Genomic DNA, 461373 nt, shown 5'->3' on the forward strand with positions numbered 1-461373 from the left:
TTAAAGCCCAACTTGGTAATGATGCTGGAATTGCAGGGGCAGCTGGTTTAATTAAAACATATGTAATTGACGAGGAGCGTGTTGAATAATGGCAATAGTAGATGTTGTAGTCATACCAGTAGGTACAGAAGGACCAAGCGTGAGTAAATATATTGCAGAAATTCAAACAAAATTGAAAGAGTTCAAAGAAAAAGGTTTAATTGATTATCAATTAACGCCAATGAATACATTAATTGAAGGCGACTTAAAAGATTTGTTTACCGTTGTACAAGCCATTCATGAATTACCTTTTAATAAAGGTGTAGACCGGGTATGTACTAATATAAGAATTGATGACCGTCGTGATAAATCACGTAAAATGAATGACAAATTAACATCAGTTCAAAATCAATTAAATAAAATGAGTGGTGAAAAATAATGCGTATTTCTTCATTGACACTAGGTATTGCAGATACAAATACCTATTTTATTGAAGATGAAAATAATGTTTTACTGGTTGACCCTTCAAGTGATGGAAATAAAATTATTCAAAAATTAAATGAAATTAACAAACCATTAAAAGCTATTATTTTAACACATGCACATTTTGATCATATTGGTGCTTTAGATGAAGTTTTAGAAAAATTTGATGTACCTGTTTACCTTCACTCAGAGGAATTTGATTTTTTCCAAGACCCTAGTAAAAATGGTTCAGCAAAATTTAAACAATATGGATTTAAACCTGTGATAAGTAAAGCTCAACCTCTATCATTAGATGAAGGACCGAATAAAATTGGCGGATTTGAAATTGACGTACTGCATACTCCTGGTCATTCACCAGGAAGTTTGACCTATGTATTTAATGATTTTGCTGTAGTAGGGGATACCTTATTTAACAATGGTATAGGACGTACAGATTTATACCGTGGTGACTATGAAACTTTAGTAGATTCAATTCAAGACAAAATATTTGAGATTGATGGCGATTTGCCATTATATCCTGGACATGGGCCATCTACTACTGTAAATAACGAACAAATGAATCCATATCTTCACGGATAAAATTACAAATTAAAAAAGTAAAAGAAATTTGAACACCTTCTACGTTTATTAATGTAGGAGGTGATTTTTTATGAAAAGACTTTTAGATACAATTCTCACAGATGCAATTTCGAAAAATGTATCTGATATCCATTTTATTCCAATTGAAAAAGAAGTTATAATCAAGTTCAGAATTCACGATGATTTAATTAATTATGACAATATCGAAATTCTGACTTATTCAAAGTTACTTACGTTTATGAAATTTCAAGCAGGGCTCGATGTATCTAATTATCATCAAGCACAAAGTGGTCAGACAACTTTCAAGCATCAAAAACTATATAATTTACGTGTTTCTACTTTACCGTTATCCTTAGGGATTGAGAGTTGTGTAATACGACTTTCACCCCAGTATTTTTATCAAGATACCGATCGTGATGGTCCTAAACACTTCTATCATTTAATGAATAAAAAGCAAGGACTTATTTTATTCACGGGACCAACCGGTTCTGGAAAAAGTACTATGATGTATGAAATGGTTTCTTTTGCTTTAAAAAATTTGCATCTAAATATTATTACTGTTGAAGACCCAGTTGAGAAAAGAATTGCTGGCATTACTCAAATTTCAGTAAATGAGAAAGCAGGTATAGATTATGAAAATTCATTTAAAGCTATATTACGCTGTGATCCCGATATTATACTTATTGGGGAGATAAGAGATGCTCAAATCGCAAAATGTGTTATTCAAGCATCTCTAAGCGGACATCTAGTGCTTTCCACTTTGCATTCAAATGATTGCGAAGGAGCATTATTACGACTCTTGGAAATGGGTATATCTCCACAAGAAGCACAACAATCCATTGCTCTAATTTCAAATCAACGTCTAGTAACTAATCAACATGGAAGTAGAGAACTAGCTTATGAAACGATGTATCAATCTGATATTCAATACTTCTTCAAACATAACCATACAATGCCTAAACATTTTATGAAATTAAGCAAAGTACTAACTCAAATGAGTGAAGAAGGTGTTATATGTGAAGAAGTACTTAAAAAATATACATAACTTTTCTCTATTACCTAATAAAAAGTTAAGCGCAAAGGAACAACTTACGTTATTATATCGCTTAAATATTTTATTGAATCATGGATTTACTTTGATTGAATGTTTTACATTCTTAAATATGCACATACAATACAAACAAAAAGATACAAGTAAAGAAATTATCCAACTTCTTAATCAAGGTGCTACATGTTACTCTATACTCAACTATTTAAAATTTCCTCAAACAATTATCGTACAAATTTATTTTTCAGAAAAATATGGAGTACTAACAGAAAATTTAAATGATGGATTTCATTTTTTAAAAAGAAAAATTGAAAAAAAACAAAAGTTTATTAAAACAATTCAGTACCCATTGATTTTAGTTATGATTTTCATGACTATGTTATTCGGTATTAATCATTTTATACTCCCCGAATTCCAACAAATTTATACCACAATGGATATTCAACTTTCTCCTACCTTAAAATTTTTAAATGATTTTATTCAGCACTTTCCACAAATCATTTTAATATCATTTACTATTTGCTCTTTGTTTTTAATAATTATATATGCAATTTACTACAAACTTTCAATAAGCCAGAGACTAAAATTCATATTAAAAGTACCTATGATAAATACGTATTTCAAGTTATTCAAGACATATCAAATTGCTAATGAATTTTCATTGTTTTTTCAAAATGGTATTATGCTACAGCAAATTTCAAAAATTTATATCAATCAAAGTGTTGATCCTTTTCTTAAATATATAGGTGAATTCACAATTCAAAATATAGAAAATGGATTGAGTCTGCCAGAAATTTTTAAAAAGATAGGCTGTTTTCAAAACGAGCTTATTCAATTCATTGAGCAAGGTGAAAAAAGCGGAAACCTTGAAATAGAACTAAATATTTATGCCCAGATTTTATTAAGTCAAATTGAAGCTAAAATGAATAAACAAATCAAGTTAATTCAACCAATAATATTTTTATTATTAGGATTGCTTATTGTTTCCCTTTATCTAATTATTATGTTGCCTATGTTCGATATGATGCAATCCATTAAATAAATCGAGAGGAATTAAAAATGAAAAGATATTACTTTAAATTGAAAAATAAAAACTTAAAAGCTTTTACATTGTTAGAAATGCTGCTTGTATTATTGGTTATTAGTGTATTATTAATTTTAATTATACCGAATATCGCTAAACAATCTGAACATGTCCAGGCTACAGGTTGTGAGGCACAACAAAAAATGGTGAATAGTCAAATAGAAGCTTATTCACTTAAAAATAATAGAAAACCTGATAGTATTGATGAACTTGTTACACAAGGATATTTAAAAGAAGCTCAAAAGAAGTGTAAATCAGGAGAAAGTATAACAATAAAAAATGGTGAAGCATCAATTAGCTAGAAACTTTTGTGCTTTTACAATGTTAGAAACTTTATTGGTACTTTCTTTGATAAGCTTATTTACTCTATTAAGCATATCATCTCTTAATGGTTCTCAATATTATGATATACACAGTGAGTCAAAAGCGAAGCATCTCGTTTCACAAATTGTTTATTTAAAATCAAAGGCAATTAAGGATCAAAATAGTATTACACTTTTATTTAATCGTGGAAGCAATGAAGTTAAGGTGGTTGAAGATAGAAAAAATGTTACTATTATTCGATTAGAAAATGGAATAATAAAAGATAATCATAATATGAATATTGTTACCATCAATAAAGATGGACAACTAAATCGTTTTGGTTCTATCTATATTAAATTCGATCAAACATTATTCCGATTTATTTTTCATATCGAAAAAGGGAGTTTACGGATTGAAAAGCAAAAAGATTAACGCTTCATTTTTGTTAGATGCACTAACTTCATTCGGCTTAATATTAACTTTAATATTACTATTTTTACCTTTTATTATAAATCAACATCAACAGTATCAAGATGAATTAGATATTGCAGAAATGAATCGAATCCTTCTTATTTCATTAAATCGATTTAATTATAGAGAGCTAAAGGAAGGAGTTGAAATAACAAATTTTACTGTAAAATATAATAATGAAAAAATTTGTGCTATTGAAAAAAGAACTAAAAAAAGTCATTGCATACAAAAACAATAATTTCAAAGCCTTCACGTTAATAGAAATGTTATTTTCTTTTAGTATATTCTGCTTATTACTCAGTTTGATACCCCCTCTATTTCAAACAGTAAATTTACTGAGTAAACAAGTAAATGATGCTTCACCCATAAATTTTGAATTTTTTGCTCAAGATATTACGAGAGAATTTAATGGAATCCCTTTAAAAAATATTACTGTGCAGAGCAATCATCTTATTGTTGAAAACGAAAATGAAATAACTAACTATACTTTTACAAAAGAAAAAATATATAAAACTGTTAATGGTAAAGGAAATATAACTTTACTTCAAAATATTAAATACTTTAAAATCAAAAAAATTAACAATAAATACATTACGGTGGATATAGTTTTAATTGAAGACAATCAAGAATATCACAAAACGCTCATTATTTAGATTTAGCCTCAATGGATATATTTTACCTTTTACTACAATAGTTTTCATATTGATTGTTTTGATAATCACTTCCTATAACATTCAGTTTGGATTAAAATTAAGGACAATACACAATTTAAATATGTATTATACTGAAAAAGTACAAAGTCTTATTAGTAAAGGTGATACACATGAAAAAACAAATCCAAAAGAATGAACCGCTTATTCTTATAGGTTTTATGGGAACTGGAAAATCAACATTAGGCGAATATATTGCTTTTCATGAGAATAAAACTTTTGCAGACCTAGATAAGGTTATTGAAGAAACCGTTGGAAAAAGCATTCCATCAATATTTAAAGACCATGGTGAAAGTAAATTTCGTGAATTAGAAGGTGAATTTTTATGCGAATCATTAGAAAAATACGATATAATATCAACAGGTGGCGGCATTGTTGAAAGTACTTCTGCTATGAATACTTTATCTAATTTAAATAATATTATTTGGTTAGATACAGATATCGAAATTATTTATAATCGAATTAAAAATGATAGCAATCGACCAAACGCTTCAAATAAAGCATTTGATGATTTAAAAAGGTTGTATTTATCAAGACTTTCACGATATAATGAAATCGCATTCAGTAGAATAGATACAAATATCGATATTGATATTTTGTATCAAAATCTGATGAATATTTTAAATGCGAATGATCAGTATTGGAGAGCATAGGTTTTGACTATTGAAAAGCAACTTGCTTTTTAATAAATTGTCAGAATTTATCGCCGAAGGGGCAAGATAATTGTTCGAATCTCTCAGGCAAAAGGATAATACTGTGACGCGTTCCTGAAGGTAACTACAGGGTAGCAATTTTATTTGCTATCCTGTTTTTAATATTTAATCACATATAGGGGGTTGCAAGATGTCAAATGATTTAAAAAAGACACCACTTTATGATCGCTTCGTTGAAAGCAATGCTAAAATTGTTGAATTCGGCGGATGGGCAATGCCAGTTCAATTTTCAAGTATCAAAGAAGAACATAACGCAGTTAGGGAAGTTATGGGAATCTTTGATGTTAGTCATATGGGCGAAGTTTTAATTGAAGGTAAAGACGCTTCTGATTTCATTCAATACATTCTTTCAAATGATACAGATCAACTTACTGATAATAAAGCTCAATATACTGCTTTATGTAATGACAAAGGTGGTATTATTGATGATTTGATTACTTATAAATTAGATAATCAAAAATATTTATTAGTAGTTAATGCAGCTAATACAGAAAAAGACTATAACTGGATTAATTCACATTCAGAAAATTTTGATGTGAAAGTTGAAAATGTATCAGATCAATACGGTCAATTAGCTGTTCAAGGACCTGAAGCACGCGACTATGTGGGCAGTTTAGTTGATGTGGATGTCTCTGAAATGAAACCTTTTGATTTCAAAAAAGACGTTACAATTTTCGGTAAGAATATCATTTTATCTCAATCAGGTTATACTGGCGAAGATGGTTTTGAAATCTATTGTAATTCTGATGATGTCGTTGATATTTGGGATGGTTTATTAGAGAATGAAAATCTTGTACCTGCTGGTTTAGGTGCTCGAGATACATTACGTTTAGAAGCAGGCCTTCCTTTACATGGTCAGGATTTATCAGAGGATATTACACCATATGAGGGTGGAATTGCATTTGCAGCAAAACCGTTAATCGAAGCTGATTTCATTGGTAAAGAAGTTTTAAAAGAACAAAAAGAAAACGGATCAGCAGAACGTACAATCGGATTAGAAATGCTAGATAAAGGTATCCCAAGAACTGGATATGATGTTTTAGATTTAGATGGAAATAAAATAGGTGTTGTAACATCAGGAACACAGTCTCCTGCGACTGGAAAAGGTATTGCCTTGGCAATCATTAATCGCGATGAATTTGAAATGGGTCGAGAAGTACTTGTTCAAATCAGAAAGAGACAAGTTAAAGCTAAGATAGTTAAAAAAAATCAAATTAGTAAATAATTAGTAAAGGGGTGGCAGTGGTGAGTCATCGATATATACCGTTAACTGAAAAAGATAAACAAGAAATGTTGGAAACAATTGGAGCTAACTCCATAGAAGAACTATTTGGAGATGTACCAAAAGAAATTCTGCTTGACAGAGAGTTAGATATTCCGAATGGGGAAGATGAAACAACTCTATTAAAGAGATTAAGCCGTATTGCGAAAAAAAATATTACAAAAGAAGATTATACTTCATTTTTAGGAGCAGGTGTTTATGATCACTATACACCAGCAGTAGTGGACGCAATGATTTCTCGTTCAGAGTTTTATACTGCATATACGCCTTATCAACCAGAAATTTCTCAAGGCGAACTGCAAGCTATTTTTGAGTTTCAAACTTTAATTTGCGAACTTACTGGTATGGATGTAGCAAACTCTTCCATGTATGATGGAATAACTGCTTTTGCTGAAGCTTGTATTTTAGCTTTCAGCCAAACTAAAAAGAACAAAATAGTTGTATCAAAAGGCTTACATTACCAAGCATTACAAGTTCTACATACGTATTCAAAAATCAGAAATGATTATGAAATTGTAGAAGTTGATTTAGATGGAACGGTTACTGATTTAGAGAAATTAGAGGATGCAATTGATGATGAAACAGCTGCAGTTGCTGTACAATACCCTAATTTTTATGGTTCCATAGAAGATTTAGAAAAAATCAAATCATTAATCAAAAATAAAAAGACATTATTTATTGTATATACAAATCCACTTTCACTTGGATTATTAACACCTCCAGGAGACTTTGGCGCTGATATCGTAGTTGGGGACACACAACCATTTGGAATCCCTGCACAATTTGGCGGACCACATTGTGGATTTTTTGCTACAACTAAAAAATTAATGCGTAAAGTACCAGGGCGTTTAGTGGGACAAACTGAAGACGATCATGGAAATCGTGGCTTTGTTTTAACTTTACAAGCAAGAGAACAACATATCCGTCGTGATAAAGCAACTTCTAATATTTGTTCTAACCAGGCTCTTAATGCACTTGCTTCTTCTATTGCAATGTCAGCACTTGGTAAACAAGGCCTTCAAGACATTGCTGTACAAAACTTTGAAAATGCCAATTATGCAAAAAATCAATTTAAAGATGCAGGAATTGAAGTATTACCAGGTACATCTTTCAATGAATTTGTCATTAAACTTGATAAACCAGTCAAAGAAGTAAACGATAAATTATTAGAAGAAGGTATTATTGGCGGTTTTGATTTAAGTGAAGTAAATGAAGAATTTGGCCAAGCAATGTTAATTGCTGTAACTGAATTAAGAACAAAAGATGAAATTGATACTTTTGTAAAGAAAGTAGGTGAAATTAATGGTTAGTAAATCAAGTCCATTAATTTTTGAGCGCTCTAGAGCAGGGAGATATGCATATTCTTTACCTAAAAAGGAAATTGACAATAATGCTGTTGAAGAATTATTAGATGAAAAATTTATTCGTAAAAATAAAGCAGAATTTCCTGAAGTTTCTGAATTAGATTTGGTTAGACATTACACTGAACTTTCAAACAAAAACTTTGGTGTAGATTCAGGTTTCTATCCATTAGGCTCATGTACAATGAAATATAATCCAAAGATTAATGAGAAAGTGGCTCGTATTCCAGGTTTCGCAGAATCTCATCCACTACAAGATGAATCTCAAGTGCAAGGTTCATTGGAAATTATTCATAGCTTGCAAGAAGAATTGAAAGAAATTACTAGTATGGACGAAGTGACATTACAACCAGCTGCAGGTGCACATGGAGAATGGACTGCGCTCATGATTTTCAAAGCTTATCATGAAAAAAATGGTGAAGGTCACCGTAACGAAGTTATTGTTCCTGATTCAGCTCACGGTACCAACCCAGCTTCAGCAGCTTTTGCAGGTTTCAAAGCTGTAACAGTCAAATCAGACGAAAACGGTGAAGTTGACGTTGAAGACTTGAAGCGTTTAGTTAACGAAAATACGGCTGCAATTATGTTAACAAATCCTAATACATTAGGATTTGTTAACATAATATCATGGAAATTGGTAAAATTGTACATGATGCTGGTGGTTTATTGTATTACGATGGAGCTAACTTAAATGCAATTATGGATAAAGTACGACCAGGAGATATGGGGTTTGATGCAGTTCATTTAAACTTGCATAAAACATTCACTGGTCCACATGGTGGTGGCGGACCTGGTTCCGGCCCAGTTGGAGTTAAGAAAGAATTAGCCAGTTTCTTACCAAAACCAATGGTTATAAAAGATGGAGATACGTATCGATATGATAATGATATTGAAAATTCAATCGGCCGCGTTAAACCATTCTATGGTAACTTCGGTATTTACTTACGTGCTTATACTTATATTCGCACAATGGGCAATATTGGACTGAAAGAAGTTTCAGAAGCAGCAGTACTTAATGCAAATTATATTAAAGCCCGTTTAAAAGATGCATTCGAAATCCCTTACTCTCAATACTGTAAACATGAATTCGTATTAAGTGGTTCAAAACAGAAAAAAGAAGGTGTGCGTACGTTAGATATGGCTAAACGTCTTCTTGATTTTGGAGTTCATCCTCCTACAATTTATTTCCCACTTAATGTTGAAGAGGGTATGATGATTGAACCAACAGAAACAGAATCTAAAGAAACATTAGATTACTTCTGTGATGCTATGATTCAAATTGCTAATGAAGCAAAAGAGGACCCAGATAAAGTTCTTGAAGCTCCTCATAATACTATTATCGATAGATTGGATGAAACAAAAGCAGCACGTCATCCAGTATTGAAATTTGATAATCTTCATGAAGAAAAAGAATAAAAGCACTAAACCCCCTGTCTTTTTAAAAATAGGCAGGGGGTTTTATATGCAAAAAAACAGCAATTATCTTTTGAAGATATTGCTGTTAACAGGTTTTGCTGTACATTATTTTTTTGCTTTAACTTTACCAGTCCATTTTTTGTAGCCGCCTTTAAGCATATAGATATCTGTATATCCATTTTTCTTTAAAATTCGAGCAGCTCGATAGCTTGCAACACCGTTAGCATCAACTAGATAAACCGGTTGATCTTTTCGCAAACCTTTGTATCGCTGGCTAAACAAGGTCATTGGAATATTTCTAGCTCCAATAATATGACCATAATCATAATCAACTTTTTCTCTTACATCAATAACTTGAGCTTTACGTAGTCCATTATGAAATTCATCCTGATTCAATTCAGTAACAGCTCTTCGGTTGATAAAAAACTGGATTAACATATATAAAGCGATAATAATTAAAACAGCTAAAATGATAAACCAAAAGTTACTCATTTTGCTTCCTCCCTAATTTACCGATACTATAATTATAAGACTGTTTCATACAATTATCAAAATGTTTTTCTCGAAGAATATAAGTCTTTTTTATTTATATGAGTAATGAATGAATGGATATTAATTTAATATGTTAATATACATACATAACAGTTAATTCAAGGTGATTGGAGATTTTTAAATTGACAGAGACATGGAATTTTATAAATTCAGGCAGCCATGATCCATATTATAATATGGCAATGGACGAAGCATTACTTAATTTCGTTTCACGAGGTGAAATCGATCCTGTAATTCGATTTTACACTTGGAATCCAGCAACATTATCAATTGGTTATTTCCAAAGATTAAAAAGGGAAATAGATATTGATAAAGTAAAAGAAAAAGGCTATGGACTTGTAAGAAGACAAACAGGGGGAAGAGGCGTTCTACATGATAAAGAGCTGACATATAGTGTAATAGTTCCAGAATCTCATCCAAATATGCCTAAAACAGTAACTGAAGCATATAGAGTTATTTCGCAAGGCTTGCTGGAAGGCTTTAAAGAACTTGGCTTCGAAACTTATTTCGCTATTCCAAGAAGTAAAGAAGAACGAGAAAAGTTAAAACAGCCACGTAGCTCTGTTTGTTTTGATGCACCTAGTTGGTATGAGCTGGTCGTGGAAGGGCGAAAAATAGCTGGAAGCGCTCAAACAAGACAAAAAGGAGTTATTTTGCAGCATGGTTCTATATTAAAAGATATAGATGTTGACGACTTGTTTGATATGTTTATTTTTAAAAATGAACGCTTAAAAGATAAAATGAAAACAGCTTTCATTGATAAAGCTGTTGCGATTAATGACATTTCAAACTCAGAAATCACTTTAACACAAATGGAAAAAGCATTTGAAAAAGGGTTCCAAAAAGGATTAAATATCAATTTTAAACCGTTAGTATTAACAGAAGACCAAAAGGCTGAAATAAAAGAATTAGAAGAAAAATACAAATCAGATGAATGGACATATAGAAAGTAAAAACTATAGCTTGCATTGTTTTAATTCAGAACAATGCAAGCTATAGTTTTATCTATTACGCCATTTATATTTCCATCGTGCTTTTTTATACTTTCTTTGATCTTCAGTTAAAAAGAAAAAGAAATATACTAAATATGCAATGCCTGCTAATATTGCTAAGCTAATTATCATTCTTACTAATGAAAACAAAATTGCATCTAAGTTTATAATCAATCCAATCAATGCGATTAGCAAAATCACGTAAAATAATATTTTTTTAATCATAATGTTATGTCACCTCTTTAAAACTATTGCTTCATGATTGAGGATTTTTTACATTTATTTGCGAAAGTTGATTTTGGCCCTGGTTAATTTTTTTCTTATCTTTTTCTGAATAACCGTCCCGTATAGATTTAAATGATTTAACCAAGTTGTTGTTTAAATTTTGGATGTTCTTATCATCCGCTTTATCTGAATCAGACATTTCTCCTTGCTCACGGTCTAATTTGTATTTATCATGAGCACTTTGTATATCTGTTACTATTTTATCCAACTTGCTTACAATTTTCTCATTTCTTTTGTTTTTATTTATTTCTGATTTTATATTATGGTAATCGTTTAGAGTCTGTGTAATCTGTTGATAATATTTTGAAGAAGCTTTAGCAGACTTTGTTTTCAATTCATTTACAGCTGCTTCTTTAGTATTTTTCTTATCAGCTGTTAACGATTTTTCTTTTTCATTTAAATCACTAATTTTTCGATCTAACTCTTGGTTATCTAATTTAAGTTGATGATTCTCTTCTCTAAGCTTGGTTGTTTTATGTTCTAATGGTCCTAAGTTTTGACTCCCGCAACCAGCTAAAAGTATAGATGCTCCAAGCACAGTAGTTAATACTTTTTTCATAATAATCTTCCAATCCATAAGCAATAATTATATTAATATATTATCATATCCTACGTATAGAATCTTATTAAAGCTCCTAAAAATTGAAAATCAATAGACTGAAATTAATAATTCGAAATTCTTAAACATTAATTTATAGTTCAGTACAGGTTTATGATAAACTTTAGTCATAATATAGGAAATATTCATAAATCAAAATTTATCATTAGCCAATACATAGGAGGAATTAAAATGTCAAAAATTGATAAGTTAAATCATCTTTTTTCGGAAAAAGATTTAGATGCCATTGTAGTACTCTCAGATTACAACCGAAGATATTTATCAGGTTTCACTGGTACAAGTGGTGCGTTAATTATTACTCCGAAAAATAATTACTTAGTTACAGATTTCCGATATATTGATCAGGCAACAGATCAAGCTCCAGATTTTAAAATTATTAATCGCTCAAATGGATTAGTACAAGAGGTAATTGAAGTATTAAGACAATTAAATGTCCAAAAAGTTGGATTTGAAGGACATTTAGTAAGCTATGATACTTATATTGAACTAAATCAAGAGGGTATGTCATTCATAAGTATTTCAGACGCTATCGAAGAAATTAGATCTGTAAAAGATCAAGAAGAAATAAATACTATTAAAAAGGCTGCTGAAATAGTAGATAAAACTTATGAATACATCTTATCTATTGCTAAAGTCGGCATGACTGAACAAGAATTAAAAGCTGAATTAGAAAGTAAAATGTTGCGTTTAGGCGCAAGTGGGCCATCCTTTGACACTATTGTGGCTTCAGGTTACCGTGGTGCATTACCACATGGAGTAGCAAGCGATAAAAAGATAGAAGAAGGAGATATGATTACATTAGATTTTGGTGCTTATTATAATGGCTATGTTTCAGATATCACTCGTACATTTGCTATTGGACAACCAGATCCAAAATTATTAGAAATATACAATATTGTATTAGAGGCTCAGCAAACTGCAGTAAACAAAATTAAAGCAGGCATGACTGGAGAAGAAGCTGATGCGATTGCACGTGATATTATTAGCAATTACGGTTATGGTGAATATTTCGGCCATTCAACTGGACACGGTATCGGACTTGAAATACACGAAAAGCCTATGCTTGCTAAGACTGCTAAAACAAAATTAGTTCCAAATAATTGTGTAACTGTAGAACCGGGTATTTATATAGAAGGATTAGGCGGTATAAGAATCGAAGACGATATATTAATTACCAAAAATGGTAATGAAGTCTTTACTAAATGCACAAAAGACCTTATTATTTTATAATGAAAGCGTATATGAGGAGGAAACTGAATGATTTCGGTTAATGATTTTAAAACAGGTTTAACAATTTCAGTAGACAATGGTATTTGGAAAGTTATAGATTTCCAACACGTAAAACCAGGTAAAGGATCAGCATTTGTACGTTCAAAATTACGTAACTTACGTACAGGCGCAATCCAAGAAAAAACTTTCCGCGCTGGAGAAAAAGTAGAACCAGCAATGATTGAAAATCGTCGTATGCAATATTTATATGACGATGGTGACATGCACGTATTTATGGATAACCAAACATTTGAACAAACTGAACTTCCAGGTGATTACCTTGAAAATGAATTAAAATTCTTAAAAGCTAATATGGAAGTCCAAATCCAAACTTATGAAGGCGAAACAATCGGTGTAGAATTACCTAAAACTGTTGAATTAACAGTAACTGAAACAGAACCTGGTATTAAAGGTGATACTGCTACTGGTGCAACTAAATCTGCAACGGTAGAAACTGGATATACTTTAAATGTACCTCTTTTTGTTAACGAAGGAGATGTTCTTGTCATCAATACTGGCGATGGCAGCTATGTTTCAAGAGCTTAATAATCTATTAAATTAATTAACCTTTCTTTGATTAAATATCAGTTTTCAAGCAAGTTGCGAAAAGATTATGTTATAATTTTATTCGCACTTATTATTGATATTTAAGAGAAGAGGGGTTTTTCTTATAATAAAAATCAGTAATAAATATAAAGAGGACTCTGTACATTGTTACATTGATATGCTTGAATTGGGGTTTTCACTCAAGTAAAATGTACAGGAAGAGTAAAAACAATCTGAAGGAGCAGTATTATGAACTTTAAAGAAATTAAAGAGTTAATCGAAATTCTAGATAACTCAAACCTGACTGAAATTAATATTGAAGATAATAAAGGAAGTATTATTAATTTAAAGAAAGAAAAAGAAAGAGAAATTATTACACCTCAGATTTCATCACAACCAGTTCCAACACAAGCTGCACCACCAGCTTCTAACCAACAAGATTTTGTAGAAAATAATAACACATCTTCAGCTTCAAAAGAAGATGCTGGTAAAACTATTAACGCTCCAATGGTTGGAACGTTTTATAAATCACCATCACCTGAAGAAGGTGCATATGTTCAAGTAGGAGATACTGTATCAAATGATACTACGGTTTGTATTTTAGAAGCGATGAAACTGTTTAATGAAATACAAGCTGAAATATCTGGGGAAATCACTGAAATTTTAGTTGAAGACGGACAAATGGTAGAGTATGGCCAACCGTTATTTAAGGTGAAGTAATTATGAAAAAAGTATTAATCGCAAATCGCGGTGAAATTGCTGTAAGAATAATAAGAGCCTGCAAAGACTTAGGTCTACATACAGTTGCAATTTATTCTGAAGGGGATAAAGACGCCCTACATACTCAAATGGCGGATGAAGCATACTGTGTTGGTCCTACTCAATCAAAAGATTCTTATTTAAATATTGCAAACATCTTATCAATTGCTACATCAACTGGTTGTGACGCTGTTCACCCAGGTTATGGTTTTCTCTCAGAAAATGGAGATTTCGCAGAATTATGCGAAGCTTGTCAATTAAAATTTATCGGACCTAATTATGAGTCAATTCAAAAAATGGGAATTAAAGATGTGGCTAAAGAAGAAATGATTAGAGCTAATGTTCCTGTTGTTCCTGGTAGTGAGGGTTTAGTTGAATCAATTGAAGATGCTAAAAAAACTGCAGAGGAAATTGGTTACCCTGTAATAATTAAAGCAACTGCAGGTGGTGGTGGAAAAGGTATTCGTGTAGCAAGAGACGAAAAAGAACTTGAAAACGGATATAAAATGACACAACAAGAAGCTGAAACTGCTTTTGGCAACGGTGGCCTTTATTTAGAAAAGTTTATTGAAAACTTTAGACATATTGAATTCCAAATTATGGGAGATCAATTCGGGAATGTTATTCAATTAGGTGAACGTGATTGCACAATTCAGCGACGAATGCAGAAACTTGTTGAGGAAGCACCTTCTCCTATTTTAACAGCTGAAAAAAGAGCAGAAATGGGTGCTGCATCAATAAGAGCTGCTAAAGCAGTGAATTATGAAAATGCGGGTACTATTGAATATATATATGATTTAGATACTGATGATTTTTATTTTATGGAAATGAATACACGCATACAAGTTGAACACCCAGTAACTGAAATGGTTACAGGTGTCGATTTAGTGAAATTACAGTTATTAGTAGCAATGGGCGAACCGCTACCATTTACACAAGATGATATTACAATAAATGGACATGCAATGGAGTTCCGTATAAATGCAGAAAATCCATATAAAAACTTTATGCCTTCTCCTGGAAAAATTACGCAATATTTGGCACCCGGAGGTTACGGCGTAAGGGTTGAATCTGCTTGTTATACTAACTACACAATCCCTCCATATTACGATTCTATGGTTGCAAAACTAATCATTCATGAACCTACTAGAGAAGAAGCAATTATGGCAGGTATGCGTGCATTAAGCGAATACTTAGTACTTGGTATTGATACCACTATTCCTTTCCATATACGTCTTTTACAGAATGATGTCTTTAGAGGCGGAGAATATAGTACTAAATTCCTTGAGCAAAATAATATTATGAATGAAGAATAGTTTATATGAGGAGGTAATAGCATGGTAAAAGTCTTAGATAATACTCATAAAGATTTAGGTAAAGTTGAAATTTCACCAGAAGTACTTATTTCTATTGCTAGCATTGCGACTTCAGAAATAGATGGATTACATGGACATTTTGCAGAATTAAAAAATGCTTCGCCTGAAAAGTTAAACCGCAAAAATTTAACAAGAGGTATTAAATTAGAAACAAAAGATGATGGTATCTATATAGATGTTTTCTGTGAATTCAAATATGGCATTAATATTTCTAAAACAGCTACGAAAATTCAAGAAACAATTTTCAATTCTTTAAGTACTATGACTACAATTGTACCTAAACAAATCAATATTCATATTACACATATTGAAGTTGAAAATACTAAGAAATAAGAAAAAAGGAGTTACTCTAAATGAGTCGTAAAGAATCAAGAAGCCAAGCATTTCAAGCACTATTTCAACTTGAAATGGAAAATACAGATTTATCTATTGATGAAGCAATCAATTTTATTAAAGATGATTATCCTGATTTAGAATTTGATTTTATTTATTGGTTAGTTTCAGGTGTAAAAGACCATGAGCCAGTGCTAGATGAAAAAATCCAAAACAACTTAAAAGACTGGAAAATTTCTCGCTTACTTAAAACTGATCGAATTATCTTACGTATGGCTGCATTTGAATTAGCTAATAGTGATACTCCTCCAAAAGTTATTATTAACGAAGCTGTCGAACTGGCAAAACAATATAGTGATGATGATCATTATCGTTTTATTAACGGCGTATTAAGCAATTTAAATTAATAAGATTGAGTGATAAAAATGTCCGATTATTTAAGTGTTACCGCATTAACCAAATATATTAAATATAAATTTGATCAAGACCCTCATTTGCAGTCTGTTTTATTAAAGGGCGAGCTTTCAAATTTTAAAAAGCATAGCAGTGGTCATCTTTATTTTAATTTAAAAGATAATAATAGCGTAGTAAACGCAATGATGTTCAAGGCGCAAGCCAATAAGTTAGACTTCAACCCAAAAGAAGGAGACGAAGTACTTATTGAAGCACGAGTTTCTGTTTATGAGCGTCAAGGAAATTATCAAATTTATGTCAATAAGATGCACTTAGATGGTATAGGGAATTTATATCAAAAATTAGAAGCGTTAAAAAAAGAATTAAAAAAACAAGGTCTTTTTGATACTAAACACAAAAAGGAAATACCAAGATTCCCTAAGAAAATTGCAGTACTCACAGCAAGTACTGGCGCAGCAATTAGAGATATCTATTCTACAATTAATAGCAGATACCCTTTAGTAGAACAAATTCAAATAAGTACATTAGTTCAAGGTAAGCAAGCAAAAGATGACATAGTTAATAAAATAAAGTATGCAGATACCTTAGATGCTGATGTAATGATTGTTGGACGTGGCGGCGGTTCAATTGAAGATTTATGGAATTTTAATGAAGAAGAAGTAGTTAGAGCGATTTTCGAAGCAAAAACGCCTGTAATTTCTGCTGTAGGACATGAAACAGATTTTACATTAAGCGATTTTGTCGCAGATGTTAGAGCTGCTACACCAACGCAAGCAGCAGTTATTGCAACACCTGACCAAGTGGAATTAAGTCAATATATTAAGCAGACAGAACTAAATTTATCCAGACATATAATTCAAATAATTAATAATAAGAAAAAACATTTAGAACATGTTGCTTCTTATTATAAATTCAAGCAACCTTCATTATTATATGATCAGCAAATTCAAAAGAAAGATGATTTTGAACGTCAATTAAATCTTTCTATAACTACGAAACTCAATAACGCATTACAAAAAGTGGAATTGCTTACCAACCGTATTAATTTAAAAGATTTAAAACAACAGACCTTGCAAGGCATACAATCAAGATTGCAACTCCACGATTCTCTAAATAAATCAATTATTAATATAATAGACAATTCAAAAAAGAGACTTAGTCAAAGAATTGAAAATTTAAATAGTTTAAGTCCATCTAACACTATGTTACGAGGATATACTATAGTTAATAAAAATGAGCAAGTTATTACAAGTACACAGTCATTAGAAAAAAATGACGAAATTAATTTACAGATGAAAGACGGAACTGTAGATGCAATAGTCAAGAAAGTAAGGTGTAATCATAATGAGTAATAAGCAGACTTTCGAAGAAATGATGGAAGAATTAGAATCTATCGTAAAAAAATTAGATAATGAAGCTGTGTCTTTAGAAGATGCGCTTGATTTATATCAAAAAGGCATGAAATTGTCAGCTTCATGTGATGAAACATTAAAAAATGCCGAAAAAAAAGTGAACCAATTAATGAAAGATAATGATGGAGAAGAAGCTGAGAATACAGATGAATAATTTAATTATAAAACAGATAAACGAACTGCTGTTACAGTCGATTCCATTGTCTCCACTTGATACAAATTTAGAAGAAAGTATGCGTTATTCTCTTGAAGCAGGAGGAAAACGTATACGACCATTATTATTAATTGAAACACTAAAAATGTTGTCTAACAATTCCGATTACAGCAAAGGTTTGCAAACAGCACTCGCATTAGAAATGGTTCACACTTATTCTTTAATACATGATGATCTTCCTGCTATGGATAATGACGATTACCGAAGAGGTAAACTGACAAATCATAAAGTATATGGTGAATGGAAGGCCTTACTAGCTGGCGATGCTCTGCTAACAAAAGCCTTTCACTTAATTAGTACTGATTCTTTATTAGATGCTGAGGCACGTATTAAATTAGTTGAGGGGTTGTCTGATGCAAGTGGACATTTAGGTATGATTGGTGGTCAGACCTTAGATATGGAAAGTGAAAATAAACAAATTCCACTTGAAACTCTCCAGCAAATCCATAAAGAAAAAACTGGTGCTTTATTAACTTATGCAATTATGGCTGCTGTTACTATTGTAAAACCACCAAATGAGATTTCGGATATCCTTAATAACTATAGTGAACACTTAGGTTTGATATTCCAAATTAAAGATGATTTGCTTGATGTGTATGGCGATGAAAAAAACTTAGGAAAACCAGTAGGTAGTGATGAAAAAAATCACAAAAATACTTACGTCACTTTGTTAGGCCAAGTTGAAACTGAAAATAAGCTTGAATATCATGTTAATCAAGCTGAGACTTCTTTAGCACAACTAAAAAAATCTGGTTATGATACAACACAACTAGAAGATTTAACTAAATTATTCTATAAACGAGACCATTAATAATAAATAAGCTGAGACTATTAAGAGCATATTTTTCAAAAATTTAATTATCATTTGGATAAGGATTTTTTGAAAAACTATCGTGAAAATGGTTTCAGCTTATTTTTAGTTATTATAGTCGTTAATAAAGATACAACCATATACAAAAAACAGTTTCCGATAATAGGACTTAAAGTAGCTATTCTTATAAATATTATGATAATATGAATGTATAAATATTCGTAATTTGAGGTGTTAATTAGTGGCTAAAAAATCGGTTAGACATATAAAAATCAGAGAAATAATTTCCACTGAACAAGTTGAAACACAGGATGAATTAGTTAGACGTTTAAATCAATTCGATTTAAATGTAACACAAGCAACAGTATCCAGAGACATTAAGGAATTACAACTTATCAAAGTACCTGCGCCTACAGGTCAATATATTTATAGTTTACCAAATGATCGTAAATATCATCCACTTGAAAAACTAGGGAGATATTTAATGGATTCTTTCGTCAATATTGAAGGAACAGGGAACTTACTTGTATTAAAAACATTACCAGGTAATGCTCAATCCATTGGTGCGATTCTTGACCAAATAGATTGGGAAGAAGTTTTAGGCACAATTTGCGGTGATGATACATGTCTATTAATTTGTCATGACGAAGAATCTGCAAATGCAATAAAAACTCGGATTTTTAATTTGTTATAAGGAAGCGATATACCATGTTACAAACATTAACAATTAAACAATTTGCCATTATTGATGAATTAGAAATTAATTTTGCAGATGGCTTAACAGTTTTAAGCGGAGAAACAGGTGCAGGTAAATCGATTATTATCGATGCTATCGGTCAACTAATTGGTATGCGTGCTTCTTCAGATTTTGTTCGTCATGGTGAAAAGAAATCAACAATAGAGGGTATTTTCGATATTGATGACAATAAATCAGTAATAGAAACTTTAAAAGAATTAGATATTGATATAGATGAGGATTTTCTACTAGTAAAAAGAGAAATCTTCAGTTCTGGAAAAAGCATTTGCAAAGTGAATAATCAAAACGTAACTTTGCATGATTTAAGATTAATTATGCAAGAACTTTTAGATATCCATGGGCAACATGAAACTCAATCACTATTGAAAAAAAAATATCATTTACAGCTATTAGATTCTTATGCAGATGGAAAATATGATCAGTACTTAGAGCAATATCAAGAAACATATCAAACATATAAAGCAAAGCAACATGAATTGAATGAATTAGAGTCTGCTGATCAAGCATTGTTACAACGCTTAGACTTGATGAAATTCCAAGCTGAAGAATTATCAGAAGCCAATTTACAAGACGGTGAAATAGATCAACTTGAGGCTGATATAAAACGCATTCAAAATTCTGAAAATTTAAGTGTTGCTTTAAATGCTGCACATTCTACCTTAACTGATGAACAAGCAATCCCAGATCGACTATATGAATTGAGTCAACAATTGGATACTATAAATGAAATTATTCCAAATGAATTCAAAGAATTAAAAGAGCATGTAGATCAATTTTACTATACTTTAGAAGATGCAAAGCACCAGTTGTATGATGAAATTTCAAACACTGAGTTCGATGAGCAGTATTTAAATGAACTTGAGTCGAGAATGAACCTCTTAAATAACTTAAAAAGAAAGTATGGCAAAGATATTCAAGATTTAATCCAATATCAAGATAAATTAATAAATGAAATTGATAAGATTGAAAATTATGAACAAAATACTGCTAATTTGAAAGAAGAAATTAATCATCTAAAAACAAAATTACTTAGTGACGGTCAATTACTTTCTAAAGAACGACGAAAAGTTGCTAGAGAGCTTAGAGATCATATCGTAGAAGAGATACAAAACTTACAAATGAAAGATGCAAACTTAGAAATTTCATTCAAAACGCTTGATGAACCTAATTCTGAGGGTATTGAAAAGGTAGAGATACTTATTAGTCCCAATAAAGGAGAGCCTTTAAAAAGTTTAGGCAAGATAGCATCAGGCGGTGAATTATCCAGAATTATGTTGGCACTAAAAAGTATTTTTGTTAAATCAAGAGGCCAAACTGCAATTTTATTCGATGAAGTCGATTCAGGAGTTTCAGGAATAGCAGCACAAAAAATGGCGGAAAAAATGAGAGATATTTCCAAATATATACAAGTGATATGTATTTCACATTTACCACAGGTAGCCTCAATGAGCAATCACCATTTATTAATTAGTAAGGCATCCTCAGATGATAGAACAACTACAAATGTTAAAGAACTTACAGGTGATGCTAGAATTGATGAAGTAGCACGTATGATATCAGGCGCTAATGTTACTAAAATTACAAGAGAAAATGCTAAAGAAATGATTGAACAAAATCATTCTGCAATTTAAATTATCGTTTGAGAGGGGTTTAACATATGCAATTCCAAACTTTAGTATCCGATTCTAAATCATTATCTGGAAACATTGGTGTAATGTTTGCCGATGATGAATTAATCATTTCAGCAATTATTAAAATTCTCAAACAAACAAATGCTCATGTAACATTATATGGAATAAAGGATCCAACCGAATTAATACGTTCGTTTAATATAGACGGTGATTTTTTAAATCGCATTCATTTAAGAACTTTTGAAGATAAAGAAAATGTGTATAAAAAATGTGCTGATGATTTAACTAATTCAAGTATAGATGTGTTAATGAAGGGTAATGTTTCTTCAGCAGAAATATTATCTTTCATTTTGCAACATAAATCATTTATTGATGAAAATAATTTTTTAAATCATGTTGCATGTTTTGAAATTCCATCCTACCATAAAATGCTTATGATTAGCGACGTAGCTCTCAATATTTTACCTAGTATTGACGACCGTATAAAAATGATTAAGAATATAGAGAGTTTTTCGAAAGGCATAGGTTATAACCATCTGAATATTGGTTTACTATCATCTGTAGAAAAGCCTACTAATAAGATTCCTTCTTCAATTGATGCAGCTGAAATTTCTATGCACTTCTCTGATGATTCATTTGTAAGTGTAGAAGGACCTTTTGGTTTCGATAATGCAATTGACAAAGAGAGTGCAATTGAGAAAGGACTGGAGTCAGATATCGCTGGAAATCTTGATGCATTAATAGTACCTTATCTTGATGTAGGAAATACTTTATATAAATCACTAACATATTTTGCACATGCTAAAGTTGCAAGTTTAATTTTGGGGGCGACTTTTCCAGTTATATTAACATCACGCTCTGATACAATAGAAAATAAGGTTAACTCAGCGATTCTAGCATTACGAACATTATTATAACTTAATACTTTTATAAGTTCTTCTTCACTTTAGAAGAAGAACTTTTTTTATTGGAAAATAACTATTTGATGGTAACAAGTTATAATAATCTGTCATGATTACTTTAAAAAAACACATTACATAAGGTAGAATATAAAGGGTTAGTTTAATAAGCACTATTAGAATTTTAAAATCATCATAGAATTTAAACTTAAGCAGGTGGATAAATGGCACAAATTCTAGTAATTAATTTAGGAAGTACTTCATCAAAGATAGCTGTTTTTAATAATCAAATTTGTATCGCAGAAGAATTATTACAACATGATATAAGTATTACTCAACTTTCATTATTAGAACAAGAATCATACCGAGTAAAGTCAATAGAGGCGTTTTTGAGTGAAAATAACATCTCTTTAAAAACGCTTAGTGCAATTGCATGTCGTGGTGGATTATTAAAACCTATAGTCGGGGGAACATATTATATCAATCAAAACATGTATAATGATTTACGTAGTTTTAAATATGGAGTACATGCTTCAAACTTGAGTGGCATTATTGGTTTCAAATTATCCCAAAAATTAAAGATCCCTTCTTTTGTAGTCGATCCGGTAGTTGTGGATGAATTAATAGATATTGCGCGTGTAACTGGAATAAAAGATATACAAAGAAAAAGTGTATTTCATGCTTTGAATCAAAAGGCAGTTGCTAGAGAATATGCAATGTCGATAAAAAGGAACTACAATCAAGTTAATGTTATAGTTGCTCATATGGGAGGCGGAATAACTGTAGGTGCTCACAATAATGGGAAAGTAATTGATGTGAATGATGGTTTATTGGGTGAAGGCCCACTGAGTCCAGAACGCGCGGGCAGCCTTCCGAATGATACACTATATAAATGGGCACATCATCAACAATTATTACCAAATCAACTAAATAATATATTAAGCAAAGAGTCTGGTCTTATTGCTTTATGCGGAAGTAACGACTTAAAGCAACTTATCCAAGAATATAACGAAAACCAAAAAATCCGGTTAGCAATTGATGCAATGATTTATCAAACAGCAAAGTTAATTGGCGAACGAGCAGTTACATTAAAAGGATCAATTGATCAAATCATATTAACTGGTGGAATTGCCAAAAGCGATTTTATCACTAAAAAAATAGATGAATATGTTAATTGGATTGCTCCTATAACAGTATATCCAGGTGAAAAAGAGATGGAATCACTTGCAATCAGAGTAGATGATGTTATTAATAAAAAAGAACAAGCAAAAAATTATAGTTAGGAGTTCGATTATGGCAGAAGAACAATATGACCTAGTGATATTGGGAGGCGGAACTGCAGGCTATGTAGCAGGTATTCGCGCATCTCAATTAGGAAAAAAAGTCGCTATAGTAGAAAATCAATTATTAGGAGGAACTTGTTTACATAAAGGCTGCATTCCAACAAAGTCTTTATTAAAATCAGCAGAAGTATTACATACTGTAAAAACATCATCTTTATACGGTATTGATACAGATGAATATTCAATTAATTATAGTAAAATATTAGATAGAAAAGACGAAATTGTAAATCAAATGTATACCGGAATCGAATATCTAATGCAACATAATCATATTGATATATATAATGGGACTGGAAGAATCTTAGGATCTTCAATTTTTTCTCCGAGACCAGGCACTATTTCTGTTGAATATGAAAATGGAGAGTCTGAATTAATTCCAAATGACTACGTGTTAATTGCAACAGGTTCACAACCTGCAGATCTTCCATTTTTAAAATTCAATCATGAGACAATCGTTTCAAGTACTGATCTGCTTAAATTAAAAGAACTACCAAAATCTATTGTAATTGTTGGTGGTGGTGTGATAGGAATGGAATTTGCTTCATTACTCAATGATTTCGGAACGGATGTCACTGTAATCGAAGCTGGTGAAAGTATTTTACCAAATGAAAACAAAAGCGTTGTTAGTAATTTAAAGGACCATTTCGCAAAAAGAGGCATTAAAATTCACGAAAATGTGTTACTTTCTGAAGACAATATCAAAATAAATAATGAATCTATAGAAATTAATAATAAAGAGCTTAACGTGACAGCTGATAAATTGCTTCTAGCAGTTGGTAGAAAACCAAACACTTCAGATATAGGGCTTAATAATACAAAAATCAAATTAGATTCTAAAGGATTTATTGAAGTAAATGAAAATCAACAAACTGCTGAACAGCATATTTTTGCTGCGGGGGATTGTATTGGTAAACTGCAACTTGCACATGCTGGATCAAAAGAAGGGACAGCGGCAGTAGAATTTATGTTTGAAGATGGATCTATTCCAGTCGATTATAATTCTATACCAAGATGTATTTATACTCATCCTGAAATTGCTTCTATCGGAATGACACTTGAAGAAGCAAAAAATGCCGATTTCAAAAAAGCTAGAAGTTTCAAAGTACCCTTTAAAGCTATTGGCAAAGCGGTTATTGAGGATGCAGAACATCACGATGGATTTTGTGAGATTGTAGTAGATCAATCTACAGATTCAGTATTAGGTATGAGTATGATAGGTCCACATGTCACTGAATTAATAAATGAAGTAGCATTATTGCAATTTATGAACGGTTCAACACTTGAGTTAGGATTGACAACACATGCACATCCTTCATTATCTGAAGTGTTAATGGAAGCTGGACTTAAAGCATCAAAACGCTCAGTTCATGCTTAATTTAAGGAGGAAATTATTATGATGGATTATAAATCTGTCGGGTTAACTGAAGAAGATTTAAAATCAATGTATAAATGGATGGATTTAGGCCGTAAATTAGATGAAAGAATGTGGCTATTAAATAGAGCTGGTAAAATTCCTTTTGTTATAAGTTGTCAAGGTCAAGAAGCAGCACAAATTGGTATGGCTTTTGCAATGGAAAAAGGGGACGTCTCAGCACCTTATTACCGAGATTTAGCATTAATTACTTATCTCGGTATTACTCCGACTGAAACAATGATGTCGGCGTTCGGTAAACGTGACGATATCAACTCGGCAGGTAAACAAATGCCTTCTCATTATAGTAAAAAAGAAGTAGATATACTTTCACAAAGTTCGCCAGTTGGGACACAAGTACTTCAAGGTGTAGGAGCAGCACTTGCTTTGAAGATGGATAAAAAACCTAATATTGCAATGGCTACTTTAGGAGAAGGCACTTCAAACCAAGGAGATTTTCACGAAGGGTTGAACTTTGCAGGAGTTCAAAAGCTGCCGTTCATTTGTGTGATAGAAAATAATGAATATGCTATATCTGTTCCAACAAACCTGCAATATGCAGCTGAAAAGTTATCAGATCGTGCGCTTGGTTATGGTATTCATGGGGAAAGAGTCGATGGAAATGATCCTATTGCTATGTACAAAGCAATGCATGATGCGAGAGAAAGAGCACTTAATGGAGAGGGATCAACATTACTAGAAGCTATGTGTACAAGAATGACTGCTCATTCATCTGATGATGATGATAAATACCGAAGTGCCGAAATCCGTGAAGGATTAAAATCACAAGATTGCAATGTTAAATTTAAAGCACATTTATTAGAACTTGGAATTATTGATGAAAACTGGTTAACAGAAATTGAGAAAGAAAACAAAAGCATTGTTCAAAAAGCAACGAAAGAAGCTGAAGCTTCTCCTTATCCAGATCCAAGCGAAACATATACATTTGTTTACGAAGAAGGAGGAGTACAATAATGGCTAAGTTAACTTATTTATCTGCTATTCAACAAGCTATTTACCAAGCAATGGAAAAAGATCCTGATGTTTTTGTATTAGGTGAGGATGTCGGCAAAAAAGGCGGCGTATTTGGAGTAACTTTAGGCTTACAAGAAAAATTTGGTATAGAGCGCGTTATAGACACTCCTTTAGCCGAATCTAATATTGTGGGTACTGCTATCGGTGCTTCAATGCTAGGGAAACGACCTATTGCTGAAATTCAATTTGCTGAATATATTTTGCCAGCAACCAATCAAATAATGAGTGAAGCAGCCAAAACACGATATCGTTCAAATAATGATTGGAATGTTCCATTGACAATCCGAGCTCCATTTGGCGGCGGAATTCATGGTGGTCTATATCACTCACAAAGTATTGAAAGTGTCTTCGCATCAACTCCTGGATTAACAATTGTAATACCTTCAAATCCTTATGATGCAAAAGGTTTACTATTAGCTTCTGTAGAATCTAATGACCCAGTACTTTATTTTGAACATAAAAAAGCCTATCGCTTACTTAAAGAAGAAGTACCTGAAGAATATTATACAGTGCCTTTAGGTAAGGCGGATGTTAAACGCGAAGGTAAAGATTTAACGGTTTTTACTTATGGTTTATGCGTAAATTATTGTTTACAAGTAGCAGATGTATTAGCTGAAGAAGGTATTGATGCAGAAATTGTTGATTTACGTACAGTTTATCCACTTGATAAAGAAACAATAATAGAGCGTGCGAAAAAAACTGGAAAAATCCTACTAGTGACAGAAGACAACTTGGAAGGTAGTATCATGTCGGAAGTATCAGCTATAATAGCTGAAAATTGTTTGTTTGATTTAGATGCACCTATTATGCGACTTGCTGGTCCAAATGTTCCAGCAATGCCTTTTTCTCCTGTTTTAGAAGATGAATTTATGATGAATCCAGATAAAATCAAAGAAAAAATGCTTGAATTAGCGCGCTTTTAATCGCTAGGAGGACTACAAATGGAAATCAAAATGCCTAAATTAGGTGAAAGTGTACATGAAGGAACAATTGAACAATGGCTCGTTGAAGTGGGAGACACAATTGAAGAATATGCACCTATTTGTGAAGTAATTACAGATAAAGTCACAGCAGAGGTTCCATCAACTGAAGCTGGTAAAATTACAAAAATTTTAGTTGAAGCTGGTGAAACAATTAAAATTGGAACACCTATTTGTGAAATAGAATCAGCAAGCGAAAATAATTCTGAAACAAATATTAAAGAAAAACAAGAACACATTAAAAACGATGACGATTCAGATGAAAGTATTGATTCTAAGAAAGACAATAATAATTTGAAATATGAAGACTCCAGCAAACCTTTAAACAATGGTCGTTTTTCTCCGGTAGTTTTCAAATTAGCATCTGAACACCAAATTGATTTAACTCAAGTAAAAGGTACAGGTTTTGAAGGAAGAGTAACAAAAAAAGATATAGAAAAAGTTATTCAAAATCCTGATATGATGCTCGAACAATCAAATGTACAAGACCAAACGCCAATTCAAAAAGCTGACAATCATGATTCAAACATTTCACAACCAAGTGAAACTGATACATTAAATGCCGAGTCTATACCTGTTAATGGAATTAGAAAACAAATCGCCAAAAATATGGTAACAAGTGTAACAGAAATCCCACATGCATGGATGATGATTGAGGCAGATGCAACCAATTTAGTAAAAACACGAAACCATTATAAAAATAAATTCAAAAAAGAAGAAGGTTACAACCTTACTTTCTTTGCATTCTTTGTAAAAGCTGCAGCTGAAGCACTTAAAGAATTCCCTATGCTTAATAGTAGTTGGCAAGGCTCTGAGATTAAGATACACAAAGATATTAATATTTCAATTGCAGTTGCTGTTGAAGATAAATTATTTACACCTGTGATCCATAATGCTGATGAAAAATCTATAAAAGGAATTGCCCGTGAGATTAATACATTAGCTCAAAAAGCAAGAACAAATAAATTAACACAAGCTGATTTGAGCGGTGGAACTTTTACTGTAAATAACACAGGTACATTTGGTTCAGTTTCTTCAATGGGAATAATTAATTATCCGCAAGCAGCTATTCTGCAAGTTGAATCTATCGTGAAAAAACCTGTTGTCATTGATGATATGATAGCAATACGAAGCATGGTCAACCTTTGTATTTCATTAGATCATCGTATACTGGATGGATTACAAGCAGGAAGATTTATGAACTTTATTAAAAATCGTATTGAACAGTATTCAATAGAACATACACATATTTATTAAATCAAATTTCCTATAATAAACAAGCCAGTTGAAGATTACTTAATTAATTAGTAGAATAAAGTATGAACTTTACTAAGAACTGAAAGGTGATATCGATATGGATTTAAACTTCGATTTATATATGAATGATGTTGTAAAGCAAGCACGAAATGAAATTGAAAACGCTGGCTATGAGCAACTAACAACTCCAGAAGAAGTAGATTCAGTATTTAAACAAGACGGAACTACTTTAGTTATGATTAACTCAGTATGTGGATGTGCAGGTGGGATTGCAAGACCTGCAGCAGAACATGCATTACACTATGATAAAATGCCGGATCGATTAGTTTCAGTATTTGCTGGCCAAGACAAAGAAGCAACTCAACAAGCACGTGATTATTTTGGAGGTTATGCACCTTCAAGCCCTTCATTTGCACTTATGAAAGATGGCAAAATCACAGAAATGATTGAACGTCATCAAATTGAAGGCCATGACATTATGGATGTAATAACACAAATCCAAAACTTATTTGAAAAATATTGTGAAGAACGATAAGAGGACTGGCAGATGAAACGTTTGAATCCCTATAAAATAGGATTTAGAACGATTAAAACTGCTGTAGGAATGGCACTGGGAATAATTATTGCCAAATTAATTGGTTTAGATAATTTTTCTTCAAGTGCCATTTTAGTTGTTTTATGTATTAAACACACAAAAGTACATTCCCTACAAGCAATTATTTCACGTTTTGTATCCTGTATTCTCATACTTATATTAGGCTCTATTATTTTCAGTTTACTTGGTCAAAATGCAATTGTATTAGGTCTTATTGTATTACTTTTTATTCCACTCACAGTTATGATAGGAGTACAAGAAGGGATAGTTACAAGTTGCGTTATTCTCTTACATGTATTTAATGCAAAGGTAATTGATTTCCATTTATTTGTAAATGAAGTTTTATTACTTATAGTTGGACTCGGAATAGCATTTTTAATGAATATGATAATGCCAAGTATGGATAATAAATTAGAAGAGTATAAACATAAAATAGAAAAGCAGTTTACTGAAATTTTCTATACATTCAGTAAATCCTGTTTTGATGTAAATTATAGTTTAGAAGTCCCTTTGAAAGAAGTATCTACTGAGATTCAAAAGGCGAAATCTTTTGCTTTCCGTGATGTAAAAAACCATTATGTTCGAAATGAAAATTCTTATTATCACTATTTCGATATGCGTGAAGAACAGTTAGAAATAATAGAACGCATTCAGCAAATATTAAAATCAATGCAATCAGAAGATGTGATTTTACATCGCTTAGGTAAATTATTTGCAGAAATAGCGAAGAATGTTAATAGCAATGACTATACAGCAATGAGGTTATATTCTTTATATGATTTGCATATTGAATTATACGAGCAACCATTACCTGAAAGTAAGGAAACTCTAATAAATCGTGCTAATGAGATACAAATTGTTAACGAATTAGAAAGATATTTACAAGTTAAATCTCAATTCGGATCGTTAAAATTGTATCATGAAGTGTAGTTAAAAAATAAACCCGCACAGATATATTTTTTAATATATCTGTGCGGGTTCTGTTTAGATTAACATAATTACTGCATCAATGGTGCTAAGCTTGAAAGAATAAGCGCAACGATGACTGCAACTAACATTACGATAATAACTATCTTGGAAACTTTACCTTTAAACACTTCTAACTCTCCTCTAGCAATTGCTCTTTTTAAACGTGATTTTCTATATTTTAAACCACATGGAAGGTCTTTGCAATGCTCATGATTTCTCACTATTATATCATAAATCCACTTCATTTTCTGAAACATATAAGTTTTCCGAAATTAAATATTCATATACACTTATACTATAAAGGAAAGGAGCAATCACATGATAAATAAACAACGTTTACTCGATACATTTTTAGAACTTGTACAAATTGATTCAGAAACAGGTCATGAAGAATTAATCCAACCTATTTTAAAAGAGAAATTTGAAAATTTAGGTCTAGCGGTTAAAGAAGACCATGCTAGTGAACAAAATGGGTTAGGTGCTAATAACTTAATATGTACTTTACCTCCATATAATACTAATGATGAACAAATTGATAAGATTTATTTCACAAGCCACATGGATACTGTAATTCCAGGTATTAATGTAAAACCGATTGTAAAAGATGATGGTTATATTTATTCTGATGGCACTACAGTATTAGGTGCAGACGATAAAGCAGGTCTAGCGGCAATTTTCGAATTAATTAGAAGTTTAAAAGAAAATAATATCAGACATGGACAGATTCAGTTTGTTATTACTGTTGGTGAAGAATCTGGTTTATTAGGTGCAAAAGCGTTAAATTCAGATTTATTGGATGCAAAATTCGGTTATGCAGTAGATGCAAGTTCTCCAGTTGGTACAACTGTTTTAGGAGCACCTACACAGATGAAAATAGCTGCAGTCATTCATGGAAAAAAAGCACATGCTAGTACACCAAATAAAGGTGTAAGTGCCATTAACATTGCTGCTAAAGCAGTAAGTAGAATGAAATTAGGTCAAATTGATGATGAAACAACAGCAAATATCGGCAATTTTCACGGTGGTTCAGTAACTAATATCGTTGCAGATGAAGTAACATTACATGCTGAAGCACGTTCTCATTCTAAACAAAAAATTATTGATCAAATTCATCATATGGAAGAAATATTCAAAACAACAGCCGAAGAATACGGATGCACTGCAGATGTAGAAATAGAAGAAAGTTATCAAGGATTCGAAGTTTCTAAAGAAGCTGAAGTTACTCAAATCGCAATTAAAAGTGCTGAAAAATTAGGTCTAAGCGGAAATACAGTCATTTCTGGCGGAGGTTCTGATGGTAATATTATAAACGCTTTAGGTATACCAACTGTAATTCTTGGAATCGGTTATGAAAACATTCATACAACTGAAGAAAAAATGGAGATAAAATCGTTAAATTTATTAGCTGAACAACTTATCGAAATTGTAAAAATTGTAAGTAATTCTAAGTAAGTTCGATTAAGTGAGGAACCCTTTAAATTATGATACAATAAGATAGAAAATTTTTAATAAGAGAGGTAAGTAATATGACGCAACAAATAGGTGTAGTCGGCTTAGCCGTAATGGGTAAAAACTTAGCTTGGAATATTGAATCAAGAGGATATTCAGTATCAGTTTACAATCGTTCAAAAGAAAAAACTGAACAAATGGTTGAAGAATCTAAAGGAAAAAATATTCACCCCACATATTCTTTAGAAGAATTTGTTAACTCTTTAGAACGACCTCGCAAAATTTTATTGATGGTTAAAGCAGGACCTGCAACTGACGCAACTATTGAAGGTTTATTACCATTATTAGATGATGGCGATATTTTAATTGACGGTGGTAATACAAATTACCAAGATACAATCCGTCGTAACAAAGCATTAGCTGAAAGTGGTATTAATTTCATTGGTACTGGTGTTTCCGGCGGAGAGGTTGGTGCGTTAACAGGACCTTCTATCATGCCTGGCGGTCAGAAAGAAGCATATGATAAAGTTTCTGATATCTTAGAAGCTATTTCTGCAAAAGCTGATGACGGTGCTCCTTGCGTAACTTATATCGGACCTGATGGTGCTGGTCATTATGTAAAAATGGTTCACAATGGTATCGAATATGCCGATATGCAATTAATCGCTGAAAGTTATTCTTTGATGAAAGATGCTTTGCATATGTCTCATACTGAAATTGCTAAAACATTTAAAGAATGGAACAAAGGTGAGCTAGATAGTTACTTGATTGAAATTACTGGAGAAATCTTTAATAAATTAGATGAAGATGGTACACCTTTAGTTGAAAAAGTAATGGACAAAGCAGGACAAAAAGGTACAGGAAAATGGACTTCTATCAACGCACTAGAATTGGGAGTTCCATTGACAATTATTACAGAATCAGTATTTGCTCGCTTTATTTCTTCAATGAAAGAAGAGCGTATCGAAGCTTCTAAACATTTAGAAGGACCATCTCCTAAATTTAATGGTAATAAAGAAGAGTTCTTAGAAAAAATTCGCAAAGCATTATATATGAGTAAAATTTGTTCATATGCTCAAGGATTTGCTCAAATGCGTAAAGCAAGTGAAGAGCATAACTGGAACTTACAACTCGGCGACTTAGCAATGATTTGGAGAGCCGGATGTATTATTCGTGCAAGATTCTTACAAAAAATCAAAGATGCATATGATAATAATTCAGAACTTCAAAATTTACTACTTGATCCATATTTCACTGACGTTGTTACAAACTATCAATCAGCACTACGTGATGTTGTAGCTGAAAGTGTTGCAAATGGTATTCCAACTCCTGGTTTTGCAGCAAGCATCAACTATTATGATAGTTATCGTTCAGAAAACTTACCAGCAAACTTAATACAAGCTCAACGTGATTATTTTGGTGCTCACACATATCAACGTAAAGACCAAGAAGGTACATTCCACACTCATTGGGCAGAAGAAAAATAATTATATATAATAAAGAAAGGCACGGTTGAAATTATCAATCGTGCCTTTCTTTTTTACTCATTGTTAACATCTGGATCAATCGGAATCCATAATTGAATTTTAGTGAAAGGGTCTTCAAAAGAAATATTAAAAGGATAAATCTCTACATACAAGCTATTGTGTTCATAAGGTAATGTTAATTGTAACCTTGTTTCAATATAGTGCCATGCTTCGTTAACTGCAAAATCGATTTCACCTTGCAAGTTGAATTTTGCATATTGTCTAGAAGGCAAATATCGACTTTCTAAATGAGCAGGATAACGCTCACTTGGCACACCCGCAAAAATTTCAGCTCCATTATCTAAAGGGCATTTCACAATAAACAACTCATGAGGACTTATATCGTTATATTTTTGTAATTCTTCAATTCTACCATCATTTAACAACTCTTCTATAAAATCTGCTACCACAAATGGATTGCTTAAATCCTCAGTATTAATGAATCGTGCATGTCCTACCAATGTATATGCATCTGAAGTTTCTAAACGATATGTATAGGGAGGACGATCCGTAGTAGAGATTTTTATATATAGTCGCTTTTGCATTTGCAATTCATCTTGTTTTATCTTCGCCTGAATTGGAGAAACTCCATGATAATCACTAAAATCATTAGCAAATTCATTTGTATCTTTATAATGATATTTTTTAGCAATATCCACTAAACGATATGAGCCTTGTATTACATCTTCGGCAGCTTTTGTAAGTTTTCTTGCTTTAGCATATTCACTGGGAGACTGTCCAACAATCATTTTAAATGATTGATCAAGATGCATTGGAGAAAGACCGACGTAATCACTTAAATCTTGCAAATGGAAAGGCTCAATAATTCGATCTTCGATATAAACAATTGCCTGCTGTATTTGCTTGATAACGTCCAAACTGTTCACTCCTAAAACTACCTTAAATTACTATTGTTTTTTATTATACCGTATTTTCCACTATTTTTCCTTTAAAAAAGGGCTAAAGAATAGACAAGTCTGAACTTAAATTTAAGTACAGACTTGTCTATATATTTAACTATTCACTATTTATTGCTAGTTAATGAATATCGTCCCACCAGTGGAAACCATCGCGACTAAGTAGTAATTCACTATCGAGTGGTCCATTTGTTCCAGATTTGTAGTTAGGGAATTCTGGAATAACTTGATCCCACTCTTCTTGAATTGCATCTACAAATTTCCATGTTGATTTTAATTCTTCCCAATGTGTAAAGTTTGTCGCATCACCTTTTAAACAATCAAATAATAAGTTTTCATAAGCATCTACTGTGTTCATTTTATCTTGAGCACTCATAGAATATGAAAGTTGTACAGGTTCTGTTTCGATGCCTTGTACATTTTTCTTAGCATTTAAATGTAAAGAAACACCTTCATTTGGTTGAATATTGATAACAAGTAAATTTGAATCTAAGTGTTTATCTTTTTCATAATATAGGTTCATTGGTACTTCTTTAAATTCAACTACAACTTGGATTGATTTACGTTTCATTCTTTTACCAGTTCTAATGTAAAACGGCACTCCAGCCCAACGGAAATTATCAATCATAACTTTTCCGGATACAAAAGTAGGGGTATCTGAATCATCTGCTACACGTTCTTCTTCTCTATAGCCAATTACAGGTTGACCGTTAATTTCACCCGGACCATATTGACCTCTGACAAAATTAGTTCGTACGTCTTCAGCACCAAGTGGATGCAGAGATTTCAATACTTTTACTTTTTCAGCGCGGATATCAGCACTATTTAAACTAATAGGTGGCTCCATTGCCAATAATGCTACCATTTGCAACATGTGATTTTGCACCATGTCTTTCAATGCGCCACTTGTTTCATAATAACCGCCACGATCTTCAACGCCTAAAACCTCTGAAGAAGTCACCTGAATATTTGAGATATATTTATTATTCCATAATGGTTCGAACATAGCATTCGCAAATCTTAATACTTCAATATTTTGCACCATATCTTTACCTAAGTAATGATCGATACGATAAATTTCTTCTTCTTTAAAAGACTTACGGATTTGTTTATTTAATTTCTCTGCAGATGCTAAATCGCTACCAAATGGTTTTTCAATAACTAGACGTTTAAATCCACGAGTTTTAGTTAATCCTGATGATTTTAAGTAATCTGTTACTACACCAAAGAAATTAGGTGCCATTGCTAAATAGAATAGGCGATTACCTTCTAATCCGAATTCAGAGTCTAATTTATTACTAAATTGCAATAGTTCATCATAACTCTGCTCGTCGCTTACATCGTGCTTAAAGTAAAATACATGTTCCATAAATTGATCAAGGTGTTTTGTATCTTTTACGTGAGCTTGTATTGATGCTTTAACTTGTTTACGAAATTCATCATTAGAATAATCTCGTCGGCCAATACCAATGATTGCTACATGCTGATCTAAATTATCTTGTTGGTATAAGTGGAAAAGAGATGGGAATAGTTTACGATGGCTTAAATCGCCAGTAGCTCCAAATATTGTAATCAAACATGGTATATGCTTTCTTTTTGTACTCAAGATTCAAAACCTCAATTCTAAATAAGTTATGCTATTATTATAGACTATGCGGAAATGTTATAACACATTTTTGCTTAAATTTATGAGTGATTGTAAATCTAATTATATGGTAAACTTACCTATATAGAGAGGAGCGTTGATATGGAAATCACATTTTTCGGCACGGGTGCAGCATTGCCGACCAAAGAACGCAATACACAAGCAATAGCGCTCAACCTTGATCCTTACTCTAACTCTATTTGGCTCTTTGATGCAGGGGAAGGAACGCAACATCAAATATTACATCATTCTATAAAACTTGGTAAAATAAACCACATTTTTATCACACATATGCATGGTGATCATATATATGGATTGCCTGGACTATTAACTAGCCGTTCATTTCAGGGTGGTGAAAATAAACCATTAACTATCGTTGGCCCAAGAGGGATTAAAAATTATGTTGAAACAACGCTTCAAGCTTCACTATCTAGATTGAATTATCCAGTAACTTTTATAGAAATAGATGATCAATTGCATTACCATCATGAAGGGTTTACTGTATCTGCTTATAATTTAAATCATGGTGTCCCATCATTTGGTTATCGAATCGAAGCTCCCACAACATCTGGAAAAATAGATGTTGCTTCATTGCGTGAGATTGGTATGGAACCTGGTCCAAAATATCAAGAGGTTAAAAACTCCGACTCATTTATTTTCAATGATAAGGTTTATCAATCTTCTGACTTCAAAGGAGAGGAAAAAGTAGGACCGAAAATTGCAATTTTTGGAGACACAATGCCTTGTGAAAATGAGCTTAAGCTAGCAGATAACGCTGATTTATTAGTGCATGAAGCTACATATATTGATGGGGATAGATCCTTAGCAGATAGTCACCATCATAGTCATATCAATGACGTTTTACATTTGCTTGAAGCAACTAATTCAAAACAAGCATTATTAAATCATATAAGCAACCGATATAATCTAAGTGATATAGATGTCATTTATGCAGAATTACAAAACCAATATCCAAATCTAAAATTTAAATTTGTAAGAGATTTTGATACTTTTGAAATATGAATACTACCGAAACAGAATTTGTTAAAAATCCTGTTTCGGTAGTTTTATATTATTGTTTATTGGAAAGTTCTTTACTTCTTTTAACTGCTGCGTTGAAACAGTCTTCAAAAATGCCCTCAATATCATGTTTTGATAGTGCATCTAGACCTGCTTGTGTTGTACCGCCTTTGGAAGTAACGTTTTGTCTTAGTTGTTCCATACTCAAATCTGATCTTTCAATCATTTTTCCAGTACCAATAATTAAATTTCTAATTGATTCTTCAACTTCTTCTTTATCTAATCCGAGTCTTACACCAGCATCTACATATTTTTCAAACACGTGATATAAGAAAGCTGGACCGCTTCCAGTTATCGCTGTCACTTGATGCAATGCATCTTCTTGCACTTCCATCTCTGATCCGAATGCATTAACAATATCGACTACTTTCTGGCGGTCAGTTTCTGGATAATTTTTTGAAAAACTTAATCCAGTTACTGAGTGACCTACTTGCGCATTAGTATTAGGCATAATACGTGCAATAGGATTATCATGACCTAACTCTTTCCGGATATACTGAATGGAAATACCTGCCATTATAGAAATAAACTTATTACGGTCAGTAATATAAGGGCGAATACGGTCAGCTAAAGATTCAAAATCATAAGGTTTAGTACCTAAAAATACAAAATCTGCATCTGCTAATAAAGCAGCATCATCATAGCTGTAATTCACTCCCAGCTCATCAGCATACCCCTTAAGTACCGCTTCATTAGAACGATTCGTAATATATATATCGTTAGGGTCAATCACATTTGAATCAATGATGCCTGAAAAAATAGCATGTGCCATGTTGCCTGAACCATAAAATACAATTTTCATTTTTAATTAGCACTCCCTGTATTAGTGTTAAGTTAATTTATATGATAGCACAATTAATGCACATATTTTACACAACAATGTTATTATTTACCTGTTATCCTTATAATCAAACATATTCTTAGCATAATAAAAGGGAGGAATCATGCATTTGATGAAAAATTTAATCGGTAAACACTTTGTGATAACAGGCGGTACAAGCGGACTAGGCTATGCAATAACAAATGCTGTATTAAAAAAAGGCGCCTACGTGACTTTACTCGTTAGAAACATAGATAAATTCAACAAAACGTATTATCCGTATAATGCACATTTATTAAACGCACAAGTATGTAATTTAAATTCTCGTGCAGCTATAAAAAAACTCTGTTTTAAAAAAGAGGCAATTGACGGGTTAATACATAGTGCAGGTTTAGGTTATTTTAAATCCATAGATGCACATGAAGAAAATGAAATGATAGAGACATATGAAATTAATCTTATTAACTTTAACATACTGCTGAAACAACTCGCTCCATACTTTACAAAACATCCATATATCGTAGGCATAAGCAGTTTAGCTGCCTTTTCTACACAAGTACATAGCGGCCATTATGCTGCTAGTAAAGCGGCATTAAATCAAGTATTGAATACGTACCGTCTGGAACATCCGAATTATCAAGTTATGTTAGTCAATACTGGGCCAATACATACACCATTTCATGCGAAAGCAGATCCTACTTTAAAATATACAGCTCAGGTGGATAACATAATGTTAGATCCAGACAAACTTGCTGAAGAGATCATTAATAATATGTTGAAGAATAAATCTGAAGTTAATAGACCTAAATGGTTACATGCACTTCTTAAATTATACCAATTAGCACCAAGAACAATTGAAAAAACATTTCCAGCGTTATTTAACAATAAAAAAGAATGACATCACGTCATTCTTTTTTAAAACTTAATTTAAATGATTAGTATAGTGAAGATCTTTAACTCGCTTGCGTGCTGCTTGGATACGGTTAAAATCTAAATCGATGTTTAAATTATTTACATTTTCTTCGAGTTGTTCCACGCTGCTTGCTCCAGCAATAATAGAGCCTAATACATCTTGTGAACGCAGATAATTAAATGTTAATGCTGTTAGGTTATGTTCAATTTCTTTTAAAGATGCGATTGTACTGCCGAGATCTTGATAATTATAATCAAAAATACCATCTTCAAATTTATCATCTAAAACTTGATTACTTGAGGCTGTCAAAAGTCCTTTGAAAACAGGACCGCGAGCTAGAACTTTTACACCTTTTTTATGTGCAGCTTGAATTAAATCTTCAGGTCGATTATCAATAAGATTAAATTGAGCCATCCATGTATCAATATCACTATGTTCTAAATAGTAATTAATGACATTAGGTCTGATAGAAGAAATACCATATGCACGAATAAGTCCTTCTTTTTTCAATTCATCAAAAGCACTTATCGTTTCATCTAAAGGATCATCAATTGTACCCCCATGTAATTGATATAAATCCAATTCATCCACACCTAAGTTTTTAAGAGATTGTTTGACACTTTCTTTTATGTGTTTTTTAGATGGATCCCAAAATGTTGTTCCATCATCCTTGAGATGATTTCCTACTTTCGTTCCAATCACAATATCGTGTGTATTTTGATATGGTTTTAAAATTTCACCGACTAATTTTTCATTTATCCCTTTATCATACATATCAGCTGTATCAAAATAAGTAATTCCTAATTCAATAGCACGTTCTATAATAGCTTGTGCATGCTTTTTTTTTGTACCTAAACTCATGCACCCTAATCCTAATTCAGATATCTCTAAACCACTCTTTAAAACATTCTTTTGCATGTTGTTACTCCTTTCGATACACTTTAATTGTCTAACAAACCTAGTTTAGCAATAAATCAATATAGTTAAAAGGAACGTGATTATAATGGACTTAACAGAGAAAACACTTAGTAAAAAGAATATATATTCTGGAAAAATCATCGATGTTGATGTAGATGAAGTTTTATTGCCGAATGGTGAAACTTCTAAACGTGAAATCGTTAATCACACTGGAGCTGTAGCAGTGTGCGCACTTACACCTGAAAACAAAGTCGTTTTTGTAAAACAATATCGTAAACCGGTTGAAAAGGTATTACTTGAAATACCTGCTGGGAAATTAGAAGAGGGGGAAGACCCTAAAGAAGCCGCACATCGCGAATTAGAAGAAGAAACAGGCTATATCGCAAAGGATTTAGAATTAATTGCTGATGTTTATACTTCACCAGGATTTGCAAATGAGAAAATATCTATCTATTTCACTGATGAATTAAGCAAAGGAAATGTTCATTTAGACCCAGATGAATTTGTTGAACAAGTTGAGTTGAGTATTGATGAAATCAACGATTTGGTTACAAATTTAAAAATTACAGATGCTAAAACTTTAATCGCGCTTCAGCATCTATTATCAATTTATAATCATTCTAATTAAAGAGTGAGAATGAGTTGCTTTTTTAACAAAATACTGGTAATTTAATAGTTGAGTCATTAAACAAATTAAAATGATTATAATTATTAGTAGAGGAGTGAGGCTTCCGTGGAAGAACGATTAAAATGCGTGAAGCAACAATTACAACAATCATCCTATAAATTAACTCCACAGCGTGAGGCAACATTAAGAGTATTGATTGAAAATGAATCTGATCATCTTAGTGCTGAAGATGTTTACTTAAAAGTGAAAGATAAAGCGCCAGAAATCGGATTAGCAACTGTTTATAGAACGTTGGAGCTACTTGCTGAACTGAAAATCGTTGATAAAATCAACTTTGGTGATGGTGTGTCACGATTTGATTTGAAAAAAGAAGGCGAAAAACATTTCCATCATCATTTAGTTTGTATGGAATGTGGAAAAGTTGAGGAAATTGCTGAAGATTTATTGCCAAAAGTTGAAGAACGCGTAGAAAATGAATTTAACTTTAAAATTTTAGATCATCGTCTTACTTTTCACGGTATTTGCAGCGAATGCCAGCAAAAGAAGAAAGAAGTTTGATATAGTAAGAGGGTGAAAAGTGATGGAAACAAATTATGATGTTGTTATTGAAGAATATTTAAAATTCATTCAAATTGAAAAAGGATTAAGTGCTAATACGATTGGTGCTTATAGAAGAGATTTGAATAAATACAAAGAGTATTTAGTATTAAAAAAGATTAATAATATAGATTTTATTGATCGAGAGATTATTCAACAATGTTTAGGATATTTACATGATGACGGTCATTCCGCAAAATCAATTGCGCGTTTTATTTCAACAGTAAGAAGTTTCCATCAATTTGCGTTGAGAGAACGTTATGCAGCTAAAGATCCTACTGTATTGATTGAAACACCTAAATACGAGCGCCGGTTACCTGACGTATTAGATGTAGAGGACGTTCTTGCTTTACTTGAAACGCCGGATTTATCTAAAAATAACGGTTATCGAGATCGAACAATTCTGGAATTATTATATGCGACAGGTATGCGTGTAACGGAATTGATACATGTTCGTGTAGAAGATGTCAATTTGATTATGGGATTTGTACGGGTTTTCGGTAAGGGTAGCAAAGAACGTATCATCCCTTTAGGCGAAACTGTCATCGATTATTTGAAAAAATACATTGAAACAGTACGTCCTCAATTGTTAAAACAAACAGTAACAGATGTATTATTTTTAAACCTTCATGGTAAACCATTATCAAGACAGGGAATTTGGAAACTTATAAAGCAATATGGTGTTAAAGCAAATATTAAAAAGAAATTAACACCTCACTCACTTCGCCACTCGTTTGCGACACATTTGCTTGAAAATGGTGCTGATTTAAGAGCTGTACAAGAAATGTTAGGACATTCGGATATTTCTACAACTCAACTCTATACACATGTTTCAAAATCACAAATCAGAAAAATGTATAATGAATTCCATCCAAGAGCCTGACTAATTAAAATAATGCACATCCATTCGATATGTGGATGTGCATTATTTTAATTTACGTCTTTTTAATGCGTCATTTCGAGCAAGTTCAACTGCATGGCGATCTCGTAATAAATGATGATCGTAAATATAAGGAGAGTCATTTATTTTCGTCATCAATTGATAATCAGGAAATTTTGATTTCAATTTCTTTTTTGTGGATTCCAATAAAGGTAATTCTATAACTTGGAATGGACAATTTTGAGTTGCTTGTTTTTTTAACTGAGTTAGTAAAGTTAAATATTTTTGAGAGCTTAATCCTAAATTCTCTATATTTTTCAAAATAAGATTTGCTACACGATAAGCACGCTTAAATAGTGTGGATGCACCTTTGCAGTTGCCTCTTCTAAAATGATAACAGCCGGTAGCACATAAAATTAAGCTTACTACTGCATCCTCTTTTGAAAAGAAAGGCTGTTTTTTCCAAGCATCTTCTAAAATGTCATGACATAAAAAGTAATGTTGTTGAGCATGAAATTGATAATAAAATGACAAAAGCGCTTCTTCCAATTTATTCACCTCCTGCTTCTCATTTATTTATTTTCAGCATTCATGTATAATATTTTACTGAATGATATACGCAACATGCAATTAAAGGAGAAAGAGATGTACGAAGTTAAACTAGATGCTTTTAATGGTCCTTTGGATTTATTACTCCATCTAATACATAAGTATGAAATCGATATTTATGATATCCCGATGAAAGCTTTAACAGAACAATATATGAACTATATTCATGCAATGAAAAAACTAGAAATTAATATAGCGAGTGAATATCTAGTAGTGGCTTCTGAATTATTGATGATTAAAAGTAAAATGCTTTTACCACAACATGATACTGAAATGGATGATGAAATAGAGGATCCAAGAGAAGACTTGGTTGGTCGTTTAATAGAGTATCAAAATTATAAAGAATATACAGAATTTCTGAATGAACTTAAAGAACAGCGCGAACAATTTTACAGCAAACATCCTACTGATTTAAGCCATTTAGAATCCATAGAAACTTGGGATGATTCTCAAACAATTGATTTAACAGAATTAATTATGGCTTATCAAAGAATCAAAACAAGAACATCTTTCAACACACCTAAAAGTGTTACAATCCAAAAAGAAACTTTTACGATTGAACAAGCATCTAAACAAGTCACTGAAAAACTTGCAGTTTCTAACTCCATTAACTTTTTTAGTTTGTTTACTTTTAAAGAAAATACAGAGGAAATCGTTACACATTTCTTGGCGATATTAGAAATGTCGAAAACGGGAATCATACAAATTAACCAAGTTAAAGATTTTGCAGACATTAACATTACTAGAGGTGTAAATTATGGCATTGGAGCTTAACGGAATACTTGAAGGGTTATTATATACAGCGGGTGATGAAGGATTGGAAGCTGACCAGCTCACTGATATTTTAGAGATTTCAGAAGAAACCTTAAAAGAAATGGCTGCAACTTATGATTCTCAAGGCTTAGTAATTCAACAATATGGATCTACATATGTTTTAACAACAAAATCAGAAGTTGCACCTTATGTAGAAAAACTGGTAAAAAATCAATCAAATATGAAACTGTCACAAGCTGCAATGGAAGTATTATCAATTATCGCTTATAATCAACCAGTAACCAGAAGCGATATTGAAATAATACGCGGCATTAATTCAGATGGTGCAGCTAAAACATTAATCGCGAGAGGATTAGTTGAAGCAAAAGTTGAAGATAATTCTCGCAGTCAGCAACTTTATACAACACCTTTATTCTTAAATGTTTTTGGTATGACAAATTTGGATGAACTTCCAACTACAGAAGAAGAGGAAGAAGAAATCGAATCATTTTTCAATAATCTGATTAACCAAAAAGGAGATAATAATGAGTAAAGAATTAGAAAGATTACAAAAAAGAATTGCAAATAGCGGTTATACTTCAAGAAGAAAAGCTGAAACTTTAATTGTTGAAGGCAAAGTTAAAGTAAATGGCGAAACTGTAACAGAATTAGGTACAAAAGTTAAACCATCGGACAATGTTGAAGTTGAAGGCGTTAAACTAGAACAAGAAGATAAATTGTATATTTTGTTTTATAAACCAGCTCAAGTTATTACGAGTGTTTCGGATGACAGAGGCAGAACTGTGGTAACAGATTATTTCGATGACTTAGAAACACGTATTTATCCAGTAGGCAGATTAGATTACGACACTTCAGGACTTTTATTGTTAACAAATGATGGTGAGTTCACTAATTTAATGACACATCCGAGATATAAAATTAAGAAAAAGTACGTCGCTAAATTAAAAGGATACTTGATGCGTGATGAAGTGAAAGCACTTGAAAAAGGTATACAATTAGAAGATGGTAAAACACATCCAGCAGAAGTTAAAATTAAAAATCAAAATAAAGAAAAGAATACTACTGTTGTAGAAATCACGATTTCAGAGGGCAGAAACCGCCAAGTACGACGTATGTTCGAACATTTCGGTCATGAAGTATCGAAATTATCTCGTGTGGAACTAGCAGATTTCCTTACACTTAAAGGTTTAAATGCTGGAGAAGGGCGTGTATTGACTCCTCATGAAGTTAAAAAACTTAGAAATTTAGCTGAAAATGGTTAATTAAGTCACTAAGCAATATTCAGTGTGCTTTTTGGCTTTTTTACACATATCATACATGCAAAGAACTCAACAAGTTTCAATTATCTTGTTGATATATGCTTATGATATAATATATATTGAAGTGAAAAATCATTTGTTATAAAGTAGCTGATTAAAATTGGCTGCTAAACAATGATTCAGTCAAATCTTTAAATATCCAATATGAAGAAATTGATATGAGATAAAAAGGTGCAAGAGATTCATGTTACGCATCTTATCTATTTTATAAGTTATATCAATAGAATTGGATACTCATATGGGAGGTAACTATAATTATGACAAAAATACTTGTCGTTGATGATGAAGAAAGAATTCGAAGACTGCTTAAATTATATTTAGAAAGAGAATCTTTTGATATCGAAGAAGCTCAAGACGGCAAAGAAGCATTAGATATGGCATTAAACACTGATTATGCTTGTATCTTATTAGACTTAATGCTTCCCGAATTAGATGGTATTGAAGTTGCAAACCGTTTAAGAGAGTACAAAGATACACCGATTATTATGTTAACAGCAAAAGGTGAAGAAACAAATCGTGTAGAAGGATTCGAATCAGGTGCAGATGATTATATTGTCAAACCTTTTTCTCCACGCGAAGTAGTATTACGAGTTAAAGCTTTGCTTAGACGCACATTAACAGCAACTTCAGAACAAAATGAGCCTCACGCAAGAGACTTAATTGAATTTAAGCACCTTGTCATTGATAATGATGCGCATCGTGTACTTGCTGATGGTACTCAAGTCAACTTAACACCTAAAGAATATGAACTATTAATATTCTTAGCCAAAACACCTAACAAAGTTTTTGATCGCGAACAATTATTAAAAGATGTCTGGCATTATGAATTCTATGGAGACTTGCGTACTGTAGATACTCATGTTAAACGTCTTAGAGAAAAGTTAAACCGTGTATCCTCTGATGCAGCACATATGATTCAAACTGTATGGGGTGTCGGCTATAAATTTGAGGTCAACAATAATGATGAAACGACTCAATAGTGTCGTGATAAAACTGTGGTTAACTATAATTCTTATAGTAACGACAGTTTTAATTTTACTAAGTGCGGCATTAATCACATTTATTCAAAATTATTATACGCAAGATACTGAACAATCCTTAATAAAAGATGCAGAACGAATTAGCATTTTACTAGAAGAATCAGATAATAAGTCATTAGCAATTAAACATAGCAAGGCATTGATTGAAGGTCCTAGCGGTTTAATTATTATGAAAAATAAGAATGATGAATTTTATAATTCTCACTCTAAATTAAAAAATGAAATGATGAATGTTATCACTAAAAACTCGAAATATCAAAAAGTGTTTACTGATAATAAAAAAATATCTCAGCATATTAAATTAAAGGTCGATGGAAAAGTTAGAACATACGTATTGCTCGGCTATCCGACAAAAATTGATGCAAATAACCCCCATGGTGCTGTATTCATATATCAAGATCTTAAGAGTATAGATGATACTAATAATGTCATTACTATCATTATTTTAGTAACAGCTGTAATTTTCTTAATTATTACTACTGTTTTTGCATTCTTTTTATCATCACGTATTACTAAACCGCTTCGCCAATTACGTACTCAAGCCTTAAATCTTTCCGAAGGTGACTATTCACAAGTCAACGATATCAATTCAAAAGATGAAATAGGTGAGTTAGCGCACTCATTCAATATAATGAGCAGCGATATTCAAAGACATATCGATGAAATATCAGCATCTAAGAACATCAGAGACAGCCTTATTAATTCAATGGTAGAAGGCGTATTAGGTATCAATGAAAAAAGAGAAATCATTCTATCAAATGAAATGGCCAAAAAAATGTCAGAACAACTTCGAACAACTAAAAAAGAACAATTTACTGAACAAATGGACCGTACATTTAAAGAAAAAGAAATTCAATTCCAAGATTATGAAGTAAATAACCGATTCTATGTCGTCATCATGAGTTACATCGAACAATTCCAACCTAACCAAAGCGGCGTTGTAGCGATTATTCGAGACATGACCAATGAACATCAGTTGGATCAAATGAAAAAAGACTTTATAGCCAATGTATCACACGAATTGCGCACACCAATTGCTTTATTACAAGGTTACACAGAATCAATAGTGGATGGAGTTGTCTCAGAACCTGATGAAATCAGAGACTCCCTTTCTATCGTTCTTGATGAAACACAACGTTTAAATCGACTTGTGAATGAATTATTAAATGTAGCAAGAATGGATGCAGAAGGCTTATCAGTTAACAAAGAAGTACAACCTATCGATCCATTATTAGAGCGGATGCAAATGAAATATCGACAACAAGCAGAAGATTTACAAATCGATATTAATCTGGCTCCTAATACGGAAGGGCAACTTTGGTATTATGACACAGATAGAATGGAACAAGTTTTAACAAATTTAGTAGATAATGCATCTCGTTATACTTCGCCAGGAGATGCTATTAAAATCAGCACATCAGAATCTGATAAATACGATATTTTGTATGTGACAGATACAGGCAGTGGTATTGCCCCTGAACATATTGATTTAGTATTTGATAGATTTTATAAAGTTGATGCTTCTCGTAAACGCGGTAAAGAAGGAACGGGGTTAGGACTCTTTATTTGTCGTATGATTATTGAAGCTCAAGGTGGAACAATTGATTTAAAAAGCCGTTTAGGAGAAGGTACTACATTTATTATTAAATTGCCTAAACCACCCGAAAATATTTAATACTATTTTTTAAGCAATCGAATTGAATCACTGTGTCTAATCCGATATAATAGATAAGAAAATAAAATAATAATGATATTCATCTTCGGGGTCGGGTGAAAGTCCCAACCGGCAGTAAATTAAGCCTGCGACCTGTATTTATTTTGTAAATATGGCTGATCTAGTGAGATTCTAGAGCCGACAGTATAGTCTGGATGGGAGAAGATGGAGGGTTTATTTGTTGTGCTTAAATTCCTCCTATTCGCGTAAGATGAATGGAAGGAGTATTTATGAATCAGCAAAAAAACAAACGCTTAATCATTATAAGTATGATGAGTGCAATTGCGTTTATTTTGATGTTTATCAAATTTCCGCTGCCATTTTTGCCGCCATACTTAACATTGGATTTCAGTGATGTTCCAGCATTGCTTGCAACATTTCTGTTTGGACCCGTTGCGGGGGTTATTGTAGAACTTATTAAAAATTTGCTTAACTTCCTTTTCAATATGGGTGATCCGATTGGACCCGTTGCAAACTTTGCAGCAGCAGTCAGTTTTTTACTTACTGCATTTTATGTAAGTAAATTAATTAAAGGTAAATTGAACATAGTTATCGGCTTGATTGCAGGTACATTAGTAATGACTTTAATATTGAGTATTTTAAACTACTTTGTATTATTACCTTTATATGGAATGATTATGAATCTTTCAGATGTAGTGAAAAATTTAAAAATAATTATCGTATCAGGTATTATTCCATTTAATATTATAAAAGGAATAGCGGTATCAGCCATTTTCCTTTTACTATATAAACGATTAAAAAAAGCATTGAATTATTAATATTTAAAAGCCCGGAAATTTGAAAATAATTTCCGGGCTTTTAATAAAGAAAGATCAAAACAATCATTTGCTTTGACCTTTTTTATTCAATCTATAATTAGCGAAGAATACTAACTGAATTGACGATTGACTATCATTATTCGAATTTTAAAGCATCTCCATCGAAAGGCTCATCTGCTATTTTAATAGAATCAGTAGGGCAACCTTCTAGAGCATCTTCCATGTCTTCATATAATTCTTTAGGTACTTCAGCAGTACCTTCATTATCATCAAGAATCACGTATGCGATGCCTTCATCATCGTAGTCATAAATATCTGGAGCTGCTGCACCGCAAGCACCACATGCAATACAAGTATCCATATCTACAATCGTATATTTAGCCAATTTTACTTCGCCTCCTTTTACAAAAATGCTACACTAATAACGTAATTTTTATTTTAACATCAGAAATTCTTTTTTCAATACAACAGATTGTTAAGGTGATGATTGATTTGAAAGAAATTATCCAATACATAAAAACACATGCTTATCACTATAAAACTGATAAAAGTCTTTATAATATAATCGTTGGTGCTAAAACACATCAAACTTATTTTGATGCATGTAGCCAACAACTTTTATCATTATATCACAGTCATCCAAATTTAAAATATCCATCATTCGAACGAATATTCAAAGATTCTAATGTATATAATAACAATGTCAGTAAAACATTAAAAGTAACACCGCGTTATACTTTTGAAAGTATTCAACAGACATTTCAGGTGATTCAGTTGTTAACTCAAACCATTTCTAATCATCAGCATCAATCTTTATCATTCATACCTGTATCACAAATTGACAAAGTTCAAAGGAAAGCTAAGAACCTTTATTATGAAATATTAAATAATGATGAAGAAAAATTGTTTAAAGAAGAAATATACACTCTATTTGCATCTATCAATTCCTACAATGAATTATCAATTCTGCATTATTTTTTACAAGGGTATGAAGAAACAATGTATACGAATCAACAGGTGGGAATGATTGAATTAATTTCAGAGGAAGAATTAATAAGATTAAAAATGAATGATTTAGTTGAAATGATGAATCAAATTGAAAACAAGGAAAAATTCAAAATATTACATAAAACAATTATTTTGCCGGAACTTTCGCAAAATGCATTTGAAACTTATCAATACCTTAAAAATGATAAGACTATGAAGGAAATCTCTGTTATTGAAAATGTAAAGGAAAATACAATTGAAGATCATGTGCTCGAACTTTTTATAAAAGGTTATCTTTCTGATTATCATTTGTATATTAATCAAACATTTTATTCTTCATTTAAATCCTTTTATCAAAATAATAAAGAAGAGCGTTTAAAAGTATTTAAGTCAAAGTTTCCAGAACACAGTTATTTCGATATTAAATTAGCTATCGTGCGTTTTTCTAGGGAGGGGTGACCATGTTACAAAAAGCATTACAAGATTGGTTCGGGTTTGATACATTCAATCCTGGCCAAGAAGGAATCATTCAGAGTGTCCTAGATAAGCAAAACACTTTAGGCATTTTACCAACTGGCAGCGGAAAGAGTTTATGCTATCAGCTTCCAACTTATATCAATCAAAAACCTACATTAATTATTTCTCCTTTAATATCTTTAATGGACGATCAAGTCATGCAAATGAAGAAAAAAGGTGAACGCTCTGTTTGTTATGTTCATTCTGGAATGAGTTTAGAAGAAAAGAAGAAAAACCTTAAATTTATAAAAAAAGCAAAATTTATCTTTTTAAGTCCTGAGTTTATTTTAAATCGCGATAATATTAATTATTTACGAGATATAGACTTAGGGTTAATAGTTTTAGATGAAGCACACTGTATTACAGAGTGGGGATATGATTTTAGACCCCATTATGCATTAGTGGGTAAAATTACGAAGCGCTTTCCTAATGCAACTGTCTTGGCTTTAACAGCTACAGCACCAAAACATCTTAAAGAAGATTTGAATGAAGTGGTAGGTACGCAATTTCATGAAATCAAAACGAAAATGGATCGCAGCAATATCTCCTTAACGCATCTCAACTTCGATAACGATAATGATAAAATGATTTGGCTTTTAGAAAATATCAACCATAGCGGACCTACGATTATTTATGTATCCTCTAAGAAAAAATGTCGTGAACTTGCGCAAGAAATATATAAAGCTGGTTTTTTAACTGGTATATATCATGGGGATATGTCCTACCAAGAACGACAAACAGTTCAACAACAATTTATTCAAAATGATATTCCTATAGTAGTGGCAACTAGTGCCTTTGGAATGGGGATTAATAAACCAGACATAAGAACAGTCATACACTTCCATCTTCCCACTAGCCCATCAAGTTATATTCAAGAAATTGGCAGGGCAGGCAGAGATGGTGCTTATAGCCAAGCAATCAGTTTATATCAATCAGATGATGCATTTCTATTAGAAACATTGCTTTTTGCAGACATGATTACAGATGCAGATATTGATGCATATAAAAATGGTATGGCTTTACCTGATGAAAAACAAAGCATTATTGATATTTTACATCTCAGTTATTCTGTTGAAGAAATCCAAAAAATATTCCAACGTTCAGAATATCGTAAAAAAGAAGGTTATATCAGAATGTTAGGTTACAAAAATCTTACAACTTGCAGAAGAGAATATTTGATGTCGTATTTCGGTGAAAGCATACAAAAACCTGAATCATGCTGTGATAATGATGAAATAAATGAAAGGATAGATATCAGAAATCCTAAAAAAGTCACACGAAAAATGGACTATTTAGAAAAACTCAATCAAATTTTCATACAAAATTAAAATACCACATTAGTATACATGTTAATGTGGATAGAACGTAGTTTATTCGTACTCACTAAAAATAGCACTCATTTATTAGGTTATTTTATAACTAGATATCGAGAATCAACCAAACAAATAATTGAACTGGATTAATTATATAAAAAACCTGCTTCAATATTCATCTTTTGTTTGTCGAAGACTATGAGCACAAGTTATAATAATAATACTAAGATTTAGATTTTTAGCTTTCATATTTGGGGTATGAGTACTACATATGAAATACAGTAATTAATTTAAAGAGAAAGGATGATGGCGTTGTCTAATAATAATTTTAAAGACGATTTTGAACGGAATCGTCAATCAATTGATCCTTCCCATACTAACGAAGATCAAAAAACACCAGAAGAATCAGTAGATTCAGCTGATTCAAAAGAGACAAATAATCAAGAGCCTAAAACGGGAGCAACTCATTTTCCTCCAAGAGGGTCACAACGCAGACGTCGTAGAAGAAGAGAGACGGCTACTCACAAACAAGAAGAAGGTAACAAGCAAGAAGAAGTACATACAGATGAAAAACAAAAAGCTGAAGAAAAAAATACTTCTACTAATAAAAACACTTCTAAAGATAAGGGCAGTGACGCAGCAGCTGCAAGTGTTGGTGGTGGCGTTGTTGGAAAAAAACTGGAACAAAATCACAAAAAAGATTCCAATGACAGAAAAAGTAAGGACGACGTTGGAAGTTTAGATGATCGTTCAGCTGTTTCTAATGACAGCAAAGATGGAAAAGATAATCAAAAGAAATCAAATAATACAGGCAAAAAAGCTGCAGCTGCAGGAGCAGCAGGAATAGTAGGCGGAGCTGCTGCTAAACATCAAAAAGATAAAAATGCATCAGCCAATGAATCTGAAAGCAAAACGCCAAAGTCAAAAGAAAATGATAAAGCTGCCAGCACTGCAGCTGGAAGTACAGCTGCAAAAAATGAAAATCCCGATAATAATGATTCAAATGAAGATAACAAAAAAGAATCACCAAATAAAGACAAAAAACACAGCAAGGCTGGTAAAGCCGCTGCTGCGGGTGCTGCAGCAATAGGCGGAGCTGCAGCAGGAAAAGCTGCTAAAGATCATTCTAAAAAAGAAAATAATAAAAAGAATGATAAAAATGAAAGCGAAGATAAAAATAGTGAAAATAAATCCGGAAAAGCTGCAGCTGCGGGTACCGCAGCAGGTGCTGCTGGAGCTGCTAGTGCATCTTCTGCAAATGCCTCAGGTAGTAGCGGCGGTAATGGCGGTAACGGTTCAGGAAATGGTGGCGACCATGGTGACGGCAACGGCCAGGAACCTAAAAAGTCAGGCGGCTTAAAAAAATTATTACCATTGTTATTAGGTTTACTAATCATTGCTGCTATTGCTATTTTCGGTGGCATGGCTTTAACAAACCAAGGCGACCATAAAGACGACAGCGATAATAAAACAGCAGATCACTCTAAAACAAATAAAAATAAAGATGATGCAAAAGATAAATCATCTGCAAGCAAAGATAAAGACAGCAAGTCTAAAGATAATGCAAAAAATTCTCAAGATAACAATGCGCAATCTGATGATACTGCAAACAATGATAATAATAATGAAAATGCAGATTCGAATGATTCAGCAAATCAAAATGATGCTAATAATTCAGATAATGCAAATAATCAAAATGGTTACAATCAAGATCAACAAGGCGTACAAAATCAACAAAATGATCAATATAATCAAAATAACCAAAATCAAAACCAAAATACACAAGCACAACAAGGCGGTCAAACACATACTGTTTATGGTAAAGAAAATCTTTATCGTATCGCAATCCGTTACTACGGAGAAGGCACACAAGCAAATGTGGATAAAATCAAACGTGCAAACGGTTTAAACAGTAATAATATTTCAAATGGCCAACAACTTGTGATTCCTCAATAATATTTAGATACTCTGCAATGAAAACTACATTTCATTGCAGAGTTTTCTTTTTGTAACATCTCTTACTTTTAAATCAGGTAAAACTCTTTCAAATTTAAATATGACTGATATAATATTAGGGGTGAGTGAAGGAGGACAATACGATGCAAACAGTTGAAAGTATTATTATCGGCGGAGGTCCATGCGGACTTAGTGCTGCAATCGAACAAAAGAAAAAAGGAATTGAAACACTAGTAATTGAGAAAGGAAATGTGGTTGAAGCTATTTATAATTATCCAACACATCAAACTTTTTTCTCTTCTAGTGACAAATTAAGTATCGGGGATGTACCTTTTATAGTTGAAGAATATAAACCCCATAGAAATCAAGCGTTAGTCTATTATAGAGAAGTTGTTAAATATCATCAGCTTGATATACACGCGTTTGAAGAGGTCCTCACAGTTAAAAAAATTGGTAAAAGATTTACAATTACAACAACGAAAGATACTTATCAATGTAGATTCCTTACAGTAGCTACTGGCTATTATGGACAACACAATGATTTAGAAGTAGAAGGTGCTAAATTGCCAAAAGTATTCCATTACTTTAAAGAAGCACACCCATATTTCGATCAAAATGTTGTCATAATCGGAGGAAAAAACTCTGCAGTTGATGCAGCGCTTGAATTAGAAAAGGCTGGCGCAAATGTCACAGTTTTATATAGAGGTTCAGATTACTCTTCGGCAATCAAACCTTGGATTCTACCAAATTTTGAATCTCTAGTAAGACATGAAAAAATTGATATGCACTTTAACGCTGAGGTTACCAAAATCGATGAAGAAAGTGTTACTTATACTCAAGATGGCGAAACCTACACAATTCCTAATGACTATGTATTTGCGATGATTGGATATCATCCAGATTATGAATTCTTACAAAATATAGGAATTGATATCAAAACTAATGAATATGGCACTGCACCTGTTTATGATAAAGAAACATATGAAACAAATGTAGAAAATTGCTATATTGCAGGTGTTATTGCTGCAGGTAATGATGCAAATACAATATTTATTGAAAACGGAAAATTCCATGGCGGTATTATTGCTCAAAATATTATTACCAAAAAACAAACGCCTTTAGAATCATAATTAATAAACCAAAAAGCAGTTACCAGACAATTCATTTCATCTGGTAACTGCTTTTTTAAACCTGCGCATCAAAATAGGACTTTAATTGATTTTTATTCAAATGATTACTTATAGCGACCAATAATTTCAATCTCGCTTTTTGACCATTTAATCCGTTTGAGAAGATAACTCCACGTTGTTCTAAATTGTAACCGCCGCCCTCGTAAGCGTAGATAGGGCCAACAATGCCATTAAATGAACGTGAAACAAGTATTACAGGTATCCCTTTATTTAAACATGACATCAATCCTTCAAGTGCTCTTGGAGGCAAGTTTCCTTGACCTAACGCTTCAATTACAATGCCATCTACGTTTTGTTCACTATAGAATTTGAGCACATCACTTTTCATATCCATATATGCTTTAACTATTGGTACATATAACTCTGAATCCACTTGATGTACAATTTCATGGCCGTAAGGACGGTGATGAAATTGTACGCTTGTTTTAGTTAATACACCTAAAGGTCCGTGATTTGGACTTTGAAAAGTATTAGTATTTGAAGTATGGGTTTTAGTAACATTTCTTGCTGTATGTATTTCATCATTAAAGACAACCATTACACCTTTATCAGATGAATCATTATCAGCAGCAACGCGAAGTGCTGAAATAAAATTATATAATCCATCAGAACCAATTTCATTTGATGAACGCATTGCACCAGTAATTACAACAGGTTTCTCTGTTTTTGTTGTTAAATCTAATAGATAGGCCGTTTCTTCCAATGTATCAGTACCATGAGTAATTACAAAACCATCATATTCGTTATTTTCACTTGCTTTTTCTATGATATCCCGTAGTTTTACAACATCTGCAATTGTTATGTGGGGAGAGGGCAAGTTAATTGGATTAATCTCAGTTACATCGGCATATCGACTGATTACATCTTGATGCTTTGAGATCGGATTTTGTTCATTTTCAATTACTTTATTCGTTTCATCTTCAGACATGCTTATTGTCCCACCAGTGTGGATAACTAAGATTTTTTTCATAAACAACGCTCCTATATTTTATATACATATTTATGATAAAATATATAGGATAAAACGACAAGGAAGGTTTTCTAAATATGAATTTAATTAATATAGCAATTGATGGCCCAGCAGCCGCAGGGAAAAGTACAATTGCACGCAGAGTTGCCGAAAGTCATTCAATGATTTATGTTGATACAGGCGCTATGTATCGTGCCATCACATATAAATATTTACAAGAAGATAAGAATGATGATTTTCAAGCTTTAATTGAAGATGTTTCTTTAAAGCTTGTATATGATGAGGATAAAGGTCAACGCGTACTTTTAAATGGGGAAGATATCACTGATTACCTTCGTTCAAATGAAGTTACACAGAACGTTTCATATGTTGCTTCTAAGGAGCCTGTCAGAACTTTTGCTGTAAAAGTCCAACAGCAATTGGCTGCAGAAAAAGGAATTGTGATGGATGGAAGAGATATTGGTACTGTAGTGTTACCTGATGCAGAATTAAAAATTTATATGATAGCTTCTGTAGAAGAACGTGCTGAACGAAGACAAAAAGAGAATGAAGAAAATGGAATTCCTTCCTCTCTAAATGAATTAAAAAAAGAAATCGAAGCACGAGATCATTATGATATGAATAGAGAGATATCTCCGCTTCGAAAAGCGGATGATGCTATAACAGTCAATACAACAGGAAAATCTATCGAACAAGTAACCGATATTATCTCTGATTTGATTGACAAAGTAGAGGCCTAAATATTTTTTTCATTAAATCGGTATAATTATTATTAAAACTGAATATTTGTGGTATATAAGTAAAGAGAATAAATGTACACGGGTACATCATCCAAATATATTTATTACCACAGAGGTTCAAGAAATTTTTACCATAAAAATGAATAGAGTTAAATTTCTTGACAATTCTGTCAGTTTGTAAGATGTTATAATTATGTAGTGTACAAGGAGGCATACAAGATGACTGAAGAATTCAATGAATCAATGATTAATGAAATCAAAGAAGGAGATAAAATCTCTGGACAAGTCCAAAAAGTCGAAGATAAACAAGTGATTGTGGATGTCGACGGTGGCAAATTTAGCGGTATCGTTCCAATTAGTCAATTGTCAACGCATCATATTGACAGCCCTAATGAAGTTGTGAAAGAAGGGGACGCAGTAGAAGCGTATGTGACTAAAGTGGAAGTTGACGAAGAAAATGAATCAGGAGCTTATATCCTTTCAATTCGTCAATTAGAACAAGAGAAGTCTTATGAATATTTACAAGAGAAACAAGATAACAATGAAATTATAGAAGCAAAAGTAACTGAAGTCGTTAAAGGCGGCTTGGTTGTTGATGTAGGACAAAGAGGTTTCGTTCCAGCTTCATTAATTTCTACTGATTTCATTGAAGACTTTTCAAGCTTTGATGGACAAGTACTAGAATTGCGAGTTGAAGAACTTGATCCAGCAAATAATCGCGTCATCCTAAGCCGAAAAGCAGTTGAACAAGAAAGAAATGAAGCTAAAAAAGCTGAATTATTATCATCTCTATCAGAAGGAGATGTAATTGAAGGTACAATTGCTCGTTTAACAAACTTTGGTGCTTTTGTTGATATCGGCGGTGTTGACGGTTTAGTTCATGTATCTGAACTTTCACATGAACATGTTGATAAACCAGAAGACGTTGTATCAGTAGGTGATAAAGTCAATGTAAAAGTGAAATCTGTTGAACAAGATTCAGAACGTATTTCACTTTCTATTAAAGATACTTTACCTAGTCCTTTCGAAAGTATTAAAGGTCAAATTCATGCTGATTCAATTATCGAAGGACGTGTTGTACGTTTAACTGATTTCGGTGCATTCGTCGAAATTGCAGCTGGTGTGCAAGGACTCGTTCACATTTCAGAAATCAGCCGCAAACATATCGGCACTCCAAGTGAAGTACTTGAACCAAATCAAGAAGTCACTGTTAAAGTTTTAAGCATCGATGAAGAAAGCGAACGTATTTCATTATCAATCAAAGCTGCATTACCTGAAGAAGAAGTATTGCAAATTGATGATGATGAATCTCGTGATTATATTGAAAATAACGATGACGATGACAATCCTACTTTAGGTGAAGTATTTGGAGACAAATTAAAAAATCTTAAATTTTAAGATTTGACTTATTAAATCATGCCAAGACTGTAGACAGTGTATATTTATTGTGCACGTCTCAGCCTTGGCTTTTTTGATTTCAATTATTCTTTTGCTTTAAATAGCGCATGTGATAAAATTAATTAGATATATTAAAGAGAGGAAGTTAGCTTATGACTAAACCTGTTGTAGCAATTGTTGGTCGTCCTAATGTGGGGAAATCAACAATTTTCAATAGAATCGTCGGCGAGCGTGTCTCAATTGTTGAAGATACACCTGGTGTAACAAGAGACCGTATTTATTCTAGTGGTGAATGGCTGACACATGATTTTAATGTTATTGATACTGGCGGTATCGAACTAACTGATGCACCATTCCAAACACAGATCAGAGCTCAAGCTGAAATTGCTATTGATGAAGCTGATGTTATAATTTTTATGGTTAATCAAAGAGAAGGATTAACACAAACTGATGAAATGATTGCCCAAATGCTATATAAAACAAATAAACCTGTTGTTTTAGCTGTTAATAAAGTTGATAATCCCGAAATGCGCACAGATATTTACGATTTTTATGCATTAGGATTCGGTGAACCGTTCCCAATTTCAGGTTCTCATGGATTGGGATTAGGTGATTTACTAGATGAAGTAGCGAATAACTTTAAAGACGAAGAAGACGATGATTATGATGAAGATACAATCAAATTATCACTTATTGGTCGACCGAATGTCGGAAAATCGAGTCTAGTAAATGCTATTTTAGGAGAAGACCGTGTTATCGTGTCTAATATCGCAGGTACGACACGTGATGCGATTGACACTGAGTATTCATATGAAGATCAAGACTATGTCTTAATTGATACTGCCGGAATGAGAAAAAAAGGGAAAGTATATGAATCTACGGAAAAATATTCAGTTCTACGTGCACTAAAAGCAATAGAAAGATCTAATGTAGTATTAGTTGTACTTGATGCAGAAGAAGGCATTATAGAGCAAGATAAACGTGTTGCTGGGTATGCACATGAAGAAGGTAAAGCAGTTGTAATTGTAGTAAACAAATGGGATACATTGGATAAAGATAGTAAAACAATGAAAAAATTCGAGGATAAAATTCGTCAAGAATTCCAATTCTTAGATTATGCTCCGATTGCATTTGTATCGGCTAAAGAAAAACAACGTTTACGCACTTTATTCCCACTTATTAAAGAAGCTAGCGAGAATCATAAAAAACGAGTTCAAAGCTCTACACTTAACGAAGTCATTACTGATGCAATTTCAATGAATCCAACACCTACAGATAAGGGCAGAAGACTTAAAGTCTTTTATGCAACACAAGTTGCTGTTGAACCACCAACGTTTGTAGTTTTTGTAAATGATGCAGAACTGATGCATTTCTCATATAAACGTTATTTAGAAAACCAAATTAGAGATGCATTCGGATTTGAAGGAACACCGATTCGCATTATTCCAAGAAAACGAAATTAGTGATTCAAAATTTTGAGAGGATGATTTTATGAGTAAAGTTGCCGTATTTGGTATGGGCAGTTTTGGTACTGCACTTGCCAATGTGCTTGCACAAAACGGTCACGATGTCTTAATGTGGGGTAAAAATAAGCAAAGTATTGATGAAGTGAATCAATACCACAGCAACTCCCGTTATTTAAATGGGGCACAATTAGATAAGTCTATTACAGCAACATCTAATTTAAACGAGGCTATTAACTTTTCAGATACTTATTTAATTGCTTTACCTACAAAAGCTATAAGAGAAGTCATTAAAAATATAGATTCACAACTAGATTCTAAAAAAGTATTCATTCATGTTGCTAAAGGTATTGAAAATGCTACTTTTAAACGTGTTTCTGAAATGATTGAGGATTCACTTTCACCTGAACATAATGGAGGAATCGGAGTCTTATCAGGACCGAGTCATGCTGAAGAAGTAGTAATTCAACAACCAACTACCGTAGCTGCTTCTTCTCCAGATCCTAAAGTCAGCAAACTCATTCAAGATCTTTTTATGAATGATTATTTACGTGTTTATACTAATGATGATTTAGTGGGTGTAGAACTCGGCGGTGCGTTAAAAAATATCATTGCTGTAGCGAGCGGTATTGTCGCTGGTATGGGCTTTGGAGACAATGCTAAAGCCGCTTTAATGACTAGAGGACTTGCAGAAATAAGTCGTTTAGGTGAAGAATTAGGTGCCGATCCAATGACATTTTTAGGATTAGGCGGCATTGGAGATTTAATCGTAACATGTACGTCTACTCATTCGAGAAACTATACACTTGGATATAAAATCGGCCAAGGAAAAACAGTAGATGAAGCACTTTCTGAAATGAATATGGTGGCTGAAGGCTTTTATACAACTGAATCTGTATATCATTTAGCAAAACAAAGAAATATTGATATGCCTATTACTTCAGCACTTTATGGCGTCCTATTTAAACAAGTACCATTGGATGAAAGTTTAAAATTACTAATGGGAAGAGATAAAAAGTCGGAATAAATACTATATTATCTTCCTTTTATAGTATAATTACACAAAGACTGGTAAAAAACCTTATAAATCGCGGTTTTGCGCTTGTAAATGATTGCGATAGCCACAGTACTTGTGTTAAAGTCATAGCATAATGATATAACAATATCATTACCAAACCCTTGGGGAGGTGACTCATAATGAACAAAACAGACTTAATTAACGCTGTAGCAGAACAAGCTGAATTAACAAAAAAAGAAGCTGGTTTAGCAGTTGATGCTGTATTCGAATCAATTCAATCTTCATTATCAAAAGGTGAAAAAGTACAATTGATTGGTTTCGGTAACTTCGAAGTACGCGAACGCGCTGCCCGTAAAGGTCGCAACCCGCAAACTGGTAAAGAAATTGATATTCCAGCTAGTAAAGTTCCAGCATTCAAAGCTGGTAAAGCATTGAAAGATGCAGTTAAATAATGGAATAAATACTTAAAAGAAAAGCCCTCATCGGGGCTTTTCTTTTTATCTTTAAAATTATAGGAAAATACATATACATAATAATCACTTCTTATTTAGAATTACTTTGATTAAAAACCTCAAAAAACCAGAATAAAACCGTCAGATGAACAAAAGTGATTTTATTTTTGTTTATATAATGTTAAGATAATTATTGATTAATAACGTGAGGTGCAGACATGGATTCAACATTAAGTACATTAAAAAACCAAATACAACAAAAACTTAATGGCATACATAGTCATGAACCAATTCATTATAACCATCAATTGGCTCATGTACTTGATGAACAAAACATTCCGATTCAAGCGAAATTGGCATGCCTCGCGATAGATACATCTATGAGTCATCTCGATTCTATTTCTGGCAATAATTTGTCTAAGAATGCAATATTGATTGGTGATTTAATTAGTGCGCATTATTATACACTTACTGCTGAGATTAATGATTCAGACTATCTAGATGCAATGAGCAGTGCGATCATAAAGGTTAATGAATATAAAACTTCTTTGCATTATAAACAACTTGATAAAGAAAAAATCAAAGATGCAATTCTTTATATCGAAACTATATTTCCAATGATTACTATTCAAAATTTCAAACCGCAATCTGATATGAGAGATATGACAGAAAGTTTGATATCATATGCTGCAGAACATCATCCAGCTTATTTAAAATCATATTCAGAAACAGAACTCAATCAAATATTTGAAGAAATGGATAGTAACATTAAACAAAGTAGAGGTAATTAAAATGGCTAAAAATAAAGCAGAAAAAGAGAAAGTCCATAAAGTATTTCAAAATATATCTACAAATTACGATAAATTAAATAACATCATCAGTTTTGAACAGCATAAAGTTTGGCGTAAACGTGTGATGAAATCAATGCAGGTTAAAAAAGGCAGTAAAGCATTAGACGTATGTTGCGGTACAGCCGATTGGACAATTGCATTAAGTAAAGCTGTGGGACCTTCTGGTGAAGTAATCGGTTTAGATTTCAGTGAAAACATGTTGAAAGTTGGGGAAGAAAAAACTAAAAACATGTCTAACATTCAGCTTGTACAAGGAGACGCAATGGATTTACCATTCGATGATAATGAGTTTGATTATGTTACAATCGGTTTCGGATTGCGTAACATCCCAGATTATGTGATTGCGTTAAAAGAAATGAACCGCGTACTTAAACCAGGTGGAATGGCGGTATGTTTAGAAACTAGCCAACCAACAATTCCTGTTTTCAAACAAGGTTATCAACTTTACTTTAAATTCGTGATGCCGATTTTCGGTAAATTATTTGCTAAATCTAAAGAGGAATATGAGTGGTTACAACAATCTGCTTTCAACTTTCCGGATCGCGATGAATTAAAAGCACTCTTCCAACTTGCCGGCTTTAAAAATGTTGAAGTCAAAAGTTTTACTGGTGGGGTAGCAGCAATGCATTTAGGGTATAAGGAAAAAGAAACAGCAAAAGGTGATTAATGTGGATAAGTTGAACATTAATAGAGAAATCAAGAAAATTGAAAAAGAATTGAAAAACACAATAAAAAGCAGTAATCCTATTTTAGAAGAAGCTTCTTTACATTTATTATCATCCGGCGGCAAAAGAGTTCGTCCATCATTCGTTGTTTTAAGTAGTGAATATGGCGTGAACCCTCGTAATGAAGATACCTATAAAATAGCTGTTTCTTTGGAACTTATTCATATGGCTACATTAGTACATGATGATGTCATTGACCGAAGTGATAAAAGAAGAGGTCGTCTCACAATCAGTAAAAAATGGGATCAAGAGACTGCAATTTTAACAGGGAATTATTTATTAGCTCTCGCGCTTAATAATATTTCCTCAATCCAAGATAAAAGAATACATATAATTTTATCGAACGCTATTGTTGATGTTTGCAGAGGTGAATTGTTCCAATTCCAAGATCAATTCAATAGTAATCAAACCATTACTAATTATTTGCGTAGAATTAATCGTAAAACTGCTTTATTGATACAACTTGCTACTGAACTTGGTGCATTATCTGCAAATGCCGATTTAAAAACTGCAAATAAACTCAAACGTATAGGTCATTATATTGGTATGAGTTTCCAAATTGTAGATGATGTTCTCGATTTTACAAGTACAGAAAAGCAGCTTGGCAAACCTGTCGGTAGTGATTTAATGAATGGTCATCTAACATTACCAGTACTGTTGGAAGCGCGAAAAAACCCTCAGTTCAAAGCTATTATTGAATCATTAAGTCCTGATAGTCCAAAAGAAGACTTTGAGTATTGTGTTAACTATATAAAATCTTCAGACAGCATAATGCAGTCAAAAGAAATAAGTAAACAATATCTTAATAAAGCTATAAAAATTTTGGATGAACTGGAAATCAGTCCAGCTTCTTCATGGTTTAAAAAATTAATTAAACGTATGGAATCACGTAACGCTTGATAAATTAAGAAAATAATTATTGAAAGCGTTTCACTAAACTGTTAAAATTATATTGTATTTAATTTAACGCATCAAAATACACAATTATTCAGGAGGATTTGAGAAATGGAAAGAACTTTTCTAATGATTAAACCAGACGGCGTACAACGCAAATTAGTTGGTGAAATCATCACTCGTTTAGAGAAAAAAGGATTAAAACTTGTTGGCGGGAAATTTATGACTGTTTCCAAAGAAAAAGCAGAAACACATTATGGTGAACATGCTGATAAGCCATTCTACGAAGGTTTAGTTTCATTTATTACTTCAGCACCAGTATTTGCTATGGTAGTAGAAGGGGAAAACGTTGTAGAAGTGACAAGAAATATGATTGGTAAAACAAATCCAACTGAAGCAGCACCAGGCACAATCAGAGGTGATTTAGGACTTACTGTAGGTCGAAATGTGATTCATGGATCAGATTCAGTTGAATCTGCTAAAAGAGAAATCAGCCTTTGGTTCGAACCTAATGAACTTAGTGTTTACACTGCAAACGACGAAGAATGGTTATACGAAAATTAATATAAAGCATACATTTAAAAATTCATTTTATCCAAATAAACCAGATTGAAATTTTTTATTTCAATCTGGTTTATTTTTTCACTTAACTTCCATAAAGTTATCAAAAGATTCTAAATTCTTTATCTTTTGTATCGATTTTTTTACTTACTGCTTTTAACCTATGATATGATAAGGGGTATATTTAATATTAGTAACCTAAAATATCGAATGGAGTGAAAGCGTAATGAGATTTTTAACATCGGGAGAATCCCACGGACCTCAGTTAACCGTTATTATAGAAGGTGTTCCTGCTAACTTGAAAATAACTGCGGAAGATATTAATGAGGAAATGTTTAAACGTCAAGGTGGGTATGGACGTGGCAGAAGGATGAAAATTGAAAAAGATGGAGTCGAAATTGTATCCGGCGTTAGAAATGGCTATACGCTTGGTAGTCCAGTTACGATTGTAGTAACGAATGATGATTTCACGCATTGGAGAAACATCATGGGAGTTGCACCGATTTCTGAAGAAGAACAAGAACAAATGAAACGTACCATCTCTAAACCGCGACCTGGTCATGCTGATTTAATAGGCGGTATTAAATATAACCATCGTGATTTAAGGAATGTTTTAGAACGATCATCAGCACGTGAAACAGCTGCACGTGTAGCTGTCGGAGCTGTATGTAAAATTTTGCTAAAACAATTAGGCATAAATGTATTAAGTCGTGTTGTTGAAATCGGCGGCATCAAAGATGATACTGATTATGACTTAGATACTATTAAAAAGCATGAAGATAGTAATGATGTACGTGTTGTAAATGAAGACATAGCACAAGAAATACGTGCTAAAATTGATCAAGCTAAAAAAGACGGCGACTCTTTAGGCGGTGTTGTACAAGTTATTGTGAAAAATATGCCTGTTGGAATCGGAAGTTATGTACACTATGATCGCAAACTCGATGGTAGAATTGCTCAAGGCGTAGTAGGGATTAACGCTTTTAAAGGCGTAAGTTTTGGCGAAGGATTCAAAGCAGCTGAAAAACCAGGAAGCCAAATACAAGATCCTATTCTTTACAATGATGAAGAAGGTTACACTCGCGCTTCAAATCATCTAGGAGGATTAGAAGGTGGTATGAGTAACGGAATGCCTATAGTTGTAAATGGTGTAATGAAACCTATACCAACACTTTATAAACCTTTAGCTTCTGTCGATATTGAAACAAAAGAACCTTTCAAAGCAACTATAGAACGGTCAGATAGTTGTGCAGTACCTGCTGCTAGCATTGTATGTGAACATGCTGTTGCTTTTGAAATTACAAAAACATTATTAGAAGAATTTCAATCTAATTACATGGAACAACTGCAACAACAAGTTGACGAGAGACGATTACGCAATATTGAATTCTAAAAAAGGTGATTTCAAATGGAATTAATGACAACTTATAAAAGTAATAATTATCCAATTATAATTAAAAACAATGCGATTACAGAATTAACAGAATTGCTCAAACCGTATAGAGACGTTGTATTTATTGTTGATAAAAATGTAGAATTTGCACTTCCGGAAAAAATTCAGCAAGCACTATCTTCTACAAGTTCAGAACAGTTTACTCATATTTTAAAAGTAGAAGGAAATGAAACAACTAAAACTTTTGCAGTGTATCAACATATTATTGAAGAACTTTTAGAACAAAGTATTACAAGAAATACTTGTATCATTGCAATTGGTGGTGGCGTTATTGGAGATTTCGCAGGCTTTGTCGCTGCTACTATTTTAAGAGGTGTAGACTTTATTCAAGTCCCTACAACAATTTTAGCTCACGATTCTAGTGTTGGTGGAAAAGTAGGGATTAATACGCCACAAGGGAAAAATTTAGTGGGTGCATTTTATCGACCAACAGCTGTTTTATATGATTTAGACTTTTTAAACACATTACCTTATACAGAAATTTCTAGTGGTTATGCTGAAGTATATAAGCATGCGCTTTTAAACGGTGAAGAGGCTCAATTAGAAATTGAAACTGCTTTTCCTGATAAAAAAGCATTAGAATCTCTTGTAAGTTTAGATAAATTTTTACTTAAAGGTATTCAAACAAAATTAAATATAGTAATAGAAGACGAACATGAACAAGGAAAACGTAAATTTTTAAATTTAGGTCATACATTTGGACATGCGATAGAATATAATCAAAAAATTCCTCATGGTCACGCTGTTATGATTGGCATTTTATATCAATTCATAGTAGCAAATGAATTACTAAATACACAATTCGACATCATGCATTATATCAATTACTTTAAAAATTTAGATTACCCTTTAGAAAAAGTTTTAGATACTAACTTTGAACCATTATTAGCATTAATGTCAAAAGACAAGAAAAATGATAAATCCGGTATTCAGATGGTATTATTAAAAGAAATAGGAAAACCAAAAGTTATTCATGTAAATAACGAAGTACTCGAGAAATCTTTTGCGACGTTACAAAATTACCTAAAGTGAGTGAAATTAATGACTAAGACTGAAACAATTAACCTACGCGGCCCTTTAAAAGGAGAATTTGAAGTTCCAGGGGATAAATCAATGACTCACCGTGCAATTATGCTAAGCTCTTTAGCTCAAGGACAATCTGTAATCACAAAACCGCTTCTAGCCGAAGATTGCTTAAGAACCATGAAAATTTTTGAATTGTTAGGTGTAAATTTTGATATTAAAGATGATAAAGTGTTTGTTGATTCACCAGGGTATCAAAACTTCAAAACACCGCATCAATCATTATATACAGGCAATTCCGGTACAACTACAAGAATAATGGCCGGCTTATTAAGCGGAATAGGCATCCAGTCTGTACTTTCTGGTGATGAATCTATTGGAAAACGTCCAATGAATCGTGTCATAGATCCGTTAAAAGAAATGGGTGCTTCTATAACAGGAATAGAAAATAATTATACACCACTTGTAATAAACCCATCTGACATCCAGGGTATTGATTACAAAATGCCAGTCGCAAGTGCACAAGTAAAAAGTGCTATTTTATTTGCAAGTCTATTTTCTAAGACCGCTTCTACAATAACTGAAATCGGTATTACCAGAAATCACACTGAAACAATGTTTGAACATTACAACATCCCATTAAAAATCAATGGAAACGTAATTCAAACAATTCCAGATGCAATCACATCTATTAAAGTTAAAGATTTCACAGTACCTGGAGATATTTCTTCAGCAGCATTCTTTATAGTTGCTGCGTTGATTACTCCGGGCAGTGATATTACCATCCATAATGTAGGTATGAACTCGACACGTTCGGGTATTATTGATATCGTAAAAGAAATGAAGGGGAATATAGAAATTATTAACCAAACAAATACTTCAGAACCTACTGCATCCATTAGAATTCAGTATACCCCTGATTTACAACCAGCAGAGTTATCAGGAGAACTCATTACACGTGCAATAGATGAAATACCAATAGTCGCACTTTTATGTACACAAGCAAATGGATCAAGTGTCATTAAAGATGCTGAAGAGTTGAAATTCAAAGAAACAAATCGGATTGAAACAACATCAGATGAATTAGGTTTGCTAGGTTTTGAAGTACATCCGACCGATGACGGTTTTATTATTCACCCATCAAAATTCGAACACGCTGCCTCAGTAAGTTCGTATACAGACCATCGTATTGGCATGACACTTGCTATTGCATCTTTATTAAGCGATGAAACTTTAGCAATCAGAAATTTTGATTCAGTTAATACTTCTTTCCCTGAATTCTTGCCTTTATTAAAATCGATTTCACAGAAAGGATAATATTATGGAAGACACAAATAAATTAATCGATGATATTCACCTGCAAAAAATAGATAATCTGGATAGTCGAGTTGAAAAAGCGATTACAACTTCAGATGATGATACTTTATTTTTATTAGGAGAAACATTATATAATTATGGATTAACACCTCAAGGTTTAGAAGTATTCAGAGCATTATATAATAAATTTCCTGATGAAACAGAACTATTAAGTTACTTTATTGAAGGCTTAATTGCTGAAGATAAAACAGATGAAGCTTTAGAATATCTGAGCCAAGCTGACTTATCTACTGAAAGATTAATGCTGGAAGCTGATTTATATCAACAAATCAATATGTTAGAAGTAGCGATTGATAAAATTGAAGAAGCAATTGAACTGGAACCGAATGACCCTGTCTTGCATTTTGCTTTAGCTGAATTAATGTATTTTGATGGTCAATATTTACGTGCTTCAGCAGAGTACGAAACTGTACTTGAAACTGGAGAATACATGGTTAATGGCGTAAATTTATATGCACGTATGGCAGATAGTGCCTTGCAGAGCGGTAACTATGATGATGCGGTTAAACTTTATGAAGAGATTTCAGAACAAGATATAACATCAGAAGATTACATGAAAAAAGCTTTAGCTTACGAAAAAAATGAGTTACTGCAAGAAGCTATTAAAATAATGAGTACATTAATGGATAAAGATCCAGACTTCATGCAAGGTTATTATTATATTCAACAACTTTACTTACAGCAAAAAGATTATAAATCCGCAATTGAAGTAGGTAAAGAAGGCTTACGTTTAAACCAATTTTATAAAGAGCTGATGTTATCTACCGGTAAAATTGAAATCGACCATGGTGATCAACAAGATGGCATCGAGCTGTTATTAAAAGCGCTTGAATTAGATAGTTCTTATCAAGAACCTTTAATCGAATTAAGTAGTTTATACCGCACTCAAGAAAACAATGAAGGTATTATTTCATTGATGCAATTTGCTGATGAAGACGATTTAGATCCAAGATTTATGTGGAACTTAGCATATGCATTAGGGGCAGAAGAAAGAGATAAAGAAGCACAGCATTTCTTCGATATGGCAAAACCAACTTATGAAAATAACCCTGATTTTCTTGGCGACTATTATTTCTTCTTGATTGAAACTGGACAAATTGAACAAGCAAAAGCGTTGTTGCCAAAATTACTAGAATTAGATCCAAATAACGAAGAATGGCAACAAGAAGCAGAACGCCTTCAACTCTATTAAGATGTTGGTGAAGCAAATATGATTGATAAAGAAAGTCTCAATTTAATGAAAAAGAACTTTATTGAATACTTATTATTTCAATACAAATTCAAATCTAGGATTAGCGTATGGTTACTTAATTTAATAAAATCTGATGTTGAACGATTAGATGATATCTATTTTGTAGATCAATCTATACCAAACCATAATACACTTGAAATTTCAGTTGCTGACACTGAGAAAACTGCTATCCAATATTATGACAATCAAATTGATTACAGGAATACAAATGAGATATTCAGACATATCGCTTACGAAAGACCTAAGTTCGATATTAAAATCAATTTGACTAAAAGAGATGTCAGGTTAGATGAAATCCTATTATCACAATTATTGCTTTCACCTGATTATTCTCTGCATCTTCATGATTTATATGCTGTTACTATGACACCGCAGGCTGAATTATCATTGATTAATAGGTTGCAAAATACGATTGATATCAGCTTACAGATACATGACTCTGAATATTTTTATAGATTGTCGCATTTATTAAATACACTAAAAGCAAGATCAATCAATTTTCCAACAAAGGATTGAAATTATGACATTAACAAATTGGTGGAGATGGGCGATTTATTCTCGTCCATTTCTTTTGTTTGCATTAGTTTGTAATATATTAGGAACTATTTATGGTTATATTTGGTATGGTAGTCAATTAAAAACAGCACCATGGTATTTCCAAATTTTCATACCTAATAGTCCTACAGCTTCTTTATTTTTATGTATTGCTTTGATTTTATTATTATTCGGGAAAAATAGTTCTATTATAGAAGCGCTCGCATTTATGACACTCATTAAATATGGTGTCTGGGCTGTAGTCATGAATCTTATACTATTTTATCAATATGATGAAATTTCAATTAACGGGATGATGTTACTGATTTCACATGGTATTATGGCAGCAGAAGCTATTATATTTTATCCAAGATTTAAAATTAGTTTGCTTGGCGGAATCGTATCAATACTGTGGATTTTTCATAATGATTTAATAGATTACGTTTTCATGCAGTTTCCTTTTTATCCATTTATTGATTCTCATCTAGAATTAGTAGCCTATATTGCTTTTATTTTAAGCAGCATTAGTGTATTATTATACTTCTACTTGGGGAAATGGACTCAACACAAATTGTTTGACCAATCTTTACGTTCTCAGTAAAATAATGTTATAAAGGAGTGAGAATTTTGTCTTTCATTAGTCTTATTATTTATTTTGCTATATTAATGATTTTACCGCTTTGGGCACAACACAAAGTTAAATCAACTTATGAAAAATATTCACAAGTTCGTTCTACAAGCGGCAAAACAGGACGAGAAGTGGCTGAAGAAATTTTGCGCGCCAATGGTATAAATGATGTAGAAGTTTTAGAAGGCGAAGGTTTCTTGTCAGACCATTATGATCCATCTAAAAAAGTAATTCGTTTATCTCCTGCGAACTACAGTCGTCCAAGTGTTGCTGGTACTGCTGTAGCAGCACACGAAGTGGGACATGCAATTCAACATCAGCAAGGTTATTTCTTCTTGCGTTTCAGAAATGCTTTATTCCCATTAGCAAATATCGGCAGTAATTTATCATATTTATTAATCATGGCTGGTATCGTTTTGACATCTATGCAGATGGCAATCGGTTCTACAGCATTATGGATTGGTATTTTCTTAATGGCATTTGCTGTTTTATTCTCGATTATTACATTGCCCGTTGAATTCGATGCAAGTAAACGCGCAATGCGAAATATTGAAGAATTGCATATCGTAAACGATAAAGAGTATAAACATGCGCGCAAAGTCTTAACTGCAGCTGCAATGACTTATGTTGCTTCAACAGCAGTAGCTGTAGCAGAATTATTAAGATTTATCTTAATCGCTCGTTCTAGCGATAATTAAAATAGTTAATATAATTGAACCTTGTCGACTATTCGGCAAGGTTTTTTATTGTCTAAAATCCGCTAAAAATGCATAACTAAAAAATATGAGATATACTATAAATAATAGAATTAGGAGATGATTGAAATGAAAACAATGGAAGAAATGCAAAAAGAAGTTGATCAATACATCGGTCAATTTAAAGCAGGATATTTTTCACCTTTAGCTAACTTAGCACGTTTAACAGAAGAAGTTGGCGAATTAGCTAGAGAAATCAATCATGTCTACGGTGAAAAGAAAAAAAAAGATACAGAAGAAGAAAATACCATTAAAGCTGAGTTAGGCGATAATTTATTTGTGTTGTTATGTATCGCAAATTCACTCGATATTGATATGACAGAAAGTTTCAATGAAACAATGGATAAATTCAATACACGTGATAAAAATCGTTTTGAACGCAAGTAATGGTATATAAAGGAGAGTTATTACAAAAATGAAAATAGGAATTACATGTTATCCATCTATGGGAGGTTCAGGCATTATTGCTACTGAACTTGGGATAATTCTCGCTGAACGTGGCCACGATGTACACTTCATCACTTCAAACTTGCCGTTTCGTATCCGTAAACCACTTCCAAATATTACGTTTCATCAAGTTGAGGTTAACCAATATGCTGTATTTCAATATCCACCTTATGATATCAGCCTTAGTACCAAAATAGCTTCAGTTATAAAAGAATATGATTTAGATATCTTACATATGCATTATGCTGTACCACATGCAATATGCGGGATTTTGGGACGTCAAATGTCTGGAAAAGACGTTAAAATTATGACCACATTACATGGTACTGACATAACTGTCCTTGGATATGATCATTCTTTAAAAGATGCTATAAAATTCGGAATAGAAAATAGTGATGTTGTAACAAGTGTTAGTCAATCATTAGCAGAACAGACTAAAAAAATTATTGGTACAAAAAAAGAAATCGAACCCATTTATAATTTTGTACGCGAGATAGATTTCCCGACTAAAAGAAATGATAAATTGAAAGAAATGTATGGGATTGACCCGAATGAAAAAGTTTTAATACATGTCTCTAATTTCAGACAAGTTAAGCGTATTGATACAATCCTAGAAACTTTTAAAAAAGTACATGATCAAATTCCATCTAAATTGCTACTTTTAGGTGATGGACCTGAATTAATGGAAATGAAAAAACTTGCTAAAGATTTAGGAATTCTTGATGCCGTCATGTTTTTAGGTAAGCAAGAATTTGTGAATCAATTTTATCAAATGTCAGATTTAGTTTTGCTTCTCAGTGAAAAAGAAAGTTTTGGATTGACATTGCTTGAAGCAATGAAGACTGGAGTTGTACCTATTGGTTCAACAGCAGGTGGTATAAAAGAAGTCATTAAACATGAAGAAACTGGATTTGTCGTTGATGTTGGTGATAGTGAACAAGCGAGCCAGTATGCTATTCAGTTATTGACGGATGAAAATTTATATCAAAAAATGCGTGAAAATATGTTGCAGGATATTTCAGAACGTTTTAATTCAGATTTAATTGCTGATCAATATGAATATTACTATAAACAAATGCTAGAGGATTAATTATGAATAAAGACTTATTTTTACAAGCCGCTCCAATCTTGCAAGAAATTCAAGATAACGGTTATGAAGCTTATTATGTAGGAGGGGCTGTCCGTGACTATTTAATGGATAGACCAATACATGATATTGATATTACAACAAGTGCATCTCCAGATGAAATAGAAGGTATTTTTACTAATACTATTCCAATTGGTAAAGAACATGGCACAATCAACGTCGTATATAACCATGAAAATTATGAAGTAACAACTTTTAGGGCTGAAGGTGAGTATGAAGATCATCGCAGACCTAGCGAAGTTATTTTTGTCAGAGACTTATACAAAGATGTTGAACGACGTGATTTCACAATTAACGCGATAGCTATGGATAATCAATTTAATATCAAAGATTATTTTAACGGCTATTCTGATATACAAAATAAATTGATAAAAACCGTTGGTAATCCTTATGAACGTTTTAATGAAGATGCTTTGCGTATTTTACGCGGTTTGCGTTTCAAATCACAATTACGCTTTGAGATTGATTCTGATACCTATAAAGCTATGCAAGAAAAAATTGCGGACACTGAATATTTATCAATTGAACGAATCATTATTGAACTACGTAAGTTATTAGAAGGAACTGATGCATCAATTGTATATCCTTTACTTAATGAATTACAATTCTTTAAATATGTGCCATTTTTCAAGTCATTTAATACAAGTGCTATCGAAATAAAAGATCCTATTAAATTAGAGTTGTTAATTGCAATAATGTCATTCAAACAATCTTCAAACATTTCTTTATCCATGCTGAAAATCAGTAATGACAGTAAGAAAAAAATCCAAAAATATATAACGCTTTTTAATAAACTTCCTGATATTAAAACTAAGAAAGCATTAAAGGTATTTGTTTATGACTATGGTATCTCAACACTTTCTTATATACTGGATATGAAAGATACATTAGCAGCTAATCAGATTGAACTCGGACATCCACTTATCTTTAACATCGAATCAATAGATGAAATCAATCAAAATTTAATCATACGTCAGCGTAGTGATATGATGGTTAATGGCAAAGATATTTTAGAGTCCTTAAATCAAAAGGGAGGACCTTGGTTAAAAGATGTACTTCGTAATATTGAATGTGCCATTATCAATCAAGAAATTCCAAATCAAAAAAGTGAAATCATAAATTGGGTGAAAACACATGTCGAAATATAGTCAAGATGTCGTACAAATATTATATGACAATCAACCAGAATTTGTATCAGGGCAAACAATTGCTGAACAATTAAATATTTCTAGAACTTCAGTTAAAAAAATTATTGACCAGTTAAAAGTAGAAGGTTGTGAAATTAATTCTGTAAACCATAAAGGTCACCAACTTAAACAATTGGCTGATATTTGGTATCAGGGAATTGTTGAAAAAATAGTGGATGCACAAGGATTCTTTAAAGAGACTTTTGTATTTCCAACTATTGATTCAACGCAACTTGCGGCTAAACAAAAACTTGTTGGAAATCAAGATAGCCTTCTTATATTGAGTAATGAACAAACAAAAGGGCGCGGACGCTTTAATAGACCATGGGACTCTGCTAAAGGCAAAGGGCTTTGGATGAGTGCAGTATTCCGACCAAATGTTCCGTTTTCAATGATCACGACTTTCAATTTATTTATGGCACTTGCAATCAGAGAAACGATTCAAGAATTTTCTAAAGATGAAGTCGCCGTAAAATGGCCTAATGATATTTATATAGGCGATAAAAAAGTGTGTGGTTTCCTTACAGAAATGTCTGCAAATAGTGATGGTATTGAAGCTGTAATTTGTGGAATAGGTATTAATATGAACCAAGAAGCAAGTGAATTTCCTAATGAGATTGCGCATCGTGCTACGAGTATATTCAATCATTCAGATGAAAAGATAAACCGTTATGAATTTTTGAAACTCTTATTAGAAAATATTAAAAATCGTTATATGCAATTTTTAACAGTTCCGTTTGAGTCCATACGCGAAGAGTATATTGAACACTCAAATATTTGGAACAGAAAATTAAAATTCACAGAAAACGACAAACAATTTCCGGGTAAAGCAGTAGATATAGATAAAGACGGATTTTTACATGTTGAAGATGAACAAGGTGAAAAGCATCGTTTGATGAGTGCAGATATAGATTTATAGAAAGGAGGCGATAATGTGGGTCAAACAACTTATGCCGTGGTAGATTTAGAAACAACGGGTAACCAAAAAGATTATGATGACATTATTCAAATTGGTATCACATTTGTGAAAGGTTTTGAGATTGTTGGTTCTTATCATTCTTTAATAAAGACTGACCTAGAAATACCACCTTTTATACAAGCACTCACTTCTATAGAAGACCAAATGTTGACACAGGCACCTTATTTTAATGAAGTGGCTGAGGAAATATACGAATTAATGAAAGACAGTGTGTTTGTTGCTCACAATGTTGCCTTTGATTTAACCTTTTTAAAAAAAGCTTTTAAAAAAAGTAATATAACTTATCAACCAAGGAAAGTCATTGATACGGTCGAATTATTTAAAATTGCTTTTCCTACAGATAAAAGTTATCAGCTGAGTGAGTTAGCAGAATATCATGATATACCACTGGAAAATGCTCATCGTGCTGATGAAGATGCAGCAACGACAGCTAAGTTAATGATTAAAGCTTTTAATGTTTTATATACATTACCAACAGACACACTCAAACAACTTTTTTATTTAAGCAAAAATTTAAAATATCAGTTACACGATGTTATTTTCGAAATGGTCCGTCAAAGAGGTACAGAGCCATTAGATAACAAATATGAAAAATTTGAACAAATTATTTATAAGAAGCAAGTTGATTTTAAGTCACCTCAAATTGATTTTGAAGGCACAACTGAAGACTTTTATAATCAAGTCATTGATGCATTAGGCTATACTTTCCGTCCACAACAACTTTACTTAGCTGAAACAATATTGGATCAATTGATGCATAGTGAAAAAGCTTTAATTGAAGCACCTTTAGGATCAGGTAAATCCTTAGCCTATCTGATTGCTGCTTTAATGTATAACATTGAAACAAAACAGCATGTCATGATTTCTACTAACACTAAATTATTACAGAACCAACTATTAGAACATGATATACCGACACTTGAGCAAGTTTTAGGTTATCGTATCAATGCTGCAATTATCAAAAGTAGAAGGGATTATATTTCCTTAGGCTTAATCAGTCAAATTTTAAAAGATGAAACTCAAAATTATGATGTATCATTATTAAAAATGGAATTACTTGTTTGGATTACTCAAACGGAAACAGGGGATATTCAAGAGTTGAATCTTAAAGGCGGACAAAAAATGTATTTGGAACAAAAATCAGAGACTTATGTTCCTGTCCGTAACGATATTCACTATTATAATTTCTTAAAAAGAAATGCCCAAAATATTCAAATTGGCATTACCAATCATGCTCATCTAATACATGCATCACAAGAGAACAGTATTTACCAATTGTTTGAAGATTATATTGTTGACGAAGCGCATCGATTACCTGATTATGCATTAGATCAAGTAACAAATGAATTAAGTTACTCCGATATCAAGTATCAGTTAGGGCTTATCGGTAAAACAGAAAACGAAAAATTATTAAAAGCAGTCGATAATTTGGAACAAAAAAGAATCTTAGAACAATTAGATATTCCTCCAATTGATGTTTTCGGATTGAAATCAGCAATCAATGATATCCATGAGTTGAATGAAAATCTATTCACAACAATATTTGATATTATTCATGAATCAGATATACATGATGATGATAATCATAAAATACATTTTGTAAATAATTTCGATACTGCGCCAATTTTAAAAGATATACACGATATCATTCATAAGCTTAATTTAACATTAGAATATTTCAATGGCATGAGTCATAAAACTATAAAATCAGTACGTAAGCATCTTTTATATTTGAATGATCATTTTCGTGCAATTGAGCAAAGCATAAAAGATAATCATACTTGTTTCTTATCAATTAAAAATATGGAACAAAAATCAACGATTACTATTTATGTCAAAGATTATAAAGTTAGAGACATACTAACTCAGCAAATACTTGATAAATTTAAATCACTTACTTTTATTTCAGGTACATTAACCTTTAATCGTTCTTTTGAATCCTTTAAAAATTGGTTTAAAGAGGACGAACATTTTAATACATTTATTATTGATGATGTAGTACAAAATGAAAACAAGGCAACTATTTTTATTCCTGATGATGTCGCTCCATATCATTATAAAGATGTAGAAAAATATGAGCATGCGATAGTAAGTTATATTACAGAATACGTAAATGTGACACAGTCTAAATGCTTAGTTTTGTTTACGAGTTATAAAATGATGTATCATGTGCAAGAATTGCTGAATGAATTACCTGATTTTGAAGATTATATTATTTTATCGCAACAAAATAATAATCAAAATTACAAAATCGCTCAACAATTCAATAGTTTTGATAAATCAATATTATTGGGAACTGGCACATTCTTTGAAGGATTTGACTTTCAAGGCGACGGTATTAAATGTGTAATGATTGCTAAACTTCCATTTATGAATCAAAACAACACAAAATATTGGTTGATGGATTCTGAATTCGTTTCAACTTTTAAAGATTATGTCTTGCCAGATGCCGTTATTCGTTTCCGTCAGGGTCTCGGCCGCTTAATCAGAAATGAAAATGATAGAGGGATTATTGTTTCTTTTGATGATCGACTAATTAAAAGTAACTATCAACACTTTTTCACACAAGCATTAGAGTCATTTAAAAAGGTGAACGGCAATATTCAACGATTTGGAAAAATATTGAAAAAATTAAAAGCGTAGTAAAATTATCAACTAGAAGTAGAACGCTAATTTTGATAAAATAAAGTCGGGTTTAAATTAATTAAAACGTAAAAAATCGATAATATTAACAATTTGATTTATATAAGGTTCTTTTCAAGAACTAAAAATAATACAAATGAAGTATAGGAGTTTGGTTATGAAGACAACAATTAAAGATGCTAAGAACCATATTGGCCAAGAAGTAACAATAGGTGCTTGGCTGCATAATAAACGTTCAAGCGGTAAGATTGCATTCTTACAACTTCGTGATGGCACAGGATTTATGCAAGGTGTCGTTGTAAAATCAGAAGTAGATGAAGATACTTTCGCTACTGCAAAAAATATTACTCAAGAATCTTCACTTTACGTAACAGGTACAATTACTGAAGATAATCGTTCAGATTTAGGTTATGAAATGCAAGTGAAGTCTATTGATGTTATTCAAGAAGCACATGATTATCCAATTACACCTAAAAATCACGGTACTGAATTCTTAATGGACCACCGTCATTTATGGTTACGTTCAAAAAAACAACATGCAGTAATGAAAATTCGTAACGAAATCATTCGTGCAACATACGAATTTTTCCATGAAACTGGTTTCGTTAAAATTGACCCACCAATTTTAACAGCAAGTGCACCTGAAGGTACAAGTGAACTATTCCATACTAAATACTTTGATGAAGATGCTTTCTTATCTCAAAGTGGTCAATTATATCTTGAAGCTGCGGCAATGGCTTATGGAAAAGTATTTTCATTCGGTCCAACTTTCCGTGCTGAAAAATCTAAAACACGCCGTCACTTAATCGAATTCTGGATGATTGAAGGCGAAATGGCATTTTATGAACATGCTGACAGCTTAGAAGTTCAAGAGCAATATGTTACACATGTAGTACAATCAGTACTTAAAAATTGTGAACTTGAATTGAAAATTTTAGATAGAGACACTTCTAAATTAGAAAAAGTAAAAACACCATTCCCACGTATAACTTACGATGATGCTATCGAGTATTTGAAAGAACAAGGATTCGATGACATTGAGTGGGGCGAAGATTTTGGTGCATCACACGAAACAGCAATTGCAAATCATTATGATTTACCTGTTTTCATCACTAATTACCCAACTAAAATCAAACCATTCTATATGCAGCCAAACCCTGAAAATGAGGAAACTGTATTATGTGCAGATTTAATCGCACCTGAAGGTTATGGTGAAATTATTGGTGGTTCAGAACGTATTAATGATTTAGAATTATTAGAAGAACGTATTGAGGAACATCAATTAGATCGCGAAAGTTATAACTATTATTTAGATTTACGTCGTTATGGATCTGTACCGCATAGCGGATTTGGTTTAGGATTAGAGCGAACTGTCGCATGGATTTCTGGTGTTGAACATGTTAGAGAAACAGCACCATTCCCACGTCTATTGAACCGATTATACCCATAATAATAAATAACCAATAGAAAATATATAATGGTCCAGTCAAATGATTCTTCTTCCATTCATTCGACTGGGCCTTTTCAAATAGAAAGGGGAGATAGATTTGGATATTGATTTTTTAAGAAAACGTCCGATGGTTTTTAGAAGAGAATTACTAGATCATTATGCTGAACTTGGACTCACAGAAACTGATTTAGTTATTTTAATGAAACTTATCTATGAAAATGAACATTCCAATAAACAACCCTCAATTCAATATTTATGCCAAGGAACAACAATGAAAGAAAGAGAAGTGACTGGAGTTATTCAACGCTTGATACAGCTTGATTTATTTAATTTAACTGTGCAAAAAGATGAAGAAGGTCGTTTTGCAGAATTTATGGATCTAGATGGATTTTATAATTCTTTTAAAAATGTACTAGAAAAAGAGTCATTAAGACACAAAGAACAATCTGATGAAGAGACTTTTAAGGATCTTTTTCAATTTATAGAACAATCCTTTGGTCGCCCGCTTTCGCCAATAGAAATTGATACGTTGAATCAATGGATAGATGTTGATAATCATGACATATCTGTTATACAAGCTGCAGTGAATGAAGCATTAAGTCAAGAGAAAATTAATTTCAAATACATCGATCGAATATTATTGAATTGGAAAAAGAATAATGTCAAAACAGTCGATGATTCCAAAAAAATCAGCCAACAATATCATACGCCACAAATGAAGCATACTGTAAAAAATATACCTAAATTCGACTGGTTAAATGAGGAGGACTCATAAATGTTAAGCAAAAAGAAAGCATTAAGTATGATTGATGTAATTGCTGATATGTTTCCAGATGCTGAGTGCGAATTAAAACATAATAACCCATTCGAACTTACAATTGCTGTTTTATTATCAGCGCAATGTACGGATGTACTAGTAAATAAAGTAACAACTAACTTATTTAAAAAATATAAAACACCTCAAGATTATATCAATGTGAGTCTCGAAGAACTCGAACAAGATATTCGTTCAATTGGTTTATATCGAAATAAGGCTAAAAATATAAAAAAACTTTGCCATTCATTGATTGATAAATTTGATGGTAAAGTGCCTCATGATCGAGCTGACTTAGAAAGTTTAGCGGGTGTAGGAAGAAAAACAGCAAATGTCGTTATGAGCGTTGCCTTTGGAGAACCTGCTTTAGCTGTTGACACACATGTAGAAAGAGTATCTAAAAGGTTAGGTATTTGTCGTTGGAAAGATAGTGTAAAAGAAGTCGAAAGCAGACTTTGTTCTATAATACCGAAGGATAGATGGACTAAAAGTCATCATCAACTCATTTTCTTCGGGCGTTATCATTGTTTAGCAAGAGCACCTAAATGTGATATTTGTCCTTTATTCGACGAATGCAGAGAAGGGCAAAAGAGATATAAACAAAAAATAAAAAAAGAAGCTGAAAAATCATAGGAGTTGTTTAAAATGATTGCAAAATCAGACTTTGAAAAACGAGAGGAATACCTTGATCAACTCTCAAAAAATAAAAAGCTGACTTCACAAGAAGGAAAAAGTCAGCTTGATGCATATTTTAATTTACTGCAAAGTTATTTTTGCGAAATCAATAATATATCTAATATTGATTTTGATAACATCGACAGTTATCCGATTGTACCGATAAATTTTAAAGAACGTTTTGAATATATTAATGAGCGTTGTCATCATTTCATGGGATATCGACAGATGAAAACCTTAGCTTCTGAACTAATTAAAATGAATGCTGCTTATAAAACGCGACAAGCTCATAAAAAACAATAAAAAGTGCAGTGCTAGAAAATTAATTCTAGCGACTGCACTTTTTTATTATGATGCTTTATCATTGAAAATTGCATTAAGGTTAAAGAATTTAGTTAATGCATTTCCGCTTTGTTGATTATTATTGCCTTGGCTATTATTACCTTGTTGATTATTATTGCCTTGGCTGTTATTACCTTGTTGATTGCTTTGTCCAGAACTATTATTTGAACCACTGTTACTACTGCTGCTGCCACCATTTACAGTACCGTTACTATTAACTTTTCTATTAGTAGTATCGTTGTCTGGGTGTCCAGCTACAGATAAATCTTCTTTGCTTGAACCATCTACAGAAGAAGGTTTTTTGAAGTCTGCACCGTCACGAGGACTAATGTCTGACATTACATCTTCAAGTAAATATTGTGGATATTCTTGTTCACTATGACCAACAAATGAATTTTCACCATATTGTTTTACTTTATTGAAGCCCATCCAAACTGACATTGAATATTTAGGTGTGAAACCATTAATCCAAACATCTTTGGCTGCATCATCAGGTAAGTTGTATTGTTGATATGTTTCACTACCGTAAGTACCTGTACCAGTTTTTGCTGCTAGATTAACACCTGAAACGCCGTGTCCATAAGCAGAACCCCAAGCTTCAAATGTACCTTTTAAGACTTCTGAAAGCATGTAAGCTGTGTAATCATGCATAGCTCTATGATGTTTCCAGTCAAACTCAGTTGTCGCTCCGTCTTGATCAACTACTTTAGTTATTGCATGAGCTTGGTTATATTCACCGCCGTTAGCTAAAGCTGCGAATGCAGATGCTAAATCAGTAGGTGAGAATTCAGAAGCTGAACCACCGAGTACTTCTGATGGACCAATTTCACTTTGATAATTAAGTCCGACTTTCTTAGCAAAGTTCTTAGGTGCATCATCGCCAGCATCTTGTTTAGTCTGTTGCCATGCTTTTAGCGCTGGAATATTGAAACTTTGTCTCAATGCATCATATAGTGTTACAGTACCATGACTCTTTGTATCGTAGTTTCGGAATGTTGTTCCGTCTACCATATATTCAGATTCATCTTGTAGAGCATGATTTGTTGCCCATTGCATATTTTCAATTGCAGGTCCATATGCTAAGAATGGTTTTAATGATGAGCCAGTAGGGTGAGCATCTGTTGCTAAGTTTCTATCGACTACATCTTTAAAGTTTCTGCCGCCTGAAATAGCAACCAGACCACCAGTTTTACTATCTACAATTGTAGAACCAACTTGTTGGTCATCATTTTTATAGTAGTTGCCATTATTGATATGGTCTTGCAATGATTTTTGAACGCTAGAATCCATATTAGTGTAAATTTTAACACCACTGTTCAAGACATCACCTAAATTTTTATCTTTATATTTAGGATGAGCCATCAATTCAGTTTTAACAAAGTTAACATAAGAATCCATTTCCGGATCTTTGTCATCAGCCTTAATCGCACGTTGCTCAGCATTACGCTTCACAAGGTTTTTCTCGATAGGAGTATCTTGAGCTTTTTTCATTTCAGCTTCAGAAATTCTATGATGATAGTGCATTAAGTATAAAACTGTATCTTTACGAGATTCCGCTTCTTTAGGATGATCATATACGTTATACAAGTTTGGTACTTGAGGTAAACCAGCTAAATACGCTTCTTCAGGTAAAGTTAAATCTTTCAAGTCTTTATCGAAGTAGTATTTTGCTGCTGCCTTAACACCATAAACACCATCAGAATAGTAAATTTTGTTCAAATAAATCTGGAAGATATCATCTTTACTATACTCTTGCTCAAGGCGATATGATAAGTACGCTTCTTGTGCTTTACGACCGATTGATTTTTGGTCTGTTAAGAATGAGCGTTTAACAACTTGTTGCGTTAAAGTAGATGCACCTTGTGAACCGAAACCACCGGTAATGTTTTTACCTACAGCCCCAAATAAACGTTTGTAGTCTAATGCGCCATGTTTGTAAAAACGATTATCTTCAGTCGCTAATACTGCATCTTTCATATGCGTTGGAACATCTTTCAAGTCTACATGCGCTCGTCTCTGACCATTATCAAGCGTTTTAACCAAGTCACCGTTCTTATCATATATCTTAGCAGGGATAGGGTCTTGCAATTTCGCATCTGTAAAAGCAGGTGCTTTCCATGCATAATATGCAAACAAAAGGACCCCAATCAACGCTAAAACGATAAAGGCAATAAGTATAAAGCCAATAATCTTGATGATTGTCCTTTTAACACTCTTATTCTGTTTTTTACCGGACTTTCCATTCTTAGAATTGGAAGTCCCTTTTCTTTCCGTCATACGCGGTCCTCACTTTCATCTAATATCAACTTATTAACGGCTTTGAGATAATTCAAACGTGGTTGATACTGATAAGGAATATGGTAACCATTTTTTCTAATTTCTTCAACTGTAATTGATTTCTTTATTTCTTGCTGATATCTTTTCCAAAAATACTCAAATGGCACATATGGTAATAGATACACTTCATCCAAAGTTTTAAAACGTATAAGAAGAAAAGCGATGCCTTTTTGTTCGTGCACTGCTTTCATATGCATGACTTGATGTTCATGTATATTTTGCAAAGGAAAAGAAGTTTTGTTTTTAGTTTCTTTTGCTTCGAAATCAATATAATAGCCATTATAAATGCCATTATAATCAGTTGTAGAAGGTGTTCGGAAATATGCTTCTTTGATGACTGCTTTACTGCGTTTTGGATAAGAAACGTCCACGATTTGGACTGGTGTCGGTTTCTTATGAATAACAGCTTTTCCTATCGAAAGGTAGTAATCATTTGATAATTCTATTTCCTTTTCCAAAGTCATACCGCGACCACCATATTTGATTTTACTCGACTTATGGTCATTTGTGCGTCCAACTTTAGTCTTATTTCTATTAAATGGTTTACCATTTGGATAATTCATTATTTTCACCACACAATAGGTTTGTAAAACCGTAATCATTATACACAACTGACAGGTTTATGCAAACTCCGTGAACATATTTATATACTAAGAATAAAATAAGTTATTTGAAGTTTCTTAACTTATCTAATCATTTATGTATATGTCATTAATTTTAACGTTATTTAGCTTAATACACAAACTAAAGTCCATTATAACAAGGGTTATCCTAAATGACGGATCATATTCATTATGATAAATTAAAGTAGCAGGAGGTAAAAATGATGTATAATATCATTCAACAATTGATCCGATATACACAAATGATGAAAGAACGATATCAAAAAGCACGCGAGGGCGTTCAATATTCATTTCATAACGATGTTGTACCTTTTACTAAGGAAATTGATACGCTAATTGATAAACTGAATAGCAAAGAAGAACATGTCGTTTCTCTTCCTTATATGAATAAAATGAAATACCAAATCCTGATACAAAACCTTGAAACTTTATCTGTTGAATGCCACTATTCTAGTACAAGCAGAAAAATTTTCATGGATAAACTTAAAAGTGTGAAATATGATTTGAATTATATAAAGGAAAGTGAAACAAAATATGGTTAAAACTGCTTATGTAACAGGATATAAATCATATGAGCTTAATATTTTTAAAGAAAATGCGCCAGAAATCAAATATTTAAAAGCATTTATCGAAAATAAACTTAAGTCTTTGATTGAAGAAGGATTGGAATGGGTATTAATACAAGGGCAATTGGGCATTGAAATGTGGACAGCTGAAGTAGTTATTTCACTAAAAGAGGAATATCCGGATTTAAAATTAGGCGTTATTGCGCCCTTTGAAAATCATATTGAACGGTGGAATGAACAAAACCAAATTCAGTACCAAAAAATTATTGAAAAAGCAGATTTTACTGAATCTGTTCACCACGCGCCATATGAAGGGCCTTTTCAATTTAAACAAACTGATCAATTTATGTTGGATCATACGGACATGACAGTTTTGTTATATGATGAAGAACAAGAAGCGAGTCCTAAGTACTTTAAGCGGATGTTAGTTGATTTTGCAGAACAAACAAATTATACTTGTGATATTGTAACATTTGATGAAATTAACGTTTTCATCAATGACTTGCAGTGGTCAGAAGAAGAAAGTTTCGAATGAGGTGGAGAAAAAATGGCAGATGTATCTTTAAAGTTATCAGCAAAAGATATTTATGAAAAAGATTTCGAAAAAACTCTTGCCCGTGGCTATAGAAGGGAAGAGGTAGATGCATTCCTAGATGACATCATTGCAGACTATCAAAAAATGGCAGATTTAGATAGTGAAGTCGTTAAATTAAATGAAGAAAATCACAAATTAAAAAAAGAACTTGAAGAATTGCGTTTACGCGTTGCAACTTCTAGACCACAAGAAAACAAGAATTTCTCATCAAATGCGAGTACGAATAATGTAGACGTTTTAAAACGCATTTCTAATTTAGAAAAAGCAGTATTTGGCAAATAATAACTTGAAAAGACAAGTAATCAAAATCTGAATACTTTATCTATTTAAGATTGCCTTTACCATGCTAGATTAACCGTGTTATAATTTTAAAGTGATATTTCGGGTAATCGCTATAGCGATATAGAGGAAAGTCCATGCTCACACAATCTGAGATTGATTGTAGTGTTCGTGCTTGATGAAACAATAAGTCAAGGCAATATGACGGCAGTGAAATAACCTAAGTTCTTTGAATATGGTTAGAATAGCTTGAAAGTGCCACAGTGACGTAGCTTTTATAGAAATATAAAAGGTGGAACGCGGTAAACCCCTCGAGTGAGCAATCCAAATTTGGTAGGAGCACTTGTTTAGCGGAATTCAACGTATAAACGAGGAAATCACCGTACATAATCGGTATTTCAGACAGATGGTTACCACCGGCGTACCAGTGCATACTAGTGCACGTGAAGAGTACTAAGGTACAGAACATGGCTTACAGAGATATCATTACTAGTTTAGCTCTCCCGCGAAGGAGAGCTTTTTTAATTTGCTTTGAAAAAGCAGAAACATTCCACATAAAATGCGAAAACTCTGCTACAATTGAAAAGTAATTATCATAGAGAAGGAAGGGAAAATGCGTATGTATCAATTATTAGCTGTATGTCCTATGGGGCTTGAATCAGTAGTTTCCAAAGAAGTCAATGAACTTGGTTACGATACTGAAGTCGAAAACGGTAGAATATTCTTTGAAGGTGACGAAACAGCCATTGCGAAAAGTAATCTTTGGTTACGCACATCAGATAGAGTACGATTAGTAATGGGACGCTTCAAAGCAACTACTTTTGAAGAATTATTTGAACAAACAAAAAATATTCCTTGGGAATCAATTATCCCTGTAGACGGCAATTTCCCTGTTCAAGGTCGCAGTGTTAAATCTACGTTGCATAGTGTTCCTGATGTTCAGGCAATTGTTAAAAAAGCAATTGTAGAACGTTTAAAAGAAGCTTATTCACATAAAGGTTGGTTAGATGAAACTGGGCCTAAATATCCTGTTGAAGTTGCAATTCACAAAGATCAAGTATTATTGACGATTGATACTTCTGGATCAGGATTGAATAAACGTGGTTATCGCCTTGCTCAAGGTGAAGCACCTATTAAAGAAACTCTTGCAGCAGCTTTAATTCGTCTAGCGAATTGGAATGGAAATACACCATTAATCGATCCTTTCTGCGGTTCAGGTACTATAGCGATTGAAGCTTGCTTAATTGCACAAAATATTGCACCTGGATTTAATCGCTCATTTGTTTCTGAAACTTGGGATATTATGCCAGAAGGACTTTACGACACTTTACGTGATGAAGCAGACCAACAAGCTGATTATGATAAAGAAGTAGAAGTATATGCATATGATATCGATCCTGAAATGGTTGAAATCGCAAAACGAAATGCAGAGGAAGTTGGATTAGGTGAAGTCATCCATTTTGAAGTGAAAGATGTCAACACGTTAGATATCCATACAGACAAACCTATCGCACTAATAGGAAATCCGCCATATGGTGAACGTATCGGCGATCGTGATGAAGTCGAAGAAATGTATCGTTATTTAGGTAAATTAATGAAAGAACACCCAAACTTATCAGAATACATTTTAACAAGTAATAAAGAATTTGAATTCTTAACACAACGTAAAGCAACAAAACGTAGAAAATTATTCAATGGTTACATTGAATGTACGTATTACCAATACTGGGCAAACAAAAAATAAATACAACTGAATAGGAGGACTACTATTGAACCAAGAATTTAAACGCGGAATATTGTATTCCTTAATAGCATACATTTTATGGGGCACTCTTCCTATTTACTGGTCGTTACTCAACGATATAGGTCCATTTGAAATACTTGCATACAGAATTATCTTATCTATGATTTTCATGGTTGTTTTAATTTATGCAATGGGTAAATATACGCAGTTTATCAACAACATAAAGCTGCTGACTATGAAACAACTTATTGCTTTGACTGCTGCTGGATACATTATAACGATAAATTGGGGTACTTTTATTTGGGCTGTAAACAATAATCATGTTTTACAATCCAGCCTTGGCTATTATATTAATCCATTGGTCAGCATTATTTTGGCTATGATATTCTTAAAAGAACGTTTTACTAAAATGGAATGGTTAGCTATTATTTTTGCTGTTATCGGTGTATTATATATGACCATTAAAATAGGAGAGTTTCCTATCGTTTCAATTATGCTCGCATTATCATTTGGTTTTTATGGATTATTGAAGAAAATTGTACCAATTGATGCACTTAGCAGTATTACGTATGAATGTATTGTAACAACACCAGCTGCTTTAATTTATATCATTTATCTATGGACAACACATCAAACCACAGTCGGCTTCAATATGCCTACTTTCTGGTTATTGTTCTCAGGTGCTATTACTGCAATCCCACTTATCAGTTTTTCTGCAGGTGCTCGCAGAATACCTCTATCTTTAATGGGATTCATCCAATATGTCGGACCTACTTTAATGTTTATCCTGGGAATTTTTGTTTATAAAGAAGCCTTTGATATTAATCAGCTGATTACATTTATTTTCATCTGGGCAGGTATTATAGTCTATTGTATCTCCCAATATGTTCAAATGAAAAAAGATAAAAATCCTGCAACATAATGCATTTAAAGACACTTAAATCTCATCAGTTTTGATGATGGGAAATTAAGTGTCTTTTTGATTTTGTTTAAGAAAGAATATTATCCTTTAGAGTCTGACACTTTTGTTATACAATTAACACAACGTTATTAAAAAAGGGGAACAACATATATGTCTAGTACGAACCAATTAGATATTTTATATAAATTAAAAAAAGAAGTGGAAAAATCTAACCACGAAGATTTAGTACATATTATTAATCAAGTCATCAAGAAAGTATATTTAAATCAATTCACTTTGACTTTTGTAGGTCACTTTTCAGCCGGAAAGTCTACACTGATCAATTTATTATTAGAACAAGAAATTTTACCGAGTTCTCCAGTGCCGACAACAAGTAATACAGCGATTGTATCAGTATCAGACGAAAGTGAAATTATTGCGAACTTAGAGGGTCAAAAATATACAAAACTTAGTGATTATGAAGAGGTCAAACAATTAAACAGACAAAACGGGGATGTTGAATCTGTAGAAATAAAATTCGACTCAAATAAATTTAATAAAGGATTTACTCTACAAGATACTCCTGGAGTTGACTCAAACGTATCATTGCACCAAGCTTCTACAGAACAATTCATGTTCACAAGTAATATCGTATTCTATACAGTTGATTATAATCATGTTCAATCTGCAATGAACTTCCAATTTATGAAACGACTTAATCATGCAGGAATTCCTGTTGTATTTGTAATTAATCAAATTGACAAGCATAATGACGACGAATTATCATTTGCAGAATTCAAACAAAATATTGATAATGCCATTAATGAATGGGACTTGGATATACTAAGAACTTTCTATGTATCTAAGTTTGATTATCCAGAAAACCAAATTGATGAACTATCAGACTTCTTGGTATATCAAGATAATCATCGAGAATCAATGGAAGATTATATTAAACGTATTACAGAATTTATTACTGATGATCAACTTTCATATATACAATCTGAAATGCAAGATATTTTAAGTATCTTAGATATAGAGGAAGCACAATTCGATCAGGCATATCTCAATTTCCAACAAAACCAATCAGTAAGTGAAGAAGCACAATTACTGAATGACCCTGAAAAATTATTAAACTACCTTAAATATCAACGTAAAAAAATTCTAGATAATGCTTATCTTATGCCTCATGAAATGCGAGAAAAAATCAGAGTATATTTAGAAAGCAGGGTAAAAACTTTTAAAGTCGGCGGTCTCTTTAATAAAAAGAAAAAAACTGAAGAAGAACGTCAAGCGCGTTTAGAAGACGTAATGACTGAATTACAGGATCTCGTCAATCAACAAGTGAGACAGCCAATGCGTGAAGATATGTCCTTTTTAACTCGATTTATAAATCGTTCATCTGTTAGTAATGCTATTTTAAATCAACATTATGAGATTCCAGAAACTTTAATTTCTGATTTGTATCAAGAGCAAATGAGTATTAGCAATCAATATGTTTTAAATTTCTGTGATGACGTAGTCAAAGCAATCCATAATTATGTAAAGAAAGATTCTGACCCGCTCTTAAAAGATGCTGTAAAATATGCTGAATCTCAAAACATTGAAGAAGAAGATGAATCTGCTGATTATAGTGAATATGAAAAATATATCAAGTTACGAGAATTACAAGAATCTCTCGAAACACATAACTATCAACATTATTATATTCACTTAGATGACTCTCTAGATAAATTAATTGATCGTACTGAAATTAAATATACAAAAGAAGAATTAGAACAACCTGAGCGAAAAGGAAAAACAAGCAAAAAAATTCAGAACGATGAAGAAGAGAATATTGATCTATCTGTTATCAAACAAGGTATTGATATTATTGAACCCGTGCCACTTTTCCAACAAACAAAAGACGATTTGAATGCAGCAATTGAAAGAATGGATCAACAAATTGTGAAAATAGGAGTTTTTGGTACATTCAGTGCTGGTAAAAGCAGTTTAATAAACGCGTTATTAGGTGATAATTATCTTGTTAGTTCACCAAATCCGACAACAGCTGCTACAACAGAACTTTCTTATGGGGATTCAATTGCGATTACCTTAAAAAAAGAAGAGCAATTATTAGCTGAATTAAATCAACTTGTAGAAACACAACAGTTTCACTTTGATAATTTAAATGATTTTAAAGATACTGATACAACTGCTTTAAAAAATTCGTTAAAAAAGGAACAATTAGCTTTTGTAAATGCAGTTAAATCACAATTAGATTTATACCAAGATATGTTAAAAGATGGTCTTACTCACGATATTAATCAAGATGAAGTTAAAAAATGGAGTGCTGAAGATGCTTATGCAGCATTTGTAGAAACCGTTCATTTAAAATTGCCTATTGATTGGCTTAAAAATAAAATTATCGTGGATTCTTTAGGTTTATATTCAAATAACCAAAGACATTCTAACGAAACAGAAAAGATTTTAACTTCTTCTGACTTAATTTTATACGTCAGCTACTTCAATCATTCGTTTACGGACAATGACAAAGCATTTATTGAATATATGAAAGAAATGAATCAATTAAATGAAAATCAAACATTCAAAATGATTATCAACGCTGTTGATTTAGCTGAATCTCAAAGTGATTTAGAAGCTGTTGAAGATTATGTATCAGATGCTTTAGAACAAGTGAACATGCCTGCAGATATTTATTCTGTTTCTAGCAGACGTTCATTAAAAGAAGGCGATGAAGGCATTGATAAACTTAAAGAAAGCTTAGATTATTTTGCTTCTGTTGAATCTAAAGTTGTATTACAACATCAAATGAAATCACAATTAGAACAAATCTGTAATTCCTTTGCTGAAATGTCTGAGGATTTTCAAAATAATCGCCAAGAAATGGAAAAACGTCAGAATAAAATACAAGAAATTAATAAAAAAGGTGCAATCCCAGAAACAACTTTATCGACTTCTAAACAACATGCTTATAACGAAGTCGAAGATCAGATTTATCATTTAAATGAACGTTTAAAACTTCAACTTTTTGATGAAGTCAGAACTGTATTTAATGCACAAATGACTAAAAATAAAGATTTTGAAGATGAGAAGCGAATCGCAGTAAAAACTTATTTGGAACAAATTCATGCAAGACTTTATATGGAACAGACATTAATTGCTGAGCGAATTAAAAAGTTCTTTAATCAACAATTGGAAGAACAGCTTGCTCCAGTGGTAAAACAATTAAATCAGTTGCATATTTTGATACATCCTCACTTTAATATCGATATGAATAAAGATGAAATCGATACATTACACATAGATTTCGAGCAAATGTATCAATCACTTCCAAAAAAATTATCTAAAAAACGTTTATTACAGCCTAAAGCTCAAAAAGAAATTCAAGAAGACGTTACGATGAATACAGTAGAATTACTGCAAGATGATATCAACCTTTTACGTCAACAATTAGAACAACAAGTGAAGCTGATGGGCCAAACTGCTGAAAAACAAATTAATGCTATTTCAGATGAAATACATCAACAAGCTGACGAATTGCTTAAAGTTAAATTAGATACATCATTAATTAAGCAAATTGATTCAGCTCATGCAGAACTAAAATCAATTTTATAATTTAGAAAGAGGATATTTACATGAGTAATAGAGTATTGCTTGTAGATGGAATGGCGCTTTTATTTCGCCATTTCTATGCTACAAGTATCCATAACCAATATATGAGAAATAGGGAAGGTACACCTACAAACGGTGTGCAAGGATTTATTAGACATATTTTTTCTGCTATCGAAGATATTAATCCTACTCATATTGCTGTATGTTGGGATATGGGTCAACAAACTTTCAGAAACGAAGTGTTTACAGCCTACAAACAACATCGTCCAGCACCACCAGATGAACTTAAGCCACAATTTGATTTAGTTAAACAAATGTCAGAAGCATTAGGTTTTATAAATATAGGTGTGCAAAACTATGAAGCAGATGATGTAATAGGCACTTTAAGCAACAATTTATCAAAAGAGAATAAAATATATATAGTTACTGGAGATAAAGATATTTTGCAATGCATCAATCCAAACGTTCAAGTTTGGTTAACCAAAAAAGGATTTAATATCTATAATCGTTATGATTTAGAGCGTTATCAAGCGGAATATAATTTAAATCCGCTTCAACTTATAGATATTAAAGCTTTTATGGGAGATAGTGCTGATGGCTATCCTGGTGTTAAAGGAATCGGTGAAAAAACTGCATTAAAATTGATTCAACAATATCAATCTGTTGAAAATGTAATTAATCATATTGACGAATTAACACCTGGACAACAAAAGAAAATCATTAGTCATATGGATGATTTAAAATTATCTAAACAACTTGCCGCTATTCATACTGAGGTGCCATTGGATATAGAAGCATTATTTAATAAAATGCAATATCAAGTGGATTATATCAATGCCATGCAAATATGCGATGATCATGATCTAAAAGTTTCAAGTAAATTTATCAATAGAGAATTCATGCCATTCTAAAATAAAAACAGGATTGAACAAAATGTAATAGACATTTTGTTCAATCCTGTTTATTTTAATTGTTGATATAATGCTTGTTGGGCATGGTGATTTGCTTCTTTATTTTGTGCTCGCGGTATCCAATTAATCAAACACAAATCAAATACCTTCATTTTTTTGGCTGCTTCCATTAGATAAGATTTAAACTTTTCATTTTTTGTAAAACCTTTTTCCAGACTATCTACAACAAGTTTTGAATCTGTTGAAACTAGGGCAGTATCAACTTCCTGTTGTTCAGCACACTCTAATGCAAAAATAAATGCTTCCCACTCAGCAGAATGATTATCTGTTGGTGAAATATCTTTCGTATATATTTGATGATTTGATTCCTCAACAATTACGACTGCAATTGATGCAGGACCAGGATTGCCTTTTACAGCAGCATCAAAAAATATCTTAGCCATTTTCATCACCTCAATATTTCACTACATTTTTCAATACCCTCTTATTAATATCCTTCATCTTTTGCTTGGATTTTACCGCTTCTATACATTGATTTTGCAAGATACCCAAAAGGTACATTAAAGATAGTAGCTACAAGTTTCAATAGATAAGTTGTAATGAATATTTCAAAAACTGCATTACCAGGCAGTAAGCCAATAAAAGCAATACAAACAAACAATGCTGTATCAATAATCGAACTCAAAATTGTACTTCCATAAGCTCTTAAAATAAAAGTTCGATCTGATTTAAATACTTTCTTGATTGCATTAAAGATAAACACATCAATATGCTGACCTATTATATATGCAATAATTGAACCTAAAGCAATTCGTGGTACAATATTAAAAATTGTGCTCAAAGCTTTTTGAGACATATCTTCAGGAGCTGGGATAAAGTGCAATGATAATTGCATTAATATAATCATTACTAATGACGATGTGAATCCCATCCAAACAGCTCTTTTTGCTACTTTTCTACCATAAATATCATTTAAAATATCAGTTGCTAAGTATATAGATGCGAACATCACATTACCTAAAGTCGCTGAAATAGCAAATATATCTACTGTTTTTATAACTTGGATATTGGCTATAATTGTCCCCATAGCTACCCATGCTATTAAACCTTGTTTACCGAACAATCTAAACATTGTCACCATTAAAGTAAAGGTTACTAGGAATGCAACAATTCCCATTATTTCATTAAAAAACATATTATTCCTCCTAAATTTTGATAATGCGGGTGTTTAGAAACCGCAAACTCAACTTATATATTCTATTAAATTTGTTTACTTAATGCAATGGCTATTTCGTTAATGATAGTTTCAATAGATGAACTCATTACGCTCTCGTGATATAATGACACTAAAATTAATCGTCTAGAAACTATAATCGTAAAAGTATCAATAAATAAGGGAGTGACGATTATTTTTACTAAATCAGAAAAAAAGGCGCTTGATTCTATTGATGAATTATTGAACACTTACTGCAAAAATTGTGAATTAAAACTATATAATCGAAAAGAACATGGCAAAACATACGCACATCATTTTTGCATATATGAATGTTCAGTCGGAAAACAAATCAAGCAATTTGGCAACGAATTACAATAAATGGAGGGAATATCGATGGAGATCGTTCGTATAGAACCGACACCAAGTCCTAATACTATGAAAGTAGTATTAAATAAACAAAGAGAGGACAATCAATCCTCCACTTACACAGCAGTTAAAGAAGGACAGCCAGAATTTATTAATCATTTATTAGATTTAGAAGGTGTAAAATCAATATTTTATGTTATTGATTTCCTTGCGATAGATAAAACACCAAAAGCAGATTGGGAAGAAGTGCTTCCAAAAATCACTGCTGTTTTAAATGAAGATGCAGGAGCTGGAAAAACAGATGAACCAGTACCAGATGAACATTATGGTGAAATCAAAGCAGAAGTATTAGTTTTTAAAGGGATACCTTATCAAATTAAATTATCCACTACTGAAAAAGAAGAACGAAAACAACTACCTGCTAAATTTGTAGATACAATGTTAGATGCACAAAAAGATGATGATAATGTTGTTTTCATGCGTAAATGGGAAGACTTAGGCACACGCTATGGTGATATTGATGAAGTGATGTCTGAAGTTGAAGAAGAAATCATTGCACTTTATCCAACTGAAAAACTAGATGAATTACTAAAAGAAGCATTACAAACAGAAATTGTTGTACCTTCAACGCAATATAAACATGTGACGCTTGATGAGTTTAATCAAGCTGAGGATTGGAAAGCACAACTTAGAATGTTGAAATCATTTCCAACACCGACAAAAGATGATTATCCGCTTTTAGAAGCTGCATTGAATCATCCGAAAGTACCTATCAGACGTGAAGCAGTTGTGTTAGCTAGTATGGTTGATGATGAATCTGTATTACCATATCTTTATCAAGGATTGAATGATAAAAACCCTGGGGTAAGACGTACAGCTGGAGATGGGTTAAGTGATTTAGGATATAAAGATGCGCTGCCAGAAATGGAAAAAGCATTGGATGATCCGCAAAAAATCGTGCGTTGGCGTGCTGCAATGTTTATTTTTGATGAAGGCGGAGAAGCACAATTACCTGCTTTAAAAGCTCATGAAAATGATGATGCTTACGAAGTGAAATTGCAAATTCAAATGGCTATTTCAAGAATTGAAAATGGTGATGAAGCATTAGGCTCTGTTTGGAAACAAATTGCAAACCGTAATAAATAATTGTAGTATTGGAAATTCAGTTGCATTACAAATATACAAAATTCATGTAAAATAAATTATAATAATTACAAGGAGTTGTTATGCATGAATGCATATGAAGCATATATGAAAGAGTTAGCACAAGGCATGAGAAGTGAATTAACTCAAAACGATTTTGAAAGTTTAGAATCAGCAGATTCTGTAAATGATTATATGAAAAATGTTGGAAAAGACGAAACAACATTCGTAGTCATTAATTCTACTTGCGGATGTGCTGCTGGTTTAGCACGTCCTGCAGCTGTTGCAGTAGCTGAACAAAATGACAAAAAACCTGATCATAAGGTTACTGTATTTGCAGGTCAAGATAAAGAAGCTACACAAGCGATGAGAGAATTTATTCAACAAGTTCCATCCAGCCCTTCATACGCTTTATTCAAAGGTACTGAACTTAAACACTTTATGCCACGTGAGTATATAGAAGGTAGAGATATTCAAGATATCTGCATGGATATTAAAGATATGTTTGACGAAAATTGCTAAGTTATCATATTAATACCATGTAATGGAAAGGGACAAATGACTTACAGAACATCATTTGTCCCTTTTTCTATAAAGATATACATAAAAAGGAGGATGCCAATATGAATAAATTTGACAAAGCATACCACGATTTGTGCAAAGAGATTCTTGAAATCGGAAATGAACGTGACGATCGTACACATACAGGTACAATTTCAAAGTTCGGCCACCAATTACGGTTTGATTTATCTGAAGGATTTCCATTACTTACTACAAAAAAAGTTTCGTTTAAATTATTAGCTACTGAACTCGTTTGGTTCATAAAAGGTGATACTAATATCAAATACTTACTTCAATATAATAATAATATCTGGAATGAGTGGGCATTTGAAAAATATATTCAATCAGAAGATTATACTGGTCCTGATATGACCAATTTTGGTCACCGTGCTTTGCAAGACCTTGAGTTTAATGAACGTTATCAAGAAGAAATGGATAAGTTTAAAAAGAAAATTTTAAATGACGATGCATTCGCTGAAAAACATGGTGACTTAGGTAATGTTTATGGCAAACAATGGCGTGATTGGGTAGGTGCAGATGGAAAGCATTATGATCAACTTGCTACTGTTATTGAGCAAATTAAAAAGCATCCTACTTCACGCAGACATATTGTATCCGCTTGGAACCCATCGGAAATTGACACAATGGCTCTCCCACCATGTCATACAATGTTTCAATTTTATGTACAAGATGGCAAGTTAAGTTGCCAACTTTATCAGAGAAGTGCGGATATTTTCTTAGGAGTTCCTTTTAATATTGCAAGTTATAGTTTGTTAACGCATTTAGTTGCTAAAGAATGTGGTTTAGAAGTGGGAGAATTTGTACATACATTCGGAGACGCTCATATTTATTCAAACCATATAGATGCTATTGAAAAACAACTCTCAAGAGATAGTTATGCTCCACCGCAATTAAAAATCAATACTGATAAATCCATTTTTGAAATTCAATATGAAGATTTGGAAATCGTAAATTATCAATCGCATCCAGGTATTAAAGCACCTATCGCAGTATAATTAAATTAATCAACGAACAGAAAAAACGAAAGGGGATTTTTTAATGACTTTATCAATCCTTGTTGCACATGATCAAAACAGGGTCATTGGAAAAGATAATCAATTACCTTGGCATTTGCCTAATGATTTGAAGCACGTTAAAAAATTATCTACTGGCAATACACTTGTTATGGGTCGAAAAACCTATGAATCTATTGGGAAGCCGCTTCCTAATCGCAGAAATGTCGTATTAACAAGCAATTCTGCTTTTCATCCTGAAGGCGTGGATGTTATTCACGATTTAAATGAAATTTATGATTTGCCAGGACACGTCTTTATTTTTGGAGGACAAACTTTATTTGAAGAATTTATAGATAAAGTGGATGATATGTACATTACTGTTATAGAAGATAAGTTTCAAGGTGATACATTCTTCCCACCTTACACTTTTGAAAATTGGGAAGTAGAATCTGCAGTTAAAGGGGAGTTAGATGACAAAAACACAATTCCACATACTTTTCTGCATTTAGTTCGTAAGAAGCAATAGGAGGGTTTTCAAATGAGTAAAAAAATTGTTACAGATTCCACATCAGATTTACCTCAAGAATTTTTAAAGGAACATGATATACATGTAATTCCTTTGAATCTAACAATAGATGGAAAATCATATATCGATCAAGTAGATGTTTCATCTGAGGAAGTAATTCAACTAATTGAAGATGACATTGACATAAAAACAAGTCAACCTCCTATTGGCAAGTTTATCGAAATGTATGACGAGTTAGGAAAAGATGGTTCTGAAATTATTAGTATCCATATGACTTCGGGATTAAGCGGAACTTATCAAACTGCATACCAAGCTAGCCAAATGACAGATTCAAAAGTAACTGTTATTGATTCTAAATCTATTTCATACGGACTTGGCTTTCAACTTGAGCATATAGTGAAATGGATAAGTGAGGGACATTCAACAGAAGAAATTGTCGAAAAAGTTAAACACTTGCAAAGCAATATTAAAGTATATGTTGTTATCGGACAACTAACACAATTGATAAAAGGCGGACGAATCGGTAGAGCCAAAGGTATGATTGGTAATATTATGCGATTAAAACCTACGGGTACTTTGGAGGATGGTCGAATTAATTTGATGTCTAATCCACGAACACAAAAAGCAAGTTTGCAGTTCATAAAAAAAGATTTAGTCAACTTTTTAGAAAATCATTCTCTTAAAAAAATAGGAATTGCCCATGCTAATGCATTAGATTTTGTTGAAAAATCAAAAGACCAATTTATTAATGAAGATGGTTTGCCTGAATATGAATTGAGTTTTACAACACCTGTAATTTCGACACATACAGGTAAAGGTGCGATTGGTCTTACTTTTTTACGTTCTTAACAAGCAACCATACGCTTTGTTAAAAGCAAACTAATAGAAAAATCTAAATAATCGTGGTAACTTAGGGAATAACTAGAACTCGAATGGAGGTAATTTTTTTGGCATATGCAACATTAGCCGGTGGCTGTTTCTGGTGTATGGTAAAACCATTCACTTCTTATCCAGGTATCAAAAGTGTGGTCTCTGGATATAGCGGTGGTCATGTAGAAAATCCAACTTATGAAGAAGTTTGTTCAAATACAACAGGTCATGTAGAAGCAGTACAAATAGAATATGACCCAGAAGTCACTTCATTTGAAAACATTTTGGACGTTTATTTTAAAACTTTCGATCCTACTGACGACAAAGGACAATTTTTTGATCGTGGTGAAAGTTACGAACCAGTCATTTTTTATCATGATGAAGATCAAAAGAAAGCTGCTTTAGCTAAAATTCAAGAATTGAACGAACAAATGATATTTAATAAACCAGTTATTACTCCAGTTAAACCTTATAAAAACTTCTACCCTGCTGAAGGTTATCACCAAGATTATTATAAAAAGAATCCTATGCACTATGAACAATACCAAAAAGGTTCTGGACGTAAAGACTTTATAGAAAAACATTGGGGGAATCAAGATGCTTAAAAAGAATAAAGATGAATTAAATGATCTTGAATATCTTGTAACTCAAGAAAATGGAACTGAACCTCCTTTCCAAAATGAATATTGGAATCATTTTGAAAAGGGAATTTATGTTGATAAATTATCAGGCAAGCCATTATTCACTTCAGAAGAAAAATTTGAATCTGATTGTGGTTGGCCAAGTTTTTCGAAAGCGTTGAGTGATGACGAAGTGGTAGAACTTGTCGACAAATCATTCGGCATGGTAAGAACTGAAGTACGCTCAGAAGACAGTAATAGCCATTTAGGACATGTATTTAATGACGGTCCAGCTGAAACTGGCGGTTTAAGATATTGTATTAATTCCGCTGCTGTCCAGTTTATTCCTTATGATAAATTAGAAGAACTTGGATACGGCGATTTAATTCCGCATTTCAAGGATCAAGGAGAGAAATAGTTATGTTTAAAAAATTATTCGGTAAAGAAAACCAAGCAGACAAGCATATTGAAATTTATGCTCCGATTACTGGTAAATTTGTAGATATAGAAGATATTCCAGACCCTGTATTCTCACAAAAAATGATGGGCGAAGGATTTGGTATTGAACCGACTGAAGGTGTCGTAGTTTCACCAATCGATGGTAAAGTAGATAACGTTTTTCCTACTAGCCATGCTTTAGGTCTTAAAGCTGATAATGGATTAGAATTATTACTTCATATTGGTTTAGATACAGTTCAATTAAACGGAGAAGGTTTTAAAGTATTGGTTGAAAGCGGCGACACTGTAAATGTGGGTGACCCGCTAGTAGAATTTGACTTGGATTTTATTAATCAAAATGCAAAATCAATTATTTCTCCAGTCATTATTACTAATACTGATCAAACAGAAAATATTGATATTCAAAAAAATGATCATTTAGAAAGAAATGAAACTAAAGTTATTGATGTGACGATGTCATAATGAAAGATTATTCTTTTTATCAATTTGCTTTAACAGTAAGAGGACGCCCAGATGCAAAAGGAAAGCTGGCTGAGCAAATTTTTGATGATTTATCTTTTCCTAAACATGAATCTGATTTCCATTCATTATCAGATTACATTGAAACCGAAGCATCTATAAGTGAACCAATGTCCGTCTTTGACGACTTATACGAAGAATATCAAGAGTGGTTAAAATTTTAATACGTTTAAAAAGGATTGATGTTCGTGCATCAATCCTTTTTATTGTGCTTAAGATAATATTTCTTGATGATTACTATGTATTTGGTAAAATTAATTATCGTTTCATTTACTGAATTGGAGCGTAAAAGAACATATTTCTAGAAAGGAGACTTAAAGTTGGTTCAAAATCAAAATAATGAACAGTCTCAAAACCAAGAACAAAAAGACTTACATAACTCTCCGAAAATATTCAAAATTAAGCGTTGGAAATTTATCATTTTGTTAATAGCTATTATTTTAATAACTGTTATTTTAACAGTATTATCAACAATTGCTATATCACATAAAATGAGCGGATTAGATGCAGATCAACGAAAATCTTTCAAAAAAGTAGAATCTGCGTACGGTACTTTAGCAAATGATTATTACAAACATCAAAATCAAGATAAATTATCAGAAGCTGCTATTGATGGAATGGTTAAAGAATTAAAAGATCCATACTCTCAATATATGACGAAAGACGAAACAAAATCATTCAACGAAGATGTTTCAGGTGATTTTGTAGGAATTGGTGCAGAAATGCAACAACGTAATCATCAAATTAGTGTAACAAGTCCTATGAAGGGTTCTCCTGCAGAAAAAGCCGGTTTAAAACCAAAAGATATTGTGAAGAAAGTTAATGGAAAATCTATTAAAGGAAAATCACTTACAGATGTAGTTAAAATGGTTCGCGGTAAAGAAGGTACAACTGTAACTCTGACTATTGAACGTGCACATCAAGAACATACACTTAAAATCAAGCGAGATAAAATACATGTTAAAAGTGTTGAATATAAAAAAGAAGGGAATGTAGGTATTTTCACCATAAATAAATTCCAAGACAATACAGCAGCTGAATTAAAAACAGGTATTAAAAAAGCACATAGTGAAGGTGTGAAAAAAATTGTTCTCGATCTGAGAAATAATCCTGGCGGCTTATTAAACGAAGCTGTAAAAATGTCGAATATCTTTATTGATAAAAATAAACCTGTAGTAAAATTACAAAAGGGTAATGAAACAGAAGTAGTGCGTGCACCAAGTGATGCTTTAAAAGAAGCTAAAGATATGCAAGTTTCTATTTTAGTTAATGAAGGATCTGCGAGTGCTTCTGAGGTATTCACTGGGGCAATGAAAGATTATGGTAAAGCTAAAATTTATGGTGAAAAAACATTCGGTAAAGGTATCGTACAAACTACTAAAGAATACAAAGACGGATCTTTACTTAAATATACTGAAATGAAATGGTTGACTCCAAAAGGTCACTATATACATGGTAAAGGCATTCAACCTGACGTTAAAATTGCTGCACCTAAATATCAATCATTAAGCATGATTCCCGATGATAAGATTTTAAAAGAAGGTGACAACAATAAAAATGTTAAATCAATTAAAATTGGTTTAAAAGCTTTAGGTTATGATACTGGAGAGGAAAATAATGATTTTGATGGTACTTTAAAATCAGCAATTGAATCTTTCCAAAAAGATAATCAGCTTGAAGTAAATGGTACTTTTGATAAAGAAACGAATCACAAATTCACTGAAAAGTTAGTTGATAAATCTAGTAAAGATGATGAGGTTCTTAAAACTTTATTGAAAAAATTAAAATAAAGAGGCAAACCGTATGATACGTACAGCTACACATAATGATTTAAAATCGATTTCAGATTTAACAGAAGATGCTAAGAAAATTATGCAACAAGATAACAACCCTCAATGGGATGAAAATTACCCTTTGATAGAGCATTTTGAAGAGGATATTGAAAGTCAATCTTTGTTTGTGCTAGAAGAAGAAAGTAACATATACGGCTATATAGTTATCGACCAAAATCAGTCGAAATGGTATGATGAACTTGAATGGCCTATTGATAGAAAAGGCGGTTACGTAATTCATAGATTAGCAGGTTCTCCGGAATATAAAGGAGCAGCAACCGCACTTTTTGATTTCGCTGTAAAACGTGCATTAGATCATGATATTCATGTTCTTTTGACTGATACGTATGCAGTGAATCGTCGCGCACAAAATCTTTTTGAGAAATTCGGTTTTAAAAAAGTAGGCGAAGCTGATTTAGATTATCATCCTTTTGATAAAGAAGAACCTTTTTATGCATATTATAGAATTTTAGAAGAAGAATAGAGGTATAAAAAATGACGAAAATTGCATTTACTGGTGGTGGCACAGTCGGACATGTTTCAGTCAACTTAAGTTTGATTCCGATTGCCCAAGAAAGAGGATACGAAGCTTTCTATGTAGGTTCTAAAAATGGAATTGAAAGAGAGATGATTGAATCGCAACTTCCAGGAATTCAATACTTTCCAATTTCAAGCGGCAAGTTGCGTAGATACATTTCTGTAGAAAATATTAAAGATGTATTTAAAGTATTAAAAGGTGTTTTAGATGCACGTAAAGTATTAAAAAAACAGAAACCAGATCTTCTTTTTTCAAAAGGCGGATTTGTATCTGTGCCTGTAGTAATTGCAGCACGTTCATTAAATATTCCTGTTGTAATTCATGAATCAGATATAACACCAGGTTTAGCGAATAAAATTTCATTGAAATTCGCTAAAAAGATTTACACAACATTTGAAGACACTTTAAAATATTTGCCAAAGGAAAAGGCGGATTTTGTTGGGGCTACTGTACGCGATGACTTAAAAGAAGGAAATCGTACAAACGGCTTCCAACTTACTGGGTTTAATGATGATAAAAAAGTGCTATTAGTAATGGGTGGCAGTTTAGGCAGTAAAAAAATTAATGAATTAATACGTCAAAACTTGGATACTTTATTAAAAGAGTATCAAATCATTCATTTAACAGGCAGAGGTTTATTAGACGAAACAATACAACGCGAAGGATATAAACAATTTGAATTCGTAACTGATGAATTGACAGATTTATTAGCAATCACTGACACAGTTGTCAGCAGAGCAGGTGCGAATGCAATTTATGAATTCTTAACATTAAATATCCCTATGCTGCTTATCCCATTAGGCCTAGATCAGTCACGCGGAGACCAAATTGACAATGCTAAGAACTTCCAAAATAAAGGTTACGCTGAAACATTACCTGAAGATCAAGCGAATACAACTAATTTTATAGAATCGCTGCATAAAATCGAATCTAATAGAAGTGATATTGAAAAACAAATGCATGAATATCACCAATTATTTACCAAAGAAGATTTACTTGATAAAATTCTGAAAGATACTAATCAAAAGGAAACGAGGGAAAGCTAATTGAGCCGAATTAAAAGAATTTCATTAATTTTGGTATTCACTTTAATATTCAGTGTCATTGCTGCTTTCCATCAAAGTAGAATCGGCAACTGGATTGATACCGAAGTCTATGATTTAATTTATGCATCATATAGCGTAATCACAACAAGTATTTTTATGGGAGCAACTTGGGTTGGAGAAGTATTTTCAATGATTTGTCTTTCACTATGTGTTGTCAGTTATTTGTTATTACGTAAAATGAAAATCGATGCATTATTCTTTGCAATTGTGATGGCAGTTTCTAGTATTTCAAATCCAATTATGAAAAATACTTTTGATCGTGAACGCCCATCAAAATTACGCTTAGTTGAAATCGGCGGATATAGTTTCCCAAGCGGTCATGCAATGGGCTCTACTTCGTTTTTCGGAAGTATTATCTTTATTGCATCTCGCTATTTGCATGGAACTCCAAGAGTCATGATGACAGCGTTTTGTATTTTCATGATTGCAATGATTTGTTTATCCCGTATCTATTTAGGTGTACATTATCCAACTGATATTATGGGCGGAATTACTGCTGGACTAATCTGTATCTTGACAGTTTCTGTGTTTTTCAAAGGTAAATTAAAACCTATCCGTTTTTAATTAGAATATAAGAAAGCATTCATGATAAATTCTCAAATGAGAAAACATCATGAATGCTTTTTTCTTAATCAAAAAAACCGATTTTGCATTTACTAGCAAAATCGGTAAGTATGTCACGTTATGTATAACCATAACGTCAGTATTTACGGGCATATATAAAAGGGGATATGAAAATGACCAATACTATAAGAACGAAATTGTGGGGGGATGTCTCATTTGGTATTGATAATCATTTTCAAGTACTATTATACATTATTGATAATGATTGTCAATTAGAAAAGTAACTTTTTTGAATTTTTCTTTTCTGTAAGTTATTTACACAAAAATGAGTATCTTTAATTGCTAACTGTTTATTTTAAATACTTGATCTTAAGTTTATGATAAAATTTATTTTGAGGTGCTGACCATGACAAAAATTTTAATCGTAGAAGATGAACAAAATCTTGCACGTTTTATAGAATTAGAATTGATACATGAAAATTATGAAGTCGATATTGAAAATGATGGAGCAGAAGGATTAAAGACCGCACTTTCTAAAGAGTATGATTTATATTTATTAGATTTAATGCTTCCTCATATGGATGGTTTAGAAATTTGCCGAAAAATTCGTGAAGTTAAATCAACACCTATTATCATTATTACTGCTAAAGGTGATACATATGATAAAGTGGCTGGTTTAGACTACGGTGCTGATGATTATATTGTAAAGCCGTTCGATATTGAAGAATTATTGGCAAGAATTCGTGCTACACTGAGAAGACAGCCTGCCAAAGATACAATTACAATCAAAGGTATTGAGATTGATAAAGCGGCTTTTCGCGTTACAATCGACGGACAAGAACTTGAACTGACAAAAACTGAATATGATTTATTACAATTGCTAACAGAAAACCTTAATCATGTTATGCAGCGAGAACAAATATTAAATCATGTGTGGGGTTATGATAGCGAGGTCGAAACAAATGTTGTCGATGTGTATATTCGATACTTGCGTAATAAATTAAAACCTTTTAATAAAGAGAAAGTAATTGAAACTGTTCGCGGTGTTGGATATGTGATAAGACAATGAAACAACGTAAATTAAAAACACAATGGATGCTTGTCACAACGAGTATTACTTTTCTTATTATATTTATCTTTAGTCTTGTCATCATTTATTTTTTAAGTATTACGTTACGAGATAATGAAATTAATGATGCAGAAAAAAGCGCTGATAATGTATCTTCTTTATTAGCAACAAAATCATTGGAAAATGTTACGCCGCTTGATTTAAATGCTTCATTAGGAAACTTCCAAAAAGTGATGTTATTTGATGAAGAAGGTAAAAAAATAGCCGATACTTCAACGATGAGTGAATATATAAATGATACAAAACAAATAAAACCCTCAAAGTATCATAGTGTTTATGTAGTTCATTTAAAAAACGCTAATTTTTTAATTGTTTCACATCCGATAGATACTGATAAATTCCAAGGATATTCTGTAATTATTCATTCTCTTGCAAGTTATGATAGCGTTATGCATTCACTTGTTATATTATCAGTACTATTTGGTGTTATAGCAATTATTGTGACATCAACAATCAGCTATATATTTTCAGCACAGATTGCTAAGCCGATTGTTATAATGGCCAATAAAATGCGGAAAATCAGAAGAGATGGTTTCCAAGAGAAATTAGAATTACCTACTAATTATGAAGAAACTAATGATTTGATTGATACATTTAATGATATGATGTTACAAATCGAAGAACTCTTTAATCAGCAAACACAATTTGTAGAAGATGCATCTCATGAGTTGCGAACACCTTTACAAATTATACAAGGTCATTTAAATCTAATAAAACGATGGGGTAAAAAAGACCCTGAAATTTTAGAAGAATCCTTAAATATAACGATTGAAGAAATGAATCGTATTACCAAGCTTGTAGAAGAACTATTAATGCTGACTAAAGAATCTACTTATAAAGATGCTAAAGATGTAGAACCAGTCAATGTAAATAATGAAATAAATTCACGGATTAAATCACTTAAACAATTACATCCTGATTATACTTTTACATTCAATCCATCCAATAAACCGATAATCTTAGATATTAATCGTTATCAATTAGAGCAAGTATTATTAATTTTCTTAGATAATGCTATTAAATATGATATACGTGATAAAAAAATTGATATTTCCACTACTTTGAAAAATCGTCAAGCAACCATAGAAATTACAGACCATGGTTCTGGAATACCTAAAGATGAATTAGATTTTATTTTCGATCGATTTTATCGTGTTGATAAATCACGTTCAAGAAAACAAGGTGGAAATGGGTTAGGGTTATCAATTGCTAGCAAAATAGTTAGTTTATATAATGGCTCAATCCAAGTCAAAAGTGAAGTGAATTCTTACACAACTTTTAGTATTACTTTCAACATCTAGTAAACGTGCAACTTATTACCTTAATAATAATTATACTCAATTTGTTTACTTTGAAATTATAGTTTATAAATGTTTATAAAGAGCCGTCATTACGGCTCTTTTTCTATGTGTCATTTAGTTATTCTCTCTTTAATTTGTGAAGATTTAATGATATTATTTATTTGTAAGCGTTTCAATATATTGTGGAGGGAGTAATATGACGAAAGACAAACAGGTAAGTGAAGCACCTGTAAATTTCGGAGCTAACTTAGGGGTTATCATAGATTTATATGATCAATATCTACAAGATCCAACTTCAGTCTCTGAAGATTTACAAATTTTATTTAGTACAATCAATAATGACAACAGAGAGGTGGCTGCGAGTCCTGCATCAAGTTCTAGCGATAGTACAATTAAACAAGTTATGCGTTTAGTTGATAATATCAGACAGTATGGGCACTTGCAGTCAGATATTTATCCGGTCAATCGACCAGAACGTAAGCACGTTCCAAAATTGACAATTGAAGATTTTAATCTTTCTAAAGATGATTTAGAAAAAATTTCTCCAGGAATAGTATCAGATCATTTTTCTGATATTTATGACAACGCATATGAAGCAATTAAACGTATGGAGAAACGTTATAAAGGACCAATTGCTTTTGAATACACACATATCAATAATAATACGGAGCGTACATGGCTCAAACGACGTATTGAAACGCCATATAAAGCAGATTTAAACAAAAACCAAAAAATTAATCTTTTCAAAACATTGGCACATGTAGAAGGATTTGAAAAGTATCTTCATAAAAACTTCGTAGGGGCAAAACGTTTCTCTATTGAAGGTGTAGATACACTTGTACCAATGTTGCAAGAAACATTAAGACGCGCAGCAAAAGAAGAAATCAAAAACATTCAAATTGGTATGGCTCACCGTGGCCGTTTAAATGTGTTAACTCACGTTTTAGAAAAACCATATGAAATGATGATTTCTGAATTTATGCACACAGATCCAATGAAATTTTTACCTGAAGATGGAAGTCTAGAATTGACATCTGGTAATGCTTGGACAAGTGATGTTAAATACCATTTGGGCGGTATCAAAACAACTGATACTTATGGTACAGAACAACGAATTTCACTCGCAAACAACCCAAGTCACTTAGAAATTGTAGCACCTGTTGTATTAGGTAAAACAAGATCTGTTCAAGATGACACTCATGAAGGCGGAAAAGTTCAAACTGATTTCTCAAAATCTATGCCGATTTTAATCCATGGTGATGCAGCATATCCAGGACAAGGTATCAACTTTGAAGCAATGAATTTAGGTAACTTAGATGGATATTCAACTGGGGGCTCATTGCACATTATCACGAATAACCGAATCGGTTTTACAACTGAAGCTAGAGACGGACGTTCTACAACGTACTCTACTGACGTTGCAAAAGGTTATGATATTCCAATCATGCATGTGAATGCTGACAATGTTGAAGCAACTATCGAAGCAATTGATATTGCAATGGATTTCAGAAAAGAATTCAATAAAGATGTTGTTATCGACTTAGTAGGGTACCGTCGTTATGGTCATAATGAAATGGATGAACCGTCAATTACTAACCCGCTTCCTTACCATGCGATTCGCAAACATCCTACTGTTGACAAAATTTATGGTGAACAACTTGTAGATGAAGGTGTTATTTCTAAAGAAGAAATGGAACAAACACTGGACGATGTTCAAAAAGAATTGCGTAATTCGCATGATAAAATTGATAAAAATGACAAAACAACAACAAAAGATATGTCTAAACCTGAAAGTGTTGAAGAACCACTTCAACCAGATAAAAATAATGTATCTTATGATGATCTTAAAACAATTAACGATGCTTTATTAACTTATCCAACTGGCTTTGAAGTATTGAAAAAACTAAACAAAGTTCTTGAAAAACGTAGAGAGCCATTTGAAAAAGAAGACGGCTTAGTAGATTGGGCACAAGCTGAACAATTAGCATTTGCTACAATCATGCAAAATGGCACACCAATCCGTTTAACAGGTCAAGATAGTGAACGTGGTACATTCAGCCACAGACACGCAGTATTGCATAATCCAGACAACGGTGACGAATATGTTCCATTGCAAAATGTTCCGAACCAAAAAGCTTCATTTGATGTACACAACTCACCATTATCTGAAGCTGCAGTAGTAGGTTTTGAATATGGTTATAATGTAGAGAACAAGGGTACTATGAATATTTGGGAAGCACAATATGGTGACTTCGCAAATATGGCACAAATGATGTTCGACAACTTCTTATTCAGCAGTTATGCCAAATGGGGAGAACGTTCAGGATTAACACTATTCCTACCTCATTCTTATGAAGGACAAGGACCTGAACATTCATCAGCACGTCTAGAACGTTTCTTACAACTTTCTGCTGAAAACAACTCTACAGTTGTTAACTTATCAAGCAGTGCCAATTACTATCATTTGTTACGTGCACAAGCAGCAAGCTTAGACACTGATGCTATGCGTCCGTTAGTAGTAATGTCACCAAAAAGCTTATTGAGAAATAAGACTGTTGCAGACACAATCGATAAATTTACAGAAGGTTACTTCAAACCAATCTTGCCTGAAGCACATGATGAGAAAAAAATTAAAAAACTTATTTTGGCTTCTGGTAAAATGTTTATCGACTTAAAAGAACGCTTGCAAAAAGAACCAGATGAATCTATTTTACTTGTAGCAGTAGAAAGATTATATCCGTTCCCTGTTGAAGAGGTTCGTGAAGTCATCAATTCACTTCCTAACCTTGAAACAATTGCTTGGGTTCAAGAAGAACCGCAAAACCAAGGTGCTTGGTCATTTGTATATCCATACTTAAGTGACTTAGCAAGCGATAAATACGAGTTACAATACAGTGGTCGTATTAAACGTTCTGCACCAGCTGAAGGTGACGGCGAAAATCATAAACTTGTTCAAAATTCTATTATTGAAGAGAGTCTTAATAAAAATTAGGGGGAAATAGTATGTCTGAGATTATAGTTCCAGAGTTAGCAGAATCTATTACGGAAGGTACAATTGCTGAGTGGTTAAAAAATCCAGGTGACTCAGTAGATAAAGGTGAAGCAGTTGTTGAATTAGAAACTGACAAAGTAAATGTTGAGGTCGTTTCTGAAGAAGCAGGTATGATTCAAGAATTATTAGCAGAAGCTGGAGATACAGTAGAAGTTGGGCAAGCAATTGCAACAGTTGGGGAAGGCAGCGGAAGCCCATCACAATCATCTTCTGAAGATAAAAAAGAAGACACTTCTTCTAAAGAAGATACTTCAAAATCAGAAGAAAAATCACAACCAGCAGCATCTGAAACTTCTTCTAAAGAAGAAAGCAGTTCAAATAGCGATCAACGCGTAAATGCAACACCTTCAGCACGCAAATATGCACGTGAAAAAGGTATTGATTTAAGCGAAGTTGAAGCTAAAAACTCTGATGTTGTTCGTAAAAATGATATTGATCGCAAGCAACAAGGCGGACAATCAAACCAAGGTAGCCAAGCTGCTAAATCAGAAGCACCTGCTAAAAAACAAAATCAAGAACCTTCAAAACCAGTTGTACGTGAAAAAATGTCACGTCGTAAGCAAACAGCAGCTAAAAAATTATTAGAAGTATCTAATAACACTGCAATGCTTACAACATTCAATGAAGTAGATATGGCAAATGTTATGAATTTACGTAAACGTAAAAAAGAACAATTCATCAAAGACCACGATGGAACAAAATTAGGTTTCATGTCATTCTTCACTAAAGCAGCAGTTGCAGCATTGAAAAAATACCCTGCAGTTAATGCTGAAATTGATGGAGACGAAATGGTTACTAAACAATTCTATGATATTGGTATTGCTGTATCTACTGATAATGGATTAATTGTACCGTTCGTACGTGACTGTGATAAGAAAAACTTTGCTGAAATTGAAAGCTCAATCGCAGACTTAGCTGTTAAAGCACGTGATAATAAATTATCACTTGGTGATTTAATGAATGGTTCATTCACAATTACAAATGGTGGTATTTTCGGTTCAATGATGTCTACTCCAATCATTAACGGAAGCCAAGCTGCTATTTTAGGAATGCATTCAATCATCACTCGTCCAATCGCTATCGATAAAGACACTATTGAAAACCGTCCAATGATGTACTTAGCATTAAGCTATGACCACAGAATTATCGACGGCAAAGAAGCAGTTGGATTCTTGAAAACAATTAAAGATCTTATTGAAAATCCAGAAGATTTACTATTAGAATCTTAATCTTAAACTTAATAGATGTTATAAACATTAATGCGACGGCTTTTATAGCTGTCGCATTTTTTTAATTAAAACTGAGTGCAGTCAAAAAGTATTAAACAAAATATTATTACGTAAATGAAGAAAGTTGTTGAAAGAAAGTTTAGCAGTTTAAATACTGAACTTAAATCAAGAAGGGTGTAATGTGATTTCCGATTAGAAAGATACAACATTTCAATTTTTAAAATACAAAAACAGCGACAAAACAATTGTCGCTGTTTTAATATTTTGTCACATAACGTTATAAACGATTAATTCGATGACTGCTAAAATTATAAAAACAACACACAGTACACCATAATGTGATTTTTTTAGTCTAGCATTTTCCTTAATTTTACCTGTGAAAAACATAATACCGGAATATGCAGCAACTAAAACTGTAATCGCAAAGAGTATCATAAAGTTTACCATAATACTCATCTCCTTTATTTAGAGCAATACTCTATGTCTACTTTAATCTATTATATTACTATTATACCTTTAATTCGAAGGTTCTATTCAAATAATCATCTCATCATATAAAAATTAACTCAAATAAGTTATAATGATTAGGAAAACATATAAGAAGGTGTGGGGTATTATGGCAGGATTACGAAGTGTTACGGTTGGTACGCAAAATTTATCAGAAACTATCAATTTATTTCATAATATATTAGGTTTAAATTATGAAGAACAAAGTTCAAAAAATGCAGTTCGTTTTGGAGATGCTGATTTAAGTCCAGGTACACGTATCCATTTTATTGAAGTACCGAATTATACGGCTGAAACAAACCAAGTGCTCAGTATTGGCTTGAGAACACCAACTGATTCTGGTTTAGTAGAATATCAAGAAATTTTAGAATCTCATGACATCGAACATGGTGAGATAATCGAAATGAATAACCATAAACATTTTGAGTTCAAAGATGACAATGGCCAGTTTATTGATATTTACTCTAATGAACATAATAGTGGCGTCCCATTGGGAATGCCGTCAGAAAACAGTGCTGTTAATCCGCTTCATCAAGTACAAGGTTTAGGACCTGTCATTATACAAGTAAATGAATTATTACTAACGACTTCAATTTTATCTCAAGTTTTCGGTCTAGAACATTTTGCTGAATATGCACCTACAACTGATGCCGACTTTAAAGTTCAGGTTTTCCGTTTAGGTGAAGGTGGATTAGGTGGGGAATTACACATCTTTGAAGCTGCAGAAAATATACCACTTCCTGAATATGGAGCAGTTGATCAGATTGAAATCAGTATTGATTCTAAAGAACAATACCGCAAAGCGCTGCAACAATTAGAATCTATTGGTATTCCATACCAAACACTAAAACAAAATGATTCAGAATCACTTAGAATCACAGAAAACAGTGGTTTATCATTTATCTTTACACATGAAAAAGCATAGAATTACCGAAGAAAGGAATGTTTGATATGATGTTACACGAAACATGGAAAGACAAAGAACCTATTAAGAAAGTAGAAGTTATTCACACAGATGCAAAGAAATTTACTGTTTCTGATATGCTGACAGTTGGAAAACAATATGATGTCATCAATGAGACTGAAGAATACTATCAAATCATTGATAATTCAGGAAAAGTCGGCGGTTATTACAAAGATTACTTTAAAGAAGTATAATTTCAAAATAATAATTATATAAAATATAAAGACTAGGGCTTATTTCAGGGCCCCGGTCTATTTTTTAGTATTCATAAAGGAGAATGAATAATGGAACAACACCAATACATTAACTCAGATCAGTCAGTATTCGGCGATGCTTATTCAATGATGCGATTGAATAAAAACATTTTACTAAAAGGCCCTACAGGTTCTGGTAAAACTAAATTAGCTGAAACCTTAAGTGAAAAAGTCAACATTCCAATGCACCAAGTAAACTGTTCTGTAGATTTAGATGCTGAAAGCTTATTAGGGTTTAAGACAATTCAAACTAATGCTGATGGCAATCAAGAAATTGTATTCATCGATGGTCCTGTAATTCAAGCAATGAAAGAAGGCCATATTTTATATATTGATGAAATCAATATGGCGAAACCCGAAACATTACCAATATTAAATGGTGTACTAGACTATCGCCGTAGTTTAACGAATCCGTATACAGGAGAAGTCATCAAAGCAAAACCAGGATTTAATGTCATTGCTGCAATCAACGAAGGTTATGTTGGGACACTTCCAATGAATGAAGCTTTAAAAAACCGTTTTGTCGTTATCCAAGTGGATTATATTGATGGCGAAATTTTAAAACGTGTTATCAAAGAACAAAGCCTATTAGACGATGAACAACTAATTTCCAAAATTATTGCGTTTAATGAAGACTTACGTACAATGTCTAAACAAGGACAAATATCAGAAGAAGCTGCAAGTATTCGTGCACTTATCGACTTAAGTGACTTGTCTACTGTAATGCCGATTGAACGTGCAGTTAAACGTGCAATTATAGATAAATTAGAAGATGAACGCGAACAACAAGCTATAATAAATGCAATCGAATTAAATTTCTAGTGAGGGATGATTATGAGCAATCGATTTATCAAGTTTAATGATGAAATCTTAGATGCTAAAAAAGTAATGATGTTGCAAGACTTAGCTCGATTACTGCTGAAAAATAATCAAACTCATGTAAAAATCCAGAAATTTCCTTACTATGATCCTATCAATAACGAACTCATCGCGAGTGTGTTTTGGACACATCGACCAAGTCAAATTGAGATTACAGGTTTGAAAACAGACGTTCTGCTTGCAACTTACGGATACCAACTCATGGATGAATTTATTGTGAATGAAGTGCTCGATAATACGGAATTCGTACATCAAAGTTTCTTTCAACAAATTTTTAAGTTACTGGAAGATATGCGTGTATTAAATGCAATTAAACGGATACGTCCAAGTATGAAAGAAGCAATTGAGATGAGAAAACACATTCGTCTCAACTATACAGAATCTCAAATTAATGTATATCGTACTAAAACTACCTATACAGATTTAATTTTCTTATATTTGGAAAAATCTTTTTTAACAGAGGATTTTTATGATGTACCATCAATTCGTTCTGATTTAGATCCAATTATTCAAAACATGTATCTGTATTTACCTAATTTCTTTATGAATCATACTTCTGAGGACAATAAATATTTAGCAGAAAGAATTTGCTATCAGCTAGATGAATTACTAGATGAAGATATGTTAAATGAGTATTATCACATCCCTTGTAAAGTTTATAAAGAGTTGCAAGAACAAACTTTTGAAGATTTGAAACGAACAGATGCAAGTAATGTGGATGGAAATGATAGTTCATCTGAAGATAATGACATAGAAACTGCAGAAGCTGAAACAAAAGCTGAGGATTCTAAATCTCAAGGCGGCGCATATTTGGAAATGGAATTACATGAAGGTGAAAATAGTGAAGCTGTAAGCGATAATGATACTGCGCGTGAAGGCGATGCATCAGACGATATGACAGATATGATGACCAAAAAAGGTAAAGGATCTAATGATACGATTGATAATCAAGAAGGCGGCCAAACAGGAGGAAGCCAACCATTTACTTTACGCGGTATAAATGAAAATGTTGAGATTAAATGGAATGTACCTGAAATTTTACCAGAGTATATTACAGAATATCACGAAGTGCACAAAGAAGTACAAATTGAAATTAAGGATTTAACACAAATTATCCAAAAGACTATTGATAGAGAACAAATTGATGCGCGTCATAATTTAACTAAAGGAAGACTGCAACGAGACTTAATTAATTGGTTTATTGACGACCAATATAAAATGTTTTATAAAAAACAAGATTTAAGTCGTTCATTTGATGCCACATTCACTTTACTCATTGATGCATCCGCAAGTATGTTCGATAAAATGGAAGAAACAATTAAAGGTGTTGTACTCTTCCATGAAACATTAAAAGCATTAAATGTTAAACATGAAATATTGGCATTCAATGAAGATGCCTTTAAAGCAGATGATGAAAAACAACCTAATATTATAGACGAAATTATTGATTATGATTATTCAACAATTTCAAAAGATAGTCCGCGTATTATGGCTCTAAAACCACAAGATGATAATCGTGATGGGGTAGCGATACGTGTTGCGAGTGAAAGACTATTGCAACGACCTCATCACCAGCGTTTCTTAATTATCTTTTCAGATGGCGAACCATCTGCTTATAATTATGATCAAGATGGCATTATTGACACATACGAAGCTGTAGAAGAAGCTAGAAAGTATGGCTTAGAAGTCTTTAACGTATTTTTAAGCCAAGAACCTATTACTGAAGATATAGAAACAACAATCCATAATATTTATGGTCAATATTCATTATTTGTAGAAGGTGTAGAAAATCTGCCAAGCCAGTTATCACCACTTCTAAAAAAATTGTTGCTGAAATCTGTATAAATGATACAATATTTAATTGTGATATGATTCTATACACAGATAAGAATGATAAACGAGAATTCTTACAATCATTCATTATCTGTGTTTTACATTTTCTTATAAGTTAATTAGCATACAGCTTTTAATAAAAATGTACAAAATCAAGCGTAGTTAAACATTATCTTGTCCGATTTTTAAATTTTCAGAAAGTTTATATAGATTTCTGAAAACCTGTATGCTAAAATTAAACAATATTATTTAAGACTTTATTGTAATAGAAGGAGCACATAAAAATGAATAAAAACACATGGATTATCGGGTTTACCTTGTTTGCTATTTTCTTTGGTGCCGGAAACCTAATTTTCCCACCTAATTTAGGGTTAGATAGCGGTCATTATTTCTGGCCAGCAATTCTAGCATTTGTTATAACAGGAATCGGATTGCCTTTATTGGGTGTGGTAGTAGGGGCCTTAGACAAAGAAGGATATATCGGATCTTTTAATAAAGTTTCGCCTGTTTTTTCAGTGATTTTCTTAGTAGCGATTTACTTAACAATCGGACCGTTGTTCGCAATCCCGCGTACAGCTTCAACTTCGTTTGAAATGACAATCACACCGATTACACATAGCCATAGTCCTATCGGATTATTTATCTTTACAGTCATCTATTTTGCAGTTGTACTTTACTTATGTTTAAGTCCTGGTAAAATGGTTGATCGTATCGGTTCATTATTAACACCTGTATTATTAATTACTATCGTAGCTATGATTATCAAAGGTTTTGTAGATTTCGGCGGCAATCCGTCAAGTCCAGGATCAGAAGCCTACACTTCAAACTTTGCTGGTTTTGGACAAGGTTTCACAAATGGTTACTTGACGATGGATGCTATCGCAGCGATTGCCTTTTCTATGATTGTAGTAAATGCAGTTAAATCCACTGGTATTACACATGCGAACCAAATTTTCAAACAAACAGCAATGGCTGGTGTTATTGCCGCTGCTGGCTTAATGTTCATCTATATTTCATTAGGATATATCGGAAATCATATGGTAGTTTCAGCTGCAAAATTAAAAGAATTGACTGATGCTGATCAAAACATCGGTACGTATCTTTTAACAACGATTGCAAGCACAGGCTACGGTGAATTCGGTAAGTATTTATTAGGAATCATTGTTGCACTTGCTTGTTTAACTACAGCTTGCGGACTTGTAGTTGCAGTAAGTCAATATTTCCACAGTATTATTCCTAAGATTTCTTACAAAACTTATGTTGTCGTATTTACTTTAATTAGTTTGGTACTTGCAAATATGGGATTGAACCAAGTTATTTCATTATCAGTTCCAGTATTAAGTATTTTATATCCAATTGGTATTACGACAGTGTTATTAATTTTAATGGCACGTTTTGTCCCAATGAAACCTATCGTACAACAATTTACTATCGGGGTTGTAACGATTGTTTCAATCATCAGTGTAGCAGTTGCAAATGGATGGATTCAATTAAGCGTATGGAAAAACTTACCTTTAGTTGAACATAGCCTAGAGTGGTTCCCAATGGCGATTGCAGCTTTAATTATCGGCTATTTAATTAGTCTTGGTTTTAAAAATCAAAAACCAATCGTTTACGAAAAAGAATAATTATATCACTTAAAAAAGCTGGCTTTCTTGACGAAGGCCAGCTTTTATTTATTCATTAACATCAATATAGAGTAATTTCACTTTATCTTTCAGCAGTTTTATATCAACTGGTGTATCAAACATGATTTCGCCATCGATATCAATTTTAGTAGAAGGGCGGGTTTCTAACTTCATTTCATCCGTTGTAATCAATCTGATATTTTCTGTAATATCATTCCATCTCAAACTATCTTTTACTTGGAAAAAGTCCTTTATCAGACTCATATTATGATTTTTAAAAACGAAGATATTCATTTCACCATCACTAGGGGATAAATCTTCTAATGGAATCTTGCTTCCTCCAACATAATTGCCGTTAGCAATTAATATCATTGATGTTTCACCAGAGTATTCCTCATTATTCGCTTTTATCGTATACTGATAAATTTTTGGGTTGGCGATTACTTTCAGTGTAGTAAAAACATAGCTGAATTTCCCTAAAATCCTTTTTTTATTTGCATCTACATTTTCTGAGTTTTGAACCATCATTCCAATTCCTGCAAAATTCAGTGCATAAGTATCGTTTACTTTTAATACATCAAATGACTTAATTTTGGAATTTAATAATTCATTGGCTGCTGCAGCTGTTCTAGGAGAGAGGTTAAGTGTTTTAGTGAAATCATTAAAAGTGCCGCCAGGTATTATTCCAATCGGTATTTCTAAATTATTACGTGCTACACCGTTTACTAATTCATTTACCGTGCCATCTCCACCTAATACAAAGAATACATCATAACTGACTCCATTTTGATTCTGTGTTAAATCGTCACAAAATTTAGCGATATCTCCTCCTTCTTCACTTAATTTTAAAGTTAAATCATCACACATTTGAGTTAGACTTTCAGTAACTTGACCTAAAGATTTATATAAATTACCTTGTCCTGCCGCTTGATGATAAAACAAAATACCTCTATGAAAATGTTGATTCATATCGTCGTGCTCCTTTATCTTCCGTTCTGTTATAAATACCCAGTGTGTTTATGTACAAACAGAATTATGATTATCTCTATAAAAAAACGATCATCCTTAATTATAGGGATAATCGTAATTATGATTGCTTATTGAATTCTATTATCTTTCATTGTTAGCAAACGTTCTTTCATGTCACTTTCAAGGTGTTGCAATTCTTTTTCTGCTTGTTGACGTTTTTCACGGCCTTCAGCTTGAATTTGCAATGTTTGCTCAACTGTTTCGATGATATTCTCATGTGTTGATTTTAACGTTTCAATATCAACAATACCACGTTCATTTTCTACTGCTGTATCCACCGCATTTTGTTTTAAAAGTCCAGAATTAGCTGTAAGCAAGTCATTAGTTGTATCTGTGACCGCACGTTGTGCTGACATTGCTTGTCTTTGTCTCATTAATGTTAAAGCAATTGCCATTTGGTTTTTCCATAACGGAATACTTGTTAGTATCGAACTTTGAATTTTTTCAGCTAAAGTTTGGTTCACATTTTGAATCATGCGAATTTGCGGGGCAGTCTGTAAAGAAATTTGGCGAGATAACTGCAAATCATAAATGCGTTTATCTAATCTATCTGCAAATTGCTCTAAGTCTGCCACTTCCTGAATATCCATTTGATTTCCAGATTCATAGGCTTTTTGTCGTTTTTCTGGCAATTCTTTTTCTAAAATAGCTTGTTTCTTTTCTTGTGCAGCAGCAATATATAAATTCAACTCATCAAAGTAATCTTTATTTTGATCATACAATCCATTCAATAATTGAATATCTCTATTTAAAGCATCTTTGTGATTCGTTAATTCTATAGAAATACGGTCTACTTGTGAACCGACAGATTGCATTCTTGAAAAAATTTCATTAGCTGATGCTTTAGCACGTTTAAAGATTTTTTTAATGAAGGAGTCTTTGCCTTCTTTGAAATCATCTGGTTGAACTTCTTTTAATTTAAGCATTAATTGATTTAAAGTATCACCAATAGGGCCAGTGTCTTTAGATTTAACTTCACTCAACATCTTATGAGAGAATTGAGACATACTTGACTGTGCATTAGAACCGAATTTCATCAATGAATCATAATTCAACGGCTCGATCTGATTCGCTAAATCATGGATTTTCTGTTGTTGTTCTGGTGTAAATTCCTTATTAGCTTCTACTAAAGTTCGATCTGTACCGATGTCGTTTTCTAGCTGCGGATGATTCGGTATATCTTTCTCATTTGACATTTAGGTTTCTCCTTTCGTAATTATTTACGATTTTGTTCTATTCTATTCATTTCCATTTCAACATCTAGACGATTGTAATCGTCTTCGTTCAATCTTTTTAAATCAGCAACCAGTGTACGTTTTACTTCATCTAAAGTAATGCGTGTTTGTTCTAACTTTTGCTTTTCTTCTTTTGATTTTCCAGGCATTCTTGAAAGTCGAGTGTAACTTTCAATCAAGTTCAGCGCATTATCTAAATGAGAATAAAAAAAGCTATCTACAATAAAAAATTTTTGCGGCTGCTGTTTCACTGTAAAGTATATAGTTCGTGCTAAACGATGAATTTCATTTACCTGTTTAAAATCTTTAATTGAACGAACATTTATGAAAGAACGCAGTAATTTACGAATTTTCATTTGTGCATTTCCTAATTGATGACGTACAAATCTAAAATCTCTGCGCGTTAAACCGATTTCTTTTAAATATTGTTTAGATGTTAGTAATTGAGTCGGTACATATAGCGCAAAAAATGCTGCTATGCCAATACCGAAATCATATATAAATGATATATCGAATGCATATAAACTTGTGACCCAAGCGACAATTGCAGCTGGAACACCTAAAAGTGTTCCATAAATTCGAGAAATGTAATATCTCAATTTACATCTTCCTTTTTAAATAGTTCTAAATCTTTTTAAAGATGGATCTGTCTCTAGTTGTTCTATTTTATAATCAGTTACTTTTGAAGCAGGAGAAGCTCCTTCAATGACAGCTTGAGTGAATTGTTCTAAATCATTATCTTCACCTTGTGCAAATATTTCTACATATTGCTCAACATTTTGTACTGTTCCTACAATGTTATATTTTTGTGCAAGACGTTCAGTGAAATATCTAAATCCAACACCCTGAACTTGTCCAAACACTTGAATTTTTCTACGTTGCATAAGATCACCTCTTTTTTATATTATACGAAGTTTTAAGGGAAAATCCTAATATTTACTACAACACTATAACTTTCATTGTTCAGTTCACATTGCTTGAAAATATTTTTGCGAAAGTTAAAATTAAGTAGAAAAGTTTTTTGACTGGAAGGGGATTTAGTCATGTGGACAGTAAATAAAATCAGAGCGGATTATGAAGGTTGGTGGCTATTTGATGATTGGAGAGATTTAATCACAGAACAATATCAATTTTCTTCTTATGAAGATATGTTAGAAAAATATAAACAATTAATTTGCTGGTCCAAATTAAAGTATGACAATTTTGTAAAAGGAAAATATAACATTTACGCTTTTTACAATAATTGTGATATGAGATTTTGTGTAGATTGCGATGAAGACATGCAAATATTTTATAGTTTCATCGTTTTATGTAACGAAGAAGTTTATTACGACCTACCAATTATTGACTAATTAATTTTTACCATTTGTATTGCATTGGTAAGGCGAATAGACTATAATTGGTCTTAAGCAATAGTATTATTCCATATTGCAAAGAATATTTAGCTCAAACATATATAGAAACATACTGATAGCATTACTTTTGCATTTTCAGCAAGGGTGGTATCGTACGATTTATAAATTGTTGAGTCAATGACAGTTAATTATCCACCTGTAGCTCATACATAATACAGTCGAGAAGTGATTTTTAACAAAGAAAGATCTGCACAATACTTGCGATAAACAGAATCTGAATTTTTAAGTATTTTTTGTAATATGCGAATAACGCATATTGAATTTTAGTCTTGGAGGTTTCACAAATTATGAAACAAGGTACAGTTAAATGGTTCAACGCTGAAAAAGGATTCGGTTTTATCGAAGTTGAAGGAGAAAACGACGTATTCGTACACTTCTCAGCAATTAACCAAGAAGGTTACAAATCATTAGAAGAAGGTCAAGCAGTAGAATTTGAAGTAGTTGAAGGCGACCGCGGTCCTCAAGCTGCAAACGTTGTTAAACTATAATTAATAGATTACTTTTATTGATTATTTCTTAAAACACTTTACTCAGTGTAAAGTGTTTTTTTATTTTTATCTTTTTTATATTGTTGATACCATCAATAAATAAAAAACTGAGATAGCAGTGTTAAAACCTGCTATCTCAGTTTAACTATTCATTATTTAGTATCATTTATGATTAATTGACGTAATGATTGACGTTTTATAACTTCTCTTGCTTTTCCATCTTTGATAAAGAATACTGATGGTTTCTGCATTTGATTATAATTTGATGCCATAGAATAATGATATGCGCCTGTAGATAAAATAGCCAAGTAATCCCCACGGTGAACTGATTCAGGTAGTTTTACATCACGAGCAATAATATCACCTGATTCACATAACTTACCAGAGATTGTTACTGTATCATTTGCAGGCTCCTCACGATTTACAAGCAACGCATCGTACTTAGCTCCATATAATGCAGTACGGATATGATCGCTCATTCCTCCATCAATTGATACATACTTATTGACGCCAGGTATTTCTTTAATTGTACCTACTTCATAAAGAGTAACACCTGCTTCTCCTACAATAGAACGGCCTGGTTCAATACCAATTGTTGGAAGAGGGTAGTCATTGTTTTTAGCAACATCTTTTAAGGCATATGTAATTTCCTTTATACCTGTTTCAATTGGGAAACTTACATCTCCTTCAACATAGTGAATACCAAAGCCTCCGCCAATATTTAACAAATCAACTTCTAAATTTAAACCTTTCAACCATTGAATCACAATATTAGAAGTTTCAATCATTGCATCTGTACCCTCAATTTGTGAACCAATATGGAAGTGAATACCTTTTAAATTTAAACGTTTGCTCGAATTAATATTTTGAATGGCTTTATCTGCAAGACCATGTTTAATAGAAAGACCGAATTTACTATCTTCTTGACCAGTTTGGATAAACTCATGAGTATGTGCTTCAACGCCTGGATTAACACGTAAAACAACATCTACAACATCAGAAGCATATTTATTAATTAATTCAATTTCTTCTAATGAATCAATAACAAAGTATCCAATTTTATTTTCTAAGGCATATTGAATTTCATGCTTTGTTTTATTATTCCCATGAAAATGAATATGAGATGAATCGTAACCTGCTTCTAAAGCTGTATAAAGCTCTCCTTCAGAAACAACATCTAAATCTAGTCCTTCTTCTTGTACTAATTTCACCATTTGAATACATGTAAATGCTTTTGACGCATAAGAAATATTATAATCAATACCACTTTTGTCAAATGCTTCTTTATAGCGTCGCATTTGATTGCGGATTTGATCTTCATCATAAACAATAGTAGGCGTTCCAAAACTTTGAGCAATCATTTTTAAACTTGTACCGCCCATAGTCAGTTCGCCATTTTTATATTCTACAACCATTTTATCGTATCTCCTTTATCAAAGAATCATGGTTTAGCGCACTTAGCTGCTCTGAATTCGCGCCGACCCCTTTGAACGTATATTCATCTATACGCATATCTTCATTATATAGTATGACTTCATCTTCTGCAGTAACAGAATCATCTACTGCTACAAACATATGACTCATCATCAACGCTTTAATAGGGTAGCGTTTACCATTGATAGTCGCTTCATGTTTTGCACGTGTTCGTAATACACCATCTCCATATCCAACATCAACTACAGCAAGTTTGGTATGGTTTTGTTCAACCTCATAAGCAAAACTATATCCGCAATATTCACCTTTTTGAACATCTCTCACTTGTATAACATTTCCTTTAACAGTAAGTGATTGTTGAATTTGTTTTTCTGATAATTTGCTGTATGGACGAGAACCATATAAAGCAATACCTACACGTCCATGTGTATGCTCAGGTAAAAGTTGTTGATTTTCACGATAAAAAGCAGCGCTGTTTTGTGCATGAATCAACTCAAATTTATATCCTTCTTCTAAAAGTGAATGAACAATATTCAACCATGCTTCTTTTTCAATCTCATATTCAGGTACATCGAATTCATCAGCATAACCAAAATGTGTCCAAATACCTGAGATTATCATTTTTTTATCACTTTTGTTTTGTTCATGATCTTTGAGTACTTCTTTAAATTCATCTAAACTTCTTAACCCTGAACGATGTAAAAGATTCTCAAATTCTAAATGAACATGAACACCTTCTAAATCTTCCTTATGTTCATAATAATAAGCCAAAGAGGGGAGAGTCATATGAATTTCATTTTCTCGTACTGTCTCAAAATCATACACCGCATTCATTAGAAAAATTGTTGCTTCTGGTGCTATTTTTCTAATTCTGACCGCTTCTTTCAACGAAGTTGTGCTAAACGTATTGATACCGGCTTCTTGGAATGCTTTTACAGAAAACTCCAATCCATAATTATAAGCATTGTTTTTTACAACCGCCATTAAATTTTGATTTGCTTTTACTTGTTTTGCATTATCAATAAATTTCTTTCTATCAACTGACCAAACTGCTGTCATGTTTAACCCTCCTGACCATACTGGAACAATAAATTCTCATAATAATCTGCTATATGAATAAGTTGGCTTTCATCAAAATTGAGTTTTGGTGTATGTAAACCATGTACCCAATCTTTTTCTTCATTTCGAATGCCTACAAACGCAAAATAACTTGGCGCAATTTGACTATAGAAACTGAAGTCTTCACCAAATAAATATGGTTTATCCAATTCCACAACTTTGAAATCCGCTTCATGTAATGCATTTACAACTTGATCATGTAATTTCGGATCATTATAAGTAGGAGGGTAACCTTCTTCAAATTTCACTTCACAATTAACACCAAACAATAATTGTACACTTTGAGCGATTTTAGTCATTTGATCTTTTACAACTTGTAAATCTTCAGTATCATAAGTGCGAATTGTACCTTCTAAATAGCCATGACTAGGTACAGTATTAATTGCTTCTCCAGCTTCAAATCGTCCTATATGCACAATATTATGCTGCAAGCCATTAAGGTGATATTGCTGAATCGTACTTACTTGATTCAATACATGTTGTAAACCTTCACCGCAAGAAAGACCTTGTTCTTTATTAGCTACGTGACTAGATTGACCTTCAAGGAAGAATCTATATTCAGTAGCACTTGCAGTGATTTCCTCATTGAGTATGGTAACTGTGCCTTCATCATTAAAAGGCATCACATGAATTCCGAAAACTGCCTCAATTGGAAATTGGTCAAATGCCCCAGCTTTTATAAGATGATTCGCACCACCGCCAGTTTCTTCGGCAGGTTGGAAAATAAAAACAACATTATGAGGCAGCTCGCCTTTATCAGCCAATAACTTACAGCGCTTAACAAACAAAAGCAGGGCAGTTGTATGACCATCATGACCACAAGCATGCATGACATTATCTTTACTGCTTTTAAATTCAATTTCATTTTCTTCATGTATAGGTAAAGCATCGATATCAGCTCTATAAGCAATCGTATGCTCACTATTTCCTTCTAAATAGGCAATCGCACCTGTCTCTAACGGACGATTATAAGAAACTCCTAATGTTTCCAAAAAATCTACAATATGTGCTGTGGTTTCAAACTCTTGAAAGCTTAATTCGGGATTTTGATGTAAATGACGACGATGTTCAACTACAAATTCTAATTCACTTTGAGTCATAATATCCTTCCTTTATTCACTAAGATATGTATAAAAGGCGTATGTGCTGCTCTAAACAACGCACACGATACGCCTTTTTAATTACTCATAAAATTGTATTAAGTGTGATGAATCACTTAGTCATTCAACTTACGTAATGCTGAAACAATTTCACGTTTAGAGTCTTCAACTTCAGAAGTTTGTTTAATTACTTTCGCAGGTGTTCCTGCAACTACAGCACCCGCAGGTACATCTTGAGTTACAATTGCGCCTGCTGCAACAATTGCGCCTTCACCAACTCTGACACCTTCAAGAATAACTGCATTAGCACCGATTAAAACATTGTCTTCAATGACAACAGGGGAAGCACTTGGTGGTTCGATTACACCAGCTAAAACTGCACCTGCACCTACATGAACATTTTTACCAGTAGTAGCACGACCGCCTAATGTAGCATTCATATCAATCATTGTGCCTTCTCCAACGACAGCACCGATATTGATAGTTGCACCCATCATCACGACAGCACCGTCTTCAATTACAGCATGTTCTCTAATAAATGCACCTGGTTCGATACGTGCATTAGTATTACGTAAGTCTTTTAAAGGAATCGCTGAGTTACGACGATCCATCTCAATTTCTACTTCTTCAATATAATTTTTATTATCATTATAGAAATCTTCCCAATCAGAAGCTTCACAGAAAATAACTTTTGAATTTTCACTTCCGAAAACTTTGAAACTGTCAGGGAAAGTAACTTGTCCTAATACACCATTTACATACACTTTAAGTGGTGTTGATTTCTTTGCATCACTAATATATTGAATAATTTCCTCTGCTGAAAAATCTTTAACCATTTAAATTCCATCTCCTCTGTTTTTAATTATTAATGTTATCAAATGTATAATACCCTTTAGGTTTTGTAACCAATCGTTCTGCAGCTTTTAAAGCACCATTAGCAAAAATATCTTTGGATTGCGCACGATGTGTCAGCTCAATCGTTTCATCAACACCTGCAAATAAAACATCATGTTCACCTACAATAGTGCCGCCGCGAATTGCACTGATTCCAATGTCATCTGGTTGTCTTTTTTCATTTTTTTCATGTCTATCATATACAGGATTCACATTATCCTTTAATTCTTTAATTACATCATACAATTTAACAAGGGTGCCGCTTGGTGCATCTACCTTCTTATTATGATGTGCTTCAATTAATTCAATATCATAGCCTTCTAACAGTGGAACTGCTACTTCTAATAATTTTGTCAAAACATGAATACCATAACTCATATTAGCACTGAAGAAAACAGGCATTTTTTGACTTAATTCTTCAAGTTTTTCAGTGATTTTTTCTTTTTCTCCTGTAGTTGCAACTACAAGCGGCAACTCAAAATCTTCATCAAGAAGGGGCAATAATAATTCTGGGTTTGAAAAATCAATTGCTACATCTGCTCCTTCAGCATCACTGATATGTTCAAAAGTTGGATAAGGATAGTTATTATTTTTATCGGGTACAATAATACCTGTAATCTCATGTCCTTGTTCTTCAGCGAGACGTGCGACACGTTGATTCATTGCACCATATCCTATTAACAAAATCTTCATTATAATTCACCTGCTTTATATTTTGCATATGCTTCTTCTAATTGTTTACGATCAGATGATTCTAATGTGACTAATGGCAAGCGGACTTCGTAATTTCCAAACCCTTCAACAGCAGTAAGTGCTTTAATAGGGATTGGGTTTACATCTACTGATAATGCATTCAATAATCTGCTGATTGGTTCAAAGTCTTTATCAATTGCTTCGCCACGTTTTGATTTTTCATATAGCGCTTGGAAATCTCCAGGAATTGCATTCGCTACAACTGAAATTACACCGTTTCCGCCTTCAGCAAAATAGCGGACAACATTGTCATCATTACCGCTGTATAATGAGAAATCTGATAAATCCAGACGTTCTTTCAATTTATTATGGTAATCAAAATCATTTGTTGCATCTTTGATTGCTACGATAAATGGATTTTTAGCTAATTCAACCATTGTATCTACATCAATTGTCATATTAGTACGAGAAGGTACGTTATATAGAACAACAGGTAAACCAACTGCATCAGCAATTGTAGTGAAATGTGCAACCAAACCGCGTTGGCTCGTTTTATTATAATACGGTGTAATAAGCATGATTGCATCCGCACCGATTTCTTTTGCTCGTAATGAAGCTTCTAATGATTTTTTAGTAGCGTTTGTACCTGTGCCTGCAATAACAGGAACACGTCCATCAACTTGTTTTACAACAGCTTTTAAAACTTCATCTTTTTCTTCATCAGATAATGTAGGATTTTCAGCAGTTGTACCATTTACAACAATTGATTGAATATTATTATTTAATAAGTAATCAACATGTTTTTCAAGTGCCTCGTAATCAATTTCATTATTAGTGAATGGGGTAGTTAAAGCTACTCCAACGCCTTCAAATAAACGACTCATAATTAAGAAACTCCTTTCAATGATAAAACTTGTTCTAAAATTTGAACGGTATTCAAAGCAGCACCTTTTAATAGGTTGTCTGAAGTTACCCAAATATGGAATGTGTTATCTAATGAATCATCTTTACGGATACGTCCAACAAACACTTCATCTTTACCTGTTGAATTAATCGCTAAAGGATATTCATTATTTTCAGGATTGTCCACAAGAACGACACGGTCGTCTTTTTCAAATAAATCTTGAATTTCTTTAACAGTAGCAGGTTTATCTAAAGTTACATCCATTTCAACGCTGTGACTATCTTGAACTGGAACACGTACACATGTAGCAGTCACTTTTAGTTCAGGTAAGTTTAAAATTTTACGTGTTTCATCAATCATTTTTTGTTCTTCTTTTGTATATCCATTTTCTAAGAAAACATCAATATGAGGAAGGACATTATTATAAATTGGGTGAGGGTAAGCTTTAGGTGCTTCACCTTTTTCACCATTTAATAAATCTTCTCTACCTGCTACACCAGAACCAGATACAGCTTGATAAGTCGTATAAGCTACACGTTTTAAACCAAATGTATCTTCTAATGGTTTTAATGGAACTACTGATTGAATTGTTGAACAGTTAGGGTTAGCGATAATACCACGTGTAAATTTTGGTTCATTCACTTCAGGAACAACTAGATCAATATCATCATGCATTCTCCATTGGCTGGAATTATCAATTACAATTGCGCCTGCTTCTTCAAAAATAGGGGAGAAGTGTTCACTTGTTCCACCGCCAGCACTCATTAATACATAATCAAAATGTTCACTTGCTGCTTCATCAGTCAATTCTTGAACTGAGTATGTTTTTCCTTGGAATTCAACTTTGGTACCTGCAGATCTCGGTGATGAAAATAATACAAGCTCATCAAATGGAATATTTTTACGATCTACTGTTTCCAACATTTTTCTTCCTACTAAACCTGTCGCGCCTACAATTGCTAATTTTGTCATTTTAATTTCACTCCATTTTATTATTTAAAGGTGGAAAAGATTCCCATCCTCTGTACTTTCTTAGTTGCTAAAGAACGGATAAATTTAAATATCAAAAATTTGATACAATTTTTCAACAGCACGTTCGCCATTTTTAGCATCAATAACATAAGAAATACTGATTTCTGATGTCGTTGTTTGATAAAACGGAACGCCTGCATTAATCAAACTTATAAATGCCTTTGAAGCTACGCCGGACATATCTCTCATTCCTGAACCGATTAGAGATATTTTTGCGTATTCATCATTCAATTTATAATCTAAAGCTTTGTAACTTTCTGACAATTTTTCTAAAATACCTTTAATTTGTGTTAAGTCAGTATCTTTAATAGAGAAAGAAAGTTGCAAACCATCTAGATTGACGATTTGAGAAATCATATCAACATTTACTTGTCCTTCTTCTAATTCTGTGAATAATTCGGTCAATAATTGATTATCTGAAAGAGGATAACTAATTGTGACATGCATCATATGTGTATCTAATGCAACGCCGGTTACTGCTTTCTTCTCTAAAATTTCTGTTTGTGACATAATCCATGTTCCTTTCACATTTGATAATGTTCTCCCTAAATATAATGGGATGTTATAGTTATTTGCTAACTCTACACTTCGTGTTTCTAACACTCCTGCACCTAACGCACTCATTTCCATCATTTCTTCATAAGAAACAACACTGAGTCGTTTTGCATCTTTATATATACGTGGATCTGTAGCATAAACACCATCCACATCGGTATATATTTCACAAGGTGTATTGTTGGCAGCTGCTAAAGCAACAGCAGTTGTATCGGATCCTCCGCGTCCTAATGTTGTAATTTCAAACTCATCATTAATACCTTGGAATCCTGCTACTACTAAAACGTCATTTTTCTCAAAAGCTTTATCAAATGTTTCAGGGTTGATTTCAGCAATTCTGCTTTTTAAATGATGTCCTACTGTTTTAATGCCGGCTTGATGACCTGTCATTGCTTTCGCATTTACTCCGATGTCGTTTAAAATCATCGACAGATAAGAAACTGTTTGCTGCTCGCCAGTTGTAAGTAATAAAGCAAGTTCTTGTTGTTTTGGCTCTGCAGTTAATGCAGCTACATTTTCCATGAGTTGGTCAGTTGTTTTCCCCATAGCACTGACAACTACAATTAATTGTTCATCATTCTCTATTCTATTTTTCAGCATTTCAGCAATATTTCTAATTTTCGTAAAATCACTGACCGACGAACCGCCGAACTTTAAAACACTTCTCTTCATTTCTTAAATGTCCTCCTCGAAAATAGGGGAGAATCACATATATAAAAAAGCAAGTTCGGAATGCGAACTTGCTCATAGTTTTATATACAAGTGATGCACTCCATTATTTGGTAATAATGACAGACTTTTAGCTCTTAACCTGAAAGTCCAATAACCATAACTCGCCTTTATGATTACTTCGGCATCTCACCCTTTCTTTGCCGACTGTAAGCAGACAGTTAAAACGACAAATACTTATGATTGATGCGCCTCATCAAAATAGTTATTCAATTAGTATGTCTCACATTATACATAGTTCAATATAAGATGTAAACCAGAAATATAAGATTTTTAGAAATTTACTGAAAAAAACCTCAATTCTGAATCCTATTTACTAAATATGTGTAAATACTACAAAAAGTAGGGCGTATATACAAATCGCATTCATCATTACCTTGCTAAAAACATTATAACCTAAATTAATTTATTAAAACATAGAAAAAAGGTTGGAATTCTATCCCAACCTTTTTAATAAGAATTTATTAGTTTAAAACACCAGTTTCTTTAAGGTATTCTTCATAACTGATTTCTTTAGAAACAGCACCTTTTGGATTAAGATCAATCACACGATTTGCAATTGTATTTATAAATTCAAAGTCGTGAGATGTGAAAATAATTGAACCTTTAAATGATTTCAATCCATCATTCACTGCTGTAATACTTTCTAAGTCCAAGTGGTTAGTAGGTTCATCCATCAAAAGTACATTAGCACTTGATAACATCATTTTACTCAACATACAACGTACTTTTTCGCCCCCTGATAAAACACTTGCTTTCTTCTTAACTTCTTCGCCGCTGAATAGCATACGACCTAAGAAACCGCGTAAGAATGTTTCTGTTTGCTCATCTTCAGGAGCATATTGACGCAACCAATCGACTAACGTCATATCTACGCCATCAAAATAAGCTGAGTTGTCTTTAGGAAAGTATGTTTGTGAAGTCGTTACACCCCATTTAACAGTTCCTTCATCCGGCTCCATTTCACCAGCTAAAATTTTCAATAGTGTTGTTTTAGCAATTTCACTATCACCAACTAAAACAGCTTTATCATTAGGATCCATAGTAAATGAAATGTTATCAAGTACTTTTTCACCATCAATTGTTTTAGATACATTCTCAACGAATAATAAATCATTACCAATTTCACGTTCAGGTGTAAATTTAACAAATGGATAACGGCGTGAAGAAGGTTGAATGTCATCTAATTCAATTTTCTCTAATTGTTTCTTACGGCTTGTTGCTTGTTTAGATTTAGATGCGTTAGCAGAGAAACGTGCAACGAACTCTTGCAATTCTTTAATCTTTTCTTCTTTTTTCTTATTTTGTTCTTGCGCCATTTTTTGAGCTAATTGACTTGATTGATACCAGAAATCATAATTTCCAACATAAACTTGAATTTTACCAAAGTCTAAGTCAGCAATATGTGTACATACATTATTTAAAAAGTGACGGTCATGAGATACTACAATAACTGTGTTTTCAAAATTGATTAAGAAATCTTCTAACCAGCTGATTGCAGGAATATCTAAACCGTTGGTAGGCTCATCCAATAATAAAACATCTGGGTCGCCGAATAAACTTTGCGCTAACAACACTTTGATTTTTTGATTGTTTTCAAGTTCAGACATTTTCTTATCATGCAATTCAGCAGGAATACCTAAACCAGAAAGTAGGGTAGCAGCATCGGCTTCAGCGTTCCAACCGTTCATTTCTGCAAATTCACCTTCAAGCTCAGCAGCTCGAATACCATCCTCATCACTGAAATCTGGTTTCATATAAATTTCATCTTTTTCTTTCATCACTTCAAATAAACGTTCATGACCTTTGATAACAACATCTAGAACACGTTCGTCTTCATAAGCAAAGTGATCTTGTTTTAAAATTGCTAATCTTTCATTTTTCCCCATAGAAACATGACCAGTTTGTGAATCTAACTCGCCTGAAAGTATTTTTAAAAATGTAGATTTACCAGCACCATTAGCACCGATTAAACCATAGCAATTACCTTCTGTAAATTTGATATTTACATCTTCAAATAATTTGCGATCACCGAATCGCAAGCTCACATCAGTAACTTGTAACATGAATTTCCTCCATTAATTGATATTTCTAACGCATGAATTATACCACACATCAGCAATTCTTTCGATGAACGAAGTTTTTGACGTGTTTCTTCATTAAAAAATGGTAAAAAGCAACTCTATGAGTGCTATATGGGCTGTAACTGTAATTCCAACTCACTATCATGTTATAATATTTCTAATACTGTAAGACAAAGGAGTTTATATGGCTATAAGAGATAATGACATTATTGGATCAATAGAATTCCTCAAAGTTGTAGGGTTAAATGGTTCCACTTATGAATTAGAAGGCCCGAATGGCGAAAAAGTGAAGTTAAACCAATCTGAAGTTGACGATGACGATCAATTAGAAATAGGTGAAGAATATAGTTTCTTCATTTATCCAAACCGATCAGGCGAACTTTTCGCAACACAAAACATGCCTGATATTACTACAAGCAAATATGATTATGTAAAAGTATTAAAAACAGACAGAGACGGTGCTAAAGTAGATGCTGGATTACCAAGAGAAGTTTTAATTCCTTGGGAAGATTTACCGAAAGTAAAATCTTTATGGCCGCAAAATGGTGATTATGTCTTAGCAACATTACGTATTGATAGTGAAAAGCAAATGTTTGCACGTTTAGCCACTGAAACAATCGTCAGCCAAATGTTCACTCCAGTACACAATGATGAATTACAAAATAAAATAATTGAATCAAGACCATATCGTGTATTAAAAGTGGGCAGTTTTCTCTTATCTAAAGATGGATACAAAATCTTTGTTCACGAATCAGAACGTAAGGCAGAACCTAGATTAGGAGAACTTGTAGAAGTACGTATCATCGGTCACAATGAAAAGGGTGAATTAAATGGTTCATTCTTACCTTTAGCTCATGAACGTCTTGATGAGGACGGACAAGTTGTTTTTGATTTACTTGTAGAATATGATGGTGAATTACCATTTTGGGATAAATCAAGTCCTGAAGCCATCAAAGAAGTATTTAATATGAGTAAAGGATCATTCAAACGTGCTATCGGCCATCTTTATAAAAAGAAAATCATTGATATCGAGACTGGTAAGATACGTTTAACTAAAAAAGGGGAAGCAATGGCTGCTTCTGAAAATGAATAATTGAATACAATAATTGTTTAACTAGGGTGTTTAGCCCTAGTTTTTTTATTTTCATTTGTAACATAGCTGTAAAAAATACCGCAAAATCAAGTTTTATCCTACTAAATATCACCAATTTTTCTTACTTCTTCATTTTTTTCTAAAATCTTTCAAAAATATATTCGCTAAATTTCCATTGAGTAATTGTGAACTTAATATTAAAGCAATATTAAAACGTTGTTATATCAATGTTTAAAACGCAATTGTTAACATTGTAAAGTTTGTAAATTATTCATCCTCTTTCATTAATCATTTATTTACAATTCCTCTATTTTCAATTAACAATACGCATGTAATATATGGGTTGAAAGTAATTACATACAGCTTGAGCAAACAAAAATCACAAAGCTCAAATGTTTATTTTTAGGAGGATTTCTTACAATGAAAAAGTGGCAAGTATTAGGAACTACAGTAATTGGTGCTTCATTATTATTAGGTGCATGCGGCAGCGGCGGTAACGGCGGAGGAGACAGCAAGGAAAGTGACGCTAAAGGAGAAGTTAAAGGTGACGGTTCTTCAACTGTAGGACCAATTGTCGAAGTTTTAAATGAGAAATTTAATAAAAAATATCCAAACATTACAGTTTCATCTGCAACATCAGGTACTGGTGGCGGATTCGAAAAATTCATCGCTGGTGAATCGGACTTCTCAAATGCATCACGTCCTATCAAACCTGAAGAGAAAAAGAAATTGGATGATAAAAAAGTTAAATTCAGCGACTTCAAAATCGCTCAAGATGGTGTAACAATCGCAGTTAACAAAGACAATGATTTCGTTAAAGAATTAACAATTGATGATTTGAAAAAAATCTACTCTGGACAAGCTAAAACTTGGAAAGATGTTAACCCTAAATACCCAGCAAAACAAATCAAAGCATTCTCACCTGACCAATCTCATGGTACTTACGACTTCTTTGAAGAAGAAGTAATGAACAAAGAAGATATCAAAGCTGAGAAAAATGCAGATACTAACGTAATCGTTCAATCTGTTACTAACAATAAAGAAGGTATTGGTTACTTCGGTTATAACTTCTACGAACAAAATAAAGACAAGTTGAAAGAAGTTAAAATCAAAGGTAAAGACGGTAAAGCAATTGCACCGACTAAGAAAACAATCCAAGACTCTTCATACGCTTTAAGTCGTCCGTTATTCATCTACACTAACGACAAAAAATTAAAAGATAACAAAGCATTCGGTACATTCATGAAATTCGTACTTGAAGACAAAGGTAAATCAGCAGAAAAAGCTGGATATGTAGCACTTCCTAAAAAAGACTATGATGACCAACTTAAAAAGTTAAAAGATTTAACTAAATAATCACAGCAACTCTCAAGTTGAACATCACTTTGCAGTTAGAGGTTTAAACCTCACTCACATATGTACTTATTTCATTGAAAAACAACTCTATATAAACTTATTAATTTTTCCAAGGGAAGGAAGAAGGGAATTATGAAATCTCAAGGATCTATCAGAGAGATGATCGCAAATAACCAGAAGAAGAAAAAAGGGATAAGCGACAAGTTAGTACCTATTATTTTAGCAATTATCGCTATCATTTCTATCTTAACTACAATTGGTATTCTGGTTACACTCTTAACTGAAACTATTACATTCTTTACTCGTGTTTCACTGACTCAGTTCTTATTCACTAAAGAATGGAATCCATTCTCATCAACACCGAAATACGGAATTTGGGCATTAATTTTAGGCACATTAAAAGTCACATTTATCGCAACAATTTTTGCAGTACCTGTTGGTTTGGGCGCAGCAATTTATTTGAGCGAGTATGCTTCAAAACGTATGCGCAGTATCATTAAACCAATCTTAGAAATCTTAGCAGGTATTCCAACTATCGTATTCGGTTTCTTTGCACTAACATTTGTAACACCAATGTTGCGCCACCTTTTCCCAGATTTAGGAAGTTTCAACTCTATCAGTCCAGGATTAGTTGTCGGAGTAATGATTATTCCTTTGATTACAAGTATGAGTGAAGATGCTATGGCATCAGTCCCAAATAAAATCAGAGAAGGTGCACTAGGTTTAGGTGCCACAAAATTCGAAGTGTCATTAAAAGTAGTATTACCTGCAGCAATTTCAGGTATCGTTGCTTCAATTGTACTTGCAATTTCAAGAGCTATTGGTGAAACAATGATCGTATCATTAGCAGCAGGTAGTACACCAGATTCATCATTCAGCTTAACTGGTTCAATTCAAACAATGACTGGTTACATTGTTCAAGTTGCAACTGGTGATGCAACGTTCGGTTCAGATATTTATTACAGTATTTATGCAGTAGGGTTCACACTCTTCCTCTTTACACTTGTAATGAATTTAATTTCACAATGGATTTCAAAACGTTTCAGAGAGGAGTATTAAGATGGCGACTACAGCATCATCAAATCCAAAAGAAACACATGCACTTGTGGATCAAAATAAAGTCGAAAAAAATATTTCTAGCAGAATCACAAAAAACAAAGTTCTTAAATGGGTATTCTTCAGTTGTACATTAATTGGATTACTCGTGTTAGCAACGCTATTAGGAGATACATTAATTAAAGGTATCCCGTATTTAAAACCATCGTTCTTTACAAACTTCTCATCTTCAATGCCGCAAATGGCTGGTATTAAAGGTGCATTAGTCGGAACTTTATGGTTGATGATTACAATTATTCCTATCTCGATTATTTTAGGTGTAGGTACAGCAATTTATTTAGAAGAATATGCTCATGACAATGCATTTACAAGTTTCATCAAAATCAGTATTTCAAATTTAGCTGGTGTTCCATCTGTTGTATTCGGACTTTTAGGTCTTACAATTTTCGTACGTGGTATGGGTATAGAATCTTTATCACTCGGAAAATCAGTATTAGCAGCAGCTTTAACAATGTCGTTACTTATCTTACCGGTTATCATCGTATCAAGCCAAGAAGCTATTCGCGCAGTACCTAAATCAGTACGCGAAGCATCATATGGTCTTGGCGGAAATAAATGGCAAACGATTTATAAAATTGTATTACCTGCAGCTCTACCTGGTATTATGACCGGTTTCATCCTTTCATTATCACGTGCTTTAGGTGAAACAGCACCATTAATTTTAATTGGTATACCAACAATTTTACTTCGTTTACCAAGCAGTATATTCGATCAATTCCAAGCAATGCCGATTCAAATTTACAACTGGGCGAAAATGCCTCAAGAAGCTTTCCAACATGTTGCATCAGCAGGTATCATCGTACTATTGATTTTGTTACTAGCAATGAATGGACTAGCAATTTTCTTAAGAAATAAATTCAGCAAAAAATATTAATCACGTCAATATAAGACTCACGATTACTTTTTCATAAAGGAGTTTTAACAATGGAAACAGTTAAAAATAAAAAAGGACAAGAATCAAACGATCAACCAATCAAAGTTGAAAGACAAACTGAAAAAACACCTCAAGAAAGAAAACAAGAGGATGCAAAAAAGGATGTCGTTTATTCTACTCAAAACTTAGATTTATGGTACGGGGAAAACCATGCATTAAAAAATATCAATTTAGACATTTTAGAAAATAATGTAACAGCGATTATCGGACCATCAGGTTGTGGTAAATCAACTTACATCAAAACTTTAAACAGAATGGTTGAATTAGTGCCATCTGTTAAAACAGCAGGTAAAATCTTATATCGCGGCAATGATATTTTCAGCTCAAAACAATCCGTTGAAAAATTACGTACAAACGTAGGTATGGTTTTCCAACAACCAAACCCATTCCCTAAGTCAATTTATGATAATATCACTTATGGTCCTAAAATCCATGGTATTAAAGATAAAAAAGTCTTAGACCAAATCGTTGAAAAATCACTGCGCGGCGCTGTAATTTGGGATGAGTTGAAAGACAGATTAAATGAAAATGCTTATGGCTTATCTGGTGGTCAGCAACAACGTGTTTGTATCGCAAGATGCTTAGCAATTGAACCAGATGTAATCTTGATGGATGAACCAACATCAGCACTTGACCCGATTTCAACATTAAAAGTTGAGGAATTAGTTCAAGAATTAAAAGAACAATATTCAATCATCATGGTAACTCATAACATGCAACAGGCAGCTCGTGTATCAGACAAAACAGCATTCTTCTTAAATGGTTACGTAAATGAATATGACGACACTGATAAGCTCTTCTCTAATCCTTCAGATAAACAAACTGAAGACTACATTTCAGGACGTTTCGGTTAATGACAGTTATACGCCAACATTATGAAGAGCAATTAAAAGACTTAATCAAAGATTTGCGTAACCTCGGGTTCAAAGTGTATTACAGTATTGAATGTGCAGTAGCTTCACTTAGTAAAGAGGATCGCAACTATGCGCGTCAAGTCATTAAACGTGATTTAGATATTAACCAATTAGAAGATGAAATCAATGAAAAAGTAATTATGCTGATTACGAAACAACAACCTATTGCGACTGACTTAAGAATGATGATTGCAGCTTTAAAAATTGCTTCTGAATTTGAACGGATTGGAGACAATGCAGCAAGCATTGCAAAAATTCGTAAACGAGTTAAAATCACAGACCACTATATTCTGACTCGTTTAAAAACAATGGGCGATTTAGCATTATTGATGTTGAAAGATCTCGATACTGCTTTCAAAAATAAAGACGTTACATTAATTTTAGAAATTATCGAAAGAGATAAAGATATTGATGATTTATACAAAGATATCGTTAATACAACTTATCTGATTGACAACGATCCTTTTGTAGCTGGGCAAGCACATTTAGCGGCCAGACATTTAGAAAGAATCGGCGATCACATTGCGAATATCGCTGAAAATATCTATTACTACATTACAGGAGAAACATACGAATCCTACATTTAAACAGAAAACCGGGATATCACCTTTTATGGCGATATCCCGGTTTTCTGTTTATTTTAGTTATTTATTTTCTTTCTCAATTTCTTTAGTAAGTACTTCCAATTCATCAACTAAAGAGCCAATGTAAGAAATTGTTTCTCTTAATGGTGCATCTGTTGTAATATCTATACCTGCAGTTTTTGCTAAGTCAACAGGGGACATACTGCCGCCAGCTTTTAAGGTATTCAACCAATCTTCAACAGCGGGTTTGCCTTCATTTTTAATACGTTGAGACATTACTGTACCAATTGTTAATCCAGCTGAATACGTATAAGAATACAAGCCCATGTAGTAATGCGGTTGGCGCATCCAAGTTAATTCAGCACCATCTGAAATTTCAACAGCATCACCAAAGAAATCTTGATAAACTTTTCTTGTGATTTCATTCAATGTAGAAGCTGTTAATGATTCTCCTTGATCAACCAAGCGATATACTTCACGTTGATAGGTTGCTTCTAATAAGTGTGTAACCATATTATGATAATAAGTACGTGAAATAATCGAACCGATAACCCAACGCTTAAACTTAGAATCATCACTTGTTTCAAATAAATAATTAGACATCAACATTTCATTCATTGTTGAAGGTGCCTCAACAAAATACATTGATGCTTCAGATTCTAGGAAGTTTTGATGACTTTGTGCAAGATTGAAATGACCAGCATGTCCTAATTCGTGTGCAAGAACAAACGTTTCATTCATTTTTCCTGTCCAAGAAATAAAGACATAACTGTGTGATGCAAATGGACTTGCACAATAAGCACCTGTTTCTTTACCTTTATTCTGAGCAAAATCAATCCATCGATCTTCGTATGCATCTTGTACCATTTGTAAATAGTCATCACCAAGTACTTTTAATGCATTAAAAATATACTGCTTAGAATCTTCAACAGAGATTTCTGGTTCATAAGATGGATCAATCGAAACTTTCAAGTCTTCAAACTTCATTTTTTCAAGACCATGAACTTCCTTCAATAAAGTAGCATAGCGCTGCATAATAGGAGCTAATTCACTCATGATAACATCGATTTGACGATCATACATTTCACGCGTTACTTCTTGTTCTTCCAATAAATAATCAATAACAGAATCATAACCTCTTAAATCCGCTTCAATTTTTTCTTGTTGTACATGTGCATTATATATCGCAGCTGTTGTATTTTGATATTTACGCAATGCATCGCTGAAAAAGCGGAAACTTTTACGTCTGAACTCAGTATTCGGATTATCTTCATATTCATTTTCAAATGTCGCATAATCTAAAGGATATTGTTGTTCATCTACTTCAAATGCTTCAAAATGAATATCCAACATCTTAGTAATACCATACATATCATACGCAGCACTGAACGTTGGAGAAAGTGCTGCTAACGTTTTTTCCACCTCATATGAAAGTTGATGCGGTTTACGCTTTTTCAATTTTTTCAAATAATGCGGATAAGGTGTTTCTGCAATTAACTGATCAAGCTGATCATCAGATAAAGCTAATATTTCAGATTCAACAAAAGCAAGTCTGCTTGCAATCTTTCCATAAGACGTACTTAATTTCGCACTTAATTTTTGTCCAGCTTCATCAGTAGTATCAACACTATAGCGCATCTCTGCAAAATTGCCGAGACGATCAATTTGAATAAGAATTTCACTTAATTCAGGTAAAGCTGCTTTTACATTTTCAACAGTATTAAGTTGTCCAGAGTACTTATCTTTAAATTGCTCTGTAGTTTTTAATACATCATCTAAAGTTTGATAAAATGCTTCATCTGATTCAAATAAATCAGACAAATCCCATTTTTCTTGCTCAGGAATATCTTTTCTTAATGGTAATCCTTGACTCATTTTGCATTCCTCCTGCAATTTAGAATTAAATATAATTAAAGTATACAACAAGCAAACTATGAAAGCATCTCACGCCATTTGCTATATGGTTTTGATTTAATATAGATTAAGGTACAATGAAAAGAAAGAAAATCATTAATTCTCATAATAATGAGAGGAGAAACAATATGACGATATTTGATATGCCTAATTTCTTGTGGATTACAGTAGCTCTAGTACTTATACTTACTGCATTTGGCGGATTAGCACTAGGGAAGTGGGTTGCCCCCGCAATTGCGACATTTATCATATTAGGGGTACTGGCATTCTTTATCCCTAACTTTGTAAAAATTACGTATCAACCATTACTGGGATATGCTGCATTTATGGCAATCATCAGCTTGATTGAAAGCTTTCTAATCTGGTATTTCACAAGAAACTGGAGACGAAAACGATTAGAAAAACGTTTGGCTAAAGCAGAACGTAAAGCGGATGAGCGACATGAGCGTTTACACCGTCACAATCGAAAATAAGACATTAGAAATAGTAGGGGAAAACAACACCTTACTATTTTTTATTTGCAAAGTGTAAGTATACTCTCAACAAATTATAATTTATTGTTTTCTTTCAAAAAATATTGATTAGTATTATAATATTAAAGCATAGTGTTATGAAGATAAGAAAGGATGATTCAATTGAAAAAAATCATTTGCTCCACGGCAGCAAGGGCTTTAATTCTTGCCGGCTGCAGTAATAGTGGGGGAAATCATAATCAAGCCAACAATCTGAACATAGAACTTCCATTAAAAACAAATACATTAGCACCTTATGATACAGATGTACCCGTTTCTATCGGAGCAGCTGAAACACTTTTTAAAACCTCATCTGATGGAAAAATAAAACCATATCTCGTCAAATCCTATGAGCAACCTTCTGACGATACTTTAAAACTCACACTCAAAAATAATATCAAATTCCAAAATGGACATAAATTAACAGGTCAAGCTGTAAAAGATAGTTTAGAAAAAGGTTTAAAAGAGAGCGATTTGCTGAAAGCAACCTTACCAATTCAATCTATTCAATCTTCAGGACAAGAAGTAACTATTAAAACAAAAGGGGCTTTCCCGGAATTAGTATCAGAATTAGCAAGTCCTTTTACTGCAATATATGATACAAAAGCTAAATCAGATATGAAAAAGACACCTGTAGGGACGGGACCTTATGCTATTAAAGATTTTAAACGTTCGCAAAAAATCGATTTAAGTCAAAACAAAGACTACTGGCAAGGCAAACCAAAATTAGAACATCTGGCAGTTACATTTAATGAAGATGGCAGTTCGCGTACAGACCATGTTCTATCCGGAAAAACAGATATTACAACAAATGTACCTGTTGATAAAATTAAATCAGTTAAATCATCTAAAAATGCTGAATTAAAAGCAACATCCGGATTCAGAACTTCATTACTTCTTTATAATCATACAAGTCCAAAAATGACTAAAGAAGTGAGAGAAGCGCTAGATAATGTAATTAATCGTGAACAAATCACTTCTAAAATTGCTGATAATTACGCAAAACCAGCTACGGGTCCATTCAATACAAAATTAGACTTTATTCAAGACAAAAAGGTACATAAACAAAACTTGAAAGAAGCAAAATCTTTAATGGAAAAAGCGGGCTATTCTAAAAAACATCCGCTTACTATAAATGTCTCTTCATATTCTGGCCGACCTGAGTTAACAAAAATTGCGCAAGTTATTCAATCAGATGCCAAAAAAGCAAATATCAATATTAAAATACAAAACGTTGATGATATCGAAGGATTCTTGAAAAATAAAAAAGACTGGGAGGCTTCAATGTATAGCTTTGGTACCATTCCGCGCGGGAGATACAGGCTACTTCTTCAATATGGCTTATAAAAAAGATGGTGCTGTTAACAAAGGAGATTATCATAATAAGAAGGTAGATCAACTTATTAATGAATTGAACCACACTATTGATAAAAATAAACGTCACGCGCTTACAAATGAAATTTTAGAAGTATCTAAGAAAGATATACCGAATAGTTACATTACGTACAACGATCAAATTGATGCCATCAATAAAGATGTTAAAAACTTCAAAGTTACACCTGAAGGCATTTACTTGATTGATTACAAGGTAGATAAAGAAAAATGATAATTAAACAAATACTTTCTAGATTAGGGCAAATGATCATTGTATTATTTGTCCTTTCTACCATTACTTTTATCCTGATGAAACTTTCACCTGGAGATCCCGTGAATAAACTACTTCATATCGATGTTGCTAATGTTTCTCAAGATAAAATCGATGCCGTCAGGGATAAATTAGGATTGAATCAACCTGTATTGATTCAATGGTGGGAATGGTTTACACGTATTCTGCATTTAGATTTTGGTACAAGTATTCAAACAGGAGAACCTGTTATGTCTGAATTGCTTTACTTTACACCGCCAACTTTAATCATCGCAGGGTTTACGTTAATACTTACATTATTAATTTCTGTTAGTTTAGGCACAATAGCTGCTGTTTATTATCACACTTGGTTAGATCGTCTGATTAGAATACTAACGTCAGCTTTTGTAAGTATCCCTTCATTTTTCTTAGGTATTATTTTAATCTATCTCTTTTCTCAAAAAATGCAGTTGCTGCCTTCTTCAGGCATTGATTCAGCTGCTGGTTATATTATGCCTGTCATTGCTTTAAGTATTGGATTATGTGCATATCATGTCCGCTTAATGCGTTCAACTTTGATTGATTTATATCAAAGTAAAGAAGTTGCTGCTTCTAGAGCACGAGGCATGTCAGAGCGTTATATCCTTTTTGCAGATATTTTCAAGCCCGCTTTAATACCTGTTATATCTATATTAGGAATGTCAGTGGGTGGATTAATCGGCAGTACTGTCGTCATTGAAAATTTATTTGATATACCTGGTATCTGTTATTTCTTAGTAGAAAGCATCCGTTCTAGAGATTATCCTGTTGTACAAGGTGCCGTTTTGATGATCGGCTGCTTTGTTGTTGTTTCTAATGCAATCGCTGATATTATAGTGCTCTTTTTAGATCCAAAACAACGTTATACTCATCTGAAAAAGAAAGCACGATTACGTAATTCTCGTAAAGGGCAGGTGAAGCAACGATGAAATTCAAGTGGAAAAACTTTATTTTCTATTTATTTATCATTTATATACTGCTCTTAATCATTTTGCAATTCACTACATCTACCGACAAAGCGCTCACTGTTCATTTAGGTGATACATTGCAAAATCCGAGTCTTCACCATTGGTTAGGTACAGATGATTACGGAAGGGATTTATATGCGCGTATTATCGTAGGCGCACGATATACTTTAGCCATTGCCATTATGACACTCTTGATGATTGTGATCATTGGTGTGCCATTAGGACTTATTGCAGGGTATAAAAAAGGTATCATTGATACAATTATTATGCGTGTCATTGATATCGGTCTTGGTATTCCAGAGTTTGTACTGATGATTGCCTTCGCCAGTTTCTTCAAACCAAGTATTTGGAATTTAGTGATTGCAATCACCATACTTAATTGGATGACTTATACAAGAGTAACGCGTGCTATTGTAAATACTGAAATGAGTAAACATTACATTCAACTCGCACGTTTATTTCACACTCCAACACGTGTTATTATTTTCAAACATCTTTTACCGCAAGTCATTCCATCATTAATCGTGTTAATGATTGTAGATGTCGGTAAAATTATATTATATATTTCGTCTCTATCTTTCTTAGGATTAGGCGCACAACCGCCATCTCCAGAATGGGGTGCGATGCTTTCAGCAGGCAGAGATTTCCTTACACAACACCCGATTATGCTCACTGCGCCTGCCTTCATGATTGCATTAACAATATTATTATTCAATTTAGCCGGTGATGCATTACGTGACAGATTATCTGAAAAGAGGGATTTATATGACTGAATATCTCTTGCAGTTGCATAATTTAAACATTACAGATAGAGATGGAGAGTTTCTTATCAAAGGTTTAAATATAGATATCCTAAAAAATAAAGTCAATGTATTGATTGGTGAAAGTGGATCAGGCAAAAGTTTAACTGTTGGTGCACTCGTACAGCAATATCCAACCGATTTGACTGTGTCGTTCGACAGTTATTTATACCAAGGACAGCCGGTACAAAATGTAAGGCATTTACTAGGCAGCAAAATCGGCTATATTTCTCAAAATTATGCTAGCAGCTTTAACGATCACACTAAATTAAAAAAACAATTAATAGCGATATATCGTACACATCGTGATACATCCAAAGAAGAAGCACTCAAACAAATCAAAAGGGCGCTCGGATGGGTCAATTTAGACAGTGAAGAAATATTAGGAAAATACCGTTTTATGTTGTCAGGAGGACAATTAGAAAGAGTGTATATCGCAAGTGTTTTAATGTTAGAGCCTGAATTAGTGATTGCAGATGAACCTGTAGCTGCTTTGGATGTGATTAATGGCAATCGTATTATGGAACTGTTACAACATATCGCTAAAGAACACAACACAACGCTGCTTCTTATTACACATAACCTTTCACATGTCTTAAAATATGCTGATAACATTCACGTTATTAATGATGGTAAAATCATAGAACATGGGTCTTTAGATTACTTTAATAGCGCATCAATAAATCCATATACCAAAAAATTGTTTAACGCCCGCAGTCAATTGATCAGAAAGGAAGATAATGATGCTTAAACTTAAAAATGTAGCATTTTCTTATCCTGACCAAGAAGTATTAACGCATATTAACCTCACTGTACCGGCGGGGGAGTTAATCGGGGTTATAGGGGAGAGTGGTTCTGGAAAAAGTACGCTGATGGATTTAATTTTAGGCGAATTACAACCTGATCAAGGTGTGATTGAAAGCTCTACTAATCGGATTCTGCCTATTTTCCAACAAGCAACTCAAAGTTTTAATCCTAGACAACAGCTAAGAACAGCCATTGAAGAACCATTGAAATACTACGCAAATGCTGAAAATGCTTTTGATCAAATTGTATTACCGCTTATGAAAAAGTTGAATTTAGATACATTATTACTAAACAGATATCCAGATCAAATCAGCGGCGGCCAGTTACAGCGTTTTAATGTGTTGAGAACAGTAATGTTGCAACCAGACATCTTGATTTGTGATGAAATAACAGCGAGTTTAGATGTAAATGCTGAACGTAAATTAATCGATATACTAAAAGACATTCATAAAGAACAGCAATCTACGATGATTATCATTTCGCATGATATTGCAGTACTTAATCAAATTGTTGATCGTATGATTGTGTTAAATAATGGTACAATTGTGGATGATTTCAAAACAAAAGATATATTTAGTGCAGAACGTGATGATTATACCAAAGCCTTAATAGATGTTTATCAAGAATAATACTGCAAACACACCGGATATATGAGAATCTGGTGTGTTTTTAATAGTGTATTTTAGATTATGTAAACTAAATGAAGTTTTAAGACACATACACTTATAGCATCTATATCATTAACTGAGTTATTCATATAACTTTATATACGTACCTTATACATGTCGTTTTATAACTGATTTACATATATCGTTATATACCATTATAGTTGCGATTCCATATCGATATAGTCGAAACGTAAACCTCATGGCTATGTAATTACAAACACATGAGTAACAAGAAATAGAGTTCGCTAATATGTAGTTAAATAAAAGCTGAACAACAATACAAAATAAGACATACACATATAAATAGGGATATGCAAAGCACTCTCTCTCGTTCTATATATAACTTCCTATAATATATATTATGTAAACTAAAATAAGGAAAAGAAAAATAATTGCTCCATATCTCTATCTTTCTGTTGTTTTTACTAATACAATCTATCTTTCTGTTGTTTTTACTAATACAATCTATATTTCATTTTTAGCGCTGATTTTTATGTTGATACTTATGATTTAACTTCAACACGCACAGTTACTTACAAATTAAGTTCTCGAAGCTTCTTTTAAAATTTCATCAACAGCTCAGCTTGTTTTCATTAATAACTTGTTAGATCTATGGCTTTAAATGAAGTTCCATAACATACTTACTGAAATTCATTTTTGTGTCTCATCATGCAATTCTAATTGTAACCGTCAACGTACAAATATCCATCTCAAGTATTTCTCAATGCAACTCAGGCGTTCTCTCAGCATCCTAAATCATACCAAAATTTTGATACATAACTGTTTACATTGTATTTATACTGTATCTATATATCTATAACAATGAATTGCTGTGATTTGATTTAATACATCAATCAATATGTTATATGGACTCAGATACCAATATTACACACAATTGAACGTTTTATTGTCAAAAGCTTGTTTTGAAGGCCCGGTTTTCTAATTGCAATAGATGCAATACCGTCAATATTGCTGCAATATAGTTGAACACACGCAATAATCAATGTTACTAAATCCTAAACCACAGTTTGAAAAGAAAAAAATTATATCTACTATAGTTTACATAACATAGATATAGTTATATTTATTCCTTTATTAAATGTTGTTATTTGCAACTTTTAATTTGCACTTTAAAGCAATGTTATGTTTTTATTTATGATCAACAGCAAGACTCAGTACTGCTAGTTTGAACATATTTATCATCATTCTATAGTTTAGCTTTCTATCAAATCTATCAACAAAAAGTATTCTTTATTCACTAAAAAGACACATTTTTCACGTTTTTTTACTTTATTTTTACATACTAATTCATTTAAAGGGTATTCCTTGAATATAAACTTTTATAAAGAGGTGTTTATATTTATGTCAACAAAAAACATAAGATGGTCAAGTATCATTATTGGGATCTTATTTGTTATTGTAGCTATTTTAGCTGTTAGTTTCCCAATTCAAAACATTGTTGCGATTACTTGGCTTATTGGTATTTTCTTTATTGCTAATGGTATTATGGAAATCTTTTTCAGAAGATTAACAAAAGCATTTGTTGGAATATCAGGTGGTTGGACAATTCTATTAGGTATTCTTAACGTTATTTTCGGTCTCTTACTTATCATTTTCCCAAGTGCTGGATCAACATTTATCGTTTATGTATTTGCATTCTGGTTTATTTTCAGTTCTGTACTCGGTATTTTTGTAGTTACACCTGAAGAACGCACAAGCAAATGGTACCATTTCTTCTCAGTATTAATTAACATTATTGGTGTTATCGCTGGTATCATTTTATTATTCAATCCATTATTAGGTGCTTTAGCGGTTTCATTCTTCGTAGGTGTAATGTTCTTACTTATCGGTATAAACTATATCTTTGATGCATTTGCACATTAATCTTAATAATAGAGAAAAGATGCTTTCAGGGGTAAATCTCCCTTAAAAGCATCTTTTTTTCATTCTCTCTTCCCTACTTTGATTCGCAGGTATTGCAATGTTGTATGATTACTTTCATCCGACATTGCTTTATCTTCTTTAATTTCAGAAGTTTGAGTTACTTTTTAATTTTCTTTCTCACTTTGTCTAATGTTGTGAAAATCCAATATTTCACTTTTTGGATTGGTTTATAGAAATCCCCAATCAACTCTTCTATTTGTACATTAAATCCTCGTTTAAATCGATAAACACCATAGTCTTCACTGTTTTCAGTGAAATCACCTGATAAGCCATAAAAGTTATAGCGCTCATAACCATGTTCGAAACAATAGTTAATCATATACCAATGCATCATATAAGGACCCATATATTGATTATATTTTTCAGAAGAACCCCCTGAGAAATAGTTAACTTCATATGCATTGGTAAAGTAAACACCTGCTGCTAAATCAAGTATAGCACCATCAGTTTGGCGTAATTCGCTTGCTTTAAGCATTTCTTTTTGGTCATGATCAATTTGTTTATCAAGTTCAGCTATTTTCTTCAATTGTTTATCTGATTTATTTTCTTTTGACATCATTTGGTCGCGTCGGCTTTCTTTGTCATTAAGCCCTTCTTGCAATGTTTTGATGTATTCGTCTAAATCAATATAAGCTAAAGGTACTAAAACTTTATCTCCGTAATGTTCAATAAAGTTTTTGAAATAGTCATCTGTTTTTGATACAAATCCTGCACGTTCTTCTGTTTCACGATACAATTTGAAGAAACGATCTAACTCGTCTGGACCAAGGAATTTCACTTTAATTCCATGATTAATGGCTTTATTGATATTACGTTTACGTTGGCTATCAAATTTCTTTTTAATAGATGCAGGTGTTTGATCTTTTAAGTCCAATACACCCATCCAACGTACTTGGCTTGATGTATCATACTGTGTTGTAAAACCATGGTGTTGATAACCATGCGCTTTAAATAAGTTTACAATCGCATCATTTTGTTGTCGGCTTGGGAAAGGATTAACATCTTTGTCATAGATTTGATAAATCCAATACGGATCCATCTTCACATATAGGCATTGGTGTTGGCGCAAGTATTTTTCTAACTCACGCAAATAAAATTCTACTAAACCTAAATCACTATAATCCATGACTGGTCCACGATTTGAATAATAAACATAACTTCCCATAGTCGGAATTTTAGAGAATAAACTTGCTGCGATTACTTGGTTGTCATCATCCTTAATCCCTAATAACACCACTTCAAAACCGTCAGCTTCACGCGTCCCTATGTTCTCTTTAGTTTGGAAATAGTGGCTTTCGAGTGATGGATTTTGAACAAAATTGTCGTATTCTTTAACTGTCAACTCTGTAAATTTCATTGATTTATTTCCCTTCTACCTTATGTTTATCTATCTTTGATTTTTTTCAAAGTCGTATAGAGTTTATACATTGGTTTATTGATAGGCGCAATAAAGTCTCCAACATACTCAATCACATCTGCGTTAAAACCTTTTTTGAATTTAACTACACCAGCATCTTCAGCATCTTCTGTGAAGTGTCCGCTGATTCCATAGAAGTTATAACGATCAATACCATGTTGAATTGCATAATTGATCATTTCCCATTGTACAGCGTAACTGCCTGCAAAATGACGGAACTCATTGGCTGTACCGCCAGCATAATATACAACTTCAAATGGATTAATAATAAAGAATCCTGCAGAAATCGGTAGCTCATTACCGTGTTTTTGCTGCAATTCTCTAGCTTCTTCAACTTTTTGATGATGTGCTTCTAATTGTTTTTCTAGATTTTCTTTCTTTTTCGCTGCTTTTTGATTATCTGGATTTTTATTAAGATCTTTAACGGCTTTGTTAATTTCTTTCTCTAAATTATTTTGCTCAGTTCCCAATTCTTTCAAGTATTCATCGAAGTCAATGTATGCCATCGGTACAAGCACACGATCTTTATAATGTTTTAGTCTGTGGTAATAAAAAGCATCTTCACGGTCATCAAAGTCTTTAGCTTCTGCCGTATCTTCCATGAAGCCGCGGAAAATATCCATATCTTCTTCGCCTAAGAAGCGGATTTTAACACCATTACGTTTTACTTTTTTCGTATTACGTTTACGCAGACTATCCATACCCTTCAATACATCTTGCGGTGATTTATCTTTTAAGTCTAATACTGAGTGGAAACGAATTTGAATAATCGGGTCAAATCCTGTAGTAAAACCTTGATGATGATAGCCTAATTCTTCCATTTTATCAAAGATCCAATCATTGCCTGCATTACCAGTAATTTCACCGTCATGATTGCGGTATTGGTATGGCAAATATGGATCGACACGCATATATAATGCATTGTATTGCTTAACATAAGCTTTTAATTCTCTAAAGAAATAGTGAACAAGTTCTTTGTTTTCATAATCGATTACAGGTCCTCTATTTGAATAGAAATATTTAAAGAATTTCATCACTGGTACAGCTGTGAGTAAGCAAGCTGCAATAACATTGTCATCGTTATCTTTCACACCTACAAGATGTGTTTCAGTTCCTTCAGCAACTTTCAACTCATAATTGCCAACCATTTGTGTAAAATGACTGTATGGCATTTGATCTGTAAATGCTCCGAATTCAGCTGTAGTTAAATTGGTAAACTTCATATTTTAATAACTCCTAATTCGTATTCTCTATTTTATTTATCATTTGCAACTATTAAATTCAATCTTAACCATTATACAATACCCGTATAAAAAACTAAAATTGAAACCATTCAAAGTAAGGAATGAATTTTTATGTATTAGGTGCAATACTACAACATTAATTTTTCGTCATTGTTAGTGTCAGATTAATATTTCATATTTTCCCTGTTCTTCTATCATAACATGCAGCTAGGGTATGTTGCTTATGATAACACCTAAAAAAGAGGCTGGAATATCACTTTTCCAACCTCTTGTTTTATATATATTATGAGTTTGCTGCTGCTTTTGTTTCATCCAATGCACGACGAATACTTTGCAAGTATTGTCTGATTGACGTTTCGCTATCATTGGCAAAACGTTTTACAATTTCACTACCGATGACGATGCCATCTGTAAATTCAGATAGTGTCGATACTTGTTCTGGATTTCTGATTCCGAATCCAGCTACGACAGGAACATCTGCATTTTTTTGAATGTACTCAATTTTACTTTGCAGTTCTGGGTGGAACTGGCCATTTTCTCCAGTTGTTGCATTCATTGTAACTGTGTAAATGAAACCATCAGCATGTTGTGCAATCTTTTGAATACGGTCATCAGAAGCGGTCATTGCAATCAATGAAATGATTTTGACACTGCTGTCTTTAAAACGTTCTTTCAACTGCTCTCCTAATTCAAATGGTAAATCAGGAATAATTAAACCATACACGCCAGCTGCTTCACAATCTTTGATGAATTGTTCTTCACCATAGTGCAAGATAATATTGTAATATGTCATTAATACATATTTTGTATCCTTCAATTCATCTTTATGTGCTTTCAACTCTTGTAAAATTTTGCGTGCATTCATACCTTCTTCAATCGCTTTATTGCCTGCTTCCATAATCGTTGGTCCGTCAGCAACTGGATCAGAGAATGGCAAACCAATTTCTACAATGTCTGCACCTTCATCACTTAGTACTTTTAAATTAGAAATAAAATCTTTATTGCCCATGATATAAGGAATGAATAATTTACTCATTATCAGCACCTCTTTCTTTCATATATTTTCTGATAGTATCCATATCTTTATCTCCGCGTCCAGAAACTGTTACAACAATAATTTCATCTTTATCCATTGTTGGTGCTAATTTTTCTACATAACTTAACGCATGCGCACTTTCAATAGCTGGAATAATACCTTCTGCTTTAGTGAAGCGTACTAATGCTTCCATCGCTTCATCATCTGAAGCACTTGGATATTCAGCACGACCGATATCACTATAATAGCTGTGTTCAGGTCCGATACCAGGGTAATCTAATCCTGCAGAAATAGAATGTGCAAGACCAATTTGTCCTTCTTCGTTTTGTAAAAGATACATTTTAGTACCATGCAATACACCTACAGAACCTTTACCGATTGCAAGTGCATGCTTGTCTGTATCTTCACCGTCACCTGCTGCTTCCACGCCATATAATTTCACACTTTCATCTTCAACAAATGGATAGAATGTACCGATTGAATTAGAACCGCCGCCTACACATGCTACCACTGCATCCGGCAAACGCCCTTCTTTTTCTTGTAATTGTTCTTTAATTTCACTGCCGATGACACTTTGGAAATCACGCACCATAGTTGGGAATGGATCTGGTCCCAGTGCTGATCCTAATAAATAGTGAGTGTCTTCAACATGACTGACCCAATATTGCAGTGCCTTGTTTACAGCATCTGATAATGTACCTTGACCATCAGTGACTGAAACTACTTTTGCGCCTAATAATTCCATTCTGAAAACATTCAATGCTTGGCGTTGAATATCTTCTTCTCCCATAAATACAACAAGCTCCATATCAAATAATGCAGCTACTGTTGCACTTGCAACACCATGTTGTCCTGCGCCTGTTTCAGCAACTAATTTCTTTTTGCCCATTCGTTTAGCAAGCAACGCTTGGCCTAATGCATTGTTGATTTTGTGTGCACCTGTGTGGTTCAAGTCTTCACGTTTCAAATAAATTTTTGCACCGCCAAGTTGTTTTGTATATGAATCAGCATAAGTAAGCGGAGTAGCACGTCCTACATAGTCTTTTAAGTAACCTGCTAATTCTTCTTGGAATGCTGGATCATCTTTAGCTTCTTCATATGCTTGTCTTAATTCTTGAATAGCTGGCATTAATGTTTCTGGAACATAACGTCCACCGTATTCTCCGAAAAATCCTAGTTCATCTACTTCTGTTTGAATGGGTTGTTTTGTGTCTTTAGTCATATTTGTTTCTCTCCTTTTATATACTCTGAGATTTCTTTCATTTTCATTGGGTCTTTAGATCCATTTGTTTCGATTCCGCTTGCAATGTCATAACCTGCAGCATTTAAATGCAATGCTTCAAACTGTTGGATTTTCTCCTTTGTCATTCCGCCTGCGACTAAATATGGAACATCTTGGATTTCTTCTAAAACTTGCCAATCAAATGATTGTCCCGTACCGCCGTAGTGAATAGAGGGCGTATCAATAATAAATAAATCTGCTTCTTCTTTATATTGCTGTATACGCTTAGACAATGTATCATCAGCAGGCAATGCTTTGATGATTTTGACATCAGGATATTTGTTTTTGCACCATCGCAGCATCTCCCTATCTTCATCTCCATGAAACTGGATAGCATTAATATTTGTCCTGCTTAGCAACTGATTTATAATATCGTCAGTTGGATTTACGACAACTGCCACTCTATAAATAGTATCTGGAACTAAATTACTAAGTATCTCGATTTCATCGATAGATTGATGCCGTTTACTTTTAGGATAATGAATAAATCCAATGGCATCGATATGTTGTTCAACTGCATATTTAATATCATCTTGTGTTTGAAAGCCGCAATATTTTAAGAACATCGTGTCACTCCTTTGTTAATTGCAAGCTTGGTAGAAATTCAGAAAGATTATCGCATTTCATCAGCGATTCTCCGACTAATATACCGTCAATTCCTGAACCTACAATTTTTTCGACATCTTCTTTATTATGAATACCGCTTTCTGAAATATAGTAGAATCCTTTGCGTTTATTTTCCAAAATTTCATTAGTGTGTTCGACGTTTGTTACAAATCGTGTTAGGTCACGGTTGTTAACACCGATAATTTCAGGATGTAAATCATATGCACGGCGCAGTTCTTGTTTACTGTGCACTTCTACTAATACATCTAATCCTAAAGATTTAGCGTATTGATATAATTCATGCATTTGATCATCAGTTAAAATGTTAACGATAAGCAATATGACTGAAGCACCTGCTTTATATGCAACGTCAATTTGAATGGGTTCAATCATGAAATCTTTACATAGTACTGGTAAATCTGTTTCTTTTGTAAGTTTATTCAATCTCTCATAACTTCCGCCAAAGTAATACTCGTCTGTCAGTACTGAAATGGCTTGAGCACCATACTCTTCATATTCTTTAACTTGCTTTGTTAAGTCGCGATTAGGCAATACAGGTACTGAAGGACTTTTAGATTTAATCTCTGCAATCACTGATAAGCGATCTCTTTCTGCTAATCGTGTGCTTAATTTTTTCTTATATCTTACATCTGTATATGGCAAACTTCTTAATAAGTCATCATAATAGCCATCTTCAAGTAATTCTTTTTTATATGCGACAATATCATCCAATATGGTCATACACTTGGCCTCCTGTTTTCTTGTATTGTTCAAATGCTTTTCCATCGTCTATAAGTTGTTGTGCAAGTTGCACCCCTTCTTTGATAGAATCTGCTTTTTCAGATACATATAAAGCAATACCCGCATTCAAAACAACAACATCACGTTTACTTGAATGATCTTTGCCTGTCAGTATGTCTAATGTGATTTCTAAATTTTCAGCAGGTGTACCGCCTCTAAGTGTTCCGTTTGCTGCTGGTTTTAAACCGACGTCTTCTGCGTTTAAATAGTATGATGTTACACCTGTTTCTTGATTTACTTCATAAATGAGATTATCTCCTGATAATGTTGCTTCATCCATGCCGTTAGCTCCGTGTAATACAATCGCACGTTTACGTTTCAAATCATAGAGTGTCTCTGCCATTGCTTTAACGAAATCCGGGTTAAAGACACCAACTACCTGATAATCTAATTTGTATGGATGAATCATGGGTCCTAAAATATTAAAAATAGTTGGTCCATCCATCATTTTTCGAATTGGTTGAATGTGTTTCATTACAGGATAAGTATCAGTTGCATTTAAGAATGCTAAACCTGTCTCATTCATTCTACCTTCTACATCTGGAACATGCGTTGCTGCAATTCCCATTTTGTTGAGTAAATCACTGCTGCCTGAAGCGGAAGTGATACTTTTATTACCATGTTTAAGTACGTTCACATTTGCTGCTGCAACTACGAAAGAAACTGTTGTAGAGATATTGAAACTATTTGATTTATCGCCGCCTGTTCCACAAACACACATTGCTTCAGGGTACACTGGTTGAACCGGATACATTGTTTGAATCATTGCTTGTACTAAATATGTCACTTCAACTTGATTTAATGGTCGATTCGTATATTCAGATAACAATGAAGCTTTTTCTTCATTTTCAATATCAGGGTTGATCAATGTCTGAATAAATTCGTTAATGTCCTGCTGTGTTAAGTTGTTTTGCTGTTGAATTTTTTGAATGAGTGTCATGGCGATGTGCCCCTTTCTCTACACTTTGAATGAAATTTTGAATAATATCGGCTCCATGTTCTGTAGCAAATGATTCTGGATGGTACTGAATTCCGTAATGCGGATATTGTTTATGTGCAAAAGATTGAATACAATCAGCAGTTTCACCTGTAATTTCCAATACTTCAGGAAACGTTTCCGGGTCACTAATCAGACTGTGATATCGCATGATTTTAAATGACTCTGGTAAGTTTTCATATAAAACTGTTTGTTTTGTTTGATGCATGGTATCAATTTTACCGTGCAGCACTGTCTCTCCTTGAACTACTTTTCCGCCGTAATAACAAGTCAGTGCTTGCGAACCTAAACATATGCCAAGTATCGGTAATTCATGATAATGATCAATGATATTTTTTAAATCTTCTGTATCTTCTGGGTGCCCAGGTCCTGGTGAAATAATAATACCGTCCGGATTCAAATCAAATACCGTTGGATCATCTGGATATTTCACTACTACATCTGTAAAACCTGCGGCTATATCTACTAAGTTATAAGTAAATGAATCGTAATTATCTATTATCAAAATCATGGTGTAACCTCCAATAAGCTTTTGGCTTTCAACAATGTTTCTTGCAATTCTTTTTCTGGAACTGAGTCATATACCACACCGCAACCTGCTTCCACATTGACGTATGTGTCATCAATCAGCATTGTACGAATAGCTAATGCAAAATCTAAATCGTGATTACAGTTAATGTAACCAACACCTCCGCTATAAACGCCTCTTTTATATGGATGCACTTCATAAATACGTTCGATTGCTCTTAACTTAGGTGCACCTGATACTGTTCCTGTCGGCAATAAGCTTGCGATGATATCCATTGGCGAAGTCTTTTCTTTTAACTGACCTGTAACTACACTTACGATATGCATGACATGTTCATATTTTTCAATTTCCATCAATCGTTCAATTTTTGATGTACCTGTTTGACTCACTCTATGAATGTCATTACGTCCTAAGTCGACTAACATACGATGTTCGCTTAATTCTTTTTCATCACTTAATAATTGAGCTGCATTTGCTTCATCTTCTTCGTTAGTAGCACCACGTTTAATCGTTCCAGCAATTGGATTTGTAACAACTTCATTATTTTTTACTTTGACGAAACTTTCTGGCGAACTTCCTACAATAATTGGATTATCAATATTTAAATAATACATATATGGACTAGGATTTTGTCGTTTCAATTTTCGATAAAGTTGATAAGATAATGGTTGCAGCTTGTCTCCGAATTCATGTTTATATCGATATATTCTAGAAGGTACGACTTGGAACATGTCACCTTCTGTAATAAGTTGTTTGAAACGAGAAACTGTCTGAATAAACTGATTATCAGGAATATTCGGAATTATCTCCTTTTGACTTGCATGAAATGAAGTGTCAGGCTGATACAACACAATGTCCTGTAATGCTTGTACTTGGTTTTGTACACGCTGTTTTACTTCACCTTTATGTTCTTTAGAGAATAAGTTGGTAGATATTACATAAAGATATTCTTTATAGTGATCGAATACATATACATTCTCAACCATGTTTAATTTTACATCAGTTTGTTCTAGGTCTGAATTGATTTCACGTCGTTTTAATACTGGGAACTCGTGTCTGACTAAGTCGAAACTGCAAGATCCAATAAAACCAGAAATGAAAGGCAAATCTTTTAATTCCTCATCTTCAACTTCAGCATAATATTTTTGAACATAATCTTTTAATTTTTCATAAGGTGCTTCAGTTTCTGTTATCGTTTCATCTGGTGTACGTATTATTAGTTTATCTTCTGTAAGTGTTACATCACCGTATATATCGAAAGCAACTACTGAATAGCGCCCCTTCGTTTTGTTTTGACTTGCGCTTTCTAAAATAATTTTCTTATCTCTTAATTGTGCTAATGCTTCTGGTGTAATATCTGCATTCAATCTATCGTATACAACTTCCATTTACCTATTCTCTCCTTTCGGCGACAAAAAAGCGCCCTTGTATTTAAACAAGGACGCTTTCTGCGCGGTACCACCTTTGTTAGCAGTTAGTCATAACTGCTCACTCATTTCCCGATTTAATTTGCAGCTTCCAATAAAACCCAATTCGTTCAGCAGAGAGGTTAGTTCGCATCCACCACTAACTTTCTGAATTCTCTTATCTGCTGATCTACTTCATTTTATCTCATCACTGTATTTCCTTTTAATATAAAAAACACCACAATAACACTATTCCCAATAAGGACGTGTTACCGTGGTGCCACCTTAGTTCAACATTTAAAATGTTCTCATTCTAGTATTTAAGTTTTAAGCATTCTATCAAAAGCCCAATTCACATAATATGCTGTACTGATTTACATCAACCATCAGTTTTCTGAGTGCTACAAAACATATCAGCTACGTTTACTTTTAATTTTTTAATAATGTAGTTAGTATCTTACACTTGGTTTTATAGAATGTCAACACTCAACTCTAAATTTTCTGTCATCTTTACAAAAAACTAACAATTATATTTTAATCTTCCACCATATCAGAAAAGATATAAGCCTTTAATAGCGCCTGTGTTGCTTCAATTGATGTGATATGTGTACGCTCTAGAGCATGAGAAGATTCAATGCCTGCACCGAACAAACCATGTTTTACATCGGCACCTGAGCGTAATGCCGCTGAAGCATCTGATCCATAATACGGATAAATATCTACTTTATAAGGGATTTTGTTTGTCTCGCATAATTGCGTTAAGTGTTGACGTAATTTTTTATGATAAGGTCCAGAGGCATCTTTAGCACAGATTGATACCGTGTACTCATCTGAAGTTTGGCCGTCACCTAATGCACCCATGTCAAAAGCAATATATTCTACGACTTTGTTTGGAATTGAAGCATTTGCTCCATAGCCGATTTCTTCGTTATTTGAAATATAAAAATGTGTTGTATAAGGCAGCTCTTTTCCATGTTCTTTATTTTCTTTCAAGAAATCCATAATCATCGCTACACTTGCTTTATCGTCTAAGTGGCGAGATTTGATGAAATCATTTTCAGTAATTTCTGTTCTAGGATCTAAACTAATAAAATCACCTACTTCGATGCCTAACTTACGTGTATCTTCATCGTTATGTGTCACTGCATCAATTCGAACTTCCATATGTTCTTGATTTCTAGGAATATTTTGGTTATCTCTATAAACATGAACAGAAGTTTCATGCAGACAAATTGTACCTGTGTATGTTTTTCCTGAATCCGTATGAATTGTACAATATTCACCTTCGATTGCGTTATAAGCATAACCACCGATTAAATCAATGGCTAAGCGGCCGTCTTCTTTAATTTCTTTTACCATTGCACCCAGTGTATCAACATGCGCTGTAATACAACGTTGTTCTACATCATTTTCCCCTTGTACAGTAATCATTAAAGCACCCTTATTTGTAACGCTCGTCGGATATCCTAATTCTTCTGCAAAATCCTTCACATAATCAATGGCTTTGTAAGCATCTCCTGATGGACTTGGAATTTCAGTTAACGTTTTGATTGTTTCTAAAATTTGTTTCGCCAATTTAATCCCTCCTTATAGTTATTGTACCGATTTAAAACGAAAATAGAAATTGAATTCACTTTATTCCTACTTGCATCCTCAGATTATTTACTCTATAATATTGCTATTCTGAAAATTTTGACAGAGGTGAGTCTTTTGACACAAAATATTTTGTTTGTAGGTCTGGGTTTAATTGGAGGCAGTCTCGCTAGTAATCTTCAATACTATCAAGAAGATACTCAAATCTCAGCCTACGATTCAAACCCCAGCCAGTTAGATAAAGCACTTTCAATCGGTTTAATTGATAAAAAAGCAGAAGACTATAAAGAAGCAGCTGCTGAAGCAGATATTATTATCTATGCTACACCAGTTCAACAAACTGTTAAGTATTTACAAAATTTATCTGAAATGAAGACTAAGCCTGGTTTAATCGTCACAGATACAGGCAGTACCAAAGGAACTATCCAAAATTTTGAAAAACAATTATTAGCACAAGATATTCACTTGGTGGGCGGACATCCGATGGCAGGCAGCCATAAATCAGGTATCTTGAATGCGAAAAAGAATTTATTTGAAAATGCTTATTACGTTCTTGTACACTCTGAACCAGAAAATGATGCAGCATCAGAAAAAATCCAAAATCTTTTACAAGCAACACGCGCAAAAATTATTGCTACATCCCCTTCTGAACATGATTTTGTAACAAGCATAGTAAGCCATATCCCGCATATTGCAGCTTCTTCTTTAGTTAATTTAAGTCGAGATCACAAACAAGACTCCCCTTTGATTCAACAATTAGCGGCTGGAGGATTTCGTGATATTACCCGCATTGCAAGCAGCAGCCCAGAAATGTGGAGAGATATCATGCATGAAAATAAATCTTATATTCTTGAAGGTATACGCGAATGGCAAAAGCAACTCTCGATATTAGCAACACAAATCGAATCTGAAGATAGTGATGGCATCTATCAATTCTTTGAAAATGCACGCAACTACCGCAATCAATTGCCTGCTAAAACACCTGGTGCGGTGTCTAGTTCTTATGAACTCTATGTCGACATCCCTGATGAACCAGGTATGATCAGCAAAGTCACTTCTATCTTGGGTTTACATAATATTTCTATAAGTAACATAAATATTGTAGAAGCCCGAGAAGATATCTATGGTGCACTACGCATTAGTTTCAAATCTCCTGAAGATCGCGAATCTGGAATAAAATCATTACATGAATTTGACACTTATAGTCTATAGAAACACCGCATTTAGCTCGTTGTCCTAATTCCAAGTAGGATAACGAGCTTTTTACATTTTATGCCCTGCCATTAAACCAAGACGTCCATATTTAGTTCCTGCATCTGTGTAAGAAACTGCTTTAGATACAATCCCTTTTCCATACTTTTGCTGAAGTTGATCGATAGTTTTAGCTAATGCTTCACTTCGTTTTCTTTCATATTCGTCCACAAATAGATTTAATTGCTGAATACCTTCAGGTACAAATTGTGTTAACGAAATGCTTAAAGTACGATACAGCATATCTTTTTCACATAATTTATCCGCCCATTTTTCAACCATTTCCCAAATCTCTTTATCTAAGTTGGTCGGCTCTTGTAATGTAAATTGTTTGTGTACACCGCCTCCATCTCTATAACCGAAAGAAAAAATGAATGGTACGTGCACGCATTTTACGTATTCGAACACGCATTGCCGCATCCTCTATTAATTCTTGCATTACAACTTTGGCATCATTGTATTCATAATCTCGCATCAAAATCTGACTTTTGCAGATAGAAGGATTAGTTGTTTTATATTTTTCTCGAATTTTACTTTGGTCTATTCCGTGTGCATGCAGATGCATATCAATACCTTTTATTCCAAAATCTCTTTTGAGATATTGATAAGGATAATGTGCTAAATCTCCAATGGTAAAAATACCGCGTTTATTTAATTTCTTTTCTGTTCGTTTATTGATTCCCCAAAATTTATTAAGCGGTTTTATATTCCATAATTTTTCAGGGACATCTTGGTAGCGCCATTCAGCAATGCGATTGGGTTGGTGTTTTGCCTCAATATCCATTGCTAACTTGCTTAACAGCATATTAGAACCGATACCAACAGTACAATAGATTTGTGTTTTATCATAAATTTCTTTCATAAGTTTGATACAAAAAGAATGTAATGTACTGCTGAAACGATGATAGCTGTCTGTCACATCCATAAAAAACTCGTCAATACTATATTGGTGTAAATCTTCTGGAGGTACGTATTGCAAAGCTATTTTAGAAATCATAATAGAGACATCTAAATACTTGCGCATGCTTGGATTAATAATATAAATATCATTACGATGCGGTATTTCAAACAGTCTTGAACCTGTTTTAATACCAATTTCTTTTAACGGCGGTGTTGCTGCTAATACAACAGAACCTTGGCGTTTGGTATCTGCGACAACTGCCAATTTCGTTTTCATAGGATCAAGACCTTTAGATATACATGAAACACTTGCAAAGAAACTTTTTTGATCAATACACAATATATCTCTGTCCTCTAATAAATGATAATCATACATATTATCGCCCCCGCAATTTGATACTTTTATTATATGCGAACATTTGTTCTTATTCAACAACTTAAAGAACAAATGTTCTGTTTTTAAATTATTCAAATTTTGAATATTCTAATTTAAAAGTGCTATAATAACTATGAACTAAACAAAAGGAGGAATTCACATGCCACTCGTGAATATCAAATTAATCGAAGGTCGTTCTGATGAACAATTAAAAGATTTAGTAAAAGAAGTAACAGATGCTGTAGAGAAAACTACAAAAGCAGACCGCAATGCTATCAGCGTTGTATTAGAAGAAATGAAACCTACACATTATGGTGTTGGCGGCGTAAGAAAATCAGATCAATAATATTGATAACAAGAAAGCCTGAGAAATTAAGTTCAAAACTTAACTTCTCAGGCTTTTAATTATTTTTTACTTTGTTGGTTACCCTTTTTAGAATTATCGTTTAAGAATTCTTGGATTGCTTTTTTATTCTTAGGTTTGTCTACTTCTAACGCACTACCGCTTTCAGCCGTTTGGATATCTTGATACGTTCCTTTCATCGGAACAGTCAATGTTTGAACGTCCTTATCTCCTCTGATACCAAAATTAATACCTGTTTGCATCAATGCAGAATCCGGAATGTCAGTATTTAAATATCCTCTTAAAATACCTGCTACTTTCGGTAATTTAAATATCGCACCTGGTTTTGTCATTTCTTGTTTAAGTGCTTTGATTACTTGTTGTTGTCTGCGCACTCGTCCAAAGTCACCTTCTGGGTCATGACGGAAACGTGCATAACCAAGTAATTCTTTACCATTTAAATTATGATGACCTTTTTTCAATGATACTCCAATTAATTCAGACATATCTTTTTCTACATCAATTGGCACACCTTGAGGTGCTAATTCATCAATCATTTTTTCAAAACCTTTAAAATCAATCACAGCATAGTATTCCGGATCAATACCATAATTTTCTACCAGCGATTTACGTAATAATTCAGGGCCGCCTAATGAATAAGCAGCATTAATTTTATAGTTTCTATAACCTGGTATTTTAGCGTATGTATCACGCATCACAGATACAATTTTCATTTTTTTATGAATATAGTCATATTGCGCGACCATAATTGAGTCTGTACGAGATTTACCGCCTTCAGATTTATCGGCACCTAAGAGCAGAATTGAAATTTTTCCGTCGTTTTTAACAGGACCGTTAAATTTTTGAACTTTCATATTTGAATTATGCTTTTTCGCATAATCAATACCACTTTTGTAACCAGAAACAGCATAAACAATAAATGCTATCAAAATAATGAGTATACCCAGTAAAATAAATGGTAATTTACGTATCTTTTTCTTCATTCTTTTTTTACGTGGCGGAGGTGGATTGTTGCTACTTCTTTTATAATTTTCTTTTTGTTTGTCTTCTTCAGTCATTTTAACCAACCTTATATCTTCAAAATTAACAGTCTATGTAATATAATTAATACATACTAAAGTTATATAAATTTCTTTTAAAAATCAAGTGTTTTATAAGCAAATGGTACTAAGGTCCCAGAAAAAGAAAGGATAGATAACATGAATATCAACACTGCATACTTTGCAGGCGGGTGTTTCTGGTGTATGACCAAGCCTTTCGATTCATATGATGGCATTGAAAAAGTGACATCTGGTTATATGGGCGGCACAGTAGAAAATCCGACTTATGAAGAAGTCAAAAAAGGAGAAACAGGTCATTTAGAAACTGTCAAAGTAGAATATGACGTGGCACTGTTTTCTTATCATAAATTATTAGAAATTTTCTTTTCTGTCATCGATCCAACTGATGCAGAAGGTCAATATCAAGATCGCGGTTCTCAATATCGTACTGCTATTTTTTATACAAATGAAGACCAGCGAGAAACTGCAGAACAATATATTGAAGAGCTGAAATCTACGATAAATCGAGATAAAGCAATTGCCACTCAAATTTTGCCTGTTTCTGAATTCTATGAGGCAGAAGAATATCATCAAGACTTTTACAAAAAGAACCCTGAGCGTTTTGCTGAAGAAGAACAACAGCGCGAAGCAATCAAACAACAACAAAATAAATAAGCAGCACAAAAATATGGTAAGAGAGCCTAAAACAATAGACTTTCTTACCATATTTATATTTATAAACATTCTACTATCATTCTAAAATATTAATTTCATCATGATGCCATCTATTTTTTTCCATCATATCAGTCCAATTTTGGAATAATTGCTGCGCAAATGGAATCCAATACGCTGGAAGTGGTTTAAGCGTATCTCCACGGAAGTAATTTTTAGGTTTAGCCGCCGCTTCCCCATTCTTCTCTCTATCTCTCACATACTCATTCAACAACGTATCCGCTTCATACTCAAAATGACCGCCGATATATAAATCCGTCCGTGCTTGATTAGAGATAAAATCTACTCCCGTATAAGGACTATACGTAATCACATCTAAATCCGCTTCATCCATCACCTCATAAGGATCCATAAACGAACCGCGAGACTGTGGAATAATATATTCAGGAATCGCATCTAATACAGGATGTTCTTGCATAATGTGATAACGATAAATCCCCGTCATCTTTTCAGGAAACATTCTTTTTTGAATCCCATATCGGTAATTCAATGCAAACTGTGCGCCCCAGCAGATAAACATACGCAACTTCACATGTCTATCAGACCAATCATAGATTTTTTTCAATTCCTCTACATAATCCACTTCAGAAAAAGAAAGATGTTCAACAGGTGCCCCTGTCATAATCAAACCATCATAATAATGATCCTTAATATCATCAAATTCCTTATAATACTGCTCAGCACGTTCATTCGAAGAAGTTCGGCTTTGATGGGTAACAGGATAAATAAAATCAACATTAATCGAATGATCCGTTTGTCCAAATAATCGTAACAGCTGACTTTCAGCATCTTCTTTAACCGGCATCAAATTAACAATTAAAAGATTCAAACCCTCATTCATCCGTTTATCTGAAAAAGCAATGTGCTCTGCTTTCAATGCAGGCAGAATAGGAATTCCATTGGTAAACAGCATATTAAATCGCGTCTAATCCTTTTTCTAAGTCATTAAGGATATCATCAATATGTTCAAGTCCTACAGAAATACGAATTGTTTCAGGTGTAATACCTGCAGACAATTGTTCTTCAGGCGTTAATTGAGCATGCGTTGTAGAAGCCGGATGAATCACTAATGATTTAGCATCCCCCACATTCGCAAGCAATGAGAACAATTCTAAGGACTCGATAAATTTGATACCTGCATCATAACCGCCTTTGACACCGAAAGTGAAAATAGAACATGCACCTTTAGGTAAGTATTTTTCTTTTAAATCATAATACTCGCTTGTAGGCAAACCTGCATATTTCACCCACTCTACTTTTTCATGATTATTCAAGAACTCAGCTACTTTTTCAGCATTTTCAACATGACGTTCCATTCTTAAAGACAATGTTTCTAAACCTTGAAGTAATAAGAAAGCATTCAATGGAGATAAACAAGCCCCTGTATCACGTAATAATGTTGTTCTGATTTTAAATGCTAATGCCGCTTCACCAAATGCATCTGCAAATACTAAATCATGATAAGAAGGATCTGGTTCTGTCAATCCAGGGAATTTATCATTTTGTTTCCAATCGAAGTTGCCTCCATCTACAACCACACCGCCCATAGAAGTACCATGACCGCCAATAAACTTAGTTGCAGAGTGCACTACAATATTCGCACCATGTTCAATCGGTCTGAATAAGTACGGAGAAGCAAATGTATTATCTACGATTAACGGGATACCTGCTTCACGCGCAATTTCTGCCAACGCTTCTACATCTTCTACATTACCTTCAGGGTTGCCGATTGTTTCAATATAAATCGCTTTTGTATTGTCTTTAATCGCATTTTTTACTTCGTCCAAATTCTTGCTGTCGACAATAGAAACATCGATACCGTATTTCGGCAATGTATGGTTGAATAAAGTATACGTACCGCCATATAATGTAGAGCTCGCTACAATATGGTCTCCTGCTTCAGCAACGGTTTGTACCGCATACGTAATCGCTGCCATACCTGAAGATACTGCTACCCCTGCAGAACCGCCTTCTAATTCAGCTACACGTGTTTCAAATACTGCTACAGTCGGGTTAGTTAAACGAGAGTAGATATTACCGAGTGCATTCAAACCAAATAAATCTGCTGCGTGTTGTGTGTCGTCAAATGTGAATGATGTCGTTTGGTAAATTGGTACTGCTCTTGAATGCGAAGCCGAATCCACCTCTTGCCCTGCGTGTAATTGTAATGTCTCAAATTTAAAATCGTTTGTCATGTTCCATTTCCTCCTTATTTAACATAAAAAAATAGCCTACCTGAAAAGATAGACTTAAAGATCTCTTATCTTTCAGGTCTTCACCTGCTGGAATTAGCACCTAACTTAAATAGGTTGCCTGGTATCGTCGGGCCAGTCCCTCCACCATTCTGGATAAGTTTTATTTAATTTAATTCAGAGTATAAAACTAATCTCACCCATTGTCAACAGACTATTCTCGTTTTTCTGAAAATCAGATAATTTTTTACATTCCCTTACGCTACTTTAAAAAGTTGTTAAACAAAGTGTTTTAATCACAAAAAACCTGATTGCCTTAATCCAGACAATCAGGTTGATAATATTACTAATTTTTAGAGCGGATAACACGAAGTACTTTAATCATATTCTGTCCAAGTGAACTATGTCTTGAATACACTAAGTATCTCGGTTCCCAATGTGGTTTAAATTTTTCTTTATACTGTCTTAAGCCGCGGAAGCGGTATAAATTATTAAAGTGTTCAAAAATACGGCCTGCGATACGTTCATTCAAATATGAAAATTCAGTTTGTCCCACATTAGAAAGTGTCGCCATACCCATGTTGAAAGCTTTATAATCATGTTCTTGCCCCCATAACAGCATGTGCAAATACAAACCATCCATTAACGGTAAATCAACATCCGGCAGCCAGCGGATTAAATCCACTGAAATAGAATCATTATAATGCGTCGGCATTAAACTGCAAAAAGCGATAATTTTACCGTCTTTTTCTTTCAAAATACCGACAGGTGCTTTTGAGATATAACTTTCTGTAAATTGACCGACAGAAAAATGCATTTCATTTTTGCCATCCAACCATGCATCACTGACATGTTTAAGCTGCGCAAACAACTCTTTTGAAAACGGCGGATCAATAATTTCAAATTCGATTTCTTGATCTGCAATTTTATTTAAAGTGGCTCTGAAGCCTCTGCGTTTTTTACCTGAAGTCGTAAAAGTAGTCAAATCAATAACCGCTTCTTCACCTAATTTAAAGAACTGATTGCCGAAATCATGATATAAAGGCATGTAACGATCGCTTGCTTGATAGAAAATAATTTCATAACCCATAGTAAGCGCATAATCGTAAAGCGATTCTAATAAATGATTGAAGCGTGCTGGATTACCGATAGGATCTCCTAATACAACCAGTGTATTGGATTTATAACGATACATTACAAACGCTTCTTTTGACTCATCCATAAAGACATCTTTATCTCCGCTGTGTATCAAGTGGCTTAAATAGTTGCCGCCGAATTGCTCGATAATTTCTGAACAGCGTTCAAAATCTGGTTTTGGTCGTGCTTTAGAGTAAGCTTGTTCAAATAACCATACAATGAATGCGACGATGATAAAAATCACAATAGCAGTCATCCATAAATAATAACGTAATAAAGAGGTATCTAACTCAATTTTATATGCATCTAAGGCATTCAATACAAATTTAATAACATAGTGGTTTAAAATCAGCATCAACGCACTGACAACAAACATCGCCACAATGTGACGCATGCGCAATGGGCGTTTCAAAATTGTTGTTTTATTGAATGAGTAAACCAGTAATGCGAATAAAACAACAAGCCAAAACATCAGCAATATTGATGTATTCAGATAAAGCGTAATACCGAAAATTAAAATAATCGCAACAAGCGCAAATAAAATGGCACGTCGGCTTTGTTGGAAAATACCGCGTACATTCAGCATCAGTATTAAACAAGCGCTCGTATGAATCGTTACGATAATGTAGTAAAACATATGGTTAGGATCATATAAACCATCGTATATAATCGACACGTTATTCAATAAGAACATCAAACTCGTCAACGCGACTAAGATACCTAAAGATAATGACGGTATTTTAGAGAATACTGTTTTTTGATAAGAGAATAAAAACGATGTGACTTCTTTAGCCGGCGTGTAATAACGAGATTGTTCAATATAACGTCTTGCAGATGTCCCGAATTCAAAGATGGATAATATCATTGAAATTAACAGCGGGATAAAGTAATAGGCAAAACGATACATTAAAAGTCCTAAAAGTACTTTTTCTTCAGGTAAGCCTAAATGTTTCAGACCTACTAAAATAACAACATCAAATGCACCGAATCCACCTGGAATAAAACTGATCAGACCTGCAATCGCAGCGATGATAAAGATACCGATTACAGATGTATAAGGCACATCTAAATGTACAACACGTAAAGAGAAGTACAATACAGTACTTGCTGCAATCCATTCAACTGCTGATACTAACGTTAAATAAACACCCGTTAAACGATGGTTTTTTTGTACTGGTTTTTTCACCGTAAAAATAATAAAAACCGGTAAGAATAATGCCACGATATACATCATAATATGTACGACTTGATATTTATCTAAAAGATGCGAGGCATTAAAGATATGGGTCACTACTAGGATGGATAAAAAACTTAATCCTGTCAGCATAGATAATAAAACTAATGAAATATAGTGCATCAGTGTTTTAGTATCTTTGGTGTAATTTTTATACATTGCAAAACGCATACCTGCACCGATGAAACCGCCGAAACCGACAATAGAGTTCAGCGCATTAATAATGTAACTGATTCTGAATATCTTCCCTATTGAAATTTTCAATTTCAAGGTACGTACCATAATCAAGTCATAAAAGCTGAGCAATAAGATAGAAGCACCGCCTAATGCAAATACACCTGTCAATTCTGCTCTATTTAATTTTTCAAAAAGAATAAAGGCCTTTTTGAAATCCACATTAGAAATCTCTCTGTATAAAATCGAGGCCACAATAATGAATAACACGGTCGCAAAAACAACTTTTGCGATTGTCAGGAGACGACTTTTTAATTCTTTTGACATTTTTTCACTCAATTCTTGTTTGTTTTTTTATTAAAAGTTAATTATTTGATTTAATTGTTAACAAATAATTCTAAACTACTTAATAGCAATATACCACATTCCTAAAACTTTAAAAATTTAAAAACAGGCAATCACACCTAACAAAAGTGTCATTGCCTGTTTGAGTGCCTGTATTAACGTACTTCGTTGTTAGGGTTATCTTTCCATTCTTCGCTTGATACTTCATAAGGCTCTGAATCTTGGCCATAATAACGGTTATAACGACGTTTGAAGATATCAAAGAGGTGCATCACTAACACTTTTAAGACTGCATAACCTGGAATTGCTAAGATAACGCCGACAATACCTAATAAATTTCCAGCACATAAAAGTACGAAAATAATTGTTAGCGGGTGTACTTTTAATGTTTTACCCATGACATTAGGTGAAATAAAGTGACCTTCAAAGAATTGCACCAGTGTCCACACAATCAGTAATTTCAATAGCATAATCGGTGATGTAATCAATGCCATGACAATCGCTGGTGAAATCGCAATAGTAGGTCCTAAATAAGGCACTACACTTGTTACCGCTGCGATACATGCAAGTACTAAACTGTAATCTAATCCGATAATGGAATAACCGATGAAAAGCAGAACACCGATACACAGTGAAACAAACATTTGACCTTGAATGTAAGAACCGACTTGCAAGCTCATACTTTCAATGACTTCATGAAAGTCTTGACGGAATTTCGGCGGTACAACTTTAATTGCCGTTTCTTTAAAGTGATGACCATCTTTTAAAAAGAAGAATAATACAAATGGTGTAGTAACTAATACAACACCGACATTCACAACCGCTTCCGCAAACGACATCACTTTTGTTCCGAAGCCATCAAAATAATCTGAAACCATACCTGGTACTTTTTTCGCAAATTTATCTAATTGGTCTTGAATCTGACTATAAAAACTTGAGAATCCTGTACCTCTCGACATGCTCGTCACGCGATCAACAATATCATTGAATTTATTAACATAACGAGGCACGTGATGACTGAAAGTTTTAATTTGGCCGCCGATAACCGGGATTAATAAATTCACAATCAATGCAATGACTGCTACAGCGACACAATATAAGATAATGATTCCCCATAATCTTGGAATCCGATAGCGCTCCATAAGGTTGATAATCGGATTAAATAAATAAAAGAGAATTAATCCTAAAATAACAGGTGCCGCTATGGTATTAAAAATAATCACAAAAGGCTGGAATATGTATGAGACTTTATCAAAAATAAAAATCGCAATACCGATAAGTATCAACATGACTAAGCCAAATAACAAATTCTTGCCTCCGATAAATTTCATAAAACGCGTTTCACTCAGTGAGAAACGCTGTGGCTTATCGTTATTTGCCATATAATTCACCATTCCTTGTGCTTAATTAAACATAATTTTATCGCTTCTTTGTAAAAAAAGAAACTTTTAACGCTAAAATACTTGTTTTACTTATATATATTACCACGCATATTCTAAAAGAAACCGAACAATTTTTTGAAAGTGTCGATAAATGCTGTATGAAGGTATCAAAAAAGAGCAACCTGTATCAGATTGCTCTCTCCTTCAAACAATATTAATTATTCACCAAAAGCAGTTTCTCACCTTGTTCTACTTTACCAGTATGCAAGACCTCGATATTTGCGCTGCCTGCATTCGTAATAATAATTGGAGTGATTGTATCATCTGCATGTTCTTTGATGTAATTTAAATCTACTTTCATCAATGGTTGACCTAATACAATATTGTCATTTTCTTTGACTAAGATTTCAAAACCTTCCCCATCTAATTTCACTGTTTCTAAACCGAAGTGAATTAACAGTTCAATACCATCTTTAGATTCTAAACCAATAGCATGTTTCGTTGGGAAAATCATTTTCACTTTACCGTCAAACGGTGCCACGACTTCTCCTGTTTCAGGTTTGATCGCAATACCGTCCCCCATCATTTTTGCAGAAAAGACTTTGTCTGGTACTTCGCTTAAATCAACTGCTTCACCTGTAATCGGTGCATATATTACCGCGCCGCCTTCAGCTACAATTTCAGCTGTTTCAACATCACCATCTTCTGTAACTGTCGTTTCAGCTGGAGATGTGATCTTACCATCCATAATCTGCTGCATATCATGTTTGATTTGATCAGATTTCGGACCGAAAATTGCTTGCATGTTATTACCGACTTCAAGCACACCTGAAGCGCCGAGTTGTTTTAATTTTTCTACATCTACTAATCCTTTATCTCTGACTTCTACACGTAAGCGTGTAATACAAGCATCTAAATGTTTAATATTATCTTTATTACCCATTGCTTCTAATACTTCAAATGGCAATTCACTAACAGAAACATCTTTGCTTTCAACTTCTTTATCCTCACGACCTGGTGTTTTCAAGTTTAATTTTTTAATTAAGAATGTGAATAAGAAGTAGTAAATCAGTGCATACGCGATACCTACTGGAATCACTAATAATGCATTTGAACGATCCCAAGATAATAAACCATATAGAATGTAATCAATAAATCCGCCTGAGAATGTCATACCGATTTGCACATGCAGCAAGTGCATAATCAAGAATGAAGTACCTGCTAAAATAACATGTGCTACATATAGAATCGGCGCAACAAATAAGAATGAGAATTCTAAAGGTTCAGTAATACCTGTTAAAAATGATGTTAACGCAGCTGATAACATTAAACCACCGACTACTTTACGGCGTTCAGGTTTCGCTTGGCGATAAATCGCAAATGCTGCTGCTGGCAGACCGAACATCATAAATGGATATTTACCAGTTGTAAATGCGCCAGCTGTAAATGGAACACCATCTTGATATTGTGCCATCCAAATACGTTGGTCACCACGTACTAAGTTACCGGATTCATTGACATAATGTCCAAATTCAAACCAAAACGGCGCATAGAAAATATGATGCAAACCGAACGGAATCAAAGAACGTTCAATAATACCAAAAATAAATGTCGTTAATGCTAAGTTTTTACCTAATAAGAAATTAGATAAGTTGTTCAAACCATCTTGTACAGGCGGCCAAACAAAACTTAATACAATCCCAGTTACGATAGCTACAAGTGATGTAATAATCGGCACAAAACGTTTACCTGCAAAGAATCCCAAGAATTGGGGCAGCTGGATATTATAGAATTTGTTATAACACCATGCTGCAAGTGCCCCGATAATGATACCTCCGAATACACCTGTTTGCAGTGTCGGTATACCTAAAACCAAAGCATGGGCTGGATCTTTAGCAGATTGTCCCAGTGTTTTTGCACCATCTGCATAACTGAAGATATCATCAATGGTAATACCTGCAATTTTTCCCATTGTCGCACTCATAATCAAGTATCCGACTAATGCTGCAATCCCTGCTACACCATCTCCGCCTGCTAATCCAAGTGCAGTACCCATAGCAAACAGCAATGGCAAGTTGTCAAAGATAACTTGACCTGACGCTTCCATAATCTGACTGATTAATTGAATATAATGATGTTGCATCCAGGGTGCAAAGTGTAAGATTTGTTCGTTGTGCATCGCATTACCAAACGTTAATAAAATACCAGCGGCCGGTAAAATTGCAACTGGCAGCATTAATGCTTTACCAATTCGCTGTAATTGACCGAAAAACTTTTTCAACAGATTCTTCATTGTTTCCTCCTAAGTTGTAAATTCTAAAAAAGACATGAACAAAAACTAGTTTTACTAGATTCATTGTCCATGTCTGAAATCTGTTACATACAAAGAATTTATAATTTTATCGTCTTTCTCAATGGTGATATTATTTAACTAAAATAACTTTATCACCTTGTTTGACTTCACCGTGCTGCAATACTTCCATCGTACGACCATTTAAGTTCGTTACAACGATTGGTGTAATTGTACTGTCTGCATGTTCTTTGATGTAATCTAAATCAACTTTCATTAACGGTTGACCTAATACAATATTGTCGTTTTCTTTCACTAAGATATCGAAGCCTTTACCTTCTAATTTCACAGTTTCTAAACCGAAGTGAATCAATAATTCGATACCATCTTTAGATTCTAAACCAATAGCGTGTTTCGTTGGGAAGACCATTTTAACCACACCATCAAATGGTGCAACGACTTCTCCAGTTTCAGGTTTGATTGCAATACCGTCACCCATCATTTTTTCAGAGAAGACTTTATCTGGCACTTCTGAAATATCGACAACTTCCCCTTTAATCGGCGCATATACAACACCGCCGCCTGCTGCTGCGATTTCAGCTGTTTCTTTATCGCCTTCTTCAGTCACTGTTGTTTCTTCTGGTGAGGTAATTTTACCATCCATAATCTGCTGCATATCATGTTTGATCTGATCAGATTTCGGACCGAAAATTGCTTGCATGTTATTGCCGACTTCAAGTACCCCTGATGCACCTAAGTCTTTTAATTCTTGAACATCTACTTTCGCTTTATCATTCACTTCGACACGTAAACGTGTAATACAAGCATCTAAATGTTTAATATTAGCTTTTCCACCCATAGCATCTAATACTTTGAATGGTAATTCACTCGCTGCAACGTTTGAAGATTTAACTTCTTTATCTTCGCGTCCTGGAGTTTTGAAGTTGAACTTAACGATAAGGAAGCGGAAGATAATATAGTAAATCGCTGCATAAACTAATCCTACAGGAATAACCAGCCACCATTGTGTCTTATTCGGCAAGATTCCAAGTAAGAAGAAGTCGATGAAACCACCTGAGAATGTGTAACCGAGATGAAGATCTAATAAGTATAAAATTAAGAATGATAATCCGTCTAATACAGCATGGATAAAGAATAATAATGGTGCTACAAACAAGAATGAGAACTCTAAAGGTTCAGTAATCCCTGTTAAGAATGAAGTTAACGCACCTGATAACATTAAACCTGCGACAACTTTTTTATTTTCTTTTTTAGCTGTTTGGTAAATCGCTAATGCTGCTGCCGGTAAACCGAACATCATGACTGGGAATTCCCCTTGCATGAATTTACCAGCTGTCAAAGGTACATTGTCACGGATTTGTTCAATAAAAATACGTTGGTCACCGTGAATAATTTGTCCCGCTGCATTTTTATATGATCCGAATTCAAACCAGAATGGCGCATGGAAAATATGGTGTAATCCGAATGGAATCAATAAACGTTTGATGAAACCGAATAAGAATACAGCAAGACCAGTATTAGATGCTAATAATCCTTCACTAAACGCATTTAATCCACCTTGGATTGACGGCCAAATAATCGCCATCGGGAAAGCTAAAATAAACGAACAAGTTGCCATCATAATCGGCACAAAACGTTTACCAGCAAAGAACCCTAAATAACTCGGCAATGAAATGTTATAGAATTTATTATAACACCATGCGGCCAGTGCACCGATGATGATACCGCCGAACACCCCAGTTTGCAGTGTAGGAATACCTAATACATTCGCAAATCCTGTTGCAGCATCTGCTGCTTTTTCAGGTGTTACTCCTAAGAACATTCCCATTGTTTTATTTAACACAATAAAACCGACAAATGCTGCAATGGCTGCAACACCATCACCCGATGCTAAACCGATTGCAACACCGAGTGCGAAGATAATGGCCAAGTTATCAAAGATAATCCCGCCGGCACCTTCCATCATTTTTGCGACATTTTGAAAACCTTCTGCTTTAATGAATGGCATAAGGCTTTGCAATGCATCGCCCTGAAATGCATTACCTAATGCAAGCAGTAAACCTGCTGCTGGCAAGATTGCAACCGGTAGCATTAATGCTTTACCAATACGCTGCAACTGGCCGAAAAACTTTTTCCACATAAAAGTTTCCTCCCAAATATGAAATTGTAAATATCAAGAATAGATTCAACAGCAAACAAAAAAGGCATGAGTAAAAAAGTTGGATTGCTCCAAACTTCATCACTCATGCCTAATCGAATTAGTTACACGTTCGTATTCTTTTCATTTTGTTGTGTGAAGTGATTGATATGCAGTGTTAAATAAATTAATTCCGCTTCATATACTTCCACATCCAGATGCTGCTGCATCATTTTAATGATTTTAACAGCTATATTATAGCACAGCGGATAATGCGCTTTCAACATGTTTCCGAATTCGTCATTAACTTGTATTATTTCGCCTTTTTGAAGTCTTCTGATCAAAAATTGAATATGACGAATAAAGCGTTGATATTGAATCGAATTTGTATCAATTTTATATTTCAAATCATGTTCCATAATCAAGATACTTTTATTAATAATCTCATTTGTCAAACGTACTTCATGCAATGATAAATCATCCTTGCTGCTTGCAATATGCAATGCAATAAAACCAATCTCATCTTCTGGAAATTCAATATCTAAAAGCTTATTCAAGTGTTCAATCACACTCACAGCAATCTGATAAGATTCTGAGTAAAGCTGCTTTGTTTCAATCAAGAAAGGGTTTTTAATAAATTGGTGTTGTTTAATACGTTTATATGCAAATAAAATATGGTCAGTTAATGCCACCATCAAATCTTTATCTACTACAGTTCGGTCAGCATGTGTAATGATATCCATTGCTTCAATAATCGTTTGGAGCACATTATCGTCAGCTATTTCGACTAATGCTTTGTAATGATCTTGATCTTTCTTTTGCTCTAATTTATAAACTTTATCAATCATTACCGAATCAGAAAGTTCCATCCCTTTCTTTTTATTGAAGCCGATACCTTTACCAATCAGAACAACTTCATGATGCTGGTTTTCGTCTGTACAGATAATGACGTTATTATTAAGTGTTTTCTCTATGACGTAGTTGCTCATGCTAACCACCTTTTCTGATACGTTCTTATCATTATTATAGTACTCATCATTTTAAAAAAGAATATAATTATTCAATATTAGTGTCCATTCTACCACATTCTATTCTTTACTTGAGATAGAAATTGGCAGAATTCCTAAAAAAAGAACACCGAAGTATGTTCCGGTGTGCTGAAATATAATTATTTGCGATTCGGTAATTGTTTTGATGGATCTCCCCAACATTCAATACCGAATAAATTAATGTCTAAGTTTTCTGGTTTGAAAATAGGTTTTTTTCCTTCTTTACGTTGTCTGAAGTAGTCCTTCATAACCGCAAGAGCAATATTCGATAAGCCGATAATCGCAATTAAATTGACAATTGCCATTAAGCCCATGAATACATCTGCTGTACTCCATACTGTTTCAGTTTTAATAACAGCACCGAAGAATACAAGCACTACAACTAAACATCTGAAGATAAATAATATTGTCTTATTGTATGATAAGAATTCAATATTAGATTGACCATAGTAATAGTTACCGATAACAGATGAAAATGCGAATAATGTAATCGCGATAGTCAAGAAAATACCGCCTGCACTACCTAAATGTTCGTTTAAAGCTGATTGCGTTACAGCAACACCTTGAGGTGCATTGTCGCCGAATTTCAAACCGCCGTATAACAAGATAACAATCGCTGTTGCTGTACATACCAAAATAGTATCAAAGAATACACCTAAAGATTGTAATAAACCTTGTTTAACTGGATGCGGAACAGCTGCAGTTGCAGCCGCGTTCGGAGCCGAACCCATACCTGCTTCGTTAGAGAATAAACCACGTTTAATCCCTTGCAATACCGCCGCACCGACAGCACCGCCTGTTGCTTGTTCAACGCCGAATGCATTTTTAAAGATTGTAGCAAGCATCGGGATGATTTGGTCATAATTCATCACTAAAATGACAAGTACCACACCGATATAGATAATTGCCATAATCGGTACAATAATAGATGATAACGTTGCGATACTGCGCACACCGCCGAAGATAATAATAGCTGTTAATACTGCTAAAATAATACCTGTAATAACCGGACTGATATGGTATTGCGTGTTCAATGATTCTGCAATCGTATTGGCTTGAACTGTATTAAATACAAAAGCAAACGTGACAGTAATTAAGATTGCAAAAACAACACCCAGCCATTTTTGATTAAGACCTTTTGTAATGTAGTATGCAGGTCCGCCTCGATAACCGCCGTCTTTATCAGGCACTTTATATACTTGAGCTAACACTGCTTCTACAAATGCACTTGCTGCACCGATTGAAGCAATAATCCACATCCAAAATACTGCACCTGGACCACCAAGAACAATTGCTGTTGCTACACCTGCGATATTCCCAGTTCCTACACGAGAACCCGCACTGATTGCAAATGCTTGGAATGGAGAAATACCTTTTTCACCGTTTTCAAGTGTTTCAGGTTTTTCAACTAATGCACGCAGCATTTCTCTAAATGACGTAAATTGTACAAACCTGGAGCTGATGGTAAAGAAAATCCCAACAGTAAGCAATAAGCCGATTAAGTATTGTGACCAAATTAAATCATTTCCAACACTGATAAAGGCTTTAAACCAACCAGGGATCAAACTATCAAAGTCTTTCAATGTCAAAACCTCATATTCTCTTTAAATTTATGTAAAACGTTACACATGGAATTTGAAATTCGAGTCTCTATAAGACTAAAATTTCTGCTTCTTCTTTCTTTAAAATCAAAAAAATAGCAAGTGGTTTAATTCTGTAAAAGAATGTTGACCGCTTGTTATTTGGTTAATCTATTCTCTATTTTATCATCTTACAATATTTCTGACTATATTTTTTTGAAAAGTAGAGAATTGCACTTATTAAAAAAGCTGTTTGAGTAGGTCATAACCTATTCAAACAGCAATTAATTTTAATTATTCATCCTTTGAAGTTTCAGGCACACTTACAGAAAGTGCATTCACTTCACCGAATTCATCTGTATCCACTACAAATGAACCATTTGTATATTGTTCAGTAAGATGAATATCGCTTACTTTTCCAGAAAAACTATCTTTATTTGAATAGATAGTATAGATACTCTCTGGATCTGAGATGACATCCGCACCGACAATACGGTGAGGTCTTGATTTCAATTCTTTCAGAAGCTTGATACCGCGTTGTGCACGTTTGGCTTCTGATAAAACTTTAAATCCGATCCGTTTGACTGCACCACGTTGTGTCGCCATCAATATCGTGTCGTTCGGTTGAATGAGCTGTGTCATTTCTACTACATCATCGTCTTTCAGATTGATGGATTTAACCCCCGCTGCACGCAAGCCAGTACTAGATAATTCATCTGTTGAATAAGTAAGTGACATACCTGTATGTGTCACAATCGTAATCAGTTGATCTGCTTCAATACGCATCACATTAATCAATTCATCGTTATCTTTTAATTTCATCGCAATTAATGGTTTATTAAAGCGTGTTGTTTTAAAGAGTTCAAGTTCACTTTTCTTAATCATGCCGTTTTTCGTCGCCATGATATAGTCAGCATTTTGTTTAAAGTCTGGTTCTGTGAAGACATCAAGCACATATTCATCATTTTCTATCGGCACGAGTTGTGAAATGTGCTGACCTAAATCTTTCCATTTTACATCTGGTAATTTGTGTACTGGAAGATAGAGATAACGTCCTTTGTTCGTAAAGACTAAAGCAATGTGCTGTGTATTAGTTTCAAGGTGGCTCAGTAATGCATCGCCCTCTTTCAAACCAACTTCATCTACACGGTTTGCATTGAAACTACGTACAGACGTACGTTTGATATATCCATCGCGAGATAAACTTAAAATAGTTTCTTCACTTGGAACAATGACTTCTTTAGAAATTTTAATTTCAGCAATTTCTGCTTCAATACGTGATAGACGTTCTGTTTTAAAGCGTGTACGAATTTCTTTTAATTCATCTTTAATCACGTTTAATAATGCATCGTGATTATCTAAAATGTTACGTAAATCATTAATTTTAGCTTCTAATTCACCATGTTCTTTTTCTAATGCGACAATATCAGTATTTGTTAGACGATATAATTGTAAAGTCACAATCGCTTCTGCTTGTTCTTCTGTAAAATCAAATTCAGCTACTAAATTATCTTTTGCATCTTTTTTGTTTTTAGAACCGCGGATGATTGCGATAACTTCATCTAACACTGATAAAGCTTTCATTAAACCTTCTACAATATGCATACGTTTTTCAGCATGGAATAAATCATAACGTGTACGTTTAGTTACAACATCAATTTGGTGATTTAAATAACTGTCGATAATTTCACGGATGCCCATTAATTTAGGACGGCCGTCACTAATTGCGACCATGTTGAAGTTATATGAGATTTGTAAATCTGTGTTTTTATATAAGAAGTTTAAGATGGCATCGCTATTTACATCTTTCTTCAATTCAATCGCAATACGCAAGCCTGTTCTGTCTGTTTCATCACGTACTTCAACAATACCATCGACACGTTTATCAGCACGTAATTCATCGATTTTTTTCACAAGGGCACTTTTATTCACTTCATATGGAATTTCAGTGACAATTAATTCTTGTCGTCCGCTTCTCAACGTCTCAGTTTCTACTGTAGAACGTACTACGATACGGCCTTTTCCTGTTTCATATGCTTTTTTAATACCATCGATACCTTGAATAATACCGCCAGTCGGAAAGTCAGGGCCTTTCACATATTTCATCAACTGGCTGACACTGATATCTGGATTGTCGATATATTTCAATGTTGCTTGGATGACTTCACCTAAATTATGAGGTGGGATATCAGTTGCATAACCTGCAGAAATACCTGTTGAGCCATTGATTAAAAGGTTCGGGAATCTTGCTGGCAATACCATTGGTTCTGTTGTTGTATCGTCATAGTTCGGTACAAAAGGTACCGTATCTTTATTAATATCACGCAGCAATTCTTCTGATAACCGGCTTAATTTTGCTTCTGTATAACGCATTGCAGCAGGCGGATCATTATCGATACTACCATTATTACCATGCATTTCAATTAAGACATGACGTAATTTCCATTCTTGACTTAAACGTACCATTGCATCATAAACAGATGAATCACCATGCGGATGATACTGTCCGATGACATCCCCGACTGTTTTGGCACTTTTACGGAAGTTTTTATCATAAGTATTGCCGCTATCGTACATTGCATACAAAATACGGCGTTGTACAGGTTTTAATCCGTCACGTACATCAGGTAATGCACGTTCTTGGATGATGTATTTACTGTATCTGCCGAAGCGGTCGCCAATTACATCTTCTAACGAAAGGTCTTGGATAATTTCGCTCAATTTTCTTCCTCCTCACCATATTCATCTTGATCTAAGATTTGGATTTCATCGTTCTCCAAAATACTTTGATCTTCTTGAAGTCCGAATTCAACGTGACGTTCAATCCATTCACGTCTAGGAGCTACTTTATCACCCATAAGTGTTGTGACACGTTTAGATGAACGTACTTCATCTTCAACTTGGACTCTGATTAATGTTCTCGTTTCAGGATTCATTGTTGTTTCCCATAATTGGTCAGGATTCATTTCACCTAAACCTTTATAACGTTGCAAGCTGAAACCTTTACCGAGTTTTTTCTGTAATTTTTCTAATTCTTCATCTGTCCAAGCATATTCTACTTTTTTAGATTTGCCTTTACCTTTTTCTAATTTATAAAGTGGCGGCAATGCGATGAAAACACGTCCTGCTTGTACGAGCGGTTTCATATATTTGAAAAAGAAAGTTAAAAGCAATACTTGGATATGGGCTCCATCGGTATCAGCATCTGTCATAATAATGACACGGTTATAGTTGCTGTCTTCAATTTTGAATTCATTCCCAACACCTGCACCGATAGTATGGATGATAGTGTTAATTTCTTCATTTTTAAAGATATCATCTAAACGGGCTTTTTCTGTGTTGATGACTTTACCGCGTAATGGCAAAATGGCTTGATATTTACGGTCACGGCCTAATTTAGCTGAACCGCCTGCAGAGTCGCCCTCTACAAGATACAATTCTTTTTTCTCAGTATTTTTACTTTGTGCTGGTGTTAATTTACCAGATAACAATGTATCTTTACGCTTATTTTTCTTGCCCGTACGTGCATCTTCACGTGCTTTACGTGCGGCTTCACGCGCTTGTTGCGCTTTTACTGCTTTTTTCACAAGCGATTTTGAAAGTTGGCCTTTTTCTTCTAAGTAGTAAGGTAATTTCTCAGTAATTACAGAATCTACAGCACTACGCGCTTCTGCAGTTCCTAATTTCGACTTTGTTTGTCCTTCGAATTGCAATAACTCTTCAGGGATACGTACTGAAATAATAGCAGTTAAACCTTCTCGGATATCGTTACCTTCTAAGTTCTTATCTTTCGCTTTCAATTCACCAATTCGACGAGCGTAATCGTTAAACACACGTGTCATCGCCGTTTTAAATCCGACTTCGTGTGTTCCGCCGTCTTTGGTACGTACGTTGTTGACAAAACTCAAGATACTTTCAGAGTATTGATCATTGTATTGGAAGGCAACATCTACTTCGATACCATGTGATTCACCAGAAAAAGTAGAAACATCATGCAATACTTCTTTTCCTTCATTGACGTAACTGACAAATTCTTTGATACCTTCTTCATAATGATAGATTTCTTCTCGCTCTTTACCAGAACGTAAATCTGTCAAAGTAATTTTTAAATCTTTCAGAAGGAACGCAGACTCTTGCAGGCGTTCGCTTAATGTATCGAAGTTGAAGGCTGTTGTTGATTTAAAGATTTCAGGATTAGGTTTGAAAGTGACTTTCGTACCTTTTTTACGTGTCTTCCCTTTCTTTTCTAATCCTGTTGCAGGCAATCCGCCTTTGTTAAATTTTTGTTCGTAAATATATCCGTCTCGATATATTTCTACATCTAACCATTCGCTCAGCGCATTAACTACTGAAGCACCTACGCCGTGCAAACCACCAGAAGTTTTATAGCCGCCTTGGCCGAATTTACCGCCGGCGTGCAATATCGTAAAGATAACTTCTACTGTAGGCTTTCCTGATTTATGAATACCCGTCGGCATACCTCGTCCGTTATCTTCTACTGTAATACTATCGTCTTTATTGATAGTCACTTTAATTTCATTACCGAAACCGTTCAATACTTCATCGACTGAGTTATCTACGATTTCATATACTAAATGGTGCAAACCTCTTTTATCGGTTGACCCAATATACATCCCCGGTCTTTTGCGGACTGCTTCTAATCCTTCAAGAACTTGAATTGAATCATCCGAATAATTTTGTCGTTTATTTGTTGCCAATCGATTCTTCGCCTCCTACAAACATACGTTCGTTAATAAAACATTACATTAAACATTCTTACTTAAAATCTGGCAAATTGCAAGCCAGAAATTATTTTTAATGACGTATCAATTTGTGTTATGTGTAAAATATATTCTTGTATATACAAATTTCTATCATGTGTCTTCAAGTATTGACGTTTAATTCTATCATTTGTAAAATGTGTAGAAAAAATCTTTCCTAGGTCATCAAACTATAACTCATATATGGTAAAATAACGTTATCATCAACAAAGGATGTGTCATGCAAAATGATGATTGTGCTTATGCTTTTGCTCGCCTACATTGTAGGTTCATTCCCGAGCGGAGTTATCATCGGTAAAATATTCTTCAAGAAAGACATCAGACAATTTGGAAGCGGCAATACAGGTGCTACAAACAGCTTTCGTGTATTAGGTCGTCCAGCTGGTTTTGTCGTTACATTTTTAGATATATTTAAAGGTTTTATTGTGGTTTTCTTTCCGTTATTGTTCCCAGTACATCCGACAGGTCCTATCAGTGAATTTTTCACAAATGGATTAATCGTCGGTGTCTTTGCAATTTTAGGCCATGTCTATCCAATTTTCTTGAAATTTCATGGTGGTAAAGCTGTTGCAACAAGTGCGGGTGTCGTACTAGGAGTAGCCCCAATATTATTATTAATATTAGCAGCAATCTTTTTCCTTACCTTATACTTAACAAAATATGTATCACTATCAAGTATTGTCGCGGCTATTTGCTGTGTCATCGGATCTTTGATTATTCATGATTACATCCTACTAGTCGTAAGTATTATTGTAGCAATTCTCTTGATTTTTAGACATCGTACTAACATTGTACGTATCTTTAAAGGTGAGGAACCTAAAATTAAATGGATGTAAATGAAACGAACTGGGGCATTTTAATGCTCCAGTTTTTATTATTTTTTTAAAGTAATTATGAAGAATATTTGTACTCTAAGTAAATTTTTCCAAAAAAATTTGCGATTTCATGTTAAATTACACAACAAAACGGTTATAATGCATTATATAAATCATCAGTTATTTTGATTTATAAATATCCGGTAATAATGAGAGGAGTTTTTACCATGGAATTCAAACTTACAGATAACGCAGTGAAATGGTTTAAAGATGAATTTGAGTTACCGCAATCAGATAAAGCAATCAAATTTTTCGTACGTTATGGCGGAGAAAAACAATTAAAACAAGGTTTCAGTCCAGCGTTCAACATTGACAATAAATCAGATCAAGCCGTAGAAATCGGCTTTGAACAAGATTTCAATGGAGTAGATGTCATTATTGCCGAAAAAGACTTATGGTATTTCGATGGTGAAGATTTAACTATCGATGTAGATAACCGTGATGAAATTGAATTTGTACACAATAACGCTTCTAATGCATCATAATATAGAGTTAGATTGAACGCGCAGTTGTTAAAGCAGCTGCGCGTTTTTCATTATCTATTCAATTCCGTTTGTAACCTCAAAATTTTCTCCCGCTCTATTTCTTTTTTCCACTTCTTGATAAGTTTCATGCCAATCTGGAAAATGGCGATCTAGACGTATAGGTGTACGTGTATCTTCAGTCATACATATCAATTCAGTAGAACCTTTAGTAGTGACTTCATCATTTTCATTATAAATTTCATAACAATATAATGAGCGAATGCGGGAATAACGTTCTACCCATGTTTTAATTCTTACTTTCTCTGGATAAGTCACAGGTTTAATATACTTAATATTTAAATCAGTAACAGGTGAGATAATACCGCGTTTTTCCATATCTGCATAATTGAAACCTAACTTGCTAATATAATCAGTACGTGCAACTTCAAACCAAGTCGCATAATTACCATGATAGATAAATCCCATCTTATCGGTTTCTTGATATCTTGCTTCAATTTCAGTAATACTGTAAATCATGTTTTTACCACGCTTTCTATACTCATTTGCTTAATTATCATATCACAAATAAAAGAGACTAAGATAGTAAGGACACTATCTCAGCCTCAATCTATTCAAGCCTCAAATTAATCGTTAACTTAAGCGTCTTGTAATTTTTTACGTAATACTAATTGTAAGATACCACCGTGACGATAGTAGTCTAATTCAACAAGTGAGTCGAAACGAGCGATTGCTTCGAATTCTACAACTTCGCCAGATTCTTTTTTCGCTGTTACTTTAACTTTGTCATGAGGTTTTACATTTTCATCGATATCAACAGAAATTTCTTCTCTGCCGTCTAATCCTAGGCTGTCAGCTGATTCGCCGTCTAGGAATTGTAATGGAAGTACACCCATCATAACTAAGTTTGAACGGTGGATACGTTCGTAACTTTGAGCGATAACTGTTTTAACACCTAAAAGGTTTGTACCTTTAGCTGCCCAGTCACGTGAAGATCCCATACCGTAGTCATTACCTGCTAATACAACTAAGCCTGTGCCGTCTTCTTTGTATTTCATTGCAGCATCATAAATCGGCATTACTTCATCAGTTGGCCAATAAGTTGTGAAGCCACCTTCTGTACCAGGAGCTAATTGGTTTTTAATACGAATATTCGCGAATGTACCACGAACCATTACTTCATGGTTACCACGTCTTGAACCATAAGAGTTGAACTCTCTGATTGGTACATCATTTTCTTGCAAGTATTGGCCTGCAGGTGTATCTTTACCAATCGCACCAGCTGGTGAAATATGGTCAGTTGTTACAGAATCACCGAATTTACCCATTACACGTAGGTTTTTCAATGGTTCGATTGTACCAGGTTCTTTAGATAAGCCTTGGAAGAATGTTGGATTTTGAATGTAAGTTGATTTAGGATCAAAGTCATATAATGGCGCATCCGTTACATCAATTTCATTCCACATTTCGTTGTTAGTGTATACATTTGAGTATTCTTCACGGAATAATTCAGGTGTAACAGCACTATCAACTGCATCTGCAACCTCTTTGATTGAAGGCCAGATATCTTTCAAGTAAACATCGTTACCATCTTTATCTTTACCTAAAGAGTCATTTTGAAGGTCGATATCTACAGTACCTGCTAAAGCATACGCTACAACTAATGGAGGTGATGCTAAGTAGTTACCTTTTACTAATGGGTGAATACGTCCTTCAAAGTTACGGTTACCTGATAATACAGAAGTTACTAATAAGTCTTCTCCTGAAATTGCTTTTTCGATTTCTGGTAAAAGTGGACCAGAGTTACCGATACAAGTTGTACAACCATAACCAACTAAGTTGAATCCAAGTTCATCAAGATATTCTTGTAAACCAGAATCAGCTAAGTAACCTGTTACAACTTTTGAACCTGGTGCTAATGATGTTTTAACAAACTCAGGAACTTTCAAGCCTTTTTCAACAGCATTTTTAGCTACTAAACCAGCACCTAACATTACATATGGGTTAGATGTGTTTGTACATGATGTGATTGCAGCAATTGCAATATCACCAGTAGTCATTTCAGCAGTTCTGCCGTCTTCAAATTCAATTTTAGCTTTTTTATCGAATTCTGATTCATCATAACCAAAGCCTTGGTTACCTGCTGGTGCAGTTACAGATTTTTCGAATGATTCTTTCATGTCGCCTAATTTAATCAAGTCTTGTGGACGTTTAGGACCTGATAAAGAAGGTTCAACAGTAGATAAATCTAATTCTACAACATCTGTGTATGATGGATCTTCTTTTGTTACGTCAAAGAACATATGGTTTTGTTTCAAGTACTCTTCAACAAGTTCAATTTGTTCTTCAGAACGGCCAGTTAAACGTAAATATTTAAGAGATTCTTCGTCTACCGGGAAGAAACCGCATGTAGCACCATATTCAGGAGCCATGTTAGCGATTGTAGCACGGTCAGCTAATGGTAAGTGTTGTACACCAGGACCGAAGAATTCAACAAATTTACCTACAACGCCTTTTTTACGTAATTCTTCAGTTACACGTAATGCTAAGTCAGTTGCAGTTGCACCTTGCGGTAATGCATTTGTCAAACGTACGCCGATAACTTCTGGAATTGGGAAGTAAGAAGGTTGGCCAAGCATACCTGCTTCAGCTTCGATACCGCCAACACCCCAGCCAAGAACGCCAAGACCATTGATCATTGTAGTATGTGAGTCAGTACCTACTAATGTATCAGGGAAAGCTACTGTTTCGCCGTCTACGTCTCTAGCATGTACAACATTTGCTAAATACTCTAAGTTTACTTGGTGAACGATACCAGTTGCTGGTGGTACTGCATTGTAGTTATCGAATGCTTTAGTAGCCCAGTTTAAGAATTGATAACGTTCATAGTTACGATGAAATTCTAATTTCATGTTACGTTGTAATGCATCAGGATTAGCATAGCTATCAACTTGTACAGAGTGGTCAATAACTAAATCAACTGGTACTTCTGGGTTGATTTTGTTAATATCTCCACCTACATCATCCATTGCTTTACGTAATGAAGCTAAATCTACTACAGCTGGAACACCAGTGAAGTCTTGTAAGATTACGCGTGAAGGTTTGAATGGAACTTCGCCTTCTCCGCCATTGCCGAATTTTGATAACCCTTCGATATGCTCGTCAGTAATAACAAACCCGTCTTCTTGACGCAAAACTGATTCTAACAATACTCGGATTGAGTATGGTAATTTGTTGATGTTTGTTAAACCTTGTTCTTCTAATGCTTGCAAATCATAAAAAGTGTACGTTTTTCCGTTAAGAGAAAACGTTTTCTTTGCCTGCTCTTTTAAGTTAGAAGACATGTATAATCCCCCCTGATTCAATATTATGCCTTTAATTAAATTGTATAGATATAAGTAAGGGATTACAACTATTAAACAGTAGAAAACACGCTAAAATCATTTTTGTTTTTTAATCAGTAAGTATAAGTATTAATTATCATATACAGCTCGTGTAATAAGTATCTTTTATTGATTGAGAATTGTTTTCAATTAAAACAATAAATCTTTATAACAAAAAACTACCCCGCATCATTTGCGAGGTAGTCATGATTTAATCATATTATGAATGTGATTGTTCAGATTGTTGACGTGCTTTACGTTTATCTAAAATATCTTCTTCATAATCTTGTTGAGAATATTTTACATATTCTTCTAAACGGTGTTTATTAGGCGTTAACGTCAAGCCTAAGAATTTACGTTCGCGGTTCGCATCTTTGTAGAAACTGATCATCATCAGTATCACGATAATGGAGAATGGCAATGCACTGATTATCGCAGCACTTTGTAATGAGTTCAATCCTGTATCTCCACCTGAGAATAACAGAATGAATGCGATAAGTGATTGAGCTACACCCCATGATACTTTGATATATGATGATGGTTCTAATGAACCGAATGAAGTTTGCATACCTAACACGAATGTTGCTGAGTCTGCTGATGTAATAAAGAATGAAGCAATCAACAATAACGCGATAATAGATAAGACAAAGCCCATTGGCAAGTGATGGAACACGCCGAATAATTGTGTTTCAGGTGCCATTTTGAATAAGTCATGGTGTTTCTTACCAGTTTCAATACCTAGTACACCAAACACACTGAACCAAATAAAGCTGACAATTGCTGGAACTAGCAATACGCCTGACATAAATTCTCTGATTGAACGTCCTTTAGAAACACGGGCAATAAATACACCCACGAATGGACTCCAACTTAACCACCAGCCCCAATAATATAGTGTCCATGATGACATCCATTCACGTTTTTGCGGATTTAATGCCGCAGTATCAAAACTGTTGAATAAGAATGAATTAAATAAGCTACCTGTTGAGCTTGTCATCATATCCAAAATAAGAACTGTAGGTCCGACAATTAAAGCAATAATCATCAATAGTGCCCCTAATCCAATATTAAGGTTACTTAAATATTGGATACCTTTGCTTAGGCCAGACCAAGCTGAAGCGATAAAGAGAATTGTTACGATAATAATAATTACACCTTGAACCCAAACATTGTTTGGAACTCCAAATAAGTAATTTAATCCACCATTGATTTGCAGTGCACCCATACCTAGAGATACGGCAACACCGACAACTGTTGCGAATACCGCTAATACGTCAACAATTGTACCAATTGGGCCATCTACTTTATCTCCTAAAATCGGACGTAAAGTTTTAGATAAAAGACCAGCTTCTCCTTTTCTAAACTGAGCATAAGCGAGTGCTAAAGCAACTACACCATATACTGCCCATGCGTGGAAGCCCCAATGGAAGAAAGAAGAACGTAATGCTTCTGTATAAGCTTGCGCTGTTTCGGGTTTAGCGTTCGGCGGTGCAGCAAAATCTCCCATAGGTTCAGCTGCGCCATAGAATACTAATCCGATTCCCATTCCAGCACTGAATAACATTGCAAACCAAGAAATAGTATTGAATTCAGGTTTGTCATTCGGTTTCCCTAGTTTTAGTTTACCGATTGGGCTGAAAATCAAGAACACACAGAAGAATACGATTATCGTAGTTAAAATTAAGTAATACCAACCCAAATCATTGGTAATCCAAAGTTTGACGGCATTCGTGATTTTGTCAAACTGGCTAGGAAAGATAGCTCCGGCTAAAACAACGATTAATACTAGAATCGATCCGTAAATAAATACCGGTGAAAGCTTCTTGCCATTATTACCATGCTGAGAAGAATTCATAATCAATTACTCCCTTTCTATTTATTTTATTGTCCAAAAAATATAAAACTGATTTTATAAGAAAAAATCATTTTCGCGAAAAACCATTTACTAGCATAACAAAGGACTAGCATATAATCAAATTTACCAATAACAAATATACAATATATTAATTATTGATTAAATCATAAATGTTTTAGGGGTTAATTTGATTATTTAACGCTTATATTAGGCAATATACTTTTGGTCTATACCCTTTTTTATTACTTATAAATATGAAAGCGCTATGATTCCCAAAAAAAGCAATGTCCTTTCAAGAATTTGTAAAAATAACCAAAACAGCTATTTTTTTTCTTAAAAGATTTATCGTATAATATAGTTTAGTAAATTTAGGAGGATATCTATACTTATGTTTAAAGAATTTAAAGAGTTTGCCTTTAAAGGAAACGTATTAGACTTAGCTGTTGCTGTAGTAATGGGTGCTGCTTTCAACAAAATCATTACTTCATTAGTAACATATATCATCATGCCATTAATCGGCTTAATCTTCGGTACAGTAGATTTCGCTAAAAACTGGTCATTTATGGGGATTAAATATGGCTTATTCGTTCAATCTGTCATCGATTTCTTAATCGTTGCTTTCGCCCTATTCCTTTTCGTTAAATTAGCAAATACATTAATGAGAAAAGAAGAAGTGGAAGAAGAGCCAGAAGAAAATATTGTTTTACTTACTGAAATCAGAGACTTATTGCAACAACAAAATGGCACTGTTACAAATGAAACAACTAACATCTTTACTGAAACTGACGATGTTGATAATAAGAAATTTTAATTTATTTCTAAATAAAAACGACTTGCGAATCACGCAAGTCGTTTTTGTATGTTAAAACTTAAATTGTGTCGTACTTTGGTAAGCATCTGTTTTTACTTCTAAAATCGTAGGAATACGTTGTTTAAGTTCACTGACATGAGAAATAATACCTACCATTCTGCCTGTTGATTTAATATTTAATAATGTATCTAAAGCTGTTTCCAAAGTTTCTTGATCAAGTGTTCCAAATCCTTCATCTATGAACATCGATTCTAAAGTAATGCCGCCTGACTCTTGTTGGACGACTTCACTTAATCCTAATGCTAATGCCAATGATGCTTGGAATGATTCTCCACCTGATAGTGTAGAAATATGACGTGTTTTATTGGAATGTGAATCAAACACAACAATTTCTAATCCACTATAACCTTGTGTCACAACATCACTCCGTTTTAATATATATCTATTATTGGTCATTTTCATAAACCGCTTATTAGCAAACTCTAAAATCATTTCTAAATAGTAAACTAACACATAATTTTCTAATGTCAGCTTTTGTATATTCTTGCCAGATAATACTTCAGCTAAATCAAAAATTTCTTGTTGTTCAGATAATTCTTTTTCTAAAACATCAATGTGTTCTTTTATTTCTTTAAAATTACTCGTATTTAATTGCATTTTAAACTCATGCTCATTTAACCGCTTCGACTTCTCTTCTAATTCTGTTTTCTGTAATTCAAGATTTTTAAATAACTTCTCTAAGTCAGGTTTCTCTTGATTACCGATAAGTGCTTTCAATTCAGCAATCTTATGAGATAAATTATTTTGTTTCTCATGATATGATTTGATTCGTTCTTCAATTTGTTCTTTTTCTGGCATCAAATCTAAAATCTCTTGTACTTCATCTGTACTTTGGATACCGATGTTTTGCATTTCACTTTGTGATTGTTGCTCTAAATTTGTTTTTTCTTTTTGTGTTTCTTTACGGTTATCTTGTGCTGATTTGAACTTTGTTTGCTCAACTGCTATATTTTGCTTTGCCTCTGTTTCTTGTTGTTTCAGTGCCTCAATTTTAGTTTGATGCGCTTTAACTGCTTCTTCTTTTTCTGAAAAACCTTTTATAAAATCATTAATCTTATTAAACGTTGTTCCATTTTCGAACGCTTCAATCAAACGATTTATTTTTTCAGATTCAGCTTTTTTCTGAGTGAGTGCAAGTTGTAAATTTTGAATTTTTTCTTTAATCTCTTGTATTTGAGTTTGTTTTTTCTCAATTTCTTTGTTGCGTTTCTCTTGATGTTTTTTGTCTGCCTCTGTTTTTTCGTACTTTTCTTTTAAATCTGCGAGTATTTGTTCATTATTTTCCGGCACTTCTTGATGCTCAAATTTATCAGTTTCATTTTTAAGCATACTGTACTCAGCTTCTAATTTAGAATATGCGGCTCTTATTGCTTCTTTGTTCTCGTTTAAATCATTCAACTTTTCTTTTTGTGCTTTTAATTGTTCAAAGTCCAAATGATCTGAAGGTGAATCAATCGTATTGCCGCATATCGGGCATTGGTCTCCTGGTTGCAACATTGATTGAAGTTTTTTAATCATTGCTTCTTGGTTGTCAAATTCCAATTGATTCGTATTAAACTGAGAAATTGCTTCTTGAATTTCATTTGATTTCCGCATATTTTGTGTCATTTCTTGTTCTAAAGCTTTTAATTTTTTTACACGTTGATCATATTCTTCCTTTTTTTCTATCGCTTCTTTTGTATCTTTGATTTCTTGTTTTAAATCAAACAATTGCTGTGTAAGTTGATGAAGTCGTTCATAATCAGGTCGCTCATTTTGATGAACAGCTTTCATTTCATCTAATAATTGTTCATTATCATTTAAATCTTTTTTGGATTGGTTATAATCTTCATGAACTTGGTTTTTAGAGTCATATGCTATTTGATATTGTTTGATATTTTGATAAAAATACTGTGTTTCGTTAATAAATTTACGTTTTGCTTCTATGTCATCTTCTGCTTCAGAGAGTGCTGCTTGTTCATCTGTGATTTTCTGCAGACTAGCTTGATATTGTTGAATATTATGCTCGATTTTCTCACACTTAACATTTAATTCGTCCAATTTTTTTGAATGCGCTGAAATATTTTCAATGATTTGATGAAGCGGGCGTACTTCTCGGATTTTTTTCAACTTTGTTTCCAGTATTTTAATTTCAGAAGCATGTTTTTCAAGTGCTTCTAATTCATCTGTTAAAGTCTTTCGGTCATTTATTTTTTGATTTAAATCTTCAGCATCTCGATAAGCTGTTTCAGCTTTATGCTTAACTTCCTCTTGTTGCGTTTTTTCTTTTTCTAAGTGTTTATAAATATCTTTACCAATTCGTTCAAAATCTGGAATCGCATCTAATAATTTTTCAGTTTGTATGCTCGGAAGTGTTTTATACGCTTGTAAGCTTTCATCATCAAAATCCTCTGCTTTATTCCACAACTGTTCGATTTGCTGGTGTCTTGCTTCAATTTTTTTCTTTTCTTCTTTATTTTGATTCACTAACATTTGCTGTAAAGTTTCAAAACGGTTCGTGTTGAATAATGTTCTAAGAATTTCTTGTTTTGCTGAACTCTTAGAAAAGAGGAACTTTTTAAATTCTCCTTGCGGCAGAATAAACAGCTGTCTAAATTGCTCTATATCAACACCTAACAAGCCTTCTATATAATTATTCCCCGCAGTGACTTTGCTTTCTCTAAGTTCATATTTTCCATCTTCTAGCTCATAAACGGATAAATTAGGATTTGTTGGGTTTTTATTGCCTTCTTTGATAAAGGCACCTTGTCTAACAACTTTAAACTGCTTATCTTTCAATTGAAATACAAGTTCTACCTCCATAGGAGATTTTCCATCAGCAAAGTGACTTCTTAATGCAGTTTCTTTTCTTGAAGACGTTGATGCTTTTCCATACAAAGCAAACACAATCGCATCAAACAGCATTGACTTTCCTGAACCTGTTTTACCACTGATTAGAAAAAGTTCATTATTTTTCAGTTGTGTAAAATCTATTGTTTCTTCCATGAAAGGACCGACATTTTGCAAATGAAGGTTTAATGGTTTCATGTATTGTCACCTCTCATAATATCATTCAGCAACTGTGTTACTTTTTTCTTTTGAATTTCTGATAAATCCTTATGTGTCATTTCTTCATAGAAAGTTTCAATAATGGTTTGATCTGATAATTTTTTAATTTCTCGATCTGTAAATTGATGTTCAAACGTTTGTGAATGATTTGTGAGCGCAAGCACATTTTTATAGAGTTGTTTGATGTTCATAATCGGATCTGAAATATGCGACATCTCGCTTAATTTAAAGTGAATATAGTTATCTTTGTTTTTAACTGCTATTCTATCTTGAATGACATCATCATAAGTTGCTTCAATCACTTCTAGTTCACGTAAAGGCTGCATCGCTATGAATGTGCTTTTAACTTCATGCGGCAATTCTAATAAAACACGACGGTAACCTTTTGGCTGATTTGTTTCTGAAAATGAATATTGTAAAAGTGACCCGCTATAAAAGACATAATCAGATTGGATACTAAACGGATGATGCAAATGACCTAACATCACAGTGTCAAAGTGTTCCATATATTTTTCTGGTACTTGTTCAACAGTACCTATTGTTAAAGGTCGTTCTGATTCACTTCTGATTCCACCTGCTACTGTCATATGTGCAATTAATACATTTAGTTTGTTTTTATCTAGTCCTGTACTCATATGTTTTAAGCAGCATTCTACTGCCTCATCATATGATTTTAAATTTTCATCAGGGAAATAATGCTGCATTTCGCTTAATGTTGCAAAAGGCAATGTATAGAAATCTACCTCTTCAAATGAAATAGGTTGATGCATTGTTGATAATTCTGTACGAATATATAATTTTGAATGTTCGAACCAAGAAGCACCATAATTTAATCGTGCTTTGCCGTCATGATTTCCACTTATCATAATAATGGGTATCTGCAACTTTAAATTTAATTCACTAATTGTTGATTCTAATAGTTGGATTGCTTCTTTACTTGGATAGCTTGTATCATATAAATCTCCTGCAATGACAATTAAGTCAGGTTTTTCTGTTTCCATGGCTTTGATAAATTGTTTTAAAATGTACTTTTGATCTTCTAAAAATGACTGACCATTTAAAATTTTTCCTAGGTGCCAGTCAGCTGTATGTATGACTTTCAAAGAATCACCTCATTACCCCAATTATATAACAAACCGCTTATCTTCTCATTGAAAATAAGCGGTTTGTTTTTTATTTATGCAACTACTTTTCGGCTAGTATAATTTTTGGAAAAAAGAAAACGTTAATGCTAATCCTGCGATGATAATACCGATTAAACTTACTACATGTTTAAGTTTCAACTTAATCACCCTCGTTTAATAATTTTCTCTTACTATCATACCCTTTTTCAGCAAATGGACGCTTCCTATATTAAGAAAGCGTCCATTGTTAGTGAATATGCATTAATTTATAAGTTCTTTTTTCAATTTTTTATATTTCATTAACATAGCAATTCTCCATGGTAAAATCATACAGAATGCAAGTAAGAAGAACATTCCCGCAAGTTGTCCAGGATCGATTTGATTACTGACAATCACTTTAATAAAAGTTCTGATAACGAGCAATGAGATTAATATAATCGGAAACGCTTTAGAACGTTTCATATAAATTTCTGAACCTTTTACTTCAAAACGAGATGTCCAGATTAGTACTGTTGAAAATAGTACACCTAAAATAATCGCTTCAATAATTTCCATGCCTGTTAATCTAAAATAAGGAACAACAAACATTAATGCACCTGTAGACATAAATATAGGTGGTAATATTAATTTCTTTTCATTAACAGGAAATTGTTGTGCTTTCATTCTAATTGCTATTACAACAGCGCCCATTATGAATGCTATACCGATAGAAAATACGAGATATAACACAATGACACCCTCTTTACATGGTTAAATATTTAATTTAAATCATTGTATAGTATATCATTGCATCCCGATTTTTCCATATAAAAACGTTCACTTTTTTCAAGTTAATTTCATTTATACTTCTAAACCTATATTTAATGTAAATTCCAAAGACACCTTTGCATGTTATTTTATAACACTATCTATTCATGAACTGCTTTTTTATGAGTTCATATTTCTCATTTGGTGTTACTAGTATAAAAAAAGAAACTTAACCCTTTAATCGGCAAAGTTCCTTTTTTCTTATCATAGATTATTTCATTTTTTGATCCATATTTTTATTCATCATCGTCATCATTTGATTGATTTTCTTTTGAGATGGTTTTTGACCCATTTGCATCATCATCATTCGTAACATTTCTTCATTGATTGGCGGGTTCTTTTTAAGGTAATCCATCATATATTTTCTTGCTAGGAAGAAACCACCAACTAAACCGATGATAAGTGCAGCAACAATTAAAAGAATTGCTAACCAAGTTGCCATTGTCTCACCCACTTTCTTTATCCTTTAGCATTTTACTAAACTTATAAATTCATTTCAAGTTGTTCTATTACACTCTTGCATTGAATTCACAAAATAAGAGCTATTCCTAGCCCGTTGAAATTTAAACTGTAATATACAGCATTTCAAGTATGGAATAGCTCTCTCTTACTTACATTGTATTGCATTTATTATAGATTGTTCAATAACTTAAGCACATTTTCTTTTGTGAAACCATATTTTTCAACAACTAAGCCGCCTGGAGCACTTGCACCGAATCTATCGATTCCTAATACTTCGCCTTCTAAGCCGACATATTTATGCCAACCAAGCGTTGCACCCATTTCTACAGCTAAACGTTTTGTAATTGAAGGTGGAAGGATTTCATCTTTGTATTCTTTTGATTGTTGTTCGAATGCGTGCCAGTTAGGCATTGATACTACGCGAATACCTTTACCATTTTCAGCAAATGATTTTGCTGCTTCAACTGCCAAGCTCACTTCAGAGCCTGTAGCAAGCAATAGATATTCAGGTTCAGCATCTGATTCATAAACAACATATGCACCTTTACGAACACCTTCTTCAACTGTTTCTTTAGATACATCTAAAACAGGTAAGTTTTGACGAGTTAAAACTAATGAAGTTGGTGTGTTTTCAGTTTCTAAAGCTACTTCCCAAGCCACACGAGTTTCGTTACCGTCAGCTGGACGAATCACATTCATGTTTGGTAATGAACGTAATGCAGCTAATTGTTCGATCGGTTCGTGAGTTGGACCATCTTCACCTACAGCAATTGAATCGTGTGTGAAGATAAATGTTGAATTTAATCCCATAATTGCTGACAATCTTAATGCTGGTTTTAAATAGTCGCTGAATACGAAGAATGTTGCACCATATGGGTTTAATCCGCCATGTGCAGCCATACCGTTTACAGCAGCGCCCATTGCAAATTCACGTACACCGAACCAGATATTTTTACCTTCTGGTGTATTACGGTCATAATCTACTGCTTCTTTAACATTTGATTTGTTAGAACCAGCTAAGTCTGCTGAACCACCGAAGAATGAAGGAACGTGTTCACTTAATGATTGGATAACATCTCCTGAATCAGCACGTGTTGCACTTTCAGTTCCAACTTTGAATTCTGGTAAATGTTCAGCGTAATCTTTTGGTAATTCTCCATTGATTGCTTTTTTGAATTCATCAGCAAGTTCAGGATATTCTTCAGAGTATTTTTCCACTAATTTTTTCCATGCTGCTTCATTTTCATCAGCACGTTTTAACATTGTGTTACTGAAAATATCATAAACTTCATCTGGTACATAGAAACGTTTTTCAGGATCTAAATGATAGTTTTCAATTGTTAATTTACGTTCATCTTCACCTAATGGTGCACCATGCACACCGTGTGTACCTGATTTGTTTGGTGAACCGTAACCAATAACAGTTTTCACTTCAATCATTGTTGGTCCTTTTTGTTTTTTAGCTTCTTCGATAGCATTATTGATTTCTTCTAAGTCATTACCATCTTTAACTAAAATGTGATTCCAACCATATGCTTCAAAACGTTGTTTGATGTTTTCAGAGAAGGCTTTATCTAAATCACCATCTAATGAGATATCATTTGAATCATAAAGCGCAATTAATTTATCTAATTGCAAATGACCTGCTAATGAAGCAGCTTCATGAGAGATACCTTCCATTAAGTCACCATCAGAAGCTAAAACATAAGTGTAATGATCTACTACGTTTGCATCAGGTTTATTAAATTTACCTGCTAAATGATCTTCAGCCATTGCCATTCCCACAGACATAGCAAAACCTTGACCAAGTGGACCAGTTGTAACTTCTACACCTTGAGTGTGTCTGAATTCAGGGTGTCCAGGAGTTTTAGAGTCCCATTGTCTAAATTGTTTCAACTCTTCTAATTCTAAGCTGCCTGATACATGAAGTAAGCTGTAAAGCAATGCAGAACCATGTCCTGCAGACAAGATGAATCTATCTCTATTAAAATATTCATTTGAATTAGGATTAAAGTTCAAATGACGTGTCCAAAGCGTATATGCCATTGGCGCAGCACCCATTGGTAATCCTGGGTGTCCAGAATTTGCTTTCTCAACTGCATCAATACTTAATGCTCTTATCGTATTAACTGCAAGTTCATCTTTTTTGTCAAACATCAATAAAACTTCCTTTCTATACAGCATCATTTTATGCCATTATACATTATCTATAGTCCGTTTTACATTTATTGTTCTTATGAAACCGTTACCAATCAAAATAAATTATTTACTCTTTTACTTTTTTATAAAAAAATACCGCTTCAACACTATGCTGATGCGGTATAGCTCTATTTTAAAAATCAAATTCAACCTTTGATTTTAGCTTCTTTTATTTTGATCACGTTGTATCTTTTTCAATTTATCCGGAGTTACGTCGTTACTTTCAGGGTCTAACACTTTTGTATTTTCGATTTGCTGTTTAAATCCTTCGCGGAAAGTATCAAGATATTTTTGATGTAGTTCTGCTCTTTCCTTCGCTTCTTCTTTAGTTAAGCCTTCTTCTTTTTTCTTCTTTGAAAGTTCATTAATTCTATTAATTGTTTTTTTATGTTCTTCAGACATTTGTATAACCTCCATCATGCTGATAATCATTTATAATATCAAATTATTCTTTAAAATTAAAATGATACTCTGTTTATCTAGCTATTCCCTTTTTCAACAGATTATACACTTCATTAGAGACCAAACATTATTTTTAATGTAGTACAGCAATTAATGGTTTGCTTTCTTGTTCGCTATCCGCTTTAATATATCCTTCACGTTCGGCTTTTTGTTCTGCTTTAGCAGATATTGTATGATCTGTCATTTCGTACACTTGTTCTTTACCTTCAGATTGGTTTGCACTTATTATAAAAGCTGAAAACAGTATAAATGAAGTCAATAATACTGCAGAATACGCTAAAAAAGTCGATTGATATTTCTTAATCATTTTCCAACACTCCCAGAACATTTGTTTGCATAAACACAATATCAGAACGATTGTTCGCTGTCAATACTTTTACGAACAAATGTTTGTAAATGTGCTGTTCGCATGCTATAATAAGAACAAACTAGAAGAGGATGTGCTTTAATATGACAGAATTAACGAAACGTCAAAGCGAAATTTATGAATATATAAAAACTGTTGTCCACACAAAAGGTTATCCGCCTAGTGTCAGAGAGATCGGAGAAGCAGTAGGATTAGCGTCCAGTTCAACTGTGCATGGACATCTATCCAGACTTGAAAGCAAAGGTTACATCAGACGTGATCCTACCAAACCAAGAGCAATTGAAATTGTCAGTGATCAACTTGAAGAAAATGCTGAAATGGAAGGTACTATCCATGTTCCTGTTATCGGTAAAGTTACTGCCGGTGTTCCTATTACAGCTGTGGAAAATATTGAAGAATACTTCCCGCTTCCCGAACACTTAACTTCTACGCACAACAGCGACATTTTTATCTTAAATGTAGTAGGAGACAGTATGATTGAAGCTGGTATTCTCGATGGCGATAAAGTCATTGTCCGCAGCCAAACGATTGCTGAAAACGGTGATATTATCGTAGCGATGACTGAAGATGACGAAGCTACTGTCAAACGTTTCTACAAAGAGAAACATCGTTATCGTTTGCAACCAGAAAACAGCACAATGGATCCTATTTATTTAGAGCAAGTTACCGTTTTAGGTAAAGTTGTAGGTTTATTCAGAGAACTTTAATATACCTTTTCTGTTTGCATATTATCTCTTCTAAATAATCAGCACGTAAAAATCACCTCGGGACTGAGATTTCTCAGACCCGAGGTGATTTTTTTAACCTGTATAATCTTCTGTCCAGAACGGTTGTCTTTCTTTATTAAAACTGACACCGACACCTAAATTCTTAAAGTTAGACTGCAAGATATTTTTTCGATGTCCTTCTGAATTCATCAAACCTTCATGTGCAAAAATACTGCTTTGTTGACCATAGGCTAGATTTTCACCTGCTGTTTGATAATCAATTCCATCTTTTTGCATTCGATCAAAAGGTGATTCACCTTTTAAGTTATTATGATCAAAGTAGTGATTATCTGCCATATCATCACTGTGCTTACGCGCAGTATCCGATAATGGTTGATTGTATTTTAATACTGGTTTATCTTTTTGAACACGTTCTGCGTTGACTAAATCAAAATCTTGTAATTCAAAACCTTTTTCAAGCGAAGATGAAGGCGCCCCATATTGCTGTGTCAGACGGTCCTCCATTGTTTTACTCACCTGCATGAGCCCTTTCACTTGATTGTTTTCATGTTGATCATAAAATACAGTCGTATAAATGTTGTCTTTATTAAACACATCATACTCATCATTATCTAACTCAAACCGATATTTTCCTTTAGTAATTGAATCTAGAGGTTTGCCCATGCGTGATCGGACTGTATCTTGTGGTGTGCCATATTTAATCTTAGATTTAGACGAAATAACATTTTGGTTCGTATACATGGCATTTACTTTATTATCAATATAACTGACCATGATAAATGAATGATATTGATTATGATAGGTATACCATTTCAAACCATATTCATTGGCAGTTACCCTTTGAGGTTGTCCTAACTGTTTTTCTACTTGCGCTTTATCCATATTCATCTGAATATTTCTAATCGCAAAGTCTTGTTTATCAGGAACTTTCAACGCTTCTTTATTGATACTTTCTTTAGCTGCTAAAGCTTGGATTTTTCCTCTTGCTTGTTCTTGTATATGTTCCATCCACGGTGTTTCTTTTACCGGCATACATAATGCGATAAGCAAAAATACCGTGACCAGTCCAAACCATTTTCTAATTTTGGACACCCCCGCACATTAGTACAAAATCTTAGTCTCTGTCACCATTGAAAATAGAATTTCTAACAATGACATAATCTACTTTGCGTAAAGAGTCTAAATCTTTACCGCCTGCATATGAAATTGAACTTTGTAAGTCTTGTTGCATTTCAGTCAATGTATCAGCCAATGTACCTTTATGTTCGACAAACATTTTTTTGCCTTCAACATTTTTATGTTCGCCTTTTTGGAATTCTGACGCACTGCCGAAGTATTCTTTATAAAGTTTGCCATCTAATTCAACAGTTTCACCAGGAGATTCTTCATGTGCTGCAAATAAAGATCCTACCATAACCATTGAAGCTCCGAAACGGATAGATTTAGCAATATCACCATGTGTTCTGATACCACCATCAGCAATCATCGGTTTACGGGCTGCTTTACTGCAATGATTGATTGCAGCTAATTGCCAACCGCCTGTACCAAAACCAGTTTTAATTTTAGTGATACATACACGCCCAGGTCCAATACCTACTTTAGTAGCATCCGCACCTGCATTTTCAAGTTCCCTTACACCTTCAGGTGTACCTACGTTCCCTGCAATTACAAAAGTTTCAGGTAAATAAGATTTAATTTGACGGATCATATTAATCACTTGTTCTGAATGTCCATGTGCAATATCAATTGTGATATACTCCGGTTTTAATCCTTCTTCTGCTAATTCTCTAACGAAATCGTACTCTTTATCTTTAACACCTACTGAAATAGATGCAAATAATCCTTTATCTTGCATTTTTTTGATAAAAGGAATACGTCCTTCTTCATCAAAACGATGCATAATGTAGAAATAATCATTTTCAGCAAACCATTCTGCTAATTTTTCATTCATAACTGTTTGCATGTTTGCTGGCACTACTGGCAACTTGAATCGTTTAGGACCGAATTGCACACTTGTGTCACACTCTGAACGGCTCTTTACGATACATTTATTTGGAATCAATTGTACATCTTCATAATCAAATATCTTCATTAAAAACACCTACCCCATACTCTTTATTTATTTTTTCCAAAATATCCAATGTATATCATACTATCTTGCAGTACATTTTACCAACTTAAAATTCATTTTTTGAGTTAAATTTGAACAAAAAAAGAACACATTTCATCAAAGAAATGTGTGTTCTAAAACTAAGCACTCATTATATAGTTGATAATCTTACCAACTTGCTTTTTTAACGCCTGGAATTTGACCTTTATGCGCATGTTCTCTGAATGCGATACGTGACATTTCGAATTTTCTCATTACACCACGTGGTCTTCCAGTAACTTTACATCTGCGAGTTAAACGTGTAGGTGATGAATCTCTTGGTAATTTTTGTAAACCTTCATAGTCACCTTTAGCTTTCAACTCTTGACGTTTTGCGTAATATTTAGCAACGAGTTCTTCTCGTTTTTGTTCTTTAACAACTTTTGATTTTTTTGCCATTAAAGTTCCTACCTTTCATTAATAATTATTTATAATCGTAATTATTACGATTTATATCATAACACAAATTTGGACTTTATCAATACATTTTGCTCATTTTTCCGAGCAAAGTTGTTTACTAATTGGAATTTTTTCTATAGAATAGAATACATTGAGCTTATGCACCATTATTCAAACCATATCTTGCACGTTATGCATGATTATGGTAAATTTAAGTGCGTAAGTATTGCTAATAACTTAATAGAAAGGGTGTCTACATTGCGCGTAAACGTAACTTTAGCTTGCACAGAATGCGGCGACCGTAATTATATTACTACTAAAAACAAACGTAACAATCCTGAACGTATTGAATTAATGAAATATTGTCCAAGATTAAAAAAATATACATTACACCGCGAAACTAAATAATCTAATGAAATTAAGTTATCTTTTCAAAATGATAACGACGAAACGACGATAGTGAACTTACCGTTATATATAACGTTTAAGTTCACTTTTTTCATTTTTTAACGGGTATTCAATATACACCTTTAACGTATTTTTGTCCATACCCCCTACTTTTCCGCCTTATTATCCAGCCAATTATTAACTACCCTCTCTTTTTTCAGAATTTTTTAAATTTTTTCGCTTTAAAGTCCTAAATTCCATTGATTAGTAGCAAAAAAACGATTAGAATAGACTACATATCATTTTTAAAATAAAAGATTCGAGGTTACGCTTATGGATGAAAACAAAATGAACAGGGGGCTGAGTTCCCGGCACATATCAATGATTGCAATTGGCGGCGCAATCGGTACTGGTCTATTTATTGCTACTGGCGGAGTTATTTCTCAAGCTGGACCTGGCGGTGCCATTCTCGCTTATGTAGTAATCGGGGTAATGTTGTACTTCTTAATGTCATCAGTTGGAGAATTAGCTACGTTTTATCCAGTTTCAGGATCATTCAGTTCATATTCAACACGCTTTATTGATCCTTCTCTCGGTTTTACGGCAGGTTGGCTGTACTGGGCAATATGGTCACTTGTAACTAGCGTAGATGTCATCATTGCATCTAACGTTCTTTATTATTGGGATACTTTCAAATTCTTTTCTCCATTAACATGGAGCTTGATTTTTATTACGTTATTATTGCTATTAAACATTTTTACAGTCAGAGCTTTTGGAGAAGCGGAATTCTGGTTATCTGCAATTAAAGTTGCAACTATTATCATATTTATTGTTGTAGGTATTTTAATGATATTCGGTATTTTAGGCGGCCACACGTATGGTTTCAAAAATTTCACAACAGGTGAAGCACCATTCGTCGGCGGAATATCAGGATTCTTGAGTGTTTTACTCGTTGCAGGTTTCTCCGTCGGGGGTACAGAGGTTGTAGCTGTCACAGCAGGTGAATCTGACAACCCTGAAAAATCAATGCCGAATGCGATCAAATCAGTATTTTGGAGAATTTTATTATTCTATATTCTTTCTATTGCTGTAATATCTGCAATTTTACCTTATTCTGATCCTTTATTATTAAACAAAAGTGAATCAGTAGCACAAAGTCCTTTCACTATAGTCTTTGATAGAGTTGGCATCGCCTTTGCCGCATCTGTTATTAATGCAGTTATTTTAACTTCATTATTATCAGCTGCTAACTCTGGTATTTATACAACAAGTCGTATGTTATTTTCACTTAGTAATGAAAAACAAGCGCCTAAGTTTTTAAGTCATTTGCATTCAAAAACAAAATTACCGCTTCCAGCAATTTTAACAACCTATCTAATTGTGGTCTCAGTCATTATCATTGCTAATTTTTACGCGGATACAATTTTTACATTGTTAGGTATTATCGGACAACTTATTATCTTTATTTGGGCTGCTGCTGTTTGTTCTCTTATCAGATTGCGCCGAGGTATCAAAGCACAAGGATTAGATGCAAACAAGCTGCTACCTTATAAATCACCATTATATCCTTTAGGTCCTATCATTGTTTTAGCAACATTAGTCTTTTTACTTGTCGGAGGATCATTTGAAGATATAGTAACACTGAATGCAGGCGGATTAACGAAAGATTTCTTACCTATCATTATTCTTGCTGTCATTTACTTACTTCATAAAACAATTAATAAAACGAAATATGTGCGCTTAAAAGATATGGACTTAAGAAGTTTCCAAGAATTCAATAAAGTTCATAAAAAGTAACATACTTTAAACAGGTTGGTATTTCCAACCTGTTTTTTTATTTAACTGATGATTTTCTCATAGAAATATATGTAGTATAATAATATTAATAATACGAACAAATCGAGGTGTTACAACATGGTAGGACAAACTAATTTATTTGACAATGTTTTGAAAAAAGACGAACGTTTTGTCATCGTTGTTCAATCTCTTGAAGAAAAGCAAGGCAACCTTGTTAAAAGAACTTTAAGAGAATATCCGAGTTTGGAACATGATCAGATGGTTCCGCTATTTGAGCACTTAAAAGATGTATATCTTAATGAACCATTTGAAAAAGGACAATCTGCATATATTATTACAGTTTATACCAACTTAGATTATTCTGCTGATAATATTTATGCACTTGTTAAACGCAACCATGGGATGCATGAATGGACACATACCGCAAAATAAGCAAAAACAAAGGATACTCAATTATTTCAGATGAGTATCCTTTGTTTATTTTATTTCAATATTTTTTCTAAAGCCGCTACAATACCATCAGAATCGTGATCGAGCGTTACATAATCTGCTGCTTCTTTTAATTCTTCTTTTGCATTGCCCATTGCTACTGAATAACCTGCTGCTTCTATCATTGAATAGTCATTTAGGCTATCGCCAAAAGCAATCGTTTTTGAGATATCAATATCTTCTTTCTTGCAAAGTGCTCTTAAAGCATTTCCTTTTGAAACACCATGTGCCATAAATTCTAAGAAATAAGGCTTGCTCGTCGTCACATCTACATGTTCATTAAATCTTCCATCTAAACTTTGGAAAATCTCTTCGATATGAGGAACATAATCTACCCCCATCGCTTTAGGAACAGGATTTTGAATAAATGATTTGATATCGTCTACTTTTTTCATAGGTAAGCCTGTTAACTCTGATTCAATATTCATATATTCATGAGTACCTTCATAAATAATATGACCATCTTGATAAGTTAAGACAAACAGATTGTTTTCTCTGCAAAAGTCTACAATTTTATCAAAATCTTCTTTAGAAACACTTTTTTCGTCTTCTAGTTCGCCATCTTTAACACGCGTAGTTCTACCACCATTATAGCTGATGACATAACTATCATGTTCATTCAATTTAAGCGATCTTGCAATTGGCAACATACCTTCTGTTGGTCGTCCTGAAGCCAGTACGACATGATATCCTTCTTCTTGAAGGTTAATTAAGTATTGCGCGGTTTTCGAACTTACTTCATTATCTGATGTTAATAAAGTATCGTCCATATCCATTACAATCATTTCATATTTAGTCATTTGACGTGATGCGCTCCTTTCAAGCTATTACATCAAATTATAACCTATTTCGGTTTTATTCATATACTTTTTCAGCAATAATTCCGCTTTTATTGATTATAATGATTTCTGAACTGCATTCATCTAATTCTTTATTCAACCTTCTGACCAACTTACCACTTTTTGATGGGTCAATCAGTGTTAAAATTGTCGGACCTGCTCCGCTGATAACTGTGGCATATGCCTTATATTCTTTTGCAATGCTTTTAACCTTTTCAAATTCAGGAATCAGCTTTTGTCTGAAAGGTTCATGGAAACCATCCATTTCCATTAATTTTCCTGCTAGAACATAATCGTGTTGAATCAGAGCACTTAACATTGTATTGCTGATGGCACTATATTGAACAGCATCTCCATGCTTAAAACTATCAGGCAATACTTGTCTTGAATCATGTGTTTTCAATTCATAACTCGGTACTGTAATCACAAGATTTACACGTGGTGGTTCAATAAACGAAATATATGTTTCATTGGTATGATTATTATAAAAACCTGATACCATTCCGCCATATATGACTGGCGCAACATTATCTGGATGTCCTTCTATTTCAGTTGCAGCTTCCACCATTTCAAATTCAGACAGTTGCAATTGACCGAAGAAATCAGCTAAATAAATACCCGCTACTAAAGCAGAAGCTGATGATCCAAGCCCTCTTGCCAAAGGGATTTCACTGCGCATCGTAATTTTTAAAGGAGGTACTGTTACTTCAAATCTTTTTTCTAAGAATTGAACGACTTGATAAATTAAATGATTCTCATCAGTGGGTAAATCATGAAGGTTTTCCCCTTTATGATGGAAATGCCACTTTTGATCATCGCTGATTTCAGCTTCTACATATAAAAACTTATTTAATGCTAACCCAATAGAATCAAAACCGACACCTAGGTTCGCTGTAGAAGCGGGTACTTTAAGTTTTAAACGTTCCGACATTAATGCATAACTCCTTTGATGTATTTAACGATGCTTTCTTTATCATTCGGCAAGGATTTAATCGGATTATCTAATAATGAAATTGCTGTATCTGGATCTTTCAATCCATTACCAGTCAATACTGCTGTGACAGTGACGTCTTTCGGTAGTTTTCCAGCTCTATGGAGTTTAATCAAGCCGGCAATTGATGCGTTACTTGCTGGTTCAGCAAATACACCTTCTTTTGAAGCTAATAATTGATATGCTTCTAAGATTTCTTCATCTGTAACACTATCAATTAAGCCATTTGACTCATCTAAAGCTGTGACCGCTTTGTCCCAACTAGCAGGGTTTCCAATTCGAATTGCAGTTGCGACTGTTTCAGGATTTTTAACTACTTTATTTTGTACAATCGGTGATGCACCTTCAGCTTGGAATCCGAATAATTTCGGCAAACCTGTGCCATGTTTATCATTGAATTCTTTAAAACCTTTCCAATAAGCAGTAATATTACCTGCATTTCCTACTGGAATTGCTAGTACATCTGGGGCATGTCCGCCTAATTGTTCCACAACTTCAAAAGCACCTGTTTTTTGACCTTCAATACGATATGGGTTAATTGAATTAACTAATTCAATATCGCCGCCTTCATTTGCAACTTCTTTAACAATTTCTAATGCTTCATCGAAATTGCCGTCGATAGAAACAATTTCAGCACCGTACATTACTGCTTGTGATAATTTTCCTAATGCAATTTTACCTTCTGGAATTACTACAATTGCTTTTAATCCTGAACGTGCTGCATAAGCTGCTGCTGCAGCTGAAGTGTTACCTGTAGAAGCACAAATAACTACTTTCTTGCCGTCTTCTTTGGCTTTTGTAACTGCCATTACCATTCCGCGATCTTTAAATGAACCTGTCGGATTGGCACCTTCGAATTTCACATATAAATTAATGCCTAACATTTCAGAAAGCGTATCACAATGAATTAACGGAGTTTGGCCTTCGTTTAAAGTTACATTGGGTGTATTTTCATTTACTGGTAGATAATCCTTATATTCTTGAACTAAACCTTGCCATCTTTTCATATTAATTAAACCCCTTCTACTGGATATACTTTTTCAACTGGATATTTTCCTTGAGATAAGATGTCGCTAACAGGGACATCTGTACCTTCAACTACTACCGCTGCTGTATCTGCACTATGTTCACTTACTTTAAGTGATTTATGCAGCGGTAATTGTGATTTGATTTCCTCTTCAACACGCTTAAGCGGAGCGCCGTTTGTCTTTAATACAACGTAATAACTGTTCTTTTGTTTCAATTTTGTAGGTTCATCTGCATCAATCATTTCTTTAGCATCTTCAGTTTTCAATTCAAAATGCGGAGGTAATGTGTGCAAGTCAGATTCAAATTGCAATGCTACATTTAATAAGTCGCTGACTACAGCACTACCAGTAGCTAAACTACCTGCACCTTTTCCGTAAAACATTGTTTCGCCTACAGAGTCTCCAATAACATAAATTGCATTGAATTCATTTTCAACTGATGCTAATTGATGATTTTCATCGATTAACGTTGGAGAAACCGAAGCTTCAATATTTCCATTTTCATACGTACCTTTACCAATCAGCTTAATTTTATAACCGAGTTCTTTGGCTGCATTGATATCATCTACTGTTACTTCAGAGATACCAGTACGTTTAACATCATCTAAATTAATAACTCTATTAAATGAGAGGTATGTAACGATTACAACTTTACGCGCTGCATCGACACCTTCCACGTCATCAGTTGGATCTGCTTCTGCAAAACCAAGTCTTTGCGCTTCGGCTAAAGCTTCTTCAAAGCTTGCGCCCTCTTGTGTCATTTTCGTTAAAATAAAGTTAGATGTACCGTTTAAAATACCCATGAATTTACTGATATTATTGGCATTCAATCCATTATTAATTGCATTAACAATTGGAATACCACCCGCTACACTAGCCTCAAATTTTAACGCTACACCATTTTCTTGGGCTAAATCTTCCATTGTACGTAAATGAACTGCTAATAAATCTTTATTGGCAGTAATAACATGCTTGCCTTGCTCTAAAGATTTTTTTAGCCATTCTACAGTTGGTTCAATACCACCCATTACTTCAACAACAATATCAACCTCGTCATCATTAAGTATTTCGTCTACATCTTCCGTTAGATGATATTGACTAATGTTCAGAGGTCGTTTTTTCTTTTTATCACGTACAAGAATATGTTTGATTTGAATATCTTTTTGAATCGTATCTTTGATTTGTTGGTGATTCTCTTCAATTATTTTAACTACACCTGAGCCCACTGTCCCAAGACCGAGCAAAGCGATGTTTAACTTCTTCATTCTTCATTCCTCCGTTTGTTCGTTCTAAAAAAACAACTGTACTATTGAAAAATACTTGAATATGGTTTAGTATAAATTCATTCATCAAAATTGTAAAGTTCAAAAAATTTGGAATATGTTGAAATTTTAGCATTTTTAACCCAAAAAACAAAGTAGTAAATTATTAAGATTCGATGAAAGGTTGCGTTAATATGAAAGTAGCTAAATTTGGCGGTAGTTCCGTCGCTTCAGCAAGCCAAATTCAAAAGGTGTTAAACATTGCCAATAGTGACGATGACAGAAAAATCATTGTGGTTTCTGCACCAGGAAAAAGGCATCCAGAAGATATCAAAACTACAGATTTACTTCTTAGACTCTATGAAAAAAGCGTTGCAGGATTAGATTATCAAAATAAAAAAGATGAAATTATCAATCGATATGCTGATATTGTTCATGATTTAAAAATGGACACTGCAATATTAGATGAATTTTCAACGATTTTAGAAGAACGTATTGAAAAATATCGCGCACATTTTCCACGTTTAAAAGATGCACTTCTATCATGCGGTGAAGATTTCAATGCACGTCTCATTGCTCAATATAACAATAGTCAAGGTGTGCCTACTACATATATCTCACCTCTTGATGCAGGAATTATAGTGACAGATACTCCACAATTTGCACAAATTTTAGAAGAGTCCTACGGCAATATTTATAAACTAAGAGATATTAAAGGAAAAATCATCGTTCCCGGTTTCTTCGGATATTCAAAAAAAGGTAACATTGTTACTTTTCCTAGAGGCGGTTCAGATATCACAGGAGCTATCTTAGCCCGCGGTGTTCGCGCAAAACTCTATGAAAACTACAGCGATGTTTCTGGTATCTACCGTGTTAATCCTAATTTAATCAAAGATGCTGAAATTATGGATGAAGTCACATATCGTGAAATGCGTGAATTATCATATGCAGGGTTCAGTGTTTTCCATGATGAAGCACTTCAACCGGTCCAAAAAGAACGTATTCCAGTGGTTATCAAAAATACAAATAGACCGCAAGATCCTGGTACTTACATTCGCTACGATAGAGAAATAAGACCTGATCATTTAATCAGCGGATTAAGTTGTGATAAAGGATTCACTGTAATCAACATCAGCAAATACTTAATGAATCGTCAAGTTGGATTTACTCGAAAAATTTTAACAGTTTTAGAAGACAATGATATTTCATTTGACCATATGCCATCAGGCATCGACGGTATCAGCATTATTATGCGTACACATCAAATTGAGGGTAAAGAAAACAAAGTATTGAATGAAATTCGAAAACAATGTGATGTTGACGAATTGAGCATTGAAAGTGATTTAGCAATTTTAATGGTTGTAGGCTTAGGAATGAGCCAAATGATTGGAACTGCTAACAAAATCACTGAGGCACTTGCGAAGGCGAATATAAACTTAAAAATGATCAACCAAGGTGCTTCTGAAATTTCAATGATGTTTGGTATTTCTGTAAAAGATGCAGATAATGCTGTGCGTGCAACTTATGAAGGCTGTTGTTGCAGTGCAAATAAAATAAAATCATCAGTAGAATAATCTGAATTTAGAGAATATTAATTATTTTATAAGTCTCATCATTTTAAACAAGAGTGTTGTCAAACTTTGAAAGTAGCAACGCTCTTGTTTTTAATAATGGACCGATAAGGCACTATGCAATTTTTCCTCTCCCACTACGACTTTTAAAATCACAAATTGATAGTAACTCAAAGCATCAATCACAGCTTTATTACTTTCCTCAGTACCGTATTCTCCAGGTCTAAGCAGTTCATACATCAACACAATTTCTGGTTTAATGTAATCTACCCCCCAAGGCAATGAGTGAAAATATATATGTTTTTCCGGCAATCTAATGCCATGGTTAAACCTGAACATCCATTCATCATTATGCACATCATAAACATAAATACTCGTTATGTTTTTATCATCTTTATCAATTTCTAAATGCGTTAACGCCGAAAACTTCATATCTCTTAATTTATCGCTTGTATTGCCATATGTATCAAAATAACGGACTTTATACCCTTCAGGAATATATTTCAGCACTTTAGTTAAATTTCTTCTTTTTACACAAATTTCTGTTTTCTCACCGATTATAAATTCATTTTTTAAAAATAACATTTTAGCTGTTTGGCCAAAAAATTTAATTTCATGATTCGTATGTTCAATCAATCTTTCTACTAAGACATTTAAATCTTCATTTTTGGATTTTATCATTTCTACACCTCCTTGAGTAAGCGCTTACAAATAACAGTATAACTCATTTGCTACTAAATTCATATACATTTTATCCCCATCAATTAAACTTGTCTACTTATACTAGTTGACCAATTAATGACAAATTTTGTTTTACATCAGAATTACAAATATCCGGATAATTAATTAAGTACGAAACGTTTGCTTGGTTAATTAAAGATGTTTGTATATGCGCAATATCTTCATGAATTTGAAATAAGAATGATTCATGATCAATATAACGTGCTTCACAAAAATAATAATCGATTTGTAATTGTTTAATTTTATCTGCAACTTCTTTACCAGTTATCGTATGTAGCGCCGAATTAATTTGACCCGTAGTAAAAATAATATTAAACGTCGTATTTTTGCATAAATACTTCATGATATCTGTCGAATAAGTAACAATTGAAACATTCACGTTTTTTGAATTTAAAAAATCAAGTATATAATATGATACTGGATGATTATCTAAAGCTATAACTGAACCGGGTTGAATCTTATTATAAATATTATATAAATAGTTGTGATGCTTTATTTTAGGTGACAATTCTTTTAACTCCTTTTGTAATGTAAAGTAAACCTATTCGTTTTATAAACTATATTTAATATTAAGTTAAACCAATTTTAAATTGTTGATACATGAAATTAACTAATAAGTAAAAAATAACTCTTTTAATCGTATTAAATTTTTAATATAATAAAAGATGTCAGTTCAATATAAAAATATAAGAGGTGAAAAAATGCAATCCCCTATGACTCAAACATCGGAATCTATATTCTATTATGAATTGCATCGAAAACAATTATTAAATCAAGTGAAAAAGCACTATGATTTAAAATTGAATGATTTATTATTCCTTAAACATTTACTTGCTTGCGATAGTACTTGCATTCCATTATATCAAGTAAAAAGAAATTTAACATTTAGTTTAATGGAAGTACATAAATCTCTAACAACGTTAACTGACCAGCGCATTATAGGGAAAAAACGCTCTAATGAAGATGAGAGAAAAGTGTTTATTACCCTGACTGAAGAACAAATTGAAAAAATCAAACAATTATTGAATGAATTTGAAGTCTTGCAACAAAACGTCTTGCAAGGAATGAACTAAACTCAAACTATTGGTTTTTGGTGTTTTCCCGAGAGCCTTATTAGTCAAACAAAACTATTAACTGACACAATTATCGCAGTTTAAGCAAAACCAGCTATATTTTGCTTAAACTGCTTTTATATTGTCAAAATGTTGTCTTAATATAAACTTAAAGTCTAAATCATTGATTTTTATAAGTAAGAGATGGATTATAAGGGTACATCTATATTTGTAACTATTTTTTTATTAAGGAATGATTTTTTATGTTCATATCAGTACTGTTAGTAGCAATCATTATTTTGCTGCTAGTTATAATTTTTGTATCTAGAGGAATCATGCAACATAGATTAGATACAGAAATCTATTCTAAAAACCAACTTGTCAGCAAAGTTAATACATTACGTTCAGAGGTTGCAGCTCTACGAAGTGATAAAATTAATGATGATAAACAACAACATCACTATGGTATTCGTAAAGCTAAACAAGAACTTAATGATATCCTAGAAAAATTTAAAGCTGAAGGCAAGATTAAATTTTTCCACATTATTGCAACTGGCAACTTGGCAGTTAAACATCCTTTATTTGAGCAACTTCGTTCATTTGATTACATTGTCATTACGGACAAAGGTCTCTTGAATATCGATGTCAAAAACTGGAAAGAAAAAACATTCTATCATTTTAGTACAGAGCCGGAAAATGATATTGAAGTTGCAAATGACAATCTAGATCAAATTGTGGGTCAATATATTGTTAACCAATATCAAAGTCAATTCCAATCATCTAGAAGAGATATTTATACTTTCACTGAAAAAATCAAAGACAATCGTGTAGAATTTGATTTTTATGATCACGATCCTTATTTATCTGCTGCAGTTAATTCAAAAGAATTAAAAGATGCTTATGAAAAACAATTCAACGAAAAAATCACAAGTGTCGGTGTAGTATACTTCAGTGACGGTTCAATCAATATTATTGACGGCCCTGCCGAACGAGAAAAATATGTAGCAACAGCTTCATCTAAACGTTCACTTAAAGATGCTGTCGAAGAAATGATAGCTCAATCTAAACATGATATCTCAGAAAAAGATAGTGATACAATTATCGATTATCTTAATCAGTAAAACTTAAATGTATAAACAAGAAAACCGAGGAGATATTTTCTCCTCGGTTCTTATTTGTTAGAGCACGTTATTATTTAAATTCACTTAATTCTTTCACAATGCTTTCAGAAGCAATCAATCCTCTTGATTTAGCCCAAGCTAATCTTCCTACTTGATGCACTTTATCATTTTCAACTGCTTTGATTTTCTTGTATGCATCAGAATTTTTAAGTTTGTCTAAAGCATTTTCATCTTCTTTATCTGACATAATAATTAATCGTTCTGGATCTAATTCTGCAAGTTGATCTGGAGTCATTTGTAAATAAGGTCCATCTAAATATGGTTTGTATTTATTAGCATCTTTTTGATCTAATGGTATATCAAAACCTAAAATTTCTAAGAATTGACCTACATAACTTTTATCACTATGGGCAGCAACACCGATTTTCGCTGGTACCACTGGTAAAGTAGATAATTTTTTATCAATACTAATATTTTTAGACTCTTCATCCACTTTTTTATTGTGTTCTTCTAAACGCGCTTTACCTTCATCTTCTTTTGATACAGCTTGGCTGACAACTTTAAATGCTTCTAAATTTTCTTTGTAATCGCCGCCGAAACTATTCAATAAAATTGTAGGTGTAATTTTATTTAGTTCATCATAAATATCTTTATGACGTGTGCTATCTGCAATAATTAATTGCGGCTCTGCTTCACGAAGTTTATCAAGGTCAGGATTTTCACGGTCTCCAACTGAAATATAATCATCCAAGTGCTTGCGAACAGGTTCAATGATATTTTCTTTATTTCCATCATCTGCAATTGCGACTGGACTAATGCCAAGTGCTACTAAATCATCAATAAATGAAAATTCTAATGCTGCAACTCTTTCGATGTTATCTGCAACTTTAGTTACACCTGCTACATTATTTACTTCAACCATAAAAATAAAACCTCCTATAATTACTTTCATATTTAGTCTACCCGCTTCACCTATTAAGAAACTTTATACACTTTCTCAACCTGCACCTATTACAAAATAAAATAGGAACAATACCCTTTTGTATAATTCCAAAAAGATATTGTCCCTATTTGCTCAATTTAATTCGATCGACTCCAAATATTGAGATTTTGATCTTGAGCCTGTTTTTGTGCTTCTTTAAAAACTTCTCTATATTTGCCATTCGGCGCAAAATATTTTTCTCTTGCCAGTCCTTTTTCGACTAATTCTTTATTATACATATGATCTTTATCCAACCACACATATACTAAATCTCGACCATATTGGTCATGTTTTTCTTTATCATATTCTAAGTATACTGTTTTATGATTTAATGTTTTTTTAGAATAATCCGAAGCTTCTTTACCATAAGGCTGCACCGGTGTATTAGGCTTCACTGTTTCCGGTGTATCCATACCGATCATTCTCACTTTTATTTCTTTGCCATTTTTGTCAGTTGCGATGAATGTATCGCCATCGATGACACGTTTAACTTGTACTTCTTCTTTATCACCCATTGAACCGCCGCTGATATGTGAACCAGAATTCTTAAAAGGTCCTGAATGATTAAAATACTGGAATCCCAAAATGACAAGCGCAATTACAACGACAGTCAGGATTGTTGATAAGGATTTTTGTTTCAAAATTAACCACCTGCTTATTTATTAAATTGTACACCGACCTATCATACCGTTTTCCGAATAATATCGTCAATTCTCTAGAGCAATAAAATTTGATATGATAGAGATAATATTAAAAAGAACGAGGAGGCTCCTTGATGAATGCCATCAGAGAAAATTTAGTGACGATTGCAGCAGTCGCTGTAGCAATTGTAGTAGGTTTAATCTTGCAATACGTATTTAAACTGCCATTACTAGTTACAGCAGTAATCGGTGTGTTAATGGGAATGTTAATCGGTTTTATTATGTTTGTCATCCAACAAAAACAAGCAAAACACCGCAAAAATGATGATAATGAAAATAACAGTACAAAACATAAAAGAAAGTAAAAAATTCCAGCTCATCCTGAAAACAGGATAGCTGGAATTTTCATCTCTATAGAATTGGTGTAATCAATTTAGAGAAACCTTCTTTTAGTTTAATCCAATTAGAACGTTCTGCATAACGCGATTTCGTCAATTGTGTAGATAGTGTAACATCATGTTCAAATGCTTTACGCAATTCTACTGCAATATCTTTATTATACATAAATGCATTAACTTCAAAATTAAGTTCAAAACTTCTAAAGTCCATATTAGCTGAACCGACACTTGCTACTTCATCATCAATGACCATTACTTTAGAATGAATAAAGCCATTGTTATAAGTATAAATTTTAACCCCAGCATCTAACAGCTCTGCTGCATGGTAATATGTCGCCCAGTATACAAAAGGATGATCTGGCATATCAGGTATCATTAAATGTACATCCACACCTGAATTTGCTGCCATTTTAATCGCATTAATATATGAATTATCCGGAATGAAATAAGGACTTTGCATATAAATAGAATTTCTAGCTGAATTAATCATTTTTGTATAGCCGAATTCAATTTCATGCCATGTATCATCCGGACCACTTGATGCAATCTGAATTGAAACATCCCCTTCTTCATCTTTCACAGGGAAGTACGCTGGTTTCAATTTTAAATGTTCACGTTTTGATTGAGAGTTCCAATCCATTATAAAGCGGAGTTGCAATGCATCCACAGCATTTCCTTTTATTCTGGCATGTGTGTCTCTCCAATAACCAAACTTTTTACTTAAACCTAAGTATTCATCTCCGATATTAAAACCGCCGATATAGCCGACTTCTCCATCGATAACAACAATTTTTCTGTGATTTCGGTTATTTGCTCTAAAGTTAATCAACGGTAACTTACTCGCAAAGAATGACTCTACTTGACCGCCTAATTTTCTAAAGCGTTTAAATTCTCTGATACTTAGGTTTTTAGATCCTAAATCATCATATAGTAATAATACTTCGACACCTTCTTCAAGCTTTTGCTCTAAAGCGTTTAAATTCTCTGATACTTAGGTTTTTAGATCCTAAATCATCATATAGTAATAATACTTCGACACCTTCTTCAAGCTTTTGCTCTAAAGCGTCTATAATTCTATGACCTAAGCCATCTAATTCAAATGTGTAATACTCTAAATGAATATGATTTTTAGCCTGCAAAATATCTTCAATCATTTTATCGTATAGTTTATGACCATCTACGAAAATTTCAACATCATTATCTTCAGTTAAAAAGGCTGGTTGACGTGTTAATAACATATTAACCAAATCATGATGTTTTTCAACGATTTCATTATCAGTTTGCAGGTTATTATGTTTAACTTGATATCTTTGCTCGTTTAAAATATTTTCAAACTCTTCTATATCCTTACGGTAATTTTTATAAAGCTTATTTTTCGATACGCCTCTTCCAAATAAAATATATAGGAAGAATCCTAAAACCGGTGCGATAAATAAAATAAATAGCCATGCCCAAGTCGAACTTGTACTACTATCTTTAATAAAGATAATATTAAAGGCAACAATAAGGTTAAGTATCGTAAACAGAATGAAAATGCCTGTTAAGATATCACCGAATAAGCCCGGTACCTCAAATGCAAACATATGCTCACACTCCTTCTTTCTCATTTTTAATCTTTTGCTAGGTTAGATAAAAACATTCTAAGCATTAAAAAATACTTTTATTATTGTATAACTAAAAAGATAGGTTATAAAGATATGTAGCCATTTTAACATCTTTATAACGACATTACTTCAACCACCCTCACACAAGGTTTCAAAATGTGTAAAATGTAGATATTTTTTCAGAGAATGAACGAAAAATCTGAAATTATCATGTTTAACTGAGTAACGGAATAGGTATTATTGATATTAAGGAGTGATGATAAATGCCAAACACACAAAAAATTAAGAATTATTTGAATGAGAAAGTTGAATTTATTAATGAAACATTTGATGATTTATACCAAAACGCAATCAACCCTAACAACAAAGATATTTCTAAATCTGAAATTATCTTATTAAGTGAAATTTTCTCAACTTTAGAAGCAGTAGATGGTTTTGTATCAACTCATGATGATGTCGAAAATTTAGAATTTAAATCTTACGCACAAGAAGCGCGTAAATTTTATGATGAATTAGCGAGACTTGCAAGTGATGAAACAAAAGACAAATCACATTTAGGTCAAGAATTCGAAAATTATTTAAATAAATATGAAGATGTTGTTGCTAAAATCAGCAACCTTTAATTTAATATGCGATAAAAATCAGGCGTGCTTTAACTAGCATTGCCTGATTTTTTAATGATTAATTTTGACAATTTACAGAAAATTCACACTTGTGTAGCAACACACCCTCTCAAACCCTTAATGTAACAGCATTTAATAGACATGTCAGAAAACCTTACATATTTTTGTAATGCTGAAAAAATTATGCTAAATTAATAACAAGTTCAAAAATAGAGGTGATGGAACATTGTCAAAAGATGCATTGCGCAGAAATATGGCCGTCTTCTCTATGAGTGTCGTAAATCAGTTAACTGAACTGACACCTAGACAGATACGTTATTACGAAACACATGGACTCATTAAACCAGAGAGAACATCAGGCAACAAAAGACTATTTTCAATGAATGATTTAGATCGCTTATTAGAAATCAAACATCTCTTAGAAAAAGGGTTTAATTTAAAAGCTATCAAACAGATTTTAATGAATGACGATAGTCATTTATCAAATGAAGAAATCGCATTGAGAAAACATGTTATCGTAGAAGCAACACAGAAACCGCAGCAAGAAGCTATACCGTTAAATCGAGGAGACCTTTCTCGATTTATCAAATAATACATTGGAGGATTTATAATGCCAAAACGTTCATTTACGAAAGATGATATCCGCAGATTTGCTACTGAAGAAAATGTAAGATACTTACGCTTACAATTCACTGATATTTTAGGAACAATCAAAAATGTTGAAGTACCTGTCAGTCAATTAGAAAAAGTATTAGATAATGAAATGATGTTTGATGGTTCATCAATTGAAGGTTTCGTAAGAATTGAAGAATCAGATATGTACTTATGCCCTGACTTAGATACTTGGGTAATTTTCCCTTGGACAGCTGGACAAGGAAAAGTTGCACGTTTAATCTGTGACGTTTATACAACAGATGGCGAACCATTTGCTGGTGATCCGCGTAATAACTTGAAACGTGTACTTAGAGAAATGGAAGAATTAGGATTTACAGACTTCAATTTAGGACCTGAACCTGAATTCTTCTTATTCAAATTAGATGAAAAAGGCGAACCTACTTTAGAATTGAATGACCACGGTGGCTATTTTGACTTAGCACCTACTGATTTAGGTGAAAACTGCCGTCGTGATATCGTATTAGAACTTGAAGATATGGGATTCGATATTGAAGCCAGTCACCATGAAGTTGCACCTGGCCAACATGAAATCGACTTCAAATACGCTGATGCTGTCACTGCATGCGACAACATCCAAACATTCAAATTAGTAGTTAAAACAATCGCACGTAAACATAACTTGCATGCTACATTTATGCCAAAACCATTGTTCGGCGTTAACGGAAGCGGAATGCACTTCAACGTTTCTTTATTCAAAGGAAAAGAAAATGCATTCTATGATCCGAACGGCAGAGAACAAATGACTGAAGAAGCTTACCAATTTATTGCTGGTATCTTGAAAAATGCACGTGGATTCACTGCAGTCTGCAACCCGCTTGTAAACTCTTATAAACGTTTAGTTCCAGGATACGAAGCACCTTGTTATATTGCTTGGAGTGGTAAAAACCGTTCTCCATTAGTACGTGTCCCTACTTCACGCGGTTTATCTACTCGTGTAGAAGTACGTTCAGTAGACCCTGCAGCTAACCCTTACATGGCTTTAGCAGCAATCTTAGAAGCTGGTTTAGACGGTATTAAAAACAAAATGAAAGTTTCAGAACCTGTAAACCAAAACATTTATGAAATGAACCGTGACGAACGTGAAGCAATCGGCATTGAAGATTTACCATCAACTCTATACACTGCATTGAAAGCAATGCGTGAAAACAAAACTATCAAAGATGCTTTAGGTTCACATATCTATAACCAATTCATCAACTCTAAATCAATTGAATGGGATTATTATAGAACTCAAGTCTCTGAATGGGAAAGAGAACAATACATGAAATTGTATTAATCTTGAGAATAGCTTTATCGCACTTTGGTGCTAAACAAATGGGATAAAAAAAGAGGCCTTTATTGGCCTCTTTTTTGTTATCTTAAACTTTTATAAATATTAAATAAGTCCTTCTTCGCTCATTTGTATCACTGCTCTTGTTACAGCAAGTTTAACATGTTCATATGTTAATCCGCCTTGTACATAGGCTTCATATGGAGGACGAATTGGACCATCTGCTGAAAGTTCAATAGAAGAACCTTGCACAAAAGTACCTGCAGCCATAATAACGTCATCTTCATAACCTGGCATATAGCTTGGTTCTGGACTAAAATGCGCATTAATCGGTGAAGCTGCTTGGATACATTGGCAAAAACGAATCATTTGCTCTGCTGTATCAAATTGAACTGTCTGTATTAAATCTGTTCTAGGTGTATCATAAGCCGGTACTGTACGCATGTTCAGCTTCGTAAGCAACAAGCTCGTAAATAAGGCACCTTTTAAACTTTGACTGACTACATGCGGTGCTAAAAAGAAACCTTGGTACATACTTGGTAATTCATCCAATGAAGCACCCGCTTCTCTCCCTATTCCAGGTGCCGTCAAACGATAACCGCATCTTTCGATCAAATCCAATCTTCCCGCAATATATCCGCCGATGCGCGCTAAACCGCCGCCTGGATTTTTAATTAATGATCCAGCAATTAAATCAGCACCCGCTTCAACAGGTTCTCTTTCTTCCACAAATTCACCATAACAATTATCTACAAATACAATCACTTCTGGATGCGCTGCTTTAATGTGAGTGATAGCACGTTCAATTTCATCTACTGTTAAAGAAGGACGTTGATCATATCCTTTTGAACGTTGAATGGCCACAACTTTAGTTTTCTCATTGATTGTCTCTAAAACCTGTTCCACATCGATATAACCATCAAGTGATAACGGTACTTGGCGATACGCTACGCCATTTTCTTTCAAACTGCCAATACCATTCACATTTACGCCGATTACTTCTAAAAGTGTGTCATACGGATTTCCAGTTATATATAATAACTCGTCCCCATGCTTCAAACAGCTTTGTAATGCAATCGTAATCGCATGTGTACCTGAAATAATTTGCGGTCTGACCATGGCTGCTTCTGCTTTGAATGTTTGGGCGTATATCTCTTCGAGATGATCGCGGCCGATATCATCATAACCGTATCCTGTAGTTCCTTGTAAATCTGATTCAGATGCTTTCACAGCGTGAAATGCATCTAATACTTTCGCTTGATTGCAAAAAGCCCTTTCTTCTATATCTCTAAAAAAGGGCTGTAAAGTTGCTTCTGTTTCTTGAATCATTTGTTCTAAGTTCATTTAATCTTGCTTCTTTCCTTCATCATTTGTTTTTTGTCGATAACCTTCTACAGTATAGCTCTCATCTTCTTCATTAAAATCTAATTGATTAATGATAGTATGACGTTTTAAGAAATAAAGTCGATCTGCATCATCTGCAGGCACTTTTTCTGTATAAGGTTCCATTTGTTTTTCTACTTGTTCGATTAAAAGTGCACGCACACGTTCTCTATCTTCTTCATTTTTAGCTGAAACGAAGACATTTGGAAGCTGAGACGCAGGTGCAGGTCCTTCATGCATATCCTTTTTATTAAAGATAACTGCTTGCGGTATTTTATCCATATCTAAGTCACCGATAATACGGTTGACTGTATCAAATTGCGTACGGTAATCTTCATTACTCGCATCTACAACATGCAATAGCAAATCGGCATCGCGCGCTTCTTCTAATGTTGATTTAAACGCAGCAATCAATGTTGTCGGCAATTTTTGAATAAATCCGACAGTATCAGAAATAATCAAATTAAAACCATCGTTGATTTGAATTTGACGTGTCTTTGGATCTAATGTTGCAAATAATAAGTCTTTTTCGTATGTGGATTCATCAGCTAAAATATTGAACCAAGTAGATTTGCCGGCATTCGTATAACCGACTAAAGCTACTTGAAATACTTGATTTTGACGACGTTTGCTGCGATAACGCTCACGATGTTCAACTGTAGCTTTTAATTGATGTTTAATTTCATTCATTCTGCGACGTATATGACGACGGTCTGTCTCAAGTTTCGTTTCACCAGGGCCTCTTGTTCCGATTCCACCGCCAAGTCTTGATAAACTTTTACCGTGGCCTTGCAAACGCGGCATTAAATAATCTAATTGTGCCAATTCAACTTGTAATTTACCTTCTTTACTGCTGGCACGCATCGCAAATATTTCTAAAATCAGTTGTGTTCTATCAATGATTTTGACACCAAGTGTATCGTTTAAACTTTTAGATTGTGATGTTGTCAATTCATCATTGACCACTACAACATCGACATCATACATGTCCACAAATTCTTTAATTTCATATTGCTTCCCTTTGCCTACATATGTCTTTTCTTCAATGCGATCTTTGGATTGTGTAATCTCACCAATCACATCCAACCGGCATGACTCAGAAAGTGCTTTTAGTTCTTCCATGGTAGAAGCAAAATCATAATCTTGCTCATCATAAGCATCTACACCGACAAGCAGTGCTTTTTCGACTGTTTCTTCCGTATTATAAATTTTCTCTTGAGGCAAAAAATAATCCCCTTTCTCAATAGCTCTATATTCAAATTTTTTATTTAAATTTAATACGTATAATCCTTACCTATTCTATCACAGTGCATATAGAAAGACTATTACTGTGAAATATGATACCTTTGTCACAACGAGGTGAAATTAACGATGAATATATATGATATTGAAGTAACTAAAGTTAACGGCGATACATATCGCTTAAATAAATACAAAGGTGATGTAATGCTGATTGTGAACACAGCAAGCCAATGCGGATTCACACCGCAATTTGAAGGATTACAAGCCTTATATGAAAAATATAAAGACCAGGGCTTCACTGTATTAGGATTCCCTTGCAACCAATTTGGAAAACAAGAGCCTGGCAACGGTCAAGAAGCCATGCAAAATTGCAAAATCAACTATGGGGTAACTTTCCCAATGCACGAAAAAATTAAAGTTAACGGTGAGGAACGTCATCCATTATATAAATTCCTTACAGAACAGCAAAATGGGTTCTTCAACAGTAAAATCAAATGGAATTTCACAAAATTTTTAGTGGATCGTGACGGTAATGTAGTTAATCGTTTTTCTCCACAAAAAAGTCCAAGTCAAATTGAATCTGATATCGAAGACTTATTATAAGTTGTATTGAAAATGAGATAACACATTCTCTTATCAGATATTTAAAATTAAAAAAACGCACGCTACAGCTTTTTCAATACCTTTTGGTATTGATTTCCCACTGTTGCGTGCGGTTTTTTAATAAACATAATTTATCTTCAATTACTAAATATACAGCAAATAAAACCAGTATCTCATTGCGTTCCAATTTTATCGTCGCGCTTTAAAAAATGGTTGCAATATTACTACGGGTGTCGTGAAGCGTTAGCTAATTTATTAGTACTGTATAAAGCATTTACCAATTAAGCTTCTACAGCTGAAGGTTCTTGTGTAAATGTGCTGATGGCGTGTTTATAAATTAAATGATTTCTACCTTGAGACAAAAGATTTACAACGTTGTCATCAAAATCTACAATTGTTCCTTTCATTTGGAACCCATTCAATAAGAAAACAGTTAATTCTTCTTGGCCCTCTTTGAATTCTTGTGAAATTTTGTCTTGGATGTTTTTATCTGTCATTTTAACTCTCTCTCCTTTTCTTTATTCGGGCAGTAATTTCATCTAATATCAATGGAAGCGATGTTTGAGCTCTATCAAACCATTGAACATCCATTTTATTTTTAAACCAAGTCATTTGTCGTTTAGCATAATTTCTTGAATGCTGTTTCAACTTATCTACCGCTTGGTTAATTGGAATTTCATGATTGACAGCCGGTATAAGTTCCTTATATCCGATGGCCTGCATACTTTGACAGGATGTATAGCCCTGATTCATCAGCTGCTCTACTTCTTGTAATAAACCGTGTTCTAACATGCTATCCACACGACAATTTATTCGTTGATACAATATTTCGCGCGACATTTCTACCCCTATTAATAATGTATCATAATTTTCTGTAAATTGTACTGTTTTCTTCCGATAACTTAAAAGTTTTTTTGTTTTCAAGTAATATTCCACCGCACGCAATACTCTTTTGCGATTATTAGGATGAATATCTTCAGCAGAATCTGGATCAAAAGACTTTAAATAGTCGTGCAGTGCTTCGTTAGATAGAGATTCTAGCTGCGCCATCTTTTCTTTAACTTCCTGCTCTTTTTCAGGAGAGATTTCTTCTTTATCGAAAGGATAGTCGTAAATTAATGATTGTATGTATAATCCAGTTCCGCCGGCAATAATTGGAATATGACCGCGTTCTGTAATTTCTGTTATCAATTTTTGTGCACGTTCTTTAAAAGCAAATGCAGAAAAAGGCTCATCAGGATCTAAAATGTCAATTAAATAATGCGGCACACCCTGCATTTCTTCTTTTGTCACTTTTGCTGTTCCAATATCCATGCCTCTATAGACTTGTATAGAATCACCGCTGATAATTTCACCTCCTATTTTTTTAGCTAATTCTATGCTTAATTCCGTTTTTCCTACAGCTGTAGGTCCCACTATTACTACTAACAAGGGTTTATTTGCTGTCATTTTGTTCACTCGCTTTATTTTTCTTCAATATATTTTTCTTAATCCAGTCGTACATGTTATTCCATGTTTGGTTATAATCTTCTTCAAAAAGTATTTCATGACGTTTATGTCGATAAAGCTGAACTGTAATATGATGAATACCATTACGTTTCATCACAACGCCTAATCTGCGGATTCCTTTACTGTAATCACCAAATGGATCTTCTTTACCTGAAATTAAAAGAACTGGCAAATCAGGGTTCATTTTTTTAATTTCAGAAGGTTTGCTTGTTTTCATCATTTCATGAAGTGTTTCATATATCACCTGGTTTGAAACTAAAAATCCGCAATACGGATCATCACAATATTTATCAACTTCATCTCTTCTCGTAGATAACCAATCACTATTAGTTTCTGCATCAGGTATTCGTTTATTAAAAGGCTTGAATGCTAAATCATTCACCCACTGCAGTCTGCGTCTTTTACCTAATATTGTCGCAATCAGTTTCATTCCAACCACTAAAAAGTTCCCTTTAATTTTCGGGAACAAGCCTGTACCTGTCAGAATCAAACCTTGAGCAGTATCTGGATACATTTCGACATACTTACGTGCAATAATAGACCCCATTGAATGGCCTAATACAATATAGGGAAGTCCTTCACGTTCTGGATATAAGGTTTGCAAGATTTCATAAGCATCTGAGGCCACAATTTGAATGCTGTCATAATGACCGCGTTCTCTTTCAATAATGTCTTTGCCGTGGCCGCGATGATTGTGACGAATAACATCATAGCCTTGTTGATTTAACGACTCAACAAATAAGTCATATCTTCCCATGTGTTCAGCCATACCATGAAAAATATGTACGATACCGATTCTTTCTTTGTTGGCTTTATCGAGTTTAACTTCAATATTAGTACCATCTTCAACTGTTACTTTAAAAGTATTTGGACACATGATTTTTTACCTCCGTTTAGTACGCTCAATACTTTTTATGGATATTCTTCTATAAGTTTATCCAGCTTATTACTATTATTATAAACTATTATGACACATCATAAGCACCTTTTCAGCCCGTTCACAGCAATGCAGGCACAAAAAAGGAGCAAACATTTCAGCATGCTTGCTCCTTAAAGTAAAATCTTATTATTTTTCAGCAGGTTGATTATTACCATGTGTTGCTTCTTCAATTGCTTCGTTTAATTCTTCAACGTAAAGCGCGCGTTGCTCTGCATCATAATTCAACAATTGAGACATAACATCAATAACTGCATCTTTGTATTTTTTAACATCTTCAATATCAAAATACAACATACCTGTACGACGAATTAAGAAATCTGTTGGTTTATAAACCATTTCATTTTGAATGCCATATACAAGTTCCGCATAAATTTCAATTGGTAATCCAGAGTTTTGATATTGTGCTGTATATGCGATTTGGTATAACGTATCTGCATTTGAACCATATCGTCTTACAATATCTTCTGCAGTTTTATGATCTAAGTTATATTCTTCGCCTTCAGCTGTTTTTTCTTTAACGAATTGTTCATAGTTGGCACTGCCGCCTACATCTCCGCCTGAGATTTTAAGTTCTTTTGTTTCACATGGTTTGAATTTTAATTTATATTCTTGCTGCAGACGTTTAGAAACTAAGTCTACGATACCTTTAGCCATGTGACGATAGCCTGTTAATTTACCACCAGCGATAGTAAGCAAGCCGGATTTACCTTCCCAAATCTCATCTTTACGTGAAATTTCTGATGGGTCTTTACCTTCTTCAAGAATTAAAGGTCTTACACCTGCCCATGATGATTCAATATCTTTATCTTCGATATCTAATCCAGGGAACATGTAATTCACTGCATCAATTAAGTAATCACGGTCTTCTTGAGTTGGAAGCGGTGATGTTTTGTCATTGTTATAGAATGTATCTGTTGTACCGATATAAGCTTTTTCTTCACGAGGAATCGCAAAAATCATACGTCCATCTTTTTCTGTATCAAAGTAAACCGCTTGTTGTAACGGGAATTTTGATTGATCAATAACAATATGCACACCTTTAGTAAGACGCAATTGTTTATTGTTTTTAGAGTAGTCTGCACTGCGTACTTCATCTACCCAAGGTCCGCTGGCATTGATGACTTTTTTAGCATGAATTGTATATGGTTCATCAGTAATCATGTCAGTCACTTGAATACCATTTACTTTTTCTTTGTCATCATAAGTGAAGTTCATAGATTTTGTATAATTTAAAATATCTGCACCTTTTTCAGCTGCACGTTTTAATACTTCAATTGTTAAACGCGCATCGTCAGTACGATATTCTACATAATAACCGCCGCCTTTAAGACCATCTTTTTTCACTAATGGTTCTTTAGCTAACGTTTCTTTTTTACTCAACATTTTTTTACGTTCTGATTTTTTAACTCCTGCTAAACGGTCATACATTGCTAAACCGATAGAAGTAGAGAATTTACCGAATGTACCACCTTTATGCATTGGCAATAACATCCACTCTGGTGTTGTTACATGCGGTCCATTTTCATAAACGATTGCTCTTTCACGTCCAGTTTCAGCTACAACCCCAACTTGCAGCTGTTTTAAGTAACGTAAACCGCCATGTACTAATTTAGTTGAACGAGAGCTTGTTCCTTGCGCAAAGTCTTGCATTTCAACAAGCGCTACTTTCATTCCGCGTTGTGAAGCATCTAAGGCAACCCCAGCACCTGTAATACCTCCACCAATAATTACGATGTCATACTCTTTGTTCTTAAAATTGTCTTTAATTTCATTTCTTTTTAAAGTTGATAAACTCATCCGAAACGCCTCCTAATTATTATCAGTACATGCATGAGACAAGCTGTTCATTCTAAAAAAACATAAAGTATTAAAAAATGAGAGACCTATCCCATACATTTCATAAAATTGTACGAACAGTTCTCTCATTCTCGAGTACATTTATTAACTTGCCTTTATTGTAGCATACTTTAAATTTAGTCGTCTAATTTAAATACTTGTGTTGCTTCAACCGCTTTTTTCCAGCCTTTATACAATTTTTCACGTTCAGCTTCAGGCATTTTCGGTTTAAATGCTTTATCTAACTTCCAACGGTTCGCAATTTCATCTTTGCTTTCCCAATAGCCAACTGCTAAACCTGCTAAGTAAGCTGCACCTAACGCAGTTGTTTCTTGAATAACTGGGCGCTCCACTTCAATATTTTCAATATCCGCTTGGAATTGCATTAAGAAATTATTTTTAACCGCTCCGCCATCGACACGTAAATTTTCCACTTTAATATCTGAATCTTTTTCCATCGCTTCAATAACATCACGTGTTTGATAACATAAAGATTCTAATGTCGCGCGTACAAAATGTTCTTTTTCCGTACCGCGTGTAATACCGAAGATGGCACCACGTGCACTCGGATCCCAATACGGAGTACCTAAACCTACAAAAGCAGGCACAACATAAACACCTTCTGAAGATTCAATACGGTTTGCATAGTTTTCAGATTCAGGTGCAGAATTAATCATTCGTAAACCATCACGTAACCATTGGATTGCTGAACCTGAGACAAAAATTGAACCTTCTAATGCATAATTGACTTCTCCATTTAAACCAAATGCGATAGTTGTTAAAAGACCGCTGTCAGATTTGACCGCTTCTTTCCCCGTATTCATCAACATGAATCCGCCAGTACCATACGTATTTTTTACATCGCCGCGTTCAAAACATGCTTGTCCGAATAACGCTGCTTGCTGGTCACCAGCAATACCTGCAATCGGTACCTCATGACCAAAGAAATGATAATCTTTAGTTTTCGCATAAATCTCGCTTGATTCATGAACTTCAGGCAACATTTGCTTAGGGATATCAAGAATTTCTAATAATTCATCATCCCATTCTAAAGTATGGATATTGTAAATCAATGTACGACTTGCATTAGTATAGTCTGTAATATGCGCTGCTTTACCAGACAATTTCCAAACTAGCCAAGAATCAATCGTACCGAACAATAAATCACCATTTTCAGCTTTCTCACGTGCACCTTCAACATTATCTAAAATCCATTTGATTTTAGAACCAGAGAAGTAAGGGTCTAAAACAAGACCTGTTTTTTCACGGAAAGTATCTTCATACCCTTGGTCTCTTAAACTTTGGATAATATCTTGTGTTTGACGTGATTGCCAAACAATTGCGTTATAAATCGGTCGTCCTGTATTTTTATCCCAAACCACTGTTGTTTCACGTTGGTTTGTAATACCAATACCAGCAATTTGATCCGGATAAATATTATCATTGTTCAATACCGTAGCGATAACAGATAATACAGAAGTCCAGATTTCATTCGCATCATGTTCAACCCAACCGTTATGCGGGAAATGTTGTGTGAATTCACGTTGTGCTGTAGTAACGATTTCTCCGTCTTTATTGAATAAAATTGCACGAGAGCTTGTCGTACCTTGGTCTATCGATAAAATATATTTTTCTTTTTCCATTGTCAAAACTCCTTATGTCGGGAACCGTAAACAGCAGTTTAAAGTCCTAAAAGCAACCCTTATCATCAATGTATAACTAGAATTACTGCTGTTTGTCCCTCTTTATTAAGTGATGAAAAAGTTTTAAAACTCAATTCACCGATTCAATCAATATTGTTAATAACCCCAAAATCTTAATAAATAGTGCCGATATCTTTTTTATCAATTTTATTTAAAACTAACCCAAGAATTAATGTTGCTGCAGTTAAAATAATTGCTACTACTGACATTGTATCAAATGCGCCTTTATATGCCGCTCTATAAATACAAGCACCTAACATACCACCTGCAATTGGTCCTAAAACAGGGACAATTGCATATGACCAGTTTGATTTGCCTTTACCAGCAATTGGTAAAATAGCATGAGCGATACGAGGACCTAAGTCACGCGCCGGGTTGATAGCATAACCTGTTGGTCCGCCTAAACTTAAGCCGATTGCAACGATTAAACCACCAACAATAATTGGATTTAAACCATCAGTAAATTTGTTAATACCAATGAACAATAATCCCAATGTTAAAGCAGCAGTACCAATGATTTCACTGAAAAAGTTAGCGTAATAGTTTTTGATACCTGGGTCTGTACAAAATACTGCAAGTTTTGCACCTTGATCTTCTGTTACTTTCCAATGAGGCAAGTACATCAACCAAACAAGTACCCCTCCGACAATACCGCCAAGCATTTGACAAATAATATAACCTGGCACTTTATACCATTCAATACCGCCATCCATCGCAATAGCCATGGTTACAGCAGGATTCAAATGTGCACCAGAAAACTTACCGACTGCATAAACACCTAACGTAACGGCCAAACCCCAGCCTAACGAAATGTTAATCCAGTCACTGCCAAACCCTTTCGATTTAACGAGGTTTAAGTTTGCTACAACCCCGCCCCCAAATAAAATAAGAATGGCAGTACCTAAAAATTCTGCAAAATATGGATTCATTTATTTTCCTCCTTAAAAGAAGACAAAAAGACCCCTACATAATCCCTAAGTAATGTAGAAGTCTCCAATCTCTCTTATTAAATATTAACTTATAAACAGAATAAACTTTCATGAAAGCGTTGTCAATTATTTTCTTAAAACAAAATCAATAATATGTTTGTGAATAATTTACCATAATGATTTATTACTAGTTGTAACATATTCCGCGCCACTTGAAATTGCTGCTTCCACTTCGCTTTCCTGATCAATCAAACCACCTGCAATCACGGGTGTTTGTGTCTCTTGATTAATAATACTGATGACCTTATTTGCAACCCCTGGCAGCACCTCAACATAATCAGGTTGAACTTGCTTAATTAAAGCAATACTGCGATTTAAAGCATGGCTGTCGATAACGAAAATACGCAAAATCGTTGCCACTTTTAAAGATTTTGCTTTTTTAATCACTTTAGGTTTTGTTGAAACAATACCTGATGGTTTGAATTTTTGAATAATATATTCACAACCATACTCATCATGTGCGACCCCTCGTGTTAAATCCACATGAATATAAGTCTTCATTTGTTTTTGTGCCAATAAATCCATAATTCCTTGCAAGTGGCCGATATGTGCATCTAACAGCACACATTTTTGATAATCTGTTTTCATTAATTTCTCTAAATCTTTCATTTCACGAACTGCTGGTAATATGTGAGGATTCATCTCATTCTCCTTTACATGATGCGTTTAAATAAGCGTTCTAATTCATAATTTGAAAAACTGATGATAATCGGTCTGCCATGCGGACAAGTAAACGGATCTTCCATTTCACGCAGCTGATCAATTAAATCAGCCATTTCATGGTTTCTTAAATAATGATTCGCTTTGATAGATTTCTTACAACTCATCATAATCGCCGCTTCTTCTCGAATTTTCTTAATGTCCACTTTGCGATGTTCTAACACATATTCTACCATGTCCTGAATAATTTCTTGTGCTTCTTCTTTAGGGAACCACACCGGATAGCTGTTGACGATATAATCGTGACTGCCGAATGGTTCAAGATGAACACCGACTTTATCTAATTCATCTTTATATTGATTAATAATCATTTGTTCATCTTTTGAAAAATGAAATGTCATCGGAATTAATAGATTCTGTACTTCGTTCGTAACCTCGCCGATTTTATCACGGAAATATTCGTATTTAATTCTTTCTTGTGCAGCATGCTGATCTATCATAAACATACCTGTCTCATTTTGCGCAATAATATACGTACCATGAACCTGCCCGACTACTTCCATATAAGGTACACGACGGTGCGGTTTCGCGTGTTCTGTTTCGCGTACATCATCTTCTGATGATTCAATTTCAGCAGATGCTGCTTCATTTGAAGTTGCTTCTGAATCAAATAAACCTTCACTATTTTTAGTATTTCCTTCTAGATCTTGCAGTACCGCACGCTGACCAGCTTGATAAGAAGCATCAGATCCATTCTCTGATGTTTGTTCATTCGTTTGAAATGCTTGTGTATCACTATTTTCATTAACACGGTCCGTTTCCTCATCAGGTTTTTCTGCTGGAGGGTTCGATGCAGTACGATTTTCAAAATCAAGTTTTTGTTGTTCAAATACATCCAGCACTTTGTTTTTCTTATACAGTTTATTTTCATCATTATGCGGAATGAGAATTTTATCTTTGAATGCCTCTTGAATTTTTTGGACTATCAATTGGTATAGCTGTTCTTCTTTTGATAATCGTACTTCTAGTTTTGTAGGATGCACATTGACATCGACCAGTATAGGATCCATCTCAATATTGATATAACAAATCGGATAACGACCGATAGTCAATAACGTATGATAGCCTTCGACGATTGCTTTATTCAGTACAAAGTTTTTAATATAACGGCCGTTGATGAAAATAGAAATATAATGACGATTACTGCGTGAATGCTCTGGTTTTGCGACATACCCTTCTAAATGATAATCACTTGTATCGCCTGTAATATGCACTAAATCTTTTGCTACTTTCATACCATATATCTCTGCCATTACTTCATTTGTACGGCCGGAACCATTGGTTTTAATTAATACTTTATCATCAGATGTTAAAGTGAAACGTACATTTGGGTGACTCATAGCCATACGATTCACGATATCTGTGATTTTTCCTAGTTCAGTATATAAGCTTTTGACATATTTTAAACGCGCTGGCGTGTTATAAAATAACGATTCAACTAGAATATCAGTACCTTTTTTAGCTTTGGCTGGTTTTTGTTCTAAAATCGCACCATCTTCGGCATATATTTCATGACCGCTTTGCCCATCCGTACACGTACGTAACGTGACTTTAGCTACAGATGAAATACTGGCCAGCGCTTCACCGCGAAAGCCTAGCGTACGAATATGAAACAAATCACTATCTTCATGCAGCTTGCTTGTCGCATGGCGGTGGAACACGAGCTTAAGGTCATCTTCTTCAATTCCTGTTCCATTATCTACAACTCGAATTGATTCGATACCAGATTGCTTAATTTCTATATTAATTTCGGTTGCTTTGGCATCAAGGGCATTTTCCAATAACTCTTTGACGACAGAGCCTGGTCGTTCTACTACTTCACCCGCTGCAATTTTATTTGCCAGCGATGTTTGTAATTCTTTAATATTGCCCATGATTTCTCACCTCTTATTTTAATTGGTTTTGAAGTTCACTGAGTTTATTGAGAGCTTGAAGCGGTGTCATATTAGAAATATTAATTTTTTTCAACTCAGCTTCAATCTCACTTTCAACAGGCGGTGTTTCAAATAAATCGAAAGCACCTTGTTGGAACTGTTCAGTCTCAGGTTCTTTTTTATCTTGAATATCTTCTATTTCAGGTTCTCTAACAAAAGATTCAGTTTGCTGCAAGTGGCTGATTTGAGGCTGCGGTTTATCTTTTTCTTCAAACGCATCTAAAATCACTTGCGCACGTTCAATCACACGGTCTGGCAAATCAGCAAGTTTAGCAACTTGAATACCGTAGCTGTCATCTACTGCACCATCTTTTACTTTATGCAAGAAAATCAATTCGCCTTGATATTCATTTGCTGCTACATGCACATTTTTCAAACACTCAAGTGATTGATCTAGCGTTGTCAATTCATGATAGTGTGTTGAAAATAGCGTTTTGGCATGTGAAGTTTCTGCGACATATTCAATCATAGCTTGTGCTAAAGCTAATCCATCAAATGTAGATGTGCCACGCCCAATTTCATCAAAGATAATTAAACTATCTTCTGTGGCATATGTTAAAGCTTTTTGAGCCTCTAACATTTCGACCATAAACGTACTTTTACCAGACACTAAATCATCAGCAGCTCCAATACGTGTGAAGATCTGATCAAATATCGGTAATACAGCGGAACCGCAAGGTACGTAAGCTCCCATTTGCGCCATTATACTTATAATCGCCACTTGACGCATATACGTCGATTTACCTGACATATTCGGTCCAGTAATTAAATAAATAAATTGATCATCATCAAGACGGCAATCATTCGGTACGTAATCATTATAATCCATCACACGCTCTACAACCGGGTGTCTTGAATCCACTAAATCCAATGTTTTGTCATCGCTGAATTCAGGACGCACATAGTTATATTTTTGTGCAATTTCAGCGAAACTTTGCAGACAGTCAATCTCTGAAATTAATTTCGCCTGTTTCTGCAAACGTTCAGTATACGCTTTAACCTCTTCCCTCAATTGCGCAAAAAGTTGATATTCCAATTCAACTGCTTTATCTTCAGCACCTAAAATAATATCTTCTTTTTCTTTTAATTCATCTGTAATAAAACGTTCCGCATTAGAAAGCGTTTGTTTGCGGTTATAACCAAAATCTGCAGGTTCGAAGCCTTTTAAATTCGCACGTGTAATTTCAATAAAATAACCGAATACTTTATTGAAGCTGATTTTTAATGATTTGATACCCGTACGTTCACGTTCTTTCGCCTGAAGCTGTGCTAACCATTGTTTACCGTTGACTGAGGCTTCTAAATATTCATCTAGCTGCTGATTGAAACCTTGTTTGAACAACCCGCCATCTTTAACAGAAATCGGCGGTTCCTCAACTAAGCTTTTTTCAAGTAAATCCAACAAGTCATTCAAGGGTTCTAATTGACGGAATTGTTCTGGCAATGCATCATCAAAATCATCTAATAATGCTTTAATATTCGGTATCTCAGCAATTGAATGTTTAAGTTGAATTAAATCTCTCGCATTCACATTACCGTAACTCACTCTGCCTACTAAACGCTCAATATCATATACTTGATTCAAGTAATTTCTAAGTGTATCACGTTCGATAAAACGATCAATCAATTGAGAAACCGCATCTAATCGTTCATTAATAGCTTGTTTATAAATCAATGGACGGTCAATCCACTGTTTTAAACGACGTGCTCCCATCGGTGTTTTCGTTTCATCCATCAACCATAGTAACGTTCCTTTTTTAGACTTCAAACGTATACTTTCTGTTAATTCAAGGTTACGTTTCGCGTAATAATCCATTTTCATATAATCTATTGCTTCATAAACTTGTGCATCTTCAATATGATTCATATTACGTTTTTGAGTATGATGAATATAATCGAGTAATAATTGGACGGCTTGATGCATCAGTGTATCTTCAACTTGATTCACTTCATATGCTTCATTACTGATTTCATCAACTACAGTGATTGTTTCAGTAGCTAGACTCATTTGTTGTTTCAAACTCTCACTGACTTGATCAGCAGCAACGATTTCATTTGGGTTGATAGTTGTTATTTCATTTAATAACATACTTTCATCATTGAATTTCGTTACTTTCAACTCACCTGTAGAAACGTCACAGTAGCTCACTGCAATCGTTGCACCGTCTTTAATAAAACTCAAAATATAGTTGTTTTGTTTTTCATCCATACCGCCTTGATTCATAATCGTACCAGGCGTAACAACGCGAATGACTTCTCTTTTCACCATTCCTTTTGTTGTTTTCGGATCTTCCATTTGTTCGCAAATCGCGACTTTATAGCCTTCATTAATTAAAGTTTCGATATAACTTTCAGCTGAATGATAAGGTACGCCGCACATAGGGATAGGATTTTCTTTTTTTGCATCACGTTTTGTCAACGTGATTTCTAAGACTCTGGATGCTTCTTTAGCATCTTCAAAAAACATTTCGTAAAAATCGCCTAATCTGAAAAATAATAAGCAGTCTTGGTATTGTGATTTTATCTTTAAATATTGCTGCATCATCGGCGTTACATTTGTCATGATTCTTAATCATTCCTTCTATCTTCGGTTTAATTCTGTTTGAATTTAATATATTTTATACATTTTTGATGTAATAAGCAATCAATACACATTACGTTTCTCTTAACTCATCTATTTTAACAAATTCTTAGTTTTCATACGAGTTTCAAATTTTACGACATATTTATTCGAATCATCTTATCATTTTAGTTAATTGATTATAAATATGTAGTAAATCTATATGAATTTATAGTTAAAATTAATATATTGCGTATTTGTTTTTGATATATTAATTATAGACTTAATAAAGGGAGATGAAGTTTCAATATGAAAAAACGTAAGATTTTAGTTACATCAGCAGTACTATCTGCATCTATTCTTCTAGGTTCTCAAGGGGCTTTAGCAAGCGGCGGCGGTATGGGTCCTGTTTCATCAGATTCATCTGCTTCACAAAATAATGCGCAGCAAAACAAAAATGTTTTAGCTAAAAATGTCGCAATTGCACATCGCGGTGCGAGCGGTTATGCTCCTGAACACACTTTTTTCGCTTATGATAAAGCTAAAAATGAGTTAGGTGCAGATTACATAGAATTAGATTTGCAAATGACAAAAGATGGTAATTTAATTGCGATGCATGATGAAACAGTTGATCGTACAACAGGCGGCAAATTCCATGGTCCTGTCAAAAATTATACAACTGCACAGTTAAAACAAATGGATGTCGGCAGCTGGTTCAATCAAAAAAATCCGCAGTATGCCAACCCTAAATATGCCGGTGCAAAAGTACCGACTTTAGATGAAATTTTAACGCGCTATGGTCCTGATACAAATTATTATATTGAAACAAAATCTCCAGATGTGTATCCTGGCATGGAAGAAAAATTGTTAGATACATTGAATAAACATGGTATGTTGACATCTGACAAGTTGAAAAATGGTCAAATCGTAATTCAATCTTTCTCACAAGAAAGCCTATTGAAAATGAAAAAATTGAATCCGAATATACCTTTGATTCAATTAACAGATGTTTTAGAAATACCACGCTATACAGATAAAGATTTAGATTATATTGCTTCTTATGCAGATGGCGTCGGACCTGAATATCATGATGCGACACCTGCTCAAGTTGAAAGACTGCATCAGCATGGTTTACTCGTCCATCCATATACAGCCAATACTAAATTAGCGATGCAAAATTTAATTAATGCGAATGTAGATGGTGCTTTCTCTAATTACATTGATCAATATATGCAATTAAGAGACCAGTCTAATAATCAAAGTGCTTATTAAGTGAAGAAATCCGCTTCAGATTGTGTTTCTGAAGCGGATTTTTTCTAATCTTTAGGCAGCCATTTGTTCAATTTTCCTTTTTTAAATAAAACCATTAAGATGACATAACTGATAAATGCCCCTAATGCACTTGATGTGATAAAAGCAAGCATTAATGGTTTGATCGCTACGTGATGCAAACCGATTACCCAAGCTAATGGAATACACATAAAGCTTCCGATTAACCCTGTACCGATGACTTCACCAAATGCTGCCATAAATAGATGTTTACGATAACGATATAACAAACTGGCTAGCAATACCCCCACCATACTGCCGGGAAATGCAAAAACAGACCCTGTACCAAATATCATACGAATCACAGAAGATAAAAATGCTTGTGCCAATCCATACCATGGCCCGACAAATACAGCACATAAAACATTCGTCATATGTTGTATGGGTGCTGCTTTAATCGGCCCTAATGGGATGACGATAATACTGCTTAAAACTACATTAATCGCAATGAACATTGAAGTTAAAGTGAGTTTTCTCACGTTCATGTTTTAACGCCCCTTCTAGTTTTAATCGTGTTTACTGATCTTGATGTGCTGCGTTTAAACGATCGGCCATTGTATTTATCATCATCTGCAATAAATCATTTGCGTCAGATTGTGCTTCTCTGAATTCAGTCACAATCGGCAAAGCATCTATTTTTTCTTGAATCTGTGCAATCTCTGCTTCACTACGTTTATACGCTTCTATTTTTCCATAATTTTGTAAGTTAACAGATTGTTTCTGTCTTTGTTTTAAATCACTCATCCATTCATCAATATGATGATTACGATGGATTTGTGTTTCAACACGTTGATAATATTTCACGGTATCTAATTGTTTAATTTGATCACTGAGTTTTTGAGCTTGTGCTAAAATGTCTTTTTTCTCATACATTAAGCTTTCACCGCACTTGGTTCATGGACATGCAAGAAAGTGCCATTTAATGAATATTGTTTCGCTTCGTCGATTTTAACATCCACCAATTTACCAATGACTTCTTTTGGTCCTCTGAAGTTCACAAGTTTGTTTTTGTCTGTATAACCTGCTAGTACTTCATTATCTTTTTTACTGCTTCCTTCACATAATACAGTCACAACTTGTCCTTCATAACCTTTTAATGCGCGTTCTGAGTAGTAACCTACTTTTTGATTCAAACGCTGCAAGCGGTCTTTCTTCACTTCTTTTTCTACGTTATCTTTCATACGTGCAGCAGGTGTGCCATCACGCTGAGAGTATAAGTACGTATACGCATGTTCAAATTCGACTTCGTCATATAAAGATAGTGTTTCTTGGAATTGTTCTTCAGTTTCATTTGGGTAACCTACAATGATGTCTGTTGTCAGTGCGACATCTGGGATTGCCGTTTTAATACGATTTACAAGGTCTAAGTAACTTTCTCGTGTGTATTTACGGCCCATAATTTTCAATACTGCATCGTTTCCTGATTGTACTGGCAAGTGAATGTGCGGAACAATATTACCGCCTTTTGCGATGACATCAATCATGTGGTCAGTGAAATCCCAAGGGTGGCTGGTTGTGAAGCGGACACGCGGGATATCAATTTTAGAAATATCTTCGAATAAGTCACCTAAATCATATTCGATATCTTTAAGATCTTTTCCATATGAGTTCACGTTTTGACCTAATAAAGTAATTTCTTGATAACCTTGTCGTGCTAAATCACGGACTTCATCAATAATATCTTGTGGACGTCTGCTGCGCTCTTTACCACGTGTAAACGGCACAATACAATATGTACAGAATTTATCGCAACCATACATAATATTCACCCAAGCTTTGAAATAATCATCACGGACTTTAGGTAAATTCTCAATAACGTCGCCTTCTTTTGACCATACATCAATCACCATAGCTTTAGACATATAGGCTTCTTCAAGAATTTCTGGTAATTTATGAATATTATGAGTACCAAAAATCATGTCTACGTTTTGATATGATTTCAATATCTTATTTACAACTGATTCTTCTTGTGACATACAGCCGCATACACCAATTAAGCAATCTGGACGGTCACGTTTTAAATGTTTCAAGTTACCGATTTCACTGAATACCTTATTTTCAGCATTCTCACGAATTGCACATGTATTAAGTAAAATCACATCTGCTTTTAAAATATCTTCTGCTAATGTATAACCAAGTGCTTCAAATATACCTGCCATTACTTCTGTATCATGCGCATTCATTTGACAACCAAATGTTTTGATGAAGAATGTACGGCCTTTGCCCATCTCTTTAAATCTTTCATCGATTTGGAAATCACGATTATATTGAACATCTTCTTTACCACGTTTTTTCGCTTCTTTTAAACTTGGCGGTTGATAAACTGTTTCGAAGTATTGACTATAATCTTTTTCTTTTTTATTTCGTTGTGCAATAACATCTAAAGAACCTGCTTTTCTTTGTTCTTCATTCACTTCGCAAAATCCTTTCTATATCCCCGATTAATCATTACCTCATTATATATGGTTTAGCCGAAATGTGCAAAATGATTCCAGAAAGAAAAAGCCGACAATCAATCATAAAGTCTTAAAGAGAAACTCTAAGCATTCATGATAAATTAGTCGGCTTTTTAATATTAGTGTTTAGCTTTAGGATTTAAAGCGTCTTTTAAACCTTCTCCAACAAAATTAATACATAATATAGTAAATGTAATAATAAAAGCAGGCGGCATCCAAATCCATGGCTTGCTACTTAACACATCTGCTTCTTGTGCATCTGACAACATATTCCCCCAAGTAGGTGTTGTTTTTTCAATACCAAACCCTAAGAAACTCAAACCCGCTTCTGCTACAATTTGCACTGCGAATAATAACGTTGCTTGTACAATAATGACACTTAATATATTTGGTAATAAATGTTTTAGCATAATTTTATAAACAGGAGTACCAATAGAAACTGCTGCTAAGAAATATTCATTTTCCTTTTCCTGCATAACTTTACCACGTACTAAACGCGCTATTCCTACCCATGATAATACCACTATTACAGCACCTAATATAAATGCAGAACCATATGGATTTTTGATTTTTTCACTGAATGTTGCATTCAATACGATAGCAAATGGAATGAATGGAAATAACATTACAAATTCAGTAATACGCATTAAAATTGTATCTACTTTTCCTCCATAATACCCTGATATCATTCCCACAATAATACCTATAATTAAAATTCCTAAAGTTGTAGTAATTCCGAATACCATTGAAACACGTCCAGAATACAATAATCGACTTAATATATCCCTACCACCAGCATCAGTTCCAAGCCAATGTTCCGGAGACATATCACCTTTTATATATACTAAATTTTGAGTATTAGGGTCATGCGGAGCAATAAGCGGAGATAACATTGAAATCACAAAAATTAAAAACAGTGAAATTAGTGCAGTCATTGCCAACTTATTGTGCGTAAAATTTATAAATGCACTTTTTAATGGTGAAATGCTTTCGTTTTTATCTTTAAATTTTTTAGACATATTTTCTCCTCCTTAGTTGCTCTTAATTCTTGGATCAACAATACTATATGCAATATCTGATATTAAGTTTGCTAATAATCCTAAGAATGAAAAGAATAGTAATAAAGCCATCATTAACGGATAATCTTTACCGCTAATCGCTTCGATTAAGAGTTTACCGATACCTGGATAAGAGAAAATAGTTTCAGTAATAACTGCCCCACCAAAAATTGATAAAACATCTCCACCAAAGAAAGTAACAATTGGAATAACTGAATTCCGCAAAATATGTTTGTTATATATTTTATTTGTTGAAATTCCATTAGATCTTGCTGTTCTTACATAGTCTTTACGAGAATTTTCAATAATATCGTTTCTTAAGAATTGAACATAGCCTGCAGTTGACATGACTCCTAGTATTAAAGCTGGTAAGAATGCATGATAAAGTTTACTCATATAATAAGGAAACGTACCTTCCTCCAAACCTATCGTAACTGATCCTTGGAATGGAAATAGATTTAACTGAAATGCAAATAAATATATCGCAAATACACCAGCTACAAATGATGGTAAGGCCAATAAGAAATAATTGGCAACTTGTATTGTGTAGTCTAAAGGTGAATAAGCTTTGCGCCCAGAAATAATTCCTAAAGGAAACGCTAAAATATATGTGATAATCAAGCTGAGTGTTCCTAAAATAATCGTGTTCGGCATACGCTCTTCTATCAAATCAATTACAGGTCTTTTAAACCTAACTGATTCACCTAAATCACCATGTGCAATTTTTTCAGCCCATTTTATGTATTGAACATGAATAGGTTGATCATAACCCAATTTTTTTCTTTGGGCTTCAAAATATTGCGCTGAATTTTCAGATGAAGAGCCCGCTCCTGTAAACGCATCACCAGGTTGTAATTTTGAAATACCAAAGATAACTATTGAAATTAAAAATAATAAAGGAATCATTAATAATAATCGACGTATAATTAACTGAATCATTTCTCCACCTCTTCCTCAATCAACAAACAAGCTGCGAAATGATTAGGATTAACTTGTTTATATTCAGGTTTTGTTGTTTTGCATGCTTCTTGAGCTATGGGACACCTAGTATGAAACGGGCATCCAGTTGGAGGGTTTGCTGGAGATGGCAAATCACCTGTTAACAAAATACGTTCCTTCCTTTTTTCTTGATCAATTTCTGGAATTGCTGAAATTAGTGCTTGCGTATATGGATGTTTAGGATTTTTGTATATTTCATCTGCTGGTCCTTGTTCAACAATATGACCTAAATACATAACACCTATATAGTCACTTACATGTTTTACAACACTTAAATCATGTGCGATAAATAAATAACTTAGGTCAAATTCTTTTTGAAGATCATCTAACAAGTTTAATACTTGTGATTGAACCGAAACATCTAATGCACTTACTGGTTCATCCAAAATAATCAGTTTCGGTTTCAACGCCAATGCACGTGCTATTCCTACTCTTTGCCTTTGTCCACCAGAAAACTCATGTGCATACTTATAATAATCTTCAGTATTTAATCCAACTTTCAACAATAATTCTTTAACTTCTTTTTCTAACTCTTTTTTCGATTTTTTAGTATAATTTTTTATCGGTTCTCCGACTATATCCCCAACCATTTGTAAAGGATTTAGAGATGCATATGGATCTTGGAAGACCATTTGAAATCCTTTTCTAGCTTCTCGTAATTTTTTACCTTTAAGATGAGTAATATCTTCGTTGTCAAAAGTTATTGTCCCCTCACTAGGTTTTTGCAACCTTAAGATACTTCTTCCAGCAGAAGATTTACCACAACCAGATTCACCTACCAAACCCATTGTTTCGCCCTTTTTTATTTTGAAGCTTATACCATCGACAGCTTTTACATGTCCAACAGTTCTACGGAAAAATCCACCTTTGATTGGATAATATTGTTTGAGATTATTTACTTCTAAGATTGTCTTTTTATCCATAGTTTCCCTCCATTAATTTGCATCATATAGATGACAAGCAACTTTATGCTCTGCATCAATTTGTTTCAAAGATATATCTCCTGTTTTGCAGATATCCATTACAGAAGGACATCTATTTGCAAACCTGCATCCTTGTTTCGGCATATTAACTAATGAAGGTACACTTCCTTCAATTACTTCTAATTTTTCAGTCCTTTCATCCAATTTAGGAATCGACCTAATCAAAGCTTGAGTGTAAGGATGTTTTGGAAATTGGAAAATTTCATTTGTTAAACCTGTTTCAATAATATTTCCAGCGTACATAACTGCAACTCTGTCACAAAGTTCAGATATTACAGCTAAATCATGTGAAATGAATATGATAGACATATCATTTTCTTTTCTTATTTTCTTTAAAAGTTCTAAAATTTGAGCTTGAACGGTTACGTCTAGTGCAGTGGTAGGCTCATCAGCAATCAGCAAATCTGGCTGGCACGATATCGCTAAAGCTATCATTACTCTTTGACGCATACCTCCAGATAACTGATGGGGATAGTTATCTATTACTTCTGCAGCTCTAGGAATTCCAACTTGATTAAGTAGCTCAATCGCCCTTTCTCTTGCATCTTTTTTACTTAGTTTTAGATGTAAAATTATTTTTTCAATAAGTTGGTTTCCTATTGTAAAAACAGGGTTTAAAGCAGTCATAGGTTCTTGAAAAATCATTGAAAGTTCTTTACCACGCATTTTGTTATATTCACTTTCTTTAATATTATCTATACGCTTTCCTTTAAAACTGATTTCCCCTTGGTCAATTCGTGCTATTTTTTCAGGTAATAATTGCATTACAGATAAACTTAAAACTGATTTCCCAGATCCAGATTCTCCTACAATTCCGAGAATTTCTCCTTTTTTTACTGATAGATTAATATTATTTACTGTAGAAAACCAATCTTTTTTTTATGTAGAAGCTGGTTCTTAATTGTGTTATTTCTAATATATTCTCTGATGTCAATTTAAACACTCCTCTTTTGCTTAGAAAAAGCCTCGAAATCTATCGAGGCTTTTACAAGCAAAACTTTATTTTTCTACAGTCCATTCATTTGCAGGGTTAGAACCTTTGAAAGAAACTTCAAAGTTTTTAACTTTATTGCTTACTAAAGTAATATCTTCTAGCTCAACAAGTGGAATAACAGGTACTTCTTCATTCCATATTTTTTGTCATTTTAAGTAGATATCTTTACGTTTTTCTTTACTATTTCCAACTACATCATAGTCTGTTGCTTCAGCTAATAATTTATCTGATTCAGGATTGTTGTATCTTGATTCATTCCATAGAGCATTTGATTTATACAAGCCTGATGGATCTGGATCGGCACCTTGTGACCAAGTTCTGAAATAAACTTCCATGCTCTTATCAGCATTTTCTAAATCTGAACCAAATTTACCAAACTCAACCATGCTAACTTTTGTTTTTAAACCTACTTTTTCCCAATAACCTTTTAATGCAGCAGTTCTTGGTTCGAATGTTGGGTTTGTACCAGCATAGTGTTTCAAATTAATTTCAAACTTTTTACCTTTAGGATCTTCTCTGAAGCCGTCTCCATCTTTATCTTTATATCCTGCTTCATCTAACAATTGTTTTGCTTTTTTAACATTATATTTGTAATCAGTTAAACCTTTATTACCTTGAGAAACCCAATGGTTTGTTGGGATTAACGAGTTAGTAGGTTTACCATAACCTTGTAAGAAAGCTTTAATCCATTCGTCTTTATTAATTGCGTAGTCCATTGCTTTTCTTAATTTAACATCTTGGTATTTCGGACGTGGTTCTCCAACCTTCATTGCTTTTTTATCATAACCGTTTAACACGAAACCAACGATCATATATGAAGTTGATGGCGAAGTTAAAATTTTAACATTATCTGTTTTAGACTCTTTAATTTGTTTAGCCATTGGTGCTGTACCTTCACTAACCATATCGATGTCACCGTTTTGAAGTGCTTTTACAATAGCATTTTGGTCAACAACTTTATAGTTGATTTTGTCTAACTTAGGTTCGCCTTTCCAATAATCTTTATATTTTTCAAATTGTACAGATTCACCGTCTACGATTTTCTTAACTTTGAATGGTCCGTACCCAATTGGATGTTTACGCACAGCATCTGATTTAGCCATATCTTTAACAGGGATATCTTTGAATATCTTTTCGTTTAATAAATCCCCGCTATAAATTCTCAATAAATTGTTAACTTTCTTTTCTTTAAATGTAACTTCTACATTATAATCATCAATTTTTTTGATACCAGAAATTGTTTCTGCTTTACCTTCATGTTTTTCTTTTGCCCCTTCAATAGCTTCTACAGTATCATAACGTGGTCCATCATATTCAGGGTTTGCTAAAGTTTCTAAAGTAAAAATCCAGTCATTAACTGTAAGTGGGTCGCCGTTTTGCCACTTAACACCCTTTTTCAAAGTGAACTTATACTTTTTAGCAGGTTCAACTTCTTTCCATGAAACTAAATTAGGCTTCATTTGTAAGTGATCATCCATTTTAAATAGCCCATCACTGAACAAACCAATTACACCAGCATCAGTTGAAGATGCTGCAAATATTCCTGAGAAGTTTCCTTCTGGTGGTGCACCGGAACCGATTTTTAAAGTTCCGCCTTTCGCATTACTTTTCCCAGTACTTCCTGATTCTCCATTTGCATTATCAGAATCAGATTTTTTACTGCCACAAGCTGATAAAACTAATAGCAAAGACAACAATACAATTGCTAATTTAAACCATCTTCTCTTCATATAATTCCTCCTTTAATCTACATTGCGAAATTCTATAATCGAATTATATTAATTGTCTGACTATTGTGTCAACTTTACATTCTATTTTTATCAACCTATTTAATTACACTTTTGCAAATAAAAAAAGACTCAAGTATTCATCATGTAAAAAGTGAATACTTGAGCCTCAAGCAATAAATATATATGCCTTTTAATCGTATTTTATTGTTAATTCTTCCATGGTAATACCTGTAGGTACATAATAAAATCTAACTTGACTAATAACTCCTGGTACTTCCAACTCAACCATTCTATCATTAATGCTTTGAATTAAAATTAAACACTCGCTCATTGTGCCTTGAACGGTTGTTTCTAAAGGAGCTACTCGAAAATCTAATCCAGATTGCTCAATAATTGCTATCGCTTCATCTACGTATGGAATAACATCTTCGCCGTTTGGTGTTTGAGGTAAAACTTGGATACTCATCAACGTATCTTGCATATCAAAATTCCTCTTTTCATCAGTAGTTACTTTAAATGTATCAAATTTTAAATGAAGTGTGTATTTGTATTACATAAATATTTATATTGTATGGTAATAGCAACTCACTATAATAAGACGGTTTTCAACAACTTTAAAAACAAGACGATGTATGTCGTCTATTGCTATCGATTTAAATCCTCCGCACTTCACTCTTTTAACCATTAATGGAACAGGCTTATTATCTTCATCAAAAGGAATATTTCCTTTAATTTGTTGAACTCTTTTATTAAACTTTTCAACTAGTTCTTTATTGCGACTTTTGAAATGTGTGTGATCTTGATTTGCAGATTCTGTGAAATCTATTAACATACTCTCATCCACAAGCACTTTTACTAAACCCCCATTTACATAATCACGTATACATCTTGCTAAATGTTCACGATTAGCAGCAGTTTTAAGTAAATATTTTCTTTCTTCTAGTCCTTCTTTATCTATATCATTATCATCACTTTGATTATTTAAATAATCGGGATATTTTCCTAAACAATTCGTGAATATGTTGTCTAATAATCTTTGCTGCTTAGCACTCTCTTCATCATTTCTATTAATCTCTTGTGTCATTTATCCACCTCTTTAATATGACATATTTCACAATACCCAATTAAAGTGGTTTACCAAACGTTTAATCGAATAATTAACTTGAATTATATAAAATAATATTATATTTATGTATGAAAACTACATTTCAAAAAGAAAAAGCTTTCATTAAGCCTTTATAGGTTTATACCCTATTAACAACATAATGAAAGCTATTATATTTATTAAATAAATTGTTTTGTTAAGTCTTCAAATTGTTCTTTATCAATTTTGATATCTTGTTTTGCTAAAGGTTCACCGTTCATTTGTTCAATTTGAGATTCATATGACGGTGTTTCTTTATCTTGATAAACGATACCAGTTAGTAGTGATTCATGATCAATCACTGTTTGAATTGCTTTGTTTTTGTCAGCAGTATCATAATCTTCAATATCATCAATAGATACCAAATGTTCTTTAAACCAATCATAAGTATTTACTTTATTGTAAGTTACACATGGAGAAAAGACATTTACAAATGAGAAACCATCATGATTGATAGCTTCTTCAATAAGTTTAGTTAGTCCTTTGATATCACTTGAGAAACCTTGTCCTACAAAGGTTGCACCAGAAGATAATGCAAGTTCTAAAGGTGCTACATTTTGCTCAATGTTACCTTTTGGAGTTGTTTTCGTCACAAACCCTGGTGCAGAAGATGGTGATGTTTGTCCTTTAGTCAAACCATATATTTGGTTATCCATAACAATGTAAGTGATGTTCATGTTTCTGCGTAAAGCATGAATAGTATGACCCATACCAATTGCATAGCCATCTCCATCACCGCCTGAACAAATAACAGTTAAATCTTTATTCGCCATTTTCACACCTTGTGCAATTGGCAATGCACGACCATGAATAGCGTGCATACCATATGAATTTACATAGCCTGATAAACGTCCTGAACAACCAATACCAGTGATTAATGCTACTTCTTCAGGTTCTAATCCGACATTCGCCGCAGCTTTTTGTATTGCAGCTTGAACTGAGAAGTCACCACAACCTGGACACCAGTTTGGTTTAACGTTATTTCTAAAATCTTTAAATGTTGCCACTTGTACCCACTCCTTCAGTCTCTTTGGCAATCTCTAATCCTTTATCTTCAATTTCATGCGGTAAAAATGGTGTACCGTCATATTTTGTTTGTTTAATCAATTTACCGTGAACATTAACATTCATTTTTAATATATTCGCTAATTGACCTTGATAGTTGTGTTCAACTACTACTACTTTTTTCGCTTTGTCTACTGCTTCTTGCACTATTTCTGCTGGGAATGGATGTAATTGTCTGATTTGTAAATGATTTACTTTGACACCTTGGTTTTCAAGACGTGCTTTTCCTTCTTGGATAGCACCTTTAGTTGAAATAAATCCAATATATAAGATGTCCGCTTCATCATACGGTTGATCATCAATAACAGGTTCACTAATTAATAAGTTTTCTGTTTTACGCATACGTTTATCCATTTGTTCTTGACGGTTTTGTGCAGATTCACTTGGTTTACCTTCTTGGCTGTGTTCTACACCTGTGACGTGGTGAATACCGCCTTTTACACCTGGAATAGGTCTTGGAGATACACCGTTAGCAGTAAGTGCGTAACGTTTGAAGTAAGATTTATCATCTTCTTCTCTTTCAATATCTCCTTGTAAAAGCTCACCGCGTTTGATTTCAATACGGTCGTAATCTAACTGCTCAACTGTTTGTTTACCTAATGCTAATTGCAAGTCACTTAAAATAATAACAGGACATTGATATTCTTCAGCTAAATTGAATGCTTCAACTGTTAAATAGAAAGAATCTTCTGCATCAGTTGGCGCAATAACAATTTTCGGAATATCACCATGTGTACCGTATATCATTTGCATTAAATCTGATTGTTCTTCTTTAGTAGGCAATCCTGTAGAAGGGCCTCCGCGTTGTGTATTGATAATAACAAGCGGAGTTTCTGTCATACCAGATAGACCGATTGATTCCATCATCAATGATAAACCAGGACCTGCAGAAGCTGTAAATGCACGTACACCTGCATAATTTGCACCAATTGCCATTGTAGCAGCTGCAATTTCATCTTCAGTTTGAATAACAGTTCCGCCGACTTTCGGCAGATTATCAATCATATACTCCATAATTTCTGATGCTGGTGTAATTGGATAAGCAGCCATAAATTTACAACCTGCAGAAATCGCACCTAAACCTACTGCATCATTACCAATCATATAAAGATGCGGTTCAGAATCACTTGGTTCTAAGTGATAATCGCCTTCTAATTCTGGCATTTGTTCTTTCATTGCATCATAGCCTTGGTGTAAAGCTTGAATATTGCTTTCTACAATTTTTTCACCTTTTTTACCAAAAGTATTTGCAATAAGTGCTTCAAATGATTGGATATCTAAATCCATAACGGCACAAGTCGCACCGATAGCTACCATATTTTTCATTAATTTATTTCCTAATTCTTTTGCAATATCAGTAAAAGGAAGAATAATAAGTTGTGCTTTGCAATCTTCAGGTTTAGAAGGTTTAGCTTTCGCATCAGCGATAATCACACTGTCGTCACGCATCTCATGGTGATTTAACTCAATTGTTTCTTGGTCGAATGCAACGAGAATATCTAAATCATCACTAATAGCATGAACTGGCTTTGTTGATACTCTAATTTTATTATTGGTATGACCGCCTTTAATTCGGCTTGAGAAATGTCTGTAACCGTATAGGTAGTACCCTTTACGGTTCATAGCTGTGGCAAAGATTTCCCCTGTCGATTCGATTCCTTCACCTTGTTGACCGCCAACTTTCCATGATACTTGTGATTTCATACCTTTGCCTCCTGTAATTTAATTCACTATTAATCATAACAAAATAAACCACTGTTTTACTATATTCACAGTGGTTTTACTATAAATTCATACTAATGGACGATACTTATTTTAACATGTCGAATGGATGATCTTCATTAATTAAAATTCGTTCAATATTTTTAGTTTGACCCTCTTTGTTTAAATCAATCACAACACCAGATAAAACTTCTCGGCCTTCATCAGGAACAACATGTCTTTGAGGAAGACTTGAAATAAATCGATAAATGACTTCGTCTCTGTTAATTCCTAAAATACCATCATAAAATCCTGTCATACCTACATCTGTAATGTAACCTGTACCGTTTGGAAGAATGCGATTATCTGAAGTCTGAATGTGTGTATGTGTTCCAACAACAGCACTTGCACGACCATCTAAATACCATCCCATCGCATTTTTCTCCGACGTCGTTTCAGCATGAAAGTCCACAAAAATATATGGTGTTTCTTTTTGTGCTTCTTCTATTAATTGGTCTGCTTTTTTAAAAGGATCATCTATGTCTTGCATAAATGCACGTCCTTGAAGATTGATGACTGCTAGTTTATCTTCGTTTATTTGTATAAAACGCATTCCGATACCAGGTGCCTCATCAGGAAAATTAGCTGGTCGTACCATGCGTTTTGCTTCATCGATAAATTCATAAATTTGACGTTGTCCATAAGTGTGATTACCCATGGTCATAAAATCAACGCCTTCTCTTAATAATTCTTTATAAATTTTTTCAGTAATCCCTTTTCCGTGTGCAGCATTTTCTGCATTCACGATTGTAACTGTGGGACGATATTGCTGTTTAAGTTTCGGTAAATAAGTTGAAATCGCCTCTCTACCTACTTTACCGACAATATCACCGATAAATAATATTCTCAAAGTGAATTCATCCTCTCTTATTAGTTAGTTTAATAGAAAAGGTCAATATTGAAAAGTCTATAATAAGCAAGATTCCACTCTTTCATTAACTTTTTCCAAAAATATATTTAATTTTATGGAGAGGGGGTAAAGAATCATTAAGGCAAGACATAGTAAGATTGTTCAAAAATACGTCAATTATCGCTTATCGCGATACTTTTTTGAAAATTGTTTCTATGTTATGATTTGTCTATCAAATTTATAGGAGATGTAATAACTAAATGTCAATTAACATTGATCCCGAAAAGTTTGCAGAACTTGTACTTCAATCAAATCCTTCAAAAAGTGAGGACCCAGAAGACATCGCAAAAGACTCTTTAGAACTTTATATCAACGCTTATCGTTTAGCTGAGAGATATGCTAATTTATCATCAAATGCTTTCGATACTTGTGAAGTTTTAAAAGAAGTTAAAAACACTGATTTATTACTAAGCAAATAATTAATTAAAAAAGATAAAGCAATAAAAATAGGACATACCGAAGCGGTATGTCCTATTTTTATTGCCTATTCCTTTGTAAATTTATTAATCAATAATTCCATATTCTGATCAATGTATTTATTTGTATGCGTTAACAGATAAAAATATCGTTCAATGTTTAAAGGTATAATCTCTAGTTTTTCTTTATCAAAAGGCGTTAATGTTTTTTTGGAAACTATAGAGAAACCGTAACCATCATGAACCATATGTTTTATCAAAGTTGTATTATTTATCTCAACTAAAAATGGATGCAGTTCAAATTGCGCTAATCCTTCTTCTTGATAAACACGTGTTCCGGAACCTTTTTCACGTACAAAACATGTATCCATATTATATTGACTCTCTTTTTTTCGAATAAGAACCATTTCATCTTTTTCGATTCTCTTACTGTCTATCATATTGACCTGAATTTCTTTTTCTATAATCCCTATATCGATTACATTACGCTTTATATTCTCAATGACATGCTCAGAATTGTCTAAATGTACATGTATATGCAAACGAGGATATTGATGAGCTAAATCGGCAAGTTTTTGAGCCAAACGGTATTCACCATAAGTATAGCTGCTTCCGATTGTTAATTCACCAGATATTGTATGGGGTGCTTGTTTTAAATCTCTTCTAAGTGCTTCTTCTAAATGCTTTTGTTTTAGAGCATACCTGAATAATTTTTCTCCATCACTAGTTAAAGTCATTCTTGAATGTTTGAATTCGAAAACTTTAACATCATATTCAACTTCCAACTTTTTAATATCTCGGCTGATAGAAGGTTGTGATGTATAAAGATTTTCAGCCGCTTTCGTAAAACTTTGTGCTTTTACCACTTCAATCAGTACTTTAAATGGATCCATTTTAAATTTGCCTCCCCTACCCCACCGAAGATTATAACAAATTTGTTATAACTATTATACTAATTATTTATTTCACGATATAAAGTTAAGGTGCTAATCTTAAATCAAAGGAGATGATGTAATGACTGCTTCAAAAAATAAATATTTCATCCTTGGTATTGTCTTTACGCTCATCATTGCAATTATAAGTTTAACTTTATCTAAAGTACCCATTTTAGATAAAGTCGGTGCGCTAACAATCGCTATTTTAATTGCTATATTATATCGACACTTTAAAGGTTACCCAGAGAATTACAGAAATGGTATTGAATTTTCGTCAAAACGTTTATTGAAACTTGCTATAGTCTTATATGGTCTGAAACTAAACATTAATGAAATTATCACTAAAGGTGGAACTTTGCTTCTTGTAGATATTGGAGTAGTAATTTTCAGTATAGCTGGTATTTACTTTTTGAATAAGTGGATTAAAGGAGATTTAAATTTAGGTATTTTACTAGGAATTGGTACTGGTATTTGCGGAGCCGCTGCTATAGCGGCAACAAGTTCAATTCTTAAATCCCGCGAAAAAGATGCAGCAATTAGTATTGGTATTATCGCTTTGATCGGAACTATTTTTTCACTTAGTTATACAGTTTTTGATAGTTTCTTACACTTATCACCACAATTATACGGGGCTTGGACTGGTACTAGTTTGCATGAAATTGCCCATGTAGTGCTTGCAGCTGACTTTTCTGGAGATCAGGCATTAAGTATTGCTTTATTAGGTAAATTAGGTCGTGTATTCCTCCTGATACCCGTCAGCATTATTTTAATAATAATCATGAAATTCCGATCTAAGAACAAATATGAAAGCCAAAAAATTGATATTCCTTACTTTTTAATTGGATTTGTAATTATGGCCGTAATTCATACGTACATTAATATCCCTCAAACGATTATGAATGTACTCGATTTCATCACAAATCTCTTTATGATGATGGCTATGGTCGCTTTAGGATTAAATGTCTCATTTAAAGATTTAAAGAACCGTGCTTTTAAACCATTAATTGCTGTCATAGTTATATCACTTTGTTTATCCGCACTTACATTTTTATTATTGAATTCCATCTACTAAATTATATGTAAAGGCGAGATTTTTATTATTTCTCGTCTTTTTACTTTACTAAATTCGGAAATAATAAAACCCCAGACCTTCATGGTCTAGGGTTATGATTTCAAAAATTATTTTGCATATTCAATTGCTCTCGTCTCACGAACAACTGTCACTTTAATATGTCCTGGATATTGTAGTTCATCTTCTATTTGTTTTTTAATATCTCTCGCTAGACGGTGTGCTTTCAAATCATCAATTTCATCAGGTGATACAATCACTCTGATTTCTCTACCAGCTTGAATTGCGAATGCTTTTTCAACACCATCGTAACTTTCAGATAAAGCTTCTAAACGCTCTAATCTTCTAATATAGTTTTCAAGTGTCTCTTTACGCGCACCTGGACGAGCTGCAGATAAAGCATCTGCTGCTGCTACCAATATAGAGATAATTGATGTTGGTTCTACATCACCGTGATGAGAGTGGATTGCATTAATAACTGTTTCACTCTCATGGTATTTTTTAGCAAGTTCAACACCGATTTCTACATGACTGCCCTCAACTTCATGGTCAATAGCTTTACCAACATCATGTAATAAACCAGCTCTTTTAGCCAATGTCACATCTTCACCTAATTCAGCAGCCAACATTCCTGTTAAGTGAGCTACTTCAATTGAGTGTTTTAAGACATTTTGACCGTAACTTGTTCTAAATTTCAAGCGACCTAAGATTTTAACTAAATCTGGATGCATATTATGAACATTGATTTCAAATGTTGCTTGTTCACCAGCATCACGGATAATATCATCTACTTCTTTACGCGCTTTTTCTACCATATCTTCAATACGTCCTGGATGAATCCGTCCGTCTGAAACTAAGTTAACTAACGCTGTACGTGCAATTTCTCGTCGAATTGGATCAAAGCCAGATAAGATAACAGCTTCTGGTGTATCGTCAATAATCAAATCTATACCTGTTAATGTTTCTAATGTACGAATATTTCGACCTTCTCGTCCAATAATTCGTCCTTTCATTTCATCATTAGGTAAGTTTACTACCGATACTGTAGATTCTGACGTATGTTCAGCTGCTAAACGCTGAACAGTTGTAGCTAATAATTCTTTTGCTGATTTATCAACTTTTTCTTTTGCTTCATTTTCCTTTTCTTTAACAAGTACTGCAATATCTTGTGACAGTTCTTCTTCAACACGTTGGAATTGTTCATTAATTGCTTCTTCACGTGTGAGACCGGAGATGCGTTCTAATTCTTGTTCGTGCTTCATTATTATTGATTGAACACTACTCTCTTTTGTATCTACTTGTTGTTGTTTTTCTTCAATTTTCGATTCTTTTTGCTCTAAAATCTCATCTTTCTTATCTAATAGATCAGACTTACGCTCTAAGTTATCTTCTTTTTGAAGGAGTCGGGCCTCTTGTTTTTGAAGATTACCACGTATTTCACGAAGTTCATTTTCGGTTTGTTCTTTTAAACGTTGATTTTCTTCTTTAGCCTCAAGTAATCTCTCTTTTTTGAGATTATCTGCTTCTTTGTTCGCCTGATTTATAATATCATCTGCAGTTTGTTTTGCTTGAACTTGTTTCTCATGCAAAACTTTTTGGGCTGCAATATACCCTACAACAACTCCTAGAATACACCCCAGCAAAATGAGTAGGAGGGTTAATAAATTCACACAAACACCTCCTTTTTCTAGGATTTTGTTTATTTGTATATCAGTTTCAATATGATTATATGAAGTTATATAAGAATCATACATACTAATTGTACTTTTTAAATACAAGGAGTGTCAAGGTTAATAATTGGTGCTCACTATTTAATTCAAAATATTGTGTTTAGAAATATATAGTTATATTTTTATCTATAAAATTCGTTTTAAAATAATACAATGATTGCTATGTAAAAAAAGAGCCTGTCCACTTGAAAACAGGCTCAACTTTACTACTTAACTATTCTTCATCAAATAAATTTGTATTTTCATTTTTCTCTGCTTCAGCTTGTTTTTCATCTTTTTCCTCAATATCGCCATCGAAAATACCTAATTTTTGTCTTAATTTATTATCAATATCTTGTTTGATTTCAGGATGCTCTTTCAAATAATTTTTGACATTTTCTTTACCTTGACCCATTCTGTCTCCATTATATGAATACCATGCACCTGATTTATCAACGATATCATTTTCAACACCTAAGTCGATTAATTCGCCTTCTTTAGAAATACCTTGACCATACATAATATCTACTTCAGCTACTCTGAATGGTGGTGCTACTTTGTTTTTAACAACTTTAATTTTAGTACGGTTACCCACAATTTCTTGACCTTGTTTCAACTGTTCAGCACGACGTACTTCTAAACGAACTGAACTGTAGAATTTCAATGCTCTACCACCTGGAGTTGTTTCAGGGTTACCGAACATAACACCGACTTTTTCACGGATTTGGTTGATGAAAACAGCAGTACAATTTGATTTAGAAATGGCACCAGAAAGTTTACGTAATGCTTGAGACATTAAACGTGCTTGTAAACCAACATGTGTATCTCCCATTTCACCTTCAATTTCAGCTTTAGGTGTTAAAGCTGCTACTGAGTCGACAACAATAATATCTACAGCACCGCTTCGAACGAATGCTTCAGCAATCTCTAAACCTTGTTCCCCATGGTCTGGTTGAGATAAATATAAGTTATCGATATCTACACCTAATGCTTCAGCATAAACAGGATCTAGTGCATGTTCTGCATCGATAAATGCTGCAACGCCGCCTTGTTTTTGTACTTCCGCAATAGCATGTAAAGCTACAGTAGTTTTACCAGAACTTTCTGGCCCATAAATTTCTACAATTCTTCCTTTAGGGTATCCACCGACACCTAAAGCGTTATCTAATGTTACAGAACCGCTTGATATACTTGAAACACGACGTGCTTTATTGTCGCCTAGTTTCATAACTGCACCTTTACCAAACGATTTCTCCATATTCTTAATGACAGTATCTAGCGCTTTTTGACGTTCATTATCCAATATTGGACCTCCTAATCGAGATTTAGTCTCTTAATTATCTTAATTAATACTATACAGTGTTTGATGATAAAACACAAGCAATTTGCGAATGTTTGTTCGATTAATTTCAATCAAAAATCCTATTTAAGCGAACATCCGTACCTGTTTTCGAACTTTTTAAAACTTATATCCTCAAGAAAACAAATTAATAAGACGGATGTAGACATAATTTGGCGTTCTGTGTTTAACTAAATTTCTTTTTTGTGTCATCACAAACGATTCACTCTCGAAGCCTTTTTCTGTCAACACACCTAAATGCACTTTTTCGCCATCATATAATAATGAAATACTGATTTCTGTTTGATAAAAATCTCTTACGTAAGCTGCAGAAAGTTTCAAACGTTCTTCAAGGGTTAAAGTGCTGCTTACATATTTATCATTATCAAGCAGCATACCTTTTAATTGGTTGTCTTTATCATACTCTTTAAGTCGTGAGTAAATCTCAGCTGAGGTTACACCATCATATATCGCAAAATCACCTGGTATTTTAGCTAAAACAGCTTGTTCGATTTTAGTATGATCTGAGCCATAATAATATTTACCAATACGTTTAAGAATTTCTTCTTTAACAGGTGCAATAAGTTTTTCACACTCTTCTTGGTTTCTGCCATTCGCTGTTAAACGCGTAGAGACCTCATGAGGACCTGCTAATGGCGCAATAGTTGGATTAGATTGATTATCTATTAAATCCATTAATTCTGTTTCTACTCTTGATTCACCGATACCCGCAAATCTTAACTGTTCAGAAAAAATTAATTTATCTCCTTCTAATAAATAAGGAAGCAGCTCATTTTCTGCCATAGGCTGCATTTCTTTAGGCGGTCCAGGCATTAAGGCAACACGTTTGCCATCTTGCTCAACTAACATACCAGGTGCCATACCTACTTTATTAGGAAGCACTTTTGCGCCTTCAATCACTAAGGCCTGTTGTTTATTGTTTTCACTCATTTCTTGATGTTGCTCTTTAAAATAATTTTCAATATATTCTAATGCTTCATTATCAGTCACAAGCTCTTTACCAAAAACTTTAGCTACTGTGTGTTTTGTTAAATCATCTTTTGTAGGCCCTAAGCCACCTGTCATGATGACAGTATCATTTTCTTCTAAAGTTTGTCTTAACAAGCGTTCTAAACGTTCTGGATTATCACCGATGACCGCTTGTTCCATAACATTCAAGCCTACACCATTAAACAATTGTGCTAAATATTTAGCGTTTGTATTCAGTATTTGACCTAATAATAATTCTGAACCAACTGCTACAATTGAAATTTTCATATCTATTCCCCCATCTTCAAATGGTTTCTAATCCTAATCTACACAAAAATAAGGATGTCACAAACACAGTCATTTGTGAACTCATTTGCACTGTAAAATGCCAAAATGAAAAATAACTGCATTGATAACACCCTAAATATTTGAATCTTATTATTGTTGTTTAAAAACATCTCTGCCTTTATAGAAATATTCAATTCCAGACAAGATTGTAAAGAATACGCCGATATACAATAATACTTGGCCTAATGGAAAACCAATCCACATTGCTAGTGGTTCACCAAGTAAAATCCAAACTAATGCAACCATCGTAACTGCTGTTTTAATTTTTCCAAGTTGTCCAGCAGCACTTACGAATCCTTGTTCAATTTGTAATAAACGTAAACCTGTTACCGCAAATTCACGAGCAATAATAATGATTGCTACAACTGAATTGGTTAAATCTAATTGTACAAGTACAATTAGAGCACTCGCAACAAGTAATTTATCTGCTAGCGGATCTAAGAATTTACCCATATTAGTAACTAAATTCCATTTACGCGCTAAATAACCATCCGCAAAGTCACTTAATGAAGCAACAATAAAGATAATTCCACTGATAAATTGCTCAATACGTATTTCATAGCCACCGATAAAAGTCATATTGCCAAAGCCGAAATTCACTAAAGCAAATAGTATAAATACCGGTATTAAAATTACCCTAAAGACTGTAATCTGATTGGGCAGGTTCATAATTTAACTCCTCACTTCTAACTTATCATATTATAAAAAGAGAACTGCCAACACCCATAATACTGCAGTCAAAATAATAAATCCTGACAACCAAATTACAAGCTGTCTTGAATCTTTATTTTGCGTTTTATACATAGGTGGATTAGGCCCGCTGAATTGTTCAATAGATTTATCATATTGACGCTCAGCAGGTTGAGGCAATTCTTCTCTATGATGATGAATTAATATAGATGAATCTGTATTCACAGCCTTTGCATATTTCATAATAATTCCTTCAGCGTAATTCGGATTTTTAAGGGCTTCAAAATCATTATTTTCAATTAAGACTAGTGTTTCTCGTTTTACATTAGTCTGTTTTTCTAATTCATTTAAAGTCATCCCTAGACGCTCTCTTTTTCCTTTTAAAGTCTGTCCAATTGTATTGCTCATCCGTTTACACTCCTTGATACATTATTCGAAAAATCCAAAGCCTCCACCAAATTCATCAAAAGTATCACCAAAATCTAAATTATTCTTACTTTTAACTGTTTTTTGTTTCATATGCTCATATTTAATTTCTTGATCATCTGTTTCTCTCAGTTCAATAATATAATCGAAATCATCGAGTTGATAGTCACAAGATTCAACAAACAAATCAGGATGTTCTACTACTTTAATAGCAGGCAAAGTCATTACTTCATCTACTAACTGGCGATGTTTAGGATCTTGTTCTCTAGCTGTAACCGCACCATCAATGATATAAACATGTTCTGGTCCATATTCGCCCTTAAGCAATGAGTTTCTAACTGTTTGTTTTATTAATGTTGAACTGATAAATAACCAACGTTTATGTGCACAAACACTACCTGCTACTATAGATTCTGTTTTACCGACACGCGGCATTCCTCTGATTCCAATTAATTTATGGCCGTCTTCTTTAAAAATTTCAGCCATAAAATCAACAAGCAGCCCTAAATCTTCACGTTCGAATCTAAACGTTTTTTTATCTTCAGCATCTTGTTTTATATAACGACCATGGCGTACAGCCAAACGATCTCTTAATTCAGGTTTGCGAAGCTTTTTAATCGATATTTCATCAATTTGATTCACAATATCTTCAAAGCGATGCATTTTATCCACACTTTCGGCTCTGATTAATAGTCCTCTGCGATTTTGTTCGACACCATTAATAGTCACAATGCTTATTCCCATCATTCCTAGAAGACTTGAGACATCTCCTAATAAGCCCGCTCTATTAAATGTAATTTCATATTCCAAATACCATTCAATTTTACGTTCTGGTGCTATCATGTTTTTCCACGCCCCTTAGTTCAAACATCGAATAGAACACTTATGATGCATCTTTACGTCCTATGTACGAGTAAAAGATAACTACATTATAGCATTATCTCATGAAATATGAATATAGAAATCAATAACTAAATGTACCAACCGCCATTAACTTTTTGAACAGTTCCAGTTACACTTTGCGCCATTGGATGATACAAATATGCACATGTGTAAGCGACTTCTTCTGGTGCAACCATTCGCTGCTGCGGCAAGTCATTAATGATTTCTGCACGTTCGCTTTCTGACCATTCATCTGCCATGTTGCCACTCACAAAACCAGGTGCCACAGCATTTACTGTAATGTTTGTCAGCGAAAGCTCTTGACTAAGTGCTTTTACAAAACCGATTTGTGCTGCTTTCATTGTTGAATAAACAACTTCCATGCTTGCACCAGTTTCTCCCCAAATTGAAGAGATAACAATGATTCTGCCGTTGTTGCTTCTTCTCAACTGATTAATAAAACCTCTAGTAAGTTGAATCAAACTTTTAACGTTGATGCGGTAACAATGATCTACCAACGTATCATCCATATCTTGTACCATTCCATATAAACTTTGTCCAGCTGCATAAATTAAACAATCTAGATTTTGAACAAACTCAAAATGCTGCATAATGTCTGAAGTATTTTGCGCTAAATCACACTGCACAAAAGAAACTTTTTGATGCGCATACTTTTGTTTTAACATAGTTATATCAGAACGGTTGTAATGAATAATAACTTCGTAACCCTCTTCTAACAATCGATCTACGATTGCAGAACCTATTGAACCTGAACCGCCGATAACAAGAGCTTTCATTACTTTTTAATCTCCAAACGACTATCTGTAATTTGATTAAAGTTCAAGCTTTTTTGAGAAGCATCATTGATGCTATCTAAAGTTATACTATCTACAATATCTAGCATATTAAACAAGCTGACACCTTCAAAATACAGTTTTGTATATTGGTTTGCAATATATTCAGGTGAGTTTAGACTTGAAATAAATTCACCAATGAATTGTTTTTTCAATAATTCAAAGGCTTCTTCGTCTTCTAAATTCCCGACCTTACTTTTTAATTCATCTAAAAGTAATTGTTTTAATTGAGATGGATCTGGAGTCGAACTTGTAATTAAAGAAAAACTATATGTAGGTTCCATCACAAATTGATATCCAAATGTATCGTCAATCAAATCATCATTTAATAACTTTTGATAGAAATCTGTTTCTTCTCCTAAAACCATTTCAAAAAAGAAAGTCATTTCTAAATCACGTTTCATAAACATTTCTTTAGAGCCTTCAGGAGGTATATTTTTAAATCCTAACATTAATCGAGGAATTTGGATGTTCATTTCCTCAAGGATTGTTTCTTGCTGTACTTCATTAGGTTCTACAAGTGGATCACGTACAATTTCAGGTTGATCGCTTAATTCACGTTTTGCTTCGTGCTCACTTACCAGATTATTTATTTTTTCTGGATCCACATCTCCAACTACAAACATAACCATATTAGATGGATGATAGAAAGTTTTATAGCACAAATATAAATCGTCTTTTGTAATGTTATAAATACTTTCTACGCTGCCTGCAATATCAACACGTACAGGGTGTTCTGAATACATTGCACGTAAAGTATTAAACATTAATTTATATCCAGGTTGTTCTTGGTACATTTTAATTTCTTCAGCAATAATACCCTTTTCTTTTTCAACTGTTGCTTCAGTGAAATAAGGTGTCTCTACCATATTCATCAGACGAAGAATATTTTTCTCAACATTAGAAGTTGCACTGAATAAGTAACTTGTACGGTCGAAACTTGTAAATGCATTAACTTGCGCATTATCCTCAGCAAACTCAGTGAATAAGTCTCCTTCTTCTTTTTCGAACAATTTATGTTCTAAAAAGTGTGCTACACCATCAGGAACAGTTACGAATTCATTATTTCCAAGTGGTTTGAACTTATGGTCGAGAGAACCAAATTGCGTAGTATATGTTACAAAGGTTTTTTGAAAACCTTTTTTAGGAATGATAAATAGTTTTAAACCATTATCCATTTGGCTTTCATAAACAGTTTCGTCTATTAACTCATAGTATTGTTTGTTCACTCTGCTTCATCCTCCTTCGTCAATACATAAACCGTATCTAGGATGGCACGTTGCGTTAAATTAATAATATCTTCTTTAGTTACTTCATGAATCTTTTGACCATAATTACCATTTGTTAAATCTTCAGGTAATAAAATTTGATTATGTGCAATTTCGACCATACTTTTTGGACGATCTTGTGATTCATTACGTTGAGATATTAAGATTTTTTTAGCAAGTTCCAATTTTTCTTCTGTAAATTCTCCATTTTGGAATTTTTTAAATTCATCAATGATTGTTTCTTTTGCTAATTCATATTTTTCAACAGCGACACCGCTAAGAACGAACATATAACCATTCTTTCCATCTATTTGCGAATGGATAGAGTAAGTTAAGCTTTGTTTTTCACGCACTTCATTAAATAGTACAGAAGATGGGTCTCCGCCAAACATAGTGTTAAAAACAACAAACGTATAATAATCAGGGCGGCCATAATATGTAGGGAATCTAAATCCAATGTTTAATTTTGCTTGGTCTAAATCATCATATTCAATAATTGTTTGTGGTAATTCATTCTCAGAATGTTGGGCTTGAATTACATGAGAAACTTGTGTAAGCGGTTGAATATTGAACATATTCTTTATTTTTTCAGTGACAATATTTGTATCAACATTCCCAACTACATAAACTGCACAGTCATCATTTTCAAGCATGGATTGATATGTATGATATAACGATTCAGGCGTTACTTTCGGTATGTTTTCGCTTAATCCTGATGCTAAATAACTGTATGGTTGATTACCAAACATATTCTCCATTAATTTTAAGAATGCCAGTTGTGATTTATTATCATTGACCGCTTCCAATTTTTTCTTCAATAATGTTTTTTCTTGTTGAACAAATGTTTCATTAAACTTGCCATCCTCAACAATCGGATTATAAATAATCTCTTTCAACAACGCTAGTCCTTCATCAAATAACGGGTCTTTATGTTTAAGATATCTCTCATTTACAAGTTCTAATGTAAGTGTAATAACATGCTTGTCTTTAAATTTTGTTACGAAACTATTTACATAAGCACCATATAGTTCAGATAACTTACGATTAAATGCTTTATCTGTCGGCCACTTTTTAGTCGCTCTTACTAAAAGCTTACTTAATAAAGAGCGTGACGTCATAGTCTCTTCATCTAAAGGCGCCATAAATTTAAATGTCACCAAAGTGGTTTTAAACTTATCTGTCGGCATAACTTTGATTCGTGGTTCTTTTTTAGATTCTAATTGTTTGTTCAAACTTTCCACCTCTTTTATTCGGGTTCTGTTTCTCGAACTGTTTTGAATTTAACGACTTCACTCTTGAAGTAATTAAATGAAAACAGAATCGGACGATGATCAGCATCATAATGAATTTGTTTTAATAACATTAATGCTTCATTAGGTGCAGCTTCTAAAGCTTCAGATACTCTCGGCTCATAACTGACAGATTCAATTTCAGTTTCTGAGTAAGCAATCGTAATATCAGCATTTTCTTTAATGGCAGTCAGAATGGATTCATCATGTGCTTGAAAAGCTGCACATGTTAAATAATCAGTTGCCACTTTATCTAAACAATAAACGACCGGACGACCATTCGCTGTACGAATACGTTCAATTAATGTGACAAACTCGCCTTCTTTTAAATTCAGAGCTTTACGATCAAATCTTGTAGAAGGCTGCTGATCTAAATTCATAAAAATAGTTCCAGCTTGGTAGCCCTCTTTTTCAATCATTTTGCCAATGCTAAGCAATTTATCCAAAGGATAAAAGAAAGGCTGTGATTCTTTAACAGTTGCTTGTGCTTCAAAACTTTGTGTCAATACTTGTTCTGTAATCAATTCATCAATTGCATCGTACACATCATCTGTTTTAGCATTTACCTCTCGTGCAATGAATAATGTACTAGGAACCGGGTCGCCCGGTTGCAAAGTACCATCGTCAATAGCGTTTAAGATCCATTCTTTGATTCTGTATATAGAGTTTGTATTTGTCATCTTTACACCTCACCATTATCTAAATCTACTAATACTTGTCTAGGTTTGCTTCCTCTTTGCGGACCGATTACATTGTTGTTTTCTAAATCATCCATTAATCGTGATGCTCTGTTATAGCCAATTCTAAATTGTCTTTGCAATAAAGATGTACTTGCTTTTTGTTTTTCAATTACAAACATATAAGCTTCTTCATATAAAGGATCTTCGCTTTGAGCATCAGCTTTATCAGTTGGCGCATCAGGTTCCATCTCTTTTACGTAATTAGCTTTTTGCTGCTCAACTACGTAATTCACGATATTTTGTACTTCTTCGTCACTTAAGAAAGCGCCTTGAATTCGCGTTTGTATTGAACCACCATTACCGAAATACAGCATATCTCCTTTACCTAAGAGTTTTTCAGCACCGCCTCTATCAATAATTGTTCTAGAGTCAGTTTGTGAACTTACTGCAAAAGCAATTCTTGATGGAATATTATTTTTAATCAATCCAGTAATAACATCTACTGACGGACGTTGTGTGGCGATGATTAAATGAATACCTGCTGCACGCGCCATTTGTGTAATACGTTGAATCGCATTTTCTACATCTTTCCCGGCTACCATCATTAAGTCTGCTAACTCATCTACGATAACGACAATATATGGAAGTTCAGATTGTTTTTCTTCTAATTCTTCATTTTGTCGTTTCAAGTATTTATTGTAGCCTTCAATATTTCTTGTTCCAGTGTGTTGGAATAAATCATAACGACGTTCCATCTCAGCCACAATTTTTTCTAAAGCTTGAGAAGCTTTATGCGGATTAGTAACCACTGGAATTAATAAATGTGGAATACCGTTATATACATTTAATTCTACCATTTTAGGGTCAATTAGCATTAATTTAACCTCATGAGGCTTCGCATTTAATAAAATACTCGCAATAATACCATTGATACAAACGGATTTACCACTGCCTGTTGAACCTGCCACAAGTAAATGCGGCATTTTATTTAATTCAACACTTATTGGGTCGCCTGATATATCTCTACCCAAACCTACCTCTAATTTATTCTTAGAAGGGAATTTTTCTTCTAATACTTCTTTTAATGATACTAATGAGATTTTATCATTCGGTACTTCAATACCTACAGCTGAGCGTCCTGGTATTGGTGCTTCAATACGAACATCTTTTGCAGCAAGTGCTAGCGCAATATCATTATGCAAGTTAACAATTTTGCTGACTTTCACGCCTTGGGCAGGTTGAACTTCATATTGTGTAACAGCTGGTCCTATTTTAATTTGTGTCACTTTCGCATCAACATTGAAGTTTTTCAAAGTTGTTTCTAATAAACGGCCTTTCTTTTGTACTTCCGCTCTAGAAGTCGTTTTTTGTTTAGCTGGTGTATTTAAAAGTGTTAATGGCGGTAATTTATACGCAGCATTTTCTACTTCTCCTGCATCTGAAATAGAACCCATATCTTCTTTAGATGTTTCTTCAGGTACATCCTCAACTAATTGTCGTTTTGGTCGTTTGCGCGGTGATTCAGTCATCACATTTTGTGAAGCTTCTTCTTGATCATTTCCTTGTTGTTTCAATTGTTTTTCTTTGTCATTATGCCCATAAATTGGGATAGCACTATCTGCTTTTTCTGATTCAGGAATTGGAATTTCAGTGAAATCACTGACATCCTTAACTTCTTCTTGCTGTGCTTTTGCAGCTTCTCGCTCTTGTCTTTCAAGTTCTTTTTCTTCTTTTCGTCTTCGTTTCTCTTCTGCACGTTCTGCTTGGCGCTCTTTACGCTCTTTTCTATGTATCGCTGCAGATTGGCTTCCAGTTTTTAATTTTTCTAAGAAAACTTTGGCTACATCACGATGGCGTTGTTTATTTAAGAGAATAATACTGGAAATAAATAAAATAATTGTAAAGACAACTACACCAACAATAGATACAAGCGGGATAGATAAGTGAACTAAATAATAACCAATCACCCCACCACCGAAGTTTGGAAAATGTGTTTTATCATATTGGCGATACACATATGATAAAACAGGTTCTCTATCACCTGCAGCACCTTTAGTAAATACTAAGTATAACTGCGCCGCAAATAATAATGCGAATTGCAATACAATTGATCCAGTTAATCGGCGTGTCTTTGGTAATTTACCGTTATACGCAAGAAATCCTGATGCTAATATCACCAGAATATAAGTTAAATATCTGCTATATCCAAAAAGGTAATTGAAAAATGAATCAATCACTCTGCCAATAATACCTAATTGGAAGGCACCCAGAACGACTAAGACTACAGTGATAATCGCCGCAATATAACGCAAAGGCGCTTCATTTTGTTGCTTTTTAGAAGATTTCTTCTTAGCAGTTGTCTTTTTCTTCGTGCTTGTCGTTCTCTTTTTTCTTTGTGCCAAAACATACACCTTCTTTTCAATATATAATTACGTGTGCTTCTATGTATTTTTAATGAGTAAGACTTTTTAAAATGTTGTTATAGTCTTGTCATTAAGTATTTTCAATCTATAATACTATCCTTCTATTTTAACATTTATAGCAAAATACGTGCTACTTTCTTAATAATTAAAATACAATAAATAATATGAAATGCTATGGCACCCCTTTTTGAGGACACCATAGCATTTGTGTATCTTTTTATAGATACGATTTATTGAATTAAACTTCTGAAATGATTGGAATAATCATCGGACGTCTTTTAGTATTCTCAAATAAGAGTTTACTGATTTTATCACGCATGTTCTGTTTAATTTCAGACCATTCGATACGACGTTCTTGCAAACCTTGTTCTACGATTTCACGAACTTTTTCTTCCGCTTCTTTCAACAATTCTTCACTTTCACGTACATATACAAATCCACGTGATTGAATTTCAGGACCTGCTGCGATTCTTCTGTTTTTCGGATCAAGTGTAACAACTGCAATGAAGATACCATCTTCTGCAAGTAAATGACGGTCTCGTAAAACGATGTTTCCTACATCGCCTACACCAATACCATCGATTAACACATTTCCTGATTCTACTTTTTCATTTAAGACCATATCTTCGCCATCATAGTTCAACACATCGCCTTTTTCAGCTAAAAAGATTTTCTCAGGTGCAACACCTGCTTCAGCTGCTAATTTAGCATGTGCAATTTGCATTTTGAACTCGCCTTGGACGGGGATAAAGTATTCTGGCTTCATGATGTTAATCATCATTTTGAGTTCTTCCATGCAACCATGGCTTGAAGCATGTATTTTTTTGCTGTTCGGAATAATATCTGCACCAGCACGTGCTAACTCGTTTAATGTATCACCAATGATAACTTCCATGTTTGCTGAAGCTGTCATTGCTAAAAAGACAGAGTCGCCTGGTTCAATATTCATTATTTTGTGTTTTTGTCTTGCCATTTGGTTTAATGCTTCTACAGGTTCACCTTGCATACCTGTCGCAATAATGACAACTTCATTCTTAGGATAATTTTCAACTTCGTTAATCGGAATCAATAAATCTTTTGGAATATCAAAATATCCCATTTTTCGAGCAATATTAAATGATGATTCTAAAGAACGTCCTAAGAAGGATACTTTACGGTTTAATTTACGTGCAATATTCAATACTTGTTGAATGCGAATAAAATTTGAAGCATAACAAGAAACGATAAGTCTGCCGTTCACTTTTGTAAATGCATCTAACATATGAGATTCAATCACATTTTCTGGTGTGTTGTAACCCGGTTTCTCTGCTTCAGTTGAATCACTGATTAAAGCAAATACACCTTCTTCACCAATTTCTGTCATTTTTTTCAAATCCGGTGCATAGTTGCCATGCAAGCTTTGATCAAATTTAAATTCACCTGTATAAACAATTGCACCATATGAAGTATGGATTGTTACACCTAAGCTGTCTGGAATACTGTGTGTTGTATTGAAGAAAGATACGTTTACATTTTTGAAACGCATGACTGATTCATCATTTACAGTGTAATAACGTACTTTTTTATTGATATTGCGTTCTTTCATATTTTCTTTAACTAACGCAAGCGTTAATTTTGAACCATAAACAGGTGCATCGACTTGTTCTAAAACATAGCTTACCGCACCAATCGCATGTTCATGTCCATGTGTAAGGAAAATACCTTTTAATTTATCTTTATTTTCAATGACATATTGAATATCTGGAATAACAACATCGACACCCAGCATTTCATCTTCTGGGAACATCAATCCTGCATCCAGCATAAACATTTCATCGTCTACTTCGACGATATACATATTTTTCGCAATTTCACCCACGCCGCCAAGCGGGATGATGCGAATATCATTATTCTTTTTCTTTACTAAATTCAAAATGTTACCTCCTATTTATAATTCCCCGACCATATAAGTATTCATATTACATTATAGGTTAAATCGAACGCATTGTACACTACTTCACACGGGAACTGAAGGCAACTGTTATGTATATAGAAAAAACCAGAAATGTTTTCCTAATTTAAAAGGTAACATTCTGGTTTTACTTTATTAATCTTCTTTATTTAACAACGCACGGTGAGAAGCATTCACTCTGCCTTTGTCATCAATTTCAGTGACTTTGACTTCAATTGTATCTCCCAATTTCAATACATCTTCAACTTTATTAATACGTTGATTTGCAATTTGAGAAATATGCAATAAAGCATCTTTACCTGGGAAAAGTTCTACAAAAGTACCATATTTTTCAATACGTCTTACTTTCGCATTGTAAACTTGTCCAACTTCAGCTTCACGTGTAATATCTTCAATGATTTCACGTGCACGGTTAATCATATCTTGGTCTACAGCACCGATAAAGATTGTACCGTCTTGCTCGATATCCAATTTAACACCTGTCTCATCAATGATTTCATTGATTTTCTTACCGCCAGGTCCAATAACATCTCTGATTTTTTCAGGTTTGATTGTCATTGTTTCAACTTTAGGTGCATAAGCACTCAATTCAGGACGTGGTTGATCAATTGTTTCAAGCATATGATTCAAGATTGTTAAACGTCCTACACGTGCTTGTTCTAAAGCTTCTTCAATAATTTCGCGTGTTAAACCATCAATTTTAATATCCATTTGAATGGCTGTGATACCTTTTTCAGTACCTGCTACTTTAAAGTCCATATCTCCTAAAGCATCTTCCATACCTTGGATATCCGTTAAGATTGTATAGTTGTCATCACGTGTAACAAGTCCCATTGCAATACCAGCTACTGGTGCTTTAATCGGCACACCAGCATCCATTAATGCAAGCGTAGATCCGCAAATTGATGCTTGAGATGAAGAACCATTAGATTCTAAAACTTCACTTACAATACGCACTGTATATGGGAAGTCTTTAGTATCAGGAATAATATAACGCAATGCACGTTCACCTAAAGCACCATGTCCGATTTCACGACGCCCTGGTGCACGTACTGGACCTGTTTCGCCTACTGAGAAGTTAGGGAAGTTATAGTGATGCATGAAACGTTTTTCTTCTTCTGTTCCTAAACCATCAATCAATTGATATTCACTCATAGCACCTAATGTCAATACAGAAAGAGCTTGTGTTTGACCACGTGTAAATAAACCTGAACCGTGGGCACGAGGTAATAGACCTACTTCAGAATCAAGCGGACGGATTTCATCCGGTTTACGACCATCTGGACGAACTTTTTCATCTGCGATTTGACGGCGGACTTCCTCTTTCACTAAATCATTTAAGATTGAGTTAACTTCTGCGATTACTTCATCATTGTCTGGATTTTCTTCATCTTCAAATTCAGCAACAACTTCATCACGGATTGCATCAATATTTTCTTCGCGTTCTTTTTTATCGAATGTTTGGATTGCATCTTTCAATCCTTTTTCTTCAGTTAAAGCAGTCACTTTCTCTTCTACTTCAGCATTGCGTTCTTTAGGAATGAATTCAGTTTTTTCAGGTTGAAGATAATCAATGATTTCTTGTTGGAAATCAACTAATCGTTTGATTTCTTCATGACCGAAAAAGATAGCGTCTAGCATTTCTTTTTCAGTGATTTCACTTGCGCCTGCTTCAACCATGTTTACAGCATCTCTGTGACCTGCAACTTCTAAATCTAAACGAGAAACTTCTTTTTGTTCTACTGTAGGGTTAATGACATATTCTCCATCAATATATCCAACGTTAACACCTGCAATTGGGCCTTGGAATGGAATATCAGAAACACTCAATGCCATAGATGAGCCAATCATTGCTGCCATTTCAGGTGAGCAATCAGGGTCTGCACTCAATACCATATTAATAATTTGAACGTCATGTCTATAACCTTTAGGGAATAGAGGACGAATTGGTCTGTCGATTAAACGTGCAGTTAATGTTGCTTCATCAGCTGGACGACCCTCGCGTTTTTTAAAGCCTCCAGGAATTTTACCTGCAGCATACATTTTTTCTTCATAGTTCACCATTAATGGGAAGAAATCGCCGTCACGCGGTTCTTTTGATGCAGTCGCTGTAGATAACACAACTGTGTCACCATAACGTACGAGTACCGCACCATTTGCTTGTTTCGCCATCTGTCCTGTTTCTATCGACAATGGTCGGTTGGCCCATTCAGTCTTAAACACTTTCTTTTCTTGAGACATTAGGAATCTCCTTTCTATTACTACCTCTTTTACATTTAATACTTCTATCATATCATTTACTAGCTTAAAATTATATTCCAGTTTTTATCTGCCCTATAAAAAAAGGAAAGAAACCAACGATGGTTCTTTCCTCTAAATGGTATCAGTTTAATTACTTCAAAAGATTAACGACGGATACCTAATGATTTGATTAATTCACGGTAACGTTGAATATCTTTTTTACGTAAGTAGTTTAACAAATGTCTACGACGACCTACCATTTTTAATAAGCCACGACGTGAATGGTGGTCTTTTTTGTGTGTACGTAAGTGTTCGTTTAACGCATTGATTTCAGCAGTTAATACAGCGATTTGTACTTCTGGTGAACCAGTATCAGTTTCGTGCACACGGTATTCTTTAATGATTTCGTCTTTACGTTCTTGTGAAATTGCCATAGTCAATTTCCTCCTTTAATTTTATATAGTCTCCTCAGTCTGAGTGAGGCGTCGGAGTCTCGACCTACCAAGATAGAGGACTGTTTATTTTCAATCTGACTGCAAAACATGCAATCATTCCGACCTAAATATTATATGATACTTCATCACCGAAATCAACAGATAATAAATATTTTGCTTGTTCTTTATCTTTGTTCATTTGTTCGACAAGCGGATCGATACCATCAAATTTAATTTCAGGGCGTAAATAATGATGCCAGAAAACAACAACACGTTCTCCATAAATATCTTCATCAAAATCAAAAATATTCACTTCAATAACTACATGAGATTTTTTTGGATCATGGAATGTCGGTTTCACACCTACATTACAAACACCGCGGTAAATACGTTGTTCTGCACCAATCGCTAAGCTGACAGCATAAACGCCTTTTTTCGGAAGTACGTAATCATCACTCGGTTCAATATTTGCTGTAGGGAATCCGATGGTGCGACCACGTTTCTCTCCTTGAACAACGGTACCTTTAATACGATAGCGATACCCTAATTCTTCATTAGCTTTTTTCAAATTACCTTCTTTTAATGCACGACGAATTTCAGTTGTTGAAATTTTTTCTGAATACATTTCCTGTTTGCTTACCACTGTCGTATTAAAATGTTCTTTCAACTCTTTTAACACTGACATATTGCCTTTCCCATGTTTTCCAAACGTAAAATCAAAGCCTGCAATCACTTCTTTAACATGATTCTCTACAAGATATTGTTCTACAAACTCTTCAATCGAACAATCTGCAAATTTAGAAGTAAAGTTCACAATGATAACATAATCAATATCATAGGCTTCAAGAATCTCTATTTTATCTGATAAAGGTGTCAGATAATCTGTTCTTTTTTGTTTTGGATTCAATACCACTGATGGATGAGGATCAAATGTCATCACTGCTTTTTTCAAGTTTTTCTTTTCAGCGATTTCATTCAGCGCATGAAAAACTTGCGCATGTCCTTTATGCAATCCATCAAAGAAGCCTAATGCCATCGCAACGTCTTCTTTAATATATTGCTCTGGTTGAATTGGATGTGTAATTTCTATCACTTTCATAAGTGTGCCTCTCCTTTAATTAAAAACTTTCTTCGGCTTGATTTCATTTGGTTTTTCAGAATGCGGTATATAAAGTGCTAATGCTTTTTCTGTATCACTATCAACTAATACCGTCACACCTTCAATCGCTTCTGTAAAATCATTTTTATAAAACTTCTGCCCATTTAAAATACGTTTTTTCATCTCTGGATTACTAATACGAATATGAGGTAATCCCTTCAATCCATATTCTATAGGAAATAAGTGTTCCTGTAATGATTCTTGCTTAAAAAGATGATCAACCTCATCTAATTTCAAAGTATCTTTAATTTGGAAACCGCCGCTCTCTATTCGAGTAAGTAAAGACATATGTGCTGGATAATTTAAAACATTTCCAATATCTGTAGCTAGTGTACGAATATAGGTACCTTTGCCACATCGAATCAAGATGTTAAAACTGCAAACACCATCGTGGAATTCAGGCTCTGATGTTCGCTCAATTTCATAAATCATCACTTTTCGTTTCGGTCTTTCAACCGTCTCGTTATTACGTGCATATTCATATAATTTTCGTCCATTTACTTTTACTGATGAATACATAGGCGGAATCTGTTCAATTTCACCTTTAAATGATTGAATTGCTGCATCTATTTCTTGTGTTGATAATTGATCTGGTTCTACATTACGTCTTTCTAATACTTCACCAGTTTGATCTTCAGTTGTTGTACTGTAACCAATCGTGACCTCAGCCTCATAGGCTTTTCCCATATCCATAATATAATCACTTACTTTAGTAGCATTCCCGATACATACAGGTAATACACCATCTACTTCTGGATCCAATGTCCCTGTATGGCCTACTTTTTTAGTATGTAAGATTTTACGTAGTTTAAAGACTACATCGTGGCTTGTAAGTCCACGCTCTTTAAAAACAGGTAAAATACCCTCCATTTTTAACACCTCAAATTTAATTCGTACCGTATCTATTTTACATCAGTTTTATCTTAAGAAATAGTAGAAATAAACAAATTTTAATTTTGTATATTAAAAAACTGCATCTCTCACTTAGAGAAATGCAGTTAGTAAAATTTATGATTTATTAGTCCTTTTTGTGCAAGTCTTGAATCATTTTTTCAATTTTATTTCCGTATTCAATTGAATGATCATATTCAAATTGTAATTCTGGAACGATTCTTAAACGCATTCTTGAACCTAATTCAGATTTAATAAATCCTTTGGCTTTTTCTAATGCTTTAAATGTGTCATCGACTTCTTTCTCATTACCTAATACTGTTAAATAAACTTTAGCCAATGATAAATCGTTAGTGACTTGGACATCTGTAATAGTAATAAATCCGATTCTTGGATCTTTAACTTTGTTATTGATGATGTCCATCAATTCTTTTTTCATTTGTTCACCAACGCGTTCTGCTCTCATTTTACTCATGTATTTCACCTCTTCTAACTTCTGCATTTAACGATTAGCTTCAGTCCAAAATTATAAACTAAAATCGCCCTATTGACAAAGTTTTTCCCTTGAAGAAGTAGTTTTAATCATGACTCAAGACCAAACAAATTGTAAAGATACAGTTAAGCATGTAAAGAATGCGTAAAAGTTTAATAGCACATTTCAAAATAAAATTTACATTTCATTTTAATTCACTTCTGTAAAATGCCTTTTATTTTCTTTTTATATTAAAACCATTGATATTATAACGATTTTCAAAATTTATAATGATTCATTGTTTTTATACTTGCTGCCTAACTGTTTAAAATTACGCAGAACACCCTAATTTTTTACGTTTCATTTTTATTTCACGTTTCAATTTGATACTTCTTTTTTGCGTGATTGTTTCATTAAAAATGTTAAAATCAATGCTGAAAGTGCACCGCATAACGAAACGACAATTCCAATTTTGAAAATAGTTTGATAAGCAAGAATTTCATGTCCTTTAAATGAATCTAATAAACTTCCATTTAATCGATACACCCAAAACACAGGAGCATATGCTAAAAATGAACCAACACTCATCGCTGCGCCTGAATAATCTTCGGGTATTTTCAATTCTGAAATCGGAGCGAGCAAGACACTTTTTGATAGAAATGTAGTAAGGGAAAGTGTAACTAACAATACAATGCTGAATGTAGTTCCAACTGGAAAGAATACAACAATAACAAGAATTGCAGCAGATGCAATCAAACCCGCACCAATCATTTTTGCTGACGATTTGAAGACAAAATCTGAGATAGTACCTGCAATTACCCCTGCTAATACTCCGATTAAACCTGTATTGATTACACCGAAGAAAGCTGTTTGCGCTGTTGTTAAATGATATACACTTTGTAAATAAGGAACTGTGTAAATCAAAATGATATAGCTCCAATAAACTGACATTGCAGTTATAGCAGCAAGCCAAACTTTAGGCTGAATCAATACGTATAGCAAACCTTTTAAAGCTTTTGCAGATTTATAGCCTGTTTCTGCATCATGATTTTCATCTGCTGCAATCCCGTTTTTAGGGACATATTTCCAAATTAAAATAATTAATGGAATGAGTAGCAAGTTATAAACTAACATGCCACCTTTTAATACTGCAATACTACCTACTGCGGCCATAATAGCTACGAGAATTAAATTCATAATAACTTCTTGTCCACAACGAATCGATTCCAATAAGCCGAATCCTAATCCTCTATGCTCTCTGCTCTCTGCTCTCTGCTCTCTGTCAGTATAGAATACAACCCCATTTAACACTGCTGGCCAGAAAAAGGCTTCTACAAGCCCCCAAATGACAGCAATAATTTTTAAAAACATGAAACTTGGATGTAAAAAAATAACAATACACATTGTGATAAAACGTATCGCCATACCTGTAATTAATAATGAACGAATTGAAAATCTATTATTGATCCATCCTCCAGGTATATAGAAAAACATCGACAATCCAATCAAACTGAAAATCACACCAAGTTCTGCATTATTTACATTTAATACTTGCAATAATTGATTATAAAAAGTACCTTTAAATGCTTCGAAACCTGAATAAATAATTTGTCCTGCTGTCACGACCAATAAATACCCTGTTAACTGTTTAGAATCTTTTAATCCTAATTTCTTCATCAGCCAATTCATGATGTTTCCTCCTAGTTGTGGCTAATATATACAATTAATTTTGTAAATGAACTAAATGTTGAGCCACATCAGTAAAGATACCGTCTACACCCCATCTAAATAATTGATTCGCTCTATCTTTTTCATTTACTGTATATACATTTAAAGTATAACCTTCGCTTTTAATAATTTTCACTAAGTTTTCTGTTAAACCAATTTCTTCTAAATGTAAAATTTTAGTGTCACAAAAATCCAAAACAGTGCGCCAATCTTCATAAAATGCACATTTTTCATAAAGTACAGCTCTCGGATATTCAGGCATTACTTCCTGAATTGTCTTTAGTAACGGGATATTGAAACTTGAAAATAAAATTTCAATATTCGAATCAAATCGGTCCATTAATTTTGTTAGTTGGTGAACATAAGATTTAAATAACTTCGGTCCATTTTTACCTGTTGTACCTTTAAGTTCTATATTTACATTCAATTTTAATTCATTAGCGACATCAATAAATTCAGAAAAAGTTAACACTTTTTCTTCACTAAATTTTTTATCAAACCAATAACCAGCACTTGCATTTTTAATAATCTCATATGAAGTATCACTTATTTCACCTGAAATCGAAGTTGTCCTGTCCAAATAATCATCATGTATTATAATTAATTGTTCATCTTCTGTAATTGCAACGTCTATTTCAATCCATTTTAAACCAGGAATTTTTGCAGCAGTTTCATAAGATGCTATGGTGTTCTCTGGCGCTAAACTCGGCACGCCTCTGTGTCCATATATTTTTTTCATATTGATGCCTCCAACCCCTTTATCGAATTCTCCATCTTAATAATAACTCTGTTTTATATTTCGCACAATATAAATATGAAAACCCTTACATAATTTTTAAATACTTCTCATAAATTTTTGATAACATCCAAAATTTCTATAAATAAAAATTGCTTATTTGCAATATCTGACAAATAAGCAATTTTATGAGATTAAGCCATTACAATAATATTGAAATAATGGCCATCAATGTCTTGGAATGAAAAACCATAGAAATTGTTTCTTACTTTGGGTGCGTCTTTTATAATACCGCCAGCTGCTTCTACTTTCTTAGCTAACTCATCCGCTTCTTCTTCTGTTTTTACCGACAATGAAATTAATACATCGTTACCAGAAGCTTCTTTTCCAACATATTGATTAAAACGTTCTCTTGGCACAACCATAACAGGTGAGCCTGTTTGAGCTTTAAATCCAAACATTTCTCCTTCTTGTTCTGGTTGTTGGATAATCGTAAAACCGATGTCTTTATAAAACTTCATGCTTTTATCTAAATCATCACAACCTAAATTAAACCAAATATTCGTCAACATAAAAATCTCTCCATCTCATTTGTTATTTCTTTTACTTTACCACTATTTATAAGTAATTAGTGCTTAGATGGATTAAATTACCTAAAAAGAAGCAGTATACAAATTCATGATTTGTCACTGCCTCTCAGTTAAATTATTTAGTTAATGATACTTCAATGTATTTGATATCAGTTGAATTGATAACATCGCTCATACGATTGTCTTGAAGCTTTTTATGAAGTTCAAAAGTATTGTGTTCGCCATCGTTTAAATGAACTATTATTTTTCCATCACTATATTGACCTTTATATAGCCCTTTTTGTTCAATAAGTGCTTTACGGAGTTTAAAGTCTACTTCTTTTAAAGATACTTCCTCTTTATTAAAATTAATGCCCTTTAATGACTCGTCTTTTGTTAGTCCATTTTCAGTTGATTTCACATTTATAATTGGCGTTTTTAAAGTGTCTTTATATTGATTTTTATTTGTTTTAGTTACTCCACCTTTAGATAAAATTGAGGCGCTACGATCAGAAGTATTTTCTCTTACTACGAAAACATCTAAACCAGGATTACCTTTATTATCTGCATTGTACTTAGAGAAAGTATTTGGTGATACAGTAACTAACGTTTCACCTACTCCTCCTTTAGGAACAAATTCCAATTTATCATTATCCTTTGTATAGCCAATTAAATTTGTTAACTCTGTGGATGGTTGAGTGTAATACCCTAATAATACATTTTTGTCTTCTCTATCAGTTTTATAAACATTTGTATTTTGTTGTGTTTGTTTTGATTGTTGATCTAGCCCTAATGTGTGACGTACTAATGAAATTTCTGAAGCTTGTGCAGTACTTGCAAATAAACCAGTACCTATAACTAGTGAAGCTAAGCTTGCTTTAATGATTGCTGTCTTTTTCATGATGTTCCTCCGAATAATATAATATTTACTACATTAATATCATAATGTTTAAAAGACAGAGATAGAATTAACCAATTATAAACTAATATTTAACTTATTGGATTACTTAGTCAGTGAAATCACAACGAAATTCCCATCTATTCATTTCCTATATACACAAAAATGCACTTCCCAACTAAGGAAAGTGCATTTTAATAGAATAATATTATCTTTGGATTTCTACCATTTCATAAGCTTCGATAATGTCATCCACTTTAATATCATTGAATTTTTCAATTGTAATACCACATTCGTAACCTTGTGCTACTTCTTTAACATCATCTTTGAAACGTTTCAATGTATCTAATTGACCTTCAAAGACTACGATACCATCACGAATAACACGAACACCTGCATTACGAGTGATTTTACCATCAGTAACATAACAACCAGCAATTGTACCGACTTTAGATACTTTGAATGTTTGACGAACTTCAGCTTGTCCAATAACTTTTTCTTCATATTCAGGATCAAGCATACCTTTCATCGCCGCTTCAATTTCTTCGATAACATTATAGATAACACGGTGTAAACGCATATCTACATTTTCTTGTTCAGCTGCACGTTTTGCACCTGAATCAGGTCGTACGTTGAATCCGATGATAATACCATTTGAGGCATTCGCTAAAGTAACGTCAGATTCATTAATCGCACCTACAGCAGTGTGGATAATACGTACATTTACACCTTCAACATCAATTTTCATAAGTGAAGCAGCAAGCGCTTCTACAGAACCTTGTACATCACCTTTGATAATGATGTTAAGATCTTTCATTTCACCTTGTTTCATTTGTTCAAACAAGTTATCAAGAGAAACGTTTTTACTTTCTTGACGTTGTTGAATGATACTTTCTTCATGACGTGCTTCACCGATACGGCGTGCTTGTTTTTCATCTGAGAACGTAACAAAACGGTCACCAGCTTGTGGTACATCATTAATACCTGTAATTTCAACAGGTGTTGACGGACCAGCAGATTTCACACGTTTACCTGCATCATTAACCATTGCACGAACGCGTCCATAAGTGTTGCCGACTACAATTGCATCACCGACATTTAATGTACCATTTTGAACAAGTAATGATGCAGCAGGTCCACGTGATTTATCAAGTTCTGCTTCAATAACAGTACCTACAGCACGTTTTTCTGGATTAGCTTTCAATTCTTGTACTTCTGATACTAAGACAATCATTTCAAGTAAGTCATCAATACCATCACCGCTTAATGCAGAAAGTGGTACGAAGATTGTGTCGCCGCCCCAGTCTTCAGGGAACAAGCCATATTCAGTTAATTCTTGCATTACACGATCAGGATTAGCTGTTGGTTTATCAACTTTGTTCACTGCAACAATGATAGGTACATCTGCTTCTTTAGCATGGTTGATTGCTTCAATAGTTTGAGGCATAACACCATCATCAGCAGCTACAACTAAAATTGTAATATCAGTAACTTGCGCACCACGTGCACGCATTGTAGTGAAGGCTGCATGTCCCGGTGTATCTAAAAAAGTGATTTTTTTGCCGTCATTTTCAATTTGATACGCACCGATATGTTGCGTGATACCGCCTGCTTCACCTTCAGTAACATGTGTGTTTCTGATTGAGTCAAGTAATGTTGTTTTACCATGGTCAACGTGTCCCATGATTGTAACAACTGCAGGACGCTCAATTGCATCTGGATCTTCTTCTTCGTCATCGAAATAGATGTCTAAGTCTTCTTCATCAATTACAACTTCTTTTTCGATTTCGATACCGTAATCATCTGCAATCAATTCAACTGTTTCATCATCTAATGATTGGTTAATGTTTGCCATAATACCTAAAAGGAATAATTTTTTAACGATATTAGATGATTCAATATTCATTTTCTCAGCTAATTCGCCAACTGTAATACCTTCTGTATAAGTAATTTTTTCTGGCATTTCTTTAACAGCTTCTTGTTTAGGTGCTTGTTTTTGATTTTTATTATTCTTGTTGTTTTTGTTATTTTTTTGGTTTTTATTGTTGTGATTTTTCTTATTGTTCTTTTTAGCGTTGCCGCCATTATTGTTGTTGTTTTTATCTTTATTATTATTTTGATGTTTTTTGTGATTATTTTGAGCAGCTTTATTATCTTGCTTATCTTTAGATGAACCTGGTTTGAATTTTTTGTCTAATTCTTTGATTTCATTAGGTTCTAACGCTTGCATGTGGTTAGACACCTCTACATTCATCTTTTTCAATTCATCAATAACATCTTTACTCTTTAAATTTAAATCTTTTGCATACTCGTAAATTCTCTGTTTACTCATATAATCACTCCTTACGTTATTCATCTATCATTGATAATAGCTTTTTGGCAAAACCGTTATCCATTATAGCGATATTCACGCGAGATGATTTTCCTAGGGCTTGACCTAGTTCTTCTCTGGTTCCGAATATACGTAATGGGACTTGGTAACTTTCGCATTTTTGGCTGATTTCTTTCTCAGTCCTTGCCGAAGCATCCTCTGAAAGAATCACTAAAGAGACTTTTCTCTTTTTGATTTCAGTTAAAATAACGGATTCCCCGCTTTTAACTTTACCAGCACGCATTGCCAATCCTAAAAAATTCAAGATGTTGCTCTTATTCATTTTGGTATCTCTTCTCTGTAGATGAGACGTATGATTTCTTTATATACAGGAGCAAGTGTTTCTGCATCTGAGTTGAAGAACTTTTCCAACACGCCTTTTTCTTGTGCTTTTTCAACGAGTGCTACGTCTTTAGAAACATAAGCACCGCGCCCAGGTTTCTTACCTGTAGCATCTGCAGAAATTTCTCCCTCTTTATTAATAACCACACGAATCATATCGTTTTTGGGACGCATTTCATTAGAAAGTATACACTTTCTCATTGGAATCTTCTTTTTCTTCATAAAGTCATTCACTCCAAATTATTCTTCTACGTCTTTTTTAGAATCTTTTTCAAATGTTTCTTCGATAGCTTCTTCTTCAGCAGCTTCTTCAATCTCAGAAGCTGTTTCTTCGTCTTCAAGTTCTTCAACAGCAGCTTCTTCTGATTCTTCGAAGTCTTCGATTTCTGAAACTTCTTCAGCTTCAACATCTACTTCAGGTTCTTCGTCAACTTGACCAACAACCACTTCTTCAGTTAAATCTTCTGTAACCTCATCGTCTGTTTCTTCTACTTCAGGAACTGGATAAATTCCAGCTTCTCTAGCATCAGATTCAGATTTAATATCAATTTTCCAACCAGTTAATTTTGCAGCTAAACGGGCATTTTGACCACGTTTACCAATTGCTAATGAAAGTTGGTAATCTGGAACGATTACAGTTGTAGATTGATTTGCTTCATCTACAATAACTTCAAGTACTTGAGAAGGACTTAAAGCATTTTTAACGAATACTTTAGGATCTTCGTTCCATTGAACGATGTCGATTTTTTCGCCGCCAAGTTCTTCAACGATTGCTTCTACACGCACGCCTTTAGAACCTACACATGCACCAACAGCGTCAATATCAGGGTTATCAGAATAAACACTGATTTTAGAACGATCGCCTGCTTCACGTGCAACTGATTTAATCACTACAGTACCATCATAAATTTCAGGCACTTCTTGTTCAAATAAACGTTTCAATAAACCAGGATGGCTTCTTGACACATAAATTTGAGGACCTTTTGTAGTTTGTTCTACTTTATTGACATACACTTTGATACGTTCATTAGGAATATAACTTTCATTCGGACTTCTTTCAGCTTCAGACAATACAGCTTCTGTACGTCCTAAATTAACGTATACATAACGATGATCGACTCTGTCGATAATACCAGTCACGATATCTTCTTCTTTGTCGATAAACTCATCATACAAAATTTCACGTTCAGCATCGCGTAAACGTTGCATTACAGCTTGTTTTGCTGCTTGTGCACCTACACGGCCGAAGTCTTTAGGTGTTACATCTTCTTCGTAAATGTCGCCGATTTCGTATGCTGGATTTTTTTCTAATGCTGTACTGATATCTACTTCTTCACGATCATCAAAAACATCATCTACAACTTCTTTACGTGCGATTACATGGAATGTACCTTCATCCATATTTAATTCCACACGTACGTTACGCGCAGCTTCATAGTTTTTCTTATAAGCTGTAATCAATGCTGCTTCGATAGCGTCAATCAATACTTCTCTTGGAATTTTCTTTTCTTTTTCTAAATACTCTGTTGCTAATAATAATTCATTACTTGACACGGTTAAATCCTCCTAATCACGTTAAATCAATACTGCATGACGTGCTTTAGCAATTTTATTTCTAGGGATTTCAACTTCCTTTTTCTTTTCCTTAACTTGTGCTTTGATGACAATATGGTCATCAGTTACAGATTGCAAGACACCTAACCACTCTTTAGAGCCATCAATCGGCGCATAAAGAGAAACAAATACAGGTTGTTCTACAGCATCATGAAGTGCTTTATCAGTTTTAATAGGACGTTCAGCACCAGGTGATGCTACATCTAGGTAATACATTTGTTCGATTGGGTCTTCTTCATTCATAACTTCACTGATTTTCTCAGATGCAAGTGTACAGTCATTCAAATCGACGCCGCCTTCTTTGTCGATTGAAATTCTGAGGAAGTGGTCTTTTCCTTCTTTAGTAAATTCAATTTCTACGAGTTCAAAATTCAAATCATCTAATACGGGTTGAATGATTTCTTCAATTTGTTCAGTGATTTTACTCATGCGAACCTCCTTTTATACAAATAGAAAAGAGCGGGTAAACCCCACTCTTCGTGACTAAAGTTCATTTTTTACGCAATGTAATTATAACACAGTCGACTTTTAATTGCCAATTGTTGCACAATGACAAGCTTTTCAACCTCATTGTTTTAATTACATATCAAAAATTGATAATTGCGCTTTATCTGGAAGGCCTGGTAATGAACCTAATTCATCAAGATATTCGATAACTTTTTGTGATAAACCAGCTTTTTTATTCAAATCTTCTTTAGATAAGAATGGGCCTTCTTCACGTGCTTCAACAATACGTTTTGCAACGTTTTCACCTAATCCAGGAACTGAAATAAACGGCGGGATTAAAGTGTCGCCTTCAATAATAAATTCAAAGGCTTGGCTTTTTTCCAAACTAATCGGCTGCATACGATAACCACGATGCGCCATTTCATTCATAATTTCTAACACAGTCAAAACATCTTTTTCTTTTTTACCAAGCTCCATGTATTTAGAATACATGTCCTTCACGACAGTTTTAATACCTTCTTTGTCTTTAATCATTGTAATTAAATCAAAGTCTGATGCACGTACTGTGAAGTAACTTGCATAATAATAAAGCGGATAATGTACTTTAAAGTATGCAATACGCATAGCCATTAAAACATATGCTGCAGCATGGGCTTTCGGGAACATGTACTTGATTTTTTTACAAGAATCTAAATACCAATCTGGTACGTTATTCTCTTTCATGACTTCTTCCCACTCTTCTTGCAAGCCTTTACCTTTACGTACCGCTTCCATAATTTTGAAGGCTAGTGACGGTTCAAGACCTGCATACATCAAGTAAACCATGATGTCGTCACGACAACCGATTACACCTGATAAGTCACAAGTACCTGAACGAACTAAATCTTGAGCATTGCCTAACCATACATCTGTACCATGAGACAGACCGGAAATTTGAACAAGCTCTGAGAAAGTTGTTGGTTTTGTATCTTCAAGCATTTGTCTTACGAATCCCGTACCAAACTCTGGTACACCGAATGTTCCTGTTTTACACATAATCTCTTCTTCTGTCACCCCAAGTGATTCAGGTGTACTGAAAATACGCATCGTTTCTTTATCGTCAACCGGTATCGTTTTCGGATCAATACCTGATAAATCTTGAAGCATACGAATCATTGTCGGATCATCATGACCCAGAATATCGAGTTTCAACACATTATCGTGAATTGAGTGGAAGTCAAAGTGTGTCGTCATCCAAGGTGATGATTGGTCATCAGCTGGATATTGAACAGGCGTAAAATCATATATATCCATGTAATCCGGTACAACAATAATACCGCCTGGATGTTGACCTGTAGTACGTTTAACACCCGTACAACCTTTCACCAAACGATCCACTTCTGCACCGCGCTTATGAATACCTTGGTCATTTAAATAACCTTTGACATAACCGAATGCTGTTTTTTCTGCAACAGTACCAATTGTACCGGCACGGAATACTTTGTCTTCACCGAATAACACTTTTGTATAGTTATGGGCTTCTGGTTGATATTCACCACTGAAGTTCAAGTCAATATCAGGAACTTTATCCCCTTTGAATCCTAAGAAAGTTTCGAAAGGAATATCTTGCCCTTCTTTAATCATTTCAGCACCGCATTCACATTTTTTATCTGGCAAGTCAAAACCTGAACCGACCGAACCATCATTGAAGAATTCGCTTTTCTTACATTTTGGACAAATATAATGTGGTGGTAATGGATTCACTTCGGTAATTTCTGTCATAGTTGCTACGAAACTGGAACCGACAGAACCACGAGAGCCTACTAAGTAACCATCATTCAATGATTTTTTAACCAAACGTTGTGAAATCAAATAGATAACAGAGAAACCATTACCGATGATACTTTCTAATTCTTTTTCCAATCTATCTATTACAATTTGCGGTAAATCATCGCCATACAATTTACGCGCATTTTCATAACTCATTTCACGAATTTCTTCGTTTGCACCTTCCATACGCGGTGTATACAATTTATCTTTAATCGGAACAACACGTTCAATACGGTCTGCGAGTGCTTGAGTATTTTCAACTACAATTTCATGTGCTTTTTCTTCGCCTAAGAAATGGAATGCATCCAACATTTCATCCGTAGTACGGAAATGTGCTTCTGGTAATGTTGAACGGTTAAGCGGGTTACCTGGTTGAGAGGCAATCAAAATTTTACGTGCGATTGAATCATGTTCATTCAAATAATGCACATTACCTGTTGCAACAATCGGTACATTAACCGCTTCTCCTGCTTTTAACAACCGTTCATAAATTTCTTCCATCGTTTTATTATCACGAATCAATTCTCGATCAATCAAATCTTGATACAACGCTGGTGGTTGTACTTCAATATAGTCATAGTATTTCGCAATACGTTCTACTTGAGATTGGTCTTTTTGCATTACAGCAGTAAAGACTTCACCTTCATCACAAGCAGTACCAATCAACAATCCTTCACGATATTCATCTAATAACGAACGCGGGATTCTTGGTGTACGATAATAATAAGTGACCAAAGATTCACTGACGATTTTAAATAAGTTTTTTAATCCATCTTGGTTTTGAACCAAAATTGTAATGTGACTTGGACGTGCACGTTTATAAGCATCTTCATTAGATAAAGACTGATTTATATCTTTATGGTTAGTTACACCAAGTTCTTCTACTTGTTTCAACATTTTAATAAAAATATACGCAGTTGCTTCTGTATCATAAATGGCACGGTGATGTTGTGTCAGTTCTACGCCATATTTTTTAGCTAAGAAGTTCAAACCATGCTTACCGAATTCTGTATTAATCGTACGAGAAAGTTCTAAGGTATCGATAACACCATTTGTATAATTGCCGAGTCCTGCACGTTCATATCCTGTGTCAATAAAGCCCATATCGAATGAAGCATTATGCGCTACGAAAATCGCATCTCCGACCCACTCTTTAAACTCAGTTAATACATCATCAATTTCTGGTGCATCCACTAACATATCATCAGAAATATGCGTTAAGTTTTTGATTGTATCAGATAAACGTTCATGCGGATTACTGAAACGTTCAAATTTATCAATAATCTCGCCATCATGTACTTTTACAGCGGCTAATTCAATAATTTTATCGTATTGGTTTGACAGTCCTGTTGTTTCCACGTCAAACACTACATACGTAGCATCTTTTAAAATACGGTCTGTCGGTTTATAAGCAATCGGAACACCATCATCTACGAGCATTCCTTCCATACCATACAACATTTTAATGTCATTTTTTTCAGCAGCCGCAAAAGCATCAGGGAAAGCTTGTACAACACTGTGATCTGTTACAGCAATTGCAGGATGTCCCCATTTAGCTGCTTGCGCTACATAATCTCCGATATTATTAATACCATCCATTTGGCTCATTGCAGTATGCAAGTGCAATTCAACACGTTTGTCATCTGCTTTATCTTGTTTTGGTGTTTTTTTGATTTCTTCAATATCAGACATCATCATAACTAAGTCGCGTACAAATGTATCTTCTTCAATACGTCCTTGTGCACGTACCCATTTGCCGACACTTAACGCTTTGAAATGTTCTAAATCATCTTTGTTTTTACGTGTAAACATTTTAAGTACAAGTGAATCTGTATAGTCTGTTACTTTTAATTCAACAATGTGGCGTCCACTTTTCAATTCTTTAATATTCATATCAAAAATAACGCCTTCAATTGCTACTTTGAATTCTTCTTCGATAATAGATTCGATTGGACGCACATTATCAACTTGAATAGGTTTACCGATTTGGCATTTCGCTACTGTATTTTCATTGTTATCTTGTTGTTTTGCCTTTTCAGCTTTCATTTTCTCTAATTTTTCAGTAGCTTCTTTAGCACTTTGCTGATCTTCTTCTTGAATGTAAGCCTCTAAAGAAGCAAGATCCGCATCTTGTCCATCATTATCTGTTTCAAACACGATCTTATTTACGTCAAAACCACATTGGCGGTATGCTTTCACTAGACTCCCATTACATGCTTTATGGAAATAATCTCGTTCAACATCATTTGAAACCATTACTTTTAAAACGTCACCTGACATAATCAAACGTTTTTGTTTCAACTGCCCTTTGACTTTTGGTGATAAGCGCGTTTGATCAATACAGTGGTTAAAGTATTTCATCGCATATTCATCTTGGTTCGTAGTATTTTGAACTTTGAAGTGCCAGTTGACTGTAGCAATATCTTTGAATTCTTCAGTCAGTGCATGAGTGAATAGTAAGTAATCTTCGTGAGATAAAAAGTGCGGCAAGGTGATTTGGAAAAGCCATGTGCGTGCTTTTGACGACACATCAATACGATTTAATTCACTTTGTTCTAATATTTCAGGTTCTAACTGATTCGCAATTTTAATCTGATCAGCTAGAACTTTAAATTTTTCTTGATTTGTCATTGCCAAGACAATTACCACCTTAATGATTGATTAAATAGAATTGTAGAACTGCAAAGAAAGAATTACAACTCAATTGTTTGAGAGAGGATGTCAGAGGAAACCATGCAGTACTACCTTTTATGAAAAACAGAACCACACTTCAAAACAGCGTGGTTACTTTTCTTACGTTCTTTTTTAGAAACATCTTAAATATTATACCAAATTTCCCCTCGTTCTAAAAACAGTAAAACTATTATATATGATGTATTGTTGCTTCAAAAGCCTATCGTACTCGAATTAAAGAGTAAAACAAAAAAATTCCGAAACTCCTTTTAAGAGCTTCGGAAAACTTTCGCTTAAATTTGTGTATATAAATTATCAATATAAGAAGCTAAATTTGAAACTTCAACTTCTTCACTTTCACCATTATCACGACGTTTGACTTCAACGATTCCTTCATCTGCACGTTTACCTACAACAATACGTATTGGCAAACCGATTAAATCAGCATCATTGAATTTAACACCTGCACGTTCTTTTCTATCATCATAAAGCACTTCATATGATTGTTGTAATTCAGCGTATATTTGATCGCCAAGTTCACGTTGATCATCTTTTTTAGGATTGATTGTAATTAAATGCAAGTCAAATGGTGTCACGGATTTTGGCCAAACAATACCATTTTCATCACTATTTTGTTCAACAATAGCGCTCAATGTTCTTGAAACACCAATACCATAGCAACCCATAATCAATGGTTTAGCTTTACCTTGATTATCTAAGAATGTTGCGTTCATCGTTTCAGAATATTTTGTACCTAATTTGAAGACTTGACCTACTTCAATACCTTCAGCAAATTTAGCTTCACCTGATCCGTCACTTAAAGGTTCGCCTTCTAAAATGAAACGGAAATCACCGAACTCTTCTACATTAAAGTCGCGTTCAGGATTCGCATTGATATAGTGATAACCATCTTCGTTGGCACCAATTACTAAATTAGGTGCATCTTGAACAAAATTATCCGCATATACTTTAATACCTTTTTCTTGAATTGGACCGATTGAACCTGGTTTCGCACCAATTAAATTAATAATTTCATCTTGTGTCGCAAGTTCAATGTTATCTGTACCGAAGTATGTTTTTAATTTCACATCATTGATTTCATGATTTCCACGTACTAATACAATAATGAATTCGCCATCCACTTTAAAAATCATTGATTTTGTAATTTGTTCTAAAGGACGATTTAAGTAGTCAGCAACTTCTTGTGCAGTATGTGCATTAGGTGTCTCAACTTTTTCTAATTCTAATAGTGCTTCACCATTTTCTTTTGGCTCAAAACGTACTTCAGCTTTTTCAATGTTAGCTGCATAGTCACTGTTTTCACTATATACAATCGTATCTTCACCAATTTCGCTTAAAGCCATAAATTCATGAGTATGACTTCCGCCAATTGCACCAGAATCTGCCACAACTGGACGAGCATTTATACCCGCTCTTTTAAAAATACGGCTGTATGCATCGTACATTTGATTATACGTTTCATCCAATGATGCTTCATCAGCATGGAATGAATACGCATCTTTCATAATGAATTCGCGACCACGTAATAAGCCGAAACGAGGACGTTTTTCATCTCTGAATTTAGATTGAATTTGGAAAAGTGTTAATGGTAATTGTTTATATGATTTTACTTCATCACGAACAAGAGAAGTCACTACTTCTTCATGCGTTGGACCTAAAGCAAATTGACGACCGTTTCGATCTGTTAAACGCATCAATTCACTACCATAAGCATCCCAACGACCTGACTCTTCCCATAATTCAGATGGTTGCAAGGCAGGCATTAAAATTTCAACAGCATCAATGCTTTCCATTTCTTCACGTACGATTGCTGTAATTTTATTCAATACACGTGTCGCTAATGGTAAGTAACTATAAACTCCGCTTGTACTTTGTTTAATTAAACCTGCTTTTAATAACAAACGATGACTTAATGCTTCAGCTTCAGCTGGTACTTCTCTCATCGTTGGTATAAATACTTTTGATTGTCTCATAAAACTAAGTTCCTCCGTTTCTTATAAGAAATAACGCTGAATATCATTCCACGTTACTAATATCATGATAATAATGACGAATACAGCACCTGCTCCGATAATGTATGTTTCAGCTTTCTTGTTAACTGGTTTTCTGAACACCGCTTCATATAAAACAAATAGTATACGTCCACCATCAAGTGCAGGAATCGGTAATAAGTTCATTAAACCTAAATTGACACTTAAAAGCGCTGTCCAACCTATCAAGTTAATGATACCAGTTTTTACCACAGTATCAACATTATGATATATACCCACCGGGCCATTCAACATATCAAAGGAGAACCCGCCTGTAAAAATACTGCCGATCATCGCAACAATTGCGGTAAAAATTAATGTGCCTGCTTTAACAAATTGCTGTACACCTGCTACTAAAGGTTCAATCAATGATGAATGTTCTGATTGCGGTTGATAGCCTATTTTATAAGAAATTTTAGGGCTCACTTTTGTGCCTTCTTTAACTTTTTTAGGTGTTAATTCTACTGTTTTATTTTTGCCGTCTCTTTCATATGTCACTTTAACAGGTTTATCTTTATTGCTGTCTAATGCTTTTTGAATATCATCGAATGTGCTGATTTTGTGCGATCCGATTTGTTCAATTTTATCTCCTGATTTTAATCCTGCTTCTTGAGCTGGATAATGGTCTGCAACTTGTTTTACAGAGTTAGTCGGCGTACCTTGATAGTAAGCAAGACCTATAAATATCACTAACGCTAAAATAAAGTTGAATAATGGACCTGCAAATAACGTCAAGAATTTTTGATACGGTTTTTTATGCATAAATTGACGATTACGCGGTGCAATTTGGATTAAACTTCCGCCTTCCACAAAATATGCTTCTTTTGCAATATAATAACGATGTCTTTCATCATCGTAAGATGTAATGCCTTCTACATACATTTTATCTTTGAAATCACATTTTTTAATTTCAATCACTTCTGCTTGTTGGAATTTGTGTTGATCATCCAAGATAATATGTATAATTTCATCTTTGTCATTTAATTTAATTTTGACTGACATTCCCGGTTCGACTGGTACTTCATCAATACCATCACCAGCCATACGGACATATCCGCCTACTGGTAATAATCTTATTGTATATAATGTTTCATTTTTTCTAAAACTGAATATCTTGGGTCCCATGCCGATAGCAAATTCAGGACACATAATTCCTGCACGTTTTGCGAAAAACATGTGGCCGTACTCATGAACGGAAACTAAGACACCAAAAACGATAATAAACGCTAATATAGTAATTATCAAAATGGGCCACCTCTAATTAAAATTTCATTTCTCTGAAGTAACAATGGAGATAACTATAGTTATCTCGCACCTACTTTTGAGATATGTAGGTTGAAAATTTTCAACATAATATATTATATTAATGATATTTTGAGCTATGTACAAGTAATATGTTGAGCGTTGATACAGAAAAAGGCATGCCGACGTGCAAACGAATTTCTATTTGTTTGCAATTCTCACATGCCTCGCAATTATTAATTTTGCAGTAATAAAATGTTAAGTAATGGTAAAACAAACATGAAACTGTCAAAACGGTCAAGAATACCGCCGTGTCCCGGTAAAATCTTACCAGAATCTTTCACACCGAAATGGCGTTTGAATCCAGATTCAACCAAATCACCAAGTTGGCCGAACATACTTAAAATGACTGTAACTAGAAGCATTATCCAAATATTAATATCGAAATCTACAAAGAATTGCATAATTAGCGGCACTAATAAACTACATAAAACTCCGCCGATAAAGCCTTCAATTGTTTTATTCGGACTAATGACTGGCCATAATTTATGCTTTCCGAAAGCACGCCCAAATAAGTATGCACCAGTATCTGTTGTCCAAACGACTAAGAAAGCAAATAATATAAATGCTAATCCAGCTTCACGTGTTTCATATAAATACATAAATCCAATACCGACATAAGCCACTGACATTAAACAGAATGCTGCATCAATAAAACTAAATCGGTTTTTAGACATGACAGTATAACTTAAAATTACGAAACTCATTATAATGAGTCCTTTTAATTGCACTGCTGCTACCCATGCACCTAAATCATGTGGCAGCATAATGATAATCAAACCAAGTGCACTAATAATCCCAGGAATCGAAATAAAACGGATTTTATTCATATTCAATAATTCTTTCAGTGCGATAAGGGCCAAGATGTATGAGAAATACATCAATATAGGTCCGCCGATAATTAGTATTGGTAAAAAGATTAACAAAGCAATAATTGCCGTTACCGTTCTAACTCTCATAATATACTCCTATCTTCCTATATTAAACCACCGAAACGACGCTGTCTTTTCTGGTAAATTTTAATACAATTCTTAAGTTCATCTTCATCAAAATCTGGCCAAAGTTTTTGGTCAAATATAAACTCACTATATGAAATTTGCCAAATTAAAAAGTTGCTGATACGTTGTTCCCCTGATGTTCTTATTAACAATTCCGGATCAGGGTATTGGCTTGTCATTAAGTAATCATTAATTGTTTCTTCAGTAATATCGCTACTATTCTGACCTCGCTCAATCATATCATCAAACATACGTCGTACGCTATCTGTAATTTCGGCACGTCCGCCATAATTAATAGCAAATATTAATTTCAAACCATCATTTTGCGCTGTTTTTTCTTTAGCATGATTAATTGCTTTCATTGTAGAAGCAGGTAAATCATCCGTAAAACCGATTGTTTCTACTTTCACATTTCTTTCTATTAATTCAGGAAGAAATGTTTTTAAGAAATTAACAGGTAAGTTCATAATATAGTTTACTTCTTGTTCAGGACGGGACCAATTTTCAGTTGAGAAGGCGTATAAAGTTAAATATTTTACCCCGATATCATTTGCAGCTCTAGTAATTTTTTTAATTGTTTGCATACCTTCATAATGCCCTTTAATTCTCGGCATTTTTCGTTTCTTCGCCCAACGGCCATTACCATCCATGATAATCGCTATATGTTCGGGTATATTATGTAAATCTAAATCTGAATGTGTCCCATCAGCTTCAGATTGATTTTTATTTTTCAGCTTTTTAAACATGGTCTATCCTCCGAGCTCAATCTATCTCTGTTACATTATAATAGATTATTCATGCAATTATCTATCATTTTATCACACTCGTTAATAGCAATGAATAGAACAATTAAAAAACTGTACCAAAGTCTTAGTTGGTACAGTTTTGGTCACAATATTTTCAACTCATTCAGTTCGTACGAGATATTATACTGACATGATGTCTTTTTCTTTTTCTTCTAACACTTTATCTACTTCTTTGATAGATTCATCAGTGATTTTTTGAACATCGTCAGTGCCAGTACGTAATTCATCTTCAGAAATAACGCCTTCTTTTTCGTCTTTCTTCAAATCGTCATTACTGTCACGACGGATGTTACGGATAGAAACTTTTGCGTTTTCTCCCATTTTTTTAACGTCTTTAACTAATTCTTTACGACGTTCTTCTGTTAATGCAGGCACCATGATACGGATTACTTCGCCATCACTAGATGGGTTTACTCCTAAGTTAGCTGCATTAATCGCACGTTCGATATCAGATAAAGAAGTTTTATCATATGGTGAAACTACTAATAAACGTGGTTCAGGAACGTTGATGCTTGCTAATTGTTGAACTGGTGTTGGTGCACCATAATAATCTACTTTTACGCCTGCAAGCAAATTAGAATTAGCACGGCCGGCATTAATAGTAGCTAGTTCACGTGACAAACTTTCAATTGACTTTTTCATTCTTGATCTAGTTTCGCTTAAAATGTCGCTCATCTTATTACACCTCAAATTTATTTTGTAATTGTAGTACCGATTTTTTCGCCCTTAACAGCACGTTTAATATTTCCCTCTTCTGTAATAGAGAACACATTCAACGGAATATTGTTATCCATACAGAATGATGCTGCAGTAGAATCCATGATTTGAAGACCATCTTGAAGCATTTGGATATATGTTAAGTGCTCATATTTTTCTGCGTTTTTATCAACTTTAGGGTCTGCTGAATAAACGCCATCTACATTATTTTTACCCATTAGAATTACGTCAGCTTCAACTTCAGCAGCTCTTAGAGCAGCTGTTGTATCTGTTGAGAAGTAAGGGTTGCCGATACCAGCCGCGAAAATTACAACACGTTTTTTCTCTAAATGTCTGATAGCACGACGTCTGATATATGGTTCTGCAACTTGTTTCATTTCGATTGAAGTTAAAACGCGAGTATCGCAATCTAATTGTTCTAAGCTGTCTTGAAGTGCAAGTGCATTCATAACTGTAGCTAACATTCCCATGTAGTCTGCAGTACCGCGATCCATTCCAAGGTCACTACCTGTTTTACCTCTCCAGATATTTCCGCCGCCAACAATTACAGCGATTTCACAATCTAACTCTACGACTTCAGCAATTTGTTTTGCAACACTTTTAATAATAATTGGATTAATACCAAACCCTTTTTCTCCAGCAAGGGCTTCTCCACTTAGTTTCAAGACAACGCGATTATATTTAGAAGTTTCAGCCATTTTCCTATCCTCTCTATCGTAAAAATATGTAAGTGATACAAGTAAAGAAGACACAAAAGGTATGTCTGATACAAATGTGTGCATTTATATAGAAATACAAGGTGTCTTCTTTCTTGTTCAACAACTTAGTAAAATTATTTCATTTGTCCTTTTACTTCATCAGCAAAGTTTTCTTCACGTTTTTCCATGCCTTCGCCTACTTCATAACGAACAAAGTCAGTTAATTTACCACCTTTAGATTGTAAGAACTGTTCAACAGTTACATCTGGGTCTTTAACGAAGTTTTGGTCAACTGCGCAAATTTCTTGTAAATATTTGCGTAAACGGCCTTCAACCATTTTTTCAACGATTTTTTCTGGTTTACCTTCATTTAATGCTTGTTGTTTTAAAACTTCTTTTTCATGAGCAAGTTCTTCTTGGCTCACTTGGTCAGAAGAAACATATTTAGGGTTGATAGCAGCGATATGCATAGCAACATCTTTAGCTGCTTCTTCGTCAGTAGAACCTTCAACTACTGTTAATACACCGATACGTCCGCCCATGTGCAAGTAAGCACCGAAAGAATCATTGTCGCCTTTAGTTCTGATTGCAAAACGACGCAAGCTTAATTTTTCTCCGATAGTTGAGATTGCTTCATTGATACGTTCTTTAACAGTTTCACCTGTAGACATTTTAGTTTCCATTAAAGCATCAACAGATTCTGGTTTAGTTTCAAGAATATGTTTCGCAAGTTCTTTAACTAATTCTTGGAAACCTTCGTTACGCGCAACAAAGTCAGTTTCAGCATTGATTTCAACGATAACTGCATCGTTTCCTTCAACTTCGACATGAGTCATACCTTCAGCTGCAATACGATCTGCTTTTTTAGCAGCTTTTGCAATACCTTTTTCACGTAGGTAGTCGATTGCTTTTTCGATGTCGCCATCAGTTGCTTCAAGCGCTTTTTTACAATCCATCATACCTGCGCCAGTTCTTTCGCGTAATTCTTTAACTAATTTAGCTGTAACTTGTGCCATTCATTTTTCCTCCATTTATATAACATAATAATCATTTCAAATACAGTATATCAGTTCTTAATATGAATATAACTCTATTTGCCTTGCTTTAAACTTGCAATATCTGATTATTCATTTATTTTATTACAACTTCATACACAAAGTAATATTTGTATTCTGAAGTTCATTTTTTATTAATATTCTTTTTAAAAAAAGGTGATAAGCTTTTAATATCTTATCACCCTTTTTGAATTATTCTTAGTTTGATTCAACAGAAGTTTCTTTAACTTCTTCTACTTCAACAACTTCATCTTCATTTAAGTCGATGTTTTGTTCAGCAGCTACTTCTTCATTTGAAACACCTTGTTGACCTTCTAAGACTGCATCTGCCATTTTACCAGTTAATAATTTAACGGCACGGATTGCATCGTCGTTTGCAGGAATAACGTAATCAATTTCATCTGGGTCGCAGTTAGTATCAACGATACCTACGATTGGGATGTGTAATTTACGTGCTTCAGCAATAGCGTTGCGCTCTTTACGAGGGTCAACTACGAATAATGCTTGAGGCATTGATTTCATATCACGAATACCGCCTAAGAATTTGATTAAACGGTCGTATTCTTTTTTGATTTCAACTACTTCTTTTTTAGGTAATACTTCGAATAAACCGTCTTCTTCCATTTTTTCAATTTCAGAAATACGTTTTACACGTTTTGAGATTGTTTTATAGTTAGTCAAGATTCCGCCTAACCATCTTTGGTTAACGTAGAATTGACCAGCACGTTCAGCTTCATTTTTAATAGATTCTTGTGCTTGTTTTTTAGTACCTACGAATAAGACTTTACCGCCGTCTTCAGATACTTGTTTAAGGAAGTTGTACGCTTCGTCAACTTTTTTCACTGTTTTTTGTAAGTCGATGATATAGATACCATTTCTTTCAGTGAAAATATATTTTTTCATTTTTGGGTTCCAACGGCGTGTTTGGTGACCGAAGTGAACACCTGCTTCTAGCAATTGTTTCATTGAAATTACTGCCATGATTAAAATCCTCCAATTTGGTTATTTTCCTCCACAAAAAGCTCGTATAAAAACGACGAAATAACATCGCACCCTTTATACTTTTGCTTTTCATGTGCGTTATCGGCTCTTTAGCCGTCATTAAATATAACATATTTCATTTTATAAAGCAATAATGAAAACTAAGTGTTACAATATAAATGATTAGTTAGATTTTTCCAATTCATCTAAGAATTGTTCTTTTTTAACTTTAATGAAAGTACCTTTCATACCTAGTGAACGAGATTCAATCACACCGGCACTTTCTAATTTACGTAATGCGTTTACAATAACTGAACGTGTAATACCGACACGATCAGCAACTTTAGAAGCGATTAATAAACCTTCTTTACCGCCAAGTTCTTCGAAAATGTGCTCAATTGCTTCTCTTTCCGAATATGATAATGAATTGATAGCCATGTTGATTGCTGCTTTATCACGTGCTTCTTGTTCTACTTCGCTATGTTTTTCACGTAAAATTTCCATACCTAATACTGTTGCTGCATATTCACCTAACACTAAATCGTTATCAGTGAAGTCATCAGATACACGGCCTAATACAAGCGTACCTAATCTTTCACCGCCACCCAATACTGGGAAAATTGTAGTTTTGCTGTCAATGAATGTGTCTCTGTTTTCAGGAGGGAAAACAGATAAGTCATCATCAATACCGATGTTTGAAACTGTTTGTTTAACATCCATTAATTTATCAGTGTATTCACTTGGAATATGACGATCTTCTAGCATTTGATTGATACGGTTGCTTTTTAACAATTCGTTTAAACTATGGCCTAAAATTTTACCTCTGCGTGATACGATAAATACGTTTGTAACAGTAACCTCACTAATTTTGCGCGCAACATCTTTAAAGTCTACTGCAATACCTTTATGTTTTTGCAACAGTGTATTTAATTCTCTTGTTTTTGAAAGTAAACTCATTTTTCTTCTCCTTTTATATTTATAATTATAAGTTATAAGATAAATGCACTTAAATCTTTATTAGTTGAAATAGATTTCAATTTATCATCTACATACTGAGCAGTAATATCAACCACTGCATTCGGCATGCCAGGTGCTTCATATGATAGATCTTCAAGCATTTTTTCTAAAATCGTATGCAAGCGTCTTGCACCGATATTGTCTGTGTCTTGGTTAACTTGGTAAGCAATTTCAGCTAATCGTGTAATTGCTTCATCTGTAAAGTTCACTGTGACTTCTTCAGTTTGCAATAACGCTTCGTATTGTTTAATCAATGATAATTTCGGTTCTTTAAGAATATTCACAAAATCATCAACTGATAAACTATCTAATTCTACTCTGATTGGGAAACGTCCTTGCAACTCAGGAATTAAGTCACTCGGTTTTGACACATGGAAAGCACCTGCTCCGATAAACAGCATATGTTCAGTGTTGACACTGCCATATTTTGTTTGAACAACGCTTCCTTCAACAATTGGCAAGATATCTCTTTGAACACCTTGTCTTGAAACATCTTGTCCGCCACCTTGGTTGTTGCTTGCTACTTTATCTATTTCGTCTATAAAGATAATTCCCATTTGTTCAGCTAATTCTAATGCTTCTTGATTGGCTGTTTCGTGATCGATTAATTCATCAGCATATTCGTCAGCTAAGATTTTACGCGCTGTTTTAACAGGTACTTCACGTTCAACTTTTTTCTTAGGCATTAATTGATTCATCATATCTTGAACTTGCTGATTTTGGTTTGTACCAAGCATTCCCAAAGCTCCTGGGTCTTGTTCAACTTTGATACGTACTTTTTCTTCTTCCAATTGACCGTTCAGAAGCTGACTTCTAATTTCAGAACGTTTTGTTTTAATATCTTCAGTTGGTGGCTCTTCATCTTCTTCATCATTATTTCCGAAGTTAGGCATCATACCGCCAAAAATAGATTCAAACGGGTTACCTGCATTTTGATTTGCTTTCTTTTTCATACTCGGTACAAGTAATTTAACTAATTTATCATTAGCCTTTTTAACCGCTTCATCTTTCACTTTATCTTTTCTATCTTCTTTTACAAGTCTTACTGCAACGTCTACTAAATCACGAACCATACTTTCAACGTCTCTTCCAACATAACCCACTTCAGTGAATTTTGTTGCTTCCACCTTAATAAAAGGTGCACCGACAATCTTAGCCATTCTACGGGCAATTTCAGTTTTACCTACACCAGTAGGGCCGATCATTAATATATTCTTCGGAACAATTTCTTGTTTCATTTCTTCATCTAACTGACTGCGACGATATCTGTTTCTCAAAGCAATGGCTACTTTTTTCTTTGCATCATTTTGTCCGACAATATACTCATTCAACTGAGATACAATGTCTTTAGGGGTAAGCTTGATTGCGCTAGCATCCATCCGTCGATCAACCTCCAATATTTCAAATTTACTCATTTCCGTTTCTCAGGAAAATTATGGTTGTTTATATTCCAAAAAGAATACTTATAATTCTTCGACAATAATGTTGTCATTTGTGAAGACACAAATTTCTGAAGCAACTTTTAAACTTGCATATGCAATATCTTTTGCTGACATTTCTGTATGACGTTTTAATGCACGGCCAGCACTTAAAGCGTAGTTGCCGCCAGAACCGATTGCAATTAAATCATCATCTGGTGAAATTACTTCACCTGTACCGCTGACAACAAGAATAGAGTTTTTATCCATCACAATTAACATCGCTTCAAGCTGACGTAATTGTTTGTCACCTCTCCACTCTTGAGCAAGTTCTACTGCTGCACGTTCTAAATTACCGCTGAATTCTTGCAGCTTAGTTTCGAATTTTTCGAAAAGTGTAAAAGCATCTGCCACACTACCAGCAAATCCTGCTAACACTTTACCGTCATATAATCTGCGTACTTTACGTGCCGTCTGCTTCATAATTACTTGTTCGCCAAGTGTTACTTGACCATCGCCTGCCATTGCAGCATGGCCATTTTGTCTAATAGCAAATATTGTTGTCGCATGAATAGAGTTATTCATTATTATTTCTCCTTTTTAGCTCGAGGATGTGCATTTAAATAAACTTTACGCAATTGCTGGTTTGAAACATGCGTATATCGACCAGTGGTTGATAAATTGACGTGACCGAGAAGAGATTGGACTGTTCGCAAATCAGCGCCTTCATTCAGCATATGCGTTGCAAATGTATGACGCAGTTTATGCGGATGTATGTCTGTTACTCCTGCTGTCCGCTTCACTATGTCATTCAAAACATATCTCACACCGCGTTCAGTAATGGGACGACCATTTATATTAACTAATAAATAATCATGCTTTACATTCTGAATTGGCGGAAACAGTTCTAGATATCGTTCAATACTCTCTCTGCACATATTTCCAAATGGTATAAATCGTTCCTTATTACCTTTACCCAGCACTTTAACACCAGGTGAATTTAAATCTAGATCCTCTAACTTGATGTTCACTAATTCTGAAACCCGAATGCCAGTTCCGTACAACAATTCTAAAATCACACGGTCACGCAAACCTTTATGACCGTCTGCTTCTACAGTTTCAAATAAAGCGCTCATTTCTTCTTCATAGAAAAAATGAGGCAGATATTGTTCTTTCTTGGGGTGTACAAGTTGAACAAAAGGGTTAACAACCGTATCATCTTGTGTCATCCAAAACTCATAGAAAGAACGTAACGTAGAAATTTTACGGGAAACTGTAGTTCTTTTCAAGCCTTTTGAATATAAAAATGACAAATAATTTCTCGCGTCTTTATATTCAAAAGATTTTAATTTTAAATGCTCGTGTTCTAAAAATGCATTAAATTGAACTAAATCATCGTGGTAAGACTTTAAAGTATGCTTAGAAAAAAATCGTTCTACTTTTAACATGTATAAAAAAGACTCTTGGATTTTATTCAATAAAAACCCCTCCATCATTTGCATTGTAGCATATGGACAGAGGGAGCTGCAGTGATTTAAGTCTCGAAATCGCAAACGTTTTCTAAACATAAATCTTATTTTATCAAAATATTCATAATTTATCACAATGTTTGCTTAAAATTCTCTAAATACGTCAATGCGCGATTGGCTTGCTGCTCATAACGTTCTTTCTTATCTTTAATTCTTTTTTCTAAAGACGGTACTAAACCGAAGTTCGCATTCATAGGTTGGAAGTTTTTATTGTTATTTGCATGTGAAATATAATAAGCCATACTGCCGATCATCGTTTCACGAGGAAAGACAACTTCAGCTTTATCTTGTAATTTATGCGCCACATTAATACCTGCAACTAACCCGCTTGCTGCACTTTCAACGTATCCTTCTACACCTGTCATTTGACCAGCAAAGTATAGGTGGTCGTTTCCTTTAAGTTGGTAAGTTTCAGATAACACATCTGGTGAATTGATAAATGTATTACGGTGCATTACGCCATAACGTACAATATCTACATTTTCCAAACCAGGAATTAAGCGGATGACTTCTTTTTGCGCACCCCATTTTAAATGTGTCTGGAATCCGACAATATTGTAAAGTGTACCTGCGGCATCATCTTGGCGTAATTGAACAACTGCAAATGGACGTTTACCTGTTTTCGGATCTTCTAGACCGACTGGTTTCATAGGACCAAATAATAAAGTTTTGCGTCCGCGCTCTGCCATTACTTCAAATGGCATGCAGCCTTCGAAATATTTTTCTTTTTCAAACTCATTTACAGGCGCTGCTTCAGCTTCTAAAACCGCATCATAAAAACGGTCAAATTCTTCTTCAGTCATTGGGCAGTTTAAATATGCTGCTTCACCTTTATCATAACGAGATTTCAAATATACTTTATCCATATCAATAGATTCTTTTTCGATAATAGGTGCTGCTGCATCATAGAAATACAATTGATCTTCGCCAGTAATTTCTACAATTTCTTTTGCCAGTCCTTCAGTTGTTAACGGACCTGTCGCAATAATTGTATAACCTTCTGGAATAGATTCGATTTCTTCATTGATAACATTCACATTCGGATGAGATTTCAATGTATCTGTAATATAGCCGGCAAAATCATGACGGTCTACTGCGAGTGCCCCGCCTGCTGGTACACGTGCAGCATCTGCTGCTTTTATAATCAATGAATCTAAACGGCGCATTTCTTCTTTTAACACACCCACTGCATTTGTAAGTGAATTACCGCGCAATGAATTAGAACATACAAGTTCTGCAAATTTATCGGTATGGTGTGCAGGTGTTTGTCTAACAGGACGCATTTCAATCAAATTAACTTTGATACCGCGCTGTGCGAGTTGATATGCTGCTTCAGAACCTGCTAATCCAGCACCGACTACATTAACTACTGTCTCTGCCATAAATAAATCCTCCTCATTCAGATGAAAAGAGGCAGGACGTCAGCAGTATCGACTTTTGTGTCCAACCTCTTGCATCTTAACATTCTATTTTTGAACTTCTTCTTTATAATCACAATTTGAACAAATAACTTGGCTTGAACGACCTTTTTTACGTTCCACAAGATAATGATCACATTTTGGACAGCTTCTGCCGACTGGTTTATCCCATGAAATGAAATCACACTCTGGATAATTAGAACAGCCGTAGAAAACTCTGCCTTTTTTAGATTTACGTTCTACAACTTGACCATCATCACATTTTGGACATTTAACTCCGATTTCCTTCACAATTGCTTTGGTATTTCGGCAATCAGGGAAATTAGAACAAGCCATAAATTTACCGTAACGGCCCATTTTGATAACCATCGGTGAACCGCATTCTTCACAATCTTCACCAGCTGGTTCATCTTTGATTTCAATTTTTTCCATTTCTTGTTCTGCACGTTCAACATCTTTTTCAAAACCGCCGTAGAAGTTGCCGACAACTTCTCTCCATTTAATGTCGCCATCTGCAATTTTGTCTAGTAATGTTTCCATGTTGACTGTAAAGTCGACATCAATAATTTCTGGGAAGTATTCTTTAACTTGTTCATGTACGATTTCACCAAGTTCTGTCGGAACAAATCTTTTACTTTCCATTTTGACATAATTACGTTTTTGAATTGTATCTAATGTCGGTGCATATGTTGAAGGTCGACCGATTTTCAATTCTTCTAAAGTTTTAACAAGTCGCGCTTCAGTGAATCTTGGTGGCGGCTGTGTGAAGTGTTGCGTAGGTTCAATATCAGTAGCGACTACTTTTTCACCCTCAGCAATAACAGGCAACTTGCTATTTTTCTCTTCTTCTTCATCTTTAGATTCTACATATAAAGTCATAAAACCTTTGAATTTAATTGTTTGTCCATTCGCACGGAATTTAACATCATTTTGCTCAATATCCATTGCAACAGTATCTAAAACTGCTGGTGCCATTTGGCTCGCAACAAAACGATCCCAAATTAATTTATACAAACGATATTGATCTCGAGTTAAGAATTCTTTCATTTCAGCAGGTGTACGCAAAGTTTTAGTAGGACGAATAGCTTCATGGGCATCTTGGTCCCCTTGCTTACCTGCAGCTGCTTTACGTTGAGATACATAATCTTTTCCGTATTTTTCAGTAATGAATTCTTTTGTTTCAGCTTTTGCTCCAGCTGAGATACGTGTTGAGTCAGTACGCGTATAAGTAATCAAACCAACAGTACCTTGTTTTTTCAAATCAATACCTTCATAAAGTTGTTGTGCAATCATCATTGTTTTTCTAGCTTTAAAGTTCAATTTTCTTGAAGCTTCTTGTTGCAAAGTAGATGTCGTAAATGGATTAGCTGGATAACGTTTCTTTTCTTTTTTAGTCACTTTAGTGACTTCGAATTCGTTACCATCTAATTGATCTGTGATGAATTTGACATCATCTTTATTGTTTAATTTATACGGTTTATTTTTATAATGTAAGAACTTAGCACTGAATGTTGATTTTTTATATCTGAAATTACCTTCTATTTTCCAGTATTCTTCTGGTTTGAAGTTTCTGATTTCATTTTCACGATCAATAATAAGTCGTAATGCAACTGATTGAACACGACCAGCAGAAAGACCTTTTTTAACTTTCTTCCATAGTACTGGAGAAATATTATATCCCACAAGTCTGTCTACAATACGGCGTGCTTGTTGAGCATCCACTAGATTCAGTTCAATTCCTCTAGGTGTTTTAAAACTTTCCTTTATTGCATCCTTCGTAATTTCATTAAATACTACACGGTTCTTTGCATTTTCATCTAATTCTAATATATTCGCCAAGTGCCATGCAATCGCTTCTCCTTCACGGTCGGGGTCACTTGCTAAAAAGATTTTCTTTGCTTTTTTAGCATGTCTTTTTAATTCTTTAACGACCGGTCCTTTGCCGCGAATAGTAATATATTTGGGTTCGAAATCTTCTTCAACATCAACGCCCATTTGGCTTCTTGGCAAATCTCTGACATGCCCCATTGATGCGATAACTTTATATCGTTTCCCTAAATATTTTTCAATTGTTTTAGCTTTTGCAGGCGACTCAACTATGACTAAATTATCAGCCAAAGTGATTCCCCCTTGCGTCGATTAATTATCATCCTTGTTACAAAGGTAAATGATAAACGGTTTATTTTACATTTGTCAATATTTTAATTTAAAGCCAATTGATTTTAATGTTACTTTTTGGACAGGAGCGAACCTTTTAAACTTAAATCTAATTGTTCAACCTCACGGTTATTTTTCGTTTTCTTTTCACTTTGATATAGAAGTAGGTTGTATCTTTTAATCACCATCCAAACAAACTGCACAAACTCCTGTAATAGAAATATTTCAATTAACTTTCGTCATTATTATTGATTTATTAAAGAACGTTAAGTTATTCGAGCAACTTGAAAATAGAGCATACCTTACGCAGACTGGTTCTCTCAATTGTCAAAGTATTGTCGGTTTCTTAAAGTATCTAAATTATAATTGTAATTTCAAAATGATATTTCGAGCTATACATTGAATAACCCGTATTTTCTCCCCATCTTTCTATATACAGATAAAAAAACATCCATTAATATAAGTTTTTCTTACAAAACAACAATCTAAATAAGGTGTCGAGTTTCTTCTATTATATATAAATAATCCAAAAAACATTTAAAACATATAAGAATACTCAACTTAAATAATAAAAAAGCACAGATTTGCACTTTTCAGTACAAACCTATGCTTTATTTGTGAACAATAATGTGATTTAAAAATTAAGAATCTTTCTTAACTGTTAATAATTCTTCATAAATACCAGCTTCTTTAGCCGCTTCAATTAAAGTAGAACCGATTTCAGAAGGAGTATCTGCAGTTTTCACACCGTTTTCATTAAGTGTTTTGATTTTTTCTTTAGCAGTACCTTTACCGCCAGAAATAATCGCACCAGCGTGACCCATACGTTTACCTGGAGGAGCTGTTTGACCTCCGATAAATCCGATTACTGGTTTAGTCATGTTTTTGTTGATCCATTCAGCCGCTTCTTCTTCAGCAGTACCGCCGATTTCACCAATCATAACAACTGCTTTAGTTTCAGGGTCTTTATTGAATGCATCTAATACATCGATGAAGTTAGTACCATTGACAGGGTCCCCACCAATACCAACAGCTGATGATTGACCGATACCTTCTTCAGTTAATTGATGTACTGCTTCATAAGTTAAAGTACCAGAACGAGATACTACGCCCACATGGCCTCGTTTATGGATGTAACCAGGCATAATTCCGATTTTACAATCGTCAGGAGAAATAACACCTGGGCAGTTAGGTCCGATTAAACGAGTGTTTTTATCTTCTAAATAACGAACAACTTTAACCATATCTAGAACAGGAATGTGCTCAGTAATACAGATTGCTAAATCTAAATCAGCATCTGCACATTCTAAAATTGCATCTGCAGCAAATGGTGCTGGAACATAAATTACTGAAACATTAGCACCAGTTTCTTCTTTTGCTTCTTCTACTGTATTAAATACAGGTACACCTTCTACTACTTGTCCGCCTTTACCAGGAGTTACACCTGCAACGATTTGAGTACCATACTCAAGCATTTGTTTTGTATGGAAAAGGGCTGTAGACCCAGTGATACCTTGCACGATTACTTTTGTATTCTTATCTACATATACGCTCATCTTAGTCTCTCATCCTTTCCTTAGACTTCTTTGACAAGTTTCACAATTTTTTGAGCACCTTCAGCCATTGTAGCTGCTGGCTCGATTGCTAAACCTGAATCTTTTAAGATTTGTTTACCGAGTTCAACATTAGTACCTTCAAGACGAACAACTAAAGGTAATGTTAAGTCGACTTCTTTAACTGCTGCTACGATACCTTCAGCGATAATATCACAACGCATGATACCACCGAAGATGTTTACAAAGATACCTTTAACATTGTCATCACCTAAGATGATTTTGAATGCTTCAGTAACTTTTTCTTTTGTAGCGCCGCCCCCTACGTCTAAGAAGTTTGCAGGATTTCCGCCAAAATGATTGATTGTATCCATAGTTGCCATAGCTAAACCAGCACCATTAACCATACAGCCAATGTCGCCATCTAAAGCAATATAAGATAAATCATATTTAGAAGCTTCGATTTCTTTTGGATCTTCTTCTTCTAAATCACGTAATTCTAGAATATCTTTGTGTCTGAATAAAGCATTATCGTCAAAGTTGATTTTAGCATCTAAAGCTAAAACATCGCCTTCACCAGTCAATACTAATGGGTTAATTTCAACGATTGAGCAATCTTTTTCAATAAACACATTGTATAAAGCTATTAAGAATTTAGCAGCTTTATTGATTGATTCTTTTGGAATATTGATATTGAAAGCAATACGACGCGCTTGGAATGGTGCTAAACCAACGACAGGGTCGATTGTTTCTTTAAAGATTTTTTCTGGTGATTTTGCTGCTACTTCTTCAATTTCAGTTCCGCCTTCTTCAGACGCCATCAAAGTAACACGATCTGTTGCACGGTCGATTACGAAGCCAACATAATATTCTTTTTTAATATCTGCGCCTTCTTCGATGTATAAACGTTTAACTTCTTTACCTTCAGGGCCAGTTTGGTGAGTTACAAGCTGTTTCCCAAGCAATTCATTAGCATAAGCTTCCACTTCAGATAATGACTTAGCGATTTTTACACCGCCAGCTTTACCTCTACCCCCAGCGTGGATTTGTGCTTTAACAACATAAACATCAGTGTCTAATTCTTTAGCTTTTTCTACTGCTTCTTCAGCAGTGAATGCTACACGTCCTTCTGGAACGGGAACGCCCATTGAACGAAAGATTTCTTTTCCTTGATACTCGTGGATATTCATTCTCCATCCTCCTGTTTCTTAGGTTAAGTACATTGTTAATTATAGAAAATGTAAGCGCTATTGTAAACTGAAAGAGGCTCTTTTTGTCAATTTTGTTAATATTTTAATATAAGCGCCAAAGCTAGCCTCATAAGAGTTTGTTACTATTTGAAACAGTTTTCATGATTGATTATAAATTACACAAAGTTGCACAACATTTTTATCCTAGATGTCTAATTTTTCAAGAACAATTGATTTAATCGGTTCAAAAGATTTTCTATGCTCAGGAATAATACCTAGACGTTTTATTCCTTCTAAATGTGCTTTCGTTCCATAACCGACATTATGTTCAAAATCATAACCTGGATATTGTTCTGCAAGTTGTCGCATATAAGTATCTCGATGCTCTTTAGCTAAAATACTCGCCGCTGCAATCGAAACACTCTTAGCATCACCTTTAATAATTGAAGTTTGAGCAATGTCTAATGGGAGTTCCATTGCATCAATCAATAAATGTGTAGGCGTAACATTTAGATTTTCAATAGCACGCATCATCGCAACTTGTGTGGCTTGGTATATATTCAAATCATCAATTTCTTCTGGTGTTGCAATACCATATGCATATGCAGTTGTCTTTTCTATTAATGCTTCAGATAATTTTTGGCGGTTGGCAGCACTCACTTTTTTAGAATCATCTAATCCATAGTAAGCATGATCCGCATTTAAAATGACCGCACAAGCCACAACAGGTCCTGCAAGCGGTCCACGGCCAACTTCATCAATACCGCATATCACCGCTTCAGGGTTGTCACTCAATATATTTTCTTCATAGCGTGTCATTTCTTCATAATGCGCAACCAATGCCGATTCTTTTTCCAACTGTTTTCGACGACTGGCAATGGCTTGCTGCACACCTTTACGTTCATCCTTATTCCATTCTGATGCATCAAGTGCTTTTAAATTGTGTATTTCTTTTAATAACGCTTTTACTTCTTTTATAGAATGTGCCATTATTTAACTTCGTCTGCCATTTCTTTATAAATATCAAAACTATGTGTTCCTAATTTTCCATTACGGATATCATTAATAATCATTTCAATAACCGCTTCATAATCTACTTCATTTCCACGTTGTAAAGCACCTCGTCTGCGACCGATTGCATCAAACCATTCCATGTTCTCTGCATCAGCATCAACATCTACATTAAAATTCTTCTGCAGTGCTTCAACATCATGTTCTTTGAAGAAGTCTAAACCATAAATAGCAACATCATCTAAGTGAACGATACTATCTTTAATTGCACCTGTTAGGCTTAATTTTTTACCCACAGTCTGATCTTCAAACTTCGGCCAGAGAATCCCTGGTGTATCTAATAACTGTAATGACTTACCTACTTTAATCCATTGCTGCTGCTTGGTAACACCTGGTGTATTACCTGTTTTCGCAATTGCTTTATTCGCTAACTTATTAATTAAAGTTGATTTGCCGACATTAGGAATACCTACTATCATGGCACGGATTGCGCGCGGTTTTAATCCTTTCGCTTTGTCACGTTCAAACTTTTCTTTAGTCGCTTCAATTGCAGCTTGCTCCACTTGCTTAAGTCCTTTGCCGTGCTTAGCATCCACTGCAACAGGATAATAGCCTTTACTTCTGAAATAATCTTTCCATTTGGAGATTTCACTTAAATTTGCCATATCTTTTTTATTCAAAATAACCACACGTGGTTTATTTTGAATCACTTCATCTATCATTGAATTACGAGAACTATAAGGAATGCGTGCATCTACCAATTCAAATACAACATCCACTTTCTTTAATTGTTCCGACACTTCACGTTTGGCTTTTGCCATGTGTCCTGGATACCATTGTATAACCATCATTCATCACCTTTCAGTATTACTTTATTGATTCTTTCAGATTCTCTTAATTATACTATATTTCTTTTTTGTTGAAAAAATTAATAAATCCGCATAAATACCATAAAAGATGTATGCGGAAAAATTTCACTTAGTTATTTATTTCTTCAATTAATCCTGGCAATTCTTCAATACTGTAAATAATATAATCTGCACCATTAGCTTCAAATTTTTCTTTCACTTTCATACCGATTTCTACCCTCTTATCTTCAGAAAGTTTTCGCCAATCCTCTTCATTATATCCAGCAATTGAACTGCCTTTTATTACGCCTACCGTAATAACACCTGCGTTAACACCTTCTTGAATATCAGACACCGTGTCACCGACTTTTAAAACATGTTTAACACTTTGAAGTTCTAAATCTTCCATATTCTTAAATATCATATACGGATAAGGTCTGCCGAATCCTCCAACCATATCAGCAGTTACGACATTATCTGGTTGGTAACCTTGCAACGCTGTATTAGGTTTTACGACTTCCATCATTTCTTTTGTATAACCCGTCGTAGAACCTACTTTAATACCTTTCGCTTTCAGCCAATTTGCTGTGTCCACGGCGCCTTGAATAGGAGTAGTGAAATTTTCTAATGTTTCCATCAACTGGTCTTCAAACTTCTCATAAAGTTGATCAATATCCGTTTCAGTTGCTTTCTTACCGTACTTTTCTTCCCAAAGTGATTGAATTCTCGGCATCTCTAACATGGCTTGAATATGATCTCGTTTCAACATCCCCATAAGCTCTCTCGCCTCTTGAATCGTTACATCTATGCCTGCATCTTTAAAAATATCAATGAAAACATGAACAGGCGCAAAGCAACCAAAATCAATCATCGTACCTGCCCAATCAAAAATGACACCTTCTATTTTATTTAACATGAAATCAATCCCTTTCATTCATATATTTTTGAATATTATCTACTAATGAAACAAAATCTTTATGATGCAAGTCACCGATATTGCCGATTCTGAACGATGGCGTATCCATTAATTTGCCTGGATATAATACAAAACCTGCTTCTTTCATGTATTGATAAAAATCTTCAAAAACAAAATCTTTATCAGGGTATAAGAAAGTGGTAATAATAGGCGACTGATATTCATCATCGATATAAGGTTGGAAATTCAACTCTTTTAAGTGTTTTATAACGTAATTATTATTATCTTTGTATCGTTGGTATCTTGCAGGCGTACCGCCTTCTTCGTCCAATTCAATCAGTGCCTCTTGAAAAGCAGCAACGACATGTGTCGGAGAAGTAAAGCGCCACTTGCCGTCAACATCCATTACCTTCCATTGTTCAAATAAATCTAATGCTATACTACTTGCATTACCCTGTGTTTGCTTCAATATTTCTTTATTCGCTATCACAAAACCGAACCCAGGCACACCTTGAATACATTTATTCGCACTGCTTATTAAATAATCAATACCTAAATCATTAACCTTTATAGGTATACCGCCAAAACTGCTCATCGCATCAATAATCAAAGATACATTCTTACGTTTTCCAATCTCTGACAAAGGCGCTAAAGGATTCAAAATACCCGTAGTTGTTTCACAATGTACCATGGCCACATGTGTAATAGACGGATCTTGTTCGATGATTTCTTCTATTTTTTCAAAGTCCGGAACAGCATCATACGCTACACGCATTTCTGTGACTTTCTTCCCAATTGCATTGGCCATATCAATCATACGATTACCATAAGCACCGTTGCTTATAATCAGCACATGATCATCTTTTCCTAATGCTGTTTGCAGCACACTTTCTACTACAAAACTACCGCTTCCTTGTTGTAAAACAGCGGTATAATCATCTGCTGAAACACTTGCTACTTCTAACAATCTGTGACGGATATCTTGCGTTAATTGTTTATATTCTTCATCCCAAGTACATCTATCTTCCAACATTGTCTCTTTGACTGAATCTGTTGTTGTTAATGGTCCCGGTGTCAGCAATTTATATGTTTGTGTCATTATGAAAACTCCTTTACTTTTTATCTTTTTCAATCTCTGCTTCTTTTTTAGCGTCATTAAAAATTGTTTGGTGTTTATCCAGTAAATTTACGGTTAAAGGTGTTTTCCATTCTTCAGGGTAGCTAGGCTCCATTTCTTTAGAAACTTTTTCCCCTTTGTACAATGGCACTGGATATTCTTTTAATAAATCTTTACGTCCGTATTTTTGAATCACTTCAACCATTTTCTCTGCTTTTTGTTGTTTCTTGCCGCCTTTTTTACAACTGCAGCAGCTTCTGTTAATGAAAAATTGCCTTCAGATGGGTCAATATACTTAATAGGTTCTCCATCTTTTTCTGCATCGATTGCTTGGTTTCTAAGTCCTGCCCCTACTGCCGCTTCTCCAGATTGTACTTTCTTAAGTGGTCCTGAGCCTGAACTTTCCAAATGAGGTCCAGCATTTACTATCAGTTTTTTGATAATTTGCTGACCTTCTTTATCTCCGTATTCACTAATAACCCCTTGCAATAGCAGCCATCCTGTTGAAGAGTCCATAATGTTCGGAAATGAAATTTCATTCTTATATTCTGGTTTGGTTAAATCTTTAATGCTTTTAGGTACAGGTAAATGTTTTTCTTTCAATACTTTAGTATTAACAAATAGTGACCCCATATTCCCTAAAATTGGAGACATATAGTCAGGATATTGTTTAAGTTCATGTTGATTCATCGTCGAATGTATCGGCACAAACATATGGTGCTCTTTTTGTGCACTTTCCAAATAATAGCTGGCTTGCGTAACAATATCAGCATCAATACTTTTTCCTTCAGCCATAATTTTCCCGCCGAGTTCAGAAGTAGATTGCGGCTGAACAATATATTGACCTTTATATCCATGGTGATCTAACGCTGTTTCCATTGCGGCAATTGCTTCTTCATCCGCATTCGTCTGGATAATAATTTTGTCAGATGAGGCACCAAGTCCTACATATGAAAAATACAATAATACTGCACAAATAATCCCAAGTATCACAAGCTTAATTTTCATGACATTTCCCTCCTTTTTTCATAACGCATCCATATGGTGCTGATCAGTCTGACTGCTAAATTCGTTATTAAAATTAAAATAGAGAGAATAAATATGTCTGTGAAACGATTGAAATGCTGCAGCTGGTTGATTTGAGTCGAAACAATCTGTGTTGATGTTGAAACTAAAAATATAACGCCGCTGATTGTTACCATTGCATTGATAAAATAATAATTTACTATTTCTATAATGGTTGATTTCATGTTAGGCAAAATAATTTTAAAGAGCGTTTCAAACCAGTTATCTTGCAGTAAAGCACTAGTAATATCCCACGACTTGTCTAATTTATCCATTGCACCTTTTGCCATTAAATAAGGTGTTGTAAAGTAATGCACAATAATACTTAAAATTACAATTAAAAATGTGCCCTTTAAAGAGCTGCCTTGGAAAAACAATAAATAGGAAAGTCCAAGAATCATACCAGGAACTGTATTCGTCAGCATGGCTATTAAATTAATTGCTTTTCTGCCTTTCAACTTGGTTCTGCTATTGATGACTGCGCTGAAAAAAGCAATGATGGTACCAAATAACGCTGTACAAACTGCTACAAATACAGATTGGATATAAACATGAATTAAAATTTCATCCTTAAACAGCGCCACGATATGTTTTAATGTGAAGCCCATTTTATAAGGATAATTTTCAGTAAAAGGTACAACAATCATGACAAGAAAAATACTTAATATACATGTACATAACACGAATAAAAGTATGCTGATTACAAAATTATGCACAGGACGTTTTTCTGGTTGATGGTGGCCAGCAGCCTGGTGACTGACATTCCATCGTTCGATTACTGCAAGAAAAACAAAACCGAATAGTGCGGGTATTAGCATTACAAAAGCAATCACGGCACCTTGCGCGAATTTAGGAATTGAACCTAGAATTGTTTGATATAACAAGATGGAGATCATAGTATCATCTGCGCCGATTGAAGCGGGTATCCCGAAATCTGTAAAACTTAAAATAAAAGATAAAACAAATGCATTGCCAATCGGAATAAACATAGGTCTTAATATTGTGTGATAAAACCTGCGTACCCCACTATCTTGCATGAGTTGAGAAATATAATAAAATCGTTGATCAATATACTGAAATGCATTATTGATAATAATAAAAGCAGCTGGCAAAGTGTAAATGACATAACCAATCAACATGCCATGTTCACCATAAATTGTAAATAGAGGTTGCCCTATTAACTTTGCGATAATACCTTCATTTCCAAACAAATACATCAATAAAAAAACATAGGTAATTGTAGGAACTAACATCGGCAAAACCATCATGCCATTAGAATAACTTTTCAACCATTGTTGTATTGCAGTCGTTTGCAATGCGTATGCTGCAAAAAAGGCTAAGATACTTGTAATAATTGCCGTTAATAATGACAGTTTCAAACTTCGCATGAGTGCAGTTGTAACATCCGGGTTTGATAACACTTCTTTAAAATATAAGTTACTAATATGACCATCTGCGATAATTGAGCGTCCCAGTAAAACAATTACAGGCAATACTAAAAACACGATAAAAAACACAAACAGTAAAATTTGAATAATACGCTGACTCCATAATTTATGCGCCATGTTGCTCACCAAATAATGTGTAAATATTATGACGTTTAATCTCGAGCTGGTTTAGGATGAACTTTTTTACAAATTGATTGGCTGGTTGTTTAATTATCATATTCGGAGTATCATATTGTGCAATTTCACCATCTTCAATTACAACAATTTTATCAGCCATTGTAAGTGCCTCTTCTGGATCATGTGTCACAATGATAGTTGTAAGCGATAACGATTTAGCTACCTTTACAATCATGTCTTTAATACGCTCTTTAATCATCCCATCTAATGCGCTTAAAGGTTCATCCATTAATAAAACCTCAGGTTCCATTACAATCGTTCGAGCTATAGAAACACGTTGCTTTTGGCCTCCAGAAAGTTCATGGATTTTTTTATCAAGATGTGGTCTTAAATCAAGAAGTTCGATTAAATCTGTTATTTCTTTAGAATCAGTATTCTTTTTAGTATTTTTCAAGCCATACAAAATATTTTCTCGAGCATTCAAATGCGGAAATAAACAATAATCTTGAAAGACAATGTTAAAGCCTCGTTTGTTCATCGGAACATTATGGACTGGTTTTCCATTAAAATGAATCTCACCTTTAGAGACATCAGTTAAACCAAGAATCATATTGAGTAATGTTGTCTTGCCATATCCACTCGGTCCTAGCAAAGCTATAATTTCACCATTTTCAATATCTAAATTTAATATCTAAATTTATATTTTTCAATACTTCGTTATCATTAAAACTTTTACTTACATTTTTTAGTGCTAACACAACCCGCACCTCCTACTTTGATATATTCAAAGTATAGGAGAGAAATATTAAGTCAGTGTTAAGTATGTGTAAGTGTTGATTAACTTTATACAAACTTATTACCAACTTTATACCAACATACTAATAAATATGGTATATTTCAATTAAAATTACAAAGGAGTGTGTCATTTGTTACCTAGAGAACGTCGTACTGAAATAATAAATTTATTAGCACAAAATGAATTTTTAGAATTAAAAACCTTACATAAAGACTTGGGAATATCCATGGAGACATTAAGAAGAGATATTCAACAATTAGTCAAAGAGGACCTCGTATTGAAAGAATATGGCGGAATACGAATTAATAAGGAAGTAAATGGTGAGTCTGCAATCGAACGTCGACTAGAAAAACATTTATCCGAAAAGATAGAGATTGCCAAAAAAGCAGTCGATGTTATTAAAAATGGAGATTGTATATTTTTAGATAGCGGGTCTACAACATTACAAATTGCTAAAATGTTAGATACTAAAGAAAATTTGACCATCATCACAAATTCAATTCCTGTTTTAGTTCAATGCATCAATCAAAACCATACACTGGTTTCTATCGGAGGAAAAGTAAGATCTTCTGAACAATCGTTAACTCAATTCGATTTTCTTTTTAACTTCGAAAGACTAAATATTAATAAAGGATTCTTTTGTTGCAGCGGCATCTCAGTTGCCCATGGTGTCACTGATTTTAGTTTCGAAGAAGTAGAAACTAGACGTCGAATTCTTGAAATTTCTCAGGAAAAATACTTAACTGCAGATAGCAGTAAAATTGATGAAGTCGTAACAGCAAAAATAGGTAATCTCAATGACTTTGCTAAATTAATCAGTGATGGGAAAATACCGGAAATAGAGTGTAAAAACATTAAAAATCAGGGAATAGTAATATTATAAATGCATTTTACAATAAGTATATGCAGTATTAATTCTAATAAGAGGTGTTCTTTATGGCTTACGAATTCAAACGATCTGATGTCACTTTCGATTCAGACGGTACGCCATGCAGTGCGTGGTTTTATCTTCCTGATATTTCTGAAAAACCACCTATTATTGTGATGGCCCCTGGATTAGGCGGAGTAAAAGATATGCGTTTAGATGACTATGCTGCTAAGTTTGCTGAAGCAGGCTTTGCTAGTTTAGTATTTGATTATCGAAACTTTGGAAATAGCGGCGGCAACAGAAGACAATATATTAATGTTAAAGATCAACTAGAAGATTGGAATTATGCAATCAAATTTGCTAAGTCTATTGATAGTATTGATGAAACACAATTATTGTTATTCGGTACTTCTTTCAGTGGAGGACATGTTATGACACTTTCATCAATGCGTAATGATATTACAGCAACGATTACACAATGCCCTTATACAGATACTTTCGCAACTTTAAAAGCAATATCTTCAAAAAGTGAATCAAAACTCACATTATTAGCACTATTTGAGAAGTTGCTTTCTATCAGTAGTTATCACAGTATCATGGTACCGCTAGCTGGCGAACCTGGTTCTATATCTTTAATGGCTGTGCCAGATTATCAACAATATTTAGAACTTGTTCCCGAACGTTCTACTTTTGAAAATAAAGCACAAGCAGCTACGATTTTTGAATTTCTTAAATATTCACCTGGGCGTTACGCACAAGAAATCAATAATCCAATATTTTACGCTGTATGCAGTAATGATAATTTAGCACCTGCAAAAACAACAATACGACATGCTAAACGTTCACAAAAACCTACAATTCGTGAATTCAACTGTGGTCATTTTGAGATATATTCAGATAATTATTTCGAAGAAGCCACAGATGAATATGTCAAATTTTTCAAAGAAAATACAATTTAACTTAAAAAGGTGTGCTCAAAATTGAAAGCACACCTTTTATCATTCTATTTATTAATTTTCAATCGGCACCCATACCTGTGCTACATAATCATCAACTTGTGTATTACCATGCGGATATAATTCTATACCTGGTGCATCACGGTGTCTATAACCTAAATCAGATAAAAAGTTAGGATTATAAAGTTGCTCTGTTGTTTTCTGCAAAGTATAAGGTAGTGGTCCTATCGCATCTGCAACAATATAATCACCTTCAGGTAATGTGTAAGGATGCAGATCAGCGACTGACTTTTTATCTGAAGTTACAGCATTGCTTAACGCTTTTAATTCTTCTGGTTTATCTGAATTATTGAATGCTTCCCACGCTTTAGGCAAACCTTGCTGCGCATCTTGCATTGTGGCATATTTACTTAATATACCTATAACATTTGTTGAATCTATATGCTTAATTTCGTATTCCATATTAATCGCCTCTCATTGTACTTAATTGTAATATTTTAAATTACCCTAATTGCTTAATACTTTAACTTTTTAATAGAAAAAAAGTAAAGCTGAAGATTTTTTCTGGAAATCCTCAGCTTTACTTTCAACACGTTCTTCATTTAAAAAGGTTTTGTTTATCCTTCTTTAAAATTAACGATTTCATCAATAATATATTCAGCAGCAATTAATCCTCGAGTTTTTGCCCATAACTCACGATTTACAATGTGGATACGATTATTTTTCTTCGCATTGATTGTATTATAAACCTCTGATTGACGTAATTTTTCTAATGCTGGTTCATCTTTTTTATCCACCATTAAAATCAAACGTTCAGGGTTTAATTCTAACAATTGCTCATCTGTTACTTTAAGATAAGGCCCATTTTTATATTCAGGATATTTATTAGAATCAGCTTGCGTAATTGCCGCTTTAAATCCTAAACGTTTTAAAAATTGGCCGACAAAACTATTTGAATCATGACCGACGATATAATCATCAGTAACAACAGCGGCTAAAGTAGATAAATTAGTATCAATTGTGACCTTTTCGTCAATTTGGTTTATTTTTTGTTGGAAAATTGCAACATAGCGTTTAGCTAATTGTTCTTTAGAAACAGCTTTTCCTATCGTTTCAAAGATTTTCAAACTTTCCTTATAATTCCCTTCAAAGCTTTCCAATAAAATTGTAGGGGCAATTTTTTGTAAATCTCTATAAATTTCATGATGGCGTTGACCATCAGCAATGATTAATTGCGGCTCCGCATCTTTGATTCTTTCTAAATCAGGATTGCTTCTGTGCCCAACTGAGATATAGTCCCCCACTTTATCTCGCATCGCTTCAAATAGATTTTCTTTACTGCCGTCATCGGCAATAGCAGCTGGTTTAATACCTAATGCAAGCAAATCATCTACAAATGAATATTCCAGAGCAGCTACTCTGTCTACATTGTCTGCAATTTTTGTGATACCAGCTTCATTTTTTACTTCAACCATCTTATTAATTACCTCCTTAAAATCCCTCTATGATAGTATACCCATAGAAACTTTAATCATTCCTGATTAAATATATTCAAAATACTCCGACGATTGGTCAGCTAGACCATATATATATTAACACTTTTTTAATATTCAAATGATACTTTTGAGATGAAATTTTGTTAACACTTAATTTAAAATGGGTATATTGAATTATAAAATTTTACATATGTAAATATACATACCTATAAATTAATTTCAGGAGCGACTTTAGATGAAATCATCCTTAAGTAATAAACTTATCCGTTTTCTAAAAATTGCCGGAGTAAGTGTTGTACTCATATTGATTTTCTTTCTCCCCGCATTCAATGCTGTATTTAGACATCATTTTGTATATAGCGGAGAAGGAGACGGCTTCAGACAAATGATGCCATTTCAAATGTATTTGTATAACCATATTACAAATCTTTCTAGTTTTTATGATATTTCGTTCGGGCTAGGCGGCGATTATATGAAAGATTTGGCTTATTATTATTCTACTTCGCCGCTCACATATGTTAATTTCTTTTTTGTTTGGATTGCAGAACATGCATTACATATGAATCCGCATACGATTGAATTTTGGCCAGGCAACCAGTTATTCTTTTCAATTTTCAAAGCCTGCCTTACATTTATCGCTGCTTATTATTTAATGCGCTATTATCATTTGAAAAGATATACTGCCGTAATCGCAAGTATGCTTTATGCTGCTTCAAATGTAATGTTCTATTTTAATTTTACATGGTCTTTTTATGGAGATGTTTTAATCTATTTTCCAATCACTTTGCTAGGTGTAGAAAAATTATTTAGAGAGCGAAAAGCAGGCACGCTTATTTTTGGTTTATCACTCACACTAATATCTAATTTCTACTTCAGTTATTATGAAGCAATTATCATTAGTGCGTATTTTATTTATAGAACCATCTTCACCTACAAAAATGATATTATGACCCGTTGGTCAAAAATCTATACAACAATAATTTCGTTAGTAATTAGTTTGCTCATTAGCATTTGGGGTTTTACAAATGGTGTAACCTCTTTCTTACAAAATGATCGCAAACAAAATCCAGTAGAATATCCTTTTTTTGTAAATTTATTTGATACTGAAAAACAAACATTTTTATCTGGATTTCATATTGTTTTATCATTATTAGTCATTATCGCATTGTTGCAATTTAAATTATATAAGCATTATTATTTCCGCTTATTTGCGATTATGACTTGGATTTTCTTGATTGGCTCTTTCACAAACGGCTTTGATAGCTTTTTCAATGGAATGTCGATTCCGCAAAGGCGCTGGGTATATATGTTGGCATTGAGTGCTGCTATTATCACCGCCTTAATGATTCAACATTTATCCGAATTATCAATAACATCCCTACTGGCTGCTAGTCTTCCAGCTATTGGAATTTTTCTTTATTCCTATCATTTCGCTATAGGCAAATGGCATTGGTGGATGAGTACAGTACTTATTTTTATTCTAATGATTGCACTAGTACTCTTATTAAGAGGTAAACAAAACTTTTGGATAAAAATCCTTTTAGTAAGCTTATTTATCCTTCAACAACTTTGGCTGGCTTGGGATTATAACAATAATATACTTTTTCAATATCAAACTGATCAAAAACAAGTGACTAAGTATGATTATTTTAGTCATCCTCTAAATAAAAAAATAAAAGAGATACAAAAGAAAAACAACAATGATTTAATGCGTATTGATTACATGAGTATATTCGGTTTAAATTCACCATTGATATACGGCTATAATGGTATTTCACTTTATTCTAGTATTTTTGATGGCAACATATTGAAATACTATGATAAAACAATGCAGATTAATATGCCTATTGATAAAAACAGCACGTATCGTTTATTCAATAATCGTGCAAATATGATGGCATTATGGAATGTTACTGACCGCTTTAAAATGGGCTCAGATATGAATATGCCGTATGGTTTTAAACTTCAAGATAAAGTTAAAGACGGCAAAGATGGTAATTTCTTACATTCATCTAATCAAATTCATTATCCAAGCGCTCACATTACAACCAAAACATATAGTATGAAACAACTTAAATCACCTTTAGATCGAGAACAAGCAATGTTGCAAGGTGTAGTATGGGACGGCGCTAAAAAAGGTAATTCTAAATTCAAAAATAATCCTAATTTACTCAGTGATACAACGTCTCATTTAAATCAGGCTAAACAACTCGATAAGAATCATATCAAAGTCACCAAAAATCGAGGCGGCATGACATTACAATTACCATCATCAATTGCTGATAAATATAAAGATATGTATGTTGAAATGGATATTGAACGATTATCACCGTCAGGCGAACATTATGTTAAAGTGAATGAATACCAGCAAAAGCGTAATAGATTAGATTATAAATACAGACGCTTCGTAAGTCCTGTCACTATGAGAGTTAAAGCCTCTCCTGATCTTAATATCCAACTTCCTAAAGGCAAATACCGACTTTCCGTAAAAGGAATATATGGTGAAAACTATCAAACACTGAAACAAGCATCACATGAAGTGACCCCAGTAAAAGTTAAAAAGGTAAACAGTGGATTAGAAATCACAAAACCAAAATCAGCTCACGGCTATTTAGTATTGCCAACAGCTTACAGAAATGGTTTATATGCAGAAATAAACGACAAAAAGTATGATGTTAAAAAGGCAAATGGAATTATGAGTGTTATACCTGTTAAAAGTGGTCAAACACATATTTCATTGAAATACGAACAACCATTCTTCAAAACTTTTATGGTCATTACTTTTATCGGTATTATTATTGCTATAATCTGGGCTCGATGGTTAAAAAGAAAGTCATTTAAAAATAAATAATTAAAATTCAAATCGTTGGAGAAAATTTTTTCTCCAACGATTTCATTGTTTCTAAATAAAAATCCCAAATTCTATCTGCTGTTCTACTCTCAACTGTCCTTTATTGGCAATATGAATTTTAAAATTGTTCGAAACTCTATATACAAACTACTGATTTCTCATTATAATATTCTTAACAATCTAATTTCCATTTTAATTTAATGAAATCAGGTTGTATCAATAAAGCTGTTCTACCCCGTTATTTCTATTTGATAGCAGACTTGCAAGAAACCTTTATCCTGTAACGTCATTCCCTTCTTTTTTCTGTCAGCATTACAATCACTTTTTAATTTCATAACAATTACCTTCACACACAAACAATAACTTAGACAACTAGAAATGAGGTATTTCTTTGAACGAATCAAACCATTTTAAATCAAAATCGGATTTACAAAATTTAATAAAGCAATTAGACATCAAAAAATCATTGCATGTATCCGAAAGCTTATCCTATAAAGATTTATTCAAATTATTAATCGGATTATTAAATAAACACGAAATAAAGATGATTGAACAAGCACTTTTAACCAATCTTCCTTTTATCTTTATTGAGCGACCGATATTTCAAAAGCTTATTCATTTACATGATACCGACTATTTCATTCCGCTTGGCAAAAATCGATATTTCATCTCCCCCTATTTTTTAAATGATTATAACCACTTTATCTTGAATCATAAATTCCACAAAATCCCTGACTTAAATAACAATATTTATAAAAACATTGGTTATTATGCATTAGCCGAATCACATCGCAGAAAATATGAAGCTGTTACTTTATCTGATTGTTTAAATCAGCATTTTAGTAATAAAGAGTTGTTTTTTATTACTAAAATCCTAAAAATTGAAATCACGAATCCAATAAGCAGAAAAGAAAACTGCCAACTCATCGCACAAGAAGTTTTGAAAGATTTTTATATACTTGAAAAACTTTTTGAAATGATTCCTTCTATCAAAATTTTATTTTCTCTTATGGTGCTTGAAGATAGAAACAGCTATTTAGGTGCCACAGAAGAAAACCAATCTCTCGCAACATTTATGATTTTCAAAAATACTATGTACGAAATTATGTATCTCCCAAAAGACGTCTTCCTCCATCTCAAAAATTATTTCAATTCAAAAAACATGAATCCAGTAACTATATTAGAAAGTACACTTCACAATTATTCAGCAAAATTTATGTCTGTCGAAGAAGAAACTAAACTTCTAAAAGCATTGATTCGCAATGAATTGAATGAAAGTGATGAAGACAAATTAATAGAAGCATTAAATAATGATCATTTATATAACGATTTATTTAATAGTGAAAATGAGAGTGAAGATCACAAATTTCAATTTTATGATGCTTTACTTCAACTATATGGGTTTGTTCCTTTAAAAATCGTAAAGTTATTGTACGATAAATATTTCGATAATCCTAAATCTATCCTTGAAATTAAGAAAGAAATCAAACTTTTCTTTAAAGATATTGAGGATGAATCATTAGCGGAAGGATATTTTGTTAAACCTATCTTACAAGATGCATATTCAATGTTAAGTGAGATTTACCATAATATTCCATATTATCTACCCGAAACATTAAATGAACTTATCGATTTTAATTCGAAATCTTCATATATAAATCAATTCGAAATTCAAGACAGCATCAACTTTTTTAAAAGACACATTCAGATCCCATCCGAGTTAGAAAAAAATCCAACACCTCTCATTAAATTACTAATTATTGAAGAACTAATTATTCCATGTATAAAAACATTACCTTTTGAAAATGATATTCAAGATACCGTTAAAGATTGGAAAACTCAAGGCTTGTTTAAGAAGGCTTCACTTCAAAATCTAAACAAACATGCTTTAAATCTTTATCGAAATTTACGGTTATGGACTCTAAGAGGTCATACTATTTCCGAATATGAGCGCTTTAGACAAACTCATTCAAATCCTGATAAAACTACAAAAATTATAGAGATAGATTCCTTTAAAAAATAACCCGTTACTAAATCCTATTTAAATACAAAGGAATGGGACATTATTGATCTGTAGCCCCGAAAAATAGAGCCTCGTCAATCGACGTGGCTCTATTTTGTGTAGATATTTAATTATTTTTCAGTGCTATCTTTATCTTCATTTTTTCTTTTTCTGAAGAACATCATTAATCCACCGATAGCGAACATTAATGTAGCATATATTGGGTGTACAGGTGCTAAGTTTTCTCCTGTTTTAGGTAATACTTTTTCTTTACTATTTTCCGCTTTATGATTTACTTCTTTTGTTACTGTGTGATTTTGTTTCACAGTAGACTTAACTGTTGAATTGCTATCAACGTTTTCAACATTTGATGTTAATTTTGATTCTGCAACTTTTTCAGCAGGCGGAATAGTTGTTGACTCTTTCACTTCTAAGTTGTGAATTGCATCTTCGATTGTTTGAAGTGCATTTTGAATCTCTTCTATCGTAAACCCATCTGAATTTTCAACAATTGACTTACCGTTTTTCACAGCTTTTTCTAATGCTTCAACAGATTGTTGTGTGTATTCAGTAGTATGAGTTTTCTCCGCAATAGTAATTACTTTTTGCAATTCTGCTAATTTATCTTTTGAAACTTCAGATGGTTTTTGTCTCTCTTCTACTGGCTTAATTGTTGGTTCATCAACAACTGTTGAGTCAACTTTTTCATCAACGATTGGATCTTCATTGTTTGGTTGGATGATTTCTTCATCGATAATTTCTTCTTGAGTTTCATCTGTATCTAACACTTCTTGTTTCACTTTTGCCGCTTCAGCTGCATCTTTTGTATCTTGTGCATTTTTAGTAGCAATTGCACTATTTAATGCTGCTACTGTTTCATTTACTTTAGTCTGAGATATATTAGGATTAGCTGCTGCTTCAATAGCATTTGACAACGCATCTAACACCGCTGCATCTTCTTTGTCTCCCGGATCAAAGAAATTGATGCTTTCTGCTTTTGCTATTGATTTATTGAGTTCTGTTTTATCAACTTTATTATCTTGTTCCACTTTCTCTGCAGCATCTTTGGCATCTTGCTCTGCTTTTGCACTAAGTGCTTTCTCTAAAACATCTTTTGTTTTATCAACATCTGATTGCAAAGCATTAGTATCTGCTTCAACTTCTTTAGCATTTGACAACGCATCTAACACCGCTGCATCTTCTTTGTCTCCCGGATCAAAGAAATTGATGCTTTCTGCTTTTGCTATTGATTTGCTGAGTTCTGTTTTATCAACTTTATTTTCTTGATTTACTTTCTCTGCAGCATCTTTGGTATCTTGCTCTGCTTTTGCTTTCAATGCATCTTTGGCATCATTGATTGCTTTGGCAGCTTGTTTCAACTCTTCCGGCGTCTTATTTGTATCTGCTTTGGCTGTTACTCCTGCTTTTACAGCATTATCTAAAGGTGTCACTGTATTCGGTGTGTAATCTGCTTTATTAACCGCTTTTGCTGCTTCGATCGCTTTATTCAATTCATCTAATGCAGCTTGCTTTGTTTTTTCATCAACATCTTTAGCATCTTGTTTAGCTTTTTCATCAGCATCTTTGGCATCTTGTGCTTTCTTAGCATCAAGTGCTTCGTTTAAAACATCTGCTGCTTGTTTCACTTGCTCAGGTGTTGCATTTAAATCGCCTTCTACTTCTTGTCCTGCTTTCAATGCGTCATCAACCGCTTTGTCTTCAGGATCATTCAAATCTAAATCATCGAATGCTACTGCTTTATCAAGCGCTTTTTCAAGTTCTGTTTTATCTGCTTTTGCTTTTAAAGCATCTTTGGCATCATTGATTGCTTTGGCAGCCTGTTTCAACTCTTCTGGGGTCTTATTTGTATCTGCTTTGGCTGTTTCTCCTGCTTTTACAGCTTTTTCTAAAGGAGTTACTGTATTTGGTGTATAATCTGATTTAGTGACTGCTTTTGCTGCTTCGATCGCTTTATTCAATTCATCTAATGCAGCTTGCTTTGTTTTTGCATCAGTATCTTTGGCATCTTGTGCTTTTTTAGCATCAAGTGCTTCGTTTAAAACATCAGCTGCTTTTTTCACTTGCTCAGGTGTTGCATTTAAATCGCCTTCTACATTTTGTCCAGCTTTCAATGCGTCATCAACCGCTTTGTCTTCAGGATCATTCATGTCTAAATTATCGAATGCGACTGCAGCATCAAGCGCTTTTTCAAGTTCTGTTTTATCTGCCTTTTCTTTTAATCCATCAATAAATTGATTAATTTCTTTTGCTTTGGCAATTGTCTCTGGCAAACTTGCAGACGATGGATCATCTAAAATACTTTGCCCTTCAACAGCAGCTACTTTTAAAGGTGCAAAACTATTAGGAGTATATGCTGGCTCATCTGCAGCATTTACTTTATTTACAGCCGTTCTCAATGCCTCAATCGCATCAGCTGCAATCTTATTATTGATTTCATCTTCAAGATTCCAAGTTGCTTCTTTAATTGCTTGTGGATTTGCATTAGGGTCATTTTTAACTGCAATTGCAGCATCTAGTGTGTTTTTCAGTATTTGATCTGTAGCTGAATTATTTAATGGTTCTAAAGCTTGTGCCGCTTCAATTTGCTTCGTTAATTCTGATTTATCCGTTACAAGTTGATTAATCGCATCTTGAATAAGTTTTGTAGCACCTTTTAATTGTTCTGGAGTAGCTGCATTATCTGCTGCTAGTTGTTTCCCCGCTTCTTTTGCTGTTTCTAATGGTTTAACAGATTCTGGTGTAAATTCTGCTTGTTCAATTTTTTGTGCTGCATCAACCGCTTTATTTAACTCATCAAATGCTGCTTGTTTATCCTTAGCGGCAGCATCTAGAGCATCTTGTTTGGCTTTTGCATCTAATGCATCGTTTAAATCTTTAGATACCTTTTCGACTTGTGCAGTTGTAGCATTTAAATCGCCCTCTACATCTTGTCCTGCTTTTAATGCATCATCAACCGCTTTATCTTCAGGATCATTCATATCTAAGTTATCAAAAGCAACTGCTTTATCAAGTGCTGCTTCAAGTTCTGTTTTATCAGGTTTACGTTCTAATTGATCGATTCCATCATTGATTTCTTTAACTGCTTCTTCAATTTCTTGAATACTATGTCTCACACGTTCTACTGGATCATTAGATGTAGAAGCTACAACTAATGCATTATATTTATCCACTAAATCTTTAAGGTTTTGTGCAGTTTTTGGTGTATAGTACTCTGCTTCTTCTAACTTTGATCCTCTTTCTGCAACTGCAATTAATTTTTCCACAGCATCTTGTCTTAATTTTTCTTGAATAGCCGTGTTCAATTTATTCTTGCTATCATCAGTTGCTTGTTGATCCGCATTCAAATCATTATCTACATTTTTTGCTTCTGCTAATGCATCAATTAAATTTTGATCGATTTGCTTATTCGGATCTAAGTTTGTAATGTTTTGACCATCAGTTATTGCTTTTTCTAATTCACTTTTATCCTTTGGTACTGCACGAACTGCAAATTTAGGACTTTCGTCTTCTTTTCTAGGTAAGGTTGCTTGAGGTTTATATAAGTCTTTTTCAGCAGTTTCACGATTAAATAATAATTTAACCACTTCAGCCTTAATTTCTTCACTCGTTAATCCATCTGTATCAATGACAGCTAATGATTGATCGATTTCTGAATTATCGTGTTGAGTAATGAGTTCTGCTTTAACTTTTTCTACCTTTTGTTCAGTAGTTAAACTTTCTGCAGAATTATCTGTATCTTCATTATGCTTCGAGTTACTTTCTGTTGCTAATACAGGTGGATTGTTGGCTTCAGATTCAACTGCCTCTGCTGTGGGCTGTTGGTTTGTATCGATCCCATTTTGTTGTTCACTAGTTGGCTTTACATTTGATTCTTTTTGTTCTTCATTTAGTGCAGGTACATTTTCAATTCCTTGTTTAGTTTCAGTTGTAGACGTTGACGTTTCTGGAACTTCTTTGTTTAATTTCAAATCATTTTCTGATTTGACATCATTTATATTATTTTCGAGTGTGCTATTTTCATTTTCTTTTGTTAATTGAGGCGGCGTTTCTTGTGTTATTTCATTTTCGGGTTGCGGGAAAGTTTGTCCTTCTGTTGAATCATTTGCAACTTCAGCAACTGCTTTCTCACTTGTTTCTTCTGCTGCTTGAGCATCATTCTGACCTAAGAACAAAAGTGATCCTAATAAAATCGAAGCTGTTCCGACAGTAAATTTTCTAATAGAATATTTGTTCTTTAAATTAGGTAAAAAATCCAGCTTTTTCATTCGATATCCCCCAATATAGGTAAATTTGATATCTATTAATATTATAATATTACCTAGCGGAATTGTATATGATACATCTCTTATATACATTTAATCATTTTATATAAATTACTGAAAATCGTTACCTGCTTTTATATGTAATATGCAATTAAAATAAATTTGATATATAAAATTGTATCTTCTACAACTATTCATACAAATGTATCTATTATGGTTACTTAAAGTTCGTCTGAGCAGTTTTATGGCCCATTTAGAATTTAAAATTAGATATTTGTATTTAGAACGCTATTTATAGAAGGATTGAAGTATTGCTGTAATAGACTAAACTTTTAAATCGCTATTTTGTTTTCGATAGTCGTCTTTGCTTAATCTTTCTTTTTTAGATATTTTACCGATTTTTGAAATAAAAAAAGACTGCCCCATCATTGGGACAGCCCGATCTTCTCGCATGTCTATTTGTCTAAAATTAACGAATTTCTTTAATTCTAGCAGCTTTACCACGTAAGTTACGTAAGTAGTAAAGTTTAGCACGTCTAACTTTACCGCGACGTTTAACTTCGATTTTTTCAATTTTAGGAGTGTGTAATGGGAATGTACGTTCCACACCAACACCTGAAGAAATCTTACGTACAGTGAAAGTTTCTGAAATTCCGCCACCGTGGCGTTTAATTACAACACCTTCAAATACTTGGATACGTTCACGTGTACCTTCAACGATACGTACGTGTACACGTACAGTGTCACCTGGACGGAATGTAGGTAAGTCTGTGCGTAATTGTGATTTAGTTACTGCTTCGATTAATTTGTGATTACTCATTATTTATTCTCTCCTCTAACCTATGTTCTTGCCTTGACAACAAAATAGCAGCGGATCATAGTGATTTTCGTGCTTAGCACACTTCAACTATATTAGCACACTGCTATTTTGTTTTCAATTGCTTTTTGTAGTTTTCTAGTATTTTTTCATCTTCTGTAGTTAACGGATATTTCGCTAACAAGTCTGGTCTTTTTACAAAAGTACGAATCAATTTCTGCTCATGGCGCCATGCATCAATCTTTGCATGATTTCCTGATAATAATACATCAGGAACATTCATACCTTCAAATTCTCGTGGTCTCGTATATTGCGGGAACTCTAACAAGCCATCAGAAAAAGAATCATCTTGGTGAGATTGTTCGTTGCCAAGTACCCCTGGAATCAAACGGACAATCGCATCTGTCATTGTCATCGCTGGTAATTCTCCGCCTGTTAAAACATAATCGCCAATCGATATTTCATCTGTTACCAAATGTTCTCTGATACGCTCATCATAACCTTCATAATGTCCGCAAATAAATACAATATGTTCTGCAGAACTTAAATCCTGTGCAATCTCTTGTGAAAACGGCTTTCCTTGAGGACACATCAAAATAACACGAGTTGCTTCGCTAGTTTCAAGATCTTTCATTGCATTAAAGACAGGTTCTGGTTTCAACACCATACCTTGACCTCCGCCAAATGGGTAATCATCTACTTGATTATGCTTGTTAATAGAATAATCGCGGAAGTTGACCGTGTTGACTTGAATAATCTCTTTATCTTGAGCTCGCTTTAAAATAGAATGATTCAACACACCATCAAACATTTCTGGAAATAGTGTTAAATAATCAATTTTCATTTTAATCTAACATTCCTTCCAATGGCGTAATTTGAATGCGTCGTCCTTCAACATCTACCTCTTTAACAACATCAGCAATATATGGAATCATATATTCTTTGTCGCCTTTGACAACCCATACATCATTCGCACCAGTTTCAAATATTTCCTTTACACGGCCGATAGGTGTATCACCTTCGAAGACAGTACAGCCGATAATATCTGAATAATAAAATTCATGTTCATCCAACTCGATGTCCGCATGATCACGTTCTTGTGTCAACACATCACCTTTAAAGTGTTCGATATCATTGATATTATGGATACCTTCAAATGTCAGCATATGAAATCCTTTGTGCATACGATAAGATGCAACTGTTAATTCAGTTTCTTTACCATCATGCTTTACTGTTAAGATCTCACCAGGTTGAAAACGTACATCTGTAAAATCAGAATTAGATTTTACGCGCACTTCACCTTTAATTCCATGCGTATTCACAATTTTACCGACTTCAACTTTCATATATTTTCTGCCTCCATTACGGTCTCTGATTGTATATAATACTTTAATGCCTAATAACAAACCCTGAAACAACTATATTGTCTCAGGGTTATATATCTTAAGCAACTTATTACTTAGAATGACGTTGTTCGTCGAAAGTTTTCAAAATACCTTCTCTTGATAAGATATTGTGAACTGTATCAGTTGGTTTCGCACCGTCTTTCAACCATTTAAGTGCTAATTCTTCGTCGATTGTTACTTTGTTTTCACCAGAGTTGTCTACTGGATTGTAAGTACCGATTTGTTCGATAATACGACCATCACGTGGTGAACGTGCGTCTGCTACTACGATACGGTAGAATGGATTTCTTTTTGAACCTAAACGTGTTAAACGAATTTTAACTGCCATGTTTAATTCTCTCCTTTAAATATTTGTTTTCTTTTCTACAAGGAATAATAATAACAGTTAGTTCGAATTTTGTAAAGAGTTTTTTCTTTACCATTTAAAATTCGTTCTATTCTGAAGTATCTACCTTAATTCCACCGCTATACATATATTTTTTAGGGTATTTTGTTAAATTGAGATTACCATCAAAATTTTATCAATTCCTCAATACTTACATGTTTACACATTGAAACTCTATATTTGTTCTTAATGTGAAATTAATTTATATCTTTTGGCAGTGATTTTATATAATGAATTTCACTCACATACTTACCTTTGTGTATGATATCTACATATTCTTGTTCTGGATCAAAGCCATTAAAAGATAATTTATAAGATAGCTTTTTACCAGATTTATCGTAAGCTGTTACTTTTTCATAATATTGCGTCCCTTTTTCAACCTTTGCATATGAATGTTCTGTTTCTAAAAAAGGATTAAATCTATCAACAAATTCATTTCTAACAAAGGCAAAGATGATGACTACACATACGACCGTCATTATAACTGCAAGTAGTGTTTTTTTCATTTGGCACAACCCCTTCATGATGTTTAAACTTAGTTGTTTTAATAATTGTTACGCAAAATGGAAATAGTTTGTAGATGACTGCTGTATCACAATATTGAAAATGTTATGACACGCTTATTTAAAATGTATTCTTATGAATTTGTCTGCTCAAAATCACTGGTTTCTGATACAAATTAAACAAACGCTTATTTACCTTTTCTTAATTATGCCATAACCCCTTTTAAAAATACAGAATTTTCTGATATTAATCCGATAAATAAAAAAGCCAGAGCTTCATACTCTGACTTTCCAATATTAAAACGGTAAATTCATACCTTTTAACATATTTTCCATCTGACTGCGTTTGCCTTTTTTGCCTTTACCGCCACCAGAGAATTGTTTCATCATTTTCTTCATATCATTAAATTGTTTCATTAAACGGTTCACTTCTTGTAATGAACGTCCTGAACCTTTAGCGATACGCTTTTTACGAGATACATTTAGAATATCCGGATTATTACGTTCAGCTAAAGTCATTGATTGGATAATCGCTTTGATATGATCGATTTGTTTATCGCTCATATTCAGCTTATCCATTCCTTTCATTTTGTTCATACCAGGAATCATTTTCATGATTTCATCCAATGGTCCTAAATTTTTCACTTGATCCAATTGTTCTAAGAAATCATCTAATGTAAGCGAAGATGTACGCATTTTTTTCTCTAAATCTTTAGCTTTAGATTCATCAACATCTTGTTGCGCTTTTTCAATTAAGCTGAGTACATCGCCCATACCTAAAATACGAGAAGCCATACGTTCTGGATGGAACAATTCTAATCCATCCATTTTTTCACTCATACCAACAAATTTAATAGGCTTGTCAGTTACAGAACGGATAGATAACGCAGCACCACCACGTGTATCACCATCAAGTTTAGTTAATGTTACACCTGTTACATCTAATTGATCATCAAATGATTGTGCTACATTCACTGCATCTTGACCTGTCATTGCATCGACAACCAACATAATTTCATCTGGTTTTGAAATTTCTTTGACCTCAGTTAATTCACTCATCAATGCTTCATCAATATGCAGACGACCAGCGGTATCAATGATAACGAAGTCTAAATGTTCTTCTTTAGCATATTTCAATGCATTTTCTACAATTTGTTGCGGCTTAACTTGGTCACCTTCACTATATACAGGAAGATTTAATTGTTTACCAACAGTTTCCAATTGGTCGATTGCAGCTGGACGATAAATATCGGCTGCTACAAGCAATGGTTTTTTATTGTATTTTTTTCTCATTAAAAGTGCAAGCTTACCTGCAGTAGTTGTTTTACCTGCACCTTGTAAACCAACCATCATGACAACTGTAGGTGGTTTATTTGCCATATTAATAGTGGAATTCTCGCCACCCATTAATTGTGTTAATTCATCTTGGACAATTTTGATAACCTGTTGGCCAGGTGTCAAAGATTGCATTACATCTGAACCTAAAGCACGTTCAGAAACCGTTTTGATAAAAGATTTTACAACTTTAAAGTTAACGTCGGCTTCTAACAATGCAAGACGCACTTCACGCATCATTGCTTTAATATCCGCTTCAGTCACTTTACCTTTACCTCGGATTTTTTGCATGGTCGCTTGTAAACGATCGGACAATCCTTCAAATGCCATACCCAAGTGACCTCCTTCTTATTCTAATTCTTCTAGTTCTTCAATATATCGTTTCAATGCATCCGGGTCTTCAATAGATGCTTTCATTTGATTATAAATTTCACGGCGCTGTTCAAATTTTGAATACAGCTCTAATTTAGTTTCATAATCTTCTACTAAATCACCAGTTCTTCTTATGTTATCATATACTGCTTGTCGACTCACATCAAATGTATCAGCGATTTCACTCAATGAGTAATCTTGCAGATAGAAGAGTTCTAAATAGTTACGCTGCTTTTTCGTTAACAACGCTTGATAAAAATCAAATAAATAATTCATACGCAAAGTTTTAACTAAATCATTTTTGCTCATGAGATGATGCCTCGCCGTCTTCTGCACGTTCAACTGGTTCGCCATGTTCTTCTTTATATTCATATTCATCGACAGTTTCTTCAATCATGTCAGCAAACAAGCCGTAAACATAGCTTTCTGGGTTGAATGGTTGCAAGTCGTCGAGTTTTTCACCAAGACCAACGTATTTCACAGGAATACGCAATTCATTTCTAATCGCTAAGACGATACCACCTTTAGCAGTTCCATCTAATTTCGTTAAGACAATACCAGTCACATTTGTGACCTCTTTAAAACTGCGTGCTTGAGATAAAGCATTTTGACCAGTAGTGGCATCTAAGCATAGCAATACTTCATGTGGTGCATCAGGTACTGCTTTACCGATGACATGTTTCATTTTTTCTAACTCATTCATTAAGTTTGCTTTATTTTGCAAACGTCCAGCAGTATCACAAATTAGAATATCCACATCTTTATGTTTAGCCGCATTAATCGCATCATACATAACAGCTGCAGGGTCTGAACCTTCGCTTTGGCTGACCACATCAACACCCACGCGTTCGCCCCAAACTTTTAATTGATTGATAGCACCTGCACGGAAAGTATCTCCTGCTGCAAGCATTACTTTTTTGCCTTCTGCTTTATAACGGTGTGCTAATTTACCGATTGTTGTTGTTTTACCGACACCATTCACACCCACCATTAAAATGACATTCAAACGTCCATCTTCAAGGTTCATCACTTCAGAATGATCATCATCTTGTTCATAGATTTCAACGATTTTTTCAACAATGACTTCTTTCAAATCAGAAGTTTCTTTAATATTGCGGCGTTGTGCTTCTGTACGTAATTCATCTACTAATTCCATTACTGTATTGAAGCCTACGTCTGCTGTAATCAGCATTTCTTCTAAAGCTTCAAAGAAATCCTCATCTACTGTACGATAACGTGCAATCAGGTTATTCAATTGTTCTTGGAAATTTTCACGAGATTTTTCTAAACCTTGTTTAAATTTCGCACCTAGTTTTTGGGATTCAATTTCTTCAAATTCTTCGATTGAAATTAAACCGTCATCAAACTCAAAGTCATCTTTCGTTTCTTCTTTTTTCTCTTCTTTAGGTTGGGCTTCTGGCAATGTAGACTTAGGTTCAGGTTTTGAATCTTCTTTCGAGGATTCAGAATCTTGTTTTTCATCTTGGTCTAAATCTTTAAGTTCTTTTTCTTCATCGGATGATTTTCCAGAGAATTTGTCCTTTAATCGTTTAAAAAAGCTCATTCTTGTTCCTCCTTCAATACTTCATCTATCGTATTTAAGTTCACACTCACAAGTTTTGAAACACCTGATTCTTGCATGGTAATACCATATAATCTGTCAGCTGCTTCCATTGTCCCTTTTCTGTGAGTAATCACAATAAATTGTGTCTTCTCAGATAATTGCTTCAAATAATTCGCATAACGAATCACATTAGCTTCGTCTAATGCTGCTTCTACTTCATCTAGTATAACAAATGGTGCTGAACGCACTTTTAATAATGCAAATAATAATGCTATCGCACTTAACGCACGCTCACCGCCGCTTAATAATGAAAGGTGCTGCAGCTTCTTACCTGGCGGCTGTACAATAATATCTACACCAGCAGTCAAATAATCATCATCAGTTAAGCGCAATTCTGCTTGTCCACCGCCAAAAAGTGATTTAAATACTTCTGTAAAATAACCTTGTACAGCATGGAAAGTTGTCTTAAAGCGATCGATTACCGCTTCATCCATTTCTTTAATGATTTGCTCTAAAGTTGCTTTTGCATCGCGCAAATCAGTACGTTGTTCATCTAAGAATGTATAACGTTCATTAACTTCTTCAAATTGCTGAATCGCATTCAAGTTGACAGGACCTAATTCTTCGATCGACATTTTTGTTAATTTCACTTTTTTACGCAATGCATCAATCGACTCATCTTGATCATATAATTCACGTGCTGCTTCAAATGTTAAGTGATAATCTTCATTTAAATGATCCATAGCATGATCAATCAAGACATCTAATTTAGATTGTTCTGCTTTTATATCTTGATAACTATTTTCGATAGAAAGGATATCGCGATGTGCTTCTTGCAGTAATGCATCGTATTTCTCAATCTCTTCGTTAATTTCTTGACGTTGTTTTTTCAACGATGACAAGCGTTGACTGAGTGCTTCTTTTTCTTCTTTTTTCACTTCAATATCAGCTTGAATTGTTTCAAATGCTTTTTGACCTGTCACTTCATCTGAATTGAATAATTTAATATCTTCTGCTAACTTTTCTTGCTGCATTTGATTTTGCTCTAGTTGCTTATCCAAACGTTCGAGTTGTTCACGTCCTGTTTTAGTACGTTCTTTTAACACTGCCAAGTCAGATTTTTTTTGATGCAATTGCTGTTGTAGTTGTGCAGAACTTTCTTTACCTTCTTTAGAAAGTTGTGTCAGTGTTTCAATCTGCTTTTCTAATTCAGCTAATTTATCTGCTAATGCTTGCTTTTGGACTTCTTTATCTTTTAAAGTTTGACGACTTTTTTCACTTTGGTAACCATCATTTTTTTCGAATTCAAACTCTTCATGTTCACTCTTAATATGAGATTCGCTTGTTTTTAATCGATCCAATTCTAAAGATAAATCATGTACACTCTGTTTTTCAACATTATAACGCTGACTGATTTCTAAATATTCTTCACTATATTGATTGGCTGCTTCTTTCACTTGTTGCACATTTTGTTCAAACTGTGCGGTTTGTTGTTGAAATTGCTTTAATTGCTTGCGTAACTGTGCAAGTTCATCTCGCTGAGCGAGAATACTTTTAGTTTGACGCTGCCCTCCACCAGTCATGGAACCGCCTGGATTTACGATGTCGCCTTCAAGTGTCACAATGCGTGTACGATAACGTATCGCACGTGCCAGTTCATTCGCATGCTTTAAATCATCAACAATAATTGTATTACCTAATAAATTAGCTACAACATTACTGTATTGCGGTTTTGTTTGCACTAGTTCTGCGCCGATTCCGATATAGCCTTCTGCCTGTTCAGCAGTAGTTTGAATGTCATGATTCAGATGTCTCGCTTGAATCACATTCAAAGGTAAGAACGTCGCTCTTCCTAAATGGTTTTGTTTTAAATATTGAATCGCTTGTCTTCCATCTTTTTCACTATCCACAATAACATGTTGCAACGAAGCACCAAGTGCTGTCTCTATTGCAGTCGTCAAATCAGATGGCACATCAATGACTTCAGCAACCGCTCCATGAATGCCAGGCAATTCTTTATCTTTGGCTTTCAAGACATGTTTGACGCCATTAAAGAAGTAAGTATAGTCTTCTTCTCTACTGGATAAACTTTCAATTTTAGCTTTTAACTGGTCATTATAACGATACGCTTGATAAAGTTTTTCTTCATCTTCACTTTGCTTATTTTTAGCTTCTGTCAATTTTGATTCACATGTTTGAAGTTCTGCTTCTAAACTTTTCAAGTTTTGCTGACGTACTTGCTGTTTCTTTTCAATGTCCGTTACTTCAGATTGAATCGTTTTGAGTTGATTAAAAGCTTCCAGCAATCGACTATCTAATCTGGATTGTTTAGCTTCATTTTCTTCAATCGTTCGCTCTAAGAATCGAATATCATTATTTACCTCAGATTGTTCAGACATGATGTCATAATATTGGTTTTTAATTTCTTCAAGTTCTTCATCATGATCTGCATCACTGATGTATAACTTGTCTTCTAATGCTTTAATTTCTCCTGTTAATGCTTTTTGCTTATGCATTAAGTCATTTTGGGCAGTTTCCATTTTTTGACGTTCTGCTTTAATTTCTTCAAGTTGCGCTTCTAAAGCAGATTGCTCTTCTTCATAACGGGCATTCGTTTGAGATTGGTTTTTCTTGCGTTCTTCTAATACATTTAATTGACCTGCTAATTTTTCAGCCGCTTCTGTTGTCTGTACCAATTCATAATTCAATCGTTCGATGTCGTCATTTTTCTGATTCAGCTCAGCTTTATATTTACTCAGTGTTTTAGAATAAGAAGTCTTGTCTGCTTCTTTTTGTGCTTGTTTGCTTTTTAATATATTCAACTGTTCATCTGCATTACGAATTGCTTCTTGATAATCATTAATATCATGCACTGTAACAAGTACATCACTCTTTTTCATTTCTTGAGAAAGATGCTGATATTCTTTTGCGATAGCCGCTTCTTCTCTCAACGGTTCTACTCGACCTTCTAAATCATAAAGAATATCTTCAACACGTGTGAGATTTTCTTCAGTCTGATCTAATTTTTGAACAGAAGCTGCTTTTCGTTTTTTATATTTTAAAACGCCTGCTGATTCTTCAATAATTTGACGTCTGTCAGCGGGTTTGGCATTTAAGATTTCATCCACACGTCCTTGTGAAATAATACTGAATGCTTCTTTCCCTAATCCAGAATCCAAAAAGAGTTCAATAATATCTTTCAAACGTGCTCGATCATTATTCAAATAGTACGCACTATCACCGCTTCGATATAATCTGCGCGTGACGATAATTTCATCTTCATCAATATTCAATTGATGTGCATGATTATCTAATTTCAAACGTACTTCAGCATAATTTTGTGCCTTACGATGTTCTGCACCAGAAAAAATAATATCTTCCATTTTAGAACCGCGTAAAGATTTGGCTGATTGTTCACCCAGCACCCATTTTATCGCATCGGTAACATTACTCTTTCCACTGCCGTTCGGACCAACGATTGCAGTGACACCTTGGTCGAAGTTCACCTCAGTTTGTTCTGCAAATGATTTAAAACCGAACGCATTGATTGATTTTAAATAAACCATGCTATACTCTTTCTCCTTATTACTGTTATAACAGTATATTACTTATTTCTTTTTCATATCGTTATAAGCTTTTTCAGCCGCTTTTTGTTCAGATTCTTTTTTCGTTCTGCCTTGACCTTTTGCGACAGGTTCGCCTTCCAATAATACCTCTGAAGTAAATAAACGATGGTGTGCAGGACCTTGTTCATCAATTAAACGATACGTAACATTACCTTTGCTGAGTCGGTGAATCAATTCTTGGAATTGTGTTTTAAAATCTACTACGCCCATCAATTCATCATCTTCTACATGCGGGAATATCACTTCTTCTGAGAACTGCCATACTGCATCTAGACCTTGATCTAAATATAAAGCACCTACAAATGCTTCAAATGCATCAGATACAAGTGAAGGTCTTGTACGGCCTCCTGTTTTTTCTTCGCCTTTTCCTAGCAAAATCAGTTCATTCAACTGGATTTTATTCGCAAATATTACAAGTGAGGGTTCACATACAATTGTCGCGCGCATCTTTGTTAAGTTGCCTTCTGGTAATTCCGGATACTTATCGAATAAATAGCGTGAAACCGTCAATTCTAATACTGCATCTCCGAGAAATTCCAAACGCTCATTGTGGGCTAGACGATCCATATTGAAATCATTTATAAAACTAGAATGGGAAAATGCTTGTTGATAAAGCGGCAAGTGATCATAATTCAGTTTCAACATATGCATTTTATCTGCAAATTTTTTATTGAAATTCTGTAATAATGCTTCTTTCTTGTGATTGGTCAAAAAAAGACCTCCTTTATTTCTAACAAAATACGTATTCATACGCTGTCTATGTTACTCATTTTACGTGAATTTTCCGTAAAACAAAAGAAAAATCTGAGTCGCTAAGATAGACGACTCAGATAATATTTTCATTATTTTTCAAGGTTGTTGATGAAATTAACTGCGTCACCAACTGTATTGATTTTTTCAGCTTCTTCATCAGGAATTTCAGTACCAAATTCGTCTTCTAATTCCATTACTAATTCAGCGATATCAAGTGAGTCAGCGCCTAAATCATCTTTGAAAGATGCGTCTTCAGTTACTTTGTCAGCATCTACACCTAAACGGTCAACGATGATATCTTTAACTTTATCGAAGTTTTCCACGTCGATTCACCTCCTTTAACAAGCCTTTACGACTCTATTATTTTCCCATTTTATTATCAAGAATACAAGTAGGTTTGACTATAAATTAGTGTAATCGCACTACTTATATCGATTTGTACAGATTTAAATGGGGATTATTCCATGAACATTCCGCCGTTTACATGGATAGTTTGTCCAGTGATATATTTTGCTTTATCAGAAGCTAAGAAAGCAACTGTATTCGCAATATCTGTATCTTCACCGAAACGGCCTAACGGAATTTGTGATTTCATTTGGTCTTTAAGCTCATCGCTTAAAGCATCTGTCATATCTGAAACGATAAATCCAGGTGCTACTGCATTGACAGTGATGCCGCGTGAAGCAAGTTCACGAGCAGCAGTTTTTGTTAAACCGATAACGCCAGCTTTTGTTGCAACATAGTTGGCTTGTCCTGGGTTACCCACTGCACCTACAACACTTGTTAAATTGATGATTGCGCCGCTGCGTTGTTTCATCATTTGACGTGTTGCTTTTTGAATACAGTTGAAGACACCTTTTAGGTTTGTATCAATAACGTCATCCCATTCTTGTTCTTTCATACGCATTAATAAATTATCGCGTGTGATACCTGCATTATTGACAAGTACATCCAATGAACCGAATTGAGAAACAACCTCTTGAATCATATCTTTGACTTCATCTGGATTTGCAACGTTAGCTTGAATAGCAAAAGCTTCGACACCTTTGCCTTTGATTTCTTCTACAACCGCTTCAGCTTTTTCTTTGTTGCCTGCATAGTTAACAGCTACGTTGTAACCTTCATCTGCCAATTGCAAGGCAATGCTGCGTCCAATTCCTCTAGAAGCTCCTGTTACTAATGCACTTTTACTCATTTTCATTCCATCCTTTAACGTCTTCGAGTGTTTGAATCGAAGTTAATTTAATATCTCTGTTGATTTTCTTGATTAAACCAGATAAAACTTTTCCTGGTCCGATTTCGATAAAGTGGTCAACACCTTGATCGATTAACCATTCTGTTGATTTGATAAATTGAACTGGTGAGTAAAGTTGTTTCACCATATTTTGTTTAATAACCTCAGCATCTGTTTCCGCTTCAGCGTGGTAATTTTGTACTACTGGAATTTTTGCGTCATGCCATTCAAATTGATTAATATAATCTTCAAAATCTTTTTCAATCACTTGCATCATAGATGAGTGGAAAGGTCCAGATACATTTAACGGCAAGACACGTTTTGCACCTAATGATTTTCCTTGTTCGACAATACGATCAATCGCTGTCTTATGTCCTGAAACAACAATTTGTCCTGGAGAATTAATATTTGCAGGTTCAATGATAGAGCCTTCTTCAGAAAGTTTTTCACAAATTTCTGCGACTTCATCATAATCTAAACCTAATACTGCTGCCATACTTCCAACACCGCTTGGGAATGCTTGTGCCATCAATTCGCCTCTTTTGCGAACGATTTTAACCGCATCTTCAAAAGAAAGTACTTCTGCAGCAACTAAACTTGAATATTCACCTAAGCTGTGACCCATTGTATAATCAGCTTCCACATTGTTCAAAGCATTCAATAAAGCGATACTATGTGTCAGCAATGCCGGTTGTGTATTTTCTGTTTCGCCTAATTTACCTTCTTCGTCTGTAAACATTGTTTCAAGCAAATCAAAATCTACCGCATTCTGTGCTTGATTTAAAATTTCAGTTGCTTGTGTATCAACTTCATATAAATCTTTTGCCATGCCGACTTTTTGTGCACCTTGTCCTGGAAAAATAATGGCTGTCTTACCCATTATGTTCACCTACCGTTTCTCTCATGATTTCAACTATATGTTCTTCACCAGCCATTTTAGCTTGGCGAATTGCTGAATAAAAGGCTCTGGCATTTGAACCGCCGTGCGCTTTTACTACATTACCGTCTAATCCAAGTAAAACAGAACCGCCGTACTCAGCATAATCCATTTTCTTCATGACTTCATTCAAATCTTTTTTCAAGATAAGTGCAGCTAATTTATTTTTAACACTGCTTAACAATGTAGATTTGAACATTTTACCGATTGATTTTGCAGTACCTTCTAAGTTTTTCAGTACCATATTACCAGTAAATCCATCAGTTACGACTACATCTGCTGCATCATCCATCAATGTTTTAGCTTCAACATTTCCTGAGAAATGGAATGAAGTATCTTCGCTCATTAACTGATATGCTTCTTTAGTCAAACTGTTACCTTTTTTCGGTTCAGTTCCGATGTTCAATAATGCAACTTTAGGCGCACCGATACCTCGGATTTTTTCAGCATAAATATTTCCTAATTGTGCATATTGCAATAAATGTTCCGGTTTAGCATCCGCATTTGCTCCAACATCCAAGAATGTAAATCCTTTTCCTGAAACGGTCGGTAAAGTAACTACTAATGCAGGGCGTGCTACACCTTTGATACGACCTACGATAAATAGACCTGCAGACATTAAAGCACCCGTATTTCCTGCAGAAACACACCCTGATGCTTCTCCATCTTTAACAGCTTGTGCTGCTCTTACCATAGAACTGTCTTTTTTACGTTTGATAGCACGAACAGGTTCGTCAGTCATTTCAATTTCTTCTGTACAATGACGGAATTCTAAGCGTGAATGTTTAATATTGCACTGCTTTTCATCTCCGAATAATATAATATGTAAATCAGGGAAGTCATTCAACGCTTTCTCTACCGCTTCTAATACGATACCAGGTGCGTCATCTCCACCCATCATGTCAATGGCTAATGTCACCATATCATGATTCCTCCTCGCTATAATAATACATTTTGAATGTACCTTTAAATACGCATTTATCTTTCACATAGGACGATACCGCCACAGTAATATACTTTTTGCCGAAATCTGTCACTTGTGCAAAAGCATGCACAGTATCATGCAATTTGACTTGTCTCAAAAAGCTCACTTGGCTATCGCGTGTCAGCACCATATTCTTTTGAATCAAAGCTACACACAAAGAGTTAGCTTGTGCAAACAAAATATGGCCGCGGGCAATATCATTTCGTGTAAATACTGAGTCTTCTGTGATATAAATCAATGATTCAGCAGTTACATTCGGTTCTACCCGAATCAAGTCACTGATAATTTCATTACCTTCAATTGCACGGATATGTTTGTAATTATGTTCTGCTACAGATTTAATACGTTTTCTTAATTCTGGGATTTTCAAGTAAGTTCGATCTAATCGAATTGTTTGGATACTTACTGAAAACATGTCACTCAATTCATTGTCAGTCATAAAGGGGTTTTGTTGTAATTGTTCCTTGATAGCATCACGTCTTGCTTGTTTTTTTAATTTCATTTCTCTGCCCCTTTCTTTTTAGTACCAAGTCTTAAGACTACCTTCATATCATATCATTTTCTTTTTAAAATGCTCAACAAAAAACACATCATACATGTGTTAAAAATAGTTTAACTAAAAATGTACGATGTGTCATTTAAACATTAATCAAAACTTGTATGCAATAAGTTTTCTTCAACGAAGTTGCGCAATACTTCATACTCATCTGTAAAAAATTTACCGGATTGAATAAGTTCACCCGCTTCATCTCTCGCCACTTCTAACATACGATAATCTTCAACAATATTCGCTACTAAGAAATCAGGAAGACCGCTTTGTTTTACACCGAAGAAATCGCCTGGACCGCGCATTTCTAAGTCTCGCTCACTCAATTCAAACCCGTCTGTTGTCTGTGTCATAATGTTCATACGCTCTATGCCAGTTTCTGTTTTAGGTGAAGCAATAAGCACACAATAACTTTGATGATCACTACGACCGACACGACCACGCAGTTGGTGCAGTGTAGACAAGCCGAAACGATCGGCATCATAAATAATCATGAATGTTGCATTCGGAACATTCACACCTACTTCAACGACTGTCGTAGACACTAAAATATCAATCTCATGTCGATTGAAACGCTGCATGACGTCATCTTTTTCATCTGCAGGCATTTTACCATGCAATAAACCGACACGTCCTGCTCCGTAGTGTTCTTCTAGCGATTCATATAGTGCAACAACATTTTGAACGTCTTCCAGATGTTCAGAGCTCTCAATTAAAGGACAAATAACATATGCTTGGCGGCCTTTTTCTAACTCTGAAGTCATTTGATTCAATACAGTATCATATTGTTCATGTTTCGCCCACATCGTTTTAATCGGTTTCCGTCCTTTTGGCAGTTGTTTAATAGAAGAAACATCCATTTCTCCAAATACCGAAATTGCTAATGTTCTTGGAATCGGGGTTGCTGTCATAAACAACACATTTGTCATCGCACCTTTTTCACGCAAGGCTTGTCTTTGGTTAACACCGAAGCGGTGCTGCTCATCTGTAATAACCAGGCCAACATTTTGGAATGAAACATCATCTTGAATTAAAGCATGTGTACCAATCAGACAATCAATCGTACCATTTTCCAGTTGTTCTAATAACAACTTGCGTTTTTTACCTTTAACTGAGCCTGTCAGTAACGCTACATTCATTCTATCTCCGAAAAGTTCTGTTAAACTTTCTGCATGTTGTTCGGCTAATATTTCTGTCGGTACCATCAATGCAGATTGATAGCCTGCTGTTTTCAATGCAAACATACAAAGAGCTGCGACAACTGTTTTTCCTGAGCCTACATCACCTTGTAATAGTCGATGCATACGAAGAGGTGCTTTTAAGTCCCTGAAGATTTCGTTTACACTATGCTTTTGGGCATCAGTCAGTTCAAAAGGAAGGTCATCAATAAACTTTTTAACTTCTGCCAGGTCATAGTTAATCTCTATAGCTTCATCACTAGCTTTTTCTAATCTATTCAACCATTGCATTCGCAATTCAAATAAGAAAAGTTCTGTAAATGCATAAGTTCTGCGTGCTTTTAGTAATTCTTTTTTGTTATCTGCATAATGCAATGCACGAATTGTAGTAGCCAGTGATTCTAGTTTATATTTTTCACGTAAATCATCAGATAGCCATTCTCGAATTTCAATATCATCCAATACTTTACGGATAATATCTCGCATCGTCTTTTGTTTAATGCCTTCTTTGATACGGTATACCGGGTCTAATTGTTCTCCATCAGCATTTTGTAGATCTTCTGAACCCGTTGTAAACATACGCATGCCGTTTATTTCTTGCTTTGCACGGTTCCATTTACCTTTTACTGTTACATGATCATGTAAATTAATTTTCTTTTTAAGATAAGGTTGATTGAAAAAGACGGCTTTAACCGCAATATTGTTAATCATAAGATGCACTGTTACTTTAGAACGGTTTCTACCAAAAAAAGCGACAGTGGGCGTAGAATAAACTTCGCCGGTCACTGTCACGGTGGATTGATCTTCTGCTTCATTCAAGTCTACGATACTATTATCCTCATAGCGAACTGGCAGATAGAGTACTAAATCTTCTACATTATATATATTTAATTCATTTAACACTGCAATGCGTTTAGGTCCTAGCCCTTTAATCTGTTCTAACGCATAGGGTTGATCAATGAGATTTACTTTAGACATGTTAATCACCAAATATTTTTTGTTTTAAGCGTTGGCCGGTTGGTGTGCCAGCTAAGCCTCCGCGTCCCGTTTCTCGAAGTGCTGAAGGCATCGTTTTTCCGATTCGATACATCGCATCTATTACTTCGTCTGTAGGAATACGCGAAGCTACACCTGCAAGTGCCATATCTGCTGACACAATTGCATTTGAAGCACCTGCTGCATTACGCTTTACGCAAGGCACTTCTACCAGTCCCGCTACTGGGTCACATACTAAACCTAGCATATTTTTCATACAAATTGCAAAAGCTTCAGCTGACTGCTGCGGTGTACCGCCAGCCATTTCGACTGTTGCAGCTGCTGCCATAGCTGCAGCTGACCCTACTTCTGCTTGACATCCCCCTGCTGCACCTGAAATAGATGCATTATTTGCTATCACAAATCCGAAGGCTCCGGCTGTCAAAAGAAAGTTCAGCATTTCTATTTTTGTCGGATTGAAACGTTGTCTAATTGCAAAAAGGACTCCCGGTACAACCCCTGCTGAACCTGCAGTAGGAGTTGCACAAATTTTCCCCATCGCTGCATTGACTTCATTGGTCGCCACTGCTTTACTTACTGCATCTAATAGTATTGGTCCTGACAAGGCTTGTCCGCTTTCTAGATATTTACGGATTAATACAGCATCTCCTCCTGTCAAACCTGTAGCTGAAGTCACGCCGTTCAATCCTTTATCTAATGCATCTTCCATAGTTTGAAAATGGTGGCTCATTCCAGCATAAACATCTTCTGCTGACATGCCTGTTACTTCCATTTCTTGTTCTAACATAATTTCATGTATCGCTTTATGTTCAAGTTCGCATTTTCGTACAAGTTCTTCTACTGATTTAAACATTTTATTCCTCCCGCTTTATGCATCTTCCATCAAGTAAACGTCTGTCACACCATCAATTTGTCGCATTTCTTCTAAAATTGTAATCGGAGGCTTTTCATCCAATTCACACATCATCAGTGCCGAATCCCCTTTTTCCTTACGATTTACCTGCATTGCACCTACATTAATACTTTCATTCAAAAGAATATTTGTAACTCTTGCGATAGTTCCAAAGGTATCTTGATGGAAGACAAGTAAAGCAGGATAGTCTCCGCTTACACTAATCGGAAAATCATTAATTGCAGTAATCTCAATCTTACCGCCACCAATTGAAACACCTTCTATCGAAAGTGATTTTTGTTTTGTTTGTAAATATAAAACAGCAGTATTTGGATTAGGTTTTTCCTCAGACATTTCTATAAAATCTATCTTCATCCCTTTATTTTCAGCAGTTTTTAAGCTCGTTATAATACGATTATCGTCTGCATCATAACCCAGTAATCCACCAACTAACGCTACATCAGTACCATGTCCACGATACGTTTCCATAAAAGAACCGTATAAATAAATATCAACTTGTTCTGGAAGTTCTCCAAACAATGCTCTCGCTACAAGACCAATTCTCACAGCACCTGCTGTATGCGAAGAAGAAGGACCGACCATTGTAGGACCAATAATTTCGAACACACTTTTAAATTTCATATTAACTCCTCTTTAATTATTTGATTATTGCAAAAATTCAAAACATTATAATGCTTGTATCTTTAAACCAATTATTTTATTATTTGTACTTTTCAAGATTATAAAAATTAAAATAAAACCATTACACACAGAAAAATCCACTTAGGGTGTTTTTTGCCCCAAGTGAATTTTACTTCTCATATTATTAACCTGATCCACTATTACTCAACTGAGAATAAATACGGATAAATAGGTTGAGAACCTACTTGTTCATCTATTTCAACATCAGGATATTCAGCTTCCAACCATTCTGTCAATGCTTCAGTAGTTTCAGATTCTGCATCCTCACCTGTTAAAATTGTAACAATTTCACTATCGTCTTGAACCATTTTTGAAAGCAATACTTTAGAAGCTTCTAATTGAGTCGGATTGCTTACTACAATCTTGCCTTCTTTAAGCCCCATAAATTCGCCTTCTTTTATATCAATGCCATCAATTGTTGTATTACGTACTGCATTTGTAATTGCACCTGATTGTACATCCTCAATTGCTTCTGTCATTGTGTTTTTATTATCTTCTAATGAAGCATCAGGAAGATATTGGAACAATGCACCGATACCTTGAGGAATCCATTTTGTTGGAATTACTACAGTTTCAGCCTCAACAATTTCAGCTGCTTGATCACTCGCCATTTGAATATTTTTGTTATTCGGCAAGATAATTGCTTTTTTAACTCCAGATTCTTCAATTGCTTTCACAATATCATTCGTAGATGGATTCATTGTTTGGCCGCCGTTAATAATAGAAGTGGCACCCATTGATTTGAAGATTTCAGAAATACCGTCACCCATTGAAATTGCAATAATTGCTGTTTCAACTGGTTCAGCTTTTCCTTCGTTTGCTTTCTCTTTATTAACAACATTACGATGCTGTTCTCGCATATTTTCAACTTTAAGTTTGATTAATTCACCATACTGTTGACCATAATTGAATACATCGCCAGGATGTTCAGAGTGTACATGCACTTTTACAATCTCATCGTCATTAATAACTAATAGAGAATCACCGAATTGCGCCATATCTTCGCGGAATTCTTTTTCATCGAAAGGTTTCTTATCTTTACCAAAGCGCACCATCATTTCTGTGCAATAGCCGTAAACGATATCTTCAGTGTTAATGACACCATGAAAATCATGATCGTCATTTACAAATGATTCTGTATCTAATTTAGGTGCTGTTGTTTCAACTTTTTCACCTTTCATAGCTTTCAAGAAGCCTTCATAGACACATAATAAACCTTTACCGCCGCTATCAACCACGCCTACTTCTTTCAATACTGGAAGTTGATTAGGTGTATTTTCAAGTGCGATTTCACCTTTTTCAATAATTGCTGATAATACTTCTAAGCAATCTTCAGTATTTTTTGCGCTTTCGATACCAGCAGCAGCTGATTCACGTGCAACAGTCAGAATTGTCCCTTCTACTGGTTTCATGACTGCTTTATACGCTGTATCTACACCCGCTTCAAAACTTTCTGCAAAAGTTTTAGCATCGATTGTTTCAGCGTCTTCGATATTTTTACAAAATCCTCTGAAGATTTGTGATAAGATAACGCCTGAATTACCGCGTGCACCCATTAATAGGCCTTTAGAAAAAGTTTTCCCTAAAGCGCCGATATTTTTAGATGCATTTTGTTCGACCTCTTCTCTCCCTGAAGTCATTGTTAAATTCATGTTCGTCCCTGTGTCGCCATCTGGAACAGGATAGACATTTAATGAATTCACGATTTCTGCATTATTAGATAAATTTTGTGCCCCTTGTACTACCATGTCGGCAAATAATTTACCATCTATTCTGCTGATCATTGTGTGTTCCTCCTAATGTTTCTTGCCATGATTATTAATTCGTACACCTTGTACATAGATATTTATAGAATTCACTTTTAAATTCAAAGTTTTTTCCAAAGTATATTTAACTGTTGATTGCACATTATTAGCAACTTCAGAAATTTTAGTTCCATAACTTACAATAATATACATATCAACATCGATTGCTGATTCATTAGAACGCACAACGATTCCGCGTGCATAATTCTCTTGGCCTAAAATTTCAGCAATGCCGTCTCTGACTTGATGTCTAGATGCCATTCCGACAATACCATAACATTCTACGGCTTTACCGCCTACTACTGAAGCAATCACTTCATTCGAAACATCAATATTGCCGTATTCATTGTTAATTTCTAATGTCATTTTTTTGTTCCTCCTTAAAATAGGTATGGTAAGCTGTTGGATAAAGGCTTACAATCATTACTATTATTATATAATGAATTAAGTTTCTATGCCTTTATTTAATATGTCGGAGAGTTTGGCAAACCCTATATTTCTTTATCTTTTCATAGATGCAGCGTATATAAAACGCATACATACACATTTAAGAATTATATCATACTTTCTACTTTGTATAGAATAACCGAAAACATTTTCGAATGCTACATTTTTTTATTGCTATTCCGCTTAAAATGTGTTAAATTTACAAAGTATATCATAAGTCAGTGTGTTTATATTTATTAAAGGAGGTACTTTCATGGGTAAACAATGTTACGTAACTGGTCGTAAAGCATCGACTGGTAATCGTCGTTCACACGCTTTAAACTCTACGAAACGTAGATGGAATGCTAACCTTCAAAAAGTTAGAATCCTAGTAGACGGAAAACCTAAAAAAGTTTGGGTTTCTGCACGTGCTTTAAAATCTGGTAAAGTTACTAGAGTTTAATAAATATATGCACAGAAAAAACGACTCGTATGTGGCGGGTCGTTTTTTTATGTGCATATTCTTATAAATTAAATTCATTTAAAATAAACATTCAATTTTCAGATTATTCAAATCATTTTAACCGACTTTTTTCTATTAACATGCTATCATGAAAGTAGCTCATTTAGAAAAGAGGTGCTGAAATGTCGCGTACAGAACTTAAACCGCTTCTCAATAAAAAAGCTACAGTGACTGGTGTCATCAAAGAAGTTGTTCTCATTAATCAACTTGATCGTTATAGTACTACTAAGTCTAATGTCAAAATTCTGTTAAAAGATGTGACGATTAACGGCATCGAGACAGATCATTTGTGGCTTCATGAGAAAAATAAGTATTATGAATTAGCCGAAGATTATTTACATCAACGTGTTAAATTCAAAGCAAAAGTAAAAAAATACGTTAAAACCAGAAACGGTATCATCAAAGAAGATATTGGCATAAAACGTAAAAGTGCGATTATACCAGAGGAAACGTATAATGAAGAAATGGCTGCACTATATTGCTGAACGTGAGGTATTTATTAATGTTATTTGAATCAAATTAAAAGGATGAAACAATTCAACTAAAAATTGTTTCATCCTTTTTTATTTATCGATTATCATGGCTTCGAATACAAATCAACGCACCGGCCTCTATTTCAATCTCTGCTACAGGTTCTTCAACCTCATTAGAGATAGTCAATGTAGATCCTTGCTGCAAAGATTCTTGATCTAGCGGATATTTAAAACCACGAAGTGAAATAATTGTTTTTTCTCTTGCAGGTATAAAAGAAATATATGGAAAGGCCTCCCATTTTTCAACACGATAGATGCCTTGTTCTAAATAAGTAATTTCATTTTGGTCATCTATAAGTGAAACCTTAATGCCTCTTTTCAAATAATCAGGTATTTGCAAAAGCTGCAGTGCACCTAAAAAGTGATCCAATCTGCCGCCCGTAGCGCCATAAATATTGATTTCATCAAACCCGCGAGACACTGCTTCAGCAACACCTAATCCAAGGTCTGTATCTGCTTTTTCAGCTTTGACCGGATGAATATCCAACTTTGTTTTTAATTCTGCACGTTCTTGTTCATTAACAGAATCAAAATCTCCCAGTGAAAAAACAGGTTGAATCTCTTGCTGCACTAATATTAAGGCTCCGCGATCAATACCGCCCCATGTTTCGTCGGCTTTATTTTTAAATAAATCTGAAGGAAGATTGCGGTTGCCGCATAATAAATTGATTTTCATTTTCTTCACCTGCCATCAAATTATTTAATTATCTTGTGCTTTTAATGCGCTTACGACTTTGCCGTAATCAGTTTGTTTAAAGAAGTAAGAACCCGTAACAAGCATCGTTGCTCCTGCATTCACACATTGCTCAGCTGTTACTTCATTAATTCCGCCATCTACTTCAATATCAAAATCTAAATCATGTTTTTCTTTATAAGCATGCAGTGCACTGACTTTATCAATATTTTGCGAAATAAATGCTTGTCCTCCGAATCCAGGATTAACCGTCATAATCAATACATAATCAACATCATGTAAAATCGGTTCAATCATAGCAACAGGCGTTCCCGGATTAATAACTACACCTGCTTTAGCACCATGAGCATGAATGAGTTGAATTGCACGATGAATGTGCGGTGTCGCTTCTGCATGCACTGAAATCATATCTGCACCTTTAGCCGCAAATTCCGGAATGAAATTTTCAGGGTCCTCAATCATTAAGTGTACATCTATTGTTAAATCAGTACCCGCATTAACTGCTTCCAATATCGGCAATCCGATTGAAATATTTGGCACAAATTGACCATCCATTACATCAAAATGAACACCGTCTACTCCGGCTTGCTCTAATGCTTCTAATTCTGCTTTCAAGTTTAAAAAGTCAGCTGATAACAGCGATGGGTATATTTTAACCATTAATATCTTTCCTTTCGATTTGCAATTTCTTCAAAAAGCTGCACATAGTGATCATAACGAAATTGCGCAATGTTACCTGCCTCAACTTGTGCTTTTACATTACATTGCGGTTCTTTGATATGATTGCAGTTACGAAATTTGCATCCTTGTCCGTATTCTTGAATTTCTAAAAAATAATCTTTTACTTCATCTTTATGGATATGATCAAAATCAAGGGCACTAAAACCAGGTGTATCCGCAACAAATCCACCTTTACGTTCAAATAACTCTACATGACGTGTTGTATGCTTCCCGCGATTAAGTGATTTTGAAATTTGATTCGTTTCTATTGCTAAATCAGGACGATATGCATTAAGCAACGTAGATTTACCCACTCCGGATTGTCCGCTTAAAACTGCCAATCCGCTTCCCCATTCATCAAAGATGGTTTCAATATTATCATTTTTCCCAACAAATTGTACTGGATATCCAATCGCACGATAGACATCCAAATCTTTTTCTATACGTTCAATTTGAGAATCAGAAGCCATATCCTTTTTAGTCACAACAATACGCGGATTTAAACCATATGAATGTGCAATGACTAAAAAGCGATCTACCAATTGTGTAGAAAAATCTGGTTCAACAGCACTCATGACGATCACTAAATGATCTATATTACTGACTGGCGGGCGCTTTAATTCATTTTGTCTTTCATGCACGTGTTGAATATAACCTTCTGTAACATTTTCAATTTCAAAATCAACAATATCTCCTACAATTGGAGAAAATTTCTTCTTGCGGAATAAGCCGCGCGGTTTCGTATCAAACATCTCTCCATCTGAATCAACACGATAAACACCGCTTAACGACTTGATTATACGTCCTGTTCTCACCGAGACACCTCTCTTATTACGTTCTTATTCTTCACACCATTATATCAAAGGTTGGCCCTTTTAACGAAAATATTAGCGTTAAATTGTATGTTATAAAAAAAGAACTCCATTTAAATTAATAAATGAAGTTCTTACTTTTAATATCCGACATCTTTGTCTGCGACAATTTTATCATCAACACGAACAGTATAACCTGCCGTTTTACCTTTTTCTATTTTTAATGGAATAGACACAGAACGACTGCTTGTAATGTTATACGTTTGCGATGAAGATGTACCAGGATGATCTTTATCTCTTACAAAAACTTCTACTTTTTGACTGTCGCCATCTTTTCCGGAATAAGGCACCTTAACCGTTTCAGTCACTTGTTTAACATCATCAGAACTTGCTGAAGTGCCTTCTTTTTCTTCACTATCTGAGCTGTCCTCTTTTCCAGACGACACAACAAATGTGACCGTAGAATTTTCATCTACTGATTTGCTAGTCGGTGATTGAGAGATAATTTTACCTTTTTCAATCTTATCGCTTTTCTCTTCTTTTTCTTTCACTGGTTTTAATCCTTTTTCTTCTAGTTCCTTAGAAGCTTTTTCATAAGATTCACCTGTGTAATCTTTAACATAAACTTGTTTTATACCTAACGACTCCGTTAATACAATCGCCGTATCTTTGATAGGTACATAGGCATCAGCGGCAATATTTTGATTTTCAATCAAGCCGCGCTCAAGTTTCATTTTAGAATACTCTTGGTTCATAGATATTTTTTCAAAACCAAGTTTTTTTAATGCCTCTAATGCATCTGCTTTTGTCATACCATACAAGTTAGGCATATGCGCTTTTTTCGGTCCTTTTGAAAGAACAATATTTACCTTATCATGTTCAGCAACACGATCTCCAGGTGAAGGATCCGTACTCACGATTTGATTTTCCTGATATTTATCACTGTAGGTTCTTGTAGTTTTACCTACTTTTATATTATGCTCTTTTAAAATCTGCTGCGCTTGTGCTTCTGTTTTACCTCTTAAATCAGGTGTTTCAGTATATTTGTCGCCAAACATACCGAACGCTAAAAATGTAATTAAACCTGCTAGTAAGATCAAAAAAATCAACGCAAAGAAAAACTTTTTCTTTTTAGAACGCTTTTTCTTTGGAATTTCATAAATATGACCTTCACCGCTTTGTAAATTCTGCTGCTGCATAATTGGAATCTGCATTGTTTCATTCAAATGCTCAGATTCTTTTTTTGTTTCTTTTCTTTCTGCCTCTGGTCCAGGACTCGCTTGTTTAGCAATTGCATTTTTATCAATCGCAATCGTTTGTGCGGCAGCTTCATCAGAAATATATTTCGATTCATTCGCGCGTGATGTTTTCAACACACTGCTTAAATCTTTTTTCATACTTTCAGTGTCTTGATAACGATCACTCCTATTTTTCTCAGTTGCTTTTAAAATTACATTACTAAGAGCTTGCGGAATTTCAGAACGTTTATCTGATGCATTCGGCATTGGATCTTGAATATGTTTAATCGCAATACTCACTGCCGTTTCACCAGTAAACGGTGGTTCTCCAACCAACATTTCATACAGCACAATACCGATAGAATATATATCTGTGCACATATCTGTCGATTCGCCTTTAGCTTGTTCTGGAGACAAATATTGCACAGTTCCCAAAACATGGCTTGTTTGTGTCATAGCAGTTTCACTTAACGCTTTTGCGATACCGAAATCTAAAATCCTTAACGTTTTATGACGATCAACTAAAATATTTTGAGGCTTTATATCTCTATGTACAATCCCCGCTTCATGTGCGTGTTGAATCCCATTCAATATTTGCTCAGCAAAATTGACCGCAGTTTCAATACTCAGCGGGCCATGTGTTTTGATATATTCTGATAAAGTCGGACCTTCTATATATTCCATTACTAAGAAAAAGTATTCATCATTCTCTCCGACATCAATCACATTCACAATGTTTTCATGCGATAAGCGTGAAGTATTATGTACTTCACGTTCAAATCGACGAATCATTTCTTCTTTTTCATGCGGTGCGATATGAATCATTTTCACAGCGACTTTGCGGTCTAAAATCGAATCTTCAGCCAGATAGACATTACTCATGCCCCCTCCGCCGAGAAATTCTATTATTTTATACCGATCACTGATTATTGCGCCAATCATCATACCCGGTCACCTTCTATTTCAGCTAAAACAAAGCTGACATTATCAGTAGAATGGTATTCTTGAGCTAAATCTAAAAGGGCTTGACCTTGTTCTTCAAGAGAAACGGGTTGTGATAATTGCTGTTGGATTATTTTAGGACGTACAAAATCAGACAATCCATCAGAATTGAGTAAGAGATAATCATAAAATTTCATTCGCTTAACATAAATATCCGGAATGACCAATTTATCCGTTCCCATCACTTTCGTAATAATATTACGTTGAGGGTGTGTAAATGCCTCTTCTTCAGTAATTTGTCCTGTCATAACCAAATGGTTCACAAAAGAGTGGTCATTTGTGATTTGTTCAATATTGCGTGAGTTCACTAAATAAGCACGAGAATCTCCAATATTAGCGACCACCACACGGTTATCGAAGACAAGTGCTGCCACAGCAGTTGTCCCCATACCGCGATAAGCATCATTTGTCGAAGCATAATGATACAATTCCCTATTTATTTGCTGCAGCGTTTTACGCAGCCAATCTTCAGCTTGTTTTTCTTCGACAAGGTTTTCTTCTTCAAATATTTCTTGAATTCTGTTGACTACAAATTGACTCGCAACCTCGCCAGCTTTATGTCCGCCCATTCCGTCGCATAAAATAAGCAGCTGTTGTTTTGTTTGGTTGTAAAATACGCCGCCTGCATCTTCATTTTTCTCCCTATGATGCCCTGTGTCTGTAAAAAATTGTGCGTTTAGCATAGGTTTCTACCTCGTTTCTACTTGACGTTCCTTCGCTCTCAATTGTCCACAAGCTGCATCTATATCTGAGCCTTGCTCACGTCTGATTGTAGCATTGATACCAAGTCGTTTTAATTCCTTTTCAAATTTGAAAATATCTTCTTTAGGTGTTTTAACATAATTACGCTCAGGTACATGGTTGACTGGAATTAAATTGACATGGCAATTCAAGTTTTGAATTAAATGCGCAAGCTCGCGTGCATGTGTCAATTGATCATTCACACCGCCGAATAAACCATATTCAAAAGTAATACGGCGATTTGTTTTTTCTTGATAATATTGAATCGCTTCCATCAATTTATCAATAGAATAAGCACGGTTGATCGGCATTAATTTAGAACGGATTTCATCATTTGCCGCATGTAAGCTGACCGCAAAATTAATTTGAATATCTTCTTCCGCAAAATCATAAATACGCGGAATAATACCAGAAGTTGAAACCGTGATGTGACGTGCGCCGATATTCAAACCATTATCATAATTGACGATTTTCAAGAAATCCATCATTTCATCATAGTTTTCAAAAGGTTCGCCGATACCCATAATAACAATTTGAGAAACACGTTCATCTGTCGCATCAAGCACTTTTTGAACCGTCAACACTTGAGATACAATTTCTCCAGCTTCTAAGTTTCTTTTCAAACCGCCAAGAGTAGATGCACAGAAAGTACAACCGATACGGCAGCCCACTTGTGTCGTTACACAAACAGAATTTCCATATTCATGACGCATCAAAACAGTTTCAATTGTATAACCATCTTGTAATTCAAATAAGAATTTGATTGTACCATCACGACTTTCTTGTTTTACAACCGTTTCTAAAGTCGTCATCGTAAAGTTGTCTTTTAATACTTCTCGCAAGTCTTTAGATAAGTTCGTCATTTCATCGATACTATCGACACGTTTTTCATAGAGCCATTGAAAAATCTGCTTTGCTCTAAATTTCTGTTGGCCATGTTCAACCAACCAATCCTGCATTTCTTCATATCGCAATGAATAGATTGATTGTTTATCAAAATCAGGAAGAAAACGATTCTTTTTCTTCTTTTGGGTAGTAATCATTACTTATTTTCCTTTCTTCTTATCTTTGTAATAAAGAAACCATCTGAATCAAAGTCTTGCGGTAAGATTTGTAGGGTCTTTACTTCCTCTTTCGTTCTCGGATGTGAAAATGGTTCAAATTCAAAGTCCTTGTTTTGTTTTAAAAATGTGTAAATCACATTTTCGTTTTCCATCTGTTCTATTGTACATGTTGAATAGACAATTACGCCACCCGGCTTTACAGAATCTTTAATATTATTCATAATTTCGAGCTGCAATTCAACTAAATTATTAATTGTTTCAGGCGTTTGCATATATTTAATTTCAGGTTTATGGCGCAATACACCTAACCCGCTGCATGGCGCATCTACTAAAATTTTATCATACATTTTTTCATAAGGTTTTGTGTCATCATGCTGAAAAGCAGTCACATTTTTCAAACGCAGCTTGCGCACATTATGTTCAATCAAATCAATTTTATGTTCATGAATATCAGTCGCATCAACATGTCCTGTGCCATCTAATAATTCCGCAGTTTGACACGCTTTACCGCCCGGTGCACTGCAAGCATCTAAAATATCATCCCCTTCAGCAGGCGCTAATATTTGAGCCACAAACATCGAACTTTTATCTTGAATAGATACAATGCCATCTTTAAAAGCACGGCTTTCAGCTACCGGTTTGCCTGAAGCATGCAGACAATACTCAATATCTGAATCTTGAACGACCGTATAGCCTTCATCTTGTAATTGTTGAATAGCTTGTGCCACTGTTTTTCTTGTAAGATTGACACGCACCGTTTGTCCAGGTCGTTCAAGCATTGATTGCGCAATACGTTCTGTTGTGTCAACGCCATAATGCGTCACCCAGTGTTTCACAATCCATTTTGGCATACTGTACATAATAGAAATACGTTGTTTATCATCTTTGATATCCGCAGGATTCGGCAAATTTGAACGCATCATATTACGCAAAATACCATTCACCACTTTACTATTATGCAAACCGCCGCGTACTTTCGCAATTTCAACCGCTTCATTAATAATCGCATGATCCGGTACTTTATCTAAATACTGATATTGATAAATACTCATCCATAATAAATGGCGCATCCAACCTTTAATTCTTGTCTGCACAAAAGGTTTCAAATAATACTCTAGCGTGATTTTTCTTTTAATCGTGCCATAAACCAATTCAGTCAGCAGATTTTTATCCGCTCTGCTTAATTCATTTGCTTTCAGTACTTCATTCAGCTTTAAATTACTGTAAGCTTTATCTTGAAAAATCGCTTCTAAAGTTTCAAAAGCCAGCGCTCTCACATTTTCCATTATTTCAATTCCTTCCCGACTAAATCTTCTTGATAACCGCTTAAGAAGTTAGCAGTCGGCATACGTTTTTTACCTGAAAGCTGAATTTCAGTTAACGCAATCGCATCATCAGAACCCGTTCCCACAATAATGGCTTTTTTAGTCGTTTCAAGAATCTCGCCAGGATTTCCTTTTTTGCCTTCTTCAATACGCGCTGCATAAAGTTTCATATTTGTATCATCTAATTTTGTATAAGCCACAGGCCAAGGAGATAAACCACGAATATGGTTATAAACCTGCTCTGCTGATTGCGTCCAATCAATACGTTCATCTTCACGGCTGATATTAGAAGCAAAAGTGGCTTTGTCATCATCTTGTGCAATGCGATCATTTGTGCCGTTAATAATTTCCGGTAATGTTTTCTTCAATAAATCTGCACCTAAAAAGCTTAATTTATCATGCATAGATTCCACATTATCATTCGCTTCGATTTCAATAGCTTGTTGTGAAATAATATCGCCGGCATCTAATTTCGGTGCCATATACATAATCGTGACACCTGTTTCTTTTTCACCATCGATAATTGCTTGATGAATCGGTGCACCGCCGCGATATTTCGGTAATAATGAGGCATGCACATTGATTGCCCCTAATTTCGGAGCATCTAATAATGATTTCGGTAAAATCTGACCGAACGCTGCTGTCACAATTAAATCAGGTTCCATATCAATCAAAGTTTGAAGGTCGTCTGATTGAGAGATTTTTTCTGGTTGATATACTTCTATTCCATTTTCTAATGCTACTTCTTTAACAGGCGGCGGTGTCATCACACGTTTACGTCCGACTGGGCGGTCTGGTTGTGTGACAACTGCAATCACATCTTCTTCAGCAATCAACATTTCTAATACTTTTGTTGAGAAATCAGGTGTTCCCATAAATATTACTCTACTCATCTTCTAAATACGCCTCCAATTCTTCTTCTGTTAATTGTTTTTCCATTTTTTCGGTAAACGGAATACCTTTTAATTGATCTACAATATGCAGAATCATACGCGCAACATCATCATATGCTGTTAATTCTACCTTATTTCCGTGTAAATCGTAACTTTGAACGACTATCATCTGACTGCGTGTCACTGTTCCGAACACATCAGGAAAAGATATACTGCCCTCTAAATCTGTCACTGTTTCATCAGACTGACGGATAATCGTCGGATTTATCAACTGCAGTAAACCTTCTGCTTCCATATCTATGATAGCCGCTTGCAGTGAAACACCGATTTGCGGTGCGCTTAATGCAGAAGCTTCTGTATCGTACAAAGTATCCTCTATATCTAATAATAACTTTTTTAAGCTATCATCAAACTTTTTTACTTCAGCTGCTGGTTTACGCAACTTCGAACTGTTCGCTGGAACTAATTGTTTCACTGCCATCTATATCGTCTCCTTAAAAAATTCATCCTTACATTATAGCGTAAATCATACTGAAAAGCGATAGTACAACATGAATCTTCCATCCTCGCATTTTTGTATACTGACATTGTTGTGACAAAGGTTCAAAATTGATTCAAATGGGTATACTATTAATATTGTATAAAGTTTACGTTTATACGGGTATCGATTTAAGGTGGTGAATGTTCTTGGATGATATTAATCGCGATCAAGCTTTCGTAGTCGCTGTGCTTTATAAATATTATACTGAAAAAGTTAATGACGGCTCAACGCCTGAAGAAGCTAATGATTTTAAAAACCAATACTCACTCCAAGAAAATTATTTCTGTGATAAAGATTTAGATGAATTCTTGGAAAATAGTAAAGTATTATGGGACAAAGGTTATATTGACGGCGATTGGGATGGCGAAAAAGTAGATAATATTCGTATTTCAGAAAAAGGATTTGAAGCGGTCAATACGAACTTACTAAGTAATTAAATAAGAAATAAAGCAAAAACGCACTTGTATAGAGTAACTGGGCAGTTACTTTAGCAAGTGCGTTTTAAAATTATGTTTCTTTTTAAACTCATTACAGAAACTATCTTAAAACAATATATGCGACGATAATCAAAATATTAATGACCAATCTGACACTTTGTTCTAAATAATTGATTTTATGTCTGAATAATTTCTGATAAAGAATCACACCAATTTGAATTGCTGCTAAACCAATTACTAACAAAGTCACAGCAGCCGCAAATGGATAGATGATGGCACCGATATCTAATAAGATACTCCCGCCAATTAATAAGATTAATGTACTCTTCGGCATCATTTCATTTTTAGTTAATAATAATATAGCATGTAAGAAATTAAAGACAGAAAACACAATAATCAGCGTTTTAAGAACGATCATTTTATCACCTCTTAGTTAACCATTATACATGAAATCTATCACAAAGTATGTGAAACTTACCGACACTTATTTTGAATATTTCACTTATCAAAACATTTTTTCTCCATAGATTTTCCTAGAAGTATTTTGTGCTATCTATTTCTTTTCCATTCCATACTTTTTGATTGTTATTAATAAGATAGTCTTTAAATGATACATCTTCAATCTGGTTTAAGCATTGATTCATACAAAACACGCGATAATCCACATGGTGCGCATCACTGCCGACTAAATGGCATTTTTTATTTTCGATGATATACTTTGCTGTTTCTTGAATGTCAGAACCATATTCTCCTAATATAGATGCCGCATTCATCTGTAATAAACAGCCTTTTTCGACTAATTCATCTAACACTTCCAAATGTTCTCGAATATAATCATTGCGTTCAGGATGCGCAATAATAGGCTGCAGTCCTTTTTGAATAAAACCATCTACCGTTGTTTCAATAAAATCTGGAAAACCTCTAAACGGCGGTTCGATTAAATAATATTTCCCACTATCAGCAAGTGATAATAACTGCCCTTTTTCTAAATAATCTAATGTATATGGTTCAATATGAATTTCTTGTCCGCCTTTGATTTCAACATCTATATTTAAAGCTTGCAGCTGCTGATTTAGCTCATTCATTTTATGTATGATTTCATCTTTATCTGACATAAAGGAATCCGTTTTATAATGCGGTGTCGTAATAATTTTATCCACACCTGTTTTTTGAGCTGCTTTTGCCATTTCTATAGATTCTTCAATATCTTGTGCCCCATCGTCAATGTCATAAATAATGTGGTTATGCAAATCAATCATTTTATCCTTCCTCCCTTAAGTCTCATAGTTCTGTTTACCCGTATTACATGGTTGTTTAATGTATGAGCTGACTTGTTTTGATGAAAATATGAAAACCACCTCCTTAAATTTGCTGGATCATGATACTTACTTAAAGGAGGTGGCTGGCATTGATTTGAATTTTTTTACTGTATTCAGGATTCAATTTTGTATGCTGTTAGCCTGAAACTACTGTGATGCCTTGGTTTGGATAGGCGTCTTGTTCTGCTACATCTAGAAATGCATTTGCGAAATCGCTATAAGTAACGTATGAACGACCTTCAGAATTTAAAATAATAGTATCTGTTCCGATTTGATAGTCGCCTGTTTCAGGGCCATTAAAATCAAACATACTTGCTGGACTTACTGCTGTCCAATCTTTCAATTGATTTTGTTCAGTAAGCATATCATAGGCTTCTGCCATTTTATGAGCGGTTGCTTTGATTGATTCCGGCATACTCGGATTGTCTGCTACACGTAATGTTCTATTATTATTAACGTACAGTCTGCCAGTGCCGCTGACCAGCATCAATTTTACGTCGACATCTGCAAGAATTTCGATGAAATGTTTGGTTGTATCGACATATAATTCTTCTTTGCCTTTGGGTGCTCCGAATGCGACAAATACTGCGTCAAATCCTTGTAAATCTTCACGTGTAATATCTAAAATATCTTTTTCTACATATGGAACATCGAATTGCAGTTTGTTGTGGTTACGGACAAAGACTGTCACATCATGATTTCGATCCAATGCTTTTTCTGTTAGTATTGTGCCTTGTTTACCTGTAGCGCTAATGATTGCGATTTTCAAATCCATCATCTCCTCGTTAGAATACGTACGTTGTGCTTTTTTGATAGCTTTTTATGTGCTTATTGAAAAGACCTATCTAATGTTATATAAAAAGTATTGTAATTGGTTTAAATCCAACTATTTGTATAAGTGTCTCAATGCATTTTTACGAGGGTGCTTGTATGTGTTTATACTTTAAGTTATTATACCCCTGTTTTTTATATTTCACACAATAAAAATGCTTCATTTCTCTGGTTTATAGGCTTGTTTTGGTGATTTTATAAGGCAAATAAAAATGGATAAGCACCTAATAGAAAAGCTTGAAATGCTTTCTAAATAGCCACTTATCCATGATGTTTGTTCTTTTTAATGGAGTCTCTTATGGTGTTTTATGATGCGGTTACATCATCATGTAAGGGTTGATATCTATCTTCAATGACAACTTGTCTTTAAGGTATTTCTCATGATAATAATCATCTAAATACTGCAATGCTTTATGAAGTTCTGGTTCGCTTTTATATTTTACAAGAATTTGGAAGCGGTACTCTCTGTTTATACGGGCTAAAGCTGCCGGAGATGGTCCGAGTACTAAGGCTTTATCTGTTAAATGCTGCAATAATATTTGGTGCACATGGTTTGCTGCTTGCATGACTTCCTTCATATTCACATGCGAAATAGTGAAGTTGATTAAGAAGTAATACGGCGGATATTTGCCGATTTGACGATATTTCATTTCTTTATGATAAAAGGACAGATAATCATTGAGTTGTACGTCTTGGATCGCATAGTGATCTGGATTGTATGTCTGTATGATGACTTCCCCTTCTTTTTCATGGCGTCCTGCACGTCCAGATACTTGTGTCAGTAATTGGAAGGTACGTTCACTTGCTCTGAAGTCAGGCAAGTTCAACATTGTATCGGCATTTAATACGCCGACTAAAGTAATATTTGGGAAGTCTAATCCTTTTGCTATCATCTGTGTGCCAAGTAGAATGTCACCTTTTCCTTCGCCGAAGTCGTTCAATAATTTTTCATGCGCGCCTTTTCGCGATGTGGTATCAGCATCCATTCGAATGATTTTGGCCTCTTCAAATTCGCGGTTTAGGAGCTCTTCTACTTTTTGGGTACCTGTGCCCATTTGGCGAATGTGCACACTTTCGCAGTTCGGACATTTGTTTGGCGGTGTTTCTTGGTATCCGCAATAGTGACATTTTAATTGATCGCTGGACTTGTGGTAGGTCAGTGATATGTCGCAGTTCGGACATTGCGGTACGTGGCCGCAGTCACGGCATAGTACAAATGATGAGTAGCCGCGCTGGTTTAAGAATAAGACAATTTGTTCATTGCGGGCGAGACGTTCTTCTATCGCTTCGCGCAATGAAGTGGAAAACATCGAGCGGTTCCCGTTTGCTAATTCTTCACGCATGTCGACAATGTTGATTGCGGGAAGCGGTTGATTGTTCACACGCTCTGGCAAACTCAATAAATGATAAACACCTTTTTCAGCACGTGCATACGTTTCTAAACTTGGCGTCGCACTTCCTAAAATCAAAGGACAATTGTGATATTCAGAACGCCATAAAGCAAAATCTTTTGCATGATAACGAGGATAATCCTCTTGTTTATACGTTGCTTCATGCTCCTCATCAATAATAATCATGCCTAAATTAGTGAACGGTGCAAAGACACTCGAACGCGCACCTACACTTACTCGCGCACGTCCATCACGAATTTTTTGCCATTCATCATAACGTTCACCTTTTGACAAAGCAGAATGCAACACAGCTACTTCATCTCCAAAGCGTTTTTTAAATCGTAAGACCATTTGCGGTGTTAACGCGATTTCAGGCACTAACATCATCGCTTGCTTGTCTTGTTGGAGTACTGCTTCAATTGTTTGAAGATAAACCTCTGTCTTACCAGAACCAGTAACGCCGTGAAGTAGAAAAGTTTCTTGTTTTTCTTCGTCTATAACTTTTTTTATCGCATCATAGGCTTCTTGTTGGCCAGGCGTCAATTGACGTTTTTCTTCTTGTTCAAAAACACGGGATGCATATGGATCTCGTTCTACAATCGCATCATATTTTTCAACAAATCCATTTTTTTCTAATGTTTTGACACTGGACGGTGATAAACCCACTTCATCAATTTCTTTTAATGGCACATCACGTTGTTGTTCATCCAACAAATAAGCATATACATCATATTGTTTCGGATGTTTTTCTAACATGGCTAACACATCATCTGGATTGTGTTCAGATGAAATTCGAATTGCACGTTGCGTTTTCTTTCTCGTATTTTGAGAAAGTAACGTAATTTCACGAATTGCTTCATCTTTCATTAAAGGCACTAATCGATCTAAATCACCATTTTGTTGTGCTGCCTTATAAGCATAATGACCTTCTCTATCAAATTTTTCCAGCAAATCATCTGGAATCAATTCATCTTCTGCAATTTCAAATGCTTTCGTATATTTTGCCTTGATTGCACTCGGCAACATTGCTTCTAATATAGAAATGCGTTTTGTCACATGATATTTTCCATACCATTCACTTAATTTCACCAATTCCGGTGTAAGTTCAGGTTTAATATCCTGAATCTCTTTGATTTCTTTTAATTTATTCAAATCCAGTTCAGGATCAGCTTCATCTACAATTTCCATTACATACCCTTGTATCGTTCTGGGTCCAAAAGGAACAATGACCCGCACGCCAACTTGGATAATGGGTGCGAGTCGTTCCGGTATCAAATAATCAAAGGTAAAGTCTACATTTTTTGCGGGTACATCAACGATAACCTTTGCAATCATTTATTTCCACCTACGTTCTAATTCATCTAAAATTCGTTCAGCTAACTGCTGCTTTTTGCCTTTCTCAATACTAACTGCTTCATCATCTTTGAAAAAGAGAGTAACTTCATTGTCATCAGAATTAAATCCGATTGACGTATCACCGACATTATTTGCAATAATCACATCTGCATTTTTACGGTCTAATTTATCTTTTGCATATTTTTCGACATCTTGTGTCTCAGCCGCAAAACCAATGAGCTTTTGATGCGCTTTATGATCACCTAAATATTTTAAAATATCTTGAGTTCTCGTAAAAGTAATCGATAAATCTCCGTTTTGCTTTTTCATTTTATGTTCTAATTGTTCAGATGTCTTATAATCAGAAACTGCTGCTGATTTAAATACCATATCTTGTGCTTCATAACGTTCTGTCACTGCATTAAACATATCTTCAGCACTTGTTACTGGTACAAATTCTACATTTTCTGGCGGTGTCAGATAAGTCGGTCCGCTAACAAGTGTGACATTCGCTCCTCTTTTTTGTAGGGCATCTGCAATAGCATATCCCATTTTTCCAGAAGCACGATTAGAAACATAACGTACCGGATCAATAACTTCTACAGTTGGACCTGCAGTTACCAAAATATTTTTATCTTGATACCACTGGCTTTGTGTCGATTGATCTAAATCCTTAACTTCATTCATTTCTCGTTCCACAAATGCCATGATATCTAAAGGTTCCATCATTCGACCCTTTGCAACATAACCGCATGCTAAGAAACCTTCCCCCGGTTCAGCAAAACGATAGCCATCTTGAGCTAATACTTTCATATTATGTTGGACACGCGGGTTTTCATACATATGCACATTCATTGCCGGTGCAGCAAATTTAGGTGCTGTTGTTGCTAATAACGTTGAAGTTATCATATCATCTGCAATACCATTGGCTAGTTTACCTAAAATATTTGCAGTTGCTGGTACAATAATCACAGCATCTGCCCAATCACCTAAAGCAATATGTTGAATTTCAGCAGGATTTTCTTCCACAAATGTACTTGTATATACCGGGTTTCTGCTTATCGCTTGAAAAGCAAGCGGCGTTACAAATTCTTGAGCATGTTCAGTCAACATGACACGCACTTCATAGCCGCTCTGTGTTAATTTACTTGTTAAGTCGATGGCTTTATAGGCTGCAATGCCTCCTGATACTGCCAATAATATATTTTTCATAGATTTTTTCCTCCATGATTGATTTCTATCTATGTATCACGTACTTACAATAAAAAATGAGGCCATGGATACCCAAATCACATGTCTCATTTTTATGTTCATACATTATTTTAACACTGTATTCGTAAAAAGTCCTTTGCTTTGCAAGTCACTTTTATTGTATTTTTCTTCTTGATTCAGTAATCTAACTTCAGACTAAAAAACGAAAGGAGTTCTTCAATTGAAAACCATTACTACATTTGACGATTTGGAAAATGAAATCAACACTAATGAGAAATTACTTTTATTTGTCATGTCTGATGGATGTACAGTTTGCCATGCGGATCAACCACGAGTTCAATCATTAGTTGAAGATATTGATTTACCTGCTGTACAAATTACTGTTAACCAGATGCCTGAAGCAGCTGGACAACTTTCACTCTTCACTTCACCAGTTGTGATTTTATTTAACCAAGGTAAAGAATTTCATCGTCAAGCACGCATCATTGATTTTGAAAAACTGAATCGTTCTATGGAACAACTTAAAATGCTATAAAAATACCGTAAAAGTCAATGCCAACTTTTACGGTATTTTTATATAATCAGTCTTTTGTTTCAAATTCGCTTTCATTCAATTCTGGTTCAATCGGAGTGATTTTACCAGCAGCAATTTCTTCTAAAGCTTTACCAACAGTTTTTACTGAGTGATAGTGTTCTAAAAGTGCTGTTTCAGGTTTATCATATAATTCACGTGCGCGTTTGGCTGCCACTGTAGCGATTAAATATTTTGAACTTACTTTTGAAGTGAGTTGGTTTAGCGGTGGGTATAACATTATTTTTTGGCCTCCAATATCATTTTTCTATACTTTGCTTCGATACGTTCTCGTTTTAGATGTTCAGCTGCTACGATAGATTGAACACGTTCTTTCGCGAGCTCTACTTCATCGTTTACCACGACATAATCATAAAGATTCATCATTTCGACTTCTTTGCGCGCTTCTTTGACACGGCTTTGAATTTTTTCATCAGATTCAGTACCGCGACCGATTAAACGTTCTCTTAGGTGGTCTAAACTTGGCGGTGCGAGGAAGATAAATAGTGCATCAGGAAATTTTTTGCGTACTTGTTTCGCACCTTCGACTTCAATTTCCAGGAAGACATCGTGTCCTTGGTCCATCGTGTCTTTTACATATTGAACAGGTGTTCCGTAATAGTTTCCTACATACTCTGCATACTCTATGAACTGATCTTGAGCAATGAGTTGTTCAAATTCTCGTTTTGTCTTGAAAAAATAATCAACGCCATCTTGTTCGCCTTCACGCATTTCACGCGTCGTCATTGAGATAGAATATTTGTATGATGTTGCAGGATCATCAAATATTTCTTTACGAACCGTGCCTTTGCCGACTCCAGATGGACCTGATAAGACAATCAGTAAACCTTTTTCATTATCCATGCCTTACGACCTCTCTAAGCTATTGTTGTATTATATAATGATACCATATCTATTATAAAATTGTATAGATGCCATATGCAAAATTCTATACAAGCCCTACACGTGTCAACTCTATCATTGCATGATACAATAATAAGAACGTATTAAGTACAACGAAACTACTAAAGGTGGCTGATGACAATGGCTTATGATGGCCTTTTTACTAGAAAGATGGTCGAAGAACTTCAGTTTCTCAAAGATGGACGCATTCATAAAATCAATCAGCCTGATAATGATACCATTATTATGGTTGTGCGTCAGAACCGAAAAAACCATCAATTATTACTCTCAATACATCCAAACTTTTCACGTATGCACATTACTGAAAAGAAATATAATAACCCTTTCGATCCACCTATGTTTACGCGCGTATTCCGTAAACATTTAGATGGTGGTATTATTCAAGATATTCGCCAAATCGGTAACGACAGACATATTGAAATCGACATTCAAAGTACAGATGAACTTGGAGATAAAATATATCGTACTGTCATTTTAGAAATTATGGGTAAACACAGTAACTTAATCCTTGTTGACGATAACCGTAAAATTATTGAAGGATTTAAACATCTGACACCAAATACTAATCAATACCGTACTGTAATGCCGGGCTTTCAATATGAAGCTCCGCCAACACAAAATAAATTGAATCCTTACGAAGTATCAGGTCAAGAAGTACTGAAGTATATCGATTTTAACCAAGGAAATATTGCCCGTCAGTTACTTCAGAATTTTGAAGGTTTCAGTCCGCTTATTACCAAAGAAATTACAGAACGTCGTCAGTTTATGACTTCTGATACATTGCCTGCTGCTTATGATGAAGTGATGGCTGAAACAAAATTAGAACCTGTACCTATTTTCCACAAAAACCATGAAACTGGAAAAGAAGATTTTTATTTCATGCGTTTAAAACAATTCTATGACGATAGTGTGATTTATAGTTCATTAGATGAATTGCTGGATCGTTTCTATGATGCACGTGGTGAACGCGAACGAGTGAAACAACGTGCCAATGATTTAGTAAAATTCGTACAGCAACAGTTACAGAAAAACCGTAATAAACTTACAAAATTACATGCAGAGTATGAAGGAACACAATCAAAAGAAACACAACAACTATATGGCGAATTAATCACTGCAAATATATATCGTATTCAACAAGGCGACAAATCTTTAACAACTCAAAATTACTATACAGGTGAAGATGTAACTATTCCGTTAGACCCGACTAAGTCTCCTTCAGTTAATGCACAGTATTACTACAAACAATACAATCGCTTAAAAACACGTGAACATGAATTAGAACGTCAAATTCAGTTAACTGAAGAAAATATCACTTACTTTGAATCAATAGAACAACAACTGGCACATATTACTGTAGAAGACATAGATGAAATTCGTGAAGAATTAGCGGAACAAGGATTTATGAAACAACGTAATAACCGTAAGAAAAAGAAACAACCGCAAATTCAACTGCAAACGTATCTCTCTACTGATGGAGATTTAATTTATGTAGGTAAAAATAATAAACAAAATGATTATTTAACCAATAAAAAAGCAAGAAAAGGTTACTTGTGGTTCCATACAAAAGACATTCCAGGATCACATGTAGTTATTTTTGCGGATGATCCGAGTGAGTCAACAATAGAAGAAGCTGCAATGTTATCAGCTTACTTTTCTAAAGCAGGCAGTTCTGCACAAGTTCCAGTAGATTTCACAGAAATCCGCAACGTTCACAAGCCTTCAGGAGCAAAACCTGGTTTTGTTACTTATGATAATCAGAAGACATTATATGCCACACCTGATTACGATAAAATCCAAGAAATGAAAAACAACGCAGTCAATGTAAAATAACTTGAATAAAAGCAGTAGAACGAAATTACAATTTCTGTTCTACTGCTTTTATTTCATATAATTATGAAGTTGTTTGCTTCAATTATTAAAAAAACGAAACTTTCTAAAACTACCATTTTTTCCAGGAAGCAGAGGTGTTTTACGCTTTATTGTTTGATTATGAATAATTGCTTCAGCATTTTGTATTAACTCGGACAATTGAGGTTGTAGTTTGATTAACCTTTTTTCCTCAAACAATGATTGCATTATGAATGGTCTGTACTCTATGTGATGTGCATCTGAAGCAATAAAATGAACAAGATTGCATTCCATCATTTCAATAGATGCTTTTTGCAATCCCCTTCCAAAATACCCTTCAATTGAAGATGAAGTAAGTTGACTAAGTGCACCTGAACTCACTAATTCATATAACAGATTCATATCTTGCATTATCGCTTGATTTCGTTCAGGATGTGCAATTATCGGCACATAACCCATTTCTTGTAATTCAGAAAATATTGACTGTGTATAATTTGGAATCTCATTCGGTGGAAATTCGATTAAAAGATAACGTGAGTGATTCAAGCCTTTAATATTTCCATTATGAATATGTTCAATCAGATCCTCGCTTATTCTGACTTCTTGCCCAGGAAAAATTTTTATTTTTGTATGTTGGATTTCTTTTAGGTTACATAATTCTTTTATTTTCAACTTAATCTTTTCAAAAGAATTAGGATAATGAGATGTAAAATGAGGTGTTGCGATAATACCAGTGATACCTTCATCTATTGCTTGTTGAATAAGTTGTACTGCTTCTTTGCTGTTTTGTGCGCCATCATCGACATTAATAAGAATATGGCTATGCATATCAATCATCATGACTCACCTCCACCAATAATATTGTATATCATTATATAATTATACAATATTATTATAATGAACGGCATAAAAAAACGCTCTTCCCAAAGTGATTACGAAGTATCCACTGGAAAGAGCTTTCATTTCAAAAATTTAATTATTTTAAATATTAATCCATTAATGCAAGTTGGAAGTTAACACCAAAACGATCTTGTACCCATGCAAACTCACGGTAAGGTCCTAATTCAGATTTAGCCATTAAAATAGCGCCGCCTTTTTTCAAACCGCTGTATAGACGTTCCATTTCCATTGCATTATCTACAGTTACAAATAATGAAATAGATGGGTTCATAGGAATTTCAGTTCCATTTGTGTTATCAATTGCCATTAAAATTTGATCTTTCAAACGAAAGATTGCATGTTGTACAGCACCAGCTTCACCGCTGCCGAATTCATCATATTTCACCATAGAAATAATCTCACTATCTTCAAATAGTGATGTATATAATTCAATTGCTTCTTCTGCTTGATTATCAAACATTAAAAATGTAGTAACTTTTGGAATTTGCACAATACCCCTCCTACTTTTTGCATACCGAAACCCTTTTCAGTATATGTATTCCACTATTCATAGTATAATACGTTTGTTAAAAATTGATAAGTAAAAGCCGATTCGAGATAATATAAATGGAGGATGATTTTTCGTGTCTTATTTAATTTGGCCTATTATAGTTATGGTATTAATTGTTTTACTCGGCTACCTCTTTGTTAGATGGTATCTTAGATAACAGATATTGACGCTTGTGTTTCTTTTTGAAGCATTGGCGTCTCTTTTTTTCAGAGAAACAAAACAGCCCGCTATAAACCGCCGATTCGTATAACCAGTAGTTTATTACGGACTGCATTGCCTCAATTTTTAAATATAACCTTTATCTTTAATATCTGATTTTGCTTTTTTGAATATATTTTTATTTTGTTCATTTGATAACCAATGATTTTCTGCATTTTCTTGGTTGTCATCTTGACTGCGATAATCCTCATTTGCTGATAAGAATTTGTTTAAATGCGCAAATGGATTTTGTGCTGTCTGAGCATTTGTATTGGACATGGTCATCCCCTCCAAGTACATCTTATGCTAAATTATCGCGCCATTCAACTAAAGACTTAATATCTTCAGTAGAAATTTTCCCTTCGTCTTCAGCCACATCAATCAATTCATTATAATTACTTAAAGTGTATAGAGGAAGGTCTGCTTCTTTGAACATTGTATCTGCTTTAGCTAATCCATAAGTGAAGATGGCAACAACGCCTAACACATCTGCACCTGCTTCTTTTAATGCTTCAGCAGCTACTAATGATGAACCGCCTGTTGAAATTAAATCTTCAACTACAACTACTTTTTTGCCTTTGCTTGGTGCACCTTCGATTTGATTTTGTTTACCATGACTTTTACTTTTAGAACGCACATAACTCATCGGCATTTCTAATTTCTCAGAAATAAAAGCCGCATGCGGAATGCCCGCTGTCGCTGTTCCAGATACAACTTCAGCCTCTGGGAAATGTGTTTGAATCAAATCAATCAAGCCATCTCTAATTTCATTGCGTACTGCTGGATAGCCTAAAGTCACTCTGTTATCGCAATAAATAGGTGATTTGATACCAGAACTCCATGTGAATAAATCATTGGGTGAAAGTGCTACTGCTCCGATATTTAATAATGATTGTGCAATTTTTTTTGACATATTAACCTAACCAACTTTCTTTAATTTGATGATAACTTGCGACAGGATCGTCACTTTGTGTAATTGGACGTCCCACAACAATATGTGTAGAACCTAATTTACGCGCATCGTCTGGTGTTGTAATACGCTTTTGGTCATCTTGAGCATAATCAGCCGGACGAATACCTGGCGTCACTTTTAAGAAGTCTGATCCAAGCTCATCAGTTAATAATTTTGCTTCTAAAGGTGAACATACTACACCGTCTAAACCAGCTTGTTTTGTTAATTTAGCATAATTTAGAACAGCTTCTTCAATCGAAGTTTGGATATTTTGTTCTTTATTCAACATTTCTTCAGTAGTAGAAGTCAATTGAGTAACTGCAATAATCTTCGTATCTTTATTTACACTGCGCAAACCTTCGACTGCTTGACGCATCATTTCTGTGCCTCCAGCAGCATGGACATTAACTAAATCTACATTTAAGCGACCTAACCCTGCCATAGCTTGTTTTACAGTATTTGGAATATCATGTAATTTCAAATCTAAGAAGAGATGATGCCCGCGTTCTTTAATACGATTGATTAATTCTGGTCCAGTTTGGTAATAAAGTTCCATTCCGATTTTGATGTATAAAGGTTCATCAAATAAATCTAAGAAATTTTCCACTTCTTCTGCTGTTGCAAAATCAAGTGCAATAATCGGTAAAGGTAAATTTGTGTTTGTCATTATTTCATCACCTCATGAGTTCTTCCGTACAATTCATTAATATGGTCTACACCAAGTTTGTCTAACAATGTTGGTAATTCATCAATGATTTCTTTACAAACCATTGGATTTTGGAAATTTGCTGTGCCGACTGCTACTGCATTTGCGCCAACTGAAATATAATCTATAACATCTTGTGCATTTTGCACGCCGCCCATTGCAATGATAGGGATATCTATTGCTTTACGCACTTCATAAACCATACGTAACGCAACTGGTTTAATGGCTGGTCCACTTAATCCGCCAATTGTATTCGCAATAATCGGTTTGCCAGATTTTCCATCAATACGTAAGCCCACTAATGTATTAATCATTGTTAAACCATCTGCGTATTCAGCAATTGCTTTGGCCATTTCTACAATATTTGTCACATTCGGTGACAATTTAACATAAACAGGCACTTCAGAAACTGCTTTTACTTTACGTGTTAATTCAGCAGCCACTTGCGGATCAACGCCAAACTGCATTCCGCCTTCTTTGACATTCGGGCAAGAAATATTCAGTTCTAATGCTTTGACATTGGGTGCTTTCGAAATATGTTCTGCTACATAAACATAATCTTCTTCAACAGAACCTGCTACGTTTGCAATAATCGGTACATCAAATTGTTCAAGTTTTTTCAATTCATGTTCAATAATATGATGTACACCAGGATTTTGCAGACCAATTGCATTAATCATACCGCTATCTGTTTCAGCTACACGCGGTGTTTCATTACCATAACGCGCTTCTTTTGTAGCAGCTTTAATCATGATTGCACCAAGTTCGCTTAAATCATAAAATTGGCTGAACTCTGCACCAAAAGCAAAGCAACCACTTGCGGGCATAACAGGATTTTTCAAATCTAATCCAGGTAATTCAACATTTAATCGGCTCATAAGATGACTGCTCCTTTCTCAAATACCGGTCCATCTGTACAAACTTTTACGTAACTTGTATCAGACTCAGGTGTATGACATACGCACGCATAACAAGCACCAATTCCACATCCCATACGTTCTTCTAAAGATAAAAAGCCTTCAACATCAGCAAGTTTCTCATGTTCTTTAATTGCTTTCAACATTGGTTTAGGCCCGCATGTATAGTAAATATCGTAATCTACAGGAATATCAGAAATCACATTCGTCACAAAACCTTTGGTCCCCATCGAACCATCTTCTGTTACGATATGTGTTTCTCCTAATTTTTCAAATTGTTCTGCGTAAAAGACATCTTTTTTACTTCTGAATCCAAGGACGTGTACAGTTTCAATACCAAGTCGATTTAATTGTTTTGATAATTCATAAAGTGGAGGAACACCGATACCGCCACCGACTAATAAAGCTTTACGTTCTGCTTTTTCAATTGGGAAGCCGTTACCTAAAGGTGCAATGATATCAATCGTATCGTCTGCTTTCATCTCAGATAGACGCTGTGTTCCAGCACCTTCTGCACGATATAACATCGTAAATGTATCAAGTTCTGGTTCGATATGGCAAATTGAAATAGGTCTGCGCAACATATGCAATGAACCTTCTCCTACTTTAATATGCACAAATTGACCAGGTTGTTTCATTTTCCGAGTCACAGGGCCTTTTACTTTAATTTCGAAAATGCGGTCCGCAATTTCCTGATTGGATACGATAATATTTTCTTCCACCGCAAATATCCTCCTTCAATATAAATTGCTTGGCTGTCGTTCATTTAATTGCTTTCTCTATTGTACATGAATTCCCGTAAAATGTATGTGTCAGTCTTAAAAAAACACTGTTTTATCTTTCATTATTACATAACGAAGCGCTTCTTCAACCTCCTTTTATCAAAAGAGGTTTTAGAAGCTGCTTTTTCTACATTTGTTTCATTGTAAATGACATGCTTTCAATGACATTCGTAAGTGCATTTGCTGTATCTAAAGAAGTTAAGCAAGGTACACCGTTTTCAACAGATGCTCGGCGAATTTGGAATCCATCTCTTTCGATTGTTTTCCCTTTTGTCATTGTATTAATGACAATTTGAACTTCGCCATTTTGAATACGTGTCAATAAGTCGTCTTCCCCACCAATTTTACCAACCGTTTCAACTGGAATATGGTTATCAGCTAATTTTTGAGCTGTACCTTCTGTTGCTAAAATTTTATAGCCGACTTCATTTAAACGTTTCGCAACCTTAACCATTTCATCTTTATCTTTGTCACTTACTGTTATTAAGACTGTGCCGTGATCTTTTACTTCTACACCACTTGCAGTCAACCCTTTGAATAACGCCTTTTCAAGTGTTAAATCTTTACCCATAACTTCTCCTGTAGATTTCATTTCAGGTCCTAATGTAATATCTACATTTTTCAGTTTGTTAAAACTGAAAACAGGCGCTTTGACAAACACACCTTCTGTATAAGGTTGAAGTCCAGGTTGATAACCTAAATCACTTAGTTTTTCTCCTAAAATTGCACGCATAGCAAGTTGTGCCATAGGAATATTAGTAATCTTGCTTAAGAATGGTACTGTACGACTTGATCTTGGATTCACTTCTAATACGTACACCCCATCATGTGCAAGTACAAATTGAATATTGATTAAGCCGATAATATCTAAACCTTTTGCTAATTTCGTTGTATAACTTTCAAGTGTTTTAATATCTTCTTCAGATAATGTCTGAGGTGGATATACAGCAATTGAGTCACCAGAGTGCACACCAGCACGTTCAATGTGTTCCATAATACCTGGAATAATTACAGTGTCTCCGTCGCAAATTGCATCTACTTCGATTTCTTTACCAGTCAGATAACGGTCTACAAGCACTGGATGTTCAGGACTTGCTTTCACTGCTTCTCTAATATAATTTCCAAGTTCAGCATCATTATAGACAATCTCCATTGCACGCCCGCCGAGTACATATGATGGACGAACAACAACTGGATAACCAATTTCTCGTGCATTTTCTAAAGCTTCTTCTGGAGATGTAGCTGTCTTACCTTTAGGTTGCGGCACATCGATTTTATTTAATAATGCTTCGAATTCTTTTCTGTCTTCAGCACGATTTAAATTTTCTAAAGATGTTCCTAAAATTTGCACACCTTTTTCAGCTAACTTTTCTGCTAAATTAATCGCAGTTTGACCGCCGAATTGAACAACAACACCTTTAGGCTGTTCTAAATCGATAATGTTCATTACATCTTCAACAGTCAATGGTTCAAAGTAAAGTTTGTCAGAAATCGAGAAGTCTGTAGAAACTGTTTCTGGATTGTTGTTAACAATAATTGCTTCGTAACCTGCATTTTGAATCGCCCATACTGCATGTACAGTTGCGTAATCGAATTCAACCCCTTGACCGATACGAATTGGACCTGATCCTAATACAATCACTTTTTCTTTATCTGTCACTACAGATTCATTATCTCTTTCATATGTGCCATAGTAATATGGTGTTGAAGATTCGAATTCTGCAGCACAAGTATCGACCATTTTATACACAGGTTTGATGTCATTTGTTTTACGTAATTGATTTACTTCATCTTCTGTCATATCAAAACGATGCGCAATCACTTTGTCGCTGAAGCCGTAATCTTTGGCATATTTTAAATACTCAATATCACCTTTATGGTCTTTTAGTTCATGTTCAATATCAATAATATGTTGGAATTTATTTAAGAAGAAATAATCAATTTGTGTCATCTCATGTATTTCTTCTAAAGTTGTGCCGCGACGAATCGCTTCTCCAATAAAGAAGAGACGTTCGTCATCTTGTTGTAAGATACGCTCTTTTATGTAGTCTAAATCATAACTTTCACCATTCGGCAAACCTAAATGATGTACACCATATTCTAATGAACGAATGGCTTTTAATAATGATTCTTCGTAAGTTCTTCCGATAGCCATAACTTCGCCAGTAGCTTTCATTTGAGTACCAAGTACACGTTCTCCTTTTTCAAATTTATCAAATGGAAAACGTGGAATTTTAGAAATCACATAATCTAAGGCAGGCTCAAAAGCTGCATATGATGTACCTGTTACTGGGTTCAACATTTCATCCAATGTTAAGCCGACAGCAATCTTAGCTGCTAATTTTGCGATTGGATAACCAGTTGCTTTAGAAGCTAACGCTGATGAACGTGACACTCGTGGATTCACTTCAATAATGTAGTAGTTCATAGAATGCGGATCTAATGCAAGTTGAACATTACAACCACCTTCAATACCTAATGCGCGAATTACTTTCAATGACACATCACGCAACATTTGGTATTCCACATCCGTCAATGTTTGACTCGGTGCTACAACTACTGAATCACCTGTATGAATACCTACCGGATCAATATTTTCCATATTACAAACAACAATCGCATTATCATTTTTATCTCGCATTACTTCATATTCGATTTCTTTAAAACCTGCAATCGATTTTTCAATCAAACACTGTGTTGCGGGACTATAATGCAGACCATTTGTCACAACTTCTTTTAGCTCTTCATCATTATGGCAGATACCTCCGCCAGTGCCTCCCATTGTAAAAGCAGGTCTTACGATTAATGGATAACCGACTTGCTCTTTAAAAGCAAAAGCTTGTTCGACTGTGTTGACAATGTCACTTTCTGGTACAGGAACATCTAACTCGTTCATTAAGCTTCTGAATAACTCACGATCTTCAGCTTGTTGAATTGAACTTAATTTTGTTCCCAACAATTGAACATTATTAGATTCTAAAACACCGCTGTCATGCAATTGAATTGCCATATTCAACCCAGTTTGTCCTCCTAATGTAGGAAGCAATGCATCAGGTTGTTCTTTACGAATAATACGTGCAATAAAATCATGTGTTAATGGTTCAATATAAACTTTATCTGCAATTTCTTTATCCGTCATAATTGTCGCTGGATTTGAATTCACAAGAATAACTTTGTACCCTTCTTCTTTCAAAGCAAGGCAAGCTTGCGTTCCAGCATAATCAAATTCGGCTGCTTGTCCTATAATAATTGGTCCTGAACCGATTACTAATATCGTATTAATGTCTTTATTTTTAGGCATTTGCGAAACGCTCCTTCTCTTTGAATTCATTCATCATAGACACAAATTGATCAAATAAATAATTTGAATCAGTTGGTCCTGGACATGCTTCTGGATGATATTGTACTGAAAAGGCAGGAAGCGTTTGATGTTTTAAACCTTCAACTGTTTGGTCATTCAACGCGATATGTGTCACTTCTAAATCTGTATTAGTAATAGACTCCGCATCGATGGCATAACCATGGTTTTGACTAGTTAAGGCAACTTTTCCTGTAGCTAAATCTTTAACTGGATGGTTCGCCCCACGATGTCCGAATTTCATTTTGAATGATGTCGCACCTTGTGAAAGTGCGAATAATTGATGTCCGAGACAAATTCCAAAGAAAGGACTTTTGCCAAGAATACCCTTAATCATTTCGATTGCTTCAGGCACATCTTCAGGGTCGCCTGGTCCATTTGATAACATCACTCCATCAGGTGCCATACGAATAATATCTTCTGCAGGTGTATTGTAAGGAACTACTGTGACATTACAACCACGTGCATTTAATTCTCTAACGATATTTTGTTTCTTTCCAAAGTCCACAAGTACGACACTTAAGTCAAAACCAGTTGATACATAAGGTGTTTTTGTCGATACAGTCGGTACTTCATCGCGAGATAGTTCAAATTGATTTAGTGATTCGATAAGTTGCGGAATATCTTCTGCATGATCTGTAAAACCTGCTTTCAAAACACCATGCTCACGAATTTTACGAGTGATACTTCTTGTATCCACACCAGAAATTCCTGGAATATCGAATTCTTTTAAAACTTCTTCAAATGTCTTTTGTTTACGGAAATTGCTTGGATGTGTACTCGCTTCTTTCACCACTACTCCGTTTAATGTAGGAACAAGTGATTCAAAATCATCTCTGTTAATTCCATAATTACCAATTAATGGATAAGTGAATGTAATAATTTGACCTGTATAAGACGGGTCAGAAATTGTTTCTTGATAACCCGTCATTGCAGTATTAAATACGATTTCACCTTTAGTTAAATTGTCTGATCCAAGCTTTCTGCCTTCATATATTGAACCATCTTCAAATACAAGATATCGTTTTGCCAACATGCTTAATTAATCCTCCTTGAATGCCACTTCTCCAGCTACCATAGTGAATACTGGATTGCCGTATACTTTATAACCGATAAATGGTGTGTTGCTTGATTTTGAATGGAAATCTTCTGCTTTAATTTCACGTTCTTCATCTAAATCGATTAAAGTAATATCCGCTGTTTTACCTTCTTCTAAAGTGCCGTATGGCAAGTCAAAGATTTTTGATGGTTTGATTGTTAGATATTCAACTAATTGTTGTAATGACCAATCACCATTTTTAACAAAGTGTGTATATAATAATGGGAATGCAGTTTCGCTTCCTACAATACCAAATGGTGCTTTTGTCATTGGTTGATCTTTTTCTTCAGCTGCATGCGGCGCATGGTCTGTTGCGATACAATCGATAGTGCCGTCAAGCAAACCTTCAATCAAAGCATCTCTGTCTTCTTTACTTCTCAATGGAGGATTCATTTTAAACATTGCATTGTCTCCAGGAATATCATCTTCTGTCATTAATAAATGGTGTGGTGTAACTTCTGCAGTTACGCGAATTCCTGCACGTTTCGCATCACGGATAGCGCGTACACTTTCTTTTGTAGAAACGTGGCAGACATGATAATGACAATCTGCTGCTTCAGCTAATAATACGTCACGCGCGATTTGTACAGCTTCACAAATATTAGGAATACCTGGAATACCTAATTCTTCACTGCGTTTACCTTCGTGCATTGCTCCGCCATAAATCAAACTGTTATCTTCACAGTGTGCAACGACTGCTTTATTGACTTTAGCTGCTTGTTGCATTGCTTCATACATTGTACCTGCTGTTTGTACTCCTACACCGTCGTCCGTAAAAGCAAATGCGCCGTGATCTGCTAAGCCTTTGAAATCTACTAACTCGCTGCCTGCTTGTCTTACTGTAATTGAAGCGTAAGGTAATACACGTACACTTGCATTCTCATCAATTAATTTATTAAGCTGTTCTAAATGTTCAACAGTATCTGGTACTCGACGTGTATTCGGCATTGGACAAACTGTAGTAAATCCGCCGCGTGCTGCTGCTTTTGTTCCAGTTTCAATTGTTTCTTTATGCTCACCGCCTGGCTCTCTTAAGTGAACATGAACGTCCACTAAGCCTGGTGCCGCAAAGCGACCTTTTGCGTCGACAACTTCAACTTCATCGCCGACAACAATTTCAGGTGCAATTTCTTTTACTTTATCGTTTTCTACTAAGATAGATGCTTCTGTCAACTCACCATTATGATTTAATACTTTGGCATTCTTAATTAGCAACATCGAAGATAACCCCTTCCTCTTTTTCAGCTAAGATATGTGTGATTACTGACATACGTAGGAACATACCGTTTTTCATTTGTTTGAAAATACGTGCTTTAGGTGCTTCTACTAAATCAGAATCAATTTCTACACCGCGGTTTACAGGTGCTGGATGCATGACAATTGCTTCAGATTTCATACGGTTATATCTATCTTTTGTTAATCCATATTTTTCATGGTATTCATGTGGATCAAAGCTCAATTCGCCATCATGTCTTTCGTGTTGTACACGTAATAACATTACGATGTCTGTTTCTTCGATAACATCATCAATTTTGACATATGGTGCGTCTAGTGATTCATCAACCCATTCACCAGGTGCTGCAAATTTTACGTTTGCGCCTAATGCTGTAAGTGCTTGGTAGTTACTGCGTGCAACGCGTGAATTTTTAATATCTCCGCAAATCAATACGTTTAAGTCTTTGAAGTCTTTATATTCTTCATAGATTGTCATAATATCAAGCAAGCTTTGTGTAGGGTGTTGTCCACTTCCGTCTCCACCGTTGATAACTGGGATGTTTAATCCTTCTAATTCTTTATAATAGTCATTTTGTGGATGACGGATAACAAGTGCGTCTACACCAATGCTTTCTAATGTTTTACAAGTGTCGTATAATGATTCACCTTTTTTAACAGATGAAGTACTAGTTTCAAATGGAATTTCTTGCAAACCTAATTGACGTTCAGCCATTTCAAAGCTGCATTTTGTACGTGTAGAGTTTTCAAAGAACAAGTTTGATACATATTTGTCTGTAAATTTATTTGGTTTGTTACCTTTTTTATATTCGATTGCAGTCTCGATAAGTGAATAAATTTCCTCGTTTGTTAAATCTTCCATAGATACTAATTGTTTCATTGTTAAATCCCCCTAAGATTTGGTTATATTATTTGTTATTTTTACGCTTTAGCTTTAGGTAATATTAAGTTTAAAATAATGCCTGACAAAGCTGCTAATGCCATTCCTTCTACTTTTACACCGTGGATATCGAACATTAAGTTTCCGATACCTACAACGAGAATGACAGATGCGATAACTAGGTTACGGTTTTCCGAAAAATCTACCTTGCTTTCAACCAGCATTCTTAAGCCGCTTGAAGCAATAATACCGAATAAGAGAATGGATACCCCGCCCATAACTGGCGTTGGGATTGATGAAATCAATGCTGTGAACTTTCCGACAAAGGCTAAGATGATTGCAATCACTGCAGCTCCGCCGATTACATAAATACTGTATATCTTTGTAATAGCTAGCACGCCGATATTTTCACCGTATGTTGTACTTGGCGGTCCACCGATCAAGCTCGCAAACATTGTTGAAACACCATCACCGATGATTGAACGATGCAAACCTGGTTTTTCAAAGAAGTTACGTCCCACAATTTTATTGATAACCATTTGATGGCCAATATGTTCACTGACTGTGACAAATACGATTGGGAGCATCAACAGTATCAAGCCCATGTGAAAACTTGGTGTATAATCTTTGAATGGCAAGTAAATATGCGGCCAATCCAACCATGATGCTTTCATGACTGGTTTGAAATCTACGATGCCTAGGATTGTTGCTGCGATATATCCGACTACGATTCCGATTAATACTGGAATCAGTGAGAAGAAGCCTTTCATGTAGCCTTGTACAACTAATGTTGTAACTAAAGTTATCATCGCAACAATCAAGTATGTGACATTGTAGCCTTTCATGTCGGCACTGTTTTCAAACATTGCCATATTGGCTGCTGTCGGTGCTAAGCTTAAACCGATTACCATGATGACCGGTCCAACTACTACAGGAGGTAGTAAGTGCATCAACCAACCGATACCGCTTAATTTAATTAAGATTCCGATGATGACATACATCACACCACTCATGAAGAGTGCGACTAACATGTCTCCTAAGCTGTGAGTACTTAATCCTGTAATAATCGGTGTAATAAAGGCAAAGCTAGATCCAAGATAAGCTGGAATCATCGCTTTTGTGATTAAAATGTACAATAATGTTCCGATACCTGATGCAAGAAGCGCTGCTGAAATCGGCAAACCTGTCAGGAATGGTACTAATACTGTGGCACCGAACATTGCGAAGAGATGTTGTAAGCTCAAGAATGCCCACTGGGCTGGCTTCGGTTTCTCATTCACATCTAGTACTGGTTTCACAGTACGTTCAAACATTTGTTCATTTTCCATTCTCTTTTTCTTCCTTTCATGAAAAAAATCTCTTTACAGCAATCAGCTGGCAAAGAGACTTAAGGGGAGAGATAAGAAAGTTGTTCATTGAATTTAAGATTCATACATATAGACGATGCATATTATCTTGAAACTTGCTGACCTCTCGTGTCGCAAAAGTTTCTTTCAATGCTTTCTTATCAAACCCTTTGTCAGTCTCTCGTACTGATTTAAAAGGGTACGGCTATTCAATTATGACTGCGTTGCGGCCGTCTGTTTCTTTAACGTATACAGAAACAGCTTCATCGCGTGCAGTTGGGATATTCTTCCCAACGAAATCAGCTCTAATTGGAAGTTCGCGATGACCGCGGTCTACCAAAGCAGCTAATCCGATTTTCTGAGGACGTGAATGCAAGAGTATCGCATCTAGTGAAGCTCTGACTGTTCGTCCAGTATAAAGTACATCGTCAATTATGATGACTACTTTATCTGTGATATCAACATCAATCACAAATGACTTCTCTGAAATCTTTGGCGTAGGTAATTCTAAATCATCTCTGAACTGTGTGATATCAATTGTGCCTGTTGGAACAGTTGTATTTTCAATTTGTTGAATTTTGCTTTGAATACTTTTTGCTAAAAACTCGCCGCGTGTTTTCACACCGAGTAATACAAGGTCTTTCGTCCCTCGATTGTACTCTAAAATTTCATGTGCCATACGCATTAACGTACGTTTCATTGCCGCTTCATCTAACACAATACGTTCTGACATTCTCGCCCTCACCTTTCTATAAAAAAATCCCGTGTCTTCTCATTGAGAGACACGGGAATCCGATTCCTGTCAGAATCCATTACACCATTTACGTTCACACGTCTGCTTAGGTGTAATGATCCAAGTCTAGTTAGAGGCGTAGATACATTTATTCTAACTACACTTGTTGAAACTTCCTGTCTTCGGAGCATCTCTGTACTCTCAATTAAAGACTTACGATTTCTTTATTAAACTGTAATAAGTTTATCATAAATTGAAGAAAAGTCAAAGAGAAATTTGAAAGGTAAGGTTGTTGGTTTGTGAAGTTTACATAATAAAATTATGTTTTGTAGGAATAAATGTATAGAAAAAGCAAGCTCTTTACCTATCTTTTAAAAGATAAATAAAGAGCTTGTATAATTAAAGTTTCAAGAATGTAATAGAAGATCATACTAATTTTTAAATTCTGAAAAATTATAATTCTATAGCAACGCTTCATTCGTAGGATTTACAGGCACTGTTCTACTTCATTCTAAAAGATCATAAATAAGTTAAAACAAGCTTAAAGCGAAAATGTAGCTTAATTGCTATCGACTTGCTGTGTCAGCAAGACTCTTTTTTTATGTAAAAATCCCTTGAATCCAGCACTCAAACTGAATTCAAGGGATTATTTTTATGCTTCTCTTAATCTTATATCTGTTAAAACTTGTTTGAAGTCTTCTGGTAAATCAGTCTTACGTTCAATATATTCACCAGTAACAGGATGTTCAAAACCAATCACACCAGCATGTAAGGCTTGACCACCGATATCCATTGTTTTCTTCGGTCCATATTTTGGGTCACCTACTAATGGATGGCCAATATACTTCATATGCACACGAATTTGGTGAGTTCGTCCTGTTTCTAATTCACATTCTACTAAAGTATAGTCTTTGAAATGCTCTAAGACATTGAAATGTGTTACTGCATCTTTACCATCATCTACTACCGCCATAGATTGACGGTCTTTTTTATCTCTGCCGATTGGCGCATCAATTGTACCGTAATCATGTGGAATATTACCATGTACTAAAGCAGTGTATTTTCTAGTTACTGTTTTAGCCATCAATTGTTCCACTAAATTACGATGTGCAATATCATTTTTCGCAACCATTAATAGACCGGACGTGTCTTTATCAATACGATGGACGATACCTGGGCGAATTTCACCATTGATACCTGATAAATCTTTAATTTGATACATTAATCCATTCACAAGTGTACCAGTATAATGACCAGGTGAAGGATGTACTACCATGCCTTTAGGTTTATACACAATAGCAACATCTGAATCTTCATAGTAGATATCAAGATTTAAGTTTTCAGGTTTGATATCCGCTTCAACTGTCTCTTTCTCTGTCACTTCAATCTTATCATTCAATTTCACTTTGTGATTTGCTTTTACTTTCTTACCATTCACCGTTACCAAATCTTCTTTAATCCAATCTTGAATTTGACTTCGAGACCAATCCGAATTAAATTCTGGCAACAGTTTATCTATACGCTGACCTGCTTGCTCAGCTTCTGTAATTTCATAGTTAAACTCTGTCATGTAAATGCTCCTTTACTAAACTTTCGATTTGCGGGAGTCAAATAATAAGGCAATTAATACCAGAATAACTCCAATCGTTAAACTTGAGTCTGCGCCATTAAAGATTGGAAAATCATAACTGAAAATTTTAGTATCAATAAAATCAACTACTTCACCATGCAGCATACGATCAATAAAGTTGCCTAGCGCACCTGCAAATAACAAACTAATGGCTACTTGCATTAAAAAATTGCCTTTCGCTTCTTTGATATAGAAAAAGACTAATAATCCTAAGACAACGATAGTTACAATAAAGAAAAAGCTCATTCTTCCGCTTAAAATCCCCCAAGCTGCACCATTATTACGATGTGAAGTAATATACAAAAATTTAGGTATCACTGTATATGAATCACCAATTGCCATAGACTTTGCAATGACTGCTTTAGTCACTTGATCTAAAATTAAAACAGCAATTGTGATAAACAATGTGATACTTACAAAATATGGTTTTTTCATGTTTTCCTCCCCGAAGAAAAGTAATTCATCTTGTTTAAACTTTCTCCGTATGTTCTTTACAACATGTTATATTATAACAAATTGTTATTCGAACCAACACTATTAATTAATTTTGCACTTTTTCATCCTCAGCTTTGGGATTCTTTTTAGGATGGATATAGTTGTAACTCTTGGCTTCTTCCGCTGTAATAGGACGTGATGATACTTTATAAGGTTTAATATAATTCATTTCTGATACATCAAAGGAGCCATCTTTATTTACACGTTCTATATAAGCCACGTGTCCTAGTTTACCTTTCGTTGTCTGCATTAAAGCATGTACGGCCGGTTTATGATTGACCACATATCCATCTCTTTTTGCACCTTCAGCCCAATTTTCAGCATCGCCCCAACGGTTGCTGATCATGTTGCCGTCTTTTTTAACTTTATCAAAAGCATAATACGTACACTGTCCTTTTTCATACGCATTAAAACCCATGGGATCAGGTTTCAACTCTTCAATCCATAGTGAAACATCATTTTTATTTTCATAGAAAAATATTGCAGCGCCGCCAAGAACAACAAACAAAATAACTGCTTTTAATAGTTTTTTCATCTTAATAATTAAGCTCCCAAATAATTAAATCTGAACTCAATGCCGTCAGGTCCTTTTATCCATTTGTGTGCAGTTTCTGGGTAATGATAATCAATAAACGATAAACCATAAGTTTCAGAACTTTCCATTCGTTTCATACTCGACATCCAATGATTTACAGCCAAATGATGGTGATAACCGCCAGAAGCCATAAAAAGCGATGAGGAGTTTACATAAGATGATTCTTCTAAACCAAAATATTTTAAATAGAAATTTTTTACTTCTTTTAATCGAATTGTTTTTAAATGCACATTTCCTATTTTTGTATCAGCAGGTAAAGCTTCCCAATCTTTATGCGTTCTCAAATTCATCAATTTAGAAGCATATAAAGGTCTTGTATCCATAATGACACGGTTTTCTTTATCATAATCCCACGTTTCTTCTGGCAAGTCTGCATAAAATTCAAAACCGTGCCTTCTGGATCACTTAAATATAAAGAAGTACTCACATCATGTTCAGCACCATTTATCACAATATCTTGTTCTGTTAAATGTGCCATTAAATCTGCTAAATCAGCATGTGTCGGTAATTTAATTCCAATGTGAAATAAACCCGCTTCAGAAACTAACGGTTCTCTCCCATGATCTAATTGTCTTAATGTTATACGATGTCCTGAGTCACCTACCTCGTACTGAATCGAGGTATACGTTTCATTCATAACTGTAAATCCTAATATATCTTCATAGAACGGTTTTAACGCTTCTTTGTCTCTGACATTTAATGTTACACCGTTCGCGTAATGATCTCGTTTGTACGCTGCCAAGGTTGCAACTCCTTCCACTTATATTTATTTATTAATATTCATTTCGTTCCTTTATACACAAGTACTATTAATTATAACTACTTTTTCTATTAAATACTTCTAAGGCGCTCATACGTTCTATAAATAAGGTCAAATTATGCCAAAAATAAAAAAGAAGAACAGCATGGAAGTTACTCCAAGTTGTTCTTCTTAAAAAGTTTTTAAATCGATTTAAATTATAAGTCAGCTACTACGCCTTGGCAACGCGGACATAAGTGGTCTAAGCCATTGACAGAACCAAGTTCAGTGCTGTAGTTCCAGCATCTTTCACATTTTTCGCCATCAGCATGAACAACTTTAATGTCACCATAGTAATATTCATTGCCATCTTCAACTTTTTCTTCTACTTCAACTTGTGACACGATGAAGAGTTGATGTAAATTCTCAAAGTCTTTTAAGAAGTCAGCAGCATCGAAACTTTCATTACTTCCGATAATTACTTTAGCTTCTAATGATTTACCGATAACTTTATTATTACGCGCTTCTTCTAATGCACGGTTGACATCATCACGTAATTTCATAAATGTATTCCATTTTTCAAGTAATTCTTCATCCGGTTTTACCACTTCTGGCATATCAGCTAAATGAACACTTTCTTCTTTTACATGAGGAATGTATGACCAAACTTCTTCAGAAGTATGAGCAAGAATTGGTGCTAATAATTTAGTCATATCGACTAAGATTTGATAAAGCACTGTTTGCATACTGCGACGTTTATGTGAATCTTGTTTTTCAATGTACAAGATATCTTTACCATAGTCTAAGTAGAAGTTACTTAACTCAACATTGATAAAGTTTTGAACTTCTTGATAGATATTCAAGTAGTCAAAGTTATCATAGTGATTAATAATACTTTCTGTAAATTCACGTAAACGATTCAATAAATAACGGTCTACTTCTAATAAATCAGATTCAGGAACAGCATCTGTTTCAGGATTGAAGTCATTCACATTACCTAACATGAAACGTAAAGTATTACGGATTTTACGGTAAACATCTGCAGTTTGTTTCAAAATTTCATCAGAAATACGAACATCAGAAAGATAGTCTACACTACTTACCCATAAACGTGCGATATCTGCGCCCTTTTGTTTCACGATTTGATCTGGAACGATAACGTTACCTAATGATTTACTCATTTTCTTACCTTCTCCGTCCATAACGAAACCATGAGACAATAAGAATTTATATGGTGATTGGCCGCGAGTTGCTACTGCTGTTGTAATTGAAGAGTTGAACCAACCACGATATTGGTCACTACCTTCTAAATACAAGTCAGCTGGGAATGATAATTCTGGACGTGTTTCTAATACACCGCGATGTGATGAACCAGAATCGAACCAAACGTCCATGATATCTTCTTCTTTAGTGAATTCGCCATTCGGGCTGCCTGGATGTGTGAAGCCTTCTGGTAATAAATCTTTAGCATCACGATCGAACCAAACATTTGAACCATATTTTTCAAATAAGTTTGCTACATGATAGATTACTTCTTTATCCATGATGATGTCGCCATTTTCAGTATAGAATACTGGAAGAGGAACACCCCATACACGTTGACGTGAAATTACCCATTCACCGCGGTCGCGAATCATGTTATAGATACGTGTTTTACCCCAATCTACTTTGAAGTTTGTATCTTCAATCGCATCTAAGATATCTTGTCTAACTTTGCTGATTGAAGCAAACCATTGTGGTGTTGCACGGAAGATAACTGGTTTTTTCGTACGCCAGTCATGTGGGTAACTATGTGTGATGAATTTTAATTTTAAAAGACTGCCATTTTCTTTAAGTAAGTCTGTTACAGCTTTATTCGCTTTGTCATAGAACATACCTTCAAATTGGCCGCCTTCTTCAGTGAAAACACCTTTATCGTTTAATGGACTAATTACTGGCAAGTTGTATTTTTGACCTACAATATAGTCATCTTCCCCGTGTCCAGGAGCTGTATGAACGGCACCAGTACCTGCATCAGTTGTAACGTGTAAGCCGTTGATTACTAATGACACACGGTCGATAAATGGATGTTGTGTTTCAACATATTCTAATTCTTTACCAGTGAATTCTTTTTCAAGTTGGATATCTTCTTTGTCCCAACCTAATTCTTCAGCTACTTCTTCTACTAAGTCTTGGCCTACCACATATTTTTCACCGTTGACATTATATTGACCATATTTCAAGTCAGGGTGAACTGTGATGGCTACGTTTGAAGGTAATGTCCAAGGAGTAGTAGTCCAGATGATGAATTTCGCATCTTCATCAACGACACCTTTACCATCTTTAACATCAAATGCAACATAGATAGATGGTGAACGTTTGTCATGGTATTCGATTTCAGCTTCTGCTAATGAAGATTCACTTGATGGTGACCAGTAAACTGGTTTTTTACCTTTATAAATCAAGCCGCGATCTGCCATTTCACCAAACAAACGAATTTGTGCAGCTTCATATTCTGGTTTTAAAGTGATATAAGGATCGTTGAAATCTCCATTTACACCTAAACGTTTAAAGTCTTTCTTTTGAATGTCGATTTGTTCTAACGCAAATTCTTCGCAGAGTTTACGGAATTCAGAAATCGGCATTTCTTTACGTTTAACACCTTTTTTAGTTAATGCTTGCTCGATTGGCAAACCATGTGTATCCCAACCAGGTACATATGGAGAATAATAACCTTGCATAGATTTATAACGTACGATAAAGTCTTTTAAGATTTTATTCAATGCATGTCCCATGTGTAAATTACCATTCGCATAAGGAGGGCCATCATGTAAAATATATGATTCATGACCTTTGTTTTTCTCTAAAATTTTGTGATATAAATCTTGTTCGTCCCATTGTTTTTGGATTTCAGGTTCTTTTTTTGGTAACCCGCCTCGCATTGGGAAGTCTGTTTTTGGCATTAGTAACGTGTCTTTGTAGTTCATGTATTTCACTCCTTAAAAATATAAAAAAGAACTCTAAGTTCAATTAACAGGGGCGAACAACCGCGGTACCACCCTGATTAACTCAACTTAGAGTTCTCTTCATTCGTTATCATATAATTAATAAAAAGACAGTGATATAAGAATTAAACATATATTAGGCTCGCACCATCCCTAACTCGCTGTGTGTTCATATGTTCAGCTAATTCTCACGCGTCTGTCTCTGTGTTTGTATAAGCTTTGCGTACTTAGTTCAACATCACAATGTATTATTTATTTTCTTTGTTATTTTCTTCGTTTTCTGCAGCTGTTTGTTGTGCCTGTGCTTGTTCAGCTTGTTGTGCTTGTTGTTTTTCAGCTTCTGTTAAATCATTTTGATGCAAGTGTTGAACATTTTCTTCAGTCACTTGTTGAGCATCTAAATCATAATTTAACAAGTAGTCCCAATCATCATTTTTCAATAAATCCAATTGAGCTTCAACTAACATACGAAAACGTGATCTGAAAATTTTTGATTGACGTTTCATATCTTCAGTTTGGAAAGATAAACGTCTTGCTTTTTCAATACCATCGTTAACAATACGATCTGCATCCGCATTTGCTTTATTGATGATTGCTTCTGCTTCTTTAGCTGCAGCAGCTTTAGTTTCTTGGCTTGCTGCTTGTGCTTGTACTAAAGCATCACTTACTGATTGTTGTACTTCTTTGTAAGATTTTAAATTATTTTCTTTTTCTTGAACGACAGTTTCTAATTGTTTGTTTTGATCTTTCAAGTGTTCAATTTCTTGACTCAGTTGGCTTAAATAATCAGCAACCTCACTTGGTTCAAGACCGTTTTTAGTACGGGAAAATTCTTTGTTTTTAATTTCACTTGGTGTAAAAGACATTTGATTGTCCTCCTTAATCATACACTATTTGAATAAAGTTTCATATACTATGCGCAGTTTGTCTTTCTTCGTTTTAGGACCGATTTCAGTCATTCTCGCACGGCCATGTCCTTGTATCGACAGCAAATCTCCTGATTCAAGTTGGAAATCTGGGCGTTCAATAATGGTATGATTTACTTTGATAAGTTTCTTTTCAATATACTGTTTCGCAATTGAACGTGATTTACGAATCATTTCTTTCAGTACAACGTCTAAACGTAATGCACTTACCGTTGCTTGATGCGTTGTCCAATTCTCTTTTGATTGTATCATATCTTGCATCGGAACTTCATGCAGTTTGACCGGCACATTTTTTATACGTTTTAATTCTAACATTATATATGATTCAATGTTTTTTGTCAAAATAAACTGAATTTTATCGCCTACAACAATGTCTCCTAATTGATCTCTTTCAATACTCAAAGACATGAGGGTCCCTAAAACATTGCGATGGTCTATTGTCGCAAATTTTTCAGGGTATTCTAATTCTAACAATACAAGTTCAAAATCTTCATCTTTAGGAGAAAAATATTCAGGTGATATCATAGCACGTTTGCGCTCGCTGTCAGAATTCCCTCCCTGAAATTCAAGTTTCAATTCAGGATAACTTCCGACAATAACCTCTAATATATATTGTTCCCGCGGATCTAAAAAATTAGTTAGAACTGGAGCATAATTACGTTCTGCTTGATTAACTTTATCGAACAGCATCGTAATGACTGGTTGTTCTTCTTGTCTGAAATGTTGGTATATATCTATCTTAATTCACCTCTTTAAAATAGAAAAAGGTAAGCCAACAATCCTTTATGGAAGTGGCAAACCTTCTTTTTGTTTATTTAAGTAATTGTTGTATTATCAAAGTGAATATCGCGCCAAGTCCTTTTTGGAAAAAGATAAGGACGAAAATCGCCACAAGGCTTGAGATATCAATCATGCCGATTGGAGGTATGATTTTACGGAAAGGTGATAAGAACGGCTCATAGATACTTTGTAAAAATCTTCCGAATTTCGAACTTTGTGCGTTCGGAATCCAAGACATAAAGAAGTATACAATCATGCCATAATAATACACTTGCAGTAAAACCATTATGATATTAAAGACAATACTTAAACCTTCAACTAAACCCATTGATTGTTACCTCTATTCATAATCGTATTCAGTAGATTCCATATCTTCTGTAATACTGCCAGCTACTTCTACGTTATCTGGCGTACATAAGAAAATATCATTGCCTACGCGTTGTATATCGCCACCAATTGCATATACAGTTCCACTCAAAAAGTCGATAATGCGTTTAGCTGATACATTATCAATTCTTTGTAAATTAACTAAAGTAGCGCGACGATTTTTTAATTCATCTGCAATATCTTGAGTATCAGAAAATACGCGTGGTTCAAACAAACACATTTTTGAACTTTCATGTAAATTAGAAGCATTCATGTTAACCACATTCCTTGCAGTAGATTCATTCATTGGTTGATACTTCCTTTCATTGGAAGACGATTGCAATCGATTTGATTGTGTTTGGCGTTTTGGAACAGTTTTAATTGCACGCTGTCTTTCATTATATTGATGGTTATTTGATTGTTGTGAACTTTGCTGTTGTTGAGTTGGTTCGTAATAAGAATCTTGTTGTGTCGGTCTTTCTGCTTCTGGTTCAGCTTGAGCTCTCTTTGTCTTTGATTGCTGCTGATTGTCAGCAACTTCATCTTCCTCTTCTTCTATAACAAAAAAGTTGCTAAATAGGTCTTTTAAAGCCAAGTGGCTCACTCCTCTTTTCCTACTAGTTTCGTACCGATTCTAACATAAGTTGCGCCTTCTTCTGTTGCAATTTCATAATCATTGCTCATTCCCATTGAAAGCTCAGTACATGGCGCATATTCTAGATTCAATTTGTTAATTTCATCTCTTTTTTCTCTTAACTGTTTAAATACTTGTCTAATTTGTGCCTCATCTTCAGTAAAAGGCGCCATTGTCATTAAACCAACCACACGAATATTTTCGTATTGGCTGAGCATTTCTATAAAATCATTTACATCATTCAATGCAATGCCATGTTTAGATTCTTCACCTGAAACATTGATTTGAACAAAACAATTAACTGGACGTGTCGCACGTTTATTAATTTCTTTTGCTAAACTTTTGCGATCGAGTGCATGTAAATAGTCAATATCATCAACGACTTCTTTTACTTTTCTAGATTGTAAAGTTCCAATAAAATGCATAATTGCATCATCCGGCAAAGCTTCTTTTTTTGCTTTAAAACCCTCTAAGCGGTTTTCACCGAAATTACGAATTCCTGCATCATATGCTTCTTTAGCTCGCTCTATTGTAACATATTTTGTAACGGCAATCACGTTAGGTCGTGTGTCGTTTTCAACACTTTCCAAACTTTTATTAATATTGTTGTTGATTTCTTCGAGATTTTGTTTCACATTCATATTAATTACCCCTTACTTGTGCTGTCCGATAAATGCAAGCATACGGCCAGTCTTACTTTTTTCTACCCTATATGAGAAGAATAAGTCCAAATTCTCTGAAGTTGCATAACTAGTCACATCAATTTGTGATTCTGGAACACCTGCTTGAATTAAAAGTTGCTTGTTAGCTTCCTTTAAATCAATGCCATGTTTATCTTGACCGCGTGTTTCTATAAATTGTGTTGTATCTATCGGTAAGTTTTCAAATTTTGATTTTATATCATCATTAATTTCATAACTATTAGAAGTCGCAGGACCAATTACTACACTTAAATCATTGTAATCAAAATCGACATGTTTTAAAATCTCTTCAACGATTCTGCCGACAGTACCACGCCATCCTGCATGCGCAAGTGCAACAAAGTGATGTTTTTTACTATAGAAATAGACAGGAACACAGTCTGCATAACACATTGTAAGTAATAAATCAGGTTCATAAGTATATATGCCATCTACACCATAAAGATCATCCGTCAATGCATCAATATTTGTATTGCCATCTTCTTTAGTAACCTCTACTACCTTTGTTTCGTGTGTTTGAATCGGAAATACCCATTGCTCTCTAGGATAGCCTATTAATTCAGCTAATTGCTCTTGATGATGGGTCACATTTTCGCTCTTGTCGTCGATATATCTTGCCATATTAAAGGCATTTTCAGGATAATCGCTCACTCCATCTTCACGTGTCGTAAAACCTAGCATTATATTATCTCTTGAAGCATTTGTATGTTCTAAGTAGTGCGGTTTTTTAATAAATTGTTCTGGCATGATTCATCTCTCCCATAATTTGGTATCTGCCAATTTTAATATCTTTCTTAATTCCATAGTAAAGTGAAATGTACGATTCTTCAAATAACTATAAATATAAAAATGTCATCAGACCATTCAATCTGATGACACTTTTGTTATTGTTCTCACTAGACCACTCGATGACCTGTTGCATCTAATCTTGCGTGATACTTATTATTGATTGCTCAATGCAAACCTAATAGAGAAATTAACGTCTAGTTCTTCTTGAACGTCTTTCTTCTCTGTTTCTAATGAAGCTTGGAATATCATCTTCTTTAGTAGTATGTGTTCTTGATTCGCTAGATGATTCTGAACTATTAGATCTTGGTGCATGGCCAATACCTTCATCATTGCTTGAAGCACCTGAAGCATTAGACGCACTTGATCCGAAACCTGTATTAGATTGTTTACGTGCATGTGTTGCTGGTTTATCTTCAAAACCTGTAGCAATTACAGTTACTACGATTTCATCTTGTAATTCAGGATTAATTACAGTACCGAAAATCATGTTTACATCTTCATCTGCTGCATCTTGTACGATGTCAGCTGCTTCTTGTGCTTCGAATAAAGATAATGACTCTCCACCTGTAATATTCATTAAGACACCTTGTGCCCCAACGATTGAAGTTTCAAGTAATGGAGATGAAATAGCTTTTTTAGCTGCTTCAACTGCACGGTTTTCACCAGATGAAACACCGATACCCATTAATGCTGAACCTTGGTTAGACATAATTGTTTTAACGTCTGCAAAGTCAAGATTAACTTCACCTGAAACAGCGATTAAGTCAGAAATACCTTGTACACCTTGACGTAGTACGTTATCTGCTTCTTTGAATGCTTCCATCATTGGCGTAGATTTGTCAACGATATCTAATAAGCGATCGTTTGGAATCACGATTAATGTATCTACAGCTGCTTTCATTGATTCAACACCTGCAGCTGCTTGTGTTTGACGTTTACGTCCTTCAAAGCTGAATGGACGAGTTACAACACCAACAGTCAATGCGCCCATTTCTTTTGCGATTTTCGCAACAACTGGAGCAGCACCTGTACCAGTACCGCCGCCCATTCCTGCAGTTACGAATACCATATCCGCACCTTGGATAGCATCCTCGATTTGTTCACGTGATTCTTCGGCAGCTTTTTTACCGATTTCTGGGTTCGCGCCAGCACCTAAACCGCGTGTTAATTTTTCACCGATTTGGATTCTGGACTCTGCTTTAGATAAGTTCAATGCTTGACCATCTGTATTGATAGAAATAAATTCTACATTATTCATTCCATGGTCAATCATTCGGTTTACAGCGTTATTACCTCCGCCGCCAACACCGATGACTTTTAAAGTCGCTAAATGATTAAATCCTTGTTCAAATTCTAACATTTAAATATCCTCCTAGTTTTAATGGGCAATCAATCAAATAGAGATTTCAATAATTTTTTAAATTTACTTTCATCTTTCTCATGAGATTGGTCTGAGTTTTGATCATTTTCGTGGTTAGGATGATGTTCTTCTTCAGGAACATGTTCATCCGCTGCATTTTGTTCAGTTTCAACATGCTCTTCATGAGCTTGCTTGTTCGGTTTCTTCTTGAACCAGTCGAATCCACCTGATTTTTCAGTGTGTTCTTTAGGTTCAGATTCGATTACTTCCTCTTCAAATTCTTCATTATCATGATTACTAATTGTAACATAATCTAACAATTCATCGAAAGTAATACTGCTGGAAATTGTAGAAATTGCAGAAGAGAATTCTGGCTTTCTGATTCCCATTTGCGAAGGTGTATGTATTCTGACCTTCTCATTCACCATATCTTGTAAAAGCTCTCTTACACCTAATAAGTTTGCTGAGCCGCCAGTAACAACAAAGCCGCCATTCACTTTTGTCAATCCTAATTCTTGCAAGATATCAAACACATTGAAAAAGATTTCTTCTACACGTGCTTCAATAATATCTGCTAAATCTTTTTGAGTAAATTGAGCATCTTCATCACTGTCAATTTGTTCAACAGTAAATACATCTTGATCTGATGCAGAATTATAAAATGCGTGACCATATTGATGTTTTACTTTTTCAGCAGTGTCAAATGACGTATTTAAGCCTTGTGCTACATCATCAGTGATGTCGCGGCCTGCCATTTCGATTGAATCTGCATCTACTAGTTCTCCTCGCTCGTAGAAAGCGATTTGAGTCAAGTCTTGACCGATATCAATCACAACTGCACCTAACTCTTTTTCTGTTGGTGTTAAAACTGAACCGTAGTTGTATGCATCAGAATAAACATCTAATACATCTACACCGCATGATTCAACACATTTAATCAAGTTTACTAAAATAGATTTTTGAATTGCGATAACACCAGCTTCTACTTTTAGAGAATGTCTAGCAATCAATTCTTTAGGATCAGAAACTTCATTATCACCGTCTACTACGAAACGAATTGGGAAAGTATCCACAACCTCTGTTTCTTCAACGTCATTTTTATCTCTGATACCTTCTAATACAGTTTCAATGTGTGTACCGCTTAATTCTGTATCTTCATAAAATTCAATTTCGTTGGTTTCATCATAAACCTCAGTTGCAACAATCGGCAATTTCAAAAATACTTCTTTAATGTCAACGCCAGAAGCAATTGAAGCTTTCTTAATTGTATCTTTAACAGCTTGTTTGGCTAAATCAAAGTCATCAATTAAGCCATTTTTGATACCGCTGGTATAGGTTTGTCCTGTACCTATCACATTAATTCCATTATGAAATTTTTCGCCTACTATTGTTTTAACACTAGATGAACCAATATCTACACTCACATAGTAATGTTCCTCCATAGATAGGCACCTCCTGACAATTTCTTTAAAAATACACTATAGTTAGTTTACAATACGTTCCTTGCGTTGTGAACTATAAACACAAGATATTCAAGACTTTTTTAATTATTTGTACTATTCGCTTTCAATTTGTCTTTAGAACTATCTTTTGATTGTTCATTTATTTTATTTAATGTGTTTTGAAGTTCATCTTTCGCTTTATCCTCAATAGCTGTTCCCTCACGTAATTTATCGCTGCTTTCTGAAGAAGTAGTTTTTCCTTCGTTATAAGGGATAAATGATGCACCTACGGATAAATCGATATAACCAGATTTCTTAAGATTACCGCTATCATCTCTTTCAAGTGCTTTCGACATTTCCGGATAATATTTCAACTTGTCGGAAATCATACTGATGTTTCCGAGAACTTGAATGTTATCTTTCATGAAAAGTTTAATCTGATTTTGGTTTTCTTTATCATCTGCATACTCTACTTCTGAGATAGAGCTGCGAATATCAGGTTTCATTTCTGAAAGTGCTTGAATTATTTTTGCACGTTTGGATTGACTGAACCCTGATATTACCGGTGCGTCTTCAGGTATTTTTTGATTATCATCCTTCAAAATATGATCATTATCCAGAACAGGATAATATTTACCTTTTTCTTCTATCAATCCAACTAACTGATACTCAGTTACTTTGACTTCAATATCATTTGGGAATTGTCTATTAATCTCAACATTTTTAACATATGGATTCTTTTTCAATTTAGCAATTGCTTTTCCCTTGCTGAATGTATATATCTTTGTTTTTTTGTTGATATTCAAAGCCTTTTTCACTTCGCTGTTATCGACATGTTGTGTTCCTTTGATGCGAACTTGGTCAATCCGACTTATCGGCGTAAACATATATAATATGATCAATGCAATAAGCGCAATGAGAACACCGAATACACTGAGTTGAATACGCCGTTGTCTTTCGCGACGCTTGCGCCGTTTTTCTTTCAGATACTCTGAATCAATCTTACGCACTTTATCTGACACGTTTATTCACATCCTTACTTCGATGGAAGATGAGCGCGGAAACTTTCAATAAAGATATCACCGCGTTCTTCGAATGTATTGTATTGATCCCAACTTGCACAAGCAGGTGACAGCAACACAACATCATTAGGTTCAATCACATTTTGTACTTTATCAACTGCATCTTTCACATCAGTTGCACGGATAACATATTTACCTTGGCTTTCCCCGAGCTTTGTCAACTTATCTTGCGTTTCGCCGAAGGTAATCATAACGCGTACATTTTTCATATATGGAATCAGTTCATCAAAACCATTTCCTCTATCCAATCCACCACATAGCCAAATAATCGGCTGATTAAACGAATTTAGTGCGAATTGAGTTGCCAATGTATTTGTTGCTTTTGAGTCGTTGTAATATTTATTCGTCTTATTAGAACCAATATATTGCAAGCGGTGTTTAATACCTGAAAATGAAGTTAGAGTGGCAATCACAGCATCAATAGAAACGCCGCCTAGTACAGCTGCCAATACAGCTGCTAGAATGTTTTCTAAATTATGTTCACCCGGTAACACAATATCATCTTTATGGATGAGTCTTAAACCATTCAACATGATATAACCATCTTTAACATAAATACCATCTACTTCTTGTGATGTAGAAAAATAATACACTTTTGATTTTAATCCATCTGTCTCAATAAGATGTCGTTGATTATAATTACAAATCAAAAAGTCATCTTCAGTTTGGTTTTTATAAATTCGACGTTTCGCATTACGATATTCTTCTAAAGTGCCATGGTAATCTAAATGGGCAGAATAAATATTAGTAATAATCGCAATATGCGGTCGATATTGTTCAATTCCTAATAATTGGAAAGAAGACAATTCAGTAATTAAATAATCTTCTGGTTTAGCTTCTTGTGCTACTTTCGAAGCAACATAACCGATATTGCCAGAAAGCAATCCTGTTTGACGACTTTTATCAAACATATCTCCAATTAATGAAGTGACTGTTGTTTTACCATTTGTTCCTGTAACCGCTATAATAGGCGCTTCAGAAATCAAATAACTCAGCTCTACTTCAGTTAAAATTCTCAAGCCTCTTTTTTCAGCTTCACTGATTAAAGGAACTGAATACGGGATGCCTGGATTCTTAACAATTATAGGGTTGCTGTCTAATAAAGATAGCGGATGATGTCCACCGATGACCTTCAACCCCATCTTTTCTAAATCTTTGGCGTGCGGGTCTTTAGAAAGATCGCCACCGTCATTTACAGTAACATTTGCACCGAGATGATGTAATAACTTAGCTGCTTCGTAGCCACTCTTTGCCAAACCCACTACTAAAACATTTTTTCCTTCTAAACCTTTATATTTAAGCATTTATTAATGCACTCCAATCCATAAACCTATCAAACCAGTAATTAAACCTACAATCCAAAATACACTTACTACTTTCCATTCATTCCATCCGCTTAACTCAAAGTGGTGATGCAATGGACTCATTTTGAAAATTCTTTTGCCAGTTAATTTAAATGATGCAACTTGCAAAATAACTGACAATGTTTCAGCAACAAAAACAAATCCAATGAAAATCAATGAGATTTCTGCATTTAACATGATAGAAACCGTAGCAATAATACCACCTAATGCTAAGCTTCCTGTATCACCCATAAATACTTTTGCAGGGTTAACGTTGTAGATCAAGAAACCAAGTAACGCAAATACCATGATGATACAGAATGTACCCACTGCGTTATTGCCTAACATGAAACTCATGATGGCATACATTGCAAAAGCAATGATAGATAATCCAGTTGCCAAACCATCTAATCCATCCGTTAAATTCACAGCATTAGAAAATCCAACTTGCCAAAATACAATAAATACTACATACACAACTGACAATGGAATACTCACATTTGTAAATGGAATGTGAATACCAGTCGCAAAGTGAATCATATTGAAAACATCACTTAGAATAAAGAAAATCACTGCAATAGCGATTTGCGCTAAGAATTTTTGCTTACTTGTTAAACCCTGGTTATTCTTTTTTACAACAATAATATAATCATCAACAAATCCGATTAATCCAAACCCAACTGTTACAAATAACAGTAAAATGTATGGATTTGCATTATCTGAAAAAATAATAGCGATAATTGTTGTGATAATAATACTGATTAAGAAAGTTAACCCGCCCATCGTCGGAGTACCAGTTTTTTTCATGTGGCTTTGAGGTCCCTCTTCACGGATACTTTGACCGAACTTCATTCGCTTTAAAGTTGGAATGAGTATTGGAACCAATATTAATGTAATCAAGAAAGCGATAATTGCTAAAACGTAAATCATATTTATCTCCTCATTTATTCTTATTCTTTTTCTTATGTATAGCAGGCAAAGATACATACCATAATGGTATCTATCTCTCCTGCTCTAGTATCAAACTATTAATTCGCATCAGGTGCTGAAAGTTCTATTTCTATATCTTTCTTACCTTTCAGCGATTCATTCGGACTCACAGATTGTTTAAAAACAAATCCGCTTCCTTTCATTTTAACATTAATTCCAGTCAGTGATTCAAAAGCAATCACATCATCTTTACTCCAATTTTTCATATCCGGCATTGTTAAATCACCATCTGTTTTCAACAATACTTTACTATGAGGCAGTAATTTTTCAGTCGTACTTGGTGCTTGTTGTGTTACTTTTTCTCCTTGTCCAATGACAACTGGTTTTAATTGTTGCGCATCCAGCTCATCTTCTGCTTTTTGAACAGTTTGTCCTGATACATCCGGAACCTTACTGAATACTTTCGCAGAAGAAGTTTCATTATTTTTACCTACATTTAAATATTTCAATGTATTTTCCATGATAGGATTGAAGGCTTTGCTTGCACCCATTTCGTAAGCTTCTTGTTTATTTTTCTGAGCCAAGCTCATACCTGCATAAACAATCACTTTAGGATTCTTACTTGGTGCATGCCCAATGAAACTTACAAAATAAGGGAAAGGACCTTTAACATAACCGCCGTTATCTGGGTCAGCAACTTGAGCTGTACCAGTTTTACCACCGATTCTATAACCATGGATTCGATAGTTCATAGCATGACTTTTTTTACTGTTAACTACTAAATCGAGCTGTTTATTTACTTTTTCAGCCGTTTTTTCAGTGATAGGCTTACCTGCAATTTCTCTTTTTCCTTTATATAAAGTTTTATCATTGACAGGATTATCAATACTGTTAACATACCATGGTTTTATCATATTACCTTTATTGAAAACAGCTGATTGTGCTTGCAGCATTTGAGCAGGTGTAACAGTTGTTGATTGTCCGAATGCTGATGTTTTTTGTTGCAGTTCATTATCCCATGCAATACCACCTGGTGTCTCACCATCAAACAAGCCGCCTGTTTTCTTACCGAAACCGAATTTTTCATACCATGATTTCATTTTATCTGCACCTACTAAATCTTGTAAATGCATCATCAATGTATTTGAAGAATAAGTAAATCCTAAACTCATAGGAATTTTACCCCAACCAGTTTTATTCCAGTCAGAAATTTCCGATCCCATGATGTCTCGGTGTCCTGACATATATTTTTCATCAGGTTTGAATTTACCTTCTTGAATGGCTGCTGCTAAACCGAAAGTTTTGAATGTTGAACCTGGTTCATACGTATTTTGATACAAATCATTCGCCCATGTCTTACCGAAATCTTTACCTGTTTCAGGATTAAATGTAGGACGTTGACTGAAAGCGAGTATCTCACCTGTATGAGCATCCATCACAACCGCAAATGCATCTTTAGGCGCAAAATGTTTATCCATATCATTCAAGGCTTCTTCAACAAACACTTGAATGTTCGAATCTAAAGTCAGATGTACATCATCACCGCGTTGCGGCGCAATCTCATGTTTAGAATTAGGTGCGATATATCCCCATATATCATGAATATAAGATAATGCACCTTTCTTACCTGCAAGGTAACTATCGAATACTTTTTCAGCACCCATTGCACCTTTCAATTCGCCAGTATCAGGATTCTTTTGTGCCATCCCAATTAAATGAGATGCAAACACACCATTTGGATAAAAACGTTCTGTTTCTGGGTATAGTGTAATACCTGGTAATTTCATTTTTTCAATTTTATCTTTTTGTTGGTAAGTTAAATCTGTACCTTTACGTCCGAACTCAACTTGGAACGCTTTTTTATTATCGAGTATTTTTTCAATTTCATCTGGTTTCATATCGATGACTTTTGATAACTTCTCAGCTGTTTTCTTTTTGTCCACGACATGTCGCGGTTTCTCTGAACCTTCATCAGCCTTTTTGCTGACAACTGCTGTTAATTTAAATCTTTCAACATCTTCAGCAAGTACTTTTCCATTTCTATCATAGATTTTTCCTCGCTCAGGTTGTTCTTGTTGTTGAACGAGATATTTCTGATTGGCTTTCATAATTAAGTCTTGGCCAGAAGAGTGGCCTGTCAGCATGACATAACTATATCTTAAAACCAATAGAAAAAAGAGCAGTCCGAACAAACTGACGAGGAGGACTGCCCCTATTTTATTTTTTTTAATTTTAATTTTTCGCTTCGGCATTATTACGCACTACCTTTACATTATCGTTCTTTAAGCTCATGCCTTGTTTTTGAGCTTTTTCGTAAATGCGTTCATAAGAAGAGTTCTTTTTAATTTCAGACTTCAAAGCACTATTTTGGCTAGATTGTGTTTCGATTTTTTGATCCAAATCAGCAATTTTGCCTTTAGTATCATAAGCGTCCATTTTTAAAGATAGAATATAAATACTTACCATTGCAATGACAGCGATTAAAGATATGTATAATACTTTTTCAAACTTTGTCAGTTGCACAACAACTTTACGCTTCACTTTACGGGTCGGTGAAGGCGATGGATTTACTTCTGGGGTCTGTCTTGCAGGTTCGTAGCTTTCGTTGTAAGGTTCATAGATCTTTTCTACAGCCATAGCAGTTTGTCACTCCCTGTTATTTCAAAATTTCTGCAACACGCAATTTGGCACTGCGCGCTCGGTTATTTTCTGCTAAGTCTTCTTCACTTGCACTAATCGGTTTGCGGTTGACTCGTTTCAATTTCGGTGTATATTCCTCTGGAATAATAGGTAATCCACGGGGAACTTCAGGTCCTTTCTCATACTCTTGGAAAATTTGTTTGCACAAACGATCCTCTAGTGAATGGAAAGTAATCACAGAAATTCTGCCGTGTACTTTAACTCTTTCGATTGCTTGTTCTAATGAATCTTCAAATGCTTTCAATTCATCATTAACAGCTATTCGTATAGCTTGAAAAACACGTTTTGCCGGGTGACCACCCTTGCGTCTTGCTTTTGCAGGGATGCCTTCTTTAATAACGTCTACAAGCTGTAAAGTGGTTTCAATCGGTTCATTTTCTCTTGTTTTTTCAATTCTACGGGCAATTTGTTTTGAAAATTTTTCTTCGCCATAACGATAAAAAATTCTAACCAAATCTTCATATGGCCACTCATTAACAACCTCATAGGCTGATAATTCTTGTGTTTGGTCCATACGCATATCTAAACGCGCATCTTGATGGTAACTGAATCCTCGCTCCGGTACATCTAATTGTGGGCTTGATACGCCCAAGTCATAGTAAATACCGTCTACTTTGTCAATGTCCAAGTCGTCTAGGATTTGATTGATTTGTCTGAAATTACTGTGTACAAATGTGACTTGATCCAAGTGGTCTTTTAAGACCTCCTTAGCATTTTCAATCGCTGTTAAGTCTTGGTCAATCGCAATCAAATGTCCATTTTCATCAAGTTGATTTAATAAATAAAGGGCATGTCCTGCACCACCCAGCGTACAATCAACATATACACCATCTTTTTTGACATTGAGCTCATCAATGGTTTCTCTTAACATGACGCTTACGTGATGAAACACTTTCATTCCTCCATTTAAAAATCAAAATCTATCAAATCTTCAGCGATATCTTCGAAACTGTCTTCAGATTCATCATAGAAGCCATTCCATGAAGCTCTGTCCCAAATTTCGATGCGGTTTGAAACCCCAATCACTGTACATTCTTTAGTTAAATTAGCATATTCCCTTAAATTCTTCGGGATATTAATACGCCCTTGTTTATCCAGCTCAACTTCTACAGCCCCTGAGAAGAACATACGCATGAATTTACGCGCATCTCTCTTCGTCATCGGCAATGACTTCATCTTTTCTTCGATATTCTGCCATTCTTCCAAAGTATAACCGAACAAACATTTATCAAGGCCTCTAGTGATAACAAAACGTTCATTCAATTCATATCTGAATTTAGACGGTACAATCATGCGGCCTTTTGCATCTAGTTGGTGTTCGTACTCACCCATGAACATTTTACTCACCTCGCCTTATTTATAATTTACCACAACTCCCCACTATCCTCCACTATTTATATAAACATATCAAAAAAAATTCATTTTTCACGAAAAAAAGACCCGCTTCCCTTACCGGGAAAACGGGCCTGAGCCTTATAACTCTAAGGTTTTATAATAATTTGCTTTAAAGTGTAACGAAGTGGTGGATAGATGGAGGGACTGAACATATCTGTCCCAAATTCATTCATAAATTGAAGCGCATTCCAAACTCTTTCTTGAAGACCTCCCATTGGGTGGAGGGTCTCATTCAATTCTCTGAAATGTTTCATGCTGATTGCATTCTCACGTTCAATATTAATGAAGTATCGTTTACGCAAGTAGTCGTATTGCGATTGATGAATTTGATTATTTTTTTCAACGAGATTCTTATTATCTTCATTACCTTGCACTTCTGCTGCTAATCTTTCATAGGTTTCTTTTTGTTGTGCTTCTAATTGATCCAATTCATTAAGGAATTGCTCTGAAGCATGCGCTCTGATAAATTTGTTTTTGTCATTATCAATACCATCAGCAATGACATGTTCAGCATTTATGTCATAACGTTTCAGTAATTTTTCGATGCGTTTTGTAATATAAGTGATTTTCATACGCGGCAGGACTATCGGCATCGTAACATCTAAAACATCAAATGCTGCTTTCAACTCTGCCCAGTACTTGATTTCACTCGGTCCGCCGATAAAGCTGACTGTATTAAATAGCCACTCTTCCATAATAGGACGTGTCACTACATTATTTGAAAAACGTTCTGGTGTATTTTCCACTATCTCTAAAAGTTCGTCTAATGTATATGCAGTTTGAGATTTGCTTGTGTAATAATGACCATCCTCATACGTTAATAATTGACGCATATCATCCTCATGAAGAAATAAATGAACATTCGTATCCGTTTGAATCATTTCTGCAAGACCAGCTTCTACTGTCTCTGCTTGTCTTTGTCTGAAAGCACGATCAACTTCATCATGTTTTTTCAACATCTCTTTTAAAATCGGCTTTTCTAAATGACGCAATTTTGGATCTTGCGCATCAATAAGCAACACACCGTATTCCTTAAATACAATATGTAAGAGAGCTTTGAACATATCAGACCACGAAGCATAATTTTTAATAATATGTTGTACTTCATTTCTTAAATGATTAGTATGTGCTGTCTCTGGTATTTGAACTAAGAAATCATCTAATGCTTCAAGCATTTTGTCTTTATCAGGAATAAAACGTGATACATTGCTTTCTGGCGGTGTCATTGTATGATACTTCACCTTATGCAATTTTGCTTTTTCAGTGTTGAATACATACGTATGATTTACTTCATCAAAATCATGATCTTCACCAGCAATCCAAAATACAGGTACAACTTCTTTATTGTATTCTTCATTTAATTGACGACTTAAATTTACAATGGATAATATTTTATGAAAAGTATACAGCGGTCCCCCGAACAACCCAGCTTGTTGTCCTCCGATGACTACTTTGGCGCCTTTTTTTAATTTATCAATATTAATTTGTTGTGCTTCTGTCAATTCTAAATCTGACATATAATTGCTTATTACAGATGCCAATTCCTGTTCTCTACCGTTATTAGGTGCATTTAAAGCTTGTTCAAAGCTTTCAGGAGACATCGCATCATATTGATAAAACGTATTTAACAATGATTCACTTTCTTTTAATCTTTCCAGAAATTGATCATTCTCATTAATATTTGCGATTAAACAATCCATACACTTTTCTCCTTAACTACTGTGTTTTTCTCAACAATAAGTATAATGTTTATAGCACAATAACACAATTTAACGGCTTACCGTTTTCAATGCATATCTGAGTTATTTATTATATAATTATTATAATTAAGCGAAGGGGGAGAAATAGAATGGGCAACGTCAAACGTTTAGATATTAATTACAAAACAGATGAATTATTCGCAGATTTCAGAGAAACCAGCGATCCAAACCTCGCAATGATTGATGAACTTGCTGGAGAAATGATTGATGCAAGTTCTGACTCACCTTTTTACGGAATTTTCATTGGTGAAAAAATTGGAGCGAGAATGGCACTTTATGAAAATGGTGAAGTTGAGGAAAAACATTTTCCTGATTATAATAAGTATTTGATTCTTTGGAAATTAGAAGTATTGCCTAGCTTTCAATCAAGAGGATTAGGAACAGAACTTGTAGATTATGCAAAAGCAGCTAACCTCCCGATTAAAGCAATCGCAAGAAACAAGTCTAGAGATTTCTTTGTGAAGCATGGCTTCACAGATTTACACTCAAACAACGATGAGGGCTACGATGTATTGATTTGGGAACCTGAGACAAAATAAAATGACACGTTATTAAAATGACAAGCGAATATTTCTCGCTTGTCATTTTTTATAGTAAATCTTTAACTTCATTAAGTTGTTTTATTTCAAACTTCGGTTGAATTGTTGTTTCATTCTTTTTATTTCTAAAATTAAACCAGCATGTGTCAATCCCCGCATTGATACCGCCTTGTATATCAGAAGTAAGAGAATCACCTATTATAAGTGTCTTTTCTCTCTTTGCATCAATACGATCAAAAACATAATCGAAGAATTCAGGCATCGGTTTTTGATAACCTGTCACTTCAGAAATAAATATTTCATGAATAGTTTCCTTTAAAGGAGTTTGTGCAAGGCGGCGCAGTTGTGTATCCTCTACTCCGTTTGTCACAATATAAACCTTCGCATTTTGTGCTAAATATTGAATAGTTTCTAAAGTGTTCGGAAAATATTTTACAGGTGCAGTAGCAAGACCATCTCTAAAGATAATATCCGCTTCTCCCCCATTTACTGTTTGTCCGAACCGATTAAAATAATTAACAAAACGTTCGCTCAACACTTCTTCTTTTGTCAATTTATTTTCTTGAAAAGCTTCCCAATGCGCTTGGTTTACTTTTTTAAATAAATTCAAATTTTCTATCGTCGGATCTATACCATATAATTCTGCCAAATGATAAAATGCTTGGTCTTCAGCATCATGAAAATCTACAATAGTATCATCAAAATCTAATAAGATTGTATCGTATGTCATTTTTTCACCTCATTACTCAACATCCTAGCGAATTCTATCTTGTTATTCAAGCAGTTAAAAATTTAATTGATTACTGTATTTAAAAGGAGTACAATTAAGCTCGTGTGTATTAAAAATAACGTATTGAATTTAATCTTCATTTACGGGTAAATACATAAATAAGTCAGCAAACGAATTAAATGAGAATGAAAGGAAGTCGAAATATATGAATAAACGTGTAGCTAAATCATATAAAGAATATTATGAGAAATTCGGAGAAATGCCTCCAGCACCATATATGAGCACTTTAAGTGATTACGAAAAAGATGAAGCAATCAATCAACGTATCAGAGATGGCAAACCATTTGAAAAAGTTAAATATTGGAGCCAACAACCACCAGTAAGATAAAAATATTTAAGTGAACGGTGCGCAATTGCGTGCCGTTTTTTTATTTTCGCAAATTTTGTTGTTCCAATCTTATTAATTTTATATAATTATCATAACAATACTAAATAAATTAATAAGGAGCGGTGCCCATGTTCTTTTCTCCACTTACTTACCTTCTACTGTGGGTTCTATTTTCACTTGTTTTTCTAATTTTCACTTTCCTCACATTAAGCGCACTCGGTAGACAGACACGCTTTAAGCTCAGGCTTTCTATTACGATCGTTTCATTTGTTTTAGGTATTATATGCTTTTTCGGTATTATATGCTTTTTCGGTATTTTCTCAAATAATTCAATTGAAAAAGAATGGTCCGGTATGACTAAAAGCAAACCTTCCTTTTCAATTCCAAATCCTTTAAAAAAGATTTTTGGAGAACATAAAACTGATGATAACAAGCAAGAAAAGAACACCACTGACAATAATGAAAAGACTACAACTTCAACACATAGTAAGTCATCAGATAATCATTCACCGAAATCTACGGATGACTATGAAGCGCGATACAGAATGCTGCCAAAAGATTTTGATCCAAAAGCAGACAAAGGTGAAGCAACTACTAAAAATACCGGAAAATATAAAGTAGGAAAAGATATCAAACCAGGTCATTACACTATTACACAACGCAGTCATGACATGGGTACATTTGAACAAGATAACCAGTACGATAATTATATTTTCAGTAATGCGCTAAGTGGAGATTCAAAATATATTGCCAGTAAAATTTCTAATTATTTAGTCGATGGTCAAACTGTAGTCATTAAAGGCATGAAAAATGTTAAATTTAAGCCTGAATCAACACACCCCCGTACAGATTTGAATACTGGTGTTTGGATTGTTGGTGCTGATGTAGAGCCTGGTAATTATACAGTTCGTTCTGCCAGTGTTTATGCAGCTAATTTTATTGTTAAATCACCAGATAAAAATGAAAAGATTAAAATAAATGAAGTTATCGGTAAAGATGATGAGGATGCTAAAAAGTCATTGGATGTTAATTTAAAGAAAGGTGACATTATTTTAGTTCAAGGTTCTGGTACTGTTAAACTGAAGAAATAAAAAAATCACTCCTGAAGTTGAGAATACTTCAGGAGTGATTTTTTGAATTAGAAACCGAATAATTTACCTACAATGCCAACACCGTTTTGTACGATGTCTACAATGCTAGTACCTAATTTTGCAGGATCTTGTGCTTGAGCAGCATTTACTGTATCTACGATTGCTTGAGCTAATTTTGTAAGCATAATCTATTTCCTCTTTTCTATAATTTTATTTATATTTTGGATTAATTAGTATGAATTACGCACCGATAAATTTAGAAACGATTTGGATACCGTTTTGTACGATATCTACGATGTTTACAGCTAATTGTCCACCATCTTGATTAATTGCAGCTTCAACTGTCCCTTTGATTGCGTTAAATAAGCCTTCCATAAAAATTCACCCCTATTATTTTTATTTAAAGGTTCTGCATGTGATGTTAACGTTGTTTATGTAATTCGTTGACCTTTGTTAATTACACTATACAATGATTTAAGGTGAATTTGGATGATAGTCCTCAACTCATTATGTTTCATTCAATTCTGTACAATTTAATTCAAGTTTTTACACTTAGGCATGCCTAGGTGTCTTAAATTTTGATCTATATGATATTAGAAGTTTATTTTGTGCAATTCGGCTATTAAAGTGAAAAATCATATTGAAAATTATGATGAATGGTATTGATTTCTATAATTTAATTAGATATAATTATTCTTGTGTTAAAAAAGTGTCCTGGTAGCTCAGCTGGATAGAGCAATGGCCTTCTAAGCCATCGGTCGGGGGTTCGAATCCCTCCCAGGACGTTTATTTGAGTCTGTAACCCTTGTGGTTATGGGCTTTTTTATTTTTATAAGGGGAATTTAGGGAAAATAAATTTAATAAACTCTTATATTACGAACGCTAAAGATATCTGAAACAGAGACACAGTTTATAAAACTGATAATTAATATTGTTAAATAAAAAAACCACTACTTTGTCTAAAAATAGTGGTTACCTATAATTTTTCTGAAAATAACAAAAGCAGAGTGACCGCTCAGTTAATTTTATTTGTAGTAAGACACCGTCAAATTTAAACCGTAAGGTTTTTCTTTTGTCTTAATTTTATCTTCAAAATCATCAAATTCCTTATATTTCCCGCCGTAAATGTACGCATTACAAGTAACTATATTATCAATATAATTATTAAATATAGCTGCATCCTCTTTAGGAATATATCCAATATGGAATTCACCATATTCGTTTGAAACCATAACTTTTATAGCATTTGTATCATATCTATTATCAGGTTCTTTTTCTAAATAAACTCCGTGAATACTTTCGTAATCTTGTATTTCGTATATTTTATCTCCGAACTCCAATTCTTCTCTTAGTTCAATCCCTCTTAAATCATCATACAAAGGATAAAATTCTTCATTTTTTTTCATAGCATTTATCATTTTCTTTAGTTTTACTCGTCTGTTCTCATAATTCAATCCTACCACAGGAAATGATTCGTAAAAAAGATTATCTTCATCATTTTCACTCGCGAAACTATTAGTTATTTTATTTGGAGTTTCTTGTTCTACTGGAAAACAGAGCGGCTTTATGCGTTCCTCATTAATTGAATGATCAACACTATCTTCCTTGGCAGATTCATTGTATTCAGAATTATTTTCAATATTTACTTTTTCATTTTTTGTATAATTTATTTTTTTATTTTGCTTTTCTTTTACAGGTTTTTGATTTTCTTCGTATTTTCTTTCATCCTGCTTCTTTCGATATTCTTCTTCAAGTATATTTTTTAAATAGTTTTCTTTGGGATTATTCTTTTCGTTCATCTTTTTGATTTTCACTAACTTATAAATGCTAAATATCATCAATATTAAGAATGCCAGTAACAGTATAATATCTATTGTTTCTGCACCTTCTTCGCTGATAGTAATAATTCCGCCTATAATCATAAAAATTGAAAAACCCATAATGATACCGTATATAATTTTTTTCATAATAATTTCCCCTTGTTTTTTTATTTATCTAATCCAGCAGATTCAAATTATCCCTTAATCCATTCGTTGTGCGCTTCTATATTTGCATTATGTTTTGCGACTTCGGCATCATATTCACTTGCTTTATCTGCCATGGATTGTACATCTACTTCATTTATATATCCTGAAGGATTATCAATTTTATTTTCATGAGGATAATTATAATCCAAATCTTCTGACATAGAAGGTTTATTATGTTGAGATTCTTGTTGTATGGGTGCTTCTGTATATTGTTGAGGTGCACCAATTTGCGGTATATCTACTTGTTCATGTTGAGGTTGTTGATCAACTTTCTGTGTTGTATCTTCTTGTTTTTCAGAAATAGTTTTATTTTGCTTTTCATCCTTTTTCTTAGCTTCAGTAGGTTTGGTTTCTTTCTTTTTGCTTTTCGATTTTTTATCATCAAATTTGCTTTCTTTCTGTTGTCCGCATGCAGTTAATACTAAAAAACTTGCTAGCAATATAAATAATACCTTGTTCATTTATATCCCTTTAATTTTACTTATCTGCAATTATTTTAAGCAGCCGGATGATTTCTTCATTCTGTTTAATCAATTTATCTTGTTGTGCGATATTAATAAAATTCTGCTTTTGTTGGCTCATGTAGTAATTGTATTGTGCTTGTTTTTCCATATTCAATGTGAATTGGCCGACTGCATGATAAAAGTTATCAAAATTTGCAAATATTTGTTGATGTCTGAACGCTTCTATTGTTGTATTGCTAGGATTATTTATACCTTGTGTTTGAAAGAAACCGATCAGTTTATCATATTGTTTTTGTTCTGGTGTTTTTTCTTCAGAAATTCCTTTTCTACGGAAAGTTTCATTTAATTTATTGAAAAATTTTTCCTTGTCTTTTTTAAATATTTCTTTGTATAAAATGATTAACTTCCGTTTGTCCTCTATCGATAATTCTTTCCATTGTCTTTTTTGCCGTTTATCTAACACAGCTAAAATATTCCCCTCTGTCATGGTTTCTCTAAAACCTAATTGTTCCATTCCAATATCCCTTTCGTATAATAGATTTGCAATTGTTTAAACTCAACCATATGTTATTTCTTTTCAATATGGTACATATAACTCAATCCTCTTAAACACAATTCTAATCTATTAAAACATTAATTAACACATAAAATAAATGCATTCTCAAAAAATATAGGCGTTTATATATGTATATATTAAAAAAAGCCCAACTTATTAAAAAAACTTGCCTTACCCTTTTACCTTTCGCATCCTTTACTAACCTTATTCATTGATGCTTTACCTTCAGTAAGCACCTCGAATATAATATTCTTTATCTATTCCGTTTGCCTCTATAACTGATTACAACTTATCGAAATATATATTTCTTTAAAACTATTAGATTTAAATTATTAGGTTGAAATATAATTTAAATAAAGTTAATTGTCTATATTATCTTTTTCTTCTTCAAACGAATCGTTTTCATAGCATTTTGGTTCTCAGTCAGTTTCCTATATTTATCATTCAAACAGTCACAACTTCAACTATATTTTTAATCAATCATTTTCTAAACTTTATTGATAAAAAAAGACCCTCATACTATAAGGATCTTAAAAACCAAATGATTAATGTTCATCTGGAACTGATTTTCCATCAGCCGAAGTACATCCACCTACTGTACAAGTTGTACCATCTGGTTTCGTGTATCCAACTACATCTCCGCCGCCTGGTGCTTGATACCAAGTATCCCCTTCATTATCAACCATTCCGTTTACATTCTGTCCGCTTTTTAATTTTTGAGACATTTCGTCTTTTGTTAATGATTCATTTTGTTGAGTTTGAGGAACAGGCTGTTGTTCAGTTTGTTCACTTGTATTTGATTGATTATTTTGTTGCTGTACACCATTTTGATCTGAAACATTTTGTTGTGTATTTTGCTGATTATTGTTTTGTAAATCATTTTCCTGTTGAACATTTTGCATAGCTGTATCTGATTGTTGATTATTATCTGCATTTTCATTATCATTATTTTTTTCTTTTGGCTTATCTTTCTTTTTATCTGATTTTTCTTTGTCAACTTTTTTAGTTTCTTTTTTTGTTGTTTCGGATTTTTTGTCATCAGATTTATTATCTTCTTTTTGTCCACATGCCCCTAAAACTAAAAAACTAGTCATTAATAAAAATAAAACCTTTTTCACTAAACATGTCCCCTTTTCATTGTAAATATCATTTATAAATCATTTTAATGTATCGAAAGATAAATTAAAACTACAAATTGGATTTATAATAAAAAAGTTGAGAAAAACGAAAATAAGTCCTATTATCAGTAAAATTTTAAGTTTTTTGGGTATAAATATTAAAACAAACAAAGGGGTTTTCAAAATGGATATTAAAACAAACAAAGGGGTTTTCAAAATGGATATTAAATACATGCAGCAATTAGATTATCTTTTAAAGTACATTGGTAATAACACATCGAACTATTCTAATAGATACAAATTAATCTTCGAATACAATAACTTTATATATGAAGGAGACTTCATTCCTGAACTCAGATCACTAAATGTAGTTTTAAAAGATGTCACAAGTTTTGATGATGACGATTTAAACTTAATCAGTTTAAAAAATGAAAATGCTTTTGAAACAATTAGAAAACATCAATCATTATTCGGTAAATCTTATTTAAAATTACTGACTGAACGCATTAATGATTATGAACCTCAAGATTATTTCCGACTGCTCGTAGATTCTCTTGAAAAGTATCCAGTTGAGTTCGAGAAAGAATTGCCACCCTACGTCTATAACTTAAAATCTGAAAATCAAATTCATCCTTTAAATTTAGAGATTATGAAAATTCCTAGCGATGCACAATTCGATTTTGTAAGCATTGTTAAAATAAATGAAGAATAAACCATTTATGCCTAATCTCAAAGCCATTTATCTATAACTCTTATTAACTCTATTTAATTTAGGGTAATTATAAACTATACTCTAGCATCACTGTATTTCGTATTTCTTTATAACATGGAGGTTTTATAATGAATGCAAAACAAAAATATGTAGATGTTTTAACAAAGGAAAAACCTGACTTAATCGAAGTATTATTTGAATTTGAAGCTGATGTCCATCCTAAAATAAATGGTAAGGGTCATGGAGAAGGTGCTGTTTTCGTAGGACGTGTTAATCTTTATGTAGTCTTAGATAATGACGTTTATGATTATGTTATTGCAAATTTGCATGAAGTAAAATTTAAAAATAATATGTTCGACCATTCCGTAGAATTTAAATATGGTAATTCTAATGAAGAATTAAAATTAAAATTTGAAGACAAACCTGAAACAGTAGAATTTGCGAAAGTGATGGAGAACTTATCTATGGAACGTGAAAGCTACAGAGAATATATTGATGCTCAAGAACAATAAATGAAAATCTTTTTAAACAAATTAATTCAAAGAGGCTCCCTTTATTCACTGCGATTACAATTTCCAGTAATGCTTAAAGGGAGTCTTTAATACATATTAATCCGCTTCTAACACCATATCGACATGAGGAATACCATCTTCTAAATATGTCTCAGAAGTCCGTTCGAATCCAAATGAACCATAGAATTTAAGCAAATGTTCTTGTGCCGAAATCTTAATAGGTCGCTTTGCATCGATCTTTCTCAATTCTTCAATTGCCGTATTCATTAATTGATAACCTAATTTATTTTTGCGATACGCTTTAACCACAATGACACGCCCGATTCTAAAATCTTCATCAGTTTTTATTAATCTGGCATAAGCAGCAATTTGGTCATCTTTCTTTAAAATCACGTGTTCAGCATTAAAATCTTCTTCATCTATTTCTTGATAAGGACAGTTTTGTTCAACAACAAAAACTTTGACACGTTCAATCATAATTTGAACGAGTTCTTCTGGTGACAAATCTTGTGTCTTTTTAACGATGACTTCAATATTATCCATATAACACACCTCATTTTTCTATGTATCTTTAATACTTCTTATATTGGTTAATATACATTATATGTATTGCTAAATAATAACTTCAAACCTAATGTGATTAACTGACTAATAAGTCAAAGGAACCGTATGAAATCAACTTGCAAACATACAGTTCCTTCAACAAAATAAGATTATTGCTGCTTACTATGGTCTTGGCCATGCAACATCCAACGTACATTGTATTTATCTGAGAACGAACCCATTTTTCCGCCCCAGAATTGGTCTGCCAACGGCATATCAACATTAATCGACGAATCATCTTTTACTTTTTCATATAAAGCTTCAACACGTTTCGCATCTTCTTCATCATTAATATCATAATCAATCAATAATGAGATACCTTCCGTGATTTTATTATCTTTATTCTTATCAAACGCATCTGAAGCAAATAAAGTCACACCAGCAATCTTAAATTCAGAATGCATCGTACTATCTTCTGCTTTATCTGGATCAACGCCAAAACTTTCAGCTTGTTCACGTTGTACTGGTAAACGATTGATATCTGTTGCACCAAATACCTCTTCATAATATTTTAAAGCTTCTTTAGTATTATCAAATGCTAAATATGGATATAATTGAGTCATAGTTTGGGCTCCTTTTTTTAGAATACTGCACTTTTACATACCTTATTATACTATGTTTCAAACAATAATAATAAAGGTATGAATCAATGAAACTTATTAGAGGTGAAATAATGATAAATCAATTAGATCAAGTTATGTTATATGTTTATGACCAAGAAGCAGCAAAAAATTTCTGGATTGAAAAATTAAATTTTGTAGAAGTTTCCGATGTTTCCAACCAAGCCATACGTACGATTGTACTTAAACCAACAAAATCATCACAAACTGAAATTGTCCTTCATGACAAAGCAAAAGTAGAAGCGATGTCTCTTGGTATCAGTACAGATACACCTTCTCTAATGTTTGGAACAGATGATATCGATAAACTTTATGAAGACTTTCAAAGCAAAGGTATCTTTGTAGGCGAACTTGTTGAATCTCCGCAAGGCAGAGTTTTCAATTTTGCTGACAGCGAAGATAATTACTTTGCAGTCAAAGAAAATAAATAGTTTCCAAAACTTTCTTATATCAATAAATTACACAGTTTTAAGACAGTTAAGAAAGCCAATCAATCACTTAAGAATTATCACTCAATGTATGTTTGATGTATGTTAAATTGCTCATAGTGATGAAATGTTAACTCATTATTTAAGGAGCAGTAGAATACATGAAACCTATATTTTCAGAAAATCCTACAGCAGTGAATGTTTTATCTATCGCAGGGATTATTAGCGGGGTGCATATGTTTTTAATCGTTGGCTTTTTGGGATTTATTTTCATCATACCGCCAGCAATTATATTTCTTCTGTCACTCATAGATATTTCCAATCACAAAGCACAACAATAAAAAAGCCAGAGTATATCACTTTTACATAGGTGTTGATATACTCTGGCTTTATTCTTATATTTTAAATTCAACAGTGTCTATAATAGCATGTTGTCGATTACGGAAATTTAAAGTTATATCTTTTTCATTGTCATCTATTAATAACTCCGCATAAGTTTCTTCAGTGCGACTTCTGGATTGAGAAATACTTCCTGGATTGATGACATGCACACTCGCAATTTCCTCATAGCGTGCAATATGTGTATGCCCTTAAAAAGCAAGTTGACATTCTAATGATTTAGCTTTTTCAGCAAGCTGCATACGTGTCGTATTCACACTGTACATGTGTCCGTGTGTATAAAAGGCACGTACACCATCTGCTTCTACAATTTCTTCTGCAGGAAATTCTGGGTAAAAATCACAATTCCCTTTCACGCGTCGATATAAACTGAGCTCCGTATCATCAAATTGAAATTCTGAGTCACCAAGATGAATCGCAACATCCACCTCATCGTAATGATTAAATATTTCAAATAAAATACCCGGTTCAGTATGATTGTCACTTAAAATTAACCATCTGTTCAAATCTGATCACCCTTTAAATAATTTCGAAGTTTATCAATTGCACGGCGTCTGTGACTAATCTCTCCTTTTTCTTCTGCAGAAAGTTGTGCCATTGTTTTATTTTTTTCAGGAACATAGAAAATAGGGTCATAACCAAAACCATTATCCCCTTCTTTTTCATGCGTGATTTCACCATCAACCGTTCCTCTGAAAGTCAATGTATCTTCATTCGGTGCACTCATACTGATGACACATACGAATTGCGCATCACGATTTTCATTCTCACCTAAATTATTCAGTAACTTCACGATATTAGCTTCATCATCTTTATCAGTACCTGCATAACGTGCAGAGTAAATTCCAGGCTCCCCATTTAAAGCATCCACAGCAAGTCCGCTATCATCCGCAATGATACGTTTGCCTAATGCCTTTGCAGCTGCTTCTGATTTCAATTTAGCGTTCTCTTCAAAAGTTGAACCTGTTTCTTCAACATCAAAACCTTCAATTAACTCACCGATGCCAATGACATTGTATTCAGGAAAAATAACTTTAAAATCATTTATCTTTCCTTTGTTTCCTGTTGCTATCACTAAATCTTCCATCTTATCCACCTCTATTTAATCAACTTTTACTTGTGTTACTTCAACATCATCAATTTTCAGCCATTGTGAAATAATATATTCAATATGTTCTGTGTCTCCTGTCGCAAAGAAACGATGTTTAGTATTTGGGGTATACGGCGCATGTTCATTACTGAATGTTAACAAAGCACTGACTTCACGTGCTGTTTCTAAACCAGAAGAAATCACTGTTTTTGAACCTCCAAAATAATCATGTAGCGGTTCAAACAATAATGGATAGTGTGTGCATCCTAAAATAACTGTATCTGCTTTATTCGTGCGATAATTTTTAAGTGTTTGATGTATCACAATATTAGTTGGAACCGGATCATGATATCGCATTTGTTCTACTAATGGAACAAAGTCTGGACATGCAACACCTGTCACATCCACATGAGGATTAATAGCTTTAATATGTTTGGTATAAGCTTCTGATTTGATAGTCCCCTCAGTTCCTAACACCATCACATTATTATTTTTAGTTGTCATAATTGCCGTACGTGAACCCGGTTCAATAACGCCGATAACAGGTATCGGCAACAATTCTTTTAAAGTATCCAGTGCTACGGCAGTCGCAGTATTACACGCAATGACTAACATCTTAATATCAAATTCCATTAATTTTTGAGCCAGTTGTACAGTGAATTTCCGCACCTCATCGCCTTCTCTCGGACCATAAGGACATCGTGCACTGTCACCTAGATAATAAATTGTTTCATTCGGCAGCTGACGTATAATTTCTTTGGCTACAGTGAGGCCGCCGACTCCTGAGTCAATCACTCCAATAGGTTTATTCATTTTTTCTCATCCTTGCGCAAAACATTCTTAAATTATATTTTATCACACTCATGAAATTAGTTGAATTAATCAGAATTTCAATTTCTGTTCAGCAGACATTTAAAAACATAAAGCGCGAGATAACTACCATAATTGGTCTAGCTATCCCGCACTTTGAAAATGAGTCAATAAATTAAGTTGTTAATAATCAAAATCGTCGTTATTAGTTTAATTGTTTGTTTAAAATTCCAAAATTAAAAGAATAATTTTGGAGAACTGCTTCTACTGATTTTAAGCTTTCGTTTAAATATTCTTCGCCTTTAGGTGTCAATGTGATAATTACCGATCTTTTATCTTCGCCAGGATGACGTTTAATTACACCGCAAGTTTGTTCAAATTTCACAAGCATTCTAGATGTCGCACTGATACTTAAGCCATTCTTTTGACTCAACTCACTGATGCTTAAGCTATGTCCTTCGCTTTTTTTCAAAAAGTAGAGGACATAAAATTCATTCAATGTTATTTCATAGTTGCTTTGTTTTAAAACTTCGCTTAATTCCAAATTCAACTGTCTTTGGAACTTTTGCATATTTAATAATTGTTCTATATTCATGTTGATCCTTTCTTATTAATAAAATGAAGGTTTATCGTAATGTGTGTTAGGTTCTCCTACACCAAATCCTTTACGTTTATATTTATTTTGGTCTTCATCTGTAATAATGTCAATAACAGCTTGCCCTACAGCTTCACGTGTTACTTGAGCATCTTTAAGTATTTCAGGTGTTGGCACTAATTCATAGCTAGTATTTGAAGGATCATCATATAACCAAGTAAGGTGTAATAAAGTGTAATCAATATTTGAGTCTTCAATTATTTGAGCTGATTCTTTTTCACCCTCAATATAAGAGCTTGGAAGATTTTGTTGCGCAAATTCTTCTAAAGCTTTTGGAACATCATCATGCAATCCAGCCATAGATGCCCCTAGCATTTTAATTCCAGGTTTGCTTTCAAGCACTTTCGCAATCACTTGAATATCTTGAGCTCTGTTCATCGCATTTACAAAAACTAAATCCACATCTTGAATCGCTTTCTCTAATGTTTTCTCATCACTGAAATCACCATTCACAAGTTCAACACGGTCATTTTGGATACTCAAGCGATCTGTAATATTGCGACCGAATAAAACTAAATCTGAATCTGTTTGTTCTAATAAGTCTTTTGTTAAAATTCGTCCGATTTGACCTGCAGCACCTAAAACTAAAATTTTGTTATACATAAGAAAACTCCTCTTTTTCTATTTATTTGTTTGCACAAGCAAATAATATAACACTTCCAACCTTATGTCAAAAATTAAGTGCTTTATATGCAAAAAGACGATTTTCAATAAGATTGAAGGTTGAAAATCGTCTCTTAAATAAAGAAAACGGAACAAACTATGCTCCGTCTCCTCAAAATATTTATAATTAGTTCACTTGGTGATCTGAACCAAAGAATGATTTAAACATGTAGAATGAAGTTTCTCTGTTTAAAGCTGCGATTGAAGTTGTCAAAGGAATACCTTTTGGACAAGCGTTTACACAGTTTTGAGAGTTACCGCATTCTTGTAAACCACCTGCACCCATTAATGCATCTAGACGTTCGTCTTTTGTCATTGAACCGGTTGGGTGTAAGTTGAATAAACGTACTTGTGAAATTGCTTGCGCACCAACGAAACCATTGTTTTTAGTTACGTTAGGACAAACTTCTAAACATACACCGCATGTCATACATTTAGATAATTCATAAGCAGTTTGACGTTTTTTCTCAGGCATACGTGGTCCAGGACCTAAATCGTATGTACCATCGATTGGAATCCAAGCTTTCATACGTTTCAAGTTGTCGAACATACGTGAACGGTCAACTTGCAAGTCACGGATAATTGGGAACGTGCTCATTGGTTCTAAGCGAATCGGTTGTTCTAATTGGTCAACGATTGCTGAACATGCTTGACGTGCATGACCATTGATAACCATTGAACAAGCACCACAAACTTCTTCTAAACAGTTCATGTCCCAAGTTACAGGCGCAACTTTTTCACCTTTAGTATTAATTGGATTACGTCTGATTTCCATCAAGCACGCAATAACATTCAAGTTTTCACGGTAAGGAATCTCGAATTTTTCTTCATATGGCTGAGAGTCACTAGTATCTTGTCGTTTAATGATCAAAGTTACAGTTTTTTGTTTATTAGAAGCTTGCTGTTGTTGATGATGTTGCTCAACAGCTTGGTCTTTTACTTCTTCTGCCATTATGATTCGCTCCCTTCTTCTTCCTTATTTTCTGCAGTATGAGATTTACTTGAGTAGTCACGTTTACGTGGTGGAATTAAGCTGATATCAACATCTTCATATGTGAATGTTGGTGCTTCATATTTACCATTGTAATGTGCCATTGTAGTTTTTAACCATTCTTCATCATTACGATTAGGGAATTCTGGTTTGTAGTGGGCACCGCGTGATTCGTTACGGTTATATGCACCGATAGTAATAACACGTGCAAGTACTAACATATTCCATAATTGGCGAGTGAAGAATACTGCTTGGTTACTCCAAGTTTGTGTATCTTCCATGTCGATGTCTTTATAACGTCTCATCAATTCAAGAATTTTTTCGTCAGTTTCAAGCAATGCTTTATTTTCACGTACTACAGTTACGTTTTTAGTCATGATTTCACCAAGTTCACGGTGAAGTTTGAAGGCATTTTCAGTACCTTTCATGTTTAATAATTCATCAAAACGTTTTTGTTCTTCGTCAACTCTGTCTTGATACAAGCTGTCATCTAACTCAGTGTATGATTTTTCAACTGTATCGATATATTTTACAGCGTTAGGACCAGCAACAGTACCGCCGTAAATTGCAGATAATAATGAGTTCGCACCTAAACGGTTACCACCGTGTTGTGAGAAGTCACATTCACCAGCTGCAAATAATCCTTTGATTGTTGTATTTTGATCATAGTCTACATACAATCCGCCCATTGAATAGTGAACGGCTGGGAAGATTTTCATTGGTACTTTACGTGGGTCGTCACCTGTGAATTTTTCATAAATTTCGATGATACCGCCCAATTTAACATCTAATTCATGCGGATCTTTATGTGAAAGGTCAAGGTAAACCATGTTTTCACCATTGATACCTAATTTTTGGTTCACACAAACATCGAAGATTTCACGTGTTGCGATATCACGTGGAACTAAGTTACCGTAGTCAGGATATTTTTCTTCTAAGAAATACCAAGGTTTACCGTCTTTATAAGTCCAAATACGGCCACCTTCACCACGTGCTGATTCACTCATTAAACGTAATTTATCATCACCAGGAATTGCAGTTGGGTGGATTTGGATAAATTCACCATTTGCATATACCGCACCTTGTTGGTAAACGATAGATGCTGCTGAACCTGTATTAATCATTGAGTTTGTTGTTTTACCGAAGATGATACCAGGACCACCTGTCGCCATAACAACTGCATCAGAACGGAATGAATCAATTTTAGCATCTGTTAAGTTTTGAGCCACGATACCGCGTGCAGCACCATCATGGTCTTTAACAATACCTAAGAATTCCCATCCTTCATATTTAGTTACAAGTCCATCTACCTCAAATTTACGAACTTGTTCATCTAGTGCATAAACTAATTGTTGACCTGTTGTCGCACCAGCATAAGCTGTTCTGTGGTGCATTGTACCACCGAAACGACGGAAGTCTAATAAGCCTTCAGGTGTTCTGTTGAACATTACACCCATACGGTCTAGCAAGTGAATGATTTTTGGTGCTGCATCCGCCATTGCTTTTACTGGTGGTTGGTTAGCTAAGAAGTCGCCACCGTATACCGTATCATCGAAGTGAATCCAAGGTGAGTCACCTTCACCTTTCGTATTAACAGCTCCGTTAATACCCCCTTGTGCGCACACAGAGTGCGAACGTTTTACGGGTACAACTGAGAATAAATCAACATGTACACCTTGTTCTGCTATTTTAATTGTTGTCATCATTCCGGCTAATCCGCCGCCGACAACAATAACTTTTTTCTCTGCCATATTAAATGTCACTCCCTGAAAATATAACCTTTATTTACGCTGATTCTATGTTCTGTTAAACAAATGCTAAGATTGCACTCACGCCGATATATGCTACTACGATGAATACAACTAATGAAACCCATGTGAAAACGCGTTGTGATTTTGGTGATTGTAAGAATCCCCAAGTTACGCCAAATGACCATAAACCATTAGCGAAGTGGAAAATAACTGCAACAGTCAAGATTATATAGAAAACCAACCACAAAGGATTGCTTAATAAATCATGCATCATGCTGAAGCCAAGTGTTTTATGACCCATCCACATTTCAATTTTAGTTTGATAGAAGTGGATAGCGATAAAGATAAATGCTAAAACACCTGTGATACGTTGTAACAAGAACATCCAGTTTCTGAACCATGAATAATGTCCAACATTCTCTTTCGCAGTGAAAGCAATATGAACACCGTATAATGCATGGTATAAAATTGGTAAGTAAATAAGTAAAATCTCAAGTGCTAGCAAGAATGGTAGTGATTCCATATTCTGAGATGCTTTATTGAATGCGCTAGCTCCTTTTGTTGCCTGATGGTTAACCGTCAAATGCACAAGTAAAAATGCTCCGATCGGAATAACCCCTAGTAACGAGTGAATACGTCGCAAGTAGAATTGATTCTTAGTATAACCCAAAAGGAAGTCCCCCCTGTGAAACAAATAGTATTTATTGGTTTTATTTAAAGGAAATGATCTGGAAAAGCTCTAAATTGTCCCACAATTTACCCTAATCAAAATTTTTAAAGCAACTAAATAAAAGTTGTGCTGTGCGTAAGCAACCCACAAGCTCAGAACATCATACGTTTTTATGTATTTGACCCCACTCTAAGCTGTCTTTCTGAACTCTGCTCAATCACAATTTCTTAACCTGCAAAACTTTGATATAAAGGTAATTGAGAACTGTTTTCATTTAGAAAGCGTTTACAAACAGTCCTAAAAAAATATAAAACCTCGTTAACGATATTGTAACATTTTTTGTGGGTTTTTGGGCATGAGAATTATTCTCATTGCACTTTTTTCTAATTTGCATTTAATTCAAATAATATTACACTTTTTTTAACAAAAAACGCGTGAACTGCTCCGATGTGCATCCCGCACTTGCAGTTTCACGCATATTAATCTTCTTTATTCAATTCTTTTTGTAAACTTTCTGCAACTTTTTCAGGTAAGCCTGCCTCTTTAAGATCTTCTAGTGTTGCTTCTCTCATTTTCTTAATTGAACCAAATGTGCGTAATAATGTTGTTTTACGTTTCGGACCAATTCCTTCAATTTCATCTAATGCTGAAGTAAAGCTATGTTTTTGTCTTGTTTTACGGTGAAATGTAATTGCGAAGCGATGGACTTCATCTTGAATTCGTTGCAATAAATAGAAAGCTTGGCTGTTCTTTTTCAAAGGCACTACTTCTGCAGCTGGTCCATATAACAGCTCAGATGTTCTGTGTTTATCATTTTTTCTTAAACCGGCTACAGGAATATCTAACCCTAATTCATTTTCTAATACATCGATTGCCACCGACATTTGACCTTTACCACCATCGACGATAATCAAGTCCGGTAACGGGAGACCATCATTCAACACACGCGTATATCGTCTGCGTATGACTTCTTGCATCGATTTATAATCATCTGGTCCTTCGACTGTTTTAATTTTATATTTACGATAGCCTTTTTTATCCGGTTTACCATCTACAAAAGTAACCATGGCCGATACAGCATCGACACCTTGAATATTTGAGTTATCAAATGCTTCAATTCGAATCGGTGTTTGAATGCCCATTTGTTCACCTAATTCTTCAATGGCTTTTACAGTTCTTGATTCATCTCGCGCAATCAATTCAAATTTATTTTGAAGTGATACTTCAGCATTATGATTAGCCATATTCACTAAATCTTTCTTTTGACCGCGAACAGGTTGTAAAATCTTCGTATCTACAACAGATTCAATCATTTTTTTATCTAAATTTTTAGGTACATGGACTTCTTTAGGTAATAAATGCTGATTTAATCGATAAAACTGTCCAATGAATGTATAAAATTCTTCTTCAGGTGTTTGCTGTAATGGAATCATAGTCGTATCACGTTGAATCATATTCCCATTACGAACAAAGAAAACTTGGATACACATCCATCCTTTTGAAATATAATAACCAAATACATCACGCGCTGTATTATCTGCAGACATAATGTTCTGCTTTTTAGTTAAATTATGGATATTTTGTATTAAATCACGATATTCTTTTGCTTGTTCAAATTCTAAATTTTCACTTGCTGCTTGCATACGTGATTCTAAATTTTTAATAATAGTCTTGTCCTCACCATTCAAAAAGTCGCTTACTTCTTGAGTCATATCATCATATTCTTTTTGGTCTACATCGTAAACACATGGACCTAAACATTGACCAATATGATAATACAAACATAATTTATTCGGCATCTTATCACATTTACGAAATGGATAAATCCGATCTAACAGTTTTTTTGTTTCAACAGCTGCATACGCATTTGGATATGGTCCAAAATATTTGCCAGATCCTTTTTTGACAGTTCGTGTTACTAATAATCTAGGATATTTTTCTTTTGTAATTTTGATAAACGGGTAACTTTTATCATCTTTAAGCAGAATATTATAACGTGGCTGATATTGCTTGATGAGATTCAATTCTAATAACAAAGATTCAGTTTCGCTATCTGTAACAATAAACTCAAAGTTGCGTATTTCTCCAACCAAACGTGTCGTCTTCGCATCATGTGCACCCGTAAAGTATGAACGCAGACGATTGCGTAGGCGTTTTGCTTTACCTACATAAATCACTTGATTATTACGATCTTTCATTAAATAGCAACCTGGTTCAAAAGGAACCACTGACAACTTTTCTTTAATTTTCTCTTTGTAAGCCTCCATTATTTTCCTCCTTTCTTTCAGATTAATAGTTCTGCAGATTTAATGATTGATTCGACTGTCATTATAGCATCTATATATCTGGGTTACCTAGTTGCGTGCTTGCAGTCGGCATTTACAACGCACAAAAAAACTGGACCACCTCAAAAGTGAATCCAGCCTTCTTGACTAACCTATTATATCCGACGATATTCTTGAAAGTTTCAACTTTAAACGCCGAAACAAGACATTATTCAATGCAACTTATAGGTGTTTGTTTAAAACTTCTGCTAAGTTTTCTTTTGGTTGGAAACCAACAACTTTATCTACTGGTTTGCCATCTTTGAATACGATTAGAGTTGGAATACTCATAACTTCGAATTTAGCAGCAGTGTTAGGGTTTTCGTCAACATCTAATTTTAAGATGTCTGCTTTACCTTCAAAGTCTTGCGCTAATTCTTCTAGTACTGGAGCGATCATTTTACATGGTCCGCACCAAGTTGCCCAGAAATCTACTAATTTAACACCGTCTTGAACTTTTTCATCAAAGTTTGAGTCAGTTACTTTAACTAATGCCATAAATATCGTTCCTCCTTAGGAATTTAATGATGAACAAAGTATATCAGATACATTTTGAAAATGCACTGGCTTTGCTCATGAATATTAGTATAATACTTGTGTTTTTTTCCGTTATATTCTTATTATTTAAAAGTTATTTCAATTCAGCAACTGTTACACCAAATCCGCCTTCACTTGGCATACCTGTTCGGAAAGAAGCAACATTTTTATGTTTTTTCAAATGCTGCTGTACAGCTTTCTGTAATGCACCTGTTCCCTTTCCGTGAATAATATAAACGTTTTCGTAGTTGCTGAGCATAGCTTGGTCAAGATATTGATCGAGTGCAGTGATGGCTTCTTCGTATCTATATCCTCTCAAATCTAATTCCATTTTCACTGCAGAACGATTTGTTCGAGAAACTGTTTTTGCTGGTTTTTCTTGTGCTTTCTTTTTCTTTTCTAAATCAGCAATCGGCAATTTCATTTTTATAATGCCCATTTGTACGACCGCTTCATCGTCATCCAATATTTCTAGTACTTCACCTTTTTGACCATATGTTAAGACTTTAACTTCATCGCCTGCTTGGATTTCATCCCATTTTTGCTTTTTAACATTCTGCTTAATATCTGTACCTTCATATTGTTCATCCAAATGCTTACGTTTTTCAATCAATTCATGTTCTTTAACTTCAGCATTTTTTTCATCGCGCATGTGACGCAAGTCTTTAATAATATCGTCTGCTTCTTTTGTAGCAGCTTTCACACGTTGATTGGCTTTGACTTTAGCATCATCCATGAGTTGTTTCTCATAATTTTGATATTGTTCATATTTTTTATTCAAATCACCATGGACTTGTTTCGCTTCTCTTAATAGTCGATCTAATTCAATACGTTGGTCTTCTACTTTTTTAGCATTTGTCTCTAAGGAAGCAATCATATTATTAATTTCTTGTTCATCTTGGCCGATTAAAGATTTTGCTTCACGGATGATGTTGCCGCTGAGCCCTAATTTGCTGGAAATTTCAAATGCATTAGAACGACCCGGAACACCCATCAACAATTTGTAGGTTGGACTGAGTATATTAACATCGAATTCGACACTCGCATTCATAACACCTTCGCGGTTATAACTATAGGCTTTTAATTCTGGATAATGCGTTGTAGCCATAACTAAAGAACCTAGTTTTTGCACATGGTCTAAAATACTCATCGCAAGGGCTGCACCTTCACTAGGATCAGTGCCTGCACCTAACTCATCAAATAAAATTAAACTATTATGGTCTGCGTGTTTTAAAATTTCTACAATATTTTTCATATGTGATGAGAAAGTTGATAAAGATTGTTCAATAGATTGTTCATCACCTATATCACAATAAACATTATCAAAGACACTTAACTTGCTGCCGTCAAGTGCAGGAATAAGTAATCCAGATTGTGCCATTACTATAATAAGACCCAATGTTTTTAATGTAACTGTTTTACCACCTGTGTTCGGTCCTGTGATAATGACAGTTTGAATATCTTCTGCAAATTCAATGGTATTAGCTACCACAGTGGCACGATCTAATAATGGATGGAACGCCTTAGGTAAATAGACATTGCGTTCTTCGGTGAATTCAGGTTTTGTACCTTTAATGGATTGTCCATAACGTGCTTTTGCTGTTAAAAAGTCAATTTGCCCCATTACAGATTCTGCAATTAAACATGCATCCGCTTCCGCTGCCACTTCACCAGAAAGCACACTTAAAATACGCTCAACTTCTACCTTCTCATCATTACGCAAACGGCTAATTTTATTATTCATTTCTACTACAGCAGAAGGTTCAATATAGAGTGTTTGGCCTGAAGAAGATTGGTCATGTACAATACCATTAAAATCTTGACGATATTCTGCTTTAACCGGGATTACATGTCGGTCATTTCTTACTGTAATAATCGCATCTGATAATTTTTTCTGATTAGATTGGCTTTTAACGATTCTGTCTAAATTTTGTTTAATACGTTGTGATGTACTGTGAATACGGCTTCTGATACTTTGCAATTCATGACTTGCATCATCAAATAAATCATAAGCATCACATTTTTGATGAATTTCTTGATATAAATCAGTTAAAATCGGCAACTGTGCCATTCTCTCATCTAAAATAGGATAGTTAATAGCTTCCTCTTCTTCTAGTAATTGACTATAAAAAGTTTTATATTGATTTTGAACTTGAATTAAACGCTTAATTTGGTTTAATTCTCTTACATTCAAAATACTGCCGATTTTAGCACGATGAATTAACGGTTTAACTTCTGTTAAACCGCTCAAGCTTGGTAATCGATGCTTATTATAAATTTGGGAAAGTTCATCTGTCTCATTCATTTGAAAAACGACAGTTTCATAATCAGATGCAGGAGTCATCGCAGCAGCTTTAACTCTGCCTAAATCGCTGACTGCTTCATTTTCAACTTGTGCTTTGATTTTATCAAAATCAAGCACATCTAATGTTTTCTGTCTCATGTCATTCCCCTATTTCTGTAATTTTTTATTATTTTCAATAAACGATTTAAAGTCTTTTCGACTCATTGTATTTAAAACACGTTCTTTATTAATAAATGCTTTTTGTGCCGTTGCGACACCATATTTCATCAATTCTAAGTTTTCAATATGATGTGCATCTGTATTAATGGTTACCATAATATCGTGCACAGGTCTTAACACTTCAGCACTTAAGTCAAGACGTTGCGGGTTAGCATTAATTTCTAAGATTGTACCCGTTTCACGCGCCAAATCAAATAATTGCTGTAAATTAACTTTATATCCATCTCGACGTCCGATAATACGTCTAGTTGGATGCGCAATATGACGGACATACGGATTACGGCATGCCGATGCTAAGCGATGCATAATTTCTTCTTCAGTTTGACCGAAACTTTGATGAATAGAAGCAATAACGTAATCCAATTGTGCTAATACTTCATCTGGATAGTCCATCGTACCATCCGGCAAGATGTCCATTTCAGTTCCAGAATAAATATCAATTTCGTCATATGCTTCATTCAATTTCTTAATCTCTTCATTTTGACGCAATAAACGTTCAATTTCTAAACCATGCGCAACTCTTAAACTACGTGAATGGTCTGTTATGACCATATACTCATACCCTTTTGCGATATTCGCTTCTATCATTTCTTGTAAACTGAAAGCACCATCGCTCATTGTCGTATGCATGTGCACATCGCCTTTGATATCATCTAATGTCACAATATCAGATAAATCACGATCAAATTCAGAACCATCAACACGCATCGGCGGTGCAATCCATGGTCTGCCGAAGTGTTCATATATTGCAGCTTCACTATCAAATTGCAATAATGTACCATCTGCTTGTTCAATACCGTATTCACTTACTTTTTCATCACGTTCTTTTGCTAACTGGCGAATACGGATATTATGATCTTTTGAGCCTGTAAAATGCTGTAAAGTATGATAGTACGCTGCTGGTTCAATAATTCTGAAGTCAATTTCAATCACTTCATCATCAAACTCGACTTCTACAGATACTTTTGTTAAACCCACAGCAACATCTTTTACTTTATGCGGTATCTCTAATAAAGCTTTTTGCACATTTTCCGGTTGCGTTGAACTGATGATATAATCTAAATCTTTACTCATTTCTTTAACACGACGGAAACTTCCTGCCACATGAAATTTATCAATACCTTCAATGGTCGTTAAATATTCTTCAATTTCATTATTCAATTTAATAAGTAGGTTAATTGGAAAATGTGTTTTTCTTTCACTTAAGGCTTTTACCCCTGCTAGAATATTTTCTTCTGTTTTTTTGCCGAAACCGCTCAATGCACTGACTTCATTGTTTTCACATGCTTTTTGCAATGTTTCTTTATTTGTAATACCTAATTCTTTATATAATTTCGCAATTTTTTTGCTGCCTAATCCTTGGATTTTCAATAACGGTACCAAACCTTCAGGCACTTCTTTTTCTAACGCTTCTAATGTTTCTGATTGGCCTGTTGACAGATACTCATTAATCACTTCACCAACACCTTTGCCAATACCTTTTAATTCGGTAACGTCATCAATTTCATCCAAAGTTCGCTCATCCGTTTCTAAACTTTGTGCTGCTTTGCGGTATGCAGAAACTTTAAATGCATTTTCTCCTTTAAGTTCCATATAAGTTGCGATCTTTTCCAGTAAACGAACAACATCTTTTTTCGTTATCTTTTGACTCATTTTTTTCCCCTCCAATAAAAAGAGAGACATAAAGCAGTTCGGCTATCAAAGTTTTTGATGTACGAAAAGCGGCGCCTCTTCATCGTTTCTTCTTTTAAAAATGAAATTATAGTGCCATCACAAAAGATGATAAATACGGGGTATGAAACAAAATTAATTGTGCAATGATAGAATGTGAGAATTGGCTTTGTATCCATTCGCTCGGATATAAACTGCACATATATAATACAGGTAATAAGACAATAATTGAACTTAAAAAGCTTAAAACTACACCCGCACCTCTGCTTAGTAATGTGAGGCGATTGATATACGTCATTTTATCAAACACGGTTAAAATAAGATATAAAATAAACTTGCTGAGAATAAAGATTGAAATAAATGCCACAATAGCTTCAAATCGCAAATGTGTATCGGAATAATCGATATAGTACTTCGTTAAAGCGGCTTGCGTTTTTGGAAATGGCAGAAATAATTCTAATCTTTCAGCAATTGGTTGATAAAATTGTGCAGCGATCATAAATGATGCAATGGTAGTGGCAAAATGCAATACGCTCAGCCATATTCCCCTGCGAAATCCCATTGCTGCAATGATTATAAACACACAAAATATAAGAAAATTCAATATCATAGGCAGAACCTAATGGTCTTGATTTTTTAAACGATTCAATTCATGAGTTAAACGACGATTTTCTTCTTCTAAAATCACTTTTTCATGCATGATATTTACAGCAGTCAGCACTGCTTTGCGTGTCGTATCTAACCCAGCGCTTTTACGTCCCAATTCTTGTATCTTTTCGTCCACTAAATGTGCGACATAACGAATATGTTCAGGATTATCTTCACCGACTATTGTATAATTTTTATTATTAATCGTTACATTGATTCTATTTTTAAATTCACCCATATGATAACTCCTATCTCGCGTAAATTATGAATATTTACTCATGACAATAAGCCCAATCTTCTTATTGCCAATCCATTTATCATTTTTCAGCAGATGATTTCTTAACTTAAAATTTGACTTCTTATACAAGAAATGTTTCTGCTCTTCATCACGAACCATTATACACGAGTCATATTTAATATGTAAGTAGTGACTGCCTTTTTACAACATAACTTAAAGTAAATGTAAAATAAGTCAATTTGTTTTAGAGTTTCAATATAGTAAAATAGATTTAAATTATTTTTTAAAAGCAAGGAGTTTAGTCATGGCAAATGCCGTATATAAATTAACAGAATCAGAGATTCAACAATTAATGAATAAAACTAATTTTTCAACAGATAATTTGCCTCTTGGTATGCGTGCACGAACAAAATACCAAGGTACAACTATCAATATTTACAATTCTGGCAAAGTGATGTTTCAAGGCAATCAAGCTGAAAAAATAGCTCAACAACTACTTGGTAAAAAAGAAGCTGCAGTTTCTGGAAAATCATCTTCAAAGAAAAATACAAAATCATCCAATCAAACTTACCCTTTCAACAAAGCCGACTGTATCGGCAGTGATGAGGCTGGAAGTGGCGATTATTTCGGTCCTTTAACAGTCTGTGCTGCATATGTTTCAAAGAAAAACGCAGAAATTTTAAAAACACTCGGTGTAGATGATTCTAAAAAATTAACGGATGCTAAAATTGTAGAAATTGCTGAACAAATTATTACCTTTATTCCCCATTCATTGCTGACAATGAAAAATGATAAATATAACGAACAACAACGTAAAGGCTGGTCACAAGTCAAAATGAAAGCTGTTTTGCATAACCAAGCCATTCAAAATGTAGTTGATAAGATTTCAAAAAGCCATGAACCTTTAGATTATATTGTGATTGATCAGTTTGCTGTGCGCGGTGTTTATCAAAATTATGCATTATCTCAAATGCCTTATCCTGATAAAACGCATTTCGAAACTAAAGGTGAATCTAAGTCTATCGCAATTGCTGCCGCAAGTATTATTTCACGTTATGCTTTTGTAAAGCATATGGACCAAATCGGTAGTGAATTACATACAACTGTACCAAAAGGTGCTAGTAATAAAGTTGATTTATTTGCTGCAAAAGTCATTGAGAAATATGGTGTTTCAAAATTAGATTCTATATCAAAAGCTCACTTTAAAAACCGTGACAAAGCATTAGCTTTATATAATAAAAAACACTAATTCATAGAAAAAGCCGCTTCCCCTGTTGATGATTCCAACATTCAACTTTGGGAAACGGCTTTATATTTTTATTATCTGATTACAGCGCCTTGTGCTGTTAATGCTTCAACAATTTCGTCATGAACAGCAGTTACACGTTCATCAGTCAATGTATTTTCTCTATCTAAGTAAGCAATACGAATGGCAACTGATTTTTTACCTGCTTCCATATGTTCACCTTCATAGACATCAAATACTTGTGCATCTTGTAAAATATCATGACCATGTGCTTTGATTGTATGAATCAATTCAGCAGCAGTCATGTCTTTATCTACTTCTAAAGCAATATCTCTTGTTACACCCGGATATTTAGGAATTGCTTCATAATTAATATAACCTACAGAAACATTCATGATTTTATCGTAGTTCAATTCAAATACATACGTACGTTGTCTCAAATCATTTTGTTCAGCAAGTTGCGGATGCAATTCTCCGATGAAACCAATGACATCTCCATTTAATAACACATTAGCTGTACGTCCTGGATGCAATCCATCCATCTTAGCTGCTTCATATTCAAATGTGATATCTAATTTTTCTGCAATAGCATCGATGATACCTTTCGCAAGATAGAAATCAACATTTTCTTTTTTACCTTGCCAAGCATTACCGCTATATTCGCCAGTCATAATACCACTTAAATATTCCACTTCATCTGGTAATTCTCCTTCACCGTTAGCAAAGAAGACACGGCCGATTTCATATAGGAATACATTGTCATTTTTACGTGCAACATTATAAGCTGCTGCATCAATTAAGTGTGGTAATAAACTTTGACGCAATACTGCGTGTGCTTCACTCATCGGCATTAATAGTTCGATATTCGGACGGTCGCTGACTGAGAATTCTTTTGCACGGTCTTTAGAAATCAATGAATACGTAATCGCTTCACTTAAGCCTGCGCCTTCAATCGTGTTTTTCACGATACGTGTTTTTGATTGACGGTCTGTTAAATGTCCGCTTGTCACGTCTTCAAAAACTGGTAAAGTTGAAGGTATTTCATCATATCCATAGATACGTGCAACTTCTTCAATTAAATCTTCTTTAATTTTAATGTCCTTACGACGTGAAGGAACTTGTACTGTTAAATTGCCATCATTATTTTCAGTGTTAAAGCCAAGTTGTTCAAATGATTTCACGATATCTTCAACAGACATTTCTGAACCGATTGTGCCATTGATTTTATCTACAGTAATTTGAATTGGTGTAATAAATTCACCTAAATCACCTGCTGCCACGCGATTTTCTAGTACTTCACCACTTGCATAATGTTCTAATAAATAGCAAGCACGGTCTACTGCTTGATCCACAAATTCTGTAGCAATACCTTTTTCAAAACGACTTGATGCTTCGCTGCGCAAGTTTAATCTGCGTGATGTATGGCGAATGCTTACTGGATCGAAGATCGCACCTTCAACAACGACATTTTGTGTTTGATCTGTAACTTCAGAAAAATCTCCGCCCATTACACCGCCAAGCGCGATAGGTTCTTTACCATTTGAAATAACAATATCAGAAGCTTTTAATTCTCGTTCTGTATCATCAAGTGTTGTCATTTTTTCGCCTGCTTCAGCTTGGCGAACAACAATTTCTTTTGATCCGATATGATCTTGGTCAAACATATGAAGTGGTTGACCGTATTCTAATAATACATAGTTTGATATATCTACAACATTATTAATTGGACGGATGCCTGCTTTCATTAAACGTGCTTGCATCCATACAGGTGATGGTGCAATTTTCACATTCTTAACAACACGTGCACTATAATAAGGTACTTTTTCTGGATTATCTACTTTAACAGATAGTTCTTCTCCAGCTGAAGTACTGATTGTATCTGGTTGAGTTTCAGGTAATGTTAAAGGTGCACCATATAATGCTGAAGTTTCATAAGCTGTACCTACCATGCTCAATGCGTCTGCACGGTTTGGTGTTAAATCAAACTCCATTACTTGGTCGTTTAAATATAATGCCTCTAATGCATTTGTACCCGGTTTCACTTCTGTTGGGAAATTATAAATTCCTTCTTCAAATGCTTTAGGTACTACATTGCTTGAAAGTCCAATTTCTTGTAATGAACAAATCATACCTTCAGAACGTTCACCACGTAATTTCGCACGTTTGATTTTAATGCCGCCTGGCAAACGACCACCGACAGTAGCAACGATAACATATTGTCCAGCATCTACATTCGGTGCACCGCATACAATTTGTACAGGTTCTTCTTCACCGATGTCTACTTTACAAATATTTAATTTATCTGCATTTGGATGTTGCGTTTTACTCTCAATATAACCGACAACTAATTTTTTAATCTCTGCACTATAATCAATAATATCGTCAACTTCAATTCCCGTACGTGTAATTCGTTCTGCTAAATCGTTAACGGGTTCATTGACTGCAACTAATGATTCTAACCATTCTTTTGATATTAACATTATGCTTCACCTCTATCTTCAACAGCTTTGAATTGGTCTAGGAATCGAACGTCATTTGTATAGAAATAACGAATATCTTCTATACCGTATTTCAACATTGCGATACGATCAGGTCCCATACCGAATGCAAATCCAGTATATTTAGAAGAGTCAAAACCTGCCATTTCAAGTACATTCGGATGAACCATACCTGCACCTAAAATTTCTATCCAACCTGTTTGCTTACATACGTTGCAACCTTTGCCTCCACATTTGAAACAAGATACATCAACTTCAACTGATGGTTCTGTAAATGGGAAGTAACTAGGGCGTAAACGTATTTCACGCTCTTCACCGAAGAGTTTTTTAGCGACTAATTCTAAAGTCCCTTTTAAATCACTCATTTTAATATTTTCTGCTACAACAAGTCCTTCAATTTGTGTAAATTGATGACTATGTGTCGCATCATCAGAATCACGACGATACACTTTACCAGGACAAATAATTTTAACTGGACCTTGTCCATTGCGTTTTTCTAAAGTTCTTGCTTGTACTGGAGAAGTATGAGTACGTAATAATGTTTCTTCTGTGATATAGAACGTATCTTGCATATCACGTGCCGGGTGTGATTTCGGCAAGTTTAAAGCTTCAAAGTTATAGTAATCTTGTTCTACTTCATATCCATTCACGATTTCAAAACCTAAACCTAAGAATAAATCTTCAATTTCTTGAATTGTACGTGTTAAAGGATGTGTCGCACCTAATTTGATAGAACGACTTGGAAGTGTAACATCAATTGTTTCTTCTTCAAGTTGTTTATTCAAACGATCTTGCTCTAATACACTTTTACGGTCAGCAATCGCACTTTCAATTGCTTGTCTTACTTCATTGACAGCTTGACCGAATTTCGGTTTTTCTTCATTTGATAAATCTTTCATTTGTTTCATAAGTCCTGATACAGAACCTTTTTTACCTAAATACTTCACTTTTACATCTTGTAATGCTTTTTCATCTGCTGCTTGCGAAATATCCGCAAGTGCGTCTGCTTTTAACTGATTCATTTCTTCAGTTTGGATCATGTTAGCCCTCCTAATGATATTGCGGTCTCAAGCGGAAATTTTTACAATAAAAAAAGACTTCTCCCCGAATATATGGGACGAAGTCTTCCGTGGTACCACCCAAATTTATGCATACGCATACACTTGTTTATATAATTTATAACGGTCTTTAACCGACTTAAATCTCTTTAAGTTGCCAAAAAGGTGAAAAAAACTATATATCGTTGGAATAACTTACAGTCACGGTCATTCTCCCTGTTCAACGCATTTTTATAGTTTACGTCTTTTTATCAGCATATATGCATTTGTAATCATACTTCATTATAAGTAATCAAAAATTACCGGTCAACCTTTTAATTTATAAATTAAAATACTGCCTGCTATTGCAACATTTAAACTCTCAGCTTCACCATACATTGGGATTGTCAAACGCTGTGTTGTATATTCAAGTAATTCTGGATCAACACCTTGACCTTCATTACCGAGCAACAAACCAAATTTTTCTTGAGATTCTACCTCATTAAAATTAATCGCATTATCCAATGCTGTGCCGTAGACTGGACCATCAAAATCCTGCACAAATTCTTTAATATCTTGTGAAATGATTGGTAAATGAAACACGCTGCCTTGGCTCGCTCTTAGCACTTTATCTTGGAAAGGATCTGCTGAACCAGGTGACATCACGATTAAATCTAATGCTGCCGCATCTGCTGTTCTAATAAGTGTGCCTAAATTACCAGGGTCTTGAATACGATCAAGTAAAAGTACTTGCTTCGCAACTTCTACTTGTTTAGAAACGTCTGGTTTTTCGATAATCGCAAAGATACCTTGCGGTGTCACCGTTCCAGATAATGCTTCTGCTACTTTGAAATTAATTTGATATTGTTCTTCAGCAGCTTCAATCAACTCAATATCAAATCTTTCAGGTTCAACGATAAATAATTGCTTAATAGTTAAACGGCTTTTAACAGCTTCATCAATAAGATGTGTACCTTCTACTAAAACCAACCCAGATTTGTCACGTTCTTTTTTCTTTTTTAATTTATTCGCATGCTTTATCTTCGCATTTTGTGCAGATGTAATTTGCTCCATAGCTACGTTCCCTCATTTACTACTTTTTCTTTATTTTATCATGATTCTTGAAACCGCGAAAAGAAAGACTGACGAAGCCATTCTTAATACACCCGTCTATTATATAGATGAATCATAATTTAAGTATTAAAAAAAAGACCTATTGCGCATTTAAGCAATTGGTCTTTAAAAATTAATTATTTTGAAACGACTTCTTCGCCATTGTAAGAACCACAGTTTTTACATACACGGTGAGATAATTTGTATTCACCGCAGTTAGGGCATTCAGTCATACCAGGCACTGCTAATTTGATGTGCGTACGACGTTTATTTTTTCTAGTTTTAGATGTTCTTCTTTTTGGAACTGCCATGATTTAATCCTCCTTAAAATTCAAACACAAAATCTTTGTTACTGTTTGGAAAATAATGATTACAATACTCTCTATTGTACATCAAATTCTATTGCTTTTCATCATAAAATTGTTGTAATTTTTGAAGCCTTGGATCGACTTTCTTAGAACCTTCATCTGCTTGTTCATTTTGTTCTAATTGGTCTTCGTCAATAACTTCCCAACCTTGACCTTCTTGCAGCATATCATCGATACTGCTATCGTCAGCCACTGCTCGGATAGGCTTTTCTATGATGACAAGCTCTTCTGCAATATCACGTAAATCAATCATTCCGCTTAACGCGAGATGATAATTTTCATTTTCATCATCTTCATCGTCACTGTATTCATGACCTTCTAAATCAAAAATTTCAGTTGTTTCAACGTCAATCGGTACTTTGACCGGTTCTAGTGCACGAGCATCTTCCATCGTATATTCACCAGTGATATGCATGTCTGCAACAACTTCATTTGATTTGACATCAAGCTGACCCTTAACTCGGATATCGGACAAATCAATGAGTCCTAATTTATCAATTAAATGATTAAAATTTACAGTTTGATCAAATTCAAAAGGCTTACCTTGATATTTTCTTAATTGCGTTATTGACCATTTCATATGGCTTCACCTCTAACAAGCACAAAATTTATTTTAACTTTCTAGCGTAAAGTTGTCAAGATTTTTTCTTAACATCTTGACTTTTTGATACAATAATTATAATGAATTCTGAAAGGATAGATTGCAAATGAAATGCGCTGCATTAATTACTGAATACAATCCCTTCCATAACGGACATGTTTATCATGCACAACAAGCCCGTCAAATCGCAGATGCAGATGTGACGATAGCAATTATGAGCGGCCAATTTGTTATGCGCGGTGAACCTGCAGTTTACAACAAATTTATACGCACGCAAATGGCACTTTCAACTTGTGACTTAGTTGTCGAACTACCAGCTTATGCAGCATTATCAGCTGGCGAATATTTTGCAGAATTCGGTGTTAAAGTTGCTGATTACATGAATGCTGATGCACTTGTATTCGGAAGCGAATCAGGCAGTATACAAGCATTCGAAGAACTTGCCTTACAAATCAACCATATCGAAGAACATCCAGAATTTCAAATAAAGTTGCGAGAAGGCAAAAGTTATCCAAGAATTATCAGTGAGCTATTAGGAGAACCTCCCCTCCTGCAAACACCAAATAATATTTTAGGTCTGTCTTATGTACAAGCTATTTTAAAATCAGCACCCACTATTCAACCTTTTTCTATACAAAGACATAAAACAGAACATCATAATCAAGCAATCAGCGATAACCATTTCGCAAGTGGTACAGCAATCAGACACGCACTCAATACAGAAGATAAAATGTGGGAACAAGTTGTACCGAATTCCATTCACGAACTCTATGCAAAACCGCACATGAATACGAATCAACTTTTTCCTTATTTAAAATATAAAATATTGAGTACTTCATCAGATGATTTGCGTGCTATTCATACAATTAGTGAAGGTTTTGAACACCGCTTAAAATCAAGCATCAGTACATCTGATAACTTTGAGCAGTTAATGAATCAACTCAAAACCAAGCGTTATACTTATACCCGAATTCAAAGAATGCTAATGAATGTTTTATTAAATTTCAAACAACAAGATAAGCCGACAACCCTTAATGCCGTTCGCATTTTGGGGATGAACGAAACAGGTCAGCGTTACTTGAAACAATTAAAACAAGATTTCCCAGAACGTCGTTTTATAACAAATGTAAACAAAACAACCGCTCCATACTTCAAACCCGAAATTAAAGCCACTGAAATTTACAACTTAATTTCTGGTCAAACACAAACGGATTTCAATACACCCGTTATTAGGGTAAAGAATAAGGAAAAGTGATAAGGAGGATTAACACATGATGCAAGTATTTTCAGAAGCACTTGTTGAAGAAAATTATAAAATGTCAGATGCGATACGAGATATCGAAAAAGCATTTTCTCATTTAGAAGATATCCAGCAAGCACCGCGGACAGTAATACCTACAGGCGAAGGTGCCAAAGCTATGCTTTATATGCCTTGTGTTGATTTAAAACAACAACTTGGTACAGTCAAAATCACATCAATCACACCTGACAATCCAAAATCAGGCAAACCGACAACTCAAGCTCAAATTGTCATCTCCAATCTCAAAAATGGCGAGCATGAAGCGATTATAGACGGCAGTTATCTTACTAGATTGCGTACAGGCGCTTTAAGTGGTATCGCTTCTAAATATATGAGTAAACCAGATGCCAGAATTCTAGGTATGATCGGCACGGGCGGTATGGCTTATGAACAATTTTTAGGCAACTTGGAAGTTCGTCCTATAGATAAAGTTATACTTTATAACCGGACAACAAAAAAAGCTGAATCTTTTAAGCAACGTATTTTAAAAGCGTATCCGAATTTGGAAGTAACAGTGACAGATGATGTCGTAGAGCTAGTTAAAAAATCCGATATCATTAACTGTCAAACGCCTTCTAATGAACCTGTATTTAATGCAGAAGATATTCAACCTGGGACACATATCAATGGGATCGGTTCTTATCAACCTTCTATGAAAGAAATAGATTATAAAATCTTCCCTAAAGCAGATTGGGTAGTAGTCGATGACTTAGAAGGTGTTAAGGAAGAATCTGGTGAATTAATTAAGGCAAATGAAAATGGAACTTTTACATTTGAAGAAATTGATGACGAATTAAAAACACTGTCTATTAATAATCAAAAACGCGAAAACGAAGATGCGATTACTGTATTTAAATGTGTAGGTGCTGCTTATTTTGATTTAGCAGTTGCTGTTGGAGCGTATCAGAAATTGAATGACTAGACTAGATTTCAAAAGGCATAAAAATGTTTAGAAAATAATCATATCAGAAATTGAAAAGGGCCTTATTTAAATACTAAGATCCTTTTTCTCACAATAAAAAACTCGTTTCAAAGCCACCCACAATGATTGCTTTGAAACGAGTTTTATTTACTTACCGAATTTTTCTTTTAATGCCTTTTCCACAGGTTCAGGTACAAACTCTGAAATATCAGCTTTGTATTGTGCAACCTCTTTAACCACACTTGAACTGATAAATGAATAATTCGTGCTTGTCATCATATATAATGTCTCAACATCACTATTTAATTTCTTATTCATTGATGTCAAACGCAACTCATATTCAAAATCACTAACTGCACGTAAGCCTCTAATAATCGTTTTTGCACCCACTTCGTCACAAAAATCAACTAATAATCCATTAAATTGATGGACTTCAACATTTGGAATATCTGCGACCGATGCTTCGATTAAAGCCATACGTTCTTCAACAGTAAATGTCCCTTCCTTATTACTGTTTTTCAACACACAAATATGAATTTCATCAAAACGCTGTGCGACTCTCTCGATAATATCCATATGTCCGTATGTAATCGGATCAAAACTCCCTGGTATTACTGCTTTAGATTCAGTCATCACGTTCTCCTTTTTCTAATAGCATAGTATCTGTTAACCCATAATGATAACGCTTAATAACCTCAAATGATTGTGTATCAATATTTTCTTTATGGTTAAACTCACAAACGATGATACCACTTTTTTTCAATAAGTTAAACTCCTCAATTTTGGCTAATGCATCATCTATCAACCCTTTTTGATAAGGAGGATCTAAAAAGATAATATCAAATTGAATTTCACGTTTAGCTAATGCCTTTAAAGCGCGATCCGCATTATTTTTGTATACTTCAGATTGCTTCGTTAAATCTAAATTTTTCAAATTATTTTTTATGATTTTAACTGCTTTAAAATTCTGATCCACAAAAATCATTTCATCCATACCGCGAGAAAGAGCTTCAATTCCTAACCCACCGCTTCCCGCAAACAAATCCAAGCCAATACCCGATACCTCATGCAAACTATTAAAAATACCTTCTTTGACTTTATCCATTGTCGGACGTGTGTTTCTGCCTTCTAGGCTCTCTAAAGCTTTACTCTTATGCTTACCAGCAATGACTCTCATCTTATACTTCACTTCCTAACTCATTCTATAATATAATTTGGATAACAAGGAGGTTTCACAATTGAAACAATCATTTATCGTTTTAGGTGAAGGACTCACCGACTTATTCGAATTCAAAACACTAATCGAATATGACCACAAAAGAATCAATCGTATTGTATTCTTTAACAGTCCTGATTCAAAAAAAGGGCTCAGCTCTGCAGCTATTATTATGAACCCGACAGAAGGCAATTATTTCCAAGCTATGTACATCATGGTGAATGCCTTCAAAAATCCACATCCAGAAGACAACAAAAAATCTGAAATGATTCGCACTTGGGCAAATCAATACGATTTAACACTCAATGAATTAGACGTTAAATCTACAGATGATTTCCATGATTTAGAACTGTATTTCAATTACTTAATTGGTGTCTTGCGACTTTATCGTTGGATTCCACCTTTACAATAAGGTTTGAACAATAGTAAGAAAGGCTATAATCCAGGATATAACACAACTAATATTAATTGATTTCGTATTTTTCTTTTTCATACGTTTTCTTTAAATATTTATAAGGTGAGCCATCAATTTGGCGCACATATTTTAATTTCATGAGTCGGTTTACAATACGATCAGCATCATTTTCATTAATATACATGATGACATATTTACGTTGACGATTACTGTAAATAATATGACCATATTTGCGTATATGACGTTCATGTTTCATATGTTTAAGATAGATTATCAAACTTGTTCTTGGTATGATTTCTGTCATTATCATCACTCCATTACTTTAATCTATAGTATCACGAGTTGACTAAATTGGAAATAACCAACAAGCCGATGTCAAACGTGTTGAAACCATTTTACTTATGCTATTAAATCCAAACTCAATAGGAGGCTTTATATATGGTAAAAATAAGTAGATTACTTAGAAACAGTGCAGCGGGAGCTGCCGGTATTATCAGCGGTCTTATCTTATATTCTAAATTCAAAGGTCAACCAGAATCACACCCTATTCCCCCATTCTTCACGCGCAAAAAACAGTACATTTTTGCACATCGCGGTGGAATGGCGTTACGTCCTGAATTAACTAAACTAGCTTTTGATACAGCGCAAGACTATGAAGTCGATGGTTTTGAAACTGACGTGCGTGTTACGCGCGATGAACAATTGATAGTCTTTCACGATGCTGAAGTTGATCGTACAACTAACGGTTCAGGTAAAGTCAGCGAACATCGTTTAGATGAAATCCAACGCTTAGATGCCGGTTATCATTTTAAAGATATTAATAACGATACACCTTACCGCAACAACCCAGATGCAAAAGTGATGACATTTGACGAATTATTGGAAACTTATCCTGAAATGTTAATTAACGTCGACTTAAAAGACCATCCTGATTCTATGGAAGGACAAATTGCACCAGAATTAATTTATGAATCAATCGTAAGTCATAACGCTCAAAATCGTGTGCTCGTAACAAGCTTTTATCAAGAACAAATCCGTTGTTTCAATGAAATCAGTTTAGGTACCGTTGCAATAGGTGCCAGCGAAGAAGAAGTTACAGTAGGTCTTACTAAATTCTTCACTGGTCTTGGCAATATGTTTGAAGTACAAGCCAATACTTTCCAAATGCCTACAACTTATCACAATATACCATTGACATCACAACGCTTAATTAGTTGGTTGAATTCACGCAACATCGTACCTGGTTATTATGGTGTAAACAGTATAGATTTAATGAGCGATCTCTTTAATAAAGGTGTTCATACAGTAGTGACAGACCGTCCTGATTTGGCATTCCAATATCGTCAAAATCAAGTTCAAAAATAATAGTTTATCCAGCAAGTCTCATTCTGAGGCTTGCTTTTTATTTCTTTTAAGCCATTAAAAAAACATCCAAATCAAAAGATATTATCTTTCAACTTGGATGGTGTTATTGTTATGCATGAATTTTACATTGGCAAGTACCGCCAGTGCTACAGCCGTGCATGTCTGTTCTGAAGAATGGATTGCCTACTTCAACTTTCACATGGTCTGAAATCGAAGTTGCTATAATCGTAAGAACTTCATCTACTAGATTCTGCAATTCCACTTCCATTTGCTTATATGCCATTACTGTCGGTACCATTTCATAATCACGTTTAGACTTGCGTGTTGCTCTAGTCACTTGCTGATAATCTGGATGATATTTTCCAAAACGCATAACTTCATCATATTTGACTTTATTTTTCATAAACTCATTATAACGTGCAGCAGCTTCAGGATCATCATTCATTACTGAACCCGCTTTTGTATATGACTGGTAAATATCTGAGTTCAAAATCATATCACTTACTTTATCTACTTGGTCCAATACATCAATTACTTCAGTATTTATCATTCAAGTCACCCTTCTATCTCTTATTTTTCAATAAATATCAATGTATAATAGCCATCCATTACATCTCCGCCCATTTCGTTATATTGGGTATTCAATAAACGAGAACGGTGGGTATCAGAGTTCAACCAACTGTGTAATAATGTCGGCACATCATTAAAATCATAACCAACGTTTTGACCCATAGATTTAAAATCGATTCCTCTTTCATCAAGTTGTTGTTTCAAAGCACCTTCTGTAAATCCAACACTTTTATTGTTCGTGCTTTCATACAAGTTTACAGAAGCAATATGACCTAAATCATTATTAACTTTAAATGGTTTAAGTCCTTTTAAGTTTCTAATTTGATTTGTAACTTCATACAATGTCATCAATTGATTTACATTTTGCTCGTACGGTTCTTCTTTGTGATCATTTTCAACCGTTTTCCCATTTGATACTTTCGTCATTTGGTATGGATTGAATAATACAAGTGCTTCAGCATCTAAGAATCGGACTCCAACCACCTTATTATTTTGCTGGTCTATGTAGACTTGTGCGTACTCATCTCCATATTTAATAAGCATCTGTGTTTTCATATCTTCATCAGATAATTCTAAATCATATTCTTTGCCGTTTGCCTTTAAACGAGGCTCAGGGTTAATACTTGTATTTTCAAAAATATGCGATGCATTTTCATTTATTTTAACTGGTGAGATCTCAGCTTTGCTGCCTGTTGCATAAACAGATTTAATTTTATTATGTTTAGCCGTTACAATATAATATTGATTATTCTCTCTGAATACATAATTTTTAAAATTATCATGGTATTCATAAACACGGTCAGCTTGTCCGAATTTCTTCGTTAACATACTAATATCATTATTAATCCAAGTACCTATACCTGCTTTCGGCTTAGGGTTTTCTGTTTGATTGTTGTTCTTCTGAGTCTGCTCTATTTTCGTCGGCGCTTTCTTATTTGGATTTTCCAAAACATCAAATTTCAGCCGAGGCGAATAAAATAAATAAATAAGAAAAGTTATGAGTAATAGCACACCGATAACTTTAATAAGTAAATTCCTCATTCTCCGCCCACCTCAATATTAAGTATTATTATTGTACATGTTTATATAAACAACCCGCAAGGAATGTCTTTTATTATTAAAAATAAAAGAAAAACCGACTAACAACATTTTGTCATCAGTCGATTACCGCGCTATTAAAAACCAAATGTAGCTTTAAATAATGAAGTTGTTTCTCCACCTGGGTACATAACATATAATAAAATATATACGATGATACCTGTGAAAGCAGTACAGAACCATACAATCGCTGCAATAGGTCCCATTTTTCTATGGATGTTGAATTTGTCTTTAAAAGCTGTAATGATTTGAGTTAAACCAAGCAAACCGCCAACTGTAGATAATATAATATGGAAAACTAGGAAGAAAGTGTACGGTCCTTTCAACCAGTCGGGTCCGCCGAAAGCAGTGTTGCCGATAAAGAAAGTTCGGCTTGCATAAATAATAAAGAATGTCAGTGCAAAGAATGCAGCAGTTAACATTACTTTTTTATGCGCTTCGATTTTACCTTTTCTAATCAAATACCAGCCGATTGCTACCAAAACGGCACAGATTTGGATACAACTTGTGCTGATAGTCGGTAATATAGGTAGGCTCATTAATCTCATCCTATCTCAATTTTATTTAAATCATATTGATTAAAGAAATTATAACAACTAATGCGAAAAACAGCACTAAATAATTTAGTGAATAAACAAACATCAGCGTTGCCCATTTCATATGATCAGATTTCTTTTTATAACTTGTAAGTCCTAAATAAATCCAACCTAAGTTTAAAAGTGTTGCCAATCCAATAAATACAGGACCTAAATCACTTAACAAGAATGGTAATGGCAATAATAAAATCAACCAAACGAACATACCTATTCTTGTACGATTAAATCCTTTTACAGATGGTAACATTGGAATATTCGCTGCTGAATATTCATCTTGGCGTTTAATCGCTAGAGCATAGAAATGAATCGGTTGCCAGCAGAAAATAACTAAGAATAAGGCAATTGCCGTCATGCTTAGTTGTCCCTCGATTGCTGTCCATCCAATAACTGGCGGTACTGCTCCTGGGAAAGCTCCGATTACAGTATTCCAAGTTGTGTGTCGTTTAGACCAGATTGAGTAAAATGATACATAACCGATAATCCCCATTAAACCGATTACGCCTGATGGTATGTTAAGAATAAATAATGCAATTTCTCCAATTACCATCATTCCAAAACTTAAAATCAATAAATTTTTATTTGAAATTCTGTCATTTACTGTTGGTCTAGCTTGTTTACTAGGCATAATGCGGTCAATATCTTGGTCATAATAGTTATTGAGTGCACATGCGCCTCCCATGATAAGTGTTGACCCAATCAGCATTAACAAAATTTGCGGTATAGATGATAGGAAGGAATGATTCGCCAATACAATTGCAAGCCATGAACCCGCAAATGCAGGAATCAGGTTACCTTGGACGAGTCCCATTTTAATAATCGCCTTTAATTCTTTGAAGGTAACGCGTCCAGAAGTTTGCGACAAAGTTTGTCCTTTATCCATAATGCCCCTCCTTAAAATATTCATATAATACTATGATATAGCAAAAGGTAACTATTGACTAGATTAAATAAGACAAATTTGTGACACTTTAACGACATTATAAATCGTCAATTTTGTGACACAAATTCAAAGTGTCAGCTATTAAAATCCATTACAATTATTGATATAATGTTTATAAATCTTTACAATTTATTTGAATGACAACACAGGCGAGGGCATCTTCACTTATGTCCTGCCTTTAATTATGTCAATAATCAGTGGGGTGTTTAAAATTGTTTAAAAAACGTAACCTTAAATGGTTATCAATTTTAGCAACGGTTATTATGGCATGGGTACAATTAGGTGGCGCTTTAGTTACTAAAACAGGTTCTGAAAATGGATGCGGCGCTTCATGGCCATTATGCCATGGTGCTCTTTTACCACAGAATCTGCCTATCGCTACTATTATAGAACTCAGTCACAGAGCAACTTCTGCTTTATCTTTAATCGTTGTATTATGGTTAGTTATAACAGCTTGGAAAAACATCGGGTATATTAAAGAAGTAAAACCATTATGTATTATCAGTGTAGCTTTCTTATTAATTCAAGCACTTGTTGGTGCAGCTGCAGTACTTTGGCAGCAAAATGATTATGTATTAGCTTTACATTTCGGTATTTCACTTATCAGTTTTTCTTCTGTATTTGTTTTAACATTAATTATTTTTGATGTTGACCAAAAATATGAAGCAAACAAAGTTCATATCGATCGTAAATTACGTATATATACATGGACAATGGCCATCTGCTTATACGTTGGTATTTATACCGGCGCTTTAGTGCGACATACTAAATCTTCATTGGCATACGGTTCTTGGCCATTGCCGTTTAATGACCTGATTCCGCATACTGAACAAGACTGGGTACAACTTGCACATAGAACTTTAGCATTAATTGCAAGTATCAGTGTTTTCCTAGCATTTAATTATGCAATCAAACATTATCAAAATAATCGTACCATCCGTTACGGTTATACAGCAGCCTTGTTATTGATTATCTTACAGATTGTAACAGGCGCATTATCTATTTTCACTCACGTCAATTTGATAATCGCTTTATTACATGCATTAATCATTACTTTCGAATTCGGACTGATTGCATACCTCATCGTATTGTTGTTACGTTCACAACGTGTTGAAAAAGTAAAACAAAATGCATATTAAGTATAATCCGTTGGTCAACTTAGGAAAGTTGACCAACGGATTTTTTTATCAAAAAACCAGAATGCTCCCTTTAATACTTTCACTTTTCAGTGTTTGCTTTAAAGGGAGCCTATTATTATACTTTTCTATTTATTCATCTTTTTCTAATTCTACTAATAAATCACCTGTTTGAATACCTTCACCATCAGTCACTGTTACTTTTTTAACTGTTCCTGCAAATGGTGCTTGTACTGTTGTTTCCATCTTCATTGCTTCAGTAATCAATAATGCTTGTCCAGCATCTACATGATCCCCTACTGCTACTTTCACTTCAGAAACTGTACCAGGCATTTGTGCTCCGATGTGGTTTGGATTTGATTTATCCGCTTTTGGTTTAATAGTCGCATCCGTTTTCACATTTTCATCTTGAATCTTAATTTGACGTGTCTGACCGTTCATGATGAAGAAAATCGTTCTGATACCTTTATCATCCGGTTCAGTAATCGCCTCTAAAGTAATAATTAAAGTTTTACCTTTATCAATCTCAACTTCAACTGTTTCTCCTACATTCATACCAAAGAAAAATGTTGGTGTATCAAGCAAAGAAACATTACCGAATTGTTCTTTTGTATTAATGTACTGCTCATAAACTTTTGGATAAATCGCATAACTGATTAAATCTTGATCAGTTACAGGCTTATCTTGTTTTGCTTGTAATTCTTCACGCAACGCCTCAAAATCAATTGCTTGTAGATATTCCCCTGGACGTTCAGTTAATGGTTTTTGACCTTTTAACACAACTTTTTGCAATTCTTTATTGAATCCGCTTGTCGGTTGTCCAATTTCACCTTTAAAGAATGATACTACAGATTCAGGGAAGTCTAATTTATAACCATCTCTGATTACATCTTCTTCATTCAAATCATTTTGAACCATATATAAAGCCATATCACCCACAACTTTTGAAGAAGGTGTAACTTTAACGATATCACCGAACAAGAAATTGACACGGCGGTACATATCTTTGACTTCATGGAATCTATTGCCTAAACCTAAACTTTTCGCTTGTTGATTCAAGTTAGAATATTGTCCGCCAGGCATTTCATATTGATAAATTTCAGTATTCGGCGATTTGAAATCACTTTCAAAGTCACTGTAATAATGACGTACTGTATCCCAATATTGTCCTAATCTTTCTAAACCATTGATATCTGCACGTGCATCTCTGCCAAAACCATTGAGTGCATAATAGAGTGAGTTGGCACTTGGCTGACTTGTTAATCCGCTCATAGATGAAACTGCTGTATCAATCACATCTACTCCGGCGTCTGCTGCTTGTTTATAAACTAAAATACCATTACCGCTTGTATCATGTGTATGCAAATGAATCGGCAAGTTAGTTGCTGCTTTCAATTCACCAACTAATTCAAAGGCTGCTTTTGGTTTTAATAATCCGGCCATATCTTTAATTGCTAAAATATGGAACCCTTCTTTTTCTAATTCTTTTGCTAAATTAACATAGTATTCTAAAGTGAAAACATTAGAACGTGAAGTGTCTAAAATATCACCTGTATAACAAATTGCACCTTCAGAAATTTTACCGGCTTCTTGTACCGCTTCATTCGCTACTTTCATTTGATCTAACCAGTTCAATGAATCGAAAATACGGAAGACATCAATACCTGCTTCTGCACTTTCCTTAACGAATTTCTTAATAACATTATCCGGATAATTTTTATAACCGACCGCATTAGATGCACGCAATAACATTTGGAATAAAACATTCGGAATCGCTGTGCGTAACTTTTCCAATCTTTCCCAAGGATTTTCTTTTAAGAAATTATACGCTACATCAAATGTTGCACCCCCCCACATTTCAAGTGAGAATGCATCTTTCAAAATATCAGCTGTTTCAGAAGCAATTGCTAAAATATCATTTGTACGTACACGTGTCGCAAGTAAAGATTGATGCGCATCTCTGAATGTTGTATCTGTAATCAGCACATCATCTTGTTTTAACAACCAATCCGCTACAGCTTTCGGGCCTTGTTCATCTAACAACTGCTTTGTGCCATGTAATTGATCAATTTTTGATTGTGGAACTTGTGCAATATGCGGACGTTCAAAATCTGGTTTAGAACGTTTTTCGACACTAGGAAAACCATTAATAGTAACATTACCGATATATTCAAGTGTTTTAGTACCACGGTCTTGTGTTGCTTGAATATCAAATAATTCTGGTGTTTCTTCGATAAATTTAGTTGTATAATCACCATTTTGGAAATGCTTATTGCGGATCACATTAATTAAGAACGGAATATTCGTTTTAACACCGCGGATACGCATCTCGCGTAGAGAACGATCCATTTTTTCAATTGTTTGTTTGAAAGTCATCGCATGTGTTGATAATTTTACTAACAATGAATCGTAATATGGTGAAATTTCTGCACCTTGGAAACCATCACCCGCATCCAAACGTACCCCGAAACCGCCACTAGAACGATAAGCAATGATATGACCCGTATCAGGCATAAAATCATTTTCAGGATCTTCAGTTGTAATACGGCATTGAATTGCATAACCTAAAGTTTGAATATCTTCTTGATGCGGCATGCCAATTTCTTCACCAAATAAAGATTCGCCATCAGCGACTAAAATTTGAGTTTTGACAATATCAACACCTGTAAGCATTTCTGTAATCGTATGTTCCACTTGAACACGCGGATTGACTTCGATGAAATAAAAATCATCGCCAGAAACTAAAAATTCTACAGTTCCGGCATTCACGTAACCAACGTTATTCATCAATTGCAACGCTGCATCACAAATACGTTCACGTAAACTTTCATCCAACCCAACTGAAGGTGCCACTTCTACAACCTTTTGATGGCGACGTTGAACAGAACAATCACGTTCATATAAATGTACAATATTACCTTCTGAATCCCCCATAATTTGTACTTCAATATGTTTAGGCTCATTAATATATTTTTCAATATAAACTTCACTATTTCCAAAAGATTTTTCAGCTTCAGATTTCGCGCGAGAAAACGCTTCTTCAAGTTCCCCTTCGCTGTTGACGATACGCATACCTTTACCGCCACCGCCACTTGTTGCTTTAATCATCAGCGGATAACCCGCTTCTTCAGCAAACTCTGCAGCCTTATGATAATCTTCAATCGGTCCGTCTGTACCTGGAATAACTGGTAAATCTGCTTTGATCGCTGTTGCACGTGCTTTAACTTTATCACCGAACATATCTAAATGTTTGAGCTCTGGTCCGATGAAAATAATACCTTCTTCAGCACATCGGCGTGCAAATGTTTCATTTTCACTCAAGAAACCATAACCAGGATGAATAGCATCTACACCAGCATTTTTCGCCACTTGAATAATACGTTCAATATTCAAATAACTATCTGCTGGACCTAAATCTTCACCTACTAAATAGGATTCATCTGCTTTGTTTCTATGTAATGAACCTTTATCTTCATTTGAATAAATCGCTACAGTTTTAATATTCAACTCTGTTGCTGCACGAAAAATACGAATTGCAATTTCTCCTCGATTGGCTACCATTAACTTATTAATCTTCTTCAATTACACTTACCCCCATCTGAATTATTTGAATTTTCAAAACCTTTGTTGTGCAATAATTCTAATCAAAACACGAACATTACTGTCGTATTTATTGATTGCTTTTTTTAATAAAGATAGTAGGAACTTCTTTTTCCTGTATTATAATTTCTCTGTTTATATGACACTTGTTTTATATTCCTTTTACCTACTAGTATAATAAACAGCATAAATTCATTATATCATATTCAGTTATCATTATTCATAATTTTTAGTTATACCTTTTCACCACTCCAATCATGATTACTTAATTTAAAAACCTTAACAATTCGTTGAATATCAAAGAAAACGTTTGTATATTGTTAATTTTATTTATTTTTAAGTTTACATTTAAAACAAAAAACAGAGATTAAACACGTTATGGAATACGTCTTTAATCTCTGTTTGAACTTAATATTTTCTTGGAATATCCACATGCTGCTGTTTCGCTCTTTTTTTATCTAACTTAATCTGTTTAGCTGTGATTAACAAGAGTCCGAGCGCTATACTTAATGCAATCATAGAAGAACCACCAAAACTAATAAATGGTAATGGTACACCTGTTAATGGAATCAGCGCTGAGATACCGCCTAAGTTAACGAAAGTCTGACTTCCGATGTAACTAGCAATCCCGACACAAACAAGCTTATAAAAATAAGAAGTCGTTTGTGAAGCTAATTGGAAAGCACGGTATACAATAAAGAATAATAGTCCGAGTACAAGCATACCGCCAATTAATCCTAATTCCTCGCAAATCACCGCAAAGATAAAGTCGGTGTGCGGTTCAGGCAAGTAACCAAGTTTTAAAACACTGTTTCCAAGTCCCTTACCAAATAATCCGCCATTACCAATGGCCATAAGAGAGTTTGCTACATGGTAACCTGTACCTGATTCATATTTAAATGGATTAGTCACAATGCTGAAACGTGCAACAAGATAAGAAGGCAACCAACCAAACAATGCTGCGGCGCCAAATACAACTGCTCCTAGTATAAAAATACCTATGCCATATTTCAGCAATTGTTTTACCCAAATACCTGCATAAAATAAAATAGAAAAGAATATGATTAAAATCAACATCGTTTGACCAACGTCTTTTTGCAGGAATACCAATCCGACACAAAGTAGAATAAACACAATCGGTCCTCTAATCAATTTAGAATTTGTGAATACTTGCGGTCGTTTTTTATTGATCATGTAAGGTAAATATAAAATAATGGCAATTTTTAATAGTTCCGATGCTTGTAAGTTCATAAAGCCTAAGTTAATCCAACTTTTTGAACCATTTATATTTTTACCGATAACTAATGTCGCAAGCAAAAGTAAGAATATAATGATCATCATACCTTGCTGCACTCTTTTTTGCTGCAGGAATTTTACATTCATGAAAAATGCCATAAAAAATACGATGACAAAACTCATAATGACATACATTAACTGGCGCGTATAAAAGTACGTACCTGAAACTGGTACGCCGCCTGTTAAGGTACCTTTTGTTGCAGCTACCATACTTGCGCTATATACCATAACCAAGCCGATTAAACATAGTGTTATGTAAGTAACAACAAGTGGATAATCGATAAATTTCGAGTATTTTGCCACATGTCGAAGTATTGCTTTTAAATTATTCATTTTAATTAATCATCCAATTCTAATATTTGAAGAAATCCAATCATTTTCTCTAAATTCTTGATGGACAAACTTCAAATTTATGTAAAATAAATTTACAATCTCTCTTTATAAAACCATAGATAGACAAAATTATGCAAGTGATTTCTATCTGGTTCAAAAAGAAAAATCGGCTGTATCCAATCACAAAAATGATGGATGTACAGCCGATGATATGTCTTAAACTGGTGCTGTTATGTTAAATTATCAAACGTTTGTAAATGCTTCGTGAAGTTTAGACAATTCTTTTTCAAGACGCAACATAATTTCTTTACCCATTTCAATATCAATAAGGCCTAAATTAGCTGCAAAGTCTACTTCCTTTTGTAAACCAAACATTTGTGTATCTAAAACTTCTTCGTATAATGGACATTGCGGCAATGTAAGATTATCCATTTGTACTTTAATCAATTGTAGGATGCGGTCTGCATCTTTATTTAATTGGTCATATGCCGCGTTATTTATACTGTTCGTTTTAGCCATGACATACTCCCCCTATCATTTGTCGTCATATTAAAAATTTTAGCCTACTCGATACTAAATTGCAAGTAAATTTCAGTCCACAGAATCCAATCTGTGTTATCATATACTCAGATATGATAAAGGGGAGCGCATAAAAATGATACAAATCAAGGGTAACGTCAAATTTCCAATTACATTAGATAGTACAACTTGGATTTTTGATGATCGTAAAGTCAAAATTGAAGACTTAGAAAATGGTGTATTTGAGGGTACGAAACCAATTGAGTTTCAAAATAACCGTGCATGGAATCGTGCAATTTTAGAAGGGCAAACGAATCCTCCTACTTTAAACTCAGAAACAAAATATAAAAAACGTGCAATGATTGAAGATACTTTCGTCATTAACATGACACCTTTCTTCAAAAATGCCGAACCGAGTGAAAATGCTACAGCAATCCGCCTATCAAACGACGAAGACTCTATCGAAATTCCAATCAGCTTATTACCATACCTATTCTTTAAATTTGCTGATCATGGTAAAAGATTATACGAAGATAGCGGCGTAGATAGTTTCATTTACATACCTGATGAAGGTTACTCACATGAATTTAAACATGTGATATATATCGAGGTGGTATAATTTGAAAAAAGTACAGTGTATCATTTGCGATACCGAAGTACTCATAGATGAAAACACTTTAGAAGCAAAACAACTGAACAACAATCCGATCCGCACTTTTATGTGCGGTGAATGTAAAAGTCGTTTAGATGTGCCGAAACAACGTCACAATCTATATAAAGAAAAAGACGAATTTCATATTGAAGAATAAAAGAAATGCCGGAGACTTTGAGTTTCTGGTATTTCTTTTTTGAGTTGAGTGAACCTAATATCATTCTAAATAAAAAAGCTGTACAGCTAACCCTATCAAAAAGGTCTGCTGTACAGCTTCTTTCAATTCATTATTCGTCTTCTTGCATCATTTGTTTTACACGTTTTGCTTCTTTTTCACGTTGTGCTTTATTTAAGACTTTCTTTCTTAGACGAATGTTTTCAGGTGTTACTTCTAACAATTCATCATCATCGATAAATTCTAACGCTTCTTCAAGTGTTAAAATACGTGGACGTTTCATTGTTTCAGTTTGGTCTTTAGTTGCTGAACGTACATTGGTTTGGTTTTTAGTTTTTGTAATATTAACTGTTAAGTCATTATCACGGTTGTTTTCACCAACAATCATACCTTCGTACACTTCAGTACCAGGTTCCATGAAGTTTGTGCCGCGGTCTTCAAGACCAATAATCGCATAAGCACTTGCTTTACCTTGGTCCATAGATACTAACACACCATTACGGCGGCCGCCGATACGTCCTTTAACACGTGGACGGAATTCTTCGAAAGTATGGTTGATAATACCATAACCGCTTGTCATAGACATAAATTCAGTAGTGTAACCAATTAATCCACGTGCAGGTACCATAAAGATTAAACGAGTTAAACCATTATCAGTTGTAACCATGTCTAACATTTCACCTTTACGTTGACCTAATGATTCAATGACAGCACCAGCATTTTCTTGCGGTACTTCACATTGTACACGTTCGAATGGTTCACATAATTTACCGTCAATTTCTTTTAAGATAACTTGTGGTTTAGAAACTTGCAATTCGTATCCTTCACGACGCATGTTCTCGATTAAGATAGATAAGTGCAATTCACCACGACCAGCTACTGTCCAAGCATCTGGTGAATCTGTCGGAGTTACTTTCAATGATACGTCTGTTTCAAGTTGTTGATCTAAACGGTCTTGAATTTGACGTGCAGTAACATATTGACCTTCACGACCAGCAAATGGTGAGTTATTAACACGGAATGTCATTTCCAATGTCGGTTCATCAATACGTAATACTGGCAATGCTTCTTGGTGGTCATGCGGTGTTACAGTTTCACCTACGTTGATGTCTTCCATACCAGATACTGCAATTAAGTCACCAGCATGCGCTTCTTGAATTTCTTCACGTTTTAATCCGAAGAAACCGAATAATTTAGTGACACGGAAGTTTTTGACACTGCCGTCTAATTTCAATAATGATACTTGGTCGCCGACTTTAATTGTTCCTCTGAACACACGGCCGATACCGATACGTCCTAAGTAGTCATTGTAGTCTAATAAAGCAACTTGGAATTGTAATGGTTCGTCTCTGTTATCTTTTGGTGCTGGAATTTCTTCAAGAATTGTTTCATATAATGATTGCATGTTATCATCTTGAGTTTCAGGGTCCAAGCTTGCTGTACCATTTACTGCTGAAGCATAAACAACAGGGAATTCTAATTGTTCATCATTAGCTTCTAATTCGATAAATAAGTCTAATACTTCATCTACAACCGCTTCAGGACGCGCTGAAGGTTTATCGATTTTATTTACAACCACAACTGGTTTTAAATTTTGTTCTAACGCTTTTTTCAACACGAAACGTGTTTGAGGCATTGTACCTTCGTAGGCATCAACAACTAATACAACACCATCTACCATTTTCATAATACGTTCAACTTCGCCGCCGAAGTCAGCATGTCCTGGTGTATCTAAGATATTAATTCTAGTGCCTTTATAATCAACCGCAGTATTTTTAGCTAAAATTGTAATACCGCGTTCTCTTTCTAAATCATTTGAATCCATTGCACGTTCGTCAACGTGTTCATTCTCACGGAAAATACCAGATTGTTTTAATAATTCATCTACTAAAGTTGTTTTACCATGGTCAACGTGAGCGATAATAGCAATATTACGAACGTCATTTCTTAAATTTGTCATACTAAATTTCCTTTCTTGAGTAAATTCCCACTTCAATTTGCAACTTTTTTATTATATCATATTATTGAGCAAAGAATAATAAGGTGGGGTTTGAATGCAGAAAAAAAAATCACATGCGATTTTTTGGGTATACACTGTTCTAGCAGTTCTGTTCCTTTTACTGTTCAGTTTCAGTATTGGAGCTAAGAGTTTACCATTCTCAATCATTACATTTGTAATCATGATTGGTATCTTCGGCGCAGGATTTGCTACGAAAAAGAAATACCGAGAAAATGGCTGGCTTTAAGCGATTCGACACATTTGTAACAAAGGTATCCATTTATTGCAGTACCCTGCATAATGGAGATTACTCATAAATTTCAGTCAAAAGAAAAAGGTTGGGTTCATGCCATGCAGCAGATGAGCAGATTATTGCTCATTTGCTTAATGCATACATGGTCCCGACCCTTTTATTGTTTGTATCTTGCGTGCAGTGCTTCAAGTGTCTCTCTTTCAGAAAGCATATGCTTATTCAAAATTTCTTCATGCACTGCTGCATTGCCGACAAGTACTGAATGCGGTTGTGTCAGTTCTAAAGGTCTGCCTAATAAATCTGAACCTACACCGCCGACTTCATTTAAAATAATCAAACCGCCTGCAAAATCCCAAGGTTGCAGTCTTGGAGTCATATATGCAGCGAGTTTGCCTCGCGCAACATTTACGATTTCTAAAGCTGCTGAACCGTATGCCCGTGCGCTTCTCGCATCATCTACTACCTTTTTGAATATAACACCTATTTGCGGCTTTGTTAACCAGTTTGGATTAATTCCAATTAAACTTTTCTTCAATTCACTGCCTGCAATCGGTTTCAATGGATGTTCATTGACAAAAGCACCCTCACCAACTTTGGCATGATATAATTTGTCATTCATTACATCATATACAAATCCTGCATAAGGTTTGCCGTCATTATATATACCAATCGAGATTGCAAAATTTTCTTGCTGATGCACAAAATTTAATGTGCCATCAATCGGATCAATCACCCATACAATACCTTCAGGTTTTAATTCAGACATCGGCATGCCGTGTCCTTCTTCCCCTATCACCTGTGCATCTGGATAATTGTCGATGATATTATTATAGATAAAATCCTCTGTCGCTTTGTCGACGTTTGTCACTAAGTCATTAGGATTGGATTTAGTTTCAATATCAATGTCTTCTTGCATCATTTTTCGAATATTATTACCCGCTTCAATCACGAGTCCTTTTGCATAATCATATACTGCCACTTGCGAACACCCCTTTATTGATATTATGAACTTTATTGTTACTAACATAACATTTTCTCTATCAAACACATAAAACTATACTGTCTGCAATTGCATCTGCTCTGATTGGATATTAAAACTATGCTACAATGTTTTCAATACACCTACACAGGAGGTAAACCATGTCTAAATATACTTTTACTCAAAAAAACTTTAAAGTCTTTGAAGTGCCAGGCTTAGAAGGACGCATGTCAGCCATTGAATCTGAAATTCAACCTAAACTTGCGGCACTTGGCACATACTTTACAGATTTCTTAAATACACACACACCTGACGAATTCTATGCACATATTGCGAAACATGCACGTCGTACAGTCAATCCGCCTAAAGATACTTGGGTCGCTTTTTCTACCAATAAACGCGGTTATAAAATGCTGCCTCATTTTCAAATCGGCTTATATGAAGACCAGGTCTTTGTGATGTTCGGTGTTATGCATGAAGCTAAAAACAAAAACCATTATATTGAGGTTTTTGAAAAACACTTTGACGAAATTGAAAACTTGCCGGATGATTATCGGATTTGTACAGATCACGTTAAGATGGAAAAACCGCTTATCAAAGATCTTTCGACCGATGAATTAAAAGAAGCTTTGCATCGGGCACATCAGTTGAAAAAAGGCGAATTTTTCATTGCACGTACATTATCTCCTAAAGCACCTGAACTTAAAACTGATAAAGCTTTTAAAAGTTATCTAGAAGATACTTTTGATCATTTACTTAAGTTTTACTCATAATAGCATATTTAAATGCTTATAACTACACTCAGGATTATTTTAGTGCCTTTTCTGTATGAACAACAGATGAGGTGCTTTTTTATTGTTTGAAATTGTGTCGTTCTCCGCTAAAAAAGCATTCACATTAAATTTTTAGGTTGACCTAACTTTATTTTTACTTTATTATGGAACAATATTAGAAGTATTAGAAGCGGAGGTGACCTTCTTGAGCAAAAGACAGGTCAAATATGATACTGACAGTTTAGATGAAGTAAACAATTCTGTCAGCTTTAATTCCAACAGCAGCATTAAACAAAAATTCTTGTCTTTCTTAGGACCAGGGTTGCTTGTCGCTGTTGGCTATATGGATCCGGGAAACTGGATTACATCCATGCAAGGCGGCGCGAAATACGGATATATCTTGCTATTCATTATCCTTGTTTCCAGTTTGTCTGCAATGCTCTTACAAAGTATGACGGTAAGATTAGGTATTGCTTCCGGTTATGACTTAGCCCAAGTCACGAAACATTACTTAAACAAACCATTAGGTTATGTATTCTGGATTATAGCTGAACTCGCAATTATCGCAACCGATATCGCTGAAGTCATCGGGAGTGCAATTGCACTTGACCTATTATTCGGAATTCCATTAATTGTAGGCGCAATTATTACTGTCTTAGATGTATTTATACTTTTATTCATTATGAAATTCGGCTTTAGAAAAATCGAAGCCATTGTCGGTGCACTCATTTTTACAGTGTTGGCAATCTTCATTTTTGAAGTTTATATCGCCTCTCCTGATGTGACACGTATTTTGAATGGGTTTATACCAAGCAGTAAAATCATTACAGAACACGGCGCTTTATATATCGCATTAGGTATTGTGGGCGCTACAATCATGCCGCATAACTTATATTTACATTCATCCATCGTACAATCACGTACTTATGACAGAAAAGATGAAGACTCAAAAGCACAAGCAATCAAATACGCAACAATTGACTCAAATATTCAATTGAGTATCGCATTTGTTATAAACTGTCTACTGCTTGTACTTGGTGCTGCATTGTTCTTTGGCGGCAATTCTGAAAGCTTAGGCGGATTTTATGATTTATACCATGCATTGAAAACACAACCTCTTTTAGGGGCATCATTAGGCGGCCTGATGAGTACATTGTTTGCTGTTGCATTATTAGCTTCAGGACAAAACTCTACAATTACAGGTACGTTAGCCGGTCAAATAGTAATGGAAGGATTTATCAATTTAAAAATTCCTAACTGGTTGAATCGTTTAATCACACGTGCAATTGCTGTAATCCCTGTCATTGTTTGTTTAATTATTTTCCATGGCAACGAAGCAATGATGGAACAATTACTTGTATTTTCTCAAGTATTTTTAAGTATTGCTTTGCCATTCTCATTAATCCCATTACAACTCGCTACAAACAACTCAGATTTAATGGGACGTTTTAAAAATAAATTATGGATTAACATCGTATCTTGGACTTTAATCGTCATACTTAGCGCTTTGAATATTCACTTGATTATTCAAACGTTCCAAGAGCTTTAATCTCAAAAAATAATCCTCGATTCATTTAAGAGTCGAGGATTATTTTTTTGTCTAATTTTTATTGTCATCGTCTAAATCATGACGGCTTGGTTTTTCATCATCATTACGTCTGCGTTGACTAGTTAAATCATTGTTGCTGATGTCATCTTTTTTATCTTCATAGAAAGTTTCTTCTCTTTCTTCAGAGAATTCAGTTCCATTTTTATCATATCCATGAGCCTCTGTATAAATACGTTTTTCTTTAGGCTCTTGATTGTCATCTTTTTGATGACTTTCATCATGTTTTTTGCCGCCTAAAATACCACTTTCACGTCTTTCTCTTTCTTTACGATTGTGTTCTGCATGTTCTGCTTCAGAAAAATGTTCAGGGTCTTCTAAGTTAGGATCTACTTTACCTTTTTTCTGTGCTTCATCTAAATCATCATACTTACTTGTCGTCGCATCGAAATAACCATGTTCTCTATCATATTCTTGGTTTTCAATATGCTTTTTCTGGCTTCTTCTAACAAATAACATAATACCTGCAATGAAGAATAGAATTGTAGCAATAAAGTTTGATAAGAATATGCCGACGATTGCTGCAATAACAAGTAAAATACCACCTATAATGCGGTTCTTTTTACTTAGTACAATACCTACTGCCGCAATAAGTGCTACAACAATCAATGCTACTGCTTCAAAAATCATTGATTCTTGTAAGTATGAACTAGACATACTTGTATCGCCTTGTTTTAATAATATTTTAGATAAAGTACCTTTACCTAATGTTAAACCGATTAGGAATAACAATGTGTAAAGTAGTGTTAATCCTACACCAATCCAACCTATCACTCTCTCTAATTTTCTATTCATGGATTTACCCTCCTGATTAGGCAAGATCGAGGTTGCATTATTAAATTTTAGCTGTTTCGCTAACCTCAGCCGTTAAATTAAGGCCATTTAAAACTGGTCTTATAATCGTACATACCCTGTCAACTTCTGATTAAGCATGTATTGTTTCAAATTACAACTAATTATTTAATTAATTACTTTATAATTCTTTGGATTGTTGAAATTTAAAAATAACGGTTATGTTACACTCTTAAAAAGTGTCTACATAACCGTTACTTAATTATTATTTATTTTTCTTCCTTATTTTCATCCGTTTTTTCTTCAACGCTTTCTTGAGGTGTTTTATCATTTGATGGTTGTTCTGTATCCTCAGGTTTACTTTGACTGAATGAACGACGCTCTTCAAAATTCATACGACGTTGGTTTATAGCACTTGGACGTTGTTTTCGTAATTCTTTCGCACGCTTTTTACGTTCTTTCTTTTCACGTTTGCGTGCAGCCTTTTCTTCAGGTGTTTCACCTTTACGTGGTTCATTCACACGGTTTTGAATTTCTTCCGGCTCATTGTTCCCTTCAATTTCATCAATACGCGCTTGTTCACGTTCATATCGATCCATTTCTTGCTGTTCTTTGACTTCATCTGGTGATTTTTGTTTGTATTTAGCTTGGCGTGAAAGAAATTGCGGCTCTTCTTCAAGGTTATCAGATGCTTGTGCATCTGCATGTTCACTTTCTGGTTCATCCTTAAACTCAGAAGCTGTATAAGCAGCTCCTTCACCATCTCTTCTAGGTTGATAAACGCGCGTATCATCTTCCTCTTCAGCAAGTTCTCTGTCACGTTTTTCATAAGCAGGTTCGTGACGTGGACGTCTGCCGGTTTCATCATCAACAAAGTCTTCATGGCGTCTGCTTCCTCTATCGTGTTCACCGTGATTATAATAATCGTCTCGTCCATAATCATAATCACGATCATAAGGACCGTAACCGCCAGGATAATACGGCACCGTTTCTACACGATCCTTACGTGCAAACATCATGATTGCTACGATAAAGAAGAGCACTGGAATTATTACTGTTGCAAGTAATAAAACAAGCGGTAATGTAATGATTGATGCGATTAAGAATAAAATTCCTGACAGCACTCTGATATTCATAGAAATAAGTGCTAAGAATGATATTAATAAGCATACAATTAAATATACAATAACTGCCCAAATTCCATTTTGAAGCCAGATAACAAATTGTGTTGTATTGAGTCCATTATTTGTCAAAATTTGTTGTGCAAATTCATTATTGGTTAATGTTTGTTCTAATTTTTGAATGGATGTGTCATTGCTGAATGAAACAAGTGCAATAAACATCGTTGCTACTGTAAGCAGCAATAAACCTATCCAGTTCAGCCACCCCAGTACTTTTTCAGCCACTCTGCTCACTGGCCGTTTGATTTGTGTGTATTGTGGTTCTCCAGACATCACTAACACTCCCTATTACATTTTACTTATCTATTGTAACGTCATTTTAAAATTCAAAAAATGCTCGTTATAATCACTTAGAATATCTTTACCCAAATCTTTATATACTTCAAGCCTATTTTGGGTATCTTTTGTTGGATAAAATCGATGATCATTCCGAATTTCAGCTGGTAATTTTTGCGCAGCTGCTTTATTTGGTGTCGCATAACCGACCCATTCTGTATTCTGCTTGCTGTTTTGCGCATCCAATAAGAAATTGATAAATTGATATGCCCCTTCTTTATTTTGAGCTGTTTTAGGGATTACCATATTATCAAACCATAAATTAGAACCTTCTTTCGGTACTACATAATTGAATTCAGGATGCTCTTGCACAATCGGTGCTGCAGTACCACTCCAAACAACAGCAATATTTGCTTCATGTTGTTCGAGCATCATGGTAACTTCATCTCCGACTACACCTTTTACTTGCGGAGCAAGGTGGTTCAAATCATTTTCCGCTTCTTGCAGATGTTTCGGATTCGTATCATTAAGACTATATCCTAATTTATTTAAACTCATGCCCATAATTTCTCGGGCACCGTCCACTAATATAATATCATTTTTAAACTTAGGATTATATAAACTACGCCAACTTGTAAAATCTTCTTTTGGATAAGCATTTTTATTATAAATAATACCTACCGTTCCGAAAAAGTAAGGCACTGAATAACGATTGTGTCGATCATAATCCATGTTCAAATAGTTCGGATCCAAATTCTTCATATTCGGCAGCTTTTGATGATTCAGCGGTAATAACAAATGACCTTTTTTCATCTTTTGAACAGTGTATTCACTTGGGAATGCCACATCATAATGCGTCCCGCCATTTCGGATTTTTGCTTCCATTGCTTCGTTTGAATCAAATGTTTCATAAACGACTTTGATGCCACTTTCTTTTTCAAATTTCTTAATCAAATCAGGATCGATATATTCTCCCCAGTTATAAACATAAATCTTTTTACCTGTTTTTTGATTATCCTCTGAACTATACCATTTACTGAGACCGAGAAATATAAGACCGAGTATCAATGCACCGATAATTAATTGAACAAATTTTTTCATCGCATGATACCTCGTTTCATTGTTAGTCTGCGCTTAGTAAATCGTTGAACAAGATAATAACCTAAAATACCGATAATAATCACCATAAAGATCAATGTTGAAATTGCATTGATTTCCATACTGATACCTTTACGGGCCATAGCATACACTTCTACTGACAAGACACTAAAACCATTACCCGTCACGAAAAAGCTCACAGTAAAGTCATCTAACGAATAAGTAAGCGCCATGAAAAATCCAGCAATCACAGCAGGCATTAAGTTAGGCAGCATCACTCGATTTAAAATCTGCCACTCACTCGCACCTAAATCTCGCGCAGCATCAAACATATGCTGATTCATATCATAAAGTTGCGGCAAGATAATAATCACTACAATCGGGATACAAAAAGCAATATGCGAAATTAAAACTGTCCAAAAGCCAAGTCCTAATCCTGTAAAATGACCGATTGCTGTAAACATAATTAAAAATGATGCACCAATCACGACATCAGATGAAACAAGCAACACATTATTCAACGTCAAGAAAGTTAAACGTAATTTCTTTTGACGTAATTGATACAAGGCAATCGCACCAAGTGTACCGATAACTGTTGAGATAGAAGCAGCCAACAATGCTACTGCTATCGTATTAAAGAGAATCGACATCAAACGATCATCTTGGAAAAGTGTTTGGTAGTGCTCTAATGTAAATCCTTCAAAATGAATCATATTTCCGGCTGAGTTAAATGAATATACCATCAAGAAAATGATTGGTATATATAATCCGATAATTAATAAGCCAAGATATAATTTACCATACCATTTCATGAACGTCTGCCTCCTTCATTACCGGACTTTGTAATAATCAGAACTACTGCCATAAAGACAATCAAAGCAATCGCAATGGTAGAGCCCATGCCATAGTTTTGAATGGTTAAAAATTGTTCTTCTATGGATGTCCCGATATTCATCACTTTGTTTCCAGCGATTAATCTCGTAATCATGAAGAGTGACAAAGCAGGAATAAAAGTGACTTGAATTCCTGATAACACGCCTTCTTTAGTTAGCGGCAAAATAATTTTTCTGAAAGTCGTCCATTTCCCCGCTCCAAGATCACTCGCAGCTTGAAATAAATTTTCCGGAATTGTTTTCATACTGTTGAAGATAGGCAAAATCATGAATGGAATATAAATATAACTTGCTACAATAACAAAAGCAGGTGCCGTAAACAGCAATTCCGCTTTCGGAAGATGCAACCAACCTAGAATTTGATTGATAATACCATCATGACTGAAAATCCCGATAAATGCATACGTCTTGAGAAGTAAATTAATCCATGTCGGTATAATGAGAACCAAAATCCATAAGTTTTGATTTACAGAATTGCGAATAAAATACGCTGCTGGATAACTGATGATTAAAGTAACAAGTGTAATAATAGCTGCATATAAAATTGAGTAAGCCATCATTTTAAAATAGCGCATCGAAAATATCTGTTCATAATTCGCAAAACTAAAATGTCCGTGTATGTCGATAAAAGAAAAGTAAACAAGCAAAATTACTGGAATAATAATGAACCCGATCATCCAAATGATATAAGGAATAAACAACCACTTATTCATCTTGCTCATTGTCTGTTTCCTCATAACTTTCTATACGTTTATCAAATTCTTCTTCTGTTTCACCTGGTACCATAATGTGAATCGCTTCAGGTTCAAAATAAAGACCTACTGTACTGCCGACTTCTGCTTTTTTAGTCGTTTGAATCATCCATTCATATCCTTCTTGGTCAATACAAGTGATTTCATAATGCACACCTCTGAAAAGCATTGCCTCCACTTTAGCCTGAAACAATCCTTGACCTTGCTGTGTAATTGTTATATCTTCCGGACGAATAACTACTTCAATTTTTTGGCCTGATGGTATCCCCATATCTACACATTCAATATTTTTGTCATAGATATTCACTAGATAATCTTCGACCATTGTGCCTTCAATAATATTAGACTCTCCAATAAAATCGGCTACGAAACGGTTCACTGGTTCATCATAAATATCTAACGGTGTTCCAAATTGCTGAATTTTACCATCTTTTAATACAACAATATAATCACTTAAAGCTAGCGCTTCTTCTTGGTCATGTGTGACAAAAATAAATGTTATGCCGAGTCGTGATTGTAATGCACGCAGCTCATACTGCATTTCAGTACGCAATTTCAAATCAAGTGCTGAAAGAGATTCATCTAATAATAAAACTTCAGGTTCATTCACAATAGCACGGGCAATCGCTACACGTTGTTTTTGTCCCCCGCTCATTTCATCAATATTACGGTATTCATATCCTTCTAATTTAACCAGCTTCAACGCTTCTTTTACTTTTTCTTTAATTTCAGCATCTTTCTTTTTCTTTAGTTTTAAACCAAATGCAATATTGTCATACACATTTAAATGCGGAAACAGTGCATAGTCTTGGAAAACAGTATTCACTGTACGTTTATTTGCTGGTATTTTATTAATTGTCTTCCCTTGATAAATAATTGATCCAGAATCAGCTTGTTCAAATCCTGCAATTAATTTTAAAATAGTTGTTTTTCCGCAACCTGATGGACCTAAAAGCGTATAAAAATGGCCAGATTCAAACTCTAAATCAATATCATTTAAAACTTGCTGACCATCAAATTGTTTGCTGACTGATTTTAATGATAATAATGGTGTCATCTTTCTTCCTCCTATAAATATGACGCAGTCGCAACAATCATTGCCTTTGCGTAAAGTTCTGTTGTATTTGAAAGTTGATGCTTTTCCTCTGCTTTAAAGTAAAGGGCGTCACCTTCATGTGCGATATATGTCGCTTCACCTAAAGTTAAAGTCAGCGTTCCTTCTAAACAATAAATAAAAGTGTCTGATTCAGATGGTTTGAATGATTTGTACGCAGTATTTGGGCGAAGTGTAATTAACAGTGGTTCCATTTCAAAGTCATTAGAGCGGTTAATAGGCCAATTCAAAATATAACCTTCATCATATTCATCATAAATAGCTTGTTCTGCTTTTGGATATAATACTTTTTCCTTCGGCTTTTCTTTAAAAAATAATTCTGGAGAAGTGCCGAGTACTTCTAATATATGTAAAAAGCTTTCCATACTTGGAGAAGATTGACCACTTTCAATCTGTGAAATATATCCTTTAGATAAATCTGTACGTTCAGCTAATTCCTCTTGTGTTAAATCTTTTATTTTACGTAAGTTACGCAGTTTCTGACCAATATTCAAACTGTTCACCTATAACTTTCCAATCCAATTTCCAAAAGAAAAAACCTGGATTTGTTTACTTTTACTAAACATTAAGTTTAATGCTTAATAAAAATACCAAAATCCAGGTGAATTTACAATACTAAATTATTCATTTGCACTGAAATATTTTTCATCAGGGTTATCTTTAACTAATTTCACAACTTTGTAGCTGTTATATCCGCTGCCTTTTTCAAATTCATCAAAGATATTCTTTTCATCCGCTTTTCCAGGAACTACTTTTTTAAAGTCGCTATATGCATTTTTCAAAGCAGATCCTTCTACTTTTCTTTCATAATAATCTTCAATTTTATTAAAGAAATTAATGACCGCAAGCATTTCATCTTGTGACCAATCAACATCGATCGGATATTGATATTCCATAGAGAATTCCTCCTTTTATTGGTGTTGATTTCTTTTGTATTATACCACGCATTAAACTGTTTCAAATATAAGAAAAACCGCCAAGCAAATGCTCGGCGGTTTCAATAATATGCTTAATCTAATGTTGGGTTTTATTACATAGTGTGGATTGGTAATCCGATTGCTTTTTCAGCAGCTTCCATGCTCATTTCACCTAAAGTTGGGTGAGCATGTACTGTTAATGCGATATCTTCAGCGTTCATACCAGATTCGATAGCTAAACCTAATTCAGCGATGATATCAGAAGCACCAGTACCTACAACTTGTGCGCCGATTAAAGTACCATCTTCTTTAAGTGTTAACAATTTAACAAATCCAGTAGTATCATCTAATGATAAGGCACGACCATTAGCAGCGTAAGGGAATTTAGAAGCTTTGTAATCCAAGCCTTCTTCTTTAGCTTGAGCTTCGTTATAACCTACAGTTGCTAATTCTGGTTCAGTGAAACATACAGCAGGCATACCAATGTAATCTACTGCAGATTTTTCACCTGAAATTGCTTCAGCAGCAACTTTACCTTCATAACTTGCTTTATGTGCAAGTGGTAAACCAGGAACGATATCGCCGATAGCAAAAATGTTTTTAATAGAAGTACGGCTTTGATCGTCAACTTCTAATAATCCGCGGTCTGCAAATTTAAGTCCTAATTCTTCAAGACCCATTTCATCAGTGTTTGGACGACGTCCAACTGTAACTAAAACGTAATCAGCTTCGATTGATTTTTCTTCGCCTTTAGCTTCGTAAGTTACTTTAACACCGTCTGCAGTTTCTTCAGCAGATTTAGCCATTGCTTCAGTAACGATTTCGATACCTTTTTCTTTCATTTTTTTCTTAACAGGTTGTGTCATTTGTTTTTCGAAACCGCCTAAGATATCTTTGGCACCTTCCAAAATAGTAACTTCTGTACCGAAGTTCGCAAATGCTGTACCTAATTCAGAACCAATGTAACCGCCGCCTACTACGACTAATTTTTTAGGAGCTTCTTGTAAGTTTAAAGCACCTGTTGAGTCGATAACACGTTCGCCGAATTTGAAATTAGGAATTTCAATTGGTCTAGAACCTGTAGCAATGATTGCATTTTTGAAGTTGTAAGTTTGAGCACTTTTTTCATCCATAACACGTAAGCTGTTGCTGTCGTGGAAGTAAGCTTCACCTTTTACAATTTCAACTTTGTTTCCTTTTAATAATCCTTCAACACCGCCAGTTAATTTATTAACAACAGATTTTTTGAAGTCTTGAACTTTGTCAAATTTAAGTTCAACATCTTTAGCGATAATACCTAAATTATCTGAATGTTGTGCTTCTTGGAATACGTGTGAAACGTGCAATAATGCTTTAGATGGGATACATCCTACGTTAAGACATACACCGCCTAATTCGCCTTTCTCAACGATTGTAACTTTTTGTCCTAATTGTGCTGCGCGGATTGCTGCAACATAACCCCCAGGACCTGCTCCGATTACAATAGTATCTGTTTCAATTGGAAAATCACCAACTACCATGTTTTACCCCTCCATTAATAATAATTCTGGATTATTTAATAAACGTTTGATGTGATTCATTGCGTTTTGACCAGTAGCACCATCAATTTGTCTATGGTCAAAGCTTAATGATAATGCTAATACAGGTGCTGCTACAATTTCCCCATCCTTAACAATAGGTTTTTGAGCAATACGGCCGATTCCTAAAATTGCTACCTCAGGGTAGTTAATTACAGGAGTGAACCATTGACCGCCTGCAGAACCGATGTTACTGATTGTGCATGAAGCACCTTTCATTTCGTCAGAAGTCAATTTACCATCACGAGCTTTAACAGCAAGTTCATTAATTTCATCTGAAATTTCGAACATTGATTTGCGATCAGCGTGTTTAACAACTGGTACCAATAGACCGCGTTCTGTATCTGCAGCAATACCGATGTTCCAGTAGTGTTTGTTAACTACTTCACCGTTTTCTTCATCAAATTCAGAGTTTAATGCTGGGTATTTTTTAAGCGCTGAAACTAATGCTTTAACAACATAAGGTAAGAATGTTAATTTAGTACCTTGTTCCGCAGCAATTTCTTTGAATTTTTTACGGTGATCCCATAAAGCTTGTACTTCTACTTCGTCCATTAATGTTACATGAGGCGCAGTATGTTTAGAGTTTACCATAGCTTTTGCAATTGCTTTACGCATTGCTGGGATTTTTTCGCGTGTTTCTGGGAATTCACCTTCAGCTGATACAGGTGCTGATTGTGCTGATGAAGTTTCTGCAGGAGCTGATTCGCTTGATGCAGCGCTTTCATCAACGCTAGAACTTGTATCGCCGCTTAAGTAAGCTTCAACGTCTGCTTTAGTGATACGTCCGTTTTTACCAGAACCTTTAACAGCTTTGATATTAACATCGTTATCACGTGCAAATTTACGTACTGAAGGCATTGCTTTAACAACACGATTTTCATCAATTTCTTCATCTTGAGTTGGTGTTTGCGGTGCATCACCAGAAGCTGATTCAGTTCCTTCTTCTGAAACTGTTGCTGCTTGTTGTTTAGTCTCTTGTTGTTCTGCTGCTTCTTCTTTACTGTCATCGTGACTGTGTCCGCCTTTGAATGACATTTCTTCTGCATCAGGTGCATCAATTTTAACGATTGTGTCACCTACAACTGCTACTGTACCTTCGTCAACTACAACTTCTTCAATTGTACCTGAAACTGGAGAAGGGATTTCTACAACTGATTTATCATTTTGAACCTCAGCTAAGATATCATCTTCTTCAATTTCGTCTCCAGCTTTAACAAACCACTTTACAATTTCACCTTCGTGGATACCTTCACCAATATCGGGTAATTTAAATTCAAATGCCACGTTCTTGTCCTCCTAAAAGTCAATTTAAGTCATATAAACTAGTACAAAGAACAAAATTTGAAACAAAGTGTCATTCATTCAAGCTATAACCCTTGAGACGACAGTCATACTGAAATCAAATCAATATATTGTTCTAGTTTATATTTTGACATAAAACTTGATTCCGTTTCAACGAAATCTATCTTCAATTTTTCATTTTACTTCTCGGACAAACCATTTGCCCTTGCACTACTTAAAAGCTGCAAGGACAGAAATGTTTTGTCAAACCTTCAGATAGTTGCAGTTAATTGTTATCTACCCGAAAGTTATTGTTAATATGCCGATCAACTTTCTAATTATAAAGCGATTAGAAGTTTAAAGTTGCGTTAGCGCGTTCAATGATATCGTTTTTGTTAGGTAACCAAACGTTTTCAGCTTCAGTGAACGGATAAACAGTGTCTGCTGCTGCAACACGTGCAATCGGAGCTTCTAATGAAAGAATTGCGCGTTCAGATAATTCAGCTGCAACTTGTGCACCTACACCAGCTTGGCGTTGTGCTTCTTGAACTACAACTGCGCGGCCTGTTTTTTCAACAGAAGCAACTAATGTTTCATAATCAACTGGTTGAACTGTACGCAAGTCGATTACTTCTACAGAAACACCGTCTTTTTCAAGTTCTTCAGCTGCTTTCAATGATTCTTGAACCATTGCGCCGTAAGCGATAACAGTAAGGTCTGTACCTTCTTTTTTCACTTTAGCTTTTCCAAGTTCAATTTCATATTCTTCTTCCGGAACTTCTTCACGGAATGAACGATATAATTTCATATGCTCTAAATAAACGACTGGGTCGTTACTTTTAATTGCAGAGATTAATAAACCTTTTGCATCGTAAGGGTTAGAAGGAATAACTACAGTCAATCCTGGAGATTGCGCTAAAATACCTTCTAAGTTATCAGCGTGAAGTTCTGGTGTATGCACACCGCCACCGAATGGTGTACGGATTGTTACAGGTGCTGCTTTAGTGTTGCCAGAACGGAAACGTGTACGTGCAATTTGTCCAGCTACAGAGTCGAATACTTCGAATACGAAACCTAAGAATTGGATTTCCATTACTGGACGGTAACCTTCCGCAGATAAACCTAAAGCTAATCCGCCGATTCCTGATTCAGCTAATGGAGTATCAAATACACGATCTTCACCGAATTCTTTTTGTAAACCTTCCGTTACACGGAATACGCCACCGTTAACACCAACGTCTTCACCAAAAACTAACACATTTTCATCATTTTGCAGTTCAGTTTTAAGTGCGTTGTTAATCGCTTGTACCATTGTCATTTGTGCCATGGTTTACTTCGACTCCTTCTCTTTGTAATTTTCATATTGTTCTGCCAAGTTAGATGGCATTTCTTCATACATGATATCCATTAAGTCAGTCACTGTTTGTTTTTCAACTTTGTCAGCTTCTTTGATTGCTTTCTTAATGTCATCTTTAGCTTGATCCATAACTTCTGTTTCTTTCTCTTCAGACCATAACCCTTTTCCTTCTAAGAATTTTCTGAAACGAACTAATGGGTCTTTTTTCTCCCATTCTGAATCTTCATCAGAAGTTCTGTAACGAGTTGGATCGTCACCAGCCATTGTATGCGGACCATAACGGTAAGTCATTGTTTCGATTAAAGTTGGTCCTTCTCCATTTACTGCACGATCGCGTGCTTCTTTAGTCGCTTGATATACAGCTAATGGATCCATTCCATCTACTTGAATACCAGG

At 34.2% G+C, this 461373-nt stretch carries 434 protein-coding genes, 1 tRNA gene, 1 other RNA gene, 9 pseudogenes and 4 riboswitches (2 of these 449 cut by a window edge); of the genes and pseudogenes, 171 read left to right on the plus strand and 274 right to left on the minus strand.

What is annotated here, in order from left to right:
• From DYE31_RS06635 to gcvPB, 13 genes and pseudogenes are all read left to right on the plus strand, one after another.
• Positions 1-89: the 3' portion of an ROK family glucokinase gene (locus tag DYE31_RS06635; RefSeq protein ID WP_015900418.1), read on the plus strand. The gene continues 898 nt to the left of window position 1, outside the view; 89 of the gene's 987 nt are visible here — the last part of the coding sequence; its start codon lies beyond the left edge, outside the window; it ends in the stop codon at positions 87-89.
• On the plus strand, positions 89-418 hold the full coding sequence (locus DYE31_RS06640) for an MTH1187 family thiamine-binding protein (RefSeq protein ID WP_015900417.1): 330 nt from the start codon (positions 89-91) through the stop codon (positions 416-418). Before DYE31_RS06635 ends, DYE31_RS06640 begins: the two co-directional genes overlap by 1 nt.
• Positions 418-1041 (plus strand): MBL fold metallo-hydrolase, encoded by a 624-nt coding sequence (locus tag DYE31_RS06645; RefSeq protein ID WP_015900416.1) that lies wholly within the window; start codon positions 418-420, stop codon positions 1039-1041. The genes DYE31_RS06640 and DYE31_RS06645 overlap by 1 nt, the downstream gene beginning before the upstream one ends.
• A 70-nt stretch (positions 1042-1111) precedes the next feature.
• Positions 1112-2086: a competence type IV pilus ATPase ComGA gene (gene comGA / locus DYE31_RS06650; RefSeq protein WP_015900415.1), complete on the plus strand. Its 975-nt coding sequence runs from the start codon at positions 1112-1114 to the stop codon at positions 2084-2086.
• Complete coding sequence (gene comGB / locus DYE31_RS06655) at positions 2058-3131, plus strand: competence type IV pilus assembly protein ComGB (protein WP_015900414.1); 1074 nt, start codon at positions 2058-2060, stop codon at positions 3129-3131. The genes comGA and comGB overlap by 29 nt, the downstream gene beginning before the upstream one ends.
• A gap of 17 nt (positions 3132-3148) precedes the next feature.
• Positions 3149-3475 carry a competence type IV pilus major pilin ComGC gene (gene comGC, locus DYE31_RS06660; protein ID WP_015900413.1) on the plus strand — a complete coding sequence of 109 codons (327 nt, stop codon included), beginning with the start codon at positions 3149-3151 and terminating at the stop codon, positions 3473-3475.
• A gap of 19 nt (positions 3476-3494) precedes the next feature.
• Positions 3495-3908, plus strand: a complete 414-nt coding sequence (locus DYE31_RS06665) for a prepilin-type cleavage/methylation domain-containing protein (RefSeq protein ID WP_231635362.1) — start codon at positions 3495-3497, stop codon at positions 3906-3908.
• Entirely contained in the window at positions 3889-4185 is a 297-nt protein-coding gene (locus DYE31_RS06670) for a hypothetical protein (RefSeq protein ID WP_041612977.1), read from the plus strand. Before DYE31_RS06665 ends, DYE31_RS06670 begins: the two co-directional genes overlap by 20 nt.
• The gene (comGF, locus tag DYE31_RS06675; RefSeq protein WP_158297486.1) at positions 4142-4600 is read left to right on the plus strand and encodes a competence type IV pilus minor pilin ComGF; all 459 of its coding nucleotides are present in this window, start codon (positions 4142-4144) and stop codon (positions 4598-4600) included. Before DYE31_RS06670 ends, comGF begins: the two co-directional genes overlap by 44 nt.
• Before the next feature lie 170 nt (positions 4601-4770).
• Positions 4771-5310 (plus strand): shikimate kinase, encoded by a 540-nt coding sequence (locus DYE31_RS06680; RefSeq protein WP_015900411.1) that lies wholly within the window; start codon positions 4771-4773, stop codon positions 5308-5310.
• Positions 5288-5419: riboswitch (glycine riboswitch) on the plus strand. (Overlaps the previous gene by 23 nt.)
• Before the next feature lie 81 nt (positions 5420-5500).
• Positions 5501-6595, plus strand: a complete 1095-nt coding sequence (gene gcvT, locus DYE31_RS06685) for a glycine cleavage system aminomethyltransferase GcvT (protein WP_015900410.1) — start codon at positions 5501-5503, stop codon at positions 6593-6595.
• 20 nt (positions 6596-6615) lie between these two features.
• Positions 6616-7962 (plus strand): aminomethyl-transferring glycine dehydrogenase subunit GcvPA, encoded by a 1347-nt coding sequence (gcvPA, locus tag DYE31_RS06690; protein ID WP_015900409.1) that lies wholly within the window; start codon positions 6616-6618, stop codon positions 7960-7962.
• A pseudogene (gene gcvPB, locus DYE31_RS06695) lies at positions 7955-9429 on the plus strand (aminomethyl-transferring glycine dehydrogenase subunit GcvPB). The gene gcvPA and the pseudogene gcvPB overlap by 8 nt, the downstream one beginning before the upstream one ends.
• Before the next feature lie 105 nt (positions 9430-9534).
• Here gcvPB and DYE31_RS06700 read toward each other — a convergent pair.
• Positions 9535-9921 carry a rhodanese-like domain-containing protein gene (locus DYE31_RS06700; RefSeq protein WP_015900406.1) on the minus strand — a complete coding sequence of 129 codons (387 nt, stop codon included), beginning with the start codon at positions 9919-9921 and terminating at the stop codon, positions 9535-9537.
• 182 nt (positions 9922-10103) lie between these two features.
• On the opposite strand from DYE31_RS06700, the gene DYE31_RS06705 reads away from it, so the two are divergent.
• Complete coding sequence (locus tag DYE31_RS06705) at positions 10104-10934, plus strand: lipoate--protein ligase family protein (RefSeq protein WP_015900405.1); 831 nt, start codon at positions 10104-10106, stop codon at positions 10932-10934.
• Positions 10935-10982: 48 nt separating this feature from the next.
• On the opposite strand, the gene DYE31_RS06710 is transcribed toward DYE31_RS06705, so the two are convergent.
• Together DYE31_RS06710 and DYE31_RS06715 are read right to left on the minus strand one after the other, a co-directional pair.
• Positions 10983-11195 carry an SA1362 family protein gene (locus tag DYE31_RS06710; protein ID WP_041613116.1) on the minus strand — a complete coding sequence of 71 codons (213 nt, stop codon included), beginning with the start codon at positions 11193-11195 and terminating at the stop codon, positions 10983-10985.
• A 34-nt stretch (positions 11196-11229) separates the two neighbouring features.
• Positions 11230-11817, minus strand: a complete 588-nt coding sequence (locus DYE31_RS06715) for a hypothetical protein (protein ID WP_015900403.1) — start codon at positions 11815-11817, stop codon at positions 11230-11232.
• 231 nt (positions 11818-12048) lie between these two features.
• Between DYE31_RS06715 and DYE31_RS06720 the strand changes: the two genes are divergently transcribed.
• From DYE31_RS06720 to gndA, 21 genes are all read left to right on the plus strand, one after another.
• Positions 12049-13107 (plus strand): M24 family metallopeptidase, encoded by a 1059-nt coding sequence (locus DYE31_RS06720; protein WP_015900402.1) that lies wholly within the window; start codon positions 12049-12051, stop codon positions 13105-13107.
• Positions 13108-13134: 27 nt separating this feature from the next.
• The gene (gene efp / locus DYE31_RS06725) at positions 13135-13692 is read left to right on the plus strand and encodes an elongation factor P (protein WP_015900401.1); all 558 of its coding nucleotides are present in this window, start codon (positions 13135-13137) and stop codon (positions 13690-13692) included.
• A 249-nt stretch (positions 13693-13941) separates the two neighbouring features.
• A complete protein-coding gene (accB, locus tag DYE31_RS06730) occupies positions 13942-14412 on the plus strand; it encodes an acetyl-CoA carboxylase biotin carboxyl carrier protein (protein ID WP_015900400.1) in 471 nt (156 codons plus the stop codon).
• A 2-nt stretch (positions 14413-14414) separates the two neighbouring features.
• The gene (gene accC / locus DYE31_RS06735) at positions 14415-15767 is read left to right on the plus strand and encodes an acetyl-CoA carboxylase biotin carboxylase subunit (protein WP_015900399.1); all 1353 of its coding nucleotides are present in this window, start codon (positions 14415-14417) and stop codon (positions 15765-15767) included.
• Between the two features lie 21 nt (positions 15768-15788).
• On the plus strand, positions 15789-16160 hold the full coding sequence (locus tag DYE31_RS06740; protein ID WP_015900398.1) for an Asp23/Gls24 family envelope stress response protein: 372 nt from the start codon (positions 15789-15791) through the stop codon (positions 16158-16160).
• A gap of 20 nt (positions 16161-16180) precedes the next feature.
• A complete protein-coding gene (nusB, locus tag DYE31_RS06745) occupies positions 16181-16567 on the plus strand; it encodes a transcription antitermination factor NusB (protein WP_015900397.1) in 387 nt (128 codons plus the stop codon).
• Between the two features lie 18 nt (positions 16568-16585).
• Positions 16586-17926 (plus strand): exodeoxyribonuclease VII large subunit, encoded by a 1341-nt coding sequence (gene xseA / locus DYE31_RS06750; protein WP_015900396.1) that lies wholly within the window; start codon positions 16586-16588, stop codon positions 17924-17926.
• The gene (locus DYE31_RS06755) at positions 17916-18140 is read left to right on the plus strand and encodes an exodeoxyribonuclease VII small subunit (protein ID WP_174221422.1); all 225 of its coding nucleotides are present in this window, start codon (positions 17916-17918) and stop codon (positions 18138-18140) included. Before xseA ends, DYE31_RS06755 begins: the two co-directional genes overlap by 11 nt.
• Positions 18133-19011, plus strand: coding sequence for a polyprenyl synthetase family protein (locus DYE31_RS06760; RefSeq protein ID WP_015900394.1), 879 nt, complete (start codon positions 18133-18135; stop codon positions 19009-19011). Before DYE31_RS06755 ends, DYE31_RS06760 begins: the two co-directional genes overlap by 8 nt.
• Before the next feature lie 241 nt (positions 19012-19252).
• The gene (gene ahrC / locus DYE31_RS06765; protein ID WP_015900393.1) at positions 19253-19705 is read left to right on the plus strand and encodes a transcriptional regulator AhrC/ArgR; all 453 of its coding nucleotides are present in this window, start codon (positions 19253-19255) and stop codon (positions 19703-19705) included.
• Between the two features lie 14 nt (positions 19706-19719).
• Positions 19720-21399, plus strand: coding sequence for a DNA repair protein RecN (gene recN / locus DYE31_RS06770; RefSeq protein WP_015900392.1), 1680 nt, complete (start codon positions 19720-19722; stop codon positions 21397-21399).
• 26 nt (positions 21400-21425) lie between these two features.
• A complete protein-coding gene (locus DYE31_RS06775; protein WP_015900391.1) occupies positions 21426-22316 on the plus strand; it encodes a phosphate acyltransferase in 891 nt (296 codons plus the stop codon).
• Positions 22317-22522: 206 nt separating this feature from the next.
• A complete protein-coding gene (gene buk / locus DYE31_RS06780) occupies positions 22523-23581 on the plus strand; it encodes a butyrate kinase (protein WP_015900390.1) in 1059 nt (352 codons plus the stop codon).
• 10 nt (positions 23582-23591) lie between these two features.
• Positions 23592-25016: a dihydrolipoyl dehydrogenase gene (gene lpdA / locus DYE31_RS06785; protein WP_015900389.1), complete on the plus strand. Its 1425-nt coding sequence runs from the start codon at positions 23592-23594 to the stop codon at positions 25014-25016.
• 18 nt (positions 25017-25034) lie between these two features.
• Complete coding sequence (locus DYE31_RS06790) at positions 25035-26027, plus strand: thiamine pyrophosphate-dependent dehydrogenase E1 component subunit alpha (RefSeq protein WP_015900388.1); 993 nt, start codon at positions 25035-25037, stop codon at positions 26025-26027.
• On the plus strand, positions 26027-27010 hold the full coding sequence (locus DYE31_RS06795) for an alpha-ketoacid dehydrogenase subunit beta (RefSeq protein WP_015900387.1): 984 nt from the start codon (positions 26027-26029) through the stop codon (positions 27008-27010). The genes DYE31_RS06790 and DYE31_RS06795 overlap by 1 nt, the downstream gene beginning before the upstream one ends.
• 18 nt (positions 27011-27028) lie before the next feature.
• Positions 27029-28324 carry a dihydrolipoamide acetyltransferase family protein gene (locus tag DYE31_RS06800; RefSeq protein ID WP_015900386.1) on the plus strand — a complete coding sequence of 432 codons (1296 nt, stop codon included), beginning with the start codon at positions 27029-27031 and terminating at the stop codon, positions 28322-28324.
• A 97-nt stretch (positions 28325-28421) separates the two neighbouring features.
• Complete coding sequence (gene brxB, locus DYE31_RS06805) at positions 28422-28859, plus strand: bacilliredoxin BrxB (protein WP_015900385.1); 438 nt, start codon at positions 28422-28424, stop codon at positions 28857-28859.
• Positions 28860-28871: 12 nt separating this feature from the next.
• The gene (locus tag DYE31_RS06810) at positions 28872-29849 is read left to right on the plus strand and encodes an aromatic acid exporter family protein (protein WP_015900384.1); all 978 of its coding nucleotides are present in this window, start codon (positions 28872-28874) and stop codon (positions 29847-29849) included.
• A 357-nt stretch (positions 29850-30206) separates the two neighbouring features.
• Complete coding sequence (locus DYE31_RS06820) at positions 30207-31340, plus strand: M20/M25/M40 family metallo-hydrolase (protein ID WP_015900382.1); 1134 nt, start codon at positions 30207-30209, stop codon at positions 31338-31340.
• A gap of 74 nt (positions 31341-31414) precedes the next feature.
• On the plus strand, positions 31415-32824 hold the full coding sequence (gene gndA, locus DYE31_RS06825; RefSeq protein WP_015900381.1) for an NADP-dependent phosphogluconate dehydrogenase: 1410 nt from the start codon (positions 31415-31417) through the stop codon (positions 32822-32824).
• A 53-nt stretch (positions 32825-32877) separates the two neighbouring features.
• On the opposite strand, the gene DYE31_RS06830 is transcribed toward gndA, so the two are convergent.
• Both DYE31_RS06830 and zwf read right to left on the minus strand, forming a co-directional pair.
• Complete coding sequence (locus tag DYE31_RS06830; RefSeq protein ID WP_015900380.1) at positions 32878-33741, minus strand: AraC family transcriptional regulator; 864 nt, start codon at positions 33739-33741, stop codon at positions 32878-32880.
• Positions 33742-33901: 160 nt separating this feature from the next.
• Entirely contained in the window at positions 33902-35386 is a 1485-nt protein-coding gene (gene zwf / locus DYE31_RS06835) for a glucose-6-phosphate dehydrogenase (protein ID WP_015900379.1), read from the minus strand.
• Positions 35387-35527: 141 nt separating this feature from the next.
• On the opposite strand from zwf, the gene rnz reads away from it, so the two are divergent.
• Positions 35528-36448 carry a ribonuclease Z gene (gene rnz, locus DYE31_RS06840; protein WP_015900378.1) on the plus strand — a complete coding sequence of 307 codons (921 nt, stop codon included), beginning with the start codon at positions 35528-35530 and terminating at the stop codon, positions 36446-36448.
• Between the two features lie 49 nt (positions 36449-36497).
• Here rnz and proC read toward each other — a convergent pair whose 3' ends face one another.
• A complete protein-coding gene (gene proC / locus DYE31_RS06845; protein WP_015900377.1) occupies positions 36498-37307 on the minus strand; it encodes a pyrroline-5-carboxylate reductase in 810 nt (269 codons plus the stop codon).
• Positions 37308-37458: 151 nt separating this feature from the next.
• Between proC and DYE31_RS06850 the strand changes: the two genes are divergently transcribed.
• Positions 37459-38223 carry an SDR family NAD(P)-dependent oxidoreductase gene (locus DYE31_RS06850; RefSeq protein ID WP_041613115.1) on the plus strand — a complete coding sequence of 255 codons (765 nt, stop codon included), beginning with the start codon at positions 37459-37461 and terminating at the stop codon, positions 38221-38223.
• Positions 38224-38247: 24 nt separating this feature from the next.
• Here DYE31_RS06850 and DYE31_RS06855 read toward each other — a convergent pair whose 3' ends face one another.
• A complete protein-coding gene (locus DYE31_RS06855; RefSeq protein WP_015900375.1) occupies positions 38248-39156 on the minus strand; it encodes an aldo/keto reductase in 909 nt (302 codons plus the stop codon).
• Between the two features lie 85 nt (positions 39157-39241).
• Between DYE31_RS06855 and DYE31_RS06860 the strand changes: the two genes are divergently transcribed.
• The 3 genes from DYE31_RS06860 to xerD all read left to right on the plus strand — a co-directional run bounded on the left by DYE31_RS06860 (position 39242) and on the right by xerD (position 41264).
• Positions 39242-39784: an NUDIX hydrolase gene (locus DYE31_RS06860; protein ID WP_015900374.1), complete on the plus strand. Its 543-nt coding sequence runs from the start codon at positions 39242-39244 to the stop codon at positions 39782-39784.
• A gap of 105 nt (positions 39785-39889) precedes the next feature.
• The gene (fur, locus tag DYE31_RS06865; protein ID WP_015900373.1) at positions 39890-40342 is read left to right on the plus strand and encodes a ferric iron uptake transcriptional regulator; all 453 of its coding nucleotides are present in this window, start codon (positions 39890-39892) and stop codon (positions 40340-40342) included.
• Positions 40343-40364: 22 nt separating this feature from the next.
• Complete coding sequence (gene xerD / locus DYE31_RS06870; RefSeq protein ID WP_015900372.1) at positions 40365-41264, plus strand: site-specific tyrosine recombinase XerD; 900 nt, start codon at positions 40365-40367, stop codon at positions 41262-41264.
• 42 nt (positions 41265-41306) lie between these two features.
• Here the strand turns inward: xerD and DYE31_RS06875 are convergent, their stop codons facing one another.
• Entirely contained in the window at positions 41307-41819 is a 513-nt protein-coding gene (locus DYE31_RS06875; RefSeq protein WP_235851278.1) for a DUF309 domain-containing protein, read from the minus strand.
• Between the two features lie 87 nt (positions 41820-41906).
• On the opposite strand from DYE31_RS06875, the gene DYE31_RS06880 reads away from it, so the two are divergent.
• The 6 genes from DYE31_RS06880 (at position 41907) to DYE31_RS06905 (ending at position 47496) form a co-directional block, all read left to right on the plus strand.
• Entirely contained in the window at positions 41907-42644 is a 738-nt protein-coding gene (locus tag DYE31_RS06880; RefSeq protein WP_015900370.1) for a segregation and condensation protein A, read from the plus strand.
• Complete coding sequence (gene scpB / locus DYE31_RS06885) at positions 42628-43176, plus strand: SMC-Scp complex subunit ScpB (RefSeq protein ID WP_015900369.1); 549 nt, start codon at positions 42628-42630, stop codon at positions 43174-43176. The genes DYE31_RS06880 and scpB overlap by 17 nt, the downstream gene beginning before the upstream one ends.
• A complete protein-coding gene (locus tag DYE31_RS06890) occupies positions 43169-43906 on the plus strand; it encodes a pseudouridine synthase (protein WP_015900368.1) in 738 nt (245 codons plus the stop codon). The genes scpB and DYE31_RS06890 overlap by 8 nt, the downstream gene beginning before the upstream one ends.
• A 314-nt stretch (positions 43907-44220) precedes the next feature.
• Complete coding sequence (locus DYE31_RS06895; RefSeq protein WP_015900367.1) at positions 44221-44943, plus strand: response regulator; 723 nt, start codon at positions 44221-44223, stop codon at positions 44941-44943.
• Positions 44927-46678 (plus strand): ATP-binding protein, encoded by a 1752-nt coding sequence (locus DYE31_RS06900; protein WP_174221506.1) that lies wholly within the window; start codon positions 44927-44929, stop codon positions 46676-46678. The genes DYE31_RS06895 and DYE31_RS06900 overlap by 17 nt, the downstream gene beginning before the upstream one ends.
• Positions 46679-46755: 77 nt before the next feature.
• A riboswitch (FMN riboswitch) is annotated at positions 46756-46888 on the plus strand.
• A gap of 59 nt (positions 46889-46947) precedes the next feature.
• Entirely contained in the window at positions 46948-47496 is a 549-nt protein-coding gene (locus tag DYE31_RS06905; protein WP_015900365.1) for an ECF transporter S component, read from the plus strand.
• Between the two features lie 136 nt (positions 47497-47632).
• Here the strand turns inward: DYE31_RS06905 and DYE31_RS06910 are convergent, their stop codons facing one another.
• Complete coding sequence (locus DYE31_RS06910) at positions 47633-47881, minus strand: ferredoxin (protein ID WP_015900364.1); 249 nt, start codon at positions 47879-47881, stop codon at positions 47633-47635.
• Between the two features lie 98 nt (positions 47882-47979).
• Here DYE31_RS06910 and DYE31_RS06915 point away from each other — a divergent pair, with 98 nt between their 5' ends.
• From DYE31_RS06915 to ypdA, 4 genes are all read left to right on the plus strand, one after another.
• Complete coding sequence (locus DYE31_RS06915) at positions 47980-48942, plus strand: helix-turn-helix domain-containing protein (RefSeq protein ID WP_231635363.1); 963 nt, start codon at positions 47980-47982, stop codon at positions 48940-48942.
• A 2-nt stretch (positions 48943-48944) separates the two neighbouring features.
• Positions 48945-50327 carry a RecQ family ATP-dependent DNA helicase gene (locus tag DYE31_RS06920; RefSeq protein ID WP_015900362.1) on the plus strand — a complete coding sequence of 461 codons (1383 nt, stop codon included), beginning with the start codon at positions 48945-48947 and terminating at the stop codon, positions 50325-50327.
• Between the two features lie 297 nt (positions 50328-50624).
• Positions 50625-52268, plus strand: coding sequence for a LysM peptidoglycan-binding domain-containing protein (locus DYE31_RS06925; RefSeq protein ID WP_015900361.1), 1644 nt, complete (start codon positions 50625-50627; stop codon positions 52266-52268).
• A 143-nt stretch (positions 52269-52411) separates the two neighbouring features.
• Entirely contained in the window at positions 52412-53398 is a 987-nt protein-coding gene (gene ypdA / locus DYE31_RS06930; RefSeq protein WP_015900360.1) for a bacillithiol disulfide reductase YpdA, read from the plus strand.
• Positions 53399-53453: 55 nt separating this feature from the next.
• On the opposite strand, the gene DYE31_RS06935 is transcribed toward ypdA, so the two are convergent.
• Positions 53454-54428 carry an asparaginase gene (locus DYE31_RS06935; protein ID WP_015900359.1) on the minus strand — a complete coding sequence of 325 codons (975 nt, stop codon included), beginning with the start codon at positions 54426-54428 and terminating at the stop codon, positions 53454-53456.
• A 77-nt stretch (positions 54429-54505) separates the two neighbouring features.
• Between DYE31_RS06935 and cmk the strand changes: the two genes are divergently transcribed.
• The 25 genes from cmk (at position 54506) to DYE31_RS07060 (ending at position 79197) form a co-directional block, all read left to right on the plus strand.
• Positions 54506-55168 (plus strand): (d)CMP kinase, encoded by a 663-nt coding sequence (gene cmk / locus DYE31_RS06940; RefSeq protein WP_015900358.1) that lies wholly within the window; start codon positions 54506-54508, stop codon positions 55166-55168.
• Positions 55169-55387: 219 nt separating this feature from the next.
• The gene (gene rpsA, locus DYE31_RS06945) at positions 55388-56566 is read left to right on the plus strand and encodes a 30S ribosomal protein S1 (RefSeq protein WP_015900357.1); all 1179 of its coding nucleotides are present in this window, start codon (positions 55388-55390) and stop codon (positions 56564-56566) included.
• Between the two features lie 152 nt (positions 56567-56718).
• A complete protein-coding gene (gene der, locus DYE31_RS06950) occupies positions 56719-58029 on the plus strand; it encodes a ribosome biogenesis GTPase Der (protein ID WP_015900356.1) in 1311 nt (436 codons plus the stop codon).
• Between the two features lie 28 nt (positions 58030-58057).
• Entirely contained in the window at positions 58058-59056 is a 999-nt protein-coding gene (locus DYE31_RS06955) for an NAD(P)H-dependent glycerol-3-phosphate dehydrogenase (RefSeq protein WP_015900355.1), read from the plus strand.
• Positions 59057-59226: 170 nt separating this feature from the next.
• Positions 59227-59499 (plus strand): HU family DNA-binding protein, encoded by a 273-nt coding sequence (locus DYE31_RS06960; RefSeq protein ID WP_015900354.1) that lies wholly within the window; start codon positions 59227-59229, stop codon positions 59497-59499.
• Positions 59500-59717: 218 nt separating this feature from the next.
• Complete coding sequence (locus DYE31_RS06965) at positions 59718-60290, plus strand: heptaprenyl diphosphate synthase component 1 (RefSeq protein ID WP_015900353.1); 573 nt, start codon at positions 59718-59720, stop codon at positions 60288-60290.
• A 1-nt stretch (position 60291) separates the two neighbouring features.
• Complete coding sequence (locus tag DYE31_RS06970; protein WP_015900352.1) at positions 60292-61017, plus strand: demethylmenaquinone methyltransferase; 726 nt, start codon at positions 60292-60294, stop codon at positions 61015-61017.
• 1 nt (position 61018) lies between these two features.
• Positions 61019-61975: a polyprenyl synthetase family protein gene (locus DYE31_RS06975; RefSeq protein ID WP_015900351.1), complete on the plus strand. Its 957-nt coding sequence runs from the start codon at positions 61019-61021 to the stop codon at positions 61973-61975.
• Positions 61976-62080: 105 nt separating this feature from the next.
• Entirely contained in the window at positions 62081-62533 is a 453-nt protein-coding gene (ndk, locus tag DYE31_RS06980; RefSeq protein WP_015900350.1) for a nucleoside-diphosphate kinase, read from the plus strand.
• 223 nt (positions 62534-62756) lie between these two features.
• Positions 62757-63923 carry a chorismate synthase gene (aroC, locus tag DYE31_RS06985; protein WP_015900349.1) on the plus strand — a complete coding sequence of 389 codons (1167 nt, stop codon included), beginning with the start codon at positions 62757-62759 and terminating at the stop codon, positions 63921-63923.
• 15 nt (positions 63924-63938) lie between these two features.
• The gene (gene aroB, locus DYE31_RS06990; RefSeq protein WP_015900348.1) at positions 63939-65015 is read left to right on the plus strand and encodes a 3-dehydroquinate synthase; all 1077 of its coding nucleotides are present in this window, start codon (positions 63939-63941) and stop codon (positions 65013-65015) included.
• Between the two features lie 9 nt (positions 65016-65024).
• The gene (gene aroA, locus DYE31_RS06995; protein ID WP_015900347.1) at positions 65025-66323 is read left to right on the plus strand and encodes a 3-phosphoshikimate 1-carboxyvinyltransferase; all 1299 of its coding nucleotides are present in this window, start codon (positions 65025-65027) and stop codon (positions 66321-66323) included.
• A 4-nt stretch (positions 66324-66327) separates the two neighbouring features.
• A complete protein-coding gene (locus tag DYE31_RS07000) occupies positions 66328-67575 on the plus strand; it encodes a tetratricopeptide repeat protein (protein WP_015900346.1) in 1248 nt (415 codons plus the stop codon).
• 18 nt (positions 67576-67593) lie between these two features.
• On the plus strand, positions 67594-68151 hold the full coding sequence (locus tag DYE31_RS07005; RefSeq protein WP_015900345.1) for a YpiB family protein: 558 nt from the start codon (positions 67594-67596) through the stop codon (positions 68149-68151).
• Between the two features lie 4 nt (positions 68152-68155).
• On the plus strand, positions 68156-68770 hold the full coding sequence (locus tag DYE31_RS07010) for a DUF1405 domain-containing protein (protein ID WP_015900344.1): 615 nt from the start codon (positions 68156-68158) through the stop codon (positions 68768-68770).
• A 26-nt stretch (positions 68771-68796) separates the two neighbouring features.
• Positions 68797-69495, plus strand: coding sequence for a zinc metallopeptidase (locus tag DYE31_RS07015; RefSeq protein ID WP_015900343.1), 699 nt, complete (start codon positions 68797-68799; stop codon positions 69493-69495).
• 126 nt (positions 69496-69621) lie between these two features.
• Positions 69622-69939 (plus strand): nucleotide pyrophosphohydrolase, encoded by a 318-nt coding sequence (locus tag DYE31_RS07020; protein ID WP_015900342.1) that lies wholly within the window; start codon positions 69622-69624, stop codon positions 69937-69939.
• A 28-nt stretch (positions 69940-69967) separates the two neighbouring features.
• On the plus strand, positions 69968-71089 hold the full coding sequence (gene bshA, locus DYE31_RS07025) for an N-acetyl-alpha-D-glucosaminyl L-malate synthase BshA (RefSeq protein ID WP_015900341.1): 1122 nt from the start codon (positions 69968-69970) through the stop codon (positions 71087-71089).
• Positions 71090-71091: 2 nt separating this feature from the next.
• Positions 71092-72294 (plus strand): CCA tRNA nucleotidyltransferase, encoded by a 1203-nt coding sequence (locus DYE31_RS07030; RefSeq protein WP_015900340.1) that lies wholly within the window; start codon positions 71092-71094, stop codon positions 72292-72294.
• On the plus strand, positions 72281-73252 hold the full coding sequence (locus DYE31_RS07035; protein ID WP_015900339.1) for a biotin--[acetyl-CoA-carboxylase] ligase: 972 nt from the start codon (positions 72281-72283) through the stop codon (positions 73250-73252). The genes DYE31_RS07030 and DYE31_RS07035 overlap by 14 nt, the downstream gene beginning before the upstream one ends.
• A 15-nt stretch (positions 73253-73267) precedes the next feature.
• Positions 73268-75955, plus strand: coding sequence for a helicase C-terminal domain-containing protein (locus DYE31_RS07040; protein WP_015900338.1), 2688 nt, complete (start codon positions 73268-73270; stop codon positions 75953-75955).
• Positions 75956-76112: 157 nt separating this feature from the next.
• Positions 76113-77405 (plus strand): asparagine--tRNA ligase, encoded by a 1293-nt coding sequence (gene asnS / locus DYE31_RS07045; protein WP_015900337.1) that lies wholly within the window; start codon positions 76113-76115, stop codon positions 77403-77405.
• 97 nt (positions 77406-77502) lie between these two features.
• Complete coding sequence (locus DYE31_RS07050) at positions 77503-78180, plus strand: DnaD domain-containing protein (protein ID WP_015900336.1); 678 nt, start codon at positions 77503-77505, stop codon at positions 78178-78180.
• A complete protein-coding gene (gene nth, locus DYE31_RS07055) occupies positions 78181-78852 on the plus strand; it encodes an endonuclease III (protein WP_015900335.1) in 672 nt (223 codons plus the stop codon).
• A gap of 12 nt (positions 78853-78864) precedes the next feature.
• Positions 78865-79197: a YpoC family protein gene (locus tag DYE31_RS07060; RefSeq protein WP_015900334.1), complete on the plus strand. Its 333-nt coding sequence runs from the start codon at positions 78865-78867 to the stop codon at positions 79195-79197.
• 45 nt (positions 79198-79242) lie between these two features.
• Here the strand turns inward: DYE31_RS07060 and DYE31_RS07065 are convergent, their stop codons facing one another.
• Entirely contained in the window at positions 79243-81513 is a 2271-nt protein-coding gene (locus tag DYE31_RS07065) for a transglycosylase domain-containing protein (RefSeq protein WP_015900333.1), read from the minus strand.
• On the minus strand, positions 81510-82136 hold the full coding sequence (recU, locus tag DYE31_RS07070) for a Holliday junction resolvase RecU (RefSeq protein WP_015900332.1): 627 nt from the start codon (positions 82134-82136) through the stop codon (positions 81510-81512). The genes DYE31_RS07065 and recU overlap by 4 nt, the downstream gene beginning before the upstream one ends.
• Positions 82137-82399: 263 nt before the next feature.
• Here recU and DYE31_RS07075 point away from each other — a divergent pair, with 263 nt between their 5' ends.
• The 8 genes from DYE31_RS07075 to DYE31_RS07110 all read left to right on the plus strand — a co-directional run bounded on the left by DYE31_RS07075 (position 82400) and on the right by DYE31_RS07110 (position 90807).
• Complete coding sequence (locus DYE31_RS07075) at positions 82400-82738, plus strand: DUF1798 family protein (RefSeq protein ID WP_041612973.1); 339 nt, start codon at positions 82400-82402, stop codon at positions 82736-82738.
• On the plus strand, positions 82731-83297 hold the full coding sequence (locus DYE31_RS07080) for an SLOG family protein (RefSeq protein WP_015900330.1): 567 nt from the start codon (positions 82731-82733) through the stop codon (positions 83295-83297). Before DYE31_RS07075 ends, DYE31_RS07080 begins: the two co-directional genes overlap by 8 nt.
• 12 nt (positions 83298-83309) lie before the next feature.
• Positions 83310-83639 carry a cell division regulator GpsB gene (gene gpsB / locus DYE31_RS07085; protein WP_015900329.1) on the plus strand — a complete coding sequence of 110 codons (330 nt, stop codon included), beginning with the start codon at positions 83310-83312 and terminating at the stop codon, positions 83637-83639.
• Positions 83640-83734: 95 nt separating this feature from the next.
• Positions 83735-84116: RNase P RNA component class B (gene rnpB, locus DYE31_RS07090), an RNA gene on the plus strand.
• Between the two features lie 139 nt (positions 84117-84255).
• Positions 84256-85380 (plus strand): THUMP domain-containing class I SAM-dependent RNA methyltransferase, encoded by a 1125-nt coding sequence (locus tag DYE31_RS07095; RefSeq protein WP_015900328.1) that lies wholly within the window; start codon positions 84256-84258, stop codon positions 85378-85380.
• 25 nt (positions 85381-85405) lie between these two features.
• Positions 85406-86302, plus strand: a complete 897-nt coding sequence (gene rarD / locus DYE31_RS07100; protein WP_015900327.1) for an EamA family transporter RarD — start codon at positions 85406-85408, stop codon at positions 86300-86302.
• Positions 86303-86452: 150 nt separating this feature from the next.
• A complete protein-coding gene (locus DYE31_RS07105; RefSeq protein WP_015900326.1) occupies positions 86453-89899 on the plus strand; it encodes a dynamin family protein in 3447 nt (1148 codons plus the stop codon).
• Between the two features lie 20 nt (positions 89900-89919).
• The gene (locus tag DYE31_RS07110) at positions 89920-90807 is read left to right on the plus strand and encodes a 5'-3' exonuclease (RefSeq protein WP_015900325.1); all 888 of its coding nucleotides are present in this window, start codon (positions 89920-89922) and stop codon (positions 90805-90807) included.
• 50 nt (positions 90808-90857) lie between these two features.
• Here DYE31_RS07110 and DYE31_RS07115 read toward each other — a convergent pair whose 3' ends face one another.
• Positions 90858-91250, minus strand: coding sequence for a ribonuclease HI family protein (locus DYE31_RS07115; RefSeq protein ID WP_015900324.1), 393 nt, complete (start codon positions 91248-91250; stop codon positions 90858-90860).
• A gap of 44 nt (positions 91251-91294) precedes the next feature.
• Complete coding sequence (locus DYE31_RS07120) at positions 91295-92002, minus strand: queuosine precursor transporter (protein WP_015900323.1); 708 nt, start codon at positions 92000-92002, stop codon at positions 91295-91297.
• A gap of 204 nt (positions 92003-92206) precedes the next feature.
• Here DYE31_RS07120 and DYE31_RS07125 point away from each other — a divergent pair, with 204 nt between their 5' ends.
• The 19 genes and pseudogenes from DYE31_RS07125 (at position 92207) to sucB (ending at position 108854) form a co-directional block, all read left to right on the plus strand.
• On the plus strand, positions 92207-92401 hold the full coding sequence (locus DYE31_RS07125) for a zinc-finger domain-containing protein (RefSeq protein ID WP_075140949.1): 195 nt from the start codon (positions 92207-92209) through the stop codon (positions 92399-92401).
• 15 nt (positions 92402-92416) lie between these two features.
• Positions 92417-93535 (plus strand): conserved virulence factor C family protein, encoded by a 1119-nt coding sequence (locus DYE31_RS07130; RefSeq protein WP_015900322.1) that lies wholly within the window; start codon positions 92417-92419, stop codon positions 93533-93535.
• An 84-nt stretch (positions 93536-93619) separates the two neighbouring features.
• Entirely contained in the window at positions 93620-94054 is a 435-nt protein-coding gene (brxA, locus tag DYE31_RS07135) for a bacilliredoxin BrxA (RefSeq protein ID WP_015900321.1), read from the plus strand.
• A 101-nt stretch (positions 94055-94155) separates the two neighbouring features.
• Positions 94156-95109 carry a thymidylate synthase gene (locus DYE31_RS07140; RefSeq protein WP_046099331.1) on the plus strand — a complete coding sequence of 318 codons (954 nt, stop codon included), beginning with the start codon at positions 94156-94158 and terminating at the stop codon, positions 95107-95109.
• 43 nt (positions 95110-95152) lie between these two features.
• Positions 95153-95635: a dihydrofolate reductase gene (locus tag DYE31_RS07145; protein WP_015900319.1), complete on the plus strand. Its 483-nt coding sequence runs from the start codon at positions 95153-95155 to the stop codon at positions 95633-95635.
• Between the two features lie 12 nt (positions 95636-95647).
• Positions 95648-96484 carry a DegV family protein gene (locus DYE31_RS07150; RefSeq protein WP_015900318.1) on the plus strand — a complete coding sequence of 279 codons (837 nt, stop codon included), beginning with the start codon at positions 95648-95650 and terminating at the stop codon, positions 96482-96484.
• 83 nt (positions 96485-96567) lie between these two features.
• The gene (msrA, locus tag DYE31_RS07155; protein WP_371860249.1) at positions 96568-97110 is read left to right on the plus strand and encodes a peptide-methionine (S)-S-oxide reductase MsrA; all 543 of its coding nucleotides are present in this window, start codon (positions 96568-96570) and stop codon (positions 97108-97110) included.
• Positions 97103-97543 (plus strand): peptide-methionine (R)-S-oxide reductase MsrB, encoded by a 441-nt coding sequence (gene msrB, locus DYE31_RS07160; protein WP_015900316.1) that lies wholly within the window; start codon positions 97103-97105, stop codon positions 97541-97543. Before msrA (DYE31_RS07155) ends, msrB begins: the two co-directional genes overlap by 8 nt.
• Positions 97544-97545: 2 nt before the next feature.
• Positions 97546-98046, plus strand: a complete 501-nt coding sequence (locus DYE31_RS07165) for a PTS sugar transporter subunit IIA (RefSeq protein ID WP_015900315.1) — start codon at positions 97546-97548, stop codon at positions 98044-98046.
• Complete coding sequence (locus DYE31_RS07170) at positions 98046-98267, plus strand: YozE family protein (RefSeq protein WP_015900314.1); 222 nt, start codon at positions 98046-98048, stop codon at positions 98265-98267. Before DYE31_RS07165 ends, DYE31_RS07170 begins: the two co-directional genes overlap by 1 nt.
• Positions 98268-98423: 156 nt before the next feature.
• Positions 98424-99893: a S41 family peptidase gene (locus DYE31_RS07175; RefSeq protein WP_015900313.1), complete on the plus strand. Its 1470-nt coding sequence runs from the start codon at positions 98424-98426 to the stop codon at positions 99891-99893.
• Positions 99894-99906: 13 nt separating this feature from the next.
• On the plus strand, positions 99907-100419 hold the full coding sequence (locus DYE31_RS07180) for a GNAT family N-acetyltransferase (RefSeq protein ID WP_015900312.1): 513 nt from the start codon (positions 99907-99909) through the stop codon (positions 100417-100419).
• A gap of 11 nt (positions 100420-100430) precedes the next feature.
• Positions 100431-101519 carry an undecaprenyldiphospho-muramoylpentapeptide beta-N-acetylglucosaminyltransferase gene (locus DYE31_RS07185; protein ID WP_015900311.1) on the plus strand — a complete coding sequence of 363 codons (1089 nt, stop codon included), beginning with the start codon at positions 100431-100433 and terminating at the stop codon, positions 101517-101519.
• Positions 101520-102143, plus strand: a complete 624-nt coding sequence (locus DYE31_RS07190; RefSeq protein ID WP_015900310.1) for a phosphatase PAP2 family protein — start codon at positions 101520-101522, stop codon at positions 102141-102143.
• Positions 102144-102316: 173 nt separating this feature from the next.
• Positions 102317-102482: pseudogene (locus DYE31_RS12995) on the plus strand (hypothetical protein).
• Positions 102483-102549: 67 nt separating this feature from the next.
• Positions 102550-103212, plus strand: a complete 663-nt coding sequence (locus DYE31_RS07195; RefSeq protein WP_015900309.1) for a response regulator transcription factor — start codon at positions 102550-102552, stop codon at positions 103210-103212.
• On the plus strand, positions 103209-104573 hold the full coding sequence (locus DYE31_RS07200) for a HAMP domain-containing sensor histidine kinase (RefSeq protein WP_015900308.1): 1365 nt from the start codon (positions 103209-103211) through the stop codon (positions 104571-104573). Before DYE31_RS07195 ends, DYE31_RS07200 begins: the two co-directional genes overlap by 4 nt.
• Positions 104574-104769: 196 nt before the next feature.
• A complete protein-coding gene (locus tag DYE31_RS07205; protein WP_115314374.1) occupies positions 104770-107565 on the plus strand; it encodes a 2-oxoglutarate dehydrogenase E1 component in 2796 nt (931 codons plus the stop codon).
• A gap of 11 nt (positions 107566-107576) precedes the next feature.
• Complete coding sequence (gene sucB, locus DYE31_RS07210; protein ID WP_015900306.1) at positions 107577-108854, plus strand: dihydrolipoyllysine-residue succinyltransferase; 1278 nt, start codon at positions 107577-107579, stop codon at positions 108852-108854.
• A gap of 267 nt (positions 108855-109121) precedes the next feature.
• Here sucB and DYE31_RS07215 read toward each other — a convergent pair whose 3' ends face one another.
• A complete protein-coding gene (locus DYE31_RS07215) occupies positions 109122-109301 on the minus strand; it encodes a hypothetical protein (protein WP_015900305.1) in 180 nt (59 codons plus the stop codon).
• Between the two features lie 169 nt (positions 109302-109470).
• Here DYE31_RS07215 and DYE31_RS07220 point away from each other — a divergent pair, with 169 nt between their 5' ends.
• The 5 genes from DYE31_RS07220 to brnQ3 all read left to right on the plus strand — a co-directional run bounded on the left by DYE31_RS07220 (position 109471) and on the right by brnQ3 (position 114919).
• Positions 109471-110286 (plus strand): VOC family protein, encoded by an 816-nt coding sequence (locus DYE31_RS07220; protein ID WP_015900304.1) that lies wholly within the window; start codon positions 109471-109473, stop codon positions 110284-110286.
• A gap of 29 nt (positions 110287-110315) precedes the next feature.
• Positions 110316-110519 (plus strand): DUF6501 family protein, encoded by a 204-nt coding sequence (locus DYE31_RS07225; RefSeq protein ID WP_041613113.1) that lies wholly within the window; start codon positions 110316-110318, stop codon positions 110517-110519.
• Positions 110520-110609: 90 nt separating this feature from the next.
• Complete coding sequence (locus DYE31_RS07230) at positions 110610-111401, plus strand: ATP-binding protein (RefSeq protein ID WP_015900302.1); 792 nt, start codon at positions 110610-110612, stop codon at positions 111399-111401.
• 12 nt (positions 111402-111413) lie between these two features.
• Entirely contained in the window at positions 111414-113303 is a 1890-nt protein-coding gene (locus tag DYE31_RS07235) for a vWA domain-containing protein (protein ID WP_015900301.1), read from the plus strand.
• Positions 113304-113575: 272 nt separating this feature from the next.
• Positions 113576-114919, plus strand: coding sequence for a branched-chain amino acid-like transporter carrier protein BrnQ3 (gene brnQ3, locus DYE31_RS07240; RefSeq protein WP_015900300.1), 1344 nt, complete (start codon positions 113576-113578; stop codon positions 114917-114919).
• Positions 114920-114967: 48 nt separating this feature from the next.
• Here the strand turns inward: brnQ3 and DYE31_RS07245 are convergent, their stop codons facing one another.
• From DYE31_RS07245 to DYE31_RS07260, 4 genes are all read right to left on the minus strand, one after another.
• On the minus strand, positions 114968-115888 hold the full coding sequence (locus tag DYE31_RS07245) for a diacylglycerol/lipid kinase family protein (RefSeq protein WP_015900299.1): 921 nt from the start codon (positions 115886-115888) through the stop codon (positions 114968-114970).
• Positions 115889-116016: 128 nt separating this feature from the next.
• Positions 116017-117144 (minus strand): toxic anion resistance protein, encoded by a 1128-nt coding sequence (locus DYE31_RS07250; RefSeq protein ID WP_053463991.1) that lies wholly within the window; start codon positions 117142-117144, stop codon positions 116017-116019.
• A 20-nt stretch (positions 117145-117164) separates the two neighbouring features.
• Positions 117165-117782: a 5-bromo-4-chloroindolyl phosphate hydrolysis family protein gene (locus DYE31_RS07255; RefSeq protein ID WP_015900297.1), complete on the minus strand. Its 618-nt coding sequence runs from the start codon at positions 117780-117782 to the stop codon at positions 117165-117167.
• A gap of 15 nt (positions 117783-117797) precedes the next feature.
• A complete protein-coding gene (locus DYE31_RS07260; protein WP_015900296.1) occupies positions 117798-118067 on the minus strand; it encodes an acylphosphatase in 270 nt (89 codons plus the stop codon).
• A gap of 159 nt (positions 118068-118226) precedes the next feature.
• On the opposite strand from DYE31_RS07260, the gene msaA reads away from it, so the two are divergent.
• Complete coding sequence (gene msaA, locus DYE31_RS07265) at positions 118227-118535, plus strand: regulatory protein MsaA (protein ID WP_015900295.1); 309 nt, start codon at positions 118227-118229, stop codon at positions 118533-118535.
• A gap of 350 nt (positions 118536-118885) precedes the next feature.
• Positions 118886-119086, plus strand: a complete 201-nt coding sequence (gene cspA, locus DYE31_RS07270) for a cold shock protein CspA (protein WP_015900294.1) — start codon at positions 118886-118888, stop codon at positions 119084-119086.
• A gap of 152 nt (positions 119087-119238) precedes the next feature.
• On the opposite strand, the gene lysA is transcribed toward cspA, so the two are convergent.
• From lysA to DYE31_RS07315, 9 genes are all read right to left on the minus strand, one after another.
• A complete protein-coding gene (gene lysA / locus DYE31_RS07275; protein ID WP_015900293.1) occupies positions 119239-120501 on the minus strand; it encodes a diaminopimelate decarboxylase in 1263 nt (420 codons plus the stop codon).
• A 1-nt stretch (position 120502) separates the two neighbouring features.
• Entirely contained in the window at positions 120503-121579 is a 1077-nt protein-coding gene (locus DYE31_RS07280; protein WP_015900292.1) for an alanine racemase, read from the minus strand.
• 2 nt (positions 121580-121581) lie between these two features.
• The gene (locus DYE31_RS07285; RefSeq protein WP_015900291.1) at positions 121582-122739 is read right to left on the minus strand and encodes a M20 metallopeptidase family protein; all 1158 of its coding nucleotides are present in this window, start codon (positions 122737-122739) and stop codon (positions 121582-121584) included.
• Positions 122740-122855: 116 nt separating this feature from the next.
• Complete coding sequence (gene dapD / locus DYE31_RS07290) at positions 122856-123575, minus strand: 2,3,4,5-tetrahydropyridine-2,6-dicarboxylate N-acetyltransferase (protein WP_015900290.1); 720 nt, start codon at positions 123573-123575, stop codon at positions 122856-122858.
• 22 nt (positions 123576-123597) lie between these two features.
• Positions 123598-124326, minus strand: a complete 729-nt coding sequence (gene dapB / locus DYE31_RS07295) for a 4-hydroxy-tetrahydrodipicolinate reductase (RefSeq protein ID WP_015900289.1) — start codon at positions 124324-124326, stop codon at positions 123598-123600.
• Positions 124326-125210 carry a 4-hydroxy-tetrahydrodipicolinate synthase gene (gene dapA, locus DYE31_RS07300; protein WP_015900288.1) on the minus strand — a complete coding sequence of 295 codons (885 nt, stop codon included), beginning with the start codon at positions 125208-125210 and terminating at the stop codon, positions 124326-124328. Before dapA ends, dapB begins: the two co-directional genes overlap by 1 nt.
• Positions 125211-125212: 2 nt before the next feature.
• Positions 125213-126202 carry an aspartate-semialdehyde dehydrogenase gene (locus DYE31_RS07305; protein WP_015900287.1) on the minus strand — a complete coding sequence of 330 codons (990 nt, stop codon included), beginning with the start codon at positions 126200-126202 and terminating at the stop codon, positions 125213-125215.
• 84 nt (positions 126203-126286) lie between these two features.
• Positions 126287-127489 carry an aspartate kinase gene (locus tag DYE31_RS07310; protein WP_015900286.1) on the minus strand — a complete coding sequence of 401 codons (1203 nt, stop codon included), beginning with the start codon at positions 127487-127489 and terminating at the stop codon, positions 126287-126289.
• 85 nt (positions 127490-127574) lie between these two features.
• A riboswitch (Lysine riboswitch) is annotated at positions 127575-127751 on the minus strand.
• A 259-nt stretch (positions 127752-128010) separates the two neighbouring features.
• Positions 128011-129612 carry an ABC-F family ATP-binding cassette domain-containing protein gene (locus DYE31_RS07315; RefSeq protein ID WP_015900285.1) on the minus strand — a complete coding sequence of 534 codons (1602 nt, stop codon included), beginning with the start codon at positions 129610-129612 and terminating at the stop codon, positions 128011-128013.
• Positions 129613-129814: 202 nt separating this feature from the next.
• Here DYE31_RS07315 and cvfB point away from each other — a divergent pair, with 202 nt between their 5' ends.
• The 6 genes from cvfB (at position 129815) to phoU (ending at position 135630) form a co-directional block, all read left to right on the plus strand.
• The gene (cvfB, locus tag DYE31_RS07320; RefSeq protein ID WP_015900284.1) at positions 129815-130723 is read left to right on the plus strand and encodes an RNA-binding virulence regulatory protein CvfB; all 909 of its coding nucleotides are present in this window, start codon (positions 129815-129817) and stop codon (positions 130721-130723) included.
• A 420-nt stretch (positions 130724-131143) separates the two neighbouring features.
• The gene (locus DYE31_RS07325) at positions 131144-132079 is read left to right on the plus strand and encodes a PstS family phosphate ABC transporter substrate-binding protein (RefSeq protein WP_015900283.1); all 936 of its coding nucleotides are present in this window, start codon (positions 131144-131146) and stop codon (positions 132077-132079) included.
• A gap of 159 nt (positions 132080-132238) precedes the next feature.
• Entirely contained in the window at positions 132239-133138 is a 900-nt protein-coding gene (gene pstC / locus DYE31_RS07330; protein ID WP_253724520.1) for a phosphate ABC transporter permease subunit PstC, read from the plus strand.
• A 1-nt stretch (position 133139) separates the two neighbouring features.
• Complete coding sequence (gene pstA, locus DYE31_RS07335; protein ID WP_015900281.1) at positions 133140-134069, plus strand: phosphate ABC transporter permease PstA; 930 nt, start codon at positions 133140-133142, stop codon at positions 134067-134069.
• 50 nt (positions 134070-134119) lie between these two features.
• Entirely contained in the window at positions 134120-134983 is an 864-nt protein-coding gene (gene pstB, locus DYE31_RS07340) for a phosphate ABC transporter ATP-binding protein PstB (RefSeq protein ID WP_015900280.1), read from the plus strand.
• Positions 134983-135630, plus strand: a complete 648-nt coding sequence (gene phoU, locus DYE31_RS07345; RefSeq protein WP_015900279.1) for a phosphate signaling complex protein PhoU — start codon at positions 134983-134985, stop codon at positions 135628-135630. The genes pstB and phoU overlap by 1 nt, the downstream gene beginning before the upstream one ends.
• Positions 135631-135687: 57 nt before the next feature.
• On the opposite strand, the gene pepF is transcribed toward phoU, so the two are convergent.
• Positions 135688-137502 carry an oligoendopeptidase F gene (gene pepF, locus DYE31_RS07350; RefSeq protein ID WP_015900278.1) on the minus strand — a complete coding sequence of 605 codons (1815 nt, stop codon included), beginning with the start codon at positions 137500-137502 and terminating at the stop codon, positions 135688-135690.
• 167 nt (positions 137503-137669) lie between these two features.
• Between pepF and DYE31_RS07355 the strand changes: the two genes are divergently transcribed.
• The 7 genes and pseudogenes from DYE31_RS07355 to DYE31_RS07385 all read left to right on the plus strand — a co-directional run bounded on the left by DYE31_RS07355 (position 137670) and on the right by DYE31_RS07385 (position 144843).
• On the plus strand, positions 137670-138014 hold the full coding sequence (locus DYE31_RS07355) for a hypothetical protein (RefSeq protein WP_015900277.1): 345 nt from the start codon (positions 137670-137672) through the stop codon (positions 138012-138014).
• A 162-nt stretch (positions 138015-138176) separates the two neighbouring features.
• Positions 138177-139659 (plus strand): annotated as a pseudogene (gene nikA / locus DYE31_RS07360) (nickel ABC transporter substrate-binding protein).
• Complete coding sequence (gene nikB, locus DYE31_RS07365; RefSeq protein ID WP_174221507.1) at positions 139659-140645, plus strand: nickel ABC transporter permease; 987 nt, start codon at positions 139659-139661, stop codon at positions 140643-140645. Before nikA ends, nikB begins: the two are co-directional and overlap by 1 nt.
• On the plus strand, positions 140642-141457 hold the full coding sequence (gene nikC, locus DYE31_RS07370; RefSeq protein WP_015900273.1) for a nickel transporter permease: 816 nt from the start codon (positions 140642-140644) through the stop codon (positions 141455-141457). Before nikB ends, nikC begins: the two co-directional genes overlap by 4 nt.
• Positions 141450-142235, plus strand: a complete 786-nt coding sequence (locus DYE31_RS07375; protein ID WP_015900272.1) for an ATP-binding cassette domain-containing protein — start codon at positions 141450-141452, stop codon at positions 142233-142235. The genes nikC and DYE31_RS07375 overlap by 8 nt, the downstream gene beginning before the upstream one ends.
• On the plus strand, positions 142228-142920 hold the full coding sequence (locus DYE31_RS07380; RefSeq protein ID WP_015900271.1) for an ABC transporter ATP-binding protein: 693 nt from the start codon (positions 142228-142230) through the stop codon (positions 142918-142920). The genes DYE31_RS07375 and DYE31_RS07380 overlap by 8 nt, the downstream gene beginning before the upstream one ends.
• A 1401-nt stretch (positions 142921-144321) precedes the next feature.
• Entirely contained in the window at positions 144322-144843 is a 522-nt protein-coding gene (locus tag DYE31_RS07385; RefSeq protein ID WP_015900270.1) for an HdeD family acid-resistance protein, read from the plus strand.
• 157 nt (positions 144844-145000) lie between these two features.
• On the opposite strand, the gene DYE31_RS07390 is transcribed toward DYE31_RS07385, so the two are convergent.
• From DYE31_RS07390 to DYE31_RS07435, 10 genes are all read right to left on the minus strand, one after another.
• On the minus strand, positions 145001-146260 hold the full coding sequence (locus tag DYE31_RS07390) for an aminoacyltransferase (RefSeq protein WP_046099358.1): 1260 nt from the start codon (positions 146258-146260) through the stop codon (positions 145001-145003).
• Between the two features lie 26 nt (positions 146261-146286).
• Entirely contained in the window at positions 146287-147543 is a 1257-nt protein-coding gene (locus tag DYE31_RS07395; RefSeq protein ID WP_015900268.1) for an aminoacyltransferase, read from the minus strand.
• A 304-nt stretch (positions 147544-147847) separates the two neighbouring features.
• Positions 147848-148600: a tryptophan synthase subunit alpha gene (gene trpA, locus DYE31_RS07400; RefSeq protein WP_015900267.1), complete on the minus strand. Its 753-nt coding sequence runs from the start codon at positions 148598-148600 to the stop codon at positions 147848-147850.
• Complete coding sequence (trpB, locus tag DYE31_RS07405) at positions 148593-149822, minus strand: tryptophan synthase subunit beta (protein WP_015900266.1); 1230 nt, start codon at positions 149820-149822, stop codon at positions 148593-148595. The genes trpA and trpB overlap by 8 nt, the downstream gene beginning before the upstream one ends.
• A complete protein-coding gene (locus DYE31_RS07410) occupies positions 149819-150448 on the minus strand; it encodes a phosphoribosylanthranilate isomerase (protein WP_015900265.1) in 630 nt (209 codons plus the stop codon). Before DYE31_RS07410 ends, trpB begins: the two co-directional genes overlap by 4 nt.
• 4 nt (positions 150449-150452) lie before the next feature.
• The gene (gene trpC / locus DYE31_RS07415; protein WP_041612971.1) at positions 150453-151229 is read right to left on the minus strand and encodes an indole-3-glycerol phosphate synthase TrpC; all 777 of its coding nucleotides are present in this window, start codon (positions 151227-151229) and stop codon (positions 150453-150455) included.
• On the minus strand, positions 151213-152229 hold the full coding sequence (trpD, locus tag DYE31_RS07420) for an anthranilate phosphoribosyltransferase (protein ID WP_015900263.1): 1017 nt from the start codon (positions 152227-152229) through the stop codon (positions 151213-151215). The genes trpC and trpD overlap by 17 nt, the downstream gene beginning before the upstream one ends.
• Positions 152174-152797 carry an anthranilate synthase component II gene (locus tag DYE31_RS07425; protein WP_015900262.1) on the minus strand — a complete coding sequence of 208 codons (624 nt, stop codon included), beginning with the start codon at positions 152795-152797 and terminating at the stop codon, positions 152174-152176. Before DYE31_RS07425 ends, trpD begins: the two co-directional genes overlap by 56 nt.
• On the minus strand, positions 152794-154203 hold the full coding sequence (locus DYE31_RS07430; protein ID WP_015900261.1) for an anthranilate synthase component I: 1410 nt from the start codon (positions 154201-154203) through the stop codon (positions 152794-152796). Before DYE31_RS07430 ends, DYE31_RS07425 begins: the two co-directional genes overlap by 4 nt.
• A gap of 552 nt (positions 154204-154755) precedes the next feature.
• Positions 154756-155796 (minus strand): M42 family metallopeptidase, encoded by a 1041-nt coding sequence (locus DYE31_RS07435; protein ID WP_015900260.1) that lies wholly within the window; start codon positions 155794-155796, stop codon positions 154756-154758.
• Positions 155797-155931: 135 nt separating this feature from the next.
• Between DYE31_RS07435 and DYE31_RS07440 the strand changes: the two genes are divergently transcribed.
• Positions 155932-157026 carry a prephenate dehydrogenase gene (locus DYE31_RS07440; RefSeq protein ID WP_115314375.1) on the plus strand — a complete coding sequence of 365 codons (1095 nt, stop codon included), beginning with the start codon at positions 155932-155934 and terminating at the stop codon, positions 157024-157026.
• Positions 157027-157077: 51 nt separating this feature from the next.
• Here DYE31_RS07440 and DYE31_RS07445 read toward each other — a convergent pair.
• Positions 157078-158341 (minus strand): annotated as a pseudogene (locus DYE31_RS07445) (Y-family DNA polymerase).
• A 160-nt stretch (positions 158342-158501) separates the two neighbouring features.
• Here DYE31_RS07445 and DYE31_RS07450 point away from each other — a divergent pair.
• Complete coding sequence (locus tag DYE31_RS07450) at positions 158502-158687, plus strand: 2-hydroxymuconate tautomerase (protein WP_015900256.1); 186 nt, start codon at positions 158502-158504, stop codon at positions 158685-158687.
• 59 nt (positions 158688-158746) lie between these two features.
• On the opposite strand, the gene DYE31_RS07455 is transcribed toward DYE31_RS07450, so the two are convergent.
• Positions 158747-159763 carry an LCP family protein gene (locus DYE31_RS07455; protein ID WP_015900255.1) on the minus strand — a complete coding sequence of 339 codons (1017 nt, stop codon included), beginning with the start codon at positions 159761-159763 and terminating at the stop codon, positions 158747-158749.
• Positions 159764-159904: 141 nt separating this feature from the next.
• Between DYE31_RS07455 and msrA (DYE31_RS07460) the strand changes: the two genes are divergently transcribed.
• Positions 159905-160420 carry a peptide-methionine (S)-S-oxide reductase MsrA gene (gene msrA / locus DYE31_RS07460; protein ID WP_015900254.1) on the plus strand — a complete coding sequence of 172 codons (516 nt, stop codon included), beginning with the start codon at positions 159905-159907 and terminating at the stop codon, positions 160418-160420.
• A gap of 76 nt (positions 160421-160496) precedes the next feature.
• Here the strand turns inward: msrA (DYE31_RS07460) and DYE31_RS07465 are convergent, their stop codons facing one another.
• From DYE31_RS07465 to parE, 10 genes are all read right to left on the minus strand, one after another.
• The gene (locus DYE31_RS07465; protein ID WP_015900253.1) at positions 160497-161390 is read right to left on the minus strand and encodes a homoserine O-acetyltransferase/O-succinyltransferase family protein; all 894 of its coding nucleotides are present in this window, start codon (positions 161388-161390) and stop codon (positions 160497-160499) included.
• A 1-nt stretch (position 161391) separates the two neighbouring features.
• Positions 161392-162672: an O-acetylhomoserine aminocarboxypropyltransferase/cysteine synthase family protein gene (locus DYE31_RS07470; protein WP_015900252.1), complete on the minus strand. Its 1281-nt coding sequence runs from the start codon at positions 162670-162672 to the stop codon at positions 161392-161394.
• A 62-nt stretch (positions 162673-162734) separates the two neighbouring features.
• Positions 162735-162832, minus strand: a riboswitch (SAM riboswitch).
• Positions 162833-163015: 183 nt separating this feature from the next.
• Positions 163016-165541: a bifunctional lysylphosphatidylglycerol flippase/synthetase MprF gene (gene mprF, locus DYE31_RS07475; protein WP_015900251.1), complete on the minus strand. Its 2526-nt coding sequence runs from the start codon at positions 165539-165541 to the stop codon at positions 163016-163018.
• A 173-nt stretch (positions 165542-165714) separates the two neighbouring features.
• Positions 165715-166941, minus strand: a complete 1227-nt coding sequence (locus DYE31_RS07480) for an AI-2E family transporter (protein ID WP_015900250.1) — start codon at positions 166939-166941, stop codon at positions 165715-165717.
• Between the two features lie 214 nt (positions 166942-167155).
• Complete coding sequence (gene ptsG / locus DYE31_RS07485; RefSeq protein WP_174221508.1) at positions 167156-169225, minus strand: glucose-specific PTS transporter subunit IIBC; 2070 nt, start codon at positions 169223-169225, stop codon at positions 167156-167158.
• 139 nt (positions 169226-169364) lie between these two features.
• On the minus strand, positions 169365-171392 hold the full coding sequence (ptsG, locus tag DYE31_RS07490; RefSeq protein WP_015900248.1) for a glucose-specific PTS transporter subunit IIBC: 2028 nt from the start codon (positions 171390-171392) through the stop codon (positions 169365-169367).
• 122 nt (positions 171393-171514) lie between these two features.
• Positions 171515-172378 (minus strand): glucose PTS transporter transcription antiterminator GlcT, encoded by an 864-nt coding sequence (gene glcT, locus DYE31_RS07495; protein ID WP_015900247.1) that lies wholly within the window; start codon positions 172376-172378, stop codon positions 171515-171517.
• 179 nt (positions 172379-172557) lie between these two features.
• The gene (alsT, locus tag DYE31_RS07500) at positions 172558-174021 is read right to left on the minus strand and encodes a glutamine transporter AlsT (protein ID WP_015900246.1); all 1464 of its coding nucleotides are present in this window, start codon (positions 174019-174021) and stop codon (positions 172558-172560) included.
• Between the two features lie 291 nt (positions 174022-174312).
• Entirely contained in the window at positions 174313-176739 is a 2427-nt protein-coding gene (gene parC / locus DYE31_RS07505) for a DNA topoisomerase IV subunit A (protein ID WP_015900245.1), read from the minus strand.
• Positions 176736-178736 (minus strand): DNA topoisomerase IV subunit B, encoded by a 2001-nt coding sequence (parE, locus tag DYE31_RS07510; RefSeq protein ID WP_015900244.1) that lies wholly within the window; start codon positions 178734-178736, stop codon positions 176736-176738. Before parE ends, parC begins: the two co-directional genes overlap by 4 nt.
• A 290-nt stretch (positions 178737-179026) precedes the next feature.
• Between parE and plsY the strand changes: the two genes are divergently transcribed.
• Positions 179027-179635: a glycerol-3-phosphate 1-O-acyltransferase PlsY gene (gene plsY, locus DYE31_RS07515; RefSeq protein WP_015900243.1), complete on the plus strand. Its 609-nt coding sequence runs from the start codon at positions 179027-179029 to the stop codon at positions 179633-179635.
• A gap of 206 nt (positions 179636-179841) precedes the next feature.
• On the plus strand, positions 179842-180159 hold the full coding sequence (locus tag DYE31_RS07520; protein WP_015900242.1) for a HesB/YadR/YfhF family protein: 318 nt from the start codon (positions 179842-179844) through the stop codon (positions 180157-180159).
• A gap of 54 nt (positions 180160-180213) precedes the next feature.
• Here the strand turns inward: DYE31_RS07520 and menI are convergent, their stop codons facing one another.
• The 3 genes from menI to DYE31_RS07535 all read right to left on the minus strand — a co-directional run bounded on the left by menI (position 180214) and on the right by DYE31_RS07535 (position 185394).
• The gene (menI, locus tag DYE31_RS07525) at positions 180214-180675 is read right to left on the minus strand and encodes a 1,4-dihydroxy-2-naphthoyl-CoA hydrolase MenI (protein ID WP_015900241.1); all 462 of its coding nucleotides are present in this window, start codon (positions 180673-180675) and stop codon (positions 180214-180216) included.
• Between the two features lie 119 nt (positions 180676-180794).
• Positions 180795-183500, minus strand: a complete 2706-nt coding sequence (gene acnA / locus DYE31_RS07530) for an aconitate hydratase AcnA (RefSeq protein WP_015900240.1) — start codon at positions 183498-183500, stop codon at positions 180795-180797.
• Between the two features lie 259 nt (positions 183501-183759).
• A complete protein-coding gene (locus DYE31_RS07535) occupies positions 183760-185394 on the minus strand; it encodes a BCCT family transporter (RefSeq protein WP_015900239.1) in 1635 nt (544 codons plus the stop codon).
• Between the two features lie 388 nt (positions 185395-185782).
• On the opposite strand from DYE31_RS07535, the gene mscL reads away from it, so the two are divergent.
• Positions 185783-186205, plus strand: a complete 423-nt coding sequence (gene mscL, locus DYE31_RS07540; protein ID WP_015900238.1) for a large conductance mechanosensitive channel protein MscL — start codon at positions 185783-185785, stop codon at positions 186203-186205.
• Positions 186206-186256: 51 nt separating this feature from the next.
• Here the strand turns inward: mscL and sbcC are convergent, their stop codons facing one another.
• The 7 genes from sbcC to sosA all read right to left on the minus strand — a co-directional run bounded on the left by sbcC (position 186257) and on the right by sosA (position 194674).
• Complete coding sequence (gene sbcC / locus DYE31_RS07545) at positions 186257-189292, minus strand: exonuclease subunit SbcC (protein ID WP_015900237.1); 3036 nt, start codon at positions 189290-189292, stop codon at positions 186257-186259.
• Positions 189289-190416, minus strand: coding sequence for an exonuclease subunit SbcD (gene sbcD / locus DYE31_RS07550; RefSeq protein ID WP_015900236.1), 1128 nt, complete (start codon positions 190414-190416; stop codon positions 189289-189291). The genes sbcC and sbcD overlap by 4 nt, the downstream gene beginning before the upstream one ends.
• Before the next feature lie 282 nt (positions 190417-190698).
• Positions 190699-191166, minus strand: a complete 468-nt coding sequence (locus DYE31_RS07555) for a CcdC family protein (RefSeq protein WP_015900234.1) — start codon at positions 191164-191166, stop codon at positions 190699-190701.
• A 289-nt stretch (positions 191167-191455) separates the two neighbouring features.
• Positions 191456-191686, minus strand: a complete 231-nt coding sequence (locus tag DYE31_RS07560; protein WP_015900233.1) for a YneF family protein — start codon at positions 191684-191686, stop codon at positions 191456-191458.
• Between the two features lie 188 nt (positions 191687-191874).
• Complete coding sequence (gene tkt, locus DYE31_RS07565) at positions 191875-193863, minus strand: transketolase (protein ID WP_015900232.1); 1989 nt, start codon at positions 193861-193863, stop codon at positions 191875-191877.
• A 201-nt stretch (positions 193864-194064) separates the two neighbouring features.
• Positions 194065-194307, minus strand: a complete 243-nt coding sequence (locus tag DYE31_RS07570; protein WP_015900231.1) for a DUF896 domain-containing protein — start codon at positions 194305-194307, stop codon at positions 194065-194067.
• A 133-nt stretch (positions 194308-194440) separates the two neighbouring features.
• Positions 194441-194674: a DNA damage-induced cell division inhibitor SosA gene (sosA, locus tag DYE31_RS07575; RefSeq protein ID WP_015900230.1), complete on the minus strand. Its 234-nt coding sequence runs from the start codon at positions 194672-194674 to the stop codon at positions 194441-194443.
• A 143-nt stretch (positions 194675-194817) separates the two neighbouring features.
• Between sosA and lexA the strand changes: the two genes are divergently transcribed.
• Entirely contained in the window at positions 194818-195441 is a 624-nt protein-coding gene (gene lexA, locus DYE31_RS07580) for a transcriptional repressor LexA (RefSeq protein ID WP_015900229.1), read from the plus strand.
• Between the two features lie 93 nt (positions 195442-195534).
• On the opposite strand, the gene DYE31_RS07585 is transcribed toward lexA, so the two are convergent.
• The 3 genes from DYE31_RS07585 to rpsN all read right to left on the minus strand — a co-directional run bounded on the left by DYE31_RS07585 (position 195535) and on the right by rpsN (position 198010).
• Entirely contained in the window at positions 195535-196554 is a 1020-nt protein-coding gene (locus tag DYE31_RS07585; RefSeq protein WP_015900228.1) for a CAP domain-containing protein, read from the minus strand.
• Positions 196555-196576: 22 nt separating this feature from the next.
• Positions 196577-197554: a GMP reductase gene (gene guaC, locus DYE31_RS07590; protein WP_015900227.1), complete on the minus strand. Its 978-nt coding sequence runs from the start codon at positions 197552-197554 to the stop codon at positions 196577-196579.
• Positions 197555-197740: 186 nt separating this feature from the next.
• Positions 197741-198010 carry a 30S ribosomal protein S14 gene (rpsN, locus tag DYE31_RS07595; RefSeq protein WP_015900226.1) on the minus strand — a complete coding sequence of 90 codons (270 nt, stop codon included), beginning with the start codon at positions 198008-198010 and terminating at the stop codon, positions 197741-197743.
• Between the two features lie 258 nt (positions 198011-198268).
• On the opposite strand from rpsN, the gene rpmG reads away from it, so the two are divergent.
• The 3 genes from rpmG (at position 198269) to DYE31_RS07610 (ending at position 200626) form a co-directional block, all read left to right on the plus strand.
• Complete coding sequence (gene rpmG, locus DYE31_RS07600; protein WP_015900225.1) at positions 198269-198418, plus strand: 50S ribosomal protein L33; 150 nt, start codon at positions 198269-198271, stop codon at positions 198416-198418.
• Between the two features lie 312 nt (positions 198419-198730).
• Positions 198731-200194: an amino acid permease gene (locus DYE31_RS07605; protein ID WP_015900224.1), complete on the plus strand. Its 1464-nt coding sequence runs from the start codon at positions 198731-198733 to the stop codon at positions 200192-200194.
• Between the two features lie 117 nt (positions 200195-200311).
• The gene (locus DYE31_RS07610; RefSeq protein WP_015900223.1) at positions 200312-200626 is read left to right on the plus strand and encodes a hypothetical protein; all 315 of its coding nucleotides are present in this window, start codon (positions 200312-200314) and stop codon (positions 200624-200626) included.
• Between the two features lie 50 nt (positions 200627-200676).
• Here DYE31_RS07610 and DYE31_RS07615 read toward each other — a convergent pair whose 3' ends face one another.
• From DYE31_RS07615 to DYE31_RS07630, 4 genes are read right to left on the minus strand one after another with little or no spacing between them, the layout of a single operon-like run.
• Positions 200677-201483, minus strand: coding sequence for a Cof-type HAD-IIB family hydrolase (locus DYE31_RS07615; protein WP_015900222.1), 807 nt, complete (start codon positions 201481-201483; stop codon positions 200677-200679).
• Positions 201484-201538: 55 nt separating this feature from the next.
• Positions 201539-202453, minus strand: coding sequence for a homoserine kinase (thrB, locus tag DYE31_RS07620; protein WP_015900221.1), 915 nt, complete (start codon positions 202451-202453; stop codon positions 201539-201541).
• Entirely contained in the window at positions 202453-203520 is a 1068-nt protein-coding gene (thrC, locus tag DYE31_RS07625) for a threonine synthase (protein ID WP_015900220.1), read from the minus strand. Before thrC ends, thrB begins: the two co-directional genes overlap by 1 nt.
• Before the next feature lie 5 nt (positions 203521-203525).
• Complete coding sequence (locus DYE31_RS07630) at positions 203526-204806, minus strand: homoserine dehydrogenase (protein ID WP_015900219.1); 1281 nt, start codon at positions 204804-204806, stop codon at positions 203526-203528.
• Positions 204807-204997: 191 nt separating this feature from the next.
• On the opposite strand from DYE31_RS07630, the gene DYE31_RS07635 reads away from it, so the two are divergent.
• Entirely contained in the window at positions 204998-206377 is a 1380-nt protein-coding gene (locus DYE31_RS07635; RefSeq protein ID WP_015900218.1) for an aspartate kinase, read from the plus strand.
• 90 nt (positions 206378-206467) lie between these two features.
• Here DYE31_RS07635 and DYE31_RS07640 read toward each other — a convergent pair whose 3' ends face one another.
• Positions 206468-207055, minus strand: a complete 588-nt coding sequence (locus DYE31_RS07640) for a hypothetical protein (protein ID WP_015900217.1) — start codon at positions 207053-207055, stop codon at positions 206468-206470.
• Between the two features lie 97 nt (positions 207056-207152).
• Positions 207153-207623, minus strand: coding sequence for a sugar phosphate isomerase family (locus DYE31_RS07645; protein WP_015900216.1), 471 nt, complete (start codon positions 207621-207623; stop codon positions 207153-207155).
• A 193-nt stretch (positions 207624-207816) separates the two neighbouring features.
• Between DYE31_RS07645 and DYE31_RS07650 the strand changes: the two genes are divergently transcribed.
• Both DYE31_RS07650 and DYE31_RS07655 read left to right on the plus strand, forming a co-directional pair.
• Entirely contained in the window at positions 207817-208188 is a 372-nt protein-coding gene (locus DYE31_RS07650) for a transcriptional regulator, SarA/Rot family (RefSeq protein WP_015900215.1), read from the plus strand.
• 242 nt (positions 208189-208430) lie between these two features.
• Positions 208431-209288, plus strand: a complete 858-nt coding sequence (locus DYE31_RS07655; protein WP_015900214.1) for a hypothetical protein — start codon at positions 208431-208433, stop codon at positions 209286-209288.
• A 70-nt stretch (positions 209289-209358) separates the two neighbouring features.
• Here DYE31_RS07655 and DYE31_RS07660 read toward each other — a convergent pair whose 3' ends face one another.
• Both DYE31_RS07660 and nucI read right to left on the minus strand, forming a co-directional pair.
• Complete coding sequence (locus DYE31_RS07660; protein WP_103211887.1) at positions 209359-210210, minus strand: ABC transporter substrate-binding protein; 852 nt, start codon at positions 210208-210210, stop codon at positions 209359-209361.
• A gap of 158 nt (positions 210211-210368) precedes the next feature.
• Positions 210369-210911: a thermonuclease NucI gene (gene nucI / locus DYE31_RS07665; RefSeq protein ID WP_015900212.1), complete on the minus strand. Its 543-nt coding sequence runs from the start codon at positions 210909-210911 to the stop codon at positions 210369-210371.
• Positions 210912-211045: 134 nt separating this feature from the next.
• Between nucI and DYE31_RS07670 the strand changes: the two genes are divergently transcribed.
• Positions 211046-211276, plus strand: a complete 231-nt coding sequence (locus DYE31_RS07670; RefSeq protein WP_015900211.1) for a hypothetical protein — start codon at positions 211046-211048, stop codon at positions 211274-211276.
• 46 nt (positions 211277-211322) lie between these two features.
• Here the strand turns inward: DYE31_RS07670 and cls are convergent.
• Positions 211323-212892 (minus strand): annotated as a pseudogene (gene cls / locus DYE31_RS07675) (cardiolipin synthase).
• Between the two features lie 284 nt (positions 212893-213176).
• Here cls and DYE31_RS07680 point away from each other — a divergent pair.
• The 3 genes from DYE31_RS07680 to glnA all read left to right on the plus strand — a co-directional run bounded on the left by DYE31_RS07680 (position 213177) and on the right by glnA (position 215487).
• Positions 213177-213536 (plus strand): hypothetical protein, encoded by a 360-nt coding sequence (locus tag DYE31_RS07680; RefSeq protein ID WP_015900208.1) that lies wholly within the window; start codon positions 213177-213179, stop codon positions 213534-213536.
• Positions 213537-213762: 226 nt separating this feature from the next.
• Positions 213763-214128: a MerR family transcriptional regulator gene (locus DYE31_RS07685; RefSeq protein WP_015900207.1), complete on the plus strand. Its 366-nt coding sequence runs from the start codon at positions 213763-213765 to the stop codon at positions 214126-214128.
• 18 nt (positions 214129-214146) lie between these two features.
• Positions 214147-215487 carry a type I glutamate--ammonia ligase gene (glnA, locus tag DYE31_RS07690; protein ID WP_015900206.1) on the plus strand — a complete coding sequence of 447 codons (1341 nt, stop codon included), beginning with the start codon at positions 214147-214149 and terminating at the stop codon, positions 215485-215487.
• A gap of 99 nt (positions 215488-215586) precedes the next feature.
• Here glnA and DYE31_RS07695 read toward each other — a convergent pair whose 3' ends face one another.
• Both DYE31_RS07695 and hflX read right to left on the minus strand, forming a co-directional pair.
• On the minus strand, positions 215587-216825 hold the full coding sequence (locus DYE31_RS07695) for a methionine gamma-lyase family protein (protein ID WP_015900205.1): 1239 nt from the start codon (positions 216823-216825) through the stop codon (positions 215587-215589).
• Positions 216826-218088 carry a GTPase HflX gene (gene hflX, locus DYE31_RS07700; RefSeq protein WP_015900204.1) on the minus strand — a complete coding sequence of 421 codons (1263 nt, stop codon included), beginning with the start codon at positions 218086-218088 and terminating at the stop codon, positions 216826-216828.
• 147 nt (positions 218089-218235) lie between these two features.
• Between hflX and DYE31_RS07705 the strand changes: the two genes are divergently transcribed.
• Positions 218236-218709 (plus strand): glutathione peroxidase, encoded by a 474-nt coding sequence (locus tag DYE31_RS07705; protein ID WP_015900203.1) that lies wholly within the window; start codon positions 218236-218238, stop codon positions 218707-218709.
• Positions 218710-218990: 281 nt separating this feature from the next.
• On the opposite strand, the gene hfq is transcribed toward DYE31_RS07705, so the two are convergent.
• From hfq to mutS, 9 genes are all read right to left on the minus strand, one after another.
• Entirely contained in the window at positions 218991-219206 is a 216-nt protein-coding gene (gene hfq, locus DYE31_RS07710; RefSeq protein WP_015900202.1) for an RNA chaperone Hfq, read from the minus strand.
• Position 219207: 1 nt separating this feature from the next.
• Positions 219208-220158 carry a tRNA (adenosine(37)-N6)-dimethylallyltransferase MiaA gene (gene miaA, locus DYE31_RS07715; protein ID WP_015900201.1) on the minus strand — a complete coding sequence of 317 codons (951 nt, stop codon included), beginning with the start codon at positions 220156-220158 and terminating at the stop codon, positions 219208-219210.
• Positions 220145-221095 (minus strand): alpha/beta hydrolase, encoded by a 951-nt coding sequence (locus tag DYE31_RS07720; RefSeq protein WP_015900200.1) that lies wholly within the window; start codon positions 221093-221095, stop codon positions 220145-220147. Before DYE31_RS07720 ends, miaA begins: the two co-directional genes overlap by 14 nt.
• 189 nt (positions 221096-221284) lie before the next feature.
• Entirely contained in the window at positions 221285-222955 is a 1671-nt protein-coding gene (locus DYE31_RS07725) for a glycerol-3-phosphate dehydrogenase/oxidase (RefSeq protein WP_015900199.1), read from the minus strand.
• 176 nt (positions 222956-223131) lie between these two features.
• A complete protein-coding gene (glpK, locus tag DYE31_RS07730; protein WP_046099400.1) occupies positions 223132-224637 on the minus strand; it encodes a glycerol kinase GlpK in 1506 nt (501 codons plus the stop codon).
• A 173-nt stretch (positions 224638-224810) separates the two neighbouring features.
• Positions 224811-225626 (minus strand): MIP/aquaporin family protein, encoded by an 816-nt coding sequence (locus DYE31_RS07735; RefSeq protein WP_015900197.1) that lies wholly within the window; start codon positions 225624-225626, stop codon positions 224811-224813.
• A 168-nt stretch (positions 225627-225794) separates the two neighbouring features.
• On the minus strand, positions 225795-226328 hold the full coding sequence (locus tag DYE31_RS07740; protein ID WP_015900196.1) for a glycerol-3-phosphate responsive antiterminator: 534 nt from the start codon (positions 226326-226328) through the stop codon (positions 225795-225797).
• 11 nt (positions 226329-226339) lie between these two features.
• Entirely contained in the window at positions 226340-228280 is a 1941-nt protein-coding gene (mutL, locus tag DYE31_RS07745) for a DNA mismatch repair endonuclease MutL (protein ID WP_015900195.1), read from the minus strand.
• Between the two features lie 13 nt (positions 228281-228293).
• Positions 228294-230903, minus strand: a complete 2610-nt coding sequence (mutS, locus tag DYE31_RS07750) for a DNA mismatch repair protein MutS (protein WP_015900194.1) — start codon at positions 230901-230903, stop codon at positions 228294-228296.
• 306 nt (positions 230904-231209) lie between these two features.
• On the opposite strand from mutS, the gene DYE31_RS07755 reads away from it, so the two are divergent.
• Positions 231210-232172: a glycerophosphodiester phosphodiesterase gene (locus DYE31_RS07755; RefSeq protein WP_053464031.1), complete on the plus strand. Its 963-nt coding sequence runs from the start codon at positions 231210-231212 to the stop codon at positions 232170-232172.
• Between the two features lie 44 nt (positions 232173-232216).
• Here the strand turns inward: DYE31_RS07755 and thiW are convergent, their stop codons facing one another.
• From thiW to DYE31_RS07820, 13 genes and pseudogenes are all read right to left on the minus strand, one after another.
• On the minus strand, positions 232217-232714 hold the full coding sequence (gene thiW / locus DYE31_RS07760; RefSeq protein ID WP_015900192.1) for an energy coupling factor transporter S component ThiW: 498 nt from the start codon (positions 232712-232714) through the stop codon (positions 232217-232219).
• A gap of 31 nt (positions 232715-232745) precedes the next feature.
• Entirely contained in the window at positions 232746-233102 is a 357-nt protein-coding gene (locus DYE31_RS07765; RefSeq protein ID WP_015900191.1) for a YlbF/YmcA family competence regulator, read from the minus strand.
• Positions 233102-234643 carry a tRNA (N6-isopentenyl adenosine(37)-C2)-methylthiotransferase MiaB gene (gene miaB / locus DYE31_RS07770; RefSeq protein ID WP_015900190.1) on the minus strand — a complete coding sequence of 514 codons (1542 nt, stop codon included), beginning with the start codon at positions 234641-234643 and terminating at the stop codon, positions 233102-233104. The genes DYE31_RS07765 and miaB overlap by 1 nt, the downstream gene beginning before the upstream one ends.
• 161 nt (positions 234644-234804) lie before the next feature.
• Positions 234805-235704, minus strand: coding sequence for an oligopeptide ABC transporter permease (gene opp4C / locus DYE31_RS07775; RefSeq protein WP_015900189.1), 900 nt, complete (start codon positions 235702-235704; stop codon positions 234805-234807).
• 12 nt (positions 235705-235716) lie between these two features.
• Positions 235717-236682 carry an oligopeptide ABC transporter permease gene (opp4B, locus tag DYE31_RS07780; protein WP_015900188.1) on the minus strand — a complete coding sequence of 322 codons (966 nt, stop codon included), beginning with the start codon at positions 236680-236682 and terminating at the stop codon, positions 235717-235719.
• On the minus strand, positions 236679-237665 hold the full coding sequence (locus DYE31_RS07785) for an ABC transporter ATP-binding protein (RefSeq protein WP_015900187.1): 987 nt from the start codon (positions 237663-237665) through the stop codon (positions 236679-236681). Before DYE31_RS07785 ends, opp4B begins: the two co-directional genes overlap by 4 nt.
• A gap of 12 nt (positions 237666-237677) precedes the next feature.
• Positions 237678-238659: pseudogene (locus DYE31_RS07790) on the minus strand (ABC transporter ATP-binding protein).
• Positions 238660-238724: 65 nt separating this feature from the next.
• Positions 238725-240449: pseudogene (opp4A, locus tag DYE31_RS07795) on the minus strand (oligopeptide ABC transporter substrate-binding protein).
• 190 nt (positions 240450-240639) lie between these two features.
• Entirely contained in the window at positions 240640-240930 is a 291-nt protein-coding gene (locus DYE31_RS07800; protein ID WP_015900184.1) for a thiamine-binding protein, read from the minus strand.
• A gap of 81 nt (positions 240931-241011) precedes the next feature.
• A complete protein-coding gene (locus tag DYE31_RS07805) occupies positions 241012-241533 on the minus strand; it encodes a type II toxin-antitoxin system YoeB family toxin (RefSeq protein WP_015900183.1) in 522 nt (173 codons plus the stop codon).
• A 200-nt stretch (positions 241534-241733) separates the two neighbouring features.
• Positions 241734-242600, minus strand: a complete 867-nt coding sequence (locus DYE31_RS07810; protein WP_015900182.1) for a 2-oxoacid:ferredoxin oxidoreductase subunit beta — start codon at positions 242598-242600, stop codon at positions 241734-241736.
• Positions 242587-244362 carry a 2-oxoacid:acceptor oxidoreductase subunit alpha gene (locus tag DYE31_RS07815; RefSeq protein WP_015900181.1) on the minus strand — a complete coding sequence of 592 codons (1776 nt, stop codon included), beginning with the start codon at positions 244360-244362 and terminating at the stop codon, positions 242587-242589. Before DYE31_RS07815 ends, DYE31_RS07810 begins: the two co-directional genes overlap by 14 nt.
• Positions 244363-244468: 106 nt before the next feature.
• Positions 244469-245269: a TIGR00282 family metallophosphoesterase gene (locus tag DYE31_RS07820; protein ID WP_015900180.1), complete on the minus strand. Its 801-nt coding sequence runs from the start codon at positions 245267-245269 to the stop codon at positions 244469-244471.
• Between the two features lie 260 nt (positions 245270-245529).
• On the opposite strand from DYE31_RS07820, the gene DYE31_RS07825 reads away from it, so the two are divergent.
• Positions 245530-245748, plus strand: a complete 219-nt coding sequence (locus DYE31_RS07825) for a hypothetical protein (protein WP_015900179.1) — start codon at positions 245530-245532, stop codon at positions 245746-245748.
• Between the two features lie 65 nt (positions 245749-245813).
• Here the strand turns inward: DYE31_RS07825 and DYE31_RS07830 are convergent, their stop codons facing one another.
• The gene (locus tag DYE31_RS07830) at positions 245814-246638 is read right to left on the minus strand and encodes a LysR family transcriptional regulator (protein ID WP_015900178.1); all 825 of its coding nucleotides are present in this window, start codon (positions 246636-246638) and stop codon (positions 245814-245816) included.
• A gap of 121 nt (positions 246639-246759) precedes the next feature.
• On the opposite strand from DYE31_RS07830, the gene DYE31_RS07835 reads away from it, so the two are divergent.
• The gene (locus DYE31_RS07835) at positions 246760-247752 is read left to right on the plus strand and encodes a YeiH family protein (RefSeq protein ID WP_015900177.1); all 993 of its coding nucleotides are present in this window, start codon (positions 246760-246762) and stop codon (positions 247750-247752) included.
• A 107-nt stretch (positions 247753-247859) separates the two neighbouring features.
• Here the strand turns inward: DYE31_RS07835 and rny are convergent, their stop codons facing one another.
• The 51 genes from rny to DYE31_RS08085 form a co-directional block, all read right to left on the minus strand.
• Positions 247860-249419: a ribonuclease Y gene (gene rny, locus DYE31_RS07840; protein WP_015900176.1), complete on the minus strand. Its 1560-nt coding sequence runs from the start codon at positions 249417-249419 to the stop codon at positions 247860-247862.
• Between the two features lie 274 nt (positions 249420-249693).
• Positions 249694-250761, minus strand: coding sequence for a recombinase RecA (gene recA, locus DYE31_RS07845; protein ID WP_015900175.1), 1068 nt, complete (start codon positions 250759-250761; stop codon positions 249694-249696).
• A 171-nt stretch (positions 250762-250932) separates the two neighbouring features.
• The gene (locus DYE31_RS07850) at positions 250933-252075 is read right to left on the minus strand and encodes a CinA family nicotinamide mononucleotide deamidase-related protein (protein ID WP_015900174.1); all 1143 of its coding nucleotides are present in this window, start codon (positions 252073-252075) and stop codon (positions 250933-250935) included.
• 150 nt (positions 252076-252225) lie between these two features.
• Complete coding sequence (gene pgsA, locus DYE31_RS07855; protein WP_015900173.1) at positions 252226-252804, minus strand: CDP-diacylglycerol--glycerol-3-phosphate 3-phosphatidyltransferase; 579 nt, start codon at positions 252802-252804, stop codon at positions 252226-252228.
• Between the two features lie 30 nt (positions 252805-252834).
• Positions 252835-253233, minus strand: a complete 399-nt coding sequence (locus DYE31_RS07860) for a helix-turn-helix domain-containing protein (protein ID WP_015900172.1) — start codon at positions 253231-253233, stop codon at positions 252835-252837.
• A gap of 21 nt (positions 253234-253254) precedes the next feature.
• Entirely contained in the window at positions 253255-254094 is an 840-nt protein-coding gene (locus DYE31_RS07865; protein ID WP_015900171.1) for a DUF3388 domain-containing protein, read from the minus strand.
• A 128-nt stretch (positions 254095-254222) separates the two neighbouring features.
• Complete coding sequence (gene ymfI, locus DYE31_RS07870) at positions 254223-254930, minus strand: elongation factor P 5-aminopentanone reductase (protein WP_015900170.1); 708 nt, start codon at positions 254928-254930, stop codon at positions 254223-254225.
• Positions 254930-256216, minus strand: coding sequence for an EF-P 5-aminopentanol modification-associated protein YfmH (gene yfmH, locus DYE31_RS07875; protein ID WP_015900169.1), 1287 nt, complete (start codon positions 256214-256216; stop codon positions 254930-254932). Before yfmH ends, ymfI begins: the two co-directional genes overlap by 1 nt.
• Positions 256213-257442 (minus strand): EF-P 5-aminopentanol modification-associated protein YfmF, encoded by a 1230-nt coding sequence (yfmF, locus tag DYE31_RS07880; protein WP_050731429.1) that lies wholly within the window; start codon positions 257440-257442, stop codon positions 256213-256215. The genes yfmH and yfmF overlap by 4 nt, the downstream gene beginning before the upstream one ends.
• Before the next feature lie 59 nt (positions 257443-257501).
• Entirely contained in the window at positions 257502-258224 is a 723-nt protein-coding gene (locus tag DYE31_RS07885) for a GntR family transcriptional regulator (protein ID WP_015900167.1), read from the minus strand.
• A gap of 2 nt (positions 258225-258226) precedes the next feature.
• Positions 258227-260626: a DNA translocase FtsK gene (locus DYE31_RS07890; RefSeq protein ID WP_015900166.1), complete on the minus strand. Its 2400-nt coding sequence runs from the start codon at positions 260624-260626 to the stop codon at positions 258227-258229.
• A gap of 259 nt (positions 260627-260885) precedes the next feature.
• On the minus strand, positions 260886-262559 hold the full coding sequence (gene rnjB, locus DYE31_RS07895; protein ID WP_015900165.1) for a ribonuclease J2: 1674 nt from the start codon (positions 262557-262559) through the stop codon (positions 260886-260888).
• Between the two features lie 174 nt (positions 262560-262733).
• The gene (gene pnp, locus DYE31_RS07900) at positions 262734-264839 is read right to left on the minus strand and encodes a polyribonucleotide nucleotidyltransferase (protein ID WP_015900164.1); all 2106 of its coding nucleotides are present in this window, start codon (positions 264837-264839) and stop codon (positions 262734-262736) included.
• Between the two features lie 164 nt (positions 264840-265003).
• Positions 265004-265273: a 30S ribosomal protein S15 gene (gene rpsO / locus DYE31_RS07905; RefSeq protein WP_015900163.1), complete on the minus strand. Its 270-nt coding sequence runs from the start codon at positions 265271-265273 to the stop codon at positions 265004-265006.
• 124 nt (positions 265274-265397) lie between these two features.
• Complete coding sequence (locus DYE31_RS07910) at positions 265398-266372, minus strand: bifunctional riboflavin kinase/FAD synthetase (RefSeq protein WP_015900162.1); 975 nt, start codon at positions 266370-266372, stop codon at positions 265398-265400.
• 15 nt (positions 266373-266387) lie between these two features.
• The gene (truB, locus tag DYE31_RS07915; RefSeq protein WP_015900161.1) at positions 266388-267302 is read right to left on the minus strand and encodes a tRNA pseudouridine(55) synthase TruB; all 915 of its coding nucleotides are present in this window, start codon (positions 267300-267302) and stop codon (positions 266388-266390) included.
• Between the two features lie 148 nt (positions 267303-267450).
• Positions 267451-267798 (minus strand): 30S ribosome-binding factor RbfA, encoded by a 348-nt coding sequence (gene rbfA / locus DYE31_RS07920; protein WP_015900160.1) that lies wholly within the window; start codon positions 267796-267798, stop codon positions 267451-267453.
• Between the two features lie 375 nt (positions 267799-268173).
• Positions 268174-269484 (minus strand): MFS transporter, encoded by a 1311-nt coding sequence (locus tag DYE31_RS07925; protein WP_015900159.1) that lies wholly within the window; start codon positions 269482-269484, stop codon positions 268174-268176.
• A 34-nt stretch (positions 269485-269518) separates the two neighbouring features.
• Positions 269519-270262: a glycerophosphodiester phosphodiesterase family protein gene (locus DYE31_RS07930; protein ID WP_115314378.1), complete on the minus strand. Its 744-nt coding sequence runs from the start codon at positions 270260-270262 to the stop codon at positions 269519-269521.
• 191 nt (positions 270263-270453) lie between these two features.
• Complete coding sequence (locus DYE31_RS07935; protein ID WP_015900156.1) at positions 270454-270831, minus strand: VOC family protein; 378 nt, start codon at positions 270829-270831, stop codon at positions 270454-270456.
• Between the two features lie 133 nt (positions 270832-270964).
• On the minus strand, positions 270965-271729 hold the full coding sequence (locus DYE31_RS07940) for an exotoxin beta-grasp domain-containing protein (RefSeq protein WP_015900155.1): 765 nt from the start codon (positions 271727-271729) through the stop codon (positions 270965-270967).
• A 205-nt stretch (positions 271730-271934) separates the two neighbouring features.
• Positions 271935-274058 carry a translation initiation factor IF-2 gene (gene infB, locus DYE31_RS07945; protein ID WP_015900154.1) on the minus strand — a complete coding sequence of 708 codons (2124 nt, stop codon included), beginning with the start codon at positions 274056-274058 and terminating at the stop codon, positions 271935-271937.
• A gap of 16 nt (positions 274059-274074) precedes the next feature.
• Positions 274075-274380: a YlxQ family RNA-binding protein gene (locus DYE31_RS07950; RefSeq protein ID WP_015900153.1), complete on the minus strand. Its 306-nt coding sequence runs from the start codon at positions 274378-274380 to the stop codon at positions 274075-274077.
• On the minus strand, positions 274377-274661 hold the full coding sequence (gene rnpM, locus DYE31_RS07955) for an RNase P modulator RnpM (RefSeq protein ID WP_015900152.1): 285 nt from the start codon (positions 274659-274661) through the stop codon (positions 274377-274379). The genes DYE31_RS07950 and rnpM overlap by 4 nt, the downstream gene beginning before the upstream one ends.
• Positions 274662-274679: 18 nt before the next feature.
• Positions 274680-275993, minus strand: a complete 1314-nt coding sequence (gene nusA, locus DYE31_RS07960; RefSeq protein ID WP_015900151.1) for a transcription termination factor NusA — start codon at positions 275991-275993, stop codon at positions 274680-274682.
• Between the two features lie 21 nt (positions 275994-276014).
• Entirely contained in the window at positions 276015-276482 is a 468-nt protein-coding gene (gene rimP, locus DYE31_RS07965) for a ribosome maturation factor RimP (protein ID WP_015900150.1), read from the minus strand.
• A gap of 150 nt (positions 276483-276632) precedes the next feature.
• Complete coding sequence (locus tag DYE31_RS07970) at positions 276633-280940, minus strand: PolC-type DNA polymerase III (RefSeq protein ID WP_115314406.1); 4308 nt, start codon at positions 280938-280940, stop codon at positions 276633-276635.
• A gap of 335 nt (positions 280941-281275) precedes the next feature.
• Positions 281276-282976: a proline--tRNA ligase gene (locus DYE31_RS07975; protein ID WP_015900148.1), complete on the minus strand. Its 1701-nt coding sequence runs from the start codon at positions 282974-282976 to the stop codon at positions 281276-281278.
• A 21-nt stretch (positions 282977-282997) separates the two neighbouring features.
• A complete protein-coding gene (gene rseP, locus DYE31_RS07980; protein WP_015900147.1) occupies positions 282998-284278 on the minus strand; it encodes an RIP metalloprotease RseP in 1281 nt (426 codons plus the stop codon).
• A gap of 233 nt (positions 284279-284511) precedes the next feature.
• Positions 284512-285294 (minus strand): phosphatidate cytidylyltransferase, encoded by a 783-nt coding sequence (locus DYE31_RS07985; RefSeq protein WP_015900146.1) that lies wholly within the window; start codon positions 285292-285294, stop codon positions 284512-284514.
• A 17-nt stretch (positions 285295-285311) separates the two neighbouring features.
• Positions 285312-286079 (minus strand): isoprenyl transferase, encoded by a 768-nt coding sequence (locus DYE31_RS07990; RefSeq protein ID WP_015900145.1) that lies wholly within the window; start codon positions 286077-286079, stop codon positions 285312-285314.
• Positions 286080-286259: 180 nt separating this feature from the next.
• Positions 286260-286814 carry a ribosome recycling factor gene (gene frr / locus DYE31_RS07995; RefSeq protein ID WP_015900144.1) on the minus strand — a complete coding sequence of 185 codons (555 nt, stop codon included), beginning with the start codon at positions 286812-286814 and terminating at the stop codon, positions 286260-286262.
• Between the two features lie 17 nt (positions 286815-286831).
• The gene (gene pyrH / locus DYE31_RS08000) at positions 286832-287554 is read right to left on the minus strand and encodes a UMP kinase (RefSeq protein ID WP_015900143.1); all 723 of its coding nucleotides are present in this window, start codon (positions 287552-287554) and stop codon (positions 286832-286834) included.
• A 134-nt stretch (positions 287555-287688) separates the two neighbouring features.
• Complete coding sequence (gene tsf / locus DYE31_RS08005; protein ID WP_015900142.1) at positions 287689-288570, minus strand: translation elongation factor Ts; 882 nt, start codon at positions 288568-288570, stop codon at positions 287689-287691.
• Positions 288571-288807: 237 nt separating this feature from the next.
• Entirely contained in the window at positions 288808-289590 is a 783-nt protein-coding gene (gene rpsB / locus DYE31_RS08010; RefSeq protein ID WP_015900141.1) for a 30S ribosomal protein S2, read from the minus strand.
• Positions 289591-289773: 183 nt separating this feature from the next.
• Positions 289774-290547: a GTP-sensing pleiotropic transcriptional regulator CodY gene (gene codY / locus DYE31_RS08015; protein WP_046099427.1), complete on the minus strand. Its 774-nt coding sequence runs from the start codon at positions 290545-290547 to the stop codon at positions 289774-289776.
• Positions 290548-290579: 32 nt separating this feature from the next.
• Positions 290580-291986 (minus strand): ATP-dependent protease ATPase subunit HslU, encoded by a 1407-nt coding sequence (gene hslU, locus DYE31_RS08020; protein WP_015900139.1) that lies wholly within the window; start codon positions 291984-291986, stop codon positions 290580-290582.
• 84 nt (positions 291987-292070) lie between these two features.
• Positions 292071-292610 (minus strand): ATP-dependent protease subunit HslV, encoded by a 540-nt coding sequence (gene hslV, locus DYE31_RS08025; protein ID WP_015900138.1) that lies wholly within the window; start codon positions 292608-292610, stop codon positions 292071-292073.
• Between the two features lie 2 nt (positions 292611-292612).
• Positions 292613-293503 carry a tyrosine recombinase XerC gene (gene xerC, locus DYE31_RS08030; protein ID WP_015900137.1) on the minus strand — a complete coding sequence of 297 codons (891 nt, stop codon included), beginning with the start codon at positions 293501-293503 and terminating at the stop codon, positions 292613-292615.
• Positions 293504-293625: 122 nt separating this feature from the next.
• A complete protein-coding gene (trmFO, locus tag DYE31_RS08035; RefSeq protein ID WP_015900136.1) occupies positions 293626-294936 on the minus strand; it encodes an FADH(2)-oxidizing methylenetetrahydrofolate--tRNA-(uracil(54)-C(5))-methyltransferase TrmFO in 1311 nt (436 codons plus the stop codon).
• Between the two features lie 84 nt (positions 294937-295020).
• Positions 295021-297096 carry a type I DNA topoisomerase gene (gene topA / locus DYE31_RS08040; protein WP_174221510.1) on the minus strand — a complete coding sequence of 692 codons (2076 nt, stop codon included), beginning with the start codon at positions 297094-297096 and terminating at the stop codon, positions 295021-295023.
• Positions 297097-297770: 674 nt separating this feature from the next.
• Positions 297771-298685, minus strand: a complete 915-nt coding sequence (gene sucD, locus DYE31_RS08045; RefSeq protein ID WP_015900134.1) for a succinate--CoA ligase subunit alpha — start codon at positions 298683-298685, stop codon at positions 297771-297773.
• A 20-nt stretch (positions 298686-298705) separates the two neighbouring features.
• A complete protein-coding gene (gene sucC, locus DYE31_RS08050; protein ID WP_015900133.1) occupies positions 298706-299872 on the minus strand; it encodes an ADP-forming succinate--CoA ligase subunit beta in 1167 nt (388 codons plus the stop codon).
• 204 nt (positions 299873-300076) lie between these two features.
• Positions 300077-300862: a ribonuclease HII gene (locus DYE31_RS08055; RefSeq protein WP_015900132.1), complete on the minus strand. Its 786-nt coding sequence runs from the start codon at positions 300860-300862 to the stop codon at positions 300077-300079.
• The gene (ylqF, locus tag DYE31_RS08060) at positions 300862-301731 is read right to left on the minus strand and encodes a ribosome biogenesis GTPase YlqF (RefSeq protein ID WP_015900131.1); all 870 of its coding nucleotides are present in this window, start codon (positions 301729-301731) and stop codon (positions 300862-300864) included. The genes DYE31_RS08055 and ylqF overlap by 1 nt, the downstream gene beginning before the upstream one ends.
• Before the next feature lie 130 nt (positions 301732-301861).
• Positions 301862-302647 carry a phosphonoacetaldehyde hydrolase gene (gene phnX / locus DYE31_RS08065; protein ID WP_015900130.1) on the minus strand — a complete coding sequence of 262 codons (786 nt, stop codon included), beginning with the start codon at positions 302645-302647 and terminating at the stop codon, positions 301862-301864.
• Positions 302648-302651: 4 nt separating this feature from the next.
• Positions 302652-303746 (minus strand): 2-aminoethylphosphonate--pyruvate transaminase, encoded by a 1095-nt coding sequence (locus DYE31_RS08070; protein WP_015900129.1) that lies wholly within the window; start codon positions 303744-303746, stop codon positions 302652-302654.
• A gap of 13 nt (positions 303747-303759) precedes the next feature.
• Complete coding sequence (locus tag DYE31_RS12900; RefSeq protein ID WP_041612968.1) at positions 303760-303969, minus strand: hypothetical protein; 210 nt, start codon at positions 303967-303969, stop codon at positions 303760-303762.
• On the minus strand, positions 303957-304772 hold the full coding sequence (locus DYE31_RS08075) for an extracellular solute-binding protein (RefSeq protein ID WP_015900127.1): 816 nt from the start codon (positions 304770-304772) through the stop codon (positions 303957-303959). Before DYE31_RS08075 ends, DYE31_RS12900 begins: the two co-directional genes overlap by 13 nt.
• Positions 304769-306394, minus strand: coding sequence for an ABC transporter permease subunit (locus tag DYE31_RS08080; protein WP_015900126.1), 1626 nt, complete (start codon positions 306392-306394; stop codon positions 304769-304771). The genes DYE31_RS08075 and DYE31_RS08080 overlap by 4 nt, the downstream gene beginning before the upstream one ends.
• The gene (locus tag DYE31_RS08085; protein WP_015900125.1) at positions 306384-307046 is read right to left on the minus strand and encodes an ABC transporter ATP-binding protein; all 663 of its coding nucleotides are present in this window, start codon (positions 307044-307046) and stop codon (positions 306384-306386) included. The genes DYE31_RS08080 and DYE31_RS08085 overlap by 11 nt, the downstream gene beginning before the upstream one ends.
• Positions 307047-307311: 265 nt before the next feature.
• Between DYE31_RS08085 and DYE31_RS08090 the strand changes: the two genes are divergently transcribed.
• Together DYE31_RS08090 and DYE31_RS08095 are read left to right on the plus strand one after the other, a co-directional pair.
• Positions 307312-308073, plus strand: coding sequence for a DeoR/GlpR family DNA-binding transcription regulator (locus DYE31_RS08090; RefSeq protein ID WP_235851279.1), 762 nt, complete (start codon positions 307312-307314; stop codon positions 308071-308073).
• Positions 308074-308126: 53 nt separating this feature from the next.
• Positions 308127-309017: an alpha/beta hydrolase gene (locus DYE31_RS08095; protein WP_015900123.1), complete on the plus strand. Its 891-nt coding sequence runs from the start codon at positions 308127-308129 to the stop codon at positions 309015-309017.
• Positions 309018-309068: 51 nt separating this feature from the next.
• Here DYE31_RS08095 and DYE31_RS08100 read toward each other — a convergent pair whose 3' ends face one another.
• Together DYE31_RS08100 and DYE31_RS08105 are read right to left on the minus strand one after the other, a co-directional pair.
• Positions 309069-309476 carry a GyrI-like domain-containing protein gene (locus DYE31_RS08100; RefSeq protein ID WP_015900122.1) on the minus strand — a complete coding sequence of 136 codons (408 nt, stop codon included), beginning with the start codon at positions 309474-309476 and terminating at the stop codon, positions 309069-309071.
• 155 nt (positions 309477-309631) lie between these two features.
• Positions 309632-310489: an ABC transporter substrate-binding protein gene (locus tag DYE31_RS08105; protein ID WP_015900121.1), complete on the minus strand. Its 858-nt coding sequence runs from the start codon at positions 310487-310489 to the stop codon at positions 309632-309634.
• 256 nt (positions 310490-310745) lie between these two features.
• On the opposite strand from DYE31_RS08105, the gene DYE31_RS08110 reads away from it, so the two are divergent.
• Both DYE31_RS08110 and DYE31_RS08115 read left to right on the plus strand, forming a co-directional pair.
• Positions 310746-313361, plus strand: coding sequence for a YfhO family protein (locus DYE31_RS08110; RefSeq protein WP_015900120.1), 2616 nt, complete (start codon positions 310746-310748; stop codon positions 313359-313361).
• 391 nt (positions 313362-313752) lie between these two features.
• Entirely contained in the window at positions 313753-315384 is a 1632-nt protein-coding gene (locus DYE31_RS08115; protein ID WP_015900119.1) for a hypothetical protein, read from the plus strand.
• 110 nt (positions 315385-315494) lie between these two features.
• On the opposite strand, the gene DYE31_RS08120 is transcribed toward DYE31_RS08115, so the two are convergent.
• From DYE31_RS08120 to DYE31_RS08220, 21 genes are all read right to left on the minus strand, one after another.
• Positions 315495-319649 carry a YSIRK-type signal peptide-containing protein gene (locus DYE31_RS08120; RefSeq protein WP_142744906.1) on the minus strand — a complete coding sequence of 1385 codons (4155 nt, stop codon included), beginning with the start codon at positions 319647-319649 and terminating at the stop codon, positions 315495-315497.
• Positions 319650-320115: 466 nt separating this feature from the next.
• Positions 320116-320466 carry a 50S ribosomal protein L19 gene (rplS, locus tag DYE31_RS08125; protein ID WP_015900117.1) on the minus strand — a complete coding sequence of 117 codons (351 nt, stop codon included), beginning with the start codon at positions 320464-320466 and terminating at the stop codon, positions 320116-320118.
• Positions 320467-320569: 103 nt separating this feature from the next.
• On the minus strand, positions 320570-321307 hold the full coding sequence (trmD, locus tag DYE31_RS08130) for a tRNA (guanosine(37)-N1)-methyltransferase TrmD (protein WP_015900116.1): 738 nt from the start codon (positions 321305-321307) through the stop codon (positions 320570-320572).
• A 1-nt stretch (position 321308) separates the two neighbouring features.
• Positions 321309-321809: a ribosome maturation factor RimM gene (gene rimM / locus DYE31_RS08135; protein WP_046099443.1), complete on the minus strand. Its 501-nt coding sequence runs from the start codon at positions 321807-321809 to the stop codon at positions 321309-321311.
• Between the two features lie 109 nt (positions 321810-321918).
• Complete coding sequence (gene rpsP, locus DYE31_RS08140) at positions 321919-322197, minus strand: 30S ribosomal protein S16 (RefSeq protein ID WP_015900114.1); 279 nt, start codon at positions 322195-322197, stop codon at positions 321919-321921.
• Between the two features lie 254 nt (positions 322198-322451).
• Positions 322452-322760 carry a YxeA family protein gene (locus DYE31_RS08145; RefSeq protein WP_015900113.1) on the minus strand — a complete coding sequence of 103 codons (309 nt, stop codon included), beginning with the start codon at positions 322758-322760 and terminating at the stop codon, positions 322452-322454.
• Positions 322761-323054: 294 nt separating this feature from the next.
• A complete protein-coding gene (gene ffh, locus DYE31_RS08150; RefSeq protein ID WP_046099444.1) occupies positions 323055-324422 on the minus strand; it encodes a signal recognition particle protein in 1368 nt (455 codons plus the stop codon).
• Positions 324423-324440: 18 nt separating this feature from the next.
• Positions 324441-324773 (minus strand): putative DNA-binding protein, encoded by a 333-nt coding sequence (locus tag DYE31_RS08155; protein ID WP_015900110.1) that lies wholly within the window; start codon positions 324771-324773, stop codon positions 324441-324443.
• Positions 324760-326028 carry a signal recognition particle-docking protein FtsY gene (gene ftsY, locus DYE31_RS08160; protein WP_015900109.1) on the minus strand — a complete coding sequence of 423 codons (1269 nt, stop codon included), beginning with the start codon at positions 326026-326028 and terminating at the stop codon, positions 324760-324762. Before ftsY ends, DYE31_RS08155 begins: the two co-directional genes overlap by 14 nt.
• A complete protein-coding gene (gene smc, locus DYE31_RS08165) occupies positions 326025-329594 on the minus strand; it encodes a chromosome segregation protein SMC (RefSeq protein WP_015900108.1) in 3570 nt (1189 codons plus the stop codon). Before smc ends, ftsY begins: the two co-directional genes overlap by 4 nt.
• A 42-nt stretch (positions 329595-329636) precedes the next feature.
• Positions 329637-330305 carry a ribonuclease III gene (gene rnc, locus DYE31_RS08170; RefSeq protein WP_371860190.1) on the minus strand — a complete coding sequence of 223 codons (669 nt, stop codon included), beginning with the start codon at positions 330303-330305 and terminating at the stop codon, positions 329637-329639.
• A 191-nt stretch (positions 330306-330496) separates the two neighbouring features.
• On the minus strand, positions 330497-330730 hold the full coding sequence (locus DYE31_RS08175) for an acyl carrier protein (RefSeq protein WP_002480667.1): 234 nt from the start codon (positions 330728-330730) through the stop codon (positions 330497-330499).
• Between the two features lie 134 nt (positions 330731-330864).
• On the minus strand, positions 330865-331602 hold the full coding sequence (gene fabG / locus DYE31_RS08180) for a 3-oxoacyl-[acyl-carrier-protein] reductase (protein WP_015900106.1): 738 nt from the start codon (positions 331600-331602) through the stop codon (positions 330865-330867).
• Positions 331595-332521 carry an ACP S-malonyltransferase gene (fabD, locus tag DYE31_RS08185; protein WP_015900105.1) on the minus strand — a complete coding sequence of 309 codons (927 nt, stop codon included), beginning with the start codon at positions 332519-332521 and terminating at the stop codon, positions 331595-331597. The genes fabG and fabD overlap by 8 nt, the downstream gene beginning before the upstream one ends.
• Positions 332514-333500 carry a phosphate acyltransferase PlsX gene (gene plsX / locus DYE31_RS08190; protein ID WP_015900104.1) on the minus strand — a complete coding sequence of 329 codons (987 nt, stop codon included), beginning with the start codon at positions 333498-333500 and terminating at the stop codon, positions 332514-332516. Before plsX ends, fabD begins: the two co-directional genes overlap by 8 nt.
• A 1-nt stretch (position 333501) precedes the next feature.
• The gene (fapR, locus tag DYE31_RS08195; RefSeq protein ID WP_015900103.1) at positions 333502-334065 is read right to left on the minus strand and encodes a transcription factor FapR; all 564 of its coding nucleotides are present in this window, start codon (positions 334063-334065) and stop codon (positions 333502-333504) included.
• A 143-nt stretch (positions 334066-334208) separates the two neighbouring features.
• The gene (recG, locus tag DYE31_RS08200; RefSeq protein WP_015900102.1) at positions 334209-336266 is read right to left on the minus strand and encodes an ATP-dependent DNA helicase RecG; all 2058 of its coding nucleotides are present in this window, start codon (positions 336264-336266) and stop codon (positions 334209-334211) included.
• 1 nt (position 336267) lies between these two features.
• Complete coding sequence (sdaAA, locus tag DYE31_RS08205) at positions 336268-337137, minus strand: L-serine ammonia-lyase, iron-sulfur-dependent, subunit alpha (RefSeq protein ID WP_015900101.1); 870 nt, start codon at positions 337135-337137, stop codon at positions 336268-336270.
• Between the two features lie 15 nt (positions 337138-337152).
• Positions 337153-337818, minus strand: coding sequence for an L-serine ammonia-lyase, iron-sulfur-dependent subunit beta (gene sdaAB, locus DYE31_RS08210; protein ID WP_015900100.1), 666 nt, complete (start codon positions 337816-337818; stop codon positions 337153-337155).
• A gap of 200 nt (positions 337819-338018) precedes the next feature.
• The gene (gene fakA / locus DYE31_RS08215) at positions 338019-339662 is read right to left on the minus strand and encodes a fatty acid kinase catalytic subunit FakA (protein WP_015900099.1); all 1644 of its coding nucleotides are present in this window, start codon (positions 339660-339662) and stop codon (positions 338019-338021) included.
• A gap of 12 nt (positions 339663-339674) precedes the next feature.
• The gene (locus DYE31_RS08220; protein ID WP_015900098.1) at positions 339675-340049 is read right to left on the minus strand and encodes an Asp23/Gls24 family envelope stress response protein; all 375 of its coding nucleotides are present in this window, start codon (positions 340047-340049) and stop codon (positions 339675-339677) included.
• Positions 340050-340383: 334 nt separating this feature from the next.
• On the opposite strand from DYE31_RS08220, the gene rpmB reads away from it, so the two are divergent.
• Together rpmB and DYE31_RS08230 are read left to right on the plus strand one after the other, a co-directional pair.
• Positions 340384-340572, plus strand: coding sequence for a 50S ribosomal protein L28 (rpmB, locus tag DYE31_RS08225; RefSeq protein WP_015900097.1), 189 nt, complete (start codon positions 340384-340386; stop codon positions 340570-340572).
• A gap of 182 nt (positions 340573-340754) precedes the next feature.
• Positions 340755-341117, plus strand: coding sequence for a hypothetical protein (locus DYE31_RS08230; RefSeq protein WP_015900096.1), 363 nt, complete (start codon positions 340755-340757; stop codon positions 341115-341117).
• 82 nt (positions 341118-341199) lie between these two features.
• Here DYE31_RS08230 and DYE31_RS08235 read toward each other — a convergent pair whose 3' ends face one another.
• From DYE31_RS08235 to DYE31_RS08275, 9 genes are all read right to left on the minus strand, one after another.
• On the minus strand, positions 341200-341841 hold the full coding sequence (locus tag DYE31_RS08235) for a thiamine diphosphokinase (protein ID WP_015900095.1): 642 nt from the start codon (positions 341839-341841) through the stop codon (positions 341200-341202).
• 24 nt (positions 341842-341865) lie between these two features.
• The gene (rpe, locus tag DYE31_RS08240) at positions 341866-342519 is read right to left on the minus strand and encodes a ribulose-phosphate 3-epimerase (RefSeq protein ID WP_015900094.1); all 654 of its coding nucleotides are present in this window, start codon (positions 342517-342519) and stop codon (positions 341866-341868) included.
• Complete coding sequence (rsgA, locus tag DYE31_RS08245; RefSeq protein ID WP_015900093.1) at positions 342519-343394, minus strand: ribosome small subunit-dependent GTPase A; 876 nt, start codon at positions 343392-343394, stop codon at positions 342519-342521. The genes rpe and rsgA overlap by 1 nt, the downstream gene beginning before the upstream one ends.
• A gap of 137 nt (positions 343395-343531) precedes the next feature.
• Complete coding sequence (gene pknB, locus DYE31_RS08250; protein WP_041613111.1) at positions 343532-345571, minus strand: Stk1 family PASTA domain-containing Ser/Thr kinase; 2040 nt, start codon at positions 345569-345571, stop codon at positions 343532-343534.
• The gene (locus DYE31_RS08255) at positions 345571-346314 is read right to left on the minus strand and encodes a Stp1/IreP family PP2C-type Ser/Thr phosphatase (protein ID WP_015900091.1); all 744 of its coding nucleotides are present in this window, start codon (positions 346312-346314) and stop codon (positions 345571-345573) included. Before DYE31_RS08255 ends, pknB begins: the two co-directional genes overlap by 1 nt.
• A gap of 6 nt (positions 346315-346320) precedes the next feature.
• The gene (gene rlmN / locus DYE31_RS08260) at positions 346321-347415 is read right to left on the minus strand and encodes a dual-specificity RNA methyltransferase RlmN (RefSeq protein WP_015900090.1); all 1095 of its coding nucleotides are present in this window, start codon (positions 347413-347415) and stop codon (positions 346321-346323) included.
• On the minus strand, positions 347415-348725 hold the full coding sequence (rsmB, locus tag DYE31_RS08265) for a 16S rRNA (cytosine(967)-C(5))-methyltransferase RsmB (protein ID WP_041612966.1): 1311 nt from the start codon (positions 348723-348725) through the stop codon (positions 347415-347417). Before rsmB ends, rlmN begins: the two co-directional genes overlap by 1 nt.
• Positions 348722-349654: a methionyl-tRNA formyltransferase gene (fmt, locus tag DYE31_RS08270; RefSeq protein WP_015900088.1), complete on the minus strand. Its 933-nt coding sequence runs from the start codon at positions 349652-349654 to the stop codon at positions 348722-348724. Before fmt ends, rsmB begins: the two co-directional genes overlap by 4 nt.
• Positions 349647-350135 (minus strand): peptide deformylase, encoded by a 489-nt coding sequence (locus tag DYE31_RS08275; RefSeq protein WP_015900087.1) that lies wholly within the window; start codon positions 350133-350135, stop codon positions 349647-349649. The genes fmt and DYE31_RS08275 overlap by 8 nt, the downstream gene beginning before the upstream one ends.
• Before the next feature lie 200 nt (positions 350136-350335).
• Between DYE31_RS08275 and DYE31_RS08280 the strand changes: the two genes are divergently transcribed.
• Entirely contained in the window at positions 350336-350632 is a 297-nt protein-coding gene (locus DYE31_RS08280) for a hypothetical protein (protein WP_015900086.1), read from the plus strand.
• A 100-nt stretch (positions 350633-350732) separates the two neighbouring features.
• Here DYE31_RS08280 and DYE31_RS08285 read toward each other — a convergent pair whose 3' ends face one another.
• From DYE31_RS08285 to coaBC, 5 genes are all read right to left on the minus strand, one after another.
• Entirely contained in the window at positions 350733-351050 is a 318-nt protein-coding gene (locus tag DYE31_RS08285; protein ID WP_015900085.1) for a hypothetical protein, read from the minus strand.
• A gap of 115 nt (positions 351051-351165) precedes the next feature.
• Complete coding sequence (locus tag DYE31_RS08290; RefSeq protein WP_015900084.1) at positions 351166-351891, minus strand: tyrosine-protein phosphatase; 726 nt, start codon at positions 351889-351891, stop codon at positions 351166-351168.
• A gap of 196 nt (positions 351892-352087) precedes the next feature.
• Positions 352088-352720 (minus strand): NAD(P)-dependent oxidoreductase, encoded by a 633-nt coding sequence (locus DYE31_RS08295; protein ID WP_015900083.1) that lies wholly within the window; start codon positions 352718-352720, stop codon positions 352088-352090.
• Positions 352721-353099: 379 nt separating this feature from the next.
• Entirely contained in the window at positions 353100-355508 is a 2409-nt protein-coding gene (gene priA / locus DYE31_RS08300) for a primosomal protein N' (RefSeq protein ID WP_015900082.1), read from the minus strand.
• Positions 355509-356720, minus strand: a complete 1212-nt coding sequence (coaBC, locus tag DYE31_RS08305) for a bifunctional phosphopantothenoylcysteine decarboxylase/phosphopantothenate--cysteine ligase CoaBC (protein ID WP_015900081.1) — start codon at positions 356718-356720, stop codon at positions 355509-355511.
• A 220-nt stretch (positions 356721-356940) separates the two neighbouring features.
• Between coaBC and DYE31_RS08310 the strand changes: the two genes are divergently transcribed.
• Positions 356941-357255, plus strand: coding sequence for a thioredoxin family protein (locus DYE31_RS08310; protein ID WP_015900080.1), 315 nt, complete (start codon positions 356941-356943; stop codon positions 357253-357255).
• A 46-nt stretch (positions 357256-357301) separates the two neighbouring features.
• Here the strand turns inward: DYE31_RS08310 and rpoZ are convergent, their stop codons facing one another.
• Both rpoZ and gmk read right to left on the minus strand, forming a co-directional pair.
• Positions 357302-357532, minus strand: a complete 231-nt coding sequence (gene rpoZ, locus DYE31_RS08315) for a DNA-directed RNA polymerase subunit omega (RefSeq protein WP_015900079.1) — start codon at positions 357530-357532, stop codon at positions 357302-357304.
• Positions 357532-358155, minus strand: a complete 624-nt coding sequence (gene gmk, locus DYE31_RS08320) for a guanylate kinase (RefSeq protein WP_015900078.1) — start codon at positions 358153-358155, stop codon at positions 357532-357534. Before gmk ends, rpoZ begins: the two co-directional genes overlap by 1 nt.
• A 180-nt stretch (positions 358156-358335) precedes the next feature.
• Here gmk and DYE31_RS08325 point away from each other — a divergent pair, with 180 nt between their 5' ends.
• Positions 358336-360048 carry an Rqc2 family fibronectin-binding protein gene (locus DYE31_RS08325; protein WP_041612964.1) on the plus strand — a complete coding sequence of 571 codons (1713 nt, stop codon included), beginning with the start codon at positions 358336-358338 and terminating at the stop codon, positions 360046-360048.
• 78 nt (positions 360049-360126) lie between these two features.
• Here the strand turns inward: DYE31_RS08325 and DYE31_RS08330 are convergent, their stop codons facing one another.
• The 34 genes and pseudogenes from DYE31_RS08330 to bshC all read right to left on the minus strand — a co-directional run bounded on the left by DYE31_RS08330 (position 360127) and on the right by bshC (position 396311).
• Entirely contained in the window at positions 360127-360906 is a 780-nt protein-coding gene (locus DYE31_RS08330) for a tyrosine-protein phosphatase (protein ID WP_231839060.1), read from the minus strand.
• 148 nt (positions 360907-361054) lie between these two features.
• Positions 361055-361456, minus strand: coding sequence for a VOC family protein (locus DYE31_RS08335; RefSeq protein WP_015900075.1), 402 nt, complete (start codon positions 361454-361456; stop codon positions 361055-361057).
• Between the two features lie 345 nt (positions 361457-361801).
• Positions 361802-361993 (minus strand): hypothetical protein, encoded by a 192-nt coding sequence (locus DYE31_RS08340; protein WP_015900074.1) that lies wholly within the window; start codon positions 361991-361993, stop codon positions 361802-361804.
• Between the two features lie 22 nt (positions 361994-362015).
• Positions 362016-362627 (minus strand): orotate phosphoribosyltransferase, encoded by a 612-nt coding sequence (gene pyrE, locus DYE31_RS08345; protein ID WP_015900073.1) that lies wholly within the window; start codon positions 362625-362627, stop codon positions 362016-362018.
• A gap of 1 nt (position 362628) precedes the next feature.
• Positions 362629-363333 carry an orotidine-5'-phosphate decarboxylase gene (gene pyrF, locus DYE31_RS08350; RefSeq protein ID WP_015900072.1) on the minus strand — a complete coding sequence of 235 codons (705 nt, stop codon included), beginning with the start codon at positions 363331-363333 and terminating at the stop codon, positions 362629-362631.
• The gene (locus DYE31_RS08355) at positions 363333-364250 is read right to left on the minus strand and encodes a dihydroorotate dehydrogenase (RefSeq protein WP_015900071.1); all 918 of its coding nucleotides are present in this window, start codon (positions 364248-364250) and stop codon (positions 363333-363335) included. Before DYE31_RS08355 ends, pyrF begins: the two co-directional genes overlap by 1 nt.
• Complete coding sequence (locus tag DYE31_RS08360; protein ID WP_015900070.1) at positions 364247-365011, minus strand: dihydroorotate dehydrogenase electron transfer subunit; 765 nt, start codon at positions 365009-365011, stop codon at positions 364247-364249. The genes DYE31_RS08355 and DYE31_RS08360 overlap by 4 nt, the downstream gene beginning before the upstream one ends.
• A 187-nt stretch (positions 365012-365198) precedes the next feature.
• Positions 365199-368372 carry a carbamoyl-phosphate synthase large subunit gene (carB, locus tag DYE31_RS08365; RefSeq protein ID WP_015900069.1) on the minus strand — a complete coding sequence of 1058 codons (3174 nt, stop codon included), beginning with the start codon at positions 368370-368372 and terminating at the stop codon, positions 365199-365201.
• Positions 368365-369465 (minus strand): carbamoyl phosphate synthase small subunit, encoded by a 1101-nt coding sequence (locus tag DYE31_RS08370; RefSeq protein ID WP_015900068.1) that lies wholly within the window; start codon positions 369463-369465, stop codon positions 368365-368367. The genes carB and DYE31_RS08370 overlap by 8 nt, the downstream gene beginning before the upstream one ends.
• Before the next feature lie 6 nt (positions 369466-369471).
• The gene (locus tag DYE31_RS08375) at positions 369472-370746 is read right to left on the minus strand and encodes a dihydroorotase (protein ID WP_041612963.1); all 1275 of its coding nucleotides are present in this window, start codon (positions 370744-370746) and stop codon (positions 369472-369474) included.
• Positions 370733-371641 carry an aspartate carbamoyltransferase catalytic subunit gene (locus DYE31_RS08380; RefSeq protein WP_015900066.1) on the minus strand — a complete coding sequence of 303 codons (909 nt, stop codon included), beginning with the start codon at positions 371639-371641 and terminating at the stop codon, positions 370733-370735. The genes DYE31_RS08375 and DYE31_RS08380 overlap by 14 nt, the downstream gene beginning before the upstream one ends.
• Positions 371642-371682: 41 nt before the next feature.
• Positions 371683-372969 (minus strand): uracil-xanthine permease family protein, encoded by a 1287-nt coding sequence (locus DYE31_RS08385; protein WP_046099473.1) that lies wholly within the window; start codon positions 372967-372969, stop codon positions 371683-371685.
• A 223-nt stretch (positions 372970-373192) separates the two neighbouring features.
• Complete coding sequence (gene pyrR / locus DYE31_RS08390) at positions 373193-373720, minus strand: bifunctional pyr operon transcriptional regulator/uracil phosphoribosyltransferase PyrR (protein WP_015900064.1); 528 nt, start codon at positions 373718-373720, stop codon at positions 373193-373195.
• 652 nt (positions 373721-374372) lie between these two features.
• The gene (locus DYE31_RS08395; protein WP_015900063.1) at positions 374373-375290 is read right to left on the minus strand and encodes an RluA family pseudouridine synthase; all 918 of its coding nucleotides are present in this window, start codon (positions 375288-375290) and stop codon (positions 374373-374375) included.
• 15 nt (positions 375291-375305) lie between these two features.
• The gene (gene lspA, locus DYE31_RS08400; RefSeq protein ID WP_015900062.1) at positions 375306-375785 is read right to left on the minus strand and encodes a signal peptidase II; all 480 of its coding nucleotides are present in this window, start codon (positions 375783-375785) and stop codon (positions 375306-375308) included.
• Between the two features lie 106 nt (positions 375786-375891).
• The gene (locus DYE31_RS08405) at positions 375892-376380 is read right to left on the minus strand and encodes a CHAP domain-containing protein (protein WP_015900061.1); all 489 of its coding nucleotides are present in this window, start codon (positions 376378-376380) and stop codon (positions 375892-375894) included.
• Positions 376381-376388: 8 nt separating this feature from the next.
• Positions 376389-377182: pseudogene (locus DYE31_RS08410) on the minus strand (VOC family protein).
• Positions 377183-377397: 215 nt separating this feature from the next.
• Positions 377398-380145, minus strand: a complete 2748-nt coding sequence (gene ileS, locus DYE31_RS08415; protein ID WP_015900058.1) for an isoleucine--tRNA ligase — start codon at positions 380143-380145, stop codon at positions 377398-377400.
• A 266-nt stretch (positions 380146-380411) separates the two neighbouring features.
• The gene (locus DYE31_RS08420; RefSeq protein WP_015900057.1) at positions 380412-381029 is read right to left on the minus strand and encodes a DivIVA domain-containing protein; all 618 of its coding nucleotides are present in this window, start codon (positions 381027-381029) and stop codon (positions 380412-380414) included.
• 24 nt (positions 381030-381053) lie between these two features.
• Positions 381054-381779, minus strand: coding sequence for a YlmH family RNA-binding protein (locus tag DYE31_RS08425; protein ID WP_115314381.1), 726 nt, complete (start codon positions 381777-381779; stop codon positions 381054-381056).
• Positions 381780-381900: 121 nt separating this feature from the next.
• Positions 381901-382197, minus strand: a complete 297-nt coding sequence (locus DYE31_RS08430; RefSeq protein ID WP_015900055.1) for a YggT family protein — start codon at positions 382195-382197, stop codon at positions 381901-381903.
• Positions 382198-382209: 12 nt separating this feature from the next.
• Entirely contained in the window at positions 382210-382839 is a 630-nt protein-coding gene (locus DYE31_RS08435; RefSeq protein WP_015900054.1) for a cell division protein SepF, read from the minus strand.
• A complete protein-coding gene (locus tag DYE31_RS08440) occupies positions 382836-383510 on the minus strand; it encodes a YggS family pyridoxal phosphate-dependent enzyme (protein WP_015900053.1) in 675 nt (224 codons plus the stop codon). The genes DYE31_RS08435 and DYE31_RS08440 overlap by 4 nt, the downstream gene beginning before the upstream one ends.
• 12 nt (positions 383511-383522) lie before the next feature.
• The gene (gene pgeF, locus DYE31_RS08445; protein WP_015900052.1) at positions 383523-384317 is read right to left on the minus strand and encodes a peptidoglycan editing factor PgeF; all 795 of its coding nucleotides are present in this window, start codon (positions 384315-384317) and stop codon (positions 383523-383525) included.
• Between the two features lie 229 nt (positions 384318-384546).
• Complete coding sequence (gene ftsZ, locus DYE31_RS08450; protein ID WP_015900051.1) at positions 384547-385719, minus strand: cell division protein FtsZ; 1173 nt, start codon at positions 385717-385719, stop codon at positions 384547-384549.
• 29 nt (positions 385720-385748) lie between these two features.
• On the minus strand, positions 385749-387161 hold the full coding sequence (gene ftsA, locus DYE31_RS08455) for a cell division protein FtsA (protein WP_015900050.1): 1413 nt from the start codon (positions 387159-387161) through the stop codon (positions 385749-385751).
• A gap of 101 nt (positions 387162-387262) precedes the next feature.
• Complete coding sequence (locus DYE31_RS08460) at positions 387263-388183, minus strand: cell division protein FtsQ/DivIB (protein ID WP_015900049.1); 921 nt, start codon at positions 388181-388183, stop codon at positions 387263-387265.
• Between the two features lie 14 nt (positions 388184-388197).
• Positions 388198-389547 carry a UDP-N-acetylmuramoyl-L-alanine--D-glutamate ligase gene (gene murD, locus DYE31_RS08465; protein WP_015900048.1) on the minus strand — a complete coding sequence of 450 codons (1350 nt, stop codon included), beginning with the start codon at positions 389545-389547 and terminating at the stop codon, positions 388198-388200.
• 3 nt (positions 389548-389550) lie between these two features.
• Positions 389551-390516, minus strand: a complete 966-nt coding sequence (mraY, locus tag DYE31_RS08470) for a phospho-N-acetylmuramoyl-pentapeptide-transferase (protein ID WP_015900047.1) — start codon at positions 390514-390516, stop codon at positions 389551-389553.
• A 98-nt stretch (positions 390517-390614) separates the two neighbouring features.
• The gene (locus tag DYE31_RS08475; RefSeq protein ID WP_015900046.1) at positions 390615-392768 is read right to left on the minus strand and encodes a penicillin-binding protein; all 2154 of its coding nucleotides are present in this window, start codon (positions 392766-392768) and stop codon (positions 390615-390617) included.
• Positions 392749-393153: a cell division protein FtsL gene (gene ftsL / locus DYE31_RS08480; protein ID WP_015900045.1), complete on the minus strand. Its 405-nt coding sequence runs from the start codon at positions 393151-393153 to the stop codon at positions 392749-392751. Before ftsL ends, DYE31_RS08475 begins: the two co-directional genes overlap by 20 nt.
• A 19-nt stretch (positions 393154-393172) precedes the next feature.
• Positions 393173-394108 carry a 16S rRNA (cytosine(1402)-N(4))-methyltransferase RsmH gene (rsmH, locus tag DYE31_RS08485; protein ID WP_015900044.1) on the minus strand — a complete coding sequence of 312 codons (936 nt, stop codon included), beginning with the start codon at positions 394106-394108 and terminating at the stop codon, positions 393173-393175.
• Between the two features lie 14 nt (positions 394109-394122).
• Positions 394123-394554 (minus strand): division/cell wall cluster transcriptional repressor MraZ, encoded by a 432-nt coding sequence (gene mraZ, locus DYE31_RS08490; RefSeq protein WP_015900043.1) that lies wholly within the window; start codon positions 394552-394554, stop codon positions 394123-394125.
• 143 nt (positions 394555-394697) lie between these two features.
• Positions 394698-396311: a bacillithiol biosynthesis cysteine-adding enzyme BshC gene (gene bshC, locus DYE31_RS08495; protein ID WP_015900042.1), complete on the minus strand. Its 1614-nt coding sequence runs from the start codon at positions 396309-396311 to the stop codon at positions 394698-394700.
• Between the two features lie 149 nt (positions 396312-396460).
• Between bshC and DYE31_RS08500 the strand changes: the two genes are divergently transcribed.
• Positions 396461-396910, plus strand: a complete 450-nt coding sequence (locus DYE31_RS08500) for an N-acetyltransferase (protein WP_015900041.1) — start codon at positions 396461-396463, stop codon at positions 396908-396910.
• A gap of 49 nt (positions 396911-396959) precedes the next feature.
• Here the strand turns inward: DYE31_RS08500 and DYE31_RS08505 are convergent, their stop codons facing one another.
• Complete coding sequence (locus DYE31_RS08505) at positions 396960-397640, minus strand: YjjG family noncanonical pyrimidine nucleotidase (RefSeq protein WP_015900040.1); 681 nt, start codon at positions 397638-397640, stop codon at positions 396960-396962.
• Between the two features lie 205 nt (positions 397641-397845).
• Between DYE31_RS08505 and DYE31_RS08510 the strand changes: the two genes are divergently transcribed.
• Together DYE31_RS08510 and DYE31_RS08515 are read left to right on the plus strand one after the other, a co-directional pair.
• Entirely contained in the window at positions 397846-398028 is a 183-nt protein-coding gene (locus DYE31_RS08510; protein ID WP_015900039.1) for a hypothetical protein, read from the plus strand.
• A gap of 353 nt (positions 398029-398381) precedes the next feature.
• The gene (locus DYE31_RS08515; protein WP_015900038.1) at positions 398382-399119 is read left to right on the plus strand and encodes a hypothetical protein; all 738 of its coding nucleotides are present in this window, start codon (positions 398382-398384) and stop codon (positions 399117-399119) included.
• A 47-nt stretch (positions 399120-399166) separates the two neighbouring features.
• On the opposite strand, the gene DYE31_RS08520 is transcribed toward DYE31_RS08515, so the two are convergent.
• Entirely contained in the window at positions 399167-399304 is a 138-nt protein-coding gene (locus tag DYE31_RS08520) for a beta-class phenol-soluble modulin (RefSeq protein ID WP_015900037.1), read from the minus strand.
• A gap of 55 nt (positions 399305-399359) precedes the next feature.
• A complete protein-coding gene (locus DYE31_RS08525) occupies positions 399360-399494 on the minus strand; it encodes a beta-class phenol-soluble modulin (protein ID WP_015900036.1) in 135 nt (44 codons plus the stop codon).
• Between the two features lie 336 nt (positions 399495-399830).
• On the opposite strand from DYE31_RS08525, the gene DYE31_RS08530 reads away from it, so the two are divergent.
• Positions 399831-399904 (plus strand) — tRNA-Arg (locus DYE31_RS08530).
• A 240-nt stretch (positions 399905-400144) separates the two neighbouring features.
• On the opposite strand, the gene DYE31_RS12790 is transcribed toward DYE31_RS08530, so the two are convergent.
• The 4 genes from DYE31_RS12790 to DYE31_RS08550 all read right to left on the minus strand — a co-directional run bounded on the left by DYE31_RS12790 (position 400145) and on the right by DYE31_RS08550 (position 403284).
• A complete protein-coding gene (locus tag DYE31_RS12790) occupies positions 400145-401086 on the minus strand; it encodes an HIRAN domain-containing protein (protein WP_015900035.1) in 942 nt (313 codons plus the stop codon).
• Between the two features lie 47 nt (positions 401087-401133).
• Positions 401134-401607, minus strand: a complete 474-nt coding sequence (locus DYE31_RS08540) for a hypothetical protein (protein WP_015900034.1) — start codon at positions 401605-401607, stop codon at positions 401134-401136.
• Between the two features lie 16 nt (positions 401608-401623).
• Complete coding sequence (locus DYE31_RS12905) at positions 401624-402124, minus strand: hypothetical protein (RefSeq protein ID WP_015900033.1); 501 nt, start codon at positions 402122-402124, stop codon at positions 401624-401626.
• Positions 402125-402711: 587 nt separating this feature from the next.
• Positions 402712-403284: a hypothetical protein gene (locus tag DYE31_RS08550; protein WP_015900032.1), complete on the minus strand. Its 573-nt coding sequence runs from the start codon at positions 403282-403284 to the stop codon at positions 402712-402714.
• Positions 403285-403468: 184 nt separating this feature from the next.
• Here DYE31_RS08550 and DYE31_RS08555 point away from each other — a divergent pair, with 184 nt between their 5' ends.
• Both DYE31_RS08555 and DYE31_RS08560 read left to right on the plus strand, forming a co-directional pair.
• Positions 403469-403996: a hypothetical protein gene (locus DYE31_RS08555; protein ID WP_015900031.1), complete on the plus strand. Its 528-nt coding sequence runs from the start codon at positions 403469-403471 to the stop codon at positions 403994-403996.
• A gap of 128 nt (positions 403997-404124) precedes the next feature.
• A complete protein-coding gene (locus DYE31_RS08560; RefSeq protein WP_015900030.1) occupies positions 404125-404508 on the plus strand; it encodes a hypothetical protein in 384 nt (127 codons plus the stop codon).
• 96 nt (positions 404509-404604) lie between these two features.
• On the opposite strand, the gene DYE31_RS08565 is transcribed toward DYE31_RS08560, so the two are convergent.
• Both DYE31_RS08565 and DYE31_RS08570 read right to left on the minus strand, forming a co-directional pair.
• The gene (locus DYE31_RS08565; RefSeq protein WP_015900029.1) at positions 404605-405051 is read right to left on the minus strand and encodes a GNAT family N-acetyltransferase; all 447 of its coding nucleotides are present in this window, start codon (positions 405049-405051) and stop codon (positions 404605-404607) included.
• Between the two features lie 170 nt (positions 405052-405221).
• Complete coding sequence (locus DYE31_RS08570) at positions 405222-405674, minus strand: VOC family protein (RefSeq protein WP_015900028.1); 453 nt, start codon at positions 405672-405674, stop codon at positions 405222-405224.
• A 110-nt stretch (positions 405675-405784) separates the two neighbouring features.
• Here DYE31_RS08570 and DYE31_RS08575 point away from each other — a divergent pair, with 110 nt between their 5' ends.
• Positions 405785-406162 (plus strand): VOC family protein, encoded by a 378-nt coding sequence (locus DYE31_RS08575; protein WP_015900027.1) that lies wholly within the window; start codon positions 405785-405787, stop codon positions 406160-406162.
• A 158-nt stretch (positions 406163-406320) separates the two neighbouring features.
• A complete protein-coding gene (locus DYE31_RS08580; protein WP_015900026.1) occupies positions 406321-406500 on the plus strand; it encodes a hypothetical protein in 180 nt (59 codons plus the stop codon).
• A 54-nt stretch (positions 406501-406554) separates the two neighbouring features.
• Here the strand turns inward: DYE31_RS08580 and DYE31_RS08585 are convergent.
• The 14 genes and pseudogenes from DYE31_RS08585 to zapA form a co-directional block, all read right to left on the minus strand.
• A pseudogene (locus DYE31_RS08585) lies at positions 406555-407064 on the minus strand (YfcE family phosphodiesterase).
• The gene (locus DYE31_RS08590) at positions 407061-407645 is read right to left on the minus strand and encodes an XTP/dITP diphosphatase (protein ID WP_015900023.1); all 585 of its coding nucleotides are present in this window, start codon (positions 407643-407645) and stop codon (positions 407061-407063) included. The pseudogene DYE31_RS08585 and the gene DYE31_RS08590 overlap by 4 nt, the downstream one beginning before the upstream one ends.
• 15 nt (positions 407646-407660) lie before the next feature.
• Positions 407661-408461: a glutamate racemase gene (racE, locus tag DYE31_RS08595; RefSeq protein ID WP_015900022.1), complete on the minus strand. Its 801-nt coding sequence runs from the start codon at positions 408459-408461 to the stop codon at positions 407661-407663.
• A gap of 202 nt (positions 408462-408663) precedes the next feature.
• Positions 408664-409053: a MarR family winged helix-turn-helix transcriptional regulator gene (locus tag DYE31_RS08600; protein ID WP_015900021.1), complete on the minus strand. Its 390-nt coding sequence runs from the start codon at positions 409051-409053 to the stop codon at positions 408664-408666.
• 15 nt (positions 409054-409068) lie between these two features.
• On the minus strand, positions 409069-409716 hold the full coding sequence (locus tag DYE31_RS08605; protein WP_015900020.1) for an NAD(P)H-binding protein: 648 nt from the start codon (positions 409714-409716) through the stop codon (positions 409069-409071).
• A gap of 187 nt (positions 409717-409903) precedes the next feature.
• Complete coding sequence (sdhB, locus tag DYE31_RS08610) at positions 409904-410728, minus strand: succinate dehydrogenase iron-sulfur subunit (protein ID WP_015900019.1); 825 nt, start codon at positions 410726-410728, stop codon at positions 409904-409906.
• A complete protein-coding gene (gene sdhA, locus DYE31_RS08615) occupies positions 410728-412518 on the minus strand; it encodes a succinate dehydrogenase flavoprotein subunit (protein WP_015900018.1) in 1791 nt (596 codons plus the stop codon). Before sdhA ends, sdhB begins: the two co-directional genes overlap by 1 nt.
• Before the next feature lie 55 nt (positions 412519-412573).
• Positions 412574-413188 carry a succinate dehydrogenase cytochrome b558 subunit gene (locus DYE31_RS08620; RefSeq protein ID WP_015900017.1) on the minus strand — a complete coding sequence of 205 codons (615 nt, stop codon included), beginning with the start codon at positions 413186-413188 and terminating at the stop codon, positions 412574-412576.
• A 479-nt stretch (positions 413189-413667) separates the two neighbouring features.
• Positions 413668-415455 carry an excinuclease ABC subunit UvrC gene (uvrC, locus tag DYE31_RS08625; protein ID WP_015900016.1) on the minus strand — a complete coding sequence of 596 codons (1788 nt, stop codon included), beginning with the start codon at positions 415453-415455 and terminating at the stop codon, positions 413668-413670.
• A 240-nt stretch (positions 415456-415695) separates the two neighbouring features.
• Positions 415696-416010, minus strand: a complete 315-nt coding sequence (trxA, locus tag DYE31_RS08630) for a thioredoxin (RefSeq protein ID WP_015900015.1) — start codon at positions 416008-416010, stop codon at positions 415696-415698.
• A gap of 133 nt (positions 416011-416143) precedes the next feature.
• The gene (locus DYE31_RS08635; RefSeq protein ID WP_015900014.1) at positions 416144-418492 is read right to left on the minus strand and encodes an endonuclease MutS2; all 2349 of its coding nucleotides are present in this window, start codon (positions 418490-418492) and stop codon (positions 416144-416146) included.
• 9 nt (positions 418493-418501) lie between these two features.
• Positions 418502-420214: a DNA polymerase/3'-5' exonuclease PolX gene (gene polX / locus DYE31_RS08640; protein ID WP_041613102.1), complete on the minus strand. Its 1713-nt coding sequence runs from the start codon at positions 420212-420214 to the stop codon at positions 418502-418504.
• Positions 420215-420332: 118 nt separating this feature from the next.
• Positions 420333-420854, minus strand: a complete 522-nt coding sequence (locus DYE31_RS08645) for a CvpA family protein (RefSeq protein ID WP_015900012.1) — start codon at positions 420852-420854, stop codon at positions 420333-420335.
• A gap of 9 nt (positions 420855-420863) precedes the next feature.
• On the minus strand, positions 420864-421130 hold the full coding sequence (gene zapA / locus DYE31_RS08650; protein ID WP_015900011.1) for a cell division protein ZapA: 267 nt from the start codon (positions 421128-421130) through the stop codon (positions 420864-420866).
• Positions 421131-421434: 304 nt separating this feature from the next.
• On the opposite strand from zapA, the gene rnhC reads away from it, so the two are divergent.
• Complete coding sequence (rnhC, locus tag DYE31_RS08655; protein WP_015900010.1) at positions 421435-422379, plus strand: ribonuclease HIII; 945 nt, start codon at positions 421435-421437, stop codon at positions 422377-422379.
• A 71-nt stretch (positions 422380-422450) separates the two neighbouring features.
• On the opposite strand, the gene pheT is transcribed toward rnhC, so the two are convergent.
• The 5 genes from pheT to DYE31_RS08685 form a co-directional block, all read right to left on the minus strand.
• A complete protein-coding gene (gene pheT, locus DYE31_RS08660; RefSeq protein ID WP_115314382.1) occupies positions 422451-424856 on the minus strand; it encodes a phenylalanine--tRNA ligase subunit beta in 2406 nt (801 codons plus the stop codon).
• Positions 424856-425914: a phenylalanine--tRNA ligase subunit alpha gene (gene pheS, locus DYE31_RS08665; RefSeq protein ID WP_015900008.1), complete on the minus strand. Its 1059-nt coding sequence runs from the start codon at positions 425912-425914 to the stop codon at positions 424856-424858. The genes pheT and pheS overlap by 1 nt, the downstream gene beginning before the upstream one ends.
• A 324-nt stretch (positions 425915-426238) precedes the next feature.
• The gene (locus tag DYE31_RS08670; RefSeq protein ID WP_015900007.1) at positions 426239-426985 is read right to left on the minus strand and encodes a TrmH family RNA methyltransferase; all 747 of its coding nucleotides are present in this window, start codon (positions 426983-426985) and stop codon (positions 426239-426241) included.
• 176 nt (positions 426986-427161) lie between these two features.
• The gene (gene rpmF, locus DYE31_RS08675; protein WP_046100555.1) at positions 427162-427335 is read right to left on the minus strand and encodes a 50S ribosomal protein L32; all 174 of its coding nucleotides are present in this window, start codon (positions 427333-427335) and stop codon (positions 427162-427164) included.
• An 88-nt stretch (positions 427336-427423) separates the two neighbouring features.
• On the minus strand, positions 427424-427972 hold the full coding sequence (locus DYE31_RS08685) for a YceD family protein (protein WP_115314383.1): 549 nt from the start codon (positions 427970-427972) through the stop codon (positions 427424-427426).
• Between the two features lie 127 nt (positions 427973-428099).
• Between DYE31_RS08685 and DYE31_RS08690 the strand changes: the two genes are divergently transcribed.
• Positions 428100-429248 (plus strand): nucleotidyltransferase, encoded by a 1149-nt coding sequence (locus DYE31_RS08690; RefSeq protein WP_015900004.1) that lies wholly within the window; start codon positions 428100-428102, stop codon positions 429246-429248.
• Positions 429249-429267: 19 nt separating this feature from the next.
• On the plus strand, positions 429268-430215 hold the full coding sequence (locus tag DYE31_RS08695; protein WP_041613101.1) for an ornithine cyclodeaminase family protein: 948 nt from the start codon (positions 429268-429270) through the stop codon (positions 430213-430215).
• A 147-nt stretch (positions 430216-430362) separates the two neighbouring features.
• On the opposite strand, the gene coaD is transcribed toward DYE31_RS08695, so the two are convergent.
• Positions 430363-430848 (minus strand): pantetheine-phosphate adenylyltransferase, encoded by a 486-nt coding sequence (gene coaD, locus DYE31_RS08700; RefSeq protein ID WP_015900002.1) that lies wholly within the window; start codon positions 430846-430848, stop codon positions 430363-430365.
• Positions 430841-431392 (minus strand): 16S rRNA (guanine(966)-N(2))-methyltransferase RsmD, encoded by a 552-nt coding sequence (gene rsmD / locus DYE31_RS08705; protein ID WP_015900001.1) that lies wholly within the window; start codon positions 431390-431392, stop codon positions 430841-430843. The genes coaD and rsmD overlap by 8 nt, the downstream gene beginning before the upstream one ends.
• A gap of 61 nt (positions 431393-431453) precedes the next feature.
• Here rsmD and DYE31_RS08710 point away from each other — a divergent pair, with 61 nt between their 5' ends.
• On the plus strand, positions 431454-431843 hold the full coding sequence (locus DYE31_RS08710; protein WP_053464835.1) for a DUF7147 family protein: 390 nt from the start codon (positions 431454-431456) through the stop codon (positions 431841-431843).
• A gap of 52 nt (positions 431844-431895) precedes the next feature.
• On the opposite strand, the gene DYE31_RS08715 is transcribed toward DYE31_RS08710, so the two are convergent.
• A complete protein-coding gene (locus DYE31_RS08715; RefSeq protein WP_015899999.1) occupies positions 431896-432150 on the minus strand; it encodes a DUF2129 domain-containing protein in 255 nt (84 codons plus the stop codon).
• A 134-nt stretch (positions 432151-432284) separates the two neighbouring features.
• Here DYE31_RS08715 and DYE31_RS08720 point away from each other — a divergent pair, with 134 nt between their 5' ends.
• On the plus strand, positions 432285-433211 hold the full coding sequence (locus DYE31_RS08720) for a glycerophosphodiester phosphodiesterase (protein WP_015899998.1): 927 nt from the start codon (positions 432285-432287) through the stop codon (positions 433209-433211).
• A gap of 109 nt (positions 433212-433320) precedes the next feature.
• On the opposite strand, the gene DYE31_RS08725 is transcribed toward DYE31_RS08720, so the two are convergent.
• The 4 genes from DYE31_RS08725 to cyoE form a co-directional block, all read right to left on the minus strand.
• Complete coding sequence (locus DYE31_RS08725) at positions 433321-433761, minus strand: YlbF/YmcA family competence regulator (RefSeq protein ID WP_015899997.1); 441 nt, start codon at positions 433759-433761, stop codon at positions 433321-433323.
• 20 nt (positions 433762-433781) lie between these two features.
• Positions 433782-434822: a CAP domain-containing protein gene (locus DYE31_RS08730; RefSeq protein ID WP_015899996.1), complete on the minus strand. Its 1041-nt coding sequence runs from the start codon at positions 434820-434822 to the stop codon at positions 433782-433784.
• 134 nt (positions 434823-434956) lie between these two features.
• A complete protein-coding gene (locus DYE31_RS08735) occupies positions 434957-435418 on the minus strand; it encodes a DUF420 domain-containing protein (RefSeq protein WP_015899995.1) in 462 nt (153 codons plus the stop codon).
• A 25-nt stretch (positions 435419-435443) separates the two neighbouring features.
• The gene (gene cyoE, locus DYE31_RS08740) at positions 435444-436355 is read right to left on the minus strand and encodes a heme o synthase (RefSeq protein ID WP_015899994.1); all 912 of its coding nucleotides are present in this window, start codon (positions 436353-436355) and stop codon (positions 435444-435446) included.
• Between the two features lie 272 nt (positions 436356-436627).
• Between cyoE and DYE31_RS08745 the strand changes: the two genes are divergently transcribed.
• The gene (locus tag DYE31_RS08745) at positions 436628-437554 is read left to right on the plus strand and encodes a COX15/CtaA family protein (RefSeq protein WP_015899993.1); all 927 of its coding nucleotides are present in this window, start codon (positions 436628-436630) and stop codon (positions 437552-437554) included.
• Positions 437555-437683: 129 nt separating this feature from the next.
• Here DYE31_RS08745 and DYE31_RS08750 read toward each other — a convergent pair whose 3' ends face one another.
• From DYE31_RS08750 to DYE31_RS08760, 3 genes are all read right to left on the minus strand, one after another.
• Entirely contained in the window at positions 437684-441133 is a 3450-nt protein-coding gene (locus tag DYE31_RS08750; RefSeq protein ID WP_015899992.1) for a pyruvate carboxylase, read from the minus strand.
• A gap of 426 nt (positions 441134-441559) precedes the next feature.
• A complete protein-coding gene (gene ftsW / locus DYE31_RS08755) occupies positions 441560-442780 on the minus strand; it encodes a cell division peptidoglycan polymerase FtsW (RefSeq protein WP_015899991.1) in 1221 nt (406 codons plus the stop codon).
• A gap of 243 nt (positions 442781-443023) precedes the next feature.
• Entirely contained in the window at positions 443024-443299 is a 276-nt protein-coding gene (locus DYE31_RS08760) for an Fpa/YlaN family protein (protein WP_015899990.1), read from the minus strand.
• Between the two features lie 136 nt (positions 443300-443435).
• Here DYE31_RS08760 and DYE31_RS08765 point away from each other — a divergent pair, with 136 nt between their 5' ends.
• Both DYE31_RS08765 and DYE31_RS08770 read left to right on the plus strand, forming a co-directional pair.
• The gene (locus DYE31_RS08765) at positions 443436-443918 is read left to right on the plus strand and encodes a hypothetical protein (RefSeq protein ID WP_015899989.1); all 483 of its coding nucleotides are present in this window, start codon (positions 443436-443438) and stop codon (positions 443916-443918) included.
• Between the two features lies 1 nt (position 443919).
• A complete protein-coding gene (locus DYE31_RS08770) occupies positions 443920-444108 on the plus strand; it encodes a DUF2197 domain-containing protein (RefSeq protein WP_015899988.1) in 189 nt (62 codons plus the stop codon).
• 130 nt (positions 444109-444238) lie between these two features.
• Here DYE31_RS08770 and typA read toward each other — a convergent pair whose 3' ends face one another.
• Positions 444239-446086 (minus strand): translational GTPase TypA, encoded by a 1848-nt coding sequence (typA, locus tag DYE31_RS08775; protein ID WP_015899987.1) that lies wholly within the window; start codon positions 446084-446086, stop codon positions 444239-444241.
• 94 nt (positions 446087-446180) lie between these two features.
• On the opposite strand from typA, the gene DYE31_RS08780 reads away from it, so the two are divergent.
• On the plus strand, positions 446181-446372 hold the full coding sequence (locus tag DYE31_RS08780; protein WP_015899986.1) for a DUF5325 family protein: 192 nt from the start codon (positions 446181-446183) through the stop codon (positions 446370-446372).
• 163 nt (positions 446373-446535) lie between these two features.
• Here the strand turns inward: DYE31_RS08780 and DYE31_RS08785 are convergent, their stop codons facing one another.
• A complete protein-coding gene (locus DYE31_RS08785; RefSeq protein WP_053464830.1) occupies positions 446536-447357 on the minus strand; it encodes an inositol monophosphatase family protein in 822 nt (273 codons plus the stop codon).
• Positions 447358-447518: 161 nt separating this feature from the next.
• On the opposite strand from DYE31_RS08785, the gene DYE31_RS08790 reads away from it, so the two are divergent.
• The gene (locus DYE31_RS08790; RefSeq protein ID WP_015899984.1) at positions 447519-448130 is read left to right on the plus strand and encodes a YktB family protein; all 612 of its coding nucleotides are present in this window, start codon (positions 447519-447521) and stop codon (positions 448128-448130) included.
• A 205-nt stretch (positions 448131-448335) separates the two neighbouring features.
• Entirely contained in the window at positions 448336-449679 is a 1344-nt protein-coding gene (locus DYE31_RS08795) for an Nramp family divalent metal transporter (protein ID WP_015899983.1), read from the plus strand.
• A gap of 51 nt (positions 449680-449730) precedes the next feature.
• Here the strand turns inward: DYE31_RS08795 and DYE31_RS08800 are convergent, their stop codons facing one another.
• From DYE31_RS08800 to pdhA, 12 genes are all read right to left on the minus strand, one after another.
• Positions 449731-450531, minus strand: coding sequence for a DUF4064 domain-containing protein (locus DYE31_RS08800; protein WP_015899982.1), 801 nt, complete (start codon positions 450529-450531; stop codon positions 449731-449733).
• A gap of 266 nt (positions 450532-450797) precedes the next feature.
• Positions 450798-451982, minus strand: coding sequence for a lipoteichoic acid stability factor AuxB (gene auxB, locus DYE31_RS08805; RefSeq protein ID WP_015899981.1), 1185 nt, complete (start codon positions 451980-451982; stop codon positions 450798-450800).
• A 30-nt stretch (positions 451983-452012) separates the two neighbouring features.
• Positions 452013-453086 (minus strand): ABC transporter substrate-binding protein, encoded by a 1074-nt coding sequence (locus DYE31_RS08810; protein ID WP_015899980.1) that lies wholly within the window; start codon positions 453084-453086, stop codon positions 452013-452015.
• Positions 453083-453895 carry an ABC transporter permease gene (locus DYE31_RS08815; protein WP_015899979.1) on the minus strand — a complete coding sequence of 271 codons (813 nt, stop codon included), beginning with the start codon at positions 453893-453895 and terminating at the stop codon, positions 453083-453085. Before DYE31_RS08815 ends, DYE31_RS08810 begins: the two co-directional genes overlap by 4 nt.
• Positions 453892-454698 carry an ABC transporter permease gene (locus DYE31_RS08820; RefSeq protein WP_046100535.1) on the minus strand — a complete coding sequence of 269 codons (807 nt, stop codon included), beginning with the start codon at positions 454696-454698 and terminating at the stop codon, positions 453892-453894. Before DYE31_RS08820 ends, DYE31_RS08815 begins: the two co-directional genes overlap by 4 nt.
• Positions 454682-455785, minus strand: coding sequence for an ABC transporter ATP-binding protein (locus DYE31_RS08825; protein ID WP_015899977.1), 1104 nt, complete (start codon positions 455783-455785; stop codon positions 454682-454684). Before DYE31_RS08825 ends, DYE31_RS08820 begins: the two co-directional genes overlap by 17 nt.
• 11 nt (positions 455786-455796) lie before the next feature.
• Entirely contained in the window at positions 455797-456336 is a 540-nt protein-coding gene (locus DYE31_RS08830; protein WP_015899976.1) for a helix-turn-helix domain-containing protein, read from the minus strand.
• A gap of 126 nt (positions 456337-456462) precedes the next feature.
• A complete protein-coding gene (locus DYE31_RS08835; protein WP_015899975.1) occupies positions 456463-456738 on the minus strand; it encodes a UPF0223 family protein in 276 nt (91 codons plus the stop codon).
• 134 nt (positions 456739-456872) lie between these two features.
• Positions 456873-458279, minus strand: a complete 1407-nt coding sequence (lpdA, locus tag DYE31_RS08840; protein WP_015899974.1) for a dihydrolipoyl dehydrogenase — start codon at positions 458277-458279, stop codon at positions 456873-456875.
• Between the two features lie 3 nt (positions 458280-458282).
• Positions 458283-459623 (minus strand): dihydrolipoamide acetyltransferase family protein, encoded by a 1341-nt coding sequence (locus tag DYE31_RS08845; RefSeq protein ID WP_015899973.1) that lies wholly within the window; start codon positions 459621-459623, stop codon positions 458283-458285.
• Between the two features lie 346 nt (positions 459624-459969).
• Positions 459970-460947, minus strand: a complete 978-nt coding sequence (locus DYE31_RS08850; RefSeq protein WP_015899972.1) for an alpha-ketoacid dehydrogenase subunit beta — start codon at positions 460945-460947, stop codon at positions 459970-459972.
• 3 nt (positions 460948-460950) lie between these two features.
• Positions 460951-461373: the 3' portion of a pyruvate dehydrogenase (acetyl-transferring) E1 component subunit alpha gene (gene pdhA / locus DYE31_RS08855; protein ID WP_015899971.1), read on the minus strand. It continues 690 nt past the right edge of the window; 423 of the gene's 1113 nt are visible here — the last part of the coding sequence; its start codon lies off the right edge, out of view; its stop codon occupies positions 460951-460953.

The sequence above is a fragment of the Staphylococcus carnosus genome, from assembly GCF_900458435.1.
GTDB classification, from domain to species: Bacteria; Bacillota; Bacilli; order Staphylococcales; family Staphylococcaceae; genus Staphylococcus; species Staphylococcus carnosus.

What these genes read in the sequence shown, in the direction of transcription:
- DYE31_RS07725 (WP_015900199.1), bottom strand. Translation starts at nt 222,955, where the DNA reads ATGAGTTTATCAACTTTAAAAAGAAATGAAATTAAAGACAATTTTAAG.
- DYE31_RS07060 (WP_015900334.1), top strand. Translation starts at nt 78,865, where the DNA reads ATGATTGCAAAATCAGACTTTGAAAAACGAGAGGAATACCTTGATCAA.
- der (WP_015900356.1), top strand. Translation starts at nt 56,719, where the DNA reads ATGACTAAACCTGTTGTAGCAATTGTTGGTCGTCCTAATGTGGGGAAA.
- cyoE (WP_015899994.1), bottom strand. Translation starts at nt 436,355, where the DNA reads ATGGATAAAGGACAAACTTTGTCGCAAACTTCTGGACGCGTTACCTTC.
- rnc (WP_371860190.1), bottom strand. Translation starts at nt 330,305, where the DNA reads ATGCATATGTTGAAACTGAATTATGATCACTTGCCGCTTTATCAACAA.
- DYE31_RS08540 (WP_015900034.1), bottom strand. Translation starts at nt 401,607, where the DNA reads ATGAACAAGGTATTATTTATATTGCTAGCAAGTTTTTTAGTATTAACT.
- rbfA (WP_015900160.1), bottom strand. Translation starts at nt 267,798, where the DNA reads ATGAGTAAAATGAGAGCAGAACGCGTTGGTGAACAAATGAAAAAAGAA.
- DYE31_RS07470 (WP_015900252.1), bottom strand. Translation starts at nt 162,672, where the DNA reads ATGACAAACGATTTTAAATTTGAGACATTACAATTACACGCAGGGCAA.
- DYE31_RS08095 (WP_015900123.1), top strand. Translation starts at nt 308,127, where the DNA reads ATGGCTTACGAATTCAAACGATCTGATGTCACTTTCGATTCAGACGGT.
- DYE31_RS07075 (WP_041612973.1), top strand. Translation starts at nt 82,400, where the DNA reads ATGTATAATATCATTCAACAATTGATCCGATATACACAAATGATGAAA.
- DYE31_RS07765 (WP_015900191.1), bottom strand. Translation starts at nt 233,102, where the DNA reads ATGTATGAGAAAAAAGACATTTTAGCACAAGCTCAAAAACTCAGTGAT.
- glpK (WP_046099400.1), bottom strand. Translation starts at nt 224,637, where the DNA reads ATGGAAAAAGAAAAATATATTTTATCGATAGACCAAGGTACGACAAGC.
- DYE31_RS07605 (WP_015900224.1), top strand. Translation starts at nt 198,731, where the DNA reads ATGGATGAAAACAAAATGAACAGGGGGCTGAGTTCCCGGCACATATCA.
- typA (WP_015899987.1), bottom strand. Translation starts at nt 446,086, where the DNA reads ATGACAAATTTAAGAAATGACGTTCGTAATATTGCTATTATCGCTCAC.
- DYE31_RS08815 (WP_015899979.1), bottom strand. Translation starts at nt 453,895, where the DNA reads ATGAAATGGTATGGTAAATTATATCTTGGCTTATTAATTATCGGATTA.
- DYE31_RS08575 (WP_015900027.1), top strand. Translation starts at nt 405,785, where the DNA reads ATGATAAATCAATTAGATCAAGTTATGTTATATGTTTATGACCAAGAA.
- DYE31_RS08695 (WP_041613101.1), top strand. Translation starts at nt 429,268, where the DNA reads ATGCAAGTATTTTCAGAAGCACTTGTTGAAGAAAATTATAAAATGTCA.
- DYE31_RS07930 (WP_115314378.1), bottom strand. Translation starts at nt 270,262, where the DNA reads ATGAAAAAAATATATGGACACAGAGGCGTGCCGAGTTTAGCGCCAGAG.
- hfq (WP_015900202.1), bottom strand. Translation starts at nt 219,206, where the DNA reads ATGACAGATAAAAACATCCAAGACAAAATTTCACAAGAATTCAAAGAG.
- DYE31_RS07695 (WP_015900205.1), bottom strand. Translation starts at nt 216,825, where the DNA reads ATGAACTTAGAACAAATGATTCAAGAAACAGAAGCAACTTTACAGCCC.
- DYE31_RS08555 (WP_015900031.1), top strand. Translation starts at nt 403,469, where the DNA reads ATGGATATTAAAACAAACAAAGGGGTTTTCAAAATGGATATTAAATAC.
- rpe (WP_015900094.1), bottom strand. Translation starts at nt 342,519, where the DNA reads ATGGTTAAAATATACCCATCGCTGTTATCAGCTGACTTTTTAAACTTG.
- DYE31_RS06645 (WP_015900416.1), top strand. Translation starts at nt 418, where the DNA reads ATGCGTATTTCTTCATTGACACTAGGTATTGCAGATACAAATACCTAT.
- DYE31_RS07935 (WP_015900156.1), bottom strand. Translation starts at nt 270,831, where the DNA reads ATGTTGACGAATATTTGGTTTAATTTAGGTTGTGATGATTTAGATAAA.
- DYE31_RS08580 (WP_015900026.1), top strand. Translation starts at nt 406,321, where the DNA reads ATGAAACCTATATTTTCAGAAAATCCTACAGCAGTGAATGTTTTATCT.
- lpdA (WP_015899974.1), bottom strand. Translation starts at nt 458,279, where the DNA reads ATGGTAGTTGGTGATTTTCCAATTGAAACAGATACTATTGTAATCGGA.
- opp4C (WP_015900189.1), bottom strand. Translation starts at nt 235,704, where the DNA reads ATGTCTAAAAAATTTAAAGATAAAAACGAAAGCATTTCACCATTAAAA.
- ypdA (WP_015900360.1), top strand. Translation starts at nt 52,412, where the DNA reads ATGCAAACAGTTGAAAGTATTATTATCGGCGGAGGTCCATGCGGACTT.
- ftsA (WP_015900050.1), bottom strand. Translation starts at nt 387,161, where the DNA reads ATGGAGGAACATTACTATGTGAGTGTAGATATTGGTTCATCTAGTGTT.
- rimP (WP_015900150.1), bottom strand. Translation starts at nt 276,482, where the DNA reads ATGAGTAAAATCACTGAACAAATTGAAGAAATCATTCAACCCGTATTA.
- DYE31_RS07185 (WP_015900311.1), top strand. Translation starts at nt 100,431, where the DNA reads ATGACGAAAATTGCATTTACTGGTGGTGGCACAGTCGGACATGTTTCA.
- DYE31_RS06680 (WP_015900411.1), top strand. Translation starts at nt 4,771, where the DNA reads ATGAAAAAACAAATCCAAAAGAATGAACCGCTTATTCTTATAGGTTTT.
- rnz (WP_015900378.1), top strand. Translation starts at nt 35,528, where the DNA reads ATGGAAATCACATTTTTCGGCACGGGTGCAGCATTGCCGACCAAAGAA.
- lspA (WP_015900062.1), bottom strand. Translation starts at nt 375,785, where the DNA reads ATGAAAAAACCATATTTTGTAAGTATCACATTGTTTATCACAATTGCT.
- DYE31_RS06920 (WP_015900362.1), top strand. Translation starts at nt 48,945, where the DNA reads ATGTTACAAAAAGCATTACAAGATTGGTTCGGGTTTGATACATTCAAT.
- mutS (WP_015900194.1), bottom strand. Translation starts at nt 230,903, where the DNA reads ATGACAAATGTAACGCCGATGATGCAGCAATATTTAAAGATAAAATCA.
- murD (WP_015900048.1), bottom strand. Translation starts at nt 389,547, where the DNA reads ATGCTTAAATATAAAGGTTTAGAAGGAAAAAATGTTTTAGTAGTGGGT.
- DYE31_RS07720 (WP_015900200.1), bottom strand. Translation starts at nt 221,095, where the DNA reads ATGTGTCCAAATACTTTTAAAGTAACAGTTGAAGATGGTACTAATATT.
- DYE31_RS07120 (WP_015900323.1), bottom strand. Translation starts at nt 92,002, where the DNA reads ATGTTTTTTAATGAAATAATGGGAATTGTTGCATTCCTAGTAACCTTT.
- scpB (WP_015900369.1), top strand. Translation starts at nt 42,628, where the DNA reads ATGGCATTGGAGCTTAACGGAATACTTGAAGGGTTATTATATACAGCG.
- DYE31_RS08715 (WP_015899999.1), bottom strand. Translation starts at nt 432,150, where the DNA reads ATGACAGAAATCATACCAAGAACAAGTTTGATAATCTATCTTAAACAT.
- sdhB (WP_015900019.1), bottom strand. Translation starts at nt 410,728, where the DNA reads ATGGCAGAAGAAGTAAAAGACCAAGCTGTTGAGCAACATCATCAACAA.
- priA (WP_015900082.1), bottom strand. Translation starts at nt 355,508, where the DNA reads ATGATTGCAAAGGTTATCGTTGATGTACCCGCAAAAAATGTAGACTTT.
- tsf (WP_015900142.1), bottom strand. Translation starts at nt 288,570, where the DNA reads ATGGCACAAGTTACAGCTAAATTAGTTAAAGAATTACGCGAAAGAACT.
- ymfI (WP_015900170.1), bottom strand. Translation starts at nt 254,930, where the DNA reads ATGAAAGCTCTTGTTATCGGCGGTTCAGGTTCAATAGGTTCTGCAATC.
- ftsY (WP_015900109.1), bottom strand. Translation starts at nt 326,028, where the DNA reads ATGAGCTTTTTTAAACGATTAAAGGACAAATTCTCTGGAAAATCATCC.
- DYE31_RS08325 (WP_041612964.1), top strand. Translation starts at nt 358,336, where the DNA reads ATGGCTTATGATGGCCTTTTTACTAGAAAGATGGTCGAAGAACTTCAG.
- recU (WP_015900332.1), bottom strand. Translation starts at nt 82,136, where the DNA reads ATGAATTATCCAAATGGTAAACCATTTAATAGAAATAAGACTAAAGTT.
- xerD (WP_015900372.1), top strand. Translation starts at nt 40,365, where the DNA reads ATGGAAACAAATTATGATGTTGTTATTGAAGAATATTTAAAATTCATT.
- gmk (WP_015900078.1), bottom strand. Translation starts at nt 358,155, where the DNA reads ATGGATAATGAAAAAGGTTTACTGATTGTCTTATCAGGTCCATCTGGA.
- DYE31_RS07140 (WP_046099331.1), top strand. Translation starts at nt 94,156, where the DNA reads ATGAATAAATTTGACAAAGCATACCACGATTTGTGCAAAGAGATTCTT.
- DYE31_RS08765 (WP_015899989.1), top strand. Translation starts at nt 443,436, where the DNA reads ATGATACAAATCAAGGGTAACGTCAAATTTCCAATTACATTAGATAGT.
- DYE31_RS07170 (WP_015900314.1), top strand. Translation starts at nt 98,046, where the DNA reads ATGAAAGATTATTCTTTTTATCAATTTGCTTTAACAGTAAGAGGACGC.
- DYE31_RS06855 (WP_015900375.1), bottom strand. Translation starts at nt 39,156, where the DNA reads ATGCAAAAGAATGTTTTAAAGAGTGGTTTAGAGATATCTGAATTAGGA.
- DYE31_RS06810 (WP_015900384.1), top strand. Translation starts at nt 28,872, where the DNA reads ATGAAACGTTTGAATCCCTATAAAATAGGATTTAGAACGATTAAAACT.
- rpsB (WP_015900141.1), bottom strand. Translation starts at nt 289,590, where the DNA reads ATGGCAGTAATTTCAATGAAACAATTGCTAGAAGCAGGTGTTCACTTC.
- rpsN (WP_015900226.1), bottom strand. Translation starts at nt 198,010, where the DNA reads ATGGCAAAAAAATCAAAAGTTGTTAAAGAACAAAAACGAGAAGAACTC.
- DYE31_RS07785 (WP_015900187.1), bottom strand. Translation starts at nt 237,665, where the DNA reads ATGGATAAAAAGACAATCTTAGAAGTAAATAATCTCAAACAATATTAT.
- gndA (WP_015900381.1), top strand. Translation starts at nt 31,415, where the DNA reads ATGACGCAACAAATAGGTGTAGTCGGCTTAGCCGTAATGGGTAAAAAC.
- DYE31_RS08280 (WP_015900086.1), top strand. Translation starts at nt 350,336, where the DNA reads ATGTTCTTGGATGATATTAATCGCGATCAAGCTTTCGTAGTCGCTGTG.
- aroA (WP_015900347.1), top strand. Translation starts at nt 65,025, where the DNA reads ATGACTAAGACTGAAACAATTAACCTACGCGGCCCTTTAAAAGGAGAA.
- DYE31_RS06820 (WP_015900382.1), top strand. Translation starts at nt 30,207, where the DNA reads ATGATAAATAAACAACGTTTACTCGATACATTTTTAGAACTTGTACAA.
- DYE31_RS08690 (WP_015900004.1), top strand. Translation starts at nt 428,100, where the DNA reads ATGAAATGCGCTGCATTAATTACTGAATACAATCCCTTCCATAACGGA.
- sdaAB (WP_015900100.1), bottom strand. Translation starts at nt 337,818, where the DNA reads ATGAAATTTAAAAGTGTGTTCGAAATTATTGGTCCTACAATGGTCGGT.
- DYE31_RS07315 (WP_015900285.1), bottom strand. Translation starts at nt 129,612, where the DNA reads ATGTTACAAGTTACTGATGTGAGCTTGCGATTCGGTGATCGCAAATTA.
- DYE31_RS07385 (WP_015900270.1), top strand. Translation starts at nt 144,322, where the DNA reads ATGTCAACAAAAAACATAAGATGGTCAAGTATCATTATTGGGATCTTA.
- phoU (WP_015900279.1), top strand. Translation starts at nt 134,983, where the DNA reads ATGACAGTTATACGCCAACATTATGAAGAGCAATTAAAAGACTTAATC.
- DYE31_RS08385 (WP_046099473.1), bottom strand. Translation starts at nt 372,969, where the DNA reads ATGGAAAATGAACAAATGTTTGAACGTACTGTGAAACCAGTACTAGAT.
- DYE31_RS06795 (WP_015900387.1), top strand. Translation starts at nt 26,027, where the DNA reads ATGGCTAAGTTAACTTATTTATCTGCTATTCAACAAGCTATTTACCAA.
- DYE31_RS12790 (WP_015900035.1), bottom strand. Translation starts at nt 401,086, where the DNA reads ATGAAAAAAATTATATACGGTATCATTATGGGTTTTTCAATTTTTATG.
- DYE31_RS06790 (WP_015900388.1), top strand. Translation starts at nt 25,035, where the DNA reads ATGATGGATTATAAATCTGTCGGGTTAACTGAAGAAGATTTAAAATCA.
- DYE31_RS08100 (WP_015900122.1), bottom strand. Translation starts at nt 309,476, where the DNA reads ATGGAATACGAAATTAAGCATATAGATTCAACAAATGTTATAGGTATA.
- DYE31_RS07970 (WP_115314406.1), bottom strand. Translation starts at nt 280,940, where the DNA reads ATGACAAATCAAGAAAAATTTAAAGTTCTAGCTGATCAGATTAAAATT.
- nth (WP_015900335.1), top strand. Translation starts at nt 78,181, where the DNA reads ATGTTAAGCAAAAAGAAAGCATTAAGTATGATTGATGTAATTGCTGAT.
- auxB (WP_015899981.1), bottom strand. Translation starts at nt 451,982, where the DNA reads ATGTCTGGAGAACCACAATACACACAAATCAAACGGCCAGTGAGCAGA.
- DYE31_RS08070 (WP_015900129.1), bottom strand. Translation starts at nt 303,746, where the DNA reads ATGACACAAACATATAAATTGCTGACACCGGGACCATTAACAACAACA.
- DYE31_RS07180 (WP_015900312.1), top strand. Translation starts at nt 99,907, where the DNA reads ATGATACGTACAGCTACACATAATGATTTAAAATCGATTTCAGATTTA.
- rpsO (WP_015900163.1), bottom strand. Translation starts at nt 265,273, where the DNA reads ATGGCAATTTCACAAGAACGTAAAGACGAAATCATTAAAGAATACCGT.
- DYE31_RS07250 (WP_053463991.1), bottom strand. Translation starts at nt 117,144, where the DNA reads ATGTCAAATGAGAAAGATATACCGAATCATCCGCAGCTAGAAAACGAC.
- DYE31_RS08685 (WP_115314383.1), bottom strand. Translation starts at nt 427,972, where the DNA reads ATGAAATGGTCAATAACGCAATTAAGAAAATATCAAGGTAAGCCTTTT.
- comGC (WP_015900413.1), top strand. Translation starts at nt 3,149, where the DNA reads ATGAAAAGATATTACTTTAAATTGAAAAATAAAAACTTAAAAGCTTTT.
- DYE31_RS06640 (WP_015900417.1), top strand. Translation starts at nt 89, where the DNA reads ATGGCAATAGTAGATGTTGTAGTCATACCAGTAGGTACAGAAGGACCA.
- zapA (WP_015900011.1), bottom strand. Translation starts at nt 421,130, where the DNA reads ATGGGTGAATTTAAAAATAGAATCAATGTAACGATTAATAATAAAAAT.
- DYE31_RS07815 (WP_015900181.1), bottom strand. Translation starts at nt 244,362, where the DNA reads ATGAAATCACAAGTATCATGGAAAGTTGGCGGTCAACAAGGTGAAGGA.
- recG (WP_015900102.1), bottom strand. Translation starts at nt 336,266, where the DNA reads ATGTCTAAAGTAAATCTCATTGATCAACCCTATGCGTTAGAACAGATT.
- gcvT (WP_015900410.1), top strand. Translation starts at nt 5,501, where the DNA reads ATGTCAAATGATTTAAAAAAGACACCACTTTATGATCGCTTCGTTGAA.
- DYE31_RS06760 (WP_015900394.1), top strand. Translation starts at nt 18,133, where the DNA reads ATGAATAATTTAATTATAAAACAGATAAACGAACTGCTGTTACAGTCG.
- DYE31_RS06740 (WP_015900398.1), top strand. Translation starts at nt 15,789, where the DNA reads ATGGTAAAAGTCTTAGATAATACTCATAAAGATTTAGGTAAAGTTGAA.
- codY (WP_046099427.1), bottom strand. Translation starts at nt 290,547, where the DNA reads ATGAGTTTACTTTCAAAAACAAGAGAATTAAATACACTGTTGCAAAAA.
- DYE31_RS07740 (WP_015900196.1), bottom strand. Translation starts at nt 226,328, where the DNA reads ATGAATCCTCACATATTACCAGCAGTTCGTGAAATGAAAGATTTAGAG.
- pepF (WP_015900278.1), bottom strand. Translation starts at nt 137,502, where the DNA reads ATGAGTCAAGGATTACCATTAAGAAAAGATATTCCTGAGCAAGAAAAA.
- DYE31_RS07245 (WP_015900299.1), bottom strand. Translation starts at nt 115,888, where the DNA reads ATGAATCAACATTTTCATAGAGGTATTTTGTTTTATCATCAAGCGGCA.
- DYE31_RS06665 (WP_231635362.1), top strand. Translation starts at nt 3,495, where the DNA reads ATGTTAGAAACTTTATTGGTACTTTCTTTGATAAGCTTATTTACTCTA.
- DYE31_RS07130 (WP_015900322.1), top strand. Translation starts at nt 92,417, where the DNA reads ATGGAGATCGTTCGTATAGAACCGACACCAAGTCCTAATACTATGAAA.
- DYE31_RS07310 (WP_015900286.1), bottom strand. Translation starts at nt 127,489, where the DNA reads ATGAAGAGAAGTGTTTTAAAGTTCGGCGGTTCGTCGGTCAGTGATTTT.
- DYE31_RS08235 (WP_015900095.1), bottom strand. Translation starts at nt 341,841, where the DNA reads ATGAAAATCAATTTATTATGCGGCAACCGCAATCTTCCTTCAGATTTA.
- DYE31_RS06970 (WP_015900352.1), top strand. Translation starts at nt 60,292, where the DNA reads ATGGCTAAAAATAAAGCAGAAAAAGAGAAAGTCCATAAAGTATTTCAA.
- DYE31_RS06905 (WP_015900365.1), top strand. Translation starts at nt 46,948, where the DNA reads ATGAATCAGCAAAAAAACAAACGCTTAATCATTATAAGTATGATGAGT.
- DYE31_RS06900 (WP_174221506.1), top strand. Translation starts at nt 44,927, where the DNA reads ATGAAACGACTCAATAGTGTCGTGATAAAACTGTGGTTAACTATAATT.
- gpsB (WP_015900329.1), top strand. Translation starts at nt 83,310, where the DNA reads ATGGCAGATGTATCTTTAAAGTTATCAGCAAAAGATATTTATGAAAAA.
- DYE31_RS07950 (WP_015900153.1), bottom strand. Translation starts at nt 274,380, where the DNA reads ATGAATAAGAGCAACATCTTGAATTTTTTAGGATTGGCAATGCGTGCT.
- DYE31_RS06775 (WP_015900391.1), top strand. Translation starts at nt 21,426, where the DNA reads ATGCAATTCCAAACTTTAGTATCCGATTCTAAATCATTATCTGGAAAC.
- DYE31_RS07105 (WP_015900326.1), top strand. Translation starts at nt 86,453, where the DNA reads ATGTCTAGTACGAACCAATTAGATATTTTATATAAATTAAAAAAAGAA.
- pyrR (WP_015900064.1), bottom strand. Translation starts at nt 373,720, where the DNA reads ATGTCAGAACGTATTGTGTTAGATGAAGCGGCAATGAAACGTACGTTA.
- DYE31_RS06860 (WP_015900374.1), top strand. Translation starts at nt 39,242, where the DNA reads ATGGACTTAACAGAGAAAACACTTAGTAAAAAGAATATATATTCTGGA.
- mraY (WP_015900047.1), bottom strand. Translation starts at nt 390,516, where the DNA reads ATGATTTACGTTTTAGCAATTATCGCTTTCTTGATTACATTAATATTG.
- DYE31_RS07850 (WP_015900174.1), bottom strand. Translation starts at nt 252,075, where the DNA reads ATGAAAATTTCAATTGTAGCAGTTGGTTCAGAATTATTATTAGGTCAA.
- DYE31_RS08105 (WP_015900121.1), bottom strand. Translation starts at nt 310,489, where the DNA reads ATGGTTGAAGTAAAAAATGAAGCTGGTATCACAAAAATTGCAGACAAT.
- hslU (WP_015900139.1), bottom strand. Translation starts at nt 291,986, where the DNA reads ATGGATGCTAGCGCAATCAAGCTTACCCCTAAAGACATTGTATCTCAG.
- pheS (WP_015900008.1), bottom strand. Translation starts at nt 425,914, where the DNA reads ATGATCCAAACTGAAGAAATGAATCAGTTAAAAGCAGACGCACTTGCG.
- bshA (WP_015900341.1), top strand. Translation starts at nt 69,968, where the DNA reads ATGAAAATAGGAATTACATGTTATCCATCTATGGGAGGTTCAGGCATT.
- fakA (WP_015900099.1), bottom strand. Translation starts at nt 339,662, where the DNA reads ATGATCAGCAGAATAGATGGTAAATTATTTGCCGACATGGTAGTACAA.
- uvrC (WP_015900016.1), bottom strand. Translation starts at nt 415,455, where the DNA reads ATGGAGGCTTACAAAGAGAAAATTAAAGAAAAGTTGTCAGTGGTTCCT.
- DYE31_RS07450 (WP_015900256.1), top strand. Translation starts at nt 158,502, where the DNA reads ATGCCACTCGTGAATATCAAATTAATCGAAGGTCGTTCTGATGAACAA.
- DYE31_RS08145 (WP_015900113.1), bottom strand. Translation starts at nt 322,760, where the DNA reads ATGAAAAAAACACTACTTGCAGTTATAATGACGGTCGTATGTGTAGTC.
- DYE31_RS07095 (WP_015900328.1), top strand. Translation starts at nt 84,256, where the DNA reads ATGTATCAATTATTAGCTGTATGTCCTATGGGGCTTGAATCAGTAGTT.
- DYE31_RS07150 (WP_015900318.1), top strand. Translation starts at nt 95,648, where the DNA reads ATGAGTAAAAAAATTGTTACAGATTCCACATCAGATTTACCTCAAGAA.
- frr (WP_015900144.1), bottom strand. Translation starts at nt 286,814, where the DNA reads ATGAGCGACATTTTAAGCGAAACTAGATCAAGAATGAAAAAGTCAATT.
- hslV (WP_015900138.1), bottom strand. Translation starts at nt 292,610, where the DNA reads ATGAATAACTCTATTCATGCGACAACAATATTTGCTATTAGACAAAAT.
- ylqF (WP_015900131.1), bottom strand. Translation starts at nt 301,731, where the DNA reads ATGGTTATACAATGGTATCCAGGACACATGGCAAAAGCCAAACGTGAA.
- DYE31_RS06890 (WP_015900368.1), top strand. Translation starts at nt 43,169, where the DNA reads ATGAGTAAAGAATTAGAAAGATTACAAAAAAGAATTGCAAATAGCGGT.
- DYE31_RS08800 (WP_015899982.1), bottom strand. Translation starts at nt 450,531, where the DNA reads ATGAATAGAAAATTAGAGAGAGTGATAGGTTGGATTGGTGTAGGATTA.
- DYE31_RS06965 (WP_015900353.1), top strand. Translation starts at nt 59,718, where the DNA reads ATGGATTCAACATTAAGTACATTAAAAAACCAAATACAACAAAAACTT.
- DYE31_RS07735 (WP_015900197.1), bottom strand. Translation starts at nt 225,626, where the DNA reads ATGAATCCATATTTTGCAGAATTTTTAGGTACTGCCATTCTTATTTTA.
- DYE31_RS07800 (WP_015900184.1), bottom strand. Translation starts at nt 240,930, where the DNA reads ATGCAAGATACGTTGATGAGTATCCAAGTTTTACCTCAAACACCAAAC.
- DYE31_RS08850 (WP_015899972.1), bottom strand. Translation starts at nt 460,947, where the DNA reads ATGGCACAAATGACAATGGTACAAGCGATTAACAACGCACTTAAAACT.
- DYE31_RS07480 (WP_015900250.1), bottom strand. Translation starts at nt 166,941, where the DNA reads ATGGCAAATAACGATAAGCCACAGCGTTTCTCACTGAGTGAAACGCGT.
- DYE31_RS07650 (WP_015900215.1), top strand. Translation starts at nt 207,817, where the DNA reads ATGCAATCCCCTATGACTCAAACATCGGAATCTATATTCTATTATGAA.
- racE (WP_015900022.1), bottom strand. Translation starts at nt 408,461, where the DNA reads ATGAATAAACCTATTGGAGTGATTGACTCAGGAGTCGGCGGCCTCACT.
- DYE31_RS07425 (WP_015900262.1), bottom strand. Translation starts at nt 152,797, where the DNA reads ATGATTTTGATAATAGATAATTACGATTCATTTACTTATAACTTAGTA.
- DYE31_RS07195 (WP_015900309.1), top strand. Translation starts at nt 102,550, where the DNA reads ATGACAAAAATTTTAATCGTAGAAGATGAACAAAATCTTGCACGTTTT.
- DYE31_RS08475 (WP_015900046.1), bottom strand. Translation starts at nt 392,768, where the DNA reads ATGCCGAAGCGAAAAATTAAAATTAAAAAAAATAAAATAGGGGCAGTC.
- DYE31_RS07235 (WP_015900301.1), top strand. Translation starts at nt 111,414, where the DNA reads ATGAGCAATCGATTTATCAAGTTTAATGATGAAATCTTAGATGCTAAA.
- DYE31_RS08395 (WP_015900063.1), bottom strand. Translation starts at nt 375,290, where the DNA reads ATGACAGAGTTTAACTATGAAATTACAGAAGCTGAGCAAGCAGGTCAG.
- trpA (WP_015900267.1), bottom strand. Translation starts at nt 148,600, where the DNA reads ATGAGTAAATTATTCATTCCTTATATCATGGGCAATAAAGATTTTATT.
- thrC (WP_015900220.1), bottom strand. Translation starts at nt 203,520, where the DNA reads ATGAAAAGATGGCAAGGTTTAGTTCAAGAATATAAGGATTATCTACCA.
- DYE31_RS08645 (WP_015900012.1), bottom strand. Translation starts at nt 420,854, where the DNA reads ATGATATTGAATTTTCTTATATTTTGTGTGTTTATAATCATTGCAGCA.
- DYE31_RS07680 (WP_015900208.1), top strand. Translation starts at nt 213,177, where the DNA reads ATGCCAAACACACAAAAAATTAAGAATTATTTGAATGAGAAAGTTGAA.
- infB (WP_015900154.1), bottom strand. Translation starts at nt 274,058, where the DNA reads ATGAGTAAACAGAGAATTTACGAGTATGCAAAAGATTTAAATTTAAAG.
- DYE31_RS08560 (WP_015900030.1), top strand. Translation starts at nt 404,125, where the DNA reads ATGAATGCAAAACAAAAATATGTAGATGTTTTAACAAAGGAAAAACCT.
- opp4B (WP_015900188.1), bottom strand. Translation starts at nt 236,682, where the DNA reads ATGATTCAGTTAATTATACGTCGATTATTATTAATGATTCCTTTATTA.
- DYE31_RS07215 (WP_015900305.1), bottom strand. Translation starts at nt 109,301, where the DNA reads ATGGTAAACTTTATGATACTCTTTGCGATTACAGTTTTAGTTGCTGCA.
- DYE31_RS07610 (WP_015900223.1), top strand. Translation starts at nt 200,312, where the DNA reads ATGGTAGGACAAACTAATTTATTTGACAATGTTTTGAAAAAAGACGAA.
- DYE31_RS08520 (WP_015900037.1), bottom strand. Translation starts at nt 399,304, where the DNA reads ATGCTTACAAAATTAGCTCAAGCAATCGTAGATACAGTAAATGCTGCT.
- DYE31_RS07205 (WP_115314374.1), top strand. Translation starts at nt 104,770, where the DNA reads ATGACGAAAGACAAACAGGTAAGTGAAGCACCTGTAAATTTCGGAGCT.
- DYE31_RS08220 (WP_015900098.1), bottom strand. Translation starts at nt 340,049, where the DNA reads ATGACATTAGAAATTAACAATGAATACGGCAATATTGATGTTTCGAAT.
- DYE31_RS08380 (WP_015900066.1), bottom strand. Translation starts at nt 371,641, where the DNA reads ATGAAACAATTAGTATCTATGGAAGATTTAACAAACGAGGAAATTTAT.
- DYE31_RS07000 (WP_015900346.1), top strand. Translation starts at nt 66,328, where the DNA reads ATGGAAGACACAAATAAATTAATCGATGATATTCACCTGCAAAAAATA.
- DYE31_RS08635 (WP_015900014.1), bottom strand. Translation starts at nt 418,492, where the DNA reads ATGAGACAGAAAACATTAGATGTGCTTGATTTTGATAAAATCAAAGCA.
- rlmN (WP_015900090.1), bottom strand. Translation starts at nt 347,415, where the DNA reads ATGATTACTACCCAAAAGAAGAAAAAGAATCGTTTTCTTCCTGATTTT.
- DYE31_RS07985 (WP_015900146.1), bottom strand. Translation starts at nt 285,294, where the DNA reads ATGAGAGTTAGAACGGTAACGGCAATTATTGCTTTGTTAATCTTTTTA.
- DYE31_RS08255 (WP_015900091.1), bottom strand. Translation starts at nt 346,314, where the DNA reads ATGCTAAACGCACAATTTTTTACAGACACAGGGCATCATAGGGAGAAA.
- DYE31_RS08230 (WP_015900096.1), top strand. Translation starts at nt 340,755, where the DNA reads ATGTCGCGTACAGAACTTAAACCGCTTCTCAATAAAAAAGCTACAGTG.
- DYE31_RS07035 (WP_015900339.1), top strand. Translation starts at nt 72,281, where the DNA reads ATGTCGAAATATAGTCAAGATGTCGTACAAATATTATATGACAATCAA.
- acnA (WP_015900240.1), bottom strand. Translation starts at nt 183,500, where the DNA reads ATGTCTTCTAACTTAAAAGAGCAGGCAAAGAAAACGTTTTCTCTTAAC.
- DYE31_RS08055 (WP_015900132.1), bottom strand. Translation starts at nt 300,862, where the DNA reads ATGGCACATTCTATAAAAGAAGTAAAAGCGTTATTAAAAGAAATACAC.
- DYE31_RS07670 (WP_015900211.1), top strand. Translation starts at nt 211,046, where the DNA reads ATGAATGCCATCAGAGAAAATTTAGTGACGATTGCAGCAGTCGCTGTA.
- DYE31_RS07430 (WP_015900261.1), bottom strand. Translation starts at nt 154,203, where the DNA reads ATGGAAGTTGTATACGATAGATTGAATGCAGATATTACACCAGAAGCA.
- trpB (WP_015900266.1), bottom strand. Translation starts at nt 149,822, where the DNA reads ATGACTAAAGACACAAAACAACCCATTCAAACAGAAGTAGATGAACTA.
- fabG (WP_015900106.1), bottom strand. Translation starts at nt 331,602, where the DNA reads ATGAGTAAAAGTGCATTAGTAACAGGAGCTTCTAGAGGAATTGGACGC.
- bshC (WP_015900042.1), bottom strand. Translation starts at nt 396,311, where the DNA reads ATGGATTGTTTAATCGCAAATATTAATGAGAATGATCAATTTCTGGAA.
- DYE31_RS08835 (WP_015899975.1), bottom strand. Translation starts at nt 456,738, where the DNA reads ATGGAATATCAATATCCGATCGATGTTGATTGGTCACAAGATGAAATG.
- lpdA (WP_015900389.1), top strand. Translation starts at nt 23,592, where the DNA reads ATGGCAGAAGAACAATATGACCTAGTGATATTGGGAGGCGGAACTGCA.
- DYE31_RS07285 (WP_015900291.1), bottom strand. Translation starts at nt 122,739, where the DNA reads ATGACTCAAAGTGAATTAGAATTTGTAGTTGAACATCGTCGTCATTTA.
- sdaAA (WP_015900101.1), bottom strand. Translation starts at nt 337,137, where the DNA reads ATGTTTAAATCAGTAGAAGAACTTGTACGAAAATGCGAACTTGAACAT.
- DYE31_RS06720 (WP_015900402.1), top strand. Translation starts at nt 12,049, where the DNA reads ATGTCAAAAATTGATAAGTTAAATCATCTTTTTTCGGAAAAAGATTTA.
- brnQ3 (WP_015900300.1), top strand. Translation starts at nt 113,576, where the DNA reads ATGAATAAAAACACATGGATTATCGGGTTTACCTTGTTTGCTATTTTC.
- trxA (WP_015900015.1), bottom strand. Translation starts at nt 416,010, where the DNA reads ATGGCATTAGTTAAAGTAACTGACTCAAACTTTGATGAAAAAGTTCAA.
- sucB (WP_015900306.1), top strand. Translation starts at nt 107,577, where the DNA reads ATGTCTGAGATTATAGTTCCAGAGTTAGCAGAATCTATTACGGAAGGT.
- DYE31_RS08155 (WP_015900110.1), bottom strand. Translation starts at nt 324,773, where the DNA reads ATGAGCAAAAATGATTTAGTTAAAACTTTGCGTATGAATTATTTATTT.
- DYE31_RS07390 (WP_046099358.1), bottom strand. Translation starts at nt 146,260, where the DNA reads ATGAAATTTACAGAGTTGACAGTTAAAGAATACGACAATTTTGTTCAA.
- cspA (WP_015900294.1), top strand. Translation starts at nt 118,886, where the DNA reads ATGAAACAAGGTACAGTTAAATGGTTCAACGCTGAAAAAGGATTCGGT.
- ndk (WP_015900350.1), top strand. Translation starts at nt 62,081, where the DNA reads ATGGAAAGAACTTTTCTAATGATTAAACCAGACGGCGTACAACGCAAA.
- ftsZ (WP_015900051.1), bottom strand. Translation starts at nt 385,719, where the DNA reads ATGTTAGAATTTGAACAAGGATTTAATCATTTAGCGACTTTAAAAGTC.
- DYE31_RS06895 (WP_015900367.1), top strand. Translation starts at nt 44,221, where the DNA reads ATGACAAAAATACTTGTCGTTGATGATGAAGAAAGAATTCGAAGACTG.
- pyrF (WP_015900072.1), bottom strand. Translation starts at nt 363,333, where the DNA reads ATGACAAACACAAATTTACCTTTACCGATTATTGCACTTGATTTTGCA.
- sdhA (WP_015900018.1), bottom strand. Translation starts at nt 412,518, where the DNA reads ATGGCAGAGAAAAAAGTTATTGTTGTCGGCGGCGGATTAGCCGGAATG.
- truB (WP_015900161.1), bottom strand. Translation starts at nt 267,302, where the DNA reads ATGGAGGGTATTTTACCTGTTTTTAAAGAGCGTGGACTTACAAGCCAC.
- DYE31_RS08110 (WP_015900120.1), top strand. Translation starts at nt 310,746, where the DNA reads ATGAAATCATCCTTAAGTAATAAACTTATCCGTTTTCTAAAAATTGCC.
- accC (WP_015900399.1), top strand. Translation starts at nt 14,415, where the DNA reads ATGAAAAAAGTATTAATCGCAAATCGCGGTGAAATTGCTGTAAGAATA.
- pstA (WP_015900281.1), top strand. Translation starts at nt 133,140, where the DNA reads ATGGCGACTACAGCATCATCAAATCCAAAAGAAACACATGCACTTGTG.
- DYE31_RS07145 (WP_015900319.1), top strand. Translation starts at nt 95,153, where the DNA reads ATGACTTTATCAATCCTTGTTGCACATGATCAAAACAGGGTCATTGGA.
- DYE31_RS07305 (WP_015900287.1), bottom strand. Translation starts at nt 126,202, where the DNA reads ATGACAAAATTAGCAATTGTAGGCGCGACAGGTTTAGTAGGAAGAAAA.
- trpD (WP_015900263.1), bottom strand. Translation starts at nt 152,229, where the DNA reads ATGACACTCATTCAAAAAATTCAACAGCAAAACAACTTAACACAGCAG.
- nikC (WP_015900273.1), top strand. Translation starts at nt 140,642, where the DNA reads ATGAAATTCAAGTGGAAAAACTTTATTTTCTATTTATTTATCATTTAT.
- sosA (WP_015900230.1), bottom strand. Translation starts at nt 194,674, where the DNA reads ATGATTAAGAAATATCAATCGACTTTTTTAGCGTATTCTGCAGTATTA.
- msrA (WP_371860249.1), top strand. Translation starts at nt 96,568, where the DNA reads ATGGAGGTAATTTTTTTGGCATATGCAACATTAGCCGGTGGCTGTTTC.
- dapA (WP_015900288.1), bottom strand. Translation starts at nt 125,210, where the DNA reads ATGAGTCGTTTATTTGAAGGCGTTGGAGTAGCTTTAACTACCCCATTC.
- DYE31_RS06850 (WP_041613115.1), top strand. Translation starts at nt 37,459, where the DNA reads ATGAAAAATTTAATCGGTAAACACTTTGTGATAACAGGCGGTACAAGC.
- DYE31_RS08600 (WP_015900021.1), bottom strand. Translation starts at nt 409,053, where the DNA reads ATGAATATAGAACAATTATTAAATATGCAAAAGTTCCAAAGACAGTTG.
- DYE31_RS07065 (WP_015900333.1), bottom strand. Translation starts at nt 81,513, where the DNA reads ATGACGGAAAGAAAAGGGACTTCCAATTCTAAGAATGGAAAGTCCGGT.
- DYE31_RS08810 (WP_015899980.1), bottom strand. Translation starts at nt 453,086, where the DNA reads ATGAAAAAATTTGTTCAATTAATTATCGGTGCATTGATACTCGGTCTT.
- pgsA (WP_015900173.1), bottom strand. Translation starts at nt 252,804, where the DNA reads ATGAACCTGCCCAATCAGATTACAGTCTTTAGGGTAATTTTAATACCG.
- fmt (WP_015900088.1), bottom strand. Translation starts at nt 349,654, where the DNA reads ATGAGTAGAGTAATATTTATGGGAACACCTGATTTCTCAACAAAAGTA.
- mraZ (WP_015900043.1), bottom strand. Translation starts at nt 394,554, where the DNA reads ATGTTCATGGGTGAGTACGAACACCAACTAGATGCAAAAGGCCGCATG.
- pstC (WP_253724520.1), top strand. Translation starts at nt 132,239, where the DNA reads ATGATCGCAAATAACCAGAAGAAGAAAAAAGGGATAAGCGACAAGTTA.
- DYE31_RS06880 (WP_015900370.1), top strand. Translation starts at nt 41,907, where the DNA reads ATGTACGAAGTTAAACTAGATGCTTTTAATGGTCCTTTGGATTTATTA.
- fabD (WP_015900105.1), bottom strand. Translation starts at nt 332,521, where the DNA reads ATGGGTAAGACAGCCATTATTTTTCCAGGACAAGGTGCACAAAAAGTC.
- trmFO (WP_015900136.1), bottom strand. Translation starts at nt 294,936, where the DNA reads ATGGCAGAGACAGTAGTTAATGTAGTCGGTGCTGGATTAGCAGGTTCT.
- DYE31_RS07030 (WP_015900340.1), top strand. Translation starts at nt 71,092, where the DNA reads ATGAATAAAGACTTATTTTTACAAGCCGCTCCAATCTTGCAAGAAATT.
- lexA (WP_015900229.1), top strand. Translation starts at nt 194,818, where the DNA reads ATGACAGAATTAACGAAACGTCAAAGCGAAATTTATGAATATATAAAA.
- DYE31_RS07835 (WP_015900177.1), top strand. Translation starts at nt 246,760, where the DNA reads ATGACTGCTTCAAAAAATAAATATTTCATCCTTGGTATTGTCTTTACG.
- DYE31_RS08790 (WP_015899984.1), top strand. Translation starts at nt 447,519, where the DNA reads ATGTCTAAATATACTTTTACTCAAAAAAACTTTAAAGTCTTTGAAGTG.
- DYE31_RS08735 (WP_015899995.1), bottom strand. Translation starts at nt 435,418, where the DNA reads ATGAGCCTACCTATATTACCGACTATCAGCACAAGTTGTATCCAAATC.
- asnS (WP_015900337.1), top strand. Translation starts at nt 76,113, where the DNA reads ATGAAGACAACAATTAAAGATGCTAAGAACCATATTGGCCAAGAAGTA.
- DYE31_RS07455 (WP_015900255.1), bottom strand. Translation starts at nt 159,763, where the DNA reads ATGACTGAAGAAGACAAACAAAAAGAAAATTATAAAAGAAGTAGCAAC.
- DYE31_RS08370 (WP_015900068.1), bottom strand. Translation starts at nt 369,465, where the DNA reads ATGTTGGCAAAACGATATCTTGTATTTGAAGATGGTTCAATATATGAA.
- DYE31_RS08510 (WP_015900039.1), top strand. Translation starts at nt 397,846, where the DNA reads ATGAATAAACGTGTAGCTAAATCATATAAAGAATATTATGAGAAATTC.
- DYE31_RS06715 (WP_015900403.1), bottom strand. Translation starts at nt 11,817, where the DNA reads ATGAAAAAAGTATTAACTACTGTGCTTGGAGCATCTATACTTTTAGCT.
- ileS (WP_015900058.1), bottom strand. Translation starts at nt 380,145, where the DNA reads ATGAACTACAAAGACACGTTACTAATGCCAAAAACAGACTTCCCAATG.
- DYE31_RS07885 (WP_015900167.1), bottom strand. Translation starts at nt 258,224, where the DNA reads ATGACAAATACAAACTCTATATACAGAATCAAAGAATGGATCTTAAAC.
- guaC (WP_015900227.1), bottom strand. Translation starts at nt 197,554, where the DNA reads ATGAAGATATTTGATTATGAAGATGTACAATTGATTCCAAATAAATGT.
- DYE31_RS07080 (WP_015900330.1), top strand. Translation starts at nt 82,731, where the DNA reads ATGGTTAAAACTGCTTATGTAACAGGATATAAATCATATGAGCTTAAT.
- DYE31_RS08605 (WP_015900020.1), bottom strand. Translation starts at nt 409,716, where the DNA reads ATGTATAACAAAATTTTAGTTTTAGGTGCTGCAGGTCAAATCGGACGA.
- DYE31_RS07755 (WP_053464031.1), top strand. Translation starts at nt 231,210, where the DNA reads ATGAAAAAACGTAAGATTTTAGTTACATCAGCAGTACTATCTGCATCT.
- DYE31_RS08275 (WP_015900087.1), bottom strand. Translation starts at nt 350,135, where the DNA reads ATGGCAGTGAAACAATTAGTTCCAGCGAACAGTTCGAAGTTGCGTAAA.
- DYE31_RS08825 (WP_015899977.1), bottom strand. Translation starts at nt 455,785, where the DNA reads ATGACACCATTATTATCATTAAAATCAGTCAGCAAACAATTTGATGGT.
- DYE31_RS08120 (WP_142744906.1), bottom strand. Translation starts at nt 319,649, where the DNA reads ATGAAAAAGCTGGATTTTTTACCTAATTTAAAGAACAAATATTCTATT.
- lysA (WP_015900293.1), bottom strand. Translation starts at nt 120,501, where the DNA reads ATGGTTGTAGAATATAAAAATGGCGAACTGACTATGGGCGGTACAAGT.
- DYE31_RS07520 (WP_015900242.1), top strand. Translation starts at nt 179,842, where the DNA reads ATGGAATTCAAACTTACAGATAACGCAGTGAAATGGTTTAAAGATGAA.
- comGA (WP_015900415.1), top strand. Translation starts at nt 1,112, where the DNA reads ATGAAAAGACTTTTAGATACAATTCTCACAGATGCAATTTCGAAAAAT.
- phnX (WP_015900130.1), bottom strand. Translation starts at nt 302,647, where the DNA reads ATGTTAAATAAAATAGAAGGTGTCATTTTTGATTGGGCAGGTACGATG.
- DYE31_RS07825 (WP_015900179.1), top strand. Translation starts at nt 245,530, where the DNA reads ATGTCAATTAACATTGATCCCGAAAAGTTTGCAGAACTTGTACTTCAA.
- DYE31_RS08080 (WP_015900126.1), bottom strand. Translation starts at nt 306,394, where the DNA reads ATGGCGCATAAATTATGGAGTCAGCGTATTATTCAAATTTTACTGTTT.
- DYE31_RS08505 (WP_015900040.1), bottom strand. Translation starts at nt 397,640, where the DNA reads ATGACATACGATACAATCTTATTAGATTTTGATGATACTATTGTAGAT.
- DYE31_RS07940 (WP_015900155.1), bottom strand. Translation starts at nt 271,729, where the DNA reads ATGAAAAAGACAGCAATCATTAAAGCAAGCTTAGCTTCACTAGTTATA.
- DYE31_RS08525 (WP_015900036.1), bottom strand. Translation starts at nt 399,494, where the DNA reads ATGGAAGGCTTATTTAACGCAATCAAAGGGACAGTTGAAGCTGCAATT.
- mscL (WP_015900238.1), top strand. Translation starts at nt 185,783, where the DNA reads ATGTTTAAAGAATTTAAAGAGTTTGCCTTTAAAGGAAACGTATTAGAC.
- DYE31_RS08340 (WP_015900074.1), bottom strand. Translation starts at nt 361,993, where the DNA reads ATGTCCAATACAAATGCTCAGACAGCACAAAATCCATTTGCGCATTTA.
- msrA (WP_015900254.1), top strand. Translation starts at nt 159,905, where the DNA reads ATGAATATCAACACTGCATACTTTGCAGGCGGGTGTTTCTGGTGTATG.
- rplS (WP_015900117.1), bottom strand. Translation starts at nt 320,466, where the DNA reads ATGAGTAATCACAAATTAATCGAAGCAGTAACTAAATCACAATTACGC.
- rpmF (WP_046100555.1), bottom strand. Translation starts at nt 427,335, where the DNA reads ATGGCAGTTCCAAAAAGAAGAACATCTAAAACTAGAAAAAATAAACGT.
- DYE31_RS08515 (WP_015900038.1), top strand. Translation starts at nt 398,382, where the DNA reads ATGACTAAAAGCAAACCTTCCTTTTCAATTCCAAATCCTTTAAAAAAG.
- DYE31_RS07010 (WP_015900344.1), top strand. Translation starts at nt 68,156, where the DNA reads ATGACATTAACAAATTGGTGGAGATGGGCGATTTATTCTCGTCCATTT.
- DYE31_RS07535 (WP_015900239.1), bottom strand. Translation starts at nt 185,394, where the DNA reads ATGAATTCTTCTCAGCATGGTAATAATGGCAAGAAGCTTTCACCGGTA.
- dapB (WP_015900289.1), bottom strand. Translation starts at nt 124,326, where the DNA reads ATGAAGATTTTGTTAATAGGATATGGTGCAATGAATCAACGTGTCGCA.
- DYE31_RS07615 (WP_015900222.1), bottom strand. Translation starts at nt 201,483, where the DNA reads ATGACTAAATATGAAATGATTGTAATGGATATGGACGATACTTTATTA.
- pgeF (WP_015900052.1), bottom strand. Translation starts at nt 384,317, where the DNA reads ATGCCAGAACAATTTATTAAAAAACCGCACTACTTAGAACATACAAAT.
- DYE31_RS07375 (WP_015900272.1), top strand. Translation starts at nt 141,450, where the DNA reads ATGACTGAATATCTCTTGCAGTTGCATAATTTAAACATTACAGATAGA.
- aroB (WP_015900348.1), top strand. Translation starts at nt 63,939, where the DNA reads ATGGAATTAATGACAACTTATAAAAGTAATAATTATCCAATTATAATT.
- thiW (WP_015900192.1), bottom strand. Translation starts at nt 232,714, where the DNA reads ATGAACGTGAGAAAACTCACTTTAACTTCAATGTTCATTGCGATTAAT.
- DYE31_RS07165 (WP_015900315.1), top strand. Translation starts at nt 97,546, where the DNA reads ATGTTTAAAAAATTATTCGGTAAAGAAAACCAAGCAGACAAGCATATT.
- brxA (WP_015900321.1), top strand. Translation starts at nt 93,620, where the DNA reads ATGAATGCATATGAAGCATATATGAAAGAGTTAGCACAAGGCATGAGA.
- DYE31_RS08375 (WP_041612963.1), bottom strand. Translation starts at nt 370,746, where the DNA reads ATGTTGCTAATTAAGAATGCCAAAGTATTAAATCATAATGGTGAGTTG.
- tkt (WP_015900232.1), bottom strand. Translation starts at nt 193,863, where the DNA reads ATGTTTGACAAAAAAGATGAACTTGCAGTTAATACGATAAGAGCATTA.
- cvfB (WP_015900284.1), top strand. Translation starts at nt 129,815, where the DNA reads ATGGCTATAAGAGATAATGACATTATTGGATCAATAGAATTCCTCAAA.
- miaA (WP_015900201.1), bottom strand. Translation starts at nt 220,158, where the DNA reads ATGACAGCAAATAAACCCTTGTTAGTAGTAATAGTGGGACCTACAGCT.
- DYE31_RS08730 (WP_015899996.1), bottom strand. Translation starts at nt 434,822, where the DNA reads ATGAGGAATTTACTTATTAAAGTTATCGGTGTGCTATTACTCATAACT.
- DYE31_RS08430 (WP_015900055.1), bottom strand. Translation starts at nt 382,197, where the DNA reads ATGGGTTTAGTTGAAGGTTTAAGTATTGTCTTTAATATCATAATGGTT.
- plsY (WP_015900243.1), top strand. Translation starts at nt 179,027, where the DNA reads ATGATGATTGTGCTTATGCTTTTGCTCGCCTACATTGTAGGTTCATTC.
- DYE31_RS07830 (WP_015900178.1), bottom strand. Translation starts at nt 246,638, where the DNA reads ATGGATCCATTTAAAGTACTGATTGAAGTGGTAAAAGCACAAAGTTTT.
- DYE31_RS08590 (WP_015900023.1), bottom strand. Translation starts at nt 407,645, where the DNA reads ATGGAAGATTTAGTGATAGCAACAGGAAACAAAGGAAAGATAAATGAT.
- DYE31_RS07705 (WP_015900203.1), top strand. Translation starts at nt 218,236, where the DNA reads ATGAATATATATGATATTGAAGTAACTAAAGTTAACGGCGATACATAT.
- DYE31_RS08500 (WP_015900041.1), top strand. Translation starts at nt 396,461, where the DNA reads ATGGGCAACGTCAAACGTTTAGATATTAATTACAAAACAGATGAATTA.
- DYE31_RS08670 (WP_015900007.1), bottom strand. Translation starts at nt 426,985, where the DNA reads ATGGAGCAAATTACATCTGCACAAAATGCGAAGATAAAGCATGCGAAT.
- DYE31_RS08780 (WP_015899986.1), top strand. Translation starts at nt 446,181, where the DNA reads ATGCAGAAAAAAAAATCACATGCGATTTTTTGGGTATACACTGTTCTA.
- dapD (WP_015900290.1), bottom strand. Translation starts at nt 123,575, where the DNA reads ATGGTTAAAGATTTTTCAGCAGAGGAAATTATTCAATATATTAGTGAT.
- DYE31_RS07635 (WP_015900218.1), top strand. Translation starts at nt 204,998, where the DNA reads ATGAAAGTAGCTAAATTTGGCGGTAGTTCCGTCGCTTCAGCAAGCCAA.
- yfmF (WP_050731429.1), bottom strand. Translation starts at nt 257,442, where the DNA reads ATGCCGACAGATAAGTTTAAAACCACTTTGGTGACATTTAAATTTATG.
- rimM (WP_046099443.1), bottom strand. Translation starts at nt 321,809, where the DNA reads ATGAAAGTTGAAGTCGGTAAAATTGTGAATACGCATGGAATTAAAGGT.
- pyrE (WP_015900073.1), bottom strand. Translation starts at nt 362,627, where the DNA reads ATGTCAAAAAAAATTGCACAATCATTATTAAATATCGGAGCAGTAGCA.
- thrB (WP_015900221.1), bottom strand. Translation starts at nt 202,453, where the DNA reads ATGTCGGAACGTTTAAAACTTAAAGTACCCGCTTCTACAGCGAACCTA.
- pstB (WP_015900280.1), top strand. Translation starts at nt 134,120, where the DNA reads ATGGAAACAGTTAAAAATAAAAAAGGACAAGAATCAAACGATCAACCA.
- DYE31_RS07230 (WP_015900302.1), top strand. Translation starts at nt 110,610, where the DNA reads ATGGAACAACACCAATACATTAACTCAGATCAGTCAGTATTCGGCGAT.
- DYE31_RS07655 (WP_015900214.1), top strand. Translation starts at nt 208,431, where the DNA reads ATGTTCATATCAGTACTGTTAGTAGCAATCATTATTTTGCTGCTAGTT.
- DYE31_RS08405 (WP_015900061.1), bottom strand. Translation starts at nt 376,380, where the DNA reads ATGAAAAAACTATTAAAAGCAGTTATTTTGTTTGTTGTTCTTGGCGGC.
- DYE31_RS07260 (WP_015900296.1), bottom strand. Translation starts at nt 118,067, where the DNA reads ATGCAACGTAGAAAAATTCAAGTGTTTGGACAAGTTCAGGGTGTTGGA.
- ftsL (WP_015900045.1), bottom strand. Translation starts at nt 393,153, where the DNA reads ATGGCTGTAGAAAAGATCTATGAACCTTACAACGAAAGCTACGAACCT.
- msaA (WP_015900295.1), top strand. Translation starts at nt 118,227, where the DNA reads ATGTGGACAGTAAATAAAATCAGAGCGGATTATGAAGGTTGGTGGCTA.
- DYE31_RS07355 (WP_015900277.1), top strand. Translation starts at nt 137,670, where the DNA reads ATGACGATATTTGATATGCCTAATTTCTTGTGGATTACAGTAGCTCTA.
- DYE31_RS07925 (WP_015900159.1), bottom strand. Translation starts at nt 269,484, where the DNA reads ATGAATTGGCTGATGAAGAAATTAGGATTAAAAGATTCTAAACAGTTA.
- mutL (WP_015900195.1), bottom strand. Translation starts at nt 228,280, where the DNA reads ATGGGCAATATTAAAGAATTACAAACATCGCTGGCAAATAAAATTGCA.
- ptsG (WP_015900248.1), bottom strand. Translation starts at nt 171,392, where the DNA reads ATGTGGAAAAAGTTTTTCGGCCAGTTGCAGCGTATTGGTAAAGCATTA.
- DYE31_RS07280 (WP_015900292.1), bottom strand. Translation starts at nt 121,579, where the DNA reads ATGACAGCAGTTTGGTCAGTTGATAGAAAGAAATTTATTGATAATGCA.
- pyrH (WP_015900143.1), bottom strand. Translation starts at nt 287,554, where the DNA reads ATGGCTGAAACTTCTAAATATAATCGCGTTGTCTTGAAACTAAGTGGA.
- DYE31_RS07910 (WP_015900162.1), bottom strand. Translation starts at nt 266,372, where the DNA reads ATGAAAGTGATAGAAATTACACATCCAATTCAACCAGAGCAATATATT.
- rpmB (WP_015900097.1), top strand. Translation starts at nt 340,384, where the DNA reads ATGGGTAAACAATGTTACGTAACTGGTCGTAAAGCATCGACTGGTAAT.
- DYE31_RS06935 (WP_015900359.1), bottom strand. Translation starts at nt 54,428, where the DNA reads ATGAAAAAAATCTTAGTTATCCACACTGGTGGGACAATAAGCATGTCT.
- pheT (WP_115314382.1), bottom strand. Translation starts at nt 424,856, where the DNA reads ATGTTAATATCAAAAGAATGGTTAGAATCATTAGTTGCAGTCAATGAA.
- cmk (WP_015900358.1), top strand. Translation starts at nt 54,506, where the DNA reads ATGAATTTAATTAATATAGCAATTGATGGCCCAGCAGCCGCAGGGAAA.
- DYE31_RS08720 (WP_015899998.1), top strand. Translation starts at nt 432,285, where the DNA reads ATGGTAAAAATAAGTAGATTACTTAGAAACAGTGCAGCGGGAGCTGCC.
- DYE31_RS08290 (WP_015900084.1), bottom strand. Translation starts at nt 351,891, where the DNA reads ATGATTGATTTGCATAACCACATTATTTATGACATTGACGATGGGGCA.
- rpsA (WP_015900357.1), top strand. Translation starts at nt 55,388, where the DNA reads ATGACTGAAGAATTCAATGAATCAATGATTAATGAAATCAAAGAAGGA.
- DYE31_RS07640 (WP_015900217.1), bottom strand. Translation starts at nt 207,055, where the DNA reads ATGATAAAATCCAAAAATGAAGATTTAAATGTCTTAGTAGAAAGATTG.
- DYE31_RS07225 (WP_041613113.1), top strand. Translation starts at nt 110,316, where the DNA reads ATGTTACACGAAACATGGAAAGACAAAGAACCTATTAAGAAAGTAGAA.
- proC (WP_015900377.1), bottom strand. Translation starts at nt 37,307, where the DNA reads ATGAAAATTGTATTTTATGGTTCAGGCAACATGGCACATGCTATTTTT.
- DYE31_RS07110 (WP_015900325.1), top strand. Translation starts at nt 89,920, where the DNA reads ATGAGTAATAGAGTATTGCTTGTAGATGGAATGGCGCTTTTATTTCGC.
- DYE31_RS08440 (WP_015900053.1), bottom strand. Translation starts at nt 383,510, where the DNA reads ATGAATGTGAAACAAAATCTCGAAGAAATCAACAACAATATTAATAAA.
- sucD (WP_015900134.1), bottom strand. Translation starts at nt 298,685, where the DNA reads ATGAGCGTATATGTAGATAAGAATACAAAAGTAATCGTGCAAGGTATC.
- glnA (WP_015900206.1), top strand. Translation starts at nt 214,147, where the DNA reads ATGCCAAAACGTTCATTTACGAAAGATGATATCCGCAGATTTGCTACT.
- glcT (WP_015900247.1), bottom strand. Translation starts at nt 172,378, where the DNA reads ATGAGCAACTACGTCATAGAGAAAACACTTAATAATAACGTCATTATC.
- DYE31_RS07325 (WP_015900283.1), top strand. Translation starts at nt 131,144, where the DNA reads ATGAAAAAGTGGCAAGTATTAGGAACTACAGTAATTGGTGCTTCATTA.
- DYE31_RS07200 (WP_015900308.1), top strand. Translation starts at nt 103,209, where the DNA reads ATGAAACAACGTAAATTAAAAACACAATGGATGCTTGTCACAACGAGT.
- DYE31_RS08355 (WP_015900071.1), bottom strand. Translation starts at nt 364,250, where the DNA reads ATGAGCCGATTAAATGTTGAATTACCTGGATTAGATTTGAAAAATCCT.
- sbcC (WP_015900237.1), bottom strand. Translation starts at nt 189,292, where the DNA reads ATGAAACCATTAAACCTTCATTTGCAAAATGTCGGTCCTTTCATGGAA.
- DYE31_RS06915 (WP_231635363.1), top strand. Translation starts at nt 47,980, where the DNA reads ATGATTGATTTGAAAGAAATTATCCAATACATAAAAACACATGCTTAT.
- DYE31_RS08425 (WP_115314381.1), bottom strand. Translation starts at nt 381,779, where the DNA reads ATGCTGTTCGATAAAGTTAATCAAGCAGAACGTAATTATGCTCCAGTT.
- plsX (WP_015900104.1), bottom strand. Translation starts at nt 333,500, where the DNA reads ATGGTGACATTAGCCATTGACATGATGGGTGGAGATGACGCACCTGGT.
- DYE31_RS07660 (WP_103211887.1), bottom strand. Translation starts at nt 210,210, where the DNA reads ATGGTTGAAGTAAATAATGTAGCAGGTGTAACTAAAGTTGCAGATAAC.
- nusB (WP_015900397.1), top strand. Translation starts at nt 16,181, where the DNA reads ATGAGTCGTAAAGAATCAAGAAGCCAAGCATTTCAAGCACTATTTCAA.
- ffh (WP_046099444.1), bottom strand. Translation starts at nt 324,422, where the DNA reads ATGGCATTTGAAGGATTGTCCGATCGTTTACAAGCGACCATGCAAAAA.
- DYE31_RS07805 (WP_015900183.1), bottom strand. Translation starts at nt 241,533, where the DNA reads ATGACACAAGAGATTAATAGAAATGATGAAGAGAGTGCTAAGCAGCAA.
- DYE31_RS07395 (WP_015900268.1), bottom strand. Translation starts at nt 147,543, where the DNA reads ATGAAGTTTACCAATTTAACTACAGCTGAATTCGGAGCATTTACAGAT.
- pknB (WP_041613111.1), bottom strand. Translation starts at nt 345,571, where the DNA reads ATGATTGGCGCAATAATCAGTGATCGGTATAAAATAATAGAATTTCTC.
- msrB (WP_015900316.1), top strand. Translation starts at nt 97,103, where the DNA reads ATGCTTAAAAAGAATAAAGATGAATTAAATGATCTTGAATATCTTGTA.
- DYE31_RS08760 (WP_015899990.1), bottom strand. Translation starts at nt 443,299, where the DNA reads ATGGCTAAAACGAACAGTATAAATAACGCGGCATATGACCAATTAAAT.
- DYE31_RS08285 (WP_015900085.1), bottom strand. Translation starts at nt 351,050, where the DNA reads ATGATCGTTCTTAAAACGCTGATTATTGTGTTTTCTGTCTTTAATTTC.
- DYE31_RS07005 (WP_015900345.1), top strand. Translation starts at nt 67,594, where the DNA reads ATGATTGATAAAGAAAGTCTCAATTTAATGAAAAAGAACTTTATTGAA.
- DYE31_RS06955 (WP_015900355.1), top strand. Translation starts at nt 58,058, where the DNA reads ATGAGTAAAGTTGCCGTATTTGGTATGGGCAGTTTTGGTACTGCACTT.
- DYE31_RS07570 (WP_015900231.1), bottom strand. Translation starts at nt 194,307, where the DNA reads ATGTCTGAAGAACATAAAAAAACAATTAATAGAATTAATGAACTTTCA.
- DYE31_RS08565 (WP_015900029.1), bottom strand. Translation starts at nt 405,051, where the DNA reads ATGGATAATATTGAAGTCATCGTTAAAAAGACACAAGATTTGTCACCA.
- DYE31_RS07410 (WP_015900265.1), bottom strand. Translation starts at nt 150,448, where the DNA reads ATGTTCTTAAAATATTGCGGCTTTCAAACACAAGATGATATTAAATAT.
- DYE31_RS12905 (WP_015900033.1), bottom strand. Translation starts at nt 402,124, where the DNA reads ATGGAACAATTAGGTTTTAGAGAAACCATGACAGAGGGGAATATTTTA.
- DYE31_RS07860 (WP_015900172.1), bottom strand. Translation starts at nt 253,233, where the DNA reads ATGAGCAATACAATTGGACAGACTTTAAAAGGAAAAAGAGAGCGTCTA.
- mprF (WP_015900251.1), bottom strand. Translation starts at nt 165,541, where the DNA reads ATGTCAAAAGAATTAAAAAGTCGTCTCCTGACAATCGCAAAAGTTGTT.
- DYE31_RS08330 (WP_231839060.1), bottom strand. Translation starts at nt 360,906, where the DNA reads ATGATGATTGATATGCATAGCCATATTCTTATTAATGTCGATGATGGC.
- DYE31_RS06800 (WP_015900386.1), top strand. Translation starts at nt 27,029, where the DNA reads ATGGAAATCAAAATGCCTAAATTAGGTGAAAGTGTACATGAAGGAACA.
- xseA (WP_015900396.1), top strand. Translation starts at nt 16,586, where the DNA reads ATGTCCGATTATTTAAGTGTTACCGCATTAACCAAATATATTAAATAT.
- rpoZ (WP_015900079.1), bottom strand. Translation starts at nt 357,532, where the DNA reads ATGTTATACCCACCGCTAAACCAACTCACTTCAAAAGTAAGTTCAAAA.
- DYE31_RS08570 (WP_015900028.1), bottom strand. Translation starts at nt 405,674, where the DNA reads ATGACTCAATTATATCCATATTTAGCATTTGATAATACTAAAGAAGCT.
- rsmD (WP_015900001.1), bottom strand. Translation starts at nt 431,392, where the DNA reads ATGAGAGTCATTGCTGGTAAGCATAAGAGTAAAGCTTTAGAGAGCCTA.
- DYE31_RS08420 (WP_015900057.1), bottom strand. Translation starts at nt 381,029, where the DNA reads ATGTCTTTTACACCAAGTGAAATTAAAAACAAAGAATTTTCCCGTACT.
- trpC (WP_041612971.1), bottom strand. Translation starts at nt 151,229, where the DNA reads ATGACCATATTGGATGATATTGTCGCATATAAAAAAGAATTACTTGAA.
- recN (WP_015900392.1), top strand. Translation starts at nt 19,720, where the DNA reads ATGTTACAAACATTAACAATTAAACAATTTGCCATTATTGATGAATTA.
- DYE31_RS08725 (WP_015899997.1), bottom strand. Translation starts at nt 433,761, where the DNA reads ATGATAAATACTGAAGTAATTGATGTATTGGACCAAGTAGATAAAGTA.
- pnp (WP_015900164.1), bottom strand. Translation starts at nt 264,839, where the DNA reads ATGTCTCAAGAAAAGAAAGTGTTTAAGACTGAATGGGCCAACCGACCA.
- DYE31_RS07380 (WP_015900271.1), top strand. Translation starts at nt 142,228, where the DNA reads ATGCTTAAACTTAAAAATGTAGCATTTTCTTATCCTGACCAAGAAGTA.
- DYE31_RS08075 (WP_015900127.1), bottom strand. Translation starts at nt 304,772, where the DNA reads ATGAAAATTAAGCTTGTGATACTTGGGATTATTTGTGCAGTATTATTG.
- DYE31_RS06960 (WP_015900354.1), top strand. Translation starts at nt 59,227, where the DNA reads ATGAACAAAACAGACTTAATTAACGCTGTAGCAGAACAAGCTGAATTA.
- DYE31_RS07990 (WP_015900145.1), bottom strand. Translation starts at nt 286,079, where the DNA reads ATGTTTAAAAAGCTGAAAAATAAAAATCAATCTGAAGCTGATGGGACA.
- DYE31_RS07020 (WP_015900342.1), top strand. Translation starts at nt 69,622, where the DNA reads ATGAAAACAATGGAAGAAATGCAAAAAGAAGTTGATCAATACATCGGT.
- DYE31_RS07220 (WP_015900304.1), top strand. Translation starts at nt 109,471, where the DNA reads ATGGCAGGATTACGAAGTGTTACGGTTGGTACGCAAAATTTATCAGAA.
- buk (WP_015900390.1), top strand. Translation starts at nt 22,523, where the DNA reads ATGGCACAAATTCTAGTAATTAATTTAGGAAGTACTTCATCAAAGATA.
- efp (WP_015900401.1), top strand. Translation starts at nt 13,135, where the DNA reads ATGATTTCGGTTAATGATTTTAAAACAGGTTTAACAATTTCAGTAGAC.
- DYE31_RS07465 (WP_015900253.1), bottom strand. Translation starts at nt 161,390, where the DNA reads ATGCTGTTTACCAATGGAATTCCTATTCTGCCTGCATTGAAAGCAGAG.
- rpsP (WP_015900114.1), bottom strand. Translation starts at nt 322,197, where the DNA reads ATGGCAGTTAAAATTCGTTTAACACGTTTAGGTTCAAAAAGAAATCCA.
- smc (WP_015900108.1), bottom strand. Translation starts at nt 329,594, where the DNA reads ATGGTTTATTTAAAATCAATCAATGCGTTCGGTTTTAAATCATTTGCA.
- sucC (WP_015900133.1), bottom strand. Translation starts at nt 299,872, where the DNA reads ATGAATATCCACGAGTATCAAGGAAAAGAAATCTTTCGTTCAATGGGC.
- DYE31_RS06700 (WP_015900406.1), bottom strand. Translation starts at nt 9,921, where the DNA reads ATGAGTAACTTTTGGTTTATCATTTTAGCTGTTTTAATTATTATCGCT.
- fapR (WP_015900103.1), bottom strand. Translation starts at nt 334,065, where the DNA reads ATGAAATTAAAAAAACAAGCAAGACGTGATGCTATCAAGGAACAATTA.
- DYE31_RS07865 (WP_015900171.1), bottom strand. Translation starts at nt 254,094, where the DNA reads ATGATAGCACCAGAACGTAAAATTGAATGGTATTTGGAATATGAAATT.
- DYE31_RS07560 (WP_015900233.1), bottom strand. Translation starts at nt 191,686, where the DNA reads ATGGCAACTTGGTTAGCAATTCTTTTAATTGTTGCTGCACTTATCATC.
- aroC (WP_015900349.1), top strand. Translation starts at nt 62,757, where the DNA reads ATGAGATTTTTAACATCGGGAGAATCCCACGGACCTCAGTTAACCGTT.
- accB (WP_015900400.1), top strand. Translation starts at nt 13,942, where the DNA reads ATGAACTTTAAAGAAATTAAAGAGTTAATCGAAATTCTAGATAACTCA.
- ftsW (WP_015899991.1), bottom strand. Translation starts at nt 442,780, where the DNA reads ATGAATAATTTAAAAGCAATACTTCGACATGTGGCAAAATACTCGAAA.
- DYE31_RS07975 (WP_015900148.1), bottom strand. Translation starts at nt 282,976, where the DNA reads ATGAGACAATCAAAAGTATTTATACCAACGATGAGAGAAGTACCAGCT.
- coaD (WP_015900002.1), bottom strand. Translation starts at nt 430,848, where the DNA reads ATGACTGAATCTAAAGCAGTAATACCAGGGAGTTTTGATCCGATTACA.
- rnpM (WP_015900152.1), bottom strand. Translation starts at nt 274,661, where the DNA reads ATGAAGAAAAAGAAGATTCCAATGAGAAAGTGTATACTTTCTAATGAA.
- DYE31_RS12900 (WP_041612968.1), bottom strand. Translation starts at nt 303,969, where the DNA reads ATGGTTGAAGTGATTCAAAAATACGGACGTAAAGATTTATTAAAAGAA.
- DYE31_RS07115 (WP_015900324.1), bottom strand. Translation starts at nt 91,250, where the DNA reads ATGGCTAAGATATTTTTTGATGCTGCTGTAAAAGGCAATCCTGGTCCT.
- carB (WP_015900069.1), bottom strand. Translation starts at nt 368,372, where the DNA reads ATGCCTAAAAATAAAGACATTAATACGATATTAGTAATCGGTTCAGGA.
- brxB (WP_015900385.1), top strand. Translation starts at nt 28,422, where the DNA reads ATGGATTTAAACTTCGATTTATATATGAATGATGTTGTAAAGCAAGCA.
- coaBC (WP_015900081.1), bottom strand. Translation starts at nt 356,720, where the DNA reads ATGAAAAATATATTATTGGCAGTATCAGGAGGCATTGCAGCCTATAAA.
- DYE31_RS07630 (WP_015900219.1), bottom strand. Translation starts at nt 204,806, where the DNA reads ATGAAGAAGTTAAACATCGCTTTGCTCGGTCTTGGGACAGTGGGCTCA.
- menI (WP_015900241.1), bottom strand. Translation starts at nt 180,675, where the DNA reads ATGATTTACAGTATTACTGAAATTGAAGCAAGATATCAAGAAACCGAT.
- rnhC (WP_015900010.1), top strand. Translation starts at nt 421,435, where the DNA reads ATGGCAAATGCCGTATATAAATTAACAGAATCAGAGATTCAACAATTA.
- trmD (WP_015900116.1), bottom strand. Translation starts at nt 321,307, where the DNA reads ATGAAAATTGATTATTTAACACTATTTCCAGAAATGTTTGATGGTGTG.
- DYE31_RS08820 (WP_046100535.1), bottom strand. Translation starts at nt 454,698, where the DNA reads ATGAGCAAGATGAATAAGTGGTTGTTTATTCCTTATATCATTTGGATG.